This is a genomic window from Bradyrhizobium sp. B117, assembly GCF_038969555.1.
Taxonomy (GTDB): domain Bacteria; phylum Pseudomonadota; class Alphaproteobacteria; order Rhizobiales; family Xanthobacteraceae; genus Bradyrhizobium.
Map to the genome: position 1 here is coordinate 9,512,958 of NZ_CP152414.1, position 456,820 is coordinate 9,969,777.

408 protein-coding genes, 3 tRNA genes and 4 pseudogenes (2 of these 415 only partly in view) are annotated in these 456,820 nt (G+C 64.9%); 225 read left to right on the plus strand and 190 right to left on the minus strand.

Features of this window, described 5'->3' with window-relative positions:
• The 4 genes in view from AAFG16_RS45165 to AAFG16_RS45180 are tightly spaced (at most 49 nt apart) and all read right to left on the minus strand, a layout consistent with a single transcriptional unit that may run on beyond the window.
• Nucleotides 1–664 carry the 5' portion of a tripartite tricarboxylate transporter substrate-binding protein gene (locus AAFG16_RS45165; RefSeq protein ID WP_283082605.1) on the minus strand. The gene continues 293 nt to the left of window position 1, outside the view, so 664 of the gene's 957 nt are visible here — the first part of the coding sequence; its start codon is at nt 662–664; its stop codon lies off the left edge, out of view.
• Between the two features lie 49 nt (nt 665–713).
• Nucleotides 714–1,085, minus strand: a complete 372-nt coding sequence (locus tag AAFG16_RS45170) for a cupin domain-containing protein (RefSeq protein ID WP_283082606.1) — start codon at nt 1,083–1,085, stop codon at nt 714–716.
• A 26-nt stretch (nt 1,086–1,111) separates the two neighbouring features.
• Nucleotides 1,112–1,750, minus strand: a complete 639-nt coding sequence (locus AAFG16_RS45175) for an RraA family protein (protein WP_283082607.1) — start codon at nt 1,748–1,750, stop codon at nt 1,112–1,114.
• 26 nt (nt 1,751–1,776) lie between these two features.
• On the minus strand, nt 1,777–3,294 hold the full coding sequence (locus tag AAFG16_RS45180) for an AMP-binding protein (RefSeq protein WP_342735652.1): 1,518 nt from the start codon (nt 3,292–3,294) through the stop codon (nt 1,777–1,779).
• 243 nt (nt 3,295–3,537) lie between these two features.
• On the opposite strand from AAFG16_RS45180, the gene AAFG16_RS45185 reads away from it, so the two are divergent.
• On the plus strand, nt 3,538–4,158 hold the full coding sequence (locus tag AAFG16_RS45185; protein WP_342735654.1) for a hypothetical protein: 621 nt from the start codon (nt 3,538–3,540) through the stop codon (nt 4,156–4,158).
• Between the two features lie 115 nt (nt 4,159–4,273).
• Here the strand turns inward: AAFG16_RS45185 and AAFG16_RS45190 are convergent, their stop codons facing one another.
• Both AAFG16_RS45190 and AAFG16_RS45195 read right to left on the minus strand, forming a co-directional pair.
• Nucleotides 4,274–4,480, minus strand: a complete 207-nt coding sequence (locus AAFG16_RS45190; protein WP_283082610.1) for a hypothetical protein — start codon at nt 4,478–4,480, stop codon at nt 4,274–4,276.
• Nucleotides 4,481–4,497: 17 nt separating this feature from the next.
• Complete coding sequence (locus AAFG16_RS45195; RefSeq protein WP_342735656.1) at nt 4,498–5,505, minus strand: 2-dehydropantoate 2-reductase; 1,008 nt, start codon at nt 5,503–5,505, stop codon at nt 4,498–4,500.
• 168 nt (nt 5,506–5,673) lie between these two features.
• On the opposite strand from AAFG16_RS45195, the gene AAFG16_RS45200 reads away from it, so the two are divergent.
• Both AAFG16_RS45200 and AAFG16_RS45205 read left to right on the plus strand, forming a co-directional pair.
• Entirely contained in the window at nt 5,674–6,276 is a 603-nt protein-coding gene (locus AAFG16_RS45200; protein ID WP_342735658.1) for a YidB family protein, read from the plus strand.
• Between the two features lie 119 nt (nt 6,277–6,395).
• A complete protein-coding gene (locus tag AAFG16_RS45205; protein WP_063692953.1) occupies nt 6,396–6,668 on the plus strand; it encodes a GlsB/YeaQ/YmgE family stress response membrane protein in 273 nt (90 codons plus the stop codon).
• Nucleotides 6,669–6,813: 145 nt separating this feature from the next.
• Here AAFG16_RS45205 and AAFG16_RS45210 read toward each other — a convergent pair whose 3' ends face one another.
• Nucleotides 6,814–7,599: an SDR family oxidoreductase gene (locus tag AAFG16_RS45210; protein WP_283082613.1), complete on the minus strand. Its 786-nt coding sequence runs from the start codon at nt 7,597–7,599 to the stop codon at nt 6,814–6,816.
• Nucleotides 7,600–7,844: 245 nt separating this feature from the next.
• Here AAFG16_RS45210 and AAFG16_RS45215 point away from each other — a divergent pair, with 245 nt between their 5' ends.
• From AAFG16_RS45215 to AAFG16_RS45225, 3 genes are all read left to right on the plus strand, one after another.
• Entirely contained in the window at nt 7,845–8,909 is a 1,065-nt protein-coding gene (locus tag AAFG16_RS45215) for an acyl-CoA dehydrogenase family protein (protein ID WP_342735662.1), read from the plus strand.
• Between the two features lie 15 nt (nt 8,910–8,924).
• Nucleotides 8,925–10,085 (plus strand): acyl-CoA dehydrogenase family protein, encoded by a 1,161-nt coding sequence (locus AAFG16_RS45220; protein ID WP_342735664.1) that lies wholly within the window; start codon nt 8,925–8,927, stop codon nt 10,083–10,085.
• 86 nt (nt 10,086–10,171) lie between these two features.
• Entirely contained in the window at nt 10,172–10,990 is an 819-nt protein-coding gene (locus AAFG16_RS45225) for an enoyl-CoA hydratase/isomerase family protein (protein ID WP_027564162.1), read from the plus strand.
• A 111-nt stretch (nt 10,991–11,101) separates the two neighbouring features.
• Here AAFG16_RS45225 and boxB read toward each other — a convergent pair whose 3' ends face one another.
• From boxB to AAFG16_RS45250, 5 genes are all read right to left on the minus strand, one after another.
• Nucleotides 11,102–12,553, minus strand: a complete 1,452-nt coding sequence (gene boxB, locus AAFG16_RS45230) for a benzoyl-CoA 2,3-epoxidase subunit BoxB (protein WP_342735668.1) — start codon at nt 12,551–12,553, stop codon at nt 11,102–11,104.
• Between the two features lie 124 nt (nt 12,554–12,677).
• Nucleotides 12,678–14,366, minus strand: coding sequence for a 2,3-epoxybenzoyl-CoA dihydrolase (gene boxC, locus AAFG16_RS45235; protein WP_342735670.1), 1,689 nt, complete (start codon nt 14,364–14,366; stop codon nt 12,678–12,680).
• Nucleotides 14,367–14,485: 119 nt separating this feature from the next.
• The gene (locus AAFG16_RS45240) at nt 14,486–15,010 is read right to left on the minus strand and encodes a DUF309 domain-containing protein (RefSeq protein ID WP_342735672.1); all 525 of its coding nucleotides are present in this window, start codon (nt 15,008–15,010) and stop codon (nt 14,486–14,488) included.
• 18 nt (nt 15,011–15,028) lie between these two features.
• Nucleotides 15,029–15,841, minus strand: a complete 813-nt coding sequence (locus tag AAFG16_RS45245) for an alpha/beta hydrolase (RefSeq protein ID WP_342735674.1) — start codon at nt 15,839–15,841, stop codon at nt 15,029–15,031.
• Nucleotides 15,842–15,958: 117 nt separating this feature from the next.
• The gene (locus AAFG16_RS45250; RefSeq protein WP_342735676.1) at nt 15,959–17,500 is read right to left on the minus strand and encodes a benzoate-CoA ligase family protein; all 1,542 of its coding nucleotides are present in this window, start codon (nt 17,498–17,500) and stop codon (nt 15,959–15,961) included.
• Nucleotides 17,501–17,652: 152 nt separating this feature from the next.
• Between AAFG16_RS45250 and AAFG16_RS45255 the strand changes: the two genes are divergently transcribed.
• Entirely contained in the window at nt 17,653–18,561 is a 909-nt protein-coding gene (locus tag AAFG16_RS45255; RefSeq protein ID WP_342735678.1) for a helix-turn-helix transcriptional regulator, read from the plus strand.
• Nucleotides 18,562–18,831: 270 nt separating this feature from the next.
• Nucleotides 18,832–19,227, plus strand: coding sequence for a group II truncated hemoglobin (locus AAFG16_RS45260; RefSeq protein WP_283082622.1), 396 nt, complete (start codon nt 18,832–18,834; stop codon nt 19,225–19,227).
• A gap of 154 nt (nt 19,228–19,381) precedes the next feature.
• On the opposite strand, the gene AAFG16_RS45265 is transcribed toward AAFG16_RS45260, so the two are convergent.
• Nucleotides 19,382–19,714, minus strand: a complete 333-nt coding sequence (locus tag AAFG16_RS45265) for a PRC-barrel domain-containing protein (RefSeq protein ID WP_342735680.1) — start codon at nt 19,712–19,714, stop codon at nt 19,382–19,384.
• Between the two features lie 71 nt (nt 19,715–19,785).
• The gene (locus AAFG16_RS45270) at nt 19,786–20,571 is read right to left on the minus strand and encodes an IclR family transcriptional regulator C-terminal domain-containing protein (protein WP_342735682.1); all 786 of its coding nucleotides are present in this window, start codon (nt 20,569–20,571) and stop codon (nt 19,786–19,788) included.
• A 112-nt stretch (nt 20,572–20,683) separates the two neighbouring features.
• Between AAFG16_RS45270 and AAFG16_RS45275 the strand changes: the two genes are divergently transcribed.
• Both AAFG16_RS45275 and AAFG16_RS45280 read left to right on the plus strand, forming a co-directional pair.
• On the plus strand, nt 20,684–22,042 hold the full coding sequence (locus AAFG16_RS45275; RefSeq protein ID WP_283082624.1) for an aromatic ring-hydroxylating dioxygenase subunit alpha: 1,359 nt from the start codon (nt 20,684–20,686) through the stop codon (nt 22,040–22,042).
• A gap of 193 nt (nt 22,043–22,235) precedes the next feature.
• The gene (locus tag AAFG16_RS45280; protein WP_342735684.1) at nt 22,236–23,672 is read left to right on the plus strand and encodes a glutamine synthetase family protein; all 1,437 of its coding nucleotides are present in this window, start codon (nt 22,236–22,238) and stop codon (nt 23,670–23,672) included.
• A gap of 9 nt (nt 23,673–23,681) precedes the next feature.
• On the opposite strand, the gene AAFG16_RS45285 is transcribed toward AAFG16_RS45280, so the two are convergent.
• Nucleotides 23,682–25,127 carry an MFS transporter gene (locus tag AAFG16_RS45285; RefSeq protein WP_342735686.1) on the minus strand — a complete coding sequence of 482 codons (1,446 nt, stop codon included), beginning with the start codon at nt 25,125–25,127 and terminating at the stop codon, nt 23,682–23,684.
• Nucleotides 25,128–25,130: 3 nt separating this feature from the next.
• A complete protein-coding gene (locus tag AAFG16_RS45290) occupies nt 25,131–25,607 on the minus strand; it encodes a MarR family winged helix-turn-helix transcriptional regulator (protein WP_342735688.1) in 477 nt (158 codons plus the stop codon).
• Nucleotides 25,608–26,001: 394 nt separating this feature from the next.
• On the opposite strand from AAFG16_RS45290, the gene AAFG16_RS45295 reads away from it, so the two are divergent.
• The gene (locus AAFG16_RS45295) at nt 26,002–26,340 is read left to right on the plus strand and encodes a hypothetical protein (protein WP_342735690.1); all 339 of its coding nucleotides are present in this window, start codon (nt 26,002–26,004) and stop codon (nt 26,338–26,340) included.
• Between the two features lie 121 nt (nt 26,341–26,461).
• On the opposite strand, the gene AAFG16_RS45300 is transcribed toward AAFG16_RS45295, so the two are convergent.
• The 7 genes from AAFG16_RS45300 to AAFG16_RS45330 form a co-directional block, all read right to left on the minus strand.
• Entirely contained in the window at nt 26,462–27,175 is a 714-nt protein-coding gene (locus AAFG16_RS45300; protein WP_342735692.1) for an ABC transporter ATP-binding protein, read from the minus strand.
• Complete coding sequence (locus AAFG16_RS45305) at nt 27,168–27,935, minus strand: ABC transporter ATP-binding protein (protein ID WP_342735694.1); 768 nt, start codon at nt 27,933–27,935, stop codon at nt 27,168–27,170. Before AAFG16_RS45305 ends, AAFG16_RS45300 begins: the two co-directional genes overlap by 8 nt.
• A complete protein-coding gene (locus AAFG16_RS45310) occupies nt 27,928–28,872 on the minus strand; it encodes a branched-chain amino acid ABC transporter permease (protein WP_283082631.1) in 945 nt (314 codons plus the stop codon). The genes AAFG16_RS45305 and AAFG16_RS45310 overlap by 8 nt, the downstream gene beginning before the upstream one ends.
• Nucleotides 28,869–29,786 (minus strand): branched-chain amino acid ABC transporter permease, encoded by a 918-nt coding sequence (locus tag AAFG16_RS45315; protein WP_283082632.1) that lies wholly within the window; start codon nt 29,784–29,786, stop codon nt 28,869–28,871. The genes AAFG16_RS45310 and AAFG16_RS45315 overlap by 4 nt, the downstream gene beginning before the upstream one ends.
• Before the next feature lie 293 nt (nt 29,787–30,079).
• Nucleotides 30,080–30,298 (minus strand): hypothetical protein, encoded by a 219-nt coding sequence (locus tag AAFG16_RS45320; protein WP_092212087.1) that lies wholly within the window; start codon nt 30,296–30,298, stop codon nt 30,080–30,082.
• 1 nt (nt 30,299) lies between these two features.
• Entirely contained in the window at nt 30,300–30,959 is a 660-nt protein-coding gene (locus tag AAFG16_RS45325) for an acyl-homoserine-lactone synthase (RefSeq protein WP_342735699.1), read from the minus strand.
• 88 nt (nt 30,960–31,047) lie between these two features.
• Entirely contained in the window at nt 31,048–31,776 is a 729-nt protein-coding gene (locus AAFG16_RS45330; protein WP_342735701.1) for a LuxR family transcriptional regulator, read from the minus strand.
• Between the two features lie 167 nt (nt 31,777–31,943).
• Here AAFG16_RS45330 and AAFG16_RS45335 point away from each other — a divergent pair, with 167 nt between their 5' ends.
• From AAFG16_RS45335 to AAFG16_RS45380, 10 genes and pseudogenes are all read left to right on the plus strand, one after another.
• Nucleotides 31,944–32,120 (plus strand): hypothetical protein, encoded by a 177-nt coding sequence (locus tag AAFG16_RS45335; RefSeq protein WP_035730623.1) that lies wholly within the window; start codon nt 31,944–31,946, stop codon nt 32,118–32,120.
• A 430-nt stretch (nt 32,121–32,550) separates the two neighbouring features.
• The gene (locus tag AAFG16_RS45340) at nt 32,551–33,489 is read left to right on the plus strand and encodes a LysR family transcriptional regulator (protein ID WP_283082635.1); all 939 of its coding nucleotides are present in this window, start codon (nt 32,551–32,553) and stop codon (nt 33,487–33,489) included.
• A gap of 144 nt (nt 33,490–33,633) precedes the next feature.
• The gene (locus tag AAFG16_RS45345) at nt 33,634–34,512 is read left to right on the plus strand and encodes a shikimate dehydrogenase (protein ID WP_342735705.1); all 879 of its coding nucleotides are present in this window, start codon (nt 33,634–33,636) and stop codon (nt 34,510–34,512) included.
• Nucleotides 34,513–34,568: 56 nt separating this feature from the next.
• Nucleotides 34,569–35,699, plus strand: coding sequence for an ABC transporter substrate-binding protein (locus tag AAFG16_RS45350; protein WP_342735707.1), 1,131 nt, complete (start codon nt 34,569–34,571; stop codon nt 35,697–35,699).
• A 230-nt stretch (nt 35,700–35,929) separates the two neighbouring features.
• A complete protein-coding gene (locus AAFG16_RS45355; RefSeq protein ID WP_342735709.1) occupies nt 35,930–36,805 on the plus strand; it encodes a branched-chain amino acid ABC transporter permease in 876 nt (291 codons plus the stop codon).
• Nucleotides 36,802–37,800, plus strand: a complete 999-nt coding sequence (locus AAFG16_RS45360) for a branched-chain amino acid ABC transporter permease (RefSeq protein WP_342735711.1) — start codon at nt 36,802–36,804, stop codon at nt 37,798–37,800. The genes AAFG16_RS45355 and AAFG16_RS45360 overlap by 4 nt, the downstream gene beginning before the upstream one ends.
• The gene (locus AAFG16_RS45365; RefSeq protein WP_283082640.1) at nt 37,797–38,540 is read left to right on the plus strand and encodes an ABC transporter ATP-binding protein; all 744 of its coding nucleotides are present in this window, start codon (nt 37,797–37,799) and stop codon (nt 38,538–38,540) included. Before AAFG16_RS45360 ends, AAFG16_RS45365 begins: the two co-directional genes overlap by 4 nt.
• A 10-nt stretch (nt 38,541–38,550) precedes the next feature.
• Nucleotides 38,551–39,288 (plus strand): ABC transporter ATP-binding protein, encoded by a 738-nt coding sequence (locus AAFG16_RS45370; RefSeq protein ID WP_342735715.1) that lies wholly within the window; start codon nt 38,551–38,553, stop codon nt 39,286–39,288.
• Nucleotides 39,289–39,296: 8 nt separating this feature from the next.
• A pseudogene (locus AAFG16_RS45375) lies at nt 39,297–40,079 on the plus strand (Gfo/Idh/MocA family oxidoreductase); the annotation flags it as partial.
• Nucleotides 40,080–40,338: 259 nt separating this feature from the next.
• Nucleotides 40,339–42,210, plus strand: a complete 1,872-nt coding sequence (locus AAFG16_RS45380) for a TIM barrel protein (protein ID WP_342735717.1) — start codon at nt 40,339–40,341, stop codon at nt 42,208–42,210.
• Nucleotides 42,211–42,446: 236 nt separating this feature from the next.
• Here AAFG16_RS45380 and AAFG16_RS45385 read toward each other — a convergent pair whose 3' ends face one another.
• Nucleotides 42,447–43,619, minus strand: coding sequence for an ABC transporter substrate-binding protein (locus AAFG16_RS45385; RefSeq protein WP_342735719.1), 1,173 nt, complete (start codon nt 43,617–43,619; stop codon nt 42,447–42,449).
• Between the two features lie 299 nt (nt 43,620–43,918).
• Between AAFG16_RS45385 and AAFG16_RS45390 the strand changes: the two genes are divergently transcribed.
• Entirely contained in the window at nt 43,919–45,184 is a 1,266-nt protein-coding gene (locus AAFG16_RS45390) for an NAD(P)/FAD-dependent oxidoreductase (RefSeq protein WP_283082645.1), read from the plus strand.
• Between the two features lie 217 nt (nt 45,185–45,401).
• Here AAFG16_RS45390 and AAFG16_RS45395 read toward each other — a convergent pair whose 3' ends face one another.
• Nucleotides 45,402–46,613, minus strand: a complete 1,212-nt coding sequence (locus tag AAFG16_RS45395; protein WP_342735721.1) for an ABC transporter substrate-binding protein — start codon at nt 46,611–46,613, stop codon at nt 45,402–45,404.
• 37 nt (nt 46,614–46,650) lie between these two features.
• On the minus strand, nt 46,651–47,859 hold the full coding sequence (locus AAFG16_RS45400; RefSeq protein ID WP_342735723.1) for a cytochrome P450: 1,209 nt from the start codon (nt 47,857–47,859) through the stop codon (nt 46,651–46,653).
• Nucleotides 47,860–47,942: 83 nt separating this feature from the next.
• Between AAFG16_RS45400 and AAFG16_RS45405 the strand changes: the two genes are divergently transcribed.
• On the plus strand, nt 47,943–48,446 hold the full coding sequence (locus AAFG16_RS45405) for a MarR family transcriptional regulator (protein WP_283082648.1): 504 nt from the start codon (nt 47,943–47,945) through the stop codon (nt 48,444–48,446).
• A 356-nt stretch (nt 48,447–48,802) separates the two neighbouring features.
• Here the strand turns inward: AAFG16_RS45405 and AAFG16_RS45410 are convergent, their stop codons facing one another.
• The gene (locus AAFG16_RS45410; RefSeq protein ID WP_342735725.1) at nt 48,803–50,668 is read right to left on the minus strand and encodes a feruloyl-CoA synthase; all 1,866 of its coding nucleotides are present in this window, start codon (nt 50,666–50,668) and stop codon (nt 48,803–48,805) included.
• A 149-nt stretch (nt 50,669–50,817) separates the two neighbouring features.
• Between AAFG16_RS45410 and AAFG16_RS45415 the strand changes: the two genes are divergently transcribed.
• Nucleotides 50,818–51,312 carry a MarR family winged helix-turn-helix transcriptional regulator gene (locus AAFG16_RS45415; RefSeq protein WP_342735727.1) on the plus strand — a complete coding sequence of 165 codons (495 nt, stop codon included), beginning with the start codon at nt 50,818–50,820 and terminating at the stop codon, nt 51,310–51,312.
• 194 nt (nt 51,313–51,506) lie between these two features.
• A complete protein-coding gene (gene atzF / locus AAFG16_RS45420) occupies nt 51,507–53,315 on the plus strand; it encodes an allophanate hydrolase (RefSeq protein ID WP_342735729.1) in 1,809 nt (602 codons plus the stop codon).
• A gap of 170 nt (nt 53,316–53,485) precedes the next feature.
• On the opposite strand, the gene AAFG16_RS45425 is transcribed toward atzF, so the two are convergent.
• The 12 genes from AAFG16_RS45425 to ugpB (AAFG16_RS45480) all read right to left on the minus strand — a co-directional run bounded on the left by AAFG16_RS45425 (nt 53,486) and on the right by ugpB (AAFG16_RS45480) (nt 66,473).
• Nucleotides 53,486–54,208, minus strand: a complete 723-nt coding sequence (locus AAFG16_RS45425) for a GntR family transcriptional regulator (RefSeq protein WP_283082652.1) — start codon at nt 54,206–54,208, stop codon at nt 53,486–53,488.
• A gap of 4 nt (nt 54,209–54,212) precedes the next feature.
• Nucleotides 54,213–54,605, minus strand: coding sequence for an oxalurate catabolism protein HpxZ (gene hpxZ / locus AAFG16_RS45430; RefSeq protein WP_283082653.1), 393 nt, complete (start codon nt 54,603–54,605; stop codon nt 54,213–54,215).
• Nucleotide 54,606: 1 nt separating this feature from the next.
• Nucleotides 54,607–56,001 carry an AtzE family amidohydrolase gene (locus AAFG16_RS45435; RefSeq protein ID WP_342735732.1) on the minus strand — a complete coding sequence of 465 codons (1,395 nt, stop codon included), beginning with the start codon at nt 55,999–56,001 and terminating at the stop codon, nt 54,607–54,609.
• 7 nt (nt 56,002–56,008) lie between these two features.
• Nucleotides 56,009–56,188, minus strand: coding sequence for a DUF4089 domain-containing protein (locus AAFG16_RS45440; protein WP_342735734.1), 180 nt, complete (start codon nt 56,186–56,188; stop codon nt 56,009–56,011).
• Between the two features lie 18 nt (nt 56,189–56,206).
• Nucleotides 56,207–57,976: an ABC transporter ATP-binding protein gene (locus AAFG16_RS45445; protein ID WP_342735736.1), complete on the minus strand. Its 1,770-nt coding sequence runs from the start codon at nt 57,974–57,976 to the stop codon at nt 56,207–56,209.
• A gap of 94 nt (nt 57,977–58,070) precedes the next feature.
• Nucleotides 58,071–58,970: an ABC transporter permease gene (locus AAFG16_RS45450; protein WP_342735738.1), complete on the minus strand. Its 900-nt coding sequence runs from the start codon at nt 58,968–58,970 to the stop codon at nt 58,071–58,073.
• A 3-nt stretch (nt 58,971–58,973) separates the two neighbouring features.
• Nucleotides 58,974–59,987, minus strand: coding sequence for an ABC transporter permease (locus AAFG16_RS45455; RefSeq protein WP_342735740.1), 1,014 nt, complete (start codon nt 59,985–59,987; stop codon nt 58,974–58,976).
• Nucleotides 59,988–60,400: 413 nt separating this feature from the next.
• Nucleotides 60,401–62,023: an ABC transporter substrate-binding protein gene (locus AAFG16_RS45460; RefSeq protein ID WP_342735742.1), complete on the minus strand. Its 1,623-nt coding sequence runs from the start codon at nt 62,021–62,023 to the stop codon at nt 60,401–60,403.
• A gap of 386 nt (nt 62,024–62,409) precedes the next feature.
• Nucleotides 62,410–63,387: an aminoglycoside 3'-phosphotransferase/choline kinase family protein gene (locus AAFG16_RS45465; RefSeq protein ID WP_342735744.1), complete on the minus strand. Its 978-nt coding sequence runs from the start codon at nt 63,385–63,387 to the stop codon at nt 62,410–62,412.
• Nucleotides 63,388–63,405: 18 nt separating this feature from the next.
• Nucleotides 63,406–63,681 (minus strand): protealysin inhibitor emfourin, encoded by a 276-nt coding sequence (locus AAFG16_RS45470; RefSeq protein ID WP_342735746.1) that lies wholly within the window; start codon nt 63,679–63,681, stop codon nt 63,406–63,408.
• A 31-nt stretch (nt 63,682–63,712) separates the two neighbouring features.
• Nucleotides 63,713–64,744, minus strand: coding sequence for a M4 family metallopeptidase (locus tag AAFG16_RS45475; RefSeq protein ID WP_283082661.1), 1,032 nt, complete (start codon nt 64,742–64,744; stop codon nt 63,713–63,715).
• A 400-nt stretch (nt 64,745–65,144) separates the two neighbouring features.
• A complete protein-coding gene (gene ugpB / locus AAFG16_RS45480; RefSeq protein WP_342735748.1) occupies nt 65,145–66,473 on the minus strand; it encodes a sn-glycerol-3-phosphate ABC transporter substrate-binding protein UgpB in 1,329 nt (442 codons plus the stop codon).
• 198 nt (nt 66,474–66,671) lie between these two features.
• On the opposite strand from ugpB (AAFG16_RS45480), the gene AAFG16_RS45485 reads away from it, so the two are divergent.
• From AAFG16_RS45485 to AAFG16_RS45530, 10 genes are all read left to right on the plus strand, one after another.
• Complete coding sequence (locus AAFG16_RS45485) at nt 66,672–67,667, plus strand: TRAP transporter substrate-binding protein (protein ID WP_342735750.1); 996 nt, start codon at nt 66,672–66,674, stop codon at nt 67,665–67,667.
• A 54-nt stretch (nt 67,668–67,721) separates the two neighbouring features.
• Entirely contained in the window at nt 67,722–69,752 is a 2,031-nt protein-coding gene (locus tag AAFG16_RS45490; protein WP_283087113.1) for a HAMP domain-containing sensor histidine kinase, read from the plus strand.
• On the plus strand, nt 69,722–71,467 hold the full coding sequence (locus tag AAFG16_RS45495) for a DUF3369 domain-containing protein (protein WP_283082664.1): 1,746 nt from the start codon (nt 69,722–69,724) through the stop codon (nt 71,465–71,467). Before AAFG16_RS45490 ends, AAFG16_RS45495 begins: the two co-directional genes overlap by 31 nt.
• A gap of 40 nt (nt 71,468–71,507) precedes the next feature.
• Nucleotides 71,508–72,245: a response regulator gene (locus AAFG16_RS45500; RefSeq protein WP_283082665.1), complete on the plus strand. Its 738-nt coding sequence runs from the start codon at nt 71,508–71,510 to the stop codon at nt 72,243–72,245.
• 429 nt (nt 72,246–72,674) lie between these two features.
• Complete coding sequence (locus tag AAFG16_RS45505) at nt 72,675–73,286, plus strand: sigma-70 family RNA polymerase sigma factor (RefSeq protein ID WP_027563183.1); 612 nt, start codon at nt 72,675–72,677, stop codon at nt 73,284–73,286.
• 515 nt (nt 73,287–73,801) lie between these two features.
• Complete coding sequence (locus AAFG16_RS45510) at nt 73,802–74,500, plus strand: cytochrome c biogenesis CcdA family protein (RefSeq protein WP_342735754.1); 699 nt, start codon at nt 73,802–73,804, stop codon at nt 74,498–74,500.
• A 29-nt stretch (nt 74,501–74,529) separates the two neighbouring features.
• Nucleotides 74,530–75,117 carry a thioredoxin family protein gene (locus AAFG16_RS45515; protein WP_342735756.1) on the plus strand — a complete coding sequence of 196 codons (588 nt, stop codon included), beginning with the start codon at nt 74,530–74,532 and terminating at the stop codon, nt 75,115–75,117.
• Between the two features lie 84 nt (nt 75,118–75,201).
• Entirely contained in the window at nt 75,202–76,176 is a 975-nt protein-coding gene (locus tag AAFG16_RS45520) for a hypothetical protein (RefSeq protein WP_342735758.1), read from the plus strand.
• 334 nt (nt 76,177–76,510) lie between these two features.
• Nucleotides 76,511–77,104 carry a L,D-transpeptidase gene (locus AAFG16_RS45525; protein ID WP_283082669.1) on the plus strand — a complete coding sequence of 198 codons (594 nt, stop codon included), beginning with the start codon at nt 76,511–76,513 and terminating at the stop codon, nt 77,102–77,104.
• Between the two features lie 87 nt (nt 77,105–77,191).
• On the plus strand, nt 77,192–78,229 hold the full coding sequence (locus AAFG16_RS45530) for an amino acid ABC transporter substrate-binding protein (RefSeq protein ID WP_283082670.1): 1,038 nt from the start codon (nt 77,192–77,194) through the stop codon (nt 78,227–78,229).
• A 374-nt stretch (nt 78,230–78,603) separates the two neighbouring features.
• On the opposite strand, the gene AAFG16_RS45535 is transcribed toward AAFG16_RS45530, so the two are convergent.
• Entirely contained in the window at nt 78,604–79,743 is a 1,140-nt protein-coding gene (locus AAFG16_RS45535) for an acyl-CoA dehydrogenase family protein (RefSeq protein ID WP_342735761.1), read from the minus strand.
• Between the two features lie 148 nt (nt 79,744–79,891).
• Complete coding sequence (locus AAFG16_RS45540; protein ID WP_342735763.1) at nt 79,892–81,091, minus strand: acyl-CoA dehydrogenase family protein; 1,200 nt, start codon at nt 81,089–81,091, stop codon at nt 79,892–79,894.
• 136 nt (nt 81,092–81,227) lie between these two features.
• Between AAFG16_RS45540 and AAFG16_RS45545 the strand changes: the two genes are divergently transcribed.
• Nucleotides 81,228–81,773: a carboxymuconolactone decarboxylase family protein gene (locus AAFG16_RS45545; protein ID WP_283082673.1), complete on the plus strand. Its 546-nt coding sequence runs from the start codon at nt 81,228–81,230 to the stop codon at nt 81,771–81,773.
• A gap of 298 nt (nt 81,774–82,071) precedes the next feature.
• On the plus strand, nt 82,072–82,566 hold the full coding sequence (locus tag AAFG16_RS45550) for a VOC family protein (protein ID WP_342735765.1): 495 nt from the start codon (nt 82,072–82,074) through the stop codon (nt 82,564–82,566).
• A 141-nt stretch (nt 82,567–82,707) separates the two neighbouring features.
• Here the strand turns inward: AAFG16_RS45550 and AAFG16_RS45555 are convergent, their stop codons facing one another.
• Complete coding sequence (locus AAFG16_RS45555; protein ID WP_342735767.1) at nt 82,708–83,943, minus strand: MFS transporter; 1,236 nt, start codon at nt 83,941–83,943, stop codon at nt 82,708–82,710.
• A gap of 220 nt (nt 83,944–84,163) precedes the next feature.
• Nucleotides 84,164–85,411 carry an MFS transporter gene (locus tag AAFG16_RS45560; protein WP_342735769.1) on the minus strand — a complete coding sequence of 416 codons (1,248 nt, stop codon included), beginning with the start codon at nt 85,409–85,411 and terminating at the stop codon, nt 84,164–84,166.
• A gap of 197 nt (nt 85,412–85,608) precedes the next feature.
• On the opposite strand from AAFG16_RS45560, the gene AAFG16_RS45565 reads away from it, so the two are divergent.
• Nucleotides 85,609–87,678, plus strand: coding sequence for a prolyl oligopeptidase family serine peptidase (locus tag AAFG16_RS45565; RefSeq protein ID WP_342735771.1), 2,070 nt, complete (start codon nt 85,609–85,611; stop codon nt 87,676–87,678).
• Between the two features lie 242 nt (nt 87,679–87,920).
• On the opposite strand, the gene AAFG16_RS45570 is transcribed toward AAFG16_RS45565, so the two are convergent.
• On the minus strand, nt 87,921–88,595 hold the full coding sequence (locus AAFG16_RS45570) for a DUF938 domain-containing protein (protein ID WP_342735773.1): 675 nt from the start codon (nt 88,593–88,595) through the stop codon (nt 87,921–87,923).
• Between the two features lie 275 nt (nt 88,596–88,870).
• Between AAFG16_RS45570 and soxX the strand changes: the two genes are divergently transcribed.
• The 11 genes from soxX to AAFG16_RS45625 all read left to right on the plus strand — a co-directional run bounded on the left by soxX (nt 88,871) and on the right by AAFG16_RS45625 (nt 98,675).
• On the plus strand, nt 88,871–89,227 hold the full coding sequence (soxX, locus tag AAFG16_RS45575) for a sulfur oxidation c-type cytochrome SoxX (RefSeq protein ID WP_342735775.1): 357 nt from the start codon (nt 88,871–88,873) through the stop codon (nt 89,225–89,227).
• Between the two features lie 37 nt (nt 89,228–89,264).
• Nucleotides 89,265–89,756 carry a thiosulfate oxidation carrier protein SoxY gene (gene soxY / locus AAFG16_RS45580; RefSeq protein ID WP_342735777.1) on the plus strand — a complete coding sequence of 164 codons (492 nt, stop codon included), beginning with the start codon at nt 89,265–89,267 and terminating at the stop codon, nt 89,754–89,756.
• A gap of 15 nt (nt 89,757–89,771) precedes the next feature.
• The gene (soxZ, locus tag AAFG16_RS45585) at nt 89,772–90,083 is read left to right on the plus strand and encodes a thiosulfate oxidation carrier complex protein SoxZ (protein ID WP_342735779.1); all 312 of its coding nucleotides are present in this window, start codon (nt 89,772–89,774) and stop codon (nt 90,081–90,083) included.
• Nucleotides 90,083–90,946 (plus strand): sulfur oxidation c-type cytochrome SoxA, encoded by an 864-nt coding sequence (gene soxA / locus AAFG16_RS45590; protein ID WP_283082681.1) that lies wholly within the window; start codon nt 90,083–90,085, stop codon nt 90,944–90,946. Before soxZ ends, soxA begins: the two co-directional genes overlap by 1 nt.
• Nucleotides 90,943–91,248, plus strand: coding sequence for a hypothetical protein (locus tag AAFG16_RS45595; RefSeq protein ID WP_283082682.1), 306 nt, complete (start codon nt 90,943–90,945; stop codon nt 91,246–91,248). The genes soxA and AAFG16_RS45595 overlap by 4 nt, the downstream gene beginning before the upstream one ends.
• 154 nt (nt 91,249–91,402) lie before the next feature.
• Entirely contained in the window at nt 91,403–93,148 is a 1,746-nt protein-coding gene (gene soxB / locus AAFG16_RS45600) for a thiosulfohydrolase SoxB (protein WP_342735781.1), read from the plus strand.
• Between the two features lie 2 nt (nt 93,149–93,150).
• Nucleotides 93,151–93,603, plus strand: coding sequence for a hypothetical protein (locus AAFG16_RS45605; protein WP_342735783.1), 453 nt, complete (start codon nt 93,151–93,153; stop codon nt 93,601–93,603).
• 305 nt (nt 93,604–93,908) lie between these two features.
• Nucleotides 93,909–94,949: an MBL fold metallo-hydrolase gene (locus AAFG16_RS45610; protein WP_283082685.1), complete on the plus strand. Its 1,041-nt coding sequence runs from the start codon at nt 93,909–93,911 to the stop codon at nt 94,947–94,949.
• 87 nt (nt 94,950–95,036) lie between these two features.
• On the plus strand, nt 95,037–95,198 hold the full coding sequence (locus tag AAFG16_RS45615) for a hypothetical protein (protein ID WP_283082686.1): 162 nt from the start codon (nt 95,037–95,039) through the stop codon (nt 95,196–95,198).
• Between the two features lie 327 nt (nt 95,199–95,525).
• Entirely contained in the window at nt 95,526–96,731 is a 1,206-nt protein-coding gene (locus AAFG16_RS45620; RefSeq protein ID WP_342735786.1) for an MFS transporter, read from the plus strand.
• A 228-nt stretch (nt 96,732–96,959) separates the two neighbouring features.
• On the plus strand, nt 96,960–98,675 hold the full coding sequence (locus AAFG16_RS45625; RefSeq protein ID WP_342735788.1) for an amidohydrolase family protein: 1,716 nt from the start codon (nt 96,960–96,962) through the stop codon (nt 98,673–98,675).
• Nucleotides 98,676–98,942: 267 nt separating this feature from the next.
• Here the strand turns inward: AAFG16_RS45625 and AAFG16_RS45630 are convergent, their stop codons facing one another.
• Nucleotides 98,943–100,280 (minus strand): MFS transporter, encoded by a 1,338-nt coding sequence (locus AAFG16_RS45630; protein ID WP_342735790.1) that lies wholly within the window; start codon nt 100,278–100,280, stop codon nt 98,943–98,945.
• Between the two features lie 143 nt (nt 100,281–100,423).
• Here AAFG16_RS45630 and AAFG16_RS45635 point away from each other — a divergent pair, with 143 nt between their 5' ends.
• The 4 genes from AAFG16_RS45635 to AAFG16_RS45650 all read left to right on the plus strand — a co-directional run bounded on the left by AAFG16_RS45635 (nt 100,424) and on the right by AAFG16_RS45650 (nt 105,185).
• The gene (locus AAFG16_RS45635) at nt 100,424–101,077 is read left to right on the plus strand and encodes an ABC transporter ATP-binding protein (protein WP_342735792.1); all 654 of its coding nucleotides are present in this window, start codon (nt 100,424–100,426) and stop codon (nt 101,075–101,077) included.
• Nucleotides 101,074–103,536 carry an ABC transporter permease gene (locus AAFG16_RS45640; RefSeq protein WP_342735794.1) on the plus strand — a complete coding sequence of 821 codons (2,463 nt, stop codon included), beginning with the start codon at nt 101,074–101,076 and terminating at the stop codon, nt 103,534–103,536. Before AAFG16_RS45635 ends, AAFG16_RS45640 begins: the two co-directional genes overlap by 4 nt.
• Nucleotides 103,526–104,608: a lipocalin-like domain-containing protein gene (locus tag AAFG16_RS45645; protein ID WP_342735796.1), complete on the plus strand. Its 1,083-nt coding sequence runs from the start codon at nt 103,526–103,528 to the stop codon at nt 104,606–104,608. Before AAFG16_RS45640 ends, AAFG16_RS45645 begins: the two co-directional genes overlap by 11 nt.
• A gap of 190 nt (nt 104,609–104,798) precedes the next feature.
• Nucleotides 104,799–105,185, plus strand: a complete 387-nt coding sequence (locus AAFG16_RS45650; RefSeq protein WP_283082693.1) for an MAPEG family protein — start codon at nt 104,799–104,801, stop codon at nt 105,183–105,185.
• A 236-nt stretch (nt 105,186–105,421) separates the two neighbouring features.
• Here AAFG16_RS45650 and AAFG16_RS45655 read toward each other — a convergent pair whose 3' ends face one another.
• From AAFG16_RS45655 to AAFG16_RS45665, 3 genes are all read right to left on the minus strand, one after another.
• On the minus strand, nt 105,422–106,615 hold the full coding sequence (locus tag AAFG16_RS45655) for an ABC transporter substrate-binding protein (protein ID WP_283082694.1): 1,194 nt from the start codon (nt 106,613–106,615) through the stop codon (nt 105,422–105,424).
• Nucleotides 106,616–106,906: 291 nt separating this feature from the next.
• The gene (locus AAFG16_RS45660; RefSeq protein WP_283082695.1) at nt 106,907–110,074 is read right to left on the minus strand and encodes a multidrug efflux RND transporter permease subunit; all 3,168 of its coding nucleotides are present in this window, start codon (nt 110,072–110,074) and stop codon (nt 106,907–106,909) included.
• A complete protein-coding gene (locus AAFG16_RS45665) occupies nt 110,071–111,276 on the minus strand; it encodes an efflux RND transporter periplasmic adaptor subunit (protein ID WP_283082696.1) in 1,206 nt (401 codons plus the stop codon). Before AAFG16_RS45665 ends, AAFG16_RS45660 begins: the two co-directional genes overlap by 4 nt.
• Before the next feature lie 419 nt (nt 111,277–111,695).
• Between AAFG16_RS45665 and AAFG16_RS45670 the strand changes: the two genes are divergently transcribed.
• The 6 genes from AAFG16_RS45670 to AAFG16_RS45695 all read left to right on the plus strand — a co-directional run bounded on the left by AAFG16_RS45670 (nt 111,696) and on the right by AAFG16_RS45695 (nt 118,625).
• Complete coding sequence (locus AAFG16_RS45670; protein ID WP_342735800.1) at nt 111,696–112,850, plus strand: iron-containing alcohol dehydrogenase; 1,155 nt, start codon at nt 111,696–111,698, stop codon at nt 112,848–112,850.
• A gap of 299 nt (nt 112,851–113,149) precedes the next feature.
• Nucleotides 113,150–114,748, plus strand: a complete 1,599-nt coding sequence (locus tag AAFG16_RS45675) for an ABC transporter substrate-binding protein (protein ID WP_342735802.1) — start codon at nt 113,150–113,152, stop codon at nt 114,746–114,748.
• Between the two features lie 36 nt (nt 114,749–114,784).
• Nucleotides 114,785–115,732, plus strand: coding sequence for an ABC transporter permease (locus AAFG16_RS45680; protein ID WP_283082700.1), 948 nt, complete (start codon nt 114,785–114,787; stop codon nt 115,730–115,732).
• A 9-nt stretch (nt 115,733–115,741) separates the two neighbouring features.
• Nucleotides 115,742–116,635 carry an ABC transporter permease gene (locus AAFG16_RS45685; protein WP_342735805.1) on the plus strand — a complete coding sequence of 298 codons (894 nt, stop codon included), beginning with the start codon at nt 115,742–115,744 and terminating at the stop codon, nt 116,633–116,635.
• Entirely contained in the window at nt 116,635–117,642 is a 1,008-nt protein-coding gene (locus AAFG16_RS45690; protein WP_342735807.1) for an ABC transporter ATP-binding protein, read from the plus strand. The genes AAFG16_RS45685 and AAFG16_RS45690 overlap by 1 nt, the downstream gene beginning before the upstream one ends.
• Complete coding sequence (locus AAFG16_RS45695; protein WP_342735809.1) at nt 117,639–118,625, plus strand: dipeptide ABC transporter ATP-binding protein; 987 nt, start codon at nt 117,639–117,641, stop codon at nt 118,623–118,625. Before AAFG16_RS45690 ends, AAFG16_RS45695 begins: the two co-directional genes overlap by 4 nt.
• Here AAFG16_RS45695 and AAFG16_RS45700 read toward each other — a convergent pair.
• The 8 genes from AAFG16_RS45700 to AAFG16_RS45735 all read right to left on the minus strand — a co-directional run bounded on the left by AAFG16_RS45700 (nt 118,597) and on the right by AAFG16_RS45735 (nt 128,598).
• Nucleotides 118,597–119,538 (minus strand): hypothetical protein, encoded by a 942-nt coding sequence (locus AAFG16_RS45700; protein ID WP_342735811.1) that lies wholly within the window; start codon nt 119,536–119,538, stop codon nt 118,597–118,599. The genes AAFG16_RS45695 and AAFG16_RS45700 overlap by 29 nt on opposite strands.
• Before the next feature lie 129 nt (nt 119,539–119,667).
• Complete coding sequence (locus tag AAFG16_RS45705) at nt 119,668–121,641, minus strand: acetyl-CoA carboxylase biotin carboxylase subunit (RefSeq protein ID WP_342735813.1); 1,974 nt, start codon at nt 121,639–121,641, stop codon at nt 119,668–119,670.
• The gene (locus tag AAFG16_RS45710) at nt 121,638–123,254 is read right to left on the minus strand and encodes an acyl-CoA carboxylase subunit beta (protein WP_342735815.1); all 1,617 of its coding nucleotides are present in this window, start codon (nt 123,252–123,254) and stop codon (nt 121,638–121,640) included. The genes AAFG16_RS45705 and AAFG16_RS45710 overlap by 4 nt, the downstream gene beginning before the upstream one ends.
• Before the next feature lie 115 nt (nt 123,255–123,369).
• Entirely contained in the window at nt 123,370–124,236 is an 867-nt protein-coding gene (locus AAFG16_RS45715) for a 3-keto-5-aminohexanoate cleavage protein (RefSeq protein WP_342741083.1), read from the minus strand.
• 198 nt (nt 124,237–124,434) lie between these two features.
• Nucleotides 124,435–125,235: an AraC family transcriptional regulator gene (locus AAFG16_RS45720; RefSeq protein WP_342735817.1), complete on the minus strand. Its 801-nt coding sequence runs from the start codon at nt 125,233–125,235 to the stop codon at nt 124,435–124,437.
• 205 nt (nt 125,236–125,440) lie between these two features.
• Complete coding sequence (locus AAFG16_RS45725; RefSeq protein ID WP_092211989.1) at nt 125,441–126,097, minus strand: glutathione S-transferase family protein; 657 nt, start codon at nt 126,095–126,097, stop codon at nt 125,441–125,443.
• 83 nt (nt 126,098–126,180) lie between these two features.
• Entirely contained in the window at nt 126,181–127,341 is a 1,161-nt protein-coding gene (locus AAFG16_RS45730; RefSeq protein WP_342735819.1) for an acyl-CoA dehydrogenase family protein, read from the minus strand.
• Between the two features lie 120 nt (nt 127,342–127,461).
• Nucleotides 127,462–128,598 carry an acyl-CoA dehydrogenase family protein gene (locus AAFG16_RS45735; protein ID WP_342735821.1) on the minus strand — a complete coding sequence of 379 codons (1,137 nt, stop codon included), beginning with the start codon at nt 128,596–128,598 and terminating at the stop codon, nt 127,462–127,464.
• A 267-nt stretch (nt 128,599–128,865) separates the two neighbouring features.
• Between AAFG16_RS45735 and AAFG16_RS45740 the strand changes: the two genes are divergently transcribed.
• A complete protein-coding gene (locus tag AAFG16_RS45740; protein WP_342735823.1) occupies nt 128,866–130,416 on the plus strand; it encodes a long-chain fatty acid--CoA ligase in 1,551 nt (516 codons plus the stop codon).
• A gap of 75 nt (nt 130,417–130,491) precedes the next feature.
• Nucleotides 130,492–131,715, plus strand: a complete 1,224-nt coding sequence (locus AAFG16_RS45745; protein WP_283082712.1) for an ABC transporter substrate-binding protein — start codon at nt 130,492–130,494, stop codon at nt 131,713–131,715.
• A 133-nt stretch (nt 131,716–131,848) separates the two neighbouring features.
• On the opposite strand, the gene AAFG16_RS45750 is transcribed toward AAFG16_RS45745, so the two are convergent.
• On the minus strand, nt 131,849–132,619 hold the full coding sequence (locus AAFG16_RS45750; RefSeq protein ID WP_283082713.1) for a helix-turn-helix transcriptional regulator: 771 nt from the start codon (nt 132,617–132,619) through the stop codon (nt 131,849–131,851).
• A gap of 185 nt (nt 132,620–132,804) precedes the next feature.
• Between AAFG16_RS45750 and AAFG16_RS45755 the strand changes: the two genes are divergently transcribed.
• The 5 genes and pseudogenes from AAFG16_RS45755 to AAFG16_RS45775 all read left to right on the plus strand — a co-directional run bounded on the left by AAFG16_RS45755 (nt 132,805) and on the right by AAFG16_RS45775 (nt 139,354).
• Nucleotides 132,805–135,069 carry a marine proteobacterial sortase target protein gene (locus AAFG16_RS45755; protein WP_342735826.1) on the plus strand — a complete coding sequence of 755 codons (2,265 nt, stop codon included), beginning with the start codon at nt 132,805–132,807 and terminating at the stop codon, nt 135,067–135,069.
• A gap of 172 nt (nt 135,070–135,241) precedes the next feature.
• Nucleotides 135,242–135,811, plus strand: a complete 570-nt coding sequence (locus tag AAFG16_RS45760; protein ID WP_342735828.1) for a class GN sortase — start codon at nt 135,242–135,244, stop codon at nt 135,809–135,811.
• A gap of 147 nt (nt 135,812–135,958) precedes the next feature.
• A pseudogene (locus tag AAFG16_RS45765) lies at nt 135,959–136,066 on the plus strand (glycosyltransferase); the annotation flags it as partial.
• A gap of 158 nt (nt 136,067–136,224) precedes the next feature.
• Nucleotides 136,225–138,444 carry an acetate--CoA ligase family protein gene (locus tag AAFG16_RS45770; protein ID WP_342735830.1) on the plus strand — a complete coding sequence of 740 codons (2,220 nt, stop codon included), beginning with the start codon at nt 136,225–136,227 and terminating at the stop codon, nt 138,442–138,444.
• A gap of 88 nt (nt 138,445–138,532) precedes the next feature.
• A complete protein-coding gene (locus AAFG16_RS45775) occupies nt 138,533–139,354 on the plus strand; it encodes an MlaD family protein (protein ID WP_283082717.1) in 822 nt (273 codons plus the stop codon).
• Nucleotides 139,355–139,552: 198 nt separating this feature from the next.
• Here AAFG16_RS45775 and AAFG16_RS45780 read toward each other — a convergent pair whose 3' ends face one another.
• From AAFG16_RS45780 to AAFG16_RS45790, 3 genes are all read right to left on the minus strand, one after another.
• A complete protein-coding gene (locus tag AAFG16_RS45780; RefSeq protein ID WP_342735833.1) occupies nt 139,553–142,528 on the minus strand; it encodes an autotransporter domain-containing protein in 2,976 nt (991 codons plus the stop codon).
• 251 nt (nt 142,529–142,779) lie between these two features.
• Nucleotides 142,780–144,282 carry an NAD(P)/FAD-dependent oxidoreductase gene (locus AAFG16_RS45785; protein ID WP_342735835.1) on the minus strand — a complete coding sequence of 501 codons (1,503 nt, stop codon included), beginning with the start codon at nt 144,280–144,282 and terminating at the stop codon, nt 142,780–142,782.
• A gap of 124 nt (nt 144,283–144,406) precedes the next feature.
• Nucleotides 144,407–145,162: a trypsin-like serine protease gene (locus AAFG16_RS45790; protein ID WP_342735837.1), complete on the minus strand. Its 756-nt coding sequence runs from the start codon at nt 145,160–145,162 to the stop codon at nt 144,407–144,409.
• A gap of 106 nt (nt 145,163–145,268) precedes the next feature.
• On the opposite strand from AAFG16_RS45790, the gene AAFG16_RS45795 reads away from it, so the two are divergent.
• Nucleotides 145,269–145,904: an HAD-IA family hydrolase gene (locus AAFG16_RS45795; RefSeq protein ID WP_342735839.1), complete on the plus strand. Its 636-nt coding sequence runs from the start codon at nt 145,269–145,271 to the stop codon at nt 145,902–145,904.
• A gap of 93 nt (nt 145,905–145,997) precedes the next feature.
• On the opposite strand, the gene mtnA is transcribed toward AAFG16_RS45795, so the two are convergent.
• From mtnA to AAFG16_RS45810, 3 genes are all read right to left on the minus strand, one after another.
• A complete protein-coding gene (mtnA, locus tag AAFG16_RS45800; RefSeq protein ID WP_342735841.1) occupies nt 145,998–147,104 on the minus strand; it encodes an S-methyl-5-thioribose-1-phosphate isomerase in 1,107 nt (368 codons plus the stop codon).
• A 30-nt stretch (nt 147,105–147,134) separates the two neighbouring features.
• The gene (locus tag AAFG16_RS45805) at nt 147,135–148,010 is read right to left on the minus strand and encodes an S-methyl-5'-thioadenosine phosphorylase (protein ID WP_342735843.1); all 876 of its coding nucleotides are present in this window, start codon (nt 148,008–148,010) and stop codon (nt 147,135–147,137) included.
• A 195-nt stretch (nt 148,011–148,205) separates the two neighbouring features.
• The gene (locus AAFG16_RS45810) at nt 148,206–148,478 is read right to left on the minus strand and encodes a phosphopantetheine-binding protein (protein ID WP_342735845.1); all 273 of its coding nucleotides are present in this window, start codon (nt 148,476–148,478) and stop codon (nt 148,206–148,208) included.
• 357 nt (nt 148,479–148,835) lie between these two features.
• Between AAFG16_RS45810 and AAFG16_RS45815 the strand changes: the two genes are divergently transcribed.
• From AAFG16_RS45815 to AAFG16_RS45830, 4 genes are all read left to right on the plus strand, one after another.
• On the plus strand, nt 148,836–150,053 hold the full coding sequence (locus AAFG16_RS45815) for an acyl-CoA dehydrogenase family protein (RefSeq protein WP_283082725.1): 1,218 nt from the start codon (nt 148,836–148,838) through the stop codon (nt 150,051–150,053).
• Nucleotides 150,054–150,093: 40 nt separating this feature from the next.
• On the plus strand, nt 150,094–151,074 hold the full coding sequence (locus AAFG16_RS45820) for an amino acid--[acyl-carrier-protein] ligase (RefSeq protein WP_342735847.1): 981 nt from the start codon (nt 150,094–150,096) through the stop codon (nt 151,072–151,074).
• Between the two features lie 41 nt (nt 151,075–151,115).
• Nucleotides 151,116–151,991, plus strand: a complete 876-nt coding sequence (locus tag AAFG16_RS45825; RefSeq protein WP_342735849.1) for an acyl-CoA acyltransferase — start codon at nt 151,116–151,118, stop codon at nt 151,989–151,991.
• Between the two features lie 246 nt (nt 151,992–152,237).
• The gene (locus tag AAFG16_RS45830; protein WP_342735851.1) at nt 152,238–155,105 is read left to right on the plus strand and encodes a PAS-domain containing protein; all 2,868 of its coding nucleotides are present in this window, start codon (nt 152,238–152,240) and stop codon (nt 155,103–155,105) included.
• Between the two features lie 10 nt (nt 155,106–155,115).
• Here AAFG16_RS45830 and AAFG16_RS45835 read toward each other — a convergent pair whose 3' ends face one another.
• A complete protein-coding gene (locus AAFG16_RS45835; protein WP_342735853.1) occupies nt 155,116–155,580 on the minus strand; it encodes a MarR family winged helix-turn-helix transcriptional regulator in 465 nt (154 codons plus the stop codon).
• A 97-nt stretch (nt 155,581–155,677) separates the two neighbouring features.
• Between AAFG16_RS45835 and AAFG16_RS45840 the strand changes: the two genes are divergently transcribed.
• The gene (locus AAFG16_RS45840) at nt 155,678–156,046 is read left to right on the plus strand and encodes an antibiotic biosynthesis monooxygenase family protein (RefSeq protein WP_027563254.1); all 369 of its coding nucleotides are present in this window, start codon (nt 155,678–155,680) and stop codon (nt 156,044–156,046) included.
• A gap of 179 nt (nt 156,047–156,225) precedes the next feature.
• Here AAFG16_RS45840 and AAFG16_RS45845 read toward each other — a convergent pair whose 3' ends face one another.
• Nucleotides 156,226–157,920 (minus strand): bifunctional diguanylate cyclase/phosphodiesterase, encoded by a 1,695-nt coding sequence (locus AAFG16_RS45845; protein WP_342735855.1) that lies wholly within the window; start codon nt 157,918–157,920, stop codon nt 156,226–156,228.
• 222 nt (nt 157,921–158,142) lie between these two features.
• On the opposite strand from AAFG16_RS45845, the gene AAFG16_RS45850 reads away from it, so the two are divergent.
• On the plus strand, nt 158,143–158,403 hold the full coding sequence (locus AAFG16_RS45850; RefSeq protein WP_342735857.1) for a hypothetical protein: 261 nt from the start codon (nt 158,143–158,145) through the stop codon (nt 158,401–158,403).
• Nucleotides 158,404–158,560: 157 nt separating this feature from the next.
• Here AAFG16_RS45850 and AAFG16_RS45855 read toward each other — a convergent pair whose 3' ends face one another.
• The 3 genes from AAFG16_RS45855 to mtgA all read right to left on the minus strand — a co-directional run bounded on the left by AAFG16_RS45855 (nt 158,561) and on the right by mtgA (nt 160,379).
• A complete protein-coding gene (locus AAFG16_RS45855; protein ID WP_342735859.1) occupies nt 158,561–159,208 on the minus strand; it encodes a hypothetical protein in 648 nt (215 codons plus the stop codon).
• A gap of 144 nt (nt 159,209–159,352) precedes the next feature.
• Nucleotides 159,353–159,535, minus strand: a complete 183-nt coding sequence (rpmF, locus tag AAFG16_RS45860; RefSeq protein ID WP_007598106.1) for a 50S ribosomal protein L32 — start codon at nt 159,533–159,535, stop codon at nt 159,353–159,355.
• Nucleotides 159,536–159,704: 169 nt separating this feature from the next.
• Nucleotides 159,705–160,379: a monofunctional biosynthetic peptidoglycan transglycosylase gene (gene mtgA / locus AAFG16_RS45865; protein WP_342735861.1), complete on the minus strand. Its 675-nt coding sequence runs from the start codon at nt 160,377–160,379 to the stop codon at nt 159,705–159,707.
• Nucleotides 160,380–160,539: 160 nt separating this feature from the next.
• Here mtgA and AAFG16_RS45870 point away from each other — a divergent pair, with 160 nt between their 5' ends.
• Nucleotides 160,540–161,463: a polyprenyl synthetase family protein gene (locus AAFG16_RS45870; protein ID WP_283082734.1), complete on the plus strand. Its 924-nt coding sequence runs from the start codon at nt 160,540–160,542 to the stop codon at nt 161,461–161,463.
• A 167-nt stretch (nt 161,464–161,630) separates the two neighbouring features.
• Nucleotides 161,631–162,320 (plus strand): DUF1345 domain-containing protein, encoded by a 690-nt coding sequence (locus AAFG16_RS45875; RefSeq protein WP_342735864.1) that lies wholly within the window; start codon nt 161,631–161,633, stop codon nt 162,318–162,320.
• Between the two features lie 40 nt (nt 162,321–162,360).
• On the opposite strand, the gene AAFG16_RS45880 is transcribed toward AAFG16_RS45875, so the two are convergent.
• Nucleotides 162,361–164,175, minus strand: a complete 1,815-nt coding sequence (locus tag AAFG16_RS45880; protein WP_342735866.1) for a caspase family protein — start codon at nt 164,173–164,175, stop codon at nt 162,361–162,363.
• Nucleotides 164,176–164,357: 182 nt separating this feature from the next.
• Nucleotides 164,358–164,786 carry a GFA family protein gene (locus tag AAFG16_RS45885; protein ID WP_342735868.1) on the minus strand — a complete coding sequence of 143 codons (429 nt, stop codon included), beginning with the start codon at nt 164,784–164,786 and terminating at the stop codon, nt 164,358–164,360.
• A 94-nt stretch (nt 164,787–164,880) separates the two neighbouring features.
• Here AAFG16_RS45885 and AAFG16_RS45890 point away from each other — a divergent pair, with 94 nt between their 5' ends.
• From AAFG16_RS45890 to AAFG16_RS45900, 3 genes are all read left to right on the plus strand, one after another.
• The gene (locus AAFG16_RS45890) at nt 164,881–165,255 is read left to right on the plus strand and encodes a nuclear transport factor 2 family protein (protein WP_342735870.1); all 375 of its coding nucleotides are present in this window, start codon (nt 164,881–164,883) and stop codon (nt 165,253–165,255) included.
• 223 nt (nt 165,256–165,478) lie between these two features.
• The gene (gene bla, locus AAFG16_RS45895) at nt 165,479–166,348 is read left to right on the plus strand and encodes a class A beta-lactamase (RefSeq protein WP_342735872.1); all 870 of its coding nucleotides are present in this window, start codon (nt 165,479–165,481) and stop codon (nt 166,346–166,348) included.
• Nucleotides 166,349–166,394: 46 nt separating this feature from the next.
• On the plus strand, nt 166,395–168,005 hold the full coding sequence (locus AAFG16_RS45900) for a Na+/H+ antiporter (RefSeq protein WP_283082740.1): 1,611 nt from the start codon (nt 166,395–166,397) through the stop codon (nt 168,003–168,005).
• A gap of 108 nt (nt 168,006–168,113) precedes the next feature.
• Here the strand turns inward: AAFG16_RS45900 and AAFG16_RS45905 are convergent, their stop codons facing one another.
• The 5 genes from AAFG16_RS45905 to AAFG16_RS45925 form a co-directional block, all read right to left on the minus strand.
• Nucleotides 168,114–168,926: an N-acetylmuramoyl-L-alanine amidase gene (locus tag AAFG16_RS45905; RefSeq protein ID WP_342735874.1), complete on the minus strand. Its 813-nt coding sequence runs from the start codon at nt 168,924–168,926 to the stop codon at nt 168,114–168,116.
• On the minus strand, nt 168,923–169,819 hold the full coding sequence (locus AAFG16_RS45910) for a TauD/TfdA family dioxygenase (protein WP_283082742.1): 897 nt from the start codon (nt 169,817–169,819) through the stop codon (nt 168,923–168,925). The genes AAFG16_RS45905 and AAFG16_RS45910 overlap by 4 nt, the downstream gene beginning before the upstream one ends.
• 186 nt (nt 169,820–170,005) lie before the next feature.
• Nucleotides 170,006–171,289 carry a flavodoxin-dependent (E)-4-hydroxy-3-methylbut-2-enyl-diphosphate synthase gene (ispG, locus tag AAFG16_RS45915; protein ID WP_342735877.1) on the minus strand — a complete coding sequence of 428 codons (1,284 nt, stop codon included), beginning with the start codon at nt 171,287–171,289 and terminating at the stop codon, nt 170,006–170,008.
• A 12-nt stretch (nt 171,290–171,301) separates the two neighbouring features.
• The gene (locus AAFG16_RS45920; RefSeq protein WP_342735879.1) at nt 171,302–172,255 is read right to left on the minus strand and encodes a DMT family transporter; all 954 of its coding nucleotides are present in this window, start codon (nt 172,253–172,255) and stop codon (nt 171,302–171,304) included.
• Between the two features lie 217 nt (nt 172,256–172,472).
• The gene (locus tag AAFG16_RS45925; protein WP_283082745.1) at nt 172,473–172,967 is read right to left on the minus strand and encodes a transcriptional repressor; all 495 of its coding nucleotides are present in this window, start codon (nt 172,965–172,967) and stop codon (nt 172,473–172,475) included.
• A gap of 157 nt (nt 172,968–173,124) precedes the next feature.
• Here AAFG16_RS45925 and AAFG16_RS45930 point away from each other — a divergent pair, with 157 nt between their 5' ends.
• The 3 genes from AAFG16_RS45930 to AAFG16_RS45940 are packed head-to-tail and all read left to right on the plus strand — an operon-like array spanning nt 173,125 to nt 176,324.
• Nucleotides 173,125–173,607 (plus strand): MarR family transcriptional regulator, encoded by a 483-nt coding sequence (locus tag AAFG16_RS45930; protein WP_027563272.1) that lies wholly within the window; start codon nt 173,125–173,127, stop codon nt 173,605–173,607.
• Nucleotides 173,600–174,763 (plus strand): HlyD family secretion protein, encoded by a 1,164-nt coding sequence (locus AAFG16_RS45935; RefSeq protein ID WP_342735883.1) that lies wholly within the window; start codon nt 173,600–173,602, stop codon nt 174,761–174,763. Before AAFG16_RS45930 ends, AAFG16_RS45935 begins: the two co-directional genes overlap by 8 nt.
• A gap of 4 nt (nt 174,764–174,767) precedes the next feature.
• Entirely contained in the window at nt 174,768–176,324 is a 1,557-nt protein-coding gene (locus AAFG16_RS45940) for an MDR family MFS transporter (protein ID WP_283082747.1), read from the plus strand.
• A gap of 127 nt (nt 176,325–176,451) precedes the next feature.
• On the opposite strand, the gene AAFG16_RS45945 is transcribed toward AAFG16_RS45940, so the two are convergent.
• The 6 genes from AAFG16_RS45945 to pcaF all read right to left on the minus strand — a co-directional run bounded on the left by AAFG16_RS45945 (nt 176,452) and on the right by pcaF (nt 183,216).
• Entirely contained in the window at nt 176,452–177,540 is a 1,089-nt protein-coding gene (locus tag AAFG16_RS45945; RefSeq protein ID WP_342735885.1) for a phosphotransferase, read from the minus strand.
• Nucleotides 177,541–177,580: 40 nt separating this feature from the next.
• Nucleotides 177,581–179,269: a methyl-accepting chemotaxis protein gene (locus AAFG16_RS45950; protein ID WP_342735887.1), complete on the minus strand. Its 1,689-nt coding sequence runs from the start codon at nt 179,267–179,269 to the stop codon at nt 177,581–177,583.
• A 226-nt stretch (nt 179,270–179,495) separates the two neighbouring features.
• The gene (pcaG, locus tag AAFG16_RS45955) at nt 179,496–180,098 is read right to left on the minus strand and encodes a protocatechuate 3,4-dioxygenase subunit alpha (RefSeq protein ID WP_283082750.1); all 603 of its coding nucleotides are present in this window, start codon (nt 180,096–180,098) and stop codon (nt 179,496–179,498) included.
• Complete coding sequence (gene pcaH / locus AAFG16_RS45960; RefSeq protein ID WP_342735889.1) at nt 180,098–180,799, minus strand: protocatechuate 3,4-dioxygenase subunit beta; 702 nt, start codon at nt 180,797–180,799, stop codon at nt 180,098–180,100. Before pcaH ends, pcaG begins: the two co-directional genes overlap by 1 nt.
• A gap of 107 nt (nt 180,800–180,906) precedes the next feature.
• Nucleotides 180,907–181,800, minus strand: coding sequence for a dioxygenase (locus AAFG16_RS45965; protein WP_342735892.1), 894 nt, complete (start codon nt 181,798–181,800; stop codon nt 180,907–180,909).
• Nucleotides 181,801–182,007: 207 nt separating this feature from the next.
• The gene (gene pcaF, locus AAFG16_RS45970; RefSeq protein ID WP_342735894.1) at nt 182,008–183,216 is read right to left on the minus strand and encodes a 3-oxoadipyl-CoA thiolase; all 1,209 of its coding nucleotides are present in this window, start codon (nt 183,214–183,216) and stop codon (nt 182,008–182,010) included.
• 338 nt (nt 183,217–183,554) lie between these two features.
• Between pcaF and mutS the strand changes: the two genes are divergently transcribed.
• Nucleotides 183,555–186,293, plus strand: a complete 2,739-nt coding sequence (gene mutS / locus AAFG16_RS45975) for a DNA mismatch repair protein MutS (RefSeq protein WP_342735896.1) — start codon at nt 183,555–183,557, stop codon at nt 186,291–186,293.
• Between the two features lie 121 nt (nt 186,294–186,414).
• Here mutS and AAFG16_RS45980 read toward each other — a convergent pair whose 3' ends face one another.
• The 6 genes from AAFG16_RS45980 to AAFG16_RS46005 all read right to left on the minus strand — a co-directional run bounded on the left by AAFG16_RS45980 (nt 186,415) and on the right by AAFG16_RS46005 (nt 192,791).
• Nucleotides 186,415–188,091: a PAS domain-containing methyl-accepting chemotaxis protein gene (locus tag AAFG16_RS45980; protein WP_342735898.1), complete on the minus strand. Its 1,677-nt coding sequence runs from the start codon at nt 188,089–188,091 to the stop codon at nt 186,415–186,417.
• Nucleotides 188,092–188,345: 254 nt separating this feature from the next.
• Nucleotides 188,346–189,146, minus strand: coding sequence for a hypothetical protein (locus AAFG16_RS45985; RefSeq protein ID WP_342735900.1), 801 nt, complete (start codon nt 189,144–189,146; stop codon nt 188,346–188,348).
• A gap of 241 nt (nt 189,147–189,387) precedes the next feature.
• On the minus strand, nt 189,388–189,897 hold the full coding sequence (locus AAFG16_RS45990; protein ID WP_027563284.1) for an OsmC family protein: 510 nt from the start codon (nt 189,895–189,897) through the stop codon (nt 189,388–189,390).
• A 54-nt stretch (nt 189,898–189,951) separates the two neighbouring features.
• Nucleotides 189,952–190,737: an ABC transporter ATP-binding protein gene (locus AAFG16_RS45995; RefSeq protein ID WP_283082758.1), complete on the minus strand. Its 786-nt coding sequence runs from the start codon at nt 190,735–190,737 to the stop codon at nt 189,952–189,954.
• 4 nt (nt 190,738–190,741) lie between these two features.
• On the minus strand, nt 190,742–191,587 hold the full coding sequence (locus tag AAFG16_RS46000; protein ID WP_283082759.1) for an ABC transporter permease: 846 nt from the start codon (nt 191,585–191,587) through the stop codon (nt 190,742–190,744).
• 241 nt (nt 191,588–191,828) lie between these two features.
• Nucleotides 191,829–192,791 (minus strand): aliphatic sulfonate ABC transporter substrate-binding protein, encoded by a 963-nt coding sequence (locus tag AAFG16_RS46005; RefSeq protein WP_342741084.1) that lies wholly within the window; start codon nt 192,789–192,791, stop codon nt 191,829–191,831.
• A 214-nt stretch (nt 192,792–193,005) separates the two neighbouring features.
• Between AAFG16_RS46005 and AAFG16_RS46010 the strand changes: the two genes are divergently transcribed.
• On the plus strand, nt 193,006–195,795 hold the full coding sequence (locus AAFG16_RS46010) for a [protein-PII] uridylyltransferase (protein WP_342735903.1): 2,790 nt from the start codon (nt 193,006–193,008) through the stop codon (nt 195,793–195,795).
• Nucleotides 195,796–195,951: 156 nt separating this feature from the next.
• Here AAFG16_RS46010 and AAFG16_RS46015 read toward each other — a convergent pair whose 3' ends face one another.
• The gene (locus AAFG16_RS46015; protein WP_342735905.1) at nt 195,952–196,482 is read right to left on the minus strand and encodes a methylated-DNA--[protein]-cysteine S-methyltransferase; all 531 of its coding nucleotides are present in this window, start codon (nt 196,480–196,482) and stop codon (nt 195,952–195,954) included.
• A gap of 92 nt (nt 196,483–196,574) precedes the next feature.
• On the opposite strand from AAFG16_RS46015, the gene AAFG16_RS46020 reads away from it, so the two are divergent.
• The 3 genes from AAFG16_RS46020 (at nt 196,575) to AAFG16_RS46030 (ending at nt 199,920) form a co-directional block, all read left to right on the plus strand.
• Nucleotides 196,575–196,940, plus strand: a complete 366-nt coding sequence (locus AAFG16_RS46020; protein WP_342735907.1) for a DUF1304 domain-containing protein — start codon at nt 196,575–196,577, stop codon at nt 196,938–196,940.
• 145 nt (nt 196,941–197,085) lie between these two features.
• Nucleotides 197,086–198,327, plus strand: a complete 1,242-nt coding sequence (locus AAFG16_RS46025) for an ABC transporter substrate-binding protein (protein ID WP_342735909.1) — start codon at nt 197,086–197,088, stop codon at nt 198,325–198,327.
• A 366-nt stretch (nt 198,328–198,693) separates the two neighbouring features.
• Nucleotides 198,694–199,920, plus strand: coding sequence for an ABC transporter substrate-binding protein (locus tag AAFG16_RS46030; protein ID WP_283082765.1), 1,227 nt, complete (start codon nt 198,694–198,696; stop codon nt 199,918–199,920).
• On the opposite strand, the gene AAFG16_RS46035 is transcribed toward AAFG16_RS46030, so the two are convergent.
• Both AAFG16_RS46035 and AAFG16_RS46040 read right to left on the minus strand, forming a co-directional pair.
• Complete coding sequence (locus AAFG16_RS46035) at nt 199,917–200,051, minus strand: hypothetical protein (RefSeq protein ID WP_342735911.1); 135 nt, start codon at nt 200,049–200,051, stop codon at nt 199,917–199,919. The two genes, AAFG16_RS46030 and AAFG16_RS46035, sit on opposite strands and share 4 nt — an antisense overlap.
• Nucleotides 200,052–200,057: 6 nt before the next feature.
• Nucleotides 200,058–200,483: a DUF1330 domain-containing protein gene (locus AAFG16_RS46040; protein ID WP_342735913.1), complete on the minus strand. Its 426-nt coding sequence runs from the start codon at nt 200,481–200,483 to the stop codon at nt 200,058–200,060.
• Between the two features lie 167 nt (nt 200,484–200,650).
• Here AAFG16_RS46040 and AAFG16_RS46045 point away from each other — a divergent pair, with 167 nt between their 5' ends.
• Nucleotides 200,651–202,873 carry a penicillin-binding protein 1A gene (locus AAFG16_RS46045; protein ID WP_342735915.1) on the plus strand — a complete coding sequence of 741 codons (2,223 nt, stop codon included), beginning with the start codon at nt 200,651–200,653 and terminating at the stop codon, nt 202,871–202,873.
• Between the two features lie 518 nt (nt 202,874–203,391).
• Nucleotides 203,392–204,048: a hypothetical protein gene (locus AAFG16_RS46050; protein ID WP_342735917.1), complete on the plus strand. Its 657-nt coding sequence runs from the start codon at nt 203,392–203,394 to the stop codon at nt 204,046–204,048.
• 230 nt (nt 204,049–204,278) lie between these two features.
• Here AAFG16_RS46050 and AAFG16_RS46055 read toward each other — a convergent pair whose 3' ends face one another.
• From AAFG16_RS46055 to AAFG16_RS46070, 4 genes are all read right to left on the minus strand, one after another.
• Nucleotides 204,279–205,118: a SprT family zinc-dependent metalloprotease gene (locus AAFG16_RS46055; protein ID WP_283082769.1), complete on the minus strand. Its 840-nt coding sequence runs from the start codon at nt 205,116–205,118 to the stop codon at nt 204,279–204,281.
• Between the two features lie 312 nt (nt 205,119–205,430).
• On the minus strand, nt 205,431–206,759 hold the full coding sequence (gene phaZ / locus AAFG16_RS46060; RefSeq protein WP_342741085.1) for a polyhydroxyalkanoate depolymerase: 1,329 nt from the start codon (nt 206,757–206,759) through the stop codon (nt 205,431–205,433).
• Nucleotides 206,760–206,880: 121 nt separating this feature from the next.
• Nucleotides 206,881–207,699 carry an ABC transporter permease gene (locus AAFG16_RS46065; RefSeq protein WP_342735919.1) on the minus strand — a complete coding sequence of 273 codons (819 nt, stop codon included), beginning with the start codon at nt 207,697–207,699 and terminating at the stop codon, nt 206,881–206,883.
• A 193-nt stretch (nt 207,700–207,892) separates the two neighbouring features.
• Nucleotides 207,893–208,693 (minus strand): ABC transporter ATP-binding protein, encoded by an 801-nt coding sequence (locus AAFG16_RS46070; RefSeq protein ID WP_342735921.1) that lies wholly within the window; start codon nt 208,691–208,693, stop codon nt 207,893–207,895.
• Nucleotides 208,694–208,798: 105 nt separating this feature from the next.
• Here AAFG16_RS46070 and AAFG16_RS46075 point away from each other — a divergent pair, with 105 nt between their 5' ends.
• Nucleotides 208,799–210,121: an ActS/PrrB/RegB family redox-sensitive histidine kinase gene (locus tag AAFG16_RS46075; protein WP_342741086.1), complete on the plus strand. Its 1,323-nt coding sequence runs from the start codon at nt 208,799–208,801 to the stop codon at nt 210,119–210,121.
• Nucleotides 210,122–210,224: 103 nt separating this feature from the next.
• A complete protein-coding gene (locus AAFG16_RS46080) occupies nt 210,225–210,779 on the plus strand; it encodes an ActR/PrrA/RegA family redox response regulator transcription factor (RefSeq protein ID WP_283082772.1) in 555 nt (184 codons plus the stop codon).
• 183 nt (nt 210,780–210,962) lie between these two features.
• Here AAFG16_RS46080 and AAFG16_RS46085 read toward each other — a convergent pair whose 3' ends face one another.
• On the minus strand, nt 210,963–211,454 hold the full coding sequence (locus AAFG16_RS46085; RefSeq protein ID WP_283082773.1) for an MmcB family DNA repair protein: 492 nt from the start codon (nt 211,452–211,454) through the stop codon (nt 210,963–210,965).
• A gap of 280 nt (nt 211,455–211,734) precedes the next feature.
• On the opposite strand from AAFG16_RS46085, the gene AAFG16_RS46090 reads away from it, so the two are divergent.
• Nucleotides 211,735–213,435, plus strand: a complete 1,701-nt coding sequence (locus tag AAFG16_RS46090) for an alpha-amylase family protein (RefSeq protein ID WP_342735924.1) — start codon at nt 211,735–211,737, stop codon at nt 213,433–213,435.
• Between the two features lie 165 nt (nt 213,436–213,600).
• Here the strand turns inward: AAFG16_RS46090 and AAFG16_RS46095 are convergent, their stop codons facing one another.
• Nucleotides 213,601–215,199, minus strand: a complete 1,599-nt coding sequence (locus AAFG16_RS46095) for an alpha-amylase family glycosyl hydrolase (protein ID WP_283082775.1) — start codon at nt 215,197–215,199, stop codon at nt 213,601–213,603.
• A gap of 173 nt (nt 215,200–215,372) precedes the next feature.
• On the opposite strand from AAFG16_RS46095, the gene AAFG16_RS46100 reads away from it, so the two are divergent.
• Complete coding sequence (locus AAFG16_RS46100) at nt 215,373–216,053, plus strand: MBL fold metallo-hydrolase (RefSeq protein WP_342735926.1); 681 nt, start codon at nt 215,373–215,375, stop codon at nt 216,051–216,053.
• A gap of 306 nt (nt 216,054–216,359) precedes the next feature.
• On the opposite strand, the gene AAFG16_RS46105 is transcribed toward AAFG16_RS46100, so the two are convergent.
• Nucleotides 216,360–217,532 (minus strand): PHB depolymerase family esterase, encoded by a 1,173-nt coding sequence (locus AAFG16_RS46105; protein WP_342735928.1) that lies wholly within the window; start codon nt 217,530–217,532, stop codon nt 216,360–216,362.
• A 139-nt stretch (nt 217,533–217,671) separates the two neighbouring features.
• Entirely contained in the window at nt 217,672–219,084 is a 1,413-nt protein-coding gene (locus tag AAFG16_RS46110) for an MFS transporter (protein ID WP_342735930.1), read from the minus strand.
• Nucleotides 219,085–219,245: 161 nt separating this feature from the next.
• On the opposite strand from AAFG16_RS46110, the gene sthA reads away from it, so the two are divergent.
• The 3 genes from sthA to AAFG16_RS46125 all read left to right on the plus strand — a co-directional run bounded on the left by sthA (nt 219,246) and on the right by AAFG16_RS46125 (nt 223,824).
• Nucleotides 219,246–220,637, plus strand: coding sequence for a Si-specific NAD(P)(+) transhydrogenase (sthA, locus tag AAFG16_RS46115; protein WP_283082779.1), 1,392 nt, complete (start codon nt 219,246–219,248; stop codon nt 220,635–220,637).
• 407 nt (nt 220,638–221,044) lie between these two features.
• Complete coding sequence (locus AAFG16_RS46120) at nt 221,045–222,280, plus strand: LLM class flavin-dependent oxidoreductase (protein ID WP_283082780.1); 1,236 nt, start codon at nt 221,045–221,047, stop codon at nt 222,278–222,280.
• Nucleotides 222,281–222,447: 167 nt separating this feature from the next.
• Complete coding sequence (locus tag AAFG16_RS46125) at nt 222,448–223,824, plus strand: cytochrome P450 (RefSeq protein WP_283082781.1); 1,377 nt, start codon at nt 222,448–222,450, stop codon at nt 223,822–223,824.
• Nucleotides 223,825–224,051: 227 nt separating this feature from the next.
• Here the strand turns inward: AAFG16_RS46125 and AAFG16_RS46130 are convergent, their stop codons facing one another.
• The gene (locus AAFG16_RS46130) at nt 224,052–224,891 is read right to left on the minus strand and encodes a glucose 1-dehydrogenase (protein ID WP_283082782.1); all 840 of its coding nucleotides are present in this window, start codon (nt 224,889–224,891) and stop codon (nt 224,052–224,054) included.
• 163 nt (nt 224,892–225,054) lie between these two features.
• Between AAFG16_RS46130 and AAFG16_RS46135 the strand changes: the two genes are divergently transcribed.
• The 13 genes from AAFG16_RS46135 (at nt 225,055) to AAFG16_RS46195 (ending at nt 242,857) form a co-directional block, all read left to right on the plus strand.
• Entirely contained in the window at nt 225,055–226,020 is a 966-nt protein-coding gene (locus tag AAFG16_RS46135) for an HWE histidine kinase domain-containing protein (protein ID WP_342741087.1), read from the plus strand.
• A 219-nt stretch (nt 226,021–226,239) separates the two neighbouring features.
• Nucleotides 226,240–227,976, plus strand: coding sequence for an EAL domain-containing protein (locus tag AAFG16_RS46140; protein WP_342735933.1), 1,737 nt, complete (start codon nt 226,240–226,242; stop codon nt 227,974–227,976).
• 264 nt (nt 227,977–228,240) lie between these two features.
• Nucleotides 228,241–229,677 (plus strand): sigma 54-interacting transcriptional regulator, encoded by a 1,437-nt coding sequence (locus AAFG16_RS46145; protein ID WP_342735935.1) that lies wholly within the window; start codon nt 228,241–228,243, stop codon nt 229,675–229,677.
• Between the two features lie 197 nt (nt 229,678–229,874).
• Complete coding sequence (locus tag AAFG16_RS46150) at nt 229,875–231,194, plus strand: MFS transporter (protein WP_342735937.1); 1,320 nt, start codon at nt 229,875–229,877, stop codon at nt 231,192–231,194.
• Nucleotides 231,195–231,299: 105 nt separating this feature from the next.
• A complete protein-coding gene (locus AAFG16_RS46155; protein WP_283082786.1) occupies nt 231,300–233,345 on the plus strand; it encodes an acyl CoA:acetate/3-ketoacid CoA transferase in 2,046 nt (681 codons plus the stop codon).
• Between the two features lie 105 nt (nt 233,346–233,450).
• Entirely contained in the window at nt 233,451–234,635 is a 1,185-nt protein-coding gene (locus tag AAFG16_RS46160) for a substrate-binding domain-containing protein (protein WP_342735939.1), read from the plus strand.
• Between the two features lie 169 nt (nt 234,636–234,804).
• Nucleotides 234,805–235,581 (plus strand): ABC transporter ATP-binding protein, encoded by a 777-nt coding sequence (locus AAFG16_RS46165; RefSeq protein ID WP_283082788.1) that lies wholly within the window; start codon nt 234,805–234,807, stop codon nt 235,579–235,581.
• Nucleotides 235,578–236,300 carry an ABC transporter ATP-binding protein gene (locus AAFG16_RS46170; RefSeq protein WP_342735941.1) on the plus strand — a complete coding sequence of 241 codons (723 nt, stop codon included), beginning with the start codon at nt 235,578–235,580 and terminating at the stop codon, nt 236,298–236,300. Before AAFG16_RS46165 ends, AAFG16_RS46170 begins: the two co-directional genes overlap by 4 nt.
• Entirely contained in the window at nt 236,297–237,307 is a 1,011-nt protein-coding gene (locus AAFG16_RS46175) for a branched-chain amino acid ABC transporter permease (protein WP_342735943.1), read from the plus strand. Before AAFG16_RS46170 ends, AAFG16_RS46175 begins: the two co-directional genes overlap by 4 nt.
• Nucleotides 237,304–238,389: a branched-chain amino acid ABC transporter permease gene (locus tag AAFG16_RS46180; RefSeq protein ID WP_283082791.1), complete on the plus strand. Its 1,086-nt coding sequence runs from the start codon at nt 237,304–237,306 to the stop codon at nt 238,387–238,389. Before AAFG16_RS46175 ends, AAFG16_RS46180 begins: the two co-directional genes overlap by 4 nt.
• Nucleotides 238,390–238,563: 174 nt before the next feature.
• The gene (locus tag AAFG16_RS46185; protein WP_342735945.1) at nt 238,564–241,677 is read left to right on the plus strand and encodes an EAL domain-containing protein; all 3,114 of its coding nucleotides are present in this window, start codon (nt 238,564–238,566) and stop codon (nt 241,675–241,677) included.
• Nucleotides 241,677–242,720, plus strand: a complete 1,044-nt coding sequence (locus AAFG16_RS46190) for a diguanylate cyclase (protein ID WP_342735947.1) — start codon at nt 241,677–241,679, stop codon at nt 242,718–242,720. Before AAFG16_RS46185 ends, AAFG16_RS46190 begins: the two co-directional genes overlap by 1 nt.
• A gap of 60 nt (nt 242,721–242,780) precedes the next feature.
• Nucleotides 242,781–242,857, plus strand: a tRNA-Arg gene (locus AAFG16_RS46195).
• A gap of 146 nt (nt 242,858–243,003) precedes the next feature.
• On the opposite strand, the gene AAFG16_RS46200 is transcribed toward AAFG16_RS46195, so the two are convergent.
• On the minus strand, nt 243,004–243,339 hold the full coding sequence (locus AAFG16_RS46200; protein ID WP_283082794.1) for a hypothetical protein: 336 nt from the start codon (nt 243,337–243,339) through the stop codon (nt 243,004–243,006).
• A gap of 425 nt (nt 243,340–243,764) precedes the next feature.
• On the opposite strand from AAFG16_RS46200, the gene AAFG16_RS46205 reads away from it, so the two are divergent.
• Entirely contained in the window at nt 243,765–244,280 is a 516-nt protein-coding gene (locus AAFG16_RS46205; protein WP_283082795.1) for a Spy/CpxP family protein refolding chaperone, read from the plus strand.
• Nucleotides 244,281–244,422: 142 nt separating this feature from the next.
• On the opposite strand, the gene AAFG16_RS46210 is transcribed toward AAFG16_RS46205, so the two are convergent.
• A complete protein-coding gene (locus AAFG16_RS46210) occupies nt 244,423–245,367 on the minus strand; it encodes a transglutaminase family protein (protein ID WP_283082796.1) in 945 nt (314 codons plus the stop codon).
• Between the two features lie 157 nt (nt 245,368–245,524).
• Nucleotides 245,525–245,794, minus strand: coding sequence for a hypothetical protein (locus AAFG16_RS46215; RefSeq protein ID WP_283082797.1), 270 nt, complete (start codon nt 245,792–245,794; stop codon nt 245,525–245,527).
• Between the two features lie 288 nt (nt 245,795–246,082).
• On the opposite strand from AAFG16_RS46215, the gene AAFG16_RS46220 reads away from it, so the two are divergent.
• Complete coding sequence (locus AAFG16_RS46220) at nt 246,083–246,280, plus strand: hypothetical protein (RefSeq protein ID WP_283082798.1); 198 nt, start codon at nt 246,083–246,085, stop codon at nt 246,278–246,280.
• A gap of 1,638 nt (nt 246,281–247,918) precedes the next feature.
• Here AAFG16_RS46220 and AAFG16_RS46225 read toward each other — a convergent pair.
• From AAFG16_RS46225 to AAFG16_RS46235, 3 genes are all read right to left on the minus strand, one after another.
• Complete coding sequence (locus AAFG16_RS46225; protein WP_342735951.1) at nt 247,919–248,311, minus strand: hypothetical protein; 393 nt, start codon at nt 248,309–248,311, stop codon at nt 247,919–247,921.
• A gap of 523 nt (nt 248,312–248,834) precedes the next feature.
• Entirely contained in the window at nt 248,835–249,128 is a 294-nt protein-coding gene (locus tag AAFG16_RS46230) for a hypothetical protein (protein ID WP_283082800.1), read from the minus strand.
• Between the two features lie 345 nt (nt 249,129–249,473).
• Complete coding sequence (locus tag AAFG16_RS46235) at nt 249,474–250,163, minus strand: DNA-3-methyladenine glycosylase I (RefSeq protein ID WP_342735953.1); 690 nt, start codon at nt 250,161–250,163, stop codon at nt 249,474–249,476.
• Between the two features lie 204 nt (nt 250,164–250,367).
• On the opposite strand from AAFG16_RS46235, the gene AAFG16_RS46240 reads away from it, so the two are divergent.
• Nucleotides 250,368–251,195: a metallophosphoesterase family protein gene (locus tag AAFG16_RS46240; RefSeq protein ID WP_342735955.1), complete on the plus strand. Its 828-nt coding sequence runs from the start codon at nt 250,368–250,370 to the stop codon at nt 251,193–251,195.
• Here the strand turns inward: AAFG16_RS46240 and AAFG16_RS46245 are convergent.
• The 5 genes from AAFG16_RS46245 to AAFG16_RS46265 form a co-directional block, all read right to left on the minus strand.
• Nucleotides 251,134–251,619 (minus strand): cyclic nucleotide-binding domain-containing protein, encoded by a 486-nt coding sequence (locus AAFG16_RS46245; protein ID WP_342735957.1) that lies wholly within the window; start codon nt 251,617–251,619, stop codon nt 251,134–251,136. The two genes, AAFG16_RS46240 and AAFG16_RS46245, sit on opposite strands and share 62 nt — an antisense overlap.
• Nucleotides 251,620–251,754: 135 nt before the next feature.
• A complete protein-coding gene (locus AAFG16_RS46250) occupies nt 251,755–252,291 on the minus strand; it encodes a GNAT family N-acetyltransferase (protein ID WP_342735959.1) in 537 nt (178 codons plus the stop codon).
• 448 nt (nt 252,292–252,739) lie between these two features.
• Entirely contained in the window at nt 252,740–253,477 is a 738-nt protein-coding gene (locus AAFG16_RS46255; protein WP_342735961.1) for a di-trans,poly-cis-decaprenylcistransferase, read from the minus strand.
• A 28-nt stretch (nt 253,478–253,505) separates the two neighbouring features.
• On the minus strand, nt 253,506–253,880 hold the full coding sequence (locus AAFG16_RS46260; protein ID WP_027542101.1) for a transcriptional regulator: 375 nt from the start codon (nt 253,878–253,880) through the stop codon (nt 253,506–253,508).
• Nucleotides 253,867–254,484 carry a hypothetical protein gene (locus AAFG16_RS46265; RefSeq protein WP_342741088.1) on the minus strand — a complete coding sequence of 206 codons (618 nt, stop codon included), beginning with the start codon at nt 254,482–254,484 and terminating at the stop codon, nt 253,867–253,869. Before AAFG16_RS46265 ends, AAFG16_RS46260 begins: the two co-directional genes overlap by 14 nt.
• Before the next feature lie 199 nt (nt 254,485–254,683).
• Here AAFG16_RS46265 and AAFG16_RS46270 point away from each other — a divergent pair, with 199 nt between their 5' ends.
• Nucleotides 254,684–255,928 (plus strand): serine protease, encoded by a 1,245-nt coding sequence (locus AAFG16_RS46270; protein WP_342735965.1) that lies wholly within the window; start codon nt 254,684–254,686, stop codon nt 255,926–255,928.
• Nucleotides 255,929–256,154: 226 nt separating this feature from the next.
• Here AAFG16_RS46270 and AAFG16_RS46275 read toward each other — a convergent pair whose 3' ends face one another.
• The 6 genes and pseudogenes from AAFG16_RS46275 to AAFG16_RS46300 all read right to left on the minus strand — a co-directional run bounded on the left by AAFG16_RS46275 (nt 256,155) and on the right by AAFG16_RS46300 (nt 259,606).
• Entirely contained in the window at nt 256,155–256,889 is a 735-nt protein-coding gene (locus tag AAFG16_RS46275; RefSeq protein WP_342735967.1) for a thioredoxin family protein, read from the minus strand.
• Nucleotides 256,890–256,911: 22 nt separating this feature from the next.
• A pseudogene (locus AAFG16_RS46280) lies at nt 256,912–257,244 on the minus strand (SRPBCC domain-containing protein); the annotation flags it as partial.
• A gap of 11 nt (nt 257,245–257,255) precedes the next feature.
• Nucleotides 257,256–257,735: a metalloregulator ArsR/SmtB family transcription factor gene (locus AAFG16_RS46285; RefSeq protein WP_342735969.1), complete on the minus strand. Its 480-nt coding sequence runs from the start codon at nt 257,733–257,735 to the stop codon at nt 257,256–257,258.
• A gap of 96 nt (nt 257,736–257,831) precedes the next feature.
• Nucleotides 257,832–258,092, minus strand: coding sequence for a DUF3551 domain-containing protein (locus tag AAFG16_RS46290; protein WP_342735971.1), 261 nt, complete (start codon nt 258,090–258,092; stop codon nt 257,832–257,834).
• Between the two features lie 116 nt (nt 258,093–258,208).
• On the minus strand, nt 258,209–258,481 hold the full coding sequence (locus AAFG16_RS46295) for a DUF3551 domain-containing protein (RefSeq protein ID WP_342735973.1): 273 nt from the start codon (nt 258,479–258,481) through the stop codon (nt 258,209–258,211).
• 150 nt (nt 258,482–258,631) lie between these two features.
• A complete protein-coding gene (locus AAFG16_RS46300; RefSeq protein WP_342735975.1) occupies nt 258,632–259,606 on the minus strand; it encodes a tripartite tricarboxylate transporter substrate binding protein in 975 nt (324 codons plus the stop codon).
• Between the two features lie 159 nt (nt 259,607–259,765).
• On the opposite strand from AAFG16_RS46300, the gene AAFG16_RS46305 reads away from it, so the two are divergent.
• Complete coding sequence (locus AAFG16_RS46305) at nt 259,766–260,176, plus strand: VOC family protein (protein WP_283082812.1); 411 nt, start codon at nt 259,766–259,768, stop codon at nt 260,174–260,176.
• 196 nt (nt 260,177–260,372) lie between these two features.
• Here the strand turns inward: AAFG16_RS46305 and AAFG16_RS46310 are convergent, their stop codons facing one another.
• The gene (locus tag AAFG16_RS46310; protein ID WP_283082813.1) at nt 260,373–261,467 is read right to left on the minus strand and encodes an HD domain-containing phosphohydrolase; all 1,095 of its coding nucleotides are present in this window, start codon (nt 261,465–261,467) and stop codon (nt 260,373–260,375) included.
• 570 nt (nt 261,468–262,037) lie between these two features.
• On the opposite strand from AAFG16_RS46310, the gene AAFG16_RS46315 reads away from it, so the two are divergent.
• From AAFG16_RS46315 to AAFG16_RS46330, 4 genes are all read left to right on the plus strand, one after another.
• Nucleotides 262,038–262,802, plus strand: coding sequence for an alpha/beta fold hydrolase (locus tag AAFG16_RS46315; RefSeq protein WP_342735979.1), 765 nt, complete (start codon nt 262,038–262,040; stop codon nt 262,800–262,802).
• A 25-nt stretch (nt 262,803–262,827) separates the two neighbouring features.
• Nucleotides 262,828–263,175, plus strand: a complete 348-nt coding sequence (locus AAFG16_RS46320; RefSeq protein ID WP_342735981.1) for a hypothetical protein — start codon at nt 262,828–262,830, stop codon at nt 263,173–263,175.
• Between the two features lie 243 nt (nt 263,176–263,418).
• Nucleotides 263,419–264,090 (plus strand): dienelactone hydrolase family protein, encoded by a 672-nt coding sequence (locus tag AAFG16_RS46325; protein WP_342735984.1) that lies wholly within the window; start codon nt 263,419–263,421, stop codon nt 264,088–264,090.
• Nucleotides 264,091–264,289: 199 nt separating this feature from the next.
• Nucleotides 264,290–264,700, plus strand: a complete 411-nt coding sequence (locus AAFG16_RS46330; protein WP_342735986.1) for a hypothetical protein — start codon at nt 264,290–264,292, stop codon at nt 264,698–264,700.
• Nucleotides 264,701–264,832: 132 nt separating this feature from the next.
• Here AAFG16_RS46330 and AAFG16_RS46335 read toward each other — a convergent pair whose 3' ends face one another.
• The 3 genes from AAFG16_RS46335 to AAFG16_RS46345 form a co-directional block, all read right to left on the minus strand.
• Nucleotides 264,833–265,570: a polysaccharide biosynthesis/export family protein gene (locus AAFG16_RS46335; RefSeq protein WP_342735988.1), complete on the minus strand. Its 738-nt coding sequence runs from the start codon at nt 265,568–265,570 to the stop codon at nt 264,833–264,835.
• A gap of 264 nt (nt 265,571–265,834) precedes the next feature.
• Nucleotides 265,835–266,491: a peptide-methionine (S)-S-oxide reductase MsrA gene (gene msrA, locus AAFG16_RS46340; protein ID WP_342735990.1), complete on the minus strand. Its 657-nt coding sequence runs from the start codon at nt 266,489–266,491 to the stop codon at nt 265,835–265,837.
• A gap of 151 nt (nt 266,492–266,642) precedes the next feature.
• Nucleotides 266,643–266,960, minus strand: a complete 318-nt coding sequence (locus tag AAFG16_RS46345) for a hypothetical protein (protein ID WP_027563964.1) — start codon at nt 266,958–266,960, stop codon at nt 266,643–266,645.
• Between the two features lie 361 nt (nt 266,961–267,321).
• Between AAFG16_RS46345 and rpsT the strand changes: the two genes are divergently transcribed.
• The 14 genes from rpsT (at nt 267,322) to AAFG16_RS46415 (ending at nt 284,267) form a co-directional block, all read left to right on the plus strand.
• Nucleotides 267,322–267,588 carry a 30S ribosomal protein S20 gene (gene rpsT / locus AAFG16_RS46350; RefSeq protein WP_027549990.1) on the plus strand — a complete coding sequence of 89 codons (267 nt, stop codon included), beginning with the start codon at nt 267,322–267,324 and terminating at the stop codon, nt 267,586–267,588.
• Between the two features lie 1,290 nt (nt 267,589–268,878).
• Nucleotides 268,879–270,291 carry a chromosomal replication initiator protein DnaA gene (gene dnaA, locus AAFG16_RS46355; RefSeq protein WP_027563962.1) on the plus strand — a complete coding sequence of 471 codons (1,413 nt, stop codon included), beginning with the start codon at nt 268,879–268,881 and terminating at the stop codon, nt 270,289–270,291.
• Nucleotides 270,292–270,684: 393 nt separating this feature from the next.
• On the plus strand, nt 270,685–271,803 hold the full coding sequence (gene dnaN / locus AAFG16_RS46360) for a DNA polymerase III subunit beta (RefSeq protein ID WP_342735999.1): 1,119 nt from the start codon (nt 270,685–270,687) through the stop codon (nt 271,801–271,803).
• Nucleotides 271,804–271,933: 130 nt separating this feature from the next.
• Entirely contained in the window at nt 271,934–272,299 is a 366-nt protein-coding gene (locus AAFG16_RS46365; RefSeq protein ID WP_342736001.1) for a DUF559 domain-containing protein, read from the plus strand.
• Nucleotides 272,300–272,388: 89 nt separating this feature from the next.
• Nucleotides 272,389–273,525: a DNA replication/repair protein RecF gene (recF, locus tag AAFG16_RS46370; protein WP_342736003.1), complete on the plus strand. Its 1,137-nt coding sequence runs from the start codon at nt 272,389–272,391 to the stop codon at nt 273,523–273,525.
• A gap of 119 nt (nt 273,526–273,644) precedes the next feature.
• Nucleotides 273,645–274,403 carry a hypothetical protein gene (locus AAFG16_RS46375; RefSeq protein ID WP_342736005.1) on the plus strand — a complete coding sequence of 253 codons (759 nt, stop codon included), beginning with the start codon at nt 273,645–273,647 and terminating at the stop codon, nt 274,401–274,403.
• A 134-nt stretch (nt 274,404–274,537) separates the two neighbouring features.
• Nucleotides 274,538–275,224: a hypothetical protein gene (locus AAFG16_RS46380; RefSeq protein ID WP_283082824.1), complete on the plus strand. Its 687-nt coding sequence runs from the start codon at nt 274,538–274,540 to the stop codon at nt 275,222–275,224.
• 287 nt (nt 275,225–275,511) lie between these two features.
• A complete protein-coding gene (gene gyrB / locus AAFG16_RS46385) occupies nt 275,512–277,947 on the plus strand; it encodes a DNA topoisomerase (ATP-hydrolyzing) subunit B (protein ID WP_342736008.1) in 2,436 nt (811 codons plus the stop codon).
• A gap of 202 nt (nt 277,948–278,149) precedes the next feature.
• A complete protein-coding gene (locus tag AAFG16_RS46390; RefSeq protein WP_283082826.1) occupies nt 278,150–278,617 on the plus strand; it encodes a hypothetical protein in 468 nt (155 codons plus the stop codon).
• An 85-nt stretch (nt 278,618–278,702) separates the two neighbouring features.
• Nucleotides 278,703–279,998 (plus strand): UDP-N-acetylglucosamine 1-carboxyvinyltransferase, encoded by a 1,296-nt coding sequence (gene murA / locus AAFG16_RS46395; protein ID WP_342736010.1) that lies wholly within the window; start codon nt 278,703–278,705, stop codon nt 279,996–279,998.
• 351 nt (nt 279,999–280,349) lie between these two features.
• Entirely contained in the window at nt 280,350–281,741 is a 1,392-nt protein-coding gene (locus AAFG16_RS46400) for an MATE family efflux transporter (protein ID WP_342741089.1), read from the plus strand.
• Complete coding sequence (locus tag AAFG16_RS46405; protein ID WP_342736012.1) at nt 281,738–282,226, plus strand: DUF2867 domain-containing protein; 489 nt, start codon at nt 281,738–281,740, stop codon at nt 282,224–282,226. Before AAFG16_RS46400 ends, AAFG16_RS46405 begins: the two co-directional genes overlap by 4 nt.
• The gene (locus AAFG16_RS46410) at nt 282,223–282,879 is read left to right on the plus strand and encodes a DsbA family protein (protein ID WP_342736014.1); all 657 of its coding nucleotides are present in this window, start codon (nt 282,223–282,225) and stop codon (nt 282,877–282,879) included. The genes AAFG16_RS46405 and AAFG16_RS46410 overlap by 4 nt, the downstream gene beginning before the upstream one ends.
• 74 nt (nt 282,880–282,953) lie before the next feature.
• On the plus strand, nt 282,954–284,267 hold the full coding sequence (locus AAFG16_RS46415; RefSeq protein ID WP_342736016.1) for an SMI1/KNR4 family protein: 1,314 nt from the start codon (nt 282,954–282,956) through the stop codon (nt 284,265–284,267).
• Nucleotides 284,268–284,617: 350 nt separating this feature from the next.
• Here the strand turns inward: AAFG16_RS46415 and AAFG16_RS46420 are convergent, their stop codons facing one another.
• Nucleotides 284,618–285,733, minus strand: coding sequence for an FUSC family protein (locus AAFG16_RS46420; protein WP_283082831.1), 1,116 nt, complete (start codon nt 285,731–285,733; stop codon nt 284,618–284,620).
• A gap of 120 nt (nt 285,734–285,853) precedes the next feature.
• Between AAFG16_RS46420 and AAFG16_RS46425 the strand changes: the two genes are divergently transcribed.
• Nucleotides 285,854–287,221 (plus strand): MmgE/PrpD family protein, encoded by a 1,368-nt coding sequence (locus AAFG16_RS46425; RefSeq protein WP_342736018.1) that lies wholly within the window; start codon nt 285,854–285,856, stop codon nt 287,219–287,221.
• A gap of 198 nt (nt 287,222–287,419) precedes the next feature.
• Here the strand turns inward: AAFG16_RS46425 and AAFG16_RS46430 are convergent, their stop codons facing one another.
• From AAFG16_RS46430 to AAFG16_RS46440, 3 genes are all read right to left on the minus strand, one after another.
• Nucleotides 287,420–288,847: a serine hydrolase gene (locus AAFG16_RS46430; RefSeq protein ID WP_342736020.1), complete on the minus strand. Its 1,428-nt coding sequence runs from the start codon at nt 288,845–288,847 to the stop codon at nt 287,420–287,422.
• Nucleotides 288,848–289,159: 312 nt separating this feature from the next.
• Nucleotides 289,160–290,224, minus strand: coding sequence for a helix-turn-helix domain-containing protein (locus AAFG16_RS46435; RefSeq protein ID WP_342736022.1), 1,065 nt, complete (start codon nt 290,222–290,224; stop codon nt 289,160–289,162).
• 61 nt (nt 290,225–290,285) lie between these two features.
• A complete protein-coding gene (locus AAFG16_RS46440; protein WP_342736024.1) occupies nt 290,286–290,861 on the minus strand; it encodes a GNAT family N-acetyltransferase in 576 nt (191 codons plus the stop codon).
• 64 nt (nt 290,862–290,925) lie between these two features.
• Between AAFG16_RS46440 and AAFG16_RS46445 the strand changes: the two genes are divergently transcribed.
• From AAFG16_RS46445 to AAFG16_RS46455, 3 genes are all read left to right on the plus strand, one after another.
• Nucleotides 290,926–291,843, plus strand: coding sequence for a pirin family protein (locus AAFG16_RS46445; protein ID WP_342736026.1), 918 nt, complete (start codon nt 290,926–290,928; stop codon nt 291,841–291,843).
• 63 nt (nt 291,844–291,906) lie between these two features.
• Nucleotides 291,907–292,821, plus strand: coding sequence for a phosphoribosylaminoimidazolesuccinocarboxamide synthase (locus tag AAFG16_RS46450; protein ID WP_342736028.1), 915 nt, complete (start codon nt 291,907–291,909; stop codon nt 292,819–292,821).
• 389 nt (nt 292,822–293,210) lie between these two features.
• The gene (locus AAFG16_RS46455; RefSeq protein WP_342736030.1) at nt 293,211–295,415 is read left to right on the plus strand and encodes a SulP family inorganic anion transporter; all 2,205 of its coding nucleotides are present in this window, start codon (nt 293,211–293,213) and stop codon (nt 295,413–295,415) included.
• A gap of 94 nt (nt 295,416–295,509) precedes the next feature.
• On the opposite strand, the gene AAFG16_RS46460 is transcribed toward AAFG16_RS46455, so the two are convergent.
• Entirely contained in the window at nt 295,510–295,875 is a 366-nt protein-coding gene (locus AAFG16_RS46460) for a nuclear transport factor 2 family protein (RefSeq protein WP_342736032.1), read from the minus strand.
• Nucleotides 295,876–295,906: 31 nt separating this feature from the next.
• On the minus strand, nt 295,907–296,788 hold the full coding sequence (locus AAFG16_RS46465) for an NAD(P)H-binding protein (protein ID WP_342736034.1): 882 nt from the start codon (nt 296,786–296,788) through the stop codon (nt 295,907–295,909).
• A 134-nt stretch (nt 296,789–296,922) separates the two neighbouring features.
• Between AAFG16_RS46465 and AAFG16_RS46470 the strand changes: the two genes are divergently transcribed.
• Nucleotides 296,923–297,735, plus strand: coding sequence for an AraC family transcriptional regulator (locus AAFG16_RS46470; RefSeq protein WP_342736036.1), 813 nt, complete (start codon nt 296,923–296,925; stop codon nt 297,733–297,735).
• A 13-nt stretch (nt 297,736–297,748) separates the two neighbouring features.
• Here the strand turns inward: AAFG16_RS46470 and AAFG16_RS46475 are convergent, their stop codons facing one another.
• Together AAFG16_RS46475 and AAFG16_RS46480 are read right to left on the minus strand one after the other, a co-directional pair.
• A complete protein-coding gene (locus AAFG16_RS46475; RefSeq protein ID WP_342736038.1) occupies nt 297,749–299,242 on the minus strand; it encodes an NAD-dependent succinate-semialdehyde dehydrogenase in 1,494 nt (497 codons plus the stop codon).
• A gap of 105 nt (nt 299,243–299,347) precedes the next feature.
• Nucleotides 299,348–299,668, minus strand: a complete 321-nt coding sequence (locus tag AAFG16_RS46480) for a hypothetical protein (RefSeq protein ID WP_235542283.1) — start codon at nt 299,666–299,668, stop codon at nt 299,348–299,350.
• A 346-nt stretch (nt 299,669–300,014) separates the two neighbouring features.
• Here AAFG16_RS46480 and AAFG16_RS46485 point away from each other — a divergent pair, with 346 nt between their 5' ends.
• Nucleotides 300,015–301,208 (plus strand): serine hydrolase domain-containing protein, encoded by a 1,194-nt coding sequence (locus tag AAFG16_RS46485; RefSeq protein ID WP_342736041.1) that lies wholly within the window; start codon nt 300,015–300,017, stop codon nt 301,206–301,208.
• Between the two features lie 240 nt (nt 301,209–301,448).
• Here the strand turns inward: AAFG16_RS46485 and AAFG16_RS46490 are convergent, their stop codons facing one another.
• Nucleotides 301,449–302,450 (minus strand): adenosine kinase, encoded by a 1,002-nt coding sequence (locus AAFG16_RS46490; protein ID WP_342736043.1) that lies wholly within the window; start codon nt 302,448–302,450, stop codon nt 301,449–301,451.
• Nucleotides 302,451–302,574: 124 nt separating this feature from the next.
• Between AAFG16_RS46490 and murJ the strand changes: the two genes are divergently transcribed.
• The 16 genes from murJ (at nt 302,575) to trmB (ending at nt 318,000) form a co-directional block, all read left to right on the plus strand.
• Nucleotides 302,575–304,125, plus strand: coding sequence for a murein biosynthesis integral membrane protein MurJ (murJ, locus tag AAFG16_RS46495; protein WP_342736045.1), 1,551 nt, complete (start codon nt 302,575–302,577; stop codon nt 304,123–304,125).
• Between the two features lie 74 nt (nt 304,126–304,199).
• A complete protein-coding gene (trpS, locus tag AAFG16_RS46500; RefSeq protein ID WP_342736047.1) occupies nt 304,200–305,255 on the plus strand; it encodes a tryptophan--tRNA ligase in 1,056 nt (351 codons plus the stop codon).
• A gap of 104 nt (nt 305,256–305,359) precedes the next feature.
• Nucleotides 305,360–305,854 carry a universal stress protein gene (locus AAFG16_RS46505; protein WP_342736049.1) on the plus strand — a complete coding sequence of 165 codons (495 nt, stop codon included), beginning with the start codon at nt 305,360–305,362 and terminating at the stop codon, nt 305,852–305,854.
• Between the two features lie 283 nt (nt 305,855–306,137).
• The gene (locus AAFG16_RS46510) at nt 306,138–306,707 is read left to right on the plus strand and encodes a NifU family protein (protein WP_342736051.1); all 570 of its coding nucleotides are present in this window, start codon (nt 306,138–306,140) and stop codon (nt 306,705–306,707) included.
• Nucleotides 306,708–306,920: 213 nt separating this feature from the next.
• The gene (gene tsaB / locus AAFG16_RS46515; protein ID WP_342736053.1) at nt 306,921–307,613 is read left to right on the plus strand and encodes a tRNA (adenosine(37)-N6)-threonylcarbamoyltransferase complex dimerization subunit type 1 TsaB; all 693 of its coding nucleotides are present in this window, start codon (nt 306,921–306,923) and stop codon (nt 307,611–307,613) included.
• The gene (gene rimI, locus AAFG16_RS46520) at nt 307,610–308,095 is read left to right on the plus strand and encodes a ribosomal protein S18-alanine N-acetyltransferase (RefSeq protein WP_342736055.1); all 486 of its coding nucleotides are present in this window, start codon (nt 307,610–307,612) and stop codon (nt 308,093–308,095) included. Before tsaB ends, rimI begins: the two co-directional genes overlap by 4 nt.
• A gap of 38 nt (nt 308,096–308,133) precedes the next feature.
• Nucleotides 308,134–308,589, plus strand: a complete 456-nt coding sequence (locus tag AAFG16_RS46525) for a Fur family transcriptional regulator (RefSeq protein ID WP_283082851.1) — start codon at nt 308,134–308,136, stop codon at nt 308,587–308,589.
• A 204-nt stretch (nt 308,590–308,793) separates the two neighbouring features.
• Entirely contained in the window at nt 308,794–309,474 is a 681-nt protein-coding gene (locus AAFG16_RS46530) for an HAD family hydrolase (protein WP_283082852.1), read from the plus strand.
• A gap of 190 nt (nt 309,475–309,664) precedes the next feature.
• Entirely contained in the window at nt 309,665–311,059 is a 1,395-nt protein-coding gene (gene miaB / locus AAFG16_RS46535) for a tRNA (N6-isopentenyl adenosine(37)-C2)-methylthiotransferase MiaB (RefSeq protein WP_342736058.1), read from the plus strand.
• A gap of 64 nt (nt 311,060–311,123) precedes the next feature.
• Nucleotides 311,124–312,116, plus strand: a complete 993-nt coding sequence (locus tag AAFG16_RS46540) for a PhoH family protein (RefSeq protein WP_342736060.1) — start codon at nt 311,124–311,126, stop codon at nt 312,114–312,116.
• Between the two features lie 59 nt (nt 312,117–312,175).
• Nucleotides 312,176–312,685, plus strand: coding sequence for an rRNA maturation RNase YbeY (gene ybeY, locus AAFG16_RS46545; protein ID WP_342736062.1), 510 nt, complete (start codon nt 312,176–312,178; stop codon nt 312,683–312,685).
• Nucleotide 312,686: 1 nt separating this feature from the next.
• Complete coding sequence (locus AAFG16_RS46550; protein WP_283082856.1) at nt 312,687–313,805, plus strand: hemolysin family protein; 1,119 nt, start codon at nt 312,687–312,689, stop codon at nt 313,803–313,805.
• Nucleotides 313,802–315,415 carry an apolipoprotein N-acyltransferase gene (gene lnt, locus AAFG16_RS46555; protein WP_342736064.1) on the plus strand — a complete coding sequence of 538 codons (1,614 nt, stop codon included), beginning with the start codon at nt 313,802–313,804 and terminating at the stop codon, nt 315,413–315,415. Before AAFG16_RS46550 ends, lnt begins: the two co-directional genes overlap by 4 nt.
• Nucleotides 315,416–315,636: 221 nt before the next feature.
• On the plus strand, nt 315,637–316,050 hold the full coding sequence (locus tag AAFG16_RS46560; protein WP_018319423.1) for a helix-turn-helix transcriptional regulator: 414 nt from the start codon (nt 315,637–315,639) through the stop codon (nt 316,048–316,050).
• 85 nt (nt 316,051–316,135) lie between these two features.
• Entirely contained in the window at nt 316,136–317,293 is a 1,158-nt protein-coding gene (locus tag AAFG16_RS46565) for a M20 family metallopeptidase (protein WP_283087120.1), read from the plus strand.
• On the plus strand, nt 317,290–318,000 hold the full coding sequence (trmB, locus tag AAFG16_RS46570; protein ID WP_283082858.1) for a tRNA (guanosine(46)-N7)-methyltransferase TrmB: 711 nt from the start codon (nt 317,290–317,292) through the stop codon (nt 317,998–318,000). Before AAFG16_RS46565 ends, trmB begins: the two co-directional genes overlap by 4 nt.
• Here the strand turns inward: trmB and AAFG16_RS46575 are convergent.
• Nucleotides 317,997–319,079, minus strand: coding sequence for a DUF2336 domain-containing protein (locus AAFG16_RS46575; protein ID WP_342736068.1), 1,083 nt, complete (start codon nt 319,077–319,079; stop codon nt 317,997–317,999). The genes trmB and AAFG16_RS46575 overlap by 4 nt on opposite strands.
• 370 nt (nt 319,080–319,449) lie before the next feature.
• Here AAFG16_RS46575 and rimP point away from each other — a divergent pair, with 370 nt between their 5' ends.
• From rimP to infB, 4 genes are all read left to right on the plus strand, one after another.
• Complete coding sequence (rimP, locus tag AAFG16_RS46580) at nt 319,450–320,205, plus strand: ribosome maturation factor RimP (protein WP_283082860.1); 756 nt, start codon at nt 319,450–319,452, stop codon at nt 320,203–320,205.
• A gap of 2 nt (nt 320,206–320,207) precedes the next feature.
• Nucleotides 320,208–321,818, plus strand: a complete 1,611-nt coding sequence (gene nusA / locus AAFG16_RS46585; RefSeq protein WP_342736070.1) for a transcription termination factor NusA — start codon at nt 320,208–320,210, stop codon at nt 321,816–321,818.
• A gap of 23 nt (nt 321,819–321,841) precedes the next feature.
• Nucleotides 321,842–322,525: an RNA-binding protein gene (locus AAFG16_RS46590; protein WP_283082862.1), complete on the plus strand. Its 684-nt coding sequence runs from the start codon at nt 321,842–321,844 to the stop codon at nt 322,523–322,525.
• 71 nt (nt 322,526–322,596) lie between these two features.
• Nucleotides 322,597–325,305, plus strand: coding sequence for a translation initiation factor IF-2 (gene infB, locus AAFG16_RS46595; RefSeq protein ID WP_283082863.1), 2,709 nt, complete (start codon nt 322,597–322,599; stop codon nt 325,303–325,305).
• 9 nt (nt 325,306–325,314) lie between these two features.
• Here the strand turns inward: infB and AAFG16_RS46600 are convergent, their stop codons facing one another.
• Nucleotides 325,315–325,542, minus strand: coding sequence for a hypothetical protein (locus AAFG16_RS46600; RefSeq protein ID WP_342741114.1), 228 nt, complete (start codon nt 325,540–325,542; stop codon nt 325,315–325,317).
• Between AAFG16_RS46600 and rbfA the strand changes: the two genes are divergently transcribed.
• The 4 genes from rbfA (at nt 325,462) to pnp (ending at nt 329,908) form a co-directional block, all read left to right on the plus strand.
• Complete coding sequence (rbfA, locus tag AAFG16_RS46605) at nt 325,462–325,893, plus strand: 30S ribosome-binding factor RbfA (protein ID WP_025032909.1); 432 nt, start codon at nt 325,462–325,464, stop codon at nt 325,891–325,893. The two genes, AAFG16_RS46600 and rbfA, sit on opposite strands and share 81 nt — an antisense overlap.
• Entirely contained in the window at nt 325,890–327,008 is a 1,119-nt protein-coding gene (truB, locus tag AAFG16_RS46610) for a tRNA pseudouridine(55) synthase TruB (protein ID WP_283082865.1), read from the plus strand. Before rbfA ends, truB begins: the two co-directional genes overlap by 4 nt.
• 2 nt (nt 327,009–327,010) lie before the next feature.
• Nucleotides 327,011–327,280, plus strand: coding sequence for a 30S ribosomal protein S15 (gene rpsO, locus AAFG16_RS46615; RefSeq protein WP_008540131.1), 270 nt, complete (start codon nt 327,011–327,013; stop codon nt 327,278–327,280).
• Nucleotides 327,281–327,745: 465 nt separating this feature from the next.
• A complete protein-coding gene (gene pnp / locus AAFG16_RS46620; protein WP_342736079.1) occupies nt 327,746–329,908 on the plus strand; it encodes a polyribonucleotide nucleotidyltransferase in 2,163 nt (720 codons plus the stop codon).
• Between the two features lie 119 nt (nt 329,909–330,027).
• On the opposite strand, the gene katG is transcribed toward pnp, so the two are convergent.
• Complete coding sequence (gene katG / locus AAFG16_RS46625) at nt 330,028–332,193, minus strand: catalase/peroxidase HPI (protein WP_342736081.1); 2,166 nt, start codon at nt 332,191–332,193, stop codon at nt 330,028–330,030.
• A 114-nt stretch (nt 332,194–332,307) separates the two neighbouring features.
• Here katG and AAFG16_RS46630 point away from each other — a divergent pair, with 114 nt between their 5' ends.
• The 3 genes from AAFG16_RS46630 (at nt 332,308) to AAFG16_RS46640 (ending at nt 334,367) form a co-directional block, all read left to right on the plus strand.
• Complete coding sequence (locus tag AAFG16_RS46630) at nt 332,308–333,234, plus strand: hydrogen peroxide-inducible genes activator (RefSeq protein ID WP_283082868.1); 927 nt, start codon at nt 332,308–332,310, stop codon at nt 333,232–333,234.
• A 78-nt stretch (nt 333,235–333,312) separates the two neighbouring features.
• Nucleotides 333,313–333,774 (plus strand): GNAT family N-acetyltransferase, encoded by a 462-nt coding sequence (locus AAFG16_RS46635; protein ID WP_342736084.1) that lies wholly within the window; start codon nt 333,313–333,315, stop codon nt 333,772–333,774.
• Entirely contained in the window at nt 333,771–334,367 is a 597-nt protein-coding gene (locus tag AAFG16_RS46640) for a glutathione S-transferase family protein (RefSeq protein ID WP_342736086.1), read from the plus strand. Before AAFG16_RS46635 ends, AAFG16_RS46640 begins: the two co-directional genes overlap by 4 nt.
• Before the next feature lie 107 nt (nt 334,368–334,474).
• On the opposite strand, the gene fabI is transcribed toward AAFG16_RS46640, so the two are convergent.
• From fabI to fabA, 3 genes are all read right to left on the minus strand, one after another.
• On the minus strand, nt 334,475–335,272 hold the full coding sequence (gene fabI / locus AAFG16_RS46645) for an enoyl-ACP reductase FabI (protein ID WP_342736088.1): 798 nt from the start codon (nt 335,270–335,272) through the stop codon (nt 334,475–334,477).
• A 138-nt stretch (nt 335,273–335,410) separates the two neighbouring features.
• Nucleotides 335,411–336,634 (minus strand): beta-ketoacyl-ACP synthase I, encoded by a 1,224-nt coding sequence (fabB, locus tag AAFG16_RS46650; RefSeq protein ID WP_342736090.1) that lies wholly within the window; start codon nt 336,632–336,634, stop codon nt 335,411–335,413.
• Nucleotides 336,635–336,673: 39 nt separating this feature from the next.
• Nucleotides 336,674–337,195, minus strand: a complete 522-nt coding sequence (fabA, locus tag AAFG16_RS46655) for a bifunctional 3-hydroxydecanoyl-ACP dehydratase/trans-2-decenoyl-ACP isomerase (protein ID WP_342736092.1) — start codon at nt 337,193–337,195, stop codon at nt 336,674–336,676.
• Between the two features lie 355 nt (nt 337,196–337,550).
• On the opposite strand from fabA, the gene irrA reads away from it, so the two are divergent.
• A complete protein-coding gene (gene irrA, locus AAFG16_RS46660) occupies nt 337,551–338,042 on the plus strand; it encodes an iron response transcriptional regulator IrrA (RefSeq protein ID WP_283082874.1) in 492 nt (163 codons plus the stop codon).
• A gap of 184 nt (nt 338,043–338,226) precedes the next feature.
• Here irrA and AAFG16_RS46665 read toward each other — a convergent pair whose 3' ends face one another.
• On the minus strand, nt 338,227–338,757 hold the full coding sequence (locus AAFG16_RS46665) for an SH3 domain-containing protein (RefSeq protein ID WP_283082875.1): 531 nt from the start codon (nt 338,755–338,757) through the stop codon (nt 338,227–338,229).
• A 318-nt stretch (nt 338,758–339,075) separates the two neighbouring features.
• Between AAFG16_RS46665 and AAFG16_RS46670 the strand changes: the two genes are divergently transcribed.
• The gene (locus AAFG16_RS46670; protein WP_027563903.1) at nt 339,076–340,077 is read left to right on the plus strand and encodes a D-glycerate dehydrogenase; all 1,002 of its coding nucleotides are present in this window, start codon (nt 339,076–339,078) and stop codon (nt 340,075–340,077) included.
• A gap of 3 nt (nt 340,078–340,080) precedes the next feature.
• On the opposite strand, the pseudogene AAFG16_RS46675 reads toward AAFG16_RS46670, so the two are convergent.
• Nucleotides 340,081–340,200, minus strand: a pseudogene (locus tag AAFG16_RS46675) (LysR family transcriptional regulator); the annotation flags it as partial.
• A gap of 38 nt (nt 340,201–340,238) precedes the next feature.
• Entirely contained in the window at nt 340,239–341,042 is an 804-nt protein-coding gene (moeB, locus tag AAFG16_RS46680; RefSeq protein ID WP_283082877.1) for a molybdopterin-synthase adenylyltransferase MoeB, read from the minus strand.
• Between the two features lie 129 nt (nt 341,043–341,171).
• Between moeB and AAFG16_RS46685 the strand changes: the two genes are divergently transcribed.
• The gene (locus AAFG16_RS46685) at nt 341,172–342,533 is read left to right on the plus strand and encodes a serine protease (RefSeq protein ID WP_342736098.1); all 1,362 of its coding nucleotides are present in this window, start codon (nt 341,172–341,174) and stop codon (nt 342,531–342,533) included.
• Nucleotides 342,534–342,656: 123 nt separating this feature from the next.
• Complete coding sequence (locus AAFG16_RS46690; RefSeq protein ID WP_283082879.1) at nt 342,657–344,138, plus strand: aldehyde dehydrogenase; 1,482 nt, start codon at nt 342,657–342,659, stop codon at nt 344,136–344,138.
• A 70-nt stretch (nt 344,139–344,208) separates the two neighbouring features.
• On the opposite strand, the gene ggt is transcribed toward AAFG16_RS46690, so the two are convergent.
• Nucleotides 344,209–345,888, minus strand: a complete 1,680-nt coding sequence (gene ggt / locus AAFG16_RS46695) for a gamma-glutamyltransferase (RefSeq protein WP_342736100.1) — start codon at nt 345,886–345,888, stop codon at nt 344,209–344,211.
• A gap of 245 nt (nt 345,889–346,133) precedes the next feature.
• On the opposite strand from ggt, the gene AAFG16_RS46700 reads away from it, so the two are divergent.
• On the plus strand, nt 346,134–346,877 hold the full coding sequence (locus AAFG16_RS46700; protein WP_342736102.1) for a ParA family protein: 744 nt from the start codon (nt 346,134–346,136) through the stop codon (nt 346,875–346,877).
• A 265-nt stretch (nt 346,878–347,142) separates the two neighbouring features.
• On the opposite strand, the gene mutM is transcribed toward AAFG16_RS46700, so the two are convergent.
• A complete protein-coding gene (gene mutM / locus AAFG16_RS46705) occupies nt 347,143–348,042 on the minus strand; it encodes a bifunctional DNA-formamidopyrimidine glycosylase/DNA-(apurinic or apyrimidinic site) lyase (protein ID WP_342736104.1) in 900 nt (299 codons plus the stop codon).
• A gap of 81 nt (nt 348,043–348,123) precedes the next feature.
• On the opposite strand from mutM, the gene ubiE reads away from it, so the two are divergent.
• The 12 genes from ubiE to AAFG16_RS46765 all read left to right on the plus strand — a co-directional run bounded on the left by ubiE (nt 348,124) and on the right by AAFG16_RS46765 (nt 366,417).
• Nucleotides 348,124–348,885, plus strand: a complete 762-nt coding sequence (gene ubiE / locus AAFG16_RS46710) for a bifunctional demethylmenaquinone methyltransferase/2-methoxy-6-polyprenyl-1,4-benzoquinol methylase UbiE (RefSeq protein ID WP_342736106.1) — start codon at nt 348,124–348,126, stop codon at nt 348,883–348,885.
• Nucleotides 348,882–350,456 (plus strand): 2-polyprenylphenol 6-hydroxylase, encoded by a 1,575-nt coding sequence (gene ubiB / locus AAFG16_RS46715; RefSeq protein WP_342736108.1) that lies wholly within the window; start codon nt 348,882–348,884, stop codon nt 350,454–350,456. Before ubiE ends, ubiB begins: the two co-directional genes overlap by 4 nt.
• A 57-nt stretch (nt 350,457–350,513) precedes the next feature.
• A complete protein-coding gene (gene coaBC, locus AAFG16_RS46720; RefSeq protein WP_342736110.1) occupies nt 350,514–351,965 on the plus strand; it encodes a bifunctional phosphopantothenoylcysteine decarboxylase/phosphopantothenate--cysteine ligase CoaBC in 1,452 nt (483 codons plus the stop codon).
• Nucleotides 351,962–352,420, plus strand: a complete 459-nt coding sequence (dut, locus tag AAFG16_RS46725; protein ID WP_342736112.1) for a dUTP diphosphatase — start codon at nt 351,962–351,964, stop codon at nt 352,418–352,420. The genes coaBC and dut overlap by 4 nt, the downstream gene beginning before the upstream one ends.
• 292 nt (nt 352,421–352,712) lie before the next feature.
• Nucleotides 352,713–355,217 (plus strand): PAS-domain containing protein, encoded by a 2,505-nt coding sequence (locus AAFG16_RS46730; protein WP_342736114.1) that lies wholly within the window; start codon nt 352,713–352,715, stop codon nt 355,215–355,217.
• Entirely contained in the window at nt 355,214–356,746 is a 1,533-nt protein-coding gene (gene tsaE / locus AAFG16_RS46735; protein WP_342736116.1) for a tRNA (adenosine(37)-N6)-threonylcarbamoyltransferase complex ATPase subunit type 1 TsaE, read from the plus strand. Before AAFG16_RS46730 ends, tsaE begins: the two co-directional genes overlap by 4 nt.
• Before the next feature lie 77 nt (nt 356,747–356,823).
• The gene (locus AAFG16_RS46740; protein ID WP_342736118.1) at nt 356,824–357,141 is read left to right on the plus strand and encodes a PilZ domain-containing protein; all 318 of its coding nucleotides are present in this window, start codon (nt 356,824–356,826) and stop codon (nt 357,139–357,141) included.
• Between the two features lie 138 nt (nt 357,142–357,279).
• Complete coding sequence (locus AAFG16_RS46745; protein WP_027563886.1) at nt 357,280–358,002, plus strand: nucleotidyltransferase family protein; 723 nt, start codon at nt 357,280–357,282, stop codon at nt 358,000–358,002.
• A 218-nt stretch (nt 358,003–358,220) separates the two neighbouring features.
• Nucleotides 358,221–361,367: a double-strand break repair protein AddB gene (gene addB / locus AAFG16_RS46750; protein WP_342736121.1), complete on the plus strand. Its 3,147-nt coding sequence runs from the start codon at nt 358,221–358,223 to the stop codon at nt 361,365–361,367.
• Complete coding sequence (addA, locus tag AAFG16_RS46755; protein ID WP_342736123.1) at nt 361,361–364,870, plus strand: double-strand break repair helicase AddA; 3,510 nt, start codon at nt 361,361–361,363, stop codon at nt 364,868–364,870. The genes addB and addA overlap by 7 nt, the downstream gene beginning before the upstream one ends.
• 67 nt (nt 364,871–364,937) lie before the next feature.
• Entirely contained in the window at nt 364,938–365,258 is a 321-nt protein-coding gene (gene trxA / locus AAFG16_RS46760) for a thioredoxin (protein ID WP_008540017.1), read from the plus strand.
• 145 nt (nt 365,259–365,403) lie between these two features.
• On the plus strand, nt 365,404–366,417 hold the full coding sequence (locus AAFG16_RS46765) for an ATP-dependent DNA ligase (RefSeq protein ID WP_342741090.1): 1,014 nt from the start codon (nt 365,404–365,406) through the stop codon (nt 366,415–366,417).
• Here the strand turns inward: AAFG16_RS46765 and AAFG16_RS46770 are convergent, their stop codons facing one another.
• The 4 genes from AAFG16_RS46770 to trpA form a co-directional block, all read right to left on the minus strand.
• Entirely contained in the window at nt 366,418–367,158 is a 741-nt protein-coding gene (locus tag AAFG16_RS46770) for a metallophosphoesterase family protein (RefSeq protein ID WP_342736127.1), read from the minus strand.
• A gap of 141 nt (nt 367,159–367,299) precedes the next feature.
• Entirely contained in the window at nt 367,300–368,643 is a 1,344-nt protein-coding gene (locus tag AAFG16_RS46775) for a folylpolyglutamate synthase/dihydrofolate synthase family protein (protein ID WP_342736129.1), read from the minus strand.
• Nucleotides 368,640–369,581 (minus strand): acetyl-CoA carboxylase, carboxyltransferase subunit beta, encoded by a 942-nt coding sequence (accD, locus tag AAFG16_RS46780; RefSeq protein ID WP_342736131.1) that lies wholly within the window; start codon nt 369,579–369,581, stop codon nt 368,640–368,642. Before accD ends, AAFG16_RS46775 begins: the two co-directional genes overlap by 4 nt.
• Nucleotides 369,582–369,694: 113 nt before the next feature.
• Entirely contained in the window at nt 369,695–370,531 is an 837-nt protein-coding gene (trpA, locus tag AAFG16_RS46785; protein WP_342736133.1) for a tryptophan synthase subunit alpha, read from the minus strand.
• A 72-nt stretch (nt 370,532–370,603) separates the two neighbouring features.
• On the opposite strand from trpA, the gene AAFG16_RS46790 reads away from it, so the two are divergent.
• Nucleotides 370,604–370,948, plus strand: coding sequence for an endonuclease domain-containing protein (locus tag AAFG16_RS46790; RefSeq protein WP_342736135.1), 345 nt, complete (start codon nt 370,604–370,606; stop codon nt 370,946–370,948).
• Between the two features lie 79 nt (nt 370,949–371,027).
• Here AAFG16_RS46790 and trpB read toward each other — a convergent pair whose 3' ends face one another.
• The 8 genes from trpB to aroA form a co-directional block, all read right to left on the minus strand.
• Nucleotides 371,028–372,245 (minus strand): tryptophan synthase subunit beta, encoded by a 1,218-nt coding sequence (gene trpB, locus AAFG16_RS46795; RefSeq protein ID WP_342736137.1) that lies wholly within the window; start codon nt 372,243–372,245, stop codon nt 371,028–371,030.
• Complete coding sequence (locus AAFG16_RS46800) at nt 372,242–372,901, minus strand: phosphoribosylanthranilate isomerase (RefSeq protein ID WP_283082897.1); 660 nt, start codon at nt 372,899–372,901, stop codon at nt 372,242–372,244. The genes trpB and AAFG16_RS46800 overlap by 4 nt, the downstream gene beginning before the upstream one ends.
• A 64-nt stretch (nt 372,902–372,965) precedes the next feature.
• Nucleotides 372,966–373,358, minus strand: a complete 393-nt coding sequence (locus AAFG16_RS46805; RefSeq protein ID WP_283082898.1) for a lipopolysaccharide assembly protein LapA domain-containing protein — start codon at nt 373,356–373,358, stop codon at nt 372,966–372,968.
• Nucleotides 373,359–373,429: 71 nt separating this feature from the next.
• Complete coding sequence (locus AAFG16_RS46810) at nt 373,430–373,735, minus strand: integration host factor subunit beta (RefSeq protein ID WP_008539997.1); 306 nt, start codon at nt 373,733–373,735, stop codon at nt 373,430–373,432.
• Between the two features lie 171 nt (nt 373,736–373,906).
• A complete protein-coding gene (gene sppA / locus AAFG16_RS46815) occupies nt 373,907–374,887 on the minus strand; it encodes a signal peptide peptidase SppA (protein ID WP_283082899.1) in 981 nt (326 codons plus the stop codon).
• Between the two features lie 368 nt (nt 374,888–375,255).
• Entirely contained in the window at nt 375,256–376,962 is a 1,707-nt protein-coding gene (gene rpsA / locus AAFG16_RS46820; RefSeq protein ID WP_283082900.1) for a 30S ribosomal protein S1, read from the minus strand.
• A 266-nt stretch (nt 376,963–377,228) separates the two neighbouring features.
• Nucleotides 377,229–377,867 carry a (d)CMP kinase gene (cmk, locus tag AAFG16_RS46825; protein ID WP_342736141.1) on the minus strand — a complete coding sequence of 213 codons (639 nt, stop codon included), beginning with the start codon at nt 377,865–377,867 and terminating at the stop codon, nt 377,229–377,231.
• Nucleotides 377,864–379,201 (minus strand): 3-phosphoshikimate 1-carboxyvinyltransferase, encoded by a 1,338-nt coding sequence (aroA, locus tag AAFG16_RS46830; RefSeq protein WP_342736143.1) that lies wholly within the window; start codon nt 379,199–379,201, stop codon nt 377,864–377,866. The genes cmk and aroA overlap by 4 nt, the downstream gene beginning before the upstream one ends.
• Before the next feature lie 169 nt (nt 379,202–379,370).
• Between aroA and AAFG16_RS46835 the strand changes: the two genes are divergently transcribed.
• Both AAFG16_RS46835 and AAFG16_RS46840 read left to right on the plus strand, forming a co-directional pair.
• Entirely contained in the window at nt 379,371–379,778 is a 408-nt protein-coding gene (locus AAFG16_RS46835; RefSeq protein WP_283082903.1) for a TIGR02300 family protein, read from the plus strand.
• A gap of 91 nt (nt 379,779–379,869) precedes the next feature.
• A tRNA-Ala gene (locus tag AAFG16_RS46840) sits at nt 379,870–379,945 on the plus strand.
• A 67-nt stretch (nt 379,946–380,012) separates the two neighbouring features.
• Here the strand turns inward: AAFG16_RS46840 and AAFG16_RS46845 are convergent.
• Nucleotides 380,013–380,471, minus strand: coding sequence for a MarR family transcriptional regulator (locus tag AAFG16_RS46845; protein ID WP_283082904.1), 459 nt, complete (start codon nt 380,469–380,471; stop codon nt 380,013–380,015).
• A gap of 156 nt (nt 380,472–380,627) precedes the next feature.
• On the opposite strand from AAFG16_RS46845, the gene AAFG16_RS46850 reads away from it, so the two are divergent.
• The 9 genes from AAFG16_RS46850 to AAFG16_RS46890 all read left to right on the plus strand — a co-directional run bounded on the left by AAFG16_RS46850 (nt 380,628) and on the right by AAFG16_RS46890 (nt 388,707).
• Complete coding sequence (locus AAFG16_RS46850) at nt 380,628–381,053, plus strand: organic hydroperoxide resistance protein (RefSeq protein ID WP_018645071.1); 426 nt, start codon at nt 380,628–380,630, stop codon at nt 381,051–381,053.
• 176 nt (nt 381,054–381,229) lie between these two features.
• Nucleotides 381,230–382,447, plus strand: coding sequence for a CaiB/BaiF CoA-transferase family protein (locus tag AAFG16_RS46855; RefSeq protein WP_283082905.1), 1,218 nt, complete (start codon nt 381,230–381,232; stop codon nt 382,445–382,447).
• A gap of 430 nt (nt 382,448–382,877) precedes the next feature.
• Complete coding sequence (ugpB, locus tag AAFG16_RS46860; RefSeq protein ID WP_283082906.1) at nt 382,878–384,194, plus strand: sn-glycerol-3-phosphate ABC transporter substrate-binding protein UgpB; 1,317 nt, start codon at nt 382,878–382,880, stop codon at nt 384,192–384,194.
• 48 nt (nt 384,195–384,242) lie between these two features.
• On the plus strand, nt 384,243–385,124 hold the full coding sequence (ugpA, locus tag AAFG16_RS46865) for a sn-glycerol-3-phosphate ABC transporter permease UgpA (RefSeq protein ID WP_342736146.1): 882 nt from the start codon (nt 384,243–384,245) through the stop codon (nt 385,122–385,124).
• On the plus strand, nt 385,124–385,972 hold the full coding sequence (gene ugpE / locus AAFG16_RS46870) for a sn-glycerol-3-phosphate ABC transporter permease UgpE (protein WP_027561588.1): 849 nt from the start codon (nt 385,124–385,126) through the stop codon (nt 385,970–385,972). The genes ugpA and ugpE overlap by 1 nt, the downstream gene beginning before the upstream one ends.
• Before the next feature lie 6 nt (nt 385,973–385,978).
• The gene (locus AAFG16_RS46875) at nt 385,979–387,064 is read left to right on the plus strand and encodes a sn-glycerol-3-phosphate import ATP-binding protein UgpC (protein WP_342736152.1); all 1,086 of its coding nucleotides are present in this window, start codon (nt 385,979–385,981) and stop codon (nt 387,062–387,064) included.
• Nucleotides 387,065–387,358: 294 nt separating this feature from the next.
• Nucleotides 387,359–387,784 carry an Hsp20 family protein gene (locus AAFG16_RS46880; RefSeq protein ID WP_011083554.1) on the plus strand — a complete coding sequence of 142 codons (426 nt, stop codon included), beginning with the start codon at nt 387,359–387,361 and terminating at the stop codon, nt 387,782–387,784.
• Nucleotides 387,785–387,834: 50 nt separating this feature from the next.
• On the plus strand, nt 387,835–388,107 hold the full coding sequence (locus AAFG16_RS46885) for a DUF1150 domain-containing protein (RefSeq protein WP_007598581.1): 273 nt from the start codon (nt 387,835–387,837) through the stop codon (nt 388,105–388,107).
• A gap of 105 nt (nt 388,108–388,212) precedes the next feature.
• On the plus strand, nt 388,213–388,707 hold the full coding sequence (locus AAFG16_RS46890) for a GNAT family N-acetyltransferase (RefSeq protein ID WP_283082909.1): 495 nt from the start codon (nt 388,213–388,215) through the stop codon (nt 388,705–388,707).
• Nucleotides 388,708–388,809: 102 nt separating this feature from the next.
• Here the strand turns inward: AAFG16_RS46890 and AAFG16_RS46895 are convergent, their stop codons facing one another.
• The 3 genes from AAFG16_RS46895 to AAFG16_RS46905 all read right to left on the minus strand — a co-directional run bounded on the left by AAFG16_RS46895 (nt 388,810) and on the right by AAFG16_RS46905 (nt 392,404).
• Nucleotides 388,810–390,333 (minus strand): long-chain fatty acid--CoA ligase, encoded by a 1,524-nt coding sequence (locus AAFG16_RS46895; protein ID WP_342736155.1) that lies wholly within the window; start codon nt 390,331–390,333, stop codon nt 388,810–388,812.
• A gap of 98 nt (nt 390,334–390,431) precedes the next feature.
• Entirely contained in the window at nt 390,432–391,562 is a 1,131-nt protein-coding gene (locus AAFG16_RS46900; protein WP_342736157.1) for a DUF5938 domain-containing protein, read from the minus strand.
• Nucleotides 391,563–391,600: 38 nt separating this feature from the next.
• Nucleotides 391,601–392,404: an SDR family oxidoreductase gene (locus tag AAFG16_RS46905; protein ID WP_342736159.1), complete on the minus strand. Its 804-nt coding sequence runs from the start codon at nt 392,402–392,404 to the stop codon at nt 391,601–391,603.
• Nucleotides 392,405–392,684: 280 nt separating this feature from the next.
• Here AAFG16_RS46905 and AAFG16_RS46910 point away from each other — a divergent pair, with 280 nt between their 5' ends.
• Nucleotides 392,685–393,323 carry a TetR/AcrR family transcriptional regulator gene (locus tag AAFG16_RS46910; protein WP_283082912.1) on the plus strand — a complete coding sequence of 213 codons (639 nt, stop codon included), beginning with the start codon at nt 392,685–392,687 and terminating at the stop codon, nt 393,321–393,323.
• A gap of 172 nt (nt 393,324–393,495) precedes the next feature.
• Here the strand turns inward: AAFG16_RS46910 and AAFG16_RS46915 are convergent, their stop codons facing one another.
• The 9 genes from AAFG16_RS46915 to AAFG16_RS46955 all read right to left on the minus strand — a co-directional run bounded on the left by AAFG16_RS46915 (nt 393,496) and on the right by AAFG16_RS46955 (nt 402,069).
• The gene (locus tag AAFG16_RS46915; protein WP_342736161.1) at nt 393,496–393,729 is read right to left on the minus strand and encodes a hypothetical protein; all 234 of its coding nucleotides are present in this window, start codon (nt 393,727–393,729) and stop codon (nt 393,496–393,498) included.
• A gap of 245 nt (nt 393,730–393,974) precedes the next feature.
• Nucleotides 393,975–394,436 (minus strand): PTS IIA-like nitrogen regulatory protein PtsN, encoded by a 462-nt coding sequence (gene ptsN / locus AAFG16_RS46920; RefSeq protein ID WP_008141251.1) that lies wholly within the window; start codon nt 394,434–394,436, stop codon nt 393,975–393,977.
• A gap of 227 nt (nt 394,437–394,663) precedes the next feature.
• Nucleotides 394,664–395,275 (minus strand): ribosome-associated translation inhibitor RaiA, encoded by a 612-nt coding sequence (gene raiA, locus AAFG16_RS46925; protein WP_283082914.1) that lies wholly within the window; start codon nt 395,273–395,275, stop codon nt 394,664–394,666.
• A 170-nt stretch (nt 395,276–395,445) separates the two neighbouring features.
• Nucleotides 395,446–397,074: an RNA polymerase factor sigma-54 gene (gene rpoN, locus AAFG16_RS46930; RefSeq protein ID WP_342736164.1), complete on the minus strand. Its 1,629-nt coding sequence runs from the start codon at nt 397,072–397,074 to the stop codon at nt 395,446–395,448.
• A 90-nt stretch (nt 397,075–397,164) separates the two neighbouring features.
• Complete coding sequence (gene lptB, locus AAFG16_RS46935) at nt 397,165–398,178, minus strand: LPS export ABC transporter ATP-binding protein (protein ID WP_283082916.1); 1,014 nt, start codon at nt 398,176–398,178, stop codon at nt 397,165–397,167.
• A gap of 243 nt (nt 398,179–398,421) precedes the next feature.
• Entirely contained in the window at nt 398,422–399,147 is a 726-nt protein-coding gene (locus AAFG16_RS46940; RefSeq protein ID WP_283082917.1) for an LptA/OstA family protein, read from the minus strand.
• A gap of 5 nt (nt 399,148–399,152) precedes the next feature.
• Entirely contained in the window at nt 399,153–399,872 is a 720-nt protein-coding gene (lptC, locus tag AAFG16_RS46945) for an LPS export ABC transporter periplasmic protein LptC (protein ID WP_342736167.1), read from the minus strand.
• Nucleotides 399,873–400,017: 145 nt separating this feature from the next.
• Nucleotides 400,018–400,632, minus strand: a complete 615-nt coding sequence (locus tag AAFG16_RS46950) for a ribonuclease D (RefSeq protein ID WP_235542212.1) — start codon at nt 400,630–400,632, stop codon at nt 400,018–400,020.
• A gap of 102 nt (nt 400,633–400,734) precedes the next feature.
• Complete coding sequence (locus AAFG16_RS46955; protein WP_342736169.1) at nt 400,735–402,069, minus strand: UbiA family prenyltransferase; 1,335 nt, start codon at nt 402,067–402,069, stop codon at nt 400,735–400,737.
• A gap of 305 nt (nt 402,070–402,374) precedes the next feature.
• On the opposite strand from AAFG16_RS46955, the gene AAFG16_RS46960 reads away from it, so the two are divergent.
• Nucleotides 402,375–403,646: an MFS transporter gene (locus AAFG16_RS46960; protein ID WP_342736171.1), complete on the plus strand. Its 1,272-nt coding sequence runs from the start codon at nt 402,375–402,377 to the stop codon at nt 403,644–403,646.
• A gap of 116 nt (nt 403,647–403,762) precedes the next feature.
• Nucleotides 403,763–404,803, plus strand: a complete 1,041-nt coding sequence (locus tag AAFG16_RS46965) for a tetratricopeptide repeat protein (RefSeq protein ID WP_342736173.1) — start codon at nt 403,763–403,765, stop codon at nt 404,801–404,803.
• 235 nt (nt 404,804–405,038) lie between these two features.
• On the opposite strand, the gene AAFG16_RS46970 is transcribed toward AAFG16_RS46965, so the two are convergent.
• Nucleotides 405,039–405,125 (minus strand) — tRNA-Leu (locus tag AAFG16_RS46970).
• A 149-nt stretch (nt 405,126–405,274) separates the two neighbouring features.
• Here AAFG16_RS46970 and AAFG16_RS46975 point away from each other — a divergent pair.
• Complete coding sequence (locus AAFG16_RS46975) at nt 405,275–406,240, plus strand: complex I NDUFA9 subunit family protein (protein WP_283082921.1); 966 nt, start codon at nt 405,275–405,277, stop codon at nt 406,238–406,240.
• 142 nt (nt 406,241–406,382) lie between these two features.
• Here AAFG16_RS46975 and AAFG16_RS46980 read toward each other — a convergent pair whose 3' ends face one another.
• From AAFG16_RS46980 to AAFG16_RS46990, 3 genes are all read right to left on the minus strand, one after another.
• Complete coding sequence (locus AAFG16_RS46980) at nt 406,383–407,123, minus strand: SDR family oxidoreductase (protein ID WP_342736175.1); 741 nt, start codon at nt 407,121–407,123, stop codon at nt 406,383–406,385.
• Nucleotides 407,124–407,126: 3 nt separating this feature from the next.
• On the minus strand, nt 407,127–408,452 hold the full coding sequence (locus AAFG16_RS46985) for an FAD-binding oxidoreductase (RefSeq protein ID WP_342736177.1): 1,326 nt from the start codon (nt 408,450–408,452) through the stop codon (nt 407,127–407,129).
• A 129-nt stretch (nt 408,453–408,581) separates the two neighbouring features.
• Nucleotides 408,582–409,388, minus strand: a complete 807-nt coding sequence (locus tag AAFG16_RS46990) for an undecaprenyl-diphosphate phosphatase (RefSeq protein ID WP_342736179.1) — start codon at nt 409,386–409,388, stop codon at nt 408,582–408,584.
• Between the two features lie 169 nt (nt 409,389–409,557).
• Between AAFG16_RS46990 and AAFG16_RS46995 the strand changes: the two genes are divergently transcribed.
• From AAFG16_RS46995 to AAFG16_RS47005, 3 genes are all read left to right on the plus strand, one after another.
• Nucleotides 409,558–410,250, plus strand: a complete 693-nt coding sequence (locus tag AAFG16_RS46995; RefSeq protein WP_283082925.1) for a glutathione S-transferase family protein — start codon at nt 409,558–409,560, stop codon at nt 410,248–410,250.
• A gap of 142 nt (nt 410,251–410,392) precedes the next feature.
• Complete coding sequence (gene queG / locus AAFG16_RS47000) at nt 410,393–411,568, plus strand: tRNA epoxyqueuosine(34) reductase QueG (RefSeq protein ID WP_342741091.1); 1,176 nt, start codon at nt 410,393–410,395, stop codon at nt 411,566–411,568.
• 139 nt (nt 411,569–411,707) lie between these two features.
• Nucleotides 411,708–412,496 (plus strand): acyl-CoA thioesterase domain-containing protein, encoded by a 789-nt coding sequence (locus tag AAFG16_RS47005; protein ID WP_342736181.1) that lies wholly within the window; start codon nt 411,708–411,710, stop codon nt 412,494–412,496.
• 112 nt (nt 412,497–412,608) lie between these two features.
• On the opposite strand, the gene AAFG16_RS47010 is transcribed toward AAFG16_RS47005, so the two are convergent.
• Entirely contained in the window at nt 412,609–413,076 is a 468-nt protein-coding gene (locus AAFG16_RS47010) for a nuclear transport factor 2 family protein (protein WP_342736183.1), read from the minus strand.
• Nucleotides 413,077–413,275: 199 nt separating this feature from the next.
• Nucleotides 413,276–414,064: an alpha/beta hydrolase gene (locus AAFG16_RS47015; protein WP_342736185.1), complete on the minus strand. Its 789-nt coding sequence runs from the start codon at nt 414,062–414,064 to the stop codon at nt 413,276–413,278.
• Between the two features lie 251 nt (nt 414,065–414,315).
• Between AAFG16_RS47015 and infC the strand changes: the two genes are divergently transcribed.
• The gene (infC, locus tag AAFG16_RS47020; RefSeq protein ID WP_080134054.1) at nt 414,316–414,855 is read left to right on the plus strand and encodes a translation initiation factor IF-3; all 540 of its coding nucleotides are present in this window, start codon (nt 414,316–414,318) and stop codon (nt 414,853–414,855) included.
• Nucleotides 414,856–415,105: 250 nt separating this feature from the next.
• Here the strand turns inward: infC and AAFG16_RS47025 are convergent, their stop codons facing one another.
• The gene (locus tag AAFG16_RS47025) at nt 415,106–415,510 is read right to left on the minus strand and encodes a hypothetical protein (protein WP_342736187.1); all 405 of its coding nucleotides are present in this window, start codon (nt 415,508–415,510) and stop codon (nt 415,106–415,108) included.
• Nucleotides 415,511–415,783: 273 nt separating this feature from the next.
• Here AAFG16_RS47025 and rpmI point away from each other — a divergent pair, with 273 nt between their 5' ends.
• Nucleotides 415,784–415,984, plus strand: a complete 201-nt coding sequence (gene rpmI / locus AAFG16_RS47030) for a 50S ribosomal protein L35 (RefSeq protein ID WP_008539890.1) — start codon at nt 415,784–415,786, stop codon at nt 415,982–415,984.
• Nucleotides 415,985–416,064: 80 nt separating this feature from the next.
• The gene (rplT, locus tag AAFG16_RS47035; protein WP_027561620.1) at nt 416,065–416,424 is read left to right on the plus strand and encodes a 50S ribosomal protein L20; all 360 of its coding nucleotides are present in this window, start codon (nt 416,065–416,067) and stop codon (nt 416,422–416,424) included.
• Between the two features lie 8 nt (nt 416,425–416,432).
• On the opposite strand, the gene AAFG16_RS47040 is transcribed toward rplT, so the two are convergent.
• Complete coding sequence (locus tag AAFG16_RS47040; protein WP_342741092.1) at nt 416,433–416,846, minus strand: hypothetical protein; 414 nt, start codon at nt 416,844–416,846, stop codon at nt 416,433–416,435.
• 152 nt (nt 416,847–416,998) lie between these two features.
• Here AAFG16_RS47040 and pheS point away from each other — a divergent pair, with 152 nt between their 5' ends.
• The 4 genes from pheS (at nt 416,999) to AAFG16_RS47060 (ending at nt 421,821) form a co-directional block, all read left to right on the plus strand.
• Nucleotides 416,999–418,081, plus strand: coding sequence for a phenylalanine--tRNA ligase subunit alpha (gene pheS, locus AAFG16_RS47045; RefSeq protein WP_342736190.1), 1,083 nt, complete (start codon nt 416,999–417,001; stop codon nt 418,079–418,081).
• Between the two features lie 80 nt (nt 418,082–418,161).
• The gene (locus AAFG16_RS47050; protein WP_283082931.1) at nt 418,162–418,626 is read left to right on the plus strand and encodes an endonuclease domain-containing protein; all 465 of its coding nucleotides are present in this window, start codon (nt 418,162–418,164) and stop codon (nt 418,624–418,626) included.
• The gene (gene pheT, locus AAFG16_RS47055) at nt 418,623–421,031 is read left to right on the plus strand and encodes a phenylalanine--tRNA ligase subunit beta (protein ID WP_342736192.1); all 2,409 of its coding nucleotides are present in this window, start codon (nt 418,623–418,625) and stop codon (nt 421,029–421,031) included. The genes AAFG16_RS47050 and pheT overlap by 4 nt, the downstream gene beginning before the upstream one ends.
• A 19-nt stretch (nt 421,032–421,050) precedes the next feature.
• Nucleotides 421,051–421,821 (plus strand): sulfite exporter TauE/SafE family protein, encoded by a 771-nt coding sequence (locus AAFG16_RS47060; RefSeq protein WP_342736194.1) that lies wholly within the window; start codon nt 421,051–421,053, stop codon nt 421,819–421,821.
• Nucleotides 421,822–421,997: 176 nt separating this feature from the next.
• Here AAFG16_RS47060 and AAFG16_RS47065 read toward each other — a convergent pair whose 3' ends face one another.
• On the minus strand, nt 421,998–423,383 hold the full coding sequence (locus tag AAFG16_RS47065; protein WP_342736196.1) for an NAD(P)/FAD-dependent oxidoreductase: 1,386 nt from the start codon (nt 423,381–423,383) through the stop codon (nt 421,998–422,000).
• A 186-nt stretch (nt 423,384–423,569) separates the two neighbouring features.
• On the opposite strand from AAFG16_RS47065, the gene AAFG16_RS47070 reads away from it, so the two are divergent.
• A complete protein-coding gene (locus AAFG16_RS47070; RefSeq protein ID WP_342736198.1) occupies nt 423,570–424,553 on the plus strand; it encodes a YiiX/YebB-like N1pC/P60 family cysteine hydrolase in 984 nt (327 codons plus the stop codon).
• Between the two features lie 45 nt (nt 424,554–424,598).
• On the opposite strand, the gene AAFG16_RS47075 is transcribed toward AAFG16_RS47070, so the two are convergent.
• Nucleotides 424,599–424,874, minus strand: a complete 276-nt coding sequence (locus AAFG16_RS47075) for a metal-sensitive transcriptional regulator (RefSeq protein WP_007598521.1) — start codon at nt 424,872–424,874, stop codon at nt 424,599–424,601.
• A gap of 50 nt (nt 424,875–424,924) precedes the next feature.
• Between AAFG16_RS47075 and AAFG16_RS47080 the strand changes: the two genes are divergently transcribed.
• From AAFG16_RS47080 to AAFG16_RS47090, 3 genes are all read left to right on the plus strand, one after another.
• The gene (locus AAFG16_RS47080) at nt 424,925–427,387 is read left to right on the plus strand and encodes a heavy metal translocating P-type ATPase (protein ID WP_342736200.1); all 2,463 of its coding nucleotides are present in this window, start codon (nt 424,925–424,927) and stop codon (nt 427,385–427,387) included.
• 200 nt (nt 427,388–427,587) lie between these two features.
• Nucleotides 427,588–428,031 carry a nickel-responsive transcriptional regulator NikR gene (gene nikR, locus AAFG16_RS47085; protein ID WP_283082937.1) on the plus strand — a complete coding sequence of 148 codons (444 nt, stop codon included), beginning with the start codon at nt 427,588–427,590 and terminating at the stop codon, nt 428,029–428,031.
• 256 nt (nt 428,032–428,287) lie between these two features.
• Entirely contained in the window at nt 428,288–429,028 is a 741-nt protein-coding gene (locus AAFG16_RS47090; RefSeq protein ID WP_342736202.1) for a sulfate transporter family protein, read from the plus strand.
• 6 nt (nt 429,029–429,034) lie between these two features.
• Here the strand turns inward: AAFG16_RS47090 and AAFG16_RS47095 are convergent, their stop codons facing one another.
• The 3 genes from AAFG16_RS47095 to nth form a co-directional block, all read right to left on the minus strand.
• A complete protein-coding gene (locus tag AAFG16_RS47095) occupies nt 429,035–430,663 on the minus strand; it encodes an MFS transporter (RefSeq protein ID WP_342736204.1) in 1,629 nt (542 codons plus the stop codon).
• The gene (locus AAFG16_RS47100; protein WP_342736206.1) at nt 430,650–431,789 is read right to left on the minus strand and encodes an HlyD family secretion protein; all 1,140 of its coding nucleotides are present in this window, start codon (nt 431,787–431,789) and stop codon (nt 430,650–430,652) included. Before AAFG16_RS47100 ends, AAFG16_RS47095 begins: the two co-directional genes overlap by 14 nt.
• 78 nt (nt 431,790–431,867) lie before the next feature.
• On the minus strand, nt 431,868–432,656 hold the full coding sequence (gene nth / locus AAFG16_RS47105) for an endonuclease III (protein WP_342736208.1): 789 nt from the start codon (nt 432,654–432,656) through the stop codon (nt 431,868–431,870).
• A 22-nt stretch (nt 432,657–432,678) separates the two neighbouring features.
• Between nth and AAFG16_RS47110 the strand changes: the two genes are divergently transcribed.
• Both AAFG16_RS47110 and AAFG16_RS47115 read left to right on the plus strand, forming a co-directional pair.
• Nucleotides 432,679–433,212, plus strand: coding sequence for a DUF2244 domain-containing protein (locus AAFG16_RS47110; RefSeq protein ID WP_342736210.1), 534 nt, complete (start codon nt 432,679–432,681; stop codon nt 433,210–433,212).
• Between the two features lie 54 nt (nt 433,213–433,266).
• Nucleotides 433,267–434,163, plus strand: coding sequence for a bifunctional helix-turn-helix domain-containing protein/methylated-DNA--[protein]-cysteine S-methyltransferase (locus tag AAFG16_RS47115; protein WP_342736212.1), 897 nt, complete (start codon nt 433,267–433,269; stop codon nt 434,161–434,163).
• A gap of 151 nt (nt 434,164–434,314) precedes the next feature.
• Here AAFG16_RS47115 and AAFG16_RS47120 read toward each other — a convergent pair whose 3' ends face one another.
• The 8 genes from AAFG16_RS47120 to dnaK all read right to left on the minus strand — a co-directional run bounded on the left by AAFG16_RS47120 (nt 434,315) and on the right by dnaK (nt 441,585).
• Nucleotides 434,315–434,938: a 2,3-bisphosphoglycerate-dependent phosphoglycerate mutase gene (locus tag AAFG16_RS47120; RefSeq protein WP_342736214.1), complete on the minus strand. Its 624-nt coding sequence runs from the start codon at nt 434,936–434,938 to the stop codon at nt 434,315–434,317.
• A 25-nt stretch (nt 434,939–434,963) separates the two neighbouring features.
• Nucleotides 434,964–435,782: a 4-hydroxy-tetrahydrodipicolinate reductase gene (dapB, locus tag AAFG16_RS47125; RefSeq protein WP_283082945.1), complete on the minus strand. Its 819-nt coding sequence runs from the start codon at nt 435,780–435,782 to the stop codon at nt 434,964–434,966.
• Nucleotides 435,783–435,944: 162 nt separating this feature from the next.
• Nucleotides 435,945–436,250 (minus strand): DUF1330 domain-containing protein, encoded by a 306-nt coding sequence (locus AAFG16_RS47130; RefSeq protein ID WP_342736216.1) that lies wholly within the window; start codon nt 436,248–436,250, stop codon nt 435,945–435,947.
• Between the two features lie 22 nt (nt 436,251–436,272).
• Nucleotides 436,273–436,983 carry an orotidine-5'-phosphate decarboxylase gene (gene pyrF, locus AAFG16_RS47135; RefSeq protein ID WP_342736218.1) on the minus strand — a complete coding sequence of 237 codons (711 nt, stop codon included), beginning with the start codon at nt 436,981–436,983 and terminating at the stop codon, nt 436,273–436,275.
• 6 nt (nt 436,984–436,989) lie between these two features.
• Nucleotides 436,990–437,568, minus strand: a complete 579-nt coding sequence (locus AAFG16_RS47140) for an NAD(P)H-dependent oxidoreductase (RefSeq protein WP_342736220.1) — start codon at nt 437,566–437,568, stop codon at nt 436,990–436,992.
• A gap of 56 nt (nt 437,569–437,624) precedes the next feature.
• Entirely contained in the window at nt 437,625–438,224 is a 600-nt protein-coding gene (locus tag AAFG16_RS47145) for an rRNA adenine N-6-methyltransferase family protein (RefSeq protein ID WP_283082949.1), read from the minus strand.
• Between the two features lie 88 nt (nt 438,225–438,312).
• Nucleotides 438,313–439,440 carry a molecular chaperone DnaJ gene (dnaJ, locus tag AAFG16_RS47150; RefSeq protein WP_342736222.1) on the minus strand — a complete coding sequence of 376 codons (1,128 nt, stop codon included), beginning with the start codon at nt 439,438–439,440 and terminating at the stop codon, nt 438,313–438,315.
• Nucleotides 439,441–439,683: 243 nt separating this feature from the next.
• Nucleotides 439,684–441,585, minus strand: a complete 1,902-nt coding sequence (gene dnaK, locus AAFG16_RS47155; RefSeq protein ID WP_025033017.1) for a molecular chaperone DnaK — start codon at nt 441,583–441,585, stop codon at nt 439,684–439,686.
• Between the two features lie 397 nt (nt 441,586–441,982).
• Between dnaK and AAFG16_RS47160 the strand changes: the two genes are divergently transcribed.
• Entirely contained in the window at nt 441,983–442,924 is a 942-nt protein-coding gene (locus tag AAFG16_RS47160) for a hypothetical protein (RefSeq protein ID WP_342736228.1), read from the plus strand.
• Nucleotides 442,925–443,192: 268 nt separating this feature from the next.
• Nucleotides 443,193–443,915: a bifunctional nicotinamidase/pyrazinamidase gene (gene pncA / locus AAFG16_RS47165; RefSeq protein ID WP_283082952.1), complete on the plus strand. Its 723-nt coding sequence runs from the start codon at nt 443,193–443,195 to the stop codon at nt 443,913–443,915.
• A 143-nt stretch (nt 443,916–444,058) separates the two neighbouring features.
• Here the strand turns inward: pncA and grpE are convergent, their stop codons facing one another.
• Both grpE and hrcA read right to left on the minus strand, forming a co-directional pair.
• A complete protein-coding gene (gene grpE, locus AAFG16_RS47170; RefSeq protein ID WP_283082953.1) occupies nt 444,059–444,658 on the minus strand; it encodes a nucleotide exchange factor GrpE in 600 nt (199 codons plus the stop codon).
• A gap of 109 nt (nt 444,659–444,767) precedes the next feature.
• A complete protein-coding gene (gene hrcA / locus AAFG16_RS47175) occupies nt 444,768–445,856 on the minus strand; it encodes a heat-inducible transcriptional repressor HrcA (protein ID WP_283082954.1) in 1,089 nt (362 codons plus the stop codon).
• A 169-nt stretch (nt 445,857–446,025) separates the two neighbouring features.
• On the opposite strand from hrcA, the gene rph reads away from it, so the two are divergent.
• Genes rph through hemW form a run of 3 tightly spaced genes read left to right on the plus strand, consistent with a single transcriptional unit; the run spans nt 446,026 to nt 448,586 of the window.
• The gene (rph, locus tag AAFG16_RS47180; RefSeq protein WP_283082955.1) at nt 446,026–446,739 is read left to right on the plus strand and encodes a ribonuclease PH; all 714 of its coding nucleotides are present in this window, start codon (nt 446,026–446,028) and stop codon (nt 446,737–446,739) included.
• Between the two features lie 10 nt (nt 446,740–446,749).
• Nucleotides 446,750–447,385: an RdgB/HAM1 family non-canonical purine NTP pyrophosphatase gene (gene rdgB / locus AAFG16_RS47185; protein ID WP_283082956.1), complete on the plus strand. Its 636-nt coding sequence runs from the start codon at nt 446,750–446,752 to the stop codon at nt 447,383–447,385.
• A gap of 16 nt (nt 447,386–447,401) precedes the next feature.
• Complete coding sequence (hemW, locus tag AAFG16_RS47190) at nt 447,402–448,586, plus strand: radical SAM family heme chaperone HemW (RefSeq protein WP_283087126.1); 1,185 nt, start codon at nt 447,402–447,404, stop codon at nt 448,584–448,586.
• 117 nt (nt 448,587–448,703) lie between these two features.
• On the opposite strand, the gene AAFG16_RS47195 is transcribed toward hemW, so the two are convergent.
• Nucleotides 448,704–449,939, minus strand: coding sequence for a penicillin-binding protein activator (locus AAFG16_RS47195; protein WP_342736233.1), 1,236 nt, complete (start codon nt 449,937–449,939; stop codon nt 448,704–448,706).
• Between the two features lie 349 nt (nt 449,940–450,288).
• Here AAFG16_RS47195 and rsmI point away from each other — a divergent pair, with 349 nt between their 5' ends.
• From rsmI to gshB, 3 genes are read left to right on the plus strand one after another with little or no spacing between them, the layout of a single operon-like run.
• A complete protein-coding gene (rsmI, locus tag AAFG16_RS47200) occupies nt 450,289–451,239 on the plus strand; it encodes a 16S rRNA (cytidine(1402)-2'-O)-methyltransferase (protein WP_342736236.1) in 951 nt (316 codons plus the stop codon).
• Nucleotides 451,226–451,627, plus strand: coding sequence for a YraN family protein (locus tag AAFG16_RS47205; RefSeq protein ID WP_342736238.1), 402 nt, complete (start codon nt 451,226–451,228; stop codon nt 451,625–451,627). The genes rsmI and AAFG16_RS47205 overlap by 14 nt, the downstream gene beginning before the upstream one ends.
• Before the next feature lie 10 nt (nt 451,628–451,637).
• A complete protein-coding gene (gshB, locus tag AAFG16_RS47210; RefSeq protein WP_342736240.1) occupies nt 451,638–452,582 on the plus strand; it encodes a glutathione synthase in 945 nt (314 codons plus the stop codon).
• 24 nt (nt 452,583–452,606) lie between these two features.
• On the opposite strand, the gene AAFG16_RS47215 is transcribed toward gshB, so the two are convergent.
• The gene (locus tag AAFG16_RS47215) at nt 452,607–453,341 is read right to left on the minus strand and encodes an AraC family transcriptional regulator (protein ID WP_342736242.1); all 735 of its coding nucleotides are present in this window, start codon (nt 453,339–453,341) and stop codon (nt 452,607–452,609) included.
• A gap of 480 nt (nt 453,342–453,821) precedes the next feature.
• Between AAFG16_RS47215 and AAFG16_RS47220 the strand changes: the two genes are divergently transcribed.
• The 4 genes from AAFG16_RS47220 to AAFG16_RS47235 all read left to right on the plus strand — a co-directional run.
• Nucleotides 453,822–454,232 (plus strand): hypothetical protein, encoded by a 411-nt coding sequence (locus AAFG16_RS47220; RefSeq protein ID WP_342736244.1) that lies wholly within the window; start codon nt 453,822–453,824, stop codon nt 454,230–454,232.
• 84 nt (nt 454,233–454,316) lie between these two features.
• On the plus strand, nt 454,317–454,664 hold the full coding sequence (locus tag AAFG16_RS47225; protein WP_342736246.1) for a BA14K family protein: 348 nt from the start codon (nt 454,317–454,319) through the stop codon (nt 454,662–454,664).
• 371 nt (nt 454,665–455,035) lie between these two features.
• Nucleotides 455,036–455,854 carry a Flp pilus assembly protein CpaB gene (cpaB, locus tag AAFG16_RS47230; RefSeq protein ID WP_342736248.1) on the plus strand — a complete coding sequence of 273 codons (819 nt, stop codon included), beginning with the start codon at nt 455,036–455,038 and terminating at the stop codon, nt 455,852–455,854.
• A gap of 13 nt (nt 455,855–455,867) precedes the next feature.
• Nucleotides 455,868–456,820 carry the 5' portion of a type II and III secretion system protein family protein gene (locus AAFG16_RS47235; protein ID WP_342736250.1) on the plus strand. It continues 571 nt past the right edge of the window, so 953 of the gene's 1,524 nt are visible here — the first part of the coding sequence; it begins with the start codon at nt 455,868–455,870; the stop codon falls past the right edge of the window.

Genomic DNA, 456,820 nt, shown 5'->3' on the forward strand with positions numbered 1-456,820 from the left:
CGCGGCCGAGCTGGAGGATCGGACGCAGCATATTGGTACCGAGCTGGGCCGCGACCAACGCCACCGATCCCGCGATCAGGTCGACATGGCCGCCGAGCACGTCGTTCATCGCAGGGCCGCCGCCGCGATAGGGCACGTGCATGATCTCGACACCAGCCTTGTTGCCGAGCACGGTCATGGCGAGATGGCCGAGCGTGCCGATGCCGACGGAAGCGTATTTCACCGCGCCGGGCGTCGCCTTGCAGGCGGCGACCACGTCGGCAAAGCTCTTGTAGGGACGGCCGGCGCCGGCCGCGATCACGTAAGGCGCGGTGCCGACCAACAGCACCGGCATCAGCTCGCGCTCGACATCGACCGGCGGCTTGTCGAGGATGGACGGGATCACCGCATGCGAGTCGAACGTGACCAGGAACGTCGAGCCGTCGGCTGGGCTCTTGGCGACCTGCGCCGCGCCGAGCGCACCGGCGGCACCCGACTTGTTCTCGACGACGACGATGCGGCCCAGCTTTGTCTGCAGATTGCTCTGGAGCAGCCGCGCCATGGCATCGGTCGAGCCGCCCGGTGGGAACGGCACCACCAGCGTGATTTTCGAGGCCTGTGCGCTTGCCGGTGCCATCGCAAGAATGGCGGGCGCGGCCAGCAGCGCCCGTCGTGTGATCGTCATGGTCCCCTCCCTTTTGTTTCTTGCGCTTTGCTTTTTTGCTTTTGAGCGCTCAGGTCGTGCCGAAGCCGGATCCTGGTTTTCTGTATTCTGGCCGAGGCGGACTAAAAATGTCCAGCACGCGGGCGCCATCGGGGCCGGCCCGCATGGTGTGCGGCACGTTGCCGGGCGTGCGCCAGAAGTCGCCCTTCTTCACCGGAATTTCCTCATCGCCCTGGACGCGGATCGCGGACCCGTCGAGCAGCACGCCCCATTGCTCCTCGGGATGATGATGCAGCGAACCTTGCGCATGCGGGGCCAGCGTCACCACCGACAGCATCGCCTGCTCGCCGGAGAAGATGCGCGTGGTCACGCCGGCGGCGAGCTCGCGGAACAGGCCATCCTCGGGATTATCGATGTTGTGGAATTCGTCCTTCTGGCTCACGTCATTTTCCCTTTTTTCTTCTCTGATCAGGTTTTGCCATAGGAGCCCTGGTAGCGGCCCTCGCGGATCGCCTTCATGGTCTCTTCCTCGCGCGCGACCTGGGCGCGCACGGCATCAAGCAGCGCAGCCGCGCCGGCGGCAGGGAACGACACCACGCCGTCCTCGTCGCCGACCACGATGTCGCCGGGCGAGATCACGCTGCCGCCGATCGTCACGGGCACGTTGATCTCGCCGGGACCGTTCTTGTAGGGGCCGCGATGGATCACCGCGCGGGCGTAGCAGGGGAAATCGTCGGCCGCGAAAGCCGCGACATCGCGGATCGCGCCGTCGATGACGTAGCCTTCGGCTTTGCGCCACTGCGCGATGTTCTTCATGATCTCGCCGACCAGCGCCCGCGTCTCGTCGCCGCCGCCGTCGACCACGATGACGTCGCCGGGACCGACCAGCTCCAGCGCACGGTGGATGGCGAGATTGTCGCCGGGCCGGGTGCGCACCGTGAAGGCCGTGCCCACCAGCTTGCCGCCGCGATGATAAGGCTTCAGCCCCACCGCGCCCGGCAGCCGGGCTAGATTGTCCGAGATGACCGAGGTCGGCGCACCGCGAAAGCCCTCGATGATCTCGGCCGGCGGCTTCGGCACGCTGTTCGCTGCGATGGTGATCGTCATGTCAAAGAGTCCTTTCGTGAATTTTCTTATTCGGCTTGCACCCGCGCCTTTGCCGGCATGATCCGGAAGGCGCGTCCCTCCTTCATCCACGCCGCGCGCTCGTCGCGCAACAACGTTCTGCGAACCTTGCCTGAATCATCGCGCGGCGGGGCGCTGACGATCTCGAAGCTTTCAGGGTGCTTGTAGCGGCTGAGCCGGTCCTTCAGGAAATCCGCCATGCCGTCCGCGATGGCCTGTCCATCGGCATCGGGCTCCGGCTCGATGATGGCGTGCACGCGCTGGCCCAATTCCGGATCGGGCAATCCCACCACCACGCAGGAGCGCACGCCCGGACACTCGGAGACCGCGGCCTCCACCTCCGCCGGATAGATGTTGGCACCGCCACGCAGCACCATGTCGGCGAGACGGTCGCCGAGATAGAGATAGCCTTCCGCATCCAGCCGGCCGATGTCGCCGAGCGACTCCCAGCCATCGCTGCGTCGCTTCGGCTCGGCACCGAGATAATGATAGGTCGCGTCCTTGCCGTCATTGTTGAGGAAGTAGATCTCGCCGGTCTCCCCGGGCGCGACGTCGTTGCCGTCCTCGCCGATGATGCGCAGCTTCGCCATCTCGCCGATCTTGCCGACCGAGCCCTTGTGCGTCAGCCATTCCGTGCCTGAGATGATGCAGGACCCTTGCCGCTCGGTGCCGCCATAGAGCTCCCAGATCCGCTCGGGCCCGAGCCAGGCGATCCAGTTCTCTTTCAGCCAGGGCGGCATGGGTGCTGCCATGTGAAACACGGTCTGCAGGCTCGACACGTCGTATGCATTGCGCACATGCTCCGGCAGCGCCCAAACCCGGTGCATCATGGTCGGCACGAAATTGACCCACTGCACGCGCTCGCGCGCGATCTGGCGCAGCGTCTCCTCGGCGTCGAACTTGGTCAGGCCAGTGAGCTTGCCGCCGACGAATAGCGCGTAATGCGACACGATGAACGGCGCGTTGTGATAGAGCGGACCGGGGTTGAGCAGCGAGACCCCAAAGGGAATGTTGAGCGGCGGCGTTGCGACGGTGTCGGTGACGGCCGGTTGATGATCGAGGATCACCTTGGGACGGCCGGTCGAGCCGCCGGAGGTCATGGCCTTCCAGTAGCGCGCCACCGGCGCGCTAAGTGGCTCGTCCGAAAATCCCTCGGGCATGAAGTCCGCAGGCAGGCGGTTCGGGGCATTCCAGTCGGCCTCGCCGCCGACCACCAGCGCCGGTTTCAAGATGTCGAGCACCGCGGCCGCCTCGCCGCGCGGCAGCCGCCACGACAGCGAGGTCGGCGTCGCCCCGCACTTCCATACCGCGAAGGACGTCTCGAAGAACGCGTTGCCGTTCGGCAAGCCGATGGCGACGAAATCGCCGGGCTTGACACCCTTGGCTGCGAACGCCCGCGCGCGCCGGTTGGCGCCGCGCTCGAGCTCGTCCCATGTCAGCCTATCTTGTCCATGCTGGACGGCGATCGTGCCTTGCGGTTTGCGTTCAGCGTACCAGCGCGGCACGTCGGACAGGGGCAGCAGCATCGGGCGTTTCCACTTCTTCTTGGCGTCTTGTTCTTGGCGTCGCCCCATGACGAGGCGCCTCGCGGCATGAACTGTAACAGCAAGCCGATACGGCGCTGTAACTTCGAGGCCACGTCAAGCAAAAAATGTCAGCATTACAGCCATGAAATTCCCGAGTTCCATGGGTGACAAGCCGGCGATAAAGGGGCAAAAATCCGGCTCGACTCGGTTCGGGTTGAGTCGTGTAAGGAATGCTCTCGTAGAATGTCAGTTCTAGTTGCATCGCGTCGGGTGGCGCCGCTTCTCGTTGCCGCAGCAGGATTTTCTCTGCTGACCCCGTCGCATGTCCAAGCGCAATGGTGGAAGCGCGCACCGGTCGATTTCGAGGAATGCGCCGACGCCGCCGAGAGGGCTGCAACCAAGACCGAGAAGACGGCCCAGCTCGCCGACTGCAACGCCAAATTCGCCGGTCGCCGCAAGCCGGGCGGCGGTTATTCCTACTACGACTTCCTTCAGGACCGCACCTTCGACATCGCCGGCCCCAATCCAACGCCGGAAGAGCAGAAGAAGATCGACGAATCCTACACCGCCTATCTCGCCAACCAGCGCCGCAGCAACGAGGCCGCGCAAGCCACCGCGCGTCAGCAGCGCGAGCAGCAGGAGCAACAGGTACAACAGCTCCAGCGGGTCGCGCTGCGCACCGAGGTCGAGCGCGTGCCTGTCCCGGTCGAGCGGCCGAAGGTTCAGCAGGCCGTCGGCCAGCGAAAGGGCGCACCCTGCACCAAGGGCTCGTTCTCCTGCGAATGGCCACGCCTGTCGGAAAGCTTGAACGAACTGAAGAAGCTGTTCAATCCGGCCCCGAGCAAGCCGGCGAAGAAGGGGTGAGCTTGCACTGACTCGTAGGGTGGGCAAAGGCGCGCTTTGCGCGCCGTGCCCACCACGTTCTGACGAGATAGAAGGTGGGCACGCTTCGCTTTGCCCACCCTACGGGAGCGTCACCTCAGCTCGGACGCTTCTTCTTGGTACGCTTCGGTACGACGACCGGCGTAGTCGCGGGCGGTGTTGGACTGCCCAATTGCGACCTGCTCTCCTGCAACCGCCGGTCATAGCCGGGCGAGTTCACGACTGTCGGCGGCCTGGCATGGGCGAGCGTCGATGCGCCGCAGAGTGCGGCGAGCGCAAGCCCGATCATCAAGCAACGCTTCATCGCACACCTCCTCGCGCTCAGGCCGTCCCGCGGATCTGCTGCGGCGTCAGCCGCGGCGGGCCGTTACCTGCGGCTTCCGCATCTCTGATCAGCGCAACAATGCGGCGCATCAGCGGCACCTCGACACGGTTTTGCTCGGCGAGCGCGATGACCGCGCCCTGGAGATAGTCGATCTCGGTCTTGCGGCCCTGCTTCAGATCCTGCCACATTGAGGAGCGCGCCTCGGGATCGATCTTCATCGTGCGTCCGAGGATTGCGTTGAAGATCAGGTCGGGCAGTCGCAGCAAGGCCGGCGTCCAGCTCATCGGGATCGGTGTTGACGACACCGGCGTGATGCCGGCGGCCTTCAGCGCCGCCAAGCCTTCGGCCATCTGGTCGGCGAACAGCCTCCGCCAGTCGCGGTTCGCCAGCTGTGCGGCGAGCGGCATATCGGACAATGCGCTGAGCGCGTTGTTCAGGTTGATGATCAGCTTGCCCCATTGCACGCCGGTGATGTCACCGCTGGCGTGCATCGCAAGACCGGGCACCGAGAGCGCCGCGGCGGTGTTCGCCTCATCCTCTCCGATATGGATGTCGCCGGAGGTCGAACGGTGAAAACGCCCATCGCCCATCGCGATCACATTGAACGGCACCATGCCGGCGAGCACGCGCCGGCCACCGAGGCGCTCGCGCAGCACAGCGACATTGCCGATCCCGTTCTGAAGCGAGACGATCACCGCGTCCTGCGGCGCATGCCGGGCGATCTGGTCGGCCACATCGGCGCTGTCGGCGCTCTTCACCGTCACCAGCACGATGCCGGCGCTGTGCAAGATGGCGGGGTCTTCCGACAACGCGAGCTGGCCGGCACCGAGCCTTTTCTCGGAGCCGTCGAAATCGGTCAGCCGCAGGCCGAATCGCTCGATCTCGGTCTTCACCCGCGGCCGCACCAGCAGCGCGACGCGGCGGCTTGACGCGGCCAGCATGCCGCCGACGAAACAGCCGATGGCGCCTGCGCCGGCCACCACGATCGGTCGATCCGTAACCACCAGATCTTGCTCCCCTTAACGACCCGCCCTCGATAGCAGAGGCAACGGCGCCTGCCCATTGGTTGCGATGCATCCGCCTTGTAACCGTCATGAGAGCCTCATATGTTTTCGCCCCGGGGGGTTGTCAGCGGCGAAAGCTCGCCGAACGAGACGCCAAAGGAGAGCACCATGGGTCTACTCGATGTCCTCAACGGCATGCAGAACGGCCCCCGCGGCCAGAGCACGCCAAGCTCCGAGCAATCCTCCGGCGGCATGTCGCCGATGACCATGGCGCTGCTTGGCCTGCTCGCCTGGAAGGCCTTCAAGCATCTGACGGCAGGCCAGCCCGACGCAGCGCCGGCATCGCAGCAGCGCTCGCCCCTGCCGCCTCCGACGCCGGTGAATACCGGCAGCAGCGCGCTTCCTGGTGGCCCCGGCGATGGCGGCGGTCTCAGCGACCTGCTCAAGGGCGGCCTCGGCGGCCTGCTCGCGGGCGGCGCTGCCGGCACCGTGCTCAGCGGCGGGCTTGGCGATCTCCTCAACCAGCTCCAGCAGGGCGGCCACGGCGAGGCTGCGAATTCCTGGGTCGGCAAGGGCGAGAACAAGGCGATCGCGCCCGGCGATCTCGCGAGCGCGCTCGGCGCCGACCAGATCGAGAGCCTGTCCGCCCAGAGCGGCCTGTCACGCGATGAGCTGCTCTCCGGCCTCAGCCAGTACCTGCCGAAGGTAGTCGACCATCTGACGCCGGACGGACGGCTGCCGACCGAAAACGAGCTATCGGGCAGAATTTAATCGAACTGGTCTGCCTGGTTTGAGCATGGTCTTTTCGGAAAGCCGCCGCACACTTTGCGAAGGCAGCCTTCCGGGGTCCGGATCATGCTCTCTACACCTTCACGAAGGGGAGCAATGTCATGAGTTTCGGCGGCCTGTTGTGGATCATCATCGTCGGCTTCATTGCCGGCCTCATCGCGCGCTGGCTGGCGCCGGGACCGAATAACCCGAGCGGCTTCATCCTCACCACCATCCTCGGCATTGCCGGCGCGTTTCTCGCCACCTTCATCGGCCAGGCCATCGGCCATTACAGCCCGGACCAGGGCGCCGGCTTCATCATGGCCACGATCGGCGCGGTGGTGGTGCTGTTCATCTGGCACCGGCTGGTCGCGAGCGGCGTGATAAAAGGGTAGCGCTTCTTCGCGCTGAGGGCGGCACCCTGCCTCCTCATCGTCATGCCCGGGCTTGACCCGGGCATCCACGTCTTTTTGACCCGCGCGGCGACACGTGGATGGCCGGGTCAAGCCCGGCCATGACGTGGATAGAGCGCGTCACCCATCACGTAATCAAATGCATCCCCGCATCCATGCGCACGACCTCGCCGGTCATGTTGCTGGAGGCCGGCATCGCCAGGAAGCAGACGAGCTGCGCGATATCCTCGGCGCTTGATGCGACCTTCAGCGGCACCTTCGCGATCACGCTGTCGCGCACCTGCTTGGCGCCGGCCTCGCCGCGGCCCTTGGTGAACCAGGGCGTATCGATATAGCCGGGGCAGACCGTGTTGACGCGGATCAGCGGCGCCAGCGCGCGCGATAGCGACAACGTCATGGTGTTGAGCGCGCCCTTGCTCGCGGCATAGGCGATCGACGAACCGACGCCGCTGATGCCGGCGACCGAGGACACGTTCACCACCGCCGACGGGCGACCTGACGCCTTCGCGCCGGCTTCGAGCAGGCTGCGTGCCGCGCGCACCATCTGGAACGGGCCGATGGTGTTGACGCCGTAGAGCCGCTGGAAGTCCTCGGCCGACAAGCCGTCGAGATCGGCATGGGCGACATGCTTGGTGATGCCGGCATTGTTGACGAGGATGTCGAGCCGGCCCCAGCCGCTGGCTGCCGCAACGATCTTGCGGCAATCCTCGTCCTTCGAGACGTCGCCCTGCGCGACCAGAACTTCGGCGGCGCCGGCCTTGCGGCACACTTCCGCAGTTGCCTCGGCTTCCTTCTGGCTCGACGAATAGTTGATGACGAGTCGCGCCCCGCTCCGCGCGAGAATTTCCGCGGTCGCAGCGCCAAGGCCGGAGGCCGATCCCGTCACGATTGCGTACAGACTGTCTTGAGCCATCCGGATGTCCTTCCCCTGTATCTGAGATGCAAGCCTTCGTTGGCCCTGTTTAGCGAGTTTGCCGCGCCCTGCAAATCGAGCAAACTCCGCTAAGCGGAATTAGCTGATCGCCCATGCCCGCGCCGCGGGTTGACCTGCGATCAACGCTTGTCAGGGCCATGGCTTTTTCCGATCATCGGGCGCAAGAAGACATTGCGCGCCGTCCCATGGGGCGGATGCGCCAATGGCAAAACACGGGGAACGCTGTGGCGGAGAGTGACAATATCGTCGTCGAGACCGCGGAGAAAATCTTCGCCGATCTCGCCGATCCGCAAACCATCAACAACGACAAGACAAATTCCTGGCAGGCGCCGCTGTGGCAGGCGCTGAGCGAAGCCGGCCTGCCGCTGTCCTGGGCGCCCGACGATCTCGGCGGCTCGGGCGCGAGCCTTGCCGACGGTTTTGCCTTGCTGAACGCCGCCGGCCGTTTCGCGGTCGCGGTTCCCCTGGCCGAAACCATGCTGGCAGGCTGGCTGCTAGCGCAGGCGAAGATCACCTCGCCCGAGGGCGAGATGACGGTGCTGCCGGCAAGCCCGAAGGATCGCATCACGATCGATGCCGACGGCGCGCTCTCCGGCCGCAGCCGCGGCGTGCCCTTTGCCAAGGCCGCGAAACATTTTGCGGTGCTGGCGCACGGCAAGGACGGCGTCTCGATCGCGCTGGTCGATGCGAGCAAGGCACGGATCGAATCCGGGCTCAATGTCGGCTATGACCACAGCGATACCGTGACGCTCGACAGGGTCCAGCCGGTCACCATCAAGGCCGCGCCGAAGGGCTTGGACCAGACCCATCTGATGCTGATGGGCGGCGTCACGCGCAGCCTGCAGATCGCAGGCGCGCTGGAATCGATGCTCGACATCTCCGTGCGCTATTCCAACGAACGCGTCGCCTTCGAGAAGAAGATCTCGAAATTCCAGGCAGTGCAGCACAATCTCGCGCGCCTTGCCGGCGAATCCGCCGCGGCGCTCGCGGCCGCGACCTCGGCCGCCGATGCCATCGCGAACGCAAAGTCGTTCAACGACGAGGTCTATCTCGAAGCCGCCTCGGCAAAGATCCGCTGCGCGGAAGCTGCAGAGAAAGGCGGCGGCATCGCGCATCAGGTTCATGGCGCGATCGGTTTCACCATGGAGCACATCCTGCACCGCTATTCGCTGCGCGCGCTGGCCTGGCGCGACGATTTCGGCTCGGAAAGCCACTGGGCCGTCGAACTCGGCAAGCTGGTCGCCAGTCGCGGCGCCGACGAATTGTGGCCGCTCGTGGCGTCGCGCTGATCGGAGAGAGAACACATGACCGCAGCCCTCCGTTTCGATCCGATCCGCCTGCCCGAGAAGTGCGAGCAACTGCGCAAGGAAGTGCGGGCTTTCCTCGCCGACGAGATCGCCGCCGGCACCTTCGATCCGCACAAGCCCAACCGCGAAGACACCGACGCGCCGGAATTCTCCCGCCGGGTCGGCGCCAAGGGCTGGCTGGGGATGACCTGGCCGAAAAAGTATGGCGGCCAGGAGCGCTCCTTCCTCGAGCGCTACGTCGTCACCGAGGAGATGCGCGTCGCCAACGCGCCGACGCGGCGCTTCTTCGTCGCCGACCGCCAGAGCGGCCCGGTGCTGCTGAAATACGCACCCGAGCACATCAAGATGGAGATTTTGCCGCGCATCTGCCGCGGCGAGATCTGCTTCGCGATCGGCATGAGCGAGCCGAACTCGGGCTCGGACCTGTTCGCGGCGAAGACGCGCGCGACCAAGACCGATGGCGGCTATCTCATCAACGGCACAAAAATCTGGACCTCGTCTGCGCATATCGCCGACTACATGATCGCGATCTTCCGGACCTCGCCGCCGACCAAGGAAAACCGCCGCCACGGCCTGACCCAGTTCCTGGTCAAGATGAAGCAGCCGGGCATCAAGGTGAACCCGATCGGCCAGATCACCGGCCAGTACGAGTTCAATGAGGTCGTCTTCACCGATCACTTCATTCCCGACGATCACGTGCTCGGCGAAGTCGACGGCGCCTGGAAGCAGGCGACCAGCGAGCTTGCCTATGAGCGTTCGGGTCCCGAGCGTTTCCTCGAAACCTACTATGTGCTGACCGAGCTGGTCCGCGCGGTCGGCCCTAACCCGGATACGCGCAGCGCCGAGGGCATCGGCCGCCTCGTCGCCCAGCTCCACACCATGCGGCGCATGTCGGTCTCGGTGGCCGGCATGCTGGAGGCCGGCAAGGAGCCGGTAGTCGAGGCCTCCATCGTCAAGGACATCGGCACGGTCTGGGAGCAGCAGCTTCCGCACCGCGTGCGCGACCTCGCCGCCTTCGTCGAGGAGACCGCGACCAATCGCGAGACGCTGGAACGGCAGCTCGACTTCGCCATCAAGACCGCGCCGAAACTCACCATCCAGGGCGGCACCACCGAGGTGCTCCGCGGCATCATCGCCCGCGGATTGGGCCTGCGCTAGATGGGATCGAAACCCCGGTGCCGCGCTTCGTTCACCTCTCCCATGGGGAGAGGTGGTTCTTCGCTACTGAGATACTGGAGACGAAAATGAGCACATATACAGATATCGGCGTCGAGAAGGTCGGACACGTCGGCACCATCGAGATCCGCCGCCCGCCGCTCAATTTCTTCGACATCTCGCTGATCAACCAGATCGCGGACGCGCTCGACGAGTTCGACCGCGACATCGAGATCCGCGCCTCGGTTCTCTCGGCGCAGGGCAAGGCGTTCTGCGCCGGCGCCAATTTCGGCGACCCGGCGCGACAGGCGCAGGAAGCGCGCGAGGCCGAGAAGAAGGCAAAGGGCGATCCCGCCGACAATCTCGGGCCGATCAGCCATCTCTATATCCAGGCCGTGCGCATCTTCCGCGCCAAGAAGCCGATCGTCGCCGCCGTGCAGGGCGCAGCCATCGGCGGCGGCCTCGGCCTCGCGGTCTCGGCCGATTTCCGCGTCACCTGCCCCGAAGCCCGCTTCTCCGCGAATTTTACAAAACTCGGCTTTCATCCCGGCTTCGGCCTGACCGTGACGCTGCCCGAGCTGATCGGCAAGAACAATGCCGAGCTGATGTTCTACACCAGCCGTCGCGTCACCGGCGAAGAGGCGGTGAAATGGGGTCTCGCCAACGAGCTGGTGCCGCAGGACCAGGTCAAGGCGGCCGCGATGAAGCTCGCGGGTGAGATCGCCGAATGCTCTCCGCTCGGCCTGCTCTCCACCCGCGCCACGATGCGCAATGGCCTCGCCGACCGCGTGATGGCCGCGACCAACCACGAGCTCGCCGAGCAGACCCGCCTGCGCGCGACGGAAGATTTCAAGGAAGGCGTGAAGGCCACGGAAGAGCGGCGCGCGGCGAATTTTAAGGGGCGGTAGCTCGCCCTTCGTGTCAACTCTGGCCCAGTCCACGATCTACGCAAGACGCCTGGCAACTGCGTTGCCAGGCGTCTTTCTTATCCGGGACGACAGTGAGGCCGCGTCGTAGCCTTACGACTCGATCTTCACGTATTCGAAATCGCCCGGCTTGTTGTCGATGCCGACCTTCGGCGGCGAGATCCAGGAAGCGAACTTGCCGGTCTCGGTGACGGGCTGCATCAACGAGGTGATGAAGTCGCCATCGGCCGTCGACGGCAGCCACTCGTCCTTGCGCTTCATCCAGGTGGCCTCGTCGATCAAAATGCCGTCGGGCGTCGCGTGGATGTCCTTGAACTCGCCGATGTGACGATGGAAGGCGACGTTCGGCAGCGTCAGCTTGTAATCGTAGCCCGCGGTCGAGATCACCTTGTTCCAGCGCAGCATGCCCTTGACGCAGTCCTGGCTGTAGTCGTCGCGCAGGCGCATATTGAGCGCGGTCAGCGCCGGCTCGTCGACCAGCTTGATCTCGCCATTGATGAACTTGAGCACCGGATAGGTCGCGTTCTTGAGCTGGTGATCGTCCTCGATCTGGGTCTCGTGATAGCGCCCCTTGATGCCGGCGTTGAAGGCGTTCGCCGCGTTGGTCGAGACTTCCGAGCCGAACAGGTCGAGCGACAGCGTATAGTGCAAATTCAGCTTCTTCTGGATGGTCGGCAGATCGATCACGCCGAGCGCGCGGACTTTTGCGATGTCGGTGGGATCGGTGATGCCGGCTTCGCGCATGGCATCGCAGGTGCGCTGCACGACGCGGGTGATGCCGGTCTCGCCGACGAACATGTGGTGCGCTTCCTCGGTCAGCATGAAGCGGCAGGTGCGCGACAGCGGATCGAAGCCCGACTGCGCCAGGCTGTGCAGCTGCATCTTGCCGTCGCGGTCGGTGAAGTAGGTGAACATGAAGAAGGACAGCCAGTCCGGCGTCGCCTCGTTGAAGGCACCGAGCATGCGCGGCGCGTCCGCATCGCCGGAGCGGCGGCGCAGCAAATCATCGGCTTCCTCTCGGCCGTCACGGCCGAAATATTTCTGGAGCAGATAGACCATCGCCCAGAGATGGCGGCCTTCCTCGACATTGACCTGAAACAAATTGCGCATGTCGTAGAGCGAGGGCGCGGTCTTGCCGAGATGGCGCTGCTGCTCGACCGAGGCCGGCTCGGTATCGCCCTGGATCACGATCAGGCGGCGCAGCATGGCGCGATGCTCGCCCGGGACTTCCTGCCAGGCCGGCTCGCCATAATGCTCGCCGAACGGCACGACGCGGTTCTCTTCCTGGGGAGCAAGCAGGATGCCCCAGCGATATTCGGGCATGCGCACATAGTCGAACTTGGCCCAGCCGCGCGGATCGACGGAGTAAGCGGTGCGCAGGTAAACCAGCGACTCCTGGAAGCCTTCCGGCCCCATGTCGCTCCACCAGTCCATGTAACCGGGATGCCAGCCCTCCAGCGCTTTGAGCACCTGGCGGTCTTCAGCGAGATTGACGTTGTTGGGAATCTTGGTCGAGTAGTCGACGTTCATGATGTTCATGTTCATGGCCGTGCTCCTTGCGATCTCTTTCCGTCATGCCCGGCCTTGTGCCGGGCATCCACGTTCTTGCTTGCTCGAACGAAGAACGTGGATGGCCGGGACAAGCCCGGCCATGACGCAGTGAATGTCGTCAAACTCTCGTCATGTCGAATTTCGGCTTCTGCCCGCTGCCGTAGCGGCGCAGTGCGCCTTCCTCGCCGACCGCGTTCGGACGCTGGAATATCCAGTTCTGCCAGGCGGTGAGGCGCGCGAAGATCTTCGATTCCATCGTCTCGGGACCGACGAAGCGCAGGCTCGCTTCCATGCCGGTGAGGCTGTCGGGCGAGAAGCTGGCGCGCTCCTCCAGGAACACGCGGACCTCGTCGTCCCAGTCGATGTCGTCGAGCGCGAAGGTGACGAGCCCGAGCTCTTCCGCCTGCTCGGCGTCGAGGCTGGTGCCGAGCGTGGCTTCGGCGCGTTCGACATCGGCCGGATCGGCCTGGAAGCGCGACTCCAGCCGCGTCAACCCGTGGCTCATCGGATATGGGCCAAAGTTCATCGCGGAAAGTTCGATCGACGGCGGCGGGCGGTTGTCGCCCTGGCGCGTGCCGATCAGCATGTACGAGCGGTCAGCGGCGAACACGAGCTCGGCGAGCGTGCCGGCAAAACAGGAGCCGGGCTCGACCAGCGTCACCAGGGTGCGCGAGGTGACGTCGATGCGCTTGAGCACGCGCTTCCAGTAGTGCCTGATCTCGTTGACCAGCCAGTGCGCCTTGTTGGCTTCTAGGAAAGCGTCGTGCGCGAGCACATGGGCGCGATCGCCATGGCTCTTGAAGACGAGCATCGCGATCTCGAGCTCGTTGATGCGTAAGTGAAGGATGGCATCGTCGAGCTCGCGCGCCACTTGCAGCGGCCAGAACGCGGCGCCCTGCGCCAGCATGCCGTCGATGTCGGCGGGCGGCGCAGTCTCAGGCGCCTTGATCGAGACGGTGGCGATGCGGGCGGCGCGGTCGATATCGACCGTGACGAAGCCATAGCGGATGCTGGTCTCGTCGATCGTCCGCTTCAACGGGGAGAGCGCGATGCCTTTGCCGCTGCCGGCGCGCTTCGACTTGCCGGCGAATTCCTTGGCGCGCTCGGCGATCTTGGCCTCTAACTTGGAGTTCGGCGCGATCTCGTCGACGAGACGCCACTGCACGGCGCGCTTGCCCTTCACACCTTCCTCGATGGTGCAGAAAAAGTCAGCGTGGTCGCGGCGCACCTTGCGCTTGTCGACGACGCGGGTGAGGCCGCCGGTGCCGGGCAGCACGGCGAGCAGCGGCACTTCCGGCAGCGCCACGGCAGAGGCGCCGTCGTCGGCGAGGATGATGTGGTCGGTCGCAAGCGCGAGCTCATAGCCGCCGCCGGCGGCCGAGCCGTTCACCACGGTGATGAAGCGCTGGCCGGAATTCTCGGACGAATCCTCCATACCGTTGCGGGTCTCATTGGTGAACTTGCAGAAATTGACCTTGTGGGCGTGGGTCGAGCCCGCCAGCATGCGAATGTTGGCGCCGGCGCAGAACACGCGGTTCTTGGCCGAGCGCATCACCACCACCTTCACCTCGGGATGCTCGAAGCGCAGGCGCTGGATCGCGTCGGCGAGCTCGATGTCGACGCCGAGATCATAGGAATTGAGCTTGAGCTGGTAGCCCTCGAACAGGCCGCCATTTTCGTCGACATCCATGGTCAGCGTCGCGACGTCGCCATCGACCGCGAGCTTCCAGTGCTTGTAGCGGGACGGATTGGTCTGGAAATCGATGAATGTCGCGCCGCCTGCGAGGCGCCGTTCTTCCCCGGCCATGGGTCATCCCTAAGCTTGATTATGCGTTCTGGCGTTTACCGTTAGATGCACAATAGTGCATCTTTTGGAGGGCGTCTAGCCCTTAACGGCCAATGCATGCACTTTGTTTCATGCGCCTCTTAGGACCGAACGATGGTGCCGAGGGGGATCCAGTCCCCCTTGGAGAGCTCGGGACCGTCGAGCTTGGCCTGGAGCTGAGCCGCCAGGGCCGCGACCGGAAAGCTCTCGACGAAGCCGTCGCCGCCGGCGGCTACCTTGCGCGAGCTCAGCGCCTTCAACTCCCCGAGCGCATCTCCGAACAGGCGCGCGGCCGAACGCGACCGCTGCATGCGCAGCCGCAGATTCGCATTGGCGATGTGAACGCAGGCCCGCAGCAGGATGCGCTCACGGCCGCCTTGAGGAGCAGCGGCCCAGACTGCTTCGAGCACCTCCTGCGCTTCCCAGAAATAGCCGCGGTCGTTGAGTGCGAGGCCGTAGCGCAGCGCCGGATGCCGCGCCGGCACATGGCCGCGGAAGGCCGCAGGCACCAGCTCCTTGGCCGTGTCCAGCGTTTCGGAATCGGCCTCGGCCCCGCCGGCCTCGCCCGGCACATAGGCCCATCGCGGCCACGACAATCGGCCACCTGCATGTGAAGGCACATTCATCGATGTGCCTCCGCAATGTCATGCGGCGTGAAGTCCCTGATCGTGGCGCAGGGCCGCCTTTGCAAATTGCTCGATCGCGTCAAGCGTCACCCCTGGCGCTTCACGATGCGGGGAATGCCCCGCGTCTGAAATAATTTTCAAATCTACCGGACAGTAACATTCTTCCTGCGCAATTTCGACCTGGCGCAGTGTCCCATATTGGTCATCGACACCTTGCAGAACCATGACGGGAACGCGGATATAGGCGAGGTATTCCGAGATGTCCCAATCGCGGAACTTCGGATCGAGCCAGGCGCCGTTCCAGCCATAGAAGGCGTTGTCGACGTGCTTGTGCCAGCGGGCCAGCTTTGTCTTGAGATCTGTCGTCTCAAAGGTGGTCTTGATCGCGGCGATCGACTGCACCGAGACGTCCTCGACGATGAAATGCGGTGCGATCAGCACGAGGCCGCTCAGGCGATGATCCTGATGCGCGCCGGCATAGATCGTCGCGATCGAGGCGCCGTCGGAATGGCCGAGCAGGAGGCCGCGCTTGAAGCCGATCGCGTCGAGCAGCTTCGGCAGCACGTCGAGCGCCTCGCGCTGCATGTAATCGAGCGGCCGCGGCAAGGTCACCGGGCTCGACTGGCCGTAGCCCGCACGCGAATAGACGAAGATGCCGGCGCCGGTGGCCTCTCGAAGCTTCTCCGGGAAATCGCCCCAGAGGCCGACCGAGCCTAGGCCTTCATGCAGCATCACGATGGTCGGCGCGTCGGGGACTAGCGGCGCCAGCCATTTGTATTCGAAACTGGCGCTGCCGATGCTGAGGAAGCCGGTGGGGGTGAGATTGGTCATTACTTCGCTCTTCTCTCTCCGTCGTCATGCCCGGGCTTGAACCCGAGCATCCACGTCCTTCCCGAATCGCGGCTGCACGTGGATGGCCGGGTCAAGCCCGGCCATGACGACCAATTGCTAACCCGTCCCTTCCCGCAGCTTGAAGCGCTGGATCTTCCCCGTCGCCGTCTTCGGCAGGGAGTCCACCACGTCGATCCAGCGCGGATATTTCCACGGACCGATCTTCTGCTTGACGTGCTCCTTCAGCATCTCCTGCAAGTCACCGGTCTTCGCGCCCGGACGCAGCACGACGAAGGCCTTCGGCTTCAACAGGCCTTCCGCATCGGCCTCGGGCACGACAGCGGCTTCCAGCACGGCCGGATGCGTGATCAGCGCGCTCTCGACCTCGAACGGCGAGACCCAGATACCGGACACCTTGAACATGTCGTCGGCGCGGCCGCAGAAGGTGTAGCGGCCCTCGCCGTCGCGGACATATTTGTCACCGGTCCGGGTCCACGGTCCTTCAAAGGTGCGGCGGCTCTTGTGGCGCTGGTTCCAGTAGCCCTCGCCGGCGGAGGGCGCATCGACCAGGAGCTCGCCGACCTCGCCGTCGGCGACGTCCTGACCGGCCTCGTTGACGAGCCGCACTGCATAGCCGGGCACCGGCTTGCCGGACGAGCCGTATTTGATGTCGCCCGGCGCATTCGAGAGAAAAATGTGCAGCAGCTCTGTTGAGCCGACGCCGTCCAAAATGTCGACGCCGAAGCGCGATTTCCAGCTGTTGCCGACGGATTCCGGCAGCGCCTCGCCGGCCGAGGTGCAGATGCGTAAGGACTTGCCGCCGCGCTCTGCCTTCATCGTCTCGTCGTTGAGCATCGCGGCGAACAGTGTCGGCACGCCATAGAAGATCGACGGATTGTATTTGTTCATGAGGTCGAACATCCGCGCCGGCGTCGGGCGCTCGCTGTTCAAAATCACGGTGGCGCCGACCGACATCGGGAAGGTCAGCGCATTGCCGAGGCCATAGGCGAAGAACAGTTTTGCCGCGGAGAGGCAGACGTCGTTTTCGCGGATGCCGAGCACCTGCTTGGCATAGGTGTCCGCGGTCGCCTGCAAATTCGCGTGCAGATGGCGCACGCCCTTGGGCATGCCGGTCGAGCCCGACGAATAGAGCCAGAACGCCGGCTCGTCCGGATGGGTCGCGGCGGTCGTGAACTGGTCGCTCTCGCCCGCGATCTCCTCGGCGAGCTGCTTGTGGCCGTTCTGCTTGGCGCCGGAGACCACGACATGCTCGAGATCGGGCATGCGGCCGACCACGTCCTTGATGACGGGATAGAGCGCTTCGGACACCAACAGCACGCGGGCGCGGCAGTCGGCGAGGATGTAGGCGTACTGATCCGCCGTCAGCAGCGTGTTGAGCGGCACCGGCACGATGCCGGCGCGGATCGCCCCCAACAACACGATCGGGAAGTCGACCGTATCCAGCATGATCATCGCCACGCGCTCCTCGCGGCGGACGCCGAGCCGGCGCAGCATGTTGGCGGCGCGGCGGGTGTCGCGCTGGAGCTCGCCATAGGTGAGCCGCGAGACGGTGTCGTCGAAGACGAGCTTGTTGGCTCGGCCCTCCTCGACGTTGCGGTCGAGCAGCCAGGTCACCGCGTTATAGGATCCCTCGCTCACGGACATCTCCCCCGAATTTAGAATTATAATTCATAGAAAGACACTGTGACAGCTTGCTGTCAATGCCAGCAGGCATTATGTTTCATTAAAACGCGCCGCAAGACCTCTTTTGAAGAAGGCATCCGCTAAAGAAGGTCCATGATCTGTAATCCATGACCGACAGTCCCGACGCCGAATCCCGCTTTCTCGAACAGCTCGGCCAGCGCGTGCGCACCATGCGCGCGCTGCGCGGCATGTCGCGAAAAGTGCTCGCCAAGGTATCAGGAATTTCGGAGCGCTACATCGCGCAGCTCGAGAGCGGCAAGGGCAATGTCTCCATCGTGCTGCTCCGTCGCGTCTCCGACGCGATGGGCGCGCATCTCGAAGACCTGCTTCCCTCGGCGGATCCGACGCCGGACTGGCAGATGTTTCGCGATCTCTTGCGCAAGGCGACGCCGGCGCAGATCGCGCAGGCAAAAGATCTGCTCACTGGGGGCAGCGCGTCCGCGCCGCGGCGCGCGCCGTTCTGCGGCATCGCGCTGATCGGCTTGCGCGGCGCCGGCAAGTCGACGCTTGGGCGGATGCTGGCGAAAAAGATCGGCTGGAGCTTTGTCGAGCTCAACAAGGAGGTCGAGCAGCAGAACGGCCTTTCGGTCGCCGAGATCATCGCGCTGTACGGCCAGGAGGGCTTTCGCCGCATGGAGCAGGCGGCGCTGCAGCAGCTGCTCGCGCGCAACGAGCTGATGGTGCTGGCAACCGGCGGCGGCATTGTCTCTGAGCCTCTGACCTTCGACCAGATCCTGACCTCGTTCTACACGATCTGGCTGAAGGCCGAGCCCGAGGAGCACATGGCCCGGGTCCGCAGCCAGGGCGATCTGCGCCCGATGGCCGATGATCGTTCCGCCATGGCGGAGCTGCGCAACATCTTGCTGAGCCGCGAGCCGCTCTATGCGCGCGCGACCGCGGTGGTGGATACGGCGGGGCTGAGTGTCGACGCGGCGGCTGCAAGGCTGATCGATGCGGTGCGCCCGGTGCTGCAGAACGAAGCCCGCAGCTTTGGGCTGCGGAGCGTGGCGCTGTAGGAGCGATCTCGCACGGCACATTCCGCTGCGTTCCCTCCCCCCTTGCGGGGGAGGGCTAGGGAGAGGGGTACCACACGGGGACTCCATCGTTCGCGCAACGCGCTTCGTCTCCTTCGGGACAACAAACACCTTTACCTGGGCTACCCCTCTCCCCCGCCCTCCCCCGCAAGGGGGGAGGGAGCGCAGTTGCTCGCGCGGATACGCTTTGCATCCCTTTTCGTTTCTGAAACAGAGACGATATGAAGCGTCTTGCAGCAGACAGGACCCACGATGACCTCCAGCGACGTCACCACCTCCATGTTCGAGCGGATCGGCGGCAGGGCCACGATCGACGCCCTCGTCGATCGCTTCTACGACCGCATGGACACGCTGCCTGAAGCGCAAGTCATCCGTGCGATGCATGCGGACGACCTCGGCCTGATCAGGGACGTGCTGAAGCGCTATCTCACCGAATGGACGGGAGGTCCAAAACTCTATTCGCCCGAGAAGGGCCATCCGCGGCTGCGCCAGCGGCATATCGGCTTTGCCATTGGGGACGCCGAGCGCGACGCGTGGCTGCTCTGCATGCGCGGTGCGATGGAGGAGACGGTGATCGATAGCGTCGCGCGAAAAGACCTCGACCGCGCGATATCGGGCCTCGCCGACTGGATGCGCAACCGGCCATGACAGCATCTCTCCGGCGTGGCCGTGGAACGGCGGGACGATTGCATTCGCATCGACTAAAGCGCGATGAGATTGGGATCAATCGTCATCGCGCTTTAGATTGTTGTTTGAGCATGATCTTTTCGGAAAACCGCTGCGCACTTTTCCGGATCATGCTTTAGACCGACCAGTAGTTCGGATGCTGGTACGGCCGCGAGCGGTCGCCCCAGTCGAATTCATCGCCATCGACTTCGCACGGGCCGCTGCTCAATTGCTCCGACGTCAGATCGACCTGGAAGGCCTGACGTCCCGGATCATATTTCAGCGCGCTCCACTGCACGGGATAATGGTGATGCGTACCGAGCAGCCTGCCGGTCTTGATCACGGCGTAGGCGACCGTTCCGCTTACCTTCTCGAGCATCAATCGTTCGATCGTGCCGAGCTTCGTGCCGTCGCAACCATAGACAGCGACGTGCTCGACGCGATCACTGGGAACCATGGTGTGCTGCATGGCGAGCTCCCTGATCTTGCGTGGAGCGCATGATAGCACAGACGGCGGGGAGTAGGGTCAACTAGCGCCAACTACAGCAATTGCGACCGCACCGCCTCCGCGCCTTCGCGCAGCAGCGGCAGGAAACGGTCGATCAATTCCTGCGCCGGAACCCGGTCGACATGGGCCCCCATGTTGATGGCGGCGACGATCACGCCGTCGTAGCGACGCACCGGCACCGAGATCGAGCGGAAATGCGGCTCCGCCTCGCGGTCGACCAGCGAATAGCCATGCGCGCGATCGGCGGCGATGCGCGCCAGCAGCGCCTTGGGATCGGTCACCGTCTGCGGTGTCAGCGCTTCGCGCTTCATCGCCTTCAGGCGCGCGGCGAGATCGGTATCGTCGCGCTGGCCGAGCATGGCGCGGCCGACCGAGGTGCAGAAGGCCGGCAGGCGGTAGCCGATTTCGAGACCGCCGGAAAACATCCGCGCCGGGCTGCTGCGCGCGATGAACACGACCTCGTCGCCGTCGAGCACCGCGAGCGAGGAGATTTCGTTCGCCGCAGTGGCGACGCGGTCGAGCACCGGTTGCAGCACCGTGACGAGCTGGTTCGAGCGCAGATAGGACGCCGCCAGCGTCAGCACATGCGGCGTCAGCGAGAACAACTTGCCGTCGCCAGAGACGTAGCCGCCGCGCTGGAGCGTGAACAGCATGCGCCGCGCGGTCGCGCGCGGCAGATCGGCAGCGCGGGCGAGATCGCTCAGCGTCATCGGACCCGTCGTCGTGCCAAAGCACTGCAGCAGGCGCAGGCCGCGATCGAGCGCTTCGACGAAATCCGTCGCGCGCTCCTCGCTATCGCTCCGTTTGAGCTTGGGCATGGCCGGGACAATCCTGCAAAATAGTGCTTGCTGCTGGTCCAAGGCATGTCATAATTCGCCCATTCGTTCAATAGGCGAACAAAACGCCCTCCAGAAAAAGGACGAGACCGCCATGATGAGCCAGGAGCAGAACGACCTGATCACCCGCACCGGGCCGAAAGATCCGTGCGGCAGACTGATGCGGAGCTACTGGCAGCCGGCGGCGCTGGTCGACGAGCTTGAGGGCGCGCGGCCGATCCGTCCCGTCAAGCTGCTCGGCGAAAACCTGGTGCTGTTTCGCGACGAGAGCGGACGCTACGGCCTGATCGATCGCCATTGCGCCCATCGCGGCGCCGACCTCGCCTTCGGACGGCTCGAGCATGGCGGCCTGCGCTGTGCCTTCCACGGCTGGCTGTTCGACGCCACCGGCCAGTGCATCGAGACGCCGGCCGAGCCGAAGGACTCGAAGCTGTGCCAGAACATCCGCCAGCGCTCCTATCCCGTGGTCGAGAAGAGCGGCATCCTTTGGGCCTATCTCGGCGAAGGCGAGCCGCCGGCATTTCCGGAGATCGACTGCTTCGTGGCGCCTGATACTCACACCTTCGCGTTCAAGGGCCACATGGCCTGCAACTGGCTCCAGGCGCTCGAGGTCGGCATCGATCCCGCGCACGCCTCCTATCTGCATCGCTTCTTCGAGGACGAGGACACCTCGACCGCCTACGGCAAGCAGTTCCGCGGCGCCTCCGCCGGAAGCGACCTGCCGATGACGAAGATCCTGCGCGAATACGATCGTCCGATCATCAATGTCGAGCACACCGAATACGGCCTGCGCCTGATTGCGCTGCGCGAGATCGACGAGGAGCGCACCCATGTGCGCGTCACCAACCAGCTCTTTCCGCACGGCTTCGTCATCCCCATGAGCACGGAGATGACGATCACGCAGTGGCACGTGCCGGTCGACGACGAGAACTGCTACTGGTACGCGATCTTCACCAGCTATTCGAACCCCGTCGACAAGCAGAAGATGCGCGACCAGCGGCTGGAGCTCTATGAGCTGCCCGATTACAAGTCCCGCAAGAACAAAGCCAACGACTACGGCTTCGATCCGCACGAGCAGCAGACCGCGACCTATACCGGCATGGGCACCGACATCAACGTCCATGACCAATGGGCGGTGGAATCGATGGGCGCGATCCAGGACCGCACCAAGGAACATCTCGGCCAATCCGACAAGGCGATCGTGCAATATCGCCGCCTGCTGCGACAGGAGATCGAGAAGGTCCAGGGCGGCGAGAAGCCGATGCTGTTTCTGGACGAGGCCAACGCGCGCAGCATCCAGGGCCCGGCCACCATGGACGGCATCGGCCCGACGCGCGGCTGGGAAACCTATTGGATGGAAGTCGACGTCAAGCGCCGCCGCGGCGCGCCGTGGACGGCGCCGGTGCCGAAGGAGATCGCTGACAACGTACACCGGCTGACGGCGGCGGAGTGACGATGCCGATCGCCGCCGGCGGGCCGCGACGGCGGCTCCACATTCTCCGCCGTCATGCCCCGCGAAGGCGGGGCATCCAGTACGCCGCGGCCTCTCGTGGATACGTTGCCGTCTCTGGAATACTGGATCGTCCGCCTTCGCGGACGATGACAGTGTGCGCTATTCTCTCATCGAGCGAGAAGGAACTAGCAAAGTGACTTTCGTCGCGCGTCATGGGCTGTGGTCGGATGAGCAGAAGGACGCAGCCCAGCGCATGCGCCGTCTCGTCGAGGACAAGAACCTCGAAGTCGTCCGCCTCGCCTTCCCGGACCAGCACGGCATCCTGCGCGGCAAGACCATCATCGCCACCGAGGCGATCGCTTCGCTGGAGAGCGGCTGCTCGATCACCACCACCATGCTCGCCAAGGACACCTCGCACCGCACGGTGTTCCCGGTGTTCACCGCGGGCGGCGGCTTCGGCATGAAGGAGATGGAGGGCGCAGCCGACGTGCTGATGGTCGCCGACCCCACCACGTTTCGCGTGCTGCCGTGGGCGCCGGCGACGGGCTGGGTGCTGTGCGATCTCTATTTTGGCGATGGCCGCCCGGTGCCGTTCGCGACGCGCAACCTTTACCGGCGCGTGCTCGATGAGCTCGGCGGGCGTGGCCTCGATTTCGTCGCGGGGCTCGAGGTCGAGTTCCACATCTTCAAGCTCGACGATCCGCATATGCGCGCGGAGGACGCAGGCCAGCCCGGCACGCCGCCCTCGGTGAGCCTCCTCAGTCACGGCTATCAATATCTGACCGAGCAGCGGTTCGATCAGATGGAGCCGGTGCTGGAGATCTTGCGCCGCGACATCGTCGCACTGGGGCTGCCCTTGCGCTCCGTCGAGGTCGAGTTTGGGCCGAGCCAATGCGAGTTCACCTTCGCGCCGAAGAAGGGCCTGGAGCCCGCCGACAACATGGTGCTGTTTCGCAGCGCCGTGAAGCAGATTGCGCGCCGCCACGGCTACCACGCCACCTTCATGTGCCGGCCAAAACTGCCGAACGTGTTCGCGAGCGGCTGGCACCTGCACCAGTCGATCGTCTCGCGCGCGAGCGGCGAAAACCTGTTCATGGCCAAAGAGGGCGGCGAGCCGCTCAGCTCGTTCGGCAAGTCATACCTCGCCGGCCTGCTCGACCACGCCCGCGCTTCGACCGTGTTCACGACGCCGACCATCAACGGCTACAAGCGCTACCGCTCCTATTCGCTGGCACCGGATCGCGCGATCTGGGGCCGCGACAATCGCGGCGTGATGCTCCGTGTGCTTGGCAGCGCCAATGATGCCGCCACACGCCTGGAGAACCGCATCGGCGAGCCCGCCGCCAATCCCTATCTCTACATGGCCTCGCAAATTCTCTCGGGCCTCGATGGCGTCGACCGCAAGCTCGACCCCGGCCCGTCAGCGGATACGCCCTACGAGACCAAGGCGCCGCTGCTGCCGAAATCGCTGCGCGATGCAGTCTCTGCGCTCAAGGACGATCCGTTCTTCCGCGAGAAGCTCGGGGCCGAGTTCGTCGACTACTACACCCACATCAAGAACGCCGAGATCGACCGCTTCCTCGCAGAGGTGACCGACTGGGAGCACCGCGAATATTTCGAGGTGTTTTGAGGCGCCTCGTCAGGACGCCCTTGGCCTCTGCCTGAGGTAGAGATAGGTCGGCACCAGCCCAAGCGCGACGATCGCGACCATCACCCACCATCCGCGCTGGAACGCCACGAGGCGCTCCGGCAGGGATGAAGGCGAGCCGATGATGGCAACGAAGATCGCAACACCGATCGCGAGCGAGGCCTGGCGGATCATGTTGATCACGCCCGAGCCGGTCGCGAACGACGACGGCGGCAGGCCCGCGGCGCTGACGCCCATCAGGGTCGGGAACGTCAAGCCGACGCCGATGCCGGTCGGAATCATGCCCAGGATCACGAAGGCCGGATGCGGCTCGGGGCCGATCAGGCTCGCCCAGGCAACCAGACCGGCAGCGAACGCCACGATACCGGCCGTGACGACGGGCGCAGCACCGAAGCGCGCGATCAATCGCCCGGCGACCAGCAGCGACGTGATCGGCACCAGTAGCGGCCCCGGCGCGATCGCGAGCCCGGTCTGCAACGCAGACCATCCCCACGCCGTCTGCTCCCACAGCGCGACCGACAGCAGCATGGCGCCGAAGGCAGCCGAGTACGGCGCCATCACCAGGGCAGCGCCAGTGAATTGGCGGATGCGAAACAGCGCCGGATCGACGAAGGGATTTTTCAGGCGAAGGCAACGCCAGACAAACAATGCAAGCAGGATCGCCGCGGCCGCAAAGCTGTAGCCGATGGCAGGTGCGCGCAGGCCCCAGTCGCTGACCTTGACGATGGCGAAGGTCAGCGCGCCGATGCCGCCGGTCACCAGCACCGCATCGAAGAATTTGGGACGAGGCGCATCATGGCCCTCGATCTCCGGCAGTTTCCACCAGCCGATCACCATGGCGATAAGGCCGATCGGGACATTGACGAAGAAGATCCAGCGCCAGTTGACGGCGACGAGCACGCCGCCAACGACGGGCCCAAGCGCGGCGGCAAGGCCGCCGATCGCCGTCCAGGTCCGCACCGCACCGCCGCGCTTCTCCGGCGCGAACACCGCCAGCAGCAGGCCGAGCGAAGTCGGCGTCATCAACGCGGCGCCCGCGGCCTGCACAATGCGAAACGCGGTCAGCATCTCGACATTGCTGGCGGCGGCGCAGGCGGCCGATGCCACCGTGAAGAGGCCGACGCCGAGCAGGAAGCTGAGATTCCGGCGGTGGCGCTCGGCCAGCCGACCGAAGAACACGAGCAGCGCCGCGTAGGCGATGGCGTAGCCGTTCAGGACCCACGACATGTCGTCGAGGGAAGCGTCCTTGAAATCCTGCCCGATGCTCGGGAGCGCGACGTTGACGATGAAGAGGTCGAGATTGGCAAGGCAGATGCCGACACAGACGATCGCCAGCACCGTGTTCGGCGACGCCGGCGGACGGGGAGGCTTGGGCCGCAGCGAGAGATCGTCAAGCGGCACAGCGCGAGCAAACGTCGCACGTTCGACATTGTTCATGGCTTATGCCTTTTCTGGCCGGTCGGCGATCAGCGATTGATCGCCGGCGATACCGGCGAGCACGTTCCGCAGCTCGGCAGCAGCCCGCTTGCCAAATCCGTTTTCGAATTTCTCCTGCGCCGCCAGCCAGAGCGGCCGTGCATCGGCAAGGCGCGAGCGCCCTGCCTGCGTCAGCTTCGCCAACCGGCTCCGGCGATCGGCCTCGTCACGCTCGAGCGTGACCAGACCGTCGCGCTGCAGCGGCCGCAGGTTCTGGCCGATGGTCGACTGGTCCATCACCAGCGCCTCGGCGAGGTCGCCGATCGAGGGTGGAGCATCGCCGCGGCGATGGATCTCGGTCAGAAGGGCATACTGCGTCGAACGAAGGCCCGAAGGCTCCAGCGCGGCGTCGTAGAACAGCGTCATGTGGCGCGATGCCTTGCGCAACGCCAGGCAATTGCAGCGGTTTCGTTCGACAACGGGCAGATCTTGCTCGGCCATCTCGCCTCCCAAATATCGGGATATCCCGGTATATGAGATGGATGGATATCCCGATATTATTCCGAGGTCAACCGGGGCGGGGTTTTTTGGGCTTGGCGGCTCGCGCCTCACACGCCTGTGAGGCGACTTCGTCAAGTTTGTTCCCACGACATCACGCCGGTCGCGGATGAAGCCATTTTCCTCAAGGCGCGAAAACGGCCGGAAAGACAAGGGGGATATTGTTGGCCTCCATGATCAACACTGGAGTTCGATCATGTTCGGTCAATTGTTCAGCCTGATTTATCGCCTGTCTTGCCGCACAACTCTGATCGAGATCGGCGTACACCGTCTCGCGCGTTAGCGATTGGCGGATTGAGCCTAGGTAAGACAGACTGACCAGATAACGGGGGCTTCCATGCGTAAGCTCATCCTGATAGTCGCGGCGATGTCGCTCCTTGCAACGCAAGCCTATGCCGGTGGTTCGCGCAGCCTCAGTCTCACGGCGACCAATGCGAGCCAGACCACAGACCAGACGGCCGCGGCAACGGCGCCGCAGGCTCCGACGGCAACGCCGCCGGCAAATGTTCAGACGGCGACCACCACACCCGCTTCAACTCCGCCAGCCACACCAACGCAGACCACGACGACGCCGGCCGCTCAGCCGGTTGCGGCGACGCCCAAGCCAAAGCACCGCGAACCGTCCACCGAGGCGCGCGTGATCCGCGAACTGCATCGGCACGGGATTTACTGGTAGGGGAGCGAAGCTCTTTCCTCCGACATTGCGAGCGAAGCGAAGCAATCCAGACTTTTTCCATGAAAGCAGTCTGGATTGCTTCGTCGCTGCGCTCCTCGCAATGACGGCGAGAGAGCGAAGGCTAAATCCCCAAATACTTATGCTGCAGATCCGGCTCGGCCATCAGCTCGTTTGACGTGCCGCTCCACACCGTCTTGCCGCGCTCGATGATGTAGTGGCGGTCGCAGATGCGGGCGAGGTGGTCGACATTCTTGTCGACGACCAGGATCGACTGGCCGCGGCTCTTGAGCAGCGACAGGCAGTTCCAGATCTCTTCGCGGATCAGCGGCGCGAGGCCTTCGGTCGCTTCATCGAGGATCAGCAGCTTGGGATTGGTCATCAGCGCGCGGCCGATCGCGAGCATCTGCTGCTCGCCGCCGGAGAGCTGGTTGCCCATGTTGGCGGCGCGCTCGGCAAGGCGCGGGAACATCACGTAGATCGCGGCCAACGTCCAGGGATTGGCGCTATCGAAGCGGTCGGCGGCGGCGGCGACCAGGTTTTCGCGCACGGTGAGGTTCGGGAAGATCTGGCGTCCTTCCGGGACGAGGCCGACGCCGAGTTTTGCGATCCGATACGACGGAAGCTGCCGCACTTCGGCGCCTGCAAATCGGATCGCGCCAGCGCGCGCGGGCGTCAGGCCCATGATGGAACGGATGGTGGTGGTCTTGCCCATGCCGTTGCGACCCATCAGCGAGACCATCTCGCCTGATTTGACCGACAGCGACAGGCCGAACAGCACCTGCGAAAGGCCGTAGCAGGTCTCGATGCCGTCGACGTCGAGCAAGGTGTCAGCCATGGTGCGTCACCACATGCTGGTCGCCGAGATAGGCGCGCTTGACCTCGTCATTGGCGCGGATCGCGGCCGGATCGCCGGAAGCAATGACGCGACCATAGACCAGCACCGAGATGCGGTCGGCCAGCGCGAACACCGCCGGCATGTCGTGCTCGACCAGCACGATCGACACCTCTTTGCGCAACTCCTGAAGGAGCTTCACCATGCGCTGGGATTCGGTGGCGCCAAGGCCTGCCATCGGCTCATCCAGCAGCAACAGCTTCGGCTTGCTGGCGAGCGCGACGGCAAGCTCGAGCTCGCGGCGCTCGCCATGGCTGAGCCTGTTCACCACGACATCGGCGCGATGGCCGAGCCCGACGCGATCGAGTGCCGCATGCGCGGCATCGCGCAAGCCCCTCTCCTTGCGCGCATTGGCGAAGAAGCGAAACGAGGTGCCGGCATGCGCCTGCGCCGCCAGGGCGACATTGTCGGCGGCGGTGACGTCGAGCAGCAGCGAGGTGATCTGAAACGAGCGTGCGAGGCCCAGCGCGCAGCGGCGATAGGCCGGCAGATATGTGATATCGCGCCCCGCCAGCGAGACGCTGCCGGAATGCGGCTCGAGATGGCCGGTGAGCTGGCTGATCAGCGTGGTCTTGCCGGCGCCGTTCGGGCCGATGATGGCGTGCAGCTCGCCGGCCGAAACGTCGAGCGAGACGTTGTCCGTGGCAGTGATGCCGCCGAAGCGGCGCACCAGCTTCTCGACGCGGAGCAGGGGTTCAGCCACGGCCAGCCCTCCCCAGCATGCCCATGATGCCGCCGCGGCCGAACAGCACGATCAGCAGCAGCAGCGGCCCCATGATCAGCGCCCAATATTCGGTGATCTGCGACAGGAATTCTTCCAGCAGCAAAAACACCACCGCGCCCATGACAGGGCCGAACAGCGTGCCCATGCCCCCTAGGATCACCATCACCATGAGGTCGCCGGAGCGGGTCCAGTACATCACGGCCGGGCTGACGAAATCGGTGTTGTTGGCGAGCAGCGCGCCGGCCAGGCCGCACATCGTGCCTGAGATGACGAAGCAGACCAGCTGGTAGCGTTTGGCGGGAAAGCCGATCGCCTGCATGCGCTGCTCGTTGGAGCGCAGGCCCTGCACGACGAGGCCGAAGCGCGAATTGACGATACGCCAGATCAGGAAGATCACCGCGAACAGGCAGGCGAGGCAGAGATAATAGAACTGCGTGCGGTCCGACAGGTTGATCAGCCCGGAGAAGTCGCTGCGCTTGTAGACGGTGAGGCCGTCATCGCCGCCGTAGCGGGCGAGGCCCGAGGCGACGTAATAGGCCATCTGCGCGAAGGCGAGCGTGATCATGATGAAATAGACGCCGCGCGTGCGCAAAGAGAGCGCGCCGATCACGAGCGCGTAGATCGCAGACGCGGCCAGCGCGACGGGAAACTGGATGAAGCCGGAGCCCACGCCTTCCTGCGCGAGCATCCCGACGGCGTAGCCGCCAATGCCGAGATAGGCGGCATGGCCAAAGCTCATCATGCCGCCAAAGCCCATGATGAGGTTGAGGCTCGCGGCCGCCAGCGCCAGGATGACGATGCGGGTGAACAGCGTCAGGATGAAGATGTTGCCGGACAGATACGAATAGAGCGGCAGCAGCACGAGGCCTGCCAGCATCAGGGCCGTGACGGCCTTGCTCACAGTGAAAGCCTTCATCGACGGTTGGCCGGGAACAGCCCCTCCGGCCGCACCACCAGCACGATCGCCATCAAGAGATAGATCAGCATGGACGACAGCGCGGGTGCGGCCGTGGAGGCGGCGGCGCCGCTCAGCACCTGCCGGAGCAAATTGGGCAGGAAGGCGCGGCCGAGCGTGTCGATCATGCCGACGAAGATCGCGGCGAGAAACGCACCGCGGATCGAGCCGATGCCGCCGATCACGATGATGACGAAGGCGAGGATCAAAATGTTCTCGCCCATGCCGATCTGCACGGTGAGGATCGGCGCCTGCATCAGGCCGGCAAGACCGGCGAGCGCGGCACCTAAGCCGAACACCAGCGTGTAGAGCAGCTTGATGTTGATGCCGAGCGCGCCGATCATTTCGCGGTTGGAGGCACCGGCGCGGATCAGCATGCCGATGCGCGTGCGCATCACGCCGAGATAGAGCAGCAGCGCCACCAGCAGCGCCACGATGATGATGGCGAGACGATAGGCAGGATAATGAATGCCGGGCAGGATCGGCACCGGCACGGTGAGCCAGGCCGGCAGCGGCAGCGCGAGGCCCGCCGGTCCCCAGATCAGCCGCACCGCTTCATTGAAGAACAGGATCAGGCCGAAGGTCGCGAGCACGTGGTCGAGATGATCTCGCCCGTAGAGATGCCGCAGCGCCGTCACCTCCAGCACGATGCCGAGCACCAGCGTCGCCCCGAGCGCCATCAGCGCGCCGAGCAGGAAGCTGCCGGTCCACGCCGCGAATGTCGCGGCGAAATAGGCGCCCATCATGTAGAGCGAGCCGTGCGCAAGGTTGACGAGATCCATGATCCCGAACACCAGCGTCAGGCCGGCGGCGAGCAGGAACAGCAGCAGGCCGAACTGCAATCCGTTCAAGAACTGTTCGACGACGAGCAGCATCAAGACTCTTTCAAGCGCACGCGATATCGCGCCGATGTTCGAACACAGTCGCCATCAGTGAAAGAGCTCCCCCTGCCTCTTCAAGGCGGAAAAATGGGTAATGGCAGTATCGTTCCGAGGCAAGAGCGATTCGACACCCAACATGCACTTTGTTGCATGCCGATGCATGCGATCGAATGCTGCCTTGCAAGAAGGCTGCCGCACAGCATGGGTCAACCTGCCGCACCCAAACGATCGCCCTCCCCCGTTGCCGGGAGAGGGCGTGTGCTTCGTCGGAATGTAAGGCGATGCGCCTAGTGCGACGTCATCTGCTGGGGAAGATCATCCGGTTCGGCGAGCACGCTGTTGGCCGTCGAAGCCTCCAGCGCCGCCATCCGGAACAGATAGGCGAGCGTCGCCAATCCGGAATCGTCCGCCATCTGCGCCAGCTCGAGCGCCATGTCCGACATGTAGCCGAGATTCTCGTCCTTGGTCTGCGCCATGATCTGGCTGTCCCGCATCATGTTCGACATCTCAGGCGCTCTTTCGTTGCGCGGCAGCGAGGCCGCAAAGGTTGGCACGGGCGATGCAGTCGATCCGCGGACCGTCCTGGCGCACGACATTCTTCATCCCGATCCGCTCGCGCACGACATCGAGCGATTCCTGACGAACCTCGATGGTCGCCGCCATGGTCCAGGAATCCTCGATCAGCGCCGGCAATCCCAGCGGGGTGACGACGAAGCCGATGTCGTGGAAGCGCGGCAGCCACCAGGTCTCCATGACGAGACAGAGCCGCTCGATCCCCTGATCGAGACAGAACTCCTGCGCCGCCGCCATCAATTGCAGATTGAGCGCGCCGTCGCGGCGCTCGCGCGCCACGAAGAAGCGCGACCACTCCCATACCAGCGGGTCCGCGGGGCATCCCCGCACCGCGGCCAGATGCGGGAAGACCTCGCTCATCATGGTCGGCTTGGTAGTGGGGTACAGGCGATAGCCGCCGAGCACGCGACGGTTCTCGAGCGACAGCAGGTAGATCGAATCGTCATTGTCGTAGGCGTCGATCTCGCGGCCGTCGGGCTTGCGCAGCGCCTCCCATTTCCGCTCCTCGACAAAAATCTCGTGACGGAGCCTGAAATGCTGTTCGAGGACATCCTCGTAAAGGTGCCGGTTTACGGCAGAGATTACATGAATCATGGACTCCCCCATGGCTTGAAAGAATGGGGGAATCCTCATGGAAAACGCCGGGAGCGACTATTGGGAAATTTCCCAGTACGCGCCGATTTCAGGGCGTGATGATTCTTTGCCGGATCGCGAGCGCAACCGCGTGCGTGCGGTTGACGGCACCGAGCTTGCGCGCAGCAGTTGCAAGATGCTCTTCGGCGGTGCGCTGCGTGATGTGCAGGATCTCGCCGATTTCCCAGGCCGACTTGCCCTGCGAGGCCCAGGCGAGCACCTCGCGCTCGCGTGGGGTGAGGCGCGCCGACGGATGCGGCGCCGGCGCGAGCAGGCGGCGGATGTGGTCGAAGCCGTACATCGCGATCAGGTGCAGCGCCGGCTTGCTGCGAGCGTTGAGATCGAGGTGGACACCGCCGAGTGAGACGCCCGCTTCATAACCGGTCAAGCCATGGATCGGCACCACGAACCCCCGCGACATGCGGAAGTCGGCAGCCCGACGCATCACTTCCGCAGCGCCTGGCTCGAACTCCGCATCATAGGGAGCTTCCGACCATTCGAAGGGATTCACCGTCTGCCGGCACTTGCGGATCACGGGATCGACGCGGTCGTAGCTTTTTTCGGTGTAGAGGCTGAACCACTCCGCCGGCCAGCGCTTGGCAAGCACCATCTGGGCGAAGCGCTGATCGGGATTCGGCAAACCGGTGACGATGATGTGCTCGAAACCGTACCGGCTGAACGCGGTGGCAAGCGCGTCCATGGTGTCCGGAACCCTGGTATGGGCTCCCAGACCCTCGATGAAATCGAGCGCTTCCCGGCCATAATCTACGGCGGACATCGGTGCGTTTCCTGAGCCTCGACGTCCGCTATAGCACGTATTTGGGGGCTCCCTCAATTCGCCGCTCCCGTAGTTTTGCGGTGCCCGCGCGCTCTGAACATTTAATCTACTTGTGGAAGAAGTGACGTCAAGATACACCTGCAAGCGTCCGAAGCGGGAAAACCACGATGGAAGACGAGGATATCGCCCTCAACAGCGTGCTCGGCCTGGAATTGAACCGCGTGTTTTTCGCCGTCCGTGAAACGGCAAACAAGCAGAAGATCATCGAGTTCGCGCGCGAGGTGCTGCAAAGCGAGCGCACCAAGCCGGCAGACACCGCCTCGCCCGAAGGCCCGGCGAGCTAGAACGCTGTTGCAGCAAGCGGCGCAGATGAAACAGATCGCGCGACGACGCCACCGTTCCATTTGAACGCGCAGATTTTAGTCGAAACACTCTGACCGCGAGGTTGGGCTTCCCTTCTCCCCTTGTGGGAGAAGGTGGCATAGGCGGCCTACGGCCGCCGTTCTTAAGAACGCCGAGGCAAAGCTTCGGCTATCGCGCCGGATGAGGGGTCTCCCTCCGCGAATCCAATTCCCATTTGAAGTCGCGGACAGAGACCCCTCACCCGTCTCGCCGCTACGCGGCGAGCCACCCTCTCCCACAAGGGGAGAGGGCAAGAGTAAGCCACTATCCGCTCACGTCGCCGGTCACTTGCCGCTGGCTGACATCACGGTTCTCGTGAGATGATCGCCGTCACGATCTCTATCGGATGCCAATCCTTCGGATGCCACGACCATGATGACGCTGCGCCAGGTTGAAGTGATCCGTGCCGTGATGGTGACGGGCACCATCGGCGGCGCGGCCAAGCTGCTCAACGTCTCGGCGCCGGGGATCAGCCGGCTCGTCAAATACACCGAGCGCTCGCTCGGCATCCGCTTCTTCCAGCGCCAGAACGGGCGCTATTTCCCGACGCCGGAAGCCGAGAACATTTTCGAGCAGATCAACGGCGTCTACAAGAAGGTCGACGATCTCTCCGAGATCATCTCCAAGATCGGCCGTGGCGGACTGTCTGAGCTGCGCATCGGCTCGGTGCCGAGCATCTCGCAGGTGATGGTGCCGCGCGCGATCGAGCGAGTCCGGCGCCGCTATCCCGATCTCGGCATCGACATCAACATCCTCAAGCTCGAGGAAGCCATCGACTATCTCCTGCTCGGGCGCGGCGAGTGCGTCGCGATGAGCTACCGTCTGGAGCATTCCGGGCTCGACTTCATGCCGCTCGCCTCGGGCGAGCTCTACTGCATCGTGCCGCCCGGCCACGAGCTGGCCGGCCGCAAGCAGGTCTCCGCCGCCGAGATCACCCGCTACCCGCTGATCGGCATCGATCCCAACGATCCTTACGGCCGGATCATGGCGGAGATGTTCGCGCGCCACCGGCTCGACTACAACATCACCATCCGCGCGCGCTTCGGCACCACGGTGTGTGCGCTGGTGAAGGCGGGCCTCGGCATCGCCATCATCGACCAGTTCACGGTGGCCCATGGCGGCTATCCCGGCATCGAGCTGTTGAAGATCACCGAGCCGACACGGTTCGACACCTATATCGCGGTCAAGCGCGGCGCGCCGCTGTCGCTGCATGTCGAATATTTCATCGAGTCCCTGCGCGCCGAAATGCGCGCCGTCGAACCGTCGCGCGGCAACGGCAAGGCCGTTCCGGCGCGCGGGCGCAGGAAATAACATTATGTTAGGTTTGCCCAATAAAAGGGTAATTGTGTTAGGCGGAGGAAAGGCTATCGTTGCGGCTGGAAGCCCCTTGGAATTGCGCGGGTTTCACCGCTAATGGCCGGGGACCTAACGCTCCCAACGAGACAGTAGCGAACCATGTCGAAGCGCAGATATTCCGCCAGCAAGAAGCTCCTCACCGGCCTGATCGGCGCGCCGATCGCGCATTCCGCATCCCCCGCCATGCATGAGCGCGCCGCCGAGGCGCTCGGCCTGCGAGGTCATTACCAGCTCATCGAGGTTGCCGGTGCCGATGCGACCGGCCTCAGCATGATGCTCGAGGGCGTGCGGCGGCTCGGCTTTGCCGGCGTCAACGTCACGTTTCCCTACAAGGAAGCGGTGGTCCCGCTGCTCGACGAGCTGGCCACGACCGCGGCCACCATGGCGGCCGTCAATACGGTCGTCGTCAAGGATGGCCGCCTGATCGGCCACAATACCGACACCACGGGCTTTGCGCGCGCCGTCAAGCCGCTGCTGGCGCCCACTGGAAATGCGGTGGCCGTCATCGGCACCGGCGGCGTCGGCAAGGCAATCGCCTTTGCGCTCGCAAGCCTGAAGGTCGCTGACCTGCGCATCTTCGACAGCGAGCCGGCGCGGGCCGAGAAACTCGCCGCGCTGCTGGCCAAGCATGGCGGCGCGCGGGTGGCCGGCAGCGTCGAGGACGCGCTGGACGGCGCAACCGGCCTCATCAACGGCACGCCGGTCGGCATGCTGCCGAACCGGGACACCCCGGTCGCGCCGGCGCTTCTGCGCAAAAACCTGTGGGTAGCCGACGCCGTCTATTCGCCGCTGATCACGCCGCTCCTTGCCGCAGCGCAAGAGAAGGGTGCCCGGATCATGACCGGGCGCGAGCTCGCGATCTACCAGGCCGCCGACGCCTTCGAACTGTTCACAGGCCTTGCCCCATCGACCGAAGTCATGGGAGAGGCTTTTGACGCCGTGATGGCCGCGCGCAGCGCCGCGTATCAGGCGGCTTGAAGCGAAGCGGCCGGACACAAGGCCGCTTGCAACATTGACTACGGGAGGAGAGGACGATGAGATCAACGCTACTGGTGGGCGCGCTGCTCACCGCAATCACGACGACGGGCGCGCTCGCCCAGGCCATCAAGCTCGCCGACGTCGCCGAGCTGTCGGGCGGCGGCGCCACCGTCGGCACCAATTGGAAGAACGGCATCGATCTCGCCATCGAGGAGATCAACGCCAAGGGCGGCGTGCTCGGCCGCAAGCTCGAGGTCAGCCATGCCGACTCGCAGTCCAACCCCGGCGTTGCCCGCGCCCAGGTGCAGAAGGCGCTCGATGCCGAGCCCTATGTGCTGCTCGGGCCCGGCTATTCCGGCTCGGTGAAGGTCACCGCGCCGCTCGCGGCCGAAGCCGGCATCGCGCAGATCATGGGTGGCGAAGCCGCCGAGCTGACGCAGGCTGGAAACAAGTTCCTGTTCCGGACCTCGTTCGGCCAGCAATCCTCGATGCCGAAGGTCGCAAAGTACATCCACGACGAGATGAAGGCGAAGTCGGTGGCGGTGGTCTGGGTCAACAATGATTTCGGCCGCGGCGGCCGCGACGTCGTCGTCAAGGAGCTCGACCGGCTCGGCTCCAAGGTGGTCGCCGACCTCTCGACCGAAGCAGGCCAAGCCGACTTCGCCGCCGACGTCGGCAAGATCAAGGCCGCCAATCCCGACGCTGTCTTCGTCTATCTCAACGAGGAAGAGAGCGCACGCATCCTCAAGGAGCTGAAGCGCCAGGGCGTCACCGCGCCGCTCATGGGCGAGACCACGCTGATTGGCCAGAAGGTGATCGAGCTCGCGGGCGATGCCGCCAACGGCGCGCGCGGCCATGTCGGCCTCACCACCGACGCGCCGGTCGACCTGATCAAGGCATTCCGCGAAAAGTTTTCGAAGAAGTACAACTACGTGCCCGATCATAACGGCCTGAAGGGCTATCTCGCCGTCTACATGGTGAAGGCCGCCACCGAGAAGATGGGCAAGGTCGATTCCAAGGCGTTCGCCGACACGCTGCATGGCCTGACCATCAAGGCCTCCGAGGAGCCCGGCATCCTGATGGACGTCACCTTCGATGCGAACGGCGACATCGATCGCCAGAGCTTTCTGGTCGAGGTGGTCGAAGGCAAGCAGGTCGTGAAGCAGGTGCTGCCGAAGGTGAAGTGAGGTCTCTCTTCCTCCCTCGCCCCGCTTTTCGCGGGGAGAGATCTTTCGTCTCCCTCTCCCCGCCCTTCGCGGGGAGAGGGCGGGGTGAGGGGCTGCTTCCGCGGCTACGGTGACAATCGAGTTCGCTGAGACAGCCCCTCACCCCAACCCTCTCCCCGTAAGAACGGGGAGAGGGAGAAGAAAGAGAACGGGGAGAGGGGAAGACAGGGCGAGGAACACGAGAGAGGAAGATGTCCAACCTATTCGATCTTCTGGTCGCAGGACTGGCCACCGGCGCTATCTACGCGCTGGTTGCGGTCGGCTTCACGCTGCTGTGGCAGACCTCGCAGACCATCAATTTCGCCCAAGGCGAGTTCGTGATGCTGCCGGCGTTCCTGATGCTGGCGGCGATGCATGCCGGCGCACCGTTCTGGCTCGCCATCATCCTCGGCATCCTGCTGTCGATGATCCTGCTGGGCCTTGCCTTCAAGATGCTGCTGGTCGATCCCATGATGCGTCACGGCGTGTTGCCGCTCGCAATCGCGACCATGGCGCTCGCCATCGGCATCAAGGAGGCCGTCAAGCAGTTCTTCAGCGCGGAGGCTTCGCCCTTCCCGTCGATCGTGCCGACCGGTGACATCGCCATCCTCGGTCACGCCGTCTCGCTGCAAAGCATCGGCGTCCTCGTCGTCGCTATCCTTGCCGTCCTCGGTCTGACGACGCTGCTCAACCGCACCTCGCTCGGCCACCAGATGCAGGCGGCGGCGCAGAACCCGACGGTCGCGCGCATCATCGGCGTCCCGGTCGAGCGCATGATCCTCTTGACCTTCCTGATCAACGCCTGCCTGGTTGCACTGGCCTCGCTGCTGATCACGCCGATTTATCTCGCAAAGTTCTCCTCAGGCGAGGTGCTGGGCCAGGCCGCCTTCATCGCCGCGATCGTCGGCGGCTTCAACCAGGTCCGCGGCGCGATCGCCGGCGGCCTCTTGATCGGCGTGCTCGACAATCTCGCGGCATCCTATGTCTCGACGCAGTACCGCGCGGCGGTGCCGCTGATCTTCCTGATCGTCGTCATCCTGTTCCGGCCGCAAGGACTGCTCGGCCGCGCCGAGGAGCGCACGGTATGAGCGGCTTCGCCAAGCCCCTGAAGATCGCGCTCGGCCTCATCGTCATCGCCGGCCTCATCGTCGTCCCCATGAACTTCAACCGCTATGGCCTGTTCATCCTGAGCCAGTGGGCGGTGATGACCATCGCCGCGATGGGCCTCAACCTCACGCTCGGCTATGCTGGCCAGGTCTCGCTCGCGCAGGGCGCCTTTGTCGGCATCGGCGCCTATGCTGCGGCGATCATGACGACCCACGGCTGGCCGTTGCCGGCCGCGATCCTGGTCGCGATTGCCTTGAGCTTCGCGGTCGGCTGGGTGCTCGGCTATCCCGCGCTGCGCGTGCAGCACCACTACCTCGCCTTCGTCACGCTGGCCTTCTCGACGCTGGCTTTCCTCGTGTTCCGCAACGAGAGCTGGCTCACCGGCGGCATCTACGGCATCTCCAACATCCCGCGCCCGCATGTCTTCGGCATTGCCACCAACAAGCCGCTGCCGTTCTACTATGTCTGCCTCGGCTCGCTCGCGATCGTCTCGCTGGCGGTATGGTGGCTAATCCGCTCGCCCTGGGGCCGCGCCTTCATGGCGCTGCGCGAGAATCCCTTGCGCGCGCAATCGCTCGGCATCGACACACGGCGCTACACGCTGATGGCGTTCGCGATCGGCTCGGCGCTAGGCGGCGTCGCCGGTGCGCTCTATGCACCGCTGACGCAATATATCGATCCTGTTCCCTTCAACCTGTCGCTCTCGCTCGATCTGTTGATGATGGTGATCGTCGGCGGTGCCGGCTTCTATTTCGGCCCGTTCCTAGGGGCGATGATCGCGGTGCTGCTGCCGGAATGGCTGCGCTTCACCGAAGGCTACTATCTGATGCTCTACGCGGTCGCGGTAATGCTGCTGCTGATCTGGTCGCCGACCGGCATTCTGGGAATCCTCGATCGCTACATGGCCGCGCGGCGCACCAAGGCGGCTTCCGCGCTGCGCGCCGTCGCCAAATCGCGCCTGGAGACGGTGCAATGAGCGCGGTCCTCGAAGTCACTGACATCAAGAAGAACTTTGGCGGCATCAGCGCCGTCGACGGCGTCTCCTTCGACGTGCGCGAAGGCGAGATCCTCGGCCTGATCGGCCCGAACGGCTGCGGCAAGTCCACGCTGTTCAACTGCATCCTCGGCCAGCTCACGCCGTCGGGTGGCGAGGTGAAGCTCGACGGCAAGACCGTCACGGGCCTCCGTCCTTCCGAGCTCAACAAGTTAGGGGTCAGCCGAACCTTCCAGCTCTTGCAGGTGTTCCCAAAACTTTCGGTGCGCGAGAACCTGATCCTCGCCGGGCAGGAGCACCAGGGCAACATGGCCTCGCGCCTGGTCGGCCGCTCCGATGCCGGGCTGACTGACGCCGCCAACCAGATGATCGGCTTCTTCAAGCTCGACCATCTCGCCGACGAGCCCGCAGGCGGCCTCTCCTATGGCCAGCAAAAGCTGCTCGACGCCGCCATGGCTTTCATGGGCGGGCCCCGCCTCGTGCTGCTCGACGAGCCCGCAGGCGGTGTCAACCCGTCGATGCTGGCGGACCTTAAGGACCGCCTGGTCGCGATCAACCGCGAGAAGAACGCGACCTTCGTCGTGATCGAGCACAACATGGAGTTCGTGATGTCGCTGTGCTCGCGCGTGATGGTGATGGCGGAAGGCAAGGTGCTGGCGATGGGACGGCCCGACGAGGTGCGGAGAAATCCCGCCGTGATCGAAGCCTATCTCGGACATTGAGGACCAGACCATGAGCGACCCGATCCTCTCGGTTCACAATCTCGTCGGCGGCTACGGCAAGATGACCATCCTGAACGGCACGAGCTTCGCCGTGCCGCAGGCGACCATCACCACCATCATCGGCCCGAACGGCGCCGGCAAGTCGACGGTGTTCAAGGCGATCTTCGGCCTTCTGAAGCTGCGCGAAGGCAAGATCAGCTTCGCCGGCCGCGACGTCACCAATCTGAGCCAGCGCGCGCTGCTCAATGCCGGCATCTGCTATGTGCCGCAGGGCCGCAACATCTTTCCCGAGCTGTCGGTGCGCCACAACATCGAGCTCGGCGGCGTCGCCGCCGGGAAGGGCCTCGACCTGCCGATGCGGATCGAGGCCGCACTCGACCTGTTTCCCGCGCTGCGCCGCAAGTCGGCGCAACAGGCCTCGACGCTCTCCGGCGGCGAGCAGAAGCAGCTCGAGATCGCCCGCTCGCTGCTGCTCGATCCAAAGCTGGTGCTGATCGACGAACCCTCGATCGGCCTGTCGCCGCTGATGGTGCAGCAGACCTTCGACATCCTCAAAGGCCTGCGTGACCGCGGCGTCACCATCCTGATGATCGAGCAGAACGCGCGCTCGGCGCTCGAGATCTCCGACATCGGCATCGTGCTCGAGCTCGGCCAGACCCGCATGGTCGACAAGGCCGACCGCATCCTGAACGATCCGCGCATCGGCCAGCTCTTTCTCGGCGGCGCCATGGAGGAGAGTGCGGCATGAGCGCGCAAATGCGCATTGCGGTCGCCGGCGCCGGTCTGATCGGCCGCCGCCACATCGAATTGATCGCGGCATCAAAGGACTGCACGCTCGCGGCGATTGCCGCCCCCTCGCCTGCCGCGAAGGACTATGCGCGGTCGCATGGCGTGCCCTGGCATGCGGATCATCGCGCGCTGCTGGAGCAGGTCAAGCCCGACGGCCTGATCATCGCCTCGCCCAACACGTTGCACCTGCCGATGGCCATCGACTGCGCCGAGGCCGGCGTCCCTGCATTGATCGAAAAGCCGGTGACAGAGACCGTTGCCACCGCGCAGCGGCTGTGCGCGGCGATCAAGCGGACCGGCGTGTCGATGCTGGTCGGCCATCACCGCCGGCACAATCCCATCATCAAGGCCGCGCGCGAAGCCGTGACGACCGGCAAGCTCGGCCAGCTCACTGCCGTGGTCGGGCTCTGGCTGCTCAAAAAGCCTGACGATTATTTCGACGTGGCGTGGCGGCGCGAGGCGGGCGGCGGCCCGCTGCTGATCAACCTCATCCATGATATCGACAACCTCCGCTTCATCTGCGGCGAGATCACTGAGGTGCAGGCGCTGACCTCGAACAAGATGCGCGGCTTCGCCGTCGAGGACACCGCGGCGCTGCTGCTGCGTTTTGCGAGCGGCGCGCTGGGAACGGTGACCGTGTCGGATGCGACGCCGGCGCCGTGGAGCTGGGAGCTCTCCTCGGGCGAGAACGCTGCATACCCCAAGCAGGACCAGCCCTGCTACATCTTCTCCGGCACCAGCGGTTCGCTGTCCGTGCCGAATATGGAGCTGTGGTCATACGCACATCAGCGCGGCTGGTACGCGCCGCTGTCGCGTAAGACCGTTGCGCCGCCCGCGTTCGATCCGCTGGTCGAGCAGCTCCGGCATTTCTGCGCGGTCATCGCCGGCCGCGAACAGGCGCTGATCACGGCCGAGGACGCGATGGCACGCTCGCCGTCGTCGAAGCCGTCAGCGAGGCCGCGCGCACGGGCCAGACTATCTCTCCTAGGCGGATCATGGAGCAAGCAGCATGAACAAGCGCTCGATCGCGACCGTCTCTCTCTCAGGTGCCCTGGACGAAAAGCTCCGCGCCATCGCGTCGGCCGGCTTCGACGAGGTCGAGATCTTCGAGAACGACCTGCTGTCGTTCGGCGCCGGCCCGCGCGACATTGCGAAGCTCTGCCGCGATCTCAATCTCAAAATCTGCGCATTCCAGCCGTTCCGCGATTTCGAGGGCATGCCGGAGCCGCAGCGTACGCGCAATTTTGCCCGCGCGATGCGCAAGTTCGATCTGATGCATGAGCTCGGCACCGATCTCTTGCTGATCTGCTCCAACGTCTCGCCCAGCTCGCTCGGCGGCATCGACCGCGCCGCGGACGATTTTCGCGAGCTCGGCGAGCGCGCGGCCAAGCGCGGCTTGCGCGTCGGCTACGAGGCGCTGGCCTGGGGCCGCCACGTCAACGACTACCGCGATGCCTGGGAGATCGTGCGCCGCGCCGATCATCCCGCGATCGGCGTCATCCTCGACAGCTTTCACGCACTGGCGCCGGGCTTTCCCACGCGTGCGATGGCCTCGATCCCCGGCGACAAGATCTTCCTGGTGCAGCTCGCCGACGCACCAAAACTCGAGCTCGACATTCTGTCGTGGAGCCGGCACTTCCGCTCCTTCCCTGGCCAGGGCGACCTGCCGGTCGGTGAGTTCATGAAGGCGATCGCGGCGACCGGCTATGCTGGGCCGCTGTCGCTGGAGATCTTCAACGACCAGTTCCGCGCCGGGTCGGCCGCGCAGACCGCGGTTGACGGCCTGCGTTCGCTGATCCTGCTGGAGGACCAGCTCGCGCCGGATTGGCCGAAGTTTGCCGGCGAGCCGCTGGCGCCGAAGGCCAAGAGCGGCGGCACCGGGTTCATCGAGTTTGCCGTCAACGAAGCCAAAGCGGGAGACCTCGCGCGCCTGTTCTCGCAGCTCGGCTTCCGCAAATCCGGCAAGCATCGCAGCAAGGCGGTGGAGCGCTGGTCGCAGGGCAAGGTCGAACTCGTCATCAATTGCGAGACCGACGGCTTTGCACATTCGCACTATGTCACGCACGGCCCCGGCGTCTGCGCCATCGCGCTCGATGTCGACAATGCCGGCCTTGCCATGCAACGCGCCGAAACATTGAAGGCGCGGACCTTCTACCAGCCGGTCGGCCCCGGCGAATTGGAGATCCCCGCGATCCACGGCGTCGGCGGCAGCCTGCTGTATTTCCTCGACCAGGCCGGCAAGAACTGGGACACGGATTTCGAGCCGGTGGCGAGCAATGCCGACAAGGACGCCCTGCTCGCCGTCGACCACATCGCGCAGTCGATGCCCTATGACGAGATGCTGTCCTGGCTGTTGTTCTACACCGGCATCCTCGACCTCGAGCGCCTGCCGCAGATGGAGATCGCCGACCCCAGAGGCCTCGTGCAGAGCCAGGCCATCATCAACGCCGACCAGAGCTTGCGCTTTGTCCTCAATGGCTCCTCCGCCAACCGCACCCTGCCGGCGCGCTTCATCTCGGAATTCTTCGGCTCAGGCGTGCAGCACGTCGCATTCTCCTGCAACGACATCTTCGCGACGGTCGCGGAGATGCGCAAGCGCGGCGCGGATTTCCTGGATATCCCCGACAATTATTACGACGACATCGAAGCCAAATACGACCTAGCGCCCGAGCTGATGGCGCAGCTGCGCGCCAATCACATCCTCTACGACCGCGAGGGCGACGGAGAGTTCTTCCAGGTCTACACGCACATCTTTGATGAGCGGTTCTTCTTCGAGATCGTCGAGCGGAGGAATTATCAGGGCTTTGGCGCCGCCAATGCCGGCATCAGGCTGGCGGCACAGGCGCGCGAGGTGCGGCCCGCGAGTATGCCGAGGGTGTAGGCCTCTTGCCCTCTCCCCTTGTGGGAGAGGGTGTCTCGCCGCAACAGCGGCGAGACGGGTGAGGGGTATCTATCCGCGCACTCGATAGAGATTGCTTCGCGGAGAGAAAGACCCCTCATCCGGCGCCATAGCCGAAGCTTTGCTTCGGCGTTCTTAAGAACGGCGGCCGAAGGCCGCCTATGCCACCTTCTCCCACAAGGGGAGAAGGTGCAACGTCGCGTGCAGCTCGCTTCAGCTCACTTCATCTTGCACTTGTCGTGGAAACGATCCTGGTCGTTCTCCACGATGGTGGCGACGGTTTTCAGCGCGAGCTGGCCGTCGGCGTCCTTCACCACGTCCTGGAGGTAGAAGCTCTGCACCGGGATGTGGTTGTTGCCGTATTTGAACGCGCCGCGCAGCGACTTGAAGTTGGCCTTCTCCATCTCGGCCTTCATCGCGTCCTTCTTGCTGGTGTCGCCCTTCACCGCGACGACCGCACTGTTGATGAGCTGCGCCGCATCATAGGCCTGGGCGCCGTAATAAGTCGGGCGGAGGCCCGTGTACTTCTTGCGGTAGTCCGCGACGAAGCGCTTGTTCTGCTCGTTGGGGAGGTCGTTGACCCATTCCTGCGCGCCGGGAACGCCGAGCGCGTTCTCCTTCTGCAGCGGCAGCGACAGCTCGTCGACAGTAAAGGCGGTATAGAGCGGCATCGTGCTCTTCAGGCCGGCCTGCGCATATTGGTTGAGAAACTGCACGCCGGCGGCGCCGGGATAGAACACGAAGATCGACTCCGCGCCCGAAGCGCGCGCCTTGGAGAGCTCGGCGGAGAAATCGAGCTGGCTCGGCCAGACCGTGTATTCCTCGCCCTTGATCTCGCCCTTGAAGGTGCTCTTCACGCCGGCGAGCATGTCCTTGCCGGCCGCGTAGTTCGGCCCGATCAGGAACACGCTCTTGACGCCCTTCTGGTTCATGTAGACGCCCATCGCTTGCGGCGTCTGGTCGTTCTGCCAGGAGGTCGAGAACACGTAAGGCGAGCAGAGTTCGCCGGCGAGCTGCGACGGGCCGGCGTTGGCCGAGATCAGGAAGGTCTGCGAATCGACGGCGGTCTTCAGCGAGGCCAAAAGCACGTTCGACCAGATGTAGCCGACGATGAAATCGACCTTGTCGGACTGCACCAGCTTCTCGGTCTTCTGCTTGCCGACGTCAGGCTTCTGGCCGTCGTCCTCGTAGATCACCTCGACCGGCTTGCCGTCCATCTTGCGCCCGAGGTGATCGAGCGCGAGCTCGAACGAGTTGCGCATGTCGTTGCCGATCACGGCGGTCGGGCCGCTGAAGGTCGAAACGAAACCGATCTTGATGGTGTCGCCGGCGAATGCCGGGCTCGCCAGCACCAGCGCCGCTGCGCCCGCCAGCCAGAATGCCGTCCTCATAACCACTCCCCTCCTTATTATTGATCCCGGAAACAGGGTGATCGCCGCCCCGGGTCTGTCGCTATTGAACGCAAAATCCGTCGCGTCGCCAATGGCTCAGCGGCCGCCTCTGCACCATATTTCGCCCTAATCGGGGATGGCAAGAAATATAATTCTACTCACTTCGGTTGAGCCTGCGGCGGTTTTTCGCGGCCGGTCGATACATCCGGCATATGCGGCGATTGATGACGGCTATTGGACTATGGCGGCGAAAGCGCACTTACATGAAGGAGAGCAGCAGCGAGATTCGAGGGTGCATCATGGCCGCCAATCCCCACCGCGTCGTCATCGTCGGAGCCGGCTTCGGCGGACTGGAGACGACCTACCGGCTTGCGGGCGCGCCGGTCGAGATCACGTTGATCGACCGCCGCAACCATCATCTGTTCCAGCCGCTGCTCTACCAGGTCGCGACCGCTTCGCTCGCGACCAGCGAGATCGCGTGGCCGATCCGGCACCTGATGCGTGACCGGCCCGAGGTGACGACGCTGTTCGCGACCGTGAGCGGCGTCGATGCGGGCAGGCGCTGCGTGCTGATCGACGACGGCAGCGAGGTGCCCTACGACACGCTGGTGCTCGCGACCGGCGCTCGGCACGCCTATTTCGGCCATGACGAGTGGGAGACATGGGCGCCGGGCCTGAAGACGCTGGAGGACGGCACCACGCTGCGCCGTCACATCCTGGTGGCGTTCGAGCGCGCCGAGCGCGAGACCGATCCGGCAAAGCGCGCGGCGCGGCTGACCTTTGTGATCGTCGGCGCCGGCCCGACCGGCGTCGAGCTTGCCGGCACCATCGCCGAGATGGCGCATCACACCTTGCCCGGCGATTTCCGCAACATCGACACGACCAAGGCGCGCGTGGTGCTGATCGAGGCCGGCCCGCGCGTGCTGGCGGGTTTTGCCGACGACCTCTCGGCCTATGCGCAAGCCTCGCTCGAAAAGATCGGCGTCGAGGTCGTGCTCGGGCAGGCTGTCACCGAGATCGACCGCGACGGTGTCGTGTTCGGCGGGCAGCGATTGAATGCGAAAACAAGGATCTGGGCCGCCGGCGTGCGCGCTTCGCCTGCCGCCGAATGGCTGGGCGCACCAAGCGACCGCGCCGGACGCGTGCAGGTCGAGGACGACCTGACGATACCCGGCCATCCCGAAATCTTTGCGATCGGCGACACCGTCAGCATCAATGCCTGGGAGGGCAAGCCGGTGCCCGGCATCGCGCCGGCAGCGAAGCAGCAGGGCCGTCACGTCGCCGAGACCATCAAGGCTCGGCTGCGCGGCGAGAAGCCCGGCCCGTTCCGCTACAAGCACGCCGGCAGCCTCGCCCAGATCGGCAAGCGGCTCGCGGTGATCGATTTCGGCAAGGTCAAGCTGCGTGGCACCATCGCGTGGTGGATCTGGGGCATCGCCCACATCTACTTCCTGATCGGCCTGCGCCACCGCCTCAGCGTCGCCCTGAGCTGGCTATGGATCTACGCGCGCGACCAGCGCGCGGCGAGGTTGATCACGCAGGGGTCTAGCAAGGTGGTGGGGTGACTCTTCCCTTCTCCCCTTGTGGGAGAAGGTGGCATAGGCCGCCTCCGGCGGCCGTTCTTAAGAGGACGCCGAAGCAAAGCTGCGGCTATGGCGCCGGATGAGGGGTTCTCTCAACTTGAGAGATCATCCGTGAGGAGAGAACCCCTCACCCGGCTTCGCTTCGCGAAGCCACCCTCTCCCACAAGGGGAGAGGGTGCAATTGCGCGCTTGGCTACATTCACTTCACCAGCTCACACCCACCCTCAGCCAGTGGGCGGAACGCCTGGTCGGCGGGGATCGTCGAGACCAGCTTGTAATAGTCGTACGGATATTTCGATTCCTCCGGCTTCTTCACCTCGAACAGGTACATGGGATGCACGACGCGGCCGTCCTGGCGGATCGTGGTATCGCCGAACAGCTTGTCCTTGCCTCTGAACTTCTTCATCTCGGGCACCACGTCCTTGGCGTTGTCGCTGCCGGTCGCCGCGACCGCGTTGAGATAGGCAAGCGTGGAGGCATAGACGCCGGCCTGGTTGCCGCTCGGCATCTTGCCGTTCATGCCGGGCCGCGCGGCGAAGCGTTTTGCGAAGGCGCGGGTGTCCTCGTTCATGTCCCAGTAGAAAGCTTCCATGAGCTGGAGCCCTTGGGCGACCTTGATGCCCATGCCGTGGATGTCGTTGATGAAGAGCAGGAAGGCGACGAGCTTCTGCCCGCTTTGCTGAATCCCGAACTCGGCGGCCTGCTTCACCGCGTTGATGGTGTCGCCGCCGGCATTGGCAAGGCCGATCACCTGCGCCTTCGAGCCCTGCGCCTGCAACAGGAAGGAGGCGAAGTCGGATGTGCCGAGCGGATGCTTTGACGAGCCGAGCACCTTGCCGCCGTGGCCCTCGATATACTTTTGCGCTTCTGCCTCGATGCCCTTGCCGAGCGCGTAGTCGACTGTGAGGAAATACCAGTCCTTGCCGCCGCGCGACATCATTGCGGCTGCGGTGGTGTTGCCGGTCGCCCAGGCGTCGTTGACCCACTGGATCGTGTTCGGCGAGCAGGCCTTGCCGGTGAGATCCGAGCTTGCCGTGGAGGACGCCAGGAAGGTCATGCGGCTGTCGCGCAGCAGCGTGTTGATGGAGAGACCGACCGCCGAGTTCGGCACGTCGACGATGGCATCGACGCCTTCGACATCGAGCCATTTGCGCGCGATGGCGTTGCCGACGTCGGCCTTGTTCTGGTGATCGGCATAGACGATCTCGACCTTGATGCCCTTACCGCCGCCGTTGAAATCCTCCGCCGCCATGCGCGCGGCCTCGACCGAGCCCATGCCGTTGGTGTCCTGGAAGATGCCGGAGATGTCGTTGAGCACGCCGACACGCACGACATTGTCCGAGATCTCGGCACTCGCCGCTCCGCCCATCAGGCTCGCGGCCAACGCAAGCGTCCACTTCAGATTTTTCATTATTCCCTCCCCTGTATTGTTTTCACCGCCCGCTGTGTCAGACGGGCGTGATCGTCACCGGCAGATGGTCGAGCCCACGCAGGGTGTTGTTGAAGCGCCGCTTCGGTTCGCCAGTGATCTCGATCGTGGCGACACGGCGCGCCAGGGCCGAGAGCATGGTCTCGCCTTCGAGCCGCGCCACGAGCTGGCCGACGCACATGTGAATGCCCGAGCCGTAGCCGACATGACCGGACGTGCGGCGGGTGATGTCGTAACTATCAGGCTTCTCCCAGCGCCTGGGATCGCGGTTGGCGGCGGCGAGGAACATCAGAACCTTCTCGCCCTCGCCGATCCTCGCGCCTGACAGTTCGACATCGCGCGTTGTGGTGCGGAAGAAGGTCTGCACCGGGCTCTCGAAGCGCACCGCCTCCTCGAAGGCATTGCGCGCGAGCGTGAGGTCGCCACGCAGGCGCTGCCACTGCTCGGGGAAGCGCGCGAGGCAATAGACGGCCGCGCCGATGCCGTTGACGGTGGTGTCGAGGCCGGCCGAGAGCAGCGAGCGCACCAACAGCGGCGCTTCAGTCGCCGTGATCGCGCCTTCGTCGACGTGGGCATGAATGCAGGCGCCGATGCCGCCCGGCGTCAGATTGTCGCGCTGGCACTGATCGGTGACGTAGGCCTGATGCGGCGCCGAGCGCGCGATCGCGTCCTGGCGCAGTTGGTTCGGCGGGCCGAAAGCATTGAACACCAGGCTCGCATAGGGGATGAGATGCTCACGCCCCTCGGGCTTCAGACCCAGTGCATCCGGGAAGATCGACAGCGGATAAGCTTCCGCGAGATCGGCGATCGCATCAAAACTGCGCATCTCCAGCAAAGCATCCACACGCTCCTCGGCCGCCGCGGCAAAGCGGTCGCGCAGCCCCTTCATCACGGTCGGCGATAGCACCTTCGACAGGACCGCGCGGGTGCGGGTGTGTTCGGGCGGATCGGCCTCGAGGATCAGGCTCGGCGGTCGCCACGGCTTTTCCTTCTTGAAGTCGGACAGGCCGACGCCGCGGCTGGAGCAGAAGGTGGCGGGATCGTTGAGGACAGCATGGACCTCGGCATAGCGCGCCACGCCATAGAGCTTCCACTTGTCGAGATAGACGACCGGCGCCGTCTCCCGGAGCAGCTCATGCGTGGGATACGGGTCGGCAAAAAAGTTCATATCGAAGGGATCGACGTCGAGATGCGGGACGCCCGATGCGGTCGAGCCGAGTGCGCTCATTAGAGTCCTCCCTCATTTTGATCTTGTGAAAGGGCCGCGCTTGCCCTTAGGTCATTGGCCACGCTGCGAGACAGATGCCCGCTATGCCGCCTTCGACCAGATCCCGCCAAAAGGCCGCGTCCGCTGATATCGGGCCGACGCTCGATCTCGATCGCTACGTCCCCGCTCTCATCACCTTCATCGCCAACAAGCTGTCGAACAGCGCGACCGCGTTCTACCAGCGGCAGTTCGGCGTCAACGTCACGGAGTGGCGGATCATGTCGCTGCTGGCGATCGAGCCCGGCATTCCGGCCTCGCGCATCTGCCACGTCATCGGATTTGACAAGGGTCCAGTGAGCCGGACGCTGGCGGGCCTCGAGAAGCGCGGGCTGGTGTCGATCCGTACCGACCCCAACGACGGCCGGACCCATTCGATTTCGCTGACCGCAAAAGGCCGCGCCACCCATGACAAGGTGATCGTCGCGGCGCTGGAGCGCGAACGGCGCCTGCTGTCCTGCCTCGACAAGGACGAGCGCGAAGTGCTGATCGGCCTGGTCCGCCGCCTGCACGAGAATCTCGGCGCGGTGACCGGCAGCGCCGAGACCTGACCGGCCGCACGCCGGACGCCATCCTCCGTCAGTCCCAGGCATACGCCAGCGCTTGCCGACGGCACCATTCCGACCGCGCATCGTTTCCTCCAAGAGCAGACGCGGCGGTTCCCCCGCCGTCGTCCTTGCCTGGAATGGTTCGCATAAATTTAGTTGCTTAGGCAACAAAAAAATCAGGCAGAATATTGCGGCAGGATGGCTGGCGTAGTTTGCCCCACTCTCGTGTCCCGGACGCGCTGCAGCGTGAAACGCTCCTGCGCAGAGCCGGGACCCACGCAGCTACGCGCTATGAGAGATGGGCCCCGGCTCAGCAGCGCAACACTGCGTGCTGCGCTGCGTCCGGGCCACGAGAGCTTCTATTGCGTCGACCGCCACAGCCTCACCCAGTCACTCGACGCATCATCGTTCAACCGCGTCACTGCATCGGCGCGCCGCGTGAGCACGGCGCGCTGGTTGATGTAGCCCTTGTCGGTGATCTCACCGCCATCGACCGAAGCCGGCTCGGCAAGCAGCAACGCGCGCGTGGCGTGACCGGAGGAATTTGGGCCTTGCTGCTTCAGCTTTGCGAGGCCCTGCGCAATCGCGGCCCTCACCTTCTCGTGTCCGAGCACCTCGTTCACGCCTGCCGTCTCGGGCAAACCCGCATGCGCGCGGCACGCCGCGACATTCGGAAACACCAGGAAGCGCACCTCGTCGCCGCCATGGCCGGTCACGACGATGTCCTGCGCGAGCGGCGCCAGCGCGGCGATGCCGGCGACGCGCAGCGTGCCGACGCTGACCCAGGTGCCGGAATTGAGCTTGAAGTCCTCCGCGACGCGGCCGTCGAAGAACAGGCCACGCTCCGGCCGCGCGCTATCGGCAAGCTTCACGGCATCGCCGATGAGGTAAAAGCCCTCGTCGTCAAAGGCCTGCTTTGTCAGCCCGGGGGCCTTCCAATAGCCCGGCGTGACGTTGGGACCGCGCACGCGCACCTCAAGCTTGTCGCCCGACGCGACGAGCTTCAGCTCAGTGCCGGGGATGGGCACACCGATATTGCCGGAGCGCTCGGCGAGGAAATGGCAGTCGGTGGCGAGCGGTGACGTTTCCGTCGAGCCCCAGGCCGAGACCATCGGCAGCGCACGGCCGACGGTCTCCATCGAAAGCTGCTCGAGCGCGTCCCAGAGATTCTGCGGCAGCGCGGCGCCGGCATAGAAGGCGAACTTCACCTCGCTGAAGAAGCGGCGGCGCAACTCCTCGTCGCCGCGCAGCGCCGCGATCAGCATGTCGAAGCCGCGCGGCACGTTGAAATAGACCGTCGGCATCACGCTCTTCAGATTAGCAAGCGAGGTCCCAAAGAGACCGGGCGCAGGCTTGCCGCCGTCGATATAGAGCGAGCCGCCGTTGCGCAGCACGAGGTTGAAATTGTGGTTGGCGCCGAAGGTGTGACTCCAGGGCAGCCAGTCGAGGATGACGAGGTCGCCACGGCTCTGCTCGAGGAAGGTCCAGGTCTGCGCCTTGGCCTGCTGGCTCGAGGTCAGCATCCGCTGGGTGTTGATGACGGCTTTCGGCGTGCCGGTCGAACCCGAAGTGAACAGGAATTTTGCGATCGTATCGGGCGTCACCGCGGCAAAGGCTTGTGCGACATCGGGCGTCTCCGGCGTCGCCGCAACAGCGCGGAAGGCGAGCGCATCAGCGTCGCCAGCGTTGCCGCTGATGATCTGCGCGCTGTGCAGCGGCTTGATTGCAGCGAGCGCCGCAGCAAACGGCTTGGTGGCGGAAACATAGATCGCGCCGGGCTCGAGCAGTGCGATCATGCTTTTGAGCTTGTCGAAATCCCTAGACATCAGCGAATAGGCCGGCGAGATCGCGGCTGAGGGCACACCGACATGCTGGGCCGCGAGCGCGAGCAGCGCGTGGTCGATGCTGTTGTCTGAGAGAATGGCAACGGGACGCTCCGCGCTGAGCCCTTGCGCCAGGATCCAGGACGCGGCCGCCCGTACCCGCCGCAGAGCACCCGCGTAAGTCACGATGGCCCAAGGCGTATCAGCGCTGTCACGCTCGGCGAGGAAGACCGTGTCGGGCGTCTGCCGCGCAAAATGCTCCAGCCAGTCACCGATGCAGCGCGCGCTCTCGCGCAAGGGCTCGGGCGAACGCAGCACGATGCTGCCATCGGCGCGGTGCTCGGCGACGGTTTTCGGCGTTGCAAACAGGCTCGAAGCGTCGCCGCGCGTCGCTGACGTCATGGTCTCCTCCTCGCCCGTATCAGGGATCGGTCGCAGCCTCGTTCCGGGCAGCTTTGGGTCATAATGTTGGGCAGAGCAATTGTTGTCGTCAACAACAATCTTTCGCCTGGGGCCTCGGGACGCTATGGTCGCACGCGAGGAGACACGATGTGACAGCCACCACAGCCCGGACGTCCCTACGCAAACGCGCCGGCAACGGCGCAGCGCGGCGGATCGACGCGGACGATATCGGCCTCGACGCCCTGGTTGGCCACGCCGGCTATGCGGTCAGGCGCTTCCAGATCTGGATCTTTCAGGACTTCATCAAGACGCTGGGCGAGGTCGACATCCGCCCGACGCAATATTCGGTGCTGACGGTGATCGGCGCCAATCCGGGCCTGTCGCAGATGGCGGTGGCCAAACGCCTCGGCATCGAGCGTGCCCGGCTGGTGCACCTGCTCGACAGCCTCGAAGAGCGCAAGCTGGTGAAGCGCATCAAGTCCAAGGCGGACCGGCGCTCGCACGCGCTGCACCTCACCGCGCAGGGCGAGACGGCGCTGGCAAAGTTCAAGCGGCTCGCCGCCGAGCACGAGCGACATGTGGAAGAAAAGATCGGCAAGGAGAACCGGGAGCGGCTGCTCCGGATCCTCGCTGACTTCACCTGACCCCGGACTGCCCATGGATTGGGCAAATGCCTATCGCAGGGCGCTGGCACGATGGCCTGCTCGCTCATCAGCGTATCTCCCAAGATGCTGATTTCACGATAATATCCGAAGCGACCGCGCTGCCCGGATAATGTACACAATGGCACATCGCTTGCTTCAATCCGGGTAAGACAAGTTGCCGGAGTTTTGTCGCCATGGGGGCTGAGCAGCCTGAGACGATCGCCGCGATCGTGGCCGCGCATCGCGCGGGCACGATGACGCCGGCAGAGACGATCGCGCGGACCTATCAGCGCATCCGCGACCACAACGACCCCGCCGTGTTCATCAGCCTGCGCGACGAGAAGGACGCGATCGCAGAGGCCGAGAAGCTCGCCGCGCGTGTCGATGCCGCGAGCCTGCCGCTCTATGGCGTACCGGTCGCGGTGAAAGACAATATCGACGCGCTGGGATTTCCAACCACGGCGGCCTGCCCGGCTTTCTCCTACGCACCGACGCATGACTCAACCGCGGTGGAGCGGCTGCGCGCGGCCGGCGCCATCATCATCGGCAAGACCAATCTCGACCAGTTCGCAACCGGCCTGGTCGGCGTGCGCTCGCCCTACGGCATCCCCAAGAACTCGATCCGCGAGGATCTCATTCCCGGTGGCTCCAGCTCGGGTTCGGCGACCGCCGTCGGCGCCGGGCTGGTGCCGCTGTCGCTTGGCACCGACACCGCAGGCTCAGGCCGCGTGCCGGCGATGCTCAACAACATCGTCGGGCTGAAGCCGAGCCTCGGCATGATCTCGACCGCTGGTCTCGTGCCGGCCTGCCGCACGCTCGATTGCATCTCGGTGTTCGCTTTGACGGTGGACGACGCTGCACTGGCGCTCTCGGTGATGGCAGGGCCCGACCAGGCCGATCCATTTTCGCGCGACCGGCCGCTGGGCGCGATCACGCCGCTCCCCGCTAACTTGCGTCTCGGCGTGCCGCGCAACGGGCAGTTGATCTTCTTCGGCGACAAGAAGGCGGAAGCCGCTTATGCCGACGCGCTGAAGCGCTGGACCGCGCTGGGAGCAACGCTGATCGAATTTGACCTCGAACCGTTCTATGAGACGGCGCGGCTGCTTTACGAGGGGCCGTGGGTTGCCGAGCGTTATCTCGTGATCAAGAACCTGCTGGCGTCCGCGCCGGATTCGATCCATCCGGTCACGCGCGAGATCACCGCGGCCGGCGCGCGGCTGACGGCGGCGGAAACCTTCTCCGCGCTGTACCGTTTGCAAGGCCTGCGCAAAATCGCCGAGCGGACGTTTGCAAGCATCGACGCGCTGGTGCTGCCGACGGCGCCGACGGCCTACACGACCGCGCAGGTGCTTGCCAATCCGATCGAGCTCAACAGCCGGCTCGGCACCTACACCAATTTTGTCAATCTGCTCGACCTCTGCGGTCTCGCCGTGCCTGCGGCGATGCGCGCCGACGGAATTCCGTTCGGCATCACGCTGCTCGCGCCGGCAGGGCGCGACGCGCTGCTCGCGAGCATCGGGCGCGAGTTCCATGCGGATACGAAACTGACGGTTGGAGCGAAGGGCGTAGCGCAGGCTCCGCTCGCGGCGTTGCCGGCGAACGGCGGCGACGAGATTCCCATCGCCGTTGTCGGCGCGCATCTCTCCGGCATGGCGCTGAATGGTGAGTTGACGGCGCTGAGCGCAAAGCTTGTCGAGGCGACGAAGACGGCGCCGGGCTACAAGCTCTATGCGCTCAAGACCACGCCGCCGAAGCCGGGCATGCTGCGCGTCGCGGCCGGGACGGGCGCGTCGATCGAGCTGGAGATCTGGTCGCTCTCGGCGGCTGCGTTCGGGAAGTTCGTGAATGCGATACCGGCGCCGATGGCGATCGGCACGGTGCGGCTGGCGGATGGGCGGAGCGTGAAGGGGTTCCTCGTCGAGCCGGAGGTGCTCGGCGAGGCGCGGGACATCACGGCCTATGGCGGCTGGCGGAAGTTTATGAAGGAAGCCGCGACGGCTTGAGTTTCACTCCGCTGTCGTCCCGGACAAGCGAAGCGCAGATCCGGGACCCATAACCACAGGGAGTGGTTTTGCGAAGACTCGGAGTGGGAGCTTTGCCTCACACCACTGCCTGTGATTATGGGTCCCCGCTTTCGCGAGGACGACACCGAGTATGCGGCATCCGCCGTCGGCTACACCGACACCGCGTAGATCTCGTACTCCCCGCGCACCAGCTCGATATGCGCTCGCATGGCGGCGGCGGCGCCCTGCTTGTCGCCGCGCATGATGGCGACGACGACGCGGTCGTGCTCGGCTTGCGACTTCGCCAATCGGCCGAGATTGCGGAACTGGGCGCGGCGGAACGGCTGAACGCGCACGCGCGTCGCCAAGGTGATCTCGGCGATGTAGCCGTTCTGCGATCCCGCATAGATCGCGTTGTGGAAGCGCTCATTGACCTCATGGAAGCGGTCGGGATTGCCGGCGTAGCTGAGCACCCGCAGCTCTTCGTGGATCGCTTCGAGACCGTGACGCTCGGCCGCGGACATGCGCTCGGCGGCAAGGCCGGCGCAGAGCGCCTCGAGCTCGGCCATCGCCTCGAACATGCTCTTGAGACGCTCGATCGAGGGCTGCGCCACCACCGCGCCGCGATGGGCACGCGCTTCGACGAGCCCGCTCGCCACCAGCTGTCGCAGCGCCTCGCGCACCGGCGTGCGCGAGACGCTGAAGCGACGCGCGATGTCAGTCTCGTCCAGCGGGGCGCCCGGGGCGAGGGCTCCGCGCACGATCTCGTCGGCGAGCTGGAGGCGCAATTCCTCGGCGCGCGTGACCTTCTGCAGCGACGGAAGTGCACGGTCGACGCGGGGCACCACCGGCTCGGCCGGCAGTGTCCCGGGCGGAAGATCGTCAAGCGTCATGCGGTCAGGTCTCTTTCGACTCGTCGATGATGCTGACATGGGCGGCGACGACGCGCCAGCCCTCCGGGAAGCGAATCCAGGTCTGCATCTGCCGGCCGACCTTGCCGGGCGCCGTGTCGCGATAGAACAGGGTGGAGGCGACCGCCGTGTCGCGGCCATAGCTCGTGATGACGGTTTTCGCGGTGCGGCGATTGAGGCCGACCGGCGAGCGCCCGGCGCGGAAGCCGGAGATCGCCTCGTAGCCATAGAGGTTCTCGCCGATGCCGTAGCGCAGCGTGCGGGGATCGTTGCGGAAGAGCTCGCCGAGCACGGCGACGTCGTTGCTGACGAGGGCCTGTTCATAGCGCTCGAACGCGGCTTTGACTTCCGCGATCACGTCGGGGAGATCGATCTCCATCTTAAATTCCTCTCGGCGACGGCGCGGATGCCACGCCCATTTGTTCCAATTCGTATGCGACGCGGAGCGCAATGTCCTCGCGCCAGGGCGCAGCGATGATCTGCACCCCGATCGGCATCGGCTCGAGCGGCACCGGCACCGCCACCACCGGCAGACCGATGAAGGAGATCGGCTGGGTGTGGACGCCGATATTGGCGCGCACCGGCAATTCGACGCCGTCGAGATTGAAATTGACCTGGCCGAGCTTCGGCGCGGTGCAGGGCGTCGCCGGCGCCAGCAGCACGTCGACCGACTTGAATATCTCGGCGAGCTGGCCGCGATACCAGCGGCGGAATTTCTGCGCGCGGTCGACCAAAGACGCCGGCACCATCGCGCCTGCGATCAGGCGGTCGCGCACGGCCGGATCGAAATCGTTGGGTCGCTTGCGCAGGCGATCGAGATGCAGCGAAGCGCCTTCGGTGGTGGTGATGACGTAAGCCGCGGCGCGGGCGCGCGCTGCTTCGGGAACATCGATCACTTGCGTTGCGCCAAGCGCCTTGGCGACGCGGCTGACGGCCTCGACGGCCTCCGGAAAGACGTTCTTTTGGAAATAGCCGCCGGCAATCGCGATGCGCAGGTCCGAGATCGGATTGGCGATCAGCGGCAGCGTCGGCTCCAGCCCACGCGTCGTACAGGCGCCATCGTCGGCATCCGGTCCCTGCATCGCATCGTAAGCGAGCGCGAGATCAGTGACGGAGCGCGCGAGCGGACCGAGATGATCGAGGCTCGCGACGAACGGGAACGAGCGCGCGCGCGACAGCCGGCCATAGGTCGGCTTCAGGCCGAAGATGCCGCAGAACGACGAGGGCACGCGGATCGAACCATTGGTGTCCGAGCCAAGCGCAATCGGCACCAGCGCGCCACCGACGGCGCTGCCGGAACCGCCGGAGGAACCGCCGGTCATCCGCGTGGTGTCATGCGGGTTGCGCGAGGGGCCGTCATGGACATTCTCGCCGGTGAAGTCGTAGGCATATTCGCCCATGTTGAGCGCGCCAACGAGAACTGCGCCGGCGGCTTCCATGCGCTCGATCAGCGTGGCATCACGCTTGGCCGGCGCGAGGTCGCGGTTGATCTTCGAGCCGGCCCGCGTCGGCAGGCCCGCGACGTCGAACAGGTTCTTCACTGCGAAGGGCACGCCGGCGAGCGGGCCGACGGTCTTGCCGGCGGCGATATCAGCATCGATCGCGCGCGCCTTGGCGCGGGCGCGATCGGCGGTGACGTCGGTGAAGGAATTGAGGGTGGTGTCGTGCTGCTTGATGCGCGCGAGGGCAGCCTCGGTGGCATCGAGCGCCGACATCTTGCGGCTTGCGACCGCGCTCGCGATTTCCGCGGCCGTCATCTCTGGCTTGGTGGTCATGGCAGCATCAGGCCGTGAAGATCGGCGCCGGCTCGGTCTCGTCCGGCAGCGCGAATTCGTCGACAAGGCGGGCGAGCCGCAGCGAGACTTCGAGATTGGCGCGCACCGCGGGCCGCCAGGTCTCCTCCACCGGCAGCACCAGCGCTTTCGATACGGCGTCGATATAATCGTCCAGAGGTTCGGCCATCACTCTCTCAAGCTGATTTCAGTGCACCGGCAGCGGCGGATGCGGGATCGCCGTCAGCAGCTCCTTGGTGTAGTCGTCCTGCGGATCGCTCAAGACCTGCTCGGTGGAGCCCTCTTCGACGATCCGTCCCGTCCGCATCACAATGACACGATCGCACAGCAAGCGCACCACATTCAAATCATGCGAGACGAACAAATAGCTCATGCCTAGCCGCTGCTTGAGATCCTGAAGCAGGTTCAGCACGACGGCCTGCACCGAGACGTCGAGCGCGGCTGTCGGCTCGTCCAGGATGACGAGCTTTGGATGCAACGCGATGGCGCGGGCGATGCCGACGCGAGCCTTCTGGCCGCCAGAGAGCTGGTGCGGGAAACGATCCAGCAGATTGTGCGGCAGGCCGACCATGGTCGCCAGCTCCTCGCAGCGGGCGCGGAGCGCGTCGCGTCCCTTGACGTCGCCGAGCCGCAGAATCGGATCGGCGATGGCGCGGGCGGCGGTGAAGCGCGGGTTGAGGCTGTCGGTCGGATCCTGGAACACCATCTGGATACGGCTGCGCTGCGGCAGGCGGGCGAAGGCTGATGGCGCGATGTTGCCGATGTCCTCGCCGTCGAACTGGATCAGGCCGGAGGTCTGGTCCAGGAGGCGCATCACCATCATCGACGTGGTCGATTTGCCGCAGCCGGATTCGCCGACGAGGCCGACGCTCTCGCCGTGACCGATCGCGAAGCTGATGCCGTCCACCGCGCGGAACATGTCGGGCTCGACCGGCGGCTTGCGGCCGAACAGCTTGCCGAGCACGGCGGTGGCGCCCTGGCGGGGATACTCCTTCACGAGCTTGTCGATGAGGAGGAGGGGCTTGGGAGTCTCGTCACCCCCGGGCTTGACCCGGGGGTCCATCGATTGAGACGAGTCCTGCGAAGCGTGATGGATGGCCGGGTCAAGCCCGGCCATGACGGTCGCTCCCTCCTCCTCTGGCAGCAGATCCCGCAAAGACACGCCGAGCCGCGGCGTCGCGCGCATCAGCTTTTTCGTGTAGGGGTGCTGCGGGCTCGCGAAGATGTCGGCGGCCATGGCGGTCTCGACGACGCGGCCCTTTTCCATCACCACGACGCGGTCGCAATAGGCGGCGGCCAAACCCAGATCGTGGGTGATCAGGATGGTCGACATCGCCTTGCGTTTGGTCAGCTCGACGATCAGGTCCATCACCGCCTTCTGCGTGGTGACGTCGAGGCCGGTGGTCGGCTCGTCCGCGATCAGGAGCTGCGGATTGCAGGCGAGCGCGAGCGCGATGACGACGCGCTGGCACATGCCGCCTGACAGCTCGAACGGATAGGCGTGGTAGCGTTCGCGCGGGCGCGCGATCTTGACCTGCTCCAGCGCCTCGATCGCCTTCTCGCCGCCATCTGTGACTTGGGCCTGTTGGACATGGGTGCGCAGCACGTCCTCGATCTGGTCACCGACTTTCCGGATCGGGTTCAGCGCCGCGCGCGGATTCTGGAAGATCATCGAGACTTCGCGGCCGCGCAGGTCGCGCATCTGGTCCTCGCTCGCGGCCTTCACGTCGATGCCGGAGAACATCACCGAGCCCTCGGCGATCCGCCCCGCGCGGTCGAGGATGCGCATCACCGCGTAGGAGGTCACTGACTTGCCGGAGCCGGATTCGCCGACGATGGCGAGCGTCTCGCCCTTGGCGACGGAGATGTTGACGTGCTGCACGGCTTTGACGATGCCGCGGCGGGTGGTGAATTCGACCGTGAGGTCCTGCACGTCGAGCAGCGGCTGGGCGGTCATGCGGGCCTCCCGACATTCAAAGGCGCGAAAACAACCCCATGCACAGTAGAACGGGGGTTGTAATCGTTGGAGAATTTCGACCGGACGCTCGCCATCACGTCCTCCGCTGCGGGTCGACGATGTCGCGCAGGCCGTCGCCGAGGAGGTTGAAGCAGAACACGGCGATCATCAGCGCGAGGCCGGGAAACAGCGCGATCCACCATTCGCCTGACACCATGAAGCCCGCGCCCTCCGCGACCATGATGCCCCATTCGGCGGTCGGCGGGCGGACGCCGAGGCCGATGAAGGAGAGGCCTGCGGCATTGAGGATGGCGTAGCCCATGGTCAGCGACATCTGCACGATCATGATCGGCATGATGTTGGGCAGGATGTGCACAAGCAGGATACGGAATTCGCCATTGCCGGACAGGCGCGCTGCCTGCACGAAGCCGGCGTTGCGACGGACATTGGCTTCGGCGCGCGCGACGCGGGCGTAGAGCGGGAAGTTCACGATCGCGGTGGCGAGGATGATATTCTGCACGGTGTTGCCGAGCGCGGCGACGATGCCCATCGCCAGCACGAACAACGGGAACGCCATGATGGTGTCGGCGATGCGGCCGACAATACGGTCGGTCCAGCCGCCGAAATAGCCGGCCGCAATGCCGGCGAGGCCGCCCATCAAAAACACCAGCGCGACGGAGGCGACCGCGATGAACGTATCGAGCCGTGTTGCGACGATGACGCGGCTGAAAATGTCACGGCCCAACTGATCGGTGCCGAACCAGTGCGCCGCCGACGGCGGCTTCAGTGCCGCAGCCGTGTCGGAGGCGAGCGGATCGTAGGGCACCACGTAGGGGCCGAAGATCGCGGCGATCAGGATCAGGATCAGCAGTGCGAAGGCAAAGCCGGTGACCTTGTTCTCGCTCAGCACATAACGGGTCTGTTCGAGGACCGCTGATAGTCCCGAGGTGCGGGCGGGACCGACAGGTTCAACAGCAGGTGCAACGGAGCTCATGATTTAGCCCTCCAACCTGACGCGCGGATCGATCACGCCATAGAGAATGTCGATCACGAGATTCAAAAGCACGTACATCACCGCCATGGTGAGGACAAAACCCTGCACCGGTGCGAAGTCCGACGAGATCAGCGCTTCCACCGCATAGGAGCCGATGCCAGGCCAGGCGAAGACTTTTTCCACCAGCACGTTGGCCCCTAAGAGGAACGAGAACACCATGCTGAGCGTGGTGATCACGGGCAGCATCGCGTTGCGGAAAGCGTAGGTGACGATGACGGTCGACGGTGACAGCCCGCTGGCGCGCGCGGTGCGGACGAATTCGGATGCCAGCACCGCCAGCATCGAGGCGCGGGTCATGCGCGCGATCGGCGCCAGCGAGAAGATCGCCAGCGTCGTCGCCGGCAGGATGAGCTGGCTCAGCGCGGAGCGGAACGCCTCGAAATCGCGCGCGAGCAGCGTGTCGATCAAATAGAAGCCGGTCACCGTCGGCGGCGCGCTGTAGAACACGTCGAGACGGCCGAGCGGCGCGGGCGACCAGCCGAGGCGGAAATAGAAGACGTAGACCAGCACGAGGCCGGTGAAGAACACCGGCAGCGACACGCCCGCTGTCGTCGTGACGCGGCAGAGATGGTCGATCCATGACCCCGGTCGTGTTGCAGCTACCACGCCGAGCGGAATGGCAATCACGATCGAGACGATCAGGCCGAGCAGTGTCAGCTCGGCGGAAGCCGGCAGGCGGTTGCGAATTTCGGTCGCAACGGGCTGGCCCGTGGTGAGCGAGTTGCCGAAATCGCCATGGGCGAGATCGTTGGTGTAGCGGAAGAACTGCTCGATCAGCGGCCTGTCGAGACCGAGCTTCTTGCGGATCTGCTCGACGGCTTCCTTGGTCGCGGCGGGACCGGCGAAGTAGGCGGCGGGATCGCCTGGCAGCGCGCGCGTCAGCAGGAAGGTGACGATGACGACGCCGATCAGCGAGGGAATCGCAAACATCAGGCGCTTGCCGATCATGGTCAGCATGGGAGCGCTCTCCTTCTCGGCGATTGGGGGCTAACGCGAGCGGCTTGCTCCGCTGCGTTCCCTCCCCCCGTGCGGGAGAGGGCTAGGGAGAGGGGTGGCTCCGGGAGGGGTCTGAGTTCGTGGCTACCCCTCTCCCCGACCCTCCCCCGCAAGGGGGGAGGAAGCGAGAGGACGGTGGCCGCCTCGCTCAAATCAACAGGACCAACAGATGCCGATACGTTGAGATCGACACTCTCGATCTCTGACGACAACTTCGCCCCGCGCTCCGCTGCGTTCCCTCCCCTCTTGCGGGGGAGGGCTAGGGAAAGGGGTGGCTCCGGGAGAGATCGGAGTTCGTGGCTACCCCTCTCCCCGACCCTCCCCCGCAAGGGGGGAGGGAGCCTGAAGAGCGTGCTCACCTCACCCATGCCGCCTCACCCCTTCGCCATCGCGCGATAGTCGAGCCTGCGGTGGAACCAGTACTGATAGCCGCTGATGTTCTTCTGCATCGCGACGTTGACGAAGGGCTGGTACAGCGGGATGCGCGGGATGTCGGTGTAGGCGAGATCGACGAAACCCTTCACGTCGGCATCGTAGGTCGCGGTGTCGCCGGTGCCGGCGGCGGTGCGCGCGCCGTCGATGAGCTTGTCCATCTCCGCCGACTTGTAGCTCATGGTGTTGAAGACGGAATTGTTGCCGTGATAGCACCAGTAGAAGAAGTACTCGGGGTAATCGAGCCAGCCCGAGAACACGTTGGTGAAGAGCGGCATCTCCTTCTTGTTCAATTCGGTGCGCCAGTTGGCGCCGGGCACCTTGTTGATGGTGGCCTTGATGCCGATCTGCGCGAGGCTCTCCTGCACCAGCACGCAAAGCGGCTCGTTGACGCCAGCGAAGTTGAGGTCGAAGGAGATCGTGGTCTCGAAGCCGTTCGCGTAGCCGGCTTCCGCCAGCAGCGCCTTCGCCTTCTCCATGTCGGTGTTGTATTTGTGCGGCTGCGGCCAGGCGACTTCCGTCGCCTTGTCCTTGGGCGCGCCGAACATGGGATTGCCGAGGCCGAACAGCACCGCGTCCATGATCTTCTGGTACGGCAGCGCATAGGCGACGGCCTGCCGCACCTTGGGATTGTCGAACGGCGGCTTGGTCACGTTCATGCCGATATACTGGATGCCGTTGGAGAACGGCAGCGACACCACGTTGAGCTTGCCGTTCGCCTTCATCTCCTGGAAATCCTTGAACGGCAGCTCATAGGAGATGTCGGCATCGCCGCGCTCCAGCAGCGCGCGGCGGTTGCCGGCCTGCGGCACCATGCGCCAGATCACGCGCTTGATCTTCGGCAGCGGACCGCCGACCCAATCCTCGTTGCGCTCCATGATGACTTCGGTGCCGGCGGTCCACTTCGTCACCTTGTAGGCGCCGGAGCCCGCGGTCTGCTGCTTCGTGAACTCGAGACCCCAGGGATCCTTCTCGCTGGCGTTCTTCTTCACCAGCTCCGAGTTGACGATGCAGGGCACGATCACCGCGAGATCGGGGATCGTCAGCTTGTCCTTCTTCAGGAAGTCGACGCGCACGGTAGTGTCGTCGATGACGACGAACTGCTCCGGCTTGGTCAATGAGCCCGCGCTCATCTGGAAGGTCGGAAAGCCGCCGACGCTCACCGCGCGATCCAGGGACCACTTCACGTCCTTGGCGGTGACGGGCGTGCCGTCGTGGAATTTGGCGTTCTTCTTCAGCTTGAAGGTGACCGACATGTCGTCGATCTTGAAGTCTTCGGCGAGTTCGCCCTTGAACTTGTCGCGGTCGTAATAGGGCACGCCGCCGGGACCGCTCTTCATCTCGTGGCTGATCAGGCGGTCGTAGCAATTCCACGACACCTCATAGCCGGGCACGTTGGTGCCGACGCCGTGGATGTCGAGATTGTTGGGGCCGCCTTCCGAGACGATCAGCAGCGTCTCCGAGCGCGCATCGGCGTAGGCGGTGGAGATCACCTGCGGCATGGCCGGAAGCGCCGCGCCAGCGGCCAATCCGGACACGGATTTGAGGAAATCGCGGCGCTTCATTGGGATGCTCCAACTCAAAGGTTTTTGGTTGGAACTGGATTCGCAAGGTTCGTGCCAAGGCTTAACGGAAGCTTACACGCCACTTAAATCATTGATCTATAATGGGATTGACCCAATTTGGCCGCCGGGCGCTTTCTGAGCAGACCCAATCTTTGCATACAAAGATCTGATTTTGACTACAAAATAGGCGGAAGTGATCAATAGCCCGTTTTGTCACCATTTCTCGCAAGACATCATCCTCATTTGCAGGATGGGGCCCCGAAAGAATCAAAACTTGTGCCTCAACCTCGTCATTGCGAGCGCAGCGAAGCAATCCAGACTGTCTCGGTGGAAAGATTCTGGATTGCTTCGCTGCGCTCGCAATGACGACTGGACGACTGGAGTCATCACTCCGCCCAGATCAAATCCTGCAATTCGACCAGATCGTTCGCCTTGTCCTGCCAGCCCTCGATGCAGATGTGGCTGTTGAGGTCGCTGGCACGGTGCAACAGCATCAAGGCCATCAGCCTGCGCTTCAGCGCGTGGTCCGGCTTGGCATAGCCGAAGCCTTCGAGCAGGCTGCGCACCCTGCCCGGCCGGCCCGCCGCCATGAAGGCGCTGGGGCCGAGCAGATCGTAGTCGCGCCATCCGGCAAGCACGTCGCCGAAGTCGAACAGGCCGGCAAGCGACCAGCTGCCGTCATTGCAGGCGAGCAGGAAATTTTCCGGAATGTATTCGCCGATCAGGATCACCGGTGGGGCATCCATCGGAATCAGCTCGGCGGCGTCGCGGAGGAGATCGTCGAGACCTGCGAGGAATTTCGGCGCAAGGCCGAGACGCTCGTGCCGCGCGCGGCAACCCTGCATCTGGGCGCGCATGAATGCGTCCCAGCGCGGCTCGATGTTCGCGAGAGGACCGAGCGGCGCGCGCTGCACGGCGGCGATGGTCTCGCCGATCTGGCGCAGCACACGCTCCTTCTGGTCTTCCGGCAAGCGCGGCCACACCTCCGAGCCGAGCGTGCCGGCAAGGCGCGTGATGACGAGATAGGGCCAGCCGTCACGCTCTCCTTCGGCGACGATCTCGGGTATCGGCAGATCCAGATGCCCCCTGAGCTGCGTCAGCGAGCCGCGCTCGGAGACGAATTGCGCGCGGAGCAGCGGCGGGAAGATCTTCAGGATCAGGCGATCACCGAGCCCGACCACGAGATTGGTGCCGGTTGCAAACACATGCGGCGAGCCGACATCGAGACCATGGCTGCGCGCGATGTCGCGCGCGACCGGCAGCCAGCGCGAGCTGTCGGCGCGCAAGGCGCGGTAGGCATGAAGGTCGGTCGAAGCGGCGGCGCCCCAGGCCCCGGCCGAATCCGGCGACAACGTCTGCTCCATCACAGCGCCGATCTGGTCTTATTCCAGGACATCCTTGACGCTGTTCCTGACGGTGGCCGGGACCGCGTGCTCGGGGACCTCGATTGTCCTGGCACCGCGCGTGATCTTGTAAGTGAACGCGTCGGCCTGACCCGGATGCGTGGCGGGGATCTTGCCCGGATCGGCAAAGAGCTGCTCCATCGTCTGCTGGTCGGCGGGCGACAGATCCGACAAGGCGACTTCACCACGACTCTTGAGGTGAGGGCCGCCGAATCCGGCGAACCCTCCGACGCGCTCGATCTTCAAGCGATCCACGCTTCCTTCCTTTCGTAGCGCTGCAACCGGTTTACAGCCCGACCTTCTTCCATCCCGCATCGACGGCGGCGAAGACCGCGGCATCGCCGGGATACAGTGTCTGGGCACCTTGCCTGGTCCGCGCCGCAAACGCCTTCATCGTCATGTGCGGCGCCGGCCCGAAGCCGGTCAGCGCAAGGTACCACACCTGCCCGATCCTGGCCCAACTGTTTCCGCCGAGCGTCGTGCAGGCCGTGCAGAAGGCGAGGTTCGGCGGGCCGCTGGAATAGTGCGGATCCATGCCCGGCGTGATTTGCGAATATTTGGTCGGTTGCGGCGCGAGGCAGTGCTTGGCGGCAGGATTGGCCATGTCGCGCAGGCAGGTGAACCCCCTCTTCTTGGCGGCCGGCCCCATGATGTCCTTGCCGATCAGCCAGTCCGCCTTCTTGACGTCCTGCTTGGCCTCCCACTGGCGGAACATCGAGCCGAAGCAGTCGGAGATGCTCTCGTTGAGGCCGCCGGCATCGTCGCTATAGGCGAGCTGGAGACTGTGCTGGGTCACGCCATGGGTGAGCTCATGGCCGATGACGTCGTTGCCCCTGGTGAAGTCGACGAAGAGGCTGCCGTCGCCGTCGCCATAGACCATCTGCGAGCCGTTCCACATCGCGTTGTTGTACTTCTCGCCGAAATGGACCGACGACATCATGGTCATGCCGTGATCGTCGATCGAGTTGCGGTTGAAGACCTGCTGGTAGAATTTCGCGACCTTGGAGGTCTGGTTGACGGTGCGCTTGACCGACCCGTCCGAGGACGTCTTCGGCCTCGGCACGGGCGTGCCCGGCAGCGTCTGGGTGTGCTTGCAGTCGTAGACTGTGACGGCCGGCGTGGTAGCCAGCGTCACGAGGCCGGCGGAACGCGCCGTCGCAACGCTGGTCAATCTGGCGGCCTGGTTGCGCAATTCGCGCAGTTCATGGCTGATCTGGACCGTGTCGACCAGCTGCTTGCGCAGCGGGGCGGACAGCTTCTTGTCCTGGGAGAGCTTGGTCAGAACGTCGTTCGGGATGATGCAACATGTGCAGGGCATTGAGGGATCTCCATTGCACTTTCCGAATATGGATGGATGAAACAATCTCGAGATCATTCCTGCCGGCGAGCGGCATGCACTGACGCCAGCCTGGCGTCACGCATGCGAGATTATCGCAGGCGGCGGAGCCGTTGCGTGTGAGGTCGCACACACTTCCGGGTTGCGTGATGTCCGAGCGGATTCTGAGTTTTGGTTGAAGCGATGCGCACCCAGGACCAGGTTCACCTCTCCCATCGGGAGAGGTCGGAGCGCATCGGAGATGCGATCCGGGTGAGGGGATTTGGTCTCACTGGGCGCCGCGGCCCCTCACCCGGATTGCACTGGACGATGCTTCGCATCGCCGAGCGCAATCCGACCTCTCCCCGTCGGGGAGAGGTGAACCACGGACAGTCCGCCCGCTTCAGCGCTCGGGGCTGGCGCGCTCGAACTGGCGCAACAGCTTGTTGCCGCGCTCGACCGCGGAATCGAGCGCCGATTGCGCGCTCTTCTGGCCGGCGAAGGCCTGCTCCAGCTCGTCCTCGATCGCGCCGCGGATCAGCACGAAGGAGCCGAGCCTGACGCCCTTCGAGTTTTCCGTCGGCGGATGCAGCGTGATCTCCTCGAACGAGATCGCCGAGCCCGGATTACGCTCGTAGAAGCCTTGCGCGCGCGTCAGCTCGTAGGCGGCGCGGGTGATCGGCAAATAGCCGGTGTTCTGGTGCCAGGCGGCCTGCACGCCGGGCTGCGACAGATAGGCGAAGAACCGCGCCACGCCCTTGTATTCGTCGCGCGGCCGGTCGCGCAGCACCCACAACGTGGCGCCGCCGATGATCGAGTTCTGCGGCGCGTCCTTCACGTCGGGCCAGTACGGCATGAGGCCGTAGCCGATCTCGAATTTCGAATTCGCCTTGATGTCGGCGCGCGTCGCCGAGGAGCCGATGAAGATGCCGCACTCGCCCTTCTGGAAGCGCGGCTCGGCCGCCTGCCCGCGGCCGCTATAGTCGAACGCCCTGGTCTGCTGCCATTCGGCGAGCTGGGCGACGTGCTTGACGAGAACGGGATTGTTGATGGTGAGCGCCGCATCGAGGCCGGCAAAGCCGTTGGTGCGGGTCGCCAGCGGCAGATTGTGGAACGCGGAAAGATTCTCGACATGGATCCAGGACGGCCAGGACGTGGTGAAACCACACACCGCGCCGCGCTCGCGCAGGCGCTTTGCGGCGGCGCCGAGCTCGGGCCAGGTTCTTGGCGGCGCCTCCGGATCGAGGCCGGCGTCGCGGAACATGGTCTTGTTGTAGTAGAGGATCGGCGTCGAGGAATTGAACGGGAAGGACAGCAGGTTGCCGCTCGCGTCGGTGTAATAGCCGGAGACCGCGGGCAGGTAGTCGTTCAGCGAGAACGGCTCGCCCTGGTCCCGCATCAGGCTGAACACCGGATAGATCGCGCCCTTGGCCGCGGTCATGGTCGCGGTGGCGACCTCGTTGACCTGAACGATCGCGGGCTGGCTGCGCGAGCGGAAGGCGAAGATCGCCGCCGTCACCGTCTCGGTGTAGTTGCCCTTGTAGGTCGGGACGATGCGGTAGTCCGGCTGCGAGGCGTTGAAGTCGGCGGCGAGCTTTTCGAGCTGCTTGCCGAGCTCGCCCGACATCGCGTGCCACCAAGCGATGTCGGTTGCCGCTTGCGCCTGTGACATGAATGTGAGGGCCGCAGCGGCGACCACGACCTGCAAAAGGCGCAATGCTGAAGTCACCATGGCTCTTCCCGTGCCCGCACGACCGAAGCGGCAGCCTTTGCTTAAGGCCCGGCATTGGCGGTTTCAACCGGGAATGCGCTCCGGCCGCGCCGCACAATCGCGCGACGGGTTCCGCCGGTATGGCCTTCCCTTAACCATCTGCTAGATTGCATTGAACCTTCTGCTCCCGCCATAGACTCCATCTCTGAGGGGTTGAGTGTGCCAGTGCTAGACCGTGCCGAACTCTCGCGGACCGGGGTGATCTTCGTCGCGCTTCTGCTCGCCATCTGTGCGACGGGCGCCGCGGCGCGCGAATTCCGCGCCGCCGACACCCAGACCGAGGACTATCCGACCGTCCAGGCGCTGCGCTACATGGGCGCCCAAATCAGCGAACGGACCGGCGGCCGGCACGAGATCAAGGTATTCCACTCTCGCCAGCTCGGAGAGGAAAAGGAGACCATTGAGCAAACGCGGGCCGGCGCGATCGACCTCAACCGGACCAATGTAGCCCTGATCGGCAATTTCGTTCCGGCCATGAACGTGCTCGCCATGCCGTTCCTGTTCCGGTCCATCGAGCACATGCAGAAGGTGCTGGACGGGCCGATCGGCGACGAGATCCTCGGCAGCTTCGAGCCCTACGGCTTCGTCGGGCTCGCTTTCTACGATTCGGGGGCGCGGTCGATCTACAACGGCGTCCGTCCGGTGAAGAGCATTGCGGATCTCAAAGGCCTGCGGATCCGGGTGCAGCAATCGGAGTTGATGAGCGAGATGATCCGCTCGCTCGGCGCCGTGCCGGTCGAGCTTCCCTACGGACAGGTGCTCACCGGGCTTGCGACCCATCTGATCGACGGCGCAGAGAACAACTGGCCATCCTTCGTGACGACGGACCATTACAAATATGCGGGCCATTACACGCTGACCGAGCACACGATGAGCCCGGAGGTGCTGGTGATCTCGCTCAAGGCCTGGCGGAGCCTCTCGGTGGACGATCAGAAGATCTTCCGCGAGGCGGCGCTTCGCTCCAGCCGTTTCATGCGCGAGAAGTGGCGCGACCTCGAGGACCAGTCGCAGCGCAAGGCGGAAGCCGCCGGCATCACCGTCGTCAAGGACATCGACCACAAGCCGTTCGAGGACGCGATGGCGGGGGTGTACGCCAAGGCCGCGCGCGATCCCGCTGCGGCCGCGCTGATCGAACGCATTCGCAAGGTGGAGTGAGCCGCGTTGGCTGCGCTTGGACACAGCGATCATCCAGACCGGGCGCCCGGCCCGATCGGGCGGCTGCGCGCGCGTCTCGTCGGCCTGCTCCGGGCGGTGCCGATCCGCTGGCGCATCCTGTCGATCGCGGCCCTGAACTCCGCCGTGGTGGTGGTGCTGGTCGGGCTGATCTGGAATGGCACGCAGGTGCTGGGCTCGGCCTGGGGCGACGTCCGCCAGGTGCGCGAATCCGACCGCATCCTGGCGCTGCTCGAGAGCGAGACCGGGCGGCTCCAGAACCTGATCCACCGCTACATCAACCAGCCGAGCCCGGACCTGTTCGCCGAGATCCTGCTGCTGCGTGAGGCCGTGCTGGGCACGCTGACCAACCGCGCCGCCAAGGACCCGATGCTGTCGGGCTCGGTCGAGGAGCTCGAGCGCACCACCGACCGCTTCCTCAACGGCTTCGGCGAGCTGCGCAGCGTGCAGGCCACCATCGCCAAAACCTATGAGGAGCAGGTGCAGGTCCCGGCCAAGGACATGGCCGGCCTCTATTCCATCATCGAAGGCGCCACCGGCCACCGCGACGCGTTGATCTGGCCCTCGCTCGGCAAGTCCCGCGAGGCCTTCACGGCGATGCTGGTCGCGGCCAATTCCTACTATCTGTCGCAGTCGTCGGGCGCCGCCGACGACGCGCGCCGCAACACCGAGACGATCGAGAAGACCATTCCGGTCATGCTCGATCTCGCCGACAACGACCTGCAGAAGATGGCGCTGGAAAAGCTCGCGACCCGCACCATGGCGCTGCGCGAGGGCTTTGCAAAGCTGTCCGAGCAGCTCGCGAGCCGTACCGAGCTGCTCCGCAACACCATCGACGCCAGCCAGGCCGAGGCGATCGGCGCCATCGACGATCTCTCGACCAAGATGCGCCAGCGCGAGCAGAAGGCGCAGGAGACGTTCGACCGCACGCTCGCCGATATTTCCCGCCGCGTGCTCTCGATCGCGGTCATCTTCCTCGGTATCATCCTCACCGCAGGCGTTTTGATCGCGCTGTCGATCCGCCTGCCGCTGCAGCAGATCATGGCGGCGATGCGCGCCATCACGCTCGGCGACCTCGACCGCGAGGTGCAGGGCACCAAGGCACGCGACGAGGTCGGCGCCATGGCGCGCGCGGTCGAGGTATTCCGTGAGAACGCGATCGCCAAGCGCCAGACCGAGGACGAGCTGCGTGCCTCCAAGGAGAAAGCCGAGAGCGCGCTGCTCGAGCTCAACGCCGCGCAGCAGAATCTGATCGACGCCGAGCGGCTCGCAGCCCTCGGCGGCCTCGTCGCCGGCGTCGCGCACGAGGTCAACAACCCCATCGGCATCAGCCTGACGGTGGCCTCGAGCTTTGCCCGGCGCAGCGAGATCTTCGAGGCCCAGCTCAAGGGCGAGGGCGGCCTGCGCCGCTCGCAGCTTGACGAGTTCGTGCAGTCCTCGCGCGATGCCTCGCAGCAGCTGGTCGCCAACCTCACCCGCGCCGGCGAACTGATCCAGTCGTTCAAGCAGGTTGCGGTCGACCGCTCCCATGCCGAGCGGCGGCAGTTCTCACTCAGCGAAGCAACCGACCAGATCATCGCAAGCCTCAGGCCCGTGCTGAAGCGCTCGCCGATCACGCTCCAGGTCGACGTGCCCGAGGGGCTGCTGCTCGACGGCTATCCCGGCTCCTACGGCCAGATCCTGACCAATCTCTTCCTCAACGCCGCCAATCATGCCTTCGCCGACGGGCGCGCCGGCACCATCACGATCTCGGCCCGGCCACGCGGGACCGACGACATCGAGATCATCTTCACCGATGACGGGGCCGGCATGACCCCCGATGTGCAACGCCAGGCCTTTGACCCATTCTTTACCACCCGGCGCAATGAAGGTGGCACGGGACTCGGCCTTCATATCGTCTATAACCTGGTGACCCAGCAGCTCGGCGGACGCATGATGCTGGAATCCAAGCTGGGACAAGGTACTACTTTTCGGATTATCATGCCGCGGATCGCCAAGGGCGGCACGCAAAGCACAGAGACTGACGGGACTTCTCAATGGCCGAACAGGACGATGTCCTCCACCTGATCGACGACACCGGTACCGCGCCGGAGGACCAGAACGCACGAAAATGGAAGATCGCCGTCATCGACGACGATCCGGCCGTGCACGACGGCACCCGCTTCGCGCTGTCAGATTACAGCCTCAACGGCCAGAGCCTGGAGATCCTCTCGGCGCATTCCGCGGCCGAAGGCCGCAAGCTGATGGCCGAGCACGGCGACATCGCCGCGGTGCTGCTCGACGTCATCATGGAGACCGACGTCGCCGGCCTCGAGCTGGTCGAGTTCATCCGCAACGAGCTCAAGAACGAGACCGTGCGCATCATCCTGCGCACCGGCCAGCCCGGCCAGGCGCCGGAGCGGCGCGTGATCGTGCAGTACGACATCAACGACTACAAGGCCAAGACCGAGCTCACCGCCGACAAGCTGTTCACCTCGCTGACGGCGGCGCTGCGCTCCTACCAGCAGCTCGAGCGCATGGTGCAGACGCGGCGCGGGCTCGAGATCATCATCGACGCGGCCTCGACGCTGTACGACTTCAAGTCGATGCAGCGGCTCGCCGAGGGCGTGCTGACCCAGCTCGCCTCGCTGCTCAATGTCGACTGCGCCGGTATACTGGTCCTGCGCGACAATGGCGGCGTCGACCCGGAGCTCTCGGTGCTTGCGGGGAGCGGCTGCTACAGCCGTTTCATCGGCACGACCTCATCGCGGGCGCTCGACCCTGATCTGCGCGAGCTGGTGGAAGCCGCGTTCCAGCGCCGCAAGAACGAGTTCGCCGACCACCGCAGCGTGATCTATCTGCGCACCGGATCTGGCCGCGAGGTGGTGGTGCTGCTCCAGGCCGAGCGCGAATTGTCCGAGACCGACCGCTCGCTGGTCGAGATCTTCTCCAGCCGGCTCTCGATCGCATTCGACAACGTGATCCTCTACCAGCAGCTCCAGGACGCCAACACGCAGCTGGAGGACCGCGTCGCCCAGCGCACCCGCGCGCTGATGCAGGCCAACCGCCGCCTCTCGGCGCAATGGCTGCGGCTGCAGCGCGCCAACGGCTTCAAGAACGAGATTTTGGGCACCGTCGCGCACGATCTGAAGAACCCGCTCGGCGTCATCCTCGGCCGCACCGAGATGCTGAAGGAGCTGATCTCGACCGGCGCATCGGAAGGCGGCGTGGTCGCCCAGGTCGATCACATCCGCGACGCCACCAAGCGCCTGACCACGATGGTCGACCATCTGATCTCGGACGCGATGGCCGATGCCTTCGACATCACCATCCGCCGCGAGCCGGTGGACGTCGCGGCGCTGGTGAAAGAGGTCGCCGACGCCAACCAGCCGCTTGCGGTCAACAAGCAGCAGGCGATCAGCGTGACCGCGCCGCCCAACATCGTCACCATGTGCGACACCGACCGCATCCGCGAAGCGATCGACAACCTCATCAGCAACGCGATCAAGTACTCGCCGATCGGCGGCAAGATCGGCGTCACCGTTACCCATGAGGGCAGCGACACCATCATCCGGGTCAGCGACGAAGGCGCGGGCCTGTCGCCGGAAGATCTCGGCCGCCTGTTCGGCCGGTTCCAGCGGCTGTCCGCCAAGCCGACCGCGGGTGAGAGTTCGACGGGGCTTGGGCTTTCCATCGTCAAGCGTATTATCGACATGCATGGCGGCGAGGTGACGGCCGAGAGCGAGGGCCCCGGCAAGGGCTCGACCTTCACCATCACCCTGCCCGCGACCGAGATGCCGTGATTTGAGTACCGAGATCCAAGATCCTGGATTCTGAAGTGACATGACACAAAGCCAGCACATCATGATCGTCGACGACGAGGCCCCGGCCCGGGAGATGGTCGGCGATTACCTCAAGATGCACGGCTTCACCGTGACGCTGTGCGACGGCGGCAAGTCGCTCCGCGCCGCGATCCAGGGCAGCATGCCCGATCTCGTCGTGCTCGACCTCAACATGCCCGAGGAAGACGGTCTCTCGATCATCCGCGATCTCAAGAGCCGCATCAACGTGCCCGTCATCATGCTCACCGCAACCGCGAGCCCGATCGACCGCGTCGTCGGCCTCGAGCTCGGCGCCGACGATTACGTCGCAAAGCCCTGCGAGCTGCGCGAGCTGATGGCGCGCATCCGTTCGGTGCTGCGGCGGAGCACGCCAGTGAAGGCGGCAGCAGCGGAGACGGCGGCGGCGAAATCCGACAAGGACCAGCTGGTGCGCTTCGGCACCAAATGGCTCGATCTCGAAGCGCAGGCCTTGCGCGACGACGAGGGCAACGAGCATCCGCTGACCGCGTCCGAATTCGGACTGCTCAAGGTGTTCGCGGCCAATCCGAAGCGCGTGCTGTCGCGCGAGCGTCTGCTGGAGCTTGCCAATGCGCGCGACGCCGAAGCCTTCGATCGCGCCGTTGACCTCCGCATCATGCGCATCCGCCGCAAGATCGAGCCCGACCCGACCAAGCCCGCCGTGATCCGCACCATCCGCGGCGGCGGCTATCTGTTCTCGCCCGCGGGCGAGAAGGCGTAAGGGGGCCCACACTCCGCTGTCATCCCGGACAAGCGTAGCGCAGCGGAGCGCTGATCCGGGATCCATAACCACAGGCCGTGGTTATGACGCCGAGCTCGAAACTCCGAGTCTTCGCCAAACTCCTCCCTGTGGTTATGGTCCCCGGGCTCGCTTCGCGCCCCGGGACGACGCTGATGGGTGCCGCGCGAGCGAACGCAAGAGCCCGAAATTCGTTCCTGCCCCGCCAAATCGTCCGCCCCGTATTTTCCGTACATTGAAATTCCACGATTTTTTGTCTCGAATGTTTCGTCGCGCCCTTTTCGACGAAACAATTTGGCGGCGCACGAAACCATTTTCCGCTTTTCGTGCAGACGTCCCGAAACGTTGGCTGATTAACACTTTGGTCCAAGGAAACGCCGCTCGGTTGCGGCGCACCGGGGAGCTAAGTCAATGCCGAACGTCATCGCCATCAACGCCCAGGCCAGCCAGAGCATCATTGCCGCTCAAGCGACCTCGGACGACATGCTTCTGGAGAGCATTGCCGACGGCAACCGGACGTCCATGCACATCCTTTATTGCCGACACAATGTGCGGGTCTATCGCTTCATCCTGCGCATCGTGCGCGATGCCACCACGGCGGAAGACCTCGTCAGCCAGGTGTTCTTGGACGTGTGGCGGACCGCCGGGCAATTCCAGGGCCGCTCGCAGGTCTCGACCTGGCTGCTCTCGATCGCCCGTTTCAAGGCGCTGACCGCGATGCGCCAGCGCCGTTTCGAGGACATCGACCAGGAGGATGTGCGCCAGATCCCTGACGACACCGACACGCCGGAGACCTCGCTCGACCGCAGCGACACCAGCGCCATCCTGCGCGCCTGCGTCGCAAAGCTGTCGCCCGCACATCGCGAGATCATCAACCTCGTCTACTACCACGAGAAGTCGGTGGAGGAGGTCGGTCAGATCATCGGCATCCCCCAGAGCACGGTGAAGACCCGCATGTTTTACGCCCGCAAGCAGCTGGCCGATTTGCTTAAGGGCGCCGGCGTCGACCGTTTCGCCGCGTAAAATCAAGGATTTCAACGGGATAGGACCGCAACTCAGGCCCTGTCCCCGGACACGGAAGTGTTACCGCCGACGAAACAATTGAAACGAAGCACAACATCAGGCGGAAAAACTTCCCTCCTATAAGGCTCACATACGGTTTCGTTAAACCTCCCAAGGACCTCCAGCGACCCGGACGATGCCCCCGTCCGGGTCGTTTTGTGTTTGGGGGTGGCGAAGTGAGGCGGGCCCCGCTCTCTCATTCCCTCCCCCCTTGCGGGGGAGGGGCAGGGAGAGGGGTGCCGCACGGGGACTCCAACGATTGGTGCGCGCCGCACGATCGCAGGCGGATAGACCATTTCTTGGGCCACCCCTCTCCCCCGCCCTCCCCCGCAAGGGGGGAGGGAGCGCGGCGTCACCGTGGTCCGCACCTGTTGCTTCCCCCGCGAGGGAGCTACTGCGTCACGAACGTGTGACACCGCGTAACGACCGCCTCACCCACTCCGAACTGCCCTCGTGACCTCCATCACGAGGGCTCCATGCTCGAACTTCTCTTCGCTGTTCTCGCCGGCATCCTCACCATCGCCGCGCCGTGCACCTTGCCGATGCTGCCGATCCTGCTCGGCGCCTCGATCGGGCGCGCGGGGCATCTGCGGCCAGCGATGATCGCGCTCGGCTTCGTCATCTCGTTCTCCGCCGTCGCGCTGCTGCTCGGCGCGCTCACGCGGGCATTCGATTTCGATCCGAATGTGCTGCGCGAGGCTGCCGCGATTCTGCTGCTCGGGTTCGGCCTGCTGATGCTGTGGCCGGCGCCGTTCGAATGGCTGTCGATCCGGCTCAATGGCTGGCTCGACCTTGGCGCTGCGAGCGGCGTGCAGCGCGAGGGTGCGATCGGCGGGCTCGTGCTCGGCACCACGCTGGGCCTGGTCTGGACGCCATGCGCAGGGCCCGTGCTCGGCTCGATCCTGACGCTGGTCGCGACATCGAAGAACCTGGCCTGGGCCGGCACGCTGCTGGTCGCCTACGCCATCGGCGCTGCGATCCCGATGCTGGCGATCGCCTATGGCGGACAGGCCGCGACCACGCGGGTGCGCAGCCTGGCGCGGATCTCGCCGCGGCTGCAGCAGGGTTTTGGCATCGTCGTGATCGCTTTCGCCCTCGCCGCCTACTTCCAATACGACACGCTGATCGTGGCGTGGCTCACCGGTTTCTATCCCACCGGCCAGATCGGCCTGTGATCCCTCGCATCCCAACGGAGAACACGTCCATGACTGTCAAGCTGCTCGCCGTTTCCGCCGCCCTGATCGGCATGGCCGTGACCGGCGCCGTCATCCCCGGCATCTGCGACGAGGCCGCGCGCGCGACGCCTGTCGGCACCGCAGCGGCAGCGCCGATCCAGGTCGCGGCCACGAGCCAACAGGCCGCACCCGACTTCACCGGCATCAACACCTGGTTCAACTCGAAACCGCTTGGCATCGCCGACCTGCGCGGCAAGGTCGTGCTGGTCGACTTCTGGACCTATGGCTGCGTCAACTGCGTCAACACGCTGCCGCACGTCACCGATCTCTATGCCAAATACAAGGACAAGGGCCTCGTCGTGGTCGGCGTGCACACGCCGGAATTCCCGTTCGAGCGCTCCGCCTCCAACGTCCAGGCCGCGCTGAAGCGCCACGGCATCACCTATCCGGTGGCGCAGGACAATGACTCCAAAACCTGGAACGCCTATCGCAACCAGTATTGGCCGGCGCAGTACATCATCGACCAGAGCGGCAAGATCGTGTTCCAGCACGAGGGCGAAGGCGCCTACGACCAGATCGACCGCACCGTCGCCCGGCTGCTGAACGCCAACAGCTGATGCCGCATCAGCGGCTTTCGGTTGAAGCTTGACTCCACGGACCCGTCCGTGGAGTTTCGCGGGCGACGGAATCAGCCGCCCGCAATGGCCGACGCGACCACCAGCACCGACATCCGCCTTCGTGAAGGCTCCTCGATCGCGCAGCGGCTGGTCATGGCCGGCTCTGCCACCGCTGTCGCGCTGTGCTTCACGCCGGGTTTGTTCACGCACGACGTGCTGGAAGTGATCATCTCGGTGGTCGCGCTGCTCGTAGGAGCGGGGTTCGTCGTCGGCATCATGATGGCGCCGGCGGTGGTGTGGATCATCACCCCGAACGAGATCTTGATCGGAAAGCAGCGTCCGTTCGGAAAGCTCCAGACGCGGGTTGTCGGCAAGGAAGACATCAGCGGACTGCAAGTTCCCGGCAGCAAGCGGGTGAAGGCCCGCTTTCAGCTGGTCTTCACGCTCGCTTCCGGCGAGCGCCTGACCTCCCCGCCGATCTCCGACGTCACGCATGTGCACGACACCGTGGCGCGGATCGCCACGCAGTTCGACGTCCCCAATGTCGAGGCACCTCGCAATCCGCTCGATGCCAGCAATCCCGAGATGCATCTCGGCGAGCCGCTCGAGGCATTCTCCGCGCGAGACATCCGCATCGTCGCGCTGATCGCGGTCGCGTTGTCCGCCGTGCCCTACGCCTACAAGCTCTGGCGTGGATGGCCGCCCAGCCACGTCGATATCCTGCTGCTGCCGCTCGGCGCGCTCGCGGCGTTCGCCGTGCACCGCTACGCCAATCTCGTGACCGGTGCGTTCTGGATCATCCGCGAGAGCGATATCCGCGTCGAACGCTTATGGGGCGACGGCACGCCACGCGTGGACCATATCGAGGGGCGCGACGTGAAGACGATCAGCGTCGACCGCCGCGGCCGGTCCGAGGACGAGCACTGCATCGTCACGATCCGGTTGCGCTCGGGACGACGGTTTCGCAGCCCCCGCATCGGCTCGCGGCTCGAGGCCCGCGCGGTCGGGGCCGAGATCGCGCGGCGGCTCGGGATCGCGGCGGAGAGTAGTAAGATTTAATATCCCTGCTGGCGATCGAAGCGTCGCGGTCTCCACATCGTCATGGCCGGGCTTGTCCCGGCCATCCACGTCTTGCCACGCCGTGCAAAGAACGTGGATGCCCGGGACGAGCCCGGGCATGACGACATCAATTTCGACTGCCCCGCAGGGCGAGGCAGTCACGAACACTGCTTTTCGCGCCATCCCCCGTTTGTGGCATTGCCCAGGGCCCGTCAAAAAACCATAGGTATTCTCGTGACATACCAGCCGCGCGCGCCATCAACTTGCCATGAACATGCCCCTGAGATTTGATGCATTCGAACGATTTGCGCTGTGGCAGCGGGGAGAGCTTCACATGACCGATTTTCGTCGCCTGACCGGGATGTTCTTGGCTGCGATGGGACTGATCCTGTCCGCGCCGCAGGCCTTCGCCCAGCAGCCGGACCGCGGCGACGAGCCGGGCCTGATCGCCGATGAGAGCTACCAGCTCGATCCGGAATGGCAGAAGCAGGTGGTCTATTTCCGCACCACCGAAGCGCCAGGCACGATCATCGTCTCGACCGCCGAGCGTCACCTTTACCTGGTGCAGCCGGGTGGGCGCGCGATCCGCTACGGCATCGGCGTCGGCCGCGACGGTTTCCAGTGGCAAGGGCTGGTGACCATCACCAACAAGAAGGAATGGCCGGACTGGACGCCACCGCCGGAGATGATCCAGCGCCAGCCCTATCTGCCGCGCTTCATGGCCGGTGGCCCCGGCAATCCGTTAGGGGCCCGCGCGATGTATCTCGGCACCACCGTCTACCGCATCCACGGCACCAACCGCCCCGACACGATCGGCACCAAGGTGTCGTCGGGCTGCTTCCGTCTCGTCAACAACGACGTCGCCGATCTCTACGAGCGCGTCCCTGTCGGCACCAAGGTCGTCATCCGGCAGAAGCCCGAGCTCTAAGGGTTATGGTTCGAGCATGATCCTGCGGATCATGCTCTGCCCCCTCCCCAAACCTCCTTTTCCCGATTATTTCGAGAGAGAGACATCATGCGCACATTTCGAGGCGGCCTGCTGATCGGGCTCGCGGTCGCCGTGCTGGTCGCCGTTCTGGCCATCATCTATGAATTCTACGACACCCGCACCCTGAAGCGCACCGTGCGCCGCGGCGAGGTGCTGTGCGGCGTCAACAAGGGCCTGCCGGGCTTCTCGATCCCCGACGACAAGGGCAACTGGACCGGCTTCGACGTCGATTTCTGCCGTGCCGTCGCTGCCGCGATCTTCAACGACCCGAGCAAGGCCAAGTTCGTGCCGCTCGACGCCAGCGAGCGCTTCAAGGAATTGCAGAGCCGGAAGGTGGACATCCTCTCGCGCAACTCGACCTGGAGCATGGCGCGCGAGCTCGACTACGACCTCTATTTCCCGGCGGTCGCCTATTACGACGGCGCAGGCTTCATGCTGCCGCGCTCGCGCAACAAGGAGACCGCGCTGGACCTGACCGGCAGCAAGGTCTGCGTGCAGGCCGGCACCACCACCGCGCTCAACGTCTCCGATTACTTCCGTGCCAACAACATGAAGTATGAAGAGGTGAAGTTCGACAAGCTCGACGACGTGGTGAAGGCCTACGACACCGGCAAGTGCGACACGCTCTCGGCCGACGTCTCCCAGCTCTATGCGCTCCGGCTGAACCTGTCGAAGCCCGGCGACCACATGATCCTGCCGGACATGATCTCCAAGGAGCCGCTCGCCCCCGTCGTGCGCCAGCGCGACGACGACTGGATGATGATCGTGAAGTGGACGCTCTACGCCATGATCAACGCCGAGGAGCTCGGCGTGTCCTCCGAGAACATCGACGAGGCGCTGAAGTCGAAGAAACCCGAGGTGATGCGCCTCGTCGGCACCGAAGGCAATTACGGCGAGCAGCTCGGCCTCACCAAGGACTGGGTCGTCCGCATCATCCGCAACGTCGGCAATTACGGCGAGATGTACGAGCGCAACATCGGCGAGAAGTCGAAGCTGAAGATCCCGCGCGGCATGAACCAGCTGTGGAACGCGGGTGGCGTGCAGTACGCGCCGCCGATGCGGTAGGACGATCTGACCACCGTCAGCCACTATCCATCGTCATGCCCGGGCTTGTCCCGGGCATCCACGCTTTCAGAGCACCGCAAGAACGTGGATGGCCGGGACAAGCCCGGCCATGACGAGTTTGGGGCGAGCGCCCTCCACAATCTCAACTGTCATCGCCCGCGAAAGCGGGCGATCCAGTATTCCAGAGACGTCAATCGTAGACGGAGAGGCCGCGGCGTACTGGGTCGCCCGGTCAAGCCGGGCGACGACAGTGCGTGTGCGGCGCGATGGCAGCGCCTCAGTCCGTAGCCCGGATGGAGCGCAGCGCAATCCGGGAGCTGTCTCACCGCGGGAATAGAACCCGGATTTCGCTGCGCTCCATCCGGGCTACAAAATCAATACCCCCGCACCCGGGCCAGCTGCTCGGTGTGGTAGTTCGCATCGCCGAACAATTCTTCGCACACCCGTGCGCGCTTCATGAAGAAGCCGATGTCGAACTGGTCGGTCATGCCCATGCCGCCATGCATCTGCACGCCTTCCTGCACGGCGCGGGTGGCGGTGGTGCCGGCGCGCGCCTTGGCTACGGCCACGGCTGAGGCGGCCTTGGCGACGTCGGCGTCCAGCGCCTGCAGTGCCTTCATCGTGGCGGCGCGGGTGATCTCGATGTCGACATAGAGCTCGGCGGCGCGGTGCTGCAGCGCCTGGAATTCGCCGATCAGCTTGCCGAACTGCTTTCGGTTCTTGAGGTACTCGACGGTGCGACCAAACACTTCGTCGCTCAAGCCCACCATTTCGGCGGCGACCGCGCCGCGGCCGATGTCGAGCACGCCGTCGAGCAGGCGAGCGCCCTGATCGACCTCGCCGAGCACGCTGTCGGCATTGACCTCGACATTGGCGAGCTCGATCCGCGCCGCGTTATGCGCATCGACCATGATGGTGCGCTCGATCGAGATGCCCTTGGCCTTGGGGTTGACCAGGAACAGCGTCAGGCCGTCGCGCTCGCCGGCCGAGCCGGCGGTCCGCGCAGCAACGATCAGGAGGTCGGAGACATGCCCGTCAACCACCAGCGCCTTGGCGCCGGAAAGCTTGAAACCGTTGCCAGCGCGCACGGCCTGTAGGTTGGTCTGGAGCGGGCGGTGCTTGGCGCCCTCGTCGATCGCGAGTGTCGCGAGCAGCGAGCCGTTCGCGATCTTCGGCAAATAGTCCGACTTCTGCGCGGCATTGCCGCCGCGGTTCAGCGCTGAGGTCGCGACCACGCTGGTGGCAAGGAACGGCGACGGCATCAAGGTGCGGCCGATCTCCTCCATGACGATTCCGGCCTCCATGACGCCGAGGCCAGAGCCGCCGAACTCTTCCGGCACCAAGAGGCCGGCAAAGCCCATCTCGGCAAAGGAGTGCCACAGCTCCTTGGAGAAGCCGGTGGGATCCTTGGAGTCGCGCAAAGATCGCAGGTGCGACACCGGCGCCTTGTCGCTGATCAGCCCGCGCGCGGAGTCGCGGAGCATGGATTGTTCTTCGGTGAGGACGAGGGCCATGGTGGTGTTTCCGATTCGAAATCTATCTATCTTCGTCATTCCGGGATGCGCCGTAGGCGCAGGCCCGGAATCCATACTCCCGACTGGTGGTTATGGATTCCGGGCTCGCGCTGCGCGCGCCCCGGAATGACGGGTGGTGAGAGCGTGCTCACGCCCCCGGCAAATCCAGGATACGCTTGGCGACGATGCCGAGCATCACCTCGCTCGTACCGCCCTCGATCGAATTCGCCTTGGTGCGCAGCCAGGCGCGCGGGCGGGCGCCTTGCTTGGAGCGCTCGCTCTCCCATTCCAGCGCATCGACGCCGCCGGCCGACATCAGGATCTCGTAGCGGCGCTTGTTGAGCTCGGTGCCGTAATATTTCATCGCGGAGGAGAACGCTGGATGCGCCTGCCCGGCCTTGGCGAGATCGACCGCGCGCTCCGCGCAAGCCGCAAGCGCGGCTTCATCCACGTCGAACGTTGCGATCTGCCCGCGCAGCATCGCATCGTCGAGCTTGCCTTGCGCGTCGGAGCCGACCGAGTCGGCTACGATCTGGCCGAGCGGACGGCCGACGCCGCGCTCGCCCATGCCGGAGATCATCGCGCGCTCGTGCTGCAGCAGATATTTTGCGACGTCCCAGCCGCGGTTGACGGTGCCGACCACATGCGACTTCGGCACGTGGACGCCGTCGAAGAAGGTTTCGCAGAACGGCGAATAGCCGGAGATCAAGAGGATCGGCTTGGTCGTCACGCCCTTCGAGGTCATGTCGAACAGGATGAAGCTGATGCCATCGTGCTTCTTCGCCGCAGGATCGGTGCGCACCAGGCAGAAGATCCAGTCGGCGTAATTGGCATAGGAGGTCCAGATCTTCGAGCCCGTGATGACGAAATCGTCGCCGTCGCTCTCGGCGCGGGTCTGGAGCGAGGCGAGATCGGAGCCGGCGTTGGGCTCGGAATAGCCCTGGCACCAGCGGATCTCGCCCGCCGCGATTTTTGGTAGATGCTCCTGCTTCTGCGCGTCATTGCCGTATTTCAGCAGAGCGGGTCCGAGCATCCAGATGCCGAAGCTCGACAGCGGCGGGCGCGCGCCCATCTTGGCCATCTCGGCGCGCAGCACCTTGTGCTCGGCGGCGCTGAGGCCACCGCCGCCATACTGCTTCGGCCAATCCGGCACGGTCCAACCCTTGTCGCGCATGCGCTCGAACCAGATGCGCTGCGGTTCGGACGAGAACTTTGCGTTGCGCCCGCCCCAAAACACATCGGTGTCCGACGTCACGGGCTTGCGCATCTCCGGCGGGCAATTGGCTTCCAGCCAGGCGCGCGTCTCGTTGCGGAATGTCTCGAGATCGGCGTTTTCAGTGTCGCTCATGGTCGTTTCCATCAATCAAAATCGACTTGTTGGCGGCGACTCTGGGCCATCGCACCGTGGAATTCAACCACTTCCGCAGCCGCATTCCGCTATAGTCGCGGCCACGACGGTGCTTGAAAACAAAGAGGAAACGAGAATGCGCCTGAAGCTTCTTTCGCCTGGCGAAATGAACGAGAGCCAGCGGCAGACCTATGACGAGTCGATTGCCGGCAAGCGCGGCAAGCCGCCGGCGCCGATGATGGCCTGGCTCAACAGCCCGGAGATGGCGCGCCATGCGACGCGGCTCGGCGAAGTGCTGCGCTTCGATACGATCTTTCCGGCAAAACTCTCGGAGATCGCCATCCTGGTGACGGCACGGCACTGGACCGCGCATTACGAATGGTATGCGCATAAGCGCCTCGCGCTCGCGGGCGGCATGGATCTAGAGATCATCGACGCGATCCGCGACCGCCGCACGCCCGAGTTCGACGATCCCAAGGCTAAGATGATCTACGACCTCGCGAAGTCGCTGCATGAGGGTCACGGCGTCGAGAAGGGCCTCTATGATGAGGCGGTGAAGCTCCTCAGCGAGCGCGGTGTGGTCGAGGTGATCGGGCTATGCGGCTATTACACCATGGTGTCGATGACGCTGAACACGTTCGAGTTCGAGCTGCCCGACGGCGAGGTGCCGGAGCTTAGCTAGAGCGAGTGAAAATTGAGTGTAGTCGGCGTTCACCTCTCCCCAGCGGGGAGAGGTCGGATTGCGAAGCAATCCGGGTGAGGGGCCGCAGCTTCTGGTGAGAGCGTAACCCCTCACCCGGCTCGCATCTTCGATGCGCTCCGACCTCTCCCTTTGGGAGAGGTGAACCTCCGCCTGGGCTGACACAGAACCATGCATTCACCCCAATGGATTTCCCATTCGGAAACGCTGGGTTTCGGGATGAACCAGTAGCGCCGTCCCGAAGCCGGGCCTATGTGGAGTTCAGAAACGGAGCAGCCACATGTCGCAAACATCCGCCGTCGCCGCCGGCACCAGGATCGGCCACGTCCATCTCAAGGTCGCCGATCTCGATCGCGCGCTCGGCTTCTACTGCGGCGTGCTCGGCTTCGAGCTGATGCAGCGCATGGGCTCGGGCGCGGCCTTCATCTCGGCGGGCGGCTATCATCATCACATCGGGCTCAACACCTGGGAGAGCAAGGGCGGCTCGCCGCCGCCGCCGGGCACGACGGGATTATTTCACACCGCCATCCTCTATCCGACCCGCCCGGCGCTGGCGGACGCGCTGCATCGGGTGCTCTCGGCCGGCATCGCGCTGGACGGCGCCAGCGACCACGGCGTCAGCGAGGCGCTGTATTTGCGCGATCCGGACCAGAATGGCGTGGAGCTGTATTGGGACAAGCCTCGAGAGCAGTGGCCGTTCGGGCCGGACGGAAAGCTGGCGATGTTCACCAAGCGGCTGGATGTGGAGGACCTCTTGAGGCAGCGCGAAGCGTGATCTTGTAGGGACACGATCTCGTAGGGTGGGCAAAGCGACTTGTCCGCCGTAGCTCGAAGAGCGAAGGCGGAAGCGTGCCCACCAATTCTCGCGAGAGACGTTGACAGATGGTGGGCACGGCGCTGTGCGCCTTTGCCCACCCTACGGGAGTTTTGCTTGTGGCGCGCGCTGCACCATGATCAACGCAGCCGCCGCCACCTCGAGCGCGATGCAGAGATAGAACGGCAGCGAATAGCTGCCGGACCAATCGCGCAAGGCCCCGACGATTCCGGGGCCGAAGGCATAGGTCACCTGGTTGATCGCGGTGTTCAGGCTGATCAGCACGCCGAACGAGGCGGGGTCGAACTCCTGCTGCACGATCAGCGACGGCAGCGTGATGAGGTTGCCGACCGAGAAGCCGAACACCGCGCAGGCCGCGATCAGCACGTAGTCGTTGTGCAGATTGATGACGACGAGAAGTGCTGCAGCCTGGCTCAGGAATGAGAGCGCCGACGCCAGCCGCTGGTTGAGGCGGTCGATCACCAGCGAGAACAGCACGCGGCCGACCACCGCCATCGCGGTGAGCACCGCGACCGCAACCGCGGCGCGCTCGCGGCCGATCACGGGGTCGAGGAACGAGATCAGGTGGACGATGAAGCCGACCTGCGCGAACAGCACCAGCGCGAACGCAATGGTCACCGTGAGGAAACCGAGATCGCGCAGCGCCCAGGCGCGGATCTCTGTCGACGATTGCGGCTTCGCTTTCGCTGTCGCCTGCCAGCCGTGAAGATCGGGCGGACGGCCGACAACGAGCAGGATCACCGGCACGAGCAGGACCAGCATGGCGCCGGCGGCGACGTACATCGCGCTGGCAAAGCCGATATGGCCGATCAGCGTCACCAGCAGCGGCACGCCGACGATGCCGCCGAAGCTCGCGCCGTTGAGCGCGAGGCTGATCGCCATGCCGCGCTTCTGGTCGAACCAGAGACTGATCGTATTGGTGATCATGGCGAGACTCGTGCCGGCCCAGCCGAAGGCGAGCACAGCGTCGGCGAGATAAAGCTGCCAGGGCTCGCGCACCGCGCCGATCGCGACGCTAGCTGCCGCCATCGCCAGCGTGCCGGCGATGAGGCAGATGCGCGCGCCATATTTTCGGACGGCCTCGCCGACGAAGACGACCAGCAACGCGCCGAACAGATAGAAGAACGTGGTGCCGGACGAGATCAGCGAGGCCGGCCAGCCCCGCGCGCGCTGGAGCTCGGCGACATAGACGCTCTGTCCGTAGAAGCCGAGCCCCCAGCCGAAGGTCGCGAGTAGGAAGCAGACGGCGACGATGCGCCAGCCTTCGTAGCGGAGGGAGGATTCGCCTATGGGTGGATGATGAAGATTATCGAGCATCGCCGCTTACTCCGTCATGCCCGGGCATAGCCGTCTGAAGGACGGCGTCGCTTCCGCTCGCCTATGCCCGGGCATCCACGTTCTTTCTTCAGCGTCCTAAGACGTGGATGGCCGGGACAAGCCCGGCCATGACGACATCTAGTAACCTACTCCCGAAAATCACTTCGACCGGGATCGAACTATCAACGGTGCTGACAGCCTCCTGCCAACTTGTTGCGCATCACACCGCGTCGGGGAACTCGCCCATGGCCGCCTCCAGCCGTGCCTTGCGGCGTCGTGCCCAGGAGACCAGCGAGAGCACGGCAAGGCCCAGCACCACCGGCGGGAACACCACCATGTTCACCGCGGACCAGCCGAAATTGGCCAGCAGCTGGCCCGAGGAGAACGAGCCGATCGCCATCATGCCGAACACCAGGAAGTCGTTGAAGGCCTGCACCTTGTTGCGCTCCTGCGGGCGATGCGTCTCCAGCACCAGCGCGGAGGCGCCGATGAAGGAGAAATTCCAGCCCACGCCGAGCACGATCAAGGTGGCCCAGAAGTGCATCGCGGTGAGGCCGGAGAGGCCGACGCCGGCGGCGCCCGCTTCCAGCAGCAAGCCGGCAGCGACGATCACGGGCGCGCCGAAGCGCGCGATCAGCGCGCCGGTGAAGAAGCTCGGGCCGTACATGGCGACGATGTGCCATTGAATGCCGAAATTGGAATCGGAGACGGACAGGCCGCACATCTTCATGGCGAGCGGCGCCGAGGTCATCACCAGATTCATCACGGGATAGGAGATGACGCCGCACAGCGCGGCGGCGATGAAGCGCGGCTGACTGACGATCGTGAGCAGCGGCCGGCCGCCGTGCAGATCGGCCGGCGCGGGCTTGGGCATATCGACGCCGGCGACGATGCCCATCGCGACCAGCGCCACGGCGGCCTGCACCAGGAAGCTGAAGGCGAACAGATAAGGCGACCACACGTCCATGGTCCATTGCACGAGCTGCGGACCGAGCACGCCGGCGAACACGCCGCCTGCCATCACCCACGACACGGCCTTGGGCCGATAAGCGACGCTGGCGCCGTCGGCGGCGGCGAAGCGATAGGATTGCGCCACCGCGCCATAGAGGCCGCCGAGGAAGGTCGCGAGGCAAAACAGCGCGAACGAGCCGTGCAGGATGGCGAAGCAGCCGAGCAGGCCCGTCAGCGCGCCAAGGCCGGTGCCGACCACGAAGGCGGCGCGGCGGCCGAAGCGGCGCGAGATCGCACCGGTCGGCAGCGTGCCGGCGGCGAGGCCCACCACATACATCGAGATCGGCACGGTCGCGAACGACATGTCGGGCGCGAGCGTGGCGCCGACGATCGCACCGGTGGCGAAGATCACCGCCGAGTTGGCGCCGGTCAGCGCCTGCGCGGCCGCAAGGCGCACCACATTGGCACGCACGCGCGAATCGTCGGCGATCTCGTTGGCTGAAGTCACGTCTAGCATCGGCATTTCCGCCCCAAGGGGCTCTCGAGGAGCGCGTTGATTCCCGGCACTATGGAGGGGCACGGGAGGGCGGGCAACCGGCGCAAACGGGCGCGGGCCATGCCTCTGACGCAATCAGGCGGATGATACCGGAGCACGCCCTTGACGGCTTGCGCTCGATCAAATCCTATCCGCCGCGATTTTTCGGAGTTTCGTTCATGTCCGCCGACGACAGGCCCACGCTCAGCGCACCCGATGACGATCCCTGGCTCTGGCTGGAGGAGATCGAAGGCAAGCAGCCGCTTGATTTCGTCGAGCGGCAGAATCAGCTGACGCTCGCTGCCTTCGGCGGCGCGGCCTTCGAGCGCGACCGCGACATCCTCGCCGCGATCTATGATCGTCCCGACAACATCCCCTATGTCAGCCGGCGCGGCAGCGATCTGCACAATCTCTGGAAGGACGCCACCAACCCGCGCGGCCTGTGGCGGCGGACCACGCTGGCGGAGTTTCGCAAAGCGAGTCCCGCGTGGGAGACGCTTCTCGACGTCGACAAGCTCGCAGCGGACGAAGGCGAGGACTGGCTGCTGAGCCAGATGGCCACGATGCCCGGCAGCTCGCGGGCAATCCTGAGCCTGTCGCGCGGCGGCAGCGACGCCGTCACCTTGCGCGAGTTCGACCTCGCCACGAAGAGTTTTGTCACGGACGGCTTTGCGCTGCCGGAAGCAAAGGGCGGCGTCGACTGGCTCGATGCCGACACGCTTCTGCTGTCGAGCGCGCATAGCGAGGGCATGGCGACGAGCTCCGGCTATGCGCGGACAGTCCGGCTTTGGCGACGCGGACAGCCTGTCGGCGAGGCGCAGGTGATCATCGAGACCACTGCCGATCACATGATGATCTACGGCATGAGCGACGACACCGGACCTGCACCGCGGGTCTGGATCGTCGAGCAAATCGACTTCTTCAATCACGCAATCTGGCTGCGCGATGCGACCGGCTCCACGACGAAGCTCGATCTGCCGACCGGCATCTGGATGCAGGCGCATGGCGACTGGTTCGCGATCAAGCTGCGCAAGGACTGGACGGTCGAAGGCCGCAGCTATGCCACCGACACCGTGCTCGGCATCTCGCTCTCGGCCTTCCTCGCCGGCAGCCGCGATTTCGCGGTGCTGTTCGAGCCGGCGCCGCGGCGGGCGCTGCAGGGCTTGTTCTGGGCCGCGGGCAAGCTGGTGCTGTCGATCCTCGACGAGCTCCAGCCGCGCTTCGAAATCTGCACGCCGTCCGCCACCGCCTGGAGCCGAAAGACGCTTCCCGGCCTGCCGGAGATCGGGGTCGTCGACGTCTGGCCGCTCGACCGTCATCCCAGCGAGAGCAATGGCGATTTGCTCGCCAATGTGCAGGATCCGCTGACGCCGCCCTCTCTGCTGCTGCTCGAACGCGGCGTCGAAAGCCCGATGGTGCTGAAGCAGGCGCCGAAGACATTCACCGCCGACGGCCTCGTGGTGACGCAGCACGAGGCGATCTCGGTCGACGGCGAGCGCATTCCCTATGTGCAGACGGGTCCCGCGACCGACACCGGCGATGCGCCGGTTTACATGAGCGCCTATGGCGGCTTCGGACATTCCGTGAAGCCGTACTACAACGCCTCGCTCGGCAAGCTGTGGCTGGAGCGCGGCGGCACGACGGTGCAGGCGAACTTACGCGGCGGCGGCGAGTTCGGCACGCGCTGGCACGATGCCGGCCGGCTCGCTGGCAAGAAGCTGTCGCATGACGATTTCGCAGCCGTCGCAGCCGATCTCGTCCGCCGCGGCGTGACGAGCGCAAAGCGCATCGCCGCGCAGGGCGGATCGAACGGCGGCATCCTCATCACCAACATGCTGGTGCGCTATCCCGAGCGGTTCGGTGCACTGTTCTGCACCATCCCGCTGATCGACATGCGCCGTTACACAAAACTGCTCGCGGGCGCGAGCTGGATCGCGGAATATGGCGACCCCGACAAGGCGGAGGAGTGGGAATGGCTGAAGACCTACTCCGCCTATCACAACGTGAAAGCCGGCCAGTCCTATCCGCCGATCCTGATCGCCACCACGCGGCGCGACGATCGCGTCCATCCCGGCCACGCGCGCAAGATGGCGGCGAAGCTGCAAGCGATGGGCTACGAGGCCTGGTTCTACGAACCGGCCGCCGGCGGCCACGGCTATGGCAAGGACAACAAGGAGCGCGCCGGCTTCGAGGTGATCGGCTTCCGCTTCTTGAAGGAGAAGATCGGCTGGCGAGATGGGGAGGGCTAGCGCCGTCCCGTCGAAGCTTTGATCGGAGCGTAACGTGAGGCGGGCACTGCTCCCTCATTCCCTCCCCCCTTGCGGGGGAGGGGCAGGGAGAGGGGTGCCACACGGGGACTCTCTCCAATCGCGCGCGCGGCACGATCGCAGACGGATAGACCGTTTGCTGGGCTACCCCTCTCCCCCGCCCTCCCCCGCAAGGGGGGAGGGAGCGCACCGCCGTCGCGCCGACAGCCCGGATCTCGCCGCGCTCAACTCCGAGAAAACACCAGCGTCAGATTATTCGCGGGCATCTCGATGGTGTCGACCAAGCGCAGGTCTGCCGCCGTTGCCAGCTTCTCGACATCGCCGACATCGCGCACGCCCCATTCGGGATTGCCTTCACGCAAGGAGGTGTCGAACACGGCATTGCTGAGCGCAGTGTGCTTGCCGTCGCGCTTGAAGGGGCCGTAGAGGAACAGCTTGCCGTCGGCGCGCAAGTAGCGGCCGGCGCCGGCGAACAGGCCTTCGGCCACGCTCCATGGCGCGATGTGGATGACGTTGGCGCAGAACAATGCGGCAAGGCTGGTCGGCGCCTGCCCGCTTCGCATCTCCGGACACCAGTCGGGATCGGTGAGATCGATCCGTAGGGGCGAGCGGATGTTTTGCAGGCCCGAATGGACGCGCCAGGCCTCGATGCTCTTCAGATGCCGCTGGTTGAGATCGCTCGGCCACCACACGAGGTCCGGCGTGTGGCGGGCGAAATGGACCACGTGCTGGCCGGTTCCACTGCCGACCTCGACCACGTTGCCGGTCAGCCCGGCGAGATGCGTCTCCAGCGCCGCCCAGAGCGGCTCGTGATTGCGATGAAATGCCGGCGCGTCGAGCCGCCCGTCCGGTTCGACCCGTCCGCCGTCCCTGCCAAATTCGACGACATAGTCCGCCAATTGAGGTCCCCTTGAAAAACAAGAACGAGATAAAAAACAGAACGAGCGCCCAAACGCCCTGAAAACAGCCGACCCACGTCCGTTGACCTTACCCTTGGGTCCGAAACTCTTGGGTCCGAATCCGCCGAACAAATAATCTCTTTAGTTGCAATGCGGAAGATATTAACTCCATTTTGCCGCGTGCATAGTCTTGATTGTCAGGCGATGCCCTTTGTGCTTTGGAACGCTATATTTCCGCGAACGAGATCATCGACATAACGCCTCGGAACGACGCCTTGACCGCCCTTCCCCGGACGCCCGTCCTTTACCTCCTGCTGGCACTCGCAGCCGGCCTTGCCGCAAGCCCTGCGCAGGCGCAATCCGCTGTCGCCGAGGGCCAGAAGCTCGCCTTCGACCGCGGCAAGGGCAACTGCCTGACCTGCCACGTGATCAAGGGCGGCGACCTGCCGGGAACGATCGGTCCGGAGCTGAAGGACATCAAATCAAAATACCCTGATCGCAACGAGCTGGTCGCGATCATCTTCGACGAGACCAAGCGCAACCCGCAGACCATGATGCCGCCGTTCGGCCGGAACCGGATTTTGACCGAGCAGGAGATCAGCGCGATCGTTGATTTCCTGCAGACCCTGTGACTTCAGGCACGCCAAGAGATAGTGCAGGAGATTTGAGATGACCACCGTGACCGGCCCTCATCCGACGCGGCGCCTGATCCTTCAGGGCGCAGCCGGCGTCGCGCTGCTCGGCCTTGGCAATCTGCCGTTCGGAGCCACGTCTGCGCTCGCGGCAGCCAACGACAAGTATCCGGAAGAGGCGTTCAAGCTGAAGAACGAAGCCGATGCGATCAAGGCGCTCTACGGCAAGACCGCCGAGCCCTCCGATAAGATCAAGCTGGACGCGCCGGAGATCGCCGAGAACGGCGGCGTGGTGCCGATCTCGGTGACGACGACGCTCGACAAGGTGACCTCGATCTCGTTCTTCGTGGCCGAGAACCCGAACCCGCTCGCGGCTTCCTACAGGATTCCCGACGGCACGCTGCCGGGCGTCGCCAATCGCCTGAAAATGGCCAAGACCACCAACGTGACCGCGATCGTGGAAGCCGACGGCAAGCTCTACAGCGCGACCAAAGAGGTCAAGGTCACCGTCGGCGGCTGCGGCGGTTAAGCGAGGACAATCGACATGGCATCCAGCATTCGCGTCCGCGCCACCGCCAACGGCGACATCACCGAGGTGCAGACACTGATCCAGCACCCCATGGACACCGGTCTCGTCAAGGACTCCAAGGGCGAGCTGATCCCCGCGCACTTCATCCAGCAGCTGAAGTTCGAATGCAACGGCAAGGACGTCTTCGTTGCCGATTGGGGCACCGCGGTCTCCAAGGACCCCTACGTCAAGTTCAGCTTCAAGGGCGCCAAGAAGGGCGACGAGCTCAAGATCTCCTGGACCGACAACAAGGGTGCGTCGGATACGACCACCGCGAAGATTTCGTGATGAAGGCCCGCACCTCGCTCCTGCTTGGCTCGCTCAGCGCCGCGCTGGTCGCGTTCGCGCTGACCTCCCCGCGCGTGGTCGCGGCCGACAAGGTCGATCCCGTCGCCGACGCGAAGGCGTTCCAGAATTTCTTCTTCCAGAAGTTTCCGGATGTGAAGCACGAGGACTTCGTCAACGGTCCCTATTCCATGAACGCCGACATGAAGCGGCAGTGGCAGGAGAAGGAGGAATTTCCGCCTTACGAGTTCGCGCTCGATGCCGGCAAGGAGATGTTCGCGACGCCGTTCAAGAACGGCAAGACCTATGCCGACTGCTTCCCGAACGGCGGCATCGGCATTCGCCAGAACTATCCTTACTTCGACACGAAAGAGGGCAAGGTCGTCACGCTGGAGCTCGCGCTCAACCGCTGCCGCGAGGCCAATGGCGAAGCGCCCTATTCCTACGTCAAGGACGAGATGGCTTCGCTGACCGCCTACATGGCCTACACGTCGCGCGGCAAGCCGATGGACATCAAGATTCCCGATGATCCCCGCGCACTCGAAGCCTTCGAGAACGGCAAGCGTTATTTCTACACCCGCCGCGGCCAGCTGAATTTCTCCTGCGCGAGCTGCCATGTGCAGAGCCCGGGCGAGCGCATCCGCGCCGAGATCCTGGCCCCCGCGCTCGGCATTTTGAACGCAATGCCGATCTACCGGTCTGAATGGAGCGGCATGGGCACGACCAGCCGCCGCTTCGTCACCTGCAACAGCCAGACCCGCGCGGTTCCGCTCGAGCCGCAGGCAGATGAATATCGCGACGTCGAGTATTTCCTGTCCTACGTCGCCAACGGCCTGCCGATTTCAGGCCCGGGAGCGCGGCCATGAAGCTGTCACTTGCCTTGGCCATGCTGCTCGCCGTAAGCCTCGCGCCATCCGCCCGCGCGGCCAATGAGGCGGACTACAAGGCGGCCTATGCCGCCGCCGAGGCCGCCTCCAAGGAGGCAGCCGGCATGCGCAACCAGTGGACCGTGACCGTATCGACGCTCGCCGCCGCCAAGAAGGCGGCCGATGGCGCCGATTTCGACCGCGCGGTTGCCGCTTCCAAGGAAGCCGAGGCGCTGGCGAAGGCGTCGATTGTCCAGGCGGCGTCCGAAAAAGAAGCCTGGAAGGCCATGGAAATCCGCTAAAGCGCGATGCGATTAGGATTAGGATCGCCATCGCGCTTTAGCTCTTTGATTGAGCATGATCTTTTCGGAAAACCGCTGCGCACTTTTCCGGATCATGCTTTAGACTTGAGCGTGTTGAACTGTCGTAGCCGAGCATAGGCGCGGAGAATCTGGGATGGCCATCCGCCGCCGTGATTTCCTGAAGAGTACAGCCGCTGTCGCAACCTCGCTCAGCCTGCCCCGGCTCGCGCGCGGCGCCGAGACCGCAAGCATTTACGACCTCGAACGGTTCGGCAATGCGCGGATCCTGCACACCACCGACACGCATGCGCAGCTCAATCCGGTCTATTTCCGCGAGCCCAGCGTCAATATCGGCATCGGCGAGATGGCGGGGCGGCCGCCGCATCTGGTCGGCCGCGCTTTCCTGGAGCGGTTCGGCATCCGGTCCGACAGCGCCGATGCCTACGCCTTCACCTGCTTCGAGTTCGAGAAGTCCGCGGGCCGCTTTGGCAAGCTCGGCGGCTTTGCCCATCTGAAGACGCTGATCGACCGTTTGCGCGGCGAGGCCGGTGAGAAGCGATCTGTGCTCGTCGACGGCGGCGATCTCTGGCAGGGCACCGGCCTTGCCAACACCATGCAGGGCCGCGACATGGTCGAGATCGCCAATCTGCTCGGCATCGAGGCGATGACCGGGCATTGGGAATTCACCTATGGCGAGCAGGTGCTGCGCGACAATCTCGAGCGCTTCAAAGGCGAGTTTCTGGCGCAGAACGTTTTTCTCACCGAGGAAGCCGCGTTCAACGACGCGCTCGCCTTCGACAAGGCCAGCGGGCGCGTGTTCAAGCCCTCGGTGATCAAGGAACTCGGCAGCCATCGCGTCGCGATCATCGGCCAGGCGTTTCCCTATGTGCCGATCGCGCATCCCAAGCGGTTCACGCCCGACTGGACCTTTGGCATCCGTGAGGAAGAGCTGCAGAAGCACGTCGACGGCCTGCGCAGCACCGACAAGGTCGATGCGGTCATCCTGCTCTCGCACAACGGCATGGACGTCGATCTCAAGCTCGCGAGCCGCGTCACCGGCATCGACGTCATCCTCGGCGGCCATACCCATGACGCCGTGCCGCAGCCGATTGCCGTGACGAATGCCGGCGGCACCACGCTCGTCACCAATGCCGGCTCCAACGGGAAGTTTCTGGGCGTACTCGACCTCGTGCTCGAGAAGGGCAAGGTCGGCGACGTCAGATATCATCTGCTGCCGGTCTATTCCGAGCTGCTCAAGCCCGATCCGGCCATGGCCGAATTGATCGGCCGATTGCGCGCGCCGCATGTGACCGACTGGGCGGAGAAGATCGCCACCCCGGACCGCCTGCTCTATCGCCGTGACAATTTCGCCGGGCCCATGGACGAGCTGATCTGCACAGCGCTGCGCACCGAGCTCGACGCGGAGATCGCGCTGTCGCCGGGCTTCCGCTGGGGCGTCACCGCGCTGTCGGGCCAGGCGCTGACCATGGAGGATGTGCTCGCGGAGACCGCGATCAGCTACCCCGAGACCTATGTGCAGGAGATGACCGGCGCAGAGATCAAGGACGTGCTGGAAGACATCTGCGACAACCTCTTCAACGCCGATCCCTATTACCAGCAGGGCGGCGACATGGTGCGCGCCGGCGGGCTCAGCTACACCTGCAGCCCAACCAACGCGATCGGCAGCCGCATCTCGGAGCTGAAGCTCAATGGCGGCAAGGCGTTGAGCGCCAGCCACCGCTACAAGGTCGCGGGCTGGGCCTCGGTCAACGGCCAGCAGGGCGCGCCGGTGTGGGACGTCGTCGCCAAATATCTGCGCTCGGGCCGGATGCTTCAGGAACGGCTCGGCAGCGGCGTCACGCTGAAGGGCGTCGAGGGCAATCCGGGCATTGCGGGATAGGGATGATGCGGTCGCAAATTCTTCGCGTGCTGATGCTGCTCGCCTGGATGACGATGCCGCAGGCTTTTGCCCAGCAGGTGCCGCTCCAGGACAAGCCGTTCGCCGAGCACAAGATCGTGCTCCAACTCTCCGACGGCGATGTGAAGAAGCAGGCGCTGGTGCTGAGCATCGCCAACAATCTCTTGAAGGCCTACGACCCCGACAAGGTCGCGATCGAGGTCGTCGCGTTCGGTCCCGGCATCGAACTGCTGCTTGTTGGCAGCGAGCGCCGCAAGCAGGTCGAAAGCCTGATCGCGCAGGGCGTGCGCTTCGACATTTGCCTCAACACCGTGGATACGATCGAGCGGGAGACGGGGAAGCGGCCGGAGTTCATTCCGGCGGGGACGCCGGTGCAGGTCGGGGTCGGGCAGATCCTGTTCCTGGCGGAGAACGGGTATACGGTGGTGAGGCCGTAGGGGGCGTCAGGGCAGTCCCACGCTACTCACCGCTGTCATTCCCCGCGAAAGCGGGGAATCCAGTAGGCCGCAGCTTCTCCGTACCCCCTCACTGTCTCTGGAATACTGGATCGCCCGCCCCAGTGCGCAATTGCGCACAAGGCGGGCGATGACAGCAGGGGTGGGGGGCAGAGTGCCCTAAGCCACCCTCCCATCCCCCTGCAAGAAGAATCTTCCAAATATTACCATCTACACAGTGAATTGCTTCTCTTTCTTCCCTGCCCCGTAGTAGAATCCTCGAAACCAGTTCCACGCCGGGGCCTGCCATGATCTTCCGCCAGCTCTTCGACAGCGTTTCGGGCACTTACAGCTATCTGCTCGCGAGCCGGCCCGGCGGCGAGGCGCTGATCCTCGATCCGGTGCTGGAGAAGGTCGATCGCTATTGCCAGCTGCTGCGCGAGCTCGACCTCAAGCTGGTCAAGGCGGTCGACACCCATCTGCATGCCGACCATGTCACCGGCCTCGGCGAGCTGCGCGACCGCACCCATTGCATGACCGTGATGGGCGACCAGACCAAGGCCGACGTGGTGGCGATGCGGGTTGCCGACGGCGACAAGGTCACGATCGAGGGCCTGTCGCTCGACGTGATGTACACGCCCGGCCACACCGACGATTCCTACTCCTATCTGATGGGCGACCGCGTCTTCACCGGCGATACGCTGCTGATCCGCGGCACCGGCCGCACTGATTTCCAGAACGGTTCATCGCGCGCACAATACGAGTCGATCTTCAACCGGCTGCTGAAACTGCCGGACGAGACCATGGTGTTCCCGGCGCACGACTACAAGGGCGACACCGTCTCCACCATCGGCGAGGAGAAGCGCTACAATCCACGGCTCCAGGTGCGCTCGGTCGACGAATATATCGAGCTGATGGCGAACCTGAAGCTGCCCAATCCGAAGATGATGGACGTCGCGGTGCCCGCCAACATGCGCGTCGGCCTGCATCAGGAGGAGCTGGCGAAGGAAGGCCGCGCGCTCAGCGCTGCGGAGGCGATCCGTTCGCTCCACCGGCCCGACATCCTGCTTGTCGATCTGCGCGAGACCAATGAACGGATGAAGCACGGCATGCTCGAAGGCGCGCTGCACACGCCCTATCCGTCGGTCGAGGAGAGCCTGAAGCCCGGCGGCATGCTGCGCGAGGTCGCGGCCGCGACCGGCCGCCGCGTCGTGTTCTTCTGCGCCTTCGGCGAGCGCTCGGCGATGGCGGTGGCCGCCGCGAAGGACGCGGGATTGTCGAATACCGCGCACATCGCCGGCGGCATCGATGCCTGGAAGAAGGCGGGCGGGCCGGTGGTGCACGCCTGACGCCGCTACGCAGCCTTGCGACAGATCAGGGAACCCCACATATTTTCCGGATAGAATCGGGTGAAGCATCACCATCCGGGACCAGCCATGGCCAAAACCGCCAAGCCAAGCGCGCCGCCGAAGACGAAGACGGCTGACGACAAGACAAAGACACCCCCGCCTCCGCGCGACTTCGACGACGATTACGAAGACGGCGACATCGCCACGCCGAAACGGGATCGTTACGGCAATGACGACGAGCCGTTGTGAGGGCGTGAAGCTTGCCGCACGAACGGTACGTTCCCTCCCCCCTTGCGGGGGAGGGTTAGGGAGAGGGGTGCCACACGGCACACTTTGTCGAGAGCGCAACAGACTCTTTGCAGCGACGACCGATAGACCTTTTGCTGGGCCACCCCTCTCCCCGGCCCTCCCCCGCAGGGGGGGGGAGGGAGCGCAGTGTGCCCCCCTGCACCGCCGGGCAATCATCGCGATTGCAGCCCCCACCCGCACTACCTGCCATGCGCCTGCGTTCATGGACAAATAACCGCTCTCCCCGATAGTTTGCCCATCCCCTCCAGGATGTGAAACGGAACTGCAATGGCCGATGTTCTCGCCGCACCGCAGCAAGGCAAGGCGGACAGCGCGCTGCGCACGCTGACGGGAATCTCGATCGCGCATTGGGTCAGCCATTTCCATATGCTGGTCCTGCCGATGCTGTTTCCGTTCCTGAAGGAGAAACTCGGGGTCGGCTATATCGAGCTCGGCTTTGCGCTGACGGTGTTCGCGGTCGTGTCCGGCCTGACGCAGGCGCCGACCGGCTATCTCGTCGATCATTTTGGCGCGCGGAAGCTCCTGCTGGGCGGCCTTACGCTCGGTGGCCTCGCGCTGATCCTGCTCGGCCTGCATCTCAGCTATGCCTCGCTGATCGCCTGCGCGGTGCTGCTCGGGCTCGCCAACAGCGTCTATCACCCCGCCGACTACGCCATCCTGGCCGAGCACATGGACGAAGCGCGGATGGGCCGCGCCTTCTCGGTCCACACCTTTGCCGGCTATCTCGGCGGCGCGGTGGCGCCGGCGATCGTTGCTGCGCTGGTCATGGTGTCCGGTGGTACCGGCGCGCTGATCGCCTCGGGCGTGATCGCCATCCTGGTGGCACTGCTGCTGGTAGCCATGAGCATCCCCGAAGCCGGCGCGCACAAGAAGAAGTCGGGCAACGCGGCCGTGCCGAAGCAAGCCGTGATCACGCCGGCGCTGATCATGCTCACTATGCTGTTCACGCTACTCAGCCTGTCGGTCGCCGGCATCAACAATTTCGGCGTGGTGGCGCTGATGAGCGGCTATGGCGCGTCCTATTCGATCGCCAATGTCGCGCTCACCGCGTTCCTCGGCGCCAGCGCCGCCGGCGTGCTCGCGGGCGGCTTCCTCGCCGATTACACCGAGCATCACGGCTATGTCGCCGCCGCCTGCTTTGCCGCGAATGCAGCGATCGTGCTGCTGATCGCGCTGGTCACGCTGCCCGGCTGGGCCTTGACCGCGACGATGGCGACCGCGGGCTTCCTCTCCGGCGTGATCGCGCCGTCGCGCGACATGCTGGTGCGCAACGCCGCGCCGCCCGGCGCCGCCGGGCGCGCCTTCGGCATCGTCTCCACCGGCTTCAATCTCGGCGGCATCGTCTCACCGCTGCTGTTCGGCTGGATCATGGACCAGAGCGCACCGCACTGGGTGTTCGGGGCGTCCGTGATCTTCATGCTGGCGACGGTGGTGCTGTCGCCGTTCACGGAACGGAAGCCGGCCAAGGCGTAGCCAAGAATTCAATTGTCGTCCCTGCGAACGCAGGGACCCATAACCACAAGGAGCGGTTGAAGCGCGAAGCTGGACACTCCGAGTCGTCGCAAAACATCTCCCTGTGGTTATCGCGACGAGCGCAGCGCTCGCGCGGGGGTCCCGGATCGGCGCTCCGCTTCGCTGTGCCTGTCCGGGACGACGAGCCGATAAAGCAAAACACAACAAAACAAAACGGGAAGAAACACCATGAGCACCCCTGATCTCGTGATCCGCGGCGGCACTGTCGCGGATGGAAACGGCGGCGAGCTGTTCGAGGCTGACGTCGCCGTCACCAGTGGCAGGATCAGCGAGGTCGGCAAGGTCTCCGCCAAGGGCCGCGAAGAGATCGACGCGCGCGGCAAGCTGGTGACGCCGGGCTTCGTCGACGTCCACACCCATTACGATGGCCAGGTCACCTGGAGCCAGGACATCACGCCGTCCTCGCAGAACGGCGTCACCACCGCGATCATGGGCAATTGCGGCGTCGGCTTCGCGCCGTGCAAGCCCGCCGATCACACCCGGCTGATCCAGTTGATGGAAGGCGTCGAGGACATTCCGGAGCCGGTCTTGAGCGCCGGCATTCCGTGGGCCTGGGAGAGCTTTCCGGATTACATGGACTGGCTCAGCAAGCGCGATTTCGACATCGACGTCGGCGCGCAGCTGCCGCATGCCGCGCTGCGGGTCTATGTCATGGGCGAGCGCGGCGCCCGCCGCGATCCCTCGACCGCGGAAGACAACGCGGCGATGGCGAAGCTCGCGGGCGAGGCGGTGCGCTCCGGCGCGCTCGGCTTCTCGACCTCGCGCACGCTCAACCACCGCACCTCGACCGGCGATTTCACGCCGACCTTGAAGGCCGGCGAGGACGAGCTGACCGCAATCGCCGACGCGATGCACCGGCAGGGGCGCAGCGTGCTGCAATTCGTACTGGATCTCTCCACCATCCACGAAGATTTGCCGATGATGCTGCGGGTGGCGGACAGCACAAAGTGCCCGATCTCGTTCTCGATCACGCAGAACGACAAATCGCCCAATCGCTGGCGCCAGACGCTGGATGAGATCAATGCGGCGGCGAAACGCGGCCTCTCCATCACCGCGCAGATCGCTGCGCGCCCAGTCGGCCTGCTGCTCGGGCTCGAGCTGTCGCGCAATCCGTTCCAGACCCATCCGAGCTACAAGGCGATCGCGCATCTGCCTCTGCAGGAGCGGCTGGCGCGGCTGCACCAGAGCGAGGTGCGCAGGGCGATCCTGAGCGAGACGGCGACGTCGACCGACGATCCGCTGTTCTTCCGTCCGAACTACGACAAGATGTTCTTGCTCGGCGATCCCCCCGATTACGAGCAGCCGCCGGAGAACGCGCTGGGGCCGCAGGCGCGGAGGCAGGGCCGCCAGCCTGAGGAGCTCGCCTATGATGCGATGCTGTCGGACGAGGGCCGCGGCATGCTCTACGTGCCGTTTCTCAACTATTCCGACGGCAATCTCGATGCGACGCGCGAGATGCTGACCGATCCGCAATCGGTGCCGGGCCTGTCCGACGGCGGCGCGCATTGCGGCATCATCTGCGATGCCAGCTTCCCGACTTATCTGCTGACGCACTGGACGCGCGACCGCAAGCGCGGCGAGAAGCTGACGATCCCGTTCGTAGTCGCCGCGCAGTCGCGCAAGACCGCGCTCTCGGTCGGCCTCACCGACCGCGGGCTGATTGCGCCCGGCTACAAGGCCGACGTCAACGTGATCGACTACGACCGGCTGCACCTGCATCCCCCGAAGGTGCATTACGACCTGCCGGTCGGCGGGCGGCGGCTGTTGCAGGATGTCGACGGCTATGAGGCGACGATCGTGTCGGGCGTAGTGACGCGGCGGCACGGCGAGGCAACGGGGCAGAGGCCGGGCAAGCTCGTTCGTGGTGCGCAGGGAATGAATTAGGCGACGGCTGTGGCTGAGGCGCGAAAGCCGCGCCTCACTCTCGGTGTCGTCCCCGCGAAGGCGGAGGACCCATACGCCGCAGCAATAGTTTTGCGACGAGCGGAGTTACGGCCTTCCGCCAAACAACTCCCTGTGGTTATCGCGACGAGCGCAAGCGCTCGCGCGGAGGTCCCGGGCTCGCGCGGAGCCTGTCATCGGGCCGCGCTTCGCGCGGACCCGTTGGCGCGCCCCGGGACGACTGTTGTGTTTGGGGTTGGCAGCGTCCCCTTACGTCGGCGAGACCGCGCCCTTCAGCGGGGCGGGCTGCGCCGGCGCACCACCCGTGAGCCTCGCGCGCTCCGTGTTCGGCCAGAGCAACAACAGGCCGAGCAGGCCGGAGCCGACCATGACGGCGGCGTTGATGCTGAAGCCGGTCATGTAGCCGTCGAGCATGCTGCCGGCGCGCTGGATCACGGTGCCCATCACGTTCGGCGCGATGATGCCCGAGAGTGTGTAGAGCGCGCCGTAGATCGCGAGGATGGCGCCGCGCTGCGACACCGGCGTGAACTCGCCGAGCATGGGCGGGCAGACGACATAGATCGCGCCGCACAGGCCGGTGCCGACCACGAGCGCGGTGATCTGGAGGCCCGCGCCCTGAACATGCGGCATCATCGCCAGGATCAGCCCGCCGATCACCAGCGGCACCGAGCCGAGCACGCCGCGGGCGACGCGGGTGTTGTAGCCGCGCGCCATCATCACCTGCGAGATCCACCCGGTCAGGATCACGATGGTGGCACCGAACACCCAGGGCAGGATCGAGATGAAGCCGGCCTGGCTTTGCGAGAAGCCGAGCCCCTTGACGATGAAGGGCGTGAACCAGGTGAGGCCGAGCGACAGCGCCCAGTAAGCGCCGAAGGTCGCCGCGACGCAGCCGATGAAGGTGCGCGAGGTGAGAAGCTGCAAATAGGGGATCGCCGGCTCGGTCGCGGCCGCGACCTGCGTGCTCTCGAGCGGGCCCTCCTTGCCGAGCGCGAGCCAGGCCGCAACCCAGATCAAGCCGACGACGCCAAGGGCGCCGAAGGCATAGTGCCAGGAGTGATTGACGATGACCCAGTTCAGCGCCGGCACCGCGAGGATGACGCCGAAGGCCGAGCCTTGCGACAGGATCGCGGTCGGCAGCGTGCGCTTCTCGTCGGGGAACCATTTGTAGATCGCGTGCGCCGCGACCGAGAACGCCGGTCCTTCGCCCGCGCCGAGCACGATGCGGCAGATCAAGAGCGTGGTGAAGGAGACGGTGCCGACCATCGGAAACTGCGCCAGCGCCCAGATCACCGCCAGCGTCAGCAGCACCCAGCGCGTCGGCACCTTGTTGACGATGAAGCCGACCACGATCGCCGAGATCGAGAACAGGAAGAAGAACGAGGAGCCGAGCAGGCCGAATTGCTCGGCGCTGAGCTTCATGTCGGTCATGATCGGCACGCCGGCGAGGCCGACGACGATCTTGTCGGCGAAGTTTACCAGCATGAAGAGAAAGAGCAGAAACGTGACGGTCCAGGCGCCCTTCGGCGTTTCTTTGGACGTCCCTGCCGTCGTACCCGCCGCGGACGGCATTCCCTGAGCGCTCATGATTCTCCCCGTCTGTGTTTTGGCACTTTTTTGATTTGGCCTTCACGAAGCTAACAACGGCTTCGGGAGCAACGCAACCCCGGCATTTCCCCACCAAGTGTGCTACGCAACATTTCCGTTAATTCCGCCCGGCGCCATTCATCGTGCTGACGATCCGAAATCTCTCCAAGACCTTCGCCTCGGCCGGCGAGCCGGTTCACGTGCTGCGCGGCGTCGATCTCGACCTTAAGGCCGGCGAGCGCGTGGCGCTCACCGGCGAATCCGGCAGCGGCAAGAGCACGCTGCTGCACCTGATCGCCGGCCTCGATGCCGCCGACAGCGGCTCGATCCGGCTGCAGGATACCGAAGTCACCAAGCTCTCCGACGCCGGGCGCGCAGAGCTGCGGCGCGACCGCATTGGCCTCGTGTTCCAGCAATTCAACCTGATCCCGTCTCTCTCGGTCGCGGACAATCTCGCCTTCCAGGCACGGATCGCCGGCCGGCAGGATGCGGCCTGGACCAAGGAGCTGGTCGAGCGGCTCGGGCTCGGCAATTTCCTCAGGCGTTATCCAGAGCAACTATCAGGCGGCCAGCAGCAGCGGGTCGCGATCGGCCGGGCGCTCGCGACAAAGCCCTCGCTGCTGCTCGCGGACGAGCCGACCGGCAATTTGGACGAAGACACCGCCGACGACGTGCTGGCGCTGACGCGCGACCTCGTCGCGCGCACCGGCTGCGGCTTCCTGATGGTGACGCACAGCCTGCACCTCGCCGGCACGCTCGATCGCCACGTCACCCTGCATGCGGGACGGATCGCATGAAGCGCGCGCTGTGGATCCTCGCCGTGCTGCTGAGCCATTGGCGGCGTCACAAGATGCAGTTCGCAACGCTCCTGATCGGGCTGATCGCGGCGACGGCGTTGTGGAGCGGCGTGCAGGCGATCAACCAGCAGGCCCGCAACGCCTACGACCGCGCCGCGGCGACCTTCGGCGGCGTGCGCACCGCCATGCTGGTGGCGCCGAATGCGGCGACGTTTTCGCAAGACCTGTTCGTCAAGCTCCGCCGCGCCGGATGGCCGGTCTCGCCGGTGCTGGAAGGACGCGTGCAGGTCAACGGACGCTCGGTGCGGCTGCTCGGCATCGAGCCGGTGACGATGCCGGCCGATGTCGGCAATGCGCCGCGCCTTGGTGCCTCGGATTTGAGCAGCTTCGTTGCCCCGCCCGGCCAGACGCTGGCGGCGCGGGAGACGCTGAACGATTTGCAGGAGCAGGAGGGCGCGGCGCCGCCGATCAGCAGCGGCGCAAAGCTGCCGCCGCTGCGCGTGCTGCCGCAGCTCGTGCCCGACGTGCTGGTGGTCGACATCGGCGTGGCGCAGCGACTCCTCAACAAGCCGGACCAGGTCTCGCGGCTCCTCATCGGCAAGCCGAAGGGCAAGCCGGCGCCGCTGCAAGACGTCGTCGGCGATCAGCTGCAACGCATCGAGCCGAATGCGGAGACCGAGCTCGAGCGCCTCACCGACAGTTTCCATCTCAACCTCACCGCCTTCGGCCTGCTGTCGTTCTTCGTCGGCCTCTTCATCGTCAATTCGGCCGTGGGCCTTGCCTTCGAGCAGCGGCTGCCGATGCTGCGCACCTTACGGGCCTGCGGCGCCTCGGCGCGGCTGGTCAACACGGTGCTGGTGATCGAGCTGGTGGCGCTGGCGCTGGTCGCGGGGCTGATCGGGCTCGTCTGCGGCTATTTCATCGCGGCGGCGCTGCTGCCGGATGTGGCGGCATCGCTGCGCGGACTCTATGGGGCGCAGATCCCGGGGCAACTCGCATTGCGGCCCGAATGGTGGTTCGCCGGGATCGGCATCAGCATTGCGGGCGCGCTGGTGGCGGCGGCGACCAGCCTGATCAAGGCGATCAGGATGCCGGTGCTGGCGACGGCGCAGCCGCGCGCCTGGCAGCAACGGCAGCGGCGCTGGCTGGTGCTGCAGAGCCTTGCCGCCTGCGCCGTGTTCGCCGTCGCGCTGCTGCTGCTCCATTACGGCGTGTCGCTGATTGCGGGATTCGGCGTGCTGGCAGCACTGATGCTCGGCGCCGCACTGATCCTGCCGGCCTTCCTCGAAATCATCCTGCTCATCGGCCAGCGCTGGTCGCGCGGACCGCTGTCGCTGTGGTTCTGGGCCGATAGCCGGCAGCAACTCTCGGGACTGTCGCTGGCGCTGATGGCGTTGCTGCTCGCGCTCGCCGTCAATGTCGGCGTTTCCACCATGGTGGAAACCTTCAGCCGCACCTTCATCGGCTGGCTCAACGGGCGGCTCGCCGCCGACGTCTACATCAGCGCCGCCGACAACGCCCAAGGCGTTGCGATCCGCAACTGGCTGAGGGAGCGCAGCGATGTGCAGGCGATCCTGTCGGGCGGACGCGCCGAGACGCAGGTGCAGGGCCAGCCGGTTGAATTGTTCGGCCTACCCGACCATGCGCTCTATCGCGAGCGCTGGCCGCTGCTGGAGACCGCGCCGCGCGCCTGGACCCAGCTCGTGCCGGGCAACGCCGCCTTCATCAGCGAGCAATTGAGCCGCCGCCTCAACGTCCGCGTCGGCGACGTCATCGAGGTGCCGGCGCCGGGCGGCACCTGGGAGCTCGACATCGTCGGCATCTATGCCGATTACGGCAATCCCAAGGGCCAGCTCGCGGTGAATGTCGCGGCGCTGATCCGGCATTTTCCGCAGACGCCGCAGACCCGGATCGGCCTGATCGTCGCGAAGGACAATATTGCCGGCCTGATCGCGGCCTTGCAGAAGCAGTTCGCGCTCGACGACCGCAGCGTCGCCGACCAGGCGACGGTGAAGGCGGAATCGATCCGCATCTTCAATCGCACCTTTGCGGTGACGTCGGCGCTGAACGCTTTCACGCTCGGCGTGGCCGGCATTGCGCTCTTGACCAGCCTGCTGACGCTGGCGAATTCACGTCTGCCGCAGCTCGCGCCGCTGTGGGCGATCGGCATCACCCGGCCGCGCCTTGCCGCGATCGAATTGACCAAGACGCTGTCGGTCGCACTGTTCACCTCGCTGTTGGCCGTACCGCTCGGGCTGCTGGTGGCGTGGTGCCTGATCGCGATCGTCAACGTGAAGGCGTTCGGCTGGCGGCTGCCGTTCCATGTGTTTCCGCTGCAACTGGTCGAGCTGGTCGCGGTGGCGCTGCTGGCCTCACTGCTTGCTGCGCTGCTGCCGATGCTGCGACTGGCGCGGATGCAGCCGGCGAGCCTCGTCAAGGTGTTTGCCAATGAGCGCTGATCGGATCTCTCGGCGCGCCTTTGCCGGCGGCATCGCCGCGCTCGCGCTGGCGCGCCGCGCCAGCGCGCAAGGCTATGCCGGGCTCGGCGAGACCGCCGACGGTTATGCCAAGGTCACGCCGGGAAAGGCCTTTGCTTTCCCCGCCGATCACGGGCCGCATCCGGAGTTTCGTATCGAGTGGTGGTATCTCACGGCGAATCTCGTCGACAGCAGCGGCGCGGCCTGCGGGTTGCAATGGACGCTGTTTCGCCAGGCCGCGCAGCCGGGTCCGCAGGGCGAAGGCTGGGCCAATCAGCAGATCTGGATGGCGCATGCCGCGGTGACGCGTGCGGACACGCACCGCTTCAGCGAGGTCTTCTCGCGCGGCGGAATCGGGCAGGCCGGTGTCGATGCAAAACCGTTTGCAGCCTGGATCGATGACTGGGAGATGAAAGGTCTTGAAAAGACCGACGATCGCACCTTGGCGCCGCTCTCGCTGAAGGCCTCGGGCACCGACTTCAGCTACGCGCTGACGCTGGAGGCCGATCGTCCGGTGGTGCTGCAGGGCGATCACGGCTACAGCCGCAAGTCCGAGCGCGGACAGGCCTCGTACTATTACAGCCAGCCGTTCTATCGTGCGCGCGGCACGCTCACCATCGACGACAGGCCGGTCGACGTCTCGGGCCAGGCCTGGATGGACCGCGAATGGAGCAGCCAGCCGCTCGATGCTGACCAGACCGGGTGGGACTGGCTGTCGCTGCATCTGTCATCCGGCGACAAGCTGATGCTGTACCGGCTGCGCCAGAAAGACGGCAAGGATTATCCGTTCGGCAACTGGATCAATGCTGCCGGCGACACACAGATGATTGCGGGTGGTGATATCCAGATGACACCGAAGGCAATCACTGAAGTCGCGGGCCGCAAGCTGCCGGTGGAATGGCAGATCGCGATCCCCTCGCGCTCGTTCTCGATCCTCTGCAAGCCGCTCAATCCCAGGGCATGGATGCGGACCGGCTTCTCCTATTGGGAGGGACCGCTCAGCTTTGCCGGCACGCATGACGGCGTTGGCTATCTCGAGCTGACCGGATATTGAAGCGCGATCTGCCTGGATTCTAAAGCGTGATGAGATTGGGACGAATCGTCATCGCGCTTTAGGTTGTTGTTCGAGCATGATCTTTCGGAAAACCGCTGCACACTTTTCCGGATCATGCTCTAGATTTGACGCGTTTTCTTTACGCGAACCGGTATCCACTTCGCTGGAAAACGCTCTGGGGAAATTCGCGATGTATCATCTCACCGCCCTCGTCACGCTGCTGGCGATCGCATTCTATCTCTTCACCTGCATCAACGTCTCGCGCTCGCGCACAAAAACCGGCGTCAAGGTGCCGGCGATGTCGGGCCATCCGGATTTCGAGCGCGCCTTCCGCATCCAGATGAACACGCTGGAATGGATGCCGGTCTTCCTGCCGGCGCTCTGGCTGTTCGCGATCTATATCGGCGATGCCATTGCGGCAGGAATCGGTGCGGTGTGGATCATCGGCCGTATCGTCTATTTCATCGGCTATTCGCAGGCCGCCGCAAAACGCGGCCCGGGTTTCGCGATCCAGGCGCTGGCCGCGATCGCGCTGTGGGCGGGCGCGCTGGGCGCGGTGGTGTTGCGGATGGTGTGAAGCGGGCTGCGCCATAAATTCCGCCGTCGTCCCGGACAAGCGCAGCGAAGCGGAGCGCCGATCCGGGACCCCCGCGCGAGCGCTGCGCTCGTCGCGATACCCACAGGGAGTTGTTTTGCGAAGACTCGGAGTGGGCATCTCGCGCCACACTTCTGCCTGGGGTTATGGGTCCCCGCTCCCGTGCGCAATTGCGCACTAGGCGGGGACGACACCGAGGGTGTAGCGCGAGCGTTGGCTCACTTCGTCAGCGGACAGCCGCTGTCCTTGGCGGTGAAGAACGCCTTGTCGCCGGGGACGGTGGCGAGCAGCTTGTAATAGTCCCAAGGCTTCTTCGATTCCGAGGGCTTCTTGACCTCGAACAGATACATGTCGTGGACCATGCGACCGTTCTCGAGCACCTTGCCGCCTTGCGCGAAATCGTCGTTGACCGGCAGCTCCTTCAGCTTCTTGGAAACGGCCTCCGGGTCCTTGGTGCCGGCGGCCTTGACCGCCTTGAGATAGCTCAGCGTCGCCGAATAGGTACCAGCGTGGATCATGCTCGGCATTCGGCCGGTGCGCTTGAGGAAGCGTTCGCCGAGATTGCGGGTCTTGTCGTTGAGATCCCAGTAATAGCCCTCGGTCAGCACCAGGCCTTGCGCGGCCTGGAGGCCGAGGCCGTTCACCTCGGCGAGCGTCATCAACAGGCCGGCGAGCTTCTGGCCGCCCGAGACGATGCCGAACTCGGATGCCTGCTTGATCGAATTGGTGGTGTCGAGGCCGGCATTGGCGAGGCCGACGATCTTCGCCTTCGAGCTCTGCGCCTGCAGCAGGAACGACGAGAAGTCTGAGGAGTTGAGCGGCACGCGCACCGAGCCGACCACCTTGCCGCCATTGGCGGTGACGATCTCGCTGGTGTCCTTCTCCAGCGCATAGCCGAAGGCGTAGTCCGCAGTGAGGAAGAACCAGGTGTCGCCGCCGGCCTTGGTCAGCGCACCGCCGGTGCCGACGCCGAGCGCGCGGGTGTCATAGGCCCAGTGGAAGCCGTAGGGCTGGCAGGCATCGCCGGTGAGGCGCGAGGTCGCGGCGCCGACGACGATGTCGACCTTCTTCTTTTCCTTGGAAAGCTCGTGGATCGCGAGCGCGACCGAGGAGGTCGTCAGCTCCGTGATCATGTCGACATTCTCGACATCGTACCAGCGCCGCGCGATCGAGGTCGCAAGGTCAGGCTTGTTCTGGTGGTCGGCGGTGACGAGCTCGATCTTCTGGCCCAGCACCTCGCCGCCAAAATCCTCGATCGCCATCTTGGCGGCTTCGACCGACCATTTGCCGCCGTAATCGGCATAGACGCCGGACTGATCGTTGAGAATGCCGATCTTGACGCCTTGCGCGGAGGCCGGCGCCGCCAGCAGCAGGGCCGACATTGCGACGGCGGCCAAAAGGGATGATTTCATGAGTTAGCTCCCAGCAGTGTTCTGTTTTGAAATCGCGCGGATAGTAGTGAAGAACCCCGGCCCTGCCCATCCATTTCATGTTGGTCGTTAGTATGGGCAGCTGTGCGCCAAACAATCGCTGTCGTCCCGGACGAGCGAAGCGAAGATCCGGGACCCATAACCACAGGGCGTGGTTTGACGAAGGCTCGTGGTTACCCCCTTCGCGCCACCACTTCTCCCTGGGGGTATGGGTCCCCGCTTTCGCGAGGACGACAGCGAGGGTGAGGGGACGCCGGTGGCCGCCACTCGCACTTAAGAAGCCGCCACCTCCGGCTTCTTGTCGCGCCGCCCTTCGGCCAGGTTCCGCACCACCACGTAGAAGATCGGCGTGAACAGAAGCCCGAACAGGGTGACGCCGATCATGCCGAAGAACACGGCGACGCCGACCGCCTGTCGCATCTCCGAGCCGGAGCCGGACGAGATCACCAGCGGCAGGACGCCGAGAATGAAGGCGAAGGACGTCATCAGGATCGGCCGCAAACGCAGGCGGCAGGCCTCGATCACCGCCTCCAGCCGCGGCTTGCCTTCGTTCTCGATGTCGCGCGCGAACTCGACGATCAGGATCGCGTTCTTTGCAGCTAAGCCTACCAGCACCACGAAGCCGATCTGGGTGAGGATGTTGACGTCCTGTCCCATGATGCGCACGCCGATGGTGGCAGCTAGCAGGCACATCGGCACGATCAGGATCACCGCGAATGGAAGCGTCCAGCTGCCATATTGCGCGGCGAGCACGAGATAGACGAACAGCACGCAGATCGGGAACACGTAGAGGCCGGCATTGCCGCCGGTGATCTGCTGATAGGACAGGTCGGTCCATTCGAAGGAGAAGCCGCTCGGCAGCGTGTCGTCGGCGAGCTTCTTGATGGTGTTGAGCGCGGTGGTCGAGCTGACGCCCGGCGCCGGCTCGCCCTGCAGTTCGGAGGCCGCATAGAGATTGTAGCGCGCGACGCGGTCAGGGCCCGAGACGTCCTTGAACTCGACCACGCTGCCGAGCATCACCATGTCGCCGGAGGCGTTGCGCGTGCGCAGCCGCGCGAGATCGCTGGCTTCCTTCCGGAACGGGAAGTCCGCCTGCGCCGTGACGTGATAGGTGCGGCCGAACAGGTTGAAGTCGTTGACATAGGTCGATCCGAAATAGGTCTGGATCGTGTCGTTGATGTTCGAGATGGGAACGCCGAGCTTCTGCGCCTTGGTGCGGTCGATGTCGACGAAGAGCTGCGGCGTATTCGCCGTGAACGGCGAGAACACCGTGGGGCCGAGCAGCAACGGCGATTTGCGCGCCGCGGCGACAAGCTCGTCAGTGGCTGCGGCGAGCAGCTCCGGCCCGCGGCCCTGGCGGTCCTGGATGCGGATGGTGAAGCCGCCGCCGGTGCCGATGCCGGGCACGGCCGGCGGCGGAATGACGATGATGAACGCGCCCTGGAGCGCGGCGAGCCGCTTGCGCAGCTCGGCCGTGATGGCGCTCGCCGTCAGCCCCTTCTTCAGCCGCGCCTCGGGCTCGTCAAACACCGGAAACAGCGCGGCCGCGTTGCCCTGCTGCGTGCGCGTTGCACCCGAGAAGCCGGCGAAGGCGGCGACGCGAATGATGCCCGGCGTGTCGAGCGCGATCCGCTCGATCTCGCGCACGATCTCGGTCGTGCGCGCCAGCGACGCCGCGCCCGGCAACTGCACGGAGACGATGATGTAACCGCGGTCCTGGGCGGGAATAAAGCCCTGCGGCGTCGTTCCGATCAGCCAGCCGGCGCTGCCGATCAGCACGACATAGATCAGCAGCATCACCACGGAGTGCCGGATCACGAAATTGGCGAGGCCGGCATAGCCGTGCGAGAGCCGGTCGAACAGGCGATTGAAGACGCCAGTGAAGGCATTCCATCCGCGCGCGATGACGTTCCAGGCGGCAGGCGGTCGCTTCTCCTCGTGCGGAGTGAGGATCAGCGAGGCAAGCGCCGGCGACAGCGTCAGCGAGCAGAAGCAGGAGATCGCGGTCGCGACCGCGATGGTGACGGCGAATTGCTGGAAGAATTGACCGGAAATTCCGCCCAGGAACGCGGTCGGGACGAACACCGCGCAGAGCACCAATGCGATCGAGACCAGTGCGCCACCGACCTCCTCCATGGTTTTCAGCGCGGCATCGCGCCGGCTCAAGCCGTGCTCGAGATGCCGCTCGACGTTCTCGACCACCACGATGGCGTCGTCGACCACGATGCCGACCGCGAGCACCAGGCCGAACAGGGTGAGGTTGTTGATGGAGAAGCCGAGCGCCGCCATCACCGCGAAGGTGCCGACCAGCGAAACGGGAATCGCGATGATCGGAATGATCGCAGGCCGCCAGCCCTGCAGAAACACCAGCACGACGACGACCACGAGCAGCATGGCCTCGTAGATGGTCTTGATCAGCTCGTGGACGGACTGCGCAATGAACTCGGTCGGGTTATAGCCGATATTGTAGTCGAGACCCCTGGGGAAGCTCTCCTTGAGCTTCGTCATGGTGTCGGAGATACCCTTGGCGGTCGCAAGCGCGTTCGATCCGGGCCGCTGGGTCACCAGCATGCCGACCGCCGATTTCCGCAAGAGGAAGCTGTTGGTGCTGTAGGCCAGCGCACCCAGCTCGATGCGGGCGACGTCGCGCAGACGCACGACGCGGCCATCCGAGCCGGCCTTGATCAGGATGTCCTCGAACTGCCTCGGGTCCTTCAGGCGTCCCGTGAAGGTGAGGTTCGGCTGGAAAGCGCGGTCGGTGATCGGCGGCTCGGCGATCTGGCCGCCCGCGATCTGGATGTTCTGCGCGCGGATCGCCGCGATCACCTCGGTCGAGGTCAGGCCGAGATTGGCGATGCGGTCGGGATCAAGCCACAACCTCATTGAGTAGTCGCGCGCGCCAAAGATCTGGATGTCGCCGACGCCGTCGAGGCGCAGCAGCTGGTCGCGGACCTGGAGCAGCGCGTAGTTGGAGATGTAGAGCTGGTCGAACGTGTCGTCCGGCGACAGCATGAACACGACCATCAGGATGTCGGGCGAGTTCTTGCGCGTGGTGACACCGTTGCGCTGGACCTCTTCAGGCAGCCGCGGCTGCGCGATCGCGACGCGGTTCTGTACCAGCACCTGGGCCTTGTCGAGATCGGTGCCGAGCTTGAAGGTGACGGTGATGGTGAGCTGGCCGTTCGAGGTCGCCTGGCTGTAGAGATACAGCATGTCCTCGACGCCGTTGATCTCCTGCTCGATGGGAGCGGCGACCGTGTCGGACACGGTCTGCGCGGAGGCGCCGGGATATTGCGTGGTGACGACGACGGTCGGCGGCACCACTTGCGGATATTCGGAGACCGGCAGCGTGGTGTAGGCGATCGCGCCGACGATCAGCAGCACGATCGACAGCACCATCGCGAGGATGGGCTGGTTGATGGAGAGACGGCCAAGATTCATGACTTGCCACCGGCCGGCGCTTGAGCAGTCTGCGGGGCGACCTTGGCGCCGACGCGGGCGCGCTGGATGCCGTTGACGATGACGCGATCATCGGGCTTCAGCCCTTCTCGGATCACGCGCAGGCCCTCGTCGAGCGGACCGAGCACCACAGCGCGCGCCTCGACGGTGTCGTCAGGCTTGACCACGAACACGATCTTGCGGGACTGGTCGGTCGCGACCGCAGCGTCCGGAATCAGCAGCGCCTCATAGGGCGCGCTGCCGATCAGGCGAACGCGACCGAACTGGCCGGGCAGGATCGACAGATCGGTGTTCTTGACCACGGCGCGGCTGCGCAGCGTGCCGGTGGAGACATCGAGGCGGTTGTCGAGGAAGTTGATGGAACCGTCGTGCGACGGCTTGGTCTCGCCGGCGAGCGTCACCTGCACGGGGTTCGCGGTCTCGCGCGAGCTCGGGCGCTTACCCTCGAACCACAGCTTGCTGTATTTGATGAAGGTCGCTTCATCCATGTCGAAATAGACGTAGATCGGGTCGAGCGCAACGATCGAGGTGAGCAGCGTCGAGGTGCCGGTGTCGCTGCCCTGCACGAGATTGCCGGGGCTGACGAGGTGGCGGCTGACGCGACCGGTGAGCGGCGCGGTCACATGCGTGAACTCGATGTTGAGCCGGGCGGCCTTCAGCGCGCCCGCCGCCTGCGTCTCCGCCGCGTGCGCGGCCTGCAGGGCTTGGCGGCGCTGGTCGACGACCTGCTCGGAGACCGCGCTGGTCTGGACCAGATTCAGACCGCGGTCGAGCTCGCGCTTGGCCAGCTCCACCTTGGCGCGCGCATCGGACAGCTGGCCGTCAGCCTGCTCAGCCACCGCCTCGAACGGACGCGGGTCGATCACGTAGAGCAGATCGCCCTGGTGCACGATGGCGCCGTCCTGGAATTCGACCGAGTTGACGAAGCCGCCGACGCGCGGGCGCACCTGCACCTCCTCGATCGCCTCGAAGCGGCCGGTGAACTCGTCCCAATCGGTGACGGTGCGCTTGACCGGCTGGGCCACGGTCACCGGCGCGGGCGGCGGCGCGGCGGCCTGCGAAGTCGGCTGCCCGCAACCAGCGAGAGCGAAGGAAGCGGCGAGGAGGCCCGCGATTGTGTAATGCCGCATCTGAACGAAATCGTGCTTTTTGACAAGTTGCTCGCTTCCGTCCGGTCCAGTCATCCCAGGTCCTCGCATCAAAAGCCGCGGAAAAAGCAGGGTACGCGCCTGCTCGCGGGCGACACAAGATGGGCGGCAATGATGAACACTTCAAGACCAATGCGCGTGCAATGGTGCAACGCATGGCCTGACCGGATGGCGGATTGACAGGGAGTGGGTCGGCCGCGCACGCGGCGCCTTCTTCGCCTTTCCCCGCGTGCGGGGAGAGGCCGGAGCGCATCGCAAGATGCGATCCGGGTGAGGAGGAATCTCCGCGAGCCGAGCTCTCACCTCCCTCGCGGAGAGCCCCCCTCACCCCAACCCTCTCCCCGCAGGCGGGGAGAGGGAGAAGAAGCGGCCAGCGTTTTCGCACATGACGGGCGGCGGGCGCTCGGCTAGACTCCTCCTACAAAAACAAGACGAATTGTCCGGGGAGGACAGGCGTGCACCAGGGACGTGTCGTTTACGGCGCGATCGAGGAGGTCGTGTTCGGCCATCCGGCGGCGAGCGCCATCGTCGCGCAGATGGACCGGCTGGGAACGCGCCGTGCCTTCCTGATGGTCTCAGGCACGCTCAACCGACAGACCGACGAGATCACCAAAATCAAGGACGCGCTCGGCGCGCGCTGCGCCGGCCTGTTCGACGCCATGCCGGCACACACGCCGCGCGAGGCCGTCATCGCGGCCACAAACGCGGCGCGCGGGGTGGGCGCCGATCTGATCGTCACCGTCGGCGGCGGCTCGATCACCGACGGCGCCAAGGCGGTGCAGCTCTGCCTCGCCAATGGCATCGACACGATCGAGGGCATCGAGCGCATCCGCGTGCACAAGGGCGTCGCGCCGGAGATGACCGCGCCGAGCGTGCGCCAGGTCAGCGTGCCGACTACAATCGCCGGCGGAGAGTTCAGCTCCATCGCCGGCGTGACCGACCGTGCCGCGCATGTGAAGCAGATGCTGCGGCATCCGCTCACCGTGCCGCGCGCGACCATCCTCGATCCCGCCATCACCGTGCACACGCCGGAATGGCTGTTCCTCTCGACCGGCATCCGCGCCCTCGATCATTGCGTCGAGGCGATCTGCTCGCGCGAGACGCATCCCTATGCCGACGCGCAATCCGTCAAGGGCCTTGCCATGCTCGCCGACGCGCTGCCGCGGGTAAAGGCCGACCCTGCCGATCTCGACGCGCGGATGGATGCGCAGATCGGCACGTGGCTGTCGATGGGCGCGCTGGCGGCCGGGGTTCCGATGGGCGCGAGCCACGGCATCGGCTACGTGCTGGGCGCGGCGTTCGACGTGCCGCACGGCTACACCTCCTGCATCATGCTGCCGGCGGTGATGCGCTGGAACGCACGCGACAATGCCGAGCGCCAGATGATCATCGCCGCCGCGATGGGCTTTCCCGGCCACAACGCCGCCGACGTGTTAGATGCCTTCATCCGCTCGCTCGGCATGCCGCGCAGCCTCGCCGAGATGCGGATCACGCCGGAGCATTTTGGCGCGATCGCCGAGCAGGCGATGCGCACCAACTGGATTCCGCGCAACCCGCGCAGGATCGACGGCCCCGCCGATATCAGAGAAATCCTGCTTCTCGCCGCATGATCCAAGCCGCAGTTCGCGCGTCGACTTCTCCCTGGGGTTATGGGTCCCGGGCTCGCGACTTCGTCGCGCCCCGCGATGACGACCGAGTTTGCTGATCCAGCATCACGCAACCTCCACACAGGAACCACCTCTTCGCACCTGCACTCTCAATGTGAAAGTGTGAAACCCTGCGGCCTTCCGTCATCCGAATTGTCGAGGCGACATGCGGCCTTACCGGTTGCCTCCCCCTGCCCGCGTCGCTATCGTCCGACAAACAGGCCGCAAAGGCCCAAAAGAACTGATGTCCAGGGAGGATGAGAATGCGGAGCGTGTGGGCGCTCGCCGCAATGGCGGCGCTGTCTGTGCTGACGGCCTCAACCGCCACGCTCGCCGGCGAGCCCAAGCAGGGCGGAATCCTGCGGATGTATCACCGCGACAGCCCCGGCAATGCCTCGATCCATGAAGGCGCGACCTATTCGCTCAATGTTCCCTTCATGCCCGTCTTCAACAACCTCGTCATCTACAAGCAGGACGAAGCCCAGAACAGGATGGACAACATCGTCCCGGAGCTCGCCGAGAGCTGGGCGTGGGTGAACGACAACAAGACCCTGACCTTCAAGCTGCGCCAGGGCGTGAAGTGGCACGACGGCAAGCCGTTCACGTCCGCCGACGTCAAATGCACCTTCGACATGCTGATGGGCAAGTCACAGCAGAAGTTCCGGCAGAACCCACGCAAGACCTGGTACGAGCAGGTCAATGACGTCTCGACCAATGGCGATTTCGAAGTCTCCTTCAACCTGAAGCGGCCGCAGCCGTCGCTGCTGGCGCTGCTCGCTTCGGGCTACACGCCGGTCTATCCCTGCCACGTCTCGCCCGGCGACATGCGCACGCATCCGATCGGGACCGGCCCGTTCAAGTTCGTCGAGTTCAAGGCCAACGAGTCGATCAAGCTGACCCGCAACACCGACTATTGGCGCAAGGGCCGCCCCTATCTCGACGGCATCGAGTTCACCATCATCCCGAACCGCTCGACCGCGATCCTTGCCTTCGTCGCCGGCAAGTTCGACATGACCTTCCCGACCGAGGTGAGCATTCCGCTCTTGAAGGACGTGAAATCGCAGGATCCGAGCGCAGTCTGCGTGGTCGAGCCCAACAACGTCGCCACCAACATCATCGTCAACTCGACCGCGGCGCCGTTCGACAATGCCGACATCCGCAAGGCGATGGCGCTGACGCTCGACCGCAAGGCCTTCATCAACATCATGTTCGAGGGTCAGGGCGATATCGGCGGGACCATGGAACCAGCGCCGGCCGGACTCTGGGCGATGCCGAAGGAGATGCTGGAGAGCATTCCGGGCTACGGCCCCGACGTGAACGCCAACCGCGAGCAGGCCAAGAAGCTGATGCAGAAGGCCGGTTACGGACCGGACAAGCATCTTGCGGTGAAGATCTCGACCCGCAACATCCCGGTCTACCGCGATCCCGCGGTGATCCTGATCGACCAGCTCAAGAGCATCTATATCGACGGCGAGCTCGACGTGGTCGAAACCGCGAACTGGTTCCCGAAAGTCGCGCGCAAGGACTACATGCTGGGCCTGAACCTTACCGGCAATGCGGTCGACGATCCCGACCAGTCCTTCTATGAAAACTATTCCTGCGGCTCGGAGCGCAACTACACCAACTACTGCAACAAGGAGATCGAGAAGCTGTTCGACGTGCAGTCGCAGGAGACCGATATCGCCAAACGCAAGAAGCTGGTGTGGGAGATCGACAAGAAGTTGCAGGAGGACGTCGCCCGCCCGATCATCTTCCACGCGCGCACCGGCACCTGCTGGAAGCCCTATGTCAAGGGCGTGACCGTGATGTCGAACAGCTCCTATAATGGATACCGCTACGAGGACGTGTGGATGAACAAGTAGCAGCGGGCGGGTGACGGGTTCGACAGGAGGCGATGCATGTTTGCCTATCTGGTGCGGCGCCTGTTCCTGATGCTCGTGACCCTGTTCGGGATCTCGGTCGTCATCTTCTTCCTGCTGCGCATCGTGCCCGGCAATATCGTCGACATCCTGTTCGCCGCCGCCGGCTACGTCGATCCCGCCGACAAGGCCAATCTGGAGAAGGAGCTCGGCATCGACCAGCCGCTGGTCGTGCAGTACTGGCACTGGATCAGCGGTTTCCTGCGCGGCGATTTCGGTTACTCCTACGTCTCGGAGAAGCCGGCGCTGCAGGAGATCTTACCGCGGATTCCGATCACCGCCCGGCTCGCGGGCCTTGCGCTGCTGTTCTCGGCATCGATCGGCATCCCGCTCGGCGTCATCAGCGCGGTGAAGCAGGGCACGCGGCTCGATTATGCCTTGCGCGTCGTCAGCCTCAGCGGCCTGTCGCTGCCCTCGTTCTGGCTCGGCCTGCTCATCCTCACCGCGTCGGTGGCGATGTTCGGTCAGATGCCGATCTTCAATCCGAATCCGCAGACCTGGCTCGAGGCGTTCGCGACCTACGCCGTGCCGGCCGCCGCTGTCGGCTTCCGCAGCGCGGCGCTGACCATGCGCATCACGCGGTCCTCGATGCTGGAGGTGCTGCGGCAGGACTACATCCGCACCGCGCGCGCCAAGGGCGCATCCGATGCCGCTGTGAACTATCACCACGCGCTGAAGAACGCGATCCTGCCCGTCATCACCGTGATCGGCATCGAGGCGGCATTCCTGATCGGCGGCCTCATCGTCACCGAGACCGTGTTCAACATCCCCGGCGTCGCACGCTTCCTGGTCGAGGCGATCCGCTGGCGCGATTATCCGATCGTGCAGAACCTCGTGATGTTCATCGCTGTCGTCGTCGTGTTCGCGAACTTCACCGTCGACATGCTCTACGCGGTGTTCGATCCGCGGATCAGATACACGGATTAGGAGAGCTGCTTGGCCGCGATCGACTTTGACGTTGAACTGAGACGCGCCGGGGCGCATGCGACCGGCGGTTGGCGGCGCGTGTTGTTCATGGCGCAGCGACACGTGCTGGGCGCGGCCGGGCTCGTCATCATGACGGTGTTCGTGCTGACAGCCGTCTTCGCCGATTTCATTGCGCGCTACGACCCCCTCACGGTCGACGCCGCGCGCGCGCTGGCACGCCCGAGCTGGGCGCACTGGATGGGCACGGATTCGTTCGGCCGCGACGTGTTCAGCCGCATCATCCACGGCGCGCGGATCTCGCTCGCGGTCGGCATCGGTTCGACCGCGCTCGGCGGCACCATCGGTGTCATCGTCGGCCTCACCTCCGGCTATCTCTCCGGCTGGGTCGACCTCGTGCTCCAGCGCGTCTCCGACGTCCTCCAGGCGCTGCCGCTGCTGGTGCTCGCCTTGATCATGACGGCGGCGCTCGGCCCGTCCCTGCCGAACGTCATCATCGCCATCGCGATCCCGCTGATCCCGACCGTGTCGCGCGTCATCCGCGCCAACACACTGGCGCTGCGCGAGCAGCCTTTCGTCGAGGCCGCCAAGTCGATCGGCATGAGCGAGGTCCGCATCGCACTGCGGCACGTGCTGCCGAACACGCTGGCGCCGCTGATCGTGCTCGCCACCGCACAACTCGGCTCGACCATCCTCACCGAGGCTTCACTCTCCTTTCTTGGCCTCGGCATTCCCGAGCCTTATCCGTCCTGGGGCCGCATGCTCTCGGAGTCGGCCGCCGAATATGTCCGCACCGCGCCGTGGCTGGTGATCTTCCCCGGCATCGCCATCAGCCTCGCCGTGTTCGGCGCCAATTTGTTCGGTGACGCCCTGCGCGACATCCTCGATCCCCGGCAGCGCGGCTGATGACGCAAGAATCCGACCTCGTGCTCGATGTGAAGAACCTGAAGACGGTGTTCTTCACGAACTCCGGCCTGTTCAAGGCCGTCGACGACGTCTCCTTCACCGTGAAGCGTGGCGAGACGCTGGCGATCGTCGGCGAATCCGGTTGCGGCAAGAGCGTCACTGCGCTGTCACTGATGCGGCTGGTGCCCGATCCGCCCGGACGCATCGTTGGCGGATCTGTGACGCTCGAAGGCACCGATCTGCTGGCGCTGGACGAGGCGCAAATGCGCGCTATCCGGGGAAATCGCATCTCCATGATCTTCCAGGAGCCGATGACCTCGCTCAACCCGGTGATGCGGATCGGCGACCAGATCGTCGAGGCCGTGCGGCTGCACCGGAACATCTCGTCGAAGGAGGCGCAAAACATCGCCGTTGATATGCTGCGGCTGGTGCGCATTCCCGAGCCGGCACGACGTGCGAAGGAGTATCCGCACCAGCTCTCCGGCGGCATGCGCCAGCGCGCGATGATCGCTATGGCACTGGCGTGCCGGCCGGCACTGCTGATCGCGGACGAGCCGACGACTGCGCTCGACGTCACCATCCAGGCACAGATTTTGGCGCTGATCCTCGATCTCCAGAAGGAGCTCGGCACCGGGCTCGTGCTGATCACGCACGACCTCGGCGTGGTCGCGCAGACCGCGCAGCGCGTCATCGTGATGTATGCGGGGCGGAAGGTCGAGGAAGCCAGCGTCGAGGCGCTGTTCGCCGCGCCGAAGCATCCCTACACGCGCGGGCTGATGGCCTCGATCCCGGCTGTGCCCGCCTCCGGCGTGCCTGCGCAGGCGCGGCTCAATGAAATCCCCGGCACCGTGCCGTCGCTGGTGCGGCTGCCGAAAGGCTGCGCCTTCGCGCCGCGCTGCAAGCTCGCGATCAAGCGCTGCGAGGCAGAATACCCGCCGCTGGCGGATTGGGGCGGCGGCCATCTCGCGGCATGCTGGCGCGCGGCTGAAGTTGCGGAGGTGGCATGACCCAGGCTCTGCTCGAAGTCACCGACCTCAAGAAATATTATCCGGTGCGCGCCGGCGTGCTGCGCCGGCAGGTGGGCACCGTGCACTCGGTCGACGGCGTCTCGTTCTCACTTGGGGCCGGCGAGACGCTCGGCCTCGTCGGCGAATCCGGCTGCGGCAAGTCGACGGTGGCGCGCAGCGTGCTGCGGCTGGTCGAGCCGACTTCGGGCCAGATCCGCCTCGACGGCGAGGACATCACGCATCTGTCCAAAACCGCGCTGCGCCCGCACCGCCGCTCGATGCAGATCGTGTTTCAGGACCCGTTCGCCTCGCTCAATCCGCGCATGACCGCGGGCGACATCGTCGGCGAGCCGCTCGCCGTGCATGGCCTCGCGAGCGGCAAGGAGTTGGAAGCGCGCGTCGCAAAACTGTTCGAGCAGGTGGGCCTGCGGCCGGACCAGATGCGCAACTTCCCGCATCAATTTTCGGGCGGCCAGCGCCAGCGCATCTGCATCGCGCGGGCGCTCGCGCTGGAGCCGCGCCTGATCGTCTGCGACGAGCCGGTGTCCGCGCTCGACGTCTCGATCCAGGCGCAGGTGATCAACCTCCTGATCGACCTGCAGCGCCAGCATGGCTTCTCCTATCTCTTCATCGCGCACGACCTCGCCGTGGTCGCCCATATCAGCCACCGCGTCGCCGTGATGTATCTTGGCCGCATCGTCGAGATCGCCGGCAAGGACGAGCTGTTCCGCAATCCCAGGCATCCCTACACACAGGCCCTGCTCGCCTCGGTGCCGATCGCCAACCCGCTGGCGAAGAAGCTGGCGCCGCTGGTCGATGGCGATGTGCCGAGCCCGGTCAATCCGCCCTCCGGCTGCGCGTTTCACACCCGCTGCCGGTTCGCGATGGAGCAGTGCAAGATGGAGCGGCCGGCGCTGGTGGATGCGGGCGACGGGCATCAGGTGGCATGCTTGCTCAACGACGGGACGGGACGGAGCCAGTAGGTCCCAACGCCCGGATCACCGGCCATGCCGCGAGCGCCGCCGCGAGATGCTTGAGCGTATGACCCGAGACGATGTGCCCCGTCGCTTCGAAGATGGTCGCATCGCCGAGTTCGAAAAGCTTGGCCAGCACGTAGAAGACAATCACGCCGCCGAGTGGCACGCCAAGCGCTCCATCCCGCGGCTTCGTCAGCGCCAACCCCACCGCCAGCGCCATGCCGCCGAACTGCACGACCGCCCATGGCGTGAGATTCTCGCGTGCCACCCAGGCCGCGAGCGGGCCCGCAAACATCATCAGCACCACCATCGCCAGACCGGCGCGCCTGCTGACGCGTTCGCTGGCCGCGATGCCGAGAAAGCCGGCGAACGCCACCGCCATGCCGAGACGATCGGCCACGAGCCGCTGCGGCGCGTCGGGATCGAGATGATAGATGCTCGACCCGATGCAGGTGAGGATCAAACCCACGAAGAAGCAGCCTGTCCCCACGGGCGCATCATTGCGGGCGCGCTGCAACATCAGGCCCCAGACGCCCATCGCCACGAAGGTGAGATTGCTCAGCACGTCGCCGGCGTTGGGCACGCCCAGCCAGAAGCGGGTGTCGACGTAATGCGGGATTGGCCAGGCGGAGGCGTGCAGCGCGGGCGCGAAGAGCGCCGCCAGGGTCAGGACGAAAAGCGCGGCGAGCAGGCATTTCTCGCGGAAGTGCGGGGCGCCGACTGCGAAACGGGGGCGCACTGAGGGGAATATCGCATCGATCGCTTGGACGGGGTCATTTGCGCGCAACATGCGTGGCTCCAGACGAATTGAACGAAGTTCATTATTGATAGCCCAAAAATGAACAACGTTCAATGAGATTGTGCGCAAAGCTTCGCGAGCTGTAATGCCTTTGAAATTATTTGGATTTTCCGGGTTCACGACCGAGGAGGTGCCGTAGGGTGGGCAAAGCGAAGCGTGCCCACGATCCCGCACAAAATCACCGGCTATGGGTGGGCACGGCGCTTTGCGCCTTTGCCCACCCTACGATCGCGGCGCTCGCGGCGCCGACTACGCCCCGATCTCCACCACGATCCTGCCCGTGGTCACCTGCTCGCCCTCGGCGACATCGATCGCGGCGACCACGCCGTCGATGCCGGCCTTGTGGACGTGCTCCATCTTCATCGCTTCCAGCGTCATCACCGGCTGGCCGGCGATGACGCGGTCGCCCGGCTTGACCAGCACGGCGACGACGCGGCCGTTCATGGCGGCGCGGACCTTGCCGTCGCCGCCGTTGCTTGCGGCAGCCTTTGGCGCGGCGAGCGTGAGATCATTCACCGCCAGCGGAATGCCGCGATGCTGAACGTACAGCCGATCGCCATCGCGCAGGAACTTTGCGCTGTCCATCACGCCATCATGGCGGAAGCGGATGGCATCGGGATCGAGCTGGTCGATCTCGAAAGTATCCTTCCGTCTGTCGGTGGCGACAATGTAGCTGCCATCGCGCTCGCGGGTGATTTCGTGCTCGTGCGTCTGGCCGGCGATCTCGATTTTTGCCGGCAGCGGGAATGTTGCCGCGAGGCTTCGGCCGCCCTGCCATGACGGCGCGCGCGGATTGGTGACGTAGAGCAGCAGGCCCGCCAGCGCCGCATCGAATGCGGCGCTTGCGCGCGGTGCCAGCAGCTCGTCGCGGTGCGTGCCAATGAACGCCGTGGTCGCCTCGCCCCTGGCAAAGCCGGGGTGACGCAGGCACGACATCAGGAATGGCTGATTGGTGGTCACGCCAAAGGCGGTGAGCTGCTCCAGCCCGACGATGAGCCGCCCCCTCGCCTCCTCGCGGGTCGCGCCGTGGCTGATCACCTTGGCGATCATGGAATCGTAGAACGGCGGAATCTCGGAGCCCGATTGCAGCGCGTGCTCGACCCGGATGCCCTCAGGCACCTGCCAGCGCGCCATGCGGCCGGACTGCGGCATGAAGTCGTGCGCGGCATCTTCCGAGCACAGCCGCACCTCGATGGCGTGGCCTGTGAAGCGGATGTCCTGCTGCTTCACCGGCAGCGCCTCGCCGCGCGCGACGCGCAACTGCAGCTCGACGAGGTCGAGCCCGGTGATAGCCTCGGTCACGGGATGCTCGACCTGGAGACGGGTATTCATCTCCATGAAGTAGAACTCGCCGCTCGCATCGAGCAGGAATTCCAGCGTGCCGGCACCCTCGTAGCGCAGCGCCTTCACGGCAGCGACCGCGACCTCGCCCATTTTCGCGCGCAGCTCCGGCGTCACCGCGGGCGACGGCGCCTCCTCGATCAGCTTCTGGTGGCGCCGCTGCACCGAGCAGTCGCGCTCGCCGAGGTGGATGGCGTTGCCGTGGCTATCGCCGAACACCTGGATCTCGATGTGGCGCGGATTCTGGATGGCGCGTTCGAGGATAACAGTGGGATCGCCGAACGCCGCCTTCGCTTCCGACCGCGCACTGCGGAGCGCCTCGGGAAAGCAGGCAGCGTCGGTGACGAGCCGCATGCCGCGACCACCGCCACCGGCGACGGCCTTGATCATCACGGGGAAGCCGATCTTCCCGGCTTCCGCGAGCATGACCTCGTCGTCCTGCTCAGCGCCCTGATAGCCGGGAACGCAGGGCACGCCAGCCTTCTTCATGATTTCCTTGGCACCGGCCTTGTTACCCATCGCCTGGATCGCCTGCGGCGACGGACCGATGAAGATGAGGCCGGCATCCTTGCAGGCTTGCGCGAAGTCTTCATTCTCAGCGAGGAAGCCATAGCCGGGGTGAACGGCATCCGCGCCGCTCGCCTTGGCGGCCGCGATGATCGCGGGGATGTTGAGATAGGATTGCGCGGGCAGCGCTTCGCCGATCCGCACAGCCTGATCGGCCTGCTTGACATGAAGCGCATCGCGATCGGCATCCGAATAGACCGCAACGACACCAAGGCCGAGCTGTCGCGCGCTGCGCATGACACGCAATGCGATCTCGCCGCGATTGGCGACCAAAACCTTGAAGAACGGCCGGTGGTGCACTGATCCGTTCCTCATGGGCGGGCCACCGAGAATTGCATGCGCTGGGGTGAGCGTGCGTTGCCCTCGCGGCAGATCGCGAGCACCTCGGATAGCACCGCGCGGGTATCGCGCTGATCGATCACGCCATCGTCGAGCACGCGGGCACTGGTCGAGAACACGTCCATCTGGCCGTCGAACACGCCGACGATCTGCGCCTTCATGGCGTCCAGCTTGTCCTTCTCGATCGGCTTGCCGCGGCGGGCAGCAGCAGCCTCGGTCACGATCGCCATGGTCTCGGCGGCCTGCTCGCCGCCCATCACGGCGGTCTTGGCGTTGGGCCAGGAGAAGCAGAAGCGCGGATGGAAGCCGCGCCCGCACATGCCGTAATTGCCGGCGCCGAACGAGGCGCCGCAATAGATGGTGATCTGCGGCACCGTCGCCGACGTCACCGCCTGGATCATCTTCGAGCCGTGCTTGATCATGCCGGCTTCTTCGTAGGCCTTGCCGACCATGTAGCCGGTGGTGTTGTTGAGATAGAGGATCGGCGTGCGGGTCTGGCAGCAGGCCTGGATGAAATGCGTCGCCTTGTTGGCGCCGGCGGGGTCGAGCGGGCCGTTATTGGTGATGATGCCGATCGCCTGGCCCTCGATGCGGGCATGGCCGCAGACGGTGGCCGGGCCATAGTTCGGCGCCATCTCGGTGAAATCGGAATCGTCGATGATGCGCGCGATCACCTGCTTCATGTCGACCGGGCGCTTGTGGTCCATCGGCATGATGCCGAGGAGCTCGTCCTGGTCGTAGCGTGGCGGCTTGAATTCCGGCGACGCGCGAGCCGGCCGCTCCCATTCCAGCGCCGCCATGATCTCGCGCGCGATGCGCAGCGCGTCGCGATCATCCTCGGCGAGATAGTCGCCAAGGCCGGAGATTTGCGTGTGCATCTCGGCACCGCCGAGCTCCTCTTCCGTGGCGATCTCGCCGGTTGCAGCCTTCAGCAGCGGTGGGCCCGCGAGGAAGGCCCGCGTGCGGCCGCGGACCATGACGATGTAATCGGACAACCCTGTCTGATAGGCGCCACCCGCGGTGGACGAGCCGTGCGTGACGGTGACGACAGGCAACCCCGCCGCCGAGAGGCGCGCGAGATTGCGAAAGATGTTGCCGCCGCGGACAAAGTCCTCGACGCGGTAGCGCAGCAGATTGGCGCCGGCACTTTCGACGAGCTGGACATAAGGCAGCTTGTTCTCCAGCGCGAGCTCCTGCACCCGCAGCGTCTTGTCGAGGCCGTAGGGCTGGAGCGCGCCGGCATCGATGCCGGAATCACTGGCGCTGACCATGCAGCGGATGCCGGAGACGAAGCCGATGCCGGCGATCACGCCGCCGCCCGGCACGCTCTTGGCCGCATCCGGCACGTCGAACATGTAGCCGGCGAGCGTCGAGAGCTCGATGAAGGGCGCACCGGGATCGAGCACAAGTGCAACGCGCTCACGCGGCAGAAGCTGACCACGCTTGTGGAAGCGGTCCTTTGCCGCGGCGGACGCGGCACGCGTGCGCTCTTCCAGCGCGCGCATGCGATCGATCAGCGCGAGCATACCGTCGCGATTGGCGTGGTAGGCGGCGCTGCCGCGGGAAATGGTGTTTTCGAGAATGGACATGACTTGATCCTACTCGTCATTGCGAGGAGCACTTGCGACGAAGCAATCCAGGCTGTCTCTGCGGAAGAATTCTGGATTGCTTCGCTTCGCTCGCAATGACGGTTGAGGCGATACCTTACCTGTTCGTCCCAAAGATCTTCCGCGCCTCGGCGGGGCTGGCGATATCGCGGCCGGCGCGGCGGGCGCAGGCGGCGATGGCCTCGATCAGCTGGCCGTTCGACGTCACCTTCTTGCCGTCGGCGAGATAGAAGGCGTCCTCGAGGCCGGTGCGCAAGTGACCACCCAGCTCGGCGCAGCGCTGGTGCAGCGGCCAGATCTCCTCGCGGCCGATCGCGGTGACCTGAAAATGCGCTTCGGGCCGCTTCAGCTTGATCAGGATCGGCAGCAATTCAGGATCGGCGGGCATGCCGGAGGCGACGCCCATGACGAAATTGTACTCGAGCGGGCCCTTGTACATGCCGACCTGGTGGTACATGCCGACGCAGCGGACGATGCCGACGTCGAAGCATTCGAATTCGGGGATGGTGCCGACTTCGTTCATGACGTCGAGATAGTCCTTCACCTTCTCGACCGCGTTGTCGAACATCATCGGCGGCCAGGCCCAGGTGTTGTCGGCCTTCACCTTCAAATAATTCAGCGAGCCGGCGTTGCAGGCGGCGATCTCGGGCTTGGTCTGGCGAATGCAATCGAGCGCGCCAGCGTAGTTCGGCCCTGATACGCCCGAAGTGTGGTTGATGATGACGCCGGGGCAGGCTTCGCGGATCGCCTGCTGGATCTCCTTGCTGACGCTGACCTCCCAGGACGGAAGGTGTCCCTTGTCCGGCGCCTGCTGGCGCAGATGGATGTGCATGATGGACGCACCGGCATCGAACGCAGCCTTGGCCTCGCGCGCCATCTGCTCGGGCGTCACGGGCACGTTGTGCTGCTTCGGGTCGGTGAGCACGCCGTTCAGCGCGCAGGTGATGACGGCCTTGTCGCCCATGCCAAAAATGTCTCGCACGTTGAGAATTCAACGTTTGCGATCATGTGACGCGGGGCATGCGGCTTCTTGCGCGGAGAAGCTAGCTAAAGACGAGCTATCGTAGGGGGAGCAAAGCGTAGCGTGCCCACCAACTGGATAAGTCTCGCGAGATGGTGGGCACGGCGCAAGTGCGCCTTTGCCCACCCTACGAGAGCGGTGCTAGCTCGCCTCCGCCATCCGCACCGTCTCATTGCAGCGATAGATCGCAAGATCGCGTGAGCCGACGAAGATCGCGCGCGGCTTCAATCCGTAGAAGCGGCGGATCGAATGGCTGAAATGGGTGCTGTCGGGATAACCGATGTCCTGCGCGAGATGGGCGAGGTTGAGATCCTGGTTAGCGAAGTGCAGCAGGTGCCGCGCGCGCTTCCAGGCACGGAAGGAACGGAACGAGATCCCGGTCTCTTCCTTGAACAGATGCAGGAAGCGCGAGGCCGAGAGGCCCGCTTCCGCGGCGCAAGTATCCGCTGTCACCGGCTCGCCGGAGAAACGCTCGATGCGGGCAACGGCGCGCATCACGCGCGGGTCGAGCACGCGGCGCGGCAGGGCCTCGCCAAAGCACATCTCGTCGAATTCGGCGGTAGTGATGTCGCCGTAGCGGCGCTGGCGCAGCAGCGCGTAGGCGGCCAGGATCTGGCGGGCATAGACGGCCCGGTCCGGTCCCATCAGCCGCTGGGCCAGATCTTCCAGCACGCCATCCGGCATGCTTTCCGGCTCGAGCGTGACGCTGATCGCGGTGCGGTAGTCGCTGGCGATGGAATGGCGCTGGTTCGGCAGGGTGACGAACAGCTCGCCGGTGGCGAGGACGTCGTCGATGGTCAGGTGCAGATTGCCCTTCACCGCGACATAGACATGGCAGCAGCCCGGTGTCCGCTTGCGAGGCCGTCCGAGCAGGCCGGCATAGAACACCCGCTCCGGCGTGATCAGCATCAGATGGTCGGATTCGCGACCGTTATAATCCATTGGGCATCCTCCTCGCGCGGCTCTTTGGCCGCTGCGGACGGAGGTCACCTTAGCGGAAAATTGGGCGCTGTCACGACGGGATAGCGCTGTCATGGCGCGCAAAAGATTGTCGTTCCGGGGCGACCGAAGGGCGGACCCGGAACCTCGCGCTGCAACTTCGAGATTCCGGGTTCGCGCTATTGCGCGCCCCGGAATGACGGCCTCCCTACGCCCTCACGCGCGGCGCAACATTCTGCTCGAGGCCGGCCTTCTGTTCCGCAGCAACCGCGCGCTTGAAACCGTCGCGCTGCTGCAGGCGCGCCCAATAGGCCGCGACATTTGGCCCGAAATCCTTGGCAAGGCCGATATTGTCGGCGAGGCGGAGCGCGTAGCCGATGACAATGTCAGCGGCGGTGAAGCGGCCCGCGCACAATGTTTCGGCATTGGCCGTCGCTGCCTCGACGGCGCGCAGCCGGCCCAGAAACCATTTCGCGTAGTCGGTGGCGACCTGCGGAACACGGCGCTCCTCCGGCTCGAGCTGGGTGTATCGGAGCACCAGCGTCTGCGGGAAGGTTAACGTGGCGTCGGAAAAATACATCCAGTTCAGGAACGCGCCATAGGCGGGATCCTCGGAGCCGACCATCAGCGGCGTCGGGCCGTATTTGATGCCGAGATAGTGGCAGATGCCCGAGGACTCAGTCATCCGCGTCTCGCCGTCGATCAGGAAGGGGATGGTGCCGAGCGGATTGATGCCGAGATAATCCTTGGCAAACACCCGCGGCGGGAACGGCAGCATCTTCAATTCATACGGCAGCCCCATCTCCTCCAGCATCCAGAGCGGACGGAACGAGCGCGCGGCGTCGCAGTGATAGAGCGTGATCATCAGGCGTTCCCCCTAGAGCATGATCCGGACCCGAAGGGCCGCGTTAGCGCAAAGTGTGAAGCGGTTTTCCGACAAGATCATGCTCAAACTTTATGACTCCCCGGCAGCGTGCCCATCATCTTGCACAGGACCATCAGCATGACCTCGTCGGCGCCGCCGCCGATCGAGGTCAGGCGGCTGTCGCGATAGGCACGGCTGACCGGCGTCTCGTTGGTAAAGCCCATTCCGCCCCAATATTGCAAGCAGGCGTCGGTGAGCTCGCGGCCGAGCCGACCGGCTTTCAGCTTGGCCATGGTCGCAAGCCGCGTCACGTCCTCGCCGGCGACCAGCTGCTCGGCGGCGCGATAGATCAGCGCGCGCAGCAGCTCGACCTCGGTCTGCATCTCCGCGAGCTTGAAGTGTACGACCTGGTTGTCGAGGATCGACTTCCCGAAGGCCTTGCGGTTGCGCGTGTATTCGATGGTCTGGTCGATGATGTATTCGTGCGCCTTCAGGCACGCTGCCGCACCCCAGAGCCGCTCCTCCTGGAACTGGATCATCTGGTAAGTAAAGCCCTTGCCCTCCTCGCCGATCCGGTTGCGCTTGGGCACGCGGACATTGTCGAAGAAGATCTGCGCGGTATCCGACGAGCGCATGCCCATCTTGTCGAGCTTGCGCGCCACGGTGACGCCCTTGCTCTTCATGGGGACGCAGATCAGCGATTTGTTGCGGTGAACGGGGCCATCGCCGGTGTTGGCGAGCAGGCAGATCCAGTCGGCCTGGGTGCCGTTGGTGATCCACATCTTGCCACCATTGATGACGTAATCGTCGCCGTCGGAGCGCGCGCTGGTCTTGATCGAGGCAACGTCCGAGCCCGCGCCGGGCTCGGAGACGCCAATGCAGGCGACGTAATTGCCTGAGATCGAGGGTGCCAAGAATTCGCGCCGCACCTCGTCCGAGCCGAACCGCGCCAGCGCCGGGGTCGCCATGTCAGTCTGCACGCCGATCGCCATCGGCACGCCGCCGCAGGTGATGGCGCCCAGCTCCTCCGCCATCATCAGCGCGTAGGAATAGTCGAGGCCCGATCCGCCGAACTCGACCGGCTTGTTCAGGCCGAGAAAGCCGAGGCTGCCCATCTTCTTGAACAGCTCATGCGCCGGGAAGATGTCGGCCTGCTCCCACTCGTCGATGTGAGGATTGATCTCGTTCGCGATGAATTTCTGTAGGGAGCGGCGGATGTCGTCATGGTCGGCGGTGAATAGCATTTTGTCCTCTTGTCATTCCGGGGCATCGCGGAGCGATGAGCCCGGAATCCATTTCTCTACGGAGTCTGCGGCCTGATGGATTCCGGGCTCGCGCTACGCGCGCCCCGGAATGACAAAAAGTCACAACCCCATCTGCCGGCTTGCCAGATCCTTCATGATCTCCTCGGTGCCGCCGCCGATGGCGTTGACCTTGACCTCGCGGTAGATGCGCTCGGCCTTGATGCCGCGCATGAAGCCGGCACCGCCAAAGATCTGCACGGCTTCCGAGGCGCAGAAGGCCATGGTCTGCGTCGCCTGATTCTTCATCATGCAGATTTCCGCGACCGGGCTCTCGCCCTGCTCGAGCCGCCAAGCCAGCATCTCCAGCATTGCCTGACTTGCGGCGACCTTCTGCGCCATGTCCACGATCTTGTGCCGGATGACCTGGTGCTGGGCGAGCGGCTTGCCGAAAGTCTTGCGCTCCTTGGCATAGGCGACGGCCTCATCGAGGCAGACGCGGGCGAAGGCGGTGCAGCTCGCCGCCATGCCCATGCGCTCGCTGTTGAAATTCTGCATGATGATCTTGAAGCCCTGGCCCTCCTCGCCGATCAGGTTCTCGGCCGACACACGGCACTCGTCGAAATGCAGGGTCGCGGTGTCGGAGGCCCACCAGCCCATCTTCTTCAGTTTTGTCCTGGACAGGCCGGGCGTGTCGCCCTCGATCAGGAGCAGGCTGACGCCGCCGGCGCCCTCGCCACCCGTACGCACGGCGACAGTCAGATAATCGGCGCGCACGCCCGAGGTGATGAAGGTTTTCTCGCCGCTCACGACGTAGTGATCCCCGTGGCGCCGGGCCCGGGTGCGCAGGTTGGCGACGTCGGAGCCGCCGCCCGGCTCGGTGATGGCGAGCGCGGAGATCTTCTCGCCTGCCAGCACCTGCGGCAGCACGCGCGCCTTCACCTCGGGGCGCGCGGCGCGCGCGATCGGCGGCGAGCCGATGGTGTGGCTCATCAGGCTGGCGCTGACCCCGCCGGCTCCAGCCCACGCCAATTCCTGGCTGGCGACGATTTTCATGAACTGGTCGGCGGCGATCCCGCCATATTCCTCGGGGAATCCAAGCCCCAGGAGGCCGATCTCGGCCGCCTTGCGATAAAGCGCACGCGGAAATTCGCCGGCCTCGTCCCATTCATGGGCGAACGGGGCGATCTCCTTGTCGACGAAGCGACGCATGACGTCGCGGAAGGCGTCATGCTCGGCGGTATAGAACGGGCTCTTCATTGTAGTCTCGCCCTGTTGGCGGATTCGTCTCATTCACCATGGCCGGAACATTTGCCGTTCACTTGCGCAGAGTGGCTGACCGGAGGAACCGCTCTACCGCAGCCTATCGCCTAGCAACTCAACGCAAGACGATTTTCACCCCTCGCAGGCCAACTCCGGATCAAAAAAGACTGCTGCACAGACTCCGGCTGGCCCCCAGGGCCACGCCGGGCATGGTGCACGGCAACAGGGACGCGAGGCGGCACAAGACCGCCGAGGGAGGGATTTTTGGCCGTTCGTTACTACGACTGGATCGCCCACCATGGCCGCCGCACACCGAACAAGGTTGCGGTGATCGATCTCGCCAGCGAGCGCCACTTCACCTATGCGCAGCTCGACGCCCGCGTCTCACGCCTCGCTTCGTTCTTCCGCCACACGTTGAAGGTCTCGCGCGGCGACCGCGTCGCGGTGCTGGCGCTGAACACGACCGACACGCTGGAGGTGCAGTTCGCCTGCGGACGGCTGGGCGCCATCTTCGTGCCGCTGAACACCCGCCTCACCGTTCCCGAGCTCCAGTTCATCACCGCCGACTGCGCGCCGAAGGTGATGATCCACGACACTGATCTGGCCGAGACCGCGCTTGCCGTCGCAAAGCTCTGCAACGTCGCGACCAGCCTGCTGCTCGGTCCCGGCGGCGCTTACGAGGCCGGCATTGCCGCGGCAAAGCCGCTCGACCGCGCTGAAGAGGTCACGCTCGATGACATCTCGACCATCATGTACACATCGGGCACCACGGGCCATCCGAAGGGCGCGACCATCACCCATGGCATGACCTTCTGGAATTGCGTCAATCTCGGCGGCCCCGCCTGCATCGGGCCGGCCTCGGTGCTGCTCACCGTGCTGCCGCTGTTCCACACCGGTGGACTGAATTGCTACACCAATCCCGTGCTGCATGCCGGCGGCACCGTGATGATCATGCGCGCCTTCGATCCCGGCACCGCGCTCGGCCTGATCAACGATCCCGCGCAGGGCATCAATGTGTTCTTCGGCGTGCCCGCGATCTACCAGTTCATGGCGCAGCACCCAGCCTTCGCAACCACCGACCTTGACCGGCTGATCGTCTGCGGTGTCGGCGGCGCGCCGATGCCGGTGCCGCTCTTGAAAGTGTGGGAGGCGCGCGGCGTCGCGCTCCAGCAGGGCTATGGCATGACCGAGACCTCGCCGGCCGTGCTGGTGCTCGACCGCGAGGATGCGGCGCGTAAGGCGGGCTCCGCCGGCAAGCCGGTGCTGCACACCGAGGTGCGCATCGTGCGCCCCGACGGCAGCGATGCCGATACCGGCGAGCTCGGCGAGCTCTGGGTCAAGGGACCGAACATCACGCCCGGCTACTGGAACAGGCCGGAGGCGAACAAGACGTCCTTCACCGACGGCTGGCTGCACACCGGCGATGCGACGCGCATCGACGAGGAAGGCTTCTACTACATCGTCGACCGCTGGAAGGACATGTACATCTCCGGCGGCGAGAACGTCTATCCGGCCGAGGTCGAGAACGTCCTGCACCAGCTCACCGCAATCGCCGAAGCCGCGGTGATCGGCGTTCCCGATCCGCAATGGGGCGAGGTGGGCCTTGCCATCGTCGGGGTCAAGCAAGGCCAGCGGCTGAGCGAAGCCGAGGTCTTCGCGCATTGCGCGGCCAATCTCGCGCGCTTCAAATGTCCGCGCCAGGTTCGCTTCGTCGATGCGCTGCCACGCAACGCGACGGGGAAGATCCACAAGCCGACCTTGCGCAAGGAATTCTCGGTCGCCTCCGAAGTCGACAAGAAAGCCGCCAACGCCTGATCGAAGCGCCCCCTGCGGGCGCTTTTTTGTTTTGAAAGTGCCTGCTCCACCCCACAAGAAAACCAAGGAATTTCCATGAAGAACAAGAAACTCGCCCTGCTCGCCGCGGCAACGGCCCTGACATTGCTCTCAGTTCAAGGCGCTTACGCGCAGAAGAAATACGACACCGGCGTCACCGACACCGAGATCAAGATCGGCAATGTCGAGGCCTATTCCGGTCCCGCCTCCGCCTACGGCATCATCGGCAAGACCGAGGAAGCCTATTTCAAGATGATCAACGATCAGGGCGGCATCAACGGCCGCAAGATCAACTGGATCTCCTATGACGACGGCTACTCGCCGCCGAAGACGGTGGAGCAGATCCGCAAGCTGATCGAGAGCGACGAGGTGTTCCTCGTCTTCAACGCGCTGGGCACGCCGACCCAGACCGCCGTGCAGAAATATCACAACGCCAAGAAGGTGCCGCAGCTGTTCCTGGCCACCGGCGCCAGCAAGTGGAACGATCCGAAGAACTTTCCATGGACCATGGGCTTCCAGCCCAGCTATCGGGTCGAGGCCCAGATCTTCGCAAAGTACATTCTGAAGGAGAAGCCGGACGCGAAGGTTGCGATCTTCTATGCCAATGACGATTTCGGCAAGGACTACCTCGCCGGCATCAAGGACGTTTTCGGTGACAAGGCATCGAAGCTGATCGTGGCCGAAGAGAGCTACGAGACGTCGGAGCCGTCGATCGATGCCCATATCGTCAAGCTCAAGGGCACCGGCGCCGATGTCTTCGTCAACATCGCCACCCCGAAATTCGCAGCTCAAGCCATCAAGAAGATCGCGGAGCTGGAATGGAAGCCGATGCACCTGATGACCGACGTCTCGGTGTCGATCGGTGCGGTGATGAAGCCGGCCGGCCTGGAGGCCTCCGAAGGCGTGCTGTCGGCCGGCTATCTGAAGGATGCGTCGGATCCGCAATGGAAGGACGACGAGGGCATGAAGAGGTTCATGGCCTTCATCGACAAATACATGCCCGGCGCCAACATCTCGGACGCCAATCTGGTTTACGCCTACGCGGCGGCCCAGACCATGGTGCAGGTGCTGAAGCAGTCGGGCGACAACCTGACCCGCGAGAACGTGATGAAGCAGGCCGCCAGCCTGAAGGACTTCGTCCCCGACACGCTGATCCCCGGCATCAAGATCAACACGTCGGCCAACGACTTCGCGCCGATCGAGCAGCTCAAGATGTGGCGGTTCAAGCAGGGCCAGTGGGAGCTGTTCGGCGATATCATCAGCGCCGAAACCGGCGGCTAGAGCATGATCCGGAAAAGTGCGAAGCGGTTTTCCGGAAAGACCTTGCGTAAACAACAACCTAAAGCGCGATGACGATTCATCCAAATCTCATCGCGCTTTAGCCCCGCATCATTGCCGGACCATTTCTTGCGGATCATACCGACAGAAACACTGCAAACGGTTCTTCCAGCGTGCGCCGCAGATGTTTCCGGTACAGTGCATGGTTGCCGTCGTCAGGGCCGACCCGGCCGAGAGACGGGTTCGGGACATTCCGGAGCGGCACGTAAGCGATTGGCGCCGCGATCGGGGTCAGTTGCGAGCCGGGGCCGGCGCGGAGCGTCGAGATGATGCCGTACATCTCGCCGTTCACCGTCGGCCGCGACACCGTGATCACCCGGTGCTGGCCGTGCTTGATGATGACGAGATAGATGAAGCCGGACTGATGCGGCACCGCGACCTCGCCGGTATGCTCATAGGCGGCATCGGTCCGCTCGCCCTCGCGAAAGACCAGCGAGGAGATCTTCGGCTCCCAGACGATCTCGGTGCGATAGGCGAAGATCGCGTTCTTGTCGCCGAACGACGGCCGCAGCGTGATGTAGACGTCCTCGAGCCAGGTCACGGCACGATGCGCATAGGAGCCGAGGCTGTCGGGCGCGACGTCGCTTGCGGCCGGGGGCGTCACCACAACGGCGTTTTTGCGCAAGGAGACACCGAGCGCCTGCTCCAGCCGCACGGTCGTCGCCAGCGTGAACGGCCGCCGTCCGCCAAGCACCTTTTCCAGCGTCGAGAGGCTGAGCTTGGCCTGCTCGGCCAGCGCCTGCCGGGAGATCCGGCGTCTCGCCAGCTCCTCGCGAATGGTCTCTGCGATCTCGCGGCTCTGCTCGTCCGAAAGCTGCCTGTCGTTGAGTTTGTCCTGCGTCTGCATCGTGGCCCTGCTCCAGGACAGCCATTCTAGCAGGGCGGACAAACCAGCACAAAACCGCACATGACCGTCCCGGCAGCGGCATGCCGGGCCGGCTGCGGCGGAACATTGCCGATCATTCTGCTCGCGACATCAGGCCCTCCCGGCAGATGCTTTGGGCCAGCGAACATGCTTCGGGAGCAGGCCAAATGGACACCTACGACACCGCCGACAGCGACGAGCACCCCATGCTGGGCCGGCTGATCAAGCTCGGATTGTTTCTCCTCGTGCAGGGCATCGCGGTGATGCTGGTCGCCTTCGTGGCCCTGCTGGTGAGTTTTGAGCCCGGATGGTCGGCGACGACAGAGCAGGCGAGCCTGCTCCAGCCTGGCGATGCCAAATCCGGAACGCTCCTGCTGAAGGAGGATGGCGCCTATACCGAAGCGATCCGCCTCGGCACCGATGTCGACATCACGGTGTCAGGTCCGACGCTGCGCGCCCGCGTCACCCAGATCTTCCGCAACCCGACCAAGGACTGGGTCGAGGCGACCTATGTCTATCCGCTCGCGACCGGCGGCGGCGTCGATACGCTGAAGATGGTGGTCGGCGACCGCGTCATCGTCGGCGACATCAAGGAGCGGCAGCAGGCGCGCGTGATCTACGAGCAGGCGCGCCGCGCCGGCCAGAAGGCCGCGCTCACCGAGCAGGAGCGGCCGAACATCTTCACCAACTCGGTCGCCAATATCGGCCCCGGCGAAACCGTGCTGGTGCAGATCGAATATCAGGAGCCGGTACACCAATCCGGCAACGAATTTTCGCTGCGGCTGCCGCTGGTGGTCGCACCGCGTTACAATCCGGCGCCGATCGTGCAGAGCGTCGACTTCCGGCAGGACGGCTCCGGCTGGGGCGCGACCAGTTCGGACCCGGTGCCGGACCGCGACCGGATGTCACCGCCGGTGCTGAATCCTGCGAACAAGGCGCCGGTCAACCCGACCAGCATCACGGTGCGCCTCAAGGCCGGCTTTGCGCTCGGCGAGGTCAGGAGTCACCACCACAACGTCAAGCTCGAGAGCCCGGATACCACGACGCGTGTCGTCACGCTCGCCGACGGCGCCGTCCCCGCCGACCGCGATTTCGAGCTGACCTGGAAGCCGGCCGCGGAGAAGGCGCCCTCAGTCGGCCTGTTCCGCGAACGTGTCGGCGATGCCGATTATCTGCTCGCCTTCGTCACCCCACCCAGCGCCGAGCAGGCAACGCAGAAACCGCTGCCGCGCGAAGTGGTGTTCGTGATCGACAATTCCGGCTCGATGGGGGGCACCTCCATCGTTCAGGCCAAGGCGAGCCTGCTTTACGCGCTCGGCCGCCTCCAGCCCAATGACCGCTTCAACGTGATCCGCTTCGACGACACCATGGACGTGCTGTTCTCTACCTCCGTGCCGGCCGACCCCGCGCATCTCGGCGAAGCACTCGCTTTCGTGAATGGATTGCAGGCGCGCGGCGGTACCGAGATGGTGCCGGCGATGCGCGCGGCGCTGATCGACAAGCTCGGCGACACCAACATGGTTCGCCAGGTCGTGTTCCTGACTGACGGCGCGATCGGCAACGAGCAGCAATTGTTCGAGACCATCACGGCAATGCGCGGCCGCTCGCGCGTGTTCATGGTCGGCATCGGGTCCGCGCCCAACACCTATCTGATGACGCGCGCCGCCGAGCTCGGCCGCGGTGCCTTCACCCATATCGGCTCTGTCGAGCAGGTCGAGGAGCGGATGCGCGGCCTGTTCGCCAAGCTGGAGAACCCGGCCGTGACCGGCCTCAGCGCAAGATTCTCCGAAGCCAAGGCCGACGTCACGCCGGCGATCATTCCCGACGTCTATCGCGACGAGCCGCTGGTGCTGGCGGCAAGGCTCGACAAGCTCGCAGGCTCGCTCGAGATCAAGGGCCGCGTCGGCGACCGGCCGTGGTCGGTGACGCTGCCGCTGCAAAATGCCGCCGAAGGCAAGGGCCTGTCGAAGCTCTGGGCGAGGCGCAAGATCGGCGATGCCGAAGTCGCGCGCACCCTGCGCGAGATGACGCCCGAAGACTCCGACAAGGCGATCCTGGCGCTGGCGCTCGATCACCAGATCGTCACGCGCCTGACCAGTCTCGTCGCCGTCGACAAGACGCCGAGCCGTCCCGAAGGCGAGCCGCTCAAGCTCAGCGAGTTGCCGATCAACCTGCCTGCGGGGTGGGATTTCGAGAAGGTCTTTGGCGAGCGGCCGCATCTGACGCCGACGCAGCTGCGCGAGCGCCACGCAGATGCGCGCGACCAGCCTTCGGCAAGGCGGCCGACCCCAGCAGCGCCCGATGCGATCCGTCTTCCCAAGACTGCAACTTCGGCCGAGCTGAAGATGATCGCAGGCATCATCCTGATCATGCTCGCCCTGATCCTGTTCGTGTTCAACCGGCGTCGGCCCTTGCTCACCGACGCTGCTTGAGAGAGGAGCCCCCGACTCCTCTGTTAGCGCGCGCGGTCGCCCGTCCCGTAACCAACGGCCGCGCGCGCCTTTTTCTCTTGCTGTCATTGCGAGCGGAGCGAAGCAATCCAGAGTCTTTCCGCAGGGGCAGTCTGGATTGCTTCGCTCCGCTCGCAATGACGATGGTGGAACAATGCCCCGCCTCATCTCTCCCCTGGCCCTCGCCATAGTCGGCGCCATCATGTTCGGCGACGGCGCCTACATCCATGCCAAAGCCTGGCTCGCGCAGGTGCTGCTGGAGCGCGCGTTCGACAGGAGCATTGCGACCGGCGCGGTGGTCAAGCCTTGGTCATGGGCCGACACCTGGCCGGTCGCGCGGATCGAGGTGAAACGGATCGGCGCCAGCGCGGTCGTGCTGGACGGTGTGAGCGGCCAGGCGCTCGCGTTCGGACCCGGTCATATCCGCCAAACGGCTGATGCGGGCGAGCGCGGTATTGCCGTATATGCCGCCCATCGCGACACACATTTCCGCTTCTTGCGGAATGTTGCCATTGGAGATGTCATCGATGTCACACGCAGGGACGGCAAGCATTTCCGCTATCGCGCGGATTCCTCCACCGTGGTTCGCTTCGATGAATTTGGCATCGATCTCGCGACGCAGGATTTCGAGCTGGTGCTCGCGACCTGCTGGCCGTTCGACGCCGTCTCGTCTGGTCCTGAACGCTACGTTCTGCACGCGACCCTGATCGGACCTGATGAATAGCGCTTCGCAATCGAGGCCTCTGGCAGAGATTGATCGCACCTCATGGAATCGCTGAACTGATGTCATCGCCGCGAGACCTGAAAGAATGACCGATTGATTTTTTGACGCTGCAATTTCAGGACAAGCGATAATGGGCGACCAGCTTGGCTCGGCTTCGATCCGACACAGATGCAGATCCGGCGCGCCATCGCTCCCTATCTCGCCAAGCAACTCGCCTGTCACTACGCCTACAAGCTGAACCTGCTGCGCTACTGACGTCGCAGCACGTCGCAAGACCGTTCGCACTTTCGCCAAAACTCTGGTGATGCTAGCCTTGACGTGACGTCTCGCCATTCCGCCACGCGGGATGAAGCGATGAGTCCCGCCAGACCTCGGCGCCCGAGTACGCGCTGCAACAAGAACAAGAGGTGAGCATGGAAGCTCAGGTGCCTGCTGCGTCGACGTCTCCCCGCCCATGGTCTCCGCCACCCGATGCAAGCGATGTCGTCAAGGGCATCCACGCCATGCTGCATCCGCACAACATCGTGCTGGTGGGGGCCACCGACAAGCCCGGCAATTACGCCGAGCGCATCTGGAACAATCTTGTCAAATACGGCTACGAGGGCGGGCTCTACCCGGTCAACGCCAAGCGCGAGACCATCTGGGGCGTGCCCTGCTACAAGGACTTTGCGAGCCTTCCCGAAAAGCCCGACCACGTGCTGGTGCTGGTGCCGGCGCGCTTTGCCGTGCAGGTGATCCGCGACGCTGCGGCGGCCGGCGCGCGTTCGGCCACTATCGTCACCTCGGGCTTCAGCGAGTTGCAGGATGCGGAGAGCCAGAAGCTCGCCGCCGAATTGCAGGCGGCGGTGCGCGAGACTGGCCTTGCCGTCACCGGACCGAACTGCCTCGGCAATTTGAGCGCGGGCGAAAAGCTGTTCACCAATATCGACGATCGCATCGTCACCATGGAACAGGGCGCGGTGGCGATTGCTGGCCAATCCGGCGCCATCGTCATGGCGATCCGGCAGGCGCTGGAAGATCGCGGCGTCGGGGTCGGCTACATGGTGACGACCGGCAACGAGACCGGGCTCGAGACGCCGGACCTGATGCGCTATTTCGCCGAGGATCCGAGCATCCGCGTGATCGTCGTCTACCTCGAAGGCGTGCGCAACACCAAGGCGTTCCGCGACGCCTGCAAGGCGGCGCGTGCCGCAAGCAAGCCGGTGATCGCGCTCAAGCTCGGCTCTTCCGAAGGCGGCCGCGCGGCAGCGATGGCGCATACCGGCGCGCTCGCCGGCTCGATCGAGACCTTCGACGCCATCGCAACGCGCGAGGGCGTGATCCGAGTCGGCGGGCTCGACGAGCTGCTCGAGACCACCGAATGCTTCGTCCACTCGGTCGTGCCCAAGGGTGACCGGCTCGCCGCCGTCACGTTATCAGGCGGCAAGCGCGGCATGCTGCTTGATGCCTTCTATGCCGAGGGTCTGAACTTTGCGCCGCTGAGCCCGCACGTCGGTTCCGAACTGGCAAGGATGCTCGGGCCGGGCTCGATCGTCGGCAACCCGCTCGACGCCGGCTTTGCCGCGGTGGTCGATCCCTCCGTCTACATGAAGTCGATCAAGCTGATGATCGACGATCCCGATATCGACATCGTCATCATCGATGCCGAGCTGCCCAAGGCACCACACGAGCAGCGCGAGCGTAATTTGCGCATCGTCAACGAGATGGCGAGCCGGGCTTCAAAGCCTGTGATCTACATCAGCGCGATGTCGATCGGCTTCACCGAATTCACCAAGAACTTGCGCAAATCGCTGCCGCATCTCGCGGTGATGCAGGGCATGGACCGCGCGGTGACCGCGATCAAATCGCTGCTCACCTATGCCAGCTTACGGAAAGAGGTGCCCGACATCGTCTCCAGCTCCAAGCCTGCCGCGCGCGCGGTGCTGGAGAAGGCGCTGAAAGCGGCGAACGGCGCCGCGCTCGACGAGGTCGCCTCGAAGAAGCTGCTGAAGGCCTATGGCATACCGATCTCCAAGGAGGCCATCGCGCAGACCGCGGCGGAGGCCGCGAAGATCGCCAAGCAAATCGGCTTCCCGGTCGTGGCGAAGGTCGTCAGCGCCGAGATCCTGCACAAATCCGACATCGGAGGCGTGGTGCTGAACCTCAACAGCGCGGCGGAGGTCAAGAAGGCGTTCGCCGACATTACCGCGCGGGTGGCGAAGCTGAAGGGCAAGCCGAAGCTCGATGGCATTTTGATCGCGCAGCAGGTCAAGGCCGACCTGGAGCTCGTGGTCGGCGCCTCGCTCGATGCCGAGATGGGGCCTGTGGTGCTGTTCGGCACCGGCGGCATCGACATCGAGCTGATGAAGGACGTCGCACTCGCCGGCGCGCCGCTGGACGAGGCCGAGGCGCGGCTCCTGATCGGCCGCACCAAGGCCGGCATCAAGATGCGCGGCTATCGCGGCAAGCCTGCCCTGCACGAGGTCTCCGCGGTGAAGGCGCTGGTCGGCCTTTCCAATCTGATCGCGGATGCCGGCGACCGGATCGCATCGATCGACATCAACCCGTTCCTGATCAATGCCAAGACGGGTGTGGCGGTCGATGCCCTGATCGTGCTGAACAATGCCGCGGCAAAACGCGCCGCGGGGCATTGATGCCATAGGGCGGATTAGTCGTTAACCCGCCCCGCGTATCATTGCGGCCTTCTTCCAACCTCCTCGTTTTGGCCGTAAAATCTCCCGCATGGCACGCGCGAGCAATCTCGTCATCGGAACCGCGACGTTGGCGGTGATCGCCGTGGTATTCGGCGGGCTGCTCGGCGTGCAGAAATGGCGCACGATCCAGAGCCGCAGCCAGCTGCGCGTGGTGTTCGAGGGCGGCTCCGCCAGCGGCCTGCGCCGCGGCGGCCCAGTGAATTTCGACGGCGTGCCCGCGGGCCAGATCCTCTCGATCAAGCTGGACAGTCCGCGCAGGATCGTGGCGCTGGTGATGCTCGACAACACCGCGCCGATCCGCAAGGACACCGTCGCCGGCATCGAGTTCCAGGGCCTCACCGGCGTTGCCGCGATCTCGCTGGTCGGAGGCGCGCCCTCCGCGCCGCCGGTGCCGCTGGACACGGACGGCATCCCCGTGCTGACCGCCGATCTCAGCGACGCCGAATCCATCGTCGAGACCCTGCACAGCGTCGACCGCACCATCGTGAGCAACGCCCCCGCGATCAAGGAGGGCCTGCGCACATTCGAGACCCACACCGCCGATCTCCGCAGCAAGGGCGGTGAGATCGATTCCGTGATGGCCAAGGTCGACAGCGCCTTTGCGGGATTCGACAAGGCCGTCACCAAGATCGAGGGCGTGGTACCCGGCTTCGTCGACGGCAAGGCCGACGAACTGTTCGAGAAGGTGCAGGGGCTGCGTGAGCTCGCCGACACCATGAGAAAGAAATCGGCTGTTTACATCGAGGACATCCGCCGCTCGCTGCTCGACGTCAGCGAGACCGCCAACAAGATGGCGGGCATCCCCGTCGCACCGCGGCCGCCGCGCAGGCCCGAGCAGCCAAAGCGGTGATGCGCTCTTACCCTCTCCTGGAGGGGGAGGGTCGATCGCGCGCAGCGCGAGCGGGGTGGGGTGATCTCTCAACTCGGGCAGTGCAATGGGGGATAGACTGTCACCCCACCTCGGTTCGCATTGCGCTTCGCTCCATGCGAACCGATCCTCCCCGTCCGGGGGAGGATGGCAATCCCGCCGTTGCCGATCGACCTCGCCTCACCACGCGTAGCGCACGAGGCCCTTGCCGGAGTAGGAACGGGTGACGTTCGAGAACTCGCCCTCGAAGGTCGCCGACGCGGACCAGCCGTTCATCCAGTTCATCTGCACCGCCGCCGTGGTCAGCGCGGAATCGCGCGCCTGCGCGGCGCCGTTCACGACGAAGGCGGAGCCCGGCAGCGTCTGGAACACCGCGCCGACGGTGCGATCCGGATTGTAGTCATGCGCCCAGGCGAGCCGGCCGCGCAGGGTCATCAGCCCGCCGGCCGCGGCGAACGACTGATCCGCGCGCAGGCCAAGCTCAGTGCGGGTGCTGGTCACATCCTTGGCGGCATAGTTGAGCACGAAGGTGCTGTTGCCAACCACCGCGAACTCCGAATAGTTCGGAAGGCTGAACATGGTGGCCTGCAGCGCCGCATAGGGCGTGAGGCCGATCCACGGCATGGCATAGCGATAGCCGCCCTCGATGCGGCCCGAGAGGGCGTTGGCATTGAACTGCGCACGCAGCTGGTCGACGCCGGCAGCGGTGACGATGCGGTTGGTGGTGACGTCCTGCCAGCCATAGGCCAGCGCGGCCGTGACATAGGCCGGTCCCGCGGTGTGACGCACGAAGGCGCCGGCCTGGAACAGGTCGGAGCGGCCCCAGCCGAGCCCGTTGACACTGAATCCGGTACCACCGCCGGCAAGCGCAAAGCCAGCGATGGTCGCGGGCGAGAAGCGATAATCAAGACCGACCGCGGTGCCATAGATGCTGCTGGTGGTGTTGTTCGAGCCGAGCGCCACATGGCCGTCGGTGGTCTGCGAGCCGCCGAAGCCGGCCGCCCAGACGTCCCAGCGCTGCGCGAAGCTCGCAGCCGGCGCCTTGCGGTAGATCGAGGCAAAGGCGTCGCGCGCGTCCTTGCCTCGCGCGGCGTAGGCACTCGCATTCGTCTCCTCGGCCAGCGGCGTCGCACCGGGCGCGCCGCTGCGCCCCGAGCCGAACGGATCGGTCAGGAGCCCGAGGAACTGGTTCATCGCGTTGAACGTGGTCTGCTGCGATCCCGTGCCCGATTCACCGGAGGCCTGGGTGAGACCGGCCGGCGAGAGATTGGCAAGCGCGACCGGGAGGCTGCCGGTGCGATCGAAATAGCGCGTCAGCGCGTTGGCGACGTTCTGCTGGTTGATATTGAGGCCGGAGCCGTAGCTCAGCGACAGATCGAGGAAGACGTCGTGCGGATCATAGCTCAGCACCGCCTTCAGGCTCGGCGAGAGCCCCGCAACGACCGGATTGAACCTATCGGGGAGCGTCGTCGCAGTCAGGATCGTGTAGTGCTTCGCGATCGAGCCGGTCGGGACGACCACGACCGTTGCACCGCCAAGCGTCGCCATTCCCGTCACCGCCGCAAGGCCGTTGCTGGCGCCCGAGACCTGCACCAGGTAGCTCGACGCCGACGTGAATGTGAGGTCGCCGGACACGGTAAGCGTGCCGGTCGGATTGCCCGGCGCCAGTGTACCGCCATTGACGGTGGTCGTGCCGACCGTGCCGACGCCGCCGAAGGTACCACCGCTCGCGACGGTCACGGTGCCGTTGATGGCGCCGACGAGCAGAAGCGTACCGCCGAGCACGTTCCAGTCCTGATTGCCGGTGCCGGTCACGGTCCAGGTCGAGCTGTCGACCTTGTTGAAGGTCGCAAAGCCGGCGTACTGGAGACCGGTGCCGATGTCGCTGAGATTGAACGTATCCTTGCCGGTGCCGCCGAGCTGGAAGGCGCCGGTGCCAGAGCCAAGCACCTGGCCCTTGATGATGCTGCCCGGGCCGAGCGTCAGCGCGCTCGGGCCGCAGCTGCAGAACTCGATCGCCGCCAGACCGGTCGCGGCGTTGATGGTGCCCGAGTTGAACACGCTTCCGCCGCCGCTCAGGTTGATGCCGACACCGCCAGTCCCGACGGTGATGGTGCCGGTATTGACGACCTGGCTGGTCGGGCTGAACGAGTTCACGCTGATGCCGACGCCGCCGGCGCCGACGGTGATCGTGCCGCTCTGGCTGATGATGGCCCGATCACCCGCCACGGAAATGCCGGCCGATGCGGTATTCCCCGCCGTGATCGTACCGCCGTTGGTCACCTTGACATCATCGCCGAGCGCGGCGATGCCAACGCCGGCATTGCCGGCCGTGATTGAGCCAAAGTTGCTGACGGTCTGGACGTTGCCTTGCAGGAAGATGCCGGCGGCGAACTGCCCGACCGTGATCTTGCCGGTGGCGGTGTTGACGACCGTATTGTTGTTGCTGATCGCCAGAATGCCGCCGGAGAATCCGGCGGATGAGCCGACCGTGATCGTGCCGGCATTGGTGATGGTCGCGCCGCCAAACGCAAAAATGCCCCTTGCACTGTCGCCGCCCGTGATCGTGCCCGTCTCGGCGTTGGTGATCGTGTTGTTCTGGCCCGAGAAGATGCCCGCCCCCGACGCGCCGACAGACAGCGCTCCACTGTTGGTGACGGTGTTGCTGTCGCCGACCGAGATCGCGGCACCGTTGTCACCTGTCGTGATCGTTCCGGCATTAGCGACGACGTTGTGGTCGATCACCTGGATGCCGAGGCCGTTGTCCAGCACCGTGATGCGGCCGTTGTTGGTCACCGTGTTCGAATATCCGGCGCCGATGCCGGTCAGGCCCGAGCCAGCCGAGAGAATGCCGTTGTTGACGACCGTGCTGGTATTGTTGACGCCGATCGAGACCGTCCCGTTGTCGTTCACGGTCGCGCCGGAGAGCATGTTGACATTGAGGCTGTCGACCCCGACCCCGGCCTGAAAGCCATCCGCGTCCGTGCCGCTACATGTAACGGTCTGGCCGCTGATGGCCGGATCAGGCGCGCAGAGCGCGTTGGCCGGCGTCGTGCAAAGGCTGAGGCCGACGAAGACCGCCGATACGCTGAAAAGCGACGCAGCAACGGATCGGCGCAGTCGATTCTGCCGCCTCCAAAGCCCCTCGCCTTGCACGCCACACCCCCCGTTCGCAGCAATTCCGCCGGGAACTTAGGTCATGACGAGGCTCCATAACACTACGGCAGCCTCAAAATGCGTCCGTTTGCCCTACAGCCGGGGCAGAATCCGACCGCCTTGTTGCAACCGCGCCACGCTTTTGCCGCGCAGAATGATCAATCCGCGCATGTGCGGCGTGTGCAGTCCTGTCGCAGTGTTGACCGCCGTTCACATGAACCCCGATCGTCCAAGGCGATCGCTAGCGCACCTCACCCATACACGAACGCCTTGTCGTCCAGATCGGTCTTCGGGATCTCGTCCTTCTCGGTCCAGTAATCCTGGCTGTGCTGCCATTCCGGCTTGTCGCCGCGCTTCGGCAGCAGGTTCATGCTGCGCATGATGTATCCGGCGTTGAAGTTTTCCGGATCGATCCAAGGCAGAATCGGCATGTTGTGGTCTTCGGGGCGCAAGCTCACCTCGACCTTCTTCGTACCCTTCGCCTTCATGTGGCCGAGCAGCCGGCAGACAAAATCGGCGACGAGGTCGACGCGCAGCGTCCAGCTGGCGCGGAAATAGCCGAACACCCAGGCCATGTTCGGCACGCCCGTGAACATCATGCCGCGATAGGTGACGGTGTCGCCGAAGGCGAGCGGCTTGCCATCGATCTCGAAGGCGATGTCGCCGAGCGCCGAAAGGTTGAAGCCGGTCGCAGTGACGATGATATCGGCCTCGAGCAGCTTGCCCGATTTGAGCTGGATGCCGTTCTCGACGAAGCACTCGATCTCGTCGGTGACGACGGAGGCCTTGCCGCTGGCGATGCCCTTGAACAGATCGGCATCCGGCACGAAGGCGATGCGCTGCCGCCATGGCCGATAGGTCGGCGTGAAATGCGTCTCGACGTCGTAGTCCGCGCCGAGCACTGCGCTGATCTGGCCGATCAGCTCCTTCTTCACCTGCTCGGGCTTGGAGATGCAGAGCTTCGTGAACGCATCCTGCTCGAACAATATCTTGCGGCGGACGATCTCGTGAATCCAGGCCGCGTCGACCTGAAGCCGTCGCAGCTCCTCGGCGATCTCGATGGCGTTGCGGCCGAGGCGGAAATAGGTCGGCGAACGCTGCAGCATGGTGACATGCGCACATGTGTCGGCGATGTTCGGCACCAGCGTCGCCGCGGTCGCGCCCGAGCCGATCACGACCACTTTCTTGTTCGCGAGATCGATATCGTCAGGCCAGGTCTGCGGATGGACGATGCGGCCCTTGAAACGATCCATGCCCTTCCATTCCGGTGTGTAGCCTTCGGAATGGCGATAATAACCCTGGCACATCCAGAGGAAATTCGCGGTGAAGGTCTTTGACTCCCCGGTGTCGGTGGTGACCGCCTCGATGGTCCAGAGATTCTGCTCGCTCGACCAGCTCGCCGAGTTGATCTTGTGCTTGTAGCGGATATGCCGGGCGATATCGTTGTCGTCGATCACCTCTTTCATGTAGGTGAGGATTTCTTCGGCGGTCGCGATCGGCGGGCCGACCCAAGGCTTGAAGCTGTAGCCGAAGGTGTGGAGGTCGCTGTCGGAGCGAATGCCGGGATAGCGATGCGTGCTCCAGGTGCCGCCGAACGTCGCCTGCGTTTCCAGGATGACGTAGCTCGTGCCCGGAAGCTGCTTGGTGAGGTGGTAAGCGCTGCCGATGCCGGAGATGCCGGCGCCGACGATCAGCACGTCGAAATGTTCAGAGGCCTGCTTGGCCGTGGCGTGACTGCGAACAGCGACATTCATTGTTGCTTCTATGCCTTGCTTGTTTTTGTGGCCGCCCTTGATGGACGACGCGTTTCCTCCGCGACGGGCATGGTCGCCCACCGCGCTTCCGCATTAAAATGACATAGATCAATTCGCGATCAAACTACAACGCCGCGCCCCAGCTCCGCGCGGTCTGCAAGATCCAGTCGCGATAGAGCGTGAGCGGCGTGACGCCGGTCAAGCCGCCGCAGCCGGCGGCGCCATTCGGTCCTGTGGACCAGCTGATGAGACCGACCAGCACGGTACCATTCGGCTTGTCCTCGAACACGGGCCCGCCGGAATCGCCGGTGCAGGCGCCGATTCCGTCGCGAACACCGTTGGTTACGGGATCGACCAGGCGAATTTGAAGCGTGCCGGGCTGACCTGTCGCGACGAGACCGGCAACGCGTGTGGTGCCGCCGCTCTTGCCGTCACCGCGCACCGTGACACCGATACCGGCGATGACGAAGCGGCCGCCGACCTGGATTGGAATATTCGGCGCACCGACCACGACCGTCGATTTTCCCTTGAGTGGAATATCGAGTTGCAACAGCGCCACGTCGGCAGTGGCGCGATGTGCCTGCATCGCCTGCATGTTGAAGCTCGGATGGATCGCGACGGTGCGCACGTTCAGCAATTGCGGCGCACCGTCGGTGCCGCGATCAACGATCTTGTAGTCCGCGCCCGGCTGCACGCAGTGCGCCACCGTCAGCACGATTTTCGGCGCGATCAGGCTGCCGGTGCAGAAATTGCCGCGCGAGCCCACTATGGTAATGACCGCGCGCGCAACGCCGTCGGCCTGCGGCGTGCCGCCGCCGACGATGGCATGAGCGGGGGTGGCGAGCAGAGCGGCAATGATGAGGGCTGCGAGCTTCTTCATGGAACACGTATTGGAGCGGAGCCGATGCGGCGCGGATTGCTTCGGACTGGTCCTTGCCGATAGCGCATGCTAGCGCTCTTGGAAAGGAATTGACGAGGGCAGGACAGTGGCGATCGAGGCAGTGATCTTTGATTTTGGCGGCGTTTTGACCAGCTCGCCGTTCGAGGCGTTCACGCGGTTCGAGACGGAGCGCGGATTGCCCGCCGACATCATCCGCCGCACCAACGCTGCCAATCACCTCGAAAACGCCTGGGCCAAGTTCGAGCGGGCCGAGGTCGATATCGACACGTTCGATGCCTTGTTCGCGGAGGAGTCACGCGCACTCGGCGCGGAAGTGCGCGGCCGCGATGTGCTGCCGCTGCTCCAGGGCGATCTGCGCCCCGAGATGGTCGAGGCGCTCAAGCGCATCAAGGCGCAATTCAAGACCGGCTGCATCACCAACAATCTGCCGGCCAACGCGATCGGCAGCATGACCGGACGCTCGCTCTACATTGCCGAGGTGATGGTGCTGTTCGACCATGTGATCGAATCCGCCAAGATCGGCCTGCGCAAGCCCGACCCGCGCATCTACCAGCTGATGGTGGAGACGCTGAAGGTTGATCCGAAGACCTGCGTCTATCTCGACGACCTCGGCGTCAATCTGAAACCGGCGCGCGAGATGGGCATGACGACGATCAAGGTCACCAGTGGCGCGCAGGCGATCCGGGAGCTCGAGGCGGCGACAGGGTTAAAGCTGGCCTAGTTCACAAATGCCGTAGGGTGGGCAAAGCGCAGCGTGCCCACCACTAGCAGATGGTGGGCACGGCGCTTCGCGCCTTTGCCCACCCTACAGCACCTACTCCGCGGCAGCAGCGATCCGCTCCGGAAACGCAGCTGCCAGCGCGGCTCGATCCGGCTTCAACACGCCGCGCTCGGTGATCAGGCCCGTCACCAGCCGCGCGGGCGTCACGTCGAAGGCATAATTCGCGACCGGCGATCCATCCGGCACGATGCGCACGGTCTCCAACCTTCCATCTGCAGTGCGGCCGGTCATGTCGGTGACCTCGGTGCCGCTGCGCTGCTCGATCGGGATGTCGCGGATGCCGTCATCGACGGCGAAATCGATGGTCGGCGACGGCAGTGCGACGTAGAACGGCACGCCGTTGTCATGCGCGGCAAGCGCCTTCAGATAAGTGCCGATCTTGTTGCAGACATCGCCATTGGCGGCGACGCGGTCGGTGCCGACGATGGCGAGATCGACCATGCCGTGCTGCATCAGGTGTCCGCCGGTGTTGTCGGGGATCACGGTGTGCGGCACGCCGTGATGGCCGAGCTCCCACGCTGTCAGCGAGGCGCCCTGGTTGCGCGGGCGCGTCTCGTCGACCCAGACATGGACCTTGATGCCACGCTCATGCGCGAGATAGATCGGCGCCGTCGCCGTGCCCCAATCGACGGTCGCGAGCCAGCCGGCATTGCAATGAGTGAGCACGTTGACCGTTTCGCCCGGCTTCTTCGCCGCGATCGCCTCGATCAGCTCCAGGCCGTTGCCGGCGATGCCGCGGTTGATCTCGACATCCTGCTCGACGATCTCGTCGGCACGCGCATAGGCGGCTTCCGCCCGCTCAACCGGATCGATCGGTTCGAGCGTCGCGCGCATCTCGTCGAGCGCCCATTTCAGATTGATCGCGGTCGGCCGCGCCACGACGAGTGTGTCGTAGGCGCGCTTCAGGCCGGCATCGGAGGCGTCCTCGCGCATCGCAAGCGCCATGCCATAGGCCGCGGTGGCACCGATCAGCGGCGCGCCGCGCACCAGCATATCGCGGATGGCGACGGCCGCGTCCTCGCACGACGTCAGCTTCGCAACGACGAACTCGTGCGGCAGTCGGCGCTGGTCGATCGCGCCGACCGACCAGCCGTCGCGCTCGCGCCAGATGCTGCGGAAATGCTTGCCGTCGACCTTCATGGCGTTCTGCCTTTTCGTTCTTCTTGCGTCTCAGCCGCGCAGGATGCGCCCGGCCACAGCGTCGAGCTTCTTCAGAAGCTCGAGGTCGCGCGCCTCGGGCGCGGTGATCAGCGCGGTGTCGAGCGCGCGGTCCGAGCCGATCGGGCACGGCTCGTGCTCGCGCGGGAAATCCTTTGCCAGCCGCGCCACCAGCGCCTTGGCCTTGTCGGCGTTCGAGTTCAGCACGCGGATGATATCCTGCACGGTGACGGCGTCGTGATCGGGATGCCAGCAGTCGAAATCGGTCACCATCGCGACGGTGGCGTAGCAGATCTCGGCCTCGCGGGCGAGTTTCGCCTCGGGCATGTTGGTCATCCCGATCACGGAATAGCCCAGCGTCTTGTAGGTCATGCTCTCCGCATAGGTGGAGAATTGCGGGCCCTCCATGCAGACATAGGTGCCGCCGCGCGCGATCGCGATGCCCTCGGCTTCGGCCGCCGCAGCAAGATGGATGCGCAAGCGCGGCGAGACCGGATGCGCCATCGACACATGGGCGACGCAGCCCCGGCCGAAGAAAGAGCTCTCGCGCTTGTGGGTGCGGTCGACGAACTGATCGACGAGAACGAACGTGCCCGGCGGCAGTTCCTCTTTGAACGAGCCGCAGGCCGAGAGCGAGATCAGGTCGGTGACCCCGGCGCGCTTCAGCACGTCGATATTGGCGCGATAGTTGATGTCGGAGGGCGACAGCCGGTGGCCCTTATCGTGCCGCGGCAGGAACACGATGGGCAGGCCTGCGATGGAGCCACGCCGGAGCGGCGCCGACGGCTCGCCCCAGGGGCTCTTGATCACCTCTTCGTGTGCGCCTTCGAGGCCCGGCAGATCGTAGATGCCGGAGCCGCCGATGATGCCCAATACCGCCTGCGCCATGCCTGCTCCACCCTGTTCGCTACGTGCGACATGGTTAAGCTATGCCAGTTTTGCGGCGATTTTGGAACGGGGATAGTCGGGGGATGGCGGTGCTGTGAGAAGCGGTGGTGCCGGCCTCACACTCAGTGTCGTCCCTGCCTAGTGCGCAATTGCGCACTAGGCAGGGACGACACCGGCGGGAGAGTTGCAGCCTAATTAAGCCGCGGTCGCCAGCTTCAGCTGGGTCGCAACCATGCGCTCCAGCGTCTCGACGGACCGGAAATTATCCGGCGTGATCTCGGCTTGCGGGATGGTGAAGTCGAACTCGGCTTCGACGCCGAGCATCAGATTGACCATGTCCATCGAGGTCAGGCCGACGTCGACGAGCTTCGCCTGTGGCTTGACATCAGCGCTGAGCGAATTCTGCTCGAGGATGCCCTTCACCAGCTTGATGATGCGATTGCGCAAATCGGTATCGAAGGCCTGCATCGGTAAATTCCCATCTGTTATCAAAGGTCGGACCGGTCGCCGGCTACGATGGGCACGGCCAGCCGATCTCGCAATGGGCGTCACCATTACTTCGCGTTTCTTAGTAAACGATGACTCAGATTGTCTGGAATTCGCCCTTCTTCCAGAACCCTAACGCGACCTCCAGATTTCCAGCGACGCAAACAACCCGACTTTAACTGTCCATTCGGAATCGGGCTTCGTTTACCCTCTATTTCATCGACGAATTTGAATTAAATCCCTAGCCTCTCCCACAAGCAAAGATGATCGGAGGATCGCGCCAAGCGGCATCGCGAATGATGCCGGCGATCCTGAACGACAAACCGGAGGCGGACGAGTATGAACGTGCGTGAAGCGGTCCTCACTGTCGACGAAACACAAATGAGTTTTCTCGAGCAGGGTCCCTCCCTGATCGAGCGCGCCGCCCGGACCGCCGCTGCGGCGGCCGCCGACGCAGACGGCGTCGATCGCGACGCCCGCTTTCCTCATAAGGCTTTCGACGTCGCGCGCGAGCAGAAACTGCTCGGCGTCATGATCCCGGTCGAGTTCGGCGGCTTCGGTGCCTCGATCCACGACGTCACCGACATCTGCTACACGCTCGGGCGCGCCTGCGCCTCGACCGCGATGATCTACGCGATGCACACGACAAAGGTCGCCTGCGTGACCAGGCATGGCCACGGTATTCCCTGGATGGAAACCATGATGCGGCGGGTCGCGCGCGACCAGTGGCTGCTCGCCTCCTCCACCACCGAAGGCCAGAACGGCGGCAACATCCGCGCCAGCGCGGCCGCGGTCGATCACGCCGGCGACACCATCTCGCTGGTGCGCGACGCCACCGTGATCTCCTACGGCGCCGAGGCCGACGGCCTCGTCACCATCGCCCGCCGCGCCACCAATGCCGCCGCTTCCGACCAGGTGCTGCTGGCGCTCGCTAAGGACGACTATTCGCTGAAGCAGACCCAGGGCTGGGAAACGCTCGGCATGCGCGGCACCTGCTCGACCGGATTCGAGCTGAAGGTCGACTGTCCCGCCGACCGCGTCTTCCCCGAGGCTTATGACAAGATCCATGCCCAGACCATGACGCCGTTCGCGCATCTGTGCTGGTCGTCGGCCTGGGCCGGCATTGCCGCCGCCGCCGTCACGCGCGCGCAGGCCTTCATTCGCAAGGCGGCACGCTCGTCCGGCGGTCAGATGCCGCCGGCCGCCGCCCATTTCACCGCCGCAAAGATGTCGCTCGCAAAACTGCGCGCGCTGATCGCGGCCAATATCGAGGCCTTTGCCCGCGCCGAGCACGACGAGCGCGCGCTCGGCTCGCTCGACTTCCAGTCCTCGATCACGCTGCTCAAGGTGCAGGCCTCCGAGCTCGCGGTCGAGACCGTGATGCACGCGATGCGCACCGCCGGCCTCTCCGGCTACCGCAATGACGGCGAGTTCACCATGGGCCGCCACCTGCGCGACGTGCTGTCGTCGCCGATCATGATCAACAACGACCGCATTCTGGCCAACGCCGCGACCTCGACGTTGATGAGCGGCGTGCCGGCAAGCCTTCACGACTGAAACAACAAGAACAATTTTTCAGATAGCAGGACACCATTCCATGAACATTGCCGTCCTCCCCAACTCGCCCGAGACCGCGCCCGAGATCGCCGATCCGCTCGATCATCTCGCCGACAAGCTGTTCCACCGTATGGGCTCGGACGGCGTCTATGCCCGCACCGCGTTCTATGAGGGCGTCGTCGAGAAGCTCGCCGCGCTGATCACTCGGCATCGCGAGGCCGGTACCGAAGCGCTGCGCTTCCCGCCGGTGATGAGCCGGGCCCAGCTGGAGAAATCAGGCTATCTCAAGAGCTTTCCGAACCTGCTCGGCTGCGTCTGCGGCCTGCACGGTACCGAACGCGAGATCAATGCCGCGGTGAGCCGCTTCGATGCCGGCGGCGACTGGACCACCTCGCTCTCGCCCGCCGACCTCGTGCTCTCGCCCGCCGCCTGCTATCCGGTCTATCCGATCGCGGCGAGCCGCGGCCAGTTGCCTAAAGGCGGCCTGCGCTTCGACGTCGCCGCCGACTGCTTTCGCCGCGAGCCGTCAAAGCATCTCGACCGGCTGCAATCGTTCCGGATGCGCGAATATGTCTGCATCGGCACGCCCGATGACGTCGCCGATTTCCGCGAGCGCTGGATGCTGCGCGCGCAGAAGATCGCGACCGACCTCGGCCTGACCTTCCGCGTCGACTATGCCAGCGATCCGTTCTTCGGCCGCGTCGGCCAGATGAAGGCGGTGAGCCAGAAGCAGCAGCAGCTCAAGTTCGAGCTCTTGATCCCGCTGCGCTCGGAAGAGCAGCCGACCGCCTGCATGAGCTTCAACTATCACCGCGAACATTTCGGCACGACCTGGGGCATCCAGGACGCCAATGGCGAGCCCGCGCACACCGGCTGCGTCGCCTTCGGCATGGATCGCCTCGCCGTCGCCATGTTCCACACCCACGGCACCGACCTTTCCGCCTGGCCCGCCAAGGTGCGGGAGATCATGGGCATGCAGCCGCACGTCGCGACTGAAGCCCATGGCGAAGGCTGGCGCTAACTAAACTCACGAGGCCTCCCATTTCCACGGGCAAGACGAGCGTGATCCACACCAAGGTCCGATGCCGCGAGATCACCGAAGCCGACGTCGAGGCGGTCGCGGACCTGTTGACGCGCGGCTTCGTCGGCCGCTCGTACAATTACTGGATCCAGGGCCTGCGCCGTCAGGCCTTCCGGCCCGTGCCGGAGGGCTATCCGCGCTTCGGCTACATGCTCGACAATGACGGCACGCCGGTCGGCGTGCTGCTGCTGATCTACACGGCGCGGAAGGTCGGCGAGGAGACCGCCATCCAGTGCAATTTGTCGAGCTGGTATGTCGATCCGGCCCACCGCAACTATGCGCCGCTGCTGACCAAGATCGCGCAGCGGCACAAGGACGTCACCTATCTCAACATCAGCCCGGCGCCGTGGACCTGGCCGATCATCGAGACCCAGGGTTTTCGCGCCTATTGCCGCGGCATCTTCTTCTCCGTGCCGGCGCTGTCGCGCGCCCCGCGCTGGAGCAAGATCGAGGTCATCCCGCAGCACGCCAAGACCATCGAGGGACTTTCCGCCGAGGAGACCGAGCTGTTGACGCGGCATGCGCGCTACAATTGCCTCAGCCTGGTCGTCCGAACGCCGAAGGGAACGTTCCCGTTCATCCTGCAACCGGTGCGCATCCGCCGCGGCTTCATCGCGCCGCCCGCGATGAAGCTGATCTATTGCCGCAGCGCCGCCGAATACGCCGCCTGCGCCGGCCGCATCGGCCGGCTCTTGCTGCGGCTCGGCAAGATCTCGGTCGCGGTCGATTCCAACGGCCCGATTCCCGGCCTCGCCGGCCTTTATACCGAGCGGCGCGGCCGCAAATATTTCAAGGGCCCGCATCGCCCGCAACTCGGCGACCTCACGGATACGGAGCTCGTGCTGTACGGGCCGTAGGAATCGAGCCAAACATCCGCTGTCGTCCGTGCGAACGCAGGGACGACGATGGGATTTGTTGCGCGCTCTCGGCTAACTCTGGCTCGCAGGCGCTTCCGCATTCGCGTGCCGACACACGCCTTTCCTCATTCCCAGTCACCCTCCGTAAACTACTGCGCTTAAGGGAATTTTCCCGCCTCTTCGCTACCCTCGGCGCCCGAATTACGTTGCGTTAAGTCTATTGCCCGCCGAGACCTCGCCGACCCCATGACGTCGACCCGCGACAATGAGCTTGGTGCACGCCGCGAGCAGGGCCCGGAGGCCCTGGTCGGGCTGAGCCAGCTTGCGCTCGACCACATGGAGCAGGGCGTCTGCGTCTATGATGCCGACAACCGGATCGTGCTGGTCAATCGACGCTACCTCGGCCTGTTCGACATGTCGGCCGAAATCGTGCGGGTCGGCACGAGCTACCGCGAGGTGCTTGCGCACAGCGCAAGGCGCGGCAACTTTCCCGAGGACGAGCTCGACACGCTGTATTCGGCGCGGATCGCGCAGATCGCAGCGGGCAAGCCGTTCCGGACCGAGCAGCGGCTTGCGACCGGCCTCGTCATGTCGCTCGAGCTCAAGCCGCTCCCCGGCGGCGGCTGGATGACGATCTGCGACGACGTCAGCCGCCTCGCCCGGCTCGAAGCGGAATTGCGTGTGCAGACCGAGCGCAGCCAGCACGCGCTCGCCAACATGTCGCACGGCCTCATCATGTATGATGCCGACAGCTGCGTCGTGGTCTGCAACGAACGCTTCCTGAACCTCTACGATCTCGACCCCGAGGTGGTGAAACCGGGCATCACGCACAGCACGGCCATTGACCATTGGCTGTCGCGCGGCAATTTGCCGGGCATGTCGGCCGACGAATTCCATGACACCAGGCTGGAGGACGTGCGCAGCAGGAAGGCGAAAACCCTGCTGGTGAAGCGCTATGACGGGCGGATGGTGCAGGCCGTCTCGCGCTTCCTGCCCGACGGCGGCTGGGTGACGGTGCACGAAGACGTCACCGATCGGCTGCAATACGAGGAGGCACTGCGGCAGCAGAACTTCATCCTCGATGCGGCGCTGGAGAACATGGCACACGGGCTCGCCTTCTACGACAGCGACATGCGCCTGCGCGTCTGCAACACCACCTACCGCACCATCTACCGGCTGTCGCCGGAGGAGACCAGGCCCGGCACGCATCTGGGCGAGCTGATCGAGCGATCGATGGTGAACGGCGCGTTCTCCTCGGAATACAGCCCGCAGCAGATCCTCGAAACCGCCCGCGCCCGGATCGCCAATCGCGACTCCTCGCCGATGCGCCGGAGCATGTCGAACGACACCGTGATCTCGGTGCGCTATTGCGCGCTGGCCGAGGGCGGCTTCGTCGCCACCTACGAGGACATCACCGAGCGCGAGCGCGCGGTCGAGGAGCTGAGCGAGCAATACCGCCGCTTCGACGCGGCGCTGAACAACATGAGCCAGGGCCTGTGCATGCTCGATGCAAGCCTGCGCGTCATCGTGTGCAACCGCCGCTACATCGAGATGTACGGCCTCTCCCCCGACGTGGTGAAGCCCGGCGTCTCGATGCGCGAGATCATGGAGCACAGCTGCGATCTCGGCATCCATCCGAACACGACCGCGGCCAAGCTCTATGCCGACTATGTCGAGCGGCTGCGGGAAGGCGAGCACACTCTGCACCGTCATTTGAGCGACGGCCGCATCATCAAGCTCAACCACAAGCGGATGGAGCATGGCGGCTGGGTCGTCACCTATGAGGACGTCACGGAGCGTCACAAGGCGCAGGCGCGCGTGGCGCACATGGCGCGGCACGATTCCCTGACTGATCTGCCCAACCGCACGCTGTTCCGCGAGAAGATGGGCGAGGGGCTGAACCAGGTGGCGATCGCCGGCGGCGCGATGGCGGTGCTCTGCTTCGACCTCGACAATTTCAAGACCGTCAACGACCGCCTTGGCCACGCTGCCGGCGACCGGCTGCTGCGCTGGGTCGCGGCGCGGCTAAAGGAGAATGTCGGCGAGAACGACACCGTCGCGCGCCTCGGCGGCGACGAATTCGCCGTGCTTCAGCGCGGGCCGCAGCCGGAATCGGCCGAGAAGCTCGCTCGCCGCCTGGTCGAGATCATCGGTCACCCGCCGGCGCTGGAAAGCCAGTCGATCCATGTCGGCGTCTCCGTCGGCATCGCGATCGCGCCCGATCACGGCCTCGATGCCGACGAGCTGATGAAATGCGCCGATCTCGCGCTGTACCAGGCCAAGGCCAAGGGCCGCGGCGCCTATCAGCTGTTCGAGCCCGAGATGGAGGAAGAGGCGCGCAGCCGCCACGCGCTGGAGCACGACCTGCGCGGCGCGCTGGAAGGCAGCCAATTCCATCTGGTGTTCCAGCCGCAGGTGCGGCTCGACACCACCGAGCTCACCGGTTTCGAAGCGCTGCTGCGCTGGAAACATCCCTCGCGCGGTTTCGTCTCGCCGGCCGAGTTCATTCCGATCGCGGAAGAGAATGGGCTGATCGTGCCGATCGGCGAATGGGTGCTGCGCACGGCCTGCGCCACGGCCGCCTCATGGCCTGATGTCACCGTCGCGGTGAACCTGTCGCCGGTGCAGTTCCGCTCGCGCGGGCTGGTCGCGATGGTCACGAGCGCGCTGGCGGAAGCCGGCCTGCCGCCGCAGCGTCTCGAGCTCGAGGTCACCGAGACCGCCCTCCTCGACGACAGCGAGGCGACGATCGAGATTTTGCACCAGCTCCGTGCGCTGGGCGTCCGCGTCAGCCTCGACGATTTCGGCGTCGGCTATTCCTCGCTGAGCTACCTGCGCAAGTTTCCGTTCGACCGCATCAAGATCGACCGCTCCTTCGTCGGCACGCTCGGCGAAAGCCCCGAGAGCATCGCCATCGTCCGCACCATTGCCAGCCTCGGCTCCGTGCTCGGCGTCGAGACCACGGCGGAAGGCGTGGAGACCATCGAGCAGCTCGACTTCGTCCGCGAATGCGGCTGCACCGCGGTGCAGGGATATTATTTCGGCAAGCCGTGCCCGGCGGCCGAGGTCGGACGTACCATCGAGACGCTGAACGCGGTTCGCCGCGTGGCGTAAGCCGCAGCCATCAGTCTTCGCCAGGATCCTCGAGCCGGTCGCGCAGGGCGCCGATCAGGCGGTGGGCGATCTCGATCTCCTTCACAGACAAGCCATCCGCCAGGCCGTTGACCCACGGGACCTGCAAGCGGCCGGCGGCATCGTAGACCTGCCTGCCCTTGTCGGTGAGCACCACGAGCTGCGCCCGGCGATGATGCGGGTTGGTCTCGAACACGACGAGACCATCCCGCTCCAGATCGTTGACGATCCGCTGCACGTTCTGGCGATTGGCGCCGAGATTGCGCGCCAGCCAGGCGACCGGCTCGGGGCGCTCGGCATCGACGATCGCCCCGAGGATCTGCCAGCGGGCGCTGGTGAGGCCGAGCGAGGCGACCAGCCGGTCACCTGCGGTGAGAAGCAGGCCGTTGGCCCGGAACAGGTCGAGGATGAGGCCGGTCAGGGCATCGCCCGCCGGGGTGCGCTTGGTCTTGCTCATTTGCCTCGATTATTCCGTATTGACATCATCATGTCAAATATCTATGTCGTGTATTGTCGAATTGACATGATGATACCAAACTGGATGGAGTAGTGCCATGCCCCAGATGCGCCCTCTCGACCCCGCCTTCCCGATCGACCGCCAGATCGCGCTCGATGCAGGCCCCGTGGTGCTGGTCAATTTGTTCACGCTGGATGCCGCGGATGAACAGAGCTTCCTGACGAGCTGGCAAGACGATGCCGCTTTCATGAAGCGGCAGCCGGGTTTCATCTCGACCCAGCTTCACCGTGCCGTCGGCGACAATCCGACCTATCTCAATTACGCGGTGTGGGAATCCAACGCGCATTTCCGCGCGGCGTTCACCCACCCCGAATTCCGCGCCAAGATCGCGGACTATCCGGCGTCGGCCGTGGCAAGCCCGCATCTGTTTCAGAAGGTGGCGGTGGCAGGAATTTGCGTGGCGTAGCTACGCATCGTCATTGCTTCGCTACGCTCGCAATGGCGGGGGAAAAGTTACCCCACGCACACTATCGTAGGGTGGGCAAAAGGCGCACTTGCGCCGTGCCCACCATCTCTCCATGAATGCAACTGAAGTCGTGGGCACGCTTCGCTTTGCCCACCCTACGGCGTCTCAACTACGGCACCTCAGCTTGCCGCGGGCAGCGCGCTGTCCGGCGGCGCACCCCACGGGCGCTCGGCCGATGCCAGCCCGATCAGGCGGCCCTGGATGTAGTCGCAGCCCCAGTCGCGCAGCATGTTGGCGGCTTCCTCGTCCTGCACCCATTCGGCCACGGTCTTGATGTCGAGGCGGCGGGCGAGGTCGATCAGGGTCTGCACGAAAGCGCGATCGTCGGCGGAATGGGTGATGTTCTGCACGAAGGCGCCGTCGATCTTGACGATGTCGACGCCGAGCTTGCGCAGGTTTCGGAACGAAGTGTAGCCGGCGCCGAAATCGTCGATGGCGATGCGGCTGCCGAAATGCTTGAGCCGGCCGACGAAGGCGCGGACGTCGTCGATGTCCTGGATCGCAACCGTCTCGGTGATCTCGACGATCAGCCGCTCGGCAACGCCGGGATGGGTCTGCATCAGCGATTCGATTCCGGCCCACCAGTCCGGATCCATGGTCGTATCCGGCGAGATGTTGAGGCTGAGGCAGATTGCGGGCGCGGCTGCGAGCTCGGCGACGACGAGCTCGAGCACGCGGTGATCGACGAGGCGGATCAGACCGAGCCGCTCCGCCACCGGCACGATGTCAGGCGCGAGCAGCACCTGGCCGTCGCCCTGATCCATCCGCACCAGGCATTCGTGGAACGCGCGCTCGCGCGAGACGGCAGCCACCACCGGCTCGTAGGCGAGCTTGATGCGGCGCTCGTTCAGCGCGGTCACGATCTCGTCGGTGACGCGGATGTTGACGCGGCGCTGCGCGTCGCGCGCGGCATCCGGACGCCAGGCCGCGAACGAGCCGGCGCGGCGGCGCTTGGCCGCGTCCAGCGTCTCATGGGCGCGGTTGACCGCCTCGTCGGTGCTACGGGCATAGCGCGGCAGGCTGACCGCGCCGATCGAGGCCGTGACCGAGACCGGCCCGGATTTGGTCGGCACCACCTCGTCGCGGATGCCGGCGAGGAAGCGTTCGGCGGCGACGTTCATGTCGTCGACAGTGCAGTTCTTCAGGATCAGACCGAACTTGTTGCCGGAGAAGCGCCCGAGCACGTCACCGCCGCGCAGCCGCGCACGGATGCGCTTGGCGACGTCGAGGATCACCGCATCCGCAACGTCGAAGCCGAAGGCGTCGTTGACGCGGGCGAGATGGTCGATGCCGACCAGCATGAAGGCTGCGGTCGAGCGGAAGCGGGTCGTCTCCTCGATCGCCTCGGCCAGCGCCGCGATCAGGTGCGAGCGGTTCAGCTCGCCGGTCAGCGGATCGAGCCGGGCGAGCTTGGTCAGCTCCTCGTCGCGGGCATGCCGCTCATTGTTGATGCGGACAGAGCCGATCGCGCGCGTGGGACGGCCATCGGGGCCGGCGAACCAGCGGCCGGTCTCCTCGATCCAGACCACGGGATCGGCGGCGCTCATGCGCACGCCATACTCGACCCGGTAGGGCGTGCCGTCGGCGCCGTGCACGGCGGAGGTCTGCGCCAGCGCGGCGGTCCGCAGCAACTGCGAAGGTTCGATCAGCTTGGCGAACTCGGCGCCGGTCGCGAGTCGTTCGGCCGGGATATCGGGGAAGACGGCGCTGACCTGCTCCCCCCAGACGATGACATCGCTGGCGATGTCCCAGGCGAACAGGGCCTGGCCGAGCGCGGCGAGGATGTCGGAGGCTTGCGGCAATGCGGGGGTCAAAAATCGCCTCGTTTCGGGACAGCAGGGGAGTCCGGAGCCGGCACAGGATAGAGCCAGATTCGCCCTCGACCCTAGGCAAAGTTGATAAACAATTTGGAAACCACGTTTCTGCGTGCGGCGGAACCAAACCGGGCCGTCCGGCATAGGCCTTGCGAGTACTGACACGCACCCGGCGCCAGCGTCCCGAAACGCGACATCTTCGCCGGATCAACGGTGATTGCGATGTTGAGTACTGATCGATCGGACGCGGTGGAAGCCGGCACGGGCACGGCCCTGGTGCCGGTCGTGCCCACGCTTGCGTGGGTCCACAAGGCGCCGCTGCCGCGTCCCGATCCGAGCTTCGTCACCCAGCTCATCGCCAATGCCGAGCACCTGCCCCAGACCACACGGCTGCGCCGCGGCTCCTCTGAGGACGCGCGGATGGCCTATGGCAGCAAGCGCCCGCTTCCAAGCGTCACCGCGCGCACGCGGCAGGTGGCTTAATTGAATCTTCTAGACGCTCGTTGCCTCGCACTCGCGGCATAGAGAGATCGTCATGCCCGGGCTTGTCCCGGGCATCCACGATCTGCCTTCAACGTGGCTAAGACGTGGATGGCCGGGACGAGCCCGGCCATGACGTGGCGGTGGCCTCGGCGCTCAGTCAGCGCGGCGCGTCGGGAGACGACGGCGTGCCGCTGCCCGGCTGCAGATGCGGCGAGGGAATTTCCGGCGAGGACGGGTTCACCGGCTTTGGCGCGGGATGATCCATCAGCACGGATTCGGCGACCGACTGCGCCGTGGGCGCGGGCGGCACGACAGGCGCGGCTTGCGGCGGCGCTGGCGCCGGCTCGAACCTGGGCTCGGATGGGGGTTCATCTGCCGGCGCTTCGGCCTGGCGCTTGGCCCTGCGCGGCGCCGGCACCGTCTCGGCGACATAGGCGACGCGGCGACGCGTGCGCTGGGCGATGCCGCCGAGGAAATCGGCCATCGCGAGCAGCACCAGCAGGAAAAAGGTGGAGTTGCCGAATTTGGGCCACATCACGAATTCGGCGGCGGCCGCGCCGAAGATGATCAGCGACAGCAGATGATCCATCAGGAATTTGGAGCCGGGCCGCGCGCCTTTGACCACCTCGAGCAGCAGCAGCACCACGCCGAGCGCAAGCAGCAGATCGGCGAGCGTGACCGGCCAGGTCTCGCCCGTGATCATCGGCACCTTGAACAGCACGTCCGTGAACGACACGGTGGGCATCAGGAAGGCGATGATGTTGTAGACCGCGAGCGGAATCAGGAGCAGCGGGAAACCGACCATCGGCGAAATGCCTTCTCGATCAAGATATCCAGACAGGACAATGCGGCGGCGAAGCATTGGCTCCGCCGCCGTCACTGTCATATCTCATGCGTTGGCCGAAATCAGGCAGGTCAAATCGTCCTGCCCCGAGAAAAGTCCGAAAACTCAGGACTCTTTCTTCTTCAGGACCTGACGGCCCTTGTACATGCCGGTCTTGAGGTCGAGATGGTGCGGACGACGGAGCTCGCCGGAGTCCTTGTCTTCCACATAGGTCGGCTTCTTGATGGCGTCTGCCGAGCGGCGCATGCCACGGCGCGACGGCGAGGTTTTTCTTCTCGGAACGGCCATTTCAATATCCTCTAGGGATTGGTGTCATCAGGGCATCGTCCGCGAGGGGACGGCTCAGCACCCGCAATACGAGGCGAGCTGAATGCCGATCAAGGCCGCGCTTATAGAGGAAGGCTGGCCGTAAAGCTAGGCTCTTGGGCCGGAAAATATGCCCCAAATGGGCCCGAAATCAGCGATTTTCCCGCCAGCAGGTCACAAGCGAGCTCGCCTGCCCCCGCGCCATATAGGCCGCCGCCAGCCGCCGGACACCCGGGCCGGGGGTCCGGGCGCTGCGTTTGACCGGGTTGGGCAGGATCGAGGCCAGCAGGGCCGCTTCCCGGGGCGAGAGGTCCTCGGCCGATTTGCCGAAGGCATAGGCGCTGGCCGCCTCCACCCCGAATTGGCCCTGGGGGCCGAGCTCGGCGATGTTGAGGTAAATCTCCAGGATCCGCGCCTTGGGCAGGACCAAGTCGATCCACAGCGCCAGCGGGAATTCCAGCGCCTTGCGGACGAAATCCCGGCCCTGCCAGAGGAACAGGTTCTTCGCCACCTGCTGCGGGATGGTGGAGGCGCCCCGGAAGGCGGTGCCGTCCTCCCTGGCGTCGTCGATGGCCTCGCGGAGCGCGCCCCAATCGATGCCGTGATGCTTGCAGAAATGAGCGTCCTCGGCCGCCACCACCGCGCGCGGCAGATAGGGCGACATGTTAGCCAGATCAATCCATTCCCGCTGCATCGGCGCGCCGCGCAAGCTGCGCCAGGCCATCAGCGTCGAAACCGGATGGCCGGCGCGGTAGAACGGCGCGATCACATAGGGCGCGAGAACCACGATCGCGAGCAGCGCCAGCAGGATTTTAACGATGCGCAAATCGACCTTTCCGGCGGAAAACGAAACGCGGCCACAAGGCTGGCATTAAGTCTGTGATAATTCGGGCCTTTTCCAGCACTTTTTACGCCTTCCAAACGATTGACTGGGGCGGGCGCATAAAGGATTGTCCGGCCGAATTTTAGTTCTGGAGCCCTTCTTGATGACCGGCACGTCCCCGTCCGATTTCGCCAAACGTCTGGACAAGACCGCTGATGATACCGAGGCCCTGCTCGGGCGCCTCTTATCGGACGACATCCTGCACGATGAGATCGCCCGGCCCAAGCGACTGATGGACGCAATGCGCTATTCGAGCCTGAACGGCGGCAAGCGCCTGCGGCCGTTCCTGGTGGTCGAGAGCGCGGCGGTGTTCGGCGTGCCGCGCGAGGCCGCGCTGCTCGCTGGCGCTGCGCTCGAATGCATCCACTGCTATTCGTTGATCCATGACGACCTGCCGGCGATGGACAATTCGGACCTGCGCCGCGGCCGCCCCACCCTGCACAAGAAGACCGATGACGCCACCGCGATCCTCGCCGGTGACGGTCTCCTGACGCTCGCCTTCGACATCATCACCCGCGACGAGATCCATCGCGACGCCAATGTGCGCCTGCTCTTGACGCGCGCGCTGGCGCGCTGCGCCGGCATCGGCGGCATGGTCGGCGGCCAGATCCTCGATCTCGCCGGCGAAGGCCGCTTTGGCGGCAACGAGCCGATCGATGTCGCCCGCATTCAGCAGATGAAGACCGGCGCGCTGTTGCGCTACGGCTGCATCGCCGGCGCGATCCTCGGCCAGGCCTCGCCAAAGGAATATCAGGCGCTCGACGATTACGGCCGCGCGCTCGGCGAAGCCTTCCAGATCGCCGATGATCTGCTCGACGTCGAAGGCGATGCGGCTGCGCTCGGCAAGCCGGCCGGCGCCGATGCCGTGCTCGGCAAGACCACCTTCGTCACCCAGCTCGGCATTGAAGGCGCCAAGCAGCGCGTGCGCGACCTGCTCGCGCGGGCCGACAGCGCGGTGTCGATCTTCGGCGACCGCGCCGCCGTGCTCCAGGCCGCCGCGCGCTTTGTGGCGGAACGGAAGAGCTGACGTTTCACCTCTCCCGCTTGCGGGAGAGGTCGCGCCGAAGGCGCGGGTGAGGGCTCTCTCGTCTTGGGGGTTCTCAATTGTGGAGACACCCTCTCCCCACCCCTCCCCCGCAAGCGGGGGAGGGAGCAGACCGCTGCAGCGGCAACAGTGTGAGAGCCATCACCATCATGGCCACCGACAAGGAAGATCCCGTCCTCGTTCGCTTCCGCAAGATGTCGCGGCCGGTGCGGCTGATCTATGCGCGGCCGCGGACCTTCATCTCGCTTGGCGTCGGTATTCTCGTCTGCCTGCTATTACCAGGCTCGCACCGACTGGTGACGCGGCTGTTGTTCGGCTGGGATGCGCTGATCGCGGTCTATCTCGTGCTGGTTTACGCGATGATGCTCTGCAACGATCACCAGCACATCCGCCGCGCGGCCGCGATGCAGGACGACGGTCGCTTCGTGATCCTGCTGGTGACGGCGATCGGCGCGTTCGCCAGCATTGCCGCAATCGTTTCGGAACTCGGCACGCCGCAGCGCGGCGCTGCCGAGTTGACCGTTGCAATCAGCACTATCGTGCTGTCATGGGCCGCTGTGCACACGACCTTCGCATTGCATTACGCCCATGATTACTATCGGGACGCCAAGCCGGGCGGCTTGCAATTTCCGAGCGGCGACAAGGACGTCCATGCCGACTATTGGGACTTCGTCTATTTTTCCTTCGTGATCGGCATGACCGCGCAGGTCTCCGACGTCGGCATCACCGACAAGACCATCCGCCGCACCGCCACCGCGCACGGCATTGTGTCCTTCATCTACAACACGGCCTTGCTGGCGCTGACGGTGAACATCGCGGCGAGCGCGATCTCGAACTGATCTGTCGTCCCTGCGAACGCCGGGACGACCCAGAGCAGTGTCAGTAGCACACCTCGGCATTGGCATCGTTGCCGGGGCCGCCGCCGCCGCGATATTCGAGGTGGCAGCCGCGGCTGACCGGACGGCAGCCGCCGCTGTTGCAGAAGACCTGCCCGCCACCCGAGCGACGGCCAGCGCCGGCGGCGGCAGCGATGCCGGCGGCAGCACCGTAGCCGCCTGCCGCAGCGCCGGCCTGACGACGCTGCCGTGCGGGACGCTCGTCGCTGTCGTCGCGCTTGGCGGTCGCGGGCTTGGCCGGCTTGGCGGCACGCTGCTTCTCGCATTCGTTGTCGTCGTTGACCGCATAGCCCTCGCGGCACACGATCTTGGTGCAGTTGTCGCCGTCGGCCTTGAAGCCGTGCTCGCAGACCAGGGGGCAGACGCGCGATTGCTTGGCCTTGACGGTATCGAGCGCATCGGTGCTCGCGACCTTCACGTCGAGCTTGGTGCCGGCATAGCGGTTGAACTGCGACAGCGACCGCTGCGAGGACGTATTCCAGTTGCCGTCGGCCTGTCCGGAGAAGCAGCCGACACGCCCGAGCTCGGTCTGCACCGAGCGGGTGAGATCGGCTGGCGTCGCCGCCGGCGTCAAGGAGGCGACATTGGTGCCGGTCGGGCTCGCCGTGCTGGACGGCGCAGTGCTAGGTGCCGCGGCGGCGAGATTGACGCGCTGCTGCTCGGCGGCAGCCGCCTGCTGCTGTGCCTGCTCCTTGGCCTTCTGCGCAGCGAGCTGCGCCTGCTCGGCGGCCTTGGCGTCAGCCGCGGCCTTGGCCTGCGCCTCCTTCTGCGCGCCAAGCGCGGCGAGACGATCACGCTCGGCCTCGGCCTGCTTCGCCTTCTCGGTCGCCGCCGCGTGAGCCTGCTCGGCGCCGATTTTCTCGAGCTGGAGCTTGGCAAGGTTCGCATAGAAGCCGTCGGGATGCTGGGCGAGAAACGCCTCCCAGGCCGCCCTGTTGCCGACCTGGAGCGAGAGCTCATAGTCGCGGCGGATATCCGCCTGCGGATTTACCACGGGCGCCGTTGGCGCCGCGGCCACCACCTTGACCGGCACCAGCGGCACGTCCTCGCCGCCGAGCGAGCCATACACGAACGGCTCCTGCTTGTTGCCGGTCGACTTGAGCACGTCATCGCGCACGAAGCCGAAGGCGCGGCGGACGTCGAGGCCCGGCGTCGTCAGATGCTTCGACAACGCCATTGTGAACGGGCTGTTGGCGCCGTCGCCGTCCTGCGCGGTGAAACCGGCCTTGGCCGAATAGGCGATCAGCGTGTTGGGGCTGGTCGGCTCGACCTGGGCAAGGCCGCGGCCGATGCCGCGCGTCGCGATCGTGCGCTTCATGGTCTTGCCGAACGGATTGTCGCGGCAGGCATCCAGGATCACCAGGCGCAGCTGCTTGGCGGGCTCGACCGCGACCAGGACACGGTCGAGCGACAGCGCCTCGTCGTACACGTCGGTGTCGCGCTCGAGCTTGGCGTCGACAGGGATCAGATAATTCGAGCCTTCGACCTCGATGCCGTGGCCGGCATAATAGACTACGGCGATGTCGGCATCGCGGGTCGCGTCCGCAAAGTCGCGCAGCACGCGCCGCGTGTCGAGCGCCGACAGATCGTGACGGGACTCGACGACGTCGAAGCCGGCCTCCTTCAGCGTCTTCGCCATCACCGAACCGTCATTGACGGGGTTCGCGAGCGAGGGCGCATGCTGGTACGCCGAGTTGGCCAGCACCAGCGCGACGCGCTTTCCGGCAAAGGCGGGCTCGGCGCCGAACAGCAGCGCGGCGGCGAGCAGAAGCGGGCAAAGTCTGAGCAGATTGCGCATGACACGACTTCCGAAGTTCAGGGGCAGTTCAAGCCCCTTTGGGACCGCTTTAGCAGGACCCGCTGCGGCCGCTTGTGATGGAGGTCACGAAGGCGGCGCGGGCAGCAGGCCGAACGACCCTTTATGTTTGTCGCGCCAGTGCGGCTGGGGTTCGCCGACACTGGCGCGCTCGTCTGGTCCCCCTAGGAATCCCCGATGTGCCCCCGATATTGCGGAAGATTGTCCGTAATCTCGTGCCAGGGCGCCTTCGAACCGACGAAGATATGGGCGGTCGGCCGGATCGAGGGGGCATCGACCAGGGTTCCCATGGCGACATGGACCCATTTTCCCTCGCGCACCCGGGAATAAAGCAGCGAGCCGCAGCGCGCGCAGTGGGCATCATGGGTGGTGTCGTCACCGTAGACGAGGCGCTGGTCCGCGCCCTGGACGAGGCGGAGCTTGTGCTGCTCGATCCCGGCGAACGGCTTGAAGGCGGAGCCGGTGGTGCGGCGGCAATTCGAACAGTGGCAGTTCATCGCATAGGAAAACGCGTCCGCCACCTCGAAGCGCACGGTGCGGCAATAGCATTCGCCGGTGAGGATACGAGAGTTCGAATTTTCTGATCCGGTCATGGCGACGCCTTCGCGCAAATGGCTGACACACCCATAGCGCATTCTGATGTGTACGACTAAGTTCCTCGCAAGACATCATGCAAAAGGATGACCCATGAGCCAGAACCGTTCGAGCGTCGAAGCCGTCGTGCAATCCTATTTCGACGGGCTCTATGAGGGTGACGCCGACAAGCTCGGCGCCATCTTCCATCCCTCCGCCGATTTGCGCTGGGTCGAGAAGGGCGAATTGCAGGTCCTGACCGTGCCCGACTGGCTCGACCGCGTGCGCAAGCGCCCTTCCGGCAAGGCCGAAGGCAAGCCGCGCGAGGATTTCATCGTCACCATCGACCGCTCCGACGACAAGACCGCCTTCATCAAGGTCCGCTGCCAGCTGCCGCCGCGCTACTTCACGGACTATCTGGTCGCGATGAAGCTCGCCGACGGCTGGCAGATCGTATCGAAATCGTATCGGTACGATTTGAGAGAGTGAGGGCTTTGGCTTCCGCTGCCCGAAATCGGGCGCACTCGCTCCCCAGTCTCTGTCATTGCGTGCGCAGCTCTCGCCACGTCGTTGCGAGGAGCTCTTGCGACGAAGCAATCCAGAATCCCTCCGCGGGAAGACTCAGGATTGCTTCGTCGCTTCGCTCCTCGCAATGACGACGCAGATGCAGCCTCCGCTAATTTCCCGCCTCCACTCACCTGAAAGCCTCCCCATGCCTATCGACCGCCGCTCCCTGCTCGCCTCGCTTTGCTGGATCGCCGCCTCTCCCGCGTTCGCCGCGGAGGCGCCGCCTGAGCTCGAATCCTACGAGCGCGAGAGCGGCGGGCGGATCGGGCTCTATGCCGAGAACCTCGCGACCGGTGCAAAGCTCACCTGGCGCGCCGACGAGCGGTTCGTGATGTGTTCGACATTCAAGGCCTCGCTCGCAGCCTGCGTGCTGGCGCGGGTCGATCGCGGCGAGGAGCAGCTTGCAGCCATGATCCCTTACGGCCCGGCCGACCTGCTGGACTACGCGCCGGTCGCCAAGCAAAATCTCGCGGCCGGCAAGATGTCGGTCGCCGAGATGTGCAAGGCGATCGTCGAGCTCAGCGACAATACCTGCGCCAATCTGCTGCTGGCGCGGGTCGGCGGGCCCGCCGCACTCACCGCGTTCTGGCGATCGCTCGACGATGCCACCTCGCGGCTCGACCGCAACGAGCCCGAGCTCAATCGCTCCCCGCCCGGCGATCCCCGGGACACCACGACGCCGGCGGCGATGGCCGGCAATCTGAAGCGGCTGGTCGTGGGCGAGGCGCTGTCGCCGGCCTCACGTGCGCAGCTCACCGAATGGATGGTGGGCTGCAAGACCGGCGCGAACCGGCTGCGCGGCGGCCTGCCCCCGGGCTGGAAGATCGGCGACAAGACCGGATACAACGGCAAGGATGCCGCGGGCGACATCGCCGTCGTCTGGCCCAAGCCGGACAACAGGCCGGACGTGCCGATCCTGATCGCGACCTATGTCCAGGGCGGCACGCCGGCTGCGGCCCAGATCGAGGCCGTGTTCGCGCGCGTCGGACGCATGGTGGCCGAACGGCTGGGGTGAGCCGTGCCGCATTGACCTTGCGATTGCTTCCGGGCCAAGACAGGCCATGATCGCAGCGAAATTCCAGACCTTTCTCATTCTACTCACCGTCCTGGCGGGCACCGCGCTGGTCGCCCGCCGCTTCAACATCGCGCCCGCCATTCTCCTGATGCTGTCCGGCGTCGGCCTCGCCTTCGTCCCAGGCATGCCGCCGGTCGAGCTGCCGCCGGAACTGGTGCTGCTGATGGTGCTGCCGCCGCTGATCTACTCGGCCAGCGTCGCGATGAGCTGGCGCGAGTTCAGGAACAATCTGCGCCCGATCGTGCTGCTCGCAGTCGGCGCGGTGATCTTCACCGCGGCGATGGTGGCCGCCGCCACGCACTATCTGATCGGCCTGCCCTGGACCATCGGCTTCCTGCTCGGGGCGATCGTCGCGCCGCCCGACGTGGTGGCGCCGCTCGCGATCGCGCGCCGGCTGAACCTGCCGCGCCGGCTCGTGGTCATCCTCGAAGGCGAAGGGCTCGCCAACGATGCCACCGCGCTGATCCTCTACCGCTTCGCGCTCGCCGCCATCATGGTCGGCCACTTCTCGCTGCCGCTGGCCGCCGGTGAATTCGCCCTCATCGTCGCCGGCGAGATCGCGTTCGGCATCGGCGTCGGCTGGCTCTCCCTGCGTTTCCGCAAATGGTCCGGGGATCCGCAGGTCGAGCTGACGCTGTCGCTGATCACGCCCTACGTCTCCTACTGGCTGCCCGAGCATGTCGGCGGCTCCGGCGTGATCGCCACGGTCGCCTGCGGCCTTTACGTCAGCTGGAACGGCCCGCTGCTGATCTCGTCGGCGACGCGCCTGCAGGGCATCTTCTTCTGGGACCTCATCATCTACCTGATCGAGGGCCTGCTGTTCCTGCTCACCGGCTTCCAGATGCGCGCGCTCTACGAGAAATCGAAGGCGTTCCCCCTCGACGACATCCTGATCGCGACCGCGGTGGTCCTGACGATCATCGTGACCGCGCGCTTCACCTGGCTTTATCCGGCGACCTATCTGCCGAGGATCCTCTCGAAGTCGCTGCGCGAGCGCGATCCCTCGCCGCCGTGGCAATGGCCGTTCGTGCTCGCCTTCACCGGCGTGCGCGGCGCCGTGTCGCTCGCGGCCGCGCTGGCGCTGCCGTTCACGCTGCCCGGCGGCGAGGCCTTCCCGTATCGCGACCTGATCCTGTTCGTCGCCTTCGGCGTCATCTTCGTCACCCTGATCGGCGTCGGCCTGACGCTGCCGCCCGTGGTGCGCTGGCTCGGCGTCGCCGAAGCCGGCCGCAACGAGCACGTCGCGGAGCACGAGGCCGAGATCGCGGCGCGCCGCCAGGCGCTCGATGCCGCGTTGAAATCACTCGACGCGCTGACCGCGGAGAAGGAAGTCTCCGACGAGGTGATGCGGCTGCTGCGCGCGCGCCACGAGATCCGCGTCAACCAGCTTCCGGACTCACTCGATCCCGCGCACCACGACGTCTCCGCCGCCGGCACCGCGCTGACCCGCGAGCTGATCGCCGCCGAACGCAAATTCATCCACGAACTCCTCCGCGATGGCGAGATCACCGACGAGACAAGGCGGCGGATCGAGCGCGATCTAGACCTGGAGGAGGCGAGCCTGGCGAACCGGGAGTATCGGGGGGTACCGCTGTAGCAGCCCGTCATTGCGAGCATAGCGAAGCAATCCAGACTGCCGCGGCGGAAAGACCCTGGATTGCTTCGCTGCGCTCGCGATGACGGCTGTTGAAACACACGGGGCAAGCTACCGCCTTTCACAGAACTCCCCGACCCCCGCCGCAACAGCCCTCGCAATCATCTCCTGCCGCTCGGACGAGTTCAGCTCCATCTCCTCATCGCGGTTGATGATCGAGCCGGCCTCGAGCAGCACGGCAGCACTCCGCGTCCGCGACAGCACGATGAGCCCGTCATAGCGGTAGACGCCGACATCCTTGTCGAGCAGCTGGCGGCGGTAGCGGCCCATCACCGGTAGCGTGTACTGGCTGGCATAGTGAAGGCCCTGCTCCTTGAGCTGCCTGCCGATCATCCGCGCCAGCAGCAGGCTGGTGGCGAAGTGCGGATTCTGCTGCGACACGAACAGCGAGTGACCCGAGAAGCGGTCGCTGAAATAGCTCTTCGCGCCGTCGAACTCCCAGGTCTCGAGCAATTTATCCGGCACCGAATCGTGATGGATCGACAGGAACAGATCGGTCCGGCTGTCATTGGCGGCACTGACGCGCTTGAACAGGCTCGGCCGCGCCTTGCCGTCCGTAACGAGCAGGCGGGTGCCGACAAAACCTTCGGACTTGAGCCTCGCCGTGATGAGTTTTGCGAGAACGAAGTTGAAGCCGAATTCCGGATCATTGCGGGCGCTAAGCGCGCCGTAGGCGTCCGGGGTATGCCCGACATCCACGACGATGCGGAATTTCCGCGGCTCGCATGTCTCCGGCGCAGTCGCTTTCGGCCTCGCCTTTGCCGCCTTCCGCGACGCGGCCGCCTGGCCAGGGTCAACTGGCGACAGCAAAAGCGGGATCAGCGCAAACGCAAGAGCGACGATGGCGCGCCACGGCTTGCTCACACCGGCCTTTCCCCCTTCACCGTCACCCGCGTGCCCGAGCGCGTATGCGGCCAGTAGTCCCACATCGCGCGATGCTGGGTGCAACGGTTGTCCCAGAACGCGATGGCGTTCTCGGTCCAGCGGAAGCGGCATTGGAACAACGGGTTCTCGACGTGCTGGTAGAGATAGGCGAGCATCGCGTCGCTCTCGTCGCGCGGGATGCCGTTGATGTGGCGGGTAAAGCCGCGGTTGACGTAGAGCGCCTTTCTGCCCGTGACGGGATGCGTGCGCACCACGGGGTGCTCGGCGTTCGGATAGGAGGGACGGTCGGCGACGCCATAGTTCGCGTAGAGCCCGCGATAGATCGGCTCGCCGTCATGCAGGGCGGTGAGGCCATCGAGATAGGCCTTCATGCGGTCCGACAGCGCCTCATAGGCGGCGTACATGTTGGCGAACAGCGTGTCGCCGCCGCGCGGCGGGCACTGCTTGATGTAGAGGATCGAGCCCATCGGCGGCTCGAGATCGCAGGACACGTCCGAGTGCCAGCCCTCGCCATTGGCACGCGGCGAGTTCTTGTCGGCGTAGATCTTCATCAAGGCCGGGTCTTCGTCCTCGTGGGGAGCTGCGGGGTGGAAATGCAATTCACCGAACTTGCGGCCAAAGGCGAGATGCTGCTTTGGCGTGATGTGCTGGTCGCGAAAGAAGATCACGAGGTTTTCGGCGAGCGCGCGATGGATCTCGTCCATCTGCCGGTTGGAGCGCGCGTCACCCTCGACGAGCTGACCGATATCGACGCCGGAGATTTCCGCACCGATGATGGGGGTGAGCTTTTCGACCGCGATGGTCTCGTAAGGCGCGCCGTCGTCCGCCGTGTGGCGATAGCGCGGACCCTGCTTGCCGGCGAGTGAGCTCATCGCGTGTCTCCCGATCATTGTTGATTGGGAGCCATCGTAGCCCGGATGGAGCGAAGCGCAATCTGGGAACGGTCGTTCTGCGGCGCGCCCCCGGATTTCGCGCGCGCCATCCGGGCTACGCACGCAAAAAATAAGGCGGGTCTCGCTTCGCGAACCCGCCTTACGACTCCAATGTTTCGGAGAAAACTACTCCGCCGCGGTCACCGGGACCTTGGCGCTCTGACCGTAGCGCTGGTCGATGTAGTCGATCACCAGCGCCTTGAAGTCGGCGGCGATGCCGGGGCCGCGCAGCGTGCGGAACTTCTTGCCGTCGACAAACACGGGGGCGGCCGGCGCTTCGCCGGTGCCGGGCAGCGAGATACCGATATTGGCGTGCTTGGATTCGCCGGGGCCGTTGACGATGCAGCCCATCACCGCGACGTTGAGCTCTTCGACGCCGGGATATTTGGTCTTCCAGGTCGGCATCTCGTCGCGGATGAAATCCTGGATCGAGCGCGCCAGCTCCTGGAACGTGGTCGAGGTGGTGCGGCCGCAGCCGGGGCACGCCGCGACCAGCGGCACGAAGGTGCGGAAGCCCATGGTCTGCAAGAGCTCCTGGCCGACCTGCACCTCGCGGGTGCGGTCGCCGCCGGGCTCCGGCGTCAGCGAGATGCGGATGGTGTCGCCGATGCCCTGCTGCAGCAGGATGCCGAGCGCCGCCGACGAGGCGACGATGCCCTTCGAGCCCATGCCGGCCTCGGTGAGGCCGAGATGGATGGCGTAATCCGAGCGCGACGCGAGGTCCTGGTAGACCGCGATCAGATCCTGCACGGCCGAGACCTTGGCCGAGAGGATGATGCGGTCCTTCGGCATGCCGAGCTCCTGGGCCCGCGCGGCCGAGAGCAGCGCCGACTGCACCATCGCTTCACGCGTCACCGCGCGCACGTCGCGCGGATTCGGCGACGCGGCGTTCTCGTCCATCAGCTTGGTCAGCAGCTCCTGGTCGAGCGAGCCCCAATTGGCGCCGATGCGCACCGGCTTGTTGTTCTTGTTGGCGATCTCGATGATGTCGGCGAACTGGGTGTCGCGCTTGTCCTTGAAGCCGACATTGCCGGGATTGATGCGGTACTTGGCGAGCGCCTCGGCGCAGGCCGGATGCTCGGCGAGCAGCTTGTGGCCGATATAGTGGAAGTCGCCGATCAGCGGCGTGGTGATGCCGCGCTTGGCGAGGCCGTCGCGGATGTGCGGAACGGCGGCTGCGGCTTCCTCACGGTCCACGGTGATGCGGACCATTTCGGAGCCGGCGCGCGCCAGCGCTGCGACCTGGGCGATGGTGCCGTCGATGTCGGCGGTGTCGGTGTTGGTCATCGACTGCACGACGATCGGCGCACCGCCGCCCACAGTGACGTCGCCGACCTTCACCTGGGTGGTCTGGTGCCGGGGCGCCGGGCCCGCGAGGTCGGAATCGATGGAGTTTTCGAGCTTGTTCATGGGGTCCAAATATCAGGTTTTGGTGACGTTCAGCAATGCATCAGCTGGCGCCGCAGCCTCTCGGCTCGGACGGTTAACCAGAAAAAGCCCAGCAATTACAAGGACGGCGGCCGCCCCGAAAGCCAGGCTCAAGGTGTCGTGCATGATGAAATAGCTACCCACCACGCCAAACAAAGGGGTGATGAAGGTAAAAGCCGACAATTTGCTGGCCGAATAGGCCTTCACCAGCGCGAACCAAAGCGTGAACGTGGTTCCGACCACCCAGATCGCCTGGAAGGCCATCAGGCCGAGCGACAGCGGCGATGGGGTATGGGTGATGGTCTCCCCGAACAGATACGCCGCCAGCCCGAGGATCGGGATCGAGGTCGCGACCTGATAGCCGAGCGCCTTCTCGGGAGCTGCGAAGCGCAGCCGGGTGCCCTTGGCGACCAGCGTGGTCGCGGCCCACAGCGCGGCGCCGCCGACGATCAGGAGATCGCCGACCAGAACATGCGCGTCGACATTGGGTTGCGGCACGCCGATCGCGAGCGCGACGCCGGCAAAGCTGATGGCAAGGCCCAGCCATTGCGATGCGCCGAGCCGCTCGCCGAGCACCTGATAGGAGCCGAGCGCCACGAAGAACGGCGCGGTGTAGAGGAACACCACCGCGCGGGAGGCGGAGGTCAGGCGCAGGCCCTGGAAGATCAGCACGAACTCGATGCCGAACATCAGCCCGGCGATCAGGCCGGCCTTCCACGTCCCATCACGCTCGAAGAATTTCACGCCGCGCAGGGTGCCGATGATGAACAGCACCGGCAGCGCGCCCATCGAGCGGATCATCGCCTGGAGCATCGGCGGGACATCCGGCAGCACCAGCTTGATCGCGATCTGGTTGAACCCCCAGGTCAGGCACAGCATGAGCATCAGGGCGATGGCGCCGGCACTGAGGGGACGACCGGCGGACGGGATGGCTTGAGGTGTGGGCATGTTTCCTGGGATCCGGCTTTGCGCCGTTGTTGCTTGACTGATCAGACGGCGGACTCTTCACCTCTCCCCAACGGGGAGAGGTCGATTTGCGAAGCAAATCGGGTGAGGGGGCGCCGGCCCCACGAGAGAGCGAAGCCCCTCACCCGCGCCTTCGGCGCGACCACTCCCCCTGGGAGAGGTGAGCACCGCCATTGTGGCTCGAGCTGATCCCATCTTTCTAAGAGACTTTCTGACAATGGGTGCAGACGCCCGTGATCTCCACCACGGACAATTTGGGGGCAAAGCCTGAGCTGCGCGCCGCGGCGTTGAGACCCCCGGCGAAGGATGCCGAGGGGATCTCGCCGACGAGGCCGCAGCGCTCGCAGATCAGGAACGCCACCGCCGAGGTCGAATCGTGGTCGTGGGCGGCGCAGGCGAGATAGGCGTTGCGGCTTTCGATGCGGTGCACGAGGCCGTTGGCCATCAGGAAATCGAGCGCACGGTAGACCGTGATCGGCGCCGGCCGCGCCATCGACTTGGCGAGTTCGTCAATCACCTCATAGGCCCCGAGCGGGCGATGGCTGGAGAGCAAGGCGCCCAGCACCTGGCGGCGGATCGGCGTGAATTTCTGCGCGCGCTGCTCGCAAACCGTCTCGGCATGCGCCAGCGCGTCCGCGGTGCAGCGGCCGTGATCGTGGTCGGGCGCAGGAAAGGCCGGCTTTGCGAGGGTCATGCCGGCAGCGTTCTAGCATTTCGGTGAGGGAACCCAAAGCGCGCCGCGGAATGCGGCTGCCAGCCATGCTCTCGCCGCGGGACAGCATCCCGGTAGCCCGCCATGAAATAATCATAAGCTTGCTTATTATATGCCAAGCTTATTGGAGACCAAGCTTATGACCCGCGGGTCTGTCGACCAGAACTTCCTGTTTACGCTCGGCGAGCTCTACCGCCTCCTGCGCGTCTACGCAGACAAGGAGGCCTCGCGCTTCGGCATCACCCGCGCGCAATGGGCCGTGCTGGCCAAGGTCGAGCGCAGCGAAGGCATGAAACAGTCGGAACTCGCCGAGCTGCTGGAGATGCAGCCGATCACGCTGACGCGGCTGATCGACAAGCTGTGCGACAACGACTGGATCGAGCGCCGCAGCGATGCCTCGGACCGCCGCGTCAAGCGGCTTTATCTGAAGAAAGCCGGGCGGCAATTGCTCGGCCGGATGAGCGGGCTGAAGTCCGAGCTCACGGCCAACGCCCTCGACGGCATCAACCCGGCGGACGCCCACCGCCTCCTCACCCAACTCGAAACGATCAAGGAAAACGTGCGTAACGCGATCCAGAATAGCGGAGCGGAACAAGCGCGTAAGGAGCAGCGCTATGGCTGATCAAGTCCTCAAGTTCCAGCCCGAGCAGAAGATCGACAGCGGCAAGCCGACCAAGAAGGCCGGCACCGATCCGCGCCGCCGGTTCGTGGCAGGCCTGCGCCGCTATCGCCGCTTCCTGCTGATGGTCGTGCTGCCTGTTGTGGTCGCCGTCGGCGGCCTCACCTTCTATCTCAATGGCGGCCGCTATGTCGGCACCGACGATGCCTATGTCGGCGCGCAGAAGGTGCTGGTGACGCCAGACATCTCCGGCAAGATCGAGAAGGTCGTGGTCAAGGAAGGCCAGATCGTCAAGCAGGGCGACGAGCTGTTCGAGATCGATCCCGTGCCGTTCCGCCTGGCGGTGGACGAGGCCAAGGCGCAGCTGATGCAGGCGCAGACCACCTATGACAATCTCCGCGCCAACATCAAGATCTACGGCGACATGCTGGATCTCGCCCAAAAAGGCGTCGACCTGAAGCAGCGCGACGTCGAGCGCAAGCAGGCGCTGGTGAAGAACAGTTACGGCTCGCAGCTCGACCTCGACAACGCCGCGAACGCGCTGGTCACGTCGGGCTCGATCGCGCAATACGTCAAGCAGCAGATCTCGACGGCCAAGACGCAATTGCTCGGCGACATCGACCTGCCGTTGGAGAAATTCCCGCCCTACGCACAGGCCAAGTCCAAGCTCGACAATGCCGAGCGCAATCTCGACCACGCCGTGGTGCGTGCGCCGATGAGCGGCGTGGCGACGCAGGTCGAGCAGATTCAGCTCGGCCGTTACGTCACCGCAGGCATGGCGGTGTTCTCCATCATCGACGTCGCTCATCCCTGGGTCGACGCCAATCCGAAGGAGAGCGACCTCACCTATGTCACCGAGGGACAGCCTGTGACCCTCGAGGTCGACGCGTTCCCGAACCACGTCTTCAAGGGCAAGATCGGCTCGCTCTCGCCCGGCACCGGCGCGCAATTCGCGATCCTGCCGCCGCAGAACGCCACCGGCAACTTCGTCAAGGTGGTGCAGCGTGTGCCGATCCGAATCTATTTCGACGAGACCGACAAATACGTGAGGAAGCTGAAGGCCGGCATGAGCGTCTATGCCACCATCGACACCGGCCACAAGCGCTCGCTCGCCGGACTGTTTGGCCTGTCGGCGACGGCCGCTCACGACAAGGACTGATCCAATGTCCGGCCCCAATGCCAGCCTGATGGTGCCCGGCCTGCGCCGGAACATGGTGACGATCTGCGCCATGACCGCGACCATCATGCAGGCGCTGGACACCACCATCGCCAATGTCGCCCTGCCCTACATGCAGGGCACGCTGTCGGCCTCGCAGGACCAGATCAACTGGGTGCTGACCTCCTACATCGTCGCCGCGGCGATCATGACGGCGCCGGTGGGCTGGATCGCCAACCGCTACGGCCGCAAGCGCATCTTCATCATCTGCTCGGCCGGCTTCACCATTGCCTCCGTGCTGTGCGGCCTCGCGCAGGACATCAACCAGATGGTGCTGTTCCGCCTGCTGCAAGGCGTGTTCGGCGCCGCGCTTGTGCCGCTGTCGCAGTCGGTGATGCTCGACTATTACACGCTCCAGGAACGCGCCAAGGCGATGTCGATCTGGGGCATGGGCGTGATGATGGGCCCGATCATGGGCCCCTCGCTCGGCGCTTGGCTGACCGAGACCTATTCCTGGCACTGGGTGTTCTTCGTCAATTTGCCGTTCGGCGCGATCACCGTGATCGGGCTCATCATCTTCATGGACGAGACCAAGAAGGACCTCAGCCTCAAATTCGACTGGCTCGGCTTCGCCGCGCTGGCGATCGCGATCGGCGCCCTCCAGCTCGCGCTCGACCGCGGCGAGCAATTGGGCTGGCTCGAATCGAACGAGATCATCGCGGAATTCATCGTCTCGGCCGTCGCCTTCTACTTCTTCCTCGCGCACTCCTTCACGACCTCGACGCCGTTCATCCGCTTCGCGCTGTTCCGGGATCGCAATTTCGTCACCGGCTGCATGTTCATGGTCGTGATGGGCCTCGTGCTGTTCTCGACCATGGCGCTGGCCTCGCCCTACATGCAGAACGTGATCGGCTATCCCATCATCACCGCCGGCCTGCTGCTGGCAAGCCGCGGCTTCGGCACCTTCTTCGCCATGATGCTGGTCGGCCGCATGATGCGCTATTTCGAGGCGCGCACGCTGATCATCACGGGCCTGACGCTGACTGCGGGCTCGCTATTCCAGATGACCGGCTGGACCGACCTCACCCAGGTGCCGGAGATCGTGACCGTCAGCGTGATCCAGGGCTTTGGCTTCGGCCTCGTGTTCGTGCCGCTCTCGACCGTGGCATTCCTGACGCTGCCGAACAATTTGCGCACCGACGGCACCGCGATGCTGACCCTGATGCGCAACGTCGCGAGCTCGGTCGGCATTTCCGTCGTCATCGCCGAGCTGACGCAGGGAACGCGGCGGACCTATGCGATCCTCTCCGAGCACATCAATCCGTTCAACCACGCGCTGCAGATGCCCGACGTGCGCGGCATGATCAATCTGTCTACCGACGCCGGCCGCGCCATGGCTGACAGGATGGTCAGCGTGCAGGCGCAAATCATCGCCTTCGCGCACGACTACCAGCTGGTGATGTTCTTCATCCTCTTCACCATCCCGCTCGCCCTGCTGATCGGCTCGACCAAGGCCACGCTGCGCAAGCAGGCCGCGGGGCCGGAACACGCGGTGATGGAGTAGTTATCGGACGTTAGCGCTTCACACCGTCATTGCGAGCGCAGCGAAGCAATCCAGAGTGCATCCGCGGCGATAGCTGGATTGCTTCGTCGCAAGTGCTCCTCGCAATGACGGCTTGTGGCACGAGCTTCTACAACAGCTCCTCGCACCCCAAATCCTCGACCGCCATCATCACCCGCTCGAGGTTGTTCCACCAAATCAGCGGCGGAATGTTGATGCTCCATTGCCAGACCGGCTTGGTGATCTGCCAGAGCACCGACAGGCGATAGTCCTGATCGAGCGCGCCGCGCGTGTAGCCGGTGACACCATTGGCCATCAGCGTCTCGTGATAATGATTGAGCAGCGGCCGCTCGAGCGTCTGTCGTTGCTGCGGATACCATTGGGTCGCCATCATGTAGGCGAGGTCGGTCGTGGGCACGTTGACGCGCCATTGGTCGAAATCGAAGATTCGCACGGTGTCTGCGACGCCGGGGCGCGGCAGCAGGAAATTCCAGATATGGGCATCGCCATGCGCAATGCTGATGTGACGCCGTGACTGATAGCGCTGGGACAGCCGGGCCGAATGCTCGATCAGGCGGCGATAGAGGGTGCGGCGCTCTTCGCTGAGGCGGTCGCCGAGCAGATCGGCAAAACGGTCGTAATGGCCGGCAAAGGTCTCCATGTGCTGCGCTCGGTCCTCGGCGCTCGCCCAGCTGCCGACGGTATCGCCAAGGCCTGGATGGTCCCACCATGCCGCATGCCAGCGCGCCAGGGTCGTGACGATGGCCATCGCCTGCTCGCGCGACGGCGGCAGAGGCCATTGGGTCGCGAGCACATGGCTGTCGGTGAGATCCTCGAGCAGAAGATGCCAGGCCTGGCTCTCCTCGTCGAAGCTGCCGTCGAAGCAGCGCGGCGCGAGCCCCCGCGGCATGCTCGGCGCAAGTTGCGTGTAGAAAGCCACCTCGTGCCGGCCGGCATCTGCAAGCGATTTTGCGAAGGCGGCATGCGCAGTCTTCAGGATCAGCGATTGCGGGGCACCGGCGGATTCGCCGACATAGCGCAGGCCGAGGCGGACGATGTGCGACAGGACGGTGTCGCGCTGGTGCAGCACCTTCACCTCGCGCACGGCGCCGGCGTCCAGCACGCCGCTCCTGCGCAGCGCGGCCGTCAGTTGAGCGGGCTCAACGACCGCCGGCAGTTGTGGAAGTGTCATGACCACGATGCCCCCGTCCCGCGCCATTCTGCACGATCACACCCCCGGGCACCAGCTGATGCCCCGCCTACGCCGCGGCGGTCGAGTCCCGCACGGTCCGGACCACGACCGACCGCAGCTGTTCGAGATTGGCCGCCATGCCGGCGATCGCCTGCCTCACCTCCGTGGCGCGTTCGTTCACGGAGGCAGCGTCGCGGCTGACACTGCCGATCTTGGCTGAGACCTCCTTGGCGGCGGACGCCGATTCGGAGATCGACCGGGCGATCTGCCGCGTCGCGGCGTCCTGCTCGCCCATCGCGGCGGCAACCGAGGTGGCGACGCCGTCGATCTCGACGATGTGGCCTCCCATGCTCTCGACGGCATCGACGGCGGCCTCGGTCGAGGCCTGGATCTCGGCGATCAGCCGCGTGATCTCCTCGGTGGATTTGGCGGTCTGATCCGACAGCGATTTCACCTCTGCAGCGACCACCGCGAAGCCGCGGCCGGCTTCGCCGGCGCGCGCGGCCTCGATCGTGGCGTTGAGCGCCAAAAGATTGGTCTGGCCGGCGATGCCGCCGATGAGATCCGAGACCTCGGCGATCTTCTTCACCGCGCCCGCCAGCGCCTGGATGGTCGAACGCGCCTGCTCACGGCCGGCGACCGCCGATTTGGTGACGGTCGAAGTCCGCGCCACCTGGGTCGCGATCTCCCGGATCGAGGCGCTCAACTGTTCGGCCGCGACAGAAACGGTCTGCGAGCTGCCCAGCGCCTGGGTGGAGGCCGCGGCCACCGCCTGCGACTCCGCCGACAGCGACCTCGCGATCTCGGACAGGCTGGAGGCGGCCCGCTCGACGCCCTGGCTCGCCGCACTCGCGGTGTCGACCGAGCGGCCGGTCTCGCGCTCCACGGTTTCGGCCATCTGGTTCAGGGCAGAGCGCTTGGCAAGCACGGCTTCCTGCTCCTGGCGCTGCTGCTCCTCACGCAGGCGGGAATTCTCGACCGCCGCCTGCTTGAACACCAGAAGCGCGCCCGCCATCGAGCCGACCTCGTCCTGACGGTGCGCGAAAGGAATATCGGTGGCGAGATCGCCGGTCGCGAGCTTCTGCATCGCCCCGGTCATCCGCACGATCGGTCGCACCACGCCGACGGCAACGCCGAGCAGACCCGCGGCAATGAAGGCGAGGACGGCGGCGGAGACGCCGAGAAGGATGTAAAGCATCGAGCTGTCGCGGTCCGCGGCCAGCTTCTCCATGGCGGCATTCTGTTTGTTGGCGTTCTCGACGATGCTGTCGATGACGGCGCGGTGCGCGGTGTAGGCATCCTTGAGCTGCGCATAGGCGCGCTCGGCGGCGGCCGTATCCTTGGCCTTGAGGGCCGGCAGCACCTGGTCGCACGCCTTCCAGAATTTTTGCACCTCGGCATCGGATTTTTGCACCAGGGCAGTCTTCAGGTCGGCCGAGAGGCTGGAGGCGACCCAGTAAGCCTTGCGCTCGTCGTAATCCTTGCGGAGCTGGACCAGGCGCTCGCCATGGGCCGCCAGCTGATCCGGCTCGCGCATGGCGAGGGTGGCTTCGAGATAGGCCTCGATGACGTATTCCGGCGGCGGCAGGATGTCGGCGATGAGGTCATTGCCGAGCTTGATGTCGGAATAGAGCGGACCGCCGACCTTGAGTTCGCGTAGCGCATAGAGACTGGTGGAGACGACCGCGGTGAAGCCGATGGCCAGCACGATTCCGAACGCAATAATCGCGGACGACAACGACAGGCGAATTTTCATGGGGCAATCCGGGCGCGAATCAAATTCGCACTGACCCTAGACCGCTACGGTAAATACGGGCTTTCCTCGCGGAGAGGTTGCAGAAGAAAAGCTCCGGAGAACTACGGGAAGAAGTGCCGCCAATCGGTTTGGGTCAATGAACTGACGCTCAAACGCGCACCGGCTGCGATTTTGCGCTGAATGAGAAGCGCGTAGCGGCGACCGGGAGTCGCCGCTACGCATTGCCTTAGACGTCGAAGAACACCGTCTCGTTGTCGCCCTGAAGCCGCAGATCGAGCCGGTAGACCGGCTTGCCGGCTTCGCGCACCGCGGTCAGCGTGGCGCGGCGATCGGCCGGCACCAGCGCCAGCACGGGGTCGGCGGCGTTGCCGGCCTCGTCGCTGAAATAGATCCGGGTGTAGAGATGCCGCAGCATGCCGCGTCCGAACACCGCGAGCACGATGTGCGGCGCCTGCGGCTTGCCATCGGGATCCGGCACTGCGCCCGGCTTGATGGTGTCGAAGGAATAATTGCCGTCCTTGTCGGTGCCGCAGCGGGCAAAGCCGCGGAAGCTGGCGTTCGGCAGCGCGCGCTTGTCCTGCGGGTCGGCAAAGCGTCCCTGCGCATCCGCCTGCCAGATCTCCAGCATGACGTCGGGCACGACGACGCCGTCGCCGTCGAACACCCGGCCCTCGATGCGGATGCGGTCGCCGGTGACGTCGGGCGTCAGCGTCGAGTTGGTGAACGCGTCGTTCCACGCGTACTCGCCGTTCGGCGTCAGGCCGTATTTGAAGAACGGACCGACGGTCTGCGATGGCGTGATCCCATTGGGCTTCACAGAATCCTGCACTAGTGGTTCTCCATAGGCGTGGCGTTCTTGCCGCGCAGCACGATGTCAAAGCGGTAGCACAGCGCCCATTCGGGCTGGGTGTTCTCGAGGTCGAACGACGACACCATCCGCGCCCGCGCCTTCTCGTCCGGCACCGAGTTGAAGATCGGGTCGAACGGAAACAGCGGATCAGCAGGGAAATACATCTGCGTCACCAGGCGCGTGACGAAGGAATGGCCGAACACCGACAGATGGATGTGCGCGGGTCGCCAGGCGTTGTGGTGATTGCCCCAAGGGTAGGCGCCGGGCTTGATGGTGACGAAGCGATAATAGCCGTCGGCATCGCTCACGGTGCGGCCCGCGCCGGTGAAATTCGGATCGAGCGGCGCCGGATGCTGGTCGCGGACATGGACATAGCGGCCGCAGGAATTGGCCTGCCAGATCTCGACCAGCGAATTCGGCACGCCGCGGCCGTCCTCGTCGCGGACATGACCGTGCACGATGATGCGCTCGCCGATCGGCTCGCCGGCATGCTGGGTGGTGAGGTCGTTGTCGCCCTTGCGCACGGTCTCGTGGCCATAGACCGGGCCGGTGAGCTCCGACAGGGTGTGGCGCATCGGGATCAAGGGCTTGTTCGGCGCGCGCTTGATCGAGCTCTTGTAGTCGGGCGACAGCGGCAGCGGATGCGCCTTGTTGCTGTCGGTGAGGTAGATGAATGTCATTGGCGAACTCCTCCCCGGCCATTTTGGTCCGGCCGGTCAACGCTTCCGCCAATCATTATAGGATATAACTAATTGGGGGAAGCGGGTTTAAGCCTCCTGCGCCGACGCTATTTGATCGGCGGACGTGGCAGCACGGCTTCCCCAGCTTCGAGCCGGTAGGTGTGGTCGAGCGAGTACCAGGGCGTCGCGACGTCGGGCGCGGTCGGATGCGGCGCATCATGGCGCTGGAACTTGCCGATCAGCGCCTGCGTCACGCCGAACTGCACGTCGCTGTCGATATGCGGATCGGCGGGATCGTAGACCTGCGAGATCAGCACCTTGAATCCGGGCTTGAAGATCAGGGCGTGCAGATGCGCGGGTCGATAGGGGTGCCGGCTCTGCGCCTCCAACAGGCGCCCGACCACGCCGTTGGTCGGAATGGGATAGCCGACCATCATCACCGAGCGGAAGGCGAAGCGCCCGTCTTGGTCGGTCGTGAACTTGCCGCGCAGGTTCATGTCGGCCTGCTCAGGGTCCTGGTTCTCATAAAGGCCAACCGGTGAAGCATGCCAGACATCGACCTCGGCACCGGCGACGGGACGGCCGCCCTTGTCGACGACGCGGCCGCTCACGAACAGCGGCGCACCCGGCGTCTCCGAGCGCACGATCGATCCGCCATTCTCGACCCGCGGCGAGTTCAGCCGCCAGAACGGCCCGAGCAGCGACTGGTCGGTTTCGGTATTACCGTTGTCGCCATTGTTGAGCAGGCACACCAGCGGAGAGACGCCCAGCGAGCCCGCCATCAGCACGACTTCGTTGTGCGTGTCGGTGGTCAGCTTACCGAGTTCGGCCACGATCGCGGTGGCATCGCGAAACTCCTTCTCGGTCAGGCGAACGTCGCGGACGAAGGCGTGGAGGTGCTTGACCAGCGAGACCATGATCTGGCGGAGCCGCGGATCGGATGTCCGCTCCATCACCGCCAGAGCTGCAGCCGTGACGTCCTGCTCGCGCTCGATGATCATGCTCGTCTCCCAACCACCCGGTCGTTCCGGGGCGCGAGTGAAACGAGCGGCCCGGACTCTTCACCTCGCCCCGCTTGCGGGGAGAGGTCGGATTGCGCAGCAATCCGGGTGAGGGGGTACAGGTCCCAAAGCCATCTCATCCGCGGAGAGATGCCCCTCACCCCAACCCTCTCCCCGTAAGAACGGGGAGAGGGGGAGGACAGAGTCTTAATTCAACTTCTCGATCGCAACGGCCACACCCTGACCGACGCCGACGCACATGGTGGCGAGCGCGAGCTTGCCGCCGCGCTTCTCCATGCCGTGCACGGCGGTGAGCGCGAGGCGCGCGCCGCTCATGCCGAGCGGATGGCCGAGCGCGATGGCGCCGCCATGCGGGTTGACGTAGTCGGCATCGTCGGCGACGCCGAGCTGGCGCATGCAGGCAATGCCCTGCGAAGCGAAGGCTTCGTTGAGCTCGATCAGGTCGAAATCGCTGATCTTCTTGCCGAGCCGCTCCATCAGCTTGCGGGTCGCGGGCACTGGGCCGATGCCCATGATGCGCGGCGGCACGCCGGCCGAGGCAAGGCCGAGGATGCGCGCGCGCGGCGTCAGGCCATGCTTCTTCACCGCGGCCTCCGAGGCGAGGATCATGGCGGCGGCGCCGTCATTGACGCCCGACGCGTTGCCAGCGGTCACCGTGCCGGGATTGCGCACGATCGGCTTCAGTTTGGCCAAGCCTTCGAGCGTGGTCTCGGGACGCGGATGCTCGTCCTTGTCCACCGTGATGGGACCAGCCTTGCCGCCGGGAATGGTGATCGGGATGATCTCTTCGGCGAAATAGCCGGCTGCGATCGCCTTGCCGGCGCGCTGCTGCGAGCGGATCGCGAAGGCGTCCTGGTCGGCACGCGAGACCTGGAACTCCTCGGCGACGTTCTCGCCGGTCTCGGGCATGGCATCGACGCCATACTGCGCCTTCAAGAGCGGATTGATGAAGCGCCAGCCGATCGTGGTGTCGAAGATCTCGGCGGAGCGCGAGAAGGCCTCCTGCGCCTTGCCCATCACGAAGGGCGCGCGGGTCATGGATTCGACGCCGCCAGCGATGGCCAGTTCGATCTCGCCGGAACGGATGGCGCGGCCTGCCGCACCGACCGCATCGAGGCCGGAGGCGCAGAGGCGGTTGAGCGTCTGGCCGGGAACCGAGTCCGGCAGGCCCGCCAGCAGCAGCGCCATGCGTGCGACGTTGCGGTTGTCCTCGCCGGCCTGGTTGGCGCAGCCGAAGAACACTTCGTCCACCTGGGCCCAGTCGAGATTGGGGTGCTTGGCCATCAGCGCCTTGATCGGGGCGGCGGCGAGGTCGTCGGCGCGCACCTTGGCGAGCGAGCCGCCGAAACGGCCGATCGGGGTCCGCACGGCATCGCAGATAAAGACGTCACGCATCGTTGTTCTCCCTGAATGCCGCGATCCGGCCAAATTCTTCAATGTCGGCGGAGTTTTAGGAGGGCGCCCGCGGCAGGTCAATTGACGGTTTCGCGGGCGGCGTATTCGGCTAAGCGCCATGAAACTCCATCGTCATTCCGGGGCGCGCGAAGCGCGAGCCCGGAATCCATAACCACGAGCCGGGGTTATGGATTCCGGGCCTGCGCCGTTCCGGCGCATCCCGGAATGACGGCGGAAAATGTGGCGCCCGCCTGCACTACACGGACAACGTGGAAAACCTCCCCACCCCGGCCAAACCGATAGGAGCAGGTGCCGAAATTTTGTAGGTTGCGCCGCCCATGACCATGCAACAACCGATACCCGTACCGCCGCCCGACGAAGCGCCAGCGCCACAGGCGGAGGCCGCCGCGCGCGTCACGCCGATGATGGAACAGTACCTTGAGATCAAGGCTGCGCATCAGGGCTTGCTGCTGTTCTACCGGATGGGCGATTTCTACGAGCTGTTCTTCGAGGATGCCGAGACCGCCTCGAAGACGCTCGGCATCGTGCTGACCAAGCGCGGCAAGCATCAGGGCAATGACATCCCGATGTGCGGCGTGCCGGTCGAGCGCTCCGAGGATTATCTGCACCGCCTGATCAGCGCCGGCCACCGGGTCGCGGTCTGCGAGCAGACCGAGGACCCTGCCGCGGCGAAAGCGCGCGGCAACAAGAGCGTCGTGCGCCGCGGCGTGGTGCGGCTGGTCACGCCGGGCACGCTGACCGAGGACACGCTGCTCGATGCGCGCGCCAACAACTACCTGCTGGCGATCGCGCGCGCGCGTTCGTCCGCCGGTGGCGACCGCTTCGGTCTCGCCTGGATCGACATCTCGACCGCCGAATTCATGGTCACGGAAGTTTCGGGCGGCGAGCTCGCCGCGACGCTGGCGCGCATCAACCCGAACGAGGCGATCGTCACCGACGCGCTCTTTGGCGACAACGAGCTCAGCCAGACCTTGCGCGAATTGCCGGCGGTGACGCCGCTGACCCGCGACGTCTTCGATGGCGCTACTGCCGAGAAGCGCCTCTGCGACTATTTCGCGGTCGCGACCATGGATGGCCTGGCGCAGCTCACACGGCTGGAAGCAACGGCTGCGGCCGCCGCCGTCACCTATGTCGACCGCACCCAGGTCGGCAAGCATCCGCCGCTGTCGCCGCCCGCGCGCGAGGCTTCCGGCGCCACCATGGCGATCGATCCGGCGACGCGCGCCAATCTCGAATTAACGCGGACGCTCGCCGGCGAGCGCCGCGGCTCGCTGCTCGACGCCATCGACTGCACGGTGACCTCGGCGGGCTCGCGCCTGCTGGCGCAGCGGCTCGCAGCGCCGCTGACGGATGCGCCGGCGATCGCACGGCGGCTCGACGCGGTCAGCACTTTCGTTGCGGATTCTGCCGCACGCGAGGACATCCGCAGCATCCTGCGCGGCGCGCCCGACATGTCGCGCGCGCTGGCCCGCCTCTCGGTCGGCCGCGGCGGACCGCGCGACCTTGCGGGCATCCGCGACGGCATCATCGCCGCCGATCAGGTGCTGACGCGGCTTTCCGAGCTCGACCAACCGCCGCAGGAGATTGCGGCGGTGATGGCGGCCCTGCAGCGACCGTCGCGCGAGCTCGCATCCGAATTTGCCCGCGCGCTCGACGAGCAGCTGCCGCTGATCAAGCGCGACGGCGGCTTCGTCCGCCCGGGCTACGAGCCCGCGCTCGACGAAGCGCGAAACCTGCGCGATGCCTCGCGCCTCGTGGTCGCTTCGATGCAGGCGCGCTACGCCGACGACACCGGGGTCAAGGCGCTCAAGATCCGCCACAACAACGTGCTCGGCTATTTCGTCGAGGTCACCGCGCAGCATGGCGACAAGCTGATGTCGGCGCCGCTGAACGCGACCTTCATCCACCGACAGACGCTGGCGGGCCAGGTCCGCTTCACCACGTCGGAGCTCGGCGAGATCGAGGCCAAGATCGCCAATGCCGGCGATCGCGCGCTCGGCCTCGAGCTCGAAATCTTCGAGAAGCTCTGCGCCAAGACGCTCGAGATCAGCGACGATCTGCGCGCCGCGGCGCAAGGCTTTGCATTGCTCGACGTCGCGACCTCGCTGGCCAAGCTCGCCGTCGACGAGAACTATGTGCGGCCTGAGGTCGATTCGTCGCTCGCCTTCGCCATCGAAGCCGGCCGTCATCCCGTGGTCGAGCAGGCCTTGAGGCGCAATGGCGAGCCGTTCATCGCCAATGCCTGCGACCTCTCGCCTGGCCCAGCGCAAAAATCCGGCCAGCTCTGGCTGCTGACCGGTCCCAACATGGCGGGTAAATCGACCTTTCTGCGCCAGAACGCGCTGATTGCACTGCTGGCGCAGATCGGCAGCTTTGTGCCGGCGACGCGCGCGCGGATCGGCATCATCGACCGCCTGTTCTCGCGCGTCGGCGCCGCCGACGATCTCGCCCGCGGCCGCTCCACCTTCATGGTGGAGATGGTCGAGACCGCGGCGATCCTCAATCAAGCTGGCGAACGCTCGCTCGTCATCCTCGACGAGATCGGCCGCGGCACCGCGACCTTTGACGGCCTCTCGATCGCCTGGGCCGCGATCGAGCACCTGCACGAAAGCAACCGCTGCCGCACGCTGTTCGCGACGCACTACCACGAGCTGACCGCGCTCTCGGCCAAGCTGCCGCGGATGTTCAATGCGACCGTGCGGGTGAAGGAATGGCAGGGCAATGTCGTGTTCCTGCATGAGGTGCTGCCGGGCTCGGCCGACCGTTCCTACGGCATCCAGGTCGCCAAGCTCGCCGGCCTGCCGCCCGCCGTGATCACGCGCGCCAAATCTGTGCTCTCGAAGCTGGAGGCGCAGGACCGCGGCCAGACCGCGCGGGCGCTGGTGGACGACCTGCCGCTGTTCGCCGTTCCCTCCCGCGCCGCCGCGGAGGCCGCCCCGCCGAGCGAGGCCGAGCTGCTGATGGAAGCCGTGAAGGCGCTGCACCCGGACGAGATGTCGCCGCGCGAGGCGCTCGATGCGCTCTATGCGTTGAAGGCCAAGCTGCCGAAGCAATAGCGGTGCCGTAGGGTGGGCAAAGCGAAAGCGTGCCCACCATGTCACAGCCAAGATCGGATAGATGGTGGGCACGGCGCGCAAAGTGCGCGCCTTTGCCCACCCTACGATTCCGAGTGCTTGACTACGCCCGCGCCGCGATCGCCGCGGCTTCCGCGGCGGCGCGCTGCATGCTGGTCGACATCTCGTTCGTCACCGTGCTCTGCTCCTCGACGGCAGCCGCCGTCGAGGTCACGTATTCGCTGACGTTGTTGATCGCCTGCTTGATCGAGCCGAGCGCGCTGACGACGTCGCCGGAGATGCCGTTGAGGCTGCCGATCTCCTGGCCGATCTTGTCGGTTGCCTGCTTGGCCTGGTTGGCGAGGCTCTTCACTTCGGACGCGACTACCGCGAAGCCGCGGCCGGCTTCGCCGGCGCGGGCGGATTCGATCGTGGCGTTGAGCGCGAGCAGGTTGATCTGTCCAGTGATGCTGTTGATCATCTCGACGATGCCGCTCATCGCCTGCGCCGCCTCGGTGAGGCGCTGCGCCTGCGCGTCGGCGGCGGCGACCTGGTCCACCGCGCTCATCGCGGTCTCGCGCGACTTGGTCATCGCCTCGGAGATCTCGCGGACCGAGGCGTTGAGCTCCTCGGAGCCGGCGGCGACCGATTCCATCATGCCGCGGACGCGCTCGTTGCCCATGCGGACCAGCACCTGCCGCGTGGTGTCGGTGGCGTATTTCACGACCTTGAACGGCTTGCCGTTGAGATCGAGGATCGGGTTGTAGGAGGCCTGGATGTAGACCTCCTTGCCGCCCTTGCCGATGCGCTTGTATTCGGCCGCTTGGTACTGGCCGCGGTTGAGCGCGGCCCAGAACTCGCGATAGGCCGCGCCGTCGCGCTCACTGGGCTCGACGAACATGCTGTGATGCTTGCCCTTGATCTCGGCCAGCGGATAGCCGAGCGCAGCGAGGAAGTTAGCGTTCGCCGTGATGATCGTGCCGTCCATGTTGAATTCGATCACGGCTTGGGCCTTGTCGATCGCCGCGATCTGACCGGCGAGATCGGCGTTCTTCAGCTTTTCCGCGGTAATGTCTGTTGCGTACTTGACCACGCCGAACGGCTTGCCGCTCTCGTCGAGTAGTGGATTGTACGAGGCGAGGATCCAGACCTCGCGGCCGCCCTTGCCGATACGCTTGAACTCGCCGGCCTGGTAGTCGCCGCGGTTGAGCTTGGCCCAGAACTCGCGATAGGCCGCACCGTCGCGTTCGGCGGGGGCGACGAACATGCTGTGATGCTTGCCCTGGATCTCGGCGAGCGAATAGCCGAGTGCCTTGCAGAAATTCTCGTTGGCGGCGACGACGGTGGCGTCGAGCTTGAATTCGATCACGGCCTGGGCGCGGCTGCTGGCGGCGATCTTCGAGGCGTCCGTCATGCTCCGGATCTTCTTCTCGGTGATGTCGGTCGCGATCTTGGCGACCATCACCGCCTTGCCGTTGCCGTCGAGCACCGGATTGTAGGATGCTTCGATCCAGACCTCATGGCCGTCCTTCGCGATTCGCTTGAACTCGCGCGCCTGATACTCGCCACGATTCAGTGCGGCCCAGAACGCCTTGTACTCGGAAGTTTCGCGCTGGTCGGCCGGCACGAACATCGAGTGATGCTTGCCCTGGATTTCCTCGAGCCTATAGCCGAGGGCATCGAGAAAATTCTTGTTGGCGGTGACGATCGTCCCATCAAGTTTGAATTCGATCATCGCCTGCGAGCGACCAATGGCATCGAGCCGCGCCTGTGCATCACTATGGGACTTGCGACCGAACATCCAAATGTCTCCTCGATGAGAAATCGTTTTACATGACGCAACCAGCGTCGCTCTTGCGCTCGAAAATTTTCGGCTCGCCCGTCACTCGGGTGTACTGGAACCATAGGCCCGCATTTGATGAGGGCCGCCTCCACAGCCGACGGGTATATTTACGGACAAGGCGCAAAGATTAAATTAACGACGCTATCGAAATCGCGCAGCCAAGCACCGCAGTACTACTGGCCAATCCCCCGCAAAAATTCCGTGTGGAATGCTTACGCTTCAATGCGCTGTCTTCGGCGTCCACTCCACCACAGCGTCAAGTTCCACGTCACGCAGGTTGCAAGCGCCAGAAAAAGACCAATCGCCGATTCAAATTTCACGACCCCAACGTGCATCACTGCAATCGCCATGCCGAATCCGAGCAGCCCCCAGGCGGAATTGGCGAGCACGGCAGCAGTCGGCGGACCGCCGATGCGCGGATGCAGGATCACCATGATGCTGGTGAACACGATCGGGTAGAGCGCGATGACGCCGCTTACCCGCGGGCCGACCCAGCCCGAGGTCGAGACCACGATCGCGACCAGCGTCGCCACCAGCGAGGCGCGGAACGGGATGTCGTACCAGCGGCGCGTCACCAGCGGCATCTTCGCGTGGCGGTACTTTGCGAGCAGCGGAATGCAGATGCCGAAAGCGACCAGGTTCACGGCGAGGCCGGCCGTCAAGCTCCAGTCGAACAGGCGGATGATGGAGGCGAGCACGATCCACACCGCGACCGCGCTTCCGACACTCACCAGCAGATTGTTCCGCTGCGCCAGCACGACATAGGTGAGCCCGAGGACGATCGTCGCGGCGTTGACCGGAAGGCTCGCCAGCGCGCCTTGCGCGATGAAGGCGGCGTCATGGTCGATCGCGAGGAAGACATAGGAGGGGCCCGCCGAGATCGGCAGCGTCGCCACCAGCGCGCCGATCACCGGGCCGGAGCGTTCGGTGATGATCGAAGCCGACACGACGAACGCCGCCGCAATCGCCATGCGCAGGAGAAGAATGAGAATGAAGTGGAGGTCGAGGGACATTTTTTTGTTTTTGTCGTCGCGGACAGGCGAAGCGCCGATCCGGATGTAGGCGAAGCATTCTGTCCGTCATTCCGGGGCGCGCCGCTTGGCGCGAGCCCGGAATCCAAAACCACAGGCCGTGGTGGTTAAAGAGCTGGAGCTACGACCGTCTGAAATCACTACGGCCTGGGCTATGGGTCCCGGGCTCGCGCCAAGCGGCGCGCCCCGGGACGACACCGATTGTTCGGTTAGGGCCTTCGCGTCACATCCGCTGCATTGACACCGAAACCTTCGGGCCGTTCTTGATGGTCTGGTAGACCACGCAGTAGCGCTCGGTGAGTTTCAGCAGGAGGTCGAGCTTGTCCTGCGGTGCATCGGTATCGACCTCGAAGCGCAGGCGGATCTCGGCGAAGCCGACCGGCGTCTCCTTGTCGACGCCGAGCGTGCCGCGGAAATCCAGATCGCCTTCGGCATAGACGTTGCCGGTCTTCAGCGGCACCTCGATCGCGGTCGCCACCGATTTCAGCGTGACGCCGGCGCAGGCGACGAGGGCTTCCAGCAGCATGTCGCCGGAGCAGAGCTCGAGGCCGGAGCCGCCGGTGGCGGGGTGCAAACCGGCCATTGCGATGGCGCGGCCGGTCTCGACCTTGCAGGCGATGCCTTCGCTGTCGGTGGAGCCCTTGGCCTTCAGCGTGATCATCGCGGCCTTGGGATCGGTCTTGTAGCGTTCCTTGATCGGAGCCTGCATCTGGCGCAGTTCGGCGGCGTCCATGTTGTTCTCTCCCGGAAAATACGCCTGCCGATGTACCGGCTTAAGGAGCGAATGTCACCACCACATGGCCTGACCGGGACCCTGGGTTGCGTCACGGTCGGGCACGCTGCGGTCGAGCGAGCGGTCGAGTGACTTCAGCACACTCCGCTTGAAGGTCTCGAACAGCGGCGCGTTGCGGTCGCGCGGCCGGGCGAGATTGATCTCGATCTGGTCGAACAGCCGGCCCGGCCGCGGCCGCATCACCAGCACGCGGTCGGCCAGCACCACGGCCTCGTCGACGTCATGTGTGACGAGGATCAAGGTCGGGCGCGTGTCGGCCCAGAGATCGAGCAGATGATCCTGCAAATCCCTGCGGGTGAACGCATCGAGCGCCGAGAACGGCTCGTCGAGCAGCAGCACCTCGGGCTGCGGCACCAGCGCACGGGCGATCGCGACGCGCTGCGCCTGTCCGCCGGAGAGCTCGCGCGGCCAGGCTTGCGCCTTGTCGGCGAGACCAACACGATCGAGCGCGCGCGCGACCTTGTCGCGCCGCTCGGCCGCCGGCAGATCGGCGAGCCCAAAACCGATATTGTCGGCGACGCTGAGCCAGGGCAGCAGCCGCGGCTCCTGGAAGATGATGCCGATCTTGGCGTGCGGCGAAGAGATCGCTTCGCTGTCGAGCGTCACCGTGCCGGAGCTGGCGCGGTCGAGGCCGGCGATGGCGCGCAGCAATGTGGACTTGCCGCAGCCCGAGCCGCCGATGATGGCGATGATCTCACCCTGTTTGATCTCGGCGGAGAAGCGCGCCAGCGCCTCGACGCCGTTGGGATAGGTCTTGCTGACCCGGTCGAGTGCCAGCATCGCGTTAGGCTCCCCTCGCGCGGGAGAAGGCGTCCTGCCAGCGCAGGAATGGCGCGGCCGCGACCTCGATCAGCCAGTCGGTGAGCTTGCCGAGGATGGCGAAGATCACGATGGCGGCGAGAATCTGCGCAGGCTTGCCGAGCTGCTGGCCGTCGAGCAGGAGATAACCGAGACCTTCGGAGGCGCCGATCAGCTCGGCGGCGACCACGAACATCCAGCCGAGACCGAGACCGACGCGCAAGGACACGACATAGGCCGGCAGCACCGCCGGCAGCAGGATGCGCCGGATCATGGCAAAGCCGGAGAGGCGGAAGGTGCGGCCGACCTCGACGATCTTGCGATCGACCGACAGGATCGCACCCATCACGCCCAAATAAACCGGGAAGAACACACCGACCGCGATCAGCGCGATCTTCGAGGTCTCGAAGATGCCGAGCCAGAGGATGAACAGCGGCACCCAGGCGAGCGAGGGGATCGCGCGCAGCGCCTGCACGGTTGGATCAAGCAGCCGCCGCGCCAGCGACCAATAGCCGGAGATGGCACCTAACAGCGTGCCCGCCACCACGCCGAATGCAAAGCCGAGACCGACGCGCCACAGTGTCGCGGCGATGTGACGGACCAGCTCGCCAGAGCGGGCGAGTTCGGTGATGGTGGCGAACACGCGCGAGGGCGGCGGCACCAGGCGACCGTTGGACCAGCCCAGAAAAACCACGAGCTCCCAGCCGAGCGCAAGTGTGATCGGCAACAGCAGCCCCAGCATCGGCCGCCCGTAGCGCGACAGCCGCGAGGGCGCGGCAGCACGTTCGGCGGGTTCCGAAGTTTGCTGCAGGACTGGCGCGTCGGAGATCATGGCCGGTAGGAAGCGCGTCTCGCCGGGGAATGCAACACTACTCTTGCCGCGCCCTCCGCTGTCGTCCCGGGGCGCGCGCAGCGCGAGCCCGGGACCCATAGCCACAGGACGATGTGGTTACGGGGACTCGGAGTGACCGCCTTAGCGCCAAGCCACGCCCTGTGGTTATGGGTCCCGGGCTCGCTTCGCGCCCCGGGACGACGACGGAATTTGCTGCGCGCGCGTGCCTCTTCCCTGCCGACTAATTCGTCGGCAGCGGGACCTGGTCGTCGATCAGCGCATCCAGCGTCGCCTTCACGTCTACCTTGGCGTCGACGACGCCGGCTTGCTGGAGCGCGAGGCCGGCGGCGAGGATCGACTCGCGCTGGGGCGCGCCGATGCGGCTGTGGGTCAGCTCGGTACGCTCCTTGAGCTGCTTGTCGACGACGGCCTCGGGCAGCTTCGTCACGGCGATGAAGGTCTTCTTCAGCTCGTCGTAATTCGCCAGCGAATATTTTCGCGCCTCCTCATATACCGCGAGCACGCGGCGGGCGGCGTCGGGATAATCCTTCAGGAACTGCTCGCGCACATTGAGGATGCCCCAGGTGTTGGCGTCGGCCTTGCGGTAGAACAGCTTGGCGCCTTCCTCGACCTCGGCCTGCGCCATCATCGGATCGAGACCGGCCCAGGCATCGACGTCGCCGCGGATCAGCGCGGTCTTGCCGTCGGCGTGCTGGAGCAGCACCGGCGTGATGTCCTTTTCGGTGAGACCGGCACCCAGCAGTGCGCGCACCAGGAAGATGTGCGGATCGGTGCCGCGCGTCACCGCGACGCGCTTGCCTTTGAGATCAGCGACATCAGCGATCTTGGAATCCTTGCCCGTCACCAGCGCGGTCCATTCGGGGCGCGAATAGACATAGATCGACTTGATCGGGTTGCCGTTGATGCGAGCGACCAGCGCCGCCGAGCCGGCGGTCGAGCCGAAATCGATCGAGCTGGCGTTGAGGAATTCGAGCGCCTTGTTGGAGCCGGCCGACTGCACCCAGGTGATGGTGATACCGTCCTTGGCGAACTCCTTCTCCAGGAGCCCCTTCTGCTTCAGGACCATGGACACCGGATTGTAGGTCGCCCAGTCGATGCGGATTTCCTTGAGCGGATCCGCCGCCTTTGCCGCGGGGGTCGCGGCAAGCGCAATGGCTCCCGCGAGCAGAATGCGTCGTGTCATCCAGGTCACGCCCAGTATCCTCCAAAACTTCATTGTTTTTCAATGAGTTATATCTAGAGGTCAATGAGAAAATCCGCCCCTTGAAAGCGTGGCGGCCGAGAACAGATTTGCCCAAAGCCGCACCTTTCCAGCATGGAACGACTATTGCCTGAGAATGGCGGGTGACAGCGCCTGTCACCTCTTATATCCGATGAGACTCTATATTCGGTGAGACATGGACAGCGTCGCGACTGAGCAGAAGCCTGAGGTGGACGATCGTTTCGATACCGCACGGATCACCGCCGCGGTCGATGCCCTTGCCGAAAAGCATGAAGGACGCGAGGACGCGTTCCGCACCGCGGTCGCACAACTGCTCAAGGCCGAGCTGATCGCGGCGCGCGCCGCGGCGCAGGCGATCCTGCTGAAGGACCGTCACGGAAGGCGCTGTGCCGAGCGGCTGTGCCATGTGCAGGACGAGATCATCCGCATCCTCTATTCGGCAGCAACCCGCCATCTCTACCGCTCGCCGATTCCGAGTGGTGCCGAGCGCATGGCGGTGGTCGCGACCGGCGGCTATGGCCGCGGCCTGATGGCGCCCGAGTCCGACATCGATCTGCTCTTCATCCTGCCTTACAAGCAGACCGCCTGGGGTGAGCAGGTCGCCGAAGCCATTCTCTATTGCCTGTGGGACATGGGGTTGAAGGTCGGCCATGCCACGCGCTCGGTCGACGAATCGATCCGCCAGGCGCGCGGCGACATGACCATCCGCACGGCGATCCTGGAGACGCGCTTCCTCACCGGCGACCAGCCGCTCTACGACGAGCTGGTCGAGCGCTTCGATAAGGAAGTGGTGCAGGGCACCGCGTCCGAATTCGTCACCGCGAAGCTCGCCGAGCGCGAGGAGCGGCACCGTCGCGGCGGCCAGTCGCGCTATCTGGTCGAGCCCAACGTCAAGGACGGCAAGGGCGCGCTGCGCGACCTGCACACGCTGTTCTGGATTGCCAAATACGTCTATCGCGTGCGCGACACCGACGAGCTGGTCGAGCGCGGCGTCTTCGACGCGCAGGAATACCGCACCTTCCGCCGCTGCGCCGATTTCCTCTGGTCGGTGCGCTGCAATCTGCATTTCTACTGCGGCCGCGCCGAGGAGCGCCTCTCTTTCGACCTCCAGCGCGAGATCGCGATCCGGCTCGGCTACACCTCGCATCCCGGCATGCAGGACGTCGAGCGCTTCATGAAGCACTACTTCCTGGTCGCCAAGGACGTCGGCAACCTCACCGCCATCCTCTGTGCCAAGCTCGAGGACCAGCAGGCCAAGCCCGCGCCGGTCTTGAGCCGGATGATGGCGCGGCTGCGCCCGACGCCGGTGAAGCGGCGCGTGCCTGATAGCGACGACTTCATCGTCGACAACAACCGCATCAACGTCGCCGCGCCCGACGTGTTCAAGCACGATCCGGTCAACCTGATCCGCATCTTCCGCCTCGCGCAGAAAAACAATCTCGCGTTCCATCCGGACGCGATGCGCGACGTGACGCGCTCGCTCGGCCTGATCAACGCGCAGCTGCGCGAGAACCCCGAGGCCAACCGGCTGTTCATGGAGATCCTGACCTCCGACAACGCGGAGATCGTGCTGCGGCGGATGAACGAGACCGGCGTGCTCGGCCACTTCATCCGCGCCTTCGGCAAGATCGTCTCGATGATGCAGTTCAACATGTATCATCACTACACCGTCGACGAGCACCTGATCCGCTGCATCGGCTTCCTCCAGGACATCGAGCGCGGCGGCATCGAGGAGTTCACGCTCGCCAGCGACCTGATGCGCAAGACCCGCCCCGAGCACCGCGCGGTGATCTATATCGCCACGCTGCTGCACGACGTCGCCAAGGGCCGGCCCGAGGATCACTCGATCGCCGGCGCCAAGGTCGCGCGCCGACTGTGCCCGCGGCTCGGCTTCAGCCCGGCCGACACCGAGCTCGTGGCCTGGCTGATCGAGGAGCACCTCACGATGTCCACGGTCGCGCAGTCGCGCGACCTTTCGGATCGCAAGACCATCGAGAATTTCGCCGCCGTGGTGCAGTCGGTCGAGCAAATGAAGCTGCTCACCATCCTGACCACCGCCGACATCCGCGGCGTCGGTCCGGGCGTCTGGAACGGCTGGAAGGCGCAGCTGCTGCGTTCGCTGTATTACGAGACCGAGCCGGTGCTGACCGGCGGCTTTTCGGAAGTCGATCGCGGCAAGCGCCTCACGGCCGCCTACGCCGAATTCCGCAACGCCTTCGCCGAATGGCCGGCGGACGAGCTCGATGCCTATATCGCCCGGCACTATCCGGCCTACTGGCTCAAGGTCGAGCTGCCGCGAAAGATCCGCCACGCCCGCTTCGTGCGCTCCAGCGAGCAGGCCGGCCACAAGCTCGCGATCAATGTCGGCTTCGACGAGGTGCGCGGCGTCACCGAGCTGACGATCTTCGCCGCCGACCATCCCTGGCTGCTGTCTATCATCGCCGGCGCCTGCGCCTCGGCCGGCGCCAACATCGTCGACGCCCAGATCTACACCACGACCGACGGCCGCGCGCTCGACACCATCTCGATCTCCAGGGAATACGACCGCGACGAGGACGAGGGACGGCGCGCCACGCGAATCGGCGAGATGATCGAGGACGTGCTCGAAGGCAAGTTGCGCCTGCCCGAGGTGGTGGCGCGGCGCACCGTGCGCAGCAAGGCGCGGCCGTTCGTGATCGAGCCGGAGGTGACCATCAACAACCAATGGTCCGACCGCTACACCGTGATCGAGGTCTCCGGCCTCGACCGGCCCGGCCTGCTCTATGAGCTGACCACCGCGATCTCGAAGCTCAACCTCAACATTGCGTCAGCCCATGTCGCGACCTTCGGCGAGCGAGCCCGCGACGTGTTCTACGTTACCGACCTCCTGGGCGCACAGATCAATGCGCCGACGCGGCAGTCCGCGATCAAGAGCGCGCTGACCCATGTAATGGCCGGCGACAAGGCGGTGCAGCCGGCGGCGTGAAGCTGGTTGCGCGCATCTCTTTCCCTTCGTCATTCCGGGGCGCCGCGTAGCGGCGAGCCCGGAATCCACATCCACCAGCCGGGGTTATGGATTCCGGGCCTGGCCCTTCGGGCCCTCCCGGAATGACGAGTGGAGAGATTGGCCTGCATCAGGCCTTTAAACCTCCACCCCCTCATGCCGCAGCAGCCACCTCTTCCGCTCCAGCCCGCCGCCATATTTCACCAGCGAGCCATCCGCGCCGATCAGTCGGTGGCATGGCAGCACGACGCTGATCGGGTTGGAGCCGTTGGCGTGGCCGACGGCGCGAATGGCCTTCGGCATCTCGATCCTGGCGGCCATCGCACCGTAGCTCATCGTCGTGCCGACGGGAATCTTCGCCAGCGCGGTCCAGACCTTCTGCTGGAACGGCGTGCCGGCGATCCGCCATGCGATGCTTGAGAGCTGGCCGAGATCACCTTCGAAATAATTCGACAGCGCCGTCCGCATCTGGGTGGGCGCAGGCCGATCGGCCAGATCCACCGCGCCGTAATGCAGGCGCAACAGCTCGCGCATGCGGTGCTCGTAATCCTCCCAATCGAGCGCACGAAGATTGCCCTCGGCATCGGTGACGAGCAGCGCGACCCCTATCGGTGTCGGCAGGCGATCGACGCGGAAGCTTACAGACGGTCTGGTTGATCGAACGGGCATTGCGGCACCATGGCGTCGAAACACGGCATCGCGTTTGCCATGGCGGCCGTGCTAACGTCCACCCGAAAGCTGACGCTTTGGGGGAGCTCACCTTGACTCTAATCGCCAATATCCTGGTGGCGCTGGTCGCCGCACTGCACGCCTACTTCCTGGTCCTGGAGATGTTCCTTTGGACCAAGCCGCAAGGCCTGAAGGTGTTTCGCAACACGCCTGAGAAGGCCGAGATCACGAAGGTGCTCGCCGCCAACCAGGGGCTCTATAACGGCTTCCTCGTCGCCGGCCTGATCTGGGGTCTGGTCCACGGCAATCCGGCGTTCGCGTTCCAGATCAAGGTTTTCTTCCTGCTCTGCGTGATCGTGGCCGGGGCTTACGGTGCAGCGACCGTCAGCACGCGCATCCTGATCGTGCAGGCGCTGCCAGCGGCGGTCGCCTTGGCTGCATTGTTCCTGGCCCAATAGTCCTGACCTGAGACGCTTCAACGCCCGCCGCGATCCTTGCGCGGCACCTCGCGTTCCTCCACACTCTCCGGCAGCGATGGCGACCGTTGCAATCAACGGGAAAAGACCGTCGGCCGGAAAATTCCGTCAGGAGGAACATCCCAACATGAAGACTCGCAGAGCCTATATAGCTGCCACGGCGGCGTTCGCCTTCGCGTTCTCCGCCAGCCAAGCCTTCTTAAGTGAAGCCCTCGCACAGAAGAAATATGACACCGGTGCGAGCGACACCGAGATCAAGATCGGCCAGACCGTGCCGTTCTCCGGCGCCTACTCCGTCTACGCCAATATCGGCAAGACCCAGGCCGCCTACTTCAAGATGATCAACGATCAGGGCGGCATCAACGGCCGCAAGATCAACCTGATCCAGTATGACGATGCCTATTCGCCGCCGAAGACGGTCGAGCAGGTGCGCAAGCTCGTCGAAGGCGACGAGGTGCTGTTCACCTTCCAGATCATCGGCACCGCCGCCAACGCCGCCGTGCAGAAGTATCTCAACGGCAAGAAGATCCCGCAGCTCCTCGCTTCGACCGGCGCTGCGCGCTTCAACGATCCGCAAAACTATCCCTGGACCATCGCCTACAATCCCAACTACGTGTCCGAGGGACGGATCTACGCGAAGTACATTCTCAAAGAGCATCCCAACGCCAAGATCGGCGTGCTCTACCAGAACGACGACATGGGCCGCGATTATCTCGCCGGTCTCAAGAGTGGCCTCGGCGACAAGGCCGCCAGCATGATCGTCGGCGAGGTCTCCTACGAGGTCACCGATCCCACGGTGGATTCGCAGGTGGTGAAGCTGAAGTCGATGGGCGTCGATCTGTTCTATGATGCCTCGACGCCCAAATTCGCGGCGCAGGCGATCAAGAAGCTCGCCGACCTCGGCTGGACGCCGGTGCATATCCTCGACATCAATGCGAGCCCGATCTCGGCGACTTTGAAGCCGGCCGGCCTCGACATCTCCAAGGGCATCATCTCGACGCAATACGGCAAGGAGCCCGGCGACCCGCAGTGGAAGGACGATCCCGGCGTGAAGGCCTTCTTCGCCTTCATGGACAAGTATTTCCCTGAAGGCGACAAGCTCAACACCGTCAACACCTACGCCTATTCGGTGGCGGAGCTACTGGTGCAGGTGCTGAAGCAGTGCGGCGACGACCTGTCGCGCGAGAACGTGATGAAGCAGGTCGCCAACATCAAGGACTTCACCCCGAGCTTCGCGCTGCCCGGCATCAAGATCAACACCGGGCCGAACGACTACCGCGTCAACAAGCAGATGCAGATGATGAAGTTCAACGGCGAACGCTGGGAGCTGTTCGGACCGATCATCGAGGACACGGGTCCGTCAGGTTAGTTCGTCTCTTAGGCGGCAGCGGACGCTCTCTCGCTCCCTCCCCCCCTTGCGGGGGAGGGTTAGGGAGAGGGGCGCCACACGGCAAGGCCTGTCGATCATGCCGTGACCGCGCTCTCCTCGCATTCGACTGCTGCGTCTGCGCTTCAAAGCACTGCTCTCGCCCGCGGCGACCCCTCTCCCTAGCCCTCCCCCGCAAGGGGGGAGGGAACGCAGCGGAGTGCGGGGCTGAAGTAATGCCCCTACGAACGGCTCGCCACGCCCACCTTGCGTCGCAGCAATCGTTCCTCCACACTCCTCTTCAGCGATGGCATCGGGCGCGCAGTGCGCCCGGCAGACCGTCGGAAAAACAAGCTGAGGAAATTGCGAATGAGGAATGGAATTCTGCATCTGGCCACGGCGACGGCGCTGACCCTCGCGCTGTCGATCTCTGCGGCCAATGCCCAGAAAAAATATGATCCGGGCGCGAGCGACACCGAGATCAAGGTCGGACAGACCGTGCCGTTCTCGGGACCGGCGTCGGCCTATGCGTCGATCGGCAAGACCCAGGCCGCCTATTTCAAGATGATCAACGACCAGGGCGGCATCAACGGCCGCAAGATCAATTTGATCCAGTATGACGATGCCTATTCGCCGCCGAAGGCCGTGGAGCAGGTGCGCAAGCTGGTCGAGAGCGACGAGGTGTTGCTGACCTTCCAGATCATCGGCACGCCCTCGAACGCCGCCGTGCAGAAATATCTCAATGCCAAGAAGGTACCGCAACTGTTCGCGGCGACCGGCGCCTCGAAGTTCACGGATCCCAAGAATTTCCCGTGGACCATGGGCTACAACCCGAACTACTTCGTCGAAGGCCGCATCTACGGCCAGTACATCATAAAGGAGCATCCGAACGCCAAGATCGGCGTGCTCTATCAGAATGACGACCTCGGCAAGGACTATCTGAACGGCCTCAAGGCCGGCCTCGGCGACAAGGCCGCCAAGATGATCGTGACCGAAGCGTCCTACGAGGTCTCCGATCCGACCGTGGATTCGCAGATCCTCAAGATCAAGGACGCCGGCGCCGATCTGTTCTTCAGCGCCACCACGCCGAAGCAGGCGGCGCAGGCGATCAAGAAGATCGCCGAGCTCGGCTGGCATCCGGTGCAGATCGTCGACATCAACGCCACCTCGGTCGGCGCGGTGATGAAGCCGGCGGGGCTCGAGGCCGCCAAGGGCGTCATCAGCGTCAACTACGGCAAGGATCCTCTCGATCCGACCTGGAAGGACGACGCCGGCATGAAGCGTTATCTCGACTTCATGGCGAAGTATTATCCCGACGGCGACAAGGATTCGAACTTCAACACCTACGGCTACGGCACCGCCCAGCTGCTCGCCCACGTGCTCCAGCAGTGCGGCGACAACCTGACGCGCGAGAACGTCATGAAGCAGGCGGCCTCGCTGAAGGACGTCACCGGCGACATCGCTCTACCCGGCATCAAGGCCAACACCTCGGCCACCGACTACCGCGTCAACAAGCAGCTTCAGATGATGAAGTTCAACGGCGAGCGCTGGGAGCTGTTCGGCCCGATCCTGGAAGATGCGGGGCCGGCGGGTTAGTTCTCGGAAACAACTTCCTCGACGACGTCATGCCCGGGCTTGTCCCGGGCATCCACCTTCTTGGGGCGACAACGGAAGGCGTGGATCGCCGGGTCAAGCCCGGCCATGACGATGGAGAGAGATTCGCCCAATGGCATTCACTCCGGTATCTCCCCAAAATTCTTGCCCACCGGCAGCACGGCGTGGCGGATCAGGCGCGAGTCCTCCACCGCCGCCTGCCGGTGCTTCACCGCCTCGCGATAGATGGGATCGCGGATCATCTCGACGAAGGCGGCGACGCTCGGATATTCCGCGATGAAGCAATGGTCCCAGCGCTCCTCCTGCGGGCCGATCAGCATCAGCTCGAATTTGCCCTGCCAGACGATGCGACCGCCGAGGCGCTCGAACACCGGGCCGCTCTCCCGGCCATAGGCGGCATAGGCTTCCGCGCCGCTGGCCTTGCGGCCATCGGGATAGGCGGCTTCCTTCCGCAACCGGACCAGGTTGAGCATGTGGATCGGACCCGGGCGGTCGTTGTCCCGGAACTGTGCGAAAATCTCCTTGGTCGGATCGATGTGGCCCATGCGAACTCCCTCTTCTTTATGCATTCGATCCTAACTCCCACGCCCGGGAAGCGGAACTGCGGCGGGCGAAGGCCGCATCTCCTAATCGCGCGTTAACGCCGGGGTAACCGGGCCTTAAACAGCGACCGCTAGCGTGCGGCGGGGCGGTCTGACCGGGCGTTTTGCGTATGGCGTGGGGAAAGAAAAAAGGTGGGCGGAAGGAGCCGTTGTTCGGCTTGCCTGCTGCGCTCGCCGATCTGCGCCTGACCGCCGCGGACCGCATCCCCGGCGGCGACGACACGCCGAAGAAATCCGCCAAATCATCCGCCAAGCGCAAAGCCGACGAGCCCGACGAGGAGCCGCCGCGCGAGCGGAAGACTCAGGCGAGCCGCAGCGGCGCCAAGCGCCGCTCGAAATCGCGCGGAGGGTTCCGCCTCGGCCGGCTGGTCTATTGGGGCGCGGTGCTAAGCCTGTGGGGCGTGATCGCCGTGATCGGCGTCGTGATCTATGTCGGCGCCCATCTGCCGCCGATCCAGTCGCTGGAGATTCCCAAGCGCCCGCCGACGATCCAGATCGTCGGCATCGACGGCAGCATGCTGGCGCAGCGCGGCGAGATGGCCGGCGCCAATGTCGCGCTGAAGGATCTGCCGCCCTATCTGCCGAAGGCGTTCATCGCGATCGAGGACCGCCGCTTCTATTCGCATTTCGGCATCGATCCGATCGGCATCCTGCGCGCCCTCGTCACCAACGTGCTCCATCGCGGCGTGTCGCAGGGCGGCTCCACTCTGACGCAGCAGCTCGCCAAGAACCTGTTCCTGACCCAGGAGCGGACCATGCAGCGCAAGCTGCAGGAGGCGGAGCTGGCGATCTGGCTGGAGCGCAAGCATTCCAAGAACGATATCCTGGAGCTCTATCTCAACCGCGTCTATTTCGGCTCCGGCGCCTACGGCGTCGAAGCAGCCGCGCAGAAATATTTCGGCAAGTCGGCCAAGAACGTCACGGTCGCGGAAGCCGCGATGCTGGCCGGTCTCGTCAAATCGCCCTCGCGCCTTGCGCCCAACCGCAACCCCGAAGGCGCCGAAGCGCGCGCCCAAGTCGTGCTCGCGGCGATGGCGGACGCGAAATTCATCACCGACGCGCAGGCCCAAGCCTCGATCGGTCATCCCTCCTACAATGTGAAGCCGGCCGGCGCCGGCACGGTCAACTATGTCGCCGACTGGATCGGCGAGGTGCTGGACGATCTGGTCGGACAGATCGACGAGAGCATCAAGGTCGAGACCACGATCGATCCGAAGCTGCAGAGCGTCGCCGAAGCCGCCATCATCGACGAGCTCGCGGCCAAGAGCGTGAAGTTCAATGTCAGCCAGGGCGCGCTGGTGGCGATGACGCCCGACGGCGCGGTGCGCGCCATGGTCGGCGGGCGGAACTATTCCGACAGCCAGTACAACCGCGCGGTCACGGCCAAGCGCCAGCCGGGCTCGTCGTTCAAGCCATTCGTGTACCTCACCGCGCTCGAGCAGGGGCTGACGCCTGATACGGTGCGCCAGGACGCGCCGATCGAGGTCAAGGGCTGGAAGCCCGAGAACTACACCCATGAATATTTCGGCGCGGTGACGCTGACCCAGGCGCTGGCGATGTCGCTCAACACGGTCGCGATCCGCCTCGGTCTCGAGGTCGGGCCGAAGAACGTGGTGCGCACCGCGCACCGGCTCGGCATCTCCTCGAAACTCGAGCCCAACGCCTCGATCGCGCTCGGCACGTCGGAGGTCTCCGTGGTCGAGCTGGTCGGCGCCTATGCGCCCTTCGCCAATGGCGGCTTGGCCGTCACCCCGCATGTGGTGACGCGGATCAGGACGCTCAGCGGCAAGCTGCTCTACATGCGCCAGCCCGACGAGCGCAATCAGGTGATCGATCCCCGCTATGTCGGCATGATGAACGCGATGATGCGGGAGACGCTGATATCGGGCACCGCGAAGAAGGCGGAGATCCCGGGCTGGCCGGCGGCCGGCAAGACCGGCACCAGCCAGGATTATCGCGACGCCTGGTTCATCGGTTACACCGCCAGCCTCGTCACCGGCGTCTGGCTCGGCAATGACGACAACTCGCCGACCAAGAAGGCGACCGGCGGCGGCCTGCCGGTCGAAGTCTGGTCGCGCTTCATGAGGACGGCGCACGAAGGCGTGCCGGTGGCGAACCTCCCAAACTCGCAAGCCAGCTGGGGCCTGTCGAACCTCGCGCAGGCGGCCTCGCAGGTGTCGCCGCCGACACCGGCCGCGCCTCTGCCCGCACCGGCGCCGGTGAGCAATGGCGGCTATCGCCCGCCACCGCCGACGCGCGCCAATGTGCGGCCGGAAGCCGCCGCGGGGCTGGATGGCTGGCTGATGGACCGGCTGTTTGGTGGAAATCGATAGCTTCGGCTTGAGGTCATCAAGGCCTCCAAACTCAAACTGCGAAAACAACCCCATGCACAGTAGGCGGTGATATCAGGCGCTGTGCGCGGCGGATGGTACGAAGCGCTTGACGCGGCGGGGTAAATCACGCGTCTCGCGCAATCATCGCGAAGTGTGGCGAGAATCGAGCAACACTCGCTGACGTCGCCTCCGTCTCCGTCGTCATTCCCCGCCACCGGGTCTCGCCTTCGGCGAGCCCGATGACAGGCTCCGGCGGGGAATCCAGCACACCGCGACCTCTCGACTCAATCACTGGCGCTGGTGGAATACTGGATCGCCCGCCTTCGCGGGCGATGACGGTGTTTCCTGGACTCGCAGCTCGAGCATCTCCCGCCGCCGCTACGGCAAGTCCTGCCTAGCGCGGCAAGATTCTCCGCAGGCCGCAGCTCCCCGAAAGTAAAAACACCAGTCTCTTCAAGCCCCCGACAGCGGCCCGGGATTTGCTCTCATAGGTTGAGCAAAGTGCGGAGGAGCGTTCCATGATTTCAAGTTTGTCCAGCGCGGCGTTGCCTCAGCTGCGGCCCGCGTCAACGTCAGCTTCAAATGCGGCATCGGGTCTCCAGCCGGTGGCACCGGATGCGACTGACACGGCGACCAGCGGCTTCCGGATCGACGTCTCCCAAGTCAAGCCGCTGACTGCCAAGCCGATATCGGCGGTAGATGATCCCGTCCTACACGACCTCATGGCAACGCACTGGCTGATCGCCCATGAGACGAATGCCCCCCAAGATGTCGTCGCCGACAATGCACCTCAGAACATTTATGCTCAGGTCAAAGTCGACGGCAAAGTGGTGGCCACTCTGTACAATGCCGGGTCCTCGGCGATGATCAATCAAGCGGCCGCCAAGATCGGCAAGCTCGAGGACCCTCCAGGTCTCAGCGGACCTGACCTGGCGCAGTGGCGGGCCGACCAATACGCCGAGCGGCTTGGCGGCACCGTCGAAAAGGCGCCCACCGCGATCACCCAATCGCAATGGACACCGCGTGAGAGCAGGTCCACGACCTATAGCCGCGAGCAACTCGATGCGGCGTTCCAGGCGATGCTGGCCGAGGGGCAAAGGGCGACCGCGCAGCAGCAGGCGTCGTATGCGGCATCACGCGCGCAGGCGGGGACGAGTGCGGATTTCAGTGCGTGACGGTTGCTTGATGCCGCCCCGTTCTCCGCTGTCATTCCGCGCCACCGGGTCTCGCCTTCGGCAAGCCCGATGACAGGCTCCGGCGGGGAATCCAGTACTCCGCGGCTTATCGGCTTAACAAGAACGGCCTCTGGAATACTGGATCGCCCGCTCCAGTGCGCAAGTGCGCACAAGGCGGGCGATGACAGCGTCAGATGAGGCAACAGCGAGGCTTAACTCTCAGCCGAGCCCTAATCCTCGGCCCCGTACCGGTGCAGATCGTTGCCGTAGGTGTCGAGCCACTTCTTGGCGCGCTCCATCGACGGGCAGATCTTGCCGCAGACGCGCCAGAACCGCGCCGAGTGATTCATCTCGACGAGATGGGCGACCTCGTGGGCGGCGAGATAGTCGAGCACGAAGGGCGGCGCGAGGATCAGGCGCCAGGAGAACGACAGCGAGCCCGCCGAGGTGCAGGAACCCCAGCGGCTGGATTGATCGCGGATCGAGAGCCGCTTGACCCTGACGCCGAGCTCGGCGGCATGGACCTCGGCCGAGCGCTGCAGATCGCGGCGCGCCTCGCGCTTGAGGAAGTCGCCGACGCGGCGATCGACATGATCGAGCCCGCCGGCGACGCAGAGAATGCGTTCGCCGCTGTCACGCATCTCGGTCCACACCGTGCCGCGCTGGCCGGCGCGATGAACGATGCGATGTGGCGTGCCGCGAAGCGGTATCACTGTGCCAGGCTGAAACGGCGCAGCCTTCGGCAAACGGCCGAGACGAGCCGCGATCCACGCGCCGTGACGCTGCGCGAAGTCTTTTGCTTCGACGAGCGTGCCGCGCGGCGGCATGGTGAGGATGGCTTCGCGGTCGCTCGGATGAATTCTGAGCGTGTAACGGCGCGCTCGGCGATGTCTGCGCAGCCGAATCGCAAAAAATTGCGATCCGTGGGTGATGACGAGGGTCTTTGGTTCGTGGGGCCGCCGATAGAGGAGCGCGCGTGTGGCCATGTCTGTGAGTCCGGGGAGCAGGAGTTCGCCCGGATTCTGCCATAACCGCCGCCAGGGAAAGCGCTCGGCGCAAAAACAAATCATTTGCCCAATATACAGCGGTCTGACGTCCGGGAGACCCTACAGACTGGGGTTGGAACCCGCTTTTTTCGCCCCCGCTGGACGCATGCGGCACCCCCAAGGGGTGAGGACGGACTCACTCCTAGAGCGCTACCTAAATACCTCGAATCTGGCGGGAACCCGGCCCTCCTGGAACCTCGGGGAGGGCCTGAAATTTCGACGGGAAAGCCGAAATCGGCGACTAGAGCCGTCCCGATGTAATCGGAACGGCTCTAGATTCTTCTTTTGACGCGTTTTCTTTACGCGAACCGGTCGCCACTTCGCTCGAAAACGCTGTTACTCGGCCGCGAGAGCCTGCAATGAGGTCGGATTCGCCGCCGAGACCATGAAGTCATGGATGCGCGGCACGATTTCCGACTTGAAGCGCGATCCGTTGAACACGCCGTAATGTCCAACGCCCTTCTGGACGTAATGAACGCGGCGATGATCGGGAATCGAACTGCACAAAGTGTGCGTCGCTTCGGTCTGACCTAGCCCTGAGATGTCGTCGTTCTCGCCTTCGACCGTCATCAATGCGACGCGAGTGACCTTGGACGGATCGACGCGCGTTCCGCGATGGGTCATCTCGCCCTTCGGCAGCGCGTGCTTCACGAACACGGTGTCGACGGTCTGGAGGTAATACTCGGCCGAGAGGTCCATCACCGCGAGATATTCGTCGTAGAAATCGCGGTGCTTGTCGACGAGGTCGCCGTCGCCCTTCACGAGGTTGGCAAACAGGCGCTTGTGGGCGTCCATATGCCGATCGAGGTTCATGCTGATGAACCCGTTGAGCTGGAGGAAGCCCGGATAGACGTCGCGCATCATGCCCGGATGCGGGAACGGCACCTTGGTGATGACGGTGTTGCGGAACCAGTCGATGCCGCGCTCCTGCGCGAGCTTGTTCACCCCGGTCGGATTGCGGCGGGTGTCGATCGGGCCGCCCATCAGCGTCATCGAGGTCGGCACGAACGGATCGCGCCGCGCATCCATGATCGAGACAGCCGCGACGACCGGCACGGAGGGCTGGCACACCGCCATCACGTGGGTGTTGCCGCCGAGGACGTGCAGCATCTCGATGACATAGTCGATGTAATCGTCGAGATCGAAGCGGCCTTCGCTGAGCGGCACCATGCGTGCATCGGCCCAATCGGTGATGTAGACTTCATGCGCCGGCAGGAAGGCCTCGACTGTGCCGCGCAGCAGGGTCGCATAGTGGCCGGACATCGGCGCCACGATCAGCACGCGCGGCTGCGGGCTGCGCAGCGGACGGGCGAACTTGCGATCAAAGTAGAGCAGCTTGCAGAACGGCTTTTCCCAGACCGAGCGGACCTCGACGGGGACGCGGATGCCGTTGACCTCGGTGTCGTCGAGGCCCCATTCCGGCTTGCCGTAACGGCGCGTGGTGCGCTCGAACAATTCGCAGGCGGCGGCGACCGACTTGCCGACCTCGGTGCGCGCCCATGGATTGAGGGGATTCTGAAACAGCAGCTTGGTCGCATCGGTGACCGCACGCGCCGGATTGAGAGAGGCCTGTGCCATCTCGTACATCCAGTACATCGGCGTCGTCAGGACCGGACTGCCTTCTGCAGCCAGGGGCGGCGCGCCGCCGAACTCACCAATAGGCATCGTCATATCCCTCTTCGCATCGCAGCATACTGCCGAATGCGTAATATTGCGTCAATGCATGGTCCCGTACATCTACGGAGCGAACAGGGTTAAATCAGCCTGAATCCACGGGAAAGTGACGTTATTCGCCAGCCGAGAGCAGTGAGCCGTGCTTTTTGGCGCTGCGCAAAAGGGCAAGGAATGCCCCAAAAGAGGCGACCAGAAGCACCGCGTTGATGACCAACGCACCCAGCATCAGATCGCTCCTAAAGGTGTTCTCGATCAGCAGCGCGCGCATCCCTTCGAACACATAGGTCGGCGGCAGCGCCCAGGCGACATATTGCAGCCAGACCGGCAGCACGCTGACCGGATAATAGATGCAGGCGAGCGGCATGACCGCGAACATCAAGGTCCAGACGATGCTCTCGGCGCCGAGGCCGTTTCGTACGACCAGGCCGGAGACGAAGATCCCGACCGACCAGCTGGTGAAGATCAGATTGCAGAAGAAGGCGATCAGCGGCAGGCCGAGGGCATAGACGTTGAAGTGAAACAGGAACAGCGCGAGCAGCGTCATCGGGATGACGCCGATGGCGAGCCGGATCAGGCTCATGATCATCAGCGACAGCAGAAACTCGATCGGCTTGAGCGGGCTCATCATGAGATTGCCGAGGTTGCGCGCCCACATCTCTTCCAGGAAGGAGATGGAGAAGCCGAGCTGGCCACGGAACAGGATGTCCCAGAGGATGACGGCGCCGATCAGCGTGCCGCCGGCGCGCGCGAAGAAGTTGGCGTTCTGCGCGATGTAGAGCTGGAGGAAGCCCCAGGTGATGACCTGCAGCGCCGGCCAGTACAGCAATTCGAGCAGCCGCGGCCAGGACGACAGCAGCAGGTACCAGTAGCGCAGGATCATCGCGCCGATGCGGTGGGCGGAGATGCCGCGGTGGAGGGTGATGTCGGTCATGGGCGCATCTCGTAGCCTGGATGGAGTCTGTCATCCCGGGGCGCGACGTAGTCGCGAGCCCGGGATCCATAACCACAGGATTGAATTTGGCGTAGAGTCGGAGTCACCAGTCTCGCCCCACAGCCGCGGCCTGTGGTTATGGATTCCGGGCTCGCGCTCCGCGCGCCCCGGAATGACGGACGGATATGGCCCCTCACCTCGCCGCCTCCTTCGCGCCGTTGCCCCGGCCGCGCGCGACGTCCAGAAACACCTCCTCCAGCGTGGTGCGGTTGTAGCGGGCCATGATGGCCTCCGGCGTGTCGTCGTCCTCGATGCGGCCGCGCTTCATGATGATGACGCGGTCGCACAGCCGCTCGACCTCGAGCATGTTGTGCGAGGCCAAGAGGATGGTGGCGTTGTTTTCCTTGCGATAGCTCTCGAGATGGGCTCGCACCCAGTCGGCGGTGTCAGGATCGAGCGAGGCGGTCGGCTCGTCCAGCAGCAGCAGCTCGGGCTGGTTGATCAGCGCTTTCGCCAGCGCGACGCGGGTCTTCTGCCCGGCGGAGAGCTTTCCGTTGGCGCGATCGATGAAATCCGTGAGGTCGAGATCGTCGGCGAGCTTTGCGATGCGATCGGAGAGGTTCTGCACTGCGTACAGCTTGCCGAAAACTGTCAGGTTCTGGCGCACCGTGAGCCGCATCGGCATGTCGACATAGGGGCTCTCGAAATTCATCCGCCCCAGCACGGCCGCGCTCTCCGCGGGCATCTCATGACCGAGCACCTGCACGCGGCCGGAGGTCGGCAGCACCAGGCCCATGATCATCGCGATGGTCGTGGTCTTGCCGGCGCCGTTGCCGCCGAGCAGCCCAGTGATGCTGCCGCGCGGCAGCAAAAACGAGATGCCCTCGACGGCGCGGGTCTGCTTGTAGACCTTGACCAGATGATCGACCGCGATCGCCGGGGAGCTGTGCTCCGCGACAGTCGGCCGACTTGAAGCCTTGCCATTCTCGGTCATGCTGGCCGTTCTTCTGCTATTGCAGCGGATAGCGCAAGGCTTGTAATCCGGTGGTTCCGCCAGCCCTGCGCTTGTGATCGAGAAGGCACCGCCACATTGGCCGATATGACCGAAATCGCCGCTTCCGGCTTCCGCCCCGCGCAGCGGCATATCCGGCTCGACACCATCCTGCGGCTGCGCTGGCTCGCCGTGCTCGGCCAGCTCGCCGCGATCTTCATCGTGGCACAGGGGCTGGAGTTCAACGTCGAGATCGTCCCCTGTGTCAGCATCATCGCCCTGTCGGCGGCGCTCAATCTGGGACTCCAGACCGCGGCCAATCCGATGCAGCGGCTGGAGCCGATGCAGGCGGCCGGGCTGCTTGCGCTGAACATCGTGGAGCTGGCCGGGCTGCTTTTCTTCACCGGCGGACTGCAGAACCCGTTCTCCTTCCTTTTCCTCGCGCCGGTGCTGATCTCGGCGACCGCGCTGCCGGCCCGCTTCACCTTCGGCCTCGGCCTGCTGGCCGTTGCCTGCGCATCGATCCTGTTCTTCTTCCATTTTCCGCTGCCGTGGGATTCCGACGATCCCCTGGTGCTGCCGCCGATCTATCTCGTCGGCGTCTGGCTCTCGATCGTGCTCGCCATCGGCGTCACCAGTCTCTATTCCTTCCAGGTGACCGAGGAGGCGCGCAAGCTTGCGGACGCGCTGGCCGCGACCGAGCTGGTGCTGACGCGCGAGCAGCATCTGACCCAGCTCGACGGCCTCGCCGCCGCCGCCGCGCACGAGCTCGGCACGCCGCTCGCGACCATCTTCCTGATCTCGCGCGAACTGGAAAAGACCGTGAAGGATCCGGTCTTTGCCGCCGATTTGAAGACGCTGCGCGAGCAGACCCAGCGCTGCCGCGACATCTTGAGCAAGATTACCCAGCTCTCCTCCACCGGCGCGCCGTTCGACCGCATGAAGCTGTCCGAGCTGATCGAGGAGGTGGTGGCCCCGCACCGCGATTTCGGCGTCGAGATCAAGGTGCGGATCGCGGTGACGGCCGCCGCCGAGCCGGTCGGCTCGCGCAATCCGGCGGTCCTTTACGGCGTCGGCAACATCGTCGAGAACGCGGTCGATTTCGCCCACACCACCGTCGAGGTGAATGCCTGGTGGAACAAGGACGCGATCGAGCTCGTGATCTCCGACGACGGCCCCGGCATTCCGCCCGATATCCTTAACAGGATCGGTGAGCCCTATCTGTCGCGGCGGCGCACCGTCGATGACGGCGGTGGCGATCAGCGCGGCCTCGGACTTGGCGTATTCATCGCGCGCACGCTGCTGGAGCGTACCGGTGCCAAGGTCTCGTTTACCAACCGGACCTTTCCGGAACACGGTGCAGTGGTCCAGGTCACGTGGCCGCGGGAGCGTTTTGAGGCTATCGAGACGCTCGAAGAAACAATAGGATAGACCGCGACCTTGCGTCGCACAGCAGGGCCGATCGACTATCGGCGGCCTTGGCACCGCCCGATTGCGACGCCATATGTAGATGCGCTGGAGAGAGGACAACACCTTGAACGCCATCGCCGAACTGAACGAACAGGCCGACCGCTCGCTGCTCATCGTGGAAGACGACAAGCCGTTCCTGGAGCGGTTGTCGCGCGCGATGGAGACACGCGGTTTTGCGGTGACCTCGTGCGATACCGTTTCGGACGGTCTTGCCCAGATCGGCAAGGCGGCGCCGGCATTCGCCGTCGTCGACTTGCGGCTCGGTGACGGCAACGGTCTCGACGTGGTCTCGGCGCTGAAGAAGAAGCGCCCCGACGCGCGCGCGATCGTGCTGACCGGCTATGGCAACATCGCCACCGCCGTGACCGCGGTGAAGATGGGCGCGATCGATTATCTCTCCAAGCCCGCGGATGCCGACGACGTCGTCGCCGCGCTGCTCTCGACCAACGCGGAGAAATCCGAGCTGCCGGCCAACCCGATGTCGGCCGACCGCGTCCGCTGGGAGCACATCCAGCGCATCTACGAGATGTGCAACCGCAACGTCTCGGAAACCGCGCGCCGGCTCAACATGCACCGCCGCACGCTGCAGCGGATCCTGGCCAAGCGCGCGCCGCGATAACGGTGTCGTAGGGTGGGCAAAGGCGCACAGCGCCGTGCCCACCCTCTCTAATTGGTGGGCACGCTTTCGCTTTGCCCACCCTACGGCACCTGTGTAGCCCGGATGGAGCGCAGCGTAATCCGGGAATCTTGCGCCAGGATACAGCTGTCCCGGATTGCGCTGCGCTCCATCCGGGCTACGAAATCATTCCCAAAAATCCGCGTGGCCTTGCGGATCGACCAGGCGGTTGATCCGTAACGCCGCCGCCATGGCAAAGCGTACCGTCATCTGCTTGCGCGTCGGCGCGGGCAGCTTGTGCTCGGGGGCCTCGCACTGCATGTGCGCGCCGTAGGCGTCGGCGATGATCAGGCCGGTATCTTCAGGAAAGATCTCGCAGGGCAGATCCTGCGTGAAGGCAAAGAACAGCCGGTCGCAATGGGCGCGGTATTCGTGCCATTTCTGGTCGGCGCGCAAATCCTCGACCGACGACTTGATCTCGACGATCCAGATCTCGCCGCGCTCGTTCAGCGCCACGAGATCGGCACGCCGGCCCGAGGGCAGCGGCAATTCGCTGATGCAGGAGAAGCCGAGCGAGCGCAGGAGCCGCGCGGTGCCGCGCGCGATGGCGAGCGCGGTTTCGGATTGGCGGCGGTCCGGCGGCGGAACAAGGGCGATGTTGCGGGCGGTGTTGTCCATGGCGGGAGATTAGCCGATTCCGTTGTGCCCGTCATTCCGGGGCGCGCGTAGCGCGAGCTATGATGCGCAATTGCGCATCTGAGAATCCATAACCACAGGGTGGAGTTGTGGAGCGAAGTGGTCACTCCTGATCTCCGCAAAACTGCTCCCTGTGGTTATGGGTCCCGGGCTCGCGCGTTGCGCGCCCCGGGACGACAGTGGAGATCGGGGAACCTCCCCTTCCCCACGCACTTATCACGCAGCCGCCGCACCTCGGCGGGACCATCGAGGCTGCCCGCGCATGATCGACGATCTCTGGTACAAGAACGGCGTGATCTATTGCCTCTCCGTCGGCACCTATATGGATGCGAACGGCGACGGCGTCGGCGATTTCAAGGGCCTGCTCCGCCGGCTCGACTATCTGCACGGGCTCGGCATCACCACGATCTGGCTGATGCCGTTCCAGACTTCGCCAGGCCGCGACGACGGCTACGACATCGCCGATTATTACAGCGTCGATTCCCGCTACGGCACGCTCGGCGATTTCGTCGAGTTCACCCATGGCTGCCAGCAGCGCGGCATCCGCATCATCATCGACCTCGTCGTCAACCACACCTCCGACCAGCATCACTGGTTCAAGGAGGCGCGGCGCGACAAGAATTCTCCCTATCGCGACTGGTATGTGTGGTCCGACAAGAAGCCGGCCAATGCCAACAAGGGCATGGTGTTTCCCGGCGTGCAGAAATCGACCTGGACGCGCGACAAGGACTCCGGCGCGTACTACTTCCATCGCTTCTACGATTTCCAGCCTGACCTCAACACCTCGAACCCGCATGTGCAGGCCGAGATCCTGAAGATCATGGGCTTCTGGATCCAGCTCGGCGTCTCCGGCTTCCGCATGGATGCCGTGCCCTTCGTGATCGCGACCAAGGGCGCCAAGGTGAAGAAGGCGGTCGAGCAATACGACATGCTGCGCGCGTTCCGCGAATTCCTGCAATGGCGCCAGGGCGACGCCATCATCCTCGCCGAGGCCAATGTGCTGCCCGAGACCGATCTCGAATATTTCGGCCGCGACGCCGACCGGATGCACATGATGTTCAACTTCCACGTCAACCAGCATCTGTTCTATGCGCTGGCCTCCGCCGATTCCCGCCCGCTCGCCAAGGCGCTGAAAGCCACAAAACCGCGGCCGGCCACGGCACAATGGGGCCTGTTCCTGCGCAATCACGACGAGCTCGATCTCGGACGGCTGACGAAGGCGCAGCGCGACACGGTGTTCAAAAGCTTCGGCCCCGACAAGGACATGCAGCTCTACGACCGCGGCATCCGCCGCCGCCTTGCGCCGATGCTGGGTGGCGACCGCCGGCGGCTCGAGCTCGCCTACAGCCTGATGTGCACGCTGCCGGGAACGCCCGTGATTCGCTACGGCGACGAGATCGCGATGGGCGACGATCTCTCGCTGCCCGAGCGCAATTGCGCGCGCACGCCGATGCAATGGTCGACCGAGCCGCATGGCGGCTTCACCAAGAGCGACAAGCCGGCCTGCCCCGTGATCGACAAGGGCCCTTACGGCTACCCGCACGTCAATGTCGCCAAGCAGCGGCGCGATCCCAATTCGATGCTGAACTGGACCGAGCGCATCGTCCGCATGCGCAAGGAGGTCCCGGAGATCGGCTGGGGCGATTTCACGGTGATTCCGACGCGTGATCCCGCCATCTTCATCATGCGCTACGACTGGCGCAACAATTCGGTGCTGTTCGTGCATAATCTCGACGAGAAGCCGCGCGAGATCGCGTTCTCGGCGGGGCTGCCTGATGATGCCGGCGCGCACCTGATCAACCTGCTCGCGGAAGACCACAGCCACGCCGACAAGCGCGGCCAGCACCGCGTCGTGCTGGAGCCGTATGGCTATCGCTGGTACCGCGTCGGTGGGCTGGATTATCTCTTGAAGCGGGATGATATCGACGAGCACACGGTGCGGGGGAAGAAGCATCCGGGGTGATGTCGGATTGCCGTCGCTTGCTCCACCGTCTCAACGATCGTCATTGCGAGCGCAGCGAAGCAATCCAGACTGCCACCGCGGAAAGATCCAGGATTGCTTCGCTGCGCTCGCAATGACGAGGAGATAGTGCCGGCCACCTCTCGCTCCGTTTGTCCGGGACGACAGCTACGGCGTCGCGACGATCACCCCTTCATTGCCGCGCAAATCGAGCACGCCTTCGAGCCTCTCGCCCTCGCGATCCAGGAACGTCGACAGCAGGATCTCGCTGCCAAACCGGATCGCGCTCGTCGTCACCGCGATCGGCTCGCGGCCGAGATTGAGCGCCACGATGATCGCCTTGCCCTCGGCCGCGCGGCGATAGATCAGAAGGTCGCCTTGCGCAGCGATCGGGTGATAGTCGCCCGACACCAGCGGCGGACATGTCCTCCGGAAGACGATCAGACGTCGGTACAGGCTGAGGATCGAGCGCGGATCGGCATCGAGATTGACGACGTTCTCGCGGATGTGATCCTCGGGCAGCGGCAGCCAGGGCCTTGCTTCCGAGAAGCCGCCGTAATCAGACGAGTCCCACTGCATCGGCGTGCGGCAGCCGTCGCGCCCGACGCCAAGGCCGGGCACGTTCTTCTCGAAGGGATCCTGCACGTCCTCCGGCGCGATCGCGAGTTGATGCATGCCGATCTCGTCGCCGTAATAGAGCGTCGGCGTGCCGCGCAAGGTCAGCAGCAGCATGGCGGCGACGCGGGCCTGCTCTGCACCGACGCGGCTCGCCACGCGCGGACGGTCGTGATTGCCGAGCACCCAGTTCGGCCAGGCGCCCTTCGGCAGCGCCTTCTCGTAATCCTCGACGATGGTCTCGATCGAGCGCGCGCTCCAGAACGTCGAGAGCAGCGCGAAGTTGAACGGCATCTGCGCGCCGGTGAGATCGTTGCCGTAATAGGCCATCAGGCGGTGCAGCGGCAGATAGATCTCGCCGATCAGCACGCGCGCCGCATATGCATCGGTGACGCGCCGCATCTGCGCGATCACCTCATGCACCTCGTCCTGGTCGGTGGAATATTGGGTGAGGATCTTCTCGTTCGGCGGCCGGCCCTCGACGTAATGCGGGTTCGGCGGATTGTCGCGGAATTCGGCGTCCTTGATCAGGTGCCAGATCACGTCGACGCGAAAGCCGTCGACGCCCTTCTCCAGCCAGAACCGCATCACGTCGTAGATCGCGGCGCGGACATCGGGATTGCGCCAGTTGAGGTCCGGCTGCTGGGCGAGGAAGGCGTGGTAGTAGTACTGACCTGTGGTCTCGTCGAAAGCCCACGCGCTGCCGCCGAACTCGGACAGCCAGTTGTTCGGCACGCTGCCATCCGGCTTCGGGTCGCGCCAGATGTACCAGTCACGCTTGGGATTGTCGCGCGAGGACCGGCTCTCGATGAACCAGGGATGCTGATCCGAGGTATGGTTCGGCACGAGATCGAGGATCAGCTTCAAGCCGTTGTCGTGCGCGGCCGCGAGCAGCGCATCGAAATCCGCCATCGTGCCGAACAGCGGCTCGATGCCGGTGTAGTCGGAGATGTCGTAACCGAAATCAGCCATCGGCGAGGGAAAGATCGGCGACAGCCAGATGGCGTCGACACCAAGCGATTTGACATAGGGCAGCCGGCGCAAAATGCCGGCGAGATCGCCGACGCCGTCTCCGTTGCTATCCTGAAACGAGCGCGGATAGATCTGATAGAAGATGCCGTCGCGCCACCAAGTCTCGCCGCGCTGTGCCATGCCGGAGGTACCACCCGATATTTCTGCCCTGCGCGACAGAACGCGGCAGGAACGCCCCGGTTCAGATTGGCGAGCCAATTGGGACGGCCGTGTGACGTTTGGTGCGACTGTTCCCCAGCCGCTCGCACGAATCTTTTGCTTGGCGGCATGACAAAAATCGGCATTGTGGCGCCATGACCGAGCAAAATGACACCCAAGAATCCTCGCAAGCCAAGGCGGGCGCGATCATCGTCCCCGTGACGCTGTTCGAGCAGAACTGCACCATCATCTGGGACGAGCCCGGCAAGAAGGCCGTGGTGATCGATCCCGGCGGCGACGTGCCGAAGATTTTGGACGCGATCAAGCAGACCGGGGTCACCGTGGAGAAGATCTGGCTGACCCACGGCCATATCGACCATGTCGGCGGCGCCGCGGAGCTGCGCGATGCGCTGAAGGTGCCGATCGAGGGCCCGCATCAGGCCGACAAGTTCCTGCTCGACAACGTCGTCGAGAGCGGCGCGCGCTTCGGCATGACCGGTGTCCGCAACTTCGCGCCGGACCGCTGGCTCGACGAGGGCGATACCGTCTCGATCGGCGGCCTCTCGTTCGAGATCTTCCACTGCCCCGGCCACTCGCCCGGCAGCGTGGTGTTCTTCAACAAGGAGCTGCGCTTCGCCCATGTCGGCGACGTCTTGTTCGCGGGCTCGGTCGGACGCACCGATCTGCCCGGCGGCAGTCACGCGACGCTGATCAATTCGATCAAGACAAAGCTGCTGCCGCTCGGCGACGATGTCGGCTTCATCTGCGGCCACGGCGCCGGCTCGAGCATCGGCCAGGAGCGGATGACCAATCCGTTCATCACGGGCGAGGTGTGACGTTTTTTTGTTTGCGCATGATCTGATCGGAAAACCGCTTCACATTTTTCCGGATCATGCGCGAAGTGACGGTGACGCCGATCGAGATGATCGGCGCGACGAAGTAGCTGTCATTCCGGGGCGCGACGAAGTCGCGAGCTATGATGCGCGATTGCGCATCTGAGAATCCATAACCACAGGAAGATCTGATTACGGGGACTCGGAGTTATCCTCTCGCACTAAACTGCAGCCCGTGGTTATGGGTCCCGGGCTCGCGCTTCGCGCGCCCCGGGACGACGGCGGAGATTGTGGCGCTTTCCGAGCGGGCTACTTCATCAGCCCCGCGGCGGTGAGCGCGCGGGTGATGATCTGGCCGAGATCGAAGCTACGGGATTTCTCGCGCTTGGGCTCGGGTTGTTCGGCGACGGCGGCGCGGATCGAGCGGGCGAGATGCGGCGCGGGGGGGAGCGCCGGTTTTGGCGTTGTGGGCTTTGCCTCCGCTTTCTTCGCGGCGTCCGGAATCCAGCCGGTCAGGCCGAAGAATTTTGCGATGTGATAGGACGAGGAGATGCCGGCCTCGATCAGGAACGCGCCTTCGATGCCGTAGCGCTGGTCGTTGTCGGCGAGCCCAAGCGGCGTGCCGTGCGCCATGTCGGTGATGGCGTAGGATTCGACCAGCGTCTCACCGTCCTTGTTCCACCAGGCCTGGCGCGGATAGCCGTCGACATTGGTCTCGGCCATCGGCACCGCGGGCAGATTATGCAGATCGAGCCACTGCTTGACGATCTCGTTGGCGTTGCCGGGATTGACGGTGCGGTCGGCGCTGCCGTGCCACACCGAGATCTTCGGCCACGGCCCGCGATGATCCGAGGCATTGCGGACGAGATCGCCGAGCGCGCGCGCGGGGCGCACCGGCGAATGAAACATGCCGTCCAACGCCTCGCGCAAATTCGAGGCGATGCCGTAGGGAAGTCCTGCGATCACAGCGCCGGCCGCAAACACCTCGGGATAGGTCGCGAGCATCACCGACGTCATGCCGCCGCCGGCGGACAGGCCCGTGATGAAGATGCGCCTCGCATCGATGCGATGCGCCTCGACCATATGCGCGATCATCTCGCGGATCGAGCGCGCCTCGCCGCTGTCCCGCGCGGTGTCTTCCGGATTGAACCAGTTGAAGCAGGTGTTGCCGTTGTTGACGCGCTGCTGCTCGGGCATCAGCAGCGCGAAGCCATAGTGCTTCGCAAGCGTCGACCAACCCGCGCCGAGATCGTAGCCGGCTGCGGTCTGGCCGCAGCCATGCAGCACGACGACCAGCGCGCGCGGCTTCTGAAGCTGCGCCGGCACGAATGCGAACATGCGCAAGTTTCCGGGATTGCCGCCGAAGTTCGTGAGTTCTTCCAGCGGGCTGGACACATCCGCGCTGCGGCCGAACTCGGCAAGGCGCAGACCATCCACCTTCGGCAGATGTCTCAACAGATCGAGATTACGGGCAAGCGACACGGCAACTCCTGGCAGGCGACGTTCAACGTTCACCCAAACCAAATAGTTGCTGCGGTGCAAAATAAAAAGGCCGTGTGCTGTCAATCACCCGAAATCACGCAAATACCCGCAGGAATCAGCACGTATTAACCGCACTGCCTCAACTTCGTGCAGATGCGCGGCGCATCCACGACAAGAATGCGACGCAGATCATGATTAACGTCACAAACAACACAAGCGAGACGAGAAATCCTGCGCGCGCTGATTGCAACGCTTCGATTGCGAAGAACACCGCGCCGATTGCGGCCACTCCGGCCGCATTTCCGATCTGCGCGGTCGTGCCGTACGCGCCGGAGGCGGAGCCTGCCGCGACGGGCTTGACGCTCGACAGCACCGCGCCTGACAGCGGCGCCATCACAAGTCCCTGACCGTAGCCGAAGACGATCATGGTGAGTGCGAGCGTGATTGCTGTCGGCGATTCGATCGAGTTCGCAACAAGCGCGAGCGCGGCGAGGCCCGCGATCTGAAGCACGCAGCCCTCGATCAACACCTTGGTGCCGCGATGCCGCGCCCGCACGCCGCTGTGACGCGAGGCAACAACGAAGGCGAGCGCGAGCGGAATGAAGGTTAGGCCGGCTTCGAGCGGCGGGATCCTGAGCCCGCGCTGCATGAACAGCGTCATGACCAGATAGAAGGAAAGATTGGCGACGAAGAAAAAGAACGCGGCGCCGAGCCCGCGCAGGAAGGCGGCATCCGCGAGCAGCGTGAGGTCAATCAGCGGCATGCCGCCGCTGCGTGCGACGGCGTGTTCGAGCTTCACGAAGGCAAGGAGGATCAGGCCGCCGCATCCCATCACCGCCCACAGCCAGGGCGCCCAGCCGGCATCATGGCCGAACAGCAGCGGTCCGATCAGGCAGAGCAGCCCCGCGAACAGGACGGCGCTGCCCGTGATGTCGAGCTTCGTGCCTGATCGCCGCGGCACCGTCGGCACGATGCGCCAGGCCGCAGCCGCGATGATGAGGCCGCAGGGCACGTTGACGAAGAACACCGAGCGCCAGCCGGTGTGCGCAAGGTCGATCGTGACGAGGAGACCACCGAGCAGAAAACCCGCCGCGCCGGCAAGCCCGAGCACGATGCCGTAGATGGCGAAGGCGCGGCTGCGCGTCTCGTCGGTGAAGAGCAGATGCAGCGTCGCCAGCACTTGCGGCACCATCAGCGCCGCGGTCGCGCCCTGCGCCAGCCGCGCGATGATCAGCTCCGCGCCTGACTGTGCCAGCCCGCACCACAGCGAGGTCGCCGTGAAGCCGAGCACACCGGCGAGAAACACGTTCTTGGTGCCATGGATGTCGCCGAGCCGGCCGCCGGTGACGACCAGCGTCGCATAGGCGATCAGATAGATCGCGATCACGGATTCGATCTGCGCCGGCGTCGCGTGCAGATCGACCGCGATGGTCGGGATCGCGACGTTCACGATGAAGGCGTCGACGCCAAACATGAACTGGGCGGCGACGACGATTGCCAGCACCCACCAGCGGCGGGTCGAATCGACGGGCTTTGTGACGGTTTGATGCATCGGCGCGCCAGCTCTCGGAAATTTATTTGCGCGCGATGCTCGCAGATCGGCGTCATCCGCGCGATTACCTCGGAGGTAGGACTTGTTTTCCCCTTGCCGCACTGGCCCGATTGCTGCATGTCGGTTCCCTGCTGATTTTGCAGGGGTTCGGAAGTCTCCCGATGTACGACTACGACATGGTGGTGATCGGCTCGGGCCCGTCCGGGCGCCGGGCCGCTGTGCAATGTGCCAAGCTCGGCAAGGCCGTGCTGGTGGTGGAGAAGGGCCGGCGGGTCGGCGGCGTCTCGGTTCACACCGGCACGATCCCCTCCAAGACGCTGCGCGAGACCGTGCTCAATCTCTCCGGCTGGCGCGAGCGCGGCTTCTACGGCCGCTCCTACCGGGTCAAGCAGGACATCGCCGCCAGCGACCTGATGACCCGGTTGCAGAAGACGCTCGACCACGAGGTCGAGGTGCTCGAGCATCAGTTCAGCCGCAATCTCGTCCGCACCGCCAATGGCGAGGCACGCTTCGTCTCGCCGCACGAGGTCGAGATCACGAGCGCAATCGGCGAGACCAAGACGGTGTCGGCCGCCTTCATCCTGATCGCCTGCGGCACGCGCCCGTTCCGGCCCGACTATGTGCCGTTCGACGGCACGAGCGTGCTCGACAGCGATGAGATCATCGAGCTGCCAAAACTGCCGCGCAGCCTGGCCGTGATCGGCGCCGGCGTGATCGGCGTCGAATATGCCACCATCTTCAGTGCGCTCGACGTGCCCGTCACCCTGATCGAGCCGCGCCCGACCTTCCTCGACTTCATCGACAAGGAATTGATCGACGAGTTCATGCACGAGCTGCGCGACCGCAACGTCGCGCTGCGGCTCGGCTCCAAGGTGACGTCGATCGAGAAGACGGCACAGGGCGGCATCGTCACGAACCTCTCGGATGGACGGCACGTCACCACGGAAATGCTGCTGTTTGCGGCCGGCCGCGTCGGCGCCACCGACCGCCTCAATCTCGAAGCCGCCGGCATCGCCGTCGACCATCGCGGCCGCATCACGGTCGATCCGGTGAGCCTGCAGACCAGCGTGCCGCATATCTACGCCGCCGGCGACGTGATCGGCTTTCCGAGCCTTGCCTCGACCTCGATGGAGCAGGGCCGCGTCGCTGCCTGCCACGCGCTCGGCATGGAGCCCTTGGCGCCGCCGGAGTTCTTCCCCTACGGCATCTATTCGGTGCCGGAGATCTCGACAGCCGGCCTCACGGAAGAAGAGGTGCGCACGCGCGGCATTCCCTACGAGGTCGGCATCGCGCGATTCCGCGAGACCTCGCGCGGCCACATCATGGGGCTGAACAGCGGCATGATGAAGATGATCTTCTCGACCAAGACCCGCCGCCTGCTCGGCGTGCACATCCTCGGCGAAGGCGCCACCGAGCTGATCCATATCGGCCAGGCCGTGCTCAACCTCAAAGGCACAATCGACTATTTCATCCAGAACACGTTCAACTATCCGACGCTGGCCGAGGCCTACAAGATCGCCGGCCTCGATGCGTGGAACAGGATGACGCGGTGATTTCTCTACCTCTCCCCGCTTGCGGGGAGAGGTCGGATCGCTCTTGCGATCCGGGTGAGGGGGAGTATCCGCGAGTCGGATCTCCGCTGGAACGACGTCCTCTCAACGCGTCATTGCGAGCGTAGCGAAGCAATCCAGAGTCTTTCCGCGGAGGGATTCTGGATTGCTTCGCTGCGCTCGCAATGACGGCGTGGGGCCACCTGGAAAATCCAACGACTTCCGTCCCCGCGGAGACTGCCCCTCACCCTGACCCTCTCCCCGCAGGCGGGGAGAGGGGAAGGAGACGCCGTCGCCTCTCAGCACATAGCTGCATTCCGCCGCGCGGGACATCACGCGATTGCGTTCGCTTCCGCCACCACATAGCCTCATCACTTCAACAAACAGAAAATTCAGCCGGAGAGAACGCCATGGCGCGCCTGAAGTTCGGAGCCTTTCTTGCCCCGCATCACCCGATCGGGGAGCATCCGATGCTCCAGTTCCGGCGCGATCTCGACCTCGTCGAGCAGCTCGACGCGCTCGGTTATGACGAGTTCTGGTGCGGCGAGCACCATTCCTCCGGCTGGGAGATGATCGCCTCGCCCGAGATGTTCCTGGCCGCAGCCGGCGAGCGCACCAAGCGGATCAAGCTCGGCACCGGCGTGGTGTCGCTGCCCTATCACCATCCCTTCAATGTCGCCCAGCGCATGGTGCAGCTCGACCACATGACCGGCGGCCGCGCCATCTTCGGCTCCGGCCCCGGCGCGCTCGCCTCCGACGCGCACACGCTCGGCATCGACCCGATGACGCAGCGCGACCGCCAGGACGAGGCGATCGGCATCATCCGCCGCCTGTTCAACGGCGAACGCGTCACCGCCAAGAGCGACTGGTTCACCATGAACGATGCCGCGCTCCAGCTCCTGCCCTTGCAGGAGGAGATGCCGTTCGTCGTGGCCTCGCAGATCTCGCCGTCAGGCATGACGCTCGCCGGCAAATACGGCATCGGCATCATCTCGCTGGGCTCGATGACGACGCAGGGATTGATGTCACTGCAGCAGCAATGGCAGTTCGCCGAGGATGCCGCCAAGAAGCACGGCACCAAGGTCAACCGCGCCGACTGGCGCGTGCTGCTCACCTTCCACATCGCCGAGAGCCGCGAGCAGGCGCGCCGGGAGGCCGGCGCCGGGCTGATGCGCTGGCACAATGAATATACTGTCGGCACGCTGCAGCGGCCGGGCCTGACCGCATTCTCCTCGCCCGACGAGGCCGTGGACAAGACCGCCTTCGTCGAGGGCGCGGCCTCCACCATCGGTACGCCCGACGATCTCGTCAAAACCATCAAGAACGTGATGCAGGTGTCCGGCGGTGTCGGCGCCATCATCGGCTTCGTGCACGACTGGGCCAATCCGGAAGCCACCCGCCGGAGCTGGGACATGGTGGCGCGCTATGTCGTGCCGGAGATCAACGGCTATATCGACGGCCTGCGCAAGTCGCAAAAATTCGTGATCGAGAACCGCGCGATCTTCGAACGCGCCGGACAAGCCGTGATGGCCAAGATCATGGAGAACGAGAAGGCCGCCGAGGCGCTGAAGGTGACCGGGCCGGGCCGCGTCGCGATTCCAGCCGTCAATGCGCCGGATCTGCAGAAGGAAGCGGCCAAGCGCTAGGCCTCGTTGGAGTTACGCTCGTAACCACGTTCACGCGCAAGACATATCGGCCTGTGCTATGCTTTCGGAAAACCGCTGCGCAGTTTTCCGGATCACGCCTTCGCGCAGGCCGCAATAATGCCGTGGTCGCCCGATGTCTGTTCGGTCCGCCAACCGGAGCAATCGTGATGTCGATGCAGAATGTGGCTACGCCTGTGCTTCAGTACACCGCGCCCAAGCGCAATGAGCTGACGCACATCCCGGGCGATGAAGGCTGGCCGATCATCGGCGTGACCTTCAAGGTGCTCGCCGACCCCAAGGGACATATCGAGCGGAACGGCGCCAAGTACGGGCCCGTCTATCGCACCCACATTTTCGGCGAGACCAACGTCGTGCTGCTCGGCCCCGAGGCCAACGAGCTGGTGCTGTTCGACCAGAGCAAGCTGTTCTCCTCGACGCACGGCTGGAACAAGGTGCTTGGCCTGTTGTTTCCGCGCGGCTTGATGATGCTCGATTTCGATGAGCACCGGCTGCATCGCAAGGCGCTGTCGGTCGCGTTCAAGTCCGGGCCGATGAAATCCTATCTGGCCGATCTCGACCGCGGCATCGAAGGCCGCGTCGCGCAGTGGAAGGCCAGACCCGGCGAGATGCAGCTCTATCCGGCGATGAAGCAGCTCACGCTCGATCTTGCCGCGGCGTCGTTCCTCGGCGCCGATATCGGGCCGGAGGTCGACGACATCAACCGCGCCTTCGTCGACATGGTCGCGGCCGCCGTGACCCCGATCCGCAAGCCGCTGCCGGGCACGCAGATGGCGCGGGGGGTGAAGGGGCGCAAGCGCATCGTCGCCTATTTCCGCAAGCAGATTCCGCTGCGACGCGGCAATCACGGCGGCGACGATCTGTTCTCGCAGCTCTGCCGCGCCACCCATGAGGACGGCGCGCTGCTGTCCGAGCAGGACATCATCGACCACATGAGCTTCCTGATGATGGCGGCGCACGACACGCTGACCTCGTCGCTGACGTCCTTTGTCGGCGAGCTCGCGGCAAACCCGGATTGGCAGGAGAAGCTGCGCGCCGAGGTTCTCGCACTCGGGCTCGCGCCGGACGTACCGAGCAGCTTCGACGATCTCGACAAGATGAAGCTGACGGAGATGGCCTTCAAGGAAGCGCTGCGGATCAGGCCGCCGGTGCCCTCGCTGCCGCGCCGGGCGATGCGCGATTTCAGCTTCAAGGGATATTGGATTCCCGCCGGCACCGCGGTCGGCGTCAATCCGCTCTATACTCACCACATGAAGGAGATCTGGCCGGAGCCCGACCGCTTCGATCCGATGCGCTTCACCGAAGAGGCCCAGCGCAACCGCCACCGCTTCGCCTTCGTGCCGTTCGGCGGCGGCGCGCATATGTGTCTCGGCCTGCACTTCGCCTACATGCAGGCAAAGTGCTTCGCGCGGCACTTCCTGCAGAACATCGAGGTGTCGCTGGAGGAGGGCTACAAGCCGGACTGGCAGATGTGGCCGATCCCGAAGCCGAAGGATGGGTTGAGGGTGCGGGTGAGAGCGGTGTGAATCAGCTCACCGTCATTGCGAGCGCAGCGAAGCAATCCAGAATCTTTCCGCGGAGGGATTCTGGATTGCTTCGTCGCTTCGCTCCTCGCAATGACGGAAATCCGGTCTCGTAGGGTGGGCAAAGGCGCGTAGCGCCGTGCCCACGATCTTTCACATAGGGACATTCGGTGGGCACGGCGCGCGAAGGGCGCGCCTTTGCTCACCCTACGGCACCGTCGCCGGAGCCGCTACGCCCCGTCATCAAACGCCTTGCGCAACGCGCTCAAGCCCTGCTGCTGCTGGCTCCAGTTGCGGCCGCCGGTCATGGCGCCGTCGATGACGAGATCGTGGCCGTTGATGAAGCTGGATTCGTCACTGGCAAGGAACACCGCGGCGTGGGCGATGTCGTCGGGCAGGCCCGCACGCGGGATCGGCTGCGCGGTCTTGTAGACCTCGCGCATCACCGCCGGCGTCTTCTCGGCGGCGTCGGTCGATAACCCCAGCGCCTTGCCGAAAATGCCGGTCGCGATCGCACCGGGCGAGATCGAGTTGACGCGGACGTTGGACTCGCCGAGCTCCATCGCCACGCATTTGGTGAGATGGATCACCGCCGCCTTGGCCGCGCCATAGACGAGCGACGAGGAGAAGCCGGCGAGGCGGCCGGCGATGCTGCCATTGTTGATGATGCTGCCGGAACCCTGCTTCTTCATGTAGGGCGCGGCGTGCTTCATGCCGAGCATGACGCTGCGCACCAGGGTCGCCATCGCCGCGTCGAAGCGCTCGACCTCGAGGCCCTCAATGCCCCCGGTCTGCGCCGGGCCGCCGGCATTGTTGAAGAGACAGTCGATCCGGCCGAATTTTTCCACCGCGAGCGCGATCAGCGCCTGCACCTGCGCTTCGACCGTCACATCCGTTTGGCGGAAGATGCAGTTAGCCCCGAGCTGCTGCGCCAGCGCCTCGCCTTCCGGTATGCGCCGCCCCGCGATCACAATTTTGGCACCTTCGGCAACGAAGACTTCCGCAGTCCGCAATCCGATGCCGCTCGTCGCGCCCGTGATCACCGCCACCTTGCCATCCAGCCTGCCCATGGAATGTCCCTGTTTTCGAACGTTTTGATGCCAAATGGCGGACACCGAGCATGACGGCTCCGCGATGGTCACTATTCCTGCCGACTTTCGACAAGGCAAGCTTTGCTTGCGCTGACGACATGCGTAACATTCATGGCGAATGCACATCGCGACCGGGCCGCGCATGGAGAAGCTGATCGACGAATTCCGCAAGGGCTGGCAGGGCGCGGCACCGCCATCGCTCGGCCTGAGCCTCGCCTTTGCGGTCGCCTGCGTGCTGGTCGCGACGTTGGCGCGCTGGGGGCTCGCGCAAGTGCGGCCCGACGTCTATTTCACCCCCTACTTTCCTGCCGTATTCTTTGCCACCGCCTTCGGCGGCTTCCGGATCGGCATCTTGACGGCGATCGTCGGCGGGGTGCTCGGCGTCGTCGTGAATTTCGGTGATGCCTTTGCCGATCGCGCGCGATTTGCCCTGCTGGCGCTCTATTGGGCGGTCTGCGCGCTCACTATCTGGGGCGTCGAGCACTATCGCTCGCTTCTGGTCGAACAGCGCCGGATTTCCAGGCGCCTGATCGAGGAAGAGGACTATCGCAAGCTGCTGGTCGAGGAGCTCCAGCACCGGCTGAAGAACAAGCTGTCGACGGTGCACGCCGTGATGCACCAGGTGCTGCACGACCAGCCGCAGATCTGGGCCCGGATCGACCCGCGGCTGCGGTCGCTGGCCACGACCGACGATCTGATCTCGCGGGTCGACAAGGGTGGCTGCGACATCCGCGATCTGCTGATCGCGGAACTCGGGCCTTACGGCCATGTCCGCTTTACGCTCAACGGCGACCGGCTGTTCCTGCCGCCGAAGCTCGCGGTCACGCTGTCATTGATGTTTCACGAGCTCGCCACCAACGCGGGCAAATATGGCGCGTTCTCCTCGCCACGTGGCTTGTTGCAGGTGTCGTGGACCGTCAACGGCGATCGCCTCACCATCACCTGGGATGAAACCGAAGGTCCGAGCGTCGGCGAGATATCGGCGCCGGGCTTCGGCACCAAACTGCTGAAGTCGGCCCTGTTCGCCTTCGAGGGCAAGACCGAGATCTCGTATCTTCAGACCGGCCTGCATTGCATCATGCAATGCCGCATCCCCAAGAGCGGCTAGAACAGACGCAAGCGAAAGCAAACCGCGCACCTCGCTCGCGCTTTCGCAAGTGGCATTGACCCTCTGTTAATGACGATCGCCAGCGCGCGTCGCATCGTCGCAAGTTTCCTCGAAAACACCCCCGTATTTCTGCGGACCCCTTAACCAAACTTAAGAGGGAACCACGCAAGATCGCGCCCATTGCAAAGGCGCGCTGAAACAACAAGATTCATGACTTCTATGAACGACAACCAATATTCCGGCGCGAGTGAAGCCGAACTCGGATTTCTCAAGGAAATCGTTAGAATGCTGCCTGCCGGCCTGACCGTGCAGGACGCCGAAGGCAAGCTTCTGCTGGTTAACGATGCCGCGGCCGCCCAGCTCGGCATGGACGGCAGCCGTCCCTCGCCCGATCTTTCGCCGCGCCGCGAAGCCTGCCGCCAGGCGCTGAGCGCTGGCCAATCCGTGGTCACCGAGGAAGCGCTGCACGAGGGCGCCGCGCGCCAGGTGCTGCTCACGACCCATCGTCCCGTGCGCCTCGCCGGACGCGAGCTCCTGATCTCGGCCTCCTCCGACATCACCGAGCAGAAGAATTTCGAGGACCAGCTGTTTCGCTCGGCCTATTTCGACGAGCTGACCGGCCTGCCCTCGCGGCGCGTGATCGAGCATCGCGCCAACAGCCTCCTGGCGCGCGAGCGCGGCGGCGATCGCTTTGCGCTCGCCTTTCTCGACGTCGACAATTTCAAGCACATCAACGACTACTACGGCCACGCCGTGGGCGATGCGCTGCTGGTCGAGCTGTCGAAGCGGCTCGGACGCGATTTGCGCGATTCCGACATGCTGTCGCGCATCTCCGGCGACGAATTCCTGCTGCTGCTCGCCCCGATCCAGAGCCAGGAGGAAGTCGCCGAATTCATGCAGTCGACGCTGGAGCGGCTGACCGCCCCGTTCTTCATCGACAATTCGGAAGTCTTCGCCTCGACCTCGGTCGGCATCAGCCTCTATCCCGATCACGGACGCAATTTCGAGACGCTGCGCCAGAACGCCGACATCGCGATGTACCGCATCAAGAACGACGGCAAGGGATCGGCGGCCTTCTTCGACTCCAGCATGGAGCGCGAGGCGCTGGCGCGGATGAAGATCGAGCAGTCGCTGCGGCTCGCCATCCTCGAAAAGCGGTTCTGCTGCGCCTTCCAGTCCAAGGTCGACATCCGCACCCAGGCCGTGAAGGGCATCGAGGCGCTGGTGCGCCTGCGCGACGACGAGGGCGTGATCCAGGCGCCGGGCTCGTTCATCAACCTCGCCAGTGAGCTCGGACTGATCGACGAGCTGACCCATCTGGTGCTGGCCGAGATCGTCAAGTCGATCGACCTGATCAACGACACCTTTGGCCCGGAAGCGACCATCAGCATCAATGTCGCGGCCAAGCAGGCCGGCAATCCCGAATTCATGCGCAGCTTCGCGCAGGCGCTCGACGACACCGGCTTTCCCAAGCGCTTCATGATCGAGGTGACGGAAGACGCCTTCGTCGCCAAGAATCATTTCCAGGCCGAGATCCTGCCGATGTTCCGCAAGCTCGGCGTCGGTGTCTCGATCGACGATTTCGGCACCGGCTATTCCTCGCTCTCGGCGCTGGCCGACATCACCGCGGACGAGATCAAGATCGACCGCTCCTTCATCACCGACATCCATAAGCGGCCGCGCAGCCAGGGCATCCTGCGCGCGATCGAATCCCTGAGCGAGGCGCTCGGCATGACCGTGATCGCTGAAGGCCTCGAATCCTACGAGGAGCTCGCCTATCTCCAGGCCGCGACCAAGATCCGCTACGCCCAGGGCTATTACTTCTCGCGGCCCATCTTCCTGGAGGAGCTGAAGCTCGCAACGCCCGCCTCGAGCGAGTCCCGCGCCAGCGTGTCCGCTCGGCCGATGCAGCAGAACCGCCAGGGCTATTCGCGGGCGAGCAGGTATCGGCGGTAAGCCGACAGCGAGGCAGCACATACCGCTGTCGTCCCGGGGCGCACGAAGTGCGAACCCGGGACCCATAACCACAGGGAGGAGTTGCTCGCGAGCTTCCTACTCCGAGTCTTCGCCAAACATCTCCCTGGGGGTATGGGTCCCGGATCTGCGCTGCGCTTGTCCGGGACGACAACCGAAAATGGGGGACGCCCTCTGCCACCATTTCCCCCTTTGAAATTGCTGCCCTTTTGCTAATACACAGGCGGACCTCCCCTGGGTTATGTCATGTCCGCCTCGTCCTCCGTCAGCGATCCCGCCTATCTTCGCGCGCGCGCGATGGAGACGCTGTTCGAGCGGCTGGAGAAGCTGTGCGAGGGCGCGATCGCGATCGATCGCGGCGGGCGGGTGGTCTACGTCAACGAGAAATATCTTGCGGCGCTCGGCCTCAAGCAGACCTCCGAGGCGATGGGACGGCCGATCGAGGAGGTCATTCCGAACAGCTTGATGCGCAAGGTGGCCGAGACCGGCGAGCCGATCCTGCTCGACATCATGGAGCTCGGCGGCGAGCAGCTGGTCGTCACCCGCATGCCGATCGAGGACGAGAACGGCAAGGTGATCGGCGCGATCGGCTTCGTGCTCTACGACCATCTCGAAAGCCTCAAACCCCTGCTGGCCCGCGTCGCCCAGCTCGAGAGCGATCTGCGGCTGGCGCGGCGGCAATTGTCCAACGCCCGCGCGGCGCGCTTCACCTTCGCCGATTTCGTCGGCACCACGCCGGCCATCGCGCAGGCCAAGCAGCTCGCAAGCCGCGCCGCGCGGCAGAGCGTGACCGTGCTGCTCACCGGCGAGACCGGAACCGGCAAGGAGATGCTGGCGCAGGCCATTCACAATGCCTCCTCGCGCGCCGAAAAGCCGTTCGTCAGCGTCAATGTCGCGGCCGTTCCCGACACGCTGATCGAGTCGGAGTTCTTCGGCACCGCGCCGGGCGCCTACACCGGCGCCGATCGCCGTGGGCGCGAGGGAAAATTCCGCATCGCCGACGGCGGCACGCTGTTCCTCGACGAGATCGGCGAGATGCCGCTGCAATTGCAGGCCAAGCTCTTGCGCGTGCTTCAGGAGCGCGAGATCGAGCCGCTCGGCTCGGACAAGATCTCGAAGGTCGATGTGCGCGTCGTCGCCGCCACCAATGTCGATTTGCGCAAGCGCGTCAGCGACGGCGCGTTCCGGCCCGATCTCTATTACCGCCTCAACGTGCTCTCGATCGATTTGCCGCCGCTGCGGGACTGCCTCGATGATCTCCCTGATATCAGCGCCCGGCTGCTCGAGGACATCAGCGCGTCCGGCGATTACGTCAACGCCAGGATCACGCCGAGCGCGCTCGCAGCGCTCGCCCGCTACGACTGGCCGGGCAATGTCCGCGAGCTCCGCAACATCCTGGAGCGCGCGCTGATCCTGAGCGATGCCGGGCGGCTGACCGGCGACGACGTCGCGCGCATCCTTCCCGTCGGCACCGAGGTCAGGCTTGCGGCGCCTTCACGCCCGGCCGTAGCAGTGGTGCCCTATGCCGAAGCCGAGGCCGAGTTCGAGAAGCACACGCTGGAACAGGCGCTCGCCGCCAGCAACGGCCAGATCGCCGAGGCCGCGCGGATGCTGCGGATCTCGCGCGCGACCTTCTACAAGAAGCTCGCCAAATTCGGTCTCGCCTCGGGGCCCACCGTCTGAGTTTCGAGACTCGGAGTGTCCGGAGTCTCGGATTCCGGACAGGGCGATTTGCATCTCCATTCCGGCATGTACGCTGAAACTGCTGGATTTTCCGGCATTTTGCCCAGGCCTGCGGCATCTGGCGCGGCGCTTGCTCTTTGCTTTGCACAATGACGCATGCCGCACATGCGCATTCGCAAAACCAGGGAGGACGCCAGATGAGTGGAGCGATCACCGTCAATGAACTCGGGGCAAAGCAGCCCTCGCACGTTACGGTCGCCACCGCCAGCCTGATCGGCACGGCCATCGAGTGGTACGACTTCTTCCTCTACGGCACCGCCGCGGCGCTGATCTTCAACAAGCTGTTCTTTCCGACCTTCGACCCGATGATGGGAACGCTGCTGGCGTTCGCGACCTACGCGCTCGGCTTCATCGCGCGCCCGCTCGGCGGCGTCGTGTTCGGGCATTACGGCGACAAGATCGGCCGCAAGACCATGCTCTACCTGACGCTGCTGATCATGGGCGCGGCGACCGCGGCGATCGGCTTCCTGCCGACCTATGAGACCGCCGGCATCTGGGCCGCGATCCTGCTCGTCACCTGCCGCCTGATCCAGGGCTTTGGGCTCGGCGGCGAATGGGGCGGCGCGGTGCTGATGGCGGTCGAGCATGCGCCCGCGGACAAGAAAGGTTTCTATGGCAGCTGGCCGCAGCTCGGGGCACCGCTCGGCCTCGTGCTCGGCACGCTGGTGTTCTCGGTGGTGTCAGCGATGCTGACCGACGCGCAGCTCTATGCCTGGGGCTGGCGCATCCCGTTCCTGTTCTCGATCGCGCTGGTGCTGGTCGGCCTGTGGATCCGCTTCACCATCGCCGAATCGCCGGAGTTCCAGAAGGTCAAGGACACCAAGCAGGAGGTGAAGATGCCGATCCTGGAAGCGATCCGGATGTACCCGAAGAACATCCTGCTCGCGATGGGCGCGCGCTTTGCCGAGAACGGCTTCTTCTACATCTACGCGACCTTCGTGCTCGCTTATGCCACGCAATCGCTCGGCATGAACAAGCAGGACATGCTCAACGGCGTGCTGATCGGCGCCGCGATCGAGACCTTCACCATCCCCGCCTTCGGCGCGCTCTCCGACCGGCTCGGGCGGCGGCCGATCTACATCTTCGGCGCGGTGTTCTCGGCGCTGATGTCCTTCCCGCTGTTCATGCTGCTGGCGACCAAGAACCCGCATTATGCCTGGATCGCGATCGTGCTGGGCCTCGCCGTCGGCCATGCCGCGATGTATGGCCCGCAGGCGAGCTTCCTGTCCGAGCTGTTCGGCACCAAGGTGCGCTATAGCGGCGTCTCGCTCGGCTACAACCTCGCCTCGATCTTCGCCGGCGCGCTGTCACCGCTGATCGCGACGGGATTGATGACGGCCTACGCGCCGGCGACCTGGCCGATCTCGCTCTACATGATCGCGCTGGCGATCATCACCGTCGTGTCGGTCTATTTCGCCACCGAAACACGCAAGATAGTGCAGTCCCGAAGGTCCTGACGACGCCTTCCATCGCGGGGAGCGGCCTGTTGCAGAGCCGCTCCTCGCGATAGGATGAGCGCACAAGAACAACGGCATGCGGTCGAAGAGATCGGGAGGAACGCCGTGAGCCAGCACCCAGCTCTGCCCTATTTGCGCAATTCCGAGAAAGGCAAGGTCGTCACGGCGACCGAGGCGGTCATGCTGATCCGCGACGGCGACACCGTGGCGACCGGCGGCTTCGTCGGCATCGGCTTTGCCGAGGAGATCGCGATCGCGCTGGAGGAGCTCTATCTCTCCAACGAGGGCGATGCGCCCTACACCCAAGGCAAGCCGCGCAATCTGACGCTGGTCTATGCGGCGGGCCAAGGCGACGGCAAGCATCGCGGCCTCAACCATTTCGCGCATGAGGGCCTGGTTCGCCGCGTGATCGGCGGCCATTGGGGCCTTGCGCCGAAACTGCAGCAGCTCGCGATCGCAAATCAAATCGAGGCCTACAACCTGCCGCAGGGCGTGATCACGCATCTGTTCCGCGACATCGCGGCCAACCGGCCCGCCCACATCACCCGCGTCGGCATGGGCACCTTCGTCGATCCCCGGCACGGCGGCGGCAAGCTCAATGCACGCACCACCGAAGAGCTGGTCGAGCTGATCCGGATCGGCGGTGAAGACTGCCTGCTCTACAAGACGTTTCCGATTCATGTCGGCATCATCCGCGCCACGACCGGCGATGCCGACGGCAATCTCACCATGGAGAAGGAGGCGCTGACGCTGGAAGCGCTCGCCATCGCCATGGCGGCGCATAATTCCGGCGGCATCGTCATCGCCCAGGTCGAACGCGTGGCGGAAGACGGCAGCCTCAATCCGCGCCAGGTCAAGATTCCCGGCATCCTCGTCGACTGCGTTGTCGTGGCGAAGCCGGAAAACCATTGGCAGACCTTCGGCACGCCCTACAATCCGGCCTATTCGAGCGAGATCCGCGTCCGCGCCGCCTCGCTGCCGGTGATGCCGGTGAGCGAGCGCAAGATCATCGCGCGGCGCGCTGCCCTCGAGCTCAAGGCCAACAGCGTCGTTAATCTCGGCATCGGCATGCCGGAGGGGATCGCCTCGGTCGCCAATGAAGAGCGGATCATCGACCTGATCACGCTGACGGCGGAGCCCGGCGTGATCGGCGGCATTCCGGCGAGCGGCATCGATTTCGGCGCGGCGATCAACACCCAGGCGGTGATCGACCAGCCCTATCAGTTCGATTTCTACGACGGCGGCGGTCTCGATGCAGCCTTTCTCGGCCTTGCCCAGGTCGATCGCGCCGGCAACCTCAATGTCAGCAAGTTCGGCCCGAAGCTCGCGGGCGCCGGCGGCTTCATCAACATCAGCCAGAACGCCAAGGAGGTCGTCTTCGTCGGCACCTTCGGTGCGGGCCGGCAGCGCATCGGGGTGAACGACGGCAGGCTGTCGATCCTCGAGGAAGCGAAGTCGCGCAAATTCGTCGACCATGTCGAGCACGTGACCTTCAGCGGCGCCGTCTCGGTGGCACGCAAGCAGCGCGTGCTCTATGTCACCGAGCGCTGCGTCTTCGTGCTGCGCCCCGACGGGCTCGAGCTCACGGAGGTCGCGCCGGGCATTGACATCGAGCGCGACATCTTGCGCCTGATGGATTTCAAGCCGCTGATCCCGCGCGATCCCATGCTGATGGACGAGCGCATCTTCCGCGATGGCTTCATGGAGCTGCGCGAGCGCCTGCTCACCATCCCGCTCGACCAGCGCTTCTCGCTGGACGAGCAGCAGAACCTGTTCTTCATCAATCTGGAACGTTATCCGTTGCGCAGCCGGGCCGAGATCGACACCATCGCTGATATCGTCGAGGCGAGGCTCACCCCGCTCGGCCGCCGGGTCTACGCCATCGTCAATTATGACAACTTTTCCATCCTGCCGGAGCTGATGGACGATTATTCGGCCATGGTCCGCAGCCTGGTCGATCGCTTTTATTCGGGCGTGTCGCGCTATACCACGTCGGGGTTCCTGCGCATCAAGCTCGGCGAAGCGCTGGAGCGGCGCGGCGTTGCGCCGCATATTTTCGAGAGCGCGGACGAGGCGCAGTCGGATTGGCGTCAAGTCGAGGGAGCTGCCGCCGCCGGCGCATCCCACGCCCCGCGGCAGGCTCAAAAATGATGCAGGCTCGCAGGCCGGCGCGCTTCGCCGGAAGGTGCAATTGCAATGTTCGCAAGCTTGTGCAAATCGCTGTTACCGAGAAATTTTGAATCAGGAGGGACCATCGTGCGTCGATCGCTCGTCATAACAACAACCATCCTCGCCCTCGCTGCGGGCACCTCCGCACGAGCCGACGATCTCAAGGTCGCGCTGATCTACGGCAAGACTGGTCCGCTAGAGGCCTATGCCAAGCAGACCGAGACCGGCCTGCAAATGGGTTTCGAATACGCCACCAAGGGCACCATGACGATCGACGGCCGCAAGATCGTCGTCATCACCAAGGACGACCAGGGCAAGCCGGACCTCTCCAAGGCCGCGCTCGCCGAAGCCTATCAGGACGACAAGGCCGACATCGCGATCGGCACGACCTCGTCGGCCGCCGCGCTCGCGATTCTCCCGGTCGCCGAGGAGAACAAGAAGATCCTGATCGTCGAGCCCGCCGTCGCGGACCAGATTACCGGCGAGAAGTGGAATCGCTACATCTTCCGCACCGCGCGCAACTCCTCGCAGGACGCGATCTCAAACGCGGTCGCGATCGGCAAGCAGGGCGTCACCGTCGCGACGCTGGCGCAGGACTATGCCTTCGGCCGCGACGGCGTCGCCGCCTTCAAGGAGGCGCTGGCCAAGACCGGCGCGACGCTCGCCGCGGAAGAATATGCCCCGACCTCGACCACCGACTTCACCGCGGTCGGCCAGCGCCTGTTCGACGCGCTGAAGGACAAGCCGGGCCGCAAGATCATCTGGGTGATCTGGGCCGGTGCCGGCAATCCGCTGGCCAAGCTCCAGGACATGGACCCGAAGCGCTACGGCATCGAGCTGTCCACCGGCGGCAACATCCTGCCGGCGCTCGCGGCGTATAAGGGCCTGCCCGGCATGGAAGGCGCGACCTATTATTACTACGACATCCCGAAGAACCCGGTGAACGACTGGCTGGTCGCCGAGCACCAGAAGCGCTTCAACGCGCCGCCGGACTTCTTCACCGCGGGCGGCTTCGCGGCGGCGATGTCCGTCGTCGCCGCCGTCACCAGGGCGAAATCGACCGACACCGAGAAGCTGATCACGGCGATGGAGGGCATGGAGTTCGACACGCCCAAAGGCAAGATGGTGTTCCGGAAAGAGGACCATCAGGCACTGCAGAGCATGTATCACTTCAAGGTCAAGGTCGATCCGAACGTCGCCTGGGCCGTGCTCGAGCCGGTGCGCGAGCTGAAGATCGAGGACATGGACGTTCCGGTGAAGAACAAGCGCTGAGCTTTCTTGCTTCACCTCTCCCGCTTGCGGGAGAGGCCGGGAGAGGACTCTCACGTCTTGGGGGTTCTCGCCTGCGGAAACACCCTCTCTCCACCTCTCCCCCGCAAGCGGGGGAGAGGGCGCAGCGTAGCTGCGGATAGATCCCGCTTCATCAATTGCCAGACCTTCAATGTCTCTCACCCTCGAAACCCGCGACCTCACCATCCGCTTCGGCGGCCATGTCGCGGTCAACAATGTCAGCTGCACGTTCCGCCCGGGCGAGCTCACCGCCATCGTCGGGCCGAACGGCGCCGGCAAGACCACCTATTTCAATTTGATCTCGGGCCAGCTGCGCGCCTCCAGCGGCAGCATCCTGTTCGACGGCACCGACATCACCCAGCATTCTGCGCCGCTGCGTACGCGCGCGGGTCTTGGTCGCGCCTTCCAGCTCACCAATCTGTTCCCGAACCTGTCCGTGGAAGAAAACGTCCGCCTCGCGGTGCAAGCTGCAAACGGTACGCACTACGACATGCTGCGGCCCTGGATGGTCCGCCGCGATTTGATCGCGCGCGCCGACGCCATCCTCGACCAGGTCGCGCTCGGCAATCGTCGCGGCGTCGCCGCGACCGCGCTGTCGCATGGCGACCAGCGCAAGCTCGAGGTCGCCCTGATGATCGCGCTGGAGCCGAAGGTGTTCATGTTCGACGAGCCGACCGCCGGCATGAGCATCGACGAGGTGCCTGTCGTCCTCAACCTGATCGCACAACTGAAGCAGGACAAGAGCAAGATCATCCTGCTCGTCGAGCACAAGATGGACGTGGTGCGCTCGCTCGCCGACCGCATCATCGTGCTGCATAACGGCCAGCTCGTCGCCGACGGCCCGCCGGCCGAGGTGATCGCTTCGCCCATCGTGCAGGAAGCCTATCTCGGCGTCGCCCCCAAGAGCACTGCAGAGAGTGCCGCATGACCGACCTCTTAAAACTTTCCGGCGTGCACACCCATATCGGGCGCTACCACATCCTCCAGGGCATCGACCTCGCCGTCCCGCAAGGACAGGTGACGATGCTGCTCGGCCGCAACGGCGCCGGCAAGACCACGACGCTGCGCACGGTCATGGGCCTGTGGCAGGCCTCGAGCGGCGAAATCACGCTCGCGGGCGAGCGCATCGAGAGCCGCGCGACGCCCGACATCGCCCGGCTCGGCGTCGGTTACGTGCCCGAGAGCATGGCGGTGTTCTCCGACCTCACGGTGAAGGAAAATCTCGTTCTCGCAGCCCGCGACGCGGCGATGGACGACAGGCAGCTGGAATGGATCTTTGGCTTCTTTCCGGCGCTGCGCCGGTTCTGGCTGTCGCGGGCGGGAAGCCTCTCGGGCGGACAAAAACAAATGTTGTCCATCGCACGCGCGATCATCGAGCCGCGCAAGCTGCTTCTGATCGACGAGCCGACCAAGGGCCTCGCGCCCGCCATCGTGATGGCGCTGATCGAGTGCCTGAAGGAGATCAAGCGCAAGGGCGCGACGATCCTTCTCGTCGAACAGAATTTCTTCGCCGCCCGCGAGCTTGGCGACAGCGTGCTGGTGATGGACAACGGCACCATCGTCCATCGCGGCGAGATGGCGGCGCTCGCTGCCGACGTGCCGCTGCAGGAGCGGCTGCTCGGCCTGAGCCTGGAGGCGCATCAGTGACTGACCTTGCCGCAACCGACCCGTTGCCGAAGCCGAAGCGCGACCTCGCGCCGATCCTGCTGCCGATCGCGCTCGCGCTTCTGATGATCCCGCTGATCGGATCGACCTCGTCCTGGCTGACCTTGACCGCGGCGAGCCTTGCCATGGGCATGATGATCTTCATCATGGCCTCCGGGCTCACACTCGTTTTCGGCCTGATGGACGTGCTCAATTTCGGCCATGGTGCCTTCATCGCCGTCGGTGCCTATGTCGCCACGCTGGTGCTGGCGCCGTTCGCGGCCTCCATTCAGGCGGATTCGCTCTGGGTGAACCTGGCGGTGCTCGCCCCGGCCGCGCTGCTCTCGATGGCGGTCTCCGGCGCGCTCGGACTGATCGTCGAGCGCGTGCTGATCCTGCCGGTCTACGGCCAGCACCTGAAGCAGATCCTGATGACCACGGGCGGCCTCATTGTTGCAGAACAGACGCTCTACGCGTTGTGGGGACCGCAGATCATCCCGATGCCGCTGCCAGCCTCGCTGCGTGGCTCCTTCATCCTCGGCGACGTCGCGATCGCCAAATACCGCGTGCTGGCGATGCTGATCGGTCTTGCCGTCTTCATCGCGATCCAGCTCGTGCTCAACCGCACCAAGCTTGGCCTGCTGATCCGCGCCGGCGTCGAGAATCGCGAGATGGTCGAGGCGCTCGGCTATCGCATCCGCCGCCTGTTCCTCGGCGTGTTCATGACGGGATCGGCGCTCGCCGGCCTCGGCGGCGTGATGTGGGCGCTCTACCGCGAGCAGGTGCACGCCTCCATGAGCGACGATCTCACCGTCCTCATCTTCATCGTCGTCATCATCGGCGGCTTGGGCTCGATCGGCGGCTGCTTCATCGGCGCGATTTTGGTGGCGATGGTCGCCAATTACGGCGGCTTCCTGGTGCCGAAACTCGCCCTCGTCTCCAACATCCTGCTGATGGTCGCCATTCTGATGTGGCGCCCGCGCGGCCTCTATGCGGTGACCAGCCGATGATGCTTCTTTCCGGTGACCCGCCGCGCAGCCGCGCGCTCACGCTCATTCTCGTTGTCGTCATCCTGGCGCTGGCGGCGACGCCGTTCCTGTTTCCGGGCGCCAAGGCGCTGAACGTTGCGGCAAAAATCTGCGTGTTCGCCGCGCTGGTGGCGTCCTACGATCTGCTGCTCGGCTATACCGGCTCGGTGTCGTTCGCCCACACCATGTTCTACGGCATCGGCAGCTACGCCATTGCGATCGCGCTATACGGCATGGGCCCGAACTGGGCTGCGGTCGCCACCGGCATCGTCACCGGCCTGCCGCTGGCGGCGCTACTCGCGCTTGCGATCGGCCTGTTCTCGCTGCGGGTCGCCGCGATCTTCTTTGCCATGATCACGCTCGCGGTCGCCTCCGCCTTCCAGGTGCTGGCCTCGCAGCTGTCCTGGCTGACCGGCGGCGAGGACGGCCGCAGCTTCCAGCTGCCGGAGCTGCTGCGTCCCGGCACGGTGCTGATCTCGAAAAACCTGTTCGGCTTCGAGGTTAACGGCCGCATCCTGACCTTCTATCTGGTGTTCGCGATTTCGGCCCTGATGATCCTTGCGCTGCTGCGCGTGGTGAACTCGCCGTTCGGCCGCGTGCTGCAGGCGATCCGCGAGAACCGTTTTCGCGCCGAGGCGCTCGGCTTCCGCACCGTCTTCCACCTCACTTATGCCAACTGCCTCGCCGCGCTCGTCGCCGCCGGTGCCGGCATTCTGAACGCGCTGTGGCTGCGCTATGCCGGCCCCGACACCTCGCTCAGCTTCTCGATCATGCTGGACATCCTGCTGATGGTCGTGATCGGCGGCATGGGCACGATCTACGGCGCGATCATCGGCGCCACCATCTTCATCCTCGCGCAGAACTATCTGCAATCGCTGATGGGCGTCGCCTCCAAGGCGGCGAGCGAAGCCGGCCTGCCGCTGCTGCCGGGGCTGTTGCATCCGGACCGCTGGCTGCTGTGGCTGGGACTGCTGTTCATCGCCAGCGTCTATTTCTTCCCGACGGGCGTGGTCGGACGTCTCCGCAGTGGCGGCAGCGACAAGAGCACGGGCGCCTCGCATTAAGCTGTGATTAATGATGCAGCGCAGCGGTTGCTGCGCGCGTCGCACAACCGAGGCGTGATTCCCGCCTCGGTACATGAGCGTGTCTTCATGCAACCGGATTAATGCTTAGGTAACTGGTTTTCCTAAGGTTTGCGCCATTTGTGCGGTGTATTTCTGTCCCTCCAGGGAGGGGAAATGCGCCAGGTCTTTACAGGGATGGCAGCCGGAATGTCCTTAGCCGCTCGAGGCGGCTGGGAGGCAGCGATTCGGCGCGGACCGGTGCTGTGGCTGACCCTGTGCGGCGTGTTGCTGGTCGCGGGGATCTTCACCGTGACCGCCATGGCCGTCGATGAATTCCGCGAGCGGACCCTCGTCAACCGCGAACGCGAGCTGGAAAACACCGTCAAGCTGATCGCGCGCCACTTCGATCAGCAGTTTGAAGATTCCGACGTCGTTGCCGCGGATCTGATCGGACAGATGAACCTGCCGGAGATCAAGTCGGCCGCCATGTTCCGCGAGCGCATGTCGGGACCGGCCGCGAACCAGATGCTGCGCAGCAAGATAAGCTCGGTCTCCTATCTCGGCGACATCGCGATCTACGACGCCGACGGCGAGCTGATCAACTGGTCGCGGAGCCAGCCGCTCCCCAAGATTAACGTCTCCTCGCGCGCCTATTTCCAGACCTTCAAGTCCGATCCGATGTCCGAGCCGGTCATCCTGGAATCAGTCCGCAGCTTCATCATCGGCAAATGGACCACGATCGTCGCCCGGCGGCTGCACGGCACCGACGGCACCTTCTTCGGCGCGATGGTTCGCCGTATCGATCCGGATACCTACCAGAGCTATTTCGCATCCGTCGCACTTGCCGACGGCACGGCGATCTCGCTGTTCGATCGTGAAGGCAAGATGCTGGCGCGCTATCCGCATGTCGAGGAGCTGATCGGCAGGAGCTTCAAGACGGCACCGCTGATGCAGAAGGTGCTGACCAGGGGCGGCCAGCAAACGCTTCGCGTCAGGAGTCCTTTCGACGGCGAGGAGCGGCTCGGCTCGGCCGCCTCGTTGAACCATTTTCCGCTGGTCATCGTCGCAACCAACACCATGAGCGCTGCGCTGGCCGACTGGCGGCAGCAGACCGGATTCATGGTCACGACCGCGACGCTCTCGGCCGCGGTAATCGCGATGATCCTCTATCTGATCATCCGCCAGATCAACCGGCAGAATCGCGACGCCCAGGCGCGGATCGAGGCGGAGCGGCAGCGGCTGGACACCGCGCTGAACAACATGTCGCAAGGCCTGATCCTGTACGACGCGAACGGCTACATCGTCATCTGCAATCGCCGCTATGCCGACATGTTCGGCCTCTCCCACGACGTCATCAAGCCCGGCTGCCATATCCTCGAGGCGATGCGCCACCGCAAGGAGCGCGGCGCGTTCGATGGCGACGTCGAGGCGTTCTGCGCCGACGTGATGCGGGTGGTGGCCGAAGGCACGGTCTCCACGCGAACCCATCATTTGCCGAACGGCCGCGCCTTCCAGGTCATCAACACCCCGCTCGCGCAGGGTGGATGGGTCGCCACCATCGAGGAGATCACCGAGCGGCGCAATCTGGAGCAGGAGCGCGACCGCAACTACACGTTCCTGCGCGAGATCATCGACCATATCCCCTCGCAGATCACGGTGAAGGACGCCCGGACGCGGCAATATCTGCTGGTCAACCGAACCGCCGAGGAGCAGTTCGGCCGATCGCGCGAGGCCATCGTCGGCAGGACTCCCTTCGACGTCTACCCGGAGGAGACGGCGAGGCTCGTCACCGAGGACGACAGCGAGGCGCTGCAAGGCGCCGACACCGGATTGTTCAAGGACGAGCATCCCTGGCCGAGCCAGACCAAGGGGATGCGCCATATCACATCGACGCGGATCAGCATCCGCGACGAGTCCGGCGAGCCGCGTTACCTCATCAGCGTGGTCGAGGACGTCACCGAGCGGCGGCGCGCCCACGACAAGATCGCGCATATGGCGCATTACGATGCGCTGACCGACCTGCCGAACCGCACGCTGTTCCGCGAGCAGATCGAACGCGAGCTGGCCAAGGTCGCGGATGGCTGCCAGTTCGCGCTGCTCTATATCGACGTCGACGAATTCAAGGGCATCAACGATTCGCTCGGCCATCATGTCGGCGACGAGCTGCTCAAGGCGATCGCGACCCGCCTGCGCGGCTGTCTCAAGAAGGGCGACCTGATCGCGCGGCTCGGCGGCGACGAATTCGCGGTGATCCAGACCGGAATCCAGTCCTCTGCCGACGTGCTGTCCTTCGTGACGCGGATCTACGAGGCGATCCGGCAGCCGTATCACTGCCTCGGCCATCAGCTCTCCACCGATGCCAGCATCGGGATCGCGCTGGCGCCGCAGGACGGGGCCGATCTCGACCAGCTCATCAAGAACGCCGACCTTGCGATGTACGGCGCCAAGGCCGAGGGTCGCCGCACCCACCGCTTCTTCGAGCCGGAGATGGACGCGAGCGCCAAGGCGCGCCTCGCCATGGAGCAGGATCTGCGCTGGGCGCTGGTCAATGGCGGCTTCGAGATCCACTACCAGCCGCTGGTCGATCTGCGCTCGGGCGAGGTCTCGGGCTGCGAGGCGCTGCTGCGCTGGCGGCATCCCGAGCGCGGCATGGTCTCGCCGGCGGAGTTCATTCCGGTGGCCGAGGACACCGGCCTCATCAACGAGCTCGGCGACTGGGTGCTGCGCACCGCCTGCAACGAGGCCGCGACTTGGCCGGCGCATGTGCGCGTCGCGGTCAACGTCTCGCCGGTGCAGCTCAAATGCGACACGCTGGCGCTGCGGATCGCCGGCGCGCTCGCCGCTTCGGGGCTGGACCCGCGCCGGCTCGAGCTCGAGATCACCGAGGCCGTGCTGATCCGCGACGACGAGGCCGCGCTCTCGATCCTGCACCAGCTGCGCGCGATCGGCGTGCGCATCGCGCTCGACGATTTCGGCACCGGCTATTCCTCGCTGAGCTATCTCAAGCGCTTCCCGTTCGACAAGATCAAGATCGACCGCTGCTTCGTCGCCGACATTGCGGAGACCAGCGGCGCGCCCGTCATCGTGCAGGCGGTGGTGAACATCGCCGCCGCCAGCAGCATGACCACGGTCGCCGAGGGCGTCGAGACCGAGGCGCAGCGCGAGATGCTGCGCAACCTCGGCTGCACGGAGATGCAGGGCTATCTGTTCAGCGCGCCGAAGCCGGCCGCTGACGTGCGCAAGCTGTTCGGCCCGGGCGATGCCGCGCCCGTGGCGGCGGTGGCCTGATGGCAAGATCGCGCAAGACCGTCGATGTCGCCGACTCCTATGCCGTGCGGCTGATGCAGCACCTGGTGGTACCGACCTTCGTGATCGACCCGAAGCGCCGCGTCGTGATCTGGAATCGCGCCTGCGAGCGCCTGACCGGCGTCGCCGCCGCCGAGGTGACCGGCACGACAAAGCACTGGCAGGCGTTCTACGAGACCAGGCGGCCCTGCCTTGCCGACCTCATCGCGCTCGACCGTCCCGAGCAGCTGCCGCAGTATTATTCGGAATATGCCGCGCGCGGCCATAACGGGCTCGGCTTCTCCGCGGAGAACTGGTGCGTGATGCCCAAGCTCGGCAGCCAGCTCTATCTCGCCATCGACGCCGGCCCGATCCATGACGAGGCCGGCCATCTGATCGCGGTGGTGGAGACGCTGCGCGACCTCACCGACCAGAAGCGCGCGGAGACAGCGCTGAAGGAGCTCGCCACCAAGGACGGGCTGACCGGCCTGTCGAACCGCCGCGCCTTCGACCAGATGCTGATGACGGAATGGGCCCGCGCCCAGCAAACGCAGAAGCCGATGGCGCTGCTGTTCGTCGACGTCGATCATTTCAAGCTGTTCAACGACCGCCACGGCCACCAGACCGGCGACGAATGCCTGCGCGCGATCGCCGCGGTCGTCAGCCGGCATGCCGTGCGCCCGCTCGATCTCGCCAGCCGTTATGGCGGGGAGGAGTTCGCGCTGATCCTGCCGGACATGGATGGCGAGGCCGCCTGCGCTGTTGCGGAGGACATCCGCACCGCCGTGATAGCCTTGGCGATCGCCCATGGCGCCGATGGCGCCCGCGACCACGTCACCCTCAGCGTCGGCGTCGCCAGTCAGATTCCGGGCGAAGCCGACGGCGGCCCGGACCGGCTGCTGGGTGCCGCCGACGAGGCGCTCTATGCGGCCAAACGGCTCGGCCGCAACCGCGTCATCGGCGCCGACCGCCTGCTCGCCGAATTCGCCGGCCTCCGCCGCGCGGGCGTGCCAGTTCCGGCCCCGATCCGGCGCAAAACGGCCTGACATGATGTCGGCGAGAAGCGGTTGCCCGCCCCCCGCCAATCAGCTAAATGGAGCCCGACTGCACCCGTAGCTCAGCTGGATAGAGCGTTGCCCTCCGAAGGCAAAGGTCACACGTTCGAATCGTGTCGGGTGCGCCAGTAAAATCAAGTACTTCCGACACTTTCCCATCTTGGGGTCGGCGCCGGGTAAGCACCCCGCCCCGCTCATGGCGTTCGAGCCGCATGGAACGAGCCAAAGCCGCGGACTTTGGGAGAATACTCTCTGCCATCGCCACGACACGCACCTAGTCGCAGCCTGTGATGCGCTTCACCGCCTTCGTGTACTTCAAGTGAAGTGAGCCGTCAGGCTGGTCCGACGGAGCATTGCGACCCAGGCGGCGATCTGAGTCCAGGCATGTTTGAAGGTCGAGTTGGATGTGCGAGCAGGATCCCAAGGCGTTGTTCTCGGCCTCCTCCTTCGACGCTCCGAATCCGACAAACGTCTGTACACGCCCGGCCTCGGTGTCGACCGCCGATACGAGAGTGATTTCGGAAATGTAATAGGACGAGCACGGCGCAGCGAGCACCTCGGCAGAAGCAAGCATTCCGATCCAGAGTACGCCCAACGAAGCTGCTTTCATGCTCCATCCTTTCAAGCGATGAACATCAGCAACCATCCAGATGCTACGGCGAAGCCCACAACGACAAATGATCGGATCATTGTGCTTCTCGCGGTGGTTCAGTATTCAACAACCGGCTTCGGGACGGGTCTTGAGCGAAATCAAGGTCCACTCCGCGAACGCCGACACGCCGTGCGCCTGCTCGAAGACAAGTGATCTCCGCGGCAGCAAGCGCCGGCGCCAATTACCTCTTCGTAGCCCAGTTGCTTACGCGCTTTGATGTAGACGTTCGTTCGACGGAATGATGACGCGAGAACGGACATGTCGCCGCACTTGCCGGCGCGCCACGATTCTTTCCTCAGGTCCCTTGATTTGAATCAATGCGACATCGCACGGCAAACCATTGTTGGCGTGGTGCTGGAGGCCGCTTACCCAGGAGGTCGCCGATGATGAAGATAGTAGTGATCGGAACAGCCGCGCTCCTTATTGCCGTACCGTCGATTGCCCGAGCGCAAACTCCCTCACCTGCGACGCCAGAGAAGCTCAACGCAGTGGACCGGAGTACATTGATGGACATGCGGATCGATTTGACCAAGGCCGCATTGCAACTGACACCCGAGCAGGAAAAGCTCTGGCCGCCTGTCGAGAGCGCCATTCGTGCCAGGGCGGAAGATCGGAAGGCCCGTGTTGCAAAAATCTCGGAAACAGTGGGTAGACGGGCCGACCAAAATGCCGTCGAAACCATGCGCAATCGCGATCCTATCGCCTTCTTGCAACGACGCTCGGAGGCCTTGGCTCAACGATCGGCCGATCTGGATAAACTCGCCGAGGCGTGGCAGCCACTCTACAAGACCCTCAATCCTGAACAGAGGCAGCGCATGGGGGCCCTCGCAGTCCTTGTGCTTCACGACATGAGCGATGTCGTGGAGCGACGTCGTGCGCAAGCCGAGGATGATGATTAAAGCGGGATGTTGACTGATAACCCGCCGTGACGGCCTGAACCTGCACGGCTAACCAACTCTAAGCCTGGGCGATGTCCCCTTTGGAAGGGCCGACATCCCCAGGCAGCATGCCGCGACTATCGAGGCGTCGCGTTCGGCTGAGCTACCCCTCGGACTGATCAGCAACGTCACCCAGTTTGTGGACTTCGACGCGCACGGACATGCCGAGGTAGTCCTCGGAGCTTCCCAACCATGCCCCCGCAAGAGGCACGGCCTGAGCGGGGTGCCGCGCGAGCGCGACAGGAATGAGATCGAATCCGGCGTTGATGTGATTGGTCGGATCGTAGTTCATCCAACCGGCGCCGGGCAGGAACACCTGCACCCACGCATGGGTGGCGCCCGAACCGGCCATCCCGATCTCGCCCCCATCGAGCGCCGCATCATAGATGTAACCGCTGACAAAGCGGGCCGCGAAGCCGAGCCGGCGCAAGGCCTCGATCATGAGCCACGCATAGTCCCTGCACGTTCCCGACCTCGCGTGCAAGGTTTGCGCGGGCGCAAGGGTCCCCTCCGCCTCCCGTGCCTGGTAGTTGAATCCGTCGCGGAAAGCGTCGAGCATCTGCTCCAGAGCACCGATCGTCTTGCCGTTGACGACAAAGCTCCTGGCCCACTCTGCGAGGGCAAGGTCAGGATCCTCGGTGTGCGGGCGCATGAAGCCGACGAGGTCGTTCCATTCGTCCGGCGTGTACTGCACGGGCATTCTCTCGGCCCGCCGCTCCAGCACGAACTGCTTCACGTCCTTGGCCCCGAAATGAATGCCCCGAAACTGAAACGTGAAGATCAACTCGCTGCCGGGCTCCTCGATCTCGATCTCCGCTATGTTGTTTGAAAGGCTGTCGCTAATCCACCGGATCCGCGAGCGAAGATTGGTGCCTGCGGACCAGCTTAGCAAGCGCCCGCCCGCTCCGCGCCGCGGCAGGAACATTGCGCGATGCGGGCCAAACGTCACCGGCCTGGCATAGTTGTAGGTCGTGGTGTGCTTGATCTCGAAGATAATGCCCATTGCGCCTCCGAGCATGATCGCATGATCCTCGGCCGAACGCGCCATCGGGCCGATGCCATCCTTTCGGTCCGGCGGCGCAATGATGCCATGGCTCCGTGCTCCGCGCAGTGAATGCGCTGATTGGCTCTACAGTGGGAATGAGCTGCGAGGCCTGAATGAAACGGCTGGAACCGCGGCATCGAAGCCGAGGCCCGGACGTTTCTCAGCGACACACGTAGGAACCATTCACGAGTACGCGCACACATGCTGTACCGGCAGCCGCCGCGCCGACCGCAGCTCCTCCTACGACTGCCCGTCGCGTCTGTCTGCGCGCAACGCCTGCGACGCTCATCGGTGTTGCCGGTCGTCCGACCCTGGCTTCTGCGCCTTGTACAAGCGACAGGCCGTCGCTTTCCGTCCAATTGATCGCGCCAAATCCGCATGCCAGCCCGATTGCTACCAACGCGATCTGCATTCCGCGAGACCTTTTCATCACGAGCCTCCTCGCAGTCAGTATTCCTTGGCTGCCGATACTTTCCCCGATGGCGAATGCGCCGTTTGATCTACATCAACAGGGAGAAGCCACCCTGGACGAGGGTTGCCCATTCGGAAGTTTGGCAAGCTGCCACGGCGCACGAAACGGTGTCGAGCCTTCATGCCTTTGCGGCTGGTTGCGCTACGAAGCGATGCCGACGCAGCAAAGCGCCAGCGCGGCGGGTGCGTTCTCGGCAGAAGGCGAAGCAACTGCGTGTGCCGTCCGACACATCGAGGAAGGCCTGCCATGCTCGAAGGTCTGATCTATCTGGTCATCAACATCGTTGTGGTTGGTCTCGTGATTTGGCTGTTGCGCTTCCTGATCGAGTTGAACCCCCTTGGCGGGCCGTTGCGACGAGTCGCAAACGTCGCGGTCGTGGTGATGGGTGTACTGATAATCGTCATGTTGCTCATGAACTTCGTGGGCAAACATCTCATGGCGTGACGCTCGCTTGGCCTTTGGCTCAGTCGGCACTGACACCTCAAACTTTGTGCGAGCGAACGCCCTAATCCGCCACTATCGCGAACGTTCACGTTTCGTGAGGACTTGCGGGTTTCAGGCGCACGCCATGCCTACGAACTTCAGAGGTCACGCACCAAATTGCCATCACCCATCAAGTGCGCTCGATGTTTTGACGAGTGAAAGAACCTTGACGCCGCGCTGATCGTCCTTGGGCGGGCGCAAACTGCTCTTCATCCAACCCATGACGATCGGGGACGTCAGCGGATCGAGCGAACACTCGTTTGACGCACGAGGCTTGTGGCTCGCTGTGAGCCACGCGCGCACACTGATGCGCGGGCGCTCGCCCCGCAGGGAACATAAATCTCGCCATCCCCGGATAAGCATCATTGGCGTGTACTGCCTTGGAGCGCGCCGAGCCGACCTGCGGATGGACACTTACTCGGGAGGTCGACGACTAATTTGGAGCTTGAAATTCCTGCTCGCGCCATTGTCCGAAAGGGAAGCTGCGGTAACAGGTGATGCCTGCGTACCAATATGCGTGATGGCCCCGTCCGAATGAATCCGCCCGCGTGGCATTGCCTGCGCCGATGCCCACAGCGAGTGACCTGGTCATCGTCACTCTCCTTTTCACGCAACGCAAAGTTGGAGCACTATCAGGGCAGCGTCAGTCCGCACGGTGAATCTGATAGGGTTTGATCTGGAGGCGGTCGTTTCGACCGCCTCCTCATCGCTGCAGTTGATCGGCGTGCCGATTTGCAACCAATTCCGCTGCTCTGCGCATCAGATCAGGGTGCCATGACGTCGCTGATATACCGACGCGCCGAAGTCGATGCTCGCTTCACTGGCTTTCGTCTGTGTCCTACGGGCAGCGGAACGGCAAGCCGTTGGCGCCTGTGACCAAAGTCCCCGACGTGCAGGCCATGCCGGCGGGCGTTATGTACCAGCCAGTACTGGCGCTGGCTGTGGACGCAGGATAGTAGGCATTAGCTCCCAAGCCTCCACCATAGTTGGAAGGCCCACCTCTGTAGGGACTCACGCCCGTAACTCCATAGTTGCCGGCGCCTGTGTAAGGGCCGCTTCCCCATCCCCATCCCCAGTTGGGGGATGTGGCCGCTACAGCAGCAGCTGTGCCCACGGCGGCCGCGCCGGCGACGCCAGCGCCGACGACCCCGGCTCCGTACCCGTATGCAGCCCGCCGGTTTTGACGGCGAGCAACACCTGCAACGCTCATTGGGGTCAGCGGTCGTCCGACCCGCGCTTGGGCACTCTCCACTGACAAAGAGATGCCGCGTTGTTCAGACCAACTGAACGAGAACAGTGCCGCACATGCGACAGTTGAGCCCGCAATTGCAAGTTTTGCTGGATGCATGTGTCTCATGAACTTGCTCCATCACTGGCTTGCCCCATGCTGAAAGGATGCTGCCTCCCTACTGGTCGGCATTGCGCTAGATCAAAATAGAGAAGACGACTTGCGAGCTCGGATGAGGCAGAGGCTTTGACGTTATCAACGAGCTTTCTCGATGGTGCGCGTCAAACCAACCGAGCCCGTGGCAGCGAGAACGACCAGCGCTTTCAAATTGAAAGAGGCGGCGATTGCGCCGCCTCCTTTTGGTCCGCGTGCTACTGGCAGACATACATGATTCCGTCAGCACCCTTGATCAACGTGCCGGGCGTGCAGCTAATGCCGTTGAGCCTCGCATAGCTATCCCAGCCGTCGTAGCAGGTATAGGAAGCAGCTCCAAAGACCCCGACCGTCGCGCCGTAGCCGGTCGTACCACCGACCCCACACCAGGGGCCGCCCGCGTAGTAGGCCCGCACCGCGTACCAGGGGAGACCGGTCTGATTGGGTATGTAGTTATTATAGGGGTATGGGCTGACATAGAGTCGTCTCGCCTGGGCGCTCTCAATCGAGAGCGAAGTCCCGCGCTGCTCAGACCAGCCAACGGTGAACAGTGCAGCAAAGGCGATAGTCGAAGTTGCAATCGCAAAATTTCTGAATGCCATCTGCTTCATCGTTTTGCTCCTATGCTATCGTCCCCCTTTGCATAAGAAGCCCGTCCGTTGAGGCCGAATTGACAAAGATCAAGTGCCTTGGGCCCACAATCGTGCGTAAGGCGCCAGCCGAAGGATGTTGATGCGTCGCGCTCTCAGACGTGTTTGCCCGGTGCTACGATGTTGGAAGTCGCAAAGATCATGAAAAGGCAATCAGGCGAGTGATGTCGGCTCCTGATCCCGATCAGACCGAAGTAGAGCTCCGACTGAAGCCAGCTTTTGATCCTTGAAGGGACCCGCCCTACCTCGCCAGGGCCATCGCATGCTTTCAACTTCTGATCAGATCGGCCCTGTCTTACCGCTTCGGCGCTAAAGGACGCACGCGGCGGCGCAGCGCTAATGGTTCACGGGCGGGGCCTCGACTATCTCGACAAAGACCCCGCCCACGTCAGGCGCTATGTAGTTGTCGCTGTGATTGCACTTACACAGCGAACTCGTGGGCGCGATGCTTCCAATCAACTACCCGCGCGCGATCGTTCGCCGCTCAATGTTTCATCTGCTCGAACACCACGATCACACCGGTCGGTTCGGGCTCGTGGGCCATCAGGCGCGTCAGGTCGGCATCGCCCCAATCGGCGAGGCTGACGACTTCGCCGCTCTCGCGTTCCGCGCCCGGCGACGGGGTGGGCTCGAGGACCTTGAGGCCCATCTCATCGACGAAGAAGGTGTGCTCGCCGAACATGCTGTTGAGCTGGGGCATGGCGGGATGCTCGTCGGGCAGCACCTGAGCGCCGAGTTGGTTGACGGTCTGCTTGACCTGTTCGGACGTTAGCTTCATCGGGCTGCTCCGTGTCTGTCGTGTCCGGTTTTGTCGACTCGAGCCGAAGTCCGGGCCGGAGCAGGCGTTCCCTGCGCCGTTCTCGCCTGGCTCAGCTTCCGAACAGGCACTGGGCGCAAACGTTCCAGCGAAATGCAATTCGTGATCGCGGAGTTTCATCCGCCGCACTCGCGGCACGGAAGCGCCACACGATGTGCACGATCTGGCAGCCGATCGCGCTACTTGGCGGCTTCGACAATCCTGATGTGACCTAGAGCGCGATGGCATCAAGATGAATCGCGCTTTAGGTTATTGTTTGAGCATGATCTTTTCGGAAAACCGCTACGCACTTTTCCGGATCAGGCTCTAGTGCTCGCTGCGGTTCTCGCCGACCGACAGCGCGCAGATACGTGACAGATAGGTGTAGGGCAGGCCGGTCTCCTCGGCCCAGGCGTTGAACTGCGCCTGCACCTTGGCGAGATCGCCTTTCGACTTCACCTCTTCGGCGATGTCGAGCCCGGCATCGCGCAGGCAGGCGACGACGTCCTTTGACGTCACGAAGCCATCCCAGCCGACGAAGCGCAGCAGCATCTGGCCGGTGTTGCCGCCGAGCCGGCTGCCGCGCTTGGTCAGGAGATCGAGCAGGCCGACCTCGTTCGAGGGCGGCCACTTCGCGAGAAACTTGCCGAAGCTGCCGTGCTCCTTCGCAATCTCCTGCACGAAGGCGGCGTTGTCGCGCACCGACATGATCTTGGCGCCGTTGCGCACGATGCGCGCATCCCGTAGCAGGCCTTCCCAATAGTCTTCAGGCTGGAAGCTGAGCTTGGCCGGCGCAAAGTGCAGGAAGGCTTCTTCAAAGCCGTCCCATTTCGAATCGATCACGCTCCAGGCAAAGCCGGCGCAAAACACCCGTTTTGTCATTTCGGCGAGGATACGGTCGTCGCCGAGCTTTGCGAGGCCCTTCAGGTCGGGCTTGTCGGGCATCAGCTTGTCCAGCGCCTTGGGCCCGCCCTTGCGCTTTTCCGCGCGGGCGCGAATGGTCTTGAAGGAGGTCATGCGGACACCCGCGTTGAGGTGCGCCACGACATCAGAATTCGATGATCCGGTCCAGCCCTGCGCCGATAGGCCCCTTGCGCGCTGCAGCGCGCCGCAGCATGCTCCCGCTCATTGGACTGACCGGAAGGAGCGGCCATGCTGGTCTGCTTCTTGCTTTATGACGTTTGGAATTCCCAGCCATTTTCAATCGCGAACGGATTTTCAATGCGCTGCCTAGTCGTGGCCGACCTGCACTACTCGCTGCCGCAGCTCGACTGGCTGGTCAGCGCGGCGCCGCAATTCGATCTCGTGATCTTCGCCGGCGATGCGCTCGACATCGGCTCGATGGTGGATTTCCGCGCGCAGATCGTGGTGGTGAAGAAATACCTCGCGCTGCTCGCGCGCCAGACCCGCGTCATCCTCTGCTCCGGCAATCACGATCTCGACGAGCGCGACGCGCTAGGTGAGAAGATCTCGCGCTGGATATCCGACGTGCGCGAGCTCGGGATTGCCTGCGACGGCGACAGCCTCACCATCGGCGACACCCTGTTCACGGTGTGCCCGTGGTGGGACGGACCGCTGGTCAGGCAGCGCATCGCCGACCAGCTGCGCGACGCGGCCGCCGAACGCCGGCGGCGCTGGATCTGGGCCCATCATGCGCCGCCGGCGAATTCACCGACGAGCTGGGGCGGCAAGCGCTTCTTCGGCGATGTCGAGCTGGTGCAATGGATCATGCAGTATCAGCCCTCGATGGTGATCTCGGGCCACGTGCACCAGTCGCCCTTCGTCACCGATGGCTCGTGGTTCGACCGGCTGGGCCAAACCTGGGTGTTCAACGCCGGCCTGCAGCCGGGCCGGCCGCCAACGCATATCGTGCTGGACCTCGATGCGGACAAGGCATTCTGGCTGGCGGCGGGCGAGGCGCAGTGGATCGACCTCAACGCGCCGCTGAAGCGGCCAGCCAACTCGATCGAGGAGCCGCCGGACTGGCTCACATTCTTGGATCGGATTGCCGATCCGAGCCTGGCGAGACCTCGAGCGGCGGCAGGTTGATCATGCTCTGGAGCACCTCGCCGACCATGGCGAGATGGGTGCCGTGGTCGGCATATTGCCGCTTGAGATCGGCGAGATAAGTGTTGGCGACGTTGAGCCGCTGCGCCAGCATTTTTGCGATCAGCAGCGCCACCTCGGGCTTCTGCTTCAGGAACGAGGCTGCATCCTCGAACTCGTAGACCACCGCGTCGGAGCACGCCCGCACCGTCGCGGTATGCGGCAGGCCGAGCAGCACGGACATCTCGCCGAGCACCGCGCCGGGCTCAGTGACGGTGGCAACCACCGTCTCGCCCTTGAGCACCTCGAGCTTGCCCTGCATCAGCACATAGAGATGGCCCGAGGCGCCGCCCTCGGTCACAAGGAGCGTGCCGACCACGACCTGCCGCTCGGTCCCGCCGGTGCAATAATCCAGAACTGCGCGCATCCTGCAAAACTCCCGTAAGGGGGCAGTAGAGCACGATCCGCGCCGCAGGCTTGCTCAAATTTCCGGCATGGCTTGAGGCTATTGTTTGCGCATGATCTTTCCGGAAAACCGCCGCGCACTTGTCCGGATGCTGCGCTAGCGCAACAGGCGCTTGGCGAAGTGGATCGACTGCCAGTCGCCGAGGCCGGTGTCCGCAAAACCTGCTTTCTTCGCAAGGCCGCGCATTTCGGCGTTGGCCCGCGCGGTCTCGGCGGCGATCATCTCGTGACCGAGATCACCGGCCCGCGTTTCCATCGCCGTCATCATCTGAAGGCCGAGCCCCCTGCGCTGAAAGGCGTCGGCGACCGAGATGGCGAACTCGCCATGCCGTGCAGCCGCATCATAGGCGTAGCGCGCTTCGCCGATGATCGTGCCCTGCCCGTCCTGCCTGAGCTCGGCGAGCAAGGTGAAATGATCGGGACGATCGGCCTTGGGCACGCATTCGGCCGCGACCACGGTGAGGTCGGCCCGCGCGCCCATGAAGCGCTTGTTGCGCGACGTGGCGGAGAGACCGATGAAATAGACCGACAGGCTCTCCACATCGGATGCGCTCGCGGTCCTGATGCAGACCATGCCCTTCGCTTCGGCCAACTCGACCGGCTCGATGACGGCTCCCGGAAACAGCTGGGACATGCGTGATGCTTTCGGCACGTTGCTGGGACCTGCAGACCTAGCCGAGACCGCGGACTTGCGGCTTGGACATCACTGCCAATCATGCGGCTGAAAACGAACAGCTCGTTTTCCCGTGCCGTGCATCACACGGCCGCATTCAAGCGGCCTCACGCCTCCCGACGCGCCGCTCCGGCCTTATCGCAGTCATCGACTGTTCCTCAGCGTCCTGTGGTGTGCGCCCCTACTTGAGGGCCCGCTTCTCGCGAATATTCCTCGCTCCGAGTGGGTCGGACCAAATCTCACTCGGGTCATATTTGCACATGAGCCATTTCAACAAATGAATTCGGTAGGGGGCGACCGATGATCGATATCACTGCGCGGCGGCAGATAGTCGTCCGGAATCCGGCTGCCGGTCGAGGGATGAGGCACGCTGATAAGAACACGCATGGACTTTCGCTCCGCGTCCGCGTCACACCCGCGAGAGTGAAGGCACCTCCTCCGGCATGATCGCCTGGAGGCCGCCGAAGCGGCGCTCGCGGCCATGGAAGGAGGCCAGCGCCGCGGCGAGATCGTCGGCGTCGAATTCGGGCCACATCCGCTCGGTGAAGTGCAGCTCGGCATAGGCGCCTTCCCACAGCAGGAAGTCCGACAGCCGCTTCTCGCCGGAGGTGCGGATGATGAGATCGACGTCGCGAAGACCGGCTTCGCCAGTGACGAGCTGCGAGAAGGCTTCGCGGGTGAGGCTCGTCAGCGCCGCCGCCTTTGCCGCGGCGTTGAGGATGGCGTCGCGCGCCGAGTAGTCGACCGCGATACGCAAATGCAGCGTGCAGCCGTTGGCCGTGGCGTCCTCGGCGCGCGCGATCGCGTTCGCGATGCCGTCGGGCAGGCGGTCGCGACGGCCGATCACGGTGAGACGCACGCCGTTCCTGACGAGGCTCTGCACCTCGTTGGCGAGATAGAAGCGCAGCAAGGTCATCAGCGCGGCGACTTCGGGCTTGGGCCTTCTCCAATTGTCGGTAGAGAAGGCGTAGAGGGTCAGCGTGCCGATGCCCTGCTTGGGCGCGGCCTCGACGATGCGGCGGATGGTCTCGACGCCGGCCTCGTGGCCGCGTACGCGCGACAGTCCGCGCCGCGTCGCCCATCTGCCGTTGCCGTCCATGATGATTCCGACGTGAAGCTTCTCGCGAGACGTAAGGTCACTTTGCATTGCAAAGTCTCCGGTCAAAAAAGGGGGATCAGGTCGAGACGATGCCGAGGCGGCCGAGCGGCGGCGCCTCGCGGCCCGCGGCCTTGGCGGCGTCGCGCACCAGGCGCTCGAGCACGGCGAGATAGTCGAGGAAGCGGCGGCGGCCGGCCTTGGTCAGGCGGCAGGTGGTGTGCGGGCGATTGCCCTCATAGCCCTTGGTCACCTCGACGAGCCCGGCCTCCTGAAGCACGGCGAGATGCCGGCTGAGATTGCCGTCGGTGAGGCCGCAAAGCTGCTTGAGATCGGCAAACGCCAGTCCCTTGGGGTGTGCCATCAGCGAGGTCAGAAGCCCGAGCCTCGCCTTCTCATGGATTACGCGGTCGAGCCCTTCGTAGGAGAAGGGCGCACTGTCAGTCTTCGACATCATGGTCTCCGGACGCGAAATACAGAATCGCCGCCATCATGGATTGCCCGATCACGAAGGGCAGGCCCATGGTCCATGGCGACAGCGTGTGGGTCCGGCTTGCGAGCACCACGACCGCAAAGCCGGAGATGAAATACCAGGCGCCGGCAAGCGCGACGGTGCGCGGCAGCGAGCGAACCGAAGCGAAGATGCCGAGCGACACCAGGATCTGCCACAGGCCCGGCAGTAGCCACAGCGTCTCGCTCGCGAACTTCCACATCACAACAGCCAGCAGGATGCCGGCGACGCCCGCGGGCAGGAACTGCTCGACCGCCTGATGGATCATGGCGTCGGCGAGACCCGAATGATGACGACGCGAGCGCGCCCGCATCTCGATGCCGATCACCAGGACGGAGAGCACAGCGGCGATAAACCAGCCGAAGAAGAAACCGATCGGCTCACTCGTGGGATCGCGGAGCAGCCAGAATTGCAGGATCGCCGTGATCAGTGCGACGGCGCCGGTCGCAGCCATCGTCGCCGGGCCATAGCCGCGAAACGCGGTGCCTGCCGCGATCTGGCTGCGGATCGCCACGATGTCGGCCAGTGCCTTGTCGAGATCGCGCATCGGCAATGCCAAAACCTCGCTCCACCCACGCTGGTCGGGATTGCTGCCCCATTACTTTGTACTGCAAAGTATATAGCAGTGCAAAGTAAACGCAAGGCGAAATCATTCGAATGAGACGTGACCGGAGGGAGACAACTGCGGGTTGCGCGCCCCTGTCCCGGCCGCTAAGGTGTTCCCATAATGTTCCTGGGGGAAGAGTATGTGGCTTAAGTCGTTGGTCGTCGCGTCTTGCTTGCAACTCGGTTTCGTCGGCGTGGCGCAGGCGGCGGGGCCGTTCGGCTCCGTCAATGTGGGCAACTGGATCGGCGGCGCCTTCAGTAATGACGAGACCGGAGCGTTCTCGCATTGCGCGGCGACCACGCCCTATGCGAACGGCGTCATCCTCGTCGTGAGCCAGAATGCCGCCGGCACATGGTCGCTCGCCTTTGCGAGTCCCAGCTATCGCTTCAACAAGGGCGAGAACGCCGCGATCGACGTGACCTTTGACGGACAGGAGCAAGCCAGGCTGTACGCCACGGCGTACCAGTCGAACATGCTCACGGCCGTCATGCCGCTCAATGTCGTACGCACCTTCCAGAAGGCGAGCCTGATGGTGGCGACAGCCGGCCGCGCCGTCCTGAATTTCGATCTGACCTCGACCGGGCCGGTGATCGCCGCGTTGGCCAATTGCGTGACCAAGGTGAAGGCCGACGGGCTCGACAAGGCGGGCGACTTCACCAAGATCGCCGCCAAGCCGCAGCCCGTGCCGGACAAGCAGACGCCGCCGGCCGGCAGCAAGGCTGCCCGGGCCAAGAGCGGCACCGGCTTCGTGGTCAGCGCGAACGGCCACATCGTCACCAACAACCACGTGATCGACGGCTGCGTCGGCGACATCAAGGGTAACCTCACCGGCGAGGCCTCGATGGTGCTGCGCGTCGTGTCGAGTGATGCGAACAACGATCTCGCTTTGTTGCAGGCGCCTTCGACGGCGACATTCAAGGATTTTGCGCGGATCCGCGACCGCTCGATCCGCTCCGGCGATTCCATCGTCGCGATCGGCTTTCCCTTCCATGGCCTTCTGACCTCGGATTTCACCGTGACGACCGGCATCGTCAGCTCGCTCAGCGGCATGCGCAACGATTCGCGTTTCCTGCAGATCAGCGCGCCGGTGCAGCCCGGCAATAGCGGCGGCCCGCTGTTCGACGCCACCGGTCAGATCGTGGGCGTGGTTACCGGAAAGATCCCAGCATTGCGTATCGCCGCGGTGACCGGCAACATTCCCGAGAACATCAACTTCGCCATCAAGACCGGCGTGCTGCGCGACTTCCTCGACAATTCCGTGGTGCCCTACCAGACCGCCGAGCCGAAGGCCGAGCTCAAGACCACCGACATCGCCGGCAACGCGCGGCCATACACGATGCTGATCTCGTGCAACGCGATGGAGCAGGCCGACGCGAAGCGGTGAAGCGCGACTGACGGCACGCTGCCGCGCCAACCACCGCTGTCATTCCCCGCGACCCGGCTACGCCAAGGCTTCGCCGAGGTTTCGGTCTTGGGCGCGCCGAAGCTTTAGCGTAGGCGGCAGGCGGGGAATCCAGTACGCCGTGGCATCTCGATGAACCACTGATATCTCGGAGTGCTGGATCGCCCGGTCAAGCCGGGCGATGACACCGTTGGCGCCGATGCCCCTCTCACCCGTGGCAGCACGCTCCCTTCGCCTGCGGCTCGTACTGGTCGCGGAGGCGCACCCAATCCATCGGATAAGGCAGGCCATCCTCGTGGCGGCCGAGCGGGGTGAGATCGAGGTACTGATAGGCGGCGTTCATCATGTCGAGGCCGCGGGCGAAGCAGGAATAGGTGTGGAAGATCTCGCCGGCATCGTTACGGAAGAACACACTGATGCCGGGGAGCTCGGGGCCGTAGAATGGCGTGGTGCCGAAATTGTATTTCAGGACACCCTTGTCGATCTCTTCGCGCGTGAACGAGACCTCGTAATCGCGGTTGAAGTCGTTGCCGCCTGACGAAACCCAATCGAACGTCCAGCCCATCCGCCTCTTGAAGGCTTCGAGCTTTGCGACCGGCGCCAGCGAGATCGCGGCCATGGCGGTGTCGCGCGCGGCAAGGTGCGGCGCCATGCGATCGAGTCCGTCGGCCCAGAACGAGCAGCTCTTGCAGGCGACATCCCAGTCGGGCGCGAACATCACGTGCTGGACCACGAGCTGCGGACGGCCCTTGAAGAGATCGCCGAGCGTCACCCTGCCGGTCGGCGCCTCGAACACATAGTCCTTGTCGACCCGGACCCAGGGCAATGCGCGGCGCTCTGCGGCGAGGCGCTCGCGAGCCTGGCTGAGCTCCTTCTCATGCGCGAGATGAGCCTTGCGCGCTGCGATCCATTGCTCGCGCGAGACGATCTGATGGGACTGCATGGCGTTCTCCTCTGACGGGACTTCAGGCAACGAAGGCATCGAGCTTGTCGAACGACGAGATCCAGCCATGCTGGTGGTTGTCGCGTGCGGTCTCGTCGAAGAACTGGCCGTGATGGAAGACCATCAAGGTCCCGGCACTATCCGGCTTGAACGTGATCGTCACCAGCGATTCGCGTTCCGGGGTCGAATGCCAGGCCCAGGTGAAGACGAGACGTTCGTTCGGCACCACCTCGCGATAGGTGCCGCCGGCCTCGAAATATTCGCCGTCGGCACTGGTGAAGCTGATGCGAAAGCGGCCGCCGGCGCGGACGTCGAGCTCGGCTTCAAGCGTCGCCGGCTTCATGTTCGGCGGCCCGAACCACTGCGCTAGCTGCGCGGCTTGCGTCCATGCGGCGTAGACCTTTTCCGGCCGCGCGCGGAGCCGGCGCGTGAGCGTGAGGCTTGGTCGTTCAAGGCCTGGGCGCTCGTTTGGGGGAGCGGCTGTGCGGGAATTGGTGTCGACGGCTGCGTTGGCCATGTGTCTTCCTCCACGAAAGCGGCAAGGCGATCGAACTTCTCGGACCAGAACTGCGCGTAGCGATTGAGCCAGTTCATCGCCTGCTCCATCGGCTGCGCGGTGAGCCGGCAGGACACCGTGCGCCCGGTCTTCTCCCGCACGATCAGGCCTGCATCCGTGAGCACGTCGAGATGCTTCATGATCGCCGGCAGCGAGACCGGAAACGGCGCGGCGAGCTCGCTCACCGACAGGCCGTCCTGCTCGCCGAGGCGCGCCAGCAATGCGCGCCGCGTCGGGTCGCAGAGCGCGGCAAAGGTCCGGTCCAGCGCGTCGTCCCTATACTTAACCATATGGTTTAGTATAGGGACGAGCGAAGACGCGTCAAGCAGGAACCCGCGTGCGCAGGTCTGCACGACTGCGTGATCAGGCAGAAGCCGATCAAATAGCTAGTATGGCGGAACGCGCCGACCGCGCAGCGCCGGTGGAAGCGGCGGTCGCGTGGCCACGGCAGGATTCTGTGCGCAGAAACCCTTGCGGCCGGACGCGCTCAGCAGACACTGCTCGCGAGTTTGATAGGAGCAGTCGCCGGGATAGCCATATTCCGAATCCTGGATGCACCACGCGTAGTCGTAGTCCGCGCGCGCCGAACTGCCGCCGGCGAGCCACATCAGGGCCATGGTGCCCAGCACGAATTGCACCTTGCGCATGACCGATCTCCCACGTTCGCCTCACAGAGAGAAAGGCTCGGCGAGCCGATTTATTCCGGAGCGACCATGCGAAAATGCATCGCGCAGGGTGAGCGGCGGCTTCGCAACTCGCGCGATCAGTACGGCGCTACAGGCCGCGCGCGCCGGTGCGGCCGCGGGAGCTGCTGCTGGCCGTAGGCAAAGCGGGGGTTGCGGTCGCAATACAGCAGCCGTCCGGAGACGCTGGCCTGGCACTGTTCATAGGTGCTGTAGGCGCATTCGCCGGGATAATCATATTCGCCGCCTTGGGCGCACCAGGGATAGTCGCGGGCAGCGGCTGGCGTCGCGGTGACGAAGCCGGCAAGAACCGTCGCGCCCAGTGTCAGCAGCGCCAATTGCGTCTTGCGCATGATCCCAACTCCTCTTCTCACAGCGCGAGACACGCGCCTTCCATCATCAGCTTTCGTGGCGCCGCTTTATTCCGCAGCAACAAGAACAAGATACGCAAGAAAAAAGCCCTGCCGAACGGCAGGGCTCCATTCCCGGTCATCAAAAGATCGCTACTCGACCTTGAGGCCGGCGAACTCGACGACCTTCCTCCACTTCTCGGTCTCGGCCTTGATCTCCTCGCCGAACGCCTCCGGCGTCTGCACCCGCGGCTCGCCGCCGAGCTCGACCAGACGCTTGGTCATGTCAGGCTCCTTCATCAGCGTGTTGATCTCGCTGTTGAGCTTGGCGATGATCTCCTTCGGCGTGTTCTTCGGCGCGCCCATGCCGAACAGCGCGCTGGCCTCGTAGTCCTTCACGGTCTCGGCGATCGCCTGCACGTCGGGCAGCTGCGGCGACCGCTCTGCCGTGGTGACGCCGATCGCGCGCAGCGAGCCGGAGCGGATGTGCTGGATGATCGAGGGCATGTTGTCGAAGATCACCTGGACCTGGCCGCCGAGCATGTCGGTGATCGCGGGCGCCGCGCCGCGATAGGGCACGTGCTGCATCTTGCAGCCGGTCATCGCCATGAACATCTCGCCGGACAGATGCACCGAGGTGCCGTTGCCGGACGAGGCCATGTTCACCTTGCCGGGATTGGCCTTCACATATTCGATGAACTCGGCGACGTTCTTGGCGGGCACGTCCTTGTTGACGGTCATCACGTTCGGCACGCGTTGGAACGAGGCGACCGGCGCGATGTCGCGCACGAAGTTGAACTTCAGATTGGCGTAGAGCGAGGCGTTGATGAAGTTGGCCGGATTGACCAGCTGCAGCGTGTAGCCGTCGGGCTCCGCGTTGACGACCGATTCGGTGCCGATGTTGTTGCCGGCGCCCGGCTTGTTCTCGATCACGAATTGCTGGCCGAGCTTTTCCGACAGACGCTGGCCAATCAGCCGCGCCAGGATGTCGGTGGCGCCGCCCGGCGGATAGCCGACCACCCATTTCACGGGCCGGGACGGATAATCCGCGGCAAAGGCCTTCGACAGCGGGCTGGCTGCAAGAGGCGTGGCGGCAAGCAGGCCCAGCGCGGTACGGCGAGTGATCATCTCAAGGGTTCTCCCAGGTGGTATTCTTCAAAGAGTGTTGTTCTTCAAAGAGTGTTGTTCTTGAAGGCCGGATATCTTGAAAGTGTCGTCGTTACGGTTGTAACAAAGCTTACCGCAGGCGGAAAGTACACCTGGCGCATCACGACGAAAGGATAAGGCATGACGGTCAAGGTCGAAGCCCTCGATCATCTCGTGATCAACGTCGCCGACGTCGCGGTGACCGCGGAGTGGTATCGCAAGATCCTCGGCATGGAAGTCAAGGTGTTCGACCCCGGCGGCGGCAAAGCGCCGCGGACATCGTTGCAATTCGGTAACCAGAAGATCAACGTCCGGCCGCGCGATGCCGACAAGGTGGAGTGGTTCACCGCCGATCACCAGACCGCCGGCAGCGACGATCTGTGCTTCCTCACTTCCGCTGCGCCCGACGAGGTCGTGGCGCATCTGCAGGCACATGGCGTCGCGATCGAGGAAGGCCCGGGTCCCAGGCAAGGCGCCCGCGGCACGCTGCGCTCGGTCTATTGCCGCGACCCGGATGGCAGCCTGATCGAGATCTCGTCGTACGAGGATTAGACTCTTTCATTCGCGGACGGTGCGCAGCACCGAACTATGGTGCGCAGTTGCACACCTGAGAATCTCGATACGGTGTCGCCGAACGGGACGCTGCCGTAGGGTGGGCAAAGCGAAGCGTGCCCACCGTTCTCTTCACGTATGAGGAGAAATGGCGGGCACGGCGCTTTGCGCCTTTGCCCACCCTACGGCATCTCGCCTAGAACGACCCCAGCGCCACCGGGCGGAACGCCTGGAGCAGCTGCTGGTCCAGCTTGCCGCCCATGCCTTCCATCATCGCAAACGCACGCGAATGGGTGAACGGCATGCGGTAGGCGCGCTTCTCCACGAGGGCCGCGTAGATGTCGACGATCGTCGTGACACGCACGATGTCGCTGATCTGGTTCGACGACAGCCCGTTGGGGTAGCCGGAGCCGTCGAGGAATTCGTGGTGATGCAGGATCACGTCCAGCATCTCCGGCGGGAAGCCGCCCTGCGCGGCGAGCGCGTCATAGCCGCGGCGCGGATGCTGGCGGACCTCGGCCATCTCCTCGTCGGTGAGCTTGCCGGGCTTGTCGAGCAGGTTGGACGGAACGAAGGCCTTGCCGACGTCATGCAGCAGCGCGGCGCGGGTCAGGCGGCGCTGGTCGTCCTCGCGCATGCCGAGATGCTGCGCAAAGGCAACGGCGAAGCCGGTGACGAACAGGCAGTGGCGATAGCTGCCGACATGGTGGCAGCCGACGGTGGTGAGCCATTCGCGCAAGGACGAGTGCTTGATCGCCTTCAGGATCTTGCTCTCGGCGGCGATGACGTCGTCGAAGGTCAAGGGCACGCCGAGCGGCAGCTTCTCGAACATCTTGGCGAGCACCGCATGCGCCGCCTCGACGCCGCGGTTGAGCGTCTTGCCGCGATCAGTCGCGTCATAGACGGCGGTGTCGGGGAACGCGGCGCGGATACGCTGGAGAATGGCGTCCGGCTGCAGCGGCCGCGAGATCGTGTCGGTCGCGCCGAGCGCCCACGCCTGCATGGTACCGTGATGCAGGGCGTCGGCGAGCACGAACAGCCGCGGCATCGAACGATAGGCATCGCCGCGCAGCTTGTTGCGCACCCGCTGCACGCTCTCGGGCGAGCGCAGATTGATGTCGACGACGAGACCGGAGAGATCGCGCGAGGGCTGCTCGGGAATGTGCTCCGTCGTGACCGTCGAGACCTCGCCGACCGCCTTCAGGATGCTGGCGAGCTCGGTGCTCTCGTCGTTCCGGTCGGAGGCGAGCAGAAGCCGGCGTTTGGCTGCAGGTTTGGCTGAGGCGGTCATGGCTTCCCCAAAAGCACGGGACTGGATTTGGGTTCAGCCTAAGCCGGATCAGGTTCTCCGGCCCTTAAGAGGCGTGCTCAATGGAACCCTGCGGGATTGCACGCAATTTTAGCGAACGGGTTTCCGTCGAAAGGCCCAGTAAATTGGGCGAAAACAACCCCATGCACAGTAGAGCGGGCATTGACGGACAAGGGGAATTTTCACCGTCATGGCCGGGCTTGTCCCGGCCATCCACGGCCTTGGTCCGGGGTCCGAAGAACGTGGATGCCCGGGACAAGCCCGGGCATGACGGCGAATGTGGTCGTAGGGTGGGCAAAGCGAAGCGTGCCCGCCATTCGTTGCGATCGGAGAAAGGTGGTGGGCACGGCGCAAGTGCGCCTTTGCCCACCCAACGATTCCGGGACGCAAACAGAGCGTGCGTCAGGCATGCATGCCATGGCGTTCAGGCAGTTTCGTCGAAGTAACTTGCCGGGCTAAGCTGGAGCCGCTGGCGCAGACTCCCTTCTCCCCTTGTTGTGGGAGAGGGTGCACCGTTGTCGCGGCGAGAAATAAAAAGAAAGGGCGGAAACAATGCCGAAGATCGATCGGGACGGCGTCGGGATCTACTATGAAGTCCATGGCGACGGGCCACCGCTGCTGCTCACGCACGGCTATTCCTCCACTTCGGCGATGTGGCATGGGCAGATCGATGCGCTCGCGAAAGACCACAAGCTGATCCTGTGGGACATGCGCGGTCACGGCCAGTCCGATTATCCTGATGATCCCAAGGCCTATAGCGAAGCGCTGACGGTCGGCGACATCACGGCGATCCTCGATGCCGTCGGGGCGGATCGCGCCATCATCGGCGGGCTCTCGCTCGGCGGCTACATGTCACTCGCGTTCTATCGCGCTCATCCGCAGCGCGCGCGGGCGCTGCTGATCATCGACACCGGCCCCGGCTTCAAGAAAGACGATGCACGCGAGGCCTGGAACGTGCGGGCGCTTGCCACCGCGGACAAGCTCGACCAGGAAGGGCTTGCGATGCTGAAATCGGCGACGCGCGAGCGCGCCACCGCCAGCCATCGCAATGCCAACGGCCTCGCGCTTGCGGCGCGGGGCATGCTGACCCAGCGCGATGCCCGCGTGATCGAGCAGTTGCCCGACATCAAGGTGCCCTGCCTGATCGTGGTCGGCGCCGACGATACGCCGTTCCTGGCGGCGTCCGACTACATGGCGGCAAAGATCCCTGGCGCACAAAAGGCCGTGATCCCCGCCGCCGGACACACCGTCAACATCGACCAGCCCAAGGCTTTTGTTGACGCGGTGGTGCCTTTCCTGAAGAACTTGCCGGCATAGACTGGCTGGACGAGGGACATTGGCAATGAAGCGGGCGATAACAGCGGCTGCCGCGGTAACGATGCTTCTTTCGATGGCAACTTCCGTACAGGCCGAGCAATTCGGCACCATTCCGCTGCGCCGGCCTTTCGTCGAAACCTTGTCGAACAACATTCCGCTCGCCTTCGGCATGGATGCCGAACAGACCGCACGTGCCCTCGGGCAGCCGCTACAATATGTGCGCGGGCGTCCCGGCAACGAGATCTACCTCGCATTGCGCAATCTCGGGGGCAGCGGCCTGATCCCCTATCGCCACCGCCTGTTCCTGCAATTCCGTCATGGACGGCTGGCAGGATGGAAGGAGGATTATGGCGAGAACTGGATGTGGGAGTGAGGGCGGCTCTTCAAGATGCAGAGCAATCCCATCTGCGCCGTCGTGCGCTGAAGTTGCCACATCGTCATGGCCGGGCTTATCCCGGCCATCCGCGATCTTTCGAGCGGCACCAAGAACGTGGATGCCCGGGCCTTCGCCTCGCCGAAGCGGCTTCGGCCGCGCAGGCGGGACAAGCCCGGGCATGACGAGTTTGTGGAGCGACCGGAATTCTCCATCAACGACCAACCAAGAAGGACAACCCGCGTGGGACAAGACATCAAACTGACGGCTTCCGACAAATTCCAGCTCGGCGCCTATCGCGCTGACCCCGCAGGCAGCCCCAAGGGCGCGGTGGTGGTGATCCAGGAGATCTTCGGCGTCAATCATCACATCCGCTCAGTCTGCGACCGCCTCGCGGGCGAAGGCTATGTCGCGATCGCGCCGTCGATCTTCGACCGAACCTCGCCGGGCTTCCAGTCGGGCTATACGCCCGACGAGATCGCCGAAGCGCGCAAGTTCGTCGCAAATCCCGATTGGGAGGCGATGCTGCGCGACACCCAGGCCGCGATCGATGCCGTGAAAAGTGTTGGCCCGGTCGGCATCATCGGCTTCTGCCTCGGCGGCAGCATCGCCTTTGTCGCGGCAACGCGATTGTCCGGCCTCAAGGCTGCGATCGGCTATTACGGCGGCGCCGTCGTGCGCTTTGCCGACGAGAAGCCGAAGGTTCCGACGCAGCTGCATTTCGGCGAGAAGGACGCCGGCATTCCCTTGACCGACGTCGAGACCGTCAAAGCAAAGCGCCCGGATGTGGAGGTGTTCATCTATCCCGGCGCCCAGCACGGTTTTCATTGCGACGAGCGGCCGAGCTACGACAAGGCGAGCTCGGAGATCGCCTGGCCGCGTAGCATGGAATTCTTCGCGAAGCATTTGAAATAGCCACCGCCGTCATTCCGGGATGCGCCGCGAAGCGGTGCAGGCCCGGAATCCATAACCACGGACTGGGGTTATGGATTCCCGGCTCGCGCTCCGCGCGCCCCGGAATGACGAGAAACGAGAGAGCAGGAATCGGGTGGCCGCATCCTGCCGCCCGGCGATAGAGCTGGCCGATCAAGCCAATTGACGCCGGGAACTCATCATGCAGCAGGCCAACACGAACATCATCATCCGCAATCCGTTCGGCACCATGGACGTGCCCGCGCCTGATGATCGCGAGGTGATGGATTATGCCGCGACCACATCGCTTGCCGGCGGTGCGGGCGACGTCAACGCTACGACATGGGCCTCCATTGCCGCGCCGTCCGATCCGCTCGAAGGCACTTGGGCGAGCCGCTGGAACGGCGGCGCCGATCCGACCATTGCGGGCGATACGCCGGAGAGGTGGAAAGAGGGGCGCGCGGAAGTCCGTGTCATCGGCGAGCGCCTCTATCTGCGCTTCGACTGGGACCATGGCCGCCGCTGCGCGCGAGGGTACGCGGCTGGTCGGGAAGTACATCAACCTGACCAACCCCGCGATCATGCGGCCATGGGTCGGGCTCGTGGTCGATGAGGCGCGGATCGACGGATGCTTTCCGAACGGGCGGCTGGATTTCAGGCGGTAAGCACGGACGCAGCGCGCTCGTCTATCCCTCCGTCATTCCGGGGCGATGCCTCAGCATCGAACCCGGAATGACGGCGAGCGTCAGAACCAGCGCTCGCCGACGAACACGGTGTCGCCAGGCGCGAGCGGCGTGCCGAGCGGGACGACGGCGCGCATGGCGCCGCCAGCTTCGGTGTGCGTGACGGTGACCACGTCGCGCTTGGCGCGCGGCGAGAAGCCGCCGGCGATGGCGACGGCGCTTTCGACCGTCATGTTCGGCACATACGGATATTGGCCGGGCGCTGAGACTTCGCCGAGGATGAAGAACGGGCGATAGGTGTCGATCTCGACGGCGACCGAGGGCTCGCGGATGTAGCCGTTGCGCAGGCGCGCGCCGATCTCGCCGGCAAGGCCCGCGGTGGTGCGGCCGCGCGCCGGCACGGCGCCGATCAGCGGCAAGGTGATGGAGCCGCCGGCATCGATGGCATAGCTGTTGGTGAGACCTTCCTGGCCGTAGACCACGACGCGCAGCTTGTCGCCGGCGTCGAGATGATAGGAGGCGTCGTAGCGCACGGGCACTGCCATCGGCGCGGCATAGCCGACGGGCATCGGTGCAGGCGCGGAGGCAAAGGAATTGCTGAGCGCGGCGATGGCGCCGCCGCCGTTGTTGGCAACGACGACCGGTTGCGGGGCGCCATAGGCCATGGCGTCGAGATCGGAGCGCGGCTGAACATATGCGACAGGGCCGGCGGTCTGCATGCAGCCGCCAAGAGGCAGCGCGGCGGACGCTGCCAAACAGGCTGTCAGGATCGACCATCGAAACGCGCGTGCAACCGGCACCGGACCTATCCCTCGAAACGAGACAGCTCCAGTGATGCACCGGTTATGGTTAATAAAGCGTTGAGCGGGAAGGTGTGAAATGGCGCCGCGCCACGAGCGCGGTGCTCCCCCTCTCCCGCTTGCGGGAGAGGGTTGGAGAGAGGGTATCTCCGCAACGGGACAGTCCCCCAGAGGAGAGAACCCTCTCCCGCATTGCATCTCCGATGCAATGCGACCTCTCCCGCAAGCGGGAGAGGTGCAGCGCGCCGTGGCTCGAGTTAGCGCCTACGCGCTGACGCCCGCGCCGATCGAACAGGACACGCCGGTGCCCCCTAAGCCGCAATAGCCGGCGGGATTCTTCGCCAGATATTGCTGATGGTAGTCCTCGGCGAAATAGAATTCGCCGGCGGGCGCGATCTCGGTGGTGATGGCACCGAGACCTTTTGCGGCAAGCGCCTTCTGATACAGCGCCTTGGACTCGTCGGCCGCTTTCTTCTGCGCATCTGAACAAGTGTAGATCGCGCTTCGATACTGCGTGCCGACGTCGTTGCCCTGGCGCATGCCCTGCGTCGGGTTGTGGTTCTCCCAGAACGTCTTCAGCAGCTTCTCGTAGGAAATCTTGCTCGGGTCGAACACGACCAGCACCACTTCGGTGTGGCCGGTGCGTCCCGAGCAGGTCTCTTCATAAGTCGGGTTCGGCGTGTGGCCGCCGGCATAGCCGACGGCGGTGGTGTAGATGCCCTCGCCCAGTTCCCAGAATTTGCGCTCGGCGCCCCAGAAGCAGCCGAGACCGAACACGGCCTGCTCGAGTCCTGCAGGATAAGGCGGCTTGAGCTTGCTGCCGTTGACGAAATGGGTGGTCGCAGTCGGGATGGCTTGCGCACGGCCGGGCAGCGCCTCAGCTGCGCTCGGCAATGCGGTCTTCTTGCGCATGAACAGCATGATGGGTCTCCGAAACGAGACGTCCGTCGCGCGAGCCAGATGCTCGGGCGGCGTGCTCGCGATCAGGTGGGAATATAGGTGTCTACGCAAGAGGGAGCAGCGTTGTTACGCAGCGCCCGATACAGCGTTCAGTCGCGCGGGGAATCGAAGATCAATCTCGGGAATATCCGATCAGCGGCTTGCGCGGCCGGAACAGGATCATCAGCAAGATGCCCAAAATGCCGAGTACGGCGAAGACCGGCTGGTCCAGCACCAGGCGGATCACCGAGGTCCAGAGCCAGGGCGCCTTGGCCTCGACCCAGGTCCGGAACGCCGACTGGCTGGCCTGGTTGATATCGTTCCAGAACTGGCCGAAACGGGTGAAGCGCAGGGTCTGGTCGGCCACCCAGCGGGCGCCGTCATAGACCATGAAGATGAACCCGCCGGCGAGCAGCAACAGCCCAATCAGTCGGAAAAAACCGCGGATCATGCCTCACCCCAGATGGTCGTCCGATCGATCGACCCGTATAACGCCCGCCAGCCAATAGCCAAGCGACGGCAGAAATTCAACCGCTTCAGGGCGTTACACCCCTCGTCGGGCGCCCGGAAGGGCCGTTTTCCAGCCCCGGAAAGCGTTGACGGTGCCGCAGACCCCCTCTATAAGGGCGCCAACTGGCGGCGGGCGCAATCCCGCCGCCGCTGTTCTTTGAGCAGTTGCAGGCTCTTTGAGGCCTCATGTTCCGGGAACAGCCCAGCAACCGAACACCCTAAATCCGAGCGTCGATTCCGCGGTCAAGCAGCCGGCGCTACCCGACCAAGACGCGACCGGTACCGCAAAGGATATTGAGACCATGGCCAATACCACTTCCGCCAAGAAAGCGACGCGCAAGATTGCCCGCCGCACTGCCGTCAACAAGTCGCGCCGCACCCAGATGCGCGGCGCTGTGCGCACCGTCGAGGAAGCCATCAAGACGGGCGATCGCGCCGCTGCCGTGAAGGCGCTGGCGAATGCCGAGCCCGCCCTGATGCGCGCCGCGCAGCGCAACATCATTCACAAGAACAACGCCAGCCGCAAAGTCTCGCGCCTCACCGCGCAGATCGCCAAGCTCGCCAAGTGAGCCGATCCAAGTCAGCGGAACTAAGTCAGCCGATGCGATCGAGTCATTCGATCGGTTGAAGCGACATCGCGCTCGTCACATCAGCCCGGCCTCGTGCCGGGCTTTTCGTTGCCTGTCACAATTCGTCTGCCACAATTCACGCAAGCGGTCGTTCGACCAACGATAGACATTGGAAGATTCATCTCGACGGCACGATGATGCCGTCCGTAGTTTTACCGCGGACGATTTTGCAACAGCGGAAACTTTCACTGCGCTGCGAAAAACCCTTGCGGGACGGGCCTAAGTTGAATTTGCACGCGCGCGAGTTCTGCACACCGTAAATTCACAGGAGCGGATCTCGCGGTGGAGTTACCCTGTGAAATGAGACTCAAAAAACGATGTTTCGCGAACAACTTATCGCCATAGTGACAGCAAGCATTTGGAAAACGACCCGGCGAAGTCGGCGCGTGAAGGTTTTTTGAATTTTTTTTGGCTGCTGTTCGCCAATTGTCACACAACGCGTCTCGTCTTCGATTCTTTACGCGGATTCAAACTCTTGGTCTCAGACCTGTGAACAACTCGCGCGCCGCGTTAACGCTGGTCAAGATTTTTGATGCCTCAAGTGTGAATCAATTCCGTTGCGAGTCTTTCCGCTTAGTGTATTCCTTAAGTCGTCAGCGGCGCCCACGATCTTGAGACCAGCGCGGTATCGGAAACGGGGCGAGCGTGCAAATCGGCGGCGGTGGGCACGTTGGCAACGCATCAACAAGCGATAGTCGGTTCAAACCCACAGCACTGTGGGAACGGTAGCTCTTTGTCTGAATGTCTCCAAGCAGGATTTCATCCTGCTCGCGCCAAGCGCAAATGAGAGATGTCGTAAAGCTACCCCGACCCGCATGAGGCGAAGTCGAGCGGACGACTAGTACACGGGCGGGCATTCGCGACACCACTACGCCGCGACTGTCTATTGGACACGCAGGACCTTGCCGTGAGCAATCACGGCAGGACGGGGAGGTATCATGTCTTACGGACGCAACGCGGTATTGAAACAGGTTTCTTATTCCAACGATGCCGGTTTAGATCAGTCCGACCTCCAGCCTCCCGCCTGCGATGGGGCGCCGAGTACGCGCTGACCTCGCGAACCCTCCATCTCTGACATCGCTGATCGGACGCGGCGTTCTCGCCGGACGGTCGAGCCATGCCTGACGATGGACTCGCTCTGAGGTCGCGCCATGTCAGAAACCCTGATGGCAGGAACTCTGCATGGCGCTCACCCACGCAACTAAATCTCTCAAGAGAAGTTTTTTGACGATGAACACATCGGAACAGGATCGCTGGTCGCGCGTGAAGAACCGGCTGCGCACGAACGTTGGCGAAGACGTCTATACGAGCTGGTTTGCGCGCATGGATCTGGAAGGCGTGCAGGAGGAGAGCGTGCGGCTGTCGGTTCCGACCCGCTTCCTGAAGAGCTGGATCCAGGCTCATTACGCCGAGCGCGTGCTGTCGTGCTGGCAGGCCGAGATGCCCGAAGTGCATCGCATCGATCTCACCGTCCGCTCCGCGGTGCGCCCGGTGGTGGCGCCGAAGGAAGCGCCTGCGCCGGTCGAAACGCGCCGCGCGCCTGCGCCGGAATTGCGCTCGACCGCGACCGCGCCGGTCTCGGCCAATCATGACGCGCTCGGCGGCTCGCCGCTCGATCCGCGCCTGACCTTTGCAAGCTTCGTCGTCGGCCGCTCCAACACGCTGGCGCATGCCGCCGCGCGTCAGGTCGCCGAAGGTCGCCGCGGCGACCCCGTGATGTTCAACCCGCTCTACATCCATGCCGGCGTTGGCCTCGGCAAGACGCATCTCTTGCAGGCCGTGACCTGGGCCGGCAATTCCGGCAACGAGCGCAAGGTGCTGTATCTCACCGCGGAAAAATTCATGTACGGCTTCGTCGCCGCGCTGAAGACGCAGACGGCGCTCGCGTTCAAGGAAGCGCTGCGCGGTATCGACGTGCTCGTCATCGACGACCTCCAGTTCCTGCAGGGCAAGTCGACGCAGGCCGAGTTCTGTCACACGTTGAACGCGCTGATCGATGCCGGCCGCCAGGTCGTGATCGCGGCCGACCGTCCGCCGTCCGATCTCGAAAGCCTCGACGACCGCGTCCGCTCGCGTCTTGCCGGTGGTCTCGTGGTCGAGATGGGCTCGCTCGGCGAGGAGTTGCGCCACGGCATCCTCAAGTCGCGCGTCGCGGCGGCCCGCGCCCATCATGCGACCTTCGACGTGCCGGAGGAGGTGCTGCATTATCTGGCGCGCACCATCACCCATAACGGCCGCGACCTCGAAGGCGCGATCAATCGCCTCCTGGCGCATTCCAAGCTCAACAACCAGCCGGTGACGCTGGAGATGGCCGAGCGCGAGGTGCGCGACCTGGTCCGGCCGCAAGAGCCGAAGCGGATCAAGATCGAGGACATCCAGCGCGTGGTGGCGCGGCAGTATAATGTCAGCCGCTCCGACCTCCTGTCCTCGCGCCGCACCGCCAATGTGGTGCGCCCGCGCCAGGTGGCGATGTACCTCGCCAAGACGCTGACCCTGCGTTCGCTCCCCGAGATCGGCCGCCGCTTCGGCGGACGCGACCACACCACGGTGCTGCACGCCGTGCGCAAGATCGAGGCCCTGGTCTCCAAGGACACCGCGCTGTCGGAGGAAGTGGAGTCGCTGAAGCGCCAGCTTCAGGAATAAACGCCTATTTCGTGCACCCTCTGCAGAGATCGTCATGGCCGGGCTTGTCCCGGGCATCCACGTTCTTTGCGCTGCGTGGCAAGCCGTGGATGGCCGGGACAAGCCCGGCCATGACGTTGTGGAGACTGTCGGTCCCCTCCAGCCCACGGCACGCGGGGCGAGGAGCGGACCTGCGCCTCGGCGGCCGCCTTTATTTCTGCCCGTAAATCGTGGGGGAACTGCCCCCGATCCCTTGAATCCGGGGGCCATCCGCGCCACCTTGCGCGACCCCGACGGCTTTGGTCATATCGGCTGGATGATCCGGCTTTCGGGGTCTTCGGTGCCGAGGCGCGCGTCCCGCTGCCCGGCTTTTTCCAACGCTGGTATTTCCTTGGGGATCGGGCGAGTAGTGCAATGAAGGTTACGGTCGAACGCGCGCAACTCCTGAAATCGCTGGGCCATGTCCACCGCGTGGTCGAACGCCGCAACACGATCCCGATCCTCGGCAACGTGCTGGTCCGGGCCGAGAACGCGAAATTGTCGCTGAAGGCGACCGACCTCGACCTCGAGGTGACGGAAACCCTGGCCGCGGAAACCGCGACCGCCGGTTCCACCACGGTGCCGGCGCACATGTTCTACGACATCGTGCGCAAGCTGCCGGACGGCTCGCAGATCGTGCTGGAGGCCGACGGTGACCGCGCCGCGCTGGCGATCCGCGCCGGCCGCTCGCGCTTCACGCTGCAGACCCTGCCGGAAAACGATTTCCCGGATCTCGCCGCAGGCGACATGTCGCATTCGTTCAACCTCGCCGCCAAGGACGTCAAGCGGCTGATCGACCGCACCCAGTTCGCGATCTCGACCGAGGAGACGCGCTACTACCTCAACGGCATCTACCTGCATGCCGCAGGCACGGCGGAGGCCGCGACCTTGCGCGGCGTCGCCACCGACGGCCACCGCCTCGCCCAGCTCGACCTGGTACAGCCCAAGGGCGCCGAGGGCATGCCCGGCGTGATCGTACCGCGCAAGACGGTCGGCGAGGTGCAGCGCCTGATCGAAGACACTGAAGCCGAGATGACGATAGAGCTGTCGCAGGCCAAGATCCGGTTCACGATCGGCAACGTCGTGCTGACCTCGAAGCTGATCGACGGCACCTTCCCCGACTACGGCCGCGTCATCCCGCAAGGCAACGACAAGGAGCTCGTCGTCGACAAGAAGGATTTTGAGAACGCGGTCGATCGCGTCTCCACCATTTCCAGCGAGCGCGGCCGCGCGGTCAAGCTGTCGCTGTCTGCGGGCAAGCTGGTGCTGTCGGTGACCAATCCGGATTCCGGCAGCGCGACCGAAGAGCTCGAGGTCGAATACGCCTCCGATGCCCTCGATATCGGCTTCAACTCCCGCTATCTGCTCGACATCGCCGCCCAGATCGAAGGCGACGTCGCAACGCTGAGGCTCGCCGACCCCGGCTCGCCGACCCTGGTGCAAGACCGCGACGACAAGAGCGCGCTGTACGTGCTGATGCCGATGCGGGTGTGAGGGGCGTGTTGCCTCGCAAATACCAGACGACCACTCGTGAACTAGGCACGATGCGCATTGCTGCGCCCTCTCCCCTTGTGGGAGAGGGCATCTCCGCTGCAAGCCAAGACCTCACTTGGGTGAGGGGTTAGTGCCGCAAGAGCCGTCCCATCGGCCGGTCCCCAAACGTCTCCGCCAATTTGCGAGGAATATGCGGCACGAGCCGACGGATGCAGAGGCAGCGATGTGGCGCCTACTCCGGGATCGTAGGCTCTCCACCTACAAGTTTCGCCGGCAGGTTCCATTCAAAAAATACATTCTCGACTTCGTCTGCTTCGACAAGCGACTCGTGATCGAGATCGACGGCAGTCAGCATGCGGAATCGCAACGTGATGCCGCCCGGGATGCCATACTTTCCTCTGAAGGTTTCTCAATCGCCCGTTACTGGAACAACGACGTGCTACAGCGGCCCACGTCTGTGTTGGAGGATATTCTTGCAAAGCTTGCCGGGCGGTAAGATACCCCTCACCCGTCGCCTCGCTTCGTGAGGCGCCACCCTCTCCCACAAGGGGAGAGGGGAAGAATCGCGTCCATGACAAAGACAGCATGACCCCCTCCCGCATTCATCGCCTGACGCTGACGCATTTTCGCAATTATCGGGCGGCGGGGCTCGAGACGGCGGCTGACATGGTGGCGCTGGTCGGGCCGAACGGGGCGGGCAAGACCAATTGCATCGAGGCGATCTCGTTCCTGTCGCCGGGGCGGGGCCTGCGGCGCGCGACGCTGGAAGATGTCGCCGACAACCAGGGCGACGGCTCCTGGGCGGTCTCCGCGCAGGTCGAGGGCGCCCTGGGCCTGGCGACGCTCGGCACCGGCATCGAGCCGCCGCGCACTGATGCCGCGGTGAGCCGGCGCTGCCGCATCGACCGCGAGCCGGTGGGTTCAGCCGCCGCCTTCGGCGACCATATCCGCATGGTGTGGCTGACGCCGGCGATGGACGGGCTGTTCATGGGCGCGGCTTCCGAGCGGCGGCGCTTCTTCGACCGCCTGGTGCTCGCCATCGACAACGAGCATTCCAGCCGCATCAACGCGCTCGAACGCTCGCTGCGTTCGCGCAACCGCCTGCTCGAGACGCGCAATTACGACGACCATTGGTGTGACGCGATCGAGCGCGAGACCGCCGAGCTTGCGGTGGCGGTTGCCGCCACGCGCGGCCAGACCGCGGCGCGGCTGACCGGCATGCTCAACGCACGCGCGCAGGCCACCGCATTTCCGTCGGCGCAGATCGCGCTCGACGGCTGGATGGAAAACGCGCTGCTCGAGGAGACCGCGACGTCGGTCGAGGACCGCTACCGCCAGATCCTGCGCGACAACCGGCCGCGCGATGCCATCGCCGGCCGCACCACCGACGGCCCGCACCTGACCGATCTCCAGGTGGTCTATGCGCCGAAGAGCATGCCGGCGCGCGATGCATCCACCGGCGAGCAGAAGGCGCTGCTGATCGGCCTCGTGCTGGCGCATGCGAGCCTGGTCGCCGAGATGACCGGCATCGCGCCGCTGCTGCTGCTCGACGAGGTCGTCGCCCATCTCGATCCGAACCGCCGTGCGGCGCTGTTCGACGAGCTGCGCAAGCTCGGCGCGCAGGTCTGGCTGACCGGCGCCGACCCGGCCGCCTTTGCCGAGATCGGCGCGGGCGGCGAAGTGTTTGACGTCGAGAGCGGACGAGTCTCGGCCCGGCGCTAGGCTATGGCGTTGAACCCGGCCGTTTTCCGCAGCGACTAGCTCTGTGAGGCCGCGCCGACGGTGTCGCAGCCGCTGCAAATCGCGCGATCATAGCAAGCGCGATATCTCTGGAGAGCAAGATGCGGACGGCAAGGCTCGGGACGAAAATCCCGGCACGATGGCGGGCGTTTGTGTGCGGCCTCGCTTTCCTCGCAAGCTGCGTGCTCGCGGCCAGCGCCAGCGCGTGGGTGCCGCATCTGCCGCAGCTGTTCTCCGCCGCGCTCACGCCGGACCCCGATGCCGCCCTGCCGGCGCCGACCCGCTACAGCTATCGCGAGATCCTCACCACCACGATGCTCGATGTCGACGCCCCGTTGCGCACCAAGCTGATCGCCCGCATCCCCGCCGATCTCGGCGAGGTGCTCGCCTTCTACCGCACCGAGCTCGGCAAGCGCGGCTGGCAGGAGCAGCACGATGGCACGGTGGTCACCGCCGATCGCGTGCACCTCGCCTTCGCTTCCCCGCTCGGGCCGGCCACGCTGGAGCTTGACCGCACGGACAGCGGCACCTCGGTCCATCTGGTGCAGCGGAATCGGGATGCCGCGACGAAGGCGCGCGTCATGCCCGAGTCCGGCCGTGCGGCGCTGATGTTCACCAATCTCGGCAACAAGGACGTCGTCTTCGTTCTCGACAACCGGGCCATCACCCTCCCCGCGCGCGCCGGCAAGGAACGCCCTCAGGCTCCGCTGTTCAATCTGCCGCCCGGCAAATACCCATACGCGCTGAAGATCGAGGGCCGCTCCGACCGCGACACGACGATCGATCTGGTGGCCGGTGATGCCTGGGACGTCACGGTCGGGCCCGATGGCGAGCTGTGGTCGCCGCTCCAGCTGTATTGAGCCCGCCGCCTGTGCCTGCAACGGCTGGGTTGAACCCGAGCGGTTCGCACGGCGACTTAGTGGTCCAGAGGCTGCGCTGACCGTGTCGCAGCCTCCGCATCGCGCGAAGCTCAAGACGTCCCTGGAGAATGGGTATGACGAGGTTAAGGCGCGGGACGAAGATCCCGGCACGATGGCGGCTGCTGCTGTGCGGCCTTACTCTGCTTGCCAGCTGCTCGCAGGAGCCGCTGACCGCAGCAGATCCTCACGCCGACATGCCCGTGCCGACGCGAGCCAGTCACACAAGCTTCAGCACTACCCACGCGTCCGGCATCGAAGTCCCGCTCCGGCTCGAGCTCAAGGCCCAGGTGCCCGCGGAGCTCAGCGACGTCCTCGCCTTCTACCGCGCAGAGCTCGGAAAGCGCGGCTGGCAGGAAAAGCCTGATGGCGCGATGGTCGCCGCCGATCGCGCCCTGCTCGTCTTCGCCTCCCCGAAAGGGCCGGGCGTGCTGACGCTCGACCGCGCCAAGGGTGAGACCATTGTCGACCTGGTGCAGCGGAATACGGAGACCGCGGCCAAGGCCAATTTCCTGCCGACCGCAGGACAAGCTCGGCTGATATTCGGCTATCTAAGGCCAGACGTCGCTTCGCTCGTGATCAACAATCAAACAATTGAGATCGCTGGCGGCGAAAATCATCCACAAACGCTGGATCTGCCGCCCGGCACGTACCCCTACGAGCTGCGCGCGTGGGGCCTTCTGCTGCGCGCCGATACCGTCACCCTGGCCGCAGGCGAGGCCTGGGACCTCAGCGACGACAAGAAGCCGTCCCAGATCTACTGAACCCGTAGCCATTTTTTCCGGGGGCGCGACGACGCCGCGGAACAGGCCTCCGCGCCCCCCGCAAAATCCACGCCTTTACGGGTCCAAAACGGGGTCTCGAATCGGGCTTTTTGCAGCGCCCAGAATCGGCCCTCGCCGGCCTTGAAAATCGGCCAAAAACACCCATCTTCCCAAAGGGTTGCCGGAAGATACTTTGCGCTAGGCGCAGGCCCTCTTTCATGGCACAAATAACCACCACATCAGCGCCTTTTGCGCAGCTGATTCGGGCGACATCTCGAAGGCCTCTCATGACAGAACCTGCTCGGCAGACGCCTGCCGAAAACGAGCCCTCCAACGCGAGCGATTACGGGGCGGAATCGATCCGTGTGCTCAAGGGTCTCGATGCCGTCCGCAAGCGCCCCGGCATGTATATCGGCGACACCGACGACGGCTCGGGCCTGCACCACATGGTCTACGAGGTCGTCGACAACGCGATCGACGAAGCGCTCGCGGGCCATGCCACGCGCGTCGACGTCGTCCTCAACGCCGACAATTCCGTCACCGTGCGCGACGACGGCCGCGGCATTCCCGTCGACATCCACAAGGGCGAAGGCATCTCGGCGGCCGAGGTCATCATGACCCAGCTGCACGCCGGCGGAAAATTCGACCAGAACTCGTACAAGGTCTCCGGCGGTCTGCACGGCGTCGGCGTCTCCGTCGTCAACGCGCTGTCGAGCAAGCTGGGCCTGCGCATCTGGCGCGACGACAAGGAGCACTACATCGAGTTCGCCCATGGCGATGCGGTCGCACCGCTGAAGGTGGTCGGCGACGCGCCGGGCCGGCGCGGCACCGAGGTGACGTTCCTCGCCTCGACCGAGACGTTCAAGAACGTCGAATATGATTTCGCCACGCTCGAGCACCGCCTGCGCGAGCTCGCCTTCCTCAATTCCGGCGTCAACATCATCCTCTCCGACATGCGCCACGCGGTCGAGAAGCGCGAGGAGATGCACTATTCCGGGGGCGTCGAGGAGTTCGTCAAATATCTCGACCGCAACAAGAAGGCGCTGGTGCCGGCGCCGATCATGGTGCGCTCCGAAGCCAACGGCATCGGCGTCGAGGCCGCATTGTGGTGGAACGACAGCTACCACGAGAACGTGCTGTGCTTCACCAACAACATCCCGCAGCGTGACGGCGGCACCCATCTCGCCGGCTTCCGCGGCGCGCTGACGCGCCAGGTCAACGGCTATGCCGAGGCCAATGCGAAGAAGGAAAAGATCGCACTGACCGGCGACGATTGCCGCGAAGGCCTCACGGCCGTCTTGTCGGTGAAGGTGCCGGATCCGAAATTCTCGTCGCAGACCAAGGACAAGCTGGTGTCCTCGGAAGTGCGCCCCGTGGTCGAGAACGTGCTCAACGAGGCGCTCCAGGCCTGGTTCGAGGAGCACCCGTCCGAGGCCAAGATGATCGTCGGCAAGGTGATCCAGGCCGCGGCCGCGCGCGAGGCTGCGCGAAAAGCGCGCGAGCTGACGCGCAAGAGCCCGCTCTCGGTCTCCTCGCTGCCCGGCAAGCTCGCCGACTGCCAGGAAAAGGATCCGGCGAAGTCAGAACTCTTCATCGTCGAGGGCGACTCGGCAGGCGGCAGCGCCAAGCAGGGCCGCAACCGCGAATTCCAGGCCGTCTTGCCGCTCCGCGGCAAGATCCTCAACGTCGAACGCGTCCGCCCCGACAAGATGCTATCGAGCGAGCAGATCGGCACGTTGATCACCGCGCTCGGCACCGGCATCAGCGACGAGTTCTCGATCGAGAAGCTGCGCTATCACAAGATCATCGTGATGACGGACGCCGACGTCGACGGCGCCCACATCCGCACGCTGCTGCTCACCTTCTTCTACCGGCAGATGCGCGACATCATCGACGGCGGCTATCTCTATATCGCCCAGCCGCCGCTCTATAAGGTCTCCAGAGGCAAGTCCGAGCAGTATCTGAAGGACGAGCGGGCGCTGGAAGACTATCTGATCGACGCCGGTCTCGATGACTGCGTCTACATTCCCGGCACCGGCGGCGACCGTTCGGGGCGTGATTTGCGCGCGCTGGTCGACGACGCCCGCGTGGTCCGCAGCATCCTGCGCAACCTGCACAGCCGCTACAACCGCAAGGTCGTCGAGCAGGCCGCCATCACCGGCGTGCTGAACAAGTCGGTCTACGGCAACCCCGAGAACGCCGCGGCCGCCGCGCAGTACATCGCGACCCGGCTGGACAGCCAGGCCGAGGAGGTCGAGCGCGGTTGGGTCGGGCAGTTCGTCGAGGGCCAGGGCTTCCTGTTCGAGCGCACCGTGCGCGGCGTCAAGGAAGCGGCCGTCATCGACGACGCGCTGCTCGGCTCGGCCGAGGCACGCAAGCTCGACGAGTACACGACCAAGCTGCAGGACGTCTACGCCCGCTCCGGCAAGCTGCGGCGCAAGGACAGCGAGCACGTGGTGCACGGCCCGGTCGACCTGTTCGAAGCGGTCACCGAGGCAGGCCGCAAGGGCATCACGCTGCAGCGCTACAAAGGTCTCGGCGAGATGAACCCGGAGCAGCTCTGGGAGACCACGCTCGACACCGAGGTGCGCTCGCTGCTGCAGGTGAAGGTCAAGGAGGTCGACGAGGCCGACGACATCTTCACCAAGCTGATGGGCGACGTGGTCGAGCCGCGTCGCGATTTTATTCAGGAACACTCGCTGAGCGCGACGATCGATATCTAGCGCGCCGCGACATTCACGAAAGGTCGTCATGCCCGGGCTTGTCCCGGGCATCCACGCTCTTCGTGCTCTGGGCAAAGGCGTGGATGGCCGGGTCAAGCCCGGCCATGACGCCGTGGACACACCCCCCTGAACCTCACCACCTGCCATCGCGACGAAGGGGCATGAGCCCGTCAGGCCAATTCCGGCCGGGAAGCGTCGTGCCATGACCGCCTCTGCACCCACCAGTTCCGCCGCACCGTCCCGCCGGCTCGGTATCATCGGCAGCATTGTCGGCGTGCTGGCGCTGATGGCGGCGGTGTTGCCGCATTGGGTGGTGCCGATGGTGTTTCCGCCGCCGCCGGCCGACCAGGTCATCGTCGACACCGGTCATCGCATCAAGGACCGGCTGATCGCGCGCGTGAAGGGCGTGCAGTATCAGGCGCCTAGAATCGAAAAATCCGCCGGACGAAGCTGGAGCGAAACCGCCTCCGTCACCGCAATCTCGCTCGGCCTGCTCGCCATCCTGCTCGCGGTGCTCGCGCTGATCTTCCGCGAGGAACGGCTCCTTGCCGGCGTCGCCGGCATCCTCGGCACCGGCGCCATCGCGATCGAGATCTCCTTCGTCATGATCGGCGCGCTGATCCTGATCGCCATCCTCTATGTGGTCGGGAATATCATCGGGCTGTTTTGAGGCGCGCCCGCCACAATTGCTCCCGCGCTCAATTCTCTGTAGTTTCCGCCCGAAACAGCCCGCCCACCCAACAGGACAGAACCAAGTGGCGCCCATCCAATACATCGTCGAGGGCGGTCACCGGCTCTCGGGCTCGATCGAGCCGTCCGGCAACAAGAACTCGGCGCTGCCGATCATCGCGGCCGCCCTGCTCACCGAGCATCCGGTGACGCTTGAGAACGTGCCGCGGATTCGCGACACCGAGACGCTGGTCGAGCTGGTCCGCTCGGTCGGCGCGGCGGCGGAGTGGACCGAGCGCAACACGCTTCACATCCACGCCAAGAGCATCCGCGCCGCCGATCTCGATCCTGAACTCTGCGTCCGCATCCGCGCCTCGATCCTGCTGGCCGGTCCCCTGCTGGCGCGCTGCGGCGAATTGATGCTGCCGCCGCCCGGCGGCGACGTCATCGGCCGGCGCCGGCTCGACACCCATGTGCTGGCGCTGGAGCAGCTCGGGGCCAAAGTCACCGCGACCGACCGGCTGGAATTCCGCGCGCCGAAGCTGACCGGTGCGGACGTGTTCCTGGACGAGCCCAGCGTCACCGCGACCGAGAACGCGCTGGTCGCGGCGGTCGCCGCCGACGGCATCACTTACTTGCGCAATGCGGCGTCCGAGCCGCACGTGCAGGACCTCGCCAACTTCCTGGTCGCGCTCGGCGCCAAGATCGACGGCATCGGCACCAACACCATGACCATCCATGGTCCGGCGACGCTGGGCGGGGCGACCTACCGGATCCAGCCGGATCATATCGAGGTCGGCTCGCTGATCGGGCTTGCCGCCGTGACGCGCTCGCCCTTGCGCATCACCCGCGCCGGCGTCGAGCATTTGCGCTCGATCCGCATGGGCTTCGAGCGGCTCGGCATCGTCTGCCGCGTCGAGGGCGACGATCTCATCGTGCCCTCCAACCAGACATTGAAGATCCAGGACGATTTCGGCGGCCACGTGCCGAAGCTGGAGGACCAGCCCTGGCCGGCCTTCCCGGCCGATCTGATGTCGATCGCGATCGTCACCGCCACGCAATGCGAGGGCGTGATCCTGATGTTCGAGAAGATGTTCGAATCCAGGATGTTCTTCGTCGACAAGCTGATCGGGATGGGCGCGCGTATCGTGCTCTGCGATCCGCATCGCGCCATCATCGCAGGCCCGAGCCGCCTCCACGGCGCGACGCTGAGTTCGCCCGACATCCGCGCCGGCATGGCGATGCTGCTTGCGGCGGTCTGCGCCGAGGGCACCTCCACCATCAACAACGCCGACCAGATCGAGCGCGGTTACGAGCGCATCGAGGAGCGCCTCAACGCGCTCGGCGCCAAGATCAAGCGCGTGCCGGAGCGGAAGGGCTGAGGCTTTTCTTCCTTTGTGGGAGAACTCTCCGCGACGACAGTATCGTAGGGTGGGCAAAGCGAAGCGTGCCCACGGTTTCTCTCGAAATCATTGATAGGTCGTGGGCACGGCGCAAAATGCGCCTTTGCCCACCCTACGATACCGAGGCGGCTTTCTTCCTTCTCCCCTTGTGGGAGAAGGTGGCGCGAAGCGCCGGATGAGGGGTTCTCTCCGCTCGCAGGATTGCTCGTGAGGATAGATACCCCTCACCCGTCTCGCCGCTCTGCGGCGAGCCACCCTCTCCCACAAGGGAAGAGGGGAGGAAGGCGGGCCATGTTTTCGACGCCTGGCCGTGCTATTGACCCGCCCGCCATGCTCGACACCGTCCAACATCACTCGCAGCCGCAGGCCGGCGCGCAGAACCATCTCGCGCAGGAATTCGTCGAGACGCTGCGGCTGGCCGTGCCGATGATGCTGACGCAGCTCGGGCAGATCGCGATGATCACGACCGATCTCGCGCTGATCGGGCGGCTCGGCGAGGAGGCCGTTGCAGCGGCCGCGCTCGCGCACACCGTCTATTTCGTCAGCTTCACCTTCGGGCTCGGCTTGATGTCCGCGGTATCGCCGCTGGCGGCGCAAGCGTTTGGCGCCGGCGACGTCCGGCGCATCCGCCGCTCCTTGCGCGTCGGGTTGTGGGCCGCGCTGCTGATCTCGCTGCCGATGATGGCCTCGCCGCTCTATGGCGAGCAGATCCTGCTGGCGCTCGGCCAGGCGCCGCAATCGGCCGCGCTGGCGCAGCGCTATCTCAACGGTCTTGCCTGGGGCATCGCGCCGGCGCTCGGCTTCATCGCGCTGCGCAGCATGATGAGCGCGGTGAACCGGCCGCAGGCGCCGCTGTGGATCACCCTTGCGGCGATCCCGATCAATGCCGCGCTGGTCTACTGCCTGATCCACGGCCTGTTCGGCCTGCCGGAGCTCGGCCTGTTCGGCGCCGGGCTTGCGACCACGCTGGTCAATCTCGGCACCTTCATCGCCGCGCTCGCCATCGCCGGTCTGCGCAAGCCGTTCGCGGATTATCGTCCGCTCGCCCATCTGTGGCGGATCGACTGGCCGCTGATGCGCCAGCTGATCGCGATCGGCGCGCCGATCTCGTTCTCGCTGCTGCTGGAATATGGTCTGTTCTCGTCGGCGGCATTGCTGATGGGGTTGATCTCGACCGCCGCGATCGCCGCGCACCAGATCGCGCTCCAGGTCACCGCCGTGCTGTTCATGGTGCCGCTCGGCATCGGCATGGCCGCGACGGTGCGGGTCGGCCATGCCTTCGGCCGTAACGAGCCGCTTGCGGTCAAGCGCGCGGGCCTCGTCGCAGCCGTGCTCGGGATCGTCCTGGTCTCCGCCCTGACGGTCGCCATCATCATCGGCCGATATCAGGTGGGACGGCTGTTCTTCGGCAACAGCGAGGCCAGCGCGCCGACCATCGAGCTGACGGCGACGCTGCTGGTGATCGGCGCGACCTTCTTCATCGCCGACGGTCTCCAGACCATCATGGGTGGCGCACTGCGCGGCATCAATGACACCAGGATGACGCTGGTGTTCGCGGCGATCGGCTATTGGTGCGTGGCATTTCCCGTCGGCTGGGTGCTGGCTTTCAACGCCGGCCTCGCCGCGATCGGTGTCTGGGTCGGGTTCTCGATCGGAACGTTCGTCTATGCCGGACTCTTGATCTTGCGATTCCGGATGCTGACGCGCAGACTGGTGGGATGACAGGTCCCGTTCGCGAAGTCGCCCCCAATGTCGACGCCGGCGCGGTGCTATCAGGCGCGCAGTTCATCGATGCCTTTCGTGTCGAGGTCGGCGCGACGCAATTGAGCGCCCGCGAGGCCTGCACCCGAATGGTGCTGCATGGGCCGCGCTGGATCGATGCGCTGACGCGCTTGCGCAACATCCTGGTGAAACCCTTCGGACTGAAGACGTCGGGCCAGGGCGCTCCGGCTCCGCACGGGATGATCGGCCTGTTTCCGGTGCTGAGCGAAACGCCGGAGCGGCTGATCGCCGGGTTGGACGACTACCATCTCGATTTCCGCGTCGTTGTTGACGTCGCCGGCGACGCGGCGGACCGGCGGGTGACATTGACCACGTTGGTGCGGACCAACAATCTGCTCGGGCGAACCTACCTCACGCTGATCGTACCGTTCCACAAGCTCGTGGCCCGCAGCATGATGGGAGACATCGTGGAGCCGGCCCGATGACCCTGTCCGTCGATCTCTTCTACTCCTACCGCAGCCCCTTCAGCTATCTGGCCCTGCCGAAGACGCTGAGGCTCGTCGAAGAGTACGATCTCGCGGTCAACCTGCGGCCGGTCTACCCGCTCGCGGTGCGCGTGCCCGGCTTCTTCAAGAAGGCCAGCCCGAACTTCATTCGCTATGTGGTGCTCGACAGCACGCGCGTGGCGCAGCACGAGGGCATTCCGTTCCGCTTTCCCCGGCCAGATCCGATCGTGCAGGACAAGGTGACGTTCGATGTTGCGACCGAGCAGCCCTACATCCACCGGCTGACCCGGCTGGGCGCGATGGCGCAGCTCGAGGGTCGCTCGCTCGCCTTCACCGACGCGATCGCGCGCGTGCTGTGGGACGGCTCGGTGGCGGGCTGGAATGAAGGCGACCACCTCGCGCGCGCCGCCGACAAGGCCGGCTTCGACCTCGCCGCGATGGACGCAGCGATCGCGGCCGATCCGGATCGCTACGAGCAGGTGATCGCGGAGAACGAAAAGGACCATGCGGCATCAGGCCATTGGGGCGTGCCGACCTTCGTGTTCGCGAACGAGCCGTTCTTCGGCCAGGACCGCATCGATCTGCTGCTCTGGCGCATGCAAAGCAAGGGCCTGGCGAAGCGCCAGCCGTGACGGCGTGAACCGGTTTCCCTGAGATCGCGACTGAGACATGGCGCCCCGATGCCGGCGGCGCCTTCGGAGGTCGCATGTATCTGGCAAAATTCTTCCACCGCCCGCCCGGCGACGATGATCGCGAATTGATGCTGGTCCCGGGCCGCGACCCCATGGTGGTCGGCGTTCACATGAACTGGAAGGGCGATCCTGACGCGGACCAGTTTCTGCGCAAGGAATTTTCCGGCATCGCCGACGCAGCCGCCGCGTTCCGCCGCCATGTCGCCGAGCTCGTCGCTTCCGGCTATGTCGAGACGGACCATACCAACTACACGCTGCGCGACCTCGGGCCCGGCCCGCAAGCCAAGCCGGACTGGCAGAAGGGCCTTGACGAGCTGATGATCCTCGCGCTCAGCGCACCGATGCCCGAGCAGGCGAGGCAGCTCGACGCGCTCAGGGGCACGCCGGCCGAGCATGAGCCGCTGTATCTCTGGCATGCCGCGCGACGCAGCTATTCTGCCGGAGACGACCCGGCGCAGGCGGTGCGTCTTGCCGAACAGGCGCGCGACACGCTTGTTGCGCGGCGCGCTGCCAAGCAGCCGCATTATGCGTGGTCGATCTACGAGGGCGATCTGGAAGGGCGTATCCTGGAATTGCTGAGCGATGCCTATCTGGAGGCCGACAATCCCGACGCCTCGCTGCATACGATCGAGCATCTCTGCAAGGTCTCCCCGAGTCAGGACCGGATCGTCAAGCGCGCCGAGCTGCTCTGCGCGCATTTCCCCGAGCGGCGGGAAGAAGCCTTCGACGATGCCTATCAATGGTCCCGGTTCGGCGGCTTCGACGACATCATGGCGCTGCCCGACTATGCCGAATATGTCGCACGGCGCAAGGCGAGCAAATCCGCCAAAGGCTGGCGCTGGAAGCGCGGCAAGCCGGCGAGCGAAGCCGACATCCACGCGGCGGAGCAGGCGCTCGGCGTCCGGCTGCCCGACGACTATCGCAAGTTCCTGCTGACCCGCGGCGAGACCGAGCTGCTGGTCCGCTTGCCCGAATCCTCCTCCGAGCTCCGTTTCTATGCACCTCGCGAGCTCACCACACAGCAACGCTATGTATTCGACTTCATCGCCCATTCCGAAGACGAGCTCGAGGACGCCTGCACCTATTTCCGCAAGGAGTATGGCGTTTCATTGAGGCACCTCATTCCCATCGCCGAACCGTCGCAGCACAGCCGCTGCCTGCTGCTTCATGTCGAGCCCGGCGAGCGCTATGGCTGGTGTTTTCAATGGGACCATGACGGCGCATGGGAGCTGGAGCAGAAGCAGCCGGGCTTTGACGTCGCGCTGAAGAAATTGACCGACGGAATCAAGCGGCGCGAGCCGGAGCAGCTGGCGTTCTTCGATCTTTAGAGAGATGAGACATGAGCAATCGCGTCAACGGAAGCGCGTTCCCTCCCCCTTGTGGGTAGGGCAATCGCATATGGATTTCACGAGGATTGTCTGCGGGCTTGCTCCGCCTCTCCCGCTTGCGGGAGAGGCCGACGCGCTCGCAGAGCGCGGCGGGTGAGGGCTCTCTCCTCTTGGGGATTATCCCGTTGCGGAGACACCCTCTCCCCACCCCTCTCCCGCAAGCGGGAGAGGGAGCCCAGTGCCCATGCCGCCGCATCGTGCAAGCCATATGCGATTGCCCTGCCCTAGTGGGGGAAGGGAACGGAGAGAGCGCCGTTGCCGGCAGAGCTCGTTTCGGCTTCTAGCTCGATTCACTCAGCCACACGCGCCGACTTGTCACTTGCTGCCTCCGACCATTCGCCGACGACGCGGTCGAGGTCGCAGAGATTCTGGTGCATCTGCTCCAGGGAGAAGCCGAGCGCGAAGAAGCGTTCGGCGGTGTCGCCGGGCTGGCCGCGGATCAGGCCGTCATGACGGACGGACGCGACCGCCTCGGCGTAATGCTGGAGCGCGACGTGGACGGGATGGATCGGCGGCGCGCCGGCACCCTCGCGCAAGGCCGCGGCAGCCGAGCGCAGGAAGCGCGCGATCACGGTCGAGACCTCCGTCAGGGGCGCAGCGAGCCGCATCTGCACCTCGACCGGCAGCGGCACCACCGTGGCGCGGCCGATCATCACGACGTCATGGCGCAGCCGCAGCACGGTGCGCAGCAGCGGGCCGGTGTCAGGCCCGCTCGACAGCCGCGCGGCGCGCTCGCGCTCGGCCTCGGCGCCGATCGCATTCATGCCCACCATGGCCGTGCCGATGCCGTCCTGGATCCGGTGCAGCGCGTCGTTGTCGCGGCCGCGCGTCAGGCCGGCGAGCAATTCGGTGAAGGCATCGGCGATCAGCTCGAGCAATTGCGCCGCCGCGGCGCGAATCTGCCGCACCGCGCGCGAGGGCAGAACGAGAAACGAGACCAGCAGTCCCGTGATCGCGCCGACGCCGACCTCGGAGACCCGGTCGATCGCCGAAGCAAGTGGATCGGCATGATGCATGGTCGGAACCAGCAGCACGATCACCGCGGTGACCGTGGCCGCGTTCAGGCTCGGATTGATCGCGGCGATGAAGGCAAGCGGCGCGACCGCGAGCACCAGGAGCGCCAGCAGCCCTGTTTCACTCGAATAGTGCAGTAGAATCGCGATGGCGCCGCCATAAATGGCGCCGCCGATCGTGCCCATCACATAGTCGCGCGTCGCCTTCAGCGAACGCCCGACGCTCATCTGGGTCACGATCAGCGAGGTCAGGACCGCCCAGAGCGGCAGCAAGAGATGCAGCGCGGTGGCGATGACATAGGCCGCCACGGCCGCCACCGTGACCCGGATCGCCAGCCCCAATTGCGTGCGCCGCGCCCTGATCCGGTCGAACGCCTTCCTCGCGAATGTCATCGTCAGAAGCCCCGGTCCAATCCCTTGTAAAGCCAAAGCATAGCTGATGCCCGCGGCCGCAAGCCCGCTTGAAAGGCCAAATCAGCCCGCCTAACTTGCGCGCCAAAACGAGGAAACACGATGGCCCACGAAACCGCAACGCTCGCCGCCTATGTCGTCAATCTGAAATACCAGGATATTCCGGCGGAAGTGCTGGATCGCGCCAAGGTGTTGACGCTCGACTTCCTTGGTAGCGCCATCCGGGCCCGCAGCGAGGCGGAATCGACTCCCTCGATCCTGAAGATGCTGGAGGCGCTCGCGCTCGACACCAAGGGCGAGTCCACCGTGTTCGGCGACACCAAGACCTGGACGCCGGCAGTCGCGGCGCTCCTGAACGGCGCGCTCGGCCATTCCCTCGATTTCGACGACACCCATGCCGATTCCTCGCTGCATCCGAGCGCACCGGTGGTTCCGGCCGCCTTCGCCGTCGGCGAGATGGTCGGCGCGTCCGGGCGCGACGTGCTCACCGCGATCGTGGCAGGCTATGAAGTCTGCTGCCGGCTCGGCAACGCGCTCGACCCGACCTCGCATTATGCGCGCGGCTTCCACCCGACCGCGACCGCCGGCACCTATGGCGCGGCCGCGGCGGCCGGAAAGCTGTTCGGCCTCTCCGAGAAGCAGATCATCTCCGCCTTCGGCGTCTCCGGCAGCCAGGCCGCGGGCTCGCTGCAATTTCTGGTCAACGGCTCCTGGAACAAGCGCTATCAGGTCGGCGCCGCCGCGATGAACGGCGTGATCGCAGCGACGCTGGCGCGCAACGATTTCGTCGGATCGACCGAATCGGTCGAGGGCAAGCACGGCCTGCTCGCCGGCTACACCGACGATGCGCATCCGGACAAGGCGGTCGCCGAGCTCGGCAAGACCTACGAGACCATGAAGATCGGCGTAAAACCTTATCCGAGCTGCCGCTACACCCATGCTGCGATCGACGCGCTGATCGCGATGCGGCGCGAGCACAATCTGACGCCCGACCAGGTCAAGCGTGTCGAGATCGGCCTGCACCGCAACGGGATCACGCTCACCGGCGATGCCGCGACCAAGCGCCACCCGCGCTCGATCGTCGGCGGCCAGTTCTCGATGTTCTTCACCGGCGCGCTCGCGCTCGATCAGGGCTCGTTCGGCTGGGACGACTATAACCGCCTTGGCGATGCCGCCATCGACGCGCTCGCCGACAAGTTCGACGTGGTGCAGGACGACCGCCTCGAGGTCGGCCGCACCCATCCGTTCGGCGCCCGCGTCAGCATCACGACGGATGATGGCGTGCACGAGCGGCTCTATGCCGATCCGTCCGGTGAGCCGAATTCGTTCCCCGACACGCAGGCCATGCAGCAGAAGTTTTTGACATTGGCCCGGCCTGTGCTGAACGCGCGGGCGGAGAAGTTCGCCGATGCGATCATGACGCTGGAGCGGTTCGATCGCGTGGCCAAGGCAACGGAGCTCGGGAGGTAGCAGCGGCGCTTCTTCCCCTCTCCCCTTGTGGGAGAGGGTGGCTCGCCGCGCTAGCGGCGAGCCGGGTGAGGGGTCTCTCTCCGCGCCCTCAAATGAAAGTTGGACTCGCGGAGAGATACCCCTCATCCGGCGCTTCGCGCCACCTTCTCCCACAAGGGGAGAAGGAAGAAAGAGGCGGCGCGTCGCGCTCCGCTCCTCTCAATTCACCCCCGCCATCTTCCCCTTCTCGCGCGTCGCCGCTACCACATCGCGCACGAGGTCGAACACGCCATCCACATCCGGCGGCCAGTTCGGCGAGCGGCCCATCCGCACGATCACCAGCTGCTCCGACGGGATCACGATGGTGTACTGCCCGATCGTGCCCTTGGCGAAGAACGCATCGCGCGGCCAGCCGTGTGTGATGCGGAAGTCGGCGCCAAAGCTGTCACCTCGGTTGGTCCAGAAGCCGGCGCCGATGCCGACCCATCCGCCCGGCGTCGCCGTGGCCGAATAGTTCACCCAACCCTCGGGCAGGATGCGCTTGCCGCCGGCGACGCCGTCATTGAGATAGAGCTGGCCGAAGCGCGCCCAGTCGCGCGCCGACGCCATCATCTCGCCGGAGCCCTCGATCGTGCCCGAAGCGTCGAGCTGGAGCGTGACGTGGCGCATTCCGAGCGGCGCGAACAACTCGCGGCGCGCGAAGGCAAGCGCATCGGCGGGCTTGCCGCCGGCGGCGTTGCAGATCAACTGCGCGAGGATGAGGTAATTGCCATCGTGATAGTTCCACGCCGTCCCCGGCGCGGTGGCGAGCGGCACGCGCTCGGCGAAACCAGCCATATCGTCCTCGGCATATTTCATCGTGTTGACCGGCTCGAGCACGGAGCCAAGCTTGGCCTCCAGCGAGCTTCCGAGCGCAATGCCGGCGGTGTGACGCAACAACTGGTGGACGGTGATGGCATGGCGCGGATCATCCGGATTCTGCCAGGCGGCAATTGGCGCGGGACCGTCGAGCTTCAGCTTGCCCTGGCGCACGAGGATGCCCGTCAGCGCCGAGGTCACCGACTTCGTCATGGAGAAGCCGAGCAACTGGGTCGCCGGCCCGACACCGTCGGCGTAGCGCTCGGCGATGATGCGGCCGGCCTTCATGACGACGATCGCGCGGGTGCGGCGATAAGGCGGCTGCGCGGGTTCAGAGAAGGCGCGGTCGAGCGCGGCTGACAGGCCCTCGCTTTGCGGAGCGACGATATCAGGACCGGCGACTTCGGGCAGCAACGCGGGCTGCTTGTCGTCGGGCGGCAATGCGACATCGGCGATCCCCTGCCCGTGCTCGAGCGTGCAGCCGAGCCCCTCGCGATAGACGGCGTGGCTGCGGCCGATGCCGAACAGCGTCACCGTGACGTCCTTGCGGGCGCGATCGATCTGCAAATTCATCGCCCAGGTCAGCAGATCCGCGCCCGGCATCGCGTCGGTGGTTTCAGTGAGGTCGCGCTGGGGATCGAGGCCGGAGACGAACGTCTCCGAGCAGAGCGTGTGGGCAATGAAGCCGGTGGCAACCTTGGGCACGTCACGGGCCCGCGCCGCACCGAAGGCGAGGCCGGCACAGGCAATGGCGGTGGTGAGGAGGAGGATGTTGCGGCGGCGGGTCACGGGCTTTCTCCGGTTCGAGGCGAGTGCCGGGAGGAAGCCGGAGGCGGGCGACGCGCGCTCGCCGGATTTGGAAAATGACCTAGTTGAAAACTGATCGAGGGCTGGTCGATTTCGAAATTCTATAGGTATTTCAATTGACTAAAAAAGCTCGATCGCTGAGTGCGCTGTACTCCCTCGCCCCGTTCTTACGGGGAGAGGGTTGGGGTGAGGGGCCTCTCTCCGCGGATTCCATTGCCGTGAGACCTGTACCCCCTCACCCGGATCGCAAGGGCAATCCGACCTCTCCCCGCAAGCGGGGAGAGGTGAAATAGGTCACGCCGCATCGGCCTTGAGGCGGCGGTATTCCGTCGGCGTCACACCCGTCACCGCCTTGAAGGCACGGTTGAACGGGCCGAGCGACTGGAAACCGGCGTCCATCGCGATGGTGATGACGGGAACCTCGGCCTGGGAGGGATCGGCGAGCGCAGCCTTGGCTTCCTCGATGCGGTGGTTATTCAGGAACACATTGAAGTTGCGGTAGCCGAGGCGCTGGTTGATCAGCCGGCGCAGCCGGTATTCGGGAATCGAGAGTTTCGTCGCCAGCGCGCCGATCGTGATGTTGTCGTGGCGATAGATCCGCTCATCCGCCATCAGCCGCATCAGCGCGTCGATGAGTTTTTGATCGGCGCCGGAATCGGCGGCTGCGATGAGCGGCTCAGCTGCGCCAGTCGGCGCCGTGCTCGGCGCGGGGAACAAGTCGGCAGCGTTGACCCGCATCATCGTATAGCAGATCGCGGCGACGATGCCGGTCAGCACGGCGGCGTTCACAACATTGGCGACGGCAGCCGTATCGCGGCCCCAGACCGATATGCCCAACAGTGCATTGACACCGCCATAAAGAACGGCCGCGCCGACCATGAAGACCCGAACGTGACGCCGGCGCTCGACCAGATCGGCCGACCAGGACGTGATGGTTTGGACGAGCGCCAGCGCGATGAAGCAGAGCGCGAGCAGATTGACGGCAATAATGGCCGGCCGGCCGTGGACCGCCGGCGCGATCCACAGGCAGCTGATAAAACTGTAGGCCGAGACCGCCGCCCAGATCAGGGCGTGCCACCAACGCGGCACGAACGCATCGTCGAGCAGAGCGCGCGTGAACAACCACACCACCACGGCATCGCCGGTCGACAGCGCGATCAGCGGCGCATGCCACAGCGAAACCGGCGCGGTCGAACCGATCTCGTTGGTGACGGCGTGCGCGATCGTTCCCAGCGCCATCGCGATGGTGAGGCGTCCGGCCGCGACATGGCGAAAGTCGCGCCAGAGCGAAGCCGCCAGCACCAGCAGCAGCGCCACCGTCGCGGCGCGCAAGGAAAGCTCAAGGGTGGAAAGCGACATCAAGCTGGTCCGGTCGGGCAGCGGAATCCCTGAAGCTTTCTAGTCGAGATCGCGCCTCGGTTCAATTTCGCGAAGCCGTCCATGACGCGCGCGTCGTGATCCAGGCGTCGGCGGGCTTGCCGAACAGATCGATCTCGCGGTCCTTCCGCGCACCCAGCCTGCGCGCCACGGCTTGCGACGGCGCATTCACGCTTTCGATACAGTGCATGATCTCGTCGATCTCAAAGCTGTCGAAAGACCAGTCGATCGACGCGCGCGCCGCCTCCACCGCATAGCCCTTGCCGCGAAACTCTCTTGCGATGCCCCAGCCGACCTCGAAGGCCGGCCAGCCCGGCGGGCACCACGGCCCGACGCGACCGACATAATGGCCGGTCGACTTTTCCTCGACCACGAACATGCCGAAGCCGTAGAGCGCCCAGTGCCCTGATATCACCGCCGCATTGCGCCAGCCGGCGATTGCGGTGGTCACGGGCTTGCCGTCGGCGGCGATGAAGCGAGCCGTTCCGGGATCGCTCAGCATCGTGGCGTTGGGCGCGATGTCGCTTGCGCGCCATGGCCGCAGGATAAGGCGTTCCGTCTCGATTTGAGGGCCCGAGACCTCAAGCAGCCTGGCGCCAGGCTTGAGCGGCGGAATCATCTGTCTCCTCCCGTTCCCATCATTGTTCTGCTACGATCATACCAGCAAAGAACAGGAGTCCACCATGAGCTGGCAACCCTCGAACGATCCCGTGCTCGGCGATCCCATGTCCTGCGACGCGCTCGATCTCGTCATCGTGCCGCGCACCCGCGATCTCGGCGATGGATTCGAGGTGCGGCGCGCGCTGCCGCACGGCAAGCGGCAGATGGTCGGGCCCTTCATCTTCTTCGATCATTTCGGCCCGGTGCAGTTCGTCTCCGGCAAGGGCATGGACGTGCGGCCGCATCCGCATATCGGGCTCGCCACCGTCACCTATCTGTTCGACGGCGCCATCATGCATCGCGACAGCGAGGGCAACGTCCAGGAAATTTCGCCGGGCGCGATGAATTTGATGACGGCCGGGCGCGGCATCGCACATTCCGAGCGTACGCCGGATGCGCAGCGCGCCTCCGGCCAGAAGATGCTGGGCCTGCAAAGCTGGATCGCGCTGCCGGCCGGATCGGAGGAGATCGATCCCTCGTTCCAGCACTACGCAGCGGGCGATCTGCCGATGATCTCCGAGCGCGATTTCACCGCGCGCGTGATCGCGGGCTCCGCCTTCGGCATCACCTCCCCTGTTACGATGGTGTCGCCCTGGTTCTATACCGAGGTCACGGCGGTGGCGGGCGCGACCGTGCCGCTCGACCCCGATCATGAGGAGCGCGCGATCTATATCGTCGACGGCGAGGTCGAGATCGCCAACGAGCGCTATGAGGGGCCGCGGCTGCTGATCTTCCGCCCCGGCGACCGCATCACCGTGATGGCGCTGAAGGCGACGCGGATGATGTTTCTCGGCGGCGATGCATTGGAGGGCCCGCGCCACATCTGGTGGAATTTCGTCTCCTCCAGCAAGGAACGGATCGAGCAGGCCAAGCAGGACTGGAAAACCGGCCGCTTCGCCGCGGTTCCGCAGGAACATGAGTTCATTCCGCTGCCGGAATAGGCTAATCCGGTTTCCGGCCGCGCCATCAGACGCGGCCGGATGTCCTGTGCGAAAGCTTTGCCGATGACCACCATGCTCTCCAGCAACCTGCCGCTCCCCAAGATCGGACGCGGCAAGGTGCGCGATATCTACGCCGTCGACGACGACCGCCTGCTGCTCGTCACCACGGACCGCATCAGTGCCTTCGACGTCGTGATGGGCGAGACCATCCCGATGAAGGGCGCGGTGCTGACGCAAGTGAGCGCGTTCTGGTTTGGCAAGCTCGAAGGCGTGGTGCCGCACCACATGATCAGTGCCGACACCGACGAGATCATCGCGGCCGTGCCGGCCTTGAAGCCGCATCGCGCCGAGATCCTCGGCCGCGCCATGCTGTCGCGCCGCACCACCGTGTTTCCGATCGAATGCGTGATCCGCGGCTATCTCTCCGGCTCGGCCTGGAAGGAATATGCAGCCAGCGGCACCCTTGCGGGCGAGAAGCTCAAGGCCGGTCTCGTCGAGAGCGAGAAGCTGGAGCCGTCGATCTTCAGCCCGGCGACCAAGGCCGAGAGCGGCCATGACGAGAACATTACCATCGCGAAGATGCGCGAAGTGGTCGGCGACGAGGTCGCCTACACGCTCGAAAGCATGACGCGCGCGGTCTACACGCTCGGCGAGGAGCTGGCGCGCGAGCAGGGCATCATCATCGCGGATACCAAGTTCGAGTTCGGCCGCGACAAGGACGGCCGCATCATCCTGATCGACGAGGTGATGACGCCGGATTCCTCGCGGTTCTGGGCGGTTGATGCCTACAAGCCCGGCCAGCCGCAGGCGAGCTTCGACAAGCAACCCTTGCGCGACTATCTCGACGTCGAGCGCCGCGCCGGCCGCTGGAACGGCGACGCTCCGCCACCGCCGCTGCCGGCCAGCGTGGTGGAGGCCACCAGCAAGCGGTATCTGGAAGCGTATCGGCGGGTGACAGGGAAAGAGCTGAAGATTTAGCGCGGCTGGTGCCGCGCGCTCTGCCGTCAGAGCGCGGAGAACACGCTCGCGCCACACTCTCGCTGTCATCGCCCGGCTTGACCGGGCGATCCAGTATTCCAGAGACGGCGATGAGATACGGAGAGGCCGCGGCGTACTGGATTCCCCGCTTCCGCGGGGAATGACAGCGGTGGGCGTGGAGCCGCTTTCTGTCACAGCGCGCGGCTGCCGCCCAAAGCTTCGGTTTTTCCGTCCACCATATGATCGACCGTTCACACGCCGTGAACGCAATCCCTCACCAAACCGCTGCGAAACTGTCGGATACTTCATAGTTCCAAGAATCCTGTTGCGCTAAGCCCGTACTCGTCTACGTCTCAAAACGGAATGTCTTCAGGGGCGAGCGGCAGGGCGTGACCGATCCAGCAATTACCTTCACTCCGGCTCCGCGGCTCGAGCCGGCTCTCAAGCGTGCGCTGAATGATATATTGGGTGGAAGCGCCGCCAGCGTCCTGACCGTCACCTTTGGGCTGTCCTATTCGCTGCTGATCTTCGCCGGCCCGCTCTCGCCCTATCTGGCTTACGGAATCGCGGCGACCTTCATCAGCTCCGCCGTGCTCGCGGCCCTCGTCGCGCTCGGCAGCTCCCTGCCCTTCGCGATTGCCGCCCCCGACAGCTCGACTGCCGCGGTGACCGGCATTCTAGCGGCCTCACTGGTCGAGCGGGTGGCGGCGGCCGATCCGGCGGCGCCGCTGCTCTCGCCGGTCCTGATCACGCTCGGCCTGTCGACGGTGCTGACCGGCGTGGTGCTGTGCGGATTGGGCCTGACGCGGATGGGCCGCGCCATCCGCAACGTGCCATATCCGGTGGTCGGCGGCTTCCTCGGCGCGACCGGCCTCCTCATCGTGATGGGCGCGATCCGCGTCATCACCGATCATCCCGTGCAGCTCGCGACCTTGACGCGCCTCGCCAACGGCATCGCGCTGTCGGAGCTTGGCGCCGCCTGCGCCATGGCGCTGGTGCTGTACCTGACCTGGCATCGCTCGCGCAGCCCGTTCGGGCTGCCGATCATCCTGGTCGGCGGCGTGCTCACCGCGCATCTGGCGTTCTGGATCACGGGCGTCTCGCTCAATGAGGCCCGCGCGCTGGGCTGGACCTTTCAGCCGCCGCCGCAGGCAGCCTTCATGGTGCCCTGGCACGTCGACGGCCTGATCCATTATCCCTGGTTCGCCGTGCCGGACCTGCTCGGCAATCTCGTCGCCGTGATCTTCGTCACCGCGTCCAGCACGCTGTTCAACACCACGGGCATCGAGGTGGCCGTGCATCGCGAGGCCAATCTCGAGCGTGAGCTGAACGTCACCGGCACTGCCAACATGCTGACCGGCGTGCTTGGCGGCTATGCCGGCTGCATCTCGGTCAGCCGCTCGGTGCTCAACTTCTCGAGCGGCGGCCGCGGACGCCTGTCCGGCCTCACCGTCGCGGCGATGTCGCTGCTGATGCTTGCGATCGCGCCGGAGCTGCTGGGCTACATCCCGAAATTCGTGCTCGGCGGCCTGCTGCTCTATCTCGGCGCCGACCAGCTGCACAAATGGATCATCGAATCGCGCAAGCGGCTGTCGAAGCTGGAATATCTCTCGCTGATCGCCATCATCGCAATCATCGTGGTCTGGGGTTTCGTCCCGGGCATCATCATCGGCTGCGCGACTTTTGCGTTCAGCGCCGCAAGGGTCGAATCGATCAAGTACAGTTTCGATGGCTCGGAATATCGCTCCTCGCTCGATCGCTCGCGCGACGACCAGGAGGTGCTGCAGGCCCATGGCGGCAAGATCCAGGGCCTCAACCTGCAGAGCTATTTGTTCTTCGGCTCCGCCAACCGGCTGTACCAGCACGTCAAGCGGCTGCTCCAGGAGCGCCCGGAGTGCCGCTATCTGCTGTTCGACTTCAAGCTCGTCACCGGCGTCGACTCCTCGGCCGCCTACAGCTTTGCCCAGATCAAGCGCAGCGCGGCCGAGCTCGGCGTCGAGCTGATCCTGGTGCATCTGTCGGCCGCGGCCGAGAAGGTGCTGCGCTCCAGCGATTTCATCGGCGAGGGCGTCACCATCATTCCCGAGCTCGATCACGCACTGGAATGGTGCGAGAACGAGATCATCTCGCAGCATCAGGGGCTGGCGCAGGAAGAGGCCAGTCTGCGCGACTGGTTCGCAGGCATTTTAGAGAGCGAGGACGATGCCGACGCGCTGATCCACCGCTGCCAGCGCATCGAGGTCAGCGCGGGCGAAGTCATCGTGCAGGCCGGCGATCCCGCCGATTCCATGCATTTCATCCTCGACGGCCGCGTCGGCATCATGGTGCCTGCCGAGGACGACCGCACCACGCGCGTGCGCAGCTTGGGGCGCTACACCACCATCGGCGAGATGGGCCTCGTATCGCACGCCCCGCGCAGCGCGACGATCCAGGCCGAAGTCGACAGCGTGCTCTACGTGCTGAACACGCACCAGTTCGACGCCATCAAGGACGAAGACCCCGCACTCAGCCACAAGCTGCTGACCTATTTCGTGTCAGTGATGGCGGAGCGGCTGACGTTCGCGAACAGAACGATTGCGGTGCTGCGTAGGTGATGGCCTGTAGCGCTGATGGAGCGAAGCGCAATCCGGAATCGCGCCGCAAGCGACGGAGACCCTGGATTTCGCTCCGCTCCATCCAGGCTACGAGCTATTGGTCCCGCGGATTTACGAAACCGTGGAGCTGCCGGATGCGGTCACCATCCAGCACCGCCATGTCGACGCCGGTGGCCGCGGGCGCTGCGGCTCCCGGCGCGGCCAGCGTCCAACCGAACAAGACCTGGTCGTGATGCGCGTTGACATGGCCCGCGAGGGTAAAGCGCAGATCCGGGACTCTCGCCTGCAAGGCTTCCACCAGGCGTTCGATCGCATCCTTTCCAGTGACCGAGTCATTCGGATCGACATAGACGCACGCGTCGCTGAAGACCTTGTCGATCAGCAGCCGGCGTTTCCCGGCATCCCGCTCGTTCCAAACGGCAATGTAGTCCTGGACCAGATTTGTCACCTGCTGGCCCATGTTGTCTCCTTCCTTGTACCGTACCTGCGGCCTACGAGAGGGTGTCGCGAACCATCGTGTCCAGGCTGCTCGCGGTGACCCCCAGCAGCTTCTCCGTATCGTCAGCGTCGAGCAGGAGCGGCTTTTCGAACAGATAGGACATCTCGATTCCCTCGCTGAAACCGATGCTTTCCAGATCGGTTGCGGTGAGCCGATGCAAGTTTGGAGCTTCGATGTTCAGCGCGACCGCAAATTTTTGCACCAACTCGCGCACGGACGCGGACTGCGACGGCACATGAAAGGCGCGGCCCCATTCGCCCGTGAAACGCGACGCTGCGACCAGTGTCCTCGCCGTGTCCTTGGTAAACGACCAGGCGTGCGCCACGTCGGGATCGCCGAGGAAAGAGACCGGCTCGTTCTTGAGCAGCGACGGCAGCGCCAGCAGCGAGAAATACGCGACCGCCCCTTTGCCCAGATAGTCGCTTGCGCGGACCTCGATGGCAGGAACGCTCGATCGCAGCGCACGCTGCCACATGATGTGCCGGGTCGTGCCCTTTCGACTGGTCGGGCCCGGCTCCAGGTCCGGCGTGAGAGGGCTCGTGGCCCCCGCGCCATAGCCATAGACATTTCCAACCACGAGCAGCCTGGCACCGACCTGCTCGGCCGCCTTGACCGTTCCGTCCATGATCGGAAAAAAGTCGGTCGGCCATCGATGATAGGCCGCCATGGCGCACATAAAGATCGCGTCGGCACCCTTGCTGAGGGCGGCGAGCTGCGCGGCGTCGGTGGCATCCGACGAAACTGTTCGCACATCTCCGGCATCGAGCGAGCCGGCATTCCTGCTGGTCAGGATGACGCTGTGTCCTTCTTCCGCCAGAAGACGAGCGGTTTCGCGTCCGACCGGACCTGCTCCGACAATCACGTAATGACTCATCTGGTATCCTCATTTGTCACGAAACGACAGATGAGCCGTTTGACGCTGGCGCCGTTGAAAATCGCGCACGATGCGCCAAATATCGATCACGTTCCGCCAAGACTTTTGTCGCCCGAAGACTTTGGAGCCGGCCCGTGCGATCAAGATCGAATTCGGCCCCCACATCGACCGGCAGCACCGCCGCAGCCACGCGAACCGAGCCGGATTCCGTGGCACTGGAGCCGATCGGCGATCACCGGATCATCATCCACTTGAGCCCTGCGACGCGCTCAATCTGTCTGGAGACCGGAGACCCGTTTCTGCGCCAGGCCGGCGATATCGACGTGATTCCGTCCGGCGCCTTCGGCGGCTTCGTGGCCGAAACGCCCTACAAATCGCTTCAGATCCGGCTCGCGCCGCGCATGCTGGACCATGCGGCGTCCAGAAGCCGGCAATTGGAATCCGCCCGACTCACGCATCATCATATGCTGCGGAATGACCGCATCATTCTGCTCGGACAGGCGCTCGAAAGCGACGTGAAAGCGGGCTCGCCAAGCGGTCCCCTGTTTGCCGAAAACGTCGGCATGGCCCTGGCGGTCGAATTGCTCAGCCTTGCCAATGATCCGCCGGGCGAGATCATTCGCCTCTCGAACGCGCAACTCCGGAGAGTCCTCGCCTATATCGACGCAAATCTCGACCGGCCGCTCACGATCGACATCCTCAGCCGCGAGGCCGGCGTCAGCAGCTCACATCTGCGCACCTGGTTCAAGGCAGCCATGGACGTCACCATCCATCGCTACATCCTGAGACGGAGGGTGGAGCACGCGCGCCAGCTCCTCCTTCGAGGCGATCGCAAGCTAAGCGACGTCGCCGCCGAAGCGGGCTTTGCCCATCAGTCGCATCTGGCCAAATGGATGCGACACGAGCTTGGATACAGTCCGAGTCAACTGCGTCGAAGCAGGAATTGACCGAGTGGGGGCCTTAGACCCCCGCCATCATCACGTATTTGATCTCGACATATTCTTCCATGCCGTGACGCGAGCCTTCGCGGCCAAGACCGCTTTCCTTGACGCCGCCAAAGGGCGCGACTTCCGTGGTGATCAGACCGGTGTTGACGCCAACCATGCCTGATTCCAGCGCCTCGGCGACGCGCCAGACGCGGCCGAGATCGCGGGAGTAGAAGTAGGAGGCGAGACCGAACGGCGAGGCGTTGCACATCGCGATGACGTCCGCCTCGTCCTTGAAGCGGATCACCGGCGCGAGCGGGCCGAAGGTTTCCTCCTGCGACACCAGCGAATCCGGCTTGACGTCGGCGAGCACGGTCGGCTCGAAGAACGAGCGGCCGAGCTCGCTGCGCTTGCCGCCGGTGACGATTTTGGCACCGCGCTTCACCGCATCGGCGATGTGGCGTTCGACCTTGTCGATCGCCTTCATGTTGATCAGGGGCCCTTGCGTGACGCCGCTCTCGGTGCCGTCGCCGATCTTCATCGCCGCGACCTTCTTCGAGAGCTTTTGCACGAACTCGTCGTAGATCCTGTCCTGGGCGTAGATCCGATTGGCGCAGACGCAGGTCTGGCCCATATTGCGGTATTTCGAGACGATGGCGCCTTCGACCGCCGCATCGATGTCGGCGTCGTCGAACACGATGAACGGCGCATTGCCGCCGAGCTCGAGGCCAAGCCGCTTCACGCCGACGGAGGCCTGCTGGTAGAGGATCTTGCCGACCGCGGTCGAGCCGGTGAAGCCGACGAAACGCACCGCCGGATGCTCGCACAGCACCTTGCCGATCGGCGGCGCGTCACCGGTGATGATGTTGAGCACGCCCTTGGGGATGCCGGCCTTCTCGGCGAGCACGGCCAGCGCCAGCGCCGACAGCGGCGTCTCATTGGCGGGCTTGAGCACCACGGTGCAGCCCGCGGCCAGCGCCGGCGACACTTTTCGCGTGATCATGGAGTTCGGGAAATTCCACGGCGTGATGGCGCCGCAGACGCCGATCGGCTGCTTGATTGCGAGCAGCCGCGCATCGGAGCGCTGCGTCGGGATGGTCTCGCCATAGACGCGGCGGGCCTCCTCGGCGAAGAACTCGATATAGGCGGCGCCGATATCGACCTCGCCGAGCGCTTCCGACAGCGGCTTGCCCTGCTCGGAGGTGAGGATCAGCGCGAGGTCCTCGCGGTTGGCGATGATCAGCTCGAACCATTTGCGCAGGATATTGGAGCGCTGTTTTGCGGTGTGCTTGGCCCAGGCCGGAAACGCGCGCGCAGCGGCCTCGACCGCCTTGGTCGTCTCGTCCGCACCGAGCTGCGGGACCTTGGCGATCTCGAAGCCAGTCGCAGGATTGTTGACGGCGAAGACCGGCGTGCCGACCCAGGCGCCGTCGATGTAGCAGGCTTCCTTCAGCAGCGAGGGGTCCTTCAACCGGTCGCGCAGGGCGGCGGCAGATTGCTGGGCGCGTGCGGCGGCGGTCGGGGTCATGGCGTTGCTCCTCGGGACATCGATTGGCGGGGAATATAGGGGCGGGCGCTGCGCAATGCACCGCCCGGCAACGCACATCTGATGGGAGCTAAGCTAGGGGCGGCCTTACGCCGCGCCGCTCATATAGGTCTCGCGCCGGCCGATCATGCGTTCGGCGGCGGCCTTGGCATCGGCCTTCGAGGAGGTCGCGCACGTCCGGTATTCGAGATCGGGAACGTCGGAGGTGTCGCGGCGGCCGAACCAGGACTTCGAGCCGACCGGCAGCAGCGCCAGCGACTGCGCGAGATTGTCGACCGCACCGAACGAATAGAGCGCGCCTGTGCCGGCGATCCGGACCTCGTAAATGCCGGGCGAGATCGGCGCCTCCAGATTGTCCCCTCGTCCGTGACGGGGATAGCGCTTCCATTCGCTCCAGGTCGAAATCATCTGAGGTCCCCCTCGCGGCCGATGAGCGGCCGCAAATTTGCATCAAGTTCTAACGTCAGGCGCCGATCGGGCCATGTGCTGAACGCCGCAACGCAAAAAATGTTTCAAGTGCTTCAAACACCGAAAACATATCGCCTACGCCCATCCAAGGTCACGGTGAGTTGCGGCTATCCACCGCGGATTGTGACGGAGTGTTGCAGCTCAGCCCGTCTTGTCGTCCTGCGGCGACAGCACACCGTCAAGTCACGACATCGCGACCGGCGCACAAGTTGAGATACTTGCCGCACGCGACCTCAGGGAGGACAATCGATCGCTTCCAACAATAATCAAACCGGAGGAAACGCGTATGCATAACCAAGCTGAGATCGACGAGGTCCTGCGTAAGACAAGCGACGCCAAGGAAATCCCGGGCGTCGTCGCCATCGCCGCCAGCGGCAGCGACGTGCTGTATCACGGCGCGTTCGGCAAACGCGATTTGTCGAAGCCCGATGCGATGACCGAGGACAGCGTGTTCTGGATCGCCTCGATGACGAAGGCGGTGACATCGGCGGGCGCGATGCAACTGGTCGAGCAAGGCAAGCTCGCGCTCGACGCGCCGATCGGCGAGGTGTTGCCAGACCTCGCCAAGCCGCAGGTGCTCGAAGGCTTCGACGACGCAGGCAAGCCGAAGCTGCGGCCGGCGAAGGGGCCGATCACGCTGCGCCAGCTCATGACCCACACCGCCGGCTTCTGCTACGACATGTGGAACGCCGAGTTTGCCACCTACATGGAGAAAACCGGCACGCCCGGGATCATCACCTGCCAAAACGCCGCGCTGAAGACGCCTGTCATGACCGACCCCGGCACGCGCTGGGAATACGGCACCAATATCGACTTCGTCGGCAAGGCGGTGGAGGCGGTCAGCGGCAAGAAGTTGGATGCGTATCTACGCGACAATATGTTCGCCCCGCTCGGCATGAGCGACACCGGCTTCAAGATCGCCGACGACATGCGCAAGCGTCTCGTCGGCATGCATGCGCGCGGGGAGGACGGCCAGCTCGCCTCGATGCCGTTCGAGCTCGAGCAGAGCCCGGAATTCCACATGGGCGGCGGCGGCCTCTATTCGACCGCGGCCGACTACATCAAGTTCACCCAAATGATCCTCAACAAGGGCCGCGGCAACGGCAACCAGGTGCTGAAGGCCGAGACGATCGCCATGATGGGGCAGAACCAAATGGGCGATCTCAACATGACCAAGATGACGACCGCAGCGCCGCCTTACACCAACGACGTCGATCTCTATCCGGAGCAGGTGAAGAAATGGGGCCTCAGCTTCATGATCAACACCGCCAGGACAGCTGAAGGCCGCAGCGCCGGCAGCCTCGCCTGGGCGGGCCTCGCCAACACCTATTACTGGATCGACCCTGCACGCGACATCACCGGCGTGATCCTGATGCAGCTCTTGCCGTTCGCGGATGGAAAATGCCTGGAGGCGTTCGCGGGCTTCGAGCGCGGCGTGTATGCCGGGCTCGATGCGGGCAGCGGAAAGAAGGCGGCGTGAGGGGCGCAGCTCTCACCACGCGCCATGGCCGGGCTTGTCCCGGCCATCCACGTCTCTCCTCGCGGTACGAAGAACGTGGATGCCCGGGACAAGCCCGGGCATGACGACTGAGTGTGAGGCGCGCGACTGCACCCACAGCGTCATTGCGAGCGCAGCGAAGCAATCCAGAATCCCTCCGCGGAGACAGCCTGGATTGCTTCGTCGCTACGCTCCTCGCAATGACGGGGAGGGAGCGGAGGCCTAGACCGTCAGCCCGCGCTGCTGGGCGAGCTGCTTCAGCGACACCTCCGGGCGGGCACCGATGTGCTGGATCACTTCGGCGGCCGCGAGCGCGCCGAGCTCGCCGCACTGCTTGTGGGACAGATCGCGCGCGAGGCCGTAGAGGAAGCCCGCGGCGAAGAGATCGCCGGCGCCGGTGGTGTCCACCAGCTGCTTGATCGGCGAGGCGGGAGCTGCGACCGCGTCCGTCGGTGTCACCACCACGCAGCCCTTCTCGCTGCGGGTGACGACGCCGAGCTTGACGTCGTTGCGCAGCTGCTTCAGCGCGGTGTCGAAATCCGAGGTCATGTAGAGCGAATGCAGCTCGGACTCGTTTGCGAACACGATGTCGACGGTGCCGCCCCGCATCAATCCCAGAAACTCGTCGCGATAGCGGTCGACGCAAAAGGAATCCGAGAGTGTCAGCGCCACCTTGCGCTTGGCCTCATGGGCGATGCCGGCCGCCTTGACGAAAGCGTCCTTGGCGTTCTTGGGGTCCCAGAGATAACCCTCGAGATAGACGATGCCGGCCGCGGCGATCTCGGCCGGGTCGATGTCGGCGGGCGAGAGGTCCTGCGCCGCGCCGAGATAGGTGTTCATGGTGCGCTCGCCGTCACCGGTCACCAAAATGTAGGAGCAGCCAGTGGCGGGGCCGTCCTTCGCGGGCGGCGTGTTGAAGGCGACGCCGGCGGCGCGGATGTCGTGGACATAGAGCTTGCCGATCTGGTCGTCCTTGACCTTGCCGACATAGGCGGCGCGGGCGCCGAGGCTGCCGATGCCGACGATGGTGTTGGCGGCAGATCCTCCCGAGACTTCGGTGGCCGGGCCCATGTCTGCGTAGATCGCGGCAGCACGCGCCTCGTCGATCAGGGACATGCTGCCCTTGGTCATCGCATGCTTGGCCAGAAAGGCCTCATCGGTCCGGACCAGCACGTCGAACAGCGCGTTGCCGATGCCGAGAACGTCATATTTCACGTCAGCCATTCACCTTGATCCTGTTTGGCGGATTGCGATTACCGGCAAAATCCGCTTCCTGTCGGCCTGAAATCCGGCTCGCGGCCTATCACGACCGGGCCTGCACGGGCAAGCAACGGTATTATAACAGCCGATGATCCGCTCCTTCCTGACCGTTTCGACGGGAACACTGGCCTCGCGGCTTCTGGGCTTTGCCCGCGATTCCCTGATCGCGGCGCTGCTCGGCACCGGCGCGGTGGCGGATGCGTTCCTGGCCGCGTTCCAGCTCGTCAACGTGGTGCGGCGGCTCCTCAGCGAAGGCGCGCTGAATGCGGCCCTGATCCCGGCCTGGCTGCGCGTTCGTGAGCGCGACGGCGAGGCGGCCGCCTCCGTCTTCGCAGGCCACGTGCTCGGCACGGTCAGCGTGGCCCTGATCGCGCTCCCGGTCGTCATTGCGCTGGTGATGCCGCTGATCATCACGATCATCGCGCCGGGATTCCTCGGCAGCGGGACGCTCGATCTCGCGGTCCAGAACGCGCGGCTGATGCTGCCTTATCTCGCCTTCGCCGGCCCCGTCACGGTGCTGATGGGACTCTTGAACGCGCAGGGACGCTTTGCGCTGACGGCGTTCTCGCCGCTGCTGTTCAACATCGCGCTGATCGCCGCGATCGTAGCACTGCTGGTCTGGCATGCCGACGCAGCTTTCGCCGCGTGGATGCTGGCGGCCACGGTCGGCGTCGCAGGCCTGCTGCAATTGCTGATGCTGCTGTCGCAGCGAAGTGCAAACCTCGCGACACCGCTGCGCGTCAGCTTCGACCAGGAGATGCGCGGCTTTTTCGCCAAGGCGATCCCCGGCATGATCGCAAGCTCGGGGCCGCAATGGCTGATGGTCGCGGGTGCCATCATCGCCTCCGCGACACCTTCTGCGGTCTCCTGGCTCTATTTCGCCAACCGCCTGATCGAGCTGCCGCTCGGCATCGTCGGCGTCGCCATGGGCACCGTGCTGGTGCCGGAGCTGACGCGCGCGGTCGGGAGCGGCGACCGCGACGCCGTGGGGCATGCGGAATCGCGCGCGCTGGAGCTTGCCACGGGACTCGCACTGCCCGCCACTCTCGGCCTGATCGTGCTGGCCGAGCCGATCGTGCGGCTGCTGTTCGAGCATGGCGCCTTCGGCGCCGAGGACAGCGTCGCCACCGCGCATGCACTGATGTGGCTGGCGCTGGGCCTGCCGGCCCATGTGCTGATCAAGGCGCTGTCGCCGGCCTTTTATGCCCGCAGCGACACGATGACTCCGCTGCTCGCAACGGCCAAAGGCTTCGTCGTGGCGGTCGCCCTCGCCGTCCTGCTCGGCCATTTCTTCGGCGCGAGCGGGATCGCCGCGAGCATCGCGGCCGGCGCCTGGAGCAGCGCGCTTTCGCTGCTCCGGAAGGGCACCGGCGAATTCGGCTTCTCGGTCGATGTAGCCGCGCGAAAGCGGCTGCCGCGGATCGTGCTCGCCGCGGCCACCATGGGCGCTCTGCTCTGGCTGACCGCGGATCTCATCCCGGCCGAGGCGCACGGCCTGATCCGCTTCATCGTGCTGGGCGTGCAGATCGGCGCCGGGATCGCCGTCTACGGTCTGCTGCTGCAAATCCTCGGCGCCGCGTCCTGGCGCGAGGCGGCCAGTGCCTTGAAGCGGCCCGCCCCGCAGGACCAGCGCGCCTGAGGCAAGCGAATTACCCTTGACGGGGCAGCGCCGCTGTTGGAAACGACGGCCGAATACCTATGGGAAGGCTTACCATGCCATTCGTTGAACGGGTCTTTTCGGGCGTCCAGCCGACCGGCAATCTGCATCTCGGCAATTATCTCGGCGCGATTGTCAACTTCGTGAAGATGCAGGAAACCCACAACTGCATCTATTGCGTCGTCGACATGCACGCGATCACGCAAGGCGTGGACGTCTGGGGCGGACCGGCCGAACTCGCGCGCAACACCCGCGAGGTGACCGCGGCGTTCATCGCCAGCGGCATCGATCCCAAGAAGCACATCGTATTCAACCAGAGCCAGGTCTCGGGCCATGCCGAGCTCGCCTGGATCTTCAACTGCGTCGCCCGCATGGGCTGGCTCGGCCGCATGACCCAGTTCAAGGAGAAGGCGGGCAAGGACCGCGAGAACGCCTCGGTGGGTCTGTTCGATTATCCCGTGCTGATGGCCGCCGACATCCTGCTCTACCGCGCCACCCACGTTCCGGTCGGCGAGGACCAGAAGCAGCACCTCGAGCTCTCGCGCGACATCGCGCAGAAGTTCAACAACGATTTCGGCGATTCCATTCGCGCCCAGGGCGCCGATGACGGCCTGTTCTTCCCACTGCCGGAACCCTTGATCACGGGCCCGGCGACGCGCGTGATGAGCTTGCGCGACGGCACCAAGAAGATGTCGAAGTCGGATGCATCCGACAATTCGCGCATCAATCTGACCGACGATGCCGACACGATCGCGCAGAAGATTCGCAAGGCGAAGACCGATCCGGAGCCGCTGCCGACCGAGGAGAAGGGCCTGGAAGCGCGCCCCGAGGCCGACAATCTGGTCGGCATCTTCGCCGCGCTCTCCGGCCGCCCCAAGGCCGACGTGCTCAGGGATTTCGGCGGCGGCCAGTTCTCCAGCTTCAAGAACGCGCTGGCGGAGCTGTGCGTGACCAAGCTCGCGCCGATCGCCGGCGAGATGAAGCGCCTCGTCGCCGACCCCGGCCATATCGACACCATCCTCAACGACGGTTCCGATCGCGCCCGCGCCATCGCCGAAGAGACCATGAACCAGTCGAAGGACATCGTCGGCTTCATCCGCCGGCGCGGATGATGGCTTAGCGAAACCCGGCCGGCGTCACGGCGCCGGCCGCTTCTCCCCTCCCCAATTTTGCGGGAGTGTGGCAGCATGCCGGTCGTGCACATTCCGGGACATGCATGACCACCAAGCGACTTTGTTTCGAGCCGGGTCACAAGCCCAAATGCCTCGTCATCGTCGATGACACCGCCGAATGGGATCGCGCGGTCTACTATGCCAGCCGCTGGGCGATCCGCGCCGGTGGCGGCGTGGTGATGCTGCGCATCATCGAGCCTGAGCAGCAAACGCAGGAATGGCTGGGAGTCGCCGAGATCATGCGCGCGGAGGCGCATGAGGCGGCGGAAGCCGCGCTCGACCGCGCCGCCGGCCGAGCCAACGGCATTGCCGCGATCACGCCGGAGCGGGTGATCCGCGAAGGCGCGGCGATGGAACAGCTGCTCGCTGTCATCGACGAGGACCCCGACATCGCCATGCTGGTGCTCGCCGCCAGTCCCGGCGCGGAGGGCCCCGGGCCGCTGGTTGCGCTGCTCGCGCATGAGCTCGGCACGTTCCCGGTGCCGGTGACGATCATTTCGGGCGCGCTGAGCGACCAAAGCGTGGATTCGCTGTCGTAGCTTGTTCTTCACCTCGCCCCGCTTGCGGGGAGAGGTCGCATCCCATCGAAGATGGGATGCGGGTGAGGGGGAGCCTCCGCGAGTCCAACTTTCACCGCCCCCGCGGAGACTCCCCCTCACCCCAACCCTCTCCCCGCAGGCGGGGAGAGGGAAACGGAGGCACCTAACCCCCTGATATAACAGCAAAACGTCCTTCCCGCCCCTTGATCGTGCGTTCGCCGTCGCCATCTGCTACTGGATGGAGTACGCGCCGGCCTTGAACCGGCGACGTCTGGAGAAAACCATGTTCATTCAAACCGAAGCCACCCCCAATCCCGCCACGCTGAAATTCATTCCCGGCCGCGTCGTGGTCGACGGCAGCCCGATGGAATTTTCGAGCCGCGAATCGGCCGCGCGCTCGCCGCTCGCCGAAAAGCTGTTCGAGGTGCCCGGCGTCACCGGCGTGTTCTACGGATCGGACTTCATCACCGTCACCAAGGCGAGCGGTGAATGGCAGCAGCTCAAGCCCGCGATCCTCGGTGCCATCATGGAGCACTACATGTCCGGCGCGCCGATGCTCGCCGACGGCACCGTAACCAGCGATGTCGACCTCGACGACGAGGACGAGTTCTTCGACGAGGCCGATGCCGAGACGGTCGACATGATCAAGGACCTGATCGAGACTCGCGTGCGGCCGGCGGTCGCCAATGACGGCGGCGACATCACCTTCCGCGGCTTCAAGGACGGTATCGTCTATCTCAACATGAAGGGCGCCTGCTCCGGCTGCCCGTCATCGACCGCGACGCTCCAGCACGGCATTCAGAATTTGCTCAAGCACTTCGTGCCCGACGTGGTCGAAGTCCGGCCGATGTAAGCAGGTGCCGTAGGGTGGGCAAAGCGAAGCGTGCCCACCTTCTCTGCCATAAGATAAAGGTGGTGGGCACGGCGCAAGAGCGCCTTTGCCCACCCTACGAAATGCTACGAAATGCGGCGCTGTCAGGGGGCTACGAATAGTGATTGACGAATGGCGGATGAGCGCCGGGTTCGCTAGACTGTTCGCTATTCGCCACTCGCCATTCACTTTCCCATGTTGATCCTCGCCATCGATACTGCGCTCGACGCTTGCTCCGCGGCCGTGCTCGACACCGAAACGGCCGAGCTGCGCGCGCAGGAATCGCTGCCGATGAAGCGCGGTCACGCGGAAGCGCTGATGCCGCTGATCGCGCGGGTGATGCAATCGGCTGACCTTGCCTTCACCGCACTCGACCGCATCGCGGTCACCACCGGACCCGGCAGCTTCACCGGCCTGCGCGTCGGCATCTCGGCCGCACGCGGGCTTGCGCTCGCCGCCGGCAAGCCGGCGGTCGGAGTGACGACGCTGTCGGCCTATGCCGCGGCCATCGTCAGCCGGAACGAGACGGTGCCCGTGATCTCGGCGATCGATGCGCGGCATGACCACGTCTATTTCCAGATCGTCGCCGGCGACGGCAGCCAACTGGTGCGGCCGGTCGTCGCTCCCATCGACGAGGCCATCGCGGCCTCACAGTTTGGCGCTCCGCATCTGGTCGGCAATGCCGCAAACATCCTCGCCGAGCGCTGGACTATAGACGCAGCGCAGCCCGTTGCGGTGGACGCGCAGCCCGCGCCCGACATCGGCTGGGTCGCCTGGCTTGGCGCTGCGGCCAATCCCGAGACGAATCCGGCGCGGCCGTTCTACCTGAAAGCGCCCGATGCAAAGCCGGCCGCATTGCCGCCGCTCGCACGAGCCGCAACCTCATGATGAGTTGGTTGTCGGAATGGTGGCGCGGCGGCACGGCCGCCGTCGAGCCCGCCTCCGCGCGCGACGCCGCACGGCTCGCACAGCTGCACGGCGCGTCGTTTGCGCGCGGCTGGGGCGAAGGCGAATTCGAAAGCATGATGTTCGAGCGCAACACGCTGGTGCATCGCTTGCGCCTCGGCCGCAAGACGATCGGCTTTGCGGTGTCGCGGATCGGCGCCGACGAGGCGGAAATCCTCTCGATTGCGGTCGACCGGGCCCATCGCGGCCGCGGCCTCTCCCGGACGCTGCTGATGACCCATCTCGGCCACCTCGCCGGGCGCGGGGTGCGCACAATATTTCTTGAAGTCGAGGAAAATAACCAGCCGGCGCGGCGGCTCTACGATGGGGCCGGATTCATGGTGGTGGGCCGCCGCGAACGCTACTATAAGCAGCCCAACGGGGAACAATTGAACGCCCTTCTGATGCGACGTGACTTGTCGTAACATCGATGGCAGAAAGCGCCCCCCCAGGCAGACACATCATGACCGCACTGAAACCTTCTTCCGCATCCAAGGCGTCCGGCATCGAGGCGCGCTGTGCCGCCACCGGCATGCGCATGACCGAGCAGCGCCGTGTCATCGCCCGCGTGCTCGCGGAGGCGGCCGATCATCCCGATGTCGAGGAATTGTACCGGCGCTGTGTCGCCGTCGACGACAAGATCTCGATCTCGACCGTGTATCGCACCGTGAAACTGTTCGAGGATGCCGGCATCATCGAACGCCACGATTTCCGCGAGGGCCGCGCTCGCTACGAGACGATGCGCGACAGCCATCACGACCACCTCATCAATCTGCGCGACGGCAAGGTGATCGAGTTCACCTCCGAAGAGATCGAGAAGCTGCAGGCGGAGATCGCCCGCAAGCTCGGCTATCGCCTGGTCGACCACCGGCTTGAGCTCTATTGCGTCCCGCTCGACGACGACAAGCCGACGTCTTAAGTGCTTTTTCGAATTCCACGCATCGGCGCTCCTTCACCTCTCCCCATCGGGGAGAGGTCGATTTGCGCAGCAAATCGGGTGAGGGGCCTCGGGTCCCCTGAGAGAGCTGATCCCCTCACCCGGCGCTACGCGCCGACCTCTCCCTCCGGGAGAGGTGGCACCGCCCGCATCGCGCCAGATCATTTCAACCTCACCGCACACTGAATGCCCATCGATCTCATCATCTTCGATTGCGACGGCGTGCTCGTGGACAGCGAGGCGATCTCCTGTCGCGCGCATGCCGATGTGCTCACCCGCCACGGCTATCCGATCACGTCGGAACAGGTGTCCGAACGCTTCCTCGGCCGCTCGACAAAACAGGCCAATCTCGAGATCGAAGCCGAGCTCGGCCGTAAATTGCCCGAAGCCTATCACGGCGATCTGCAGGACGAGCTGTTTCGCGCCTTCGAAGCCGACCTCGAAGCGATCCGCGGCATCCACGACGTGCTCGACGTCCTGACGCAACGTGTCTGCGTTGCCTCGAGCGGTTCGCATCCGCGCATGCAAGTGAGCTTGGGGAGGACGGGGCTCTATCAGCGCCTCGCGCCGAACATCTTCTCGTCCTCGCAAGTGACGAACGGCAAGCCCGCACCGGACCTGTTCCTGTTCGCGGCCAAGGAAATGGGCGTGCCGCCGGAACGCTGCGTCGTCATCGAGGACAGTCTGGCTGGCATTACCGGCGCACGGGCGGCCGGAATGAAAGTATTCGGCTTTTACGGTGGCAGTCATTGCGGCGCCGGCCATGCCGAGACCCTGCGCCGGGCCGGCGCCGACCTGACCTTTGCCGACATGCACCAATTGCCGGAGCTGGTCCGGCGGGTCGAGGCGGACGCCCTGACGGGCTGATTTCGCCACTGGTGTCATTCCGGGGCACGCGCCCAGCGCGTGAACCCGGAATCCAGAGGTTTTGGCCCGAGATTCCGGGTTCGATGCCACGCATCGCCCCGGAATGACGGCCGAAAATGGCTCCATTCGCTGGATTTTCGGCCCTCTAGCCTATATCTGAGGGCCGTCCTCCACCTCCATTCCGGGTTCCATGACGCCGCCGCGCAAGCTGCACATCAAATCATATGGCTGCCAGATGAACGTCTACGATGCCCAGCGCATGGTGGACACGCTGGCGCCGGAAGGATTCGTCGAGACTGATAGCGCCGAGGAGGCCGACCTCGTCATCCTCAACACCTGCCACATCCGCGAGAAGGCCTCCGAAAAGGTCTATTCCGAGCTCGGGCGCTTACGCGTCGTCAAGGACGAGGCCGCGCGCTCTGGTCGCGCAATGCAGATCGCGGTTGCGGGTTGCGTGGCGCAGGCCGAGGGCGAGGAGATCGTGCGCCGTGCGCCTGTCGTCGACGTCGTGGTCGGGCCACAGAGCTATCATCACCTGCCGGATCTCTTGAAGCGCGCCGGCAGCGAAGGCCGCGCGATCGAGACCGAGTTTCCGGCCGCGGACAAGTTCGGCTTCCTGGCACAGCCGAAGCCCGATGCGATCCGCGCACGCGGCATTTCCGCCTTCGTCACGGTGCAGGAAGGCTGCGACAAGTTTTGTACGTTCTGCGTCGTGCCGTACACGCGAGGCTCGGAAGTTTCGCGACCGGTGACAAAAATCGTCGACGACGTGAAGCGGCTCGCCGACAACGGCGTGCGCGAGCTCACGCTGATCGGCCAGAACGTCAACGCCTATCATGGCGAGGGTCCTGACGGAAAAACCTGGCCGCTGGGCCGGCTGCTCGAGCATTTGGCGACGATTCCCGGCATCGCGCGGCTGCGCTATTCGACCAGCCATCCCCGCGACGTCGATGACAGTTTGATTGCGGCCCATCGCGATCTCGATGCCTTGATGCCGTTCGTGCACCTGCCGGTACAGTCGGGCTCGGACCGGATTCTCGCCGCCATGAACCGGAAACATACCGCCGATGATTATCTCGATGTCATCGACCGTTTCCGTACCGCACGCCAAGACATTGCTTTTTCATCAGATTTTATCGTCGGCTTCCCCGGCGAAAGCGAGCAAGATTTTCTCGCCACTCTCGCGCTTGTCACGCAAATCGGCTACGCTGCAGCATATTCGTTCAAATACTCCGCCCGGCCGGGAACGCCGGCCGCGGATATGCAGGAGACGGTGTCCCCCGCCGAGATGGACCAGCGATTGGAGCGGCTCCAGGAACTGATCGACAGCCAGCAAGCGGCCTTCAACAGGGCTGCGATTGGCTCAACGGTCGACGTGCTGTTCGAACGTCCGGCGCGCAAGGACGGCCAGATCGTCGGCCGCACCGCATTCCTCCAGCCCGCCCATGTGATGGCCTCGCCCGACATCATCGGACAGATCCTGCCTGTCAGGATCGACAGGCTCGAGCGCTACAGTTTCCTCGGCGAGCTCGCCATACCGCGCAGCGCGCGCGCGCCCGCTTTATCGCAAGCCACTGGAGCCTGAACCCTTGCCCAAAAGTGCATCGGATTCGTCTTCTATCGCTCCCAGCCGCAAATTTGACCGCGACATGCAAGTTCCGCCCGAGACCCAGGTCGTCATCGACTTCGACGACAACCGCGCCGCATCCGCGCTGGTCGGCCCCTATGGCCAGCACCTCGCGCAGATCGAGCGGCGGCTCGGCGTCGTCGTCGATTCCAAGGGCAACCACATCACCATCGGCGGCACGCGCGACGGCTGCGATGCCGCGCGCCGGGTGCTGGAGACGCTCTACGCACAAGCCGTGAAGGGACAGGACCTCGACCAGGGCGAGGTCGAGGGCGCGATCCGCGCCGTGATCGCGCAGGGGTCGCTGTTCGAGTTCGACGCCAAATCGGCCAAGGCGACCTTCGACAGCATCAACCTGCGCAAGCGCCCGGTGCGCGCGCGCACCCCTGCGCAGGATTCCTACATTCGCGCGCTGAAGCGCCACGAGCTGGTGTTCGGCATCGGCCCCGCCGGCACCGGCAAAACTTGGCTCGCGGTGGCGCATGCCGCACAGCTGTTCGAGCGCAAGGAGGTCGACAAGATCATCCTGTCGCGGCCGGCGGTGGAAGCCGGCGAGCGGCTCGGCTTCCTGCCCGGCGATCTCCGCGAAAAGGTCGATCCGTATCTGCGCCCGATCTACGACGCGCTCTACGACCTCATGGACGCGCGCATCGTCGAGCGCGCGCTGCAGACCGGCGAGATCGAGATCGCGCCGCTCGCCTTCATGCGCGGCCGCACGCTGACCAATGCCGCCATCATCCTGGACGAGGCGCAGAACACCACATCGATGCAGATGAAGATGTTCCTGACCCGTCTCGGCGAGAACAGCCGCATGATCGTGACCGGCGATCCCTCGCAGATCGACCTGCCGAACGGCCAGACTTCCGGCCTGGCAGAAGCAACGCGCCTGTTGAGCGGCGTCGAAGGCATCGCCCAAGTTCATTTCAAAGCCGAGGACGTGATCCGCCACGAGCTCGTGGCGCGCATCGTCGCCGCCTACGAAGGTTTGCCGCAGCGGCCGGCCGGGCAATCCTGACGAGATAGCAACCGGACCAAGCGGGCGCGGACACAGCGCCTTTCGTCCCAGACAACACAATGGCCCATCCCAACCTTCCCATGACCGAGGTCCTCGTCGTTGCCGATTGCTGGCAGCGCGAACCCGATTCCGAAGCCGTGATCCAGCGCGCGGTAGCCGCCGCCGCCGAGAGCGTCGATGAAGACGTCGCCGGCGCGGAAGTGGCTGTGATGCTGACCGATGACGCCGGCATCCGCACCCTCAACAGCAATTGGCGCGGCATCGACAAGCCGACCAACGTGCTGTCGTTCCCCGCGCTCCAGCCGGAGGGCGAGTGGAAGGAAGGCGATGCGCCGCGCATGCTCGGCGACATCGCGATCGCCTACGAGACCATGCGGCGCGAGGCCCACGAGGAACACAAGCCGTTCGACCATCATTTAAGCCATCTCGCAGTGCACGGTTTCCTGCATTTGATCGGCTACGACCACGAGAACGACGACGACGCCGAGGAAATGGAAGCGCTGGAGACGCAGATCCTGGCGCACCTCGGCATCCCCGATCCCTATGCCGAGCGCCCGGGGACGCATTGAGATGCCGGATTCAGAGCCTATTCACGACAATCCGCGCAACACGGCCAATCTGCCGGCCGTGGTGACGCCCGGCGAGGTGATGCGCCCGACCGCGGAAGGCTGGCTGCTGCGCGCCATCCGCACGCTGTTCGGCTGGAAGGCCGGATCGGTGCGCGACGACCTCCAGGTCGTGCTCGATGCGACCACGCCCGACGACACCGGCTTCTCGGCGGTCGAGCGCACCATGCTGCGCAACATCCTCGGCCTGCACGAGCGCCGCATCGCCGACGTCATGGTGCATCGCGCCGACATCGTCGCGGTGAAGCGCGACATCCCGCTCGGCGAGCTGATGGACCGCTTCGAGAGCGCCGGCCATTCGCGCCTCGTGGTCTACAACGAGACGCTCGACGATCCCGTCGGCATCGTCCACATCCGCGACCTGCTCGCGTTCATGACCGCGCGTGCGCGCGTGTCGGAAGCCGCCAAGACCAAGCGCAAGAAGCCGCTGCCGGCCGGGCTCGACCTGCGCGCGGTCGACCTCGCATTGCCGCTGGAGGATGCGCGCATCATCCGCAAGCTGCTCTACGTGCCGCCGTCGATGCGGGCGATCGACCTGCTCGCGCAGATGCAGGCGACGCGCATCCATCTGGCGCTGGTCGTCGACGAATATGGCGGCAGCGACGGGCTGGTTTCGCTGGAAGACATCGTCGAGCAGATCGTCGGCGAGATCGACGACGAGCACGACAGCGACGAGCCGCCGTCGATCGTGCGCCTGCCCGACAACGCCTTCATCGCCGATGCCCGCGCCAGCCTCGACGACGTCCGCACCGTGATCGGTGAGGACTTCGTCACCGGCGAGGCCGGCGAGGAAGTGGAGACGCTGGGCGGCTATCTCGTCAGCTTCGTCGGACGCCTGCCGGTGCGCGGCGAGGTGATCTCGGGCCCCGGCCATTACGAGGTCGAGGTGCTCGATGCCGATCCGCGCCGCGTCAAGCGGCTGCGCATCTCGACACGCAAGGAACGGCCCGCCCCGCGCACCCAGCGCGAAAGCCGCCGCCGCGAGGCCACGCCGGACGGCAGTCAGCCGCCGGCCAGTGACACACCCACCCCGCCGCCGAGCGAGGGGACCGGCCAGCAGTGAGCGCGCTCCAGCGACTTCGGCAGATCGCGCTTGCCATCATCCTCACCTGGGGCTGGAAGCGCGCGCTCATCACCATGGCGGCCGGCGCATTGTCGGTGCTGGCATTGGCGCCGTTCAATATCTTCCCGGTACTGTTCATTACTTTTCCAGTGCTGGTCTGGCTGATCGACGGCGCCAGCGCGGGACGCTATGGCGGCGTGCCCGCCGCGGCGCTGACCGGCTACTGGTTCGGGCTCGGCTATTTCGTTCCCGGCCTCTACTGGATCGGCTACGCCTTCTTCGTCGACGCCGACGTGTTCGCCTGGCTGACGCCGTTCGCGGTGCTGGGCCTGCCGGCCTATCTCTCCATCTTCACGGCGATGGGCTTTGCGCTCGCGCGCCTGCTCTGGACCAAGAACGCCACGCGCGTGCTCGCGCTCGCGGCAAGCCTCACCATCAGCGAATGGCTGCGCGGTCACGCGCTGACCGGCTTCCCATGGAACACGTTCGGCTATGCGCTGTCCGAGCCGCTGCCGCTGGCGCAGACGGCGTCGCTGATCGGGCTGTGGGGCATGACGTTCCTGGCGGTTGCGATCTTCGCGAGCCCCGCGACGCTGATCGACCGCACGCCCGACCGCCGCCTGCAATGGCGCGTGCCGGCGGCGGCGATTGCGCTCCTGATCGTCATGGCCATCTTCGGCGCGGTCCGGCTGTCGCTGCATCCGACCACGATGGTCGCGGGCACCAAGCTGCGGCTGATGCAGCCGGACCTGCAGCAGGACGCGAAATTCAACTACGCCGCCAAGGCGGAGGTGATGAAGAAATACCTCGCGCTGTCGGACCGCGCCTCGGGGCCGCAATCGACCGGCGTACGCGATGCCACCATCCTGATCTGGCCGGAATCCGCCTTTCCGTTCTTCCTGACCCGCGAAGCCGACGCGATGGCGCAGATCGCCGAGCTGCTGCCGAAGGGCACGGTGCTGATCACGGGTTCGGTGCGCGCGCCCGATTTGCCGCGCGGGGTGCCGGTCACGCGCGCCTACAATTCGATCTATGTGATCGATCACGACGGCAGCGTGCTCTCGGTCTACGACAAGCTGCATCTCGTGCCGTTCGGCGAATTCCTGCCCTATCAGGACCTGATGGAGAAGCTCGGCTTCGAGCAACTCACGCGCGTGCGCGGCGGCTTCATTCCCGGAACTATGCGACATGCACTTTCGGTACCGGGCGCGCCGAGCGCACTGCCGCTGATCTGCTACGAAGCCATCTTTCCCGGCGAGGTTGCCGGACGCAACGAGCGTCCGGGCTGGATCGTGAACCTCACCAATGACGGCTGGTTCGGCATCTCGACCGGTCCCTATCAGCATCTGGAGCAGGCGCGGATGCGCGCGATCGAGCTCGGACTGCCGCTGGTGCGCTCCGCCAATACCGGCGTCTCTGCGGTGATCGATCCGGTCGGGCGAACGATTGCCAGCCTCGGTCTCGGAATCGAAGGCATTTTGGATGCAAGCCTGCCCGCCGCGATCCCGCCGACCGTCTATGCGCGCGTCGGCGATGTGCCCGCAGCGATGCTCGTCGCGTTGGCGGTATTTCTGGCGCTGCGCCGCCGTGTTGCCAAGCGGCACCCCTGATCGCACCGTCGCCGCCTGCCCCGGCGGAATCCTTTGACAACCGTAGTCCCACGGTTGACAGACTGCACGCGGGTTCCCCATTCTGCACTGGCTGCGAAAGACAGCTGTGCATTGCTAAATTTCTCCGCAATGTGACCCAATAACAGGGTTTGATTTTGACGATGCTGGCACCTGAGGCAACTTCTCGATTGCGCTGAAGGTGGTGTTTGGAGGCTGAGGAAATGTCGAAAGCGCCCAACCCTGTTGACAAATATGTCGGCAGTCGCGTGCGTATGCGCCGCATCATGTTGGGCATGAGCCAGGAAAAGCTCGGTGAAGCTTTGGGCCTGACTTTCCAGCAGATTCAGAAGTACGAGAAGGGCACCAACCGCGTCGGCGCGAGCCGCATCCAGCAGATCGCGGAGATCCTCCAGGTGCCGGTGTCGTTCCTGTTCGAGGGCGGCCCGAGCGGCGTGCCGGGGCCGGACGGCTTCAGCGAAGGCGCTTCGCCCTCTTACGTCTCCGACTTCCTCGCGACCTCCGAAGGTCTCGCGCTGACCAAGGCGTTCACCCGAATCACCGATTCGAAGATGCGCCGCTCGATCGTCGATCTCGTCGAGCAGATCGCCGCGCGCGAAGGCCCCGACAAGCGCTGAGGCGCCGACTCGATCCGATTTGAGACTGCGCGAAATCTGGCCTATGTCGTCATTTGCGGCCGCGTTTTGCTGCGCGCCCTTTCCGATGATGCAGTTCGAAGGCACAGATGCGTTCATGACCAGCGCCAATTGGTTCGATACCAAAACTATTCTCGATGGCATCCGCCGCTGGGTGGAGATCGAGACGCCGACGGATTCGCCTGAACAGGTCAACCGGCTGATGTCGTTGGTCGCGGATCAGCATCGCGATCTGTCCGTCACGCTCGAACGCGTCGCCGGCATCGACGGCTGCGGCGATCATCTCATCGCGCGTTCGGCGTGGGGGCAGGATCAGCCGGGCATCCTGGTCCTCAGTCATCTCGATACCGTTCACCCCATGGGCTTCATCGAGCGTCTGCCGTTCAAGGTCGAAGGCGACAGCGCATTCGGCCCCGGCATCTACGACATGAAGGGCGGCGCCTACATCGCCCATCACGCGTTTCGCGCGCTTTGCGCCGATGGCAATCGCTCACCGCTCGGCATCACGCATGTCTTCACCTCCGACGAGGAGATCGGCAGCCCGACCTCGCGTGCGCTGATTGAGAAGGAGGGACGCAAGGCCAAATACGTGCTGGTGACCGAGCCGGCGCGCGAAGGCGGCAAGATCGTCACCGGGCGCAAGGGCGTCGGACGCTTCCGCGTGCTCATCAAGGGCGTGCCTGCGCATGCCGGTACGCGGCCCCAGGACGGCCGCAGTGCCGTCCGCGAGCTCGCCAACGTGATTCTCGCGCTCGAAGGCATGAACGATCTGACGCGCGGCGTCACCGTGAATGTCGGCGTGGCGCGCGGCGGAACGCGCCCCAACGTGACGCCGGAAGAAGCTTATGCCGAGGTCGATCTGCGCGTGCCGAGCTTTGCCGACGCGGACGAATTCGTCGGCAAGATCCTCGGACTGACCTCGAAGACCGAAGGCGTCACCGTCACGGTCACGGGCGAGCTCAATCGTCCGCCCTACGAGAAGAGCAATGCCGGTGCCTCGCTGTACGAGCATGCCAAGACGCTCGCCGCCGAAATCGGCTTCGAGCTGATCGACACGCACACCGGCGGCGGCTCGGACGGCAATTTCACCGCCGCGCACACCGCAACGCTCGACGGCCTCGGCGTCGACGGCAAGGGCGCGCACACTCATTATGAGCAGCTCTATGTCTCCTCGCTCGCGCCGCGCGCGCGGCTGCTCCATCGGCTGTACCAGACGCTGCGATGAGTGAACGCAAGTCAGATCCCGATCGCGACGACAGCGAGCGCGCCTTCTTCGGGCGCCGCAAGGGCCACAAGCTGCGGCAGCACCAAGCCGAGCTGATCGATCAGCTGCTGCCGCACCTCGCGCTCGACATTGATGGTGAAGCGCCGGCGGATGCCGCGGAGATCTTCGATCCCGCGGCAGACGATGTGCGGCTCGAGATCGGCTTCGGCGGCGGCGAGCATCTCGCGGCCGAAGCGCAGCACTTCGCGACGACCGGCTTCATCGGCTGCGAGCCCTATGTCAACGGCATGGCCAAGATCCTCGCGCAGATCGAGGCTGCCAATATTTCCAACATCCGCCTGTTCGCCGGAGATGCCGCCGAGCTCCTGGCCTGGCTGCCGCGGGCTTCGCTGTCGCGGATCGACCTGATCCATCCCGATCCCTGGCCGAAGCGGCGGCACTGGAAGCGGCGCTTCGTCCAGGACAGAACGATCGCCGCGATGGCGCGCGTGCTGAAGCCTGGCGGCGAATTCCGCTTCGTCTGCGACATCGATGATTACTGCGCCTGGACGCTGTCGCATCTGGCGCGCTCTTCCGATTTCGTCTGGCTTGCCGAACGCGCCGACGATTTCCGCGAGCCATGGGCCGGCTACACCATGACGCGCTACGGCCGGAAGGCCGCGCGCGAGGGGCGCAAGGCGGCGTACTTGCGGTTCAGGCGAGTTTAGATCGTCTGCCGGTTGCGCCAGAAATTGACGACGCGCTCGGCCGTCGCCGGCATCAGGCGGGTGAAGTTGGTGCGCGCCGCCTCGATGTCGGCATCGGCCGGCGTGCGGTGCGGGCCGTACCAGAGCAGGACCAGCGCGCGCACCGTGGGCCAGCCCAGGTTCAGCATGCGGCCCAGCACCAGGATCGGATCGTAGCGGTCGCCCCCGATCAGGCGGTCGAGGATCGAGAGCCGGACGCCGGACATCGCCGAGAGCGAAGCGATCGATTCCTCGTATTTGTTCGCCTTGGCGAAGCCGAGCAGCGCGCTCTCGCCGAGATGACCCTCGCGGTGCAGCGCGAGCACGGTGCGCTGCGCGCCGGAAAAATCGCGGCGCGGCCCCGGCGGCAGCGCCGCCTCCTCGATCGCGGCCATGGCGCGCTTGATCTCGACTTGACGCGCGGGATTGACCACGGTGGACAGACGGCGGCGGATGACGTCGAGCGTGCCGTCGAGGAGCTCCTTCAGCTGCTCGCCCGAGAGGTCGCTGCGCTGGCCGATCTTGAGCGTGAGCACGCCGTCCTGGGCCGCGCGCCTGACCAGCTCGGAATAGCTGCCGGGCGAGAACACCGCGCCGGCATTGCCCGCGGCGCGACGCACCACGTCGCGATCGCCGCGCTCGATCAGCACGTCGGTGATGACGGAAGACAAAGCCGGGCGCTCCGTCATCGCCAGCAGATGGCCCTGGCCCTTCAGCCGCGCGATCTCGACCAGAGCGGCGTCGTCGAGCACGGGCGAGCGGCGCAGCACGGGGCCGGCCACCATGATCTCGTTTTCGCGTGCGAGCTGGTTGACCAGATGTGGCGGCGCATTGTTCAGGCGCGAGAAGCGCTCGGCGAGATCGACCCGCGAGGCGAGCTCGGCATGGGGGACGAGATCGATCAGGAGATTGTCGAAGAGATCGATCAGCTCGGGACGGAGCCTTTCGGGATCCTGGAAGAACAGGTCGGAGATGGCGCGCGCGATCTCGCCACGACGCCTGGGGTCGCCGCGTTTGACGATATCGTCCAGTCCAGGAATGAGCGACGTGGCAACGGTCATGAAAACGCAAACTCGTACAGGGCACGCCGCGGGTGCGCCCTTGGTCCAAGCCGCCCCACAATCAGGGAATCTAGGCCTGCTTCATGAAAGAAGCGTTGCCTTGAGGGGCCGCGAACCGGGCGCAAAAAGCCTCCTCGCCGCTGCGATGGGCCTTGTCCGGGGCAGCGGAAAGGGCTATATCAGCGCTAATTCATCTTCTCATACGATCCGCGTAGTGAGAGTGGGCCCGAAAGGACCCGCTCTTTTTTATTACCTGAGCGCGGCTTGGCGGAAGATGCGGGCCCGGCGCGCTGTCGGGAAAGTTCCAAAGCGGGCTTTGTTAACCAAGCCTTAACCCAAGCATTAACCAACGAGCGCCTTGATCCCTGCGATGACCGAACCGACCACTGGTTCCACCGATGCCGAGTTGCTGGCCGAGCCGAGGCTCGTGGTCGAGCCGGGCGTGGCGGCACGGGTGTCTGCGGTCGCAACGCCTGTGCTCGAAGGCATGGGCTACCGTCTGGTGCGGATCCGCATCTCCGGCGAGGCCGGCTGCACCGTGCAGATCATGGCCGAGCGGCCGGACGGATCGATGCAGCTCGAGGATTGCGAGGCGATCTCGCGGGCCCTGTCGCCCGTGCTCGACGTCGCCGATCCCATCGACCGCGCCTACCGGCTGGAAATCTCATCGCCGGGCATCGACCGTCCGCTGGTGCGCCGTTCCGACTTCGAGCGCTTTTCCGGGCATCTGGTGAAGATCGAGATGGCTGTCGCCCATGAGGGGCGGAAGCGGTTCCGTGGCGCGCTCGGCGCTGTCGAGGGCGACCGCGTGCATTTGCACCGCGACGACGTCAAGGCCGGCGACAATCCCGACGTCCTCCTGACGATGGAGGATATCGGCGAGGCACGCCTGGTGCTAACCGACGAGCTGATTGCGGAATCCATGCGCCGCGGCAAGGCCGAGGAGCGGCAAATGCGCCGGGATCTCGGCCTGGAACCGCCGCAAGCACCGCACGCCAAGATCAGCGAGAAGACCACCAAGAATACCAGGCCGAAGAAGAAGCCGGCCCCGACCAATACCAAGAAGCATCGCCTGGCCGCCGAACGCGCGCGGCGTGGCGAGATCGAGCCTGACGAAGGAGACTAGCCATGGCAGTCAGCGCCAATCGACTTGAACTGCTCCAGATCGCCGACGCGGTTGCGCGCGAGAAATCGATCGACCGCGGCATCGTCATCGCAGCGATGGAGGACGCCATCGCCAAGGCGGCGCGCGCCCGTTACGGCAGCGAGACCGACGTTCATGCCGAGATCGACCCGAAGAAGGGCGAGCTGCGGCTGTCGCGCCACATGCTGGTGGTCGACAAGGTCGAAAACCATTCCAACCAGATCTCGCTGGTCGACGCGCAGCGCGCCAATCCCGGCGCCCAGGTCGGCGACACCATCGCCGACACCCTGCCGCCGCTGGAATATGGCCGCATCGCCGCGCAGTCGGCCAAGCAGGTGATCGTGCAGAAGGTGCGCGAGGCCGAGCGTGACCGGCAGTATCAGGAATTCAAGGACCGCATCGGCGACATCGTCAACGGCGTCGTCAAGCGCGTCGAATATGGCAGCGTGATCGTCGATCTCGGCCGTGGCGAAGCCATCATCCGCCGCGACGAGATGCTGCCGCGCGAAGTGTTCCGCAACGGCGACCGCGTCCGCGCCTACATCTTCGACGTCCGCCGCGAGACGCGCGGCCCGCAGATCTTCCTGTCGCGCACCCATCCGCAGTTCATGGCAAAGCTGTTCGCGCAGGAAGTGCCTGAGATCTATGACGGCATCGTCGAGATCAAGGCGGTGGCCCGCGATCCGGGCTCGCGCGCGAAAATCGGCGTGATTTCCCGCGATTCCTCGGTCGATCCGGTCGGCGCCTGCGTCGGTATGCGCGGCTCGCGCGTGCAGGCCGTGGTGAACGAATTGCAGGGCGAGAAGATCGACATCATCCCGTGGTCGCCCGACATCGCGACCTTCGTGGTCAACGCGCTGGCGCCCGCCGAAGTCTCCAAGGTCGTCATCGACGAGGACCGCGAGCGCATCGAGGTCGTGGTGCCCGACACCAACAACCAGCTCTCGCTGGCGATCGGCCGTCGCGGCCAGAACGTGCGTTTGGCCTCGCAGCTCACCGGCTGGGACATCGATATCCTGACCGAGCAGGAGGAATCGGAGCGCCGCCAGGCCGACTTCGAGAACTCCACCCGCGTCTTCATGGAATCGCTCAACGTCGACGAAGTGGTCGGCCAGCTGCTGGCGTCCGAAGGCTTCACCTCGGTCGAGGAACTCGCGATGGTGGACCTCAAGGAACTCGCCAGCATCGAAGGCTTCGACGAGGAGACCGCGCAGGAGCTCCAGAGCCGTGCCCGCGAATATCTCGAGCAGCAGGAAGCCGAGATCGAGGCGAGGCGCAAGGAGCTGGGCGTCGAGGACGCCGTCAAGGACGTGCCCGGTGTGACCTCGAAGATGCTGGTGAAGTTCGGCGAGAACGACATCAAGACGGTCGACGACCTCGCCGGCTGCGCCACCGACGATCTGGTCGGCTGGAACGAGCGCAAGGAAGGCGGCGAGCAGACCAAGCATCCGGGTGCGCTCGACGGGATCGACATCTCCCGTGACGATGCCGAAGCGATGATCATGCAGGCCCGCGTCAAGGCCGGCTGGATCACCGAGGCCGATCTCGCCAAGCCTGCTGAAGAGGCCGAGGCGACCGAAGATCAGCCGGCTTAAGGACGAAGGAGAATGTCGCCCGGATGCTCGCAGACACTGCTCACGAACTTGACCATGGACCGCGGACCGAAAGGTCCGCGACCATGCGCATGTGCGCGGTCAATCGCGAGGTCCGGCCGATCGACGAGCTGATCCGCTTCGTCGTATCCCCTGACGGGCAGATAGTTCCCGATCTCAAGCGCAAGCTGCCCGGGCGGGGCATGTGGATCACCGCCTCGCGCGAGGCGGTTGCGGAAGCCGTCCGGCGTCACCAATTTAGCAAAGCCTTCAAGCGCGAGCTGCGCACCCCTCAGACGCTTCCAGCCGATATCGAGGCGCTCCTGGTTCGGAGCGTGACGGAAGCCCTTGGGATCGCCGCCAAGGCGGGCCAGGTCGTGGCCGGCTTCGGCAAGGTCGAAAGCGCGCTTCGGGAAGGCACGGTCGAGGCCCTGATCCACGCCAGCGACGGGGCCGCGGACGGAATCCGCAAATTGGACACGCTGGCGCGTCAAAATGCCGGAAATCGCGGCGCCAAGCCGCCGATTCCCGTCGTCACCGCACTGAAATCGGTAGAATTGGATTTGGCACTAACCCGGTCAAATGTGATACATGCTGCCCTGCTCGCGGGCCCGGCGAGCAAGTCATTCCTGTCGCGTAGCCAGATGCTGGTCCGATACCGGATGGCGGACGCTGACAAGACTGCCGAAAAGCCCGGCCAGGATTTCTGAAAGACAACGACGACCCGATAGGACGGTGCGGGAACGCACACCATTAACAAGATCAGGATTAGGACTGCTGAATGGTTGATACCAAGACCCCTGGCGACAAGAAGCTGAGCGTTCCGAGCAAGACGCTATCGCTCAAGCCGCGCGTCGAAACGGGCACTGTGCGCCAGAGCTTCAGCCATGGCCGCAGCAAGCAGGTCGTGGTCGAGAAGCGCGGCAAGCGCCGCATCGACGGCACCCCTGAGCCGCAGACTGCCGAGGCGCCGAAGCCCGCGCCGGCTGCGCCCGCACCCGCACCAGTACGCCCGGCGCCGCCGCGCAACGCCGGCTCCGGCGTGGTGCTGCGCACGCTGACCGAGGACGAACGTTCGGCCCGCGCCAGCGCGCTGGCCGACGCCAAGCTGCGCGAAGTCGAGGAACGCCGCCAGGCCGAGGAAGAGGCCCAGCGCCGTGCCGTCCGCGAAGCTGCCGAACGCGCCGAGCGCGAGGCGGCCGAATCCCGCCGCAAGGCCGAGGAAGAGCGTCACCGTCACGAGGACGAGGCCAAGCGCAAGGCCGAGACCGAAGCCAAGAAGCGTTTTGGCGAAGGCGAGCAGCCGGCCGCTGCCCGCCCCGCAGCTGCTGCGGCCCCGGCCGCTCCGGCGCCGCGTTCCGGCGTGCCCGCAGCGCGGCCCGGCGCTCCCGCCACCACGGCACGCCCGGGAACCACGACTGCACGTCCCGGAACGACCACGCCGCGTCCGGCCGGCGGCGGCCCGCTCGGCCGCGCCCCCGCGGTCGCAGCCGGTCCCGACGAGGATGACGGTCCGCGCCAGATCCGTCGCGGTCCCGGTGGTGCTGCACGTCCTGCGGCAGCGCCCAAGACCACGCACAAGCCCGGCCCGCAGAAGGAGCGCGGCCGCCTGACCGTCGTCACGGCGCTCAATGCCGACGAGGTGCGCGAGCGCTCGATCGCATCGTTCCGCCGCCGCACCCAGCGCCTGAAGGGTCACGCCTCGAACGAGCCGAAGGAAAAGCTCATCCGCGAGGTGACGATCCCGGAAGCGATCACGATCCAGGAACTCGCCAACCGCATGTCCGAGCGCGCGGTCGACGTCATCCGCATGCTGATGAAGCAGGGCGCGATGCACAAGATCACCGACGTGATCGACGCCGACACCGCGCAGCTGATCGCCGAGGAGCTCGGCCACACCGTCAAGCGCGTTGCCGCCTCCGACGTCGAGGAAGGCCTGTTCGACCAGGTCGACGATTCCACCGACACCGAGACGCGTTCGCCCGTGGTGACCGTGATGGGCCACGTCGACCACGGCAAGACCTCGCTGCTCGACGCGCTCCGTCATGCCAACGTGGTCTCCGGCGAAGCCGGCGGCATCACCCAGCATATCGGCGCCTATCAGGTGTCCTCGCCCGAAACCGGCAAGAAGATCACCTTCATCGACACGCCCGGCCACGCCGCGTTCACCGCGATGCGCGCCCGCGGCGCCAAGGTCACCGACATCGTCGTGCTGGTGGTTGCGGCCGACGACGGCGTGATGCCGCAGACGGTGGAAGCCATCAACCACGCCAAGGCGGCAGGCGTGCCGATCATCGTTGCCATCAACAAGATCGACAAGCCCGACGCCAAGCCCGAGCGCGTGCGCACCGAGCTGCTCCAGCACGAGGTGCAGGTGGAATCCTTCGGCGGCGACGTCGTCGACGTCGAGGTGTCCGCCAAGAACAAGACCAATCTCGACAAGCTGCTCGAGATGATCGCGCTCCAGGCCGAAATCCTCGACCTCAAGACCAATTCGGAGCGTCCGGCCGAAGGCACCGTGATCGAAGCCAAGCTCGATCGCGGCCGTGGTCCGGTCGCAACCGTACTGGTCCAGCGCGGCACGCTCCGTGTCGGCGACATCATCGTCGCCGGCGCCGAGATGGGCCGCGTCCGCGCGCTGATCTCCGATCAGGGCGAGACCGTGCAGGAAGCCGGCCCCTCGGTGCCGGTCGAAGTGCTCGGCTTCAACGGTCCGCCGGAAGCCGGCGATCGTCTCGCCGTGGTCGAGAACGAAGCCCGCGCCCGCCAGGTCACCAGCTACCGCGCGCACCAGAAGCGCGAGAACGCGGCAGCCTCGATCTCCGGCATGCGCGGCTCGCTCGAGCAGATGATGTCGCAATTGAAGACGGCGGGCCGCAAGGAGTTCCCGCTGATCGTCAAGGCCGACGTGCAGGGCTCGCTGGAAGCGATCCTCGGCTCGCTGGAGAAGCTCGGCACCGACGAGGTCGCAGCCCGCATCCTGCATGCCGGCGTCGGCGGTATCTCGGAATCCGACGTGACGCTCGCCGAAGGCTTCAACGCCGCGATCATCGGCTTCTCGGTTCGTGCCAACAAGGAAGCCGCTGCGGCCGCCAAGCGCAACGGCATCGAGATCCGCTACTACAACATCATCTACGACCTCGTGGACGACGTGAAGAAGGCGATGAGCGGTCTGCTCGCGCCGACCTTGCGCGAAACCATGCTGGGCAATGCCGAGATCCTGGAGATCTTCAACATCTCCAAGGTCGGCAAGGTGGCCGGCTGCCGCGTCACCGACGGCACCGTGGAACGCGGCGCCAATGTGCGCCTGATCCGCGACAACGTCGTCGTGCACGAAGGCAAGCTGTCGACGCTGAAGCGCTTCAAGGACGAAGTGAAGGAGGTCCAGTCCGGTCAGGAATGCGGCATGGCCTTCGAGAACTATCACGACATGCGTGCCGGTGACGTCATCGAGTGTTATCGCGTGGAGACGATCCAGCGCTCCCTGTAAGTCCAAATCTTACCGAAGCGCCCGGATCTTTTTGAGCTGAAATTGCGGGAGTGCGATGGCCGGATTTTTTCCGGCCATCCGCGCCTCATTCGTTTCAACAGGACAAATGACAATGCTCGTGTCCCAAACACGGGCACGACGAGGTGATTTTCGACGATGCCGCGCCACCACCAGAAGAAGAGTTCCGCGCCCGGCGGCTCGCAGCGTCAGCTGCGCGTCGGCGAGCAGGTTCGCCATGCGATGGCCGAGATTCTGGCGCAAGGCAATGTGCATGATGCGGACCTCGAAGGTCACATCATCACCGTGCCGGAGGTACGGATGTCGCCAGACCTGAAGCTCGCGACAGTCTATGTGATGCCGCTCGGTGGCCGCGACACCGAGATCGTGATTGCTGCGCTCGAGCGCAACAAGAAGTTCCTGCGCGGCGAAGTCGCGCGGCGCGTTAACCTGAAATTTGCACCTGACATTCGTTTCCGCGTCGACGAGCGATTCGACGAAGCGGAACGGATCGAGAAGCTTTTGCGAACACCTGCGGTGCAGAAGGACCTTGAACAGGATCCGGATTCGGATCGGGAAGAAGAGCAATGACGATGGACCCCGTACACGGCACGATCGGCGGCAACGATGCCGATCAGCGCGACGTGACGAAAAATAATTTTGCGGATCTCGGCGGCAATTCCCAGCCGCATCAGGAGCCGCGCCGCGTCAACAACGACCCGCGCGCCAGGCAGCAGAAGGGCAACCAGCCGCGCCGCGACCGCCGCGACGTCCACGGCTGGGTCGTGCTCGACAAGCCGATTGGCATGACCTCGACGCAGGCCGTTGCGGTGCTCAAGCGCCTGTTCAACGCCAAGCGCGCCGGACACGCCGGCACGCTCGACCCGCTCGCCTCGGGCGGCCTGCCCATTGCTCTCGGAGAGGCCACGAAGACCGTTCCCTTCGTCATGGACGGCCGCAAGCGCTACCAGTTCACCGTGTGCTGGGGCGAGGAGCGCGATACCGACGACATCGAGGGCCGCGTCACCGCGACCTCCGACCAGCGCCCGACCCGGGAGGCCATCCTGGCGCTGCTGCCCCGCTTCACCGGGGTGATCGAGCAGATCCCGCCCCGCTATTCCGCGATCAAGGTCCAGGGCGAGCGGGCCTATGACCTCGCCCGCGACGGCGAGGTCGTGGAACTGGCGCCCCGCCCGGTCGAAATTCACCATTTAGCTCTTGTAGATCAACCAGATAACGACCGGGCCGTGTTCGAGGCCGAATGCGGCAAGGGCACCTATGTCCGGGCGTTGGCCCGCGATATGGGCCGGATTCTCGGCACTTTCGGCCATATCTGCGCGCTGCGGCGGACCCTGGTCGGCCCATTTGACGAAAACGACATGATTCCGCTGGATCAGTTGGAGGCTTTGTGCGATAGAGCCGCGTCCGGCGAGGGCAGCCTCGCCGACGCGCTTATGCCCGTTGAGACCGCGCTGGACGACATCCCGGCACTGGCCGTCACTCGGGCTGATGCGGCAAGGCTCCATCGGGGCCAAGCCGTTTTGTTGCGCGGACGGGATGCGCCCACTTGTAGCGGCACAGTCTATGTCACGGTGGCAGGCCGTCTTTTGGCGCTTGCTGAAGTCGGCAATGGCGAAATCATCCCCAAGCGTGTGTTCAACCTGACCGGCCTGACTGCCAGCCCCGGTCGCAACGAGAGAAATTGACGATGTCGATTGCCGCAGAACGCAAAGCGGAAGTCATCAAGACGAATGCCACCAAGGCCGGCGACACCGGCTCGCCCGAGGTTCAGGTCGCGATCCTGTCGGAACGCATCAACAACCTGACCAACCATTTCAAGACCCACGTGAAGGACAACCATTCGCGTCGCGGCCTCTTGAAGCTGGTCTCGACCCGCCGCTCGCTCCTCGACTACCTCAAGAAGAAGGACGAGGCGCGGTACAAGGCGCTGCTCGAGAAGCACAACATTCGTCGTTAAGTGTTCCTGCGCGCGCCATTGGCGCGCGTTTTCGCGTGGTTTCGAACGAAAGCACTTATTTAAAGGTTTTTGATCGAGGCTGCGTGCGCGTCGGATGCAGGCCCAAAGCGCGATAAGAATCGCACTTTGGATTGTTGTTTGAGCATGATCTTTCCGGAAAGCCCGCTTCGCACTTTTCCGGATCATGCTCGAGTGACGGCAAGCATCCGAGGCACGATCGGCGAGGACCGCGGTTCGGTGTTCGCGTTCGTGCCGACTGACAGTCCAGCAGCAATCCGGCGGCTGGGCACAACGGGCAAGGCGCCCGTATGACCCGAAAGGATGGACGCCATCCGACATCCAAAAACCATGGCAGGATCGCAGGACGCTGATCGCCCGCTTCGATCAGCGTCCCGCAATCTTGCGCATGGTTTTTGTTTTTCGAGCGCCGTCCCTTCTTTCGAGAACCCATGAAAGAAGACCTCTATGTTCAATAAGCATTCAGTCGAGATCGACTGGGGCGGACGCCCTCTCAAGCTGGAAACCGGCAAGATCGCGCGCCAGGCCGACGGCGCCGTCATCGCCACCTATGGCGAGACCGTGGTGCTCGCCACCGTCGTCGCGGCGAAGGCGCCGCGCGAGGGCGTCGACTTCCTGCCGCTGACCGTCGACTACCAGGAGAAGACCTACGCCGCGGGCCGCATTCCCGGCGGCTATTTCAAGCGCGAGGGTCGTCCGACCGAGAAGGAGACGCTGGTCTCCCGCCTGATCGACCGTCCGATCCGCCCGCTGTTCGTCGACGGCTGGCGCAACGAGACCCAGGTGATCGTCACCGTGCTCTCGCACGACATGGAAAACGATCCCGATATCGTCGCGATGGTCGCGGCCTCCGCTGCGCTGACGCTGTCCGGCGCGCCCTTCAAGGGCCCGATCGGCGCCGCCCGCGTCGGTTTTGCCAATGACGAATTCGTCCTCAACCCGACGCTCGACGAGATGGTCGACACCCAGCTCGACCTCGTCGTCGCCGGCACCGCCGACGCCGTGCTGATGGTGGAATCGGAAGCCAAGGAGCTCAACGAAGACGTGATGCTCGGCGCCGTGATGTTCGGCCACCGCCACTTCCAGCCGGTCATCAACGCGATCATCGAGCTCGCCGAGAAGGCCGCCAAGGAGCCGCGCGAAGTTACCGTGATCGACAATTCGGCGATCGAAAAGGAAATGCTCGGGCTGATCGAGCAGGAGCTGCGCGCCGCCTACGCCATCCCGGTGAAGCAGGACCGCTATGCCGCGGTCGGCGTCGCCAAGGAAAAGGTGATGGCCCACTACTTCCCGGAGGGCCAGGAGCCGAAATACGACAAGCTCCGCGTCGCCGGCGTGTTCAAGGAGCTGGAGGCCAAGATCGTCCGCTGGAACATCCTCGACACCGGCAAGCGCATCGACGGCCGCGATTCCAAGACCGTGCGCAACATCGTCGCCGAAGTCGGCGTGCTGCCGCGCGCCCACGGCTCGGCGCTGTTCACCCGCGGTGAGACCCAGGCGATGGTCGTGACCACGCTCGGCACCGGCGAGGACGAGCAGTACATCGACGCGCTGTCCGGGACGTACAAGGAAACGTTCCTGCTGCATTACAACTTCCCGCCCTACTCGGTCGGCGAGACCGGCCGCCTCGGCGGCACCAAGCGCCGCGAGATCGGCCACGGCAAGCTGGCCTGGCGCGCGATCCACCCGGTGCTGCCGCCGCACCACGAGTTCCCCTACACCACGCGCGTGGTGTCGGAGATCACCGAGTCCAACGGCTCCTCGTCGATGGCTTCGGTCTGCGGCGCCTCGCTCGCGCTGATGGACGCCGGCGTGCCCTTGAAGCGGCCGACCGCGGGCATCGCGATGGGCCTGATCCTCGAGGACAAGCGCTTTGCAGTGCTCTCGGACATCCTCGGTGACGAGGACCATCTCGGCGACATGGACTTCAAGGTCGCCGGCACCGAGCAAGGCATCACCTCGCTCCAGATGGACATCAAGATCGAGGGCATCACCGAGGAGATCATGCGCGTCGCCCTTGGCCAGGCCAAGGAAGGCCGCATCCACATCCTCGGCGAGATGGCCAAGGCGCTGACCGCTGCGCGCGCCGAGCTCGGCGAATACGCGCCGCGCATCGAGACCTTCAAGATCCCGACCGACAAGATCCGCGAAGTGATCGGCACCGGCGGCAAGGTGATCCGCGAGATCGTCGAGAAGACCGGCGCCAAGGTCAACATCGAGGACGACGGCACCGTGAAGGTCGCCTCCTCTGACGGCGAGGCGATGAAGGCCGCGATCAAGTGGATCAAGTCGATCGCGTCCGAGCCGGAAGTCGGCCAGATCTATGACGGCACCGTCGTCAAGGTGATGGAGTTCGGCGCCTTCGTGAACTTCTTCGGCTCCAAGGACGGCCTCGTCCACATCAGCCAGCTCGCGGCCAATCGCGTGCAGAAGACCTCCGACGTCGTCAAGGAAGGCGACAAGGTCAAGGTCAAGCTGCTCGGCTTCGACGATCGCGGCAAGACCCGCCTGTCGATGAAGGTGGTCGACCAGACCACCGGCGAGGACCTCGAGGCCAAGGACAAGGCCGCCGAGGGCGAGAAGGCCCCGCGCGAAGCGGCCGGCGAGTAAGCCTCGCCGCTGCATCAGAAACACGAAGGGCGGCCGACAGGCCGCCCTTTTTGTTTGTGTTTGATCCGGGAAAGCTGTGCCACCTCTCCCGCATGCGGGAGAGGTGGAGCGGCACCGCCTCACGCTGCGATGTCGTACCGGTCGAGGTTCATCACCTTGGTCCAGGCCTTGGCGAAGTCCTTGACGAACTTCTCCTTGGAGTCCGAGGTCGCATAGACCTCGGCGAAGGCGCGGAGCTGCGAGTGCGCGCCGAAGATGAGATCGGCGCGGGTGCCGGTCCACTTCACCGCATTGGTCTTGCGGTCGCGTGCCTCGTAGGTGCCGTCAGCCGCCGGCGTCCACTGCGCGCTCATGTCGAGCAGATTGACGAAGAAGTCGTTGCTGAGCGTACCTGCCTTGGCGGTCAGGACGCCGTGCTTCGAACCGTTCGCATTGGCACCGAGCACACGCAGGCCGCCGACCAGCACGGTCAACTCGGGGCCGGTGAGCCTCAGAAGCTGCGCGCGATCGACGAGCGCCTCTTCCTGCTGCAGGAACTGATGCTTCTTGCCGACATAGTTGCGGAAGCCATCGGCCCGGGGCTCGAGCGGCGCGAAGGACTCCGCGTCGGTCTGCTCCTGCGAGGCGTCCATGCGGCCCGGCGTGAAGCCGACCTTCACCTCGACGCCGGCATCCTTGGCGGCCTTCTCGACCGCGGCGGTGCCGCCGAGCACGATCAGGTCCGCAAGCGAGACCTTCTTCGCACCGGTGCTGAACTCTTTCTGGATCGCTTCGAGCTTGCCGAGCACCTTGGAAAGCTGGGCCGGCTGGTTCACCTCCCAATCCTTCTGCGGGGCAAGGCGGATGCGCGCACCATTGGCGCCACCGCGCTTGTCCGAGCCGCGGAACGTCGAGGCCGACGCCCAGGCGGTCGAGACCAGCTCGGAGACCGAGAGGCCCGAAGCCAGGATCTTCGTCTTCAGCGCGGCGATGTCCTGTTCGTTGGCCAGCTCGTGATCCACTGCCGGAATCCGATCCTGCCAGATCAGCGCTTCCTTCGGCACCAACGGGCCGAGATAGCGCTGGATCGGACCCATGTCGCGATGGGTCAGCTTGAACCAGGCGCGGGCAAAGGCATCCGCGAACTGATCGGGGTTTTCCAAGAAGCGACGCGAGATCTTCTCGTAGACTGGATCGAATCGCAGCGAGAGGTCCGTCGTCAGCATTCCGGGAGCGTGACGCTTCGACGAATCGTGCGCATCCGGTACCGTATTGGCGCCCGCACCACCCTTCGGCGTCCATTGGTGTGCACCACCAGGACTCTTGGTCAGTTCCCACTCATACCCGAACAAATTCCAGAAGAAATTGTTGCTCCACTTCGTCGGCGACGAGGTCCACGTCACCTCGAGACCGCTGGTGATGGCATCGCCCGCGCGGCCCGAAGCGTGCTTGCTCTTCCAGCCGAGGCCCTGATCCTCGAGTGCGCCCGCTTCCGGCTCCGGACCAACCAGCGACGGATCACCCGCGCCATGGGTCTTGCCGAAAGTATGACCACCGGCGATCAGCGCGACGGTCTCCTCGTCGTTCATCGCCATGCGGGCGAACGTCTCGCGGATGTCCTTGGCCGCGGCTACCGGATCCGGCTTGCCGTTCGGGCCTTCCGGGTTGACGTAGATGAGGCCCATCTGCACGGCGCCGAGCGGCTCGGCGAGCTGGCGTTCGCCGCTGTAGCGCTCATCGCCGAGCCAGGTGCCTTCCGGACCCCAATAGAGCTCTTCCGGCTCCCACACGTCGGCGCGGCCACCCGCAAAACCGAACGTCTTGAAGCCCATCGATTCCAGCGCGACGTTGCCGGCGAGCACCATCAGATCGGCCCAGGAAAGCTTGCGGCCGTATTTCTGCTTGATCGGCCACAGCAGCCGGCGCGCCTTGTCGAGGTTGGCGTTGTCAGGCCAGCTGTTCAGCGGCGCGAAGCGCTGCTGACCGGCACCGGCGCCGCCGCGGCCATCGGTGATGCGGTAGGTGCCCGCGCTGTGCCAAGCCATGCGGATCATGAGGCCGCCATAGTGACCGAAGTCCGCGGGCCACCACTCCTGCGAATCCGTCATCAGGGCGGTCAGGTCCTTGGTGACCGCATTCAGGTCGAGCGTCTTGAATTCCTTGGCATAGTCGAAGCCCTCGCCCATCGGATCGGACCGATCGGAATTCTTGTGCAGCATCTCGATGCTGAGCTGGGTCGGCCACCAGTCGCGGTTCACGCGCGTGGGTTTTCCGCCCGAAAACGGGCACTTCGAAGTGTCATCCATGATTACCTCCTCTGGTGTCGTCGAACTCGCGCCTTTGACCAGGTAGAACCACTCTAAGCGTCGCCTCCTATCAGGGGAAGTTGACTTTAGTGATCGCTGCGATAGGATTTTCTGATGATCAATCTGACGCTGCGCCAGCTCCGCTATTTCGACGCGCTGGCGCGTCACGGTCATTTCGGCCGCGCGGCGGAGGCCTGCTCGATCTCGCAGCCGGCCTTATCTATGCAAATCAAGGAGTTGGAGGAAGCGCTCGGCGGCCTCTTGCTGGAGCGCAGCGCCCGGCAGGTGGCGCTGACCCGGTTCGGCGAGGAACTCGCCCAGCGCGTCCGCGACATTTTGCGCTCGGTCGACGAACTCGGCGATTTCGCCCGGGCGTCGCGGGACCGTTTTGCCGGCCGCCTGCGCATCGGCATGATCCCGACCATCGCGCCCTATCTGCTGCCCAAGATCACGAAAAATCTCACGCGCCTGCATCCGGAGCTCGACATTCGCGTGCGCGAGACGATGACGCCGCGGCTGATCCAGGAGCTGGTCGAGGGCCGGCTCGACACCGCCATCGTGGCGCTGCCGGTGTCGGAGCCCTCACTGACCGAGGTCGCCTTGTTCGACGAGAAATTCTTGCTGGTACGGCCGGGCTCCGATGAAGGCACTCCGGTGCCGTCACGCGAGATGATGCGGGAGATGCGGCTGCTGCTGCTCGAGGAGGGACACTGCTTCCGCGACCAGGCGCTGTCCTTCTGCAACATGCAATCGGCGCCACCGCGCGAGATGCTGGATGCGAATTCGCTGTCGACGCTGGTCCAGATGGTCAGCGCCGGCATCGGCGTCACACTCATTCCGGAGATGGCGGTGCCGGTGGAGACACGATCGGCCTCGGTCTCGCTGGCGCGCTTTCGCGACCCGCAGCCCTCGCGCACCATCGGCATGGTCTGGCGCAAGACCAGCCCGCTCGCGCGCCAGCTCCTGCAAATCTCCGAGGTGGTGTGCCTGTCGGCCGGCAAGGCGCGTCCGAAGCAAGCCGTGCGCAGCCAACGGGCCTGAAGCCGGAATTTTTCGAGACAGTCGGGATCATTCAAGTGACCTCCCGCGCATGGCGGGCCGATCGAACCGAGAGTACCGATGCCTGATCCGATCATCCGCCCCGCCCGCACCGACGAATATGACGAGATCGGCCGCGTCTGGATGGAGAGCTGGGTCTCGACCGGCCTCGCCGAAGCCAGCGACTTCCTGCTGGCGAACCTGCGCGCCCGGATCCGGCGCGAGATCGAGAACGGCTGGAGCCTGTACGTCGCCGACGACAACGGCACCATCGCCGCGATGCTGGCGCTGCATCTGCCAAAGCTCTATCTCGACATGCTGTTCGTCGGACCTGCATATCAGGGACAGTCACTCGGGCGGAAGCTGCTCGCCTTTACGCGCACGCAAATGCCAGACGAAATGTACCTGCGTTGCGTTCGTGAGAACGAAAAGGCCTGGCGCTGGTATGAGCGCGAAGGTTTTGTGTTCGAGAAGGAAGAGATCGAACCGTCGAACGGGTTCATGATGAAATACTATCGGTGGAAGAAGGGAATCCCGCCATGATCAAGCTCTATTGGTCGCCACGCTCGCGCTCGTTCACGACGCTTTGGCTGATGGAAGAGAGCGGCCTTCCCTATGAGCGCGTGCTGACCGACATCTCGACCGGCGCGCAGAAGGCGCCGGACTATCTGAAGATCAATCCGATGGGCAAGGTGCCGGCGCTGACCGACGGCGATGCCGCGCTCGGCGAAGCCGCGGCGATCTGCGCCTACGTCGCCGACCGCTATCCCGAGACCAAGCTCGCGCCCGCCGTGACCGATCCGCGCCGCGCGCGCTATCTGCAATGGCTGTTCTTCTCGCCGGGCTGCATCGAGCCCGCCATCATCCAGATCTTCACCAAGATCGAGATCCCGACCTCGACCGCGGCGTGGGGCAGCGCGACGCAGGTGTTCGACGTGCTGGAGGTCGCGCTCGACAAGGGCCCGTGGATTCTCGGCGAGGATTTTTCCGCCGCCGACGTCACGGTGGGCTCGGGCCTGAATTTTGCGGTGCGCCTGTTCAAGATGGTGCCGTCGCGGCCGGCGTTCGATGCCTATTTGGCCCGCTGCATGGCGCGGCCGGCATTCCAGCGCGCGGAGAAGATCGCGGCGGGTTGAAGCGGATCTCGTAGGGTGGGCAAAGCGGAGCGTGCCCACCATCTGCAATTATTGAGAGATGGTGGGCACGTCGCTTGCGCTCCTTTGCCCACCCTACGGAATCGTGTCTATTCCGCCTTCAGATCGTCCGGCCTCGGCATCAACACGATGTTGTAGCCGGAATCGACATAGTGAATTTCGCCGGTCACGCCGCCCGACAGATCCGACAGCAGATAAAGCGCCGAACCGCCGAGCTCGTCGAGCGTGACGCCGCGGCGGAGCGGCGAATGCTTCTGCATGAAGGCAAACATCGCGCGCGCCTCGCCAATGCCGGAGCCGGCGAGCGTGCGGATGGGGCCGGCGGAGATCGCGTTGACGCGGATGCCGCGCGGTCCGAAATCGGAGGCGAGGTAACGCACCGAGGCTTCCAGCGCCGCCTTGGCCACGCCCATGACGTTGTAATTCGGCATCGCACGCTCCGAGGCGCCGAAGGTCAGCGTGATCATGCTGCCGCCCTCGGTCATGAGCTCGGCCGCGCGCTTGGCCACCTCCGTGAACGAGAAGCAGGAGATCACCATGGTGCGCGAAAAGTTCTCGCGGCTGGTATCGGCGTAGCGGCCCTTCAGCTCGTTCTTGTCGGCAAAGCCAATCGCGTGGATGACGAAATCGAGCTTGCCCCATTTTTCGCGGAGCGCAGCGAAGGTCGCATCGACGCTGGCGATGTCCTCGACATCGCAGGGCAGCACCAGGTCCACGCCGAGCTGCTCCGCCAGCGGCTTGACGCGCTTGCCGAGGGCCTCGCCCTGGAAGGTGAAGGCAAGCTCGGCGCCGTGGGCATGCAGCGTCTTCGCCATGCCCCAGGCGATCGAATGATCATTGGCGATGCCCATGATCAGACCGCACTTGCCTTTCATCAGTCCTTCCATTGCCGAGCGGCTCCTATCATTCCGATGTCATCGCCCGCGCAGGCGGGCGATCCAGTATTGTAGAGACAGCAGTTATAGGCCGAGATGCCACGGCGTACTGGATGCCCCGCCTTCGCGGGGCATGACGGCGTGCTGGGATCACACATCCAGCCGGCTGAACACCAGCGTGGCGTTGGTGCCGCCGAAACCGAACGAGTTCGACAGCACGGTGCCGATTTTGACGTTGTCGATGCGCTTGCGCACGATCGGCATGTCGGCAAACACCGGATCGAGCTCCTGGATGTGCGCGCTCTCGCAGATGAAGCCGTTGTTCATCATCAGCAGCGAGTAGATCGCTTCCTGCACGCCGGTCGCGCCGAGCGAGTGGCCGGTCAGCGCCTTGGTCGCCGAGATCGGCGGGCACTTCTCGCCGGCGCCGAACACGCGGCGGAGCGCGTCGATCTCCGGCGGGTCGCCGGCCGGCGTCGAGGTCGCGTGTGGATTGATGTAGTCGACCTTGGTCTTCACGGTGGACATCGCCATGCGCATGCAGCGCTCGGCGCCTTCACCCGACGGCGCGACCATGTCGTAGCCGTCGGAGGTCGCGCCGTAGCCGACGATCTCGCCGTAGATGCGCGCGCCGCGCGCCTTGGCATGTTCGAGCTCCTCCAGGACGAGGACTCCCGCGCCGCCGGCGATGACAAAACCGTCGCGATTGACGTCGTAGGGACGCGAGGCGGTGGCGGGCGTGTCGTTGTATTTCGAGGACATCGCGCCCATGGCGTCGAACAGCACCGACAGCGACCAGTCGAGCTCCTCGCAGCCGCCGGCGAAGATGACGTCCTGCTTGCCGATCTGGATCGTCTCATAGGCGTTGCCGACGCAGTGGTTCGAGGTCGCGCAGGCCGAGGAGATCGAGTAGTTCACGCCCTTGATCTTGAACCAGGTCGCAAGCGTTGCCGACGCCGTGGACGACATCGCCTTCGGCACTGCAAACGGACCGACGCGCTTCGGGCCCTTGGTGCGGGTGATGTCGGCGGATTCGACGATGGTGCGCGCCGAGGGACCGCCGGAGCCCATGATGATGCCGGTGCGAATGTTAGAGACTTCCTCAGGCGACAGGCCGGAGTCCTGGATCGCCTGCTCCATCGCGACGTGATTCCACGCCGCGCCCTGGCCGAGGAAACGCATCGCGCGCCGGTCGACCACCGTCGAAGGATCGAGCGTCGGTGCACCCGCGACCTGCGACCTGAAGCCGAGTTCGGCATATTTTTCAGCCCGCGAAATGCCCGACTTCGCCTCGTGAAGGCTCGCAAGCACTTCCTGGGTGTTGTTTCCGATGGACGAGACGATGCCCATCCCGGTGACCACAACCCGCCTCATGACAGCCTCGCCTTAATCGTTGTCTTCTTGCTAATGCGCTCAGCTCAGGCTCGTGCCCTGCTTGAACAGGCCGACCTTCAGATCCTTGGCGCGATAAATAATCTGGTCATCGACCGAAAGCCACCCGTCGGCGATACCGAGCACCAGCTTTGAACGCATCACGCGTTTGATATCGACGTTGTACACAACCTTGCGGGCCTCGGGCAGCACCTGACCGCCGAACTTCAATTCGCTGAGGCCAAGCGCACGGCCACGACCTTCGCCGCCGACCCAGCCCAGATAGAAGCCGACCATTTGCCACAGCGCATCGAGGCCGAGGCAGCCCGGCATCACCGGATCGTTCTTGAAGTGGCAGCCGAAGAACCAGAGATCGGGCTTGACGTCGAGCTCGGCGCGGACCAAGCCCTTGCCGTACTCGCCGCCAGTCTCGGAAATTTCCGTGATGCGGTCGAACATCAGCATCGGCGGCAAGGGCAGCTGGGCATTGCCCGGACCGAACATCTCGCCACGGGCACATGCCAGCAGATCTTCGTATTCGTAACCGTTGCGCCTGTTCAGCATGCACGAGCCTCTGTTCTAATCCCGATTGAGCGGCGTTTTTTGGCGAAAATGGGCCCCGTCGCGATCGGGGAGCAACGCCAATTGCCACCGTCGGGCGCCGTTCCCGCAAGGCCGCCCGGAATGGACTGCGGGCCGGGCTTCCACGCCTGGCCGCGCCAAAATTGGCTAGCGGAACCGCGCGCTCTCTAACACAGGCCATTTCGGTGGCAAAGCGCTGTCATGAAGGTAAAATGACGGGTGTCCTCGCCCAGCTCCAAGGTTAATTAGAACCTCTCTAGTTGCGAGAAACTTGCATCTGCATCTATCTGTCCATATATTGCAGATAGATAGTGTCAATGCGTGCCGAAATCTGGAAATGAGCGAGAATACACCGCATCATCAAGACGACGATGCCCACACGGCGGCCCTTCTGTCCGGCCGCCAGCCGGCGCTGACCGGCTGCCCGTGGCACGACGTTAACGAAATGCTTCAGTCGGCCGGCCTTCGCCCGACGCGTCAGCGCATGGCGCTCGGCTGGCTGCTGTTCGGCAAGGGCGCGCGCCACCTTACGGCTGAAATGCTCTACGAGGAAGCGACCCTCGCCAAGGTTCCGGTGTCGCTGGCGACCGTCTACAACACGCTGAACCAGCTCACCGATGCCGGCCTGCTCCGCCAGGTCAGCGTCGACGGCACCAAGACCTATTTCGACACCAACGTCACGACCCACCACCATTATTACCTCGAGAACAGCCATGAGCTGGTCGACATCGAGGATCCGCATCTGGCGCTGTCCAAGATGCCGGAGGTGCCGGAGGGTTACGAGATCGCCCGCATCGACATGGTCGTGCGGCTGCGCAAGAAGCGCTGAGATCGTCCTAAGATCGGATTGAGATCGTCATGGCCGGGCTTGTCCCGGCCATCCACGTTCTTAGGGCGAGCGCGGAAGCGCGTGGATGCCCGGGACATAGGCGAGCGGAAGCGACGCCGTCCTTCGGACGGCTATGCCCCGGCATGACGGTGGAGGCAGCGGCCTTACCAAACCGCCTTCGGCGTCAATTCACCTGCTCGTCCGAATAGACGCCCCAGAGGCGTTCCTGCTGGATCCAGCCGTCAAAACCGTTGCCGGTGACGCGGCACCAGCTTGCTACACACTTCTTGACCTGCGTGACGACGCCGGCCTGGAGCCTTGCTGCAACCGCACTGTCGGGATCGGCGCGATCGTAGATCGGCGCCAGGTCGTCCTTGTGCTTCATGGTGACGACCGCGGTGCGGCGGCCCGACAGCAGCGAATGATAGACCCAGCCCTCGGCGCCCTCGGAATCACGCACCCGGCGCCAATTCTCGAACTCGGCGGTGATTTCGACCGGCAGGCCGGCGCGGGTATAGACCCAGGCGACGTCATTGTCCTTGGTCGGACCGGCGCGGACATTGACGTGGTCGGACTTCAGGCTGACATAGCGCGGCACGGGCAGCCCGCTGGCGGTCTGCGGCGTGTTGTCCTTGGCCGAATGCGAGGGACCGACCGAGGCGCCCAACCAGGTGCAAACGAGGGCCATCACCGAACAAAAACGCCCCAACGCCATCAACCCGTCTCCTGTCGAAGACCCGGCCCGGCCGGATCCTCACCCCAAATTGCAATCTCTGCCGTGCACCCCGCCCGCCCCACGCGGGTGTTCCCGAAGCTGACCCGTGGTTCTTGTCTTGGCCCGGCCTTCTGCTAGAGAGGACGGGCACTTGAACAACCAGTTTGCCCCGATTTTCCGGCCGGAAATGTCGGGAGAGCTTGAAGGAAACGCCGGGGACGACACGGCAAGGGCAGTGTCGAACAACCGGGTTAATGAGGCCTGAACGGCCGGCCTTTGGTGACAGAGGCGGCAGCCAGCGCCTCATGAGGGCAGGACATGTCGGTGAAGAAAAAGCCCCTCGTCGTGGTGACGCGCAAGCTGCCGGACTCGATCGAGACGCGGATGCGCGAGCTGTTCGACGCGCGGATCAATCTCGAGGACACGCCGATGTCGGCCGAGCAGCTCGCGGAAGCCGCGCGCACCGCCGATGTGCTGGTTCCAACCGTCACCGACCACATCACCGCCGACATCGTCAACCAGCCGGACTGCAAGCTCCGCCTGATCGCCAATTTCGGCAACGGCGTCGACAACATCGACGTCGAGGCCGCCCATGCCCGCGGCATCACCGTCACCAATACGCCGAAGGTTCTGACCGAGGACACCGCCGACATGACCATGGCGCTGATCCTGGCCGTGCCGCGCCGGATGATCGAAGGCGCCTCGATCCTGACGGAAGGAAAGCCCTGGCCGGGCTGGTCGCCGACCTGGATGCTTGGCCACCGCATCGGGGGAAAACGTCTCGGCATCATCGGCATGGGCCGCATCGGCCAGGCGGTGGCGCGCCGCGCCCGCGCCTTCGGCCTTCAGATCCACTATCACAACCGCCGTCCCGTCGCGCCGAAGATCGCCGAAGAGCTGGGCGCGACCTATTGGGAAAGCCTCGACCAGATGCTGGCGCGGATGGACATCATCTCGGTGAACTGCCCGCATACGCCGGCGACCTATCACCTGCTCTCGGCGCGCCGGCTGAAGCTGATCCGCAAGGACGCCTACATCGTCAACACCGCGCGCGGCGAGGTCACCGACGAGGACACGCTGATCAAGCTGATCGAAGGCGGCGAGATCGGCGGCGCCGGCCTCGACGTCTACGAGCATGAGCCTGCGGTCAATCCAAAGCTGGTGCGGCTCGCCAAAGCCGGCAAGGTGACGCTGCTGCCGCATATGGGCTCGGCCACCATCGAAGGCCGCGTCGAGATGGGCGAGAAGGTGATCATCAACATCCGCACCTTCCTCGACGCCCACAAGCCGCCGGATCGCGTGCTGCCGAGCATGCTTTGAGATTTACTTCCCGCGCCCTTCGCGCTTGCGCCAGTCCGCGACGAAATCGATGAAGGCGCGCAGCGCGGGCGGCGTTTGTCGGCGGCTCGGGTAATACAGGAACGGGCCCGGAAACGGCTCGCACCGCACCGGACTTCACGGCGACGAGGTAGCGCCAGCAATCAGGTGCGATGAGCGCTGAGGTCGGTGATCACAGGCCCGTCGCCATTGAGCGGATTGGCGGGATCGCGCGCGTAACGCAGCGTCTCGAAGCGCATCGCGCGCGCATCGATCATCAGGAGGCGGCCGATAAGGCCGTCGCCGAAGCCGACGATCTCGCGGATCGCCTCCAGCGCCATCATCGAGCCAAGCACGCCGGCGAGCGCGCCCATGACGCCGGCTTCCGCGCAGGCCGGCACGGTACCGGGCGGCGGCGCTTCCGGAAACAGGCAGCGATAGGTCGGGTTGAACTCGCCCTGCTCATTCCTCTCATGCGCGCGGATGGTGGTGAGCGAGCCGTCGAAGGTGCCGAGCGCCGCCGTGATCAGCGGCCGCTTCGCGAAGAAGCAGGCGTCGGAGACGAGATAGCGCGTCGAGAAATTGTCGGAGCCGTCGAGCACGAGGTCGTAGTCGCCGATCAGCGAGAGCGCATTGTCGGCATTGAGCCAGGTAGCGTGACCGACGAAGCGGACATGCGGATTGAGCGCGGCGATCCGTTCCGCCGCGCTCTCGACCTTGTGCCGGCCGATATCGGGCGTGGTGTGGATCACCTGGCGCTGCAGGTTCGACAGCGAGACCACGTCGTCATCGACCACGCCGAGCGTGCCGACGCCAGCCGCAGCCAGATACATCAAAGCGGGCGCGCCGAGCCCGCCGGCGCCGATCACCAGCACGGAGGCACGCTTCAACGCAGCCTGGCCGGGACCACCGACATCGCGCAGCACGATGTGGCGGGCGTAGCGTTCGAGTTCGTCCGGGCTCAGCATCCTTCGTTCCTCTCAACCCTCAGGATGAGGGTTTGGCCCTTATTGCAGGCCTGAACCACCCCAACATTGTTCGCGACCAACGAGATGTGCTTCAATGCCATGGCGTTCAATGGGCCGGCTGGATTTGTCATGAGATCGATGTTTGCGGCAACACTGATGTTGGCGTCTGCCACGGCTGCGAACGCCCAAATGACGACGCCACAGGTCCCCGGCACCAAGCCGAAAGTCGTCCAGACCGTTCCGATCAAGCCGCCCGCCCTCCAGACGCCATCGGAGACCGCGGACGGCATGACGCAGGGAGAGCGGCTGGCGCTCCAGTCCGATCTCGCCTGGGTCGGCCAATATAACGGCGCCATCACCGGCGATGTCAGCACGCGGATGGTCGAGGCCATCAAGGAATACCAAAAGCTCAAGGGTGGCAAGCCGACCGGCGTGCTCAACCCGCAGGAGCGCGCCGCGCTCGCCGAGACCGCGCGGCGGAAGCAGGACAGTGTCGGCTGGAAGATCGTGACCGAGATGACCAGTGGCGCGCGGCTCGGCATTCCCGCAAAACTGGTGCCGCAGCAGGTGACCGACGCCAACGGCTCGAAATGGACCTCGCCGACCGGCACGGTGCAGGTACTGCTCAGCCGGCGCAAGGAGGCGAACCCGACCACGGCGAAACTCGCGGACGCCGAGAAGAAGGAGCCGGCCGGACGCAAGGTCGACTACACCGTGGTCAAGTCCGACTTCTTCGTGTTGTCGGGATTGCAGGGCCTGAAGAAGTTCTACGTGCGCGGCACCTTCAAGGGCGACGAGGTCCGCATCATGACGATCCTCTACGATCAGGCCACCGAGAACACGGTCGAGCCGGTCGTGATCGCGATGTCGAGCGCGTTCAATGCGTTCCCGTCAGGACCGCAGGCCGGACCGCCGCCACGCAAGACCGTCGAATACGGCACCGGTATCGTCGTCAGCGACGACGGCGCTATCGTCGCCGATCGCCTTGTCACCGATAGCTGCCTCGCGATCACCATTGCCGGCTATGGCAGCGCCGACCGCCTCGCCGAGGACAAGGAGCACGATCTCGCGCTGCTGCACATCTACGGCGCGCGCGGCCTGAAGCCGCTCAGCCTCGCCGGAGGCGGGATGAAGACGAGTGTCGATATCATCGGCATCGCCGATCCCCAAAGCCAGGGCGGCGCGGCCAACGTATCGGGCGTCAAGGGCGCGCTGGCGCCGGTCACATCGAGCGATTCCGCCTTGTCGCCCCCGCCCGCGGTCGGCTTCTCCGGCGGCCCGGCCATCGACGGCGACGGCAAGTTCGCCGGCATCGCGTTGCTGAAGCCGGCAATGGTCGCGGGACCCGCGACGGCGCTGCCGGCGTCGCAGGCGGTGATGGTCTCCGCGGAGACGGTGCGCGACTTCCTGAAGGCGAATGGTGTCACGGCGAACGACACATCGACCGACGCCAAAGCCGCCGTCGTGCGCGTGATCTGCGTACGGAAGTAGACTGGCGCGACAAGCGCAGGGCAGCCGCAACTTTTGTGAGTGGCTTCGCCGCAACGAAGTCATGGAAGCCGTGATAGCCTCCCCTCCAGCCGCAATCATAATGCGTCCGGTCGGGAGGACTTCATGAAGACCTATCAGCTCTACATCAACGGCCAATATGTCGACCCCGCCAATGGCGAGTGGTTCGACACGGTCGATCCTTATCAGGGCAAGCCCTGGGCAAAAATTCCCCGCGGATCGGCTGCCGACGCCGACAGGGCCGTGAAGGCCGCCAATGAGGCGATGTGGCGCGGCCCGTGGGCGAAAATGACGGCCTCCGCGCGTGGCAAGGTCATGCGCAAGCTCGGCGACCTCGTTGCCGCGAACGCGGAACGTCTTGCCGAGATCGAGGTGCGCGACAACGGCAAGCTGATGGCGGAGATGCTGGGTCAGCTTCGCTACCATCCGGAATGGTGGTGGTACTTTGGCGGACTGGTCGACAAGCTGGAAGGCGGCCTCGTGCCGATCGACAAGGCCGACACCTTTGCCTACACGACGCATGAGCCTGTCGGCGTCGTCGCCGCGCTGACCGCCTGGAACTCACCGCTACTCTTTGTGGCGTGGAAATGCGCCGCAGCCCTCGCCGCCGGGTGCGCCGTCGTCGTCAAGCCGTCGGAATTCACCTCGGCCAGCACGCTGGAATTTGCAGCGCTCACTAAGGAAGCAGGTATTCCCGACGGCATCTTCAATGTCGTCACGGGCTTCGGCCCCGAGATCGGCAGCGAGCTGATCTCGCATCCCGGCGTCGCCAAGATCACTTTTACCGGCTCGGACACGACCGGCGCGCGGGTTTACGAGACCGCCGCGCGCAGCCTGAAGCGCGTGTCGCTCGAGCTCGGCGGCAAGTCGCCCAACATCGTGTTCGAGGACGCCGATCTCGCCGCGGCAGCCGCCGGTGCCGTCTCCGGCATTTTCGCCGCGACTGGCCAGACCTGCATCGCCGGATCGCGCCTGCTCGTACAGCGCTCGATCAAGGACAAGTTCGTGGACCGCCTGCTGGAGCTCGCGCGCTCGGCCAAGATCGGCAATCCGATGCAGGCTGACACCAACATCGGCCCCGTCACGACGCCCGCACAGTACAAGAAGATCCTCGACTATATCGACATCGCCAAGGCCGAAGGCGCGCGCTGCCTGCTCGGCGGCAAGCCGGCTACAGGCGAAGGCATCATCGGCGGCCAGTTCGTCGAGCCGACGATCTTTACCGATGTCGACAATACGATGCGAATCGCGCGCGAGGAGGTGTTCGGTCCGGTGCTCTCGATCATCGCCTTCGACACCGAGGAAGACGCCATCCGCATTGCCAATGACACGATCTACGGCCTGGCGGCAGGCATCTGGACCCGCGACCTCGCGCGCGCCATCCGCGTGCCAAAGCAGCTGCGCGCCGGAACCGTATGGGTGAACACCTATCGCGCCATCAGCTACATGATGCCATTCGGCGGCATGAAGTACTCCGGCGTCGGCCGCGAGAGTGGGATCGACGCAGTGCGCGAATATCAGGAAACCAAGAGCGTCTGGATCTCGACCGCGACGGACGTGCCGGCCAATCCGTTCGTGATGCGGTAGCGAAACGCGATGTCGCGGTCTTCACCTCTCCCGCTTGCGGGAGAGGGAGCGCTGACCTTCCGCGTGTTTGCTAGCTCAGCCTGAATCGTATCCCGCTCTTCGCGAGCCCACCCGAGATCCCAACTGGCGTGCCGTCGGCACGCCAGCAGGCGGCGCCGGTCATGGTGCCGTCGTCGTGGAAGGCGATGCCGTTCATGCCGCCGGCGACCGTTGCGACCGGTTGCACCTCGTGGCCGAGCGCGGCGAGCCCTGAACGCACGGTCTCCGGAATGGTCTGCTCGACCTCCAGCGCATTGCCCTCGGTCCAGACCCGCGGCGCCTCGACGGCTTCCTGCAAGCTCATGCCGTGGTCGATCAGATTGACCAGCGCCTGCGTCGCGCTTGGGAAGATGCGCTTGCCGCCGGGCAGGCCGAGCGCATAGCGCAGCTTGCCGTCACGCAGCGCCATCATCGGCGACATCGAGGTCGTCACGCGCTTGCCCGGCGCGACCGACAGCGCATGGCCCGGACGCGGATCGAACAGGTTCATGTAGTTGTTGGCGATGGCGCCCAGCCCCGGGATCATGATCTTGGCGCCGAACAGATTGTTGATGGTCTGGGTGGTCGCGACCACGTTGCCGAAGCTATCTGCCGCCGTCATGTGCGTGGTGTACGCGCCTTCAAGCTGCGACACGCCGGCGCCCCAGGCCTGCGCCCGTGCCGGATCGATGGCGCGACGGCGCTCTTCTGCGTAAGCTTTTGACGTCAGCTTCTCCACGGGCACGCCGACATAGTCAGGATCGCCGCTGGCTGCGGCGCGGTCGGCGAAGGCGATCTTCAGCACTTCGGCGAGGTAGTGGATGGTCTCGGACGTGCCGAAACCGAGGCCGCCGATGTCATATCCTTCGAGGATGTTCAGCATCTGCGCGATATGCACGCCGGAGGCCGCTGGCGGCGGCGGGCCAAAGATGGCCCAGCCGCGATAGTCGGCGCGGATCGGCTGCCGCTCGACGGTCTTGTAATTGCTGAGGTCGTGGCGGCGGATGAAGCCGCCGGTCTTCTCCATATAGTCGACGAGAACGTCGCCGAGCGGACCCTCATAGAGGGCTTTCTCGCCGTGGTCGGCGATGTAACGAAGCGTCTCGGCATATTCTGATTGCACCACCCGCTCGCCGACCTTCAGCGGCTCGCCATCAGGCAAGTAAATCGCCGCGATCGGCTTGTCCTTGCGCATCTCGGCGGCGCTCTCGCTGATGCATTCGTGCAGATAGGGCGTCGCCGCATAGCCGCGCGCGGCGTGCTTGATCGCGGGCTGCATGACATCGGCGAGCGGCATGGTGCCGAACCTTTGCAGCGTCTCGCACCAGGCCTTGAGCGAGCCCGGCACTGCGACCGCCTTCGGGCCGTTGAGGTTCTCGTTGCCGACGGTATCGAACACGTCATGCGCCGAGCCCGGTTTCGAGGTGTAAGTGGTGTCACGCACCGCGGCCGGCACGGTGCTCTGACCGTCGATGAAGCGGTGGCTGCCGTCGGCCAGCCGGATATGCGCCATGCCGCCGCCGATGATGCCGACCATCATCGGCTCGACCACGGTCAGGGTGAACAGGGTGGCGATCGCGGCATCGATGGCGTTGCCGCCGGCCGCGAGCATCTCGGCGCCGGCGCTGGAGGCCAGCGGGTGGTTGCTGACCACCATGCCGCGGCTCGAGACCGCCGGCATCTTCTGGCATTCAAAGGTCGTTGCCGTCCGGTCGCGCCAATTTCCGCTCATGCCGCCTGCCCTTCTTGTTCACGACGTCGAGCACATCATGCGCGCAAGTACGGGTCCAGTGTTGGTACGGATTGGCTGGCATTCCCGATTCTGCCATCATCGTACCGTTGATTCGGACATCCGCGGTCCCCTTTGGATCGGGCAGGGCACGTCCTGAGCGAGAAGAGCTCAGCATCGAGAAGCGATGCACGTTCGCGTGTGGCGTTACCCCAAAGACCCAGGCATTCCAAAGGAATCAAACTTCCATGCATACGATCGTACTGGCCACCCAAAAGGGCGGCAGTGGCAAGAGCACGCTCGCCATCGGCCTCGCGCTGGCAGCCAAGCAGGCCGGCTTCACCGTCCGCCTGATCGAGACCGACCCGCAGGGCACGCTGTCGAACTGGTTGCGCCGGCGAAATACCGACGACGTCGTCGTCGAGCCGATCTATCACGCCGCCGATTTCGAGCCACGCCTGAAGATGCTGGCCGACAGCGGCCTGCAGCTGGCGATCGTCGACACCGCGGCTGGCCTGTCCGCCGTGACCACCGCCGCGATCCGCCATTCCGACCTCTGCCTGATCCCGTCCCGCCCGACCGTCGCCGACATCGAGGCGACCGTCTCCACCCTCAGCGTCGCGCGCGCCTGGAAGCGGCCCTACAGCTTCGTGCTGAACCAGACGCCGATCCGCGGTCAGCGCATCGACAACGCCGCGGGCGCGCTCGCCGAGGAAGCCGCGCTCGATCTCGCCGAGGTGCTCGCGCGTCCCCTGATCGTGATGCGCAACGACCACCAGGACTCGCTCGCCTCGGGCCTCGCCGTCAGCGAGTTCGCGCCGAACGGCAAGTCGGCGGACGAGATCCGCGCCCTCTGGCGCTGGATCGAGAACCGGCTCGAGCTCGAGGCCACGACCAATGTCCTGATCGACCAGGTCATCTCGGCCGCCAACGGCGTGTTGCACGTCGCTGCCGGGTTTGCGGGGGACGAGACCACGACACTGGCGTCCTGAGCGGGGCGATCGCTCAGGCCGCAGGCGGGCTCTTTGCTGTCCGGCGAATGAGCCCAAGCGACGAAGCATCTGGCCACCAGCCCGGCCGGATTGCTTCGCTTCGCGTGTTTGGCGAAGGCTCTATCCACACGTCATTGCGAGCGCAGCGAAGCAATCCAGAATCCCTTCGCGGAAAGACACTGGATTGCTTCGCTGCGCTCGCAATGACGGCGCGGTGGGGTCATCGCCTTCGCCGAGACTCGCGACCTCCCGGCTGCGATCCCTCTCACTTCTGACATTTCGGACACCAGAAGGTCGACCGGCCATTCTGGGTGAAGCGCTTAACGGTGCCGCCGCAGCCAGGCGTCGTGCATTTCTCGCCCTCGCGGTCGTAGACCTTGAAGGAGTGCTGGAAATAACCGAGCTCGCCCGAGGTCTGGCGGTGATCGCGCAGTGAGGATCCACCGGCCTTGATCGCGTCGTTCAGCACGGTATGAATTGCGCTGACGAGCCGCTTCGCGTGATCGGTCGGCTCGCCGCCGCCAGCGCCGTTGCGGCCCTTGGTCGCGAGCGTCGCGGCGATCCGGCGCGGCGACAGATGTGAGCGGTGCAGCGCTTCGCAGACATAGATGTTGCCGAGACCCGCGACCACGCGCTGGTCGAGCAGCGCTGCTTTGAGGCTCGTGGTCTTGCCTTCGCAGGATCGCGCCAGCATCGCGGCGTCGAATTCGTTGCCGAGCGGCTCGGGTCCGAGCCCGCGCAGCAGCGGCTCATCCTCGAGCGCATTGCGCGCGATCACCTTCATGTAACCGAAGCGGCGCGGGTCGTTGAACACGATGTCGGCGCCGGAGGACATCCGAAACAGCACGTGGTCGTGTGCCGAATCCTTGCCCTTGGGATAGTGAAACTCGCCGGGTGCCGCCTCGTTGTCCGGCTTGATGACGCGGAACGAGCCCGACATGCCCAGATGCATCAGCAGCACGTCGCCGGAGGCAAGATCCGCCATGAGATATTTTGCGCGGCGGCCGAGGCCCGTGACGACCTGCCCCCTGAGCCGGGCCACGAAGTCCGGCTGGAACGGAAAGCGCAGATCAGGCCGGCGGGCCTCCGCCTTGAGGATTTTCGCGCCCTCCATGACGGGCTGAAGGCCGCGGCGGACGGTCTCGACTTCGGGCAATTCAGGCATGGTCAGGCATTCACCTTATGAGGGCGGTGTGATAGCGCCATTGCGGCGGGCGCGCTATGGTCCGCCTCGTGGAGTAGAGTAATGGATCGGCCGGGCGAAACCACGCATTTTGGCTTCAGGGACGTGCCCCTGGGGGACAAGCAGACGCTGGTGAACGATGTGTTTCACAGCGTGGCGTCGCGCTATGACCTGATGAACGACCTGATGTCCGGTGGCCTGCACCGGGTCTGGAAGGACATCATGATCAACACCCTCAACCCACCCAAGGGCGACCGGCCGTTCGCGCTGCTCGACGTGGCCGGCGGCACCGGTGACATCTCGTTCCGCGCCGCCAGGGCGGCCGGTGCGGGCTTCCATGCCACCGTCTGCGACATCAATTCCGGGATGCTCGACGTCGGCCGTGAGCGCGCCGTCAAGCAACATCTCGACACCCAGGTCGATTTCGTCGAAGGCAATGCCGAGGCGCTCGCCTTCGCCGACCGCAGCTTCGATGCATATACGATCGCTTTCGGCATTCGCAACGTGCCGCGGATCGACCTTGCGCTGCGCGAAGCCTATCGCGTGCTGAAGCCCGGCAGCCGTTTCCTGTGCCTGGAATTCTCCACCGTCGAGGTGCCCGGGCTCGACCGAATCTACGATCTGTTCTCGTTCAAGGTGATCCCGCCGCTCGGCCGCATGGTGACAGGCGATGCCGAATCCTATCAGTATCTGGTCGAATCGATCCGCAAGTTTCCAAAACCCAACGCCTTCGCCGACATGATCCGCGACGCCGGCTTTGCCCGCGTCAGCTGGCAGACATTGTCCGGCGGCATCGTCGCTCTGCATTCGGGCTGGCGTTTGTGATCTCTGCCTTCACCCACATTGCGCGCCTGATCCGCGCCGCGTTCGTGTTCGCGCGCGAGGGCGTGTTCGGCTCGGTCGATCCCAGCCTGGTGCCGCCGCCCGGCCAGCTCGCGCTGAAGCTGGCGCGCATCGTCGAGCGACGAGGCGTCAAGCAGGGCCCGCGGATCTCCCGCGCGCTGACGCGGATGGGCCCGGCCTATCTCAAGCTCGGCCAGTTCCTGGCGACGCGCCCCGACGTGGTCGGCTTCAACATGGCGCGCGACCTGGAAAGCCTTCAGGATCGCCTGCCCCCGTTTCCGCAGGCAGAGGCGGAAGCTGCCATCGCGACCTCGCTGGAGCGGCCGCTCAAGGACGTGTTCGTCAGCTTCGGTCCGGCGGTCGCGGCCGCCTCGATCGCGCAAGTGCATCGCGGCGAGGTGCTGCGCGACGGCATTCGCAAGCCTGTCGCGGTCAAGGTGCTCAGGCCGCACGTGGCCGCGCGCTTCCGCCGCGACCTCTCCGACTTCTTCTTCGTCGCGCACAAGGCCGAGACCTATTCGGCCGAGGCGCGGCGCTTGCGCCTGATCGAGGTCATCAACACCATGTCGCGCTCGGTCGCGATGGAGATGGACCTGCGGCTCGAGGCCGCCGCGTTGTCCGAGATGGCGGAGAACACGCAGGGCGATCCCGATTTCCGCGTGCCGACCGTCGACTGGGACCGCACCACGCACAACGTCCTGACCATGGAGTGGATCGACGGCATCGCGCTGAACGACCACAAGCGCCTGGCAGAGGCGCAGGTCGATCTGCCCGATCTCGGCCGCAAGGTGATCCAGAGCTTCCTGCGTCACGCGCTGCGCGACGGCTTCTTCCACGCCGACATGCATCCGGGCAATCTGTTCCTGGACGAGGCCGGACGCCTGGTCGCGGTCGATTTCGGCATCATGGGCCGGCTCGGCATGAAGGAGCGGCGCTTCCTCGCCGAGATCCTGCTCGGCTTCATCACCCGCGATTATCGGCGCGTTGCAGAAGTGCATTTCGAGGCGGGTTATGTGCCCGCGCACCACTCGGTCGAGAATTTCGCGCAGGCCATCCGCGCCATCGGCGAGCCCATTCACAACCGCACCGCCGAGGAGATCTCGATGGCGCGGCTGCTGACGCTGCTGCTCGAGGTCACCGGCCTGTTCGACATGACGACGCGGCCCGAGCTGATCCTGCTGCAAAAGACCATGGTGGTGGTCGAGGGCGTGGCGCGCGCCTTTGATCCCAAGCTCGACATCTGGAAGATCGCCGATCCCGTGGTGCGCGAGTGGATCGAGCGCAATCTCGGACCGATCGGCCGGGTGCAGGGCGCGCTGGCCGGCGGCGGCGACCTCGCCCGCGTGCTGATACGCCTGCCCGACATTGCGCAGCGCTCGGTCGCGGTGCTCGAACAGCTCGAGACCATGACCCGGGAGGGCATCCGCCTGTCGCCGGAGAGCATCGCCGCCATGGGCCGCAGCGAAGGCCGCAAGAACCGCTGGCGCACCGTGGCGCTCTGGATCATCGCCGCGACCTTCATCGGGATCCTGATCGCCGTCCGGAATCTGTGATTGCACTGCAATCACGTAGATGATAGCATCGCTATCATTCCGTGCTGGAGGGGCGTCATGGCAAGCCTGACCATCCGCAAGCTCGATGAGGGCGTCAAAACCTATTTGCGGCTGCGCTCGGCCAGGAACCGTAGGTCGGTCGAGGAAGAGGTCCGCATCATCCTGGGCGAGCTGGTCCAGGGCCACGAGGAGCCGCTGACGCCGATGGCCGCTCCCCCGGATCATGCGCCGGCTCCTGCCTCCCAGCGCACCGGCGCCGTCCCAGAGGCCAGCGTCACCCTGATCATCGGCGGCGGCATCGCGGCCTATAAATCGCTCGACCTGATCCGCAGGCTGAAGGAACGGCGTGTCGAAGTCCGCTGCGTGCTGACCAAGGCCGCGCAGCAATTCGTCACGCCGCTCGCGGTCAGCGCGCTGTCGCATGAGCGCGTCTACACCGACCTGTTCGATCCCCAGAGCGAGTTCGACGCCGGCCACATTCGCCTGGCGCGCGACTGCGATCTGATCGTGGTGGCTCCGGCGACCGCAGACCTCCTGGCCAAGATGGCCAACGGCCATGCCGACGATCTCGCCAGCGCCATCCTGCTCGCGACCAACCGAAGGATCCTGCTGGCGCCGGCGATGAATCCGCTGATGTGGAACAACGCGGCGACGCGCCGCAATGTCGCCCAGCTCCAGCGTGATGGCGTGGTACTGATCGGGCCGAATTCCGGCGAGATGGCCGAGGCGGGCGAGGCTGGTGTCGGCCGCATGTCCGAGGCGATCGAGATCGCCACCGCCGCCGAGCGGCTGCTGCGGCCGCCGGTGCCGCGCCCGCTCGCCGGCAAGCGCGTGCTGATCACCGCAGGGCCCACGCACGAGCCGATCGATCCGGTGCGCTACATCGCCAACCGCTCCTCCGGCAAGCAGGGTTTTGCGATTGCCGCCGCAGCACAAGCCGCGGGCGCCGAGGTGGTCCTGGTCAGCGGCCCGGTCGACCTCGACGATCCCGCCGGCGTCACCGTCAAGCATGTCGAATCGGCGCGACAGATGCTGGAGCAGGTGCAGGCGGCGCTCCCCGCCGACATCGCAATTTTCGCCGCTGCCGTGGCCGACTGGCGCGTCGCCAATGAAGGCGAGCAGAAGCTGAAGAAGACGGCCGCCGGCATGCCGCCGCTTCAATTGGTCGAGAATCCCGACATCCTCGCCACGATCTCGAAACTGACCGACCAGCGCCCGCCCCTCGTGATCGGCTTTGCCGCCGAGACCGAGCACCTCATCGACAACGCGAAGTCAAAACTGGCCCGCAAGGGCTGCGACTGGATCGTTGCCAACGACGTCTCGCCCGCAACCGGCGTGATGGGCGGCGACCGCAACACCGTGCATCTGATCAGCCGCAAGAATGGTGAGGAGGACGGCGAGATTGCAGTTGATTCCTGGCCGGTGATGACCAAGGAACAGGTCGCCATCGAACTGGTCGCGCATGTCGCAAAAAGCGTGACCGGCAAATCCCTGGAGTCCGCATCTTGAGCACGAAAGTCACGGTCGAACTGCAACGCCTGTCGCATGCCGAAGGCCTGCCGCTGCCGGCCTATCAGACCGCGGAGGCCGCCGGGCTCGATCTGATGGCTGCAGTGCCTGACAGCGAGCCGTTGACGCTCGCGCCCGGCCAATACGCGCTGGTGCCGACGGGCCTTGCGATTGCGCTGCCACCGGGCTTTGAGGCGCAGGTGCGGCCGCGCTCGGGGCTTGCCGCCAAGCACGGCGTCACCGTGCTGAACTCGCCGGGCACGATCGACGCCGACTACCGCGGCGAGATCAAGGTGATCCTGATCAACCACGGCGCCGCGCCGTTCGTGATCAAGCGCGGCGAGCGCATCGCGCAGATGGTGATCGCACCCGTGGTGCAGGCCGCGCTGGTTCCGGTGGCGAAATTGTCGGAGACGGATCGCGGCGCCGGCGGGTTTGGTTCGACAGGGCGCTAGCTTCCTACCTCTCCCGCGCTTGTCCGTCGAAGCCTTGGCGAAGGTGGGGAGGGAGCGCACCTGCATCGCGGGAACGACTCGCCAATCTTCATTGCCGCTAACACACGGCAATTGCAGCCGAATCACCCGCAGAACCACGTGAGCCTGGAACCCCGCGCCCCGCATTTTTTTGGGGCCGCCTTTGCGTTCACGATCTGGACTCTTACCGCTGGAGTGGCGGTGGGGGTATTGTCGTTTGATTCGCGTGCGGCGGGGGTCGCTGCGCGCAAATCCGTGCGGTCTTGGGGCAACTATGTCAGGCGTGATCGTGTCGATGCGTCGGACGCTGCTGTCGTGCACGTCGTTGGCGCGCAACAGCTTGTTGGGAGGCGCTCTCGCAGCGCTGCTGCCGGCTGCGCCGGCTGAGGCCGCCGACCTCGTCGACACCCTCTCCACATTGCTGGATTTCAACCGGCAGGAACTCGCGGTGCTCGCCACTGCGCTGGCCCTGCTCGGCTTCTCGGTGATGGCCGCGATCCTGTTGATGCGCACGCGCGTGCGCACCGCGGACAACGAGGCGCGGCTGCGCGCGCGGATCGGGGAACTCCAGCTCCAGGCCGACCGCTACGGCGCGCTGCTGTTCGCCGAGCCGCAGATCATGATCTCCTGGCCCGCCGGCGACAACCGCGCCCAGATCACCGGCGACATCTCGATGGTGCTGCCGCGCGATTCCTCGCCGCAGCGCGTGCTGGCGTTCGGAACCTGGCTGCCGCCGGAGCCCGCACTGCAGATGGACCACGCGGTCGATGCGCTGCGCGACCGCGGCGACGGGTTCCAGCTGACGCTGACCACCGCGCATGGCCATACGCTGGAGGCCATCGGCCGCGCCATCGGCGGCCAGGCCATTGTCAGGATTCGCGAGCTGTCCGGACTGCGGCGCGATCTGGCCGAGACCCATCTGCGCTACAAGGCGCTCTCCGACGAGACCGAGATGCTGCGCGGCTTCGTCGCTGCCGCACCCTGGCCGATCTGGGCCAAGGCCGCGAGCGGCGCGCTCACTTACGCCAACCCGGCCTATGTCCGCGCGACCGAGGCCGCCAGCATCGCCGATGCCCACGCGCGCAAGCTCGAGCTGCTCGACAGCGCCGACCGCAGCGCGATGGAGCGGGGACTGAAGGACGCGGCCAGTTTCACCTCGCGGCTGCCGATCGTCGTCAGTGGCGAGCGGCGCATGTACGACGTGCGCGCGGTGAATGTCGGCAGCGGCAGCGTCGGCATCGCGATCGATGCCAGCGAAGCGGATGCGCTGAGCTCGGCGCTGGTGCGGATGGCCGAGGCGCATCGCCGCACGCTCGACCAGCTCTCCTCCGGCGTTGCGTTGTTCGACGGCCAGCGGCGGCTTGCCTTCTACAACGATTCCTATCGACGGCTGTGGGACCTCGACCGCACCTTCCTCGACGCCAGCCCCGACGATTCCAGCGTGCTCGACCAGCTCCGCGCCGCGCGCAAGCTGCCGGAGCAGCCTGATTTCCGCGCCTGGAAGGCCAAGCTGCACGAGGCCTATCGCGCGGTCGAGGCCGCCCATGACACCTGGTACCTGCCCGACGGGCGCGCGCTCTCCGTCGTCACCACGCCGAATCCGGAAGGCGGCGTCACCTATCTGTTCGACGACGTCACTGAAAGCCTCGATCTCGCCCGCCGCTTCGACGGCCTGATCCGGGTCCAGCGCGAGACGCTGGACAGCCTCGCCGAGGGCGTCGCGGTGTTCGGCAGCAATGGCAAGGCCCAGCTGTTCAACCCGGCCTTTGTCCGGATGTGGAAGCTCTCCAGCGACGCGATGCGCGACGAGCCCCACATCCAGACCGTCGAAGGCTGGTGCCATCAGCTGTTCGACGACCCCGTGGTCTGGCGCCAGATCCGGGAAGCCATCACCTCGATCGAGAATCGCGGCGACGTGCCGCTGAAGCTGGAGCGCAAGGACGGCAGCGTGCTCGACGGCATGATCCGCCCGCTGCACGACGGCGCGACCATGCTGACATTCCAGGACATCACCGACACCGAGAATGTCGAGCGCGCCCTGCGCGAGCGCAACGAAGCGCTGGAGGCTGCCGACCAGATGAAGGTGGATTTCGTCCACCACGTCTCCTACGAGCTGCGCTCGCCGCTCACCACCATCATCGGCTTCGCGCATTTCCTCAGCGATCCCTCGACCGGGCCGCTGACGCCGAAACAGGCCGAATATCTCGACTACGTCACCAAATCGACCAACGCGCTGCTGGCGCTGACCAACAACATCCTCGATCTCGCCACCATCGACGCCGGCGCGATGAAGCTGGAACTTGGGCCCGTCGACGTCAGCAAGGCCATCGAGCTCGCCGCGGAAGGTATTCAGGACCGGCTCGCCACCGACCGCATCCGCCTCAAGGTCGAGATCGCGCCCGATATCGGCAGCTTCGTCGGCGACGAGAAACGCGTGGTGCAGGTGCTCTATAACCTCCTCGCCAACGCCGTCGGCTTTTCTCCACAGGATTCCACCGTCGGCATCAGTGCGCGGCGCACCGAGCGCAGCGTGGTCTTCACCGTGACAGATTCCGGGCCCGGAATACCCGCCGACATGAAGGACAAGGTGTTCAACTGGTTCGAAAGCCGCTCGCAGGGCTCGCGTCACCGCGGCGCCGGGCTCGGCCTGTCGCTGGTGCGCTCCTTCGTCGAGCTGCATGGCGGCAAGGTGCGGGTGGATTCGATCGTCGGTCGCGGCACGGTCGTGATCTGCGATTTCCCGACCGACCAGGCGGCGCATCGCGACGCCGCCGAATGATCGCGCCAGCCACATTCTCCGTCGCGCTTCACAACGAGACGGCCACCGCGCAGCTGATGGCCGATCTCGCGCTGCTGGTCGGCCCCGGCGACGTCATCACGCTGACCGGTGATCTCGGCGCCGGCAAGACCGCATCCGCCCGCAGCCTGATCCGCTACCTCGCCGGCGACGACGAGCTGGAAGTGCCGAGCCCGACCTTCACGCTGGTGCAGGGCTACGAGCTGCCGCCCTTCCCCGTGATGCATGCCGATCTCTACCGCGTCGAAGAGGAGAGCGAGCTCGAGGAGATCGGGCTGTCGCCGCTCCCCGAAGCGACGCTGGTGCTGATCGAATGGCCGGAGCGCGCGCCGTCGGCGATACCCGAAGACCGCATCGACATCGCGCTGACGCATCGGCCGGCGCTGGGCTCGAACGCGCGCGCGGCCGACATCACCGGTTACGGCAAGGCCGCCGCCACTGTCGCGCGGCTGCAGGCGCTGCGTGCATTCCTCGATGCGTCAGGCTACACGGACGCAGCGCGCAAGCGCATGGCGGGTGACGCTTCGACGCGCTCCTATGCGCGGCTGCTGCGCGACGACGAGATCGTCATCCTCATGAACTTTCCGCAGCGGCCTGACGGCGCCGCGCTCTACAACGGAAAGTCCTACAGCGCGGCCGTGCACCTCGCCGAGAACGTCAGGCCGTTCGTCGCCATCGACGAAGGCCTGCGCGCGCAAGGAATTTCGGCGCCGGCGATCCACCATGCCGATCTGGACCATGGCTTCCTGATCACCGAGGATTTCGGCAGCGAAGGCGTGATCGAGGGCGATCCACCGCGCCCGATCCTCGAGCGCTACCAGGCCGCAACCGACGCGCTCGCCATGCTGCACGGCAAGACGCTGCCGGAGACAGTGCCGCTGGTGGATCAGACCTACACCATTCCCGTCTTCGACGCCGAGGCGTTGCTGATCGAGATCGGCCTGATGCCGGAATGGTATCTGCCCGACCGCAACGCGCCGCTGAGCGCGGCGGCGCGCGACGAATTCTTCGCGATGTGGCGCGAGCTTTTGAAGAAGCCGCTGGCCGCGCCGAGAACCTGGATCATCCGCGACTACCACTCGCCCAATCTGATCTGGCTCGCGGACCGCACCGGCATCGAACGCGTCGGCGTGATCGACTTCCAGGACGCCGTGCTTGGCCCGCAATCCTACGACGTCGTCTCGCTGCTGCAGGACGCCCGGATCGACGTGCCCGAGAATATCGAGCTGACACTGCTGTCGCGCTACATCAAGGCGCGCCGCTCGGGCGATCCGAGCTTCGACGCGGCAGGCTTTGCCGAGCTCTACGCCATCATGTCGGCGCAGCGGAACACGCGCCTGCTCGGCACCTTCGCCCGGCTCAACCGCCGCGACGGTAAGCCGCAATATTTGCGCCATCAGCCGCGGATCTGGACCTATCTCCAGCGCTCGCTCGCGCATCCGGCGCTCGGCTCCTTGCGCGAGTGGTATCTCGCCAACGTGCCGCCGCCCGGTGCCCCTGCCGGAACCTGATTTACCGCCTGTTAGCCATCCCATCGGTATCATCGCCCGCAGTCAGCCGGAGAATTACGAGGCTGGAGCAAGGGCAGATGGCGGTGAAGACGGACCAGCGCGGCAACAGCCGGGTTGTTTTCGAACGCGGGATTCCGGCCCAGATGATGGGGATCGACGGGACCTGGCGGCGCGACTGCACCATGGAGGACGTCTCCGAGAGCGGCGCCAAGCTGACCATCGACGGCTCGGTCGAGGGACTCCACCTGAAAGAATTTTTCCTGCTGCTGTCGTCAACCGGACTCGCATACCGGCGCTGCGAGCTGGCCTGGGTCAATGGCGACCAGATCGGCGTCAATTTCCTCAAGCTTGGCGACAAGAGGAAAAAGGCGCGTTCCACATCCGTTGGAGCGTAACGGCAACACCCGTCGTACAACCGTCACGGCGGCTGGTTAAGGCGGTTCAGATGCGGTGCGGTTCAGCGAACTCCGTGCTAGGATTGCTGCGAACGCGAAATCGATAGGTCAGAGAAAGAAGATCTGAGAAAGCGATTGATGTCCGTCAAACCGACCAAAGCCATGGTGCTCGCCGCAGGATTCGGCCTGCGCATGCGTCCGTTGACGGATAAGATGCCAAAGCCCCTGGTGCGGGTGGCCGGCCAGCCGCTGCTCGACCATGTGCTCGACAAGCTCGGTCAGGCCGGTGTCACCGATGCCGTCGTCAACGTGCACTATCTGCCGGACCAGATCATCGACCACACCGCGTCCCGCAAACATCCGCGCGTGACCATCTCGGACGAGCGCGACCAGGTGCTCGGCACCGGCGGCGGCGTGGTCAAGGCGCTGCCGCTGCTCGGCGACGCGCCGTTCTTCCATGTCAACTCCGACACGCTGTGGATCGACGGCGTGCGCTCCAACCTGGCGCGGCTTGCCGAAAATTTCGATCCCGCGCGGATGGATATCCTGCTGCTGATGGCGCCGACCGCGACCAGCATCGGCTATAGCGGCCGCGGCGATTACGGCATGACGCCCGACGGTGCCCTGCGCAAGCGCAAGGAAAAAGAGATCGTTCCGTTCGTCTACGCCGGCGCTGCGATCCTGTCGCCGGCGATCTTCGCCGATGCGCCCCAGGGCGAGTTCTCGCTGACAAAGATGTTCGACCGCGCCAATGAGCAGGAGCGCCTGTTCGGCCTCCGACTCGACGGCGTCTGGATGCATGTCGGCACGCCCGACGCGGTGCACGCCGCAGAAGAGGCGTTTCTGGAGAGCGTGGCGTAGTCCCCTCCGACCACGGTGCCGTAGGGTGGGCAAAGCGAAGCGTGCCCACCATTCGACCTGAGAAACTCGATGAGAGACGAGGGCGCGGCGCTATCGCGCCTTTGCCCACCCTACGAGACCTGTTCCTGGTCGACGAACAGCGGGGACGACTCGCGTCCAGCCCATGACCATTCGCGCCCTCCTCCCTATATTGCGCTGATCCCCGAATCAGGCAGCTCATGCGCGTCGTCAGCATTCCACTCTCAGTTCCGTTCCTGCGCACGGTCGTCGCGAGCCTGCTCGACGGCCGGCTGGTCAGCGGCTTCGAGGCGCGCAAGGAACCGGCGCGTCTGGCCGACGCCACGCTGTATTTGCCGACGCGGCGCGCCATGCGCGTTGTCCGCGAGATCTTTCTCGACGAGATGAAGGCGGACGCCGTGGTGCTGCCGCGCATCGTCGCGCTCGGCGACATCGACGAGGACGAGCTCGCCTTCACTGAGGAGGGCGAGCAGTTTTCGGGTCTGGCGCCGCTCGACATCCCGCCGCGACTCGGCGAGCTGGAACGGCGGCTGACACTGGCGCAGCTCGTCGCGGCCTGGGCCAAGGGCCCGGTGCTGTCGCCGCTGGTGGTCGGCGGCCCCGCCTCGACGCTGGCGCTCGCCGGCGATCTCGCCCGCCTGATCGACGACATGGTGACGCGCGGCGTCGACTGGAGCGCGCTCGATGGCCTCGTGCCCGATAACCTCGACCGTTACTGGCAGCACTCGCTCGAATTCTTGCGCATCGCCCGTATCGCCTGGCCTGGCCATCTCGCCGAGATCAACCGCATCGAGCCCGCGGCGCGGCGGGACCTCCTGATCGCAGCGGAAGCAAGGCGCCTGACCGCGCATCCCCATGGCCCCGTAATCGCGGCCGGTTCGACCGGCTCGATGCCCGCCACCGCGAAATTTTTGCATGCAGTCGCTTCGCTGCCGCATGGTGCGGTGGTTTTGCCGGGCCTCGACACCGATCTCGACGCCGATGCCTGGCGCACCATCGGCGGCGTGCGCGATTCGCTCGGCAAGTTCGCCGAACATCCGGTGTCGAACCATCCGCAATATGCGATGCACGCGCTGCTCGATCGCTTTGGCATCAAGCGCAGCGACGTCGAGATCCTCCAGCCGCCGGCCGATGGCGGCCGCGACCTGCTCGCTTCCGAATCGATGCGGCCATCGGCCAAGACGGAAGTCTGGCACGACCGCTTGAGGCAGCCGGATGTCGCCGCGAAGATCGCGGGCGGCATGAAGAACCTCGCGGTCGTCGAAGCCCCCAATCCCGAGATGGAAGCGCTCGCGATCGCCATCGCGATGCGCGAGGCGCGGCATCTCGACAAATCGGCGGCGCTGGTGACGCCGGATCGCGCGCTGGCGCGGCGGGTCATGGCAGCGCTGACGCGATGGGATCTCGATTTCGACGATTCCGGCGGCGACGTGCTGATGGAGACCTCCGCCGGAGTTTTCGCGCGCCTTGTGGCGGAAGCCGCGACCTTTGGATTGGAGCCGCCGACGCTGCTGGCGATGCTGAAACATCCGCTGTGCCGGCTCGGCCGCGCGCAAGGTGTATGGAAAGCGGCGATCGAGAGCCTCGAGCTCGCAGTGCTGCGCGGCACGCGTCCGCCTGCGGGCACCGGCGGTCTCCTGCGCGAGTTCAACCGCTTTCGCGACGAGCTGACAAAATTGTGGCGCAGCGAGGTCTCCGCGCTCCACAAGGCCGAGCTCCGCGCACGCCTCAAGGCCGAAGATCTCGACCGCATTCAGGCGCTGATCGATACCTTGCAGAAAGCCTTGGCGCCGATCGAGAGCCTGCCGCCGTCGAAGCCATACGACTTCGCCGAGCTCGCGCACCGGCATCGCGAGATCATGATCGAGCTGTCGCGCGACGAGCAGGGCATTCCGCTCGCCTTCGAGGAACGCGAGGGCCTCGCACTCGCAGCGGCCTTCGACGATCTCCTGCGCGGCGGCACCACCAGCGGATTGATGGTGCCGCTGCCTGATTACGCCGACGTCTTTCAGACCGCCTTCAGTGATCGCGCAGTGCGGCGGCGCGACAAGCCTGGCGCCCGCCTGCAGATCTACGGTCCGCTGGAATCGCGCCTGATGCAGGCCGACCGCGTCATCGTGGGCGGACTGATCGAGGGCGTCTGGCCCCCGGCGCCGCGGATCGATCCCTGGCTGAGCCGGCCGATGCGACATGAGCTCGGCCTCGATCTGCCGGAGCGCCGCATCGGCCTCTCCGCGCACGACTTCGCGCAGCTGCTCGGCGGCGATGAGGTAATCCTCACCCATTCCGCCAAGGCGGGCGGCGCGCCGGCGGTCGCCTCGCGCTTCCTGCATCGGCTCGAAGCCGTCGCAGGGGACGATCTCTGGAAAGCGGCCATTCGCGCCGGCGAAAAATACGTGCAGTTCGCGGGCGCGCTCGACCAGCCCGCCGAGGTCAGGCCGATCAAGCAGCCCGAGCCGCGGCCGCCGCGCGCGACGCGGCCGCTCAGCATGTCAGTCACCGCGATCGAGGACTGGCTGCGCGATCCCTACACGATCTACGCAAAATACATCCTGCGGCTCGACGCGCTCGATCCCGTCGACATGCCACTGTCGGCCGCCGACCGCGGCTCGGCGATCCACGATGCGATCGGCGAGTTCACGGAGACCTATGCCGCGCATCTGCCCGACGATCCCGCCCGCGTGCTGCGCGCGATCGGCGAAAGGCATTTCGCGCCGCTGATGGAGCGGCCCGAAGCGCGCGCACTGTGGTGGCCGCGCTTCCAGCGCATCGCGCGCTGGTTCGGCGAATGGGAGACGGCGCGGCGCGATGCGATCGGGTCAATCACGGCGGAGACGCGTGGCGAGATCTCGATCAGGCTCGACAATGAGCGCAGCTTCCGCCTCTCTGCCCGCGCCGATCGCATCGAGCGGCGCCAGGCCGGCGGCTACGCCATCCTCGACTACAAGACCGGCCAGCCGCCGACCGGCAAGCAGGTCCGCATGGGCCTGTCGCCGCAGCTGACGCTGGAGGCCGCGATCCTGCGCGAGGGCGGTTTCCCCGAGATCGACGCCGGCGCGTCCGTGAGCCAGCTCGTCTATGTCCGCCTGAGCGGCAACAATCCGCCCGGCGAGGAGCGCATCCTCGAGCTCAAATACAAGCCGGGGGACGAGCCGCAGCCGCCGGACACCGCGGCCGCAGAAGCGCGCGCCAAGCTGGAGGCGCTGATCCGCGCTTTCGACGACGAGAACCAGCCCTATACCTCGCTGAACCTGCCGATGTGGACCAACCGCTACGGCGCCTATGACGATCTCGCCCGCATCAAGGAGTGGTCCGCGGCCGGCGGCCTGGGGATCGAGGAATGGTGAAGCTGCCTCGCCCCATTCCCGATGAGGTGCGCGCGCGGCAAGCGCGTGCGTCCGATCCGACCGCGTCGGCGTTCGTGTCGGCCAATGCCGGCTCGGGCAAGACACACGTGCTGGTGCAGCGCGTGATCCGCCTGCTGCTGTCGGGCGTGCCGCCGGAAAAGATTCTCTGCATCACCTTCACCAAGGCGGCCGCCGCCAACATGGCCGAGCGCGTGTTCACCACGCTCGGTCACTGGGTGACGCTCGATGATGCCGGGCTCGATGCCGCGATCCGCGCCGTCGGCATCCCCCACCCCAGCACAAAGCTGCGCCGCGACGCGCGAAAGCTGTTTGCCTGCGCGCTGGAGACGCCGGGCGGCTTGAAGGTGCAGACCATCCACGCGCTGTGCACCCGCCTGCTCCAGCAGTTTCCGTTCGAGGCCAACGTGCCCGCGCGCTTTGCCGTGATCGACGAGCGCGACCAGACCGACATGATGGAGCGCGCCAATCTGAAGGTGTTATTGGAGGCCGCGCGCGACCCGGAGACCGTGACCGGCCGCGCGCTGCTGACGGCGATGGCGAGCGCCGCCGACGTGACCTTCAAGGAAGTCGTGCGCGAAGCGTGCCTGAGCCGTGACCATTTCATGGCCTGGATGGACGAGGCCGGCAACGCCGCGGCCGCGGCCGAACAGATGGCGGCCGTGTTGGGCGTGGATACAAGCGACCGCATCGAGGACGTCGAGACGGAGATTCTCGACGGCCCGTTCCTGCCCCGCTCGCGCTGGGACGACATTGCCTTCGCACTGGAGGACGGCAGCAAGTCCGACAACGACCAGGCCAGCCGCCTCCGCGAGGCAAAAGGGTTTTCCGGCGCGGCGCAGGTCGATGCCTATCTCTGCGTCTTCCTCACCGACGACAAGCTGCCGCGCAAGGCGGTGCTGACCAAGAAATTCGGCGAGCACAATCCACCCGTCGCCCGCCTGTTCGAGAACGAGGCGCAGCGCCTCGCTGGACTGATCGAGAAGCGCCGCGCGGTGACCATGCGCGACCGCACCGCGGCGCTGCTGCATATCGCGACCGCGGCCGCCGCAAACTACCGCCGCGAGAAGCAGGAACGCGGCCTGCTCGACTACGACGACCTCATCGACAAGACGCTGGCGATGCTGAATCGCGTCTCCTCGGGCTGGGTGCATTACAAGCTCGACCGCGGCGTCGATCACGTGCTGATCGACGAGGCCCAGGACACCAGTCCGCGGCAATGGGACATCGTCGCGCATATCATCTCGGAGTTCACGGCCGGCGAAGGCGCGCGCGAGGGGCTGAACCGCACGGTCTTCGCCGTCGGCGACGAGAAGCAGTCGATCTTCTCGTTCCAGGGGGCCGCTCCCCACGAATTCGACGCACGCCGGCGCGAGCTGCATCGCAAGTTCACCGCCGCCGGGCTGAAATTCGATCCGGTCGCCTTCACCTATTCGTTCCGCTCGGGCGCGGCGATCCTGCACTCGGTCGACCACGTCTTTCGCGAGCCCCAGATCTACAAGAGCATCCACTCGGTCGAGATCGGCCACCCCCTGCACAACGCGCTGGCCGACGCCGGCCCGAGCGTGATCGAGCTGTGGGATCTTGCGGAAGCCGACGACAAGCAGGAGATCGAAGGCTGGCGCGCGCCGTTCGACGGCGTTGCCGCCACCAGCCCTGAGGTCAAGCTTGCGCGCCGCATCCAGACCGAGATCAAGCGGCTGGTCGAGAGCGGCACGCTGACCGGGCACGCAGGGGAGCGCCGTCCCTTGCGTTACGGCGACATGCTGATCCTGGTGCGCCGGCGCGGCAATGCATTCGATGCGGTGATCCAGGCGCTGAAGCACGCTGGCGTCCCGGTCGCCGGCGCGGACCGGCTCAAGCTCACAGAGCATATCGGCATCATCGATTTGATGAACCTCGCCGACGCGCTGCTGTTGCCGCAGGACGATCTTGCGCTTGCGGTGGCGCTGAAGAGCCCGCTGTTCGGGCTCGATGACGACGATCTGTTTCAGTTGGCCCATGGGCGCAGGGGCTCGCTGCGGCGCGCGCTCGGCGAGGATGCGGCGGAAAGCGAGAAGTTCGCGACGGTGCTGCGGCGCCTGGAAGCTTGCGAAATCCGAGCCCGCGAGGAGACGCCGTTTGCGTTCTACGCCTGGCTGCTCGGCGGCGACGGCGGCCGCGCGCGCATCCTGCGCCGGCTCGGCCACGAGGCCAACGACGCGCTCGACGAATTTCTGGAGCTGGCGCTGAACTATGAGCGCAAGGCGCCGGCCTCGCTGCAAGGTTTCATGGCCTGGCTGCGCTCGGCCGACACCGAGGTGAAGCGCGATATGGAAATCTCGCGCGACGAGGTGCGGGTGATGACCGTGCACGGCGCCAAGGGCCTCGAGGCCTCGGTCGTGTTCATGGTCGACACCACGTCATCGCCCGCAGATTCGCAGCGGGTGCGGCTGATTCACGTGCCGCGCGGCAATGGCGGCGAGGTCGTGGTCTGGGCCGGCCGCAAGGCCGATGATCCCAAGCCGGTTGCCGACGCGCGCAAGGCGATGCTGGAAGAAACCGAGGACGAGTATCGCCGCCTGCTCTATGTCGCGATGACGCGCGCGGCCGACCGGCTGATCGTCGGCGGCTGCATGCCCGGCAATATGAGGACGGTACGGAAGCTGAGCTGGTACGACCTGATCGACACCGGGCTCACCGGCTCGGGCCTGGACAAAGAGACGATCGAGACGCCGCTCGGCAAGGTGACCCGATTCGCCCGGCCCGAGGATGTCGCGGCTCTGGGCAAGCCCGCCACGACCGTGGATCAGACGATCGCATTGCCGGACTGGCTGCGAACGCCCGCGCCGCGCGAGATGATCGAGGACGATCCCGTGCGCCCCTCCGGCCAGTCCGCCGAGGAGGGCCGCAGCGTACGATCAGGCGAATCGGTCCAGTCCCGCGCGCTGGCATTGCAACGCGGCACGCTGGTGCACCGGCTGTTGCAATCCCTGCCTGACATTGCCACCGAGCGCCGGCGCGAGGCCGCGCTCGGTTTCATGACGCGTAACGCCTCGGACTGGCCGGAGGCCGACCGCACTGCGCTCGCCGACAAGGTGCTCGCCCTGATCGCCGAGCCGCGTTTTGCGTCGGTCTTCGCCGCCGGCAGCCGGGCGGAGGTTGCCATCGTCGGCAAGCTGGACCGGCCGGGGCGGCCGCCGGCGCTGGTGTCGGGCCAGATCGACCGGCTGGTCGTGCGTCCGGATGAGGTTTTGATCGTCGATTTCAAGACCAACCAGTCGGCACCCAAAAGCGCCGCCGAGGCGCCCGCCACTTATGTCCGGCAGCTTGCGCTGTACCGGGCGGTGCTGGCGCGGCTTTATCCCCAAAAGCCCATCCGGGCCGTCCTGCTCTGGACCGAGGCCCTTGAATATATGGAGATTTCGGCCCCCGCGCTGGACGCGGCGCTGGCATCCCTTCATCTCGGTGTGAGCGTCCTTGACCCGGCAAGGGGCCGTTCATAGGTTGACGCCATGATCCCGGGCGCGATTCCCATCCGCGCCGATTCTTTCAACCGAGTGAGGTACTCCAATGGCCGTTAGCAAGGTTTCCGACGCCGATTTCGAAGCCGAAGTGCTCAAGGCGAACGGCCCCGTGGTCGTCGATTTCTGGGCCGAATGGTGCGGCCCCTGCCGCATGATCGCCCCCGCCCTCGACGAGATCGCTGGCGCGATGGGCGACAAGGTCAAGATCGTGAAGCTCAATGTCGACGAGAGCCCGAAGACCGCGTCCAAGTACGGCGTGATGTCGATCCCGACCCTGATGATCTTCAAGGGCGGCGAGATGGCCTCCCGCCAGGTCGGCGCGGCGCCGAAGGCGAAGCTGCAGCAGTGGATCACCTCCGCGGTCTGACCCACCTCGCTTTGCGATTATTTTTGACAACGGCCGGCGAAATGCCGGCCGTTTGCGTTGACGGGACGTGTCCTGCGTATGACGAGTCCCGCCCTTGCCCGCCCCTTCTGCGAAACGTGCGCGAAAGTCCGCCTCCCTCGTGGCGATGGAGGCGAAGTCGGTCGACGCCATCCCGCGCAGCAAGGCGTGGCAGTACGAGCCGAAATGGGATGGTTTTCGCTGCCTGCTGTCGCGTGATGGCGCTCACGTCGATCTGCGCTCGAAATCCGGCGAGGACCTCGCGCGCTATTTTCCCGAGATCGTCGCAGCGGCACTGGCGCTGAGGGCGGATCGCTTCACGCTCGACGGCGAGATCGTCGTGCCGCAGGGCAAGGGCTTCGCCTTCGACGCGCTGCTGCAGCGGATCCATCCCGCCGCAAGCCGCGTGACGAAGCTCTCGCAGGAAACGCCGGCGCTGTATCTCGCCTTTGATCTGCTGGCGACAGCCAGGGAGAAGAAGCTTGCCGAAAAGCCGCTGAGCGAGCGGCGGCCGGCGCTGGAAGCATTTGCCAAGGCCAATTTGAAGGGCAGCATCTTCCGCCTCTCGCCGACGACGCCGAGCTACGCGACCGCGAAAAAATGGCTGGCGCAATCCGGCGGCGGCTCGGACGGCGTCATCGCCAAGCGCATCGACCTGCCCTATCAGGCGGGAAACCGCGATGGCATGCAGAAGATCAAGAAATTCCGCAGCGCCGATTGCGTGGTCGGCGGCTTCCGCTACGCCACCAACAAACTCGCAGGCCGAAAAGTCGTCGGCTCGCTGCTACTCGGTCTCTACGACGACAAAGGCCTGCTGCACCATGTCGGCTTCACCTCGGCGATCAAGGCCGAGGCGAAGCCGGACCTGACCGACCGGCTGGAGGCATTGATCGGCGCGCCCGGCTTCACCGGGGACGCGCCGGGCGGGCCGAGCCGCTGGTCCACCGAGCGCTCCGCAAAGTGGTGCCCGCTCGAGCCGAAGCTCGTGATCGAGGTCTGCTACGACCATTTCAGCGGCGAGCGTTTTCGCCACGGCACCTCGATCCTGCGCTGGCGCCCCGACAAGGCCCCGCGGCAATGCACCTTCGATCAGTTGAAGCAGAAGGCGGCCGATCCCATGAAGCTGCTGAAAGCGACGTAGCTATTTGATCCACCCTGTCGCCAGCGCGTTCGCGAGCTCGGGCTGATTGTTCCGGCGGGCGAGCGCCGCCATCGCCTCGTGATCATACGCGACATGGCGGAACGTTACCTGCCAGGCACCGTCAGCGAGTTCGAGGATCGCGTAGCGCGCGTGCGGCGTACCGGCCTCGACGACATGCGGGAACGGGTGCTTGTCGCGATAGCCGGGGCTGCCGACGCTGCCGGGATTGACAATCAGCCGGCCATCGCGAAGCCGCACCGCGCGGGCGAGATGGGTGTGGGCGCAAAGGATCAACGACTGGGCGATGCCGTGCGCGAACTGCGCGATCCGGTCGAGCGGCGATAGCGCGACGGTGCCGTCGGGATGCACGGTGTCGAGCCAGTAGATCTCATCATTGTCCGGTGTCGCGTGGCAGAGGAATACCTGATCGCGAAACACCCGCGTCATCGGCTGCGCGCGCAGCCAGTCGAGTTGCGTGGCATTGAGCTGCGCGTGCGCGGGGCGGTCCCACGAACCCATCTTCTCCGGCGGACGGTCGAGCAGATAGCGGTCGTGATTGCCGAGCACATGGACGGCGTCGAGCTGCATCAGGATCTCGATCGTCCGCCGCGCATCGAGCGGACCGCTCAGCATGTCGCCGAGATTGACGATGTCGGAGATGCCTTGGGCGCGGATGTCGGCGAGCACCGCCTCCAGCGCGAGGTAGTTTCCGTGGACGTCGGCGATCGCGGCAAAACGCATCGTTATCCTCACTCTCGTGCCCCGGACGCAGCGCAACGTGGAACGGTGCGCTGCAGGGCCGGGGCCCATGTCGCGGCATGCTGGGTCCCGGCTCAGCGGAGCAGCGTTGCACGCTGCACCGCGTCCGGCACACCAGACCGACTATGCAGGAGGCGTGCCGTTGATGGCGAGCACGTGGCCGGCGAGATAGAGCGAGCCGGTGATCAGGATGCGCGGCGGCACCTCGTAGGCCAGCTTCGCCAGGGCGCGGAGCGCGGCCTCGATGCCGGGCGCGGGCTCGACGCGCATGCCGAGGCTGCGCGCGGCGTCGGCGAGGCGGTCGACCGGCATCGCGTTCTCGGTCTCGGGAATCGGCACCGCGATGATGTGACGGGTGAGGCCGGCGAAATTGGCGAGAAAGCCCTGCGCGTCCTTGTTGGCCATCATGCCGGCGATCACCACCAGCGGCCGCGACACCCGCTCCTCGAGATCGCCGAGCGCGGCGGCCGCGACGCGCCCGCCTTCCGCATTGTGGCCGCCGTCGAGCCAGATCTCCGAGCCCTGCGGTCCCCAGGAGAGCAATTCGCCCGAGGAGATGCGCTGCATCCGCGCCGGCCATTCCGCACCGACGATGCCGGCTTCGAACGCCGCGTGATTGATCCTGAAATTCGCGATCGCGCGCAGCGTCGCGATCGCAAGGCCCGCATTGTCGAACTGGTGGCGGCCGAACAGGCGCGGCGCCGCCAGATCCATCAGGCCGCGCTCGTCGGAATAGACCAGGCGCCCATGCTCGACATTGACATGCCAGCTCTCGTTCGCGGCAAACAGCGGCGCGCGCATGCGCTTGGCTTGCGCCTCGATCACAGCCATCGCTTCACTCGGCTGCTCGGCTGAGATCACGGGCACGCCGCGCTTGATGATCGCGGCCTTCTCGCCGGCAATCGACGTCAGCGTGTCGCCGAGGAAATCCATGTGGTCCATGCTGATCGGGGTGATCACGCAGGCCGCCGGCGCATCAATCACATTGGTCGAATCGAGCCGGCCGCCGAGGCCGACTTCGAGCAGCACCACATCGGCCGGGTTCTGCGCGAACAGATGAAACGCCGCCGCAGTCTTCAGCTCGAACACCGTCGCGGCCTCACCGGCATTGACGCGCTCGACCTCTTCCAGCGCCGCGCGCAGCTCGTCGTCACTGACGAGCACGCCGCCACCGACGCGACCGAGGCGGAAACATTCGTTGATGCGGACGAGATAGGGCGAGGTGTAGGCGTGGACGCGCAAGCCGGCGGCTTCCAGCGTCGCGCGCAGATAGGCCAGCGTCGAGCCCTTGCCGTTGGTGCCGGCGACGTGGATCACCGGCGGCAGCTTGCGTTCGGGGTGTCCGAGTCGCTCGAGCAGGCGGTGCATCCGCTCAAGGCCCAGATCGATGCGCTTCTGATGCAGGGCCGACAACCGCCCGATCAATTCATCGAGCGGTTTCTTTGCGCTGTCAGGGGATGCGTTCACGCGTGGGGTGCGGCTGGCGCCGTCTCAGCGGCCGATACGATCTGCGCTGGGCTGACGACTGGCTGCACCGGCTTCGAGGCGCCATCCTGCGCCGGCGCCTTGGTCAGCAGGCGGCAGAGCCGCGCCAGGGTCGGGCGCAGTTCGTGGCGATGCACGACCATGTCGACCATGCCGTGCTCCTTCAGATATTCGGCGCGCTGGAAGCCTTCGGGCAGCTTCTCGCGAATGGTCTGCTCGATCACGCGCGCACCGGCGAAACCGATGAGCGCGCCCGGCTCGGCGATCTGCACGTCGCCCAGCATCGCATAGGACGCGGTGACACCGCCGGTGGTCGGATTGGTCAGCACGACGATGTACGGCAGCTTTGCCTCGCGCAGCATCTGGACCGCGACCGTGGTGCGCGGCATCTGCATCAGCGACAGGATGCCTTCCTGCATGCGCGCGCCGCCCGACGCGGCGAACACGATGAACGGCGACTTCTTTTCGACCGCAAGCTCCAGCCCGCGCACGATCGCCTCGCCGGCGGCCATGCCGAGCGAGCCGCCCATGAAATCGAAATCCTGCACGGCGACGACGGCGGCGGCGCCTTCGAGCTTGCCGTAGCCGACCTTGATCGCGTCGTTGAGGTTGGTCCGCGCCCGCGCATCCTTGATGCGGTCGACATATTTCTTCTCGTCGCGGAACTTGAGCGGATCGGGCGTCACGTCAGGCAGCGCGACATCGAACCAGGTCTCGTTGTCGAAGATCGACTTCAGACGCGCCACCGCGCCCATGCGCATGTGGTAGTTCGAGCCGGGGATGACGAACTGGTTGGCCTCGACGTCCTTGTAGAACACGAGCTGTCCGGAATCCGGGCACTTGATCCACAGATTCTCCGGCGTCTCCCGCCGCAGCATGTTGCGGATCTTCGGCCGGACCACATTGGTAAGCCAGTTCATGGTTTGCTCCGATGTGCGAGCCCGCCTCGCGGGATCGCCTGAAGGACTATATGGCGGCCGGGCCGCTGCCGGGCAAGCCGTCGTGTCGTCCGCTTTGGCAGCGGAATTATGGCCTATTCGGCCGCCTGTTTCGCAGCCCTAACGCCCTGGGCCAGGGCCGCGGTCAGCTCGGCCACGGCGTTAACGGTTTTGGCGGTCGCCCGCCCCTCGGCATCGAGGCTGTTCTTGAGCGCATCGACCAGCGCGGTGCCGACCACCGAACCATTGGCCTTCTCGGCAATGGCCCGCGCCGCCTCCGGCGTACGGATGCCGAAACCAACGCAGATCGGCAGCTTGGTATGCCGCTTGATGCGCGCAACAGCTTCACCGACGACATTCGCGTCCGCCGCTGCCGCACCGGTGATGCCGGCGATCGAGACGTAATAGACAAAGCCTGATGTGTTCGCGAGCACCGCGGGCAGGCGCTTGTCGTCGGTGGTCGGGGTCGCCAGGCGAATGAAGTTCAGGCCCGCCTTCAGCGCGGGAATGCAGAGCTCGTCGTCTTCCTCCGGAGGCAAATCGACGATGATGAGGCCGTCAACGCCTGATGTCTTGGCATCGGCCAAGAACTTGTCGACGCCGTAAATGTAGATCGGATTGTAATAGCCCATCAGCACCAGCGGCGTGATGTTGTCGTCCTTGCGGAAGTCGCGCACGAGATCGAGCGTCTTCTTCAAGGTCATGCCGACCTTGAGCGCGCGCAGACCTGCCGCCTGAATCGAGGGACCATCCGCCATCGGATCGGTGAAGGGAATGCCGAGTTCGATGACGTCGGCGCCCGCCTTGGGCAGCGCCTTGACGATATTGAGCGAAGTCGTGAGATCGGGATCGCCGGCCATCACATAGGTGACGAAGGCCGAGCGGCCCTGCTTCTTCAACTCGGCGAAACGAGTGTCGATACGCGTGGTCATGTTTCCGCGGCCGCTGTGCTATACCTCTCCCCTCCGGGGAGAGGTCGGCTGCGAAGCAGCCGGGTGAGGGGGATGGAGAGATTCAAGTCGAGAGCGCGAAGGCTCCGCGAGTCGCAGACGAGTGCCGAAGCAAAGCTTTGGCAGGCGTTGCGCAACCGGCAGCTCGCTCGCTGGAAGTTTCGTCGCCAGCATCCGGTTGACCGATACGTCGTCGATTTCGTGACGCTCGACGGGAAACTCATCATTGAGGTCGATGGCGTCACGCATTCCAGCCCGACCGAAATCGAGCGAGATAAGGCTCGGACCGAAGTCCTTGAGGCCTGCGGATTCCTCGTTCTCCGGGTCTCGAACACGGATGTGTACGAAAATCTTGAAGGCGTGCTCGAACTCATCGAGACATCACTGAGGTTCGAGTGAGCGGAGAGACCCCTCACCCGGCTGCTTCGCAGCCGACCTCTCCCCGACGGGGAGGGGTGACGAGAGTGCGACACCCGCCTCACTTGCTCTTGCCCCTCAGGATGTCGCCGACCTGCGGGACGTCCTTGTCGCCGCGGCCGGAGAGATTGACGACCATCAGGTGGTCTTTCGGCCGCTTCGGCGCGAGCTCCATCACCTTGGCGATGGCATGCGCCGGCTCGAGCGCGGGGATGATGCCTTCGAGACGCGACAGCAGCTGGAACGCGGCGAGCGCCTCGTCGTCGGTTGCGGAGAGATAATTGACGCGGCCGATCTCATGCAGCCAGGAATGCTCGGGTCCGATGCCGGGATAATCAAGACCGGCCGAGATCGAATGCGCATCCTGGATCTGGCCGTCTTCGTTCATCAAGAGATAGGTGCGGTTGCCGTGCAGCACGCCGGGACGGCCGCCCGCGATCGAGGCCGCATGCAGCTGCGTGAGCCCATGGCCGGCAGCTTCGACGCCGAAGATCTCGACGGAGGGATCGTCGAGGAACGGATGGAACAGGCCCATCGCGTTCGAGCCACCGCCGATGCAGGCAACGAGCGAGTCCGGCAGGCGGCCCTCGATCTCCTGCATCTGCGCCTTGGTCTCGTTGCCGATGATCGACTGAAAGTCGCGCACCAGTGTCGGATAGGGATGTGGGCCCGCGACCGTGCCGATGCAATAGAAGGTGTTGTGCACGTTGGTGACCCAGTCGCGCAGCGCCTCGTTCATCGCGTCCTTCAGCGTGCGCGTGCCCGACTGCACCGGAAGCACCTTTGCGCCCAGCATCTCCATGCGGATCACGTTGGGCTGCTGCCGCTCGACGTCGACGGCGCCCATATAGACCACGCATTCGAGGCCAAAGCGCGCGCACAGCGTCGCGGTGGCGACACCGTGCTGGCCGGCGCCGGTCTCCGCGATGATGCGCTTCTTGCCCATGCGCCGCGCCAGCATGATCTGGCCAAGCACGTTGTTCACCTTGTGCGAGCCGGTGTGGTTGAGCTCTTCGCGCTTGAGGTAAATCTTGGCGCCGCCGAGGTGCTCGGTGAGACGCTCGGCGAAGTAGAGCGGCGAGGGCCGGCCGACATAGTTCTTGAGATAGCCGTTCATCTCGGCCTGGAAGGCCGGATCGGCTTTGGCCGCGGTGTAGGCCTTCTCCAGATCGAGGATCAGCGGCATCAGGGTTTCGGCGACGAAGCGTCCGCCGAAGATGCCGAAATGGCCGCGCTCATCGGGGCCGCTGCGATAGGAATTTGGTTTGGCGATGTTCATCGAACGCTCAACTCTTGAGTGGCGCGCGCGGCGCGAATGAAGGCCTTGATCAGCTCGGGATCCTTGACGCCGGGTGCGCTCTCGACACCGGAGGACACGTCGACGCCGCCGGCGCGGGTAACGCGCAGCGCTTCGGCAACGTTGCCGGCGTCGAGTCCGCCCGAGACCATGTAGGGCAATTTCAGATCGAGATTTTCCAGGAGGTGCCATTCGAACGGCTCGCCCAGGCCGCCGGGCCGGGTCGCATCCTTCGGCGCGCGCGCGTCGAACAGGATACGGTCGGCGACCGCCGCATAGCCGGGCAGCACGGCGAGATCGGCCGCGGTTGCGACCGGCACCGCCTTCATCACCGGGCGGCCGAACCGCTGCTTGATGTCGCGCAGCCGCGCCACGCTCTCCTTGCCGTGCAGCTGGAAGATGTCCGGCGACAGCGCATCCATGATGTTGTCGAGCGTGGCGTCATCGGCATCGACGGTGAGCGCCACCTTGAGCGCGCGCCGCTTCACCTGGCGGCCGAGGTCACGGCCGGCTTCCAGCGACAGATGCCGCGGCGACGGCGGAAAGAACACGAAGCCCACCATGTCGGCGCCGGCGTCGAGCGCGACGTCAAGCGTCTCGCGCGTGGACAGGCCGCAGATTTTGACGAGCAGGGACATGGTCTCGAAGCGGGTAGCGGCCGCAAGGGGCGCCGGGAAACGGGTTTTTCGGTCGGGGCCGCTTCTACAACGTCGCGCGCTGCTTGTCTCGCCCGATAGGCCCGTAAAGGCCTACCCCCGCGGGGACGGGGAGGCGCTGGGATTCGGGCTTTGCGGCGGCCATCTGGGCCCGCAGATCGGCCAGCTCGACCCGGGCAGCCCGCGCATCCGCATCGTTCCGCCGCGCCGCGCGGCGCCAGCGCCGCTGGCCGAACCAGACTGCACAGCCGCCGGCGACAACCCCGATGGCGGCCACCAGGATCAGCAGCAGGAACAGCGGCAGCGTCACCGCGAAGGACGGATCGTCCGTGACGAAGGGATCGAGGGAGACCGTGACGAAATGCCGGTTGGCGACGGCGAAGGTCACCAGGAGCAGGCCCAGCGGAATCACGATCAGCGCGGTCAGGAACTTTCGCATCGCGATCGCTCGTCTTGAATCAAGCTTGCTGCCGCATCATGCGGCCGTTCGGTAAAGCCCCGACGACAGCCTTAGTCTGCAGCGCCGGGATCCGGATGGTCGCGGTTCAGCCGCTCGCGCATTTCCTTGCCGGTCTTGAAGAACGGAACGCTCTTCTGGTCGACGGGCACATGGGCGCCGGTGCGCGGATTGCGCCCGGCGCGTGCAGGGCGATGCTTGACCGAGAAGGCACCGAAACCGCGCAGCTCGACGCGGTCACCGCGCGCGAGGGCCGCTACGATCTCTTCGAGAATCGCATTCACAATGTTCTCGACATCCCGCTGGTACAGATGCGGGTTGTGCTCGGCGATACGCTGAACAAGTTCGGATTTGATCATCGAGAGATAGGACCCGGAAGCGTGCGGATGACCATTTCCGTGAAAATACTGTGATCTGTCAAGACGCTAAATCAAGGTTGAGCGTCGGGAAAATACGTGACAAATGCCGGAAAAGCAGGCTGACCGCCCACCCGTCAGACGGGAAAATCCTCCAGGCCTCGCCCGGTTCCGTCAATTCGACCCCGCCGGCTGCCACAGGGCCAGCATGCCATCGATTCCAACCCGATCCACGGCCTGCACAACGCCAGTTTGCCCGATCTGATGCGCAATCGAGCCTAAACCAAGCGCTTCCAGCGTCACGGCGGCCGCAGTCTTGAGGAACGGCAGATCGCCAAAGCGCGGCTGGAGCTTGTAATCGCGCACCGAAAGACCCTTCTTGACGCCCTTCTGCTCGACCAGCCAGGTCACCGCTGTCTTCTCGTCGCCGATCTGGTCGATCAGCTTGAGGTCGATCGCCTGGCGTCCGGTGAAGACGCGGCCGTCGGCGACTTTTTCGAGCTGCGTGTCATCCATGCCACGCCGGTCCTTCACCAGGCCCTTGAACCAGGCATAGGAATCCTTCACCAGCGCATCGAGCGCGGCCCTCGCCTCGGGGCTGGTGGGCTCAAAACCGTTCGGCGCGGCCTTCAGCGGCGAGGATTTGACCTCCTCGACCTTGACGCCGATCGTCTTCAGGAGCTCGGCGACGTTGGGATACTGGAACAGCACGCCGATCGAGCCGACCAGCGAGCTCTGCTGCGCGATGATGTGGTCGCTCGCGATCGCGGTGATGTAGCCACCGGAGGCGGCAAGGCCCTCGACCACGACGACGAGCGGCTTCTTCGCCTTGAGCCGCACGAGCGAATCGTAGAGCTGCTCGGAGCCGGCTGTCGTCCCGCCCGGCGAGTTGATGTGAACGATGACGGCGGCGGCCTGCGAATTCTCCAGCCGCTCCAGCGCCTGCGTGCGATCAGAGTCGCTGCGGATCAGGCCTTCGATCTGCACCCGCGCAATCGAGCCGGCGGCTGCGAATGTGCCGCGCGCGCCGGGCGTTGCGACCAGCGCGAAGCCCGCGATCGCGGCGATCGCGATCAGCGCGGCCATCACGCGCCAGAACGTAAGCTTGCGGCGGATCCTGCGGCGATCGACGATGATGTCCGAATCGAGCGACATCGGAATATCTCCAAATGAAAGGCGCGTCCAAGAAGGCCTGGCGCGTTGTGCCGTCACAGCGTGACGATTGGCTTATCTCGATACATCAATTGCGGCGCATTTTGAAGAAAACAAGGCTGTGCGGCGGTGTAGCCCGCACGCTGCCACATACTCGCCGTCGTCCCGGACAAGCGCAGCGAAGCGGAGCGCCGATCCGGGACCCATAACCACAGGGAGCGGTTTGGCGAAGACTCGGAGTTATCAGCTTCGCGCAACAACTACTCCCTGGGGTTATGGGTCCCCGCCTTCGCGGGGACGACAACTGAGCGAGCAACAAAAAAGCCCCGGCTTTCGCCGGGGCTCTGATGTCAGCGAAACAGACGTTTCGCTTACTTGCTGTCGCGGTTCTTGAGCGCGGTGCCCAGGATGTCGCCGAGCGTCGCACCCGAATCGGAGGAACCGTACTGCGCGATGGCTTCCTTCTCTTCGGCGACTTCGAGCGCCTTGATCGACACCTGGACCTTGCGGGCCTTCTTGTCGAACTGGATCACGCGGGCATCGACCTTCTCGCCGACGGCGAAGCGTTCGGCGCGCTGGTCGTTGCGGTCACGCGCGAGCTCCGAGCGCTTGATGAAGGTGGTGAAGTCGGTACCGGCGATCTTCACCTCGATACCGCTCTCCTTCACTTCGAGCACTTCGCAGGTCACGACCGCGCCCTTCTTGACATCGCCCGGCTCGGCGAACGGGTCGCCTTCGAGCTGCTTGATGCCGAGCGAGATGCGCTCCTTCTCGACGTCCACATCGAGCACCACGGCCTTCACCACGTCGCCCTTCTTGTAGTTGTCGATCACCTGCTCGCCCGGAAGCTTCCAGTCGAGATCGGAAAGGTGGACCATGCCGTCGACGTCGCCCTCGAGACCCAGGAACAGACCGAACTCGGTCTTGTTCTTGACCTCGCCCTCGACCACCGAACCGGTCGGGTGACCTTCGACGAAGACCTCCCAGGGGTTGCGCATGGTCTGCTTGAGGCCGAGCGAGATGCGGCGCTTGACGGAATCGACTTCCAGCACTTGCACGTCGACTTCCTGCGAGGTCGACACGATCTTGCCGGGGTGCATGTTCTTCTTGGTCCACGACATCTCGGAGACGTGGATCAGGCCTTCGATGCCCGGCTCGAGCTCGACGAACGCACCGTAGTCGGTGATGTTGGTGACGCGGCCGGTGAAGCGGGCACCCAGCGGGTACTTGGCTTCGATGCCCTGCCACGGATCGTCCAGCAGCTGCTTCATGCCCAGCGAGATGCGGTGCGTCTCGTGGTTGATCTTGATGATCTTGACCTTCACGGTCTGACCGATCGAGAGCACCTCGGTCGGGTGGTTGACGCGGCGCCACGCGATGTCGGTGACGTGCAGCAGGCCGTCGATGCCGCCGAGATCAACGAACGCACCGTAATCGGTGATGTTCTTGACCACGCCGTCGATGACCTGACCCTCTTCGAGGTTCTGCACCAGCTCCTGGCGCTGCTCGGCGCGGGTCTCTTCGAGAACCGTGCGGCGGGACACCACGATGTTGCCGCGGCGGCGGTCCATCTTGAGGATCTGGAACGGCTGCGAGTTGTTCATCAGCGGCGCAACGTCGCGGATCGGACGGATGTCGACCTGCGAGCGCGGCAGGAACGCCACGGCACCGTCGAGGTCGACGGTGAAGCCGCCCTTGACCTGGTTGAAGATGACGCCGTTGACCTTCTCGTTGTTCTGGAAGGCCTTCTCGAGCTTGCCCCAGCTCTCCTCGCGGCGCGCCTTGTCGCGCGACAGCACGGCTTCGCCGAGGGCGTTCTCGATGCGATCGAGGAACACTTCCACCTCGTCGCCGACCTTGATCTCGCTGTCACGGCCGGGGCCGGAAAATTCGCGCAGGGCGACGCGGCCCTCGGTCTTCAGGCCGACGTCGATGACGGCCATGTCCTTTTCAATTGCAACCACCTTGCCCTTGACGACGGAGCTTTCCTGCAGGTTGCCACCTGCGAAGGACTCGTCGAGCATCGCGGCGAAATCGTCGCGCGAGGGGCTATAGGTATCAGCAGAAGTCGAAGCCATTTGTTCTCCAGTTGCGGATGTCTTGCCGGCCGTTGGGTTTAAGGGCGCATCGCACACGCAGTGTCGGAAGGTCCGCAAAACCTTCGAGCGACCGCTCGTTGCCCGGGCCTTGCGGCCAGAACAACGGAAGCGAGCCGGCTGAGGCCCGCGCATTCGATACGTGGAATTCTTGTGTCCGGAGCTGGATGCGACGGCTCCCGAAACGGGAACCGAGGTATCGACCTCAAAGAGCGGGAGCGGGCGCTTCCTCCAATGACGGCCGCGGCTTAACCCCGCGGACGGCCCGCTCGGACGGCCTCGATAATGTCGATGGCGGCCCGGACGCCGCCTTCTATATCCAGTTGGGAGTTATCTAGCAAGTAAGCATCCGGGGCCGGTTTTAAAGGCGCAATCGGCCGGTTCTTGTCGCGCTCGTCGCGCTGGATGATGTCGGCGAGCACAGCCGCCTCGTCCGCCTGCTCGCCCCTTGCCCTGGCCTCCATGGTCCGCCGCCGCGCGCGAACCTTGGGGTCGGCGACCACGAAAATCTTCACGTCTGCATGAGGACAGATCACGGTTCCAATGTCCCGGCCGTCCAGCACGGCGCCGGGCGGATCGGCGGCAAATTGCCGCTGGAAATTGAGCAGGGCTTCACGAACCCTGGGGATGGCCGACACGATGGAAGCGCCCTCGCCGGCCTCCTGGGTCTTCAGCGCGGGGTTGCCGAACTTTTCGGGATCGAGTTCCAGCGCAGCCTGGACCGCGGCCGCCTCATCCCGGAGATCATGACCCGACTGCATCAGGGCATAGGCCACCGCGCGATAGATCACGCCGGTATCGAGATGACGATAGCCGTAATGATGGGCGAGGCGCTTGCCGAGCGTCCCCTTGCCCGAGGCGGCGGGACCGTCGATGGCGATGATCATGAAAACTCGGCCCCTAGCGCACGCATCATCGGGATGAAGTCCGGGAAACTGGTGGCGATGAAGGCGGTGTCGTCGACGGTCACGGGCTGGTCGGAGGCACAGCCCATCACCAGCGCGGACATCGCGATGCGATGATCCATATGGGTCGCGACAGTGCCGCCGCCGGGTACATGACCGCGGCCCTCGACGATCAGATCGTCGCCGGAGATCTCGACCTTGACGCCGTTGACGCGGAGCATGTCGGCCGTGGCTTCGAGACGGTCGGACTCCTTGACGCGCAGCTCCTGCAGGCCACGCATGATGGTCGTGCCCTCGGCGAAGGAGGCCGCCACCGCCAGCACGAGATATTCGTCGATCATCGAGGGCGCGCGCTCCGGCGGCACCTCGACGCCACGCAGTTTTGACGCGCGCACGCGCAATTGCGCCATCGGCTCGCCGGCATCGCCCCGCACTTCGCTCTCCTCGATCGAGGCGCCCATTTCGCGCAGCGTGGTGAACAGGCCGGTGCGCAGCGGATTGGTCATGACATCGGACAACACGATGTCGGAGCCCTCGACGATCAGCGCCGCGACGATCGGGAAGGCGGCCGACGAGGGATCGGCGGGCACGACGATGTTGGCTCCATGCAGCTCAGGCTGACCGACGAGCGTAATGCGGCGGCCATGCTGGCCTTCCTGCACCGAGGTGATGTCGGCGCCAAAATGCTTCAGCATCAGTTCGGTGTGGTCGCGGCTGGCCTCGCTCTCGATCACGGTCGTGGCGCCCGGCGCGGCGAGGCCCGCCAGCAGCACGGCCGATTTGATCTGGGCCGAGGCGACCGGGGTCTTGTAGGTGATCGGCAGCGGATCGCGCGCGCCCTGGACGGTCAGTGGCAGGCGGCCACCCTCGCCGCCGGAGACGACCCTTGCGCCCATCTTTTCGAGCGGATCGAGGATCCGGCGCATCGGACGGCTGCGCAAGGAGGCGTCGCCGTCGAAAATCGCCGAGATCGGGCAGCCGGCGACGGCGCCCATAACCAGCCGGCAGCCGGTGCCCGAATTGCCGAAATCCAGCGCCATCTTGGGCTGTGCAAAGCCTCCGACGCCCACGCCCTGGACCTTCCAGGCGAAATCGCCGGTGCGCTCGACCTGGGCGCCGAGGGCCTGCATGGATTTGGCGGTGTTGAGGACGTCCTCGCCCTCGAGGAGGCCCGAAATCCTGGTCTCGCCGACCGCGAGCGCGCCCAGGATCAGGGCGCGGTGGGAGATCGACTTGTCCCCGGGCACCCGTACTTTCCCGGTCAGGGGACCGCTGGCGCGCGACCGAAGGGGCGTCGGCTTGTCGGAATGGGTCACGTTATGTCCTTGGATAGGCCCGAAATATCCCTGCGGGGCTCGCGGGGCAGGTACCACATGGTCTCCCCGGCGTCACGGGCATGTCTTTCTCCCGTAATGCGCTATTGACAGCGGGCCGCCAACTAGCCAAGTGAAGCACCGCTTTTCAGACATTCCCAGGATTCCTGCCGTGGCCAAGTCCGAACTCGGAACCAAACGTATTTGCCCGACCACGGGCAAGAAATTCTATGATCTCAACAAGAATCCGGTGATCTCGCCTTATACCGGCGAGGTGGTTCCGATCGCCCCGGTTGCCCCTGCTCGCGCGCCCCGTGGCGCGGAAGCCCGCAGCATGGCCCAGGACACCGCGCCGGAGCCGGCCGAGGCCGAAGAGTTGGTCTCCCTCGAGGAGGCCGATGCCGAGGAGAACACCGGCAAGGTCAAGGCCGTGGTGCCCGAATCCGAGGACGATATCGAAGTCGACGAGACCCTCGACGACGACGATGACGATGATTCGACCTTCATTGCCGACGAAGAAGAGGGCGATGAGGACGTGACCGACATCATTGGTGATGTCGGAGGTGATGAAGAGACTTGAGATCAGCCCTGATCTGTGAAAAAGGGTGCACCGCGCGAGTCGGAAGGCTCGCCGGTCGGGAGTGATCCCCCAGGATCATCCCAGGACTTAAGGGGCCATAGCTCAGCTGGGAGAGCGCTTGCATGGCATGCAAGAGGTCGGCGGTTCGATCCCGCCTGGCTCCACCAGCCTTCGCGAAGCGAAGGCTGTCGCGCCGAAGCCCGCAGGGCGTAGGCGGGGCTCCAACGAATTCCCCTACTCCCCGATCACCGCATTCAGTCGGTCCCTCAGCGCGACGATCTCGTCCTTCATCGCCACCAGCTCCGACACCGAGCAGTCCGACGCCGCCAGGATCGACTGCGGCACGCTGCGGGCCTTTTCCTTCAGCGCGTGGCCCTGCGGCGTCAGCGCGATCAGCACCTGCCGTTCGTCCTCGCTGGAGCGGGTACGCCTGACGAGATGCGCGGCCTCTAACCGCTTCAAGAGCGGCGTCAGCGTGCCCGAATCCAGGAACAGCTTCTCCCCGATGTCCTTGACCGGCACGTCGTCGCGCTCCCACAGCACCAGCATCACCAGATATTGCGGATAGGTCAGGCCGAGCCGGTCGAGCAGCGGCTTGTAGACGCGGTTGAAGGCATGCGCGGCCGAATAGACCGCAAAGCAGATCTGGTTGTCGAGGCGCTGCGGGTCCAGCGCCGGCACTTTCCGAGGCATAACGAATCTCACGAGGTTTCTCCCATTCTGGGGCCGGCCGGCGGCATATTCAATTGCGGACAATTAAATGTGAGGCCGCGCAATTTCAATTGCGCACAATCTAATTGTCTGCGATATAGGGCGCGTCCCAACCCGGAACCCCCAAGGGAGACGAAAATGTCCGTGAACGTCCTCTACAAGACCAGCGCAAAAGCCACCGGCGGCCGCGACGGCCATGCTGCGACCCTCGACGGCGCGCTCGACGTCAAGCTCACCACGCCGAAGGAGCTTGGTGGTGGCGGCGGCGCCGGCAACAATCCCGAGCAGCTGTTTGCGGCCGGTTATGCCGCCTGCTTCATCGGCGCGATGAAATTCGTGGCCTCGCAGGGCGGCCCGAAGGTTCCGGCTGACGCCTCCGTCACCTCGACCGTCGGCATCGGCCCGCGCTCTGAAGGCGGCTTCGGCCTCGACATCGACCTCGCCGTCTCGCTGCCGGGCCTTGCCCGTGCTGAGGCCGAGGCGCTGGTCGCCAAGGCGCACCAGGTGTGCCCGTACTCCAATGCGACGCGCGGCAATGTCGACGTTCGCCTGACGGTCGTCTGATCAAAGGGCGGATTGGCTGGCCCGGGATCCCCCTCGGGCCGGCCGCTTCCGCTTGATTTGCCACGCCGCGGGATTGCCGTGCGGCCGTGCATGCGGCCCTACGCCCGGCGCCATTGCTGGCGCAAACAAACCTCGCTAGGCCTGTGATCAAACGACCGACACAGGGAAGCGAAGGCATGACTGAAGCCGCCAGTTCTGGAGCAGCATTGGGCGCAATGAGCGGGCTGCGCGTCATCGATCTCACGCGCGTGCTCGGCGGTCCCTACTGCACCCAGATCCTCGCCGACCACGGCGCCGACGTCATCAAGGTCGAGCCGCCCGCAGGCGACGAGGTGCGCGAATGGGGCCCTCCCTTCCACGAGGAGGATGCGGCCTATTTCGTCGGCATCAACCGCAACAAGCGCTCGATCGGCCTCGACCTCGCTGCCGAGGGCGGCCGCGTGGTGCTGCTGAAGATGCTGGAGACGGCCGACGTCCTGATCGAGAATTTCAAGCCGGGCACGCTGGAGAAATGGGGCATCGGCAACGAGGTCTTGCGCGAAAAATTCCCGCGCCTCGTGCATTGCCGGATCTGCGGCTTCGGCGCCGACGGCCCGCGCGGCGGCAATCCCGGCTATGACGCGATCATCCAGGCCATGACCGGCATGATCGCGGCGACCGGCTCGCCCGAGAGCGGACCGATGCGGATCGGCGTGCCGCTCGTCGACATCACCACCGGTCTTTACGCCGCGATCGGCATCCTGATGGCGCTGTCGGAGCGGCAGCGCTCCGGCAAGGGCCAGTTCCTGGAGACGACGCTGTACGAGACCGGCCTTGCCATCATGCATCCGCACACGGCGAACTATTTCATGCATGGCAAGCCGCCTGGCCTCACCGGCAACGAGCACCCGAACCTCGTGCCCTACGCGATCTTCCCGACGAAGACCGACAACATCTTCATCGGCGTCGGCAATGACGGCACCTTCCGCAAGCTCGCCAAGGAGATCGGCAAGCCCGAGCTCGGCACCGATCCGCGCTTTGCCCGCAACAAGGACCGCATCGCCAACCGCGAGGCGCTGCGCGCCGAGCTTGCCGCCGTGTTCAGCCAGCACGAGGCCGAGCCGCTGTGCAATCGCCTGCTTGCGGCGGGTCTGCCCGCAGGCCCGGTGCAGAAGATCGACCAGGCGTTGACGAACCCGCACACGATCGCGCGCGGCGATGTCATCGAGAAGGACTGGTACAAGGGCGTGGCCTCGCCGATCCGGCTCGATCGCAGCAAGCCGAGCCTGCGCCGCCTGCCGCCGAAATTCAGCCAGCACGCGGCCGAGGTGCTGGGCGAGTTCGGCTACTCCAAGTCCGAGATCGACGCGATGGTCGAAAAGGGCACAGTCTGCGGCCCCGAGCGGAAACGCTGAGATAAGATAGAGATCGAGCGACAGCGCAGGTGCGCTCCCCTCCCCCGCCTGCGGGGGAGGGTTGGGGAGAGGGTGTCTCCGCAGTGAGACTCCCCCAGAGGATAGAGCCCTCACCCGGATCGCTTCGCGATCCGACCTCTCCCGCAAGCGGGAGAGGCTAAGGGAGCCCGGAGCCACATCCGTGCTCACCAACATCATTCCGCGCTGACGGCGCTCTCCTTCCCTCATCATCCATGCCGCAGTGCGGCGCGAGCCGTGCATGGGCACCGCGAACGGCGGAGGCCCGTCCGTGGCGCCTTCGCCTATTTGACGACTTCCCTTTTGGCCGCGCTTGCTGCTTTCGTTTCTCCCGCTTACACAGTCATGTGAACGTCATATGGCGCTGCTAGCGCAAGCGCCTCTTCATTGACGGGCAAGGGAGGTTTTCTTGATGGCTCTTCGACATTTTGGCGCGGCTGCAGCTGTTGCACTCACGGTTGGTCTCGGCGCCTCGCCGGCCCTGGCCGTGACCGAAATCCAGTGGTGGCATGCGATGACCGGCGCCAACAACGACGTCATCGTCAAGCTCGCCAACGACTTCAACGCGTCGCAGAGCGACTACAAGGTGATCCCGACCTACAAGGGCAACTACCCCGATACGATGAACGCCGGCATCGCTGCGTTCCGCGCCGGCAACGCCCCGCACATCATGCAGGTGTTCGAAGTCGGCACCGCGACCATGATGGCCGCGACCGGCGCCGTGAAGCCGGTCTACAAGCTGATGGCCGAGACCGGCGAGAAGTTCGATCCGAAGAACTACCTGCCCGCGATCACCGGCTACTACTCGACCTCGAAGGGCGAGATGCTGTCGTTCCCCTTCAACTCGTCGTCCACCGTGATGTGGGTCAATCTCGACGAGCTGAAGAAAGCCAATGTCGAGATCCCCAAGACCTGGCCTGAAGTGTTCGAGGCCGGCAAGAAGCTGAAGGCCGCCGGTCACGACACCTGCGGCTTCTCCGGCTCGTGGGTCACCTGGGTCAATCTCGAGCAGCTCTCGGCCTGGCACAACGTGCCGCTCTCCAGCAAGGCCAACGGCCTCGACGGCTTCGACACCGTGCTCGAATTCAACGGCCCGCTCCAGGTCAAGCATCTCGAAAACCTGGTCGAGCTGCAGAAGACCAAGGTCTACGACTACGCCGGCCGCACCAACACCGGCGAAGGCCGCTTCACCTCGGGTGAGTGCCCGATCTACCTGACCTCGTCGGCGTTCTTCGGCAACGTCAAGGCGCAGGCCAAGTTCAACTTCACCGCCGTGCCGATGCCCTATTATCCCGACGCCAAGGGCGCGCCGCAGAACTCGATCATCGGCGGTGCTTCGCTCTGGGTCATGGGCGGCAAGCCGGCCGACGATTACAAGGGCGTCGCGAAATTCCTGACCTTCCTCTCCGACACCGATCGTCAGGTCTACATCCACAAGGCCTCGGGCTATCTGCCGATCACCAAGGCGGCCTACGCCAAGGCGAAGGAAGAAGGCTTCTACAAGGACCAGCCCTATCTCGAGACCCCGCTGCTCGAGCTGACCAACAAGGAGCCGACCGAGAATTCGCGCGGCCTGCGCCTCGGCAACATGGTTCAGCTGCGTGACGTCTGGTCGGAAGAGATCGAGCAGGCGCTGGCCGGCAAGAAGACCGCCAAGCAGGCGCTCGATGCCGCCGTCGAACGCGGCAACACGATGCTGCGGCAGTTCGAAAAGACCGCCGTGAAGTAAGGCGACTGCGGCAGGCCGGTCGCCCGGCCTGCCGCTCCCCGGGGCATCATGCAAAAGCAAGCCGTTTTCCAATCGAGGCTATTGCCCTACGCGCTGGTTGCCCCGCAACTCGCGATCGTCCTGATTTTCTTCTACTGGCCGGCCCTGCAGGCGGTGATCCAGTCGTTCCTGCTCCAGGACGCCTTCGGCCTGTCGTCGAGCTTCGTCTGGTTCGACAACTACATCGAGCTGTTCAGGGATCCCGCCTATTTCGCAACGATCGTCCGGACCTTCTTCTTCTCGTTCGCGATCGCGATCTCGTCACTGTCCTTCGCGCTGCTGCTCGCCGTGATGGCTGACAAGCCGCTGCGCGGCTCGATGCTCTACCGCACGCTGCTGATCTGGCCCTATGCGGTGGCGCCGCCTGTCGTCGGCGTGCTCTGGATCTTCATGCTGCATCCCTCGCTCGGCGTGCTCTCGCGATACTTGCGCGGCCTCGGGATCGACTGGAATCCGCTGCTCGACGGCAATCAGGCCGCGGCGCTGGTCATCCTCGCCGCCGCCTGGAAGCAGATCTCCTACAACTTCCTGTTCTTCCTCGCCGGTCTCCAGAGCATCCCGAAAAGCGTGATCGAGGCCGCCGCGATCGACGGCGCGCGTCCGATGCGGCGGTTCTGGACCGTGATCTTCCCGCTGCTGTCGCCGACCATCTTCTTCCTGCTGGTGATCAACATCGTCTACGCCTTCTTCGACACGTTCGGCATCATCGACACCATGACCCGCGGCGGCCCCGGCACGTCGACCGTCACGCTGGTCTACAAGGTCTATTCCGACGGCCTGCTTGGCGGCAATCTCGGCAGCTCCGCGGCGCAATCGGTGATCCTGATGATCATGGTCATCGTGCTGACGGGAATCCAGTTCCGCTTCGTCGAACGCAAGGTGACCTACTGATGGTCGAGGAAGAGGGCTTTCGGCGCTACGTCGCGCACATCATCCTCTGGATCGGGATCGCGATCGTCGCATTCCCGGTCTACATCGCCATCGTCGCCTCGACCCAGGACAACGCGCTGATCGCCAACGGCCAGATGTCGCTGCTGCCGGGCGGTCATTTCTTCGAGGTCTATTACCAGACCATCTTCGTCGGCACGAGCGGCTCGACCCGCGAGCCGGTCGGCAACATGATGCTGAACTCGCTGGTGATGGCGCTGGCGATCGCAATCGGCAAGATCGCGATCTCGATCATCTCGGCCTATGCGATCGTGTATTTCCGCTTTCCATTCCGGATGGCGATCTTCTGGATCATCTTCATCACCTTGATGCTGCCGGTCGAGGTCCGCATCTATCCGACCTACAAGATCGTCGCCGACCTGCACATGCTCGACAGCTATGCGGGCCTGGCGCTGCCGCTGATCGCGTCGGCGACCGCGACGCTGCTGTTCCGCCAGTTCTTCATGACCGTGCCGGACGAATTGCTGGAGGCCTCGCGCATCGACGGCGCGGGACCCTTGCGCTTCTTCTGGGACACGCTCTTGCCGCTGTCGCGCACCAACATGGCGGCGCTGTTCGTGATCCTGTTCATCCTCGGCTGGAATCAATATCTCTGGCCGCTGCTGATCACCACGCGCGACGACATGCAGACCATCCAGGTCGGCATCCGCAAGATGATCACCACCACCGACGCGCTGACCGAATGGCCGATCGTGATGGCGACCGCCGTGCTGGCCATGCTGCCGCCGGTGTTCGTCGTCGTCGCCATGCAGAGATTGTTCGTGCGCGGCCTCGTCGAAACCGAGAAATGAGTTTTCATGGCTAACGTCACCCTGCGCAACGTCCGCAAGACCTATCAAGGCGGCTTCGAAGCCATCAAGGGCGTCAACGTCGATGTCGGCGACGGTCAGTTCTGCGTGCTGGTCGGCCCCTCCGGCTGCGGCAAGTCCACACTGCTGCGCATGGTCGCAGGGCTCGAGACCGTCACCGGCGGCGAGATCGACATCGGTGGCCGCGTCGTCAACCAGGTCGAGCCCGCCGATCGCGACATCGCGATGGTGTTCCAGAACTACGCGCTCTATCCGCATATGAGCGTCTACAACAACATGGCCTATGGCCTGCGCAACCGCGGCATGGCCGAGGCCGAGATCAAGACCCGCGTCGAGCAAGCCGCGCGCGTGCTCGAGCTCTCCGCCATGCTGGAGCGCAAGCCGCGGCAGCTCTCCGGCGGCCAGCGCCAGCGCGTCGCCATGGGCCGCGCCATCGTGCGCCAGCCGAAGGTGTTCCTGTTCGACGAGCCGCTCTCCAACCTCGACGCCAAGCTGCGCATCGCGATGCGCGTCGAGATCCGCAAATTGCAGCGCCGGCTCAGCACGACGTCGATCTACGTCACCCACGACCAGCTCGAGGCGATGACACTGGCCGACGTTCTCGTCGTAATGAACGGCGGCCAGGTCGAGCAGGTCGGCAATCCCCTCGCGATCTACGAGAAGCCGGCGACGACTTTTGTGGCTTCCTTCATCGGCGCACCGCCGATGAACCTGATGTCGACGCGTCCCGACGAGATCAAGTCGCAGCTCGGCGGCAGTGCTGTTGAGGCCGGCATTCTCGGCATCCGCCCGGAGGATTTCGTCATCACCGACGAGACACCAGCGGGCGGCGTGGCGCTGCCGTTAACGGTCGAAGCCATCGAGCGCGTCGGTGCCGAAACTTTCGTCTACGGCTCCCGCGAGCAGGAGGACCAGCGCGTCGCCGCCACCCCGGGCGAGCTGCCGCCCGGCGAGGTCATCGTCCGCATCCCCGGAACCGAGGCCCCTGCCATCGGCGCGAGGATCCGCGTCGCGGCGGTGCGGGCGAAACTGCATCTGTTCAGCGGCGACGGGCGGAAACGGATCGAGGCCTGACGGTTCCGAGGGGCAGACCGAGAAAACGTCCGAAAACAACCCCATGCACAGTAGGAGGGGTCCTGTTTTCATTGAGATAAATCGCCCGCCAATTCGTCATGCCTGCCGGTGTCGGGGCTATGACGAATTGTAAGCATTTTGTGCGATGGCAGAGCCCTGGGCGGCAAGCGCCCCATCCACAGCCCCCCGGCTACGTCCTTGAACCGACACGGGGATATGACCATATTGCTGACCAAGGGGTGCCTTGATCGGGCCCCGAAGCACCAAAGTCGCTTCGAGAGGACTTTGTAAACTATGTCTCGTGTTCCCACGCTTTCCAGTCCGTTCCTTCTGGGCTTCGACGAGATCGAGCGCGTGCTCGACCGCGTCGTCAAAGGCGCCGACGGCTACCCTCCCTACAATATCGAGAGGTGTGACCGCTCGGACGGCCAACCCGAGCGTTTGCGCATCACGCTGGCGGTCGCCGGCTTCACCCGCGACCAACTCGATGTAACCATTGAGGAAAACCAGCTCGTCATTCGCGGGCGGCAGCAGGACGACAAGACCCGGCAATACATCCATCGCGGCATCGCCGCGCGCCACTTCCAGCGCACCTTCGTGCTGGCGGAGGGGATGCTGGTGCTGGGTGCGGATCTGAAGAACGGGTTGTTGTCGATCGACCTGGCCCGGCCTGAACCGGAGAGGATCGTTAAGACAATCGCTATCAATGAGCACGAATAATGGAACGAGTAGCGGACTCGACCGCTTAGTTCGTTAGAGGAGTCGAGACCATGAGTGAAGGTCACGTTGCGTTCGAATACGAAGCCAAGAATGTCTCTCCGGAGACGCTGGCAACCCTTGGCGAAGGCCATATCGCCTATGTGAAGCAGATCCGCTCCGAGGACGTTCCGGGCCTGTTTCCCGAGGCGCCGAAGATTGCGCCGGGTCTCAAGCTTTTCGCGCTCCACGCCGCCGACGGCACGCCGATCATGCTGACCGACAGCCGCGAAGCCGCGATCGCCAACGCCTGGAGCAACGAGCTGCAAGCCGTCAGCGTGCACTGAGCGCGCATCGCACGACTAGAGATTTGGCGGGCATGCCTTCAGACGAAGGCATGCCCGTTTTCATTTGTGAGGGGCTGCTGCTAGACGGTGGTCATGGACCAGCCCATGCCCATCCCGATTGCGATATCCGAGTTGTCATCCGGCGAAGCGCTGGCCGAGACGATGCTGTCTCTCAACAACAGCCATGCAGAGGAATTGTCGTGGCTTGAGCGCGAGCGGCTGCAAGACCTGGTCGCGCAAGCCTTCTACGCGCGCAGGATCAGCCATCTCGATGCGTTCCTGATCGCACTTGATCAGGACGGGCACTACGACAGCCCGAACTTCCTGTGGTTTCGATCCCGCTACGCGCGCTTTGTCTACGTCGACCGGATCGTGGTCGCAGCATCCGCGCGCGGCATGGGATGCGCGCGCCGGCTTTACGCCGACCTGTTCGATCGCGCGGCCGAAGCCGGACACGATCGCATCGTCTGCGAAGTGAATCGGCAGCCGCCGAACCCGGCGTCGGATGCGTTTCACGCCGCCCTGGGATTTGCCGAGGTCGGCAGCGCCAACATCCACAATGGCAGCAAGACGGTGCGCTATCTCTCGCGCACCCTCTGACCACACTCAAAGAAAGCGGTTGGGCAGCCTTGGGCCGCAGTTGTGGCCGACAGCACCGAATAGATCGCGGACGCCTCGCGCGAGGCGCACGGGCAAGCCCAATCAGGTCAATCGCGCTCGGATGTCCGGTTTCAGGACCTTTCCGACCTTTGAGCGCGGAAGATCGTCCCAGACTTCGATCTGCTTCGGCGTCTTGACGCTGCCGATCTGTTCCTTGACGAAGGCGGCGAGCACCGCGGGGTCAATCCGCTGGCCGGCGCGGGGCTGCACCACGGCCACGATCCGTTCGCCCCACTTCGGATCGGGCAGCCCGATCACGGCGCAATCCTGCACCGCCTCATGCGCCCGCAGCGCGTTCTCGACCTCGATCGAGTAGACGTTGAACCCGCCGGTGATGATCATGTCCTTGGCGCGATCGACGATATAGAGGTAGCCGTCGTCGTCGATGTAGCCGATGTCGCCGGTGTGGTGCCAGCCATGCGCGGAGGCCTCCGCCGTGGCCTCGGGATTCTTGTAGTAGCCCTGCATCACCAGCGAGCCGCGGACCACGATCTCGCCGCGCGCGCCTGATGGCAGCAGATTGCCGTCGCCATCCATGATGCCGGCCTGCACCAGCGGGCTGATCCGCCCGGCCGAAGCGAGGCGCTCCATCGCGATGGTGCCGTCGGCATTGTAATGCTCATCTGGTGCCATCATCGAAATCATCATCGGCGCTTCGGTCTGACCGAACAACTGCGCCATCGGCCCGATACGCTGGAGCGCCTCCGCAAGCCGCGCGGCCGAGATCGGCGCCGCGCCGTACCAGAAGCATTGCAGCGAGCCGAGGTTGGCGGAGTCGAGCCTGGGATGATCGAGCAGCATGTAGATCACGGTCGGCGGCAGGAAAGTGTGCGTGACGCCGTAGCGCTCGATCAGATCGAGGAATTCGGCGATGTCGGGGTGATGCATGATCACGATGCGGCCACCGAGCGCCATGATCGGGAAACACAGCACGCCGGCCGCGTGGGTCAAGGGCGCGAGCGCGAGATAGACTGGACGGCCCTTGAAGGGATAGCCCATCAGCGTCAGGGCCGTCATGGCCTCGATGTTGCGGCCCGACAGCATGACCCCCTTCGGCTTGCCGGTGGTGCCGCCAGTGCCGGGAATCATCGCGAGATCGTCGACCGTCTCGCGTTGATAGGGGTCGTCGGCGAGGCCGGCGAGCCAGCTGTCAAACGAGGGCGCGAAGGGCAACTCTGCATCGAGGCAGACGAGGGCGCGCAGCTTCGGCAGCTCTGCACGCACCGCTTCGACCATCGGCGCGAAGCTTGAATGAAACAGCAGCAGGCTGCAGTCGAATTGGTCGAGGATGATGCGGTTTTCGGCCGCCTCGTTGCGCGGATTGATCGGGCACCAGACCGAGCCGGCACGGGAAAGGCCGAACACGCACGCAAAGGCGACCGGATCGTTGCCGGAGAGAATCGCAACCTTCTCACCGGGCGCGATACCCGATCGCGCGAGCCCGCGCGCGATGCGATAGCTGAGCTGCTGCACTTCGCCATAACTGAGGTCGCGCCCATCCATGGTGAGGCACGGCGCATCGGGGCCGAGCGAGGCACCTTTGTCCAGGTAATCGATGAAGCGCATGGTCGCCCCCGAAGCATCGTAAGGTTGGTTAGATGCGAGCCGCGGCGAAGGTCCACCTCTCCCTTGGGAGAGGTGAGGAACGATCGCCGCCGCGTCTCCTAATCGTGTACGGTTAGAACAGGCTTGCTGACCAGACCAAAACTGCGCAATTGCCCGAGCAGCTCGTGATGGCCGAACGCCTGGCAGCCGGAGGCGAAGCCCACGCGCTTGGGCGGCTGCTGCAGCAAGTGCGCGGCGGCATAGGCCTGCAGCAAGCCGGTCTGCTTGTAATTGCTGTTGCCGTTGATGACGCAGTGCGCGCGCCCCAACGGGCCGGAGGCATGCACCGAATCCAGCGACTTGTTGACACGCGGGTTCTCGCGCGGCGGCATGGTGTTCATGACGCCGGCGGCGGTCTGCGCCAACGCGTCGTAGCGGTCGTCGGGGTTCATGTCCTTGGTCGCTTCCAGCGCGGCGGCGACGATCTGCGGCACGCCCAGCATCAGGGCGCGATTGAACACGCCGCCCAGCACCTTGACGTTGGCCACGCGCGGATCGCGCTTGAACCACACCGGGTGCGAGGTGCCGCCCCAGGGCAGCGCCAGCGCCAGCTCGTGCTGGCCGGGGATGGCTAGGTTGTAGAGGCCGGCATCCACCTGATGCTCGACATATTTGTTCTGCTCCAGATAGTAGGCCTTGGCCATCGCGGCATTGACCAGGATGGTCTGCGTCGAGGCGATCGTCGGGCTGCCGCCCCAGAACACGGCGATATCAAGCGTATCGAGGCCGGGCGTCTCCAGGCACAGCTGCGCGGCGATCTCGCCGGTGGTGTACATCTGTGCGATGCCGGGCGCGAGCAGCAGGCCGGCATTGGCGAACTTCGTGCCCCACTCCTGCTCGAGCGTGATCAGCCAGTCCTGCTCGCCTGTCGTGTCGGTATAGTGGCATCGGGAAGCCCAACACGCCTGCACCACCTCGCCGCCGAACCTGGCGAAGGGGCCCACGGTGTTGAGCACCACCGAGGCGCCGTTGAACAACTCCGACAGTGCGCTCACGGTGTGCGGCACTTCCACCACCTCGTAGTCGGCGGTCTCGATGCCGGCGACGTTCGCCTTCATCGCGGCGTTGAGCTTCCCGGCGCTGCGGCCGGCGGCGATGAAGGGAATGTTGTACTCGCGCAGATATTCGCAGACCAGCCGGCCGGTGTAGCCGGACGCGCCATAGACGATGACGGGCTTCTTCGCGCTCATTGCGTTCCTCCGAAATGTTCGTTGTCAGGTTTTTTGGCTCACATGCCCATGCCGCCATCGACCGGCAGTCCGATGCCGGTGATGAAGCGCGCCTCGTTCGAGCACAGGAACACCGCGGCGTCGGCGATGTCGCCGACCTCGGCGAGCTTGCCGAGAGGCGTCTGCTCCACCACCGAGCCGACCGCGGCGTTGACGTCGGGCGCGAGGCCGATCTTCACGATGTCGTTGGCCAGCTGCAGGCCCATGTCGGTCGGGATCAGGCCGGGATAGATGCAGTTGACGCGCACGCCATAACCGAGCTTGCCGGCCTCCATCGCAGCGACCCGTGTCATGCGATCGACCGCGGATTTCGTGCCGGAATAGACCGCGATGCTCGGGAAGGCGATCGTCGCCGCGACGGAGGCGATGTTGACGACCGCGCCGCCCTTGCCCGCCGCGCCGCCCGGCCGCATCGCGCGGAAGGCGTGCTTCATGCCGAGCACGGTGCCGACGATGTTGACGTCGCACATCCGCCGCGCATCCTCGGCTCTGATCTCGCTGACCAGCGAGGTGATCTCAATGCCGGCATTGTTGATGAGGATGTCGTAGCCGCCGAGGGTGGCGACAGTCTTGGCCACCGCCCGCTCCCATTGCGCGTCGTCGGTGACGTCGAGCTGGACGAAGCCCGTCACGACATCTTCCTTCGCGATAGCAGCTGCGCTGGCGCGGCCGGCCTCCTCCAGAATGTCGGCGATCATGATCGAGGCGCCGGCGCGCGCCAACGCCTGCGCGATAGCCGCGCCGATTCCCCTCGCACCGCCGGTGACCAGGGCTTTCCTGCCCGCAAGGCTCTTCCCACCCATGACGCACTCCTCCGTTGCTGGTGATTGATTCGTGCTGCGCCACCAGGCGCGCACCAACTCGATGGGCGCAGGCCTTTCGGCGGCAGCCAGCGAAGCGTTCCTCCATGGCCGGACGTCTTGACGACTGTCCAAATTATTGGCGGGAGCCTCCGCCAGAATCTTGACACTTGTCAAGATCGAATTTGACAGGTGTCTAAGGAAGTGGTTGTGAGGAGGCGGAGCTATTCCGCGGTCGACGCGGTTCAAGTCCTTGAAAAAACGGGACTGAGGAAAGGACGACATGGCGCGGCAGATGACAGGGGCGGCCCGGCGTGTGGCCGATGCGGCCGAGGTGCTGCGCGACGAGAAGTTCAACGCGCGGCGCATCGAGCTTGCCGAGGCCGCGCTCGAAACCCTCGGAGAGCTCGGCTTCGCCCGCACCAGCCTGCGGGAGATCGCGCAGAACTCGGCGTTCACGCACGGCGTGTTCCACTATTATTTCAGCGACAAGCTCGACCTGATCTGCTGCTGCGTGCGCCACTACAAGGCGAAGTGCGTGACGCGATATGACGAGGTCGTCGCAACGGCAACGAGCCGCGACGAATTGACGGAGGGCTTCCTCGCCAAGCTCGCGGCAACGCTGCAGAACGAAGCCCGTATGCACCGGCTGTGGTACGATTTGCGCTCGCAGGCGATGTTCGAGGCGGCGTTCCGCAAGGACGTGCTCGAGATCGACAAGAGCCTGGAGGCCATGATCTGGCGCATCGCCTCGCGCTATGCCGAACTCGGCGGCAAGCGGCCGGCGTCGTCACCGGCTGCGCTCTATGCGCTGTTCGACGGCCTGTTCCAGAGCGCGCTGCTCCGGCACCTCGCGGGTGACAAGACGGCGGCTCCCGAACTGCTCGACGAAGTCCGGCGCCTGCTGCCGACCGTGTGCTGAAGCGCGGGCAGCGCCCGCGAAGCTTCCGCATCGTCATTGCGAGGAGCACTTGCGACGAGGCAATCCAGAATCCCTCCGCGGAAAGATTCTGGATTGCTTCGCTACGCTCGCAATGACGGAGTGTGAGGTAACGGCGTGCTCAACTCTCATGTCCTGGACGCGGCGCAGCGCTTCAGTTCGCGACCTCTTTGATCGTCGCGACGATCATGAAGACCAGCATCGCGAACCCGAACGCAAGCATGACCCAGGCGATAAGCACGCAGCCTTCGAAAGTTGTCTCGTTGCTGGCGCGAGTTACGTAGCCGTTGCGGCTCCAGATTTTTCCTTTCGTGCTGGCAAGCCGTAGCTGCCACGCAATGCTGGTCAGCCACCCGATCATTCCGGCGAATACGAGGAATGTCAGCAAGGAAGGACTCTTGGGAAGCTCGCGGCCAAGTCGCGAAGACTTCTGACTGGACCGACGCACGAGAGTAAGCGTGCCCGTTATCATTTGTAACGACAATTTCGTACCGTCATGCCCGGGCTTGTCCCGGGCATCCACGTTCCTGGTTCGATGAAGCAAGCCGTGGATGGCCGGGGCAAGCCCGGCCATGACGACGCAGATACTTCAGCTTTAAGGAGCCTTAAGATGTGGAGATTGGAACCGACGTCTTACGCCGCGGTCGCCGGCGGCAGGGCCAGCACCGAATAGATCGCCTGGGCATCGCGCGAGGCGCGGAGCTTCTTGGCGATGTCCTGGTCGCGCAAGAGGCGGGCGATGCGGGCGAGGGCCTTGAGGTGATCGGCGCCGGCGCCTTCGGGAGCGAGCAGCAGGAAGACGAGATCGACGGGCTGGCCGTCCATCGCCTCGAAATCGATCGGGCGATCGAGCCGCGCGAACAGGCCAAAAATCTTTTCCAGCTTGGGCAGCTTGCCGTGGGGAATGGCGACGCCATAGCCGACCGCGGTGGTGCCGAGCTTCTCGCGCTGGAGCAGCACCTCGAACACGGAGCGTTCGTTCTGCCCGGTCAGCTCGGCGGCCTTGGCCGCAAGTTCCTGAAGCGCCTGCTTCTTGCTGTTGACCTTCAATGCCGGGAGAATCGCCTCGGGTGCGACCAGATCGGTAATCGGCATGGAAGCTTTCCGAGGTGAATTAAACCGTCAGGTTCCGATTTGGCCAGCGTGGGGATAACCGCGCCGGGCCGGCGTCAAGAAGGTGAAGCAGGAGGGAGACTTAGCCAGTCCCTAGACCCTGATGTGGGGCGCTTCTACTCCAACGCAATCCCGGTGCCAACTCCCGCGTAAGGCTTTGCCCCGGTCATTGTTAAGGGCTGCGGATGGTACGGGGTCCGGCTGGCCCCCTATTCCCCCGCCTTGCCGCCGGCATTCCCGCCCGGTGGGTCGATCCAGCCGACATTGCCGTCGGCACGCCGGTAGATGATGTTCACCCGGCCGCTGGACCCATGCTGGAACACCAGGCAGGGCGCCCCGGTCAGGTCCAGTTCCATGACGGCCTCGCTGACCGAGAGCTGCTTCAGGGCGGTGGTGGCCTCGGCGATGATCACGGGGCTGTAGCCGGTGACCTCGTCGTCGTCCTCCCCCTCGCCTGGCGCTTCCAGCACGTAAGCCGTGGCGTCGAGGGTAGCCAGCGCCGCAGAGGCGACATGGGCCTTGCGGGCGGAGCGGTCCTTGAGGCGGCTCTTGTAACGCTTGAGCCGCTTCTCGATCATGATCAGCGCTTGGTCGGCACTGGCATAGGCGTCCGGCGCGTTCGAATCGGCCTCCAGCGTAACTCCCGAATCGAGATGCAGCGCGCAGTCGGTGCGGAAGCCGAAGCCGTCCTTGGAGAGCGTGATGTGGCCGGAATAATTGCCGTCGAAATATTTGCGCAGGACCTCTTCAGTCCGGTCGGTCACGCGGCCACGCAGGGCCTCGCCGACGCTGACGCTCTTGCCCGAAATCCGAAGAGTCATGGTGATGCCTCGCTTGGTTTGCGCCCGGCTACGGTGACGCGTCATCGTAGCCGGGGTTGTTCCCTGCGCATGATCTTTTCGGAAAACCGCCGTACACTTTCCGGATCATGCGCGTGCTTGGATCGGTCGCGATGGGGGGATGAGAGTAGCGCGATTTCGCGCCAGCGCAATCAGGCCGGTTCGGTGTTGCGGGAGCGGTCGGACAGTGCGTTGGAGAGGACGTTACCAAGGGCGCTCTGCTTGTCGCGGCGGCGTTGCACCGAGGAGGGAATGCGCATGGCTTCGCGGTACTTCGCGACCGTGCGGCGGGCAATATCAATGCCCGAGGCGCGCAAGCGTTCCACGATGGTATCATCCGACAGGATCGCCGAGGGTTCTTCCGAATCGATCAGCTGCTTGATGTGGTGGCGCACCGCTTCGGCGGAATGCGCTTCGCCGCCGTCGGCCGACGCGATCGACGCCGTGAAGAAATATTTCAATTCGAATGTGCCGCGATTTGTCGCCATGTACTTGTTGGCGGTGACGCGCGACACCGTGGATTCATGCATCTGGATGGCGTCGGCGACCGCCTTCAGATTCAGCGGCCGCAGATGCGCGACGCCATGGGTGAAGAAGCCGTCCTGCTGGCGCACGATCTCGGTCGCAACTTTCAGGATGGTGCGGGCGCGCTGATCCAGCGCGCGCACCAGCCAGGTCGCATTCTGGAGCGCGTCGGTGAAATAGGACTTGTCGCCGTCCTTGCCGATCTTCTTCGATAGCTCGGAATAGTAGGTCTGGTTGACAAGCACGCGCGGCAAGGTGTCGCTGTTGAGCTCGACATGCCAGCCGCCGTCGGGACCCGGGCGGACATAGACGTCGGGCACCATGGTCTGCAAACGGGCCGAGCCGAACTTCATGCCAGGCTTGGGATTGAGCCGGCGGATCTCGCCGATCATGTCGGCGATGTCCTCGTCGTCGACGCCGCAGAGCTTGCGCAAGCTCGCGATGTCGCGCTTGGCCAGCAGATCGAGATGCTCGACGAGCGCCTGCATCGCGGGATCGTAACGGTCGAGCTCGCGGAGCTGGATCGCCAGGCATTCGCTCAGATTGCGCGCGCAGACGCCGGGCGGATCGAATTTTTGCAGCACGGCAAGAACGTCCTCGACGTCCTTTTGCGATGCGCCAAGACGCTCGGCGGCCTGGCCGAGATCGGGCGGTAGATAGCCGGCCTCGTCGACGAGGTCGATCAGGTACTGGCCGATCATGCGCTGCGCCGGCGCGGAGAAGGCGACCGAGAGCTGCTCGGCGAGATGATCGGACAGCGTCATCTCGGCGGCGACGAAGGCTTCGAGATTGTAGTCCTCGTCACCGGAGGCGCCGCCGCCCCATTCGGTGTAGACGCTTGGAGCGGCGTCCTGCGCGTTGCGCGCGGCACCCTCGGCCGGCTCCTCGGAGAAGACGTTGTCCAGACCCGTGTCCAGGGTCTGCTCGATCTCGGCGCGGGTGCCGAGATCCTTGCTCATCCATTCTTCCTGGCCGGGCTCGAAAGCGTCGCCGCTGCCGCCAAAGCCGTCATCGCCGCCCTGGCTGCCTGAATCCTCGCCATCGTGGTCGCTGAACTGGCCGGCCTCGGCCGGGGCCTCGCCGCCGGGAGCCTCGTCACTGGCCCGCTCCAGCAGGGGGTTACGCTCGAGCTCCTCCTCCACGAAGGTCGTGAGATCGAGATTGGACAATTGCAGCAGCTTGATCGCCTGCATCAGCTGCGGCGTCATGACCAGCGACTGCGATTGCCGGAACTCTAATCTCTGCGTAAGCGCCATCTAACAAGAACCGTTCCCAAAAATTGGTCCGATTCTTGCTTATCTTAGTCCTGACCCGATGTACACGCCTTGACGAAAAGGAAAAAAGGGCTAGAGGCGGAATTCCTCGCCAAGGTAAAGGCGGCGAACGTCGGGATCGGCGACGATCTCGTCCGGGCTACCCTCCGTCAGGATTTCACCGGCATAGACGATATAGGCGCGATCGGTGAGGCCGAGCGTCTCGCGCACATTGTGGTCGGTGATCAAGACGCCGATGCCGCGATTGGTGAGATGGCGGACGAGGTCCTGAATGTCGCCGACCGCGATCGGATCGATGCCGGCGAAGGGCTCGTCGAGCAGCATGTAGTTCGGACGCGTGGCCAGCGCGCGCGCGATCTCGACGCGGCGGCGCTCACCGCCCGATAGCGCGATCGACGGCGATTTGCGCAGGCGCGTGATGTTGAATTCGTCGAGCAGCGAATCGAGCTGCTGCTCGCGCTTCTTGCGCGAGGGCTCGACCACTTCGAGCACGGCGCGGATGTTCTGCTCGACGGTGAGGCCGCGGAAGATCGAGGCTTCCTGCGGCAGATAGCCGATGCCGAGCCGCGCGCGCTGATACATTGGCAGCTGGGTGACGTCATGGCCGTCGAGCTCGATCGCACCGCGGTCGGCCTTGATCAGGCCAGTGATCATGTAGAACACGGTGGTCTTGCCGGCGCCGTTCGGGCCGAGCAGGCCGACGGCTTCGCCGCGGCGCACATAGATGCTGACGCCGCGCACCACCTGGCGGCTGCCGAACGCCTTTTCCACGCTATGCACAGCCAGGAAGCCGGGACGGCGCAGCAGCTGCGGCCCGCCGGCGCCGTTTGGCTTCGCGGCGCTCCTGACGGGGTGAACCGCGCGCGGCGGCTCGGCCTGGTAGTCGGCGGGATAATCGGCTTGATAGCCGCCCTGGAACTGGTCGGGCGCGCGCATCGGCTGGTCACGGGCGATCGGCGGGGCGTCCCGCACCGGGCTGGTCACGAGGCCCCCGACGCTGTCCCCGAGCGCGGTGATGTCACGCGCAAATCCTGGCCGGCCGCGTTTGGCGGGGCGCCGACGGAACATGCTGAATAGATCGACCATCCCCGCCTTCCAGCCTTTCGCGGTGTTTGCGCGGTGTTTGCGCAGCGTTCGCGCGATCTGCCGCGCCGGCCTTTCGACTAGCCGACGCAGCATGAATGAAGGGATGTCTCATGCCCAGTGAAACACGCCCGAAAAGCGGCGGATCCCGCTTCGAAGCCCTGCGCGTAGATACAGTCTCACCGCACAAGCTTCAACCTCGGATCGGCGGCATCCGGCCCAAGACCCTGAATTTACTTTCAGAATTTACTTTTTGCCGCCGCCGGGCAACAGCGAGGGCGGGGCCGCGCCGGGCTTAGCCGGACCGCCTGAACCGCAATCACTGCCGGCGCCCTGCGGCAGCAGGACCTGAACGCCCCGGCCGCTGTCGGATTCCACGCGGGACACGCCGGTGGTCATGTCGACGGTCAGCCGGTCGCCGCGCATGACATTCTTGCATTGTGTCATGACCACCTGGCCTGCGCCGCCGCCAAACATGGTGATGAGGTTGGTCTTGGTGTCGAACACGGCGGTCTCGCCTGTCACCACCTGGTCCTTCTGGGTGACCACGACATTGCCGCGCGCCTCCAGCCGCTTGATCGAGGAGCTGCCGCCCGGGCCCGGCGTTGCCGACTGCATCGGCGCACCCTTGGCGCCCTTCGCCGCGGGCTGCGGCGCGGCCGGCTTGTCGCCGCCGCCGGAATCGTAAAACACCACCAGCGTCTTCGAGGTCATGGTGGTGTCGCCCTGGATGACCTTCACATTGCCGGAGAAGGTCGCCTCCTTCTTCTTGTCGCGCATCTCGAGCGAGGCGGCCTCGATCTGGATCGGCTGATCGCGATTCTGCGAAAAGCCCTGCAGCGCGTTGGGCTGGCCCTGTATCGTGCTCTGCGCGATCGCTGCACCTGCCGTCAGCGCAATGCCGAGGGCAAGCGCGGCCGCGCCGAGGATGGCGCGCCCTTTGTCTTCGCTGCGCGGAAAAAACCTGATCATGAAAATCATCTTGAATTAGCGGACTTGCTCTTTGATTTCGCCGGCGGTGGCGCCGGCTGCTCGACGGGGGCCGCGGCATCATCCGTGCTGATCTTGTCCAGATGCATCACGACATTGCCCTCGAAGCGGATGACGTCGCCGCCTTCCATAATTCGCAAGCGATCGGCGGTCAGCGTGCCGTTGGTCAGCTTGACGTCGACGCGCTCGTCCGAGGAGACCGTGCCCTTGCCCATGTCGACGAAGGCCGAGTTCAGCCGCGCCTCATAGCCGGTCGAGGTGCGCAGGAAGATGTCCTTGTGCAGATCGAGCTGCTGCTGCTTGTTGTCGAAGCGGCCGGTGCGGGCATCGAGGAACAGGGTCGATTGGTCCTCCATCAGCACCTTGGCGCGCAGATCGGCGAGATCGACATGATCGGGGTCGGTGATGTCCTGCGTCGCGGCCTTGGCCCAGAGCTCATAGGGCCGCTGGTCCGGCGTGAAGCCGGACATATGCGGCGATTCCATCGTGATCTTGGTTCCCGTCACCACGAGGTTTCCGGAGTCGAGCTTGATCGGGATCTGGAACGGATTGAGGAAGGTCGAGACGGCGACGATCGCGGCCAGGGACACGATCACGGTCACCGGCACCGCGATGCGCAGAATCCGTACCAGGCGGCTGTGGCGCGCCGCGCTGGCAAACTTCGCCGCAAGCGCGGCGTCGTAGGTGGGATTCTGGGCCGAATTCACTGCTGCTCCAGAGTGTCGCTCGCTCTGTCCGGTTGAGGTTCGCCCCATTGTACCCGGCGCCGCCACGATATGCAGCCGGCGACAGGCCGTTACGAAAGTGTCCGAAACGGGGCGGCGGCCCTGAGGTCAGCCGCCGCGCGCGGCCTCAGGAATGCGCAAAAATGTCCTCTTCGGCCCAGCCCTGGAGGTCGAGCAGGGCGCGGGTCGGCAGGAAGTCGAAACAGGCCTTGGCCAGCGCTGTGCGGCCCTCCCGCACCAGCATGGCATCGAGCCGCTCGCGCAGGGCATGCAGATGCAGCACGTCGGAGGCGGCATAGGCGAGCTGCGGCTCGGACAGGCTGTCGGAACCCCAGTCGCTGGACTGCTGCTGCTTGGAGAGATCGACGTTGAGCACCTCGCGCACGAGGTCTTTCAGGCCGTGGCGGTCGGTATAGGTGCGGGTCAGGCGGGAGGCAATCTTGGTGCAATAAATCGGCCCGGTCATGACGCCGAAGGTCTGGTAGAGCACCGCGACGTCGAACCGAGCGAAGTGGAAGATCTTCGTGATGGCGGGATTGGCCAGCAGGGCCTTCAGGTTCGGCGCGTCGGTGTGACCCTTGGGGATCTGCACGACGTCGGCGCTGCCGTCGCCGGGCGAGAGCTGCACCACGCAGAGCCGGTCGCGGTGCGGGTTGAGCCCCATGGTCTCGGTGTCGATCGCCACCGCCGAGGTGTAGCGGGACAGGTCGGGCAGGTCGCCGCGGTGCAAGCGTACGGTCATGGCGGGTCAAAACCTCAATCGAATCGGTTTGTCGGCATCATAGGCTAATCGGATGGCCCGCGATGTAGCCACTGGGGGCGGGCCGCGCAAGCGCCTGACAGCTCAGATTGCCGCCAGCATGATGCAGATCATCGCCGCGACCGTGATGCGGCTGGGGCCGTCACGGAAGGCGTAGAGGATCGGATCATCAGGCATCTCGCGGCGATGCGCCATCATCAGGGCGCGGCCGAACCAGTACAGCAGCAGCGGGTTGAGCAGCCACAGCATCCAGGGCCGGCTATAGAGCGGCGTCACCGCCGTTGACGACACATAGAGCGAGAACACCGTCACCGCGTTCATCGCGCTCGCCGCCGCCATCGCGGCGATGACATGGAGGTCGGTGATCCTGTAGTCGCGGTTGGAGGGATCGGCGAGGCCCGCGCTCTCGCGCATGCTGAGCTCGCTGAAGCGCTTGATCAGAGCGAGCGAGGTGAACACGAACAGCGAGAAGATCAGCAGCCATTCCGACAGCACGACGCCGACACCGACCGCGCCGGCGACGATGCGCAAGCTGTAGAGCCCGGCGAGCGTGACGACGTCGACCAGCATCTTGCGCTTGAGCACGAGCGAATAGGCGATGGTGGTGGCGAGATAGGCGCCGAGCACGCCGAGGAACAGCGGCGAGATGCAGAGGCTGGCGGCAACCGCGAACAGCCACAGGGCAGGGATCGCAAGCAGTGCGGAGGAGATCGGCAGATCGCCCGAAGCAAGCGCGCGATGGCGTTTGGTCGGATGCTGCCGGTCGGCGGCGAGATCCAGGAGGTCGTTCATCAGATAGGCGCCGGACGCACAGGCCGAGAACGCCATGAATGCCAGCAGCGCATAGCCGAACGTGGCGAGATTCATCTGATGCGCGGTGATCGCAGGCACGAACACCAGCGTGTTCTTGGCGTATTGATAGACGCGCAGCGCGTTGGCCCAAATCTTCAGACTAGAAGTCTTCAGGCTGACGCTGCGTTGGCCACGACCCTCGACGCGCTCGATGGACGTGCGATCGAACGGCAGCCTGTTGCCCGCAGCGAGATCGCTGGGTGCAACGACGCCATCAAAACCGAGATGCGCGGCGATGCCCGCGGCATGACGCGCGAGGCGGCTGGCTACCAGATAAATCTTCTCGCCCCGCGCGCGCGCCGCCAGCGCCTGGTTCAGCACGCCGGAATCGTAGGGCAGGTGGGCGTAGTCGATGTCGGCCTGCGCGAGGACATCCGTGAGCGCCGCCATACCTGGGCGCCCGCCGGCGCCGAAGCGCGCCAGCACGCGGCCGGGGCTGGAGAACAGCGCCTCCATCAGCAGCTCAGAGCGCAGCAGCGCGCCTTCGAGGTCGATGACAAGCGTCCGCGCCGCCGCGGCCGACGGCTCAGGTGCGCCAAAATCATACTGCCGGGCAGGCTGCTCCATCCGAAAACGCTCTCAACTGCCGCAAAACTGACCGGCGCTCAGGCCGGGGAGCAGGGAAATGGACGCCCGCGAGCCTAGGGGGCATTCGCTAAGGGCGGCTTAATTTGGCCGGAGAACGCGGCCGGCCCCGGCGGGACGGTCAAGTCAAGTCGGTGTGTCGGCCTGTTGCACGGATCCCACAACCGGGCGTGAGCGTCGTGTTCCGGCACAGCCTTTGCCGTGTGCCCCGTGGAAATCCTCACCATTCACCCTATCTGCCAGTTTCGCGCGACGTCCCGCCGCGCCTATCCGCGAACCAGGTGCCCATGACCGAACAGACGTTAGCTGCGCCGATAGACGATCAACAGGAACGGCAACGCGGCTTTTCGCGCTACCAGTCGCTCCTGATCGCGCTGCTCGCCTTCACGCAGTTCACGATCATCCTCGACTTCATCATCATGTCGCCGCTCGGCGCCATCCTGATGCCCGCGCTCAACATCACAGCCGGGCAGTTCGGCATCGCGGTGTCGGCCTATGCGTTCAGCGCCGGGCTTTCGGGCATTCTCGCTGCGGGTTTTGCCGATCGCTTCGATCGCAAGCGCCTCTTGCTGTTCTTCTATGTCGGCTTCACGCTCGGCACCCTGCTCTGCGCTGTCGCGCAGAACTACCATGTGCTGCTGCTCGGCCGGATCGTGACGGGGTTGTTCGGCGGCGTGATCGGCTCGGTCGTGCTCGCCATCATCACCGATCTGTTTCCGCTGCATCTGCGCGGCCGCGTCATGGGCTTCGTGCAGACCGCGTTTGCCGCAAGCCAGGTGCTCGGCATTCCCGCAGGGCTGTTTCTCGCCAATCACTGGAACTGGCATATCTGTTTCGTTGCGATCGTCGGCCTATCGATCGCGGCGATCGCGGTCATCATCTTCGCGATGGAGCCGGTCGACGCGCATCTGAAGCTGAAGCAGGACAGAAACCCGTTCCACCATCTGATCGCGACGGTCTTCGAGCCGCGCTACACGCTGGCCTTCGCGGTCACGACCTTGCTGGCGACGGGCGGCTACATGCTGATGCCGTTCTCCAGCGCCTTCACCGTGCACAATCTCGGCATCGACATCACGCATCTGCCGACGATCTATCTCGTGTCCGGTTTGTTCAGCATCGTCACCGGGCCGCTGGTCGGCCGCGCCAGCGACAGGTTCGGCAAATACCCGACCTTCGTGTTCGGCAGCGTGGTGTCGGTGATCATGGTGCTGATCTACACCCATCTCGGCCACGTCTCGCTGACGACCGCGATCCTCGTCAACGTGCTGATGTTCGTCGGCATCTTCTCGCGCATGATCCCCTCGCAGGCGCTGATGACGGCGATCCCCGATCAAAGCCAGCGCGGCTCGTTCAGCGCGATCAGCGCCTCGCTCCAGCAGCTCTCCGGCGGCCTCGGCTCGGTCCTCGCCGGCGCCATCATCGCGCAGGCGCCGGACGGCTCGCTGCTCCATTTCGACCGGATCGGCTACGTCGTATGCGCGTCGGCGGCCGTCGCGCTGGTGGCGATGTATTTCGTGCAGAAGGCGGTGGCGGAGCGGGCGGGGAAGCGGGTGGTTTGAGGGCGGAGCGGGATTTCTGCGCCTGCTCATCCGCCCGGCAAAGAGCCCGACGCGCCGACTTTGCCATGAGGTTGTTAGACGTTTTCGTTATCGGATGGGTAAGGGAGACTCATCCAATGCCGAAAGCGAACAAACCGTCCCAGATCCGTGCCGTTTTATTGCTCGCGCTCACCTGTTTTGCAGGTTCGTCCGGCTCGATTCAGGCCGATACCGATGCCGCTGTAAGGGCGTTACGGTCCGGCGACTACACAACAGCGATGCCTTTGCTGAAGGATGCAGCTGGTTCAGGCGACGCCTATGCGCAAGTACTGCTGGCCCAACTCCTGCTCAATGGAAAATCGGGGATCACCGATCCTGAGCAGGCCGCCAAATGGTATCGAGCAGCGGCGGTACAGGATACCAAGTCCAGCAAGTACGTTGCGATCGCGCAGTCCAACTTGGCCTCACTGTATTGGACGGGCCGCGGCGTACCAAAAGATGCGGCAACAGCCATCGAACTCTATCGCCAAGCTGCAAGTAACGGAGACTCGAACGCTCGAAACGTTCTGATTGGAATCTACTACCGCGGGGATTCTGTTCCGAAAGATATCGTTCAAGCGTTCAAATGGGCATCGATTGATTTCGCAAGCGGCAATATTCGTATTAAGCCGATGGTTGATGCTCTTGCTCGCGAAATGACACTCGAACAGAGATTATTGGCGCTGAGGCAGGCGCACGAGGAATTTCCAGGCTTGAAGCTGTCCAATGTCGATGCCGTTGCTCCAGCATCAAACCCTCAGCTGGAAGCAACAAAGGGAGTGCCAACGGGGCCCGCCGGCTTAACGAAAGAATTTGAGGCTCTCCACCGACGGCCCTTGAACGATGAACAGATCGTTGGCCAGCTTAAGTCGCAGCTACGATCGCTGTCTCCGCCTTTCATATTCGAATTGGCTCGACGCACTTTTGCTCTCGATAAGCAGGACGCCATGACGTTCTTCTGGCTGGCCAGGCTACGTGCTTACTACGATGCCACTCGCTGCACCGACGCAACTGCTGGCCAAGGCATCGCCGCATGGGATTTTGTCGTGCAGGATATCATCCGATACGGCCAGCAAAATCCCGGCAAAGCTGGCGGCCCTCGAGCGCGAGTTGTCGTTCCCACTCGACACATCGCCTGAGTGGATTTGCCTAAATGGCATTAAGGCACTATCTGCCGCTGCAGCAGGCAAGGATCTTGTAGGCTCGATAAAGCCCTCGTCCGATTGGTCAACGCTCCACCAGAGCGCGCGTGATCAGATGGAGAAGGGCGCGCAAAAGTAAGCTATTCCAACGCCATGTGCGCCGTTTCCGACCTTCTATATCGGTCGGCGGCTCAATTCTCCGCAAATGAACGATTTCAATCACTTGGGAGGGTGGTGCCCAGGAAAGGACTCGAACCTTCACGGCCGTTAAGCCACTGGCACCTGAAGCCAGCGCGTCTACCAATTCCACCACCTGGGCATGCCGTTTGGGGCACGGAGGCGGTTACTACGGTTCGGTGACGCCGTTGTCAATTCATGCTTGCCCGGTTTTGGCGATGCGGATTGCGCATCGCAAACCGGCCCGATACAAGCCTGATAATACGCACTCTTCCTGCAGGATTGGACCCCATGGCATCGAATCTGGACACGCTGGTCACGGTTTTCGGCGGATCGGGATTTTTGGGCCGGAATGTCGTCCGGGCGCTGTGCCGGCGCGATTACCGGGTCCGTGTTGCAGTGCGGCGGCCGGAACTCGCCGGGTACCTCCAGCCGTCCGGCAAGGTCGGGCAGGTCCATGTCGTCCAGGCCAATCTGCGCTACCCGGCTTCGGTCGAGGCGGCGCTGCGTGATTCGCATGTCGTGATCAATCTCGTGGGCGTTCTAGCGGAGAGCGGCGCTCAGACTTTCGACGCCGTCCAGGCCAAGGGCGCCGAGACGGTCGCCAAGGCGGCCGCGGCGGCGGGCGCCCAGCTGATCCATGTCTCGGCGATCGGCGCCGACGCCGAATCGCCCTCGCGCTATGCCAAGGCCAAGGCGGCCGGCGAGGCGGCCGTGCTGGCCGCGGTGCCGTCGGCGACGATCTTCCGCCCCTCCGTGATGTTCGGTCCCGAAGACCAGTTCACCAACCGCTTCGCGGCGCTGGCGCGGATGTCGCCGGTGCTGCCGCTGATCGGCGCCGAGACGAAGATGCAGCCGGTCTATGTCGGCGACGTCGCCACCGCGATCGCGGATGCGGTCGACGGCAAGGCCAAGGCGGGCGCGACCTATGAGCTCGGCGGGCCCGAGGTGCTGACCATGCGCGAGATCATCGAGGCCATCCTGGCCATCGCCAACCGCAAGCCGGCGCTGATCCCGCTGTCGTTCGGCCTCGCCCGCTTCCAGTCCAACTTCCTGCAATTCGCGCCGGGAGCGTTCAAGCTGACGCCGGACCAGGTCACGCTGCTCGAGCGCGACAATGTCGTGTCGGAAGCCGCGAAGGCTGCAGGGCTCACGCTGGAAGGGCTCGGCATCGCCCCCGATTCGCTGGAGGCGATCGCCCCGCAATATCTCTGGCGCTTCCGCGCCGCCGGGCAATTCCAGCGCATGAGCGTGTGAGACGTCTCTCTCCGTCGTCATGGCCGGGCGTGACCCAGCCATCCACGCGCTTCCGCATGTGCAGCAAGACGTGGATGCCCGGGTCAAGCCCGGGCATGACGAGTTTGTGGGACGGGGCGAGGGAGGAGACCACCGCCGCACCTCAAAACTTCAGCTTCTTGAATACCGCCTCCGGCAGCGTCTTGATGATCAGCATCACCAGACGCCATTTGCCGCTGACATAGACCACGTCGGTTTTCTTCTCGACGGCCTGAAGGATCGCATCGCCGACGACAGGCGCCTCGACCGTGAGCGGGCCGATCAGCTTCATGCCTTCCGTCATCTTGGTGCGGACGAAACCGGGCTTGACGGTGACGACATGCACGCCGCCACGGCTGGCGCGGGCGCGCAGGCCCGACAGGAAGGCGGAGAAGCCTGCCTTGGCCGAGCCGTAGACATAATTCGAGGCGCGGCCGCGATCGCCGGCGACCGAGGACACGCCGACGAGCGTGCCAGCGCCGCGTGCCAAAAACTTCTCCGCGAACAGGCCGAGGATCAGCGACGGACCTTCGTAGTTGGAGCGCATGATCGTGGTGGCGTGGGCGAGATCGCTCTCGGCGTTCTGCTGCACACCGAGCAAGCCGACGATCGAGATGACGACGTCGGGCAGCGCGGGAAGGGCGGCGACAAAGCCATCGAACGAAGCGGTGTCGAGCACATCGAACTTATGGAGATTGGCCTCGACGTTGTAGCGCGCGCGCAAATCGGCGGCATCAGGCTCCAGCGCGGCCACGTCGCGGCCTGCGAGTCCAACATCGTATCCGGCCTTGGCAAAGGCGCGCGCGGCGGCGCGTCCGATATCGGAGGAGCCACCGAGCACCAATGCAGTCTTGCGTGACGTCACGGCTTAACCCTCATCGAACAGGCGTTGCGAAAGCTTGGAACGGATGGCGCCGTTCGGATCGAGCGATTTGCGGATCGCGTTAAAGCGCGGCAAGGCGGGATAGCCGGCCTCGAAAGTCGCGCGCGACTGGCGCGCGTCTTTTGCGAGATAGAGCCGGCCGCCGGCCGCGACGACGAGACGGTCGATCTCGTCGAGGAAATTCAGGATGTCGCCCTTCACCGGGAAATCCAGCGCCAGCGTGTAGCCGGGCAGCGGGAACGACAGAATGCCGTCGCCCTGGCCGAGCTTCTTGAGCACCGCGAGGAAGGAGGCATCGCCGCGCCTTGCGACGCGGTCGAGGATCTGGCCGAGCACGGCGCGGGCATTCCGTTCCGGGATCACGCATTGATGTTGGAGGAAACCGCGCTTGCCGTAGATGCGATTCCAGTCCGCGATCGCGTCGAGCGGAAAGAAATAGGGATAGAGCGAGACCACATGACTGCCGCCGGCGCGCCGCGCGCCCATGCGGTAGTAGAGCTCGTTGAAGGCGCGGATGCTGAAGCGGTTCAGCGTCATCGACGGCAGGTCGACGGGCACGGCGAGGTTGGGATTCTTGCCGACGGGAAATGCAGCGGCGCCTTCGGCGAGCTCATCGCGGCGCGCGTGCTCGCCGAGATAGATCAGCGAGCGGCCGAGATCGCGCCCGCGCGCGGCGCAATCGATCCACGCCACCGAGTAGGTTTCAGCATCGCCCGCATCCAGCGCGCGCATCGCGGCGTCGAGATCGGATGCCGAGATCACGCGCTCGCGGATCCAGCCCGTTTCCACCGGCCGCAGCCGCATCGTCGCTTCGAGGATGATTCCGGTGAGGCCCATGCCGCCGATGGTTGCGAAGAAGGCATCGGAATTTTGCTCGCGCGAGACCTCGATGGTCTGGCCCATACCGGTGCGCAGCAGGATGCTGTCGACATAGCGGCCGAAGCCGCCCTCGCAGTGGTGATTCTTGCCGTGCACGTCGGCGGCGATCGCACCGCCCACCGAGACGAAGCGCGTGCCGGGCACGACGAAAGGCAGGAAGCCGCGCGGGCCAAAGGTGTCGATCAAATCCGCGAGCTGCACGCCGGCTTCGAGACGGATGCGACCGGTTGCGGGATCGAACGACCTGATCCGGTCGAACCCGGTCATCCCGATGGTCCTGACGGCGCCGATCGCGGCATCGCCATAGGCTCGGCCGTTGCCCCGCGCCACGGAACCGGCCACCACGGCTTCGCCCACCGCCGCGAACGAGCGCGGCCGCAGCACGTCGCTATCGACGACCGGGAAACGTCCCCAGCCGCTGACGAGGGTCATAGTTCAGCTCCTGTGCCGGGCGCGCGCCGCCCTGCTCCGGAAACTGCCTACCGGTCAAAAGCTGATATTGCGTTGAGGCGTATCGGGAAGTTGCAAAGGTTAACGGCGTAGCACGGATGGAGTACGAGCCTACCTGCCCAGCGCCAGCGCGATCAGGCCGAGGGTGCCGACGATGACGCGCCACCAGGCGAACACCACGAAACCGTGGCGGGTGACGTATTCCAGGAACGTCTTGACCACGATGATCGCGGTGACGAACGACACCACGAAACCGATCGCGACGATGCCCATGTGGTCCATCGTCATCTCGGAGCGGTTCTTGTAGAAATCGTAGGCGAACGCGCCGATCATGGTGGGAATGGCGAGGAAGAACGAGAACTCCGCCGCCGCGCGCTTGTCGGCACCCAGGAACATCGCGGCGACGATGCTGGCGCCGGAGCGCGACACGCCCGGGATCATGGCGACGCACTGCGCGATGCCGATATAGAGATACATCAGCAGCGGAAACTTCGTGGCGTCATGCTCGCGCGGCTTGAGGTCGAGCTTGTCGACCCAGAGCAGGATGGCGCCGCCGACGATCAGCGTGAAGCAGACGACCCAGGGATTGAACAGCACGCTCTTGATGTATTTACCGGCGACGAGGCCGACGACGACGGCCGGCAGGAACGCCACCAGCACGCCGATCACGAAACGGCGCGCATAGGCATCGCCCGTGAACAGGCCGATCGCGACATCCCAGAGCTTTTTGAAGTAGAGCCCGACGATCGCGAGGATCGCACCCAACTGGATCAGAACCGTAAACGAATCCCAGAAGGCGCCTTCACCGAGGCCGAAGAAGCGCTCCGCGAGCAGCAGGTGGCCGGTCGAGGACACGGGAAGGAACTCGGTCACACCCTCGATGATGCCGAGGATCACTGCCCGTATTGCATCTGACATATTTACGGTCCATTTCGGCTGGAAAAGCGGGGCTCTTCTCGCCTATTCCCCTAAATGCTGCAATCGCAAAATGCGCCGTCACACTCTTGCTTCGCAGTTTTGGGGAACTAGTGTGGCGCCGCACAAACATTGATGGATTCTTAAGCACCATCAAATAGTCAAAGGCTTCATGTTTACGCTGTTCCATCATCCGTTCTGTCCGCATTCGCGCTTCATCCGCCTGATCGCGGGCGAATACGGGCTCGATCTGAAGCTGATCGAGGAGCGCAGCTGGGAACGGCGCGAGGCATTTCTGCTGCTCAATGCGGCCGGCACGACGCCCGTGCTGGTGGACGACGAGCAGCCGCCGATCCCGGGCGCTGCCATCATCGCCGAATATGTCGATGAGGCCTATGGCGCCGGGATGGGACCCAAGCGCCTGATGCCGGAGACCACCTTCGAGCGCGTCGAGGTGCGGCGGCTGATGGCCTGGTTCAACGAAAAGTTCTTCGAGGAGGTCTCGCACCCGCTCGTCACCGAGCGCATCTACAAGCGCTTCATGAGCGAGGAGAATGGCGGCGGTCCGCCCTCGGCCGACGTGATGCGCGCGGCCAAGGCCAACGTGCGCTATCATCTCGCCTATATCGGCTGGCTGGCGCAGACGCGTAACTTCCTCGCCGGCGACCGGCTCAGCTACGCGGATCTCGCCGCCGCGGCGCATCTCTCGGCGATCGACTATCTGGGCGACGTGCCATGGAGCGAGGACGACGCAGCAAAGGCGTGGTACGCGCGGGTGAAATCCCGCCCGTCGTTCCGTCCGCTGCTGAGCGAATGGCTGGCCGGCGTGCCGGCGTCGCGGACTTACGTGGACCTGGATTTCTGAGGATGAGCGTCATGCCCGGGCTCGTCCCGGGCATCCACGTTCTTTCTATTCCTGTGAATTCGCAAAGACGTGGATGGCCGGGACAAGCCCGGCCATGACGGCGTCAGTCGTGGATGCGTCGTTGAACAAATTCGACCCAGACATGGATCGGCTGCGCACCGCGCTCGAAGAGCAAGCGCACGCGCTCGGCTTCGACTGCATCGGCATCACAGAGCCTGGCACGATCGAAAAGGCCGGAGCGCATTTCCTCGAATTCATCGCATCGGGCGGCCATGGCGACATGGACTGGCTCGCGAACCAGCCGGAGCGCCGGGTCGATCCGCGCGGGCTGTGGAGCGACGTGCGCAGCGTCGTCATGCTCGGCGTCAATTACGGCCCCGACTCCGATCCGCTGGCGATCCTGAAACAACGCACGCGCGCGGCGATCTCGGTCTATGCGCAGGGCGACGACTATCACGACCTGATCAAGAAACGCCTGAAGGCGCTGGCGCGCTGGCTGGTCGCAACCGCGCCGTCGGAAGTGAAGGTGTTCGTCGACACCGCCGCGGTGATGGAGAAGCCGCTGGCGCAAGCCGCGCAACTGGGCTGGCAGGGCAAGCACACCAATCTGGTCTCGCGCGAGTTCGGCTCGTGGCTGTTTCTCGGCGCGATCTACACCACGCTCGAGCTGCCGCGCGATGCTGCAGAGATCGATCATTGCGGCTCGTGCCGGGCCTGCCTCGACATCTGCCCGACCGCGGCGTTTCCCGCGCCCTACAAGCTCGATGCGCGGCGCTGCATCTCCTATCTCACCATCGAGAACAAGGGACCGATCCCACACGAATTCCGCAAAGCGATGGGCAACCGCATCTATGGCTGCGACGATTGCCTCGCTGCCTGCCCCTGGAACAAGTTCGCGCAGGAGGGGCGGGAAGCAAAACTCGCCGCGCGTGAGGAATTGCGCGCGCCTGGTCTTGCTGAGCTGGCACGGCTTGATGATGCAGCGTTCCGCGCGCTGTTCACGAAGTCGCCGGTCAAGCGCATCGGCCGCGATCGGTTCTTGCGGAATGTGCTGATTGCGATTGGTAACTCCGGCGAGGAGGCGCTGGCGGAAGAGGCGCGGCGGTTGCTGGAGGACGAGAGCGCGCTGGTGCGCGGGGCGGCGGTATGGGCGCTGGGGCAACTTTTGTCGCGCGAGGAACTCGCGGCGACGAAGCTGGATAGGCTCAAGCACGAGTCGGACGAGGCCGTGCGTGAGGAGTGGCAGGCCGCGTCCCAGCTCTCCGCTGTCATGCCCCGCGAAGGCGGGGCATCCAGTACGCCGCGGGTTCTCGACTGAACCACTGCCGTCTCGGAATACTGGATCGCCCGCCTTCGCGGGCGATGACACCTGTGTTGTGGCTGGCTCGCGCGCCCGCCCTCACCACCCTTGATTTCCCCACCCATTCCCTCAAAAGTCGCGCACCATGACAACAAACATGCCTTTCTTCACGCGCAACGGCGATACATTCCATCCGACGGAAGTGGCGAACGGGCCCTGGGATCCGAAATCGCTGCACGGGCGCGTCATCATCGGGCTGCTTGGCTTCGCCATCGAGGAGCGTCATTCGGGGCCTGAATTCGTGCCGGCGCGGCTCACCGTCGACATGTTCCGGCTGCCGACCATCGACAAGCCGATCCAGGTGACGACGCGGCTGATGCGCGATGGCCTGCGCATCCGCGTGGTGGAAGCCGAGTTCTTCTCCGGCGGCGTGAGCATGGCGCGCGCCTCGTGCCAGCTGCTGCGCAAGACACAAAATCCCGACGGCAATGTGTGGTCGCCGCCGAACTGGGACGTGCCGAAGCCGGCAGACATTGCAAAGCCGACCGATCCCAGGCTCGGCATGAACGGCAAATGGACGACGCGCCCCATTGTCGGCCACATGGGCTCGCTCGGTCCGCGCCGGCTATGGATGAGCGAGGTACGCGAGCTCGTCGCGGGCGTGCCGATGACGCCGTTCGTCCATGTCGCCGTTGGCGCCGACTTCGCCAGCCCATTTGCCAATGCTGGAGACAAGGGGCTCGGCTACATCAACAGCGACGTCACGATCTATCTGCACCGCCTGCCGGTGACGAACTGGATCGGCTTCGACGTGGTGAACCATCAGGCCACCGAGGGCGTGGCGATCGGCGAATGCTGGCTCTATGACGAAGAGGGCCCGATCGGCACCGCGACGGTCGCCGCATTGGCGCAGCGCAAGCCGATGGCGAAGATACCGCCGCCGTGACCGTCATTCCGGGGCGTGCGAAGCATGAGCCCGGAATCCATACTGCCGATCGTGGTTATGGATTCCGGGCTCGCGCCAAGTGGCGCGCCCCGGAATGACGAGGAGGATGCAGCTAGCCCAGATGCCGCTTCATCTCCGGCCGCGCCTTCAGCTCCGCGCCCTGCCTGCCCACGATCTTCGCGATTCTTTCCGGCGCGAACTTCAGATCGACGAATGCCGGCGCGGTGTTGGCGACCTCGTGATATCCAGCGATCTTGCCGTCGCGCAGCGTCATGATCGCGACGCCCTCGAACATTGCCCGCGCGCCGTTCGCTTCCGGCAGGGTTGATTTGTAGCTGAAGGTGTAGCGCGCATAGAGCGTGCTGCCGTCCGATACGGGATCATGCATGTCCCAACGGAAATCGGTCGCCGTGCGATAGAACCAGTCGTCGATCATCGCCGCGATCTTCTCGCGGCCGGCGAAGGCGCCGTAGAAGACGTCGTGATAGACGCCGTCCTCGGTGAACAGCTCGGCAAAGGCGCGGCCATTGCGCTGCTCGACCGCATCGCAGAAGGCGCGCAGCATGGCGGCGGTGGTCATTGAATTGCCTCCCGGTGCTTCTTGTTGTGCCCTCTCCCCTTGTGGGAGAGGGCAGCTCCGCTCGTCGACGCGCATTCACTGGGTGAGGGGTTGCTTCGGCGAGTCCAATTCTCAGTCGGGCTCGTGGAGAGAACCCCTCATCCGGCTTCGCTTCGCGAAGCCACCTTCTCCCACAAGGGGAGAAGGGAAGAGAAACATCTCACCCGATCTCGGCCACCGCGGCAAGAATGCGCGCGATGTCCTGCGGGCGGGAGAGGCGATGATCGCCGTCCTGGATCATGGTCAGCACGACGTCGTCGGCCGGCAGGCGATGCGTCAGCGCGAAGGCGTGCTGCCAGGGCACATCGGGATCCTGCGCGCCTTGCAGGATGCGCACGGGGCAGCCGAGATCGATCGCGCTGCCGAGCACGAGATGATTGCGGCCCTCCTCGATCAGGTTCCGCGTGATCGGGTAGGGCGAGCCGTCGCCGTATTCCGACGGCCGCAGCCAGAAGCCCTTGGTCTCGATCTCCTTCTTCACCGCAGGCGAAAAGTTCTTCCACATCAGCTCTTCGGTGAAATCGGGCGCCGGTGCGATCAGCACGAGGCCCGCCAGCGACGCTTGACCGGAACGCTTCCTGATCTCCCGCGCGAGCAGCAGCGCCATCCAGCCGCCCATGGAGGAGCCGATCAGGATCTGCGGACCCTCGCAGAACCGCTCGAACACCGCGACGCTGTCCTCGAGCCAGCTGCCGATGGTTCCATCGGCAAAATTGCCACTGGATTCACCATGACCGGAATAGTCGAACCGGACCGCGGCACGGCCGTGCTCCCCAGCCCACGCATCCAACGCCTGAGCCTTGCCGCCCTGCATGTCCGATTTGAAGCCGCCGAGCCAGACGAGCCCAGGTCCTTGTCCGCGCCGGCTGCGCACCGCGATTTTGCGCGCAGATGGACCCTCGCCCACATCGATGAAGTCGAGCACGGCATCGGGAATTGCGTCGGTCATGGAACGTTTACTCTGGCTGTGCGGTTTCAGCAGGTCGGGCCGCGTGCGATTGAGTAACCGCTGCCGGCATTGTCCCTTTGGGACGCTTGCGGAACAGAAGCAACGTGTCTATGTCGATCAGCGTACCGACAGGCGTGGCCCAAATGCCTCGCATTTGAGGGTTTTTCGCCTCTGGCACACGCGACTTGCTTGCCCGCAAACGCTTCTTCCTTCAAAATAGCCGCTTCTTTCACAACTTTGGAGAACCACCCATTCGCCGTCCTAATAAAGCTCCGCCCGCTGCCAGCAAAGACGGGCCGCGCATCAATGATGATATCCGCAATGCGCAGATCCAGCTGATCGACCAAACCGGTGATAACAAAGGCACGGTCGAGACCGTCGTCGCCATCCGGATGGCCCAGGAAGCTGGCATGGATCTGGTCGAGATTTCGCCGAATACCAGCCCTCCCGTCTGCAAGATCATGGACTACGGGAAGTACAAGTATTCCGCTCAGAAGAAAGCTGCGGAAGCCCGCAAGCGGCAGAAGACCGTCGAGATCAAGGAGATCAAGCTCCGCCCGATGATCGACGATCACGATTACGACGTGAAGATGCGCGCGATGCAGCGGTTCTTCGAAGAGGGCGACAAGGTCAAGATCACGCTGCGCTATCGCGGCCGCGAAATGGCGCATCAGGAGATCGGCACCAAGCTTTTGGACAAGATCAAGACCGACGTCGCCGAGCTCGCCAAGGTCGAGCAGGACGCGCGGTTCGAAGGCCGCCAGGTCGTCATGGTGCTGGCGCCGCGCTGAGGCGAGCTTTTCAGGGGACTTGAGAATTCAACGGCCCGTCCGGATCTCCGGCGGGCCGTTTTGCTGAAGGGATCAAGCGAGCCGCGGGTTCGTGCACCTCTCCCGCTTGCGGGAGAGGTCGACGCGCGAAGCGCGGCGGGTGAGGGCTTTTTCCTCTGGGGGGTTCTCGCTAGAGGAGACACCCTCTCCCCGACCCTCCCCCGCAAGCGGGGGAGGGAGCGCACCGCCTTCGTGGCAACGGCTCGTTCCACTACGTCCGCGTCGCCTGCCAGGTGCCGCTGCACTGGTCGCCGGAGATGATGCCTTTCCAGGAGCCGGCGCCGTTCACGCCGGCGAGGCGGCCGCCGCCGCTCGCATGGGACGCGCCGACCGAGACCTCGACCGCGACCGCGCCGGTGCGGTTGACCCGGCCCGAGACCCGGCCGCCGCCGGCGGACGACACCCGACTGCCTGTCACGGTGAAGGGGACACTGTAGCCGGAGCTGCAATTGCCCCGGGTGGTGGCGAAGGTGACGTTCCAGATGCCATCATAGCCACCGACACGGGCGTCGGCAGTTGACGGCAGCGCCGCGGTGGCGAGCACGGCGAACAGCGCCAGACGGCGCGGGCGGGCGAAATTGTTCAACGACGAAAGAAATTGCGGGAAATGGGCCATTTTGGTCCTGCTCCGGGCGACACAGCTGGGACATGAGGGTGACAACTTGCAATAGTCGGCGAGCCGGTTCCCGCGGTTCATCGTTGCCAATTGGCCTGTCCTCTGTCATAAGCCCAGCCTTCATCGCCCGGCTGATTTAAGGGCTGCCGTGGCGGTGTTCGTGCGGGTGTCGCGCTTGTTCGCGAAAACCTGAGCACAATCAACGCTCTAACGAGCAATTTTGACGGCCAGCCGCCTTCGCGGGCGGATTTCTGTGGCCATTAGGAGAGCCAAATGCCCAAGCTGAAGACCAAATCGGGCGCTAAAAAGCGCTTCAAGGTGACTGCCACCGGCAAAGTGATGCACGCCCAGCGCGGCAAGCGTCACGGCATGATCAAGCGGACGAAGAAGCAGATCCGTCAGCTCCGCGGCACCCGCGTGCTGTTCAAGACCGACGGCGACAACGTCAAGAAGTACTTCTTGCCGAACGCCTGATCGCGTCCACGATCACTGCCATCCGTGCCGCGCATCCCGCGGCAATCCGATAACCGAAGTCATCTCTGAAGGATTTTGTCATGTCTCGCGTCAAACGCGGTGTGACCGCCCACGCCAAGCACAAGAAAGTCTACAAGGCCGCCAAGGGCTTCTACGGCCGCCGCAAGAACACCATCCGCGCCGCCAAGCCGGCCGTGGAGAAGGCCCAGCAATACGCCTTCCGCGACCGCAAGCGTAAGAAGCGTACCTTCCGCGCGCTCTGGATCCAGCGCATCAACGCTGCCGTCCGTCCGTTCGGCCTGACCTACAGCCGATTTATCGACGGCATGGCCAAGTCCGGGATCACCGTGGACCGCAAGGTGCTGTCGGATCTCGCGATCAGCGAGCCCGCCGCGTTCCAGGCGATCGCCGAGAAGGCCAAGGCTGCTCTGGCTGCTTAAGGCTTGCGCTAGCGGGCCTTCTGGCCCGCAGCCTTCAGCGCGCGTTGCGAGTAGCGCTGGGCGACCTCCGCCCGGCAAAAAGCTGCGAACGAGAGATACATGGTGCCGGACTTGTTCCGGTACTTGAGGTCGCATGCGCGCATCTCGCGTTTGTAAGCCTGCTGCTGCGCCGTGCTGAGGCCAGGCATGAAGTCCGCCTCGCATTTCTTCTCGACGGCGGCGCCGAGCTGAGCATCGCCGCTCGCGGTCAATTGGCAATCCTGAAACAGCTTCATCGCGCTGGCGCAGCTCTTCTGGGCGCCGATGGCCTCGACCACCTCGTCCAGCGTCATGGATTTATCCATGCAGACCATGGCGCGCGCAGGGGTGCCTGCGAACGACAGAACGACGGCCAGAACAGCCAGGCAGGATTTCGAAAGCATCGCAAAGGTCTCCTCGTATCCCCGTTGGTGCCGGGCCCCCGCGTGAGGTTCAACCCTGCCGTCCATCAGCCCGAAAAGACCGGCTTTTTGCTTGACGTTACGGCCTTCGGGCGGCGACAACCCAGCCGAATTTTGGCAGCAAGGATTTGACTGTGTCCGACCTCGCAACGCTCGAAACATCCATTCTCGACCAGATCGCCGCCGCCGGCGATGAAGCCGCGCTCGAAACGGTGCGCGTCGCAGCGCTCGGCAAGAAGGGCTCGATCTCCGCACTTCTTGCCACGCTCGGCAAGATGTCGCCGGACGAGCGCAAGAGGCAAGGCGCCGCGATCAACCAAGCCAAGGACAAGGTCACCGAGGCGCTCGCCGCACGGCGCGACGTGCTGAAGTCGGCCGCGCTCGATGCGCGGCTTGCTTCGGAGACCGTCGACGTCACCCTGCCGCTGCGTGATGCGCCGGCCGAGGCCGGCCGCATCCATCCGCTGAGCCAGGTCTGGGACGAGCTCACCACGATCTTCGCCGACATGGGCTTCTCGGTCGCGGAAGGCCCCGATATCGAGACCGACGACTACAACTTCACAAAACTGAATTTCCCGGTCGGCCACCCCGCCCGCGAGATGCACGACACCTTCTTCTTCCATCCGAAGGAGGACGGCTCGCGCATGCTGCTTAGAACCCACACCTCGCCGGTGCAGGTGCGCACCATGCTGAGCCAGAAGCCGCCGATCCGCGTGATCTGCCCGGGCCGCACCTACCGCATCGATTCGGATGCGACCCACACACCTCAATTCCACCAGGTCGAAGGCCTCGTGATCGACAAGCATTCGCATCTCGGCCACCTCAAATGGATCCTGCACGAGTTCTGCAAGGCGTTCTTCGAGGTCGACCACATCAACATGCGCTTCCGCCCGTCGTTCTTCCCGTTCACGGAGCCGTCGCTGGAAGTCGACATCCAGTGCCGCCGCGACAAGGGCGAGATCCGCTTCGGCGAAGGCGAGGACTGGCTCGAGATTCTCGGCTGCGGCATGGTGCATCCGAACGTGCTGCGCGCCTGCGGCATCGATCCGGACGAGTATCAGGGCTTTGCCTGGGGCATGGGCATCGACCGCATCGCCATGCTGAAATACGGCATCGCCGATTTGCGCCAACTGTTCGATAGCGACGTCCGCTGGCTGTCCCATTACGGCTTCAAGCCGCTCGAAGTACCAACGCTTGCCGGAGGGCTGAGCACGTGAGAGCGCTGCTCGGCCATACGATGACTCTCTCCGTTCCCTCCCCCCTTGTGGGGGAGGGTCAGGGAGGGGGGTAGCCGCGGATGCCGCACGCAGTTGTGAGCGAGCGTCAGCGCAGCCGGGCGAAACAGCTTCGCCGAGCAATGACGCGCGCCGAAACACTGCTGTGGCGCTATCTGAAGGCCAATCGAATGGATGGGGTTGGCATCCGTCGCCAAACGCCAATCGGAAACTACATCGCCGACTTCGTGTGCTTCTCCTCGAAGCTCATCATCGAGCTTGATGGAGAATCCCACGATTTCGAGGAACGTCAGAAGAAGGATGAGCGTCGCGACGCCTTCTTCGCAGCCGAGGGCTTTCAGGTTCTGCGCTTCACCAACGATCAGGTGATGACGAACCTCGAGGGTGTTGTTGAGGCAATTCGCCAGGCAGCTTCCGCCGGAGCCCGCGGCTCACCCCCCTCCCTGACCCTCCCCCACAAGGGGGGAGGGAACACTGACACCGCCCAAAGTAACTCCACCGACAAGAGCCGAGGCACACAGCCATGAAATTCACCCTCTCCTGGCTGAAGGATCATCTCGACACCGACGAGCCCTTGGAAAAGCTCGCCGACAAGCTGACCATGATCGGGCTCGAGGTCGAGAACATCGAGGACAAGGCGAAGGCGCTGAAGCCGTTCACGATCGCGAAGGTGATCTCGGCCGAGCAGCATCCGAACGCCGACCGGCTGCGCGTCTGCATGGTCGACACCGGGGACGGTGGCGCGCCGGTGCAGGTCGTGTGCGGTGCGCCGAATGCGCGCGCCGGGCTCGTCAGCGTGTTCTCGCCGCCCGGGACCTCCATTCCCGGCAAGGACATCACGCTGGGCGTCGGCACGATCCGCGGCGTCGAGAGCCGCGGCATGCTGTGCTCGGCGGCGGAATTGCAGATCTCCAACGACCATGACGGCATCATGGAATTGCCGGCGGACGCGCCGATCGGCGCCGGTTACGCCGAATGGGCGGCGCTCGGCGATCCCGTGGTCGAGATCAATCTGACGCCGAACCGGCAGGACTGCACCGGCGTGCACGGCATCGCGCGCGATCTTGCCGCCGCCGACATGGGCAAGTTCAAGGACCCCTCGATCAAGCCGATCAAGGGCGACTTCCCGTGCCCGGTGAAGGTCACGGTGGAGGACGCGACGCTCTGCCCGGGCTTCGCGCTCCGCCTCGTACGCGGGGTGAAGAACGGGCCGTCGCCGGACTGGCTGCAGAAGCGGCTGACCGCGATCGGTCTGCGCCCGATCAACGCGCTGGTCGACATCACCAACTTCATGACCTACGACCGCGCGCGCCCGCTGCACGTGTTCGACGCCAAGAAGGTGAAAGGCAATCTCGTGGTGCGCCGCGCGCGCGACGGCGAGACCCTGCTGGCGCTCGACGGACGCACCTACAATCTCGATCCCACGATTTGCGTGATCGCGGACGAGCACGGCGTCGAATCGCTCGCCGGCATCATGGGCGGCGAAGCGTCGGGCTGCGACGAGAACACCACCGACGTGCTGATCGAATCGGCGCTGTGGAACGAGATCAACATCGCCCAGACCGGCCGCAAGCTCGGCATCAATTCCGACGCGCGCTATCGCTTCGAGCGCGGCGTCGATCCGGCCTTCATGGTGCCGGGGCTCGAGCTTGCGACCAAGCTCGTGATGGAGATGTGCGGCGGTACGCCGTCCGAGAACGTCGTGGTCGGCAAGGCCTTTGGCGATGACCGCGTGATCGATTTCCCGGTCACCGAAGTGAAGCGGCTCTCCGGCATCGAGGTGCCGCAGGTGGAGATGAAGCGCATCCTGACCCATCTCGGCTTCATGATGGCGGGTCCCGGCCCGGTCGTGAAGGTCGCGGTGCCGTCCTGGCGCTCCGACGTGCACGGCAAGGCCGACATCGTCGAGGAAATCGTCCGCATCTTCGGCGTCGACAAGGTGCCGATGACGCCGTTCGAGCGCGGCGACGACGCGCGCAAGCCCGTGCTCACCCCGCTGCAACTCCGCACTCGCCGCGCCCGGCGCGCGCTGGCGAGCCGCGGCATCGTCGAGGCGGTGACGTGGTCGTTCATCACCAAGACCGCGGCAAAATTGTTCGGTGGCGGCCAGCGCGAGCTCGAGGTCGCGAACCCGATCGCGTCTGATCTCTCCGACATGCGCCCGACCTTGCTGGCGGGGCTGATCGCGGCAGCACAAGCCAACGCCGATCGCGGTTATGGCGACGTCGCGCTGTTCGAGGTCGGTCAGATCTTCAAGGGCGATCGCCCGCAGGATCAGTTCATGGCGGCGAGCGGCGTGCGCCGGGGCCTTGCGTCCTCGGAAGGCCTCGGACGGCACTGGACGGGCTCGGCGCAGGCCGATGTGTTCGACGCCAAGGCCGATGCGCTAGCCGTGCTGGCCGCGGCCGGCGCGCCGATGCAGGCGCTCCAAATCGTCGCGGGTGGCCCGGCATGGCTGCATCCGGGACGTTCCGGCACGATCCAGATCGGCCCGCAAAACGTGCTCGGCTATTTCGGCGAGGTGCACCCGCGCGCGCTCGAGGCGCTCGGTGCCGACGGTCCGCTTGTCGTGTTCGAGGTGATCCTCGACCGCATTCCCGAGGCGAAGAAGAAGCCGACCCGCGCCAAGCCTCTGATCGAGCTGTCGGCGTTCCAGCCGGTGTCGCGCGACTTTGCCTTCATCGTCGACCGTGCCGTGAAAGCCGGCGACATCGTGCGCGCCGCGCAGGGCGTCGACAAGAAGCTGATCACCGGCGTCAACGTTTTCGACGTGTACGAGGGCAAGGGCATCGAGGACGGCAAGAAGTCGATCGCGATCGCGGTGACGCTCCAGCCGCGCGAGAAGACCCTGACCGACCAGGATATCGAGGCCGTCGCCGCGAAGATCGTAGCGGAGGTCACGAAGAAGACTGGTGGCACGCTGCGAGCATGATGCTCTGGAATAGCGGAGCATGAGTATCGCCGACTTCCTCCCGAAGGACGTCAGCCTCACCATTGCGATGGCGCTCTGCGCTGTCGCTTTTGTTTCCGGCACCGCGCGCGGCTTCTCAGGCTTCGGCTCGGCGCTGATCTTCATGCCGCTGGCGAGTAGCATCGCCGCCCCGCGGCTCGTTGCGGCTTTGCTGCTCGTGATCGATTTCGTCGCCGCCGCGCCGCTGCTGCCGGATGCGTGGCGGAAGGCGGACCGAAGAGCGACCGCCGTGATCGTGCTGGGCGCGCTGATCGGCGTTCCCGTCGGCACCTATTTCCTCAGCGTGCTCGAGCCGATCACCACGCGCTGGATCATCTCCTGCTTCGTCGCAGCGCTGCTGCTTCTGCTGCTGTCGGGCTGGCGCTATCGCGGCAAGGACCACGCCTGGCTCTCGGTCGGCATCGGCGGCCTCTCCGGCTTCTGTAGCGGCCTCGCGCAGACCGGCGGGCCGCCGATCGTCGGCTACTGGCTCGGCCGCTCGATCGCGCCGATCGTCGCGCGCGCCAACATCTTGCTGTTCTTCGGCGCGTCGGATTTCTTCTCGATGGTCAGCTACGCGACGACCGGGCTGATATCCCGCGAGTCGCTTGTGCTTTCGCTAATCGTCGGCCCGGTCTACGCGCTCGGCGTCGCCTTCGGCGCTTCGCTGTTCGGCCGTGCCAGCGAAAAGGTGTTTCGCGGGATCTGCTACGGGCTGATCGCGATGGCGGTGATTTTTGGACTTCCAGTGCTGGACGGGGTTTTGCGCTAGCCAGCGCTGTCGTCCCTGCGAACGCAGGGACCCATAACCACAGGAAGCGGTTATGGGGCGAACTGATAACTCCGAATCTTCGTCAAACCTCTCCCTGTGGTTATGGGTCCCGGATCGGCGCTCCGCTTCGCTGCGCTTGTCCGGGACGACAGCGGAGATTGTTGCGGCTTATTGCCCTATCCCCGCGGTGCCCGCCGCTTCTTCGTCGACTGCGTCGGCACCTCCTGCTCGTCCCTGATCGCGCCGATCTTGCGCAGGGCCGCATCGGCGGCGCGCTCGCCGCTTTCCCAGGCGCCATCGACGGTGCCCCACAGCGTCTCGTGGGTGGCTTCGCCGGCGAGAAACATGCAGCCGACCGGCTCGGCCAGGACCTTGCGCGAGAGCTGGCCGCCGGGTGAAGCCGCCGACATCGCGCCCATGACGTAGGGCGAGGCATTCCAGCGCGTCGCGCTGGTCTTCTGCACGGCGGACGCGGCCTCGCTGCCGAACAGTTTCGTGATCCACTCCTTCGCGAAGGCGGCCATCGCCTTCTCGCCCTGCTCGGAAAGATCGCGGCCGAACGAGCCGCCGACGTCGATCGAGCACAGCGAGGATCCGCCGATATTGGCGTACATCAGTGCGGTACGCGTCGAGCTGCTCTGCTCGATCAGGATGTCGTCGCGGGAAAGTCCGAGCGGATTGCCGGGCAGTTGCAGCACAATGTGATCGTAGCTGCCGAGGCTGAGCTTCGAGGCCGCGTCGAGGGTCCGCTTCGGGATATCAGGACCGAACTTGATTGCGCCCGAGGTCAACACATTGGTGGAGACCGTGATGATGGCGGCGCGCGCGGCGATCTTGCCGCTCGGCGTCTCGACGCTGACGTCGCGATTGCTCCAGACGATCCGGCTCGCCGGCGTCGACAGCGCCACCGGTGCCTGCTCGCCGAGCCTAGTGATGAGCGTGCCGAGCCCCTGGCGGCAGGCGATCGGCGCGTTGCGGTCCTGCGCGCGGGCCTTGTCGATCGCGGACAGCTCCTTCAAATCCTTGCCCGCAAAGCTCGCGCCCAGCATGAACTCGGTCGCGCCCGCCCAGTCGCCGAGATCCTTCGGCAGCACGGACGCGCAGGAGGTATCGAGCTTGCCGCGCCCGGCCTCGTCGATGGCGCGGTTGGCGCGCACCAGCGCAGCCAGAAATTCCTCGGTCTCGCCCGCCCGCGCGTTGCGGCGGCCGATGCGCATCTTCTGACCCGCCGGCGCCTGCACCACCTCGAACCCGGCGGCGCGCGCGAGGCGGATCATCGGATTGGTTTCGGGATTGTGCATCCAGCGCGCGCCGCGGTCGAACGGCGTGTCGAAGGTCGTGCTATCCGTGATGCAGCGGCCGCCGATCTGCGACGCCGCCTCCACCACCACGACCTTGCGATTGGCCGCCATGATGCGCCGCGCCGCAGCGATTCCCGCCGCTCCCGCACCGATCACGACAATGTCAGCCTCGCGTGACAGTGGCGCCGCGGTCGCGCGCAGGACCGGCGCTGCGGCAAAAGCCGCCGACGCCGATAGGAAACTGCGGCGCGTGATTGTCATGTCATGGTTTCCGGAGACTTGCGGCGAACGGGAACAGCAAGCGAACCTTGCCGCATCTGATGTTGCACAGCAACCATCATGGTGAATCAATCGTGCTTGAACTCACAGAGCCATGAACCGAATTGCAACAGGTTTCGACCATGATACAGATAGAAAAAAGACGGCCAGAAAGGCCCGGGGGAGTTCATGGGGACGGTCCTAGATTCAGTCGGCAAACTGATTGCTGCGTACCTCTCGAAGGAGGTGCCGGGCTATGAGCCGTTCACGCCGAGCGACCCCGAGCACCTGCGCGGCGTCATCGAGCCCGGCGACGTGCTGCTGGTCGAGGGCAACAACCGTATCTCCGGCATCATCAAATATCTGACGCAGTCGACCTGGTCGCATGCCGCGCTCTATGTCGGCCCGATCGAGGGCGCCGAAGAGGCGAACGGTGAGCCGCATGTGCTGATCGAGGCGAATATCGGCGAGGGCGTCACCTCGGCGCCACTGTCGAAATACTTCCCGTATCACACCCGCGTCTGCCGCCCGGTCGGGCTGTCCCATGAGGACCGCACCACGGTCTGCCGCTATGCGATCAACCGCATCGGCTTCGGCTACGACACCAAGAACATCGTCGATCTGATGCGCTTCCTGTTCCCGCTGCCGGTGCCGCAGCGCTGGCGGCGGCGCATGATCGCGCTCGGCTCGGGCGACCCGACCAAGATCATCTGCTCAGCGCTGATCGCGCAGGCGTTCGACGCGGTGCGCTATCCGATCCTGCCCAAGATCACCAAGGCCGGCAGCCGTGCCGCGCGCCGCGAGATCCTGCACATCCGCGATTCCTCGCTCTACATGCCCCGCGACTTCGACATCTCGCCCTATTTCGAAGTCGTCAAACCCACCATCGTGCATGGTTTCGACTACACCTCCCTGCATTGGGCCGACAAGCAGAAGCCGCTCGAGGAGGTAGCGGGCACGTTCAGTGTGTTTCCAGAAACGCTCCGTGCGCCGCCGCTCGTTCCTGAAGCGATTGACGAAGAGACGCCGGCTGAAGTTCCGGCTGAGGAAGTGAGCGCGCAGCCGGCGGAGATGGACGGGCGTGTCACCGTCGGCAAGCATTTTCCGCTGCTGAGGAAGCTCGCGATGTATCGCCCGAGGCGGCGCCGACGCGCGCGCGAGACCGCTGCGTAACTCGCTGTCGTCCCTGCGAACGCAGCGAAGCAACGACGGGGAGCCCTACCGCTCCGCCCGTCCGATCACCGCCATCAGTTCCGCGATCTTCTCGCGCTGATCGGCCTTGTCGCCGCTGGCAATGGCGTGCTCGACGCAATGGGCGACGTGGTCTTTCAAGACCTCTTCCTCGACCCGGCGCAGCGCGGCGCGCACGGCCGAGATCTGAGTCACGATGTCGATGCAATAGCGGTCCTCTTCGACCATTTTCGAGAGGCCGCGAACCTGGCCCTCGATCCGGCCGAGGCGTTTTCCGACGGATGCCTTGATGTCCTTGCGCATAGGGTCTATATACCCCTACCGGGTATCGGTTACAAGGCCGGAGTGCGGACATGAACGACGCCAACCACGAGCATCATCACGACGCGGAAACGCAGTCTGGATGCGGCTGTTCCAGCAAGGCTGCTGCGCCCGTCCCGAAGCCTGCGGCATCCTCCTGCTGCGGTGGCAAGGGCGATCACGCCGGCCATGGCCATCATCACGCGCATAACCTTAGCGATGCGGCGACGAAAGTCCTCGATCCCGTCTGCGGCATGAACGTCGATCCCGCGACCTCAAAGCACCACCTCGCACATCACGGTCAGACCTTTCATTTCTGCTCGGCCGGCTGCCGCACCAAATTCGCCGCCGATCCCGCAAAATATCTCGCTAAGGACAAGGCACCCGAGCCGGAGATGCCCGCGGGCACGATCTACACCTGCCCGATGCATCCGGAGATCCGCCAGGTCGGCCCCGGCAGCTGCCCGATCTGCGGCATGGCGCTGGAGCCGGAGGTGGCGAGCCTGGAGACGGGCCCCAACCCTGAGCTCGCCGACATGACGCGGCGGTTCTGGATCGGCGGCGCGCTGGCGCTGCCGGCCGTGGTGCTGGAGATGGGCGGCCATCTCGCAGGGCCTCACAACTGGATCGATCAGACTCTCTCGAACTGGATCCAACTCGTGTTCGCAACGCCGGTGGTGCTGTGGGCCGGCTGGCCGTTCTTCGTCCGCGGCTGGCAGTCGCTAGTGACGCGCAACCTCAACATGTTCACGCTGATCGCGATGGGCACCGGCGTTGCCTATGTCTACAGCCTGGCCGGCACGCTCACGCCGCAGATCTTCCCTGCCACCTTCCGCGGCCATGAAGGCGCGGTGGCGGTCTATTTCGAGGCGGCGGCCGTCATCACCGTCTTGGTTTTGCTCGGCCAGGTGCTGGAGCTGCGCGCGCGCGATGCGACCTCTGGCGCGATCAAGGCGCTGCTCCAGCTCGCGCCAAAAACAGCACGCCGCGTCGATGCCGACGGCAATGAGCACGAAGTCGAGATCGACACGCTCCATGCCGGCGACTCCTTGCGCGTGCGTCCCGGCGAGAAGGTGCCGGTCGACGGTGTCATCCTGGAGGGGCGTTCCTCCCTCGACGAATCGCTCGTCACCGGCGAATCCATGCCAGTGACCAAGGAGACGGGCGCCAAGGTGATCGCCGGCACGCTGAATCAATCCGGCAGCTTCATCATGCGCGCCGACAAGGTCGGCCGCGAGACACTGCTGTCGCAGATCGTGCAGATGGTCGCCGACGCGCAGCGCTCGCGCGCACCGATCCAGCGGCTGGCCGACCAGGTTGCCGGCTGGTTCGTGCCGACCGTCATCGTCGTCGCAATCGCCGCCTTCGCGGCCTGGGCCTGGTTCGGGCCGGAGCCACGGCTCGCCTTCGGCCTCGTCGCCGCCGTCAGCGTGCTGATCATCGCCTGCCCGTGTGCACTGGGACTTGCGACCCCGATGTCGATCATGGTCGGCGTCGGCCGCGGCGCGCAGGCGGGCGTGCTGATCAAGAACGCCGAGGCGCTGGAGCGGATGGAGAAGATCGACACGCTGGTGGTGGACAAGACCGGCACGCTAACCGAGGGCAAGCCGAAGGTGGTCGCGATCGTCGCTGCGAGCGGTTCTGCGGAGGACGACATCCTCCGCATGGCGGCCAGCGTCGAGCGTGCCAGCGAGCATCCCCTGGCCGATGCGATCATGCGCGCGGCGAAGGAGAGGCAGCTCAGCCTCGGCCAGGTCGAAGCGTTCGACTCGCCGACCGGCAAGGGCGCGACCGGCAGGGTCGACGGCAAGACCATCGTGCTCGGCAATGCCAGATACCTGACATCGATCGGCATCGACACCAAGGCGCTCGACACTGAGGCCGAGCGCCTGCGCGGCGACGGCGCGACCGTGATCAACATGGCTGTCGACGGCAAGCTCGCCGGCCTGTTCGCGATCGCCGATCCGGTCAAGGCCTCGACGCCGGAGGCGCTGAAGGCGCTGGCGGCCGAGGGCATCAAGGTGATCATGCTGACCGGCGACAATCGCACCACGGCGGAAGCGGTGGCGCGCCGGCTCGGCATCGCCGAGGTCGAGGCCGAAGTGCTGCCGGATCAGAAGAGCGCGGTCGTCACAAAACTGCAAAAGGCCGGCCGCAGCGTCGCGATGGCCGGCGACGGCGTCAACGACGCGCCGGCGCTGGCGGCGGCCGAGGTCGGCATCGCCATGGGCACCGGCACTGATGTCGCGATGGAGAGTGCAGGCGTCACCCTGCTCAAGGGCGACCTCACCGGCATCGTCCGCGCGCGAAAACTATCGCAGGCGACGATGAGCAACATCCGGCAAAACCTGTTCTTCGCCTTCATCTACAACGCCGCCGGCATCCCGATCGCCGCCGGCATCCTCTATCCCACGTTCGGCCTTCTGCTGTCGCCGATCATCGCCGCAGCGGCGATGGCGCTGTCCTCGGTCAGCGTGGTCGGGAATGCCTTGCGGCTGCGTGCGACGCGGCTGTGAGGCGTAGTAACCGCACGAAGGTGCGCTCCCGCCCCATTCTTACGGGGAGAGGGTTGGGGTGAGGGGCTGTCTCCGCAATCACAGTGAGAATTGGACTCGCGGAGAGTCCCCCTCACCCGGAATTCAAGCTACGCTTGAATTCCGACCTCTCCCCGCAAGCGGGGCGAGGTAAGAGGAGCGAGACGCGCGGAGAGGACCTGATGCAGCGAATTACGATCACGATCGAGGACGATCTCCTGGCGGAGATCGACGCCGCGGCCGAAGCGCGCGGTTACCAGAACCGTTCCGAGATCATCCGCGATCTCGCCCGCGCCGGGCTCCAGCAATCCACCGAGGATACCGCGCAGACCGGTCAATGCGTCGCCGGCCTCGTCTATGTCTACGACCACGCCGCGCGCGATCTGTCGAAACGCCTGGTGCAGGAATTCCATGGCCACCACGACCTCGCGCTCGCGACCCTGCACGTTCATCTCGACCACGACAATTGCATGGAGATGACGGCGCTGCGTGGCGATGCCGCCGAGGTCAGGCATTTCGCCGACCACATCATCGCCGAGCGCGGCGTGCGTTACGGCCGGGTGATGATGATCCCGACGGGGGAGGGGAAACCGAAGGCGCGGAAGCACGGGCACCGGCACGAGTAGGCATAGGCCGCGCATGCGGTGCCGACCCCTCTCCCCCTGTGGGAGAGGGTGGCTCACCGCGGAGCGGTGAGACGGGTGAGGGGTATCTCTCCGCGAGCACCAACTCATATTTGAGCTCGTGGAAACAACCCCTCATCCGGCGCTTCGCGCCACCTTCTCCCACAAGGGGAGAAGGGAAGAGGCCGCAGCCGCCCGCCCTTGCCGAAGCCGCATTCGGTGTCTACCTCTCGCGAGGTGTTTACGTGAAAGGTCCCCCATGCTGGATGCCGCCGCAAAGGCGCTGTCGCAAATGATCTCGCCCCCGATGCGCTCGATCCTGTGGCGATCGATCGGGCTTGCGCTGGTGCTGATCACCGTGCTGGCGATCGGCTTGCAGCGGCTGCTCAGCTGGTTTGCGACCTCGGGCGAGGTCTGGCTGGAAGGCCTGCTCGGGCCAGGCTGGCATTCCTCGCTGGAAGTCCTGGCCTGGATCGTCTCGATCGCGGCCGGCCTCGGCGTCGTGTTCGGCGGCGTGTTCCTGATGCCCGCGATCACCTCGCTGGTGGCGAGCCTGTTCGTCGACGACGTCGCCGACGTCGTCGAGCGCGAGCATTATCCCGCCGAACGGCCCGGCGTGGCGCTGCCGTTCAACCAGGCGATCTTCGAAGGCATCAAGACCGCACTGCTGACGATCCTGGTGTATCTCGCCGCCCTGCCGCTGGTGCTGTTCGCCGGAGCCGGTTTCCTGATCTTCTTCCTCGCCGCCGCATGGCTCTTGGGCCGCGAATATTTCGAGCTCGCCGCGATGCGCTTCCGGCCACCGGAGCAGGCCAAGGCGATGCGGCGCGACAACGCCGCGACCATCTTCACCGCCGGCCTGTTCATCGCCGCCTTCGTCTCGATCCCGGTCGTGAATCTCGCGACGCCGATCTTCGGCATGGCCTTCATGGTCCACATGCACAAGCGCCTGTCCGGCCCGCGGCCCGAGCTGATCGAGCCGGCGCGGCAGATGCGGTGACGACGATTACGCGGCCTTCACCCCGCATTTGCGCAGCACCGTCTTGGCGAAGCCGAATGGTTCGGGGGTGAACGGGCCCGGCCGGGCGCGAGTGACCAGCACGATGACGCCGAGCCCGGCGATCGCCAGCCAGAAGCACAGCCAGAAGCCGTCGATATAGGCCAGCACATTGGCCTCGCGCTGCACGAAGCCCGCGAGCGTTCCGATCGCGCGCGCCTGCGCCGAACCCGTTCCGTGGGCCGCAAAATAATCGGTCAGCTGCTTCAGTGCCTGCGTCACGTCGATGTCGCCGTTGAGGACGTGCTGGCCGATATAGAAGGAATGGACCTGCTCGCGGACGCGCAGCCACGTCCCCATCAGCGCCACGCCGATCTCGGCGCCGCCGAGCCGCATGATCTGGATGTAGGCCGCAAAGGAAGTGCCGCGGCTCGGATCGGCGTTGGACAGCAGCGTGATGATCAAGGGCAGCAAGGTCAGCGACTGCCCGATCGCCTGGAGCAGCACGATGCCGATGAAATCCTCGCGCGCCCAGTCGTAGGTCAGTTGGGTCCCCCAGAGATTGGCGGCAGCGAAGCAGGCAAATCCGACGACCACCACCGTACGCGTATCGAAATGCCGCAACAGCCAGATCGAGATCGGCACCAGCACGAACATCGGCAGCGCGCCATAGGTCAGCAACAAGAGACCGCTTTGCTCCGGCCTGAGCAGAGCGACATTGCCGAGGAAGTTCGGCACAAGCGACGAATTGGAGAGGCTGGTCAGCGTGTAGAGCAGGATCAAGACCAGGCCCAATCCGATGTTGCGCGAGAACAGCACATCGACATGCGCCCAGGGCTGGCGCACCAGCGATTCGTTGACCAGGAAGCCCGCAAACAACACGGCTCCGCCAACGAGCAGAGCCATCACCGTCCCGTTGCCGAGCCAATCGAGACGATTGCCCTGGTCGAGGCCGGCATAGATCATCGAAACCGATGTGCCGAGCAAAAGCATGCCGCCCCAATCGGCCTCGCGCAGCAGCGCGCGGTTCACCGGCTCGCTCGGCGTGCCCAGATAGACCATCAGGCCCATCAGCGGCGCGACGATCACGCTCTGCCAGTAGACCCATTCCCAGCCGAGATGATCGACATAGAAGCCGACCAGCGAGCTCGAGGTATCAAACGCAAAGCCGACGCGGATCGAATAGAGCGCGATCGCCGGCAACCACCAGCGCATCGGCAAATTGCGAAAGATGATCATCAGCGTCGCCGGCACGAAGGTGCCGAGGAGGAGGCCATGCACAACGCTGAGCACGATCAGCGTCTGAAAATCGTGCACGAAGGGAACGACCAGCGAGATCACGGCATAGATCAAACTCGGGATGCCGAGCACGCGACGCAGGCCGAACACGGTCGCAAGCCACGGCACCGCGGGCGCGATCAGGATCTGCGATCCGATGCCGGCGGTAGACAGCCAGGCGCCCTCGTCAAATGAGAGCGAGAACGCGCCGCGTAGATCCGGCAAGCCGACTGTGGTCAGGCGGCTGTCGACATTGGTGAGGAACGAGCCGAGCAGCACCGCCGCGACGGCAAACAGCGGCTGAGGCGCGATGCCGCCGAGCGAGACCGGTCCGCGGCGGGCATCGTCACTTTCTGCCATAGCCGCTCTTCGTGTCGATGCTTGTGACGACCGACATGCCCGGCACGAGCCGCGTCAGCAGCAGCTGGTTGTCGTCGAACTGGATACGCACGGGAATGCGCTGCACCACTTTCGTGAAATTGCCGGTGGCGTTGTCCGGCGGCAGCAGCGCCACCTGCGCGCCAGTGGCAGGCGCTATGCGTTCGACCCTGCCGCGCAGCCTTTCGCGCGGAAAGCTGTCGACGGTGATCTCGACCGGCTGGCCCGGCTGCACGTGGGTCAGCTGGGTCTCCTTGTAGTTCGCGATCACGTAGACCTTCGGCAGCGGCACGACGTTGATGAGGTTGGTGCCGATGTTGACGTAGTCGCCGGGCTGCACCTGGCGCTCGCCGACGACACCGTCGAACGGCGCGGTGATCTTCGTGTACCCAAGCTTCAGCTTCGCACTTGCCAGCGTTGCCTTGGTGGCGTCGAGATCGGCCGCGCGCTGCTTCTTGGTGCCCTGCAAGACTTCGAGCTGGTGCTGCTGGGCCGCGATCACGGCGCGGCTCGCGCGCACATCGGCCTGCGCCTTGGCAAGACCCGCGACCGCCTGCTCGAGCCGCTGCCGTGTTCCGGCTTCGGTCTGCGACAGCGATTGCTGGCGCACCTGCTCCTGCTTTGCCTCGACCTCGATCGCCTCTGCCGACAGCCGCGCGGCCTCGGCCTGCGCGATCGTCGCATATTGCAGCTCGATCTGGTTGGCCAGATTGTCGAGCACGGCCTGGGCCGCCGCAACGGCAGCTTCGGACTGCGCGACCTGCGCCTGGTAATCGGCGGGATCGATCTGGATCAGGAGATCGCCGGCCTTGACGCGCTGGAAGTCCGTGACTGCGACGGTCAGCACCTCGCCGGAGACGCGGCTCGCGAGCCGCGTCAGGTCAGAGCGGACGTAGGCATCGTTGGTGGTCTGGACCACGGCATTGCCGACCCATTCGTCAAAGCGCAGCGTCGCCAGCGCGACGAAGCCGAGCGCGACGACGACGGCGAACAGCGGGATCGCGAGCCGGCTCCAGAGCGAGCTGGCCGGTGGCTGCGTGGGCTTGGGCGGTGCGGCGGGAGCGGGAGCAGCGGCAGGCGGCGGTGCGATCTGTTCCTGTTGGCTCACGACATGCCCCTAGAGCGCTTCACTCTCACCGCGGTCATTCCGGGACGGTCCGAAGGACCGGACCCGGAACTTGCCGCCTCACACTGTCTTCTCCGGCCAGCGGCAGAGATCGTTGATCAAGCAAACCTCGCAGCGCGGCTTGCGCGCGAGGCAAGTATAGCGGCCGTGCAGGATCAGCCAATGATGGGCGTGCAGCATGAACTCGGCCGGGATCACCTTTTCGAGACCAAACTCGACGTCCAGCGGCGTCTTGCCGGGCGCGATCCCGGTGCGGTTGCCGACGCGGAAGACATGCGTGTCCACCGCCATGGTGTGCTCGCCAAAGGCCATGTTGAGCACGACATTGGCGGTCTTGCGTCCCGCACCGGGCAGCGATTCGATCTCGGCGCGCGTGCGCGGCACCTCGCCGCCGAAATCGCTGAGCACCTTGGCCGACAGCGCGATCACGTTCTTCGCCTTGGTGCGGTAGAGGCCGATTGTCTTGATGTACTCGCGCAAGCGTTCCTCGCCGAGGTCGAGCATCTTCTGCGGCGTGTCCGCGACCTCGAACAAGGCGCGCGTCGCCTTGTTGACCCCGGCATCGGTCGCCTGCGCCGACAGCACCACGGCGACCAGTAGAGTGAACGGATTGACGTGCTCGAGCTCGCCCTTCGGCTCCGGATTGGCCTTGCGGAAACGGCTGAAGACCTCGTGGATCTCCGCGGGCGTCCAGGGTCTTGTGGCTTTGAGCGATTTCTTGGCGGGACCCGATTTCTGAGAGGAAGCCCATTTCTTAGAAGAGGCCTTGGGCTTCGCGACAGCCGGCTTTGCCTTTTTCTTCGGCGCCGGCGCTTTGCGCGGGGCCGGCTTGCGGGTGATTTTTGCCATGATCGGGATATACTGAGGGACGATGAGCACAGGCAACGAAATTGAGCGCAAGAGCTCTGAAGATCCGCGCGACGTGCGGATCTTCTCCGCGCTGCTGACGCCGCACCGCTCGCTGAACCGCACCGGCTTCCTCGCCGTGATGCTGTTCCTGAGTGTCGTCAGCTTCGTCACCGGCCTCGTCTTCCTGATGATGGGCGCCTGGCCGGTGTTCGGTTTCTTCGGGCTCGACGTGCTGGTGATCTGGTGGGCCTTCAAGGTCAATTTCCGCGATGCGCGGGCGAGCGAGGAGATCGTGGTCACGCCGTCCGAGCTGCGCGTGCGCCGCGTCAGCCATCGCGGCCAGGTCGCCGAATGGACGTTCAATCCGCTCTGGGTCCGCCTCGACCTGGAAGTCGACGAAGATTTCGGCATCGAGCATCTCTATCTGATCTCGCGCGGCCATCAGATCCAGATCGCAAGGTTCCTGGGACCGGACGAAAAGGCAAGTTTTTACAAGGGCTTGGTCGAGGCGCTGAACGCCGCCAAGCGCGGGCCGACTTACAACCCGGTGACTTGAACTCAGTCAGAAATCGGGTGGTTTCGAAGCCGGCCCTCTCCTACATTTCCAGTCATGATGACACTCGCCATACATGACCAGCGCCTGGCCAAGCCGGGCCCCCTGAACGCCGCGCTGCGCGACTATGATTCCGTGCGCCGGGCGATCGCGTTCATCTCGGAGAATTGGCGCGCGCAGCCAACCATCGAGGCGATGGCGGATGCTGCCGGCGTCACGCCGGATGAGCTGCACCATCTGTTCCGCCGCTGGGCCTCGATCACCCCGAAGGCTTTCATGCAGGCGCTCACCCTGGACCACGCCAAGGGCCTGCTGCGGGACTCCGCGAGCATCCTCGACGCGGCGCTCGACTCAGGTTTGTCGGGACCGGGCCGGCTGCACGATCTCTTCGTCACCCATGAAGCGATGTCGCCGGGCGAATGGAAGAACGGCGGCGCGGGTCTCACCTTGCGCTACGGCTTCCACCCCTCGCCGTTCGGCACCGCGATCGTGATCGCGACCGATCGCGGCCTGTCGGGCCTCGCCTTTGCCGATCACGGCGAAGAGAAGATCGCGCTCGCCGACATGACGCGGCGCTGGCCGAACGCGACCTATGTGGAAGATCACGAAGGCACCGCGCCGCTCGCAGCGCGCATCTTCGACACCAAGATGTGGCGGCCCGACCAGCCGCTTCGCGTGGTCCTGATCGGCACCGATTTCGAGGTGCGGGTGTGGGAGACGCTGCTCAAGATCCCGATGGGCCGCGCGGTGTCGTACTCGGACATCGCCTGCAACATCGACAGCCCGAAGGCCTCGCGCGCCGTTGGCGCTGCGATCGGCAAGAATCCGGTCTCCTTCGTCGTGCCCTGCCACCGCGCTCTCGGCAAGAGCGGCAAGCTCACCGGCTACCACTGGGGCATCACCCGCAAGCAGGCGATGCTGGGCTGGGAAGCCGGGCGGCTGGGGATGCAGTAGGAACTGCAAGCACAGTGCCGTAGGGTGGGCAAAGGCGCATTGCGCCGTGCCCACCATCTTTCTCAATCACTAACGGAGCGTGGGCACGCTTCCGCCTACGCTCTTCGAGCTACGGCGGACAAGTCGCTTTGCTCACCCTACGAGACCTTCGTTAGCCCGCCAGATCCAGCTTCGAGGCCACGGTCGAGTCTGCATTCAGCCGGTAGATGATCGGCACGCCGGTCGCGAGCTCGCGCTTCAAAATCCCTTCGGGCGAGAGCTTTTCCAGCACCATGATCAGCGCGCGCAGCGAGTTGCCGTGGGCGGCGACCAGCGTGCGTTTGCCGTTGAGCACGCCGGGCAGGATTTCCTGCACATAGTAAGGCAATGCGCGCGCCAGCGTGTCCTTCAGGCTTTCGCCGCCGGGCGGCGGCACGTCGTAGGAGCGGCGCCAGATCAGCACCTGATCTTCGCCCCACTTCTTGCGCGCGTCGTCCTTGTTGAGGCCGGAGAGATCGCCATAGTCTCGCTCGTTCAGCGCGAGGTTTTTCGAGATCGGCAGACCTTCTTGGCCGAGCTCGCCGAGGATGAGATCGAGCGTATGCTGCGCGCGCGTCAGCACCGAGGTGAAGGCGACGTCGAACACGAGCCCCTGCGCCTTCAGCTTGCGGCCGGCTTCGGTGGCTTCCTTCACGCCGAGCTCGGTGAGGTCAGGGTCCTTCCAGCCCGTGAACAGGTTCTTCAGATTCCATTCGCTCTGGCCATGCCGTACCAGCACGAGAAGACGTTCGCTCATTGACTGTTTCCGTTGCTTGCTTTGTTCAGATGTCGGCGAGACCGAGCACGTCGGCCATGGAGTAGTGCCCCGGCTTCTTGCCATGCGCCCACAACGCGGCTTTGAGCGCGCCGTGCGCGAACAGCATGCGGTCTTCGGCCAGATGCGTCAGCGTGAGCCGCTCGAACGGGCCGAGGAAGTTCACGCTGTGCTCGCCGGCGACGGTGCCGCCGCGCAAGGAAGCGAAGCCGATCGCACCCGGCTTGCGCGCGCCGGTGATGCCGTCGCGACCACGTTCCGAATGCGCCTCGTCGAGCGGGATGCCGCGACCTGCCGCTGCCGCCTCGCCCAGCATCAGCGCAGTCCCGGAGGGCGCATCGACTTTCATGCGGTGATGGGATTCGACGATCTCGATGTCAAAGCTCTCATCGAGCGCCTTGGCGACGCGCTTGACCACCGCGGCCAGCAGATTGACGCCGAGGCTCATATTGCCCGACTGCACCACGACGGCGCGGTTGGTGACGCTCTTGATCACGGCGTTGTCGGAGCCCGACAGCCCGGTGGTGCCGATGACATGGACGAGGCCGCGCTCGGCGGCGATCGCGACATTGGCGATGGTGGCCGCCGGCACGGTGAAATCGAGGATGCCGTCGGCCTCCTTCGACATCGCCCAGAGATCGGCGGAAAGCTTGATGCCGTTGGCGGGGAGCCCTGCGAGCACGCCGGCGTCCTTGCCGAGCAGCTCCGAGCCCGGCGCCTCCAAGGCGCCCGCCAGCACCGCGCCTTTGCTCTCGGCAATCACCCGCGTCAGCGTCCGGCCCATCCGGCCGCCGGCTCCAGCCACAATCAAGCGCATGTCGGACATGGTCTGATCCTCTCTCGGGCCGTTGTAGCGGGGGGATGCAGTTCCGGCAACCGAGGGGACAACCTCCACCGTCATGCCCGGGCTTGTCCACGAAAGCCGAATATGGAGGCGAAGACGTGGATGGCCGCGACAAGCCCGGCCATGACGGAGCTGGCCGCGTCGCTACTGCGGCTGCGGGCCGTCATAGCCCTCGATGATGATGAGGTCCGCGATCGAGTGCGGCTGGCGCACCTTGATGTTGGCCTGGTATTCCGGCGAGTTGTAGCAGGCGATCGCCGTCTCGTAGTCCGGGAATTCGATCACCACGTTGCGGGTGCGGCTCGCGCCTTCGACGGTGGTGAACTTGCCGGCGCGGACGACGAAGCGGCCGCCCCATTTCTTGAAGATCGGACCGTTGGCGACGGCATAGGGCTTGTAGCCCTCGTCATTGTTCACGTCGACGCGTCCGATCCAGTAGCCCTTTGCCATTGTTCTTCTCCTCGTTTGTTCGTTAGCCAAGCGCTTGCGCGATCTCGGTCTGGATAGCTTCCGCAACCGCCCTGGGGTCGGCGGCTTCCACCACCGGCCGCCCGACGACGAGATAATCCGCGCCCGCGGCAATCGCGCGACCGGGCGTCATGATCCGCTTCTGGTCGCCTGTGGCCGAACCCGCCGGGCGGATGCCTGGCGTGACGAGATGCATCTGGTGACCGACGATCTTGCGAAGGCTGCCGACTTCCTCGGGCGAGGACACGAGGCCATCGACGCCGAGCACCTGCGCCTGCTGCGCGCGCGCCTCGACCAGCTCCGAGACGCCGAGCCGGTAGCCGGCCGCGTGCAGATCGTCCTCGTTGTAGGAGGTCAGCACCGTGACGGCGAGGATCTTCAGCTGCGAGCTGCCGCGGCCTTCGACGGCGCCCTTCATGGTCTGCGGATAGGCATGCACGGTGAGGAAGGTCGCGCCCAGCTTCGTGATGCTCTCGACGCCCTGCGTCACGGTGTTGCCGATGTCGTGCAGCTTGAGATCGAGAAAGACCTTCTTGCCCTTGTCGGCGAGCTTGGCGACGAGCGGCAGGCCGCCGGCGTAAGCGAGCCGATAGCCGATCTTGTAGAAGCTGACGCTGTCGCCGAGCCGAGCGATCATCGCCTCCGCGGCATCGACGCTGGGCAGATCGAGCGCGACGATCAGGCGGTCTTTCGGGACGATCTCGGCTGGCGTCATGTCACCTCACATCATGCGTTGGGAAATGTCGATCAACTGCGCGACCAGCTGCTTCAACGCGGCGATATCGCCCTCGTTCTTCAGCCTGTCCATGTCGTCATAGGCCTGGTCGGCAAAGGCGAGCGTGAGTTGGCTGGCAATCACATTGGCGTGGCAGGAGGTCAGGATCAGCCTGAGCGCCTGGAGCGCGCGCGCAGCGCCGAGCCGGCTCTGCGATGCGCCGGCAAGCGCGAAGGGGCGGTTGCGGAACACGTCGCCGCGCGCCTCATTTAGCTCCTGCACGCGGCTGATCCAGTCGATCGCGTTCTTCAGCAGCGGTGGCACCGAGGCGTTGTATTCGGGCGTGACGAGCAAGACGCCATGATGCGCGCCGATCATGCGCTTGAGATTGATGGCGTGCTTGGGAATGCCTGACTTGGCCTGGAGATCGCCGTCGTAGATCGGCAGCGGGAAATCGGCGAGCGAGATGCGCGTGACGTCGATGCCGGCCTGGGCGAATTCATAAGCGGCTACCGCCGCCAGCTTCGCATTATGCGAGCCGGTGCGCAGCGAGCCGGGAATGACCAGGATTTTGGGTGCGGGCATCCGATCCAATGCGTGCGGCGAAACGAGCCCGCCGCGCAAAGGAGATGCCGGCGGAATTAGTCCTTGCGATACACCCAGACGCGGGCCGGCGGAAGGTTCATCCAGATCCGTTCCGAGGCCTCTGTGGACACGCCGGGCAGCGATTTCGGGATCGGCGGCACCACTGCATAGGTGAACTGGACGAAGGGCGCGCCGGGCGACAGCGCCGTGAAGGCATCGCGGATCAGCCGCAGCCGGGTCAGCATCGGTTTTGTCACAAGAGGCAGGCCCGAGACCACCGCGCTCGCCGGCGCGCTCAGCACATTCCAGAGCGTGTCGCGCAGGCGATAGGCATCGCCCTGCACCACCTTGGCTTGCGGGTAGCGGTCGCGCAGCAGGGCGCAGAAGCCGGGATTGTATTCGACGAGGACGAGGCGCTTCTGGTCGACGCCGCGCTCGACCAGGGCCGAGGTGATGGCGCCGGTGCCGGGCCCGAGCTCGACCACCGGGCCGTCCGAATCGATATCGACGTAGTGCGCCATGGTCCGCGCCAGCAGCTTGCCCGACGGCATCACCGCGCCCATGTGCAGCGGCTTTTCGATCCACGACCTGAGAAAACGCACCTCGTCGTCAAGACGGGGCTTCTTCAACGCACGCGCGGACGATGGCAAGGGCATGTCTGGACCGGACGGGACCGCGTGACCGCGGCGTGTCAGAAAATGGTCATAAACAGGTATAGGCCGAAGGCGGGCCGGTCAAGACGAGTCAGTTCGCCCGATTACTGAAGAGATCCTTGACCTTGGCGAAGAAGCCGACGGATTCCGGCTGAGTATTGCCCGAGGAGAGCCTTTCGAACTCGGCCAGCAATTCCTGCTGCTTCTTGGTGAGATTCTGCGGGGTCTCGACCGCGACCTGGACGTACATGTCGCCCATCTGGCGCGAGCGCAGCACCGGCATGCCCTTTGATGCGATGCGGAATCGGCGGCCCGACTGGGTTCCAGCCGGCACCTTCACCTTGGTCTTGCCCTTGTCGATGGTCGGCACCTCGAATTCGCCGCCAAGGGCGGCAGTCACCATCGAGATCGGCACCCGGCAATGAAGATCGGCGCCATCGCGCTGGAACAGCTGGTGCAGGGCCAGCGACAGGAAGATGTAGAGGTCGCCGGGCGGACCGCCGCGGACGCCGGCCTCGCCTTCGCCGGCAAGCCTGATCCTGGTGCCATCCTCGACGCCGGCGGGAATGTTGACGGAGAGCGTGCGCTCGCGGGTCACGCGGCCCTGGCCCGCGCAGGACGGGCAGGCATCCTCGATCATCTGGCCGCGGCCCTGGCAGCCGTGACAGGTGCGCTCCAGCGTGAAGAAGCCCTGCGACTGCCGCACACGACCGGCGCCGCCGCAGGTCGAACAGGTCTTCGGCTTGGTGCCGGCCTTGGCGCCGATGCCCGAACAGGCCTCGCAGGTGACCGAGACCGGGATCTCGATCTGCGCGGTCTTGCCGCCGAAGGCTTCCTCGAGCGTGATCTCCATGTTGTAGCGCAGATCGGCCCCGCGCTCGCGGCCGCCGCGGCCGCGCTGTCCGGCCATGCCGAACAGATCCTCGAAAATGTCGGAGAAGGAGGAGGCGAAGCCCGCGCCGAAACCGGCACCGCCGCCAGGGCCGCCCTGCTCGAAGGCCGCATGGCCGAAGCGGTCATAGGCGGCGCGCTTGTCCTTGTCCTTGAGGACCTCGTAGGCCTCGTTGATTTCCTTGAACTTGACCTCGCTGGTGTCGTCACCGGGATTGCGATCCGGGTGGAACTTCATCGCCAGCTTGCGGAAGGACGATTTCAGGACGGAATCGTCAGCGGTGCGTTCGACTTCGAGGGTTTCGTAATAGCAGCGCTTGGTGGACATGGCAGGCTCGGTCTATCCAATCGCGAGTCAAGTCGGAGCGAAACAACGTCGCCACGCGACGATATAGGCAGCCTTCTGATTTGCGGCAGAGGGCTGCATGGCAGCGTTGAGCATAGATGCTGGGAATTGATTGATGGTAACGGGCATTCCGCCCGCCCGTCCCGACACGATAGCCTCCCCCCTGAGGGGGGAGGCTAGTGAAGCGTGTGGGGTCCAAGCCGTCCGCATCACACCCTCTTGGGGTTAGGCGGACTTCTTGTTGTTCTTGTCGTCGTCGACTTCGGTGAATTCCGCGTCGACGACGTCGTCCTTGGCCGCATCCTTCTTGGCGTCGGCCTCGGCCTGCTGCTTGTACATGGCCTCGCCGAGCTTCATCGAAGCCTGGGCCAGCGTCTGGGTCTTGGCCTTGATCGCCTCGGCATCGTCGCCCTTCAGCGCTTCCTTGAGGTCGCTGACGGCGTCCTCGATGGCGCGGCGCTCGCTCTCGGCGACCTTCGAACCGTGCTCGGCCAGGGCCTTCTCGGTCGAATGCACCAGACCATCCGCCTCGTTCTTGGCGGTGACGGCCTCGCGGCGCTTCTTGTCCGCCTCGGCATTGGCCTCGGCGTCCTTGACCATCTTCTCGATGTCGGCTTCCGACAGACCACCGGAGGCCTGGATGCGGATCTGCTGCTCCTTGCCCGTGGCCTTGTCCTTGGCCGAGACGTTGACGATGCCGTTGGCGTCGATGTCGAAGGTCACTTCGATCTGCGGCATGCCGCGCGGGGCCGGCGGAATGCCCATCAGGTCGAACTGGCCGAGCATCTTGTTGTCGGCCGCCATCTCACGCTCGCCCTGGAAGACGCGGATGGTGACCGCGTTCTGGTTGTCCTCGGCGGTCGAGAACACCTGGCTCTTCTTGGTCGGGATCGTGGTGTTGCGGTCGATGATGCGGGTGAACACGCCACCCAGCGTCTCGATGCCCAGCGACAGCGGGGTCACGTCGAGCAGCAGCACGTCCTTGACGTCGCCCTGGAGCACGCCGGCCTGGATCGCGGCACCGATCGCCACGACTTCGTCCGGGTTGACGCCCTTGTGCGGCTCCTTGCCGAACAGCTGCTTCACGACCTCCTGGACCTTCGGCATGCGCGACATGCCGCCGACCAGCACGACCTCGCCGATCTCACCGGCGGTAACGCCGGCGTCCTTCAGCGCCTTGCGGCAGGGCTCGACGGTCTTCTGGATGAGGTCGTCGACCAGCGCCTCGAACTTGGCGCGGGTGAGCTTCATCGTCAGATGCTTCGGGCCGGTCTGGTCCGCGGTGATGAAGGGCAGGTTGATCTCGGTCTGCGTCGTCGACGACAGCTCGATCTTGGCCTTTTCAGCGGCTTCCTTCAGGCGCTGCAACGCGAGCTTGTCGTTGCGCAGGTTGATGCCCTGCTCCTTCTGGAACTCGTCGGCGAGGTAGCCAACGAGACGCATGTCGAAGTCTTCGCCGCCGAGGAAGGTGTCGCCGTTGGTCGACTTCACCTCGAACACGCCGTCGCCGATTTCGAGAATGGAGATATCGAACGTGCCGCCGCCGAGGTCGTACACGGCGATGGTGCCGGCCTTGGTCTTGTCGAGGCCATAGGCGAGGGCAGCCGCGGTCGGCTCGTTGATGATGCGCAGCACTTCAAGGCCCGCGATCTTGCCGGCGTCCTTGGTCGCCTGGCGCTGGGCGTCGTTGAAGTAGGCGGGAACGGTGATGACGGCCTGGTCGACCTTCTGACCGAGATGGGCTTCCGCGGTCTCCTTCATCTTCTGCAGGATGAAAGCGGAGACCTGCGAGGGCGAGTAGGTCTGGCCGTCGGCCTCGACCCAGGCGTCGCCGTTGGAAGCCTTCACGATCTTGTACGGAACGAGCTTCTTGTCCTTCTCGACCATCGGGTCGTCGTAGCGGCGGCCGATCAGGCGCTTCACTGCGAAGAACGTGCGCTCGGGATTGGTGACGGCCTGGCGCTTGGCAGGCTGGCCAACGAGGCGCTCACCGTCGTCCGTCACGGCGACGATCGAAGGCGTCGTGCGCATGCCTTCGGAATTCTCGATAACTTTGGCGTTTTTGCCATCCATTACGGCGACGCACGAGTTCGTGGTGCCGAGGTCGATCCCAATGACCTTTCCCATGGTCCTGATATCCTTCTTTTTGCGGCAGGTTGGCTGGGCCCAGAAGGCACCCGAACCGAAACCCCCTAAGATCAAACATCCGCGATATTGCGATGATTGAGGCTCATATAGGAGGGGGGGAGGGGGCCGCAAGGACCGAACGCAAGTTTCGGCCGTGAAAACATTGGGTTTTGGAAGATCATATCCGGGCTCAACCGCCCTTGCGGGTGAGGAAATATTAACAGGTTCGGCGGCCTGCCCGCCCCCGCCACCGTGATCCGCCCCGCCCTGTTACCGGCGGGCCAAACCCGCTACAAGGCGGACCGGCCGGACAGCCTCGCCATCGGGCTGCCTCGCGCGACAAAGGGCCCGATCGCCGACCATCGAACGGCCTCAATGTGAACCAATCAGAGTCCCCATGAAGCTGATCCGCCCCCTCGCTGCGCTCGCCCTCGTGATTGCCTCGGCGCTGCCGGCCCTTGCGGCCGACGCCGTTTACCCGCCCGGACTTCGTCTCGGCATGGTGCCGCTGGTCGGGCTGAGCACGGCCAAAACCTTTCCGGGCTTCGAGAGCGAGGACGGCAGCGTCAAGGTGCTGATCACCGAGCTGCCGCCGGCGGCCTATGGCGAGGTGGTGAGCGCCTTCAATTCCAATCCGGCCGGCACTGGTGGCGTCAAGCAGGACAAGATCGAGACCCCGGCGGGTCTTGCCTATTTCACCACCGAAAGCGGCAAGGCCGGCGACACCCCGGTGAAGCGCTATTCGATGATCGTGCCGGGCGCCGGCTTCTCCGGCTATGTCGCGGTCCAGATTCCGGAGAACGCGACCAAGATCTACACCGACGAGGCGGTGCGGCAGATGTTCGCCAGCGCCACCACCCGCAAGCAGGTCTCGGCCGAAGAGCAGGTCGCGCTGATGCCGTTCAAGATCACCGATCTTGCCGACTTCAAGGACATCCGCACGCTGGCGCCGGGCTCCAGCATCATCCTCGCCGACGGCAACGAGAGCGCCGGCTACGAGCAGAAGCCGTTCATGATCCTCGGCCTGATCGGCGCCACGCCGCAGCAGGCCGACGACCGCGCCCGCTTCGCCCAGGAGGCGGCGCTCCAGATCCCCGGTGTGCGCGAGTCGCGCGTCACCATGTCGGAGCCGATCCGCATCAATGGCCAGCAGGGTTTTGAGACCCGGATCGACGGCGTCAGCGGCAAGGACAAGATCCCGGTGACCGTGGTTCAGTGGATCCGCTTCTCGACCGGCGGCGCCTCGCTGCGCATCATCGCCAGCGCCCCGCGCGACCAGTGGCAAGCCGCCTTCACCCGCTTCCGCGCGGTGCGCGACGGGATCCAGCCGAAGGGGTAGCGGCATCTCCGAACGAGATGCGCTCCCTCCCCCGCTTGCGGGGGAGGGCTGGGAGAGGGTGTCTCGGCAATCGAGATCCCCCAAGGGGAGAAAGCCCTCACCCGCCGCGCTCTGCGAGCGCAGCGACCTCTCCCGCAAGCGGGAGAGGTGCAGCGAGCACGCCGCGAGAGCCCAACCCCTCACCAACGCCGGCTGCATTTTCGGGCTTCAGTTCGCTCGCGCGCGGAACTAGGCTTTGCCTCCATTGGCTCACAAGGGGAGGCGAACGATGCTGGATCGGCGACAAATCCTGGCGGCGCTTGGGACGACGGCGCTCGCGGCTCTCACTCCGACCGCACTCTTCGCAGCGGCATCGATCAAGCCGGACGACGCCTCCGCGCTCCTCGTGATCGACGTGCAGAACTGCTTCCTGCCCGGCGGCAGCCTTGCGGTGAAGGAAGGCGAGCAGGTGGTGCCCGTCATCAATAGAATCGCGAAAGGTTTTGCGAATGTGGTGATGACGCAGGACTGGCACACGCCCGGCCACATCTCGTTCGCCTCGGTCCATTCCGGCAAGAAACCGTTCGAGACCGTCGATCTGCCCTACGGCAAGCAGGTGCTATGGCCGGACCATTGCGTGCAGGGCACCGACGGCGCGGCGCTGTCGAAGGACCTCGCGATCCCGCATGCCGAGCTGATCATCCGCAAGGGCTTTCACAAGGACGTCGACAGCTACTCGGCCTTCCTCGAAGCCGACGGCAAGACCTCAACCGGTCTCGCCGGCTATCTGAAGGGCCGCAAGATCAAGCGCGTCTTCGTTGTGGGATTGGCGACGGATTTCTGCGTCGCCTGGACCGCGCTCGACGCGCGCAAGGCTGGCTTCGAGGTCTATGTCGTGGAGGATGCCTGCCGCGGCATCGACACGCAGGGCTCGCTGGCCAAGGCCTGGGCCGATATGGCCAAGGCCGGCGTGAAGCGGATCCAGTCGGCGGATATCGCGGTGAGCGCGTAGCCGGCGCGCATCCGCCAGACCCTCATCCTGAGGAGCGCGCTCCTTAGCGCGCGTCTCGAAGGATAGAGGCCCGCTGCTGCAGCCGGACCTGCATGGTTCGAGACGGCGCTGACACGCCTCCTCACCATGAGCGGTTAGAGCGCTCAGTTGACGTCGTTGCTGTTGGCCGCGGCCTTCGCGCCGCCCTTGGCGACACCGACCAAAGCCGGGCGCAGCACGCGCTCGCCGATGGTGTAGCCGGCCTGCACGACCTGCACCACGGTGCCCGACGGCACCGACGCATCGGGCACTTCGAACATCGCCTGCTGGAAGTTCGGGTCGAACTTCTGGCCCTGCGGGTCGAACTTCTTCACGCCATGCTTTTCCAGCGCGTTGAGCAGCGAGCGCTCGGTGAGCTCGACGCCCTCGATCAGCGAGATCAGGCCGGGATCGGCCGCGGCCCGCGCCTCGGCCGGAACGGCATCGAGCGCGCGCTGGAGATTGTCGGCGATGTCGAGCACGTCGCGGGCAAAGCCGGTGATGCCGTAGAGACGGGCGTCAGCGACCTCCTTGGTGGTACGCTTGCGTAAGTTCTCCATCTCGGCCAGCGTCCGCAGCATGCGGTCACGCGCCTCGGCGGCTTCCTTCTGCAGCAGCTCGACCGAACCCGGCTCGGGATCGTCGGGCATGATGTAGGGTTTCGACACCACGGGCTCGCCGGTCGGTGCGGTCGTGTCTTCGGGTTGCCGGTCTCGATCGGTCATCGGCTCAAATCTCGAACTCGTTTCCAGGGATTGTTGGCAAGGATTGTTGGCCCGGATATCGTGCCTAAGCGCACGAAAATCAAGCGCCCGTGATCGGCACAAATGCCGGTCAGCCGCCCAGAAGGCGGCTGACGATGCGGGCGGCGTAGTCCACGGTCGGGATCACGCGGGCATAATTCAGCCGCGTCGGCCCGATCACGCCCAAAACGCCGACGATATGACCGGCGGCATCCCGATACGGCGAGATGATCGTGGAGGAGCCGGACAGCGAGAACAGCTTGTTCTCGGAGCCAATGAAAATCCTCACGCCCTCGGCGGTCTCGGCGCGGCCCAGCAGGTCGATCACGCCGCGCTTGGTCTCGAGATCGTCGAACAACAGGCGAACCCGCTCCAGATCCTCCAGCGCGTGCAGATCTTCGAGCAGATTGGCGTGGCCGCGGACGATGAGCTGGCGATCCTCGTTCTCGCCGCCGGACCAGCTTGCGATTCCGGCCGAAATCACCTTCTGAGTCAGCTGATCGAGCTCGGCGCGAGCCTCGCCGAGCGCAGTCTCGAGCTCGAGCCGCGCTTCGGCGAGCGTGCGGCCGCGGATGCGCGCATTGAGGAAATTACCGGCTTCCGTGATCGCGGAGGAGGGAACTCCGGGCGGCAGCGCCAGCACGCGGTTTTCGACCTGGCCGTCCTCGCCGACCAGGATCACCAGCGCCTTTTCCGGTTCCAGCCTGACGAACTCGATGTGCTTCAGTCGCGCATTGGATTTTGGCGTCAGCACCACGGCTGCGGCCCGCGTGAGGCCCGATAGCCGCGTCAAGGCCTGATCCAGCGCCGCCTCGACCGACTGTGCCTGGCCGACCGATGCGAGCTGGCTCTGGATCGACGCGCGCTCGGCCTCGTTGAGATCGCCGACCTGCATCAGGGCATCGACGAAGAAACGCAGGCCGAGTTCCGTCGGCAAGCGGCCGGCGGAGGTATGTGGCGCGTAGATCAGGCCGAGCTGTTCCAGATCGGCCATGACGTTGCGGACCGAGGCCGGCGACAGCGGCATCGCGATCAGCCGCGAGATATTGCGCGAGCCGACGGGCTCGCCGGTCGCGAGATAGCTTTCGACAATTTGACGAAAGATGTCGCGGGAACGCTCGTTGAGCTGGGCGAGGCCTGCGTGCGGCGCGATCAGATGGATCGGATCGTGATGGGCCACAGACGGTAACTCCTCTCAGATGCTCATAATTTGTCCATCCAGGACGGTTCTGACAAGCGTGGCGTTTGCGGGGTGGAAAACCGGGGGTGAAAAAACCTTGCCGCCCACCCTCACCCCACCTACAAGCACCGCGAACCGCCCATTTCCGCGAGTTTTTGGAGGATTTCCCATGCGGCCAAGCCGCCGTGCGCCCGACGAATTGCGCCCCGTGACGCTGGAGCGTGGCGTGGTCAAATATGCGGAGGGCTCGTGCCTGGTGAAATTCGGCGACACCCATGTGCTGGTCACCGCCACGCTGGAGGATCGCCTGCCGCCATGGCTGAAGGGCCAGGGCCGCGGCTGGGTCACTGCCGAATACGGCATGCTGCCGCGCGCGACCTCGGAACGCACCCGCCGCGAGGCCTCCGCCGGCAAGCAGAGCGGCCGCACCGTCGAGATCCAGCGCCTGATCGGCCGCTCGCTTCGCACCATCGTCGACCTCGAAGCGCTCGGCGAGCGCCAGATCACGGTCGATTGCGACGTGCTCCAGGCCGACGGCGGCACCCGCACGGCCTCGATCACCGGCGCCTGGGTCGCGCTCGCCGATTGCATCAACTGGATGAAGGCGCGCAACATGATCAAGGCCAACGTGCTGCGCGACAACGTCGCCGCGATCTCCTGCGGCATCTACAACGGCACGCCGGTGCTCGACCTCGATTATGCCGAGGATTCCGAGGCCGAAACCGACGCCAATTTCGTGATGACCGGCGATGGCCGCATCGTCGAGGTGCAGGGCACCGCGGAACGCGAACCGTTCACGCAGGACGAGTTCCTGAAGCTGATCGCCCTGGCGCAGAAAGGCATCGCGCGTCTGGTGGACTTGCAGAAACTGGCCGTGGCGTAGTCAATAAGCCATGCACCGCCGAATCACCGGAAAGCTCGTCATCGCGACCCACAATCCCGGCAAGCTCGCCGAGATGAAGGAGCTGCTCGCGCCTCACGGCATCGAGGCGGTGTCGGCCGGAGAGCTCGGCCTGGACGAGCCGGAGGAAACCGGCAACGATTTCCGCAGCAACGCCGCGATCAAGGCCATCGCGGCGGCAAAGGCGACGGGGCTTCCGTCCTTCGCGGATGATTCCGGCATCGTGGTCGACGCGCTCGACGGCGCGCCCGGCATTTTCTCCGCGCGCTGGGCCGGTCCGACCAAGGATTTCAACGCGGCGATGGCCCAGATCGAGCGGCTGCTGCAGGAGCGCGGGGCAAGCACGCCCGCAAAGCGCACCGCGCATTTCGTTTCCGCGCTCTGCGTCGCCTGGCCCGACGATCATCTCGAAGAGGTCGAGGCGCGCGTCGACGGCACGCTAGCTTGGCCGCCGCGCGGCACCGCCGGTTTTGGCTACGATCCGATGTTCCTGCCTGACGGGCACGACCGCACCTTCGGCGAGATGACCAGCATCGAGAAGCACGGCCTGCCGCCGCTCGGCCTTGCCCTGTCGCACCGCGCCCGCGCCTTCGTGAAACTGGCGGAGATCTGCCTTGAGCCGCGCTAGAGCGTTTTCGAGCGAAGTGGATACCGGTTCGCGCCAGGAAAACGCGTCGAAACAAGAATCCGAAGCCTTCGGCGTCTACGTGCACTGGCCGTTCTGCCTGTCGAAGTGCCCGTATTGTGACTTCAACAGCCATGTCCGCCACGCCGCCATCGACGAGGCACGCTTTGCCTCCGCTTTCGCGCGCGAGATCGAGACCACGGCCGAGCGCGCGCCCGGTCGCGAGGTCACCTCGATCTTCCTCGGCGGCGGCACACCGTCATTGATGCAGCCTGCAACCGTCGGCGCCGTGCTCGATGCCATCGGCAAGCATTGGATTGTTGCGAGCGACGTCGAGGTGACGCTGGAAGCGAACCCGACCAGCGTCGAGGCCACACGCTTCGCCGGCTATCGCGCCGCCGGCGTCAACCGCGTCTCGCTCGGCGTGCAGGCGCTGGACGATGCCTCGCTGAAGGCGCTCGGCCGCTTGCACAGCGCGCGCGAGGCGCTCGATGCCGTCGCCATCGCGCGCCGCTCCTTCGACCGTTATTCGTTCGACCTGATCTACGCCCGCCCCGACCAGACGCCGGCGATGTGGGCCGACGAGCTGCGTCTCGCCATCAATGAAGCGGCCGAGCATCTGTCGCTCTATCAATTGACGATCGAGGAAGGCACGCCGTTCTTCGGCCTGCACCAGGCCGGCAAATTGAAGACACCGGACGAAGCCGTCGCGCGCGCGCTCTATGACGTGACGCAGGAAACCTGCGACAAGCTTGGGCTACCCGCCTACGAGATCTCCAATCACGCGCGGCGCGGCGCCGAGTGCCGGCACAATCTGGTGTACTGGCGCGGCGAGGAATATGCCGGCATCGGGCCGGGCGCGCATGGCCGTCTCGACATCGACGGCGTGCGCCATGCCACCGCCACCGAGAAACGGCCCGAAGCCTGGCTGCTGCGGGTCGAGACCAACGGCCATGGCGTCGTCACCGACGATCTCCTCAACAGCGAAGAACGCGCCGACGAATTTCTGCTAATGGGATTGCGCCTCGCCGAGGGCATCGACCCCGCGCGCTACAAGGCCCTCGCCGGTCGTCCGCTCGACGCCGGCCGCATCGCGCTGCTGCGCGAGGAAGGCGCGATCACCGTCGATGCAACGGGCCGCCTGCGGGTGACGAGCAGCGGATTCCCGGTGCTCGATGCAGTGGTCGCGGATCTCGCGGCGTAGCAAGCTCTTGTAGGGTGGGCAAAGCGAAGCATGCCCACCGTTCCATGCGACTTAGCTGAGAGATGGTGGGCACGGCGCAAGTGCGCCTTTGCCCACCTACGGCACCGTCGTCCTGAACTATGCCCCAAAGCTCTTCGGCGAACCCGCGACCGCAACGCCGCCGCCGGTCGTCACCTTCATCACCGCAAGGCCGCGCTCGTTGGTGCCGTCGGCGCGGAAGCGGAACAGGCCGTCGATGCCGGCAAAGCCCGAGGCGTTGGTGAGCACATCCGCCGAGAATCGCGTGGTGCCCTGCGTGCGGGCGAGCGCGGCGACGAGGGCGACGGCGTCATAGGCGAGCGTCGCGGTGCGCACCGGCTCGGCGCCGTATTTGGTTCGGTAGCGGCCGGAGAAGGCGCGGAAGCCGGCCGGATCCGGCGCGGCGTAAAGACCGCCTTGCAACGCCGAGCTGGCATAGACGCGCGGATTGTCCCACAGGCCGGTGCCGAGCAGCTGGATGTTGCGCAAGTTCGCGCCGGCCGCGGTCATCGCATCGGCCACCGCGACGACGGCATCGCCGTCGTCGGCAATGAACAGCGCATCGGCGCTGCCGAGCTGCTGCGCCACGGCGCGCGCCGGGGTGGCGCGATCCGCGCCATATCTTTCGAATGCGACAACGCGTCCGCCACGCCGCGGCACCGCCGCCTTCACCGCGGCCTCGACGACATTGCCATAGGCATTGTCGGGCACGAGCACGGCGACCGAGCGCTTTCCGATGCTGGCGGAGTACTCGATGATGCGATTGACGTCGGACTCGGGGAGGAAGCTCAGCAAATACACGCCGCGGCCGGCGATGCTGGAATCGGTCGAGAACGCGATCACGGAAATGCCGCGCGTGCGCGCGACCTGAGCCACCGCCGGCACCGACTGCGCGAACAGCGGCCCCAAAATGATCTCGGCACCTTCCTCGACCGCCTGCTGCGCGCCGGCCTGCGCGCCCTGCGGGGTGCCATTGTCGTCCTTGATCAGCAGCTGGATGTTCGGGTTCTGGAACTCAGCCAGCGCCATCTCGGCCGCATTGCGCATCGATTGCGCGGCAAGGCCGGCATTGCCGGCGGCCGAGAGCGGCAGGATCACGGCAACCTTGACCCCGCCGGTGCCGGCGGTCGTCGCCTGCTGCGGCGGCCCGGCCGGCTGGGCCGGGGGCGGGGAGGAGCTGCTGAAGGGATTGGAGAACTGGCTGAGGCTCTGCTGCACGCCGGCGCAGGCCGAGAGCAGGGGGGCGCCGAGCAACAAGCCTAGCGCACCCCGCCGGGTCGCCCCGGACATTCGGGGCCCCTCAACGGGAGATTTCGGATCACGCGGGCCCAGCATTGCAGCTTCTCTTCTAACCGGCGATCGCCAGCCGGTCACAACATTCATGGCCGCGACAGAAGCCGCGGATTCCGACATATTGTCGGCAAATAGTTAACCAAAACAAAAGGATAATGACCGCTTAACGCGCCCGCACCTGTAAGTCCTGGCTGTCCGCCGACCGTCACGACAGCATCAAGGCGGCGTTTCCGCCGCGAATATGACGCTGACACTTCATACCCTCTCGAATGTGATCCCGGATGGATCACATTCCCGTCCTTCCCCGCCCATCCGTATCTTGGGCTTGGCCACGATCTTTTTCGGAGAACCGGTTCCCAGCCCCGGGGATCATGCCTAAGTTCGATTCATTATGCGCGCAAAGCCGGCCCCGATAAATACGCCTGAAGGCCCAGACGCCGCTCCACGCGGTTTCTCCATCGACGCCTATCGGCTCCCGGCCCCGAAGGCGGCGCCGGGCCTCTATCTTGTCGCGACCCCGATCGGCAATCTCGGCGACATTACGCTGCGCGCGCTCCAGACCCTTGCCGGCGTCGACGTCATTGCCTGCGAGGACACCCGCATCACGCGGCGCCTGACCGAGCGCTACGATATCGCCGCCCAGCTCAAGCAATATCACGAGCACAACGCCGAAGTGGCGCGCCCAAAAATCCTGGAGGCGCTTGCCGCGGGCGGCTCGGTCGCGCTGGTGTCGGACGCCGGCACGCCCCTGATCTCTGATCCCGGCTTCAAGCTGGTGCGCGAGGTCTGCGCCGCCGGCCATGCCGTCTATGCGCTGCCGGGCCCGTCCTCGGTGCTGGCGGCGCTGTCGGTCGCGGCGCTACCGACCGACCGTTTCTTCTTCGAGGGTTTCTTGCCGGCCAAATCAGCCGCGCGAAAATCGCGTCTGGCCGAGCTCGCCCGCATCGATGCGACCCTGGTGATGTTCGAATCCGGCAACCGCGTGCAGGATACGCTGGCCGAGCTCGCCGAGATCATGGGCAGCCGCGAGGCCGCGATCTGTCGTGAGCTGACTAAGCTGCACGAGGAGATTTCGCGTGCAACGCTCGCCGAGCTGGCACGTGACGCCGAGGGGCTGGAGACGCGCGGCGAGTTCGTGCTGGTGATCGCTCCGCCGGCGGCCGACGCCGAGGTGCTGAACTCGGATGCGCTGGACGATCTCCTGCGCAAGCAGCTGGCCGCGCACAGCGTCAAGGACGCGGTTGCGCATGCGGTCGCGCTCTCGGGCCGGCCGCGCCGCGAGGTGTATGCCCGCGCGCTCGAGCTCGCCAAGGACCTGCGGGGCGGCAATGGCGAAGGCTAGGGGCGATGCGGAACCGAAAGTCGCCTCGCCCGAACGCGTCGCCGCGTTCCGCACCGGCATCTCGGCCGAAAGCCGCGCCGCGGCCTATCTCATGGCCAAGGGCTACCGCATCCTGGCCAAGCGTTACCGCACGGCGCATGGCGAGATCGATCTCGTGGCGCGCCGCCGCAATTTGATCGCCTTCATCGAGGTCAAGGCCCGCGCCAGCCTGGATGACGCGGCTTATGCGGTCACCCCGCGCCAGCAGCAGCGCATCATCGACGCCGCGCAAGGCTGGCTCGTAGCGCATCCCGAGCATGCCGAATTCGAATTGCGATTCGACGCCATGCTGATTGCGCCGCGCTCACTTCCGCGCCATGTGTTGGCGGCATTCGACGCCTCGACCTGAAAGGCAGACCATGAAACTCAACGTCGCCGTCCAGATGGACCCCATCGCCCGCATCAACATCAAGGGCGATTCCACTTTCGCGCTGCTGCTGGAGGCGCAGAAGCGCGGCCATGGCCTGTCCTATTACACGCCCGACAAGCTCTCGATGGTCGGCGACGAGCTGGTCGCGCCGGTGCAGCTCCTGACAGTGCGCGACGAGTCCGGCGACCATTTCACCCTCGGTGAGCCCAGGCGCGAGGCACTCAACGGCTTCGACGTGGTGCTGCTGCGCCAGGATCCGCCGTTCGACCTCGCCTACATCACTTCGACCCATTTCCTGGAGCGCATTCATCCGAAGACGCTGGTGGTCAACGATCCCGCCTCGGTGCGCAATGCGCCGGAAAAGCTGTTCGTGATGAATTTCCCGCAGCTGATGCCGCCGACCCTGATCTCGCGCGACTTAGACGAGATCAACGCGTTCCGCGACAAGCACGGCGCCGTCGTGATGAAGCCGCTGCACGGCCATGGCGGCGCGGCGGTATTCCGCGTGATGCCGCAGGACATGAATTTCGGCTCGCTGTTCGACATGTTCTCGGTCACCTTCAAGGAGCCCTGGGTGATCCAGCAGTTCATCCCCGAGGTGAAGCACGGCGACAAGCGCATCATCCTGGTCAACGGCGAGTTCGCCGGCGCGGTGAACCGCGTGCCTGCCGCCGACGATCTCCGCTCCAACATGGTGCGCGGCGGCGCCGCCAAGGAGACCGAGCTCACGCCGCGCGAGCGCGAGATCTGCGCGACGATCGGGCCGGCGCTGCGCGAGCGCGGCCTGCTGTTCGTCGGCATCGACGTCATCAACGGCAATCTCACCGAGATCAACGTGACCTCGCCCACGGGCATCCGCGCCATCGCGCGGCTCGGCGGCCCTGACGTCGCGGCGAAGATCTGGGATGCGATCGAGCAGAAGCGAAAGAAATAGCTTCGGAGCCTTGAGTCGGCTCCTTCAGCCGAAAAATCCCCGAGCGCGCCGGGCTGTGTCGGACGGATACAATCCAAAGGCCGCACGGTAGGACGCCGCAAACCGGCCCATGTGGGTAAAGCCCCACTTCAGCGCGACTTCACTGACCGGAAGCAGATTCTCCGGTCGCGACAGCTCGTCGTGGATCGCTTCGAGTCGAATTCTGCGCAAATAGGCGACCGGCGTCGTTCCGTGGATCCGGCGAAATCCCGATTGCAGCAACCGACTGCTGATCCCGACGTTCCCGGCAATATCGGCGATCGTCAGCGGCAGATGCAGGTTGGCCCGCATGTATTCGACGGCCCGCCTGACGTGACGAGGCGGCACATCCATGGGCTGGCGGTTCAACCGCTCGATCAGCCGATGCGGCACGTTTTGGAGGACTAGCTGGATCACGGCCTCCGACAACAGAGCGCTGGCTTTCGGCGAACGTGCCAGGATCCCGTCATGGAGGCCGGTCGTGCTGGCGCGAACGAGCTGAAGCAGCATCTGCCCGGCGCTGGTGGACAGCTCGATCTTGGGCGCGAGATTGAGGTCTTCCAGAGCCGTGCCCGCGAACGTCGCGGACAGCACCTTGGTGACGACGCCGGTATGCACCGTCAGCGTCACGCTCGAATACCGTCCATCCACCGCTTCGACCCGCTGCTTCTGCAACGTCGGAAGCGATACGATGGCGATGTCGGAGTCCATACGTTGCACGTTTTTTCCGGCAATGAGCATCTCGGCCTTGCCGGCATTGAGAAGGCTGATCGCAAGCTCTCCCGATGAATTGCCGTAGGCATAGCGCCAGTCCCACCCCGCGGACAGCTCCGCCCTCACGACATCCATGCCCGCACCAATCGCGACATCCGCATGCCAGCGAAACGATCCATCCGGCCGCGGCGAGGAATGCGCATTGATTCCGTGAGGCCGCAGTATCTCGAGCAACTCCTGAAACGACGACCCTGATCGCGCGGGAGGTGCGGCAAGTATGTCTTCGACCATGCAAATCCCAATCGTTGGTCTTTTGCTGTCCTAGCACAACTCGGGTGAATTCAGATCGCGCTCTGAATATCCGATTTCCGAATGAGGATATCCAGATCGCGCATCGATCGGCCTAGCCGGAAACCGAAGGCTTCCATCCCGAACGCGCTGGAGTCCATGGACTTGCGGCGCGATCGGCCTAAATCGCTTCGACCACCTCAAACAGGTTATGGAAGCATGCTTACCAGAACAATTTGCGCGGTCACGCTGATGGCCCTTTCGTCGATGCCGGCGCGGGCCGACAGCTGCGCAGACCACTATCAGATGAGCGGCGTTCCGTTGGTGACGGGCACGACCCACAAGGTCTGGATGATCTTTCCATCGGTCAATCCCACCGTTGCCCTCGACAGGGTCTCCCGTGCCGTCATGGCGGAAGGCTTCGTCAACGTGAACGTGGACAAGGCGCTTGGCACGCTGACCACTCAGCAGGAAACGACCGGATCCGGGCGGCCGCAGACACTTCGCGTCGTCGTGCGCAAGGACGTCAAAGGCAGCCGCGTCGATGCGGTCTTCATCATGCCGCCGGGACAGGTAGCTCCAGGCATCAGCGCCAACCTCTGCCGTGTCGTGGACGCAGCCGGCCAGTGAACGCCGCGTTCAAGGGAAGCGGGAGGCAGGCGCCCGCCTGCCGCCACAGCATATGAAGCAGGAAATTCGATGCGAAACGATCACATGTCAAAAATCGTCTTGATGGCCGCCGCCGCTGTCGCGCTGTTTTCGACCTCTGCGAGGTCGGCACCGTTACAGACCAATCCGGGCCTTGCTGCCATGGCGCCTGAAATGACCGAGCAGGTCTGGTGCCGTTACGGACAGTGCTATGACAACGGCGCCGGTGTGGGCGGACTGGTCGGCGGCCTCATCGGCGGCGCGATCGCGGCCGGCGCAGCGAGCGCCGCTGCGCAGCAGGAAGCGGCGGCGGCCCAGCAACACGCGACCTCATGCGCGCAACGTTACCGCTCGTATGATCCGGCGACGAATACATTCGCGGCAAAGGATGGCCGGCGGTATCCCTGCCAGTAAGAGCAGCTGTGACTTCGTGGCACTTATGGAGCCAACGCGCTCCATCACCGTCACCCCCGCGCAACGGCGAAGCCATTGCGTGGGGATGACGGATTACGTCTTGATCACCGCGCGGCATCAGCTCGCGCATCACTAACCACCCGTTCACCAAGATGCCTCGCGCCTCATGCGAACGCAGGAGCGGCCCCGCGTGAAACTACGGGGTCGCTGGCCGACCGGATAACGCGGCGTTCACCATCTGCCCAAAACCAGCAGCGTGACCGGCGATCACATTCGGGCTCGCAACACCCCTTATACTTTTCCTCCCTACTCATCGACGCAGGGGAACCCGCCAGGTGCGGTTCGAGTGCCCCGCGTAAGAGTAGCAGCGTATGAACACCGCACGCATTATCGTTCTCGTCATCGCACTGGGCGCCGGCGGCGTCGCTGCGTATCTGGCGAGCGGCTATCAGAATGCGCCCGCGCCCGTCCTTCCCGTCGTCGAGAAGCTGCCGACGATCGAGGTTCTGGTCGCCAAGAACGACATCCAGCTCGGTCAGGCCGTGAAGCCCGAGGACCTGGTATGGCAGGCCTGGCCGGCGGCGACCGCGAGCAGCGCCTTCATCCGCCGCGACAGCAGGCCCGAGGCGCAGACCCAGCTTGCCGGCTCGATCGCGCGCGTGCCGCTGATGCAGGGCGAGCCGATCCGCGAGCAGAAGCTGGTCAAGGCCGATGGCTCCGGCTTCATGGCCGCGATCCTGCCGTCGGGCATGCGCGCCGTCTCCACCGAGATTTCCGCCGAGACCGGCGCCGGCGGATTCATCCTGCCGAACGACCGCGTCGACATCGTGCTGACCCGCCGCCTGAAGAATCCTGACGGCGCCAACAACAATGGCCCGACCGGCGGCAACGACCTCATCCTGTCCGAGGTCATCCTGACCAATATCCGCGTGCTCGCGATCGACCAGGCGCCGAAAGAGAAGGACGGCCAGAACGCCGTCATCGGCAAGACCGTCACGCTCGAGCTCCGGCCCGACCAGGTCGCCACGCTCTCGGCCGCGCGCCAGGGCGGCACGCTGACACTCGCGCTGCGCAGCATCGTGGATGCCAATGCCATCGACGGCACGCCTGAGGAGGCGGTCAGGCGTCCGGGCGGCGTGAACGTGATCCGTTACGGGGTGCAGGCGCGGCAGCTGACGTCACAGAAGTGATGATGGGGATAGCATGAACTACGGGGAAGGTCGGATGGGCCTGCGCATTCGGGGGAAGCGCGCGCGCTCGTCCTTAGCAGGGGCAATGCTGATGCTGGGGCTGGTCGCGGCCCCCGATTTCGTCACCGCGGCGGATGCGCCGGTCGGCGATCAGGCGCCGATGCAGGCGCCACCGGATCTCGCCGTGTCTCCGGTCGCGACCATCGCGCCGGCCCGCACGCGTTTCCTCTCGCTTGGCGTGGGCAAATCCGTGGTCATCGACCTGCCGCGCGAGGTCAAGGACGTGCTGGTGGCCGATCCCAAGATCGCCAACGCGGTGATCCGCTCGGCCCAGCGCGCCTACATCATCGGCGGCCAGGTCGGCCAGACCAATGTCGTGTTCTTCACCGCCGACGGCCAGCAGGTCGCCGCCTACGACATCGCGGTGAAACGCGACCTCAACGGCATGCGTTCGGCGCTGCGCCAGTCGCTGCCGGGCGTGCAGATCGAAGGCGTCGGCGACAGCGTGATGCTGACCGGCTCGGTGTCGAGTCCGGTCGAGGCCCAGCAGGCCGGCGACGTCGCCGCCAAGCTCGTCGGCGGCGCGGACAAGGTCGTCAACAACATCGTCGTGCGCGGCCGCGACCAGGTGATGCTCAAGGTCGTCGTCGGCGAAGTCAGGCGCGACATCGTCAAGCAGCTCGGCGTCGATCTCAGCGCCAGCCTGAACGCCGGCACCGCGGTCGTGAATTTCAACAACTCCAACCCGTTCTCGGTCTCCGGCGGCCCGCTCGTCAGCAGCAACGGGCTCGGTGTTACTGGACTCGCAAAAGGCGTGGCCACCGTCAACGCCACGATGCGCGCGATGGAAAGCGCCGGCGTGATGCGGACGCTGGCCGAGCCGAGCCTGACGGCGATCTCCGGCGAGTCCGCCACTTTCATCGCCGGCGGCGAATTCCCGATCCCTGCGGGCTATTCCTGCGATCC

Excerpts from the sequence above, each read along its gene's own strand:
- AAFG16_RS45175 (WP_283082607.1), bottom strand. The coding sequence starts at position 1,750 with ATGACGATCACCATCGCAGCGAACAGCGTGCCGAAGCCGCCGGCCGAG.
- AAFG16_RS45180 (WP_342735652.1), bottom strand. The coding sequence starts at position 3,294 with ATGCTGCTGCCCCTGTCCGACGTGCCGCGCTGGTACGCTGAACGCAAA.
- AAFG16_RS45185 (WP_342735654.1), top strand. The coding sequence starts at position 3,538 with ATGTCAGTTCTAGTTGCATCGCGTCGGGTGGCGCCGCTTCTCGTTGCC.
- AAFG16_RS45190 (WP_283082610.1), bottom strand. The coding sequence starts at position 4,480 with ATGAAGCGTTGCTTGATGATCGGGCTTGCGCTCGCCGCACTCTGCGGC.
- AAFG16_RS45200 (WP_342735658.1), top strand. The coding sequence starts at position 5,674 with ATGGGTCTACTCGATGTCCTCAACGGCATGCAGAACGGCCCCCGCGGC.
- AAFG16_RS45205 (WP_063692953.1), top strand. The coding sequence starts at position 6,396 with ATGAGTTTCGGCGGCCTGTTGTGGATCATCATCGTCGGCTTCATTGCC.
- AAFG16_RS45210 (WP_283082613.1), bottom strand. The coding sequence starts at position 7,599 with ATGGCTCAAGACAGTCTGTACGCAATCGTGACGGGATCGGCCTCCGGC.
- AAFG16_RS45220 (WP_342735664.1), top strand. The coding sequence starts at position 8,925 with ATGACCGCAGCCCTCCGTTTCGATCCGATCCGCCTGCCCGAGAAGTGC.
- AAFG16_RS45225 (WP_027564162.1), top strand. The coding sequence starts at position 10,172 with ATGAGCACATATACAGATATCGGCGTCGAGAAGGTCGGACACGTCGGC.
- boxB (WP_342735668.1), bottom strand. The coding sequence starts at position 12,553 with ATGAACATGAACATCATGAACGTCGACTACTCGACCAAGATTCCCAAC.
- boxC (WP_342735670.1), bottom strand. The coding sequence starts at position 14,366 with ATGGCCGGGGAAGAACGGCGCCTCGCAGGCGGCGCGACATTCATCGAT.
- AAFG16_RS45240 (WP_342735672.1), bottom strand. The coding sequence starts at position 15,010 with ATGAATGTGCCTTCACATGCAGGTGGCCGATTGTCGTGGCCGCGATGG.
- AAFG16_RS45245 (WP_342735674.1), bottom strand. The coding sequence starts at position 15,841 with ATGACCAATCTCACCCCCACCGGCTTCCTCAGCATCGGCAGCGCCAGT.
- AAFG16_RS45255 (WP_342735678.1), top strand. The coding sequence starts at position 17,653 with ATGACCGACAGTCCCGACGCCGAATCCCGCTTTCTCGAACAGCTCGGC.
- AAFG16_RS45260 (WP_283082622.1), top strand. The coding sequence starts at position 18,832 with ATGACCTCCAGCGACGTCACCACCTCCATGTTCGAGCGGATCGGCGGC.
- AAFG16_RS45265 (WP_342735680.1), bottom strand. The coding sequence starts at position 19,714 with ATGCAGCACACCATGGTTCCCAGTGATCGCGTCGAGCACGTCGCTGTC.
- AAFG16_RS45270 (WP_342735682.1), bottom strand. The coding sequence starts at position 20,571 with ATGCCCAAGCTCAAACGGAGCGATAGCGAGGAGCGCGCGACGGATTTC.
- AAFG16_RS45275 (WP_283082624.1), top strand. The coding sequence starts at position 20,684 with ATGATGAGCCAGGAGCAGAACGACCTGATCACCCGCACCGGGCCGAAA.
- AAFG16_RS45285 (WP_342735686.1), bottom strand. The coding sequence starts at position 25,127 with ATGAACAATGTCGAACGTGCGACGTTTGCTCGCGCTGTGCCGCTTGAC.
- AAFG16_RS45290 (WP_342735688.1), bottom strand. The coding sequence starts at position 25,607 with ATGGCCGAGCAAGATCTGCCCGTTGTCGAACGAAACCGCTGCAATTGC.
- AAFG16_RS45295 (WP_342735690.1), top strand. The coding sequence starts at position 26,002 with ATGCGTAAGCTCATCCTGATAGTCGCGGCGATGTCGCTCCTTGCAACG.
- AAFG16_RS45300 (WP_342735692.1), bottom strand. The coding sequence starts at position 27,175 with ATGGCTGACACCTTGCTCGACGTCGACGGCATCGAGACCTGCTACGGC.
- AAFG16_RS45310 (WP_283082631.1), bottom strand. The coding sequence starts at position 28,872 with ATGAAGGCTTTCACTGTGAGCAAGGCCGTCACGGCCCTGATGCTGGCA.
- AAFG16_RS45315 (WP_283082632.1), bottom strand. The coding sequence starts at position 29,786 with ATGCTGCTCGTCGTCGAACAGTTCTTGAACGGATTGCAGTTCGGCCTG.
- AAFG16_RS45320 (WP_092212087.1), bottom strand. The coding sequence starts at position 30,298 with ATGTCGAACATGATGCGGGACAGCCAGATCATGGCGCAGACCAAGGAC.
- AAFG16_RS45325 (WP_342735699.1), bottom strand. The coding sequence starts at position 30,959 with ATGATTCATGTAATCTCTGCCGTAAACCGGCACCTTTACGAGGATGTC.
- AAFG16_RS45330 (WP_342735701.1), bottom strand. The coding sequence starts at position 31,776 with ATGTCCGCCGTAGATTATGGCCGGGAAGCGCTCGATTTCATCGAGGGT.
- AAFG16_RS45335 (WP_035730623.1), top strand. The coding sequence starts at position 31,944 with ATGGAAGACGAGGATATCGCCCTCAACAGCGTGCTCGGCCTGGAATTG.
- AAFG16_RS45340 (WP_283082635.1), top strand. The coding sequence starts at position 32,551 with ATGATGACGCTGCGCCAGGTTGAAGTGATCCGTGCCGTGATGGTGACG.
- AAFG16_RS45345 (WP_342735705.1), top strand. The coding sequence starts at position 33,634 with ATGTCGAAGCGCAGATATTCCGCCAGCAAGAAGCTCCTCACCGGCCTG.
- AAFG16_RS45350 (WP_342735707.1), top strand. The coding sequence starts at position 34,569 with ATGAGATCAACGCTACTGGTGGGCGCGCTGCTCACCGCAATCACGACG.
- AAFG16_RS45355 (WP_342735709.1), top strand. The coding sequence starts at position 35,930 with ATGTCCAACCTATTCGATCTTCTGGTCGCAGGACTGGCCACCGGCGCT.
- AAFG16_RS45360 (WP_342735711.1), top strand. The coding sequence starts at position 36,802 with ATGAGCGGCTTCGCCAAGCCCCTGAAGATCGCGCTCGGCCTCATCGTC.
- AAFG16_RS45365 (WP_283082640.1), top strand. The coding sequence starts at position 37,797 with ATGAGCGCGGTCCTCGAAGTCACTGACATCAAGAAGAACTTTGGCGGC.
- AAFG16_RS45370 (WP_342735715.1), top strand. The coding sequence starts at position 38,551 with ATGAGCGACCCGATCCTCTCGGTTCACAATCTCGTCGGCGGCTACGGC.
- AAFG16_RS45380 (WP_342735717.1), top strand. The coding sequence starts at position 40,339 with ATGAACAAGCGCTCGATCGCGACCGTCTCTCTCTCAGGTGCCCTGGAC.
- AAFG16_RS45385 (WP_342735719.1), bottom strand. The coding sequence starts at position 43,619 with ATGAGGACGGCATTCTGGCTGGCGGGCGCAGCGGCGCTGGTGCTGGCG.
- AAFG16_RS45390 (WP_283082645.1), top strand. The coding sequence starts at position 43,919 with ATGGCCGCCAATCCCCACCGCGTCGTCATCGTCGGAGCCGGCTTCGGC.
- AAFG16_RS45395 (WP_342735721.1), bottom strand. The coding sequence starts at position 46,613 with ATGAAAAATCTGAAGTGGACGCTTGCGTTGGCCGCGAGCCTGATGGGC.
- AAFG16_RS45400 (WP_342735723.1), bottom strand. The coding sequence starts at position 47,859 with ATGAGCGCACTCGGCTCGACCGCATCGGGCGTCCCGCATCTCGACGTC.
- AAFG16_RS45405 (WP_283082648.1), top strand. The coding sequence starts at position 47,943 with ATGCCGCCTTCGACCAGATCCCGCCAAAAGGCCGCGTCCGCTGATATC.
- AAFG16_RS45410 (WP_342735725.1), bottom strand. The coding sequence starts at position 50,668 with ATGACGTCAGCGACGCGCGGCGACGCTTCGAGCCTGTTTGCAACGCCG.
- atzF (WP_342735729.1), top strand. The coding sequence starts at position 51,507 with ATGGGGGCTGAGCAGCCTGAGACGATCGCCGCGATCGTGGCCGCGCAT.
- AAFG16_RS45425 (WP_283082652.1), bottom strand. The coding sequence starts at position 54,208 with ATGACGCTTGACGATCTTCCGCCCGGGACACTGCCGGCCGAGCCGGTG.
- hpxZ (WP_283082653.1), bottom strand. The coding sequence starts at position 54,605 with ATGGAGATCGATCTCCCCGACGTGATCGCGGAAGTCAAAGCCGCGTTC.
- AAFG16_RS45435 (WP_342735732.1), bottom strand. The coding sequence starts at position 56,001 with ATGACCACCAAGCCAGAGATGACGGCCGCGGAAATCGCGAGCGCGGTC.
- AAFG16_RS45440 (WP_342735734.1), bottom strand. The coding sequence starts at position 56,188 with ATGGCCGAACCTCTGGACGATTATATCGACGCCGTATCGAAAGCGCTG.
- AAFG16_RS45445 (WP_342735736.1), bottom strand. The coding sequence starts at position 57,976 with ATGACCGCCCAGCCGCTGCTCGACGTGCAGGACCTCACGGTCGAATTC.
- AAFG16_RS45450 (WP_342735738.1), bottom strand. The coding sequence starts at position 58,970 with ATGAGCTCCGTTGCACCTGCTGTTGAACCTGTCGGTCCCGCCCGCACC.
- AAFG16_RS45455 (WP_342735740.1), bottom strand. The coding sequence starts at position 59,987 with ATGCTGACCATGATCGGCAAGCGCCTGATGTTTGCGATTCCCTCGCTG.
- AAFG16_RS45460 (WP_342735742.1), bottom strand. The coding sequence starts at position 62,023 with ATGAAGCGCCGCGATTTCCTCAAATCCGTGTCCGGATTGGCCGCTGGC.
- AAFG16_RS45465 (WP_342735744.1), bottom strand. The coding sequence starts at position 63,387 with ATGGAGCAGACGTTGTCGCCGGATTCGGCCGGGGCCTGGGGCGCCGCC.
- AAFG16_RS45475 (WP_283082661.1), bottom strand. The coding sequence starts at position 64,744 with ATGCCCTGCACATGTTGCATCATCCCGAACGACGTTCTGACCAAGCTC.
- ugpB (WP_342735748.1), bottom strand. The coding sequence starts at position 66,473 with ATGGTGACTTCAGCATTGCGCCTTTTGCAGGTCGTGGTCGCCGCTGCG.
- AAFG16_RS45495 (WP_283082664.1), top strand. The coding sequence starts at position 69,722 with ATGGCCGAACAGGACGATGTCCTCCACCTGATCGACGACACCGGTACC.
- AAFG16_RS45500 (WP_283082665.1), top strand. The coding sequence starts at position 71,508 with ATGACACAAAGCCAGCACATCATGATCGTCGACGACGAGGCCCCGGCC.
- AAFG16_RS45505 (WP_027563183.1), top strand. The coding sequence starts at position 72,675 with ATGCCGAACGTCATCGCCATCAACGCCCAGGCCAGCCAGAGCATCATT.
- AAFG16_RS45510 (WP_342735754.1), top strand. The coding sequence starts at position 73,802 with ATGCTCGAACTTCTCTTCGCTGTTCTCGCCGGCATCCTCACCATCGCC.
- AAFG16_RS45515 (WP_342735756.1), top strand. The coding sequence starts at position 74,530 with ATGACTGTCAAGCTGCTCGCCGTTTCCGCCGCCCTGATCGGCATGGCC.
- AAFG16_RS45520 (WP_342735758.1), top strand. The coding sequence starts at position 75,202 with ATGGCCGACGCGACCACCAGCACCGACATCCGCCTTCGTGAAGGCTCC.
- AAFG16_RS45525 (WP_283082669.1), top strand. The coding sequence starts at position 76,511 with ATGACCGATTTTCGTCGCCTGACCGGGATGTTCTTGGCTGCGATGGGA.
- AAFG16_RS45530 (WP_283082670.1), top strand. The coding sequence starts at position 77,192 with ATGCGCACATTTCGAGGCGGCCTGCTGATCGGGCTCGCGGTCGCCGTG.
- AAFG16_RS45535 (WP_342735761.1), bottom strand. The coding sequence starts at position 79,743 with ATGGCCCTCGTCCTCACCGAAGAACAATCCATGCTCCGCGACTCCGCG.
- AAFG16_RS45540 (WP_342735763.1), bottom strand. The coding sequence starts at position 81,091 with ATGAGCGACACTGAAAACGCCGATCTCGAGACATTCCGCAACGAGACG.
- AAFG16_RS45545 (WP_283082673.1), top strand. The coding sequence starts at position 81,228 with ATGCGCCTGAAGCTTCTTTCGCCTGGCGAAATGAACGAGAGCCAGCGG.
- AAFG16_RS45550 (WP_342735765.1), top strand. The coding sequence starts at position 82,072 with ATGTCGCAAACATCCGCCGTCGCCGCCGGCACCAGGATCGGCCACGTC.
- AAFG16_RS45555 (WP_342735767.1), bottom strand. The coding sequence starts at position 83,943 with ATGCTCGATAATCTTCATCATCCACCCATAGGCGAATCCTCCCTCCGC.
- AAFG16_RS45560 (WP_342735769.1), bottom strand. The coding sequence starts at position 85,411 with ATGCTAGACGTGACTTCAGCCAACGAGATCGCCGACGATTCGCGCGTG.
- AAFG16_RS45565 (WP_342735771.1), top strand. The coding sequence starts at position 85,609 with ATGTCCGCCGACGACAGGCCCACGCTCAGCGCACCCGATGACGATCCC.
- soxY (WP_342735777.1), top strand. The coding sequence starts at position 89,265 with ATGACCACCGTGACCGGCCCTCATCCGACGCGGCGCCTGATCCTTCAG.
- soxZ (WP_342735779.1), top strand. The coding sequence starts at position 89,772 with ATGGCATCCAGCATTCGCGTCCGCGCCACCGCCAACGGCGACATCACC.
- soxA (WP_283082681.1), top strand. The coding sequence starts at position 90,083 with ATGAAGGCCCGCACCTCGCTCCTGCTTGGCTCGCTCAGCGCCGCGCTG.
- AAFG16_RS45595 (WP_283082682.1), top strand. The coding sequence starts at position 90,943 with ATGAAGCTGTCACTTGCCTTGGCCATGCTGCTCGCCGTAAGCCTCGCG.
- soxB (WP_342735781.1), top strand. The coding sequence starts at position 91,403 with ATGGCCATCCGCCGCCGTGATTTCCTGAAGAGTACAGCCGCTGTCGCA.
- AAFG16_RS45605 (WP_342735783.1), top strand. The coding sequence starts at position 93,151 with ATGATGCGGTCGCAAATTCTTCGCGTGCTGATGCTGCTCGCCTGGATG.
- AAFG16_RS45610 (WP_283082685.1), top strand. The coding sequence starts at position 93,909 with ATGATCTTCCGCCAGCTCTTCGACAGCGTTTCGGGCACTTACAGCTAT.
- AAFG16_RS45615 (WP_283082686.1), top strand. The coding sequence starts at position 95,037 with ATGGCCAAAACCGCCAAGCCAAGCGCGCCGCCGAAGACGAAGACGGCT.
- AAFG16_RS45620 (WP_342735786.1), top strand. The coding sequence starts at position 95,526 with ATGGCCGATGTTCTCGCCGCACCGCAGCAAGGCAAGGCGGACAGCGCG.
- AAFG16_RS45625 (WP_342735788.1), top strand. The coding sequence starts at position 96,960 with ATGAGCACCCCTGATCTCGTGATCCGCGGCGGCACTGTCGCGGATGGA.
- AAFG16_RS45630 (WP_342735790.1), bottom strand. The coding sequence starts at position 100,280 with ATGAGCGCTCAGGGAATGCCGTCCGCGGCGGGTACGACGGCAGGGACG.
- AAFG16_RS45640 (WP_342735794.1), top strand. The coding sequence starts at position 101,074 with ATGAAGCGCGCGCTGTGGATCCTCGCCGTGCTGCTGAGCCATTGGCGG.
- AAFG16_RS45645 (WP_342735796.1), top strand. The coding sequence starts at position 103,526 with ATGAGCGCTGATCGGATCTCTCGGCGCGCCTTTGCCGGCGGCATCGCC.
- AAFG16_RS45650 (WP_283082693.1), top strand. The coding sequence starts at position 104,799 with ATGTATCATCTCACCGCCCTCGTCACGCTGCTGGCGATCGCATTCTAT.
- AAFG16_RS45655 (WP_283082694.1), bottom strand. The coding sequence starts at position 106,615 with ATGAAATCATCCCTTTTGGCCGCCGTCGCAATGTCGGCCCTGCTGCTG.
- AAFG16_RS45660 (WP_283082695.1), bottom strand. The coding sequence starts at position 110,074 with ATGAATCTTGGCCGTCTCTCCATCAACCAGCCCATCCTCGCGATGGTG.
- AAFG16_RS45665 (WP_283082696.1), bottom strand. The coding sequence starts at position 111,276 with ATGACTGGACCGGACGGAAGCGAGCAACTTGTCAAAAAGCACGATTTC.
- AAFG16_RS45675 (WP_342735802.1), top strand. The coding sequence starts at position 113,150 with ATGCGGAGCGTGTGGGCGCTCGCCGCAATGGCGGCGCTGTCTGTGCTG.
- AAFG16_RS45680 (WP_283082700.1), top strand. The coding sequence starts at position 114,785 with ATGTTTGCCTATCTGGTGCGGCGCCTGTTCCTGATGCTCGTGACCCTG.
- AAFG16_RS45690 (WP_342735807.1), top strand. The coding sequence starts at position 116,635 with ATGACGCAAGAATCCGACCTCGTGCTCGATGTGAAGAACCTGAAGACG.
- AAFG16_RS45695 (WP_342735809.1), top strand. The coding sequence starts at position 117,639 with ATGACCCAGGCTCTGCTCGAAGTCACCGACCTCAAGAAATATTATCCG.
- AAFG16_RS45705 (WP_342735813.1), bottom strand. The coding sequence starts at position 121,641 with ATGAGGAACGGATCAGTGCACCACCGGCCGTTCTTCAAGGTTTTGGTC.
- AAFG16_RS45710 (WP_342735815.1), bottom strand. The coding sequence starts at position 123,254 with ATGTCCATTCTCGAAAACACCATTTCCCGCGGCAGCGCCGCCTACCAC.
- AAFG16_RS45715 (WP_342741083.1), bottom strand. The coding sequence starts at position 124,236 with ATGGGCGACAAGGCCGTCATCACCTGCGCGCTGAACGGCGTGCTCACC.
- AAFG16_RS45720 (WP_342735817.1), bottom strand. The coding sequence starts at position 125,235 with ATGGATTATAACGGTCGCGAATCCGACCATCTGATGCTGATCACGCCG.
- AAFG16_RS45725 (WP_092211989.1), bottom strand. The coding sequence starts at position 126,097 with ATGATCACGCTCTATCACTGCGACGCCGCGCGCTCGTTCCGTCCGCTC.
- AAFG16_RS45730 (WP_342735819.1), bottom strand. The coding sequence starts at position 127,341 with ATGCTATTCACCGCCGACCATGACGACATCCGCCGCTCCCTACAGAAA.
- AAFG16_RS45735 (WP_342735821.1), bottom strand. The coding sequence starts at position 128,598 with ATGAAGAGCCCGTTCTATACCGCCGAGCATGACGCCTTCCGCGACGTC.
- AAFG16_RS45745 (WP_283082712.1), top strand. The coding sequence starts at position 130,492 with ATGAAGAACAAGAAACTCGCCCTGCTCGCCGCGGCAACGGCCCTGACA.
- AAFG16_RS45750 (WP_283082713.1), bottom strand. The coding sequence starts at position 132,619 with ATGCAGACGCAGGACAAACTCAACGACAGGCAGCTTTCGGACGAGCAG.
- AAFG16_RS45755 (WP_342735826.1), top strand. The coding sequence starts at position 132,805 with ATGGACACCTACGACACCGCCGACAGCGACGAGCACCCCATGCTGGGC.
- AAFG16_RS45760 (WP_342735828.1), top strand. The coding sequence starts at position 135,242 with ATGCCCCGCCTCATCTCTCCCCTGGCCCTCGCCATAGTCGGCGCCATC.
- AAFG16_RS45770 (WP_342735830.1), top strand. The coding sequence starts at position 136,225 with ATGGAAGCTCAGGTGCCTGCTGCGTCGACGTCTCCCCGCCCATGGTCT.
- AAFG16_RS45775 (WP_283082717.1), top strand. The coding sequence starts at position 138,533 with ATGGCACGCGCGAGCAATCTCGTCATCGGAACCGCGACGTTGGCGGTG.
- AAFG16_RS45785 (WP_342735835.1), bottom strand. The coding sequence starts at position 144,282 with ATGAATGTCGCTGTTCGCAGTCACGCCACGGCCAAGCAGGCCTCTGAA.
- AAFG16_RS45790 (WP_342735837.1), bottom strand. The coding sequence starts at position 145,162 with ATGAAGAAGCTCGCAGCCCTCATCATTGCCGCTCTGCTCGCCACCCCC.
- mtnA (WP_342735841.1), bottom strand. The coding sequence starts at position 147,104 with ATGAAGGTCGACGGCAAGCATTTCCGCAGCATCTGGCGCGAGCGCGAC.
- AAFG16_RS45805 (WP_342735843.1), bottom strand. The coding sequence starts at position 148,010 with ATGGCGCAGGCGGTATTGGGCATCATCGGCGGCTCCGGCATCTACGAT.
- AAFG16_RS45810 (WP_342735845.1), bottom strand. The coding sequence starts at position 148,478 with ATGCAGGCCTTCGATACCGATTTGCGCAATCGCATCATCAAGCTGGTG.
- AAFG16_RS45815 (WP_283082725.1), top strand. The coding sequence starts at position 148,836 with ATGAACGTGCGTGAAGCGGTCCTCACTGTCGACGAAACACAAATGAGT.
- AAFG16_RS45820 (WP_342735847.1), top strand. The coding sequence starts at position 150,094 with ATGAACATTGCCGTCCTCCCCAACTCGCCCGAGACCGCGCCCGAGATC.
- AAFG16_RS45830 (WP_342735851.1), top strand. The coding sequence starts at position 152,238 with ATGACGTCGACCCGCGACAATGAGCTTGGTGCACGCCGCGAGCAGGGC.
- AAFG16_RS45835 (WP_342735853.1), bottom strand. The coding sequence starts at position 155,580 with ATGAGCAAGACCAAGCGCACCCCGGCGGGCGATGCCCTGACCGGCCTC.
- AAFG16_RS45840 (WP_027563254.1), top strand. The coding sequence starts at position 155,678 with ATGCCCCAGATGCGCCCTCTCGACCCCGCCTTCCCGATCGACCGCCAG.
- AAFG16_RS45850 (WP_342735857.1), top strand. The coding sequence starts at position 158,143 with ATGTTGAGTACTGATCGATCGGACGCGGTGGAAGCCGGCACGGGCACG.
- AAFG16_RS45855 (WP_342735859.1), bottom strand. The coding sequence starts at position 159,208 with ATGGTCGGTTTCCCGCTGCTCCTGATTCCGCTCGCGGTCTACAACATC.
- rpmF (WP_007598106.1), bottom strand. The coding sequence starts at position 159,535 with ATGGCCGTTCCGAGAAGAAAAACCTCGCCGTCGCGCCGTGGCATGCGC.
- AAFG16_RS45870 (WP_283082734.1), top strand. The coding sequence starts at position 160,540 with ATGACCGGCACGTCCCCGTCCGATTTCGCCAAACGTCTGGACAAGACC.
- AAFG16_RS45875 (WP_342735864.1), top strand. The coding sequence starts at position 161,631 with ATGGCCACCGACAAGGAAGATCCCGTCCTCGTTCGCTTCCGCAAGATG.
- AAFG16_RS45880 (WP_342735866.1), bottom strand. The coding sequence starts at position 164,175 with ATGCGCAATCTGCTCAGACTTTGCCCGCTTCTGCTCGCCGCCGCGCTG.
- AAFG16_RS45885 (WP_342735868.1), bottom strand. The coding sequence starts at position 164,786 with ATGACCGGATCAGAAAATTCGAACTCTCGTATCCTCACCGGCGAATGC.
- AAFG16_RS45890 (WP_342735870.1), top strand. The coding sequence starts at position 164,881 with ATGAGCCAGAACCGTTCGAGCGTCGAAGCCGTCGTGCAATCCTATTTC.
- bla (WP_342735872.1), top strand. The coding sequence starts at position 165,479 with ATGCCTATCGACCGCCGCTCCCTGCTCGCCTCGCTTTGCTGGATCGCC.
- AAFG16_RS45900 (WP_283082740.1), top strand. The coding sequence starts at position 166,395 with ATGATCGCAGCGAAATTCCAGACCTTTCTCATTCTACTCACCGTCCTG.
- AAFG16_RS45910 (WP_283082742.1), bottom strand. The coding sequence starts at position 169,819 with ATGAGCTCACTCGCCGGCAAGCAGGGTCCGCGCTATCGCCACACGGCG.
- ispG (WP_342735877.1), bottom strand. The coding sequence starts at position 171,289 with ATGAACAAGCTCGAAAACTCCATCGATTCCGACCTCGCGGGCCCGGCG.
- AAFG16_RS45920 (WP_342735879.1), bottom strand. The coding sequence starts at position 172,255 with ATGCCCACACCTCAAGCCATCCCGTCCGCCGGTCGTCCCCTCAGTGCC.
- AAFG16_RS45925 (WP_283082745.1), bottom strand. The coding sequence starts at position 172,967 with ATGACCCTCGCAAAGCCGGCCTTTCCTGCGCCCGACCACGATCACGGC.
- AAFG16_RS45930 (WP_027563272.1), top strand. The coding sequence starts at position 173,125 with ATGACCCGCGGGTCTGTCGACCAGAACTTCCTGTTTACGCTCGGCGAG.
- AAFG16_RS45935 (WP_342735883.1), top strand. The coding sequence starts at position 173,600 with ATGGCTGATCAAGTCCTCAAGTTCCAGCCCGAGCAGAAGATCGACAGC.
- AAFG16_RS45940 (WP_283082747.1), top strand. The coding sequence starts at position 174,768 with ATGTCCGGCCCCAATGCCAGCCTGATGGTGCCCGGCCTGCGCCGGAAC.
- AAFG16_RS45945 (WP_342735885.1), bottom strand. The coding sequence starts at position 177,540 with ATGGCGCGGGACGGGGGCATCGTGGTCATGACACTTCCACAACTGCCG.
- AAFG16_RS45950 (WP_342735887.1), bottom strand. The coding sequence starts at position 179,269 with ATGAAAATTCGCCTGTCGTTGTCGTCCGCGATTATTGCGTTCGGAATC.
- pcaH (WP_342735889.1), bottom strand. The coding sequence starts at position 180,799 with ATGACATTCATCTACCTCACCGACAGCAACAAGGCGCATCCGCTGCCG.
- AAFG16_RS45965 (WP_342735892.1), bottom strand. The coding sequence starts at position 181,800 with ATGATCATCGAGCGCGAGCAGGACGTCACGGCTGCAGCTCTGGCGGTG.
- pcaF (WP_342735894.1), bottom strand. The coding sequence starts at position 183,216 with ATGCGTGACGTCTTTATCTGCGATGCCGTGCGGACCCCGATCGGCCGT.
- mutS (WP_342735896.1), top strand. The coding sequence starts at position 183,555 with ATGACCATGCAACAACCGATACCCGTACCGCCGCCCGACGAAGCGCCA.
- AAFG16_RS45980 (WP_342735898.1), bottom strand. The coding sequence starts at position 188,091 with ATGTTCGGTCGCAAGTCCCATAGTGATGCACAGGCGCGGCTCGATGCC.
- AAFG16_RS45985 (WP_342735900.1), bottom strand. The coding sequence starts at position 189,146 with ATGTCCCTCGACCTCCACTTCATTCTCATTCTTCTCCTGCGCATGGCG.
- AAFG16_RS45990 (WP_027563284.1), bottom strand. The coding sequence starts at position 189,897 with ATGGACGCCGCCGAACTGCGCCAGATGCAGGCTCCGATCAAGGAACGC.
- AAFG16_RS45995 (WP_283082758.1), bottom strand. The coding sequence starts at position 190,737 with ATGCTGGCACTCGACCGGGTCAGCAAGACCTATCCCAACGGCGTCGAG.
- AAFG16_RS46000 (WP_283082759.1), bottom strand. The coding sequence starts at position 191,587 with ATGATCTCCGACGCGCCAGTCCTGCAGCAAACTTCGGAACCCGCCGAA.
- AAFG16_RS46005 (WP_342741084.1), bottom strand. The coding sequence starts at position 192,791 with ATGACACGACGCATTCTGCTCGCGGGAGCCATTGCGCTTGCCGCGACC.
- AAFG16_RS46010 (WP_342735903.1), top strand. The coding sequence starts at position 193,006 with ATGGACAGCGTCGCGACTGAGCAGAAGCCTGAGGTGGACGATCGTTTC.
- AAFG16_RS46015 (WP_342735905.1), bottom strand. The coding sequence starts at position 196,482 with ATGCCCGTTCGATCAACCAGACCGTCTGTAAGCTTCCGCGTCGATCGC.
- AAFG16_RS46025 (WP_342735909.1), top strand. The coding sequence starts at position 197,086 with ATGAAGACTCGCAGAGCCTATATAGCTGCCACGGCGGCGTTCGCCTTC.
- AAFG16_RS46030 (WP_283082765.1), top strand. The coding sequence starts at position 198,694 with ATGAGGAATGGAATTCTGCATCTGGCCACGGCGACGGCGCTGACCCTC.
- AAFG16_RS46040 (WP_342735913.1), bottom strand. The coding sequence starts at position 200,483 with ATGGGCCACATCGATCCGACCAAGGAGATTTTCGCACAGTTCCGGGAC.
- AAFG16_RS46045 (WP_342735915.1), top strand. The coding sequence starts at position 200,651 with ATGGCGTGGGGAAAGAAAAAAGGTGGGCGGAAGGAGCCGTTGTTCGGC.
- AAFG16_RS46050 (WP_342735917.1), top strand. The coding sequence starts at position 203,392 with ATGATTTCAAGTTTGTCCAGCGCGGCGTTGCCTCAGCTGCGGCCCGCG.
- AAFG16_RS46055 (WP_283082769.1), bottom strand. The coding sequence starts at position 205,118 with ATGATTTGTTTTTGCGCCGAGCGCTTTCCCTGGCGGCGGTTATGGCAG.
- phaZ (WP_342741085.1), bottom strand. The coding sequence starts at position 206,759 with ATGCCTATTGGTGAGTTCGGCGGCGCGCCGCCCCTGGCTGCAGAAGGC.
- AAFG16_RS46065 (WP_342735919.1), bottom strand. The coding sequence starts at position 207,699 with ATGACCGACATCACCCTCCACCGCGGCATCTCCGCCCACCGCATCGGC.
- AAFG16_RS46070 (WP_342735921.1), bottom strand. The coding sequence starts at position 208,693 with ATGACCGAGAATGGCAAGGCTTCAAGTCGGCCGACTGTCGCGGAGCAC.
- AAFG16_RS46075 (WP_342741086.1), top strand. The coding sequence starts at position 208,799 with ATGACCGAAATCGCCGCTTCCGGCTTCCGCCCCGCGCAGCGGCATATC.
- AAFG16_RS46085 (WP_283082773.1), bottom strand. The coding sequence starts at position 211,454 with ATGGACAACACCGCCCGCAACATCGCCCTTGTTCCGCCGCCGGACCGC.
- AAFG16_RS46090 (WP_342735924.1), top strand. The coding sequence starts at position 211,735 with ATGATCGACGATCTCTGGTACAAGAACGGCGTGATCTATTGCCTCTCC.
- AAFG16_RS46095 (WP_283082775.1), bottom strand. The coding sequence starts at position 215,199 with ATGGCACAGCGCGGCGAGACTTGGTGGCGCGACGGCATCTTCTATCAG.
- AAFG16_RS46100 (WP_342735926.1), top strand. The coding sequence starts at position 215,373 with ATGACCGAGCAAAATGACACCCAAGAATCCTCGCAAGCCAAGGCGGGC.
- AAFG16_RS46110 (WP_342735930.1), bottom strand. The coding sequence starts at position 219,084 with ATGCATCAAACCGTCACAAAGCCCGTCGATTCGACCCGCCGCTGGTGG.
- sthA (WP_283082779.1), top strand. The coding sequence starts at position 219,246 with ATGTACGACTACGACATGGTGGTGATCGGCTCGGGCCCGTCCGGGCGC.
- AAFG16_RS46120 (WP_283082780.1), top strand. The coding sequence starts at position 221,045 with ATGGCGCGCCTGAAGTTCGGAGCCTTTCTTGCCCCGCATCACCCGATC.
- AAFG16_RS46125 (WP_283082781.1), top strand. The coding sequence starts at position 222,448 with ATGTCGATGCAGAATGTGGCTACGCCTGTGCTTCAGTACACCGCGCCC.
- AAFG16_RS46130 (WP_283082782.1), bottom strand. The coding sequence starts at position 224,891 with ATGGGCAGGCTGGATGGCAAGGTGGCGGTGATCACGGGCGCGACGAGC.
- AAFG16_RS46135 (WP_342741087.1), top strand. The coding sequence starts at position 225,055 with ATGGAGAAGCTGATCGACGAATTCCGCAAGGGCTGGCAGGGCGCGGCA.
- AAFG16_RS46140 (WP_342735933.1), top strand. The coding sequence starts at position 226,240 with ATGAACGACAACCAATATTCCGGCGCGAGTGAAGCCGAACTCGGATTT.
- AAFG16_RS46145 (WP_342735935.1), top strand. The coding sequence starts at position 228,241 with ATGTCCGCCTCGTCCTCCGTCAGCGATCCCGCCTATCTTCGCGCGCGC.
- AAFG16_RS46150 (WP_342735937.1), top strand. The coding sequence starts at position 229,875 with ATGAGTGGAGCGATCACCGTCAATGAACTCGGGGCAAAGCAGCCCTCG.
- AAFG16_RS46165 (WP_283082788.1), top strand. The coding sequence starts at position 234,805 with ATGTCTCTCACCCTCGAAACCCGCGACCTCACCATCCGCTTCGGCGGC.
- AAFG16_RS46170 (WP_342735941.1), top strand. The coding sequence starts at position 235,578 with ATGACCGACCTCTTAAAACTTTCCGGCGTGCACACCCATATCGGGCGC.
- AAFG16_RS46180 (WP_283082791.1), top strand. The coding sequence starts at position 237,304 with ATGATGCTTCTTTCCGGTGACCCGCCGCGCAGCCGCGCGCTCACGCTC.
- AAFG16_RS46185 (WP_342735945.1), top strand. The coding sequence starts at position 238,564 with ATGCGCCAGGTCTTTACAGGGATGGCAGCCGGAATGTCCTTAGCCGCT.
- AAFG16_RS46190 (WP_342735947.1), top strand. The coding sequence starts at position 241,677 with ATGGCAAGATCGCGCAAGACCGTCGATGTCGCCGACTCCTATGCCGTG.
- AAFG16_RS46200 (WP_283082794.1), bottom strand. The coding sequence starts at position 243,339 with ATGAAAGCAGCTTCGTTGGGCGTACTCTGGATCGGAATGCTTGCTTCT.
- AAFG16_RS46205 (WP_283082795.1), top strand. The coding sequence starts at position 243,765 with ATGATGAAGATAGTAGTGATCGGAACAGCCGCGCTCCTTATTGCCGTA.
- AAFG16_RS46210 (WP_283082796.1), bottom strand. The coding sequence starts at position 245,367 with ATGGCGCGTTCGGCCGAGGATCATGCGATCATGCTCGGAGGCGCAATG.
- AAFG16_RS46215 (WP_283082797.1), bottom strand. The coding sequence starts at position 245,794 with ATGAAAAGGTCTCGCGGAATGCAGATCGCGTTGGTAGCAATCGGGCTG.
- AAFG16_RS46220 (WP_283082798.1), top strand. The coding sequence starts at position 246,083 with ATGCTCGAAGGTCTGATCTATCTGGTCATCAACATCGTTGTGGTTGGT.
- AAFG16_RS46225 (WP_342735951.1), bottom strand. The coding sequence starts at position 248,311 with ATGAAGCAGATGGCATTCAGAAATTTTGCGATTGCAACTTCGACTATC.
- AAFG16_RS46230 (WP_283082800.1), bottom strand. The coding sequence starts at position 249,128 with ATGAAGCTAACGTCCGAACAGGTCAAGCAGACCGTCAACCAACTCGGC.
- AAFG16_RS46235 (WP_342735953.1), bottom strand. The coding sequence starts at position 250,163 with ATGACCTCCTTCAAGACCATTCGCGCCCGCGCGGAAAAGCGCAAGGGC.
- AAFG16_RS46240 (WP_342735955.1), top strand. The coding sequence starts at position 250,368 with ATGCGCTGCCTAGTCGTGGCCGACCTGCACTACTCGCTGCCGCAGCTC.
- AAFG16_RS46245 (WP_342735957.1), bottom strand. The coding sequence starts at position 251,619 with ATGCGCGCAGTTCTGGATTATTGCACCGGCGGGACCGAGCGGCAGGTC.
- AAFG16_RS46250 (WP_342735959.1), bottom strand. The coding sequence starts at position 252,291 with ATGTCCCAGCTGTTTCCGGGAGCCGTCATCGAGCCGGTCGAGTTGGCC.
- AAFG16_RS46255 (WP_342735961.1), bottom strand. The coding sequence starts at position 253,477 with ATGCAAAGTGACCTTACGTCTCGCGAGAAGCTTCACGTCGGAATCATC.
- AAFG16_RS46260 (WP_027542101.1), bottom strand. The coding sequence starts at position 253,880 with ATGTCGAAGACTGACAGTGCGCCCTTCTCCTACGAAGGGCTCGACCGC.
- AAFG16_RS46265 (WP_342741088.1), bottom strand. The coding sequence starts at position 254,484 with ATGCGCGATCTCGACAAGGCACTGGCCGACATCGTGGCGATCCGCAGC.
- AAFG16_RS46270 (WP_342735965.1), top strand. The coding sequence starts at position 254,684 with ATGTGGCTTAAGTCGTTGGTCGTCGCGTCTTGCTTGCAACTCGGTTTC.
- AAFG16_RS46275 (WP_342735967.1), bottom strand. The coding sequence starts at position 256,889 with ATGCAGTCCCATCAGATCGTCTCGCGCGAGCAATGGATCGCAGCGCGC.
- AAFG16_RS46285 (WP_342735969.1), bottom strand. The coding sequence starts at position 257,735 with ATGGTTAAGTATAGGGACGACGCGCTGGACCGGACCTTTGCCGCGCTC.
- AAFG16_RS46290 (WP_342735971.1), bottom strand. The coding sequence starts at position 258,092 with ATGCGCAAGGTGCAATTCGTGCTGGGCACCATGGCCCTGATGTGGCTC.
- AAFG16_RS46295 (WP_342735973.1), bottom strand. The coding sequence starts at position 258,481 with ATGCGCAAGACGCAATTGGCGCTGCTGACACTGGGCGCGACGGTTCTT.
- AAFG16_RS46300 (WP_342735975.1), bottom strand. The coding sequence starts at position 259,606 with ATGATCACTCGCCGTACCGCGCTGGGCCTGCTTGCCGCCACGCCTCTT.
- AAFG16_RS46305 (WP_283082812.1), top strand. The coding sequence starts at position 259,766 with ATGACGGTCAAGGTCGAAGCCCTCGATCATCTCGTGATCAACGTCGCC.
- AAFG16_RS46310 (WP_283082813.1), bottom strand. The coding sequence starts at position 261,467 with ATGACCGCCTCAGCCAAACCTGCAGCCAAACGCCGGCTTCTGCTCGCC.
- AAFG16_RS46315 (WP_342735979.1), top strand. The coding sequence starts at position 262,038 with ATGCCGAAGATCGATCGGGACGGCGTCGGGATCTACTATGAAGTCCAT.
- AAFG16_RS46320 (WP_342735981.1), top strand. The coding sequence starts at position 262,828 with ATGAAGCGGGCGATAACAGCGGCTGCCGCGGTAACGATGCTTCTTTCG.
- AAFG16_RS46330 (WP_342735986.1), top strand. The coding sequence starts at position 264,290 with ATGCAGCAGGCCAACACGAACATCATCATCCGCAATCCGTTCGGCACC.
- msrA (WP_342735990.1), bottom strand. The coding sequence starts at position 266,491 with ATGCTGTTCATGCGCAAGAAGACCGCATTGCCGAGCGCAGCTGAGGCG.
- AAFG16_RS46345 (WP_027563964.1), bottom strand. The coding sequence starts at position 266,960 with ATGATCCGCGGTTTTTTCCGACTGATTGGGCTGTTGCTGCTCGCCGGC.
- rpsT (WP_027549990.1), top strand. The coding sequence starts at position 267,322 with ATGGCCAATACCACTTCCGCCAAGAAAGCGACGCGCAAGATTGCCCGC.
- dnaA (WP_027563962.1), top strand. The coding sequence starts at position 268,879 with ATGAACACATCGGAACAGGATCGCTGGTCGCGCGTGAAGAACCGGCTG.
- dnaN (WP_342735999.1), top strand. The coding sequence starts at position 270,685 with ATGAAGGTTACGGTCGAACGCGCGCAACTCCTGAAATCGCTGGGCCAT.
- recF (WP_342736003.1), top strand. The coding sequence starts at position 272,389 with ATGACCCCCTCCCGCATTCATCGCCTGACGCTGACGCATTTTCGCAAT.
- AAFG16_RS46375 (WP_342736005.1), top strand. The coding sequence starts at position 273,645 with ATGCGGACGGCAAGGCTCGGGACGAAAATCCCGGCACGATGGCGGGCG.
- AAFG16_RS46380 (WP_283082824.1), top strand. The coding sequence starts at position 274,538 with ATGACGAGGTTAAGGCGCGGGACGAAGATCCCGGCACGATGGCGGCTG.
- gyrB (WP_342736008.1), top strand. The coding sequence starts at position 275,512 with ATGACAGAACCTGCTCGGCAGACGCCTGCCGAAAACGAGCCCTCCAAC.
- AAFG16_RS46390 (WP_283082826.1), top strand. The coding sequence starts at position 278,150 with ATGACCGCCTCTGCACCCACCAGTTCCGCCGCACCGTCCCGCCGGCTC.
- AAFG16_RS46400 (WP_342741089.1), top strand. The coding sequence starts at position 280,350 with ATGCTCGACACCGTCCAACATCACTCGCAGCCGCAGGCCGGCGCGCAG.
- AAFG16_RS46405 (WP_342736012.1), top strand. The coding sequence starts at position 281,738 with ATGACAGGTCCCGTTCGCGAAGTCGCCCCCAATGTCGACGCCGGCGCG.
- AAFG16_RS46410 (WP_342736014.1), top strand. The coding sequence starts at position 282,223 with ATGACCCTGTCCGTCGATCTCTTCTACTCCTACCGCAGCCCCTTCAGC.
- AAFG16_RS46415 (WP_342736016.1), top strand. The coding sequence starts at position 282,954 with ATGTATCTGGCAAAATTCTTCCACCGCCCGCCCGGCGACGATGATCGC.
- AAFG16_RS46420 (WP_283082831.1), bottom strand. The coding sequence starts at position 285,733 with ATGACATTCGCGAGGAAGGCGTTCGACCGGATCAGGGCGCGGCGCACG.
- AAFG16_RS46425 (WP_342736018.1), top strand. The coding sequence starts at position 285,854 with ATGGCCCACGAAACCGCAACGCTCGCCGCCTATGTCGTCAATCTGAAA.
- AAFG16_RS46435 (WP_342736022.1), bottom strand. The coding sequence starts at position 290,224 with ATGTCGCTTTCCACCCTTGAGCTTTCCTTGCGCGCCGCGACGGTGGCG.
- AAFG16_RS46440 (WP_342736024.1), bottom strand. The coding sequence starts at position 290,861 with ATGATTCCGCCGCTCAAGCCTGGCGCCAGGCTGCTTGAGGTCTCGGGC.
- AAFG16_RS46445 (WP_342736026.1), top strand. The coding sequence starts at position 290,926 with ATGAGCTGGCAACCCTCGAACGATCCCGTGCTCGGCGATCCCATGTCC.
- AAFG16_RS46450 (WP_342736028.1), top strand. The coding sequence starts at position 291,907 with ATGACCACCATGCTCTCCAGCAACCTGCCGCTCCCCAAGATCGGACGC.
- AAFG16_RS46460 (WP_342736032.1), bottom strand. The coding sequence starts at position 295,875 with ATGGGCCAGCAGGTGACAAATCTGGTCCAGGACTACATTGCCGTTTGG.
- AAFG16_RS46465 (WP_342736034.1), bottom strand. The coding sequence starts at position 296,788 with ATGAGTCATTACGTGATTGTCGGAGCAGGTCCGGTCGGACGCGAAACC.
- AAFG16_RS46475 (WP_342736038.1), bottom strand. The coding sequence starts at position 299,242 with ATGACCCCGACCGCCGCCGCACGCGCCCAGCAATCTGCCGCCGCCCTG.
- AAFG16_RS46480 (WP_235542283.1), bottom strand. The coding sequence starts at position 299,668 with ATGATTTCGACCTGGAGCGAATGGAAGCGCTATCCCCGTCACGGACGA.
- AAFG16_RS46485 (WP_342736041.1), top strand. The coding sequence starts at position 300,015 with ATGCATAACCAAGCTGAGATCGACGAGGTCCTGCGTAAGACAAGCGAC.
- AAFG16_RS46490 (WP_342736043.1), bottom strand. The coding sequence starts at position 302,450 with ATGGCTGACGTGAAATATGACGTTCTCGGCATCGGCAACGCGCTGTTC.
- murJ (WP_342736045.1), top strand. The coding sequence starts at position 302,575 with ATGATCCGCTCCTTCCTGACCGTTTCGACGGGAACACTGGCCTCGCGG.
- trpS (WP_342736047.1), top strand. The coding sequence starts at position 304,200 with ATGCCATTCGTTGAACGGGTCTTTTCGGGCGTCCAGCCGACCGGCAAT.
- AAFG16_RS46505 (WP_342736049.1), top strand. The coding sequence starts at position 305,360 with ATGACCACCAAGCGACTTTGTTTCGAGCCGGGTCACAAGCCCAAATGC.
- AAFG16_RS46510 (WP_342736051.1), top strand. The coding sequence starts at position 306,138 with ATGTTCATTCAAACCGAAGCCACCCCCAATCCCGCCACGCTGAAATTC.
- tsaB (WP_342736053.1), top strand. The coding sequence starts at position 306,921 with ATGTTGATCCTCGCCATCGATACTGCGCTCGACGCTTGCTCCGCGGCC.
- rimI (WP_342736055.1), top strand. The coding sequence starts at position 307,610 with ATGATGAGTTGGTTGTCGGAATGGTGGCGCGGCGGCACGGCCGCCGTC.
- AAFG16_RS46525 (WP_283082851.1), top strand. The coding sequence starts at position 308,134 with ATGACCGCACTGAAACCTTCTTCCGCATCCAAGGCGTCCGGCATCGAG.
- AAFG16_RS46530 (WP_283082852.1), top strand. The coding sequence starts at position 308,794 with ATGCCCATCGATCTCATCATCTTCGATTGCGACGGCGTGCTCGTGGAC.
- miaB (WP_342736058.1), top strand. The coding sequence starts at position 309,665 with ATGACGCCGCCGCGCAAGCTGCACATCAAATCATATGGCTGCCAGATG.
- AAFG16_RS46540 (WP_342736060.1), top strand. The coding sequence starts at position 311,124 with ATGCAAGTTCCGCCCGAGACCCAGGTCGTCATCGACTTCGACGACAAC.
- ybeY (WP_342736062.1), top strand. The coding sequence starts at position 312,176 with ATGGCCCATCCCAACCTTCCCATGACCGAGGTCCTCGTCGTTGCCGAT.
- AAFG16_RS46550 (WP_283082856.1), top strand. The coding sequence starts at position 312,687 with ATGCCGGATTCAGAGCCTATTCACGACAATCCGCGCAACACGGCCAAT.
- AAFG16_RS46560 (WP_018319423.1), top strand. The coding sequence starts at position 315,637 with ATGTCGAAAGCGCCCAACCCTGTTGACAAATATGTCGGCAGTCGCGTG.
- AAFG16_RS46565 (WP_283087120.1), top strand. The coding sequence starts at position 316,136 with ATGATGCAGTTCGAAGGCACAGATGCGTTCATGACCAGCGCCAATTGG.
- trmB (WP_283082858.1), top strand. The coding sequence starts at position 317,290 with ATGAGTGAACGCAAGTCAGATCCCGATCGCGACGACAGCGAGCGCGCC.
- AAFG16_RS46575 (WP_342736068.1), bottom strand. The coding sequence starts at position 319,079 with ATGACCGTTGCCACGTCGCTCATTCCTGGACTGGACGATATCGTCAAA.
- rimP (WP_283082860.1), top strand. The coding sequence starts at position 319,450 with ATGACCGAACCGACCACTGGTTCCACCGATGCCGAGTTGCTGGCCGAG.
- nusA (WP_342736070.1), top strand. The coding sequence starts at position 320,208 with ATGGCAGTCAGCGCCAATCGACTTGAACTGCTCCAGATCGCCGACGCG.
- AAFG16_RS46590 (WP_283082862.1), top strand. The coding sequence starts at position 321,842 with ATGCTCGCAGACACTGCTCACGAACTTGACCATGGACCGCGGACCGAA.
- infB (WP_283082863.1), top strand. The coding sequence starts at position 322,597 with ATGGTTGATACCAAGACCCCTGGCGACAAGAAGCTGAGCGTTCCGAGC.
- rbfA (WP_025032909.1), top strand. The coding sequence starts at position 325,462 with ATGCCGCGCCACCACCAGAAGAAGAGTTCCGCGCCCGGCGGCTCGCAG.
- AAFG16_RS46600 (WP_342741114.1), bottom strand. The coding sequence starts at position 325,542 with ATGGCGAACCTGCTCGCCGACGCGCAGCTGACGCTGCGAGCCGCCGGG.
- truB (WP_283082865.1), top strand. The coding sequence starts at position 325,890 with ATGACGATGGACCCCGTACACGGCACGATCGGCGGCAACGATGCCGAT.
- rpsO (WP_008540131.1), top strand. The coding sequence starts at position 327,011 with ATGTCGATTGCCGCAGAACGCAAAGCGGAAGTCATCAAGACGAATGCC.
- pnp (WP_342736079.1), top strand. The coding sequence starts at position 327,746 with ATGTTCAATAAGCATTCAGTCGAGATCGACTGGGGCGGACGCCCTCTC.
- katG (WP_342736081.1), bottom strand. The coding sequence starts at position 332,193 with ATGGATGACACTTCGAAGTGCCCGTTTTCGGGCGGAAAACCCACGCGC.
- AAFG16_RS46630 (WP_283082868.1), top strand. The coding sequence starts at position 332,308 with ATGATCAATCTGACGCTGCGCCAGCTCCGCTATTTCGACGCGCTGGCG.
- AAFG16_RS46635 (WP_342736084.1), top strand. The coding sequence starts at position 333,313 with ATGCCTGATCCGATCATCCGCCCCGCCCGCACCGACGAATATGACGAG.
- AAFG16_RS46640 (WP_342736086.1), top strand. The coding sequence starts at position 333,771 with ATGATCAAGCTCTATTGGTCGCCACGCTCGCGCTCGTTCACGACGCTT.
- fabI (WP_342736088.1), bottom strand. The coding sequence starts at position 335,272 with ATGGAAGGACTGATGAAAGGCAAGTGCGGTCTGATCATGGGCATCGCC.
- fabB (WP_342736090.1), bottom strand. The coding sequence starts at position 336,634 with ATGAGGCGGGTTGTGGTCACCGGGATGGGCATCGTCTCGTCCATCGGA.
- fabA (WP_342736092.1), bottom strand. The coding sequence starts at position 337,195 with ATGCTGAACAGGCGCAACGGTTACGAATACGAAGATCTGCTGGCATGT.
- irrA (WP_283082874.1), top strand. The coding sequence starts at position 337,551 with ATGAGCGAGAATACACCGCATCATCAAGACGACGATGCCCACACGGCG.
- AAFG16_RS46665 (WP_283082875.1), bottom strand. The coding sequence starts at position 338,757 with ATGGCGTTGGGGCGTTTTTGTTCGGTGATGGCCCTCGTTTGCACCTGG.
- AAFG16_RS46670 (WP_027563903.1), top strand. The coding sequence starts at position 339,076 with ATGTCGGTGAAGAAAAAGCCCCTCGTCGTGGTGACGCGCAAGCTGCCG.
- moeB (WP_283082877.1), bottom strand. The coding sequence starts at position 341,042 with ATGCTGAGCCCGGACGAACTCGAACGCTACGCCCGCCACATCGTGCTG.
- AAFG16_RS46685 (WP_342736098.1), top strand. The coding sequence starts at position 341,172 with ATGAGATCGATGTTTGCGGCAACACTGATGTTGGCGTCTGCCACGGCT.
- AAFG16_RS46690 (WP_283082879.1), top strand. The coding sequence starts at position 342,657 with ATGAAGACCTATCAGCTCTACATCAACGGCCAATATGTCGACCCCGCC.
- ggt (WP_342736100.1), bottom strand. The coding sequence starts at position 345,888 with ATGAGCGGAAATTGGCGCGACCGGACGGCAACGACCTTTGAATGCCAG.
- AAFG16_RS46700 (WP_342736102.1), top strand. The coding sequence starts at position 346,134 with ATGCATACGATCGTACTGGCCACCCAAAAGGGCGGCAGTGGCAAGAGC.
- mutM (WP_342736104.1), bottom strand. The coding sequence starts at position 348,042 with ATGCCTGAATTGCCCGAAGTCGAGACCGTCCGCCGCGGCCTTCAGCCC.
- ubiE (WP_342736106.1), top strand. The coding sequence starts at position 348,124 with ATGGATCGGCCGGGCGAAACCACGCATTTTGGCTTCAGGGACGTGCCC.
- coaBC (WP_342736110.1), top strand. The coding sequence starts at position 350,514 with ATGGCAAGCCTGACCATCCGCAAGCTCGATGAGGGCGTCAAAACCTAT.
- AAFG16_RS46730 (WP_342736114.1), top strand. The coding sequence starts at position 352,713 with ATGTCAGGCGTGATCGTGTCGATGCGTCGGACGCTGCTGTCGTGCACG.
- tsaE (WP_342736116.1), top strand. The coding sequence starts at position 355,214 with ATGATCGCGCCAGCCACATTCTCCGTCGCGCTTCACAACGAGACGGCC.
- AAFG16_RS46740 (WP_342736118.1), top strand. The coding sequence starts at position 356,824 with ATGGCGGTGAAGACGGACCAGCGCGGCAACAGCCGGGTTGTTTTCGAA.
- AAFG16_RS46745 (WP_027563886.1), top strand. The coding sequence starts at position 357,280 with ATGTCCGTCAAACCGACCAAAGCCATGGTGCTCGCCGCAGGATTCGGC.
- addB (WP_342736121.1), top strand. The coding sequence starts at position 358,221 with ATGCGCGTCGTCAGCATTCCACTCTCAGTTCCGTTCCTGCGCACGGTC.
- addA (WP_342736123.1), top strand. The coding sequence starts at position 361,361 with ATGGTGAAGCTGCCTCGCCCCATTCCCGATGAGGTGCGCGCGCGGCAA.
- trxA (WP_008540017.1), top strand. The coding sequence starts at position 364,938 with ATGGCCGTTAGCAAGGTTTCCGACGCCGATTTCGAAGCCGAAGTGCTC.
- AAFG16_RS46765 (WP_342741090.1), top strand. The coding sequence starts at position 365,404 with ATGGAGGCGAAGTCGGTCGACGCCATCCCGCGCAGCAAGGCGTGGCAG.
- AAFG16_RS46770 (WP_342736127.1), bottom strand. The coding sequence starts at position 367,158 with ATGCGTTTTGCCGCGATCGCCGACGTCCACGGAAACTACCTCGCGCTG.
- accD (WP_342736131.1), bottom strand. The coding sequence starts at position 369,581 with ATGAACTGGCTTACCAATGTGGTCCGGCCGAAGATCCGCAACATGCTG.
- trpA (WP_342736133.1), bottom strand. The coding sequence starts at position 370,531 with ATGACCACGCGTATCGACACTCGTTTCGCCGAGTTGAAGAAGCAGGGC.
- AAFG16_RS46790 (WP_342736135.1), top strand. The coding sequence starts at position 370,604 with ATGGAGAGATTCAAGTCGAGAGCGCGAAGGCTCCGCGAGTCGCAGACG.
- trpB (WP_342736137.1), bottom strand. The coding sequence starts at position 372,245 with ATGAACATCGCCAAACCAAATTCCTATCGCAGCGGCCCCGATGAGCGC.
- AAFG16_RS46800 (WP_283082897.1), bottom strand. The coding sequence starts at position 372,901 with ATGTCCCTGCTCGTCAAAATCTGCGGCCTGTCCACGCGCGAGACGCTT.
- AAFG16_RS46805 (WP_283082898.1), bottom strand. The coding sequence starts at position 373,358 with ATGCGAAAGTTCCTGACCGCGCTGATCGTGATTCCGCTGGGCCTGCTC.
- AAFG16_RS46810 (WP_008539997.1), bottom strand. The coding sequence starts at position 373,735 with ATGATCAAATCCGAACTTGTTCAGCGTATCGCCGAGCACAACCCGCAT.
- sppA (WP_283082899.1), bottom strand. The coding sequence starts at position 374,887 with ATGTCGCTCGATTCGGACATCATCGTCGATCGCCGCAGGATCCGCCGC.
- rpsA (WP_283082900.1), bottom strand. The coding sequence starts at position 376,962 with ATGGCTTCGACTTCTGCTGATACCTATAGCCCCTCGCGCGACGATTTC.
- cmk (WP_342736141.1), bottom strand. The coding sequence starts at position 377,867 with ATGATCATCGCCATCGACGGTCCCGCCGCCTCGGGCAAGGGGACGCTC.
- AAFG16_RS46845 (WP_283082904.1), bottom strand. The coding sequence starts at position 380,471 with ATGCCTCGGAAAGTGCCGGCGCTGGACCCGCAGCGCCTCGACAACCAG.
- AAFG16_RS46850 (WP_018645071.1), top strand. The coding sequence starts at position 380,628 with ATGTCCGTGAACGTCCTCTACAAGACCAGCGCAAAAGCCACCGGCGGC.
- AAFG16_RS46855 (WP_283082905.1), top strand. The coding sequence starts at position 381,230 with ATGACTGAAGCCGCCAGTTCTGGAGCAGCATTGGGCGCAATGAGCGGG.
- ugpB (WP_283082906.1), top strand. The coding sequence starts at position 382,878 with ATGGCTCTTCGACATTTTGGCGCGGCTGCAGCTGTTGCACTCACGGTT.
- ugpA (WP_342736146.1), top strand. The coding sequence starts at position 384,243 with ATGCAAAAGCAAGCCGTTTTCCAATCGAGGCTATTGCCCTACGCGCTG.
- ugpE (WP_027561588.1), top strand. The coding sequence starts at position 385,124 with ATGGTCGAGGAAGAGGGCTTTCGGCGCTACGTCGCGCACATCATCCTC.
- AAFG16_RS46875 (WP_342736152.1), top strand. The coding sequence starts at position 385,979 with ATGGCTAACGTCACCCTGCGCAACGTCCGCAAGACCTATCAAGGCGGC.
- AAFG16_RS46880 (WP_011083554.1), top strand. The coding sequence starts at position 387,359 with ATGTCTCGTGTTCCCACGCTTTCCAGTCCGTTCCTTCTGGGCTTCGAC.
- AAFG16_RS46885 (WP_007598581.1), top strand. The coding sequence starts at position 387,835 with ATGAGTGAAGGTCACGTTGCGTTCGAATACGAAGCCAAGAATGTCTCT.
- AAFG16_RS46890 (WP_283082909.1), top strand. The coding sequence starts at position 388,213 with ATGCCCATCCCGATTGCGATATCCGAGTTGTCATCCGGCGAAGCGCTG.
- AAFG16_RS46895 (WP_342736155.1), bottom strand. The coding sequence starts at position 390,333 with ATGCGCTTCATCGATTACCTGGACAAAGGTGCCTCGCTCGGCCCCGAT.
- AAFG16_RS46900 (WP_342736157.1), bottom strand. The coding sequence starts at position 391,562 with ATGAGCGCGAAGAAGCCCGTCATCGTCTATGGCGCGTCCGGCTACACC.
- AAFG16_RS46905 (WP_342736159.1), bottom strand. The coding sequence starts at position 392,404 with ATGGGTGGGAAGAGCCTTGCGGGCAGGAAAGCCCTGGTCACCGGCGGT.
- AAFG16_RS46910 (WP_283082912.1), top strand. The coding sequence starts at position 392,685 with ATGGCGCGGCAGATGACAGGGGCGGCCCGGCGTGTGGCCGATGCGGCC.
- ptsN (WP_008141251.1), bottom strand. The coding sequence starts at position 394,436 with ATGCCGATTACCGATCTGGTCGCACCCGAGGCGATTCTCCCGGCATTG.
- raiA (WP_283082914.1), bottom strand. The coding sequence starts at position 395,275 with ATGACTCTTCGGATTTCGGGCAAGAGCGTCAGCGTCGGCGAGGCCCTG.
- rpoN (WP_342736164.1), bottom strand. The coding sequence starts at position 397,074 with ATGGCGCTTACGCAGAGATTAGAGTTCCGGCAATCGCAGTCGCTGGTC.
- lptB (WP_283082916.1), bottom strand. The coding sequence starts at position 398,178 with ATGGTCGATCTATTCAGCATGTTCCGTCGGCGCCCCGCCAAACGCGGC.
- AAFG16_RS46940 (WP_283082917.1), bottom strand. The coding sequence starts at position 399,147 with ATGATCAGGTTTTTTCCGCGCAGCGAAGACAAAGGGCGCGCCATCCTC.
- AAFG16_RS46950 (WP_235542212.1), bottom strand. The coding sequence starts at position 400,632 with ATGACCGTACGCTTGCACCGCGGCGACCTGCCCGACCTGTCCCGCTAC.
- AAFG16_RS46955 (WP_342736169.1), bottom strand. The coding sequence starts at position 402,069 with ATGGAGCAGCCTGCCCGGCAGTATGATTTTGGCGCACCTGAGCCGTCG.
- AAFG16_RS46960 (WP_342736171.1), top strand. The coding sequence starts at position 402,375 with ATGACCGAACAGACGTTAGCTGCGCCGATAGACGATCAACAGGAACGG.
- AAFG16_RS46965 (WP_342736173.1), top strand. The coding sequence starts at position 403,763 with ATGCCGAAAGCGAACAAACCGTCCCAGATCCGTGCCGTTTTATTGCTC.
- AAFG16_RS46975 (WP_283082921.1), top strand. The coding sequence starts at position 405,275 with ATGGCATCGAATCTGGACACGCTGGTCACGGTTTTCGGCGGATCGGGA.
- AAFG16_RS46985 (WP_342736177.1), bottom strand. The coding sequence starts at position 408,452 with ATGACCCTCGTCAGCGGCTGGGGACGTTTCCCGGTCGTCGATAGCGAC.
- AAFG16_RS46990 (WP_342736179.1), bottom strand. The coding sequence starts at position 409,388 with ATGTCAGATGCAATACGGGCAGTGATCCTCGGCATCATCGAGGGTGTG.
- AAFG16_RS46995 (WP_283082925.1), top strand. The coding sequence starts at position 409,558 with ATGTTTACGCTGTTCCATCATCCGTTCTGTCCGCATTCGCGCTTCATC.
- queG (WP_342741091.1), top strand. The coding sequence starts at position 410,393 with ATGGATCGGCTGCGCACCGCGCTCGAAGAGCAAGCGCACGCGCTCGGC.
- AAFG16_RS47005 (WP_342736181.1), top strand. The coding sequence starts at position 411,708 with ATGCCTTTCTTCACGCGCAACGGCGATACATTCCATCCGACGGAAGTG.
- AAFG16_RS47010 (WP_342736183.1), bottom strand. The coding sequence starts at position 413,076 with ATGACCACCGCCGCCATGCTGCGCGCCTTCTGCGATGCGGTCGAGCAG.
- AAFG16_RS47015 (WP_342736185.1), bottom strand. The coding sequence starts at position 414,064 with ATGACCGACGCAATTCCCGATGCCGTGCTCGACTTCATCGATGTGGGC.
- AAFG16_RS47025 (WP_342736187.1), bottom strand. The coding sequence starts at position 415,510 with ATGGCCCATTTCCCGCAATTTCTTTCGTCGTTGAACAATTTCGCCCGC.
- rpmI (WP_008539890.1), top strand. The coding sequence starts at position 415,784 with ATGCCCAAGCTGAAGACCAAATCGGGCGCTAAAAAGCGCTTCAAGGTG.
- rplT (WP_027561620.1), top strand. The coding sequence starts at position 416,065 with ATGTCTCGCGTCAAACGCGGTGTGACCGCCCACGCCAAGCACAAGAAA.
- AAFG16_RS47040 (WP_342741092.1), bottom strand. The coding sequence starts at position 416,846 with ATGCTTTCGAAATCCTGCCTGGCTGTTCTGGCCGTCGTTCTGTCGTTC.
- AAFG16_RS47050 (WP_283082931.1), top strand. The coding sequence starts at position 418,162 with ATGCCGCACGCAGTTGTGAGCGAGCGTCAGCGCAGCCGGGCGAAACAG.
- pheT (WP_342736192.1), top strand. The coding sequence starts at position 418,623 with ATGAAATTCACCCTCTCCTGGCTGAAGGATCATCTCGACACCGACGAG.
- AAFG16_RS47060 (WP_342736194.1), top strand. The coding sequence starts at position 421,051 with ATGAGTATCGCCGACTTCCTCCCGAAGGACGTCAGCCTCACCATTGCG.
- AAFG16_RS47065 (WP_342736196.1), bottom strand. The coding sequence starts at position 423,383 with ATGACAATCACGCGCCGCAGTTTCCTATCGGCGTCGGCGGCTTTTGCC.
- AAFG16_RS47070 (WP_342736198.1), top strand. The coding sequence starts at position 423,570 with ATGGGGACGGTCCTAGATTCAGTCGGCAAACTGATTGCTGCGTACCTC.
- AAFG16_RS47075 (WP_007598521.1), bottom strand. The coding sequence starts at position 424,874 with ATGCGCAAGGACATCAAGGCATCCGTCGGAAAACGCCTCGGCCGGATC.
- AAFG16_RS47080 (WP_342736200.1), top strand. The coding sequence starts at position 424,925 with ATGAACGACGCCAACCACGAGCATCATCACGACGCGGAAACGCAGTCT.
- nikR (WP_283082937.1), top strand. The coding sequence starts at position 427,588 with ATGCAGCGAATTACGATCACGATCGAGGACGATCTCCTGGCGGAGATC.
- AAFG16_RS47090 (WP_342736202.1), top strand. The coding sequence starts at position 428,288 with ATGCTGGATGCCGCCGCAAAGGCGCTGTCGCAAATGATCTCGCCCCCG.
- AAFG16_RS47095 (WP_342736204.1), bottom strand. The coding sequence starts at position 430,663 with ATGGCAGAAAGTGACGATGCCCGCCGCGGACCGGTCTCGCTCGGCGGC.
- nth (WP_342736208.1), bottom strand. The coding sequence starts at position 432,656 with ATGGCAAAAATCACCCGCAAGCCGGCCCCGCGCAAAGCGCCGGCGCCG.
- AAFG16_RS47110 (WP_342736210.1), top strand. The coding sequence starts at position 432,679 with ATGAGCACAGGCAACGAAATTGAGCGCAAGAGCTCTGAAGATCCGCGC.
- AAFG16_RS47115 (WP_342736212.1), top strand. The coding sequence starts at position 433,267 with ATGATGACACTCGCCATACATGACCAGCGCCTGGCCAAGCCGGGCCCC.
- AAFG16_RS47120 (WP_342736214.1), bottom strand. The coding sequence starts at position 434,938 with ATGAGCGAACGTCTTCTCGTGCTGGTACGGCATGGCCAGAGCGAATGG.
- dapB (WP_283082945.1), bottom strand. The coding sequence starts at position 435,782 with ATGTCCGACATGCGCTTGATTGTGGCTGGAGCCGGCGGCCGGATGGGC.
- AAFG16_RS47130 (WP_342736216.1), bottom strand. The coding sequence starts at position 436,250 with ATGGCAAAGGGCTACTGGATCGGACGCGTCGACGTGAACAATGACGAG.
- pyrF (WP_342736218.1), bottom strand. The coding sequence starts at position 436,983 with ATGACGCCAGCCGAGATCGTCCCGAAAGACCGCCTGATCGTCGCGCTC.
- AAFG16_RS47140 (WP_342736220.1), bottom strand. The coding sequence starts at position 437,568 with ATGCCCGCACCCAAAATCCTGGTCATTCCCGGCTCGCTGCGCACCGGC.
- AAFG16_RS47145 (WP_283082949.1), bottom strand. The coding sequence starts at position 438,224 with ATGCCCTTGCCATCGTCCGCGCGTGCGTTGAAGAAGCCCCGTCTTGAC.
- dnaJ (WP_342736222.1), bottom strand. The coding sequence starts at position 439,440 with ATGTCCACCAAGCGCTGCTATTACGAAACCCTCGAAGTCGAACGCACC.
- dnaK (WP_025033017.1), bottom strand. The coding sequence starts at position 441,585 with ATGGGAAAGGTCATTGGGATCGACCTCGGCACCACGAACTCGTGCGTC.
- AAFG16_RS47160 (WP_342736228.1), top strand. The coding sequence starts at position 441,983 with ATGAAGCTGATCCGCCCCCTCGCTGCGCTCGCCCTCGTGATTGCCTCG.
- pncA (WP_283082952.1), top strand. The coding sequence starts at position 443,193 with ATGCTGGATCGGCGACAAATCCTGGCGGCGCTTGGGACGACGGCGCTC.
- grpE (WP_283082953.1), bottom strand. The coding sequence starts at position 444,658 with ATGACCGATCGAGACCGGCAACCCGAAGACACGACCGCACCGACCGGC.
- rph (WP_283082955.1), top strand. The coding sequence starts at position 446,026 with ATGCGGCCAAGCCGCCGTGCGCCCGACGAATTGCGCCCCGTGACGCTG.
- rdgB (WP_283082956.1), top strand. The coding sequence starts at position 446,750 with ATGCACCGCCGAATCACCGGAAAGCTCGTCATCGCGACCCACAATCCC.
- AAFG16_RS47195 (WP_342736233.1), bottom strand. The coding sequence starts at position 449,939 with ATGCTGGGCCCGCGTGATCCGAAATCTCCCGTTGAGGGGCCCCGAATG.
- rsmI (WP_342736236.1), top strand. The coding sequence starts at position 450,289 with ATGCGCGCAAAGCCGGCCCCGATAAATACGCCTGAAGGCCCAGACGCC.
- AAFG16_RS47205 (WP_342736238.1), top strand. The coding sequence starts at position 451,226 with ATGGCGAAGGCTAGGGGCGATGCGGAACCGAAAGTCGCCTCGCCCGAA.
- gshB (WP_342736240.1), top strand. The coding sequence starts at position 451,638 with ATGAAACTCAACGTCGCCGTCCAGATGGACCCCATCGCCCGCATCAAC.
- AAFG16_RS47215 (WP_342736242.1), bottom strand. The coding sequence starts at position 453,341 with ATGCTCATTGCCGGAAAAAACGTGCAACGTATGGACTCCGACATCGCC.
- AAFG16_RS47220 (WP_342736244.1), top strand. The coding sequence starts at position 453,822 with ATGCTTACCAGAACAATTTGCGCGGTCACGCTGATGGCCCTTTCGTCG.
- AAFG16_RS47225 (WP_342736246.1), top strand. The coding sequence starts at position 454,317 with ATGTCAAAAATCGTCTTGATGGCCGCCGCCGCTGTCGCGCTGTTTTCG.
- cpaB (WP_342736248.1), top strand. The coding sequence starts at position 455,036 with ATGAACACCGCACGCATTATCGTTCTCGTCATCGCACTGGGCGCCGGC.